The 454,917-nt window shown below is 73.0% G+C and carries 427 protein-coding genes, 3 tRNA genes, 3 rRNA genes and 11 pseudogenes (2 of these 444 running past the window's edge); 248 read left to right on the plus strand and 196 right to left on the minus strand.

Annotation, left to right across the window (positions count from 1 at the left end):
- The 7 genes in view from KPL59_RS06850 to KPL59_RS06880 are tightly spaced (each overlapping or abutting the next) and all read right to left on the minus strand, a layout consistent with a single transcriptional unit that may run on beyond the window.
- Window positions 1-337, minus strand: the 5' portion of a protein-coding gene (locus tag KPL59_RS06850) for a class I SAM-dependent methyltransferase (RefSeq protein ID WP_226360270.1). Its footprint begins 431 nt before the window's first position; 337 of the gene's 768 nt are visible here — the first part of the coding sequence; the start codon lies at window positions 335-337; its stop codon lies beyond the left edge, outside the window.
- A complete protein-coding gene (locus KPL59_RS06855; RefSeq protein ID WP_226360559.1) occupies window positions 334-657 on the minus strand; it encodes a hypothetical protein in 324 nt (107 codons plus the stop codon). The genes KPL59_RS06850 and KPL59_RS06855 overlap by 4 nt, the downstream gene beginning before the upstream one ends.
- Complete coding sequence (locus KPL59_RS06860; protein WP_226360271.1) at window positions 540-1,742, minus strand: YveK family protein; 1,203 nt, start codon at window positions 1,740-1,742, stop codon at window positions 540-542. The genes KPL59_RS06855 and KPL59_RS06860 overlap by 118 nt, the downstream gene beginning before the upstream one ends.
- Window positions 1,739-3,007 carry an O-antigen ligase gene (locus KPL59_RS06865; protein ID WP_226360272.1) on the minus strand — a complete coding sequence of 423 codons (1,269 nt, stop codon included), beginning with the start codon at window positions 3,005-3,007 and terminating at the stop codon, window positions 1,739-1,741. Before KPL59_RS06865 ends, KPL59_RS06860 begins: the two co-directional genes overlap by 4 nt.
- Window positions 3,004-3,969 carry an FkbM family methyltransferase gene (locus KPL59_RS06870; RefSeq protein WP_226353222.1) on the minus strand — a complete coding sequence of 322 codons (966 nt, stop codon included), beginning with the start codon at window positions 3,967-3,969 and terminating at the stop codon, window positions 3,004-3,006. Before KPL59_RS06870 ends, KPL59_RS06865 begins: the two co-directional genes overlap by 4 nt.
- A complete protein-coding gene (locus KPL59_RS06875) occupies window positions 3,966-5,240 on the minus strand; it encodes a hypothetical protein (RefSeq protein ID WP_226360273.1) in 1,275 nt (424 codons plus the stop codon). The genes KPL59_RS06870 and KPL59_RS06875 overlap by 4 nt, the downstream gene beginning before the upstream one ends.
- On the minus strand, window positions 5,237-6,502 hold the full coding sequence (locus tag KPL59_RS06880; RefSeq protein WP_226360274.1) for a glycosyltransferase family 4 protein: 1,266 nt from the start codon (window positions 6,500-6,502) through the stop codon (window positions 5,237-5,239). Before KPL59_RS06880 ends, KPL59_RS06875 begins: the two co-directional genes overlap by 4 nt.
- A gap of 279 nt (window positions 6,503-6,781) precedes the next feature.
- Between KPL59_RS06880 and KPL59_RS06885 the strand changes: the two genes are divergently transcribed.
- The 4 genes from KPL59_RS06885 to KPL59_RS06900 are packed head-to-tail and all read left to right on the plus strand — an operon-like array spanning window position 6,782 to window position 11,167.
- Window positions 6,782-7,468, plus strand: coding sequence for a hypothetical protein (locus KPL59_RS06885; RefSeq protein WP_226353225.1), 687 nt, complete (start codon window positions 6,782-6,784; stop codon window positions 7,466-7,468).
- Window positions 7,465-9,435 (plus strand): glycosyltransferase, encoded by a 1,971-nt coding sequence (locus KPL59_RS06890; protein WP_226360544.1) that lies wholly within the window; start codon window positions 7,465-7,467, stop codon window positions 9,433-9,435. Before KPL59_RS06885 ends, KPL59_RS06890 begins: the two co-directional genes overlap by 4 nt.
- Complete coding sequence (locus KPL59_RS06895) at window positions 9,432-10,214, plus strand: FkbM family methyltransferase (RefSeq protein ID WP_020627172.1); 783 nt, start codon at window positions 9,432-9,434, stop codon at window positions 10,212-10,214. Before KPL59_RS06890 ends, KPL59_RS06895 begins: the two co-directional genes overlap by 4 nt.
- Window positions 10,211-11,167, plus strand: coding sequence for a GNAT family N-acetyltransferase (locus KPL59_RS06900; protein ID WP_226353227.1), 957 nt, complete (start codon window positions 10,211-10,213; stop codon window positions 11,165-11,167). The genes KPL59_RS06895 and KPL59_RS06900 overlap by 4 nt, the downstream gene beginning before the upstream one ends.
- A 28-nt stretch (window positions 11,168-11,195) precedes the next feature.
- On the opposite strand, the gene KPL59_RS06905 is transcribed toward KPL59_RS06900, so the two are convergent.
- Window positions 11,196-11,963: a class I SAM-dependent methyltransferase gene (locus tag KPL59_RS06905; RefSeq protein ID WP_226360275.1), complete on the minus strand. Its 768-nt coding sequence runs from the start codon at window positions 11,961-11,963 to the stop codon at window positions 11,196-11,198.
- Window positions 11,957-13,501 (minus strand): sugar transferase, encoded by a 1,545-nt coding sequence (locus KPL59_RS06910; RefSeq protein ID WP_226360276.1) that lies wholly within the window; start codon window positions 13,499-13,501, stop codon window positions 11,957-11,959. Before KPL59_RS06910 ends, KPL59_RS06905 begins: the two co-directional genes overlap by 7 nt.
- A gap of 275 nt (window positions 13,502-13,776) precedes the next feature.
- On the opposite strand from KPL59_RS06910, the gene KPL59_RS06915 reads away from it, so the two are divergent.
- Window positions 13,777-14,172: a hypothetical protein gene (locus KPL59_RS06915; protein WP_139318957.1), complete on the plus strand. Its 396-nt coding sequence runs from the start codon at window positions 13,777-13,779 to the stop codon at window positions 14,170-14,172.
- A gap of 85 nt (window positions 14,173-14,257) precedes the next feature.
- A complete protein-coding gene (locus KPL59_RS06920; RefSeq protein ID WP_226360277.1) occupies window positions 14,258-15,934 on the plus strand; it encodes a cholesterol oxidase substrate-binding domain-containing protein in 1,677 nt (558 codons plus the stop codon).
- A gap of 105 nt (window positions 15,935-16,039) precedes the next feature.
- Here the strand turns inward: KPL59_RS06920 and KPL59_RS06925 are convergent, their stop codons facing one another.
- The gene (locus KPL59_RS06925; protein WP_226360278.1) at window positions 16,040-16,684 is read right to left on the minus strand and encodes a TetR/AcrR family transcriptional regulator; all 645 of its coding nucleotides are present in this window, start codon (window positions 16,682-16,684) and stop codon (window positions 16,040-16,042) included.
- Between the two features lie 95 nt (window positions 16,685-16,779).
- Window positions 16,780-17,346 carry a DsbA family protein gene (locus KPL59_RS06930; RefSeq protein WP_020627179.1) on the minus strand — a complete coding sequence of 189 codons (567 nt, stop codon included), beginning with the start codon at window positions 17,344-17,346 and terminating at the stop codon, window positions 16,780-16,782.
- Here KPL59_RS06930 and nhaA point away from each other — a divergent pair, their 5' ends adjacent.
- Window positions 17,347-18,687 carry a Na+/H+ antiporter NhaA gene (nhaA, locus tag KPL59_RS06935; RefSeq protein WP_226360279.1) on the plus strand — a complete coding sequence of 447 codons (1,341 nt, stop codon included), beginning with the start codon at window positions 17,347-17,349 and terminating at the stop codon, window positions 18,685-18,687.
- 32 nt (window positions 18,688-18,719) lie between these two features.
- Here the strand turns inward: nhaA and KPL59_RS06940 are convergent, their stop codons facing one another.
- The gene (locus KPL59_RS06940; RefSeq protein ID WP_226360280.1) at window positions 18,720-19,979 is read right to left on the minus strand and encodes an acyl-CoA dehydrogenase family protein; all 1,260 of its coding nucleotides are present in this window, start codon (window positions 19,977-19,979) and stop codon (window positions 18,720-18,722) included.
- A 238-nt stretch (window positions 19,980-20,217) separates the two neighbouring features.
- Here KPL59_RS06940 and KPL59_RS06945 point away from each other — a divergent pair, with 238 nt between their 5' ends.
- Window positions 20,218-20,586 (plus strand): DUF4870 domain-containing protein, encoded by a 369-nt coding sequence (locus KPL59_RS06945; RefSeq protein WP_060710811.1) that lies wholly within the window; start codon window positions 20,218-20,220, stop codon window positions 20,584-20,586.
- A 156-nt stretch (window positions 20,587-20,742) separates the two neighbouring features.
- Complete coding sequence (locus KPL59_RS06950; protein ID WP_226360281.1) at window positions 20,743-21,519, plus strand: hypothetical protein; 777 nt, start codon at window positions 20,743-20,745, stop codon at window positions 21,517-21,519.
- A 313-nt stretch (window positions 21,520-21,832) separates the two neighbouring features.
- Here KPL59_RS06950 and KPL59_RS06955 read toward each other — a convergent pair whose 3' ends face one another.
- Window positions 21,833-22,597 carry a transposase gene (locus KPL59_RS06955; protein WP_226360282.1) on the minus strand — a complete coding sequence of 255 codons (765 nt, stop codon included), beginning with the start codon at window positions 22,595-22,597 and terminating at the stop codon, window positions 21,833-21,835.
- A gap of 701 nt (window positions 22,598-23,298) precedes the next feature.
- Here KPL59_RS06955 and KPL59_RS37435 point away from each other — a divergent pair.
- The gene (locus KPL59_RS37435; RefSeq protein WP_374111600.1) at window positions 23,299-23,610 is read left to right on the plus strand and encodes a C40 family peptidase; all 312 of its coding nucleotides are present in this window, start codon (window positions 23,299-23,301) and stop codon (window positions 23,608-23,610) included.
- Window positions 23,611-23,728: 118 nt separating this feature from the next.
- A complete protein-coding gene (locus tag KPL59_RS06965) occupies window positions 23,729-24,493 on the plus strand; it encodes a transposase (protein WP_226360283.1) in 765 nt (254 codons plus the stop codon).
- Window positions 24,494-24,616: 123 nt separating this feature from the next.
- Here the strand turns inward: KPL59_RS06965 and KPL59_RS06970 are convergent, their stop codons facing one another.
- The 3 genes from KPL59_RS06970 to KPL59_RS06980 form a co-directional block, all read right to left on the minus strand.
- Entirely contained in the window at window positions 24,617-25,078 is a 462-nt protein-coding gene (locus KPL59_RS06970) for a hypothetical protein (RefSeq protein ID WP_226360284.1), read from the minus strand.
- A 288-nt stretch (window positions 25,079-25,366) separates the two neighbouring features.
- A complete protein-coding gene (locus tag KPL59_RS06975; RefSeq protein ID WP_374111601.1) occupies window positions 25,367-25,570 on the minus strand; it encodes a cold-shock protein in 204 nt (67 codons plus the stop codon).
- Between the two features lie 135 nt (window positions 25,571-25,705).
- Window positions 25,706-25,782 (minus strand) — tRNA-Pro (locus KPL59_RS06980).
- Window positions 25,783-25,926: 144 nt separating this feature from the next.
- On the opposite strand from KPL59_RS06980, the gene KPL59_RS06985 reads away from it, so the two are divergent.
- The 6 genes and pseudogenes from KPL59_RS06985 (at window position 25,927) to KPL59_RS07010 (ending at window position 36,416) form a co-directional block, all read left to right on the plus strand.
- On the plus strand, window positions 25,927-31,203 hold the full coding sequence (locus KPL59_RS06985) for a glutamate synthase-related protein (RefSeq protein WP_226360286.1): 5,277 nt from the start codon (window positions 25,927-25,929) through the stop codon (window positions 31,201-31,203).
- Complete coding sequence (locus KPL59_RS06990; RefSeq protein ID WP_226360287.1) at window positions 31,200-32,930, plus strand: sulfite reductase flavoprotein subunit alpha; 1,731 nt, start codon at window positions 31,200-31,202, stop codon at window positions 32,928-32,930. The genes KPL59_RS06985 and KPL59_RS06990 overlap by 4 nt, the downstream gene beginning before the upstream one ends.
- 15 nt (window positions 32,931-32,945) lie before the next feature.
- A complete protein-coding gene (locus KPL59_RS06995; protein ID WP_226360288.1) occupies window positions 32,946-33,821 on the plus strand; it encodes a hypothetical protein in 876 nt (291 codons plus the stop codon).
- Between the two features lie 196 nt (window positions 33,822-34,017).
- Window positions 34,018-34,389 (plus strand): annotated as a pseudogene (locus KPL59_RS37440) (CHRD domain-containing protein); the annotation flags it as partial.
- 193 nt (window positions 34,390-34,582) lie between these two features.
- Window positions 34,583-35,182: a sortase domain-bontaining protein gene (locus KPL59_RS07005; protein WP_226360290.1), complete on the plus strand. Its 600-nt coding sequence runs from the start codon at window positions 34,583-34,585 to the stop codon at window positions 35,180-35,182.
- A 67-nt stretch (window positions 35,183-35,249) separates the two neighbouring features.
- Window positions 35,250-36,416: a putative peptidoglycan glycosyltransferase FtsW gene (locus tag KPL59_RS07010; RefSeq protein ID WP_226360291.1), complete on the plus strand. Its 1,167-nt coding sequence runs from the start codon at window positions 35,250-35,252 to the stop codon at window positions 36,414-36,416.
- Here KPL59_RS07010 and KPL59_RS07015 read toward each other — a convergent pair.
- Together KPL59_RS07015 and KPL59_RS07020 are read right to left on the minus strand one after the other, a co-directional pair.
- Complete coding sequence (locus tag KPL59_RS07015) at window positions 36,409-37,077, minus strand: zf-HC2 domain-containing protein (protein WP_226360292.1); 669 nt, start codon at window positions 37,075-37,077, stop codon at window positions 36,409-36,411. The genes KPL59_RS07010 and KPL59_RS07015 overlap by 8 nt on opposite strands.
- Complete coding sequence (locus KPL59_RS07020; protein WP_020627195.1) at window positions 37,074-37,643, minus strand: sigma-70 family RNA polymerase sigma factor; 570 nt, start codon at window positions 37,641-37,643, stop codon at window positions 37,074-37,076. Before KPL59_RS07020 ends, KPL59_RS07015 begins: the two co-directional genes overlap by 4 nt.
- 120 nt (window positions 37,644-37,763) lie before the next feature.
- On the opposite strand from KPL59_RS07020, the gene KPL59_RS07025 reads away from it, so the two are divergent.
- Window positions 37,764-37,834 (plus strand) — tRNA-Gly (locus KPL59_RS07025).
- A gap of 139 nt (window positions 37,835-37,973) precedes the next feature.
- Window positions 37,974-38,384, plus strand: a complete 411-nt coding sequence (locus KPL59_RS07030) for a hypothetical protein (RefSeq protein WP_226360293.1) — start codon at window positions 37,974-37,976, stop codon at window positions 38,382-38,384.
- 66 nt (window positions 38,385-38,450) lie between these two features.
- On the opposite strand, the gene KPL59_RS07035 is transcribed toward KPL59_RS07030, so the two are convergent.
- From KPL59_RS07035 to KPL59_RS07060, 6 genes are all read right to left on the minus strand, one after another.
- The gene (locus tag KPL59_RS07035; protein WP_226360294.1) at window positions 38,451-39,611 is read right to left on the minus strand and encodes a site-specific integrase; all 1,161 of its coding nucleotides are present in this window, start codon (window positions 39,609-39,611) and stop codon (window positions 38,451-38,453) included.
- A complete protein-coding gene (locus tag KPL59_RS07040; RefSeq protein WP_226360295.1) occupies window positions 39,608-39,823 on the minus strand; it encodes a helix-turn-helix domain-containing protein in 216 nt (71 codons plus the stop codon). Before KPL59_RS07040 ends, KPL59_RS07035 begins: the two co-directional genes overlap by 4 nt.
- 14 nt (window positions 39,824-39,837) lie before the next feature.
- A complete protein-coding gene (locus tag KPL59_RS07045) occupies window positions 39,838-41,451 on the minus strand; it encodes a helitron helicase-like domain-containing protein (RefSeq protein WP_226360545.1) in 1,614 nt (537 codons plus the stop codon).
- A 101-nt stretch (window positions 41,452-41,552) separates the two neighbouring features.
- Window positions 41,553-43,142, minus strand: coding sequence for an FtsK/SpoIIIE domain-containing protein (locus tag KPL59_RS07050; RefSeq protein WP_226360296.1), 1,590 nt, complete (start codon window positions 43,140-43,142; stop codon window positions 41,553-41,555).
- Between the two features lie 190 nt (window positions 43,143-43,332).
- Window positions 43,333-43,686 carry a WhiB family transcriptional regulator gene (locus KPL59_RS07055; RefSeq protein ID WP_226360297.1) on the minus strand — a complete coding sequence of 118 codons (354 nt, stop codon included), beginning with the start codon at window positions 43,684-43,686 and terminating at the stop codon, window positions 43,333-43,335.
- A 140-nt stretch (window positions 43,687-43,826) separates the two neighbouring features.
- Entirely contained in the window at window positions 43,827-44,249 is a 423-nt protein-coding gene (locus KPL59_RS07060; protein WP_226360298.1) for a plasmid replication, integration and excision activator, read from the minus strand.
- Between the two features lie 169 nt (window positions 44,250-44,418).
- Here KPL59_RS07060 and KPL59_RS07065 point away from each other — a divergent pair, with 169 nt between their 5' ends.
- From KPL59_RS07065 to KPL59_RS07075, 3 genes are all read left to right on the plus strand, one after another.
- Window positions 44,419-45,024, plus strand: a complete 606-nt coding sequence (locus KPL59_RS07065) for a helix-turn-helix transcriptional regulator (RefSeq protein ID WP_226360299.1) — start codon at window positions 44,419-44,421, stop codon at window positions 45,022-45,024.
- Window positions 45,021-45,368 carry a divalent-cation tolerance protein CutA gene (gene cutA / locus KPL59_RS37445; RefSeq protein WP_226360300.1) on the plus strand — a complete coding sequence of 116 codons (348 nt, stop codon included), beginning with the start codon at window positions 45,021-45,023 and terminating at the stop codon, window positions 45,366-45,368. The genes KPL59_RS07065 and cutA (KPL59_RS37445) overlap by 4 nt, the downstream gene beginning before the upstream one ends.
- Before the next feature lie 802 nt (window positions 45,369-46,170).
- On the plus strand, window positions 46,171-46,581 hold the full coding sequence (locus tag KPL59_RS07075; RefSeq protein WP_226360293.1) for a hypothetical protein: 411 nt from the start codon (window positions 46,171-46,173) through the stop codon (window positions 46,579-46,581).
- A 66-nt stretch (window positions 46,582-46,647) separates the two neighbouring features.
- Here KPL59_RS07075 and KPL59_RS07080 read toward each other — a convergent pair whose 3' ends face one another.
- The 6 genes from KPL59_RS07080 to KPL59_RS07105 all read right to left on the minus strand — a co-directional run bounded on the left by KPL59_RS07080 (window position 46,648) and on the right by KPL59_RS07105 (window position 52,446).
- Complete coding sequence (locus tag KPL59_RS07080) at window positions 46,648-47,808, minus strand: site-specific integrase (protein ID WP_226360294.1); 1,161 nt, start codon at window positions 47,806-47,808, stop codon at window positions 46,648-46,650.
- Window positions 47,805-48,020 (minus strand): helix-turn-helix domain-containing protein, encoded by a 216-nt coding sequence (locus KPL59_RS07085; RefSeq protein WP_226360295.1) that lies wholly within the window; start codon window positions 48,018-48,020, stop codon window positions 47,805-47,807. The genes KPL59_RS07080 and KPL59_RS07085 overlap by 4 nt, the downstream gene beginning before the upstream one ends.
- Before the next feature lie 14 nt (window positions 48,021-48,034).
- Window positions 48,035-49,648: a helitron helicase-like domain-containing protein gene (locus KPL59_RS07090; protein ID WP_226360545.1), complete on the minus strand. Its 1,614-nt coding sequence runs from the start codon at window positions 49,646-49,648 to the stop codon at window positions 48,035-48,037.
- A 101-nt stretch (window positions 49,649-49,749) separates the two neighbouring features.
- A complete protein-coding gene (locus KPL59_RS07095) occupies window positions 49,750-51,339 on the minus strand; it encodes an FtsK/SpoIIIE domain-containing protein (protein WP_226360296.1) in 1,590 nt (529 codons plus the stop codon).
- A 190-nt stretch (window positions 51,340-51,529) separates the two neighbouring features.
- Window positions 51,530-51,883, minus strand: a complete 354-nt coding sequence (locus KPL59_RS07100; protein WP_226360297.1) for a WhiB family transcriptional regulator — start codon at window positions 51,881-51,883, stop codon at window positions 51,530-51,532.
- Window positions 51,884-52,023: 140 nt separating this feature from the next.
- A complete protein-coding gene (locus KPL59_RS07105; RefSeq protein WP_226360298.1) occupies window positions 52,024-52,446 on the minus strand; it encodes a plasmid replication, integration and excision activator in 423 nt (140 codons plus the stop codon).
- 169 nt (window positions 52,447-52,615) lie between these two features.
- On the opposite strand from KPL59_RS07105, the gene KPL59_RS07110 reads away from it, so the two are divergent.
- A complete protein-coding gene (locus KPL59_RS07110) occupies window positions 52,616-53,221 on the plus strand; it encodes a helix-turn-helix transcriptional regulator (RefSeq protein ID WP_226360299.1) in 606 nt (201 codons plus the stop codon).
- Window positions 53,218-53,565, plus strand: a complete 348-nt coding sequence (gene cutA, locus KPL59_RS37450) for a divalent-cation tolerance protein CutA (protein ID WP_226360300.1) — start codon at window positions 53,218-53,220, stop codon at window positions 53,563-53,565. The genes KPL59_RS07110 and cutA (KPL59_RS37450) overlap by 4 nt, the downstream gene beginning before the upstream one ends.
- A 761-nt stretch (window positions 53,566-54,326) precedes the next feature.
- Here cutA (KPL59_RS37450) and KPL59_RS07120 read toward each other — a convergent pair.
- The 6 genes from KPL59_RS07120 to KPL59_RS07145 form a co-directional block, all read right to left on the minus strand.
- The gene (locus tag KPL59_RS07120) at window positions 54,327-54,710 is read right to left on the minus strand and encodes a tyrosine-type recombinase/integrase (RefSeq protein ID WP_226360301.1); all 384 of its coding nucleotides are present in this window, start codon (window positions 54,708-54,710) and stop codon (window positions 54,327-54,329) included.
- A gap of 41 nt (window positions 54,711-54,751) precedes the next feature.
- Window positions 54,752-55,465, minus strand: coding sequence for a GntR family transcriptional regulator (locus KPL59_RS07125; protein ID WP_226358414.1), 714 nt, complete (start codon window positions 55,463-55,465; stop codon window positions 54,752-54,754).
- A gap of 58 nt (window positions 55,466-55,523) precedes the next feature.
- Entirely contained in the window at window positions 55,524-56,420 is an 897-nt protein-coding gene (locus KPL59_RS07130; RefSeq protein WP_226360302.1) for a VOC family protein, read from the minus strand.
- 4 nt (window positions 56,421-56,424) lie between these two features.
- Complete coding sequence (locus tag KPL59_RS07135) at window positions 56,425-56,871, minus strand: cupin domain-containing protein (RefSeq protein ID WP_020622364.1); 447 nt, start codon at window positions 56,869-56,871, stop codon at window positions 56,425-56,427.
- A complete protein-coding gene (locus tag KPL59_RS07140) occupies window positions 56,868-57,320 on the minus strand; it encodes a nuclear transport factor 2 family protein (protein ID WP_226360303.1) in 453 nt (150 codons plus the stop codon). Before KPL59_RS07140 ends, KPL59_RS07135 begins: the two co-directional genes overlap by 4 nt.
- A 79-nt stretch (window positions 57,321-57,399) precedes the next feature.
- Window positions 57,400-59,031: a bifunctional 3-(3-hydroxy-phenyl)propionate/3-hydroxycinnamic acid hydroxylase gene (locus KPL59_RS07145; RefSeq protein ID WP_226358441.1), complete on the minus strand. Its 1,632-nt coding sequence runs from the start codon at window positions 59,029-59,031 to the stop codon at window positions 57,400-57,402.
- A 197-nt stretch (window positions 59,032-59,228) separates the two neighbouring features.
- Here KPL59_RS07145 and KPL59_RS07150 point away from each other — a divergent pair, with 197 nt between their 5' ends.
- The 5 genes from KPL59_RS07150 to KPL59_RS07170 all read left to right on the plus strand — a co-directional run bounded on the left by KPL59_RS07150 (window position 59,229) and on the right by KPL59_RS07170 (window position 64,947).
- Window positions 59,229-60,095 (plus strand): fumarylacetoacetate hydrolase family protein, encoded by an 867-nt coding sequence (locus KPL59_RS07150; protein WP_075310862.1) that lies wholly within the window; start codon window positions 59,229-59,231, stop codon window positions 60,093-60,095.
- Window positions 60,096-60,499: 404 nt separating this feature from the next.
- Window positions 60,500-62,011 (plus strand): MmgE/PrpD family protein, encoded by a 1,512-nt coding sequence (locus KPL59_RS07155; protein ID WP_226358410.1) that lies wholly within the window; start codon window positions 60,500-60,502, stop codon window positions 62,009-62,011.
- Window positions 62,011-62,919, plus strand: coding sequence for a methylisocitrate lyase (gene prpB / locus KPL59_RS07160; protein ID WP_226360304.1), 909 nt, complete (start codon window positions 62,011-62,013; stop codon window positions 62,917-62,919). The genes KPL59_RS07155 and prpB overlap by 1 nt, the downstream gene beginning before the upstream one ends.
- Complete coding sequence (locus KPL59_RS07165; protein ID WP_226360305.1) at window positions 62,916-64,043, plus strand: bifunctional 2-methylcitrate synthase/citrate synthase; 1,128 nt, start codon at window positions 62,916-62,918, stop codon at window positions 64,041-64,043. The genes prpB and KPL59_RS07165 overlap by 4 nt, the downstream gene beginning before the upstream one ends.
- Before the next feature lie 97 nt (window positions 64,044-64,140).
- Window positions 64,141-64,947 (plus strand): enoyl-CoA hydratase/isomerase family protein, encoded by an 807-nt coding sequence (locus tag KPL59_RS07170; RefSeq protein WP_226358408.1) that lies wholly within the window; start codon window positions 64,141-64,143, stop codon window positions 64,945-64,947.
- 44 nt (window positions 64,948-64,991) lie between these two features.
- Here the strand turns inward: KPL59_RS07170 and KPL59_RS07175 are convergent, their stop codons facing one another.
- A complete protein-coding gene (locus tag KPL59_RS07175; RefSeq protein WP_226360306.1) occupies window positions 64,992-66,440 on the minus strand; it encodes a short-chain fatty acyl-CoA regulator family protein in 1,449 nt (482 codons plus the stop codon).
- Between the two features lie 208 nt (window positions 66,441-66,648).
- Here KPL59_RS07175 and aceA point away from each other — a divergent pair, with 208 nt between their 5' ends.
- From aceA to KPL59_RS07195, 4 genes are all read left to right on the plus strand, one after another.
- The gene (gene aceA, locus KPL59_RS07180) at window positions 66,649-67,953 is read left to right on the plus strand and encodes an isocitrate lyase (protein WP_226360307.1); all 1,305 of its coding nucleotides are present in this window, start codon (window positions 66,649-66,651) and stop codon (window positions 67,951-67,953) included.
- A gap of 79 nt (window positions 67,954-68,032) precedes the next feature.
- A complete protein-coding gene (locus tag KPL59_RS07185; RefSeq protein ID WP_226358405.1) occupies window positions 68,033-68,914 on the plus strand; it encodes a 3-hydroxybutyryl-CoA dehydrogenase in 882 nt (293 codons plus the stop codon).
- Window positions 68,914-69,699 (plus strand): isocitrate lyase/phosphoenolpyruvate mutase family protein, encoded by a 786-nt coding sequence (locus KPL59_RS07190; protein WP_226358404.1) that lies wholly within the window; start codon window positions 68,914-68,916, stop codon window positions 69,697-69,699. Before KPL59_RS07185 ends, KPL59_RS07190 begins: the two co-directional genes overlap by 1 nt.
- 33 nt (window positions 69,700-69,732) lie before the next feature.
- Window positions 69,733-70,866, plus strand: coding sequence for a bifunctional 2-methylcitrate synthase/citrate synthase (locus KPL59_RS07195; RefSeq protein WP_226360308.1), 1,134 nt, complete (start codon window positions 69,733-69,735; stop codon window positions 70,864-70,866).
- Window positions 70,867-70,956: 90 nt separating this feature from the next.
- On the opposite strand, the gene KPL59_RS37455 is transcribed toward KPL59_RS07195, so the two are convergent.
- The 8 genes and pseudogenes from KPL59_RS37455 to KPL59_RS07230 all read right to left on the minus strand — a co-directional run bounded on the left by KPL59_RS37455 (window position 70,957) and on the right by KPL59_RS07230 (window position 77,595).
- A complete protein-coding gene (locus tag KPL59_RS37455) occupies window positions 70,957-71,262 on the minus strand; it encodes a helix-turn-helix transcriptional regulator (RefSeq protein WP_020621521.1) in 306 nt (101 codons plus the stop codon).
- A gap of 11 nt (window positions 71,263-71,273) precedes the next feature.
- Entirely contained in the window at window positions 71,274-71,681 is a 408-nt protein-coding gene (locus KPL59_RS37460; RefSeq protein ID WP_374111606.1) for a GTP-binding protein, read from the minus strand.
- Window positions 71,680-72,657, minus strand: a pseudogene (locus KPL59_RS37465) (GTP-binding protein); the annotation flags it as partial. The pseudogene KPL59_RS37465 and the gene KPL59_RS37460, both read right to left, overlap by 2 nt.
- Window positions 72,602-73,237, minus strand: a complete 636-nt coding sequence (gene nthB, locus KPL59_RS07210; protein ID WP_020621519.1) for a nitrile hydratase subunit beta — start codon at window positions 73,235-73,237, stop codon at window positions 72,602-72,604. The pseudogene KPL59_RS37465 and the gene nthB, both read right to left, overlap by 56 nt.
- An 18-nt stretch (window positions 73,238-73,255) precedes the next feature.
- Window positions 73,256-73,894: a nitrile hydratase subunit alpha gene (nthA, locus tag KPL59_RS07215; protein ID WP_226360309.1), complete on the minus strand. Its 639-nt coding sequence runs from the start codon at window positions 73,892-73,894 to the stop codon at window positions 73,256-73,258.
- A gap of 85 nt (window positions 73,895-73,979) precedes the next feature.
- Window positions 73,980-75,551 carry an amidase gene (locus tag KPL59_RS07220; RefSeq protein ID WP_226360310.1) on the minus strand — a complete coding sequence of 524 codons (1,572 nt, stop codon included), beginning with the start codon at window positions 75,549-75,551 and terminating at the stop codon, window positions 73,980-73,982.
- Between the two features lie 108 nt (window positions 75,552-75,659).
- Window positions 75,660-76,133, minus strand: coding sequence for a MaoC family dehydratase (locus KPL59_RS07225; protein ID WP_226360311.1), 474 nt, complete (start codon window positions 76,131-76,133; stop codon window positions 75,660-75,662).
- Between the two features lie 40 nt (window positions 76,134-76,173).
- A complete protein-coding gene (locus KPL59_RS07230; RefSeq protein ID WP_226360312.1) occupies window positions 76,174-77,595 on the minus strand; it encodes a DHA2 family efflux MFS transporter permease subunit in 1,422 nt (473 codons plus the stop codon).
- A gap of 251 nt (window positions 77,596-77,846) precedes the next feature.
- Here KPL59_RS07230 and KPL59_RS07235 point away from each other — a divergent pair, with 251 nt between their 5' ends.
- Window positions 77,847-78,467, plus strand: coding sequence for a TetR/AcrR family transcriptional regulator (locus tag KPL59_RS07235; protein WP_226360313.1), 621 nt, complete (start codon window positions 77,847-77,849; stop codon window positions 78,465-78,467).
- 84 nt (window positions 78,468-78,551) lie between these two features.
- On the opposite strand, the gene KPL59_RS07240 is transcribed toward KPL59_RS07235, so the two are convergent.
- The gene (locus KPL59_RS07240) at window positions 78,552-79,595 is read right to left on the minus strand and encodes an ABC transporter ATP-binding protein (protein WP_226360314.1); all 1,044 of its coding nucleotides are present in this window, start codon (window positions 79,593-79,595) and stop codon (window positions 78,552-78,554) included.
- A gap of 312 nt (window positions 79,596-79,907) precedes the next feature.
- Between KPL59_RS07240 and KPL59_RS07245 the strand changes: the two are divergent.
- A pseudogene (locus KPL59_RS07245) lies at window positions 79,908-80,633 on the plus strand (MlaE family ABC transporter permease); the annotation flags it as partial.
- A gap of 9 nt (window positions 80,634-80,642) precedes the next feature.
- On the opposite strand, the gene KPL59_RS07250 reads toward KPL59_RS07245, so the two are convergent.
- Window positions 80,643-81,407, minus strand: coding sequence for a transposase (locus tag KPL59_RS07250; RefSeq protein ID WP_226360315.1), 765 nt, complete (start codon window positions 81,405-81,407; stop codon window positions 80,643-80,645).
- A 188-nt stretch (window positions 81,408-81,595) separates the two neighbouring features.
- Here KPL59_RS07250 and KPL59_RS07255 point away from each other — a divergent pair, with 188 nt between their 5' ends.
- The 10 genes from KPL59_RS07255 (at window position 81,596) to KPL59_RS07300 (ending at window position 91,396) form a co-directional block, all read left to right on the plus strand.
- Window positions 81,596-82,426 carry an ABC transporter permease gene (locus KPL59_RS07255; RefSeq protein ID WP_020621830.1) on the plus strand — a complete coding sequence of 277 codons (831 nt, stop codon included), beginning with the start codon at window positions 81,596-81,598 and terminating at the stop codon, window positions 82,424-82,426.
- 4 nt (window positions 82,427-82,430) lie between these two features.
- Complete coding sequence (locus KPL59_RS07260; protein ID WP_226360316.1) at window positions 82,431-83,801, plus strand: MCE family protein; 1,371 nt, start codon at window positions 82,431-82,433, stop codon at window positions 83,799-83,801.
- The gene (locus KPL59_RS07265) at window positions 83,798-84,976 is read left to right on the plus strand and encodes an MCE family protein (protein ID WP_226360317.1); all 1,179 of its coding nucleotides are present in this window, start codon (window positions 83,798-83,800) and stop codon (window positions 84,974-84,976) included. The genes KPL59_RS07260 and KPL59_RS07265 overlap by 4 nt, the downstream gene beginning before the upstream one ends.
- Complete coding sequence (locus KPL59_RS07270) at window positions 84,973-86,034, plus strand: MCE family protein (RefSeq protein WP_226360318.1); 1,062 nt, start codon at window positions 84,973-84,975, stop codon at window positions 86,032-86,034. Before KPL59_RS07265 ends, KPL59_RS07270 begins: the two co-directional genes overlap by 4 nt.
- Complete coding sequence (locus KPL59_RS07275; RefSeq protein ID WP_226360319.1) at window positions 86,034-87,284, plus strand: MCE family protein; 1,251 nt, start codon at window positions 86,034-86,036, stop codon at window positions 87,282-87,284. The genes KPL59_RS07270 and KPL59_RS07275 overlap by 1 nt, the downstream gene beginning before the upstream one ends.
- Window positions 87,284-88,591, plus strand: coding sequence for an MCE family protein (locus KPL59_RS07280; protein WP_226360320.1), 1,308 nt, complete (start codon window positions 87,284-87,286; stop codon window positions 88,589-88,591). The genes KPL59_RS07275 and KPL59_RS07280 overlap by 1 nt, the downstream gene beginning before the upstream one ends.
- A 1-nt stretch (window position 88,592) precedes the next feature.
- Window positions 88,593-89,057, plus strand: coding sequence for an MlaD family protein (locus KPL59_RS07285; protein WP_226360321.1), 465 nt, complete (start codon window positions 88,593-88,595; stop codon window positions 89,055-89,057).
- Window positions 89,058-89,069: 12 nt separating this feature from the next.
- Window positions 89,070-89,948 carry a hypothetical protein gene (locus KPL59_RS07290; RefSeq protein ID WP_226360322.1) on the plus strand — a complete coding sequence of 293 codons (879 nt, stop codon included), beginning with the start codon at window positions 89,070-89,072 and terminating at the stop codon, window positions 89,946-89,948.
- A 204-nt stretch (window positions 89,949-90,152) separates the two neighbouring features.
- Window positions 90,153-90,824: a hypothetical protein gene (locus KPL59_RS07295; RefSeq protein ID WP_226360323.1), complete on the plus strand. Its 672-nt coding sequence runs from the start codon at window positions 90,153-90,155 to the stop codon at window positions 90,822-90,824.
- Window positions 90,821-91,396: a hypothetical protein gene (locus KPL59_RS07300; RefSeq protein ID WP_226360324.1), complete on the plus strand. Its 576-nt coding sequence runs from the start codon at window positions 90,821-90,823 to the stop codon at window positions 91,394-91,396. Before KPL59_RS07295 ends, KPL59_RS07300 begins: the two co-directional genes overlap by 4 nt.
- A 188-nt stretch (window positions 91,397-91,584) precedes the next feature.
- On the opposite strand, the gene KPL59_RS07305 is transcribed toward KPL59_RS07300, so the two are convergent.
- Window positions 91,585-92,349: a transposase gene (locus KPL59_RS07305; RefSeq protein ID WP_226359656.1), complete on the minus strand. Its 765-nt coding sequence runs from the start codon at window positions 92,347-92,349 to the stop codon at window positions 91,585-91,587.
- Between the two features lie 124 nt (window positions 92,350-92,473).
- Between KPL59_RS07305 and KPL59_RS07310 the strand changes: the two genes are divergently transcribed.
- From KPL59_RS07310 to KPL59_RS07320, 3 genes are all read left to right on the plus strand, one after another.
- Window positions 92,474-93,895, plus strand: coding sequence for an aldehyde dehydrogenase (locus tag KPL59_RS07310; RefSeq protein WP_226360546.1), 1,422 nt, complete (start codon window positions 92,474-92,476; stop codon window positions 93,893-93,895).
- A gap of 13 nt (window positions 93,896-93,908) precedes the next feature.
- Window positions 93,909-94,724, plus strand: a complete 816-nt coding sequence (locus tag KPL59_RS07315) for a crotonase/enoyl-CoA hydratase family protein (protein ID WP_226360325.1) — start codon at window positions 93,909-93,911, stop codon at window positions 94,722-94,724.
- 94 nt (window positions 94,725-94,818) lie between these two features.
- Window positions 94,819-97,155, plus strand: coding sequence for a CoA transferase (locus KPL59_RS07320; protein ID WP_226360326.1), 2,337 nt, complete (start codon window positions 94,819-94,821; stop codon window positions 97,153-97,155).
- A gap of 85 nt (window positions 97,156-97,240) precedes the next feature.
- Here the strand turns inward: KPL59_RS07320 and KPL59_RS07325 are convergent, their stop codons facing one another.
- Window positions 97,241-98,041, minus strand: coding sequence for an SDR family NAD(P)-dependent oxidoreductase (locus KPL59_RS07325; RefSeq protein ID WP_075310892.1), 801 nt, complete (start codon window positions 98,039-98,041; stop codon window positions 97,241-97,243).
- A 57-nt stretch (window positions 98,042-98,098) separates the two neighbouring features.
- Window positions 98,099-98,719: a TetR/AcrR family transcriptional regulator gene (locus KPL59_RS07330; RefSeq protein ID WP_226360327.1), complete on the minus strand. Its 621-nt coding sequence runs from the start codon at window positions 98,717-98,719 to the stop codon at window positions 98,099-98,101.
- Between the two features lie 113 nt (window positions 98,720-98,832).
- Between KPL59_RS07330 and KPL59_RS07335 the strand changes: the two genes are divergently transcribed.
- The 5 genes from KPL59_RS07335 (at window position 98,833) to KPL59_RS07355 (ending at window position 103,907) form a co-directional block, all read left to right on the plus strand.
- Window positions 98,833-99,810 (plus strand): PDR/VanB family oxidoreductase, encoded by a 978-nt coding sequence (locus KPL59_RS07335; protein WP_226360328.1) that lies wholly within the window; start codon window positions 98,833-98,835, stop codon window positions 99,808-99,810.
- Between the two features lie 65 nt (window positions 99,811-99,875).
- The gene (locus tag KPL59_RS07340) at window positions 99,876-101,039 is read left to right on the plus strand and encodes an aromatic ring-hydroxylating dioxygenase subunit alpha (RefSeq protein ID WP_226360329.1); all 1,164 of its coding nucleotides are present in this window, start codon (window positions 99,876-99,878) and stop codon (window positions 101,037-101,039) included.
- Window positions 101,036-101,953 (plus strand): hypothetical protein, encoded by a 918-nt coding sequence (locus tag KPL59_RS07345; protein ID WP_226360330.1) that lies wholly within the window; start codon window positions 101,036-101,038, stop codon window positions 101,951-101,953. The genes KPL59_RS07340 and KPL59_RS07345 overlap by 4 nt, the downstream gene beginning before the upstream one ends.
- A complete protein-coding gene (locus KPL59_RS07350) occupies window positions 101,950-102,735 on the plus strand; it encodes a Zn-ribbon domain-containing OB-fold protein (protein ID WP_226360331.1) in 786 nt (261 codons plus the stop codon). The genes KPL59_RS07345 and KPL59_RS07350 overlap by 4 nt, the downstream gene beginning before the upstream one ends.
- Window positions 102,732-103,907, plus strand: a complete 1,176-nt coding sequence (locus KPL59_RS07355) for a transporter (RefSeq protein WP_043281721.1) — start codon at window positions 102,732-102,734, stop codon at window positions 103,905-103,907. The genes KPL59_RS07350 and KPL59_RS07355 overlap by 4 nt, the downstream gene beginning before the upstream one ends.
- A 10-nt stretch (window positions 103,908-103,917) precedes the next feature.
- Here the strand turns inward: KPL59_RS07355 and KPL59_RS07360 are convergent, their stop codons facing one another.
- Complete coding sequence (locus KPL59_RS07360) at window positions 103,918-104,517, minus strand: TetR/AcrR family transcriptional regulator (protein ID WP_075310900.1); 600 nt, start codon at window positions 104,515-104,517, stop codon at window positions 103,918-103,920.
- Between the two features lie 402 nt (window positions 104,518-104,919).
- On the opposite strand from KPL59_RS07360, the gene KPL59_RS07365 reads away from it, so the two are divergent.
- From KPL59_RS07365 to KPL59_RS07405, 9 genes are all read left to right on the plus strand, one after another.
- Entirely contained in the window at window positions 104,920-106,413 is a 1,494-nt protein-coding gene (locus KPL59_RS07365) for an aldehyde dehydrogenase (protein ID WP_226360332.1), read from the plus strand.
- Window positions 106,414-106,424: 11 nt separating this feature from the next.
- Window positions 106,425-106,637, plus strand: a complete 213-nt coding sequence (locus KPL59_RS07370) for a ferredoxin (RefSeq protein ID WP_063718807.1) — start codon at window positions 106,425-106,427, stop codon at window positions 106,635-106,637.
- A 30-nt stretch (window positions 106,638-106,667) separates the two neighbouring features.
- Window positions 106,668-107,891 carry a cytochrome P450 gene (locus KPL59_RS07375; RefSeq protein WP_226360333.1) on the plus strand — a complete coding sequence of 408 codons (1,224 nt, stop codon included), beginning with the start codon at window positions 106,668-106,670 and terminating at the stop codon, window positions 107,889-107,891.
- Between the two features lie 42 nt (window positions 107,892-107,933).
- A complete protein-coding gene (locus KPL59_RS07380; protein WP_226360334.1) occupies window positions 107,934-108,323 on the plus strand; it encodes an SCP2 sterol-binding domain-containing protein in 390 nt (129 codons plus the stop codon).
- Window positions 108,324-108,354: 31 nt separating this feature from the next.
- Window positions 108,355-109,467, plus strand: a complete 1,113-nt coding sequence (locus KPL59_RS07385) for an NDMA-dependent alcohol dehydrogenase (RefSeq protein WP_226360335.1) — start codon at window positions 108,355-108,357, stop codon at window positions 109,465-109,467.
- Between the two features lie 88 nt (window positions 109,468-109,555).
- Window positions 109,556-110,038 (plus strand): enoyl-CoA hydratase/isomerase family protein, encoded by a 483-nt coding sequence (locus KPL59_RS36515; RefSeq protein ID WP_308187839.1) that lies wholly within the window; start codon window positions 109,556-109,558, stop codon window positions 110,036-110,038.
- A gap of 351 nt (window positions 110,039-110,389) precedes the next feature.
- Window positions 110,390-111,154: a transposase gene (locus KPL59_RS07395; protein ID WP_226359944.1), complete on the plus strand. Its 765-nt coding sequence runs from the start codon at window positions 110,390-110,392 to the stop codon at window positions 111,152-111,154.
- Window positions 111,155-111,173: 19 nt separating this feature from the next.
- The gene (locus tag KPL59_RS07400) at window positions 111,174-112,604 is read left to right on the plus strand and encodes a class I adenylate-forming enzyme family protein (protein ID WP_226360336.1); all 1,431 of its coding nucleotides are present in this window, start codon (window positions 111,174-111,176) and stop codon (window positions 112,602-112,604) included.
- A gap of 64 nt (window positions 112,605-112,668) precedes the next feature.
- Window positions 112,669-114,336, plus strand: a complete 1,668-nt coding sequence (locus tag KPL59_RS07405; protein ID WP_226360337.1) for an FAD-dependent oxidoreductase — start codon at window positions 112,669-112,671, stop codon at window positions 114,334-114,336.
- Between the two features lie 26 nt (window positions 114,337-114,362).
- On the opposite strand, the gene KPL59_RS07410 is transcribed toward KPL59_RS07405, so the two are convergent.
- A complete protein-coding gene (locus KPL59_RS07410; RefSeq protein WP_226360338.1) occupies window positions 114,363-114,986 on the minus strand; it encodes a TetR family transcriptional regulator in 624 nt (207 codons plus the stop codon).
- A 123-nt stretch (window positions 114,987-115,109) separates the two neighbouring features.
- Between KPL59_RS07410 and KPL59_RS07415 the strand changes: the two genes are divergently transcribed.
- Window positions 115,110-116,261, plus strand: a complete 1,152-nt coding sequence (locus tag KPL59_RS07415) for an acyl-CoA dehydrogenase family protein (RefSeq protein ID WP_226360339.1) — start codon at window positions 115,110-115,112, stop codon at window positions 116,259-116,261.
- Window positions 116,262-116,342: 81 nt separating this feature from the next.
- On the opposite strand, the gene KPL59_RS07420 is transcribed toward KPL59_RS07415, so the two are convergent.
- Together KPL59_RS07420 and KPL59_RS07425 are read right to left on the minus strand one after the other, a co-directional pair.
- Entirely contained in the window at window positions 116,343-117,278 is a 936-nt protein-coding gene (locus KPL59_RS07420) for an oxaloacetate decarboxylase (protein WP_226360340.1), read from the minus strand.
- Between the two features lie 16 nt (window positions 117,279-117,294).
- Window positions 117,295-118,005, minus strand: coding sequence for a GntR family transcriptional regulator (locus tag KPL59_RS07425; protein ID WP_226360341.1), 711 nt, complete (start codon window positions 118,003-118,005; stop codon window positions 117,295-117,297).
- 132 nt (window positions 118,006-118,137) lie between these two features.
- On the opposite strand from KPL59_RS07425, the gene acnA reads away from it, so the two are divergent.
- The 6 genes from acnA to KPL59_RS07455 all read left to right on the plus strand — a co-directional run bounded on the left by acnA (window position 118,138) and on the right by KPL59_RS07455 (window position 126,181).
- Window positions 118,138-120,783 (plus strand): aconitate hydratase AcnA, encoded by a 2,646-nt coding sequence (gene acnA, locus KPL59_RS07430; protein WP_226360342.1) that lies wholly within the window; start codon window positions 118,138-118,140, stop codon window positions 120,781-120,783.
- Window positions 120,784-120,875: 92 nt separating this feature from the next.
- Window positions 120,876-122,003, plus strand: a complete 1,128-nt coding sequence (locus tag KPL59_RS07435) for an ABC transporter ATP-binding protein (protein ID WP_226360343.1) — start codon at window positions 120,876-120,878, stop codon at window positions 122,001-122,003.
- On the plus strand, window positions 122,000-123,796 hold the full coding sequence (locus KPL59_RS07440; protein WP_226360344.1) for an iron ABC transporter permease: 1,797 nt from the start codon (window positions 122,000-122,002) through the stop codon (window positions 123,794-123,796). Before KPL59_RS07435 ends, KPL59_RS07440 begins: the two co-directional genes overlap by 4 nt.
- A complete protein-coding gene (locus KPL59_RS07445) occupies window positions 123,789-124,934 on the plus strand; it encodes an ABC transporter substrate-binding protein (RefSeq protein WP_226360345.1) in 1,146 nt (381 codons plus the stop codon). The genes KPL59_RS07440 and KPL59_RS07445 overlap by 8 nt, the downstream gene beginning before the upstream one ends.
- Before the next feature lie 159 nt (window positions 124,935-125,093).
- Window positions 125,094-125,555 carry a MarR family winged helix-turn-helix transcriptional regulator gene (locus tag KPL59_RS07450; RefSeq protein WP_226360346.1) on the plus strand — a complete coding sequence of 154 codons (462 nt, stop codon included), beginning with the start codon at window positions 125,094-125,096 and terminating at the stop codon, window positions 125,553-125,555.
- Entirely contained in the window at window positions 125,552-126,181 is a 630-nt protein-coding gene (locus KPL59_RS07455) for an SDR family oxidoreductase (RefSeq protein WP_226360347.1), read from the plus strand. Before KPL59_RS07450 ends, KPL59_RS07455 begins: the two co-directional genes overlap by 4 nt.
- Before the next feature lie 18 nt (window positions 126,182-126,199).
- Here KPL59_RS07455 and KPL59_RS07460 read toward each other — a convergent pair whose 3' ends face one another.
- Together KPL59_RS07460 and KPL59_RS36785 are read right to left on the minus strand one after the other, a co-directional pair.
- A complete protein-coding gene (locus tag KPL59_RS07460; RefSeq protein ID WP_226360348.1) occupies window positions 126,200-128,563 on the minus strand; it encodes an FdhF/YdeP family oxidoreductase in 2,364 nt (787 codons plus the stop codon).
- A gap of 151 nt (window positions 128,564-128,714) precedes the next feature.
- The gene (locus KPL59_RS36785; protein WP_020622828.1) at window positions 128,715-128,873 is read right to left on the minus strand and encodes a hypothetical protein; all 159 of its coding nucleotides are present in this window, start codon (window positions 128,871-128,873) and stop codon (window positions 128,715-128,717) included.
- A 139-nt stretch (window positions 128,874-129,012) separates the two neighbouring features.
- On the opposite strand from KPL59_RS36785, the gene whiA reads away from it, so the two are divergent.
- Window positions 129,013-129,918: a DNA-binding protein WhiA gene (whiA, locus tag KPL59_RS07470; protein ID WP_226360349.1), complete on the plus strand. Its 906-nt coding sequence runs from the start codon at window positions 129,013-129,015 to the stop codon at window positions 129,916-129,918.
- A gap of 57 nt (window positions 129,919-129,975) precedes the next feature.
- On the opposite strand, the gene KPL59_RS07475 is transcribed toward whiA, so the two are convergent.
- Together KPL59_RS07475 and KPL59_RS07480 are read right to left on the minus strand one after the other, a co-directional pair.
- Window positions 129,976-130,989: a phosphotransferase family protein gene (locus KPL59_RS07475; RefSeq protein ID WP_226358398.1), complete on the minus strand. Its 1,014-nt coding sequence runs from the start codon at window positions 130,987-130,989 to the stop codon at window positions 129,976-129,978.
- Window positions 130,986-132,179 (minus strand): acyl-CoA dehydrogenase family protein, encoded by a 1,194-nt coding sequence (locus KPL59_RS07480; protein ID WP_226360350.1) that lies wholly within the window; start codon window positions 132,177-132,179, stop codon window positions 130,986-130,988. The genes KPL59_RS07475 and KPL59_RS07480 overlap by 4 nt, the downstream gene beginning before the upstream one ends.
- Window positions 132,180-132,285: 106 nt before the next feature.
- Between KPL59_RS07480 and KPL59_RS07485 the strand changes: the two genes are divergently transcribed.
- Window positions 132,286-132,870 carry a TetR/AcrR family transcriptional regulator gene (locus KPL59_RS07485; protein ID WP_226360351.1) on the plus strand — a complete coding sequence of 195 codons (585 nt, stop codon included), beginning with the start codon at window positions 132,286-132,288 and terminating at the stop codon, window positions 132,868-132,870.
- Here the strand turns inward: KPL59_RS07485 and KPL59_RS07490 are convergent.
- Together KPL59_RS07490 and KPL59_RS07495 are read right to left on the minus strand one after the other, a co-directional pair.
- Window positions 132,857-134,092: an enoyl-CoA hydratase-related protein gene (locus KPL59_RS07490; protein ID WP_226360352.1), complete on the minus strand. Its 1,236-nt coding sequence runs from the start codon at window positions 134,090-134,092 to the stop codon at window positions 132,857-132,859. The genes KPL59_RS07485 and KPL59_RS07490 overlap by 14 nt on opposite strands.
- A gap of 14 nt (window positions 134,093-134,106) precedes the next feature.
- A complete protein-coding gene (locus KPL59_RS07495) occupies window positions 134,107-134,895 on the minus strand; it encodes an enoyl-CoA hydratase/isomerase family protein (protein WP_226360353.1) in 789 nt (262 codons plus the stop codon).
- Between the two features lie 92 nt (window positions 134,896-134,987).
- On the opposite strand from KPL59_RS07495, the gene KPL59_RS07500 reads away from it, so the two are divergent.
- Genes KPL59_RS07500 through KPL59_RS07510 form a run of 3 tightly spaced genes read left to right on the plus strand, consistent with a single transcriptional unit; the run spans window position 134,988 to window position 138,571 of the window.
- Entirely contained in the window at window positions 134,988-136,229 is a 1,242-nt protein-coding gene (locus tag KPL59_RS07500) for an NAD(P)/FAD-dependent oxidoreductase (protein WP_226360354.1), read from the plus strand.
- 24 nt (window positions 136,230-136,253) lie between these two features.
- Entirely contained in the window at window positions 136,254-137,405 is a 1,152-nt protein-coding gene (locus KPL59_RS07505) for an acetyl-CoA C-acetyltransferase (protein ID WP_020623741.1), read from the plus strand.
- A complete protein-coding gene (locus tag KPL59_RS07510) occupies window positions 137,405-138,571 on the plus strand; it encodes a thiolase family protein (protein ID WP_226358392.1) in 1,167 nt (388 codons plus the stop codon). Before KPL59_RS07505 ends, KPL59_RS07510 begins: the two co-directional genes overlap by 1 nt.
- 25 nt (window positions 138,572-138,596) lie before the next feature.
- On the opposite strand, the gene KPL59_RS07515 is transcribed toward KPL59_RS07510, so the two are convergent.
- Window positions 138,597-139,394, minus strand: a complete 798-nt coding sequence (locus KPL59_RS07515; RefSeq protein WP_226360355.1) for an enoyl-CoA hydratase/isomerase family protein — start codon at window positions 139,392-139,394, stop codon at window positions 138,597-138,599.
- 48 nt (window positions 139,395-139,442) lie between these two features.
- Between KPL59_RS07515 and KPL59_RS07520 the strand changes: the two genes are divergently transcribed.
- Window positions 139,443-140,480 carry an MBL fold metallo-hydrolase gene (locus tag KPL59_RS07520; protein ID WP_226360356.1) on the plus strand — a complete coding sequence of 346 codons (1,038 nt, stop codon included), beginning with the start codon at window positions 139,443-139,445 and terminating at the stop codon, window positions 140,478-140,480.
- Between the two features lie 113 nt (window positions 140,481-140,593).
- Here the strand turns inward: KPL59_RS07520 and KPL59_RS07525 are convergent, their stop codons facing one another.
- Entirely contained in the window at window positions 140,594-141,913 is a 1,320-nt protein-coding gene (locus KPL59_RS07525; RefSeq protein ID WP_226360357.1) for an NAD(P)/FAD-dependent oxidoreductase, read from the minus strand.
- A gap of 56 nt (window positions 141,914-141,969) precedes the next feature.
- The gene (locus tag KPL59_RS07530) at window positions 141,970-142,617 is read right to left on the minus strand and encodes a TetR/AcrR family transcriptional regulator (protein WP_075310931.1); all 648 of its coding nucleotides are present in this window, start codon (window positions 142,615-142,617) and stop codon (window positions 141,970-141,972) included.
- 54 nt (window positions 142,618-142,671) lie between these two features.
- Between KPL59_RS07530 and KPL59_RS07535 the strand changes: the two genes are divergently transcribed.
- The gene (locus KPL59_RS07535) at window positions 142,672-143,829 is read left to right on the plus strand and encodes a CaiB/BaiF CoA-transferase family protein (protein WP_226360358.1); all 1,158 of its coding nucleotides are present in this window, start codon (window positions 142,672-142,674) and stop codon (window positions 143,827-143,829) included.
- A gap of 83 nt (window positions 143,830-143,912) precedes the next feature.
- Entirely contained in the window at window positions 143,913-145,604 is a 1,692-nt protein-coding gene (locus tag KPL59_RS07540; RefSeq protein ID WP_226360359.1) for a class I adenylate-forming enzyme family protein, read from the plus strand.
- Window positions 145,605-145,658: 54 nt separating this feature from the next.
- Here KPL59_RS07540 and KPL59_RS07545 read toward each other — a convergent pair whose 3' ends face one another.
- The 4 genes from KPL59_RS07545 to KPL59_RS07560 form a co-directional block, all read right to left on the minus strand.
- Window positions 145,659-147,281: an AMP-binding protein gene (locus KPL59_RS07545; protein WP_226360360.1), complete on the minus strand. Its 1,623-nt coding sequence runs from the start codon at window positions 147,279-147,281 to the stop codon at window positions 145,659-145,661.
- 59 nt (window positions 147,282-147,340) lie between these two features.
- Complete coding sequence (locus KPL59_RS07550) at window positions 147,341-147,997, minus strand: TetR/AcrR family transcriptional regulator (RefSeq protein WP_020622786.1); 657 nt, start codon at window positions 147,995-147,997, stop codon at window positions 147,341-147,343.
- Window positions 147,998-148,001: 4 nt separating this feature from the next.
- Window positions 148,002-149,168 (minus strand): acyl-CoA dehydrogenase family protein, encoded by a 1,167-nt coding sequence (locus KPL59_RS07555; RefSeq protein WP_226360361.1) that lies wholly within the window; start codon window positions 149,166-149,168, stop codon window positions 148,002-148,004.
- A 78-nt stretch (window positions 149,169-149,246) separates the two neighbouring features.
- Window positions 149,247-150,044 (minus strand): SDR family NAD(P)-dependent oxidoreductase, encoded by a 798-nt coding sequence (locus KPL59_RS07560; RefSeq protein WP_226360362.1) that lies wholly within the window; start codon window positions 150,042-150,044, stop codon window positions 149,247-149,249.
- A gap of 151 nt (window positions 150,045-150,195) precedes the next feature.
- On the opposite strand from KPL59_RS07560, the gene KPL59_RS07565 reads away from it, so the two are divergent.
- Genes KPL59_RS07565 through KPL59_RS07615 form a run of 11 tightly spaced genes read left to right on the plus strand, consistent with a single transcriptional unit; the run spans window position 150,196 to window position 158,897 of the window.
- Window positions 150,196-151,449 carry a cytochrome P450 gene (locus KPL59_RS07565; RefSeq protein WP_226358382.1) on the plus strand — a complete coding sequence of 418 codons (1,254 nt, stop codon included), beginning with the start codon at window positions 150,196-150,198 and terminating at the stop codon, window positions 151,447-151,449.
- A complete protein-coding gene (locus KPL59_RS07570; protein WP_308187841.1) occupies window positions 151,446-151,655 on the plus strand; it encodes a ferredoxin in 210 nt (69 codons plus the stop codon). Before KPL59_RS07565 ends, KPL59_RS07570 begins: the two co-directional genes overlap by 4 nt.
- A 3-nt stretch (window positions 151,656-151,658) precedes the next feature.
- Complete coding sequence (locus tag KPL59_RS07575; protein ID WP_226358381.1) at window positions 151,659-152,114, plus strand: MaoC family dehydratase; 456 nt, start codon at window positions 151,659-151,661, stop codon at window positions 152,112-152,114.
- A 28-nt stretch (window positions 152,115-152,142) separates the two neighbouring features.
- Window positions 152,143-153,429, plus strand: coding sequence for a Rieske 2Fe-2S domain-containing protein (locus KPL59_RS07580; protein WP_075310945.1), 1,287 nt, complete (start codon window positions 152,143-152,145; stop codon window positions 153,427-153,429).
- Window positions 153,426-153,926, plus strand: a complete 501-nt coding sequence (locus tag KPL59_RS07585; RefSeq protein ID WP_226358379.1) for an aromatic-ring-hydroxylating dioxygenase subunit beta — start codon at window positions 153,426-153,428, stop codon at window positions 153,924-153,926. The genes KPL59_RS07580 and KPL59_RS07585 overlap by 4 nt, the downstream gene beginning before the upstream one ends.
- Window positions 153,926-154,144: a hypothetical protein gene (locus tag KPL59_RS07590; RefSeq protein WP_226358378.1), complete on the plus strand. Its 219-nt coding sequence runs from the start codon at window positions 153,926-153,928 to the stop codon at window positions 154,142-154,144. The genes KPL59_RS07585 and KPL59_RS07590 overlap by 1 nt, the downstream gene beginning before the upstream one ends.
- The gene (locus tag KPL59_RS07595; RefSeq protein ID WP_226360363.1) at window positions 154,141-154,956 is read left to right on the plus strand and encodes an enoyl-CoA hydratase/isomerase family protein; all 816 of its coding nucleotides are present in this window, start codon (window positions 154,141-154,143) and stop codon (window positions 154,954-154,956) included. The genes KPL59_RS07590 and KPL59_RS07595 overlap by 4 nt, the downstream gene beginning before the upstream one ends.
- The gene (locus tag KPL59_RS07600; protein WP_060710854.1) at window positions 154,953-155,753 is read left to right on the plus strand and encodes an enoyl-CoA hydratase/isomerase family protein; all 801 of its coding nucleotides are present in this window, start codon (window positions 154,953-154,955) and stop codon (window positions 155,751-155,753) included. Before KPL59_RS07595 ends, KPL59_RS07600 begins: the two co-directional genes overlap by 4 nt.
- Before the next feature lie 39 nt (window positions 155,754-155,792).
- Window positions 155,793-156,656, plus strand: coding sequence for an SDR family NAD(P)-dependent oxidoreductase (locus KPL59_RS07605; protein ID WP_020622797.1), 864 nt, complete (start codon window positions 155,793-155,795; stop codon window positions 156,654-156,656).
- 7 nt (window positions 156,657-156,663) lie between these two features.
- Window positions 156,664-158,076: an aldehyde dehydrogenase family protein gene (locus KPL59_RS07610; RefSeq protein ID WP_226360364.1), complete on the plus strand. Its 1,413-nt coding sequence runs from the start codon at window positions 156,664-156,666 to the stop codon at window positions 158,074-158,076.
- A gap of 20 nt (window positions 158,077-158,096) precedes the next feature.
- Window positions 158,097-158,897: an alpha/beta fold hydrolase gene (locus KPL59_RS07615; protein WP_226358375.1), complete on the plus strand. Its 801-nt coding sequence runs from the start codon at window positions 158,097-158,099 to the stop codon at window positions 158,895-158,897.
- Between the two features lie 66 nt (window positions 158,898-158,963).
- Here KPL59_RS07615 and KPL59_RS07620 read toward each other — a convergent pair whose 3' ends face one another.
- Window positions 158,964-159,755, minus strand: coding sequence for a coniferyl-alcohol dehydrogenase (locus tag KPL59_RS07620; protein WP_075310953.1), 792 nt, complete (start codon window positions 159,753-159,755; stop codon window positions 158,964-158,966).
- 101 nt (window positions 159,756-159,856) lie between these two features.
- Between KPL59_RS07620 and KPL59_RS07625 the strand changes: the two genes are divergently transcribed.
- Entirely contained in the window at window positions 159,857-160,831 is a 975-nt protein-coding gene (locus KPL59_RS07625) for a nitronate monooxygenase family protein (RefSeq protein ID WP_226360365.1), read from the plus strand.
- Window positions 160,832-160,887: 56 nt separating this feature from the next.
- Here KPL59_RS07625 and KPL59_RS07630 read toward each other — a convergent pair whose 3' ends face one another.
- The 6 genes from KPL59_RS07630 to KPL59_RS07655 all read right to left on the minus strand — a co-directional run bounded on the left by KPL59_RS07630 (window position 160,888) and on the right by KPL59_RS07655 (window position 166,191).
- Window positions 160,888-161,370: a nuclear transport factor 2 family protein gene (locus KPL59_RS07630; protein WP_226360366.1), complete on the minus strand. Its 483-nt coding sequence runs from the start codon at window positions 161,368-161,370 to the stop codon at window positions 160,888-160,890.
- A 37-nt stretch (window positions 161,371-161,407) separates the two neighbouring features.
- Window positions 161,408-162,205 (minus strand): enoyl-CoA hydratase/isomerase family protein, encoded by a 798-nt coding sequence (locus KPL59_RS07635; protein ID WP_226360367.1) that lies wholly within the window; start codon window positions 162,203-162,205, stop codon window positions 161,408-161,410.
- Between the two features lie 30 nt (window positions 162,206-162,235).
- Window positions 162,236-163,153, minus strand: coding sequence for an SDR family NAD(P)-dependent oxidoreductase (locus KPL59_RS07640; RefSeq protein ID WP_226360368.1), 918 nt, complete (start codon window positions 163,151-163,153; stop codon window positions 162,236-162,238).
- Window positions 163,150-164,811 (minus strand): class I adenylate-forming enzyme family protein, encoded by a 1,662-nt coding sequence (locus tag KPL59_RS07645; RefSeq protein WP_226360369.1) that lies wholly within the window; start codon window positions 164,809-164,811, stop codon window positions 163,150-163,152. Before KPL59_RS07645 ends, KPL59_RS07640 begins: the two co-directional genes overlap by 4 nt.
- Window positions 164,812-164,894: 83 nt before the next feature.
- Window positions 164,895-165,656 carry an enoyl-CoA hydratase/isomerase family protein gene (locus tag KPL59_RS07650; protein ID WP_226358370.1) on the minus strand — a complete coding sequence of 254 codons (762 nt, stop codon included), beginning with the start codon at window positions 165,654-165,656 and terminating at the stop codon, window positions 164,895-164,897.
- 40 nt (window positions 165,657-165,696) lie between these two features.
- Window positions 165,697-166,191, minus strand: coding sequence for a nuclear transport factor 2 family protein (locus KPL59_RS07655; protein ID WP_020628020.1), 495 nt, complete (start codon window positions 166,189-166,191; stop codon window positions 165,697-165,699).
- A gap of 95 nt (window positions 166,192-166,286) precedes the next feature.
- Here KPL59_RS07655 and KPL59_RS07660 point away from each other — a divergent pair, with 95 nt between their 5' ends.
- A complete protein-coding gene (locus KPL59_RS07660) occupies window positions 166,287-167,150 on the plus strand; it encodes a PaaI family thioesterase (protein WP_226360370.1) in 864 nt (287 codons plus the stop codon).
- On the opposite strand, the gene KPL59_RS07665 is transcribed toward KPL59_RS07660, so the two are convergent.
- Window positions 167,110-167,748, minus strand: a complete 639-nt coding sequence (locus KPL59_RS07665) for a TetR/AcrR family transcriptional regulator (RefSeq protein WP_226360371.1) — start codon at window positions 167,746-167,748, stop codon at window positions 167,110-167,112. The genes KPL59_RS07660 and KPL59_RS07665 overlap by 41 nt on opposite strands.
- A gap of 96 nt (window positions 167,749-167,844) precedes the next feature.
- On the opposite strand from KPL59_RS07665, the gene KPL59_RS07670 reads away from it, so the two are divergent.
- Both KPL59_RS07670 and KPL59_RS07675 read left to right on the plus strand, forming a co-directional pair.
- The gene (locus KPL59_RS07670) at window positions 167,845-168,258 is read left to right on the plus strand and encodes an SCP2 sterol-binding domain-containing protein (RefSeq protein ID WP_226358367.1); all 414 of its coding nucleotides are present in this window, start codon (window positions 167,845-167,847) and stop codon (window positions 168,256-168,258) included.
- A gap of 5 nt (window positions 168,259-168,263) precedes the next feature.
- The gene (locus KPL59_RS07675; RefSeq protein WP_226360372.1) at window positions 168,264-169,538 is read left to right on the plus strand and encodes a cytochrome P450; all 1,275 of its coding nucleotides are present in this window, start codon (window positions 168,264-168,266) and stop codon (window positions 169,536-169,538) included.
- 17 nt (window positions 169,539-169,555) lie between these two features.
- Here the strand turns inward: KPL59_RS07675 and KPL59_RS07680 are convergent, their stop codons facing one another.
- A complete protein-coding gene (locus tag KPL59_RS07680) occupies window positions 169,556-170,740 on the minus strand; it encodes a TetR/AcrR family transcriptional regulator (RefSeq protein WP_226358365.1) in 1,185 nt (394 codons plus the stop codon).
- 136 nt (window positions 170,741-170,876) lie between these two features.
- Between KPL59_RS07680 and KPL59_RS07685 the strand changes: the two genes are divergently transcribed.
- A complete protein-coding gene (locus KPL59_RS07685) occupies window positions 170,877-172,409 on the plus strand; it encodes an acyl-CoA synthetase (RefSeq protein WP_226360373.1) in 1,533 nt (510 codons plus the stop codon).
- 52 nt (window positions 172,410-172,461) lie between these two features.
- On the opposite strand, the gene KPL59_RS07690 is transcribed toward KPL59_RS07685, so the two are convergent.
- The 3 genes from KPL59_RS07690 to KPL59_RS07700 all read right to left on the minus strand — a co-directional run bounded on the left by KPL59_RS07690 (window position 172,462) and on the right by KPL59_RS07700 (window position 175,122).
- The gene (locus KPL59_RS07690; RefSeq protein ID WP_226360374.1) at window positions 172,462-173,103 is read right to left on the minus strand and encodes a TetR/AcrR family transcriptional regulator; all 642 of its coding nucleotides are present in this window, start codon (window positions 173,101-173,103) and stop codon (window positions 172,462-172,464) included.
- A 92-nt stretch (window positions 173,104-173,195) separates the two neighbouring features.
- A complete protein-coding gene (locus KPL59_RS07695) occupies window positions 173,196-174,356 on the minus strand; it encodes an acyl-CoA dehydrogenase family protein (protein ID WP_075310969.1) in 1,161 nt (386 codons plus the stop codon).
- 28 nt (window positions 174,357-174,384) lie between these two features.
- Window positions 174,385-175,122, minus strand: coding sequence for a hypothetical protein (locus KPL59_RS07700; protein ID WP_226360375.1), 738 nt, complete (start codon window positions 175,120-175,122; stop codon window positions 174,385-174,387).
- Between the two features lie 144 nt (window positions 175,123-175,266).
- Here KPL59_RS07700 and KPL59_RS07705 point away from each other — a divergent pair, with 144 nt between their 5' ends.
- The 15 genes and pseudogenes from KPL59_RS07705 (at window position 175,267) to KPL59_RS07780 (ending at window position 188,655) form a co-directional block, all read left to right on the plus strand.
- Window positions 175,267-175,875 carry a cytochrome c oxidase subunit 3 gene (locus tag KPL59_RS07705; protein ID WP_226360376.1) on the plus strand — a complete coding sequence of 203 codons (609 nt, stop codon included), beginning with the start codon at window positions 175,267-175,269 and terminating at the stop codon, window positions 175,873-175,875.
- Window positions 175,876-175,878: 3 nt separating this feature from the next.
- Window positions 175,879-176,160, plus strand: a complete 282-nt coding sequence (locus tag KPL59_RS07710) for a cytochrome C oxidase subunit IV family protein (protein WP_020628031.1) — start codon at window positions 175,879-175,881, stop codon at window positions 176,158-176,160.
- A gap of 484 nt (window positions 176,161-176,644) precedes the next feature.
- Window positions 176,645-177,427: an ABC transporter permease gene (locus tag KPL59_RS07715; RefSeq protein ID WP_198932213.1), complete on the plus strand. Its 783-nt coding sequence runs from the start codon at window positions 176,645-176,647 to the stop codon at window positions 177,425-177,427.
- 10 nt (window positions 177,428-177,437) lie between these two features.
- Window positions 177,438-178,280, plus strand: coding sequence for an ABC transporter permease (locus tag KPL59_RS07720; protein ID WP_020628033.1), 843 nt, complete (start codon window positions 177,438-177,440; stop codon window positions 178,278-178,280).
- On the plus strand, window positions 178,277-179,533 hold the full coding sequence (locus tag KPL59_RS07725; protein ID WP_226360377.1) for an MCE family protein: 1,257 nt from the start codon (window positions 178,277-178,279) through the stop codon (window positions 179,531-179,533). The genes KPL59_RS07720 and KPL59_RS07725 overlap by 4 nt, the downstream gene beginning before the upstream one ends.
- Window positions 179,530-180,548, plus strand: a pseudogene (locus tag KPL59_RS07730) (MCE family protein). Before KPL59_RS07725 ends, KPL59_RS07730 begins: the two are co-directional and overlap by 4 nt.
- Entirely contained in the window at window positions 180,536-181,603 is a 1,068-nt protein-coding gene (locus tag KPL59_RS07740) for an MCE family protein (RefSeq protein ID WP_226360379.1), read from the plus strand. Before KPL59_RS07730 ends, KPL59_RS07740 begins: the two are co-directional and overlap by 13 nt.
- Entirely contained in the window at window positions 181,600-182,766 is a 1,167-nt protein-coding gene (locus KPL59_RS07745; RefSeq protein WP_226360380.1) for an MCE family protein, read from the plus strand. Before KPL59_RS07740 ends, KPL59_RS07745 begins: the two co-directional genes overlap by 4 nt.
- Window positions 182,763-184,010, plus strand: a complete 1,248-nt coding sequence (locus KPL59_RS07750) for an MCE family protein (RefSeq protein ID WP_226358355.1) — start codon at window positions 182,763-182,765, stop codon at window positions 184,008-184,010. Before KPL59_RS07745 ends, KPL59_RS07750 begins: the two co-directional genes overlap by 4 nt.
- Window positions 184,007-185,527, plus strand: coding sequence for an MCE family protein (locus tag KPL59_RS07755; protein WP_226360381.1), 1,521 nt, complete (start codon window positions 184,007-184,009; stop codon window positions 185,525-185,527). The genes KPL59_RS07750 and KPL59_RS07755 overlap by 4 nt, the downstream gene beginning before the upstream one ends.
- Window positions 185,524-186,078, plus strand: coding sequence for a hypothetical protein (locus tag KPL59_RS07760; RefSeq protein WP_226360382.1), 555 nt, complete (start codon window positions 185,524-185,526; stop codon window positions 186,076-186,078). Before KPL59_RS07755 ends, KPL59_RS07760 begins: the two co-directional genes overlap by 4 nt.
- Before the next feature lie 131 nt (window positions 186,079-186,209).
- Entirely contained in the window at window positions 186,210-186,974 is a 765-nt protein-coding gene (locus tag KPL59_RS07765) for a transposase (protein WP_226359944.1), read from the plus strand.
- A gap of 45 nt (window positions 186,975-187,019) precedes the next feature.
- A complete protein-coding gene (locus KPL59_RS07770) occupies window positions 187,020-187,607 on the plus strand; it encodes a hypothetical protein (RefSeq protein ID WP_226358352.1) in 588 nt (195 codons plus the stop codon).
- Complete coding sequence (locus KPL59_RS07775) at window positions 187,604-188,167, plus strand: hypothetical protein (RefSeq protein ID WP_226358351.1); 564 nt, start codon at window positions 187,604-187,606, stop codon at window positions 188,165-188,167. Before KPL59_RS07770 ends, KPL59_RS07775 begins: the two co-directional genes overlap by 4 nt.
- Window positions 188,164-188,655: a hypothetical protein gene (locus KPL59_RS07780; RefSeq protein WP_226358350.1), complete on the plus strand. Its 492-nt coding sequence runs from the start codon at window positions 188,164-188,166 to the stop codon at window positions 188,653-188,655. Before KPL59_RS07775 ends, KPL59_RS07780 begins: the two co-directional genes overlap by 4 nt.
- Here KPL59_RS07780 and KPL59_RS07785 read toward each other — a convergent pair.
- A pseudogene (locus KPL59_RS07785) lies at window positions 188,652-189,544 on the minus strand (IS5 family transposase). The gene KPL59_RS07780 and the pseudogene KPL59_RS07785 overlap by 4 nt on opposite strands.
- An 81-nt stretch (window positions 189,545-189,625) precedes the next feature.
- Here KPL59_RS07785 and KPL59_RS07790 point away from each other — a divergent pair.
- From KPL59_RS07790 to KPL59_RS07800, 3 genes and pseudogenes are all read left to right on the plus strand, one after another.
- Window positions 189,626-189,922: pseudogene (locus KPL59_RS07790) on the plus strand (ATP-binding cassette domain-containing protein); the annotation flags it as partial.
- Between the two features lie 119 nt (window positions 189,923-190,041).
- On the plus strand, window positions 190,042-190,806 hold the full coding sequence (locus tag KPL59_RS07795) for a transposase (RefSeq protein WP_226359735.1): 765 nt from the start codon (window positions 190,042-190,044) through the stop codon (window positions 190,804-190,806).
- 19 nt (window positions 190,807-190,825) lie between these two features.
- Window positions 190,826-191,611, plus strand: a pseudogene (locus KPL59_RS07800) (ABC transporter ATP-binding protein); the annotation flags it as partial.
- A gap of 72 nt (window positions 191,612-191,683) precedes the next feature.
- Here KPL59_RS07800 and KPL59_RS07805 read toward each other — a convergent pair.
- The 3 genes from KPL59_RS07805 to KPL59_RS07815 are packed head-to-tail and all read right to left on the minus strand — an operon-like array spanning window position 191,684 to window position 194,570.
- Entirely contained in the window at window positions 191,684-192,448 is a 765-nt protein-coding gene (locus KPL59_RS07805; protein WP_226360383.1) for an ABC transporter ATP-binding protein, read from the minus strand.
- Window positions 192,445-193,593, minus strand: coding sequence for an iron ABC transporter permease (locus tag KPL59_RS07810; RefSeq protein ID WP_226360384.1), 1,149 nt, complete (start codon window positions 193,591-193,593; stop codon window positions 192,445-192,447). Before KPL59_RS07810 ends, KPL59_RS07805 begins: the two co-directional genes overlap by 4 nt.
- Complete coding sequence (locus KPL59_RS07815; RefSeq protein WP_226360385.1) at window positions 193,590-194,570, minus strand: ABC transporter substrate-binding protein; 981 nt, start codon at window positions 194,568-194,570, stop codon at window positions 193,590-193,592. Before KPL59_RS07815 ends, KPL59_RS07810 begins: the two co-directional genes overlap by 4 nt.
- A 45-nt stretch (window positions 194,571-194,615) precedes the next feature.
- Here KPL59_RS07815 and KPL59_RS07820 point away from each other — a divergent pair, with 45 nt between their 5' ends.
- The gene (locus KPL59_RS07820; protein ID WP_226358346.1) at window positions 194,616-195,599 is read left to right on the plus strand and encodes an LLM class flavin-dependent oxidoreductase; all 984 of its coding nucleotides are present in this window, start codon (window positions 194,616-194,618) and stop codon (window positions 195,597-195,599) included.
- Here the strand turns inward: KPL59_RS07820 and eutC are convergent.
- From eutC to KPL59_RS07840, 4 genes are all read right to left on the minus strand, one after another.
- Window positions 195,568-196,287, minus strand: a complete 720-nt coding sequence (gene eutC, locus KPL59_RS07825) for an ethanolamine ammonia-lyase subunit EutC (RefSeq protein ID WP_075310997.1) — start codon at window positions 196,285-196,287, stop codon at window positions 195,568-195,570. The two genes, KPL59_RS07820 and eutC, sit on opposite strands and share 32 nt — an antisense overlap.
- Complete coding sequence (locus tag KPL59_RS07830) at window positions 196,284-197,660, minus strand: ethanolamine ammonia-lyase subunit EutB (RefSeq protein WP_226360386.1); 1,377 nt, start codon at window positions 197,658-197,660, stop codon at window positions 196,284-196,286. Before KPL59_RS07830 ends, eutC begins: the two co-directional genes overlap by 4 nt.
- A complete protein-coding gene (eat, locus tag KPL59_RS07835; RefSeq protein ID WP_226360387.1) occupies window positions 197,657-199,051 on the minus strand; it encodes an ethanolamine permease in 1,395 nt (464 codons plus the stop codon). The genes KPL59_RS07830 and eat overlap by 4 nt, the downstream gene beginning before the upstream one ends.
- A 186-nt stretch (window positions 199,052-199,237) precedes the next feature.
- Window positions 199,238-199,816: a TetR/AcrR family transcriptional regulator gene (locus tag KPL59_RS07840; RefSeq protein WP_226358342.1), complete on the minus strand. Its 579-nt coding sequence runs from the start codon at window positions 199,814-199,816 to the stop codon at window positions 199,238-199,240.
- Between the two features lie 78 nt (window positions 199,817-199,894).
- Between KPL59_RS07840 and KPL59_RS07845 the strand changes: the two genes are divergently transcribed.
- Window positions 199,895-201,454 carry an MFS transporter gene (locus KPL59_RS07845; protein WP_226360388.1) on the plus strand — a complete coding sequence of 520 codons (1,560 nt, stop codon included), beginning with the start codon at window positions 199,895-199,897 and terminating at the stop codon, window positions 201,452-201,454.
- A gap of 13 nt (window positions 201,455-201,467) precedes the next feature.
- On the opposite strand, the gene KPL59_RS07850 is transcribed toward KPL59_RS07845, so the two are convergent.
- From KPL59_RS07850 to KPL59_RS07860, 3 genes are read right to left on the minus strand one after another with little or no spacing between them, the layout of a single operon-like run.
- On the minus strand, window positions 201,468-203,147 hold the full coding sequence (locus KPL59_RS07850) for an HlyD family efflux transporter periplasmic adaptor subunit (RefSeq protein ID WP_226358340.1): 1,680 nt from the start codon (window positions 203,145-203,147) through the stop codon (window positions 201,468-201,470).
- A 20-nt stretch (window positions 203,148-203,167) separates the two neighbouring features.
- On the minus strand, window positions 203,168-204,388 hold the full coding sequence (locus KPL59_RS07855) for an ABC transporter permease (protein WP_226358339.1): 1,221 nt from the start codon (window positions 204,386-204,388) through the stop codon (window positions 203,168-203,170).
- Window positions 204,385-205,080: an ABC transporter ATP-binding protein gene (locus KPL59_RS07860; RefSeq protein WP_043276963.1), complete on the minus strand. Its 696-nt coding sequence runs from the start codon at window positions 205,078-205,080 to the stop codon at window positions 204,385-204,387. Before KPL59_RS07860 ends, KPL59_RS07855 begins: the two co-directional genes overlap by 4 nt.
- Window positions 205,081-205,334: 254 nt before the next feature.
- Here KPL59_RS07860 and KPL59_RS07865 point away from each other — a divergent pair, with 254 nt between their 5' ends.
- Window positions 205,335-205,790, plus strand: coding sequence for a MarR family winged helix-turn-helix transcriptional regulator (locus KPL59_RS07865; protein WP_075311011.1), 456 nt, complete (start codon window positions 205,335-205,337; stop codon window positions 205,788-205,790).
- On the opposite strand, the gene KPL59_RS07870 is transcribed toward KPL59_RS07865, so the two are convergent.
- Window positions 205,742-206,995, minus strand: coding sequence for an FAD-dependent monooxygenase (locus KPL59_RS07870; RefSeq protein ID WP_226360389.1), 1,254 nt, complete (start codon window positions 206,993-206,995; stop codon window positions 205,742-205,744). The genes KPL59_RS07865 and KPL59_RS07870 overlap by 49 nt on opposite strands.
- Window positions 206,996-207,120: 125 nt before the next feature.
- Here KPL59_RS07870 and KPL59_RS07875 point away from each other — a divergent pair, with 125 nt between their 5' ends.
- The 4 genes from KPL59_RS07875 to KPL59_RS07890 all read left to right on the plus strand — a co-directional run bounded on the left by KPL59_RS07875 (window position 207,121) and on the right by KPL59_RS07890 (window position 211,485).
- Entirely contained in the window at window positions 207,121-207,717 is a 597-nt protein-coding gene (locus KPL59_RS07875) for a TetR/AcrR family transcriptional regulator (protein ID WP_226360390.1), read from the plus strand.
- Window positions 207,718-207,797: 80 nt separating this feature from the next.
- Entirely contained in the window at window positions 207,798-208,367 is a 570-nt protein-coding gene (locus tag KPL59_RS07880; protein ID WP_226360391.1) for a 2Fe-2S iron-sulfur cluster-binding protein, read from the plus strand.
- Window positions 208,364-209,380 (plus strand): xanthine dehydrogenase family protein subunit M, encoded by a 1,017-nt coding sequence (locus tag KPL59_RS07885; RefSeq protein ID WP_226358335.1) that lies wholly within the window; start codon window positions 208,364-208,366, stop codon window positions 209,378-209,380. Before KPL59_RS07880 ends, KPL59_RS07885 begins: the two co-directional genes overlap by 4 nt.
- On the plus strand, window positions 209,377-211,485 hold the full coding sequence (locus KPL59_RS07890; protein ID WP_226360392.1) for a xanthine dehydrogenase family protein molybdopterin-binding subunit: 2,109 nt from the start codon (window positions 209,377-209,379) through the stop codon (window positions 211,483-211,485). Before KPL59_RS07885 ends, KPL59_RS07890 begins: the two co-directional genes overlap by 4 nt.
- Here KPL59_RS07890 and KPL59_RS07895 read toward each other — a convergent pair.
- A complete protein-coding gene (locus KPL59_RS07895; protein WP_226360393.1) occupies window positions 211,457-212,143 on the minus strand; it encodes a gamma-glutamyl-gamma-aminobutyrate hydrolase family protein in 687 nt (228 codons plus the stop codon). The two genes, KPL59_RS07890 and KPL59_RS07895, sit on opposite strands and share 29 nt — an antisense overlap.
- A gap of 252 nt (window positions 212,144-212,395) precedes the next feature.
- Between KPL59_RS07895 and KPL59_RS07900 the strand changes: the two genes are divergently transcribed.
- Window positions 212,396-213,475, plus strand: a complete 1,080-nt coding sequence (locus KPL59_RS07900; protein WP_226360394.1) for an aromatic acid exporter family protein — start codon at window positions 212,396-212,398, stop codon at window positions 213,473-213,475.
- A 133-nt stretch (window positions 213,476-213,608) separates the two neighbouring features.
- A complete protein-coding gene (locus tag KPL59_RS07905; RefSeq protein ID WP_226358330.1) occupies window positions 213,609-214,409 on the plus strand; it encodes a GAF and ANTAR domain-containing protein in 801 nt (266 codons plus the stop codon).
- Here KPL59_RS07905 and KPL59_RS07910 read toward each other — a convergent pair.
- From KPL59_RS07910 to KPL59_RS07920, 3 genes are all read right to left on the minus strand, one after another.
- Window positions 214,366-216,558 (minus strand): cation-translocating P-type ATPase, encoded by a 2,193-nt coding sequence (locus tag KPL59_RS07910; RefSeq protein ID WP_226360548.1) that lies wholly within the window; start codon window positions 216,556-216,558, stop codon window positions 214,366-214,368. The two genes, KPL59_RS07905 and KPL59_RS07910, sit on opposite strands and share 44 nt — an antisense overlap.
- Before the next feature lie 232 nt (window positions 216,559-216,790).
- Entirely contained in the window at window positions 216,791-216,994 is a 204-nt protein-coding gene (locus KPL59_RS07915; RefSeq protein ID WP_020623949.1) for a heavy-metal-associated domain-containing protein, read from the minus strand.
- 53 nt (window positions 216,995-217,047) lie between these two features.
- The gene (locus KPL59_RS07920) at window positions 217,048-217,329 is read right to left on the minus strand and encodes a metal-sensitive transcriptional regulator (protein ID WP_043278418.1); all 282 of its coding nucleotides are present in this window, start codon (window positions 217,327-217,329) and stop codon (window positions 217,048-217,050) included.
- A 75-nt stretch (window positions 217,330-217,404) separates the two neighbouring features.
- Between KPL59_RS07920 and KPL59_RS07925 the strand changes: the two genes are divergently transcribed.
- Together KPL59_RS07925 and KPL59_RS07930 are read left to right on the plus strand one after the other, a co-directional pair.
- Entirely contained in the window at window positions 217,405-217,902 is a 498-nt protein-coding gene (locus tag KPL59_RS07925) for a hypothetical protein (protein WP_226360395.1), read from the plus strand.
- Between the two features lie 63 nt (window positions 217,903-217,965).
- Window positions 217,966-218,523, plus strand: a complete 558-nt coding sequence (locus tag KPL59_RS07930; RefSeq protein WP_226358328.1) for a DUF305 domain-containing protein — start codon at window positions 217,966-217,968, stop codon at window positions 218,521-218,523.
- A 79-nt stretch (window positions 218,524-218,602) separates the two neighbouring features.
- Here the strand turns inward: KPL59_RS07930 and KPL59_RS07935 are convergent, their stop codons facing one another.
- The 14 genes from KPL59_RS07935 to paaA all read right to left on the minus strand — a co-directional run bounded on the left by KPL59_RS07935 (window position 218,603) and on the right by paaA (window position 231,373).
- Entirely contained in the window at window positions 218,603-219,487 is an 885-nt protein-coding gene (locus KPL59_RS07935) for a hypothetical protein (protein WP_226358327.1), read from the minus strand.
- Window positions 219,488-219,708: 221 nt separating this feature from the next.
- Complete coding sequence (locus KPL59_RS07940) at window positions 219,709-220,914, minus strand: alpha-amylase family glycosyl hydrolase (RefSeq protein ID WP_226358326.1); 1,206 nt, start codon at window positions 220,912-220,914, stop codon at window positions 219,709-219,711.
- Window positions 220,915-220,924: 10 nt separating this feature from the next.
- Entirely contained in the window at window positions 220,925-222,103 is a 1,179-nt protein-coding gene (locus KPL59_RS07945; protein WP_226360396.1) for a CaiB/BaiF CoA-transferase family protein, read from the minus strand.
- A gap of 96 nt (window positions 222,104-222,199) precedes the next feature.
- On the minus strand, window positions 222,200-222,802 hold the full coding sequence (locus tag KPL59_RS07950) for a phosphoribosylanthranilate isomerase (RefSeq protein ID WP_226360397.1): 603 nt from the start codon (window positions 222,800-222,802) through the stop codon (window positions 222,200-222,202).
- A gap of 64 nt (window positions 222,803-222,866) precedes the next feature.
- Window positions 222,867-223,799 (minus strand): PDR/VanB family oxidoreductase, encoded by a 933-nt coding sequence (locus tag KPL59_RS07955; RefSeq protein ID WP_226360398.1) that lies wholly within the window; start codon window positions 223,797-223,799, stop codon window positions 222,867-222,869.
- Complete coding sequence (locus KPL59_RS07960) at window positions 223,796-224,023, minus strand: hypothetical protein (RefSeq protein WP_020622247.1); 228 nt, start codon at window positions 224,021-224,023, stop codon at window positions 223,796-223,798. The genes KPL59_RS07955 and KPL59_RS07960 overlap by 4 nt, the downstream gene beginning before the upstream one ends.
- On the minus strand, window positions 224,020-225,072 hold the full coding sequence (locus KPL59_RS07965; RefSeq protein WP_226360399.1) for an aromatic ring-hydroxylating dioxygenase subunit alpha: 1,053 nt from the start codon (window positions 225,070-225,072) through the stop codon (window positions 224,020-224,022). The genes KPL59_RS07960 and KPL59_RS07965 overlap by 4 nt, the downstream gene beginning before the upstream one ends.
- Entirely contained in the window at window positions 225,069-226,412 is a 1,344-nt protein-coding gene (locus tag KPL59_RS07970; protein WP_226360400.1) for an MFS transporter, read from the minus strand. Before KPL59_RS07970 ends, KPL59_RS07965 begins: the two co-directional genes overlap by 4 nt.
- Before the next feature lie 94 nt (window positions 226,413-226,506).
- Complete coding sequence (locus KPL59_RS07975; RefSeq protein ID WP_226360401.1) at window positions 226,507-227,283, minus strand: IclR family transcriptional regulator; 777 nt, start codon at window positions 227,281-227,283, stop codon at window positions 226,507-226,509.
- 24 nt (window positions 227,284-227,307) lie between these two features.
- Window positions 227,308-228,477 carry a 1,2-phenylacetyl-CoA epoxidase subunit PaaE gene (paaE, locus tag KPL59_RS07980; RefSeq protein ID WP_255676518.1) on the minus strand — a complete coding sequence of 390 codons (1,170 nt, stop codon included), beginning with the start codon at window positions 228,475-228,477 and terminating at the stop codon, window positions 227,308-227,310.
- An 82-nt stretch (window positions 228,478-228,559) separates the two neighbouring features.
- A complete protein-coding gene (paaD, locus tag KPL59_RS07985) occupies window positions 228,560-229,093 on the minus strand; it encodes a 1,2-phenylacetyl-CoA epoxidase subunit PaaD (RefSeq protein ID WP_226360403.1) in 534 nt (177 codons plus the stop codon).
- Window positions 229,087-229,965: a 1,2-phenylacetyl-CoA epoxidase subunit PaaC gene (paaC, locus tag KPL59_RS07990; protein WP_226360404.1), complete on the minus strand. Its 879-nt coding sequence runs from the start codon at window positions 229,963-229,965 to the stop codon at window positions 229,087-229,089. Before paaC ends, paaD begins: the two co-directional genes overlap by 7 nt.
- A complete protein-coding gene (paaB, locus tag KPL59_RS07995) occupies window positions 229,962-230,315 on the minus strand; it encodes a 1,2-phenylacetyl-CoA epoxidase subunit PaaB (RefSeq protein WP_226360549.1) in 354 nt (117 codons plus the stop codon). The genes paaC and paaB overlap by 4 nt, the downstream gene beginning before the upstream one ends.
- A 110-nt stretch (window positions 230,316-230,425) precedes the next feature.
- Window positions 230,426-231,373 carry a 1,2-phenylacetyl-CoA epoxidase subunit PaaA gene (gene paaA / locus KPL59_RS08000; RefSeq protein WP_020622255.1) on the minus strand — a complete coding sequence of 316 codons (948 nt, stop codon included), beginning with the start codon at window positions 231,371-231,373 and terminating at the stop codon, window positions 230,426-230,428.
- Window positions 231,374-231,570: 197 nt separating this feature from the next.
- Between paaA and KPL59_RS08005 the strand changes: the two genes are divergently transcribed.
- Window positions 231,571-232,509, plus strand: a complete 939-nt coding sequence (locus tag KPL59_RS08005) for an endonuclease domain-containing protein (RefSeq protein ID WP_226360405.1) — start codon at window positions 231,571-231,573, stop codon at window positions 232,507-232,509.
- Between the two features lie 75 nt (window positions 232,510-232,584).
- Here the strand turns inward: KPL59_RS08005 and KPL59_RS08010 are convergent, their stop codons facing one another.
- Complete coding sequence (locus tag KPL59_RS08010; protein WP_226360406.1) at window positions 232,585-233,181, minus strand: TetR/AcrR family transcriptional regulator; 597 nt, start codon at window positions 233,179-233,181, stop codon at window positions 232,585-232,587.
- Window positions 233,178-233,996 carry an enoyl-CoA hydratase/isomerase family protein gene (locus KPL59_RS08015; RefSeq protein ID WP_226360407.1) on the minus strand — a complete coding sequence of 273 codons (819 nt, stop codon included), beginning with the start codon at window positions 233,994-233,996 and terminating at the stop codon, window positions 233,178-233,180. Before KPL59_RS08015 ends, KPL59_RS08010 begins: the two co-directional genes overlap by 4 nt.
- Before the next feature lie 214 nt (window positions 233,997-234,210).
- Between KPL59_RS08015 and paaZ the strand changes: the two genes are divergently transcribed.
- The 3 genes from paaZ to KPL59_RS08030 are packed head-to-tail and all read left to right on the plus strand — an operon-like array spanning window position 234,211 to window position 238,284.
- Entirely contained in the window at window positions 234,211-236,241 is a 2,031-nt protein-coding gene (gene paaZ, locus KPL59_RS08020; RefSeq protein WP_226360408.1) for a phenylacetic acid degradation bifunctional protein PaaZ, read from the plus strand.
- Window positions 236,241-237,572 carry a phenylacetate--CoA ligase PaaK gene (paaK, locus tag KPL59_RS08025; RefSeq protein ID WP_226360409.1) on the plus strand — a complete coding sequence of 444 codons (1,332 nt, stop codon included), beginning with the start codon at window positions 236,241-236,243 and terminating at the stop codon, window positions 237,570-237,572. The genes paaZ and paaK overlap by 1 nt, the downstream gene beginning before the upstream one ends.
- Before the next feature lie 49 nt (window positions 237,573-237,621).
- Window positions 237,622-238,284: a DsbA family oxidoreductase gene (locus KPL59_RS08030; protein WP_226360410.1), complete on the plus strand. Its 663-nt coding sequence runs from the start codon at window positions 237,622-237,624 to the stop codon at window positions 238,282-238,284.
- Here the strand turns inward: KPL59_RS08030 and KPL59_RS08035 are convergent.
- The gene (locus KPL59_RS08035) at window positions 238,281-238,709 is read right to left on the minus strand and encodes an Lrp/AsnC family transcriptional regulator (protein WP_043276485.1); all 429 of its coding nucleotides are present in this window, start codon (window positions 238,707-238,709) and stop codon (window positions 238,281-238,283) included. The genes KPL59_RS08030 and KPL59_RS08035 overlap by 4 nt on opposite strands.
- A gap of 171 nt (window positions 238,710-238,880) precedes the next feature.
- Here KPL59_RS08035 and pdhA point away from each other — a divergent pair, with 171 nt between their 5' ends.
- The 3 genes from pdhA to KPL59_RS08050 are packed head-to-tail and all read left to right on the plus strand — an operon-like array spanning window position 238,881 to window position 242,481.
- A complete protein-coding gene (gene pdhA, locus KPL59_RS08040) occupies window positions 238,881-239,939 on the plus strand; it encodes a pyruvate dehydrogenase (acetyl-transferring) E1 component subunit alpha (RefSeq protein WP_374111602.1) in 1,059 nt (352 codons plus the stop codon).
- 53 nt (window positions 239,940-239,992) lie between these two features.
- Window positions 239,993-240,961, plus strand: coding sequence for an alpha-ketoacid dehydrogenase subunit beta (locus tag KPL59_RS08045; protein ID WP_226353483.1), 969 nt, complete (start codon window positions 239,993-239,995; stop codon window positions 240,959-240,961).
- Window positions 240,958-242,481 (plus strand): dihydrolipoamide acetyltransferase family protein, encoded by a 1,524-nt coding sequence (locus tag KPL59_RS08050; protein ID WP_226360411.1) that lies wholly within the window; start codon window positions 240,958-240,960, stop codon window positions 242,479-242,481. The genes KPL59_RS08045 and KPL59_RS08050 overlap by 4 nt, the downstream gene beginning before the upstream one ends.
- A 27-nt stretch (window positions 242,482-242,508) precedes the next feature.
- On the opposite strand, the gene KPL59_RS08055 is transcribed toward KPL59_RS08050, so the two are convergent.
- Complete coding sequence (locus KPL59_RS08055) at window positions 242,509-243,150, minus strand: cupin domain-containing protein (protein WP_226353477.1); 642 nt, start codon at window positions 243,148-243,150, stop codon at window positions 242,509-242,511.
- Between the two features lie 115 nt (window positions 243,151-243,265).
- Complete coding sequence (locus KPL59_RS08060; protein ID WP_226360412.1) at window positions 243,266-244,018, minus strand: SGNH/GDSL hydrolase family protein; 753 nt, start codon at window positions 244,016-244,018, stop codon at window positions 243,266-243,268.
- Window positions 244,019-244,205: 187 nt separating this feature from the next.
- Between KPL59_RS08060 and KPL59_RS08065 the strand changes: the two genes are divergently transcribed.
- Window positions 244,206-244,481: an ACT domain-containing protein gene (locus KPL59_RS08065; RefSeq protein ID WP_226353475.1), complete on the plus strand. Its 276-nt coding sequence runs from the start codon at window positions 244,206-244,208 to the stop codon at window positions 244,479-244,481.
- A gap of 66 nt (window positions 244,482-244,547) precedes the next feature.
- Here the strand turns inward: KPL59_RS08065 and KPL59_RS08070 are convergent, their stop codons facing one another.
- The 4 genes from KPL59_RS08070 to KPL59_RS08085 all read right to left on the minus strand — a co-directional run bounded on the left by KPL59_RS08070 (window position 244,548) and on the right by KPL59_RS08085 (window position 248,524).
- Window positions 244,548-245,837 carry an HNH endonuclease signature motif containing protein gene (locus KPL59_RS08070; protein WP_226360413.1) on the minus strand — a complete coding sequence of 430 codons (1,290 nt, stop codon included), beginning with the start codon at window positions 245,835-245,837 and terminating at the stop codon, window positions 244,548-244,550.
- A gap of 98 nt (window positions 245,838-245,935) precedes the next feature.
- Window positions 245,936-246,904: a pirin family protein gene (locus tag KPL59_RS08075; RefSeq protein ID WP_226360414.1), complete on the minus strand. Its 969-nt coding sequence runs from the start codon at window positions 246,902-246,904 to the stop codon at window positions 245,936-245,938.
- On the minus strand, window positions 246,901-247,278 hold the full coding sequence (locus tag KPL59_RS08080) for a GNAT family N-acetyltransferase (RefSeq protein ID WP_226360415.1): 378 nt from the start codon (window positions 247,276-247,278) through the stop codon (window positions 246,901-246,903). Before KPL59_RS08080 ends, KPL59_RS08075 begins: the two co-directional genes overlap by 4 nt.
- A 91-nt stretch (window positions 247,279-247,369) precedes the next feature.
- Window positions 247,370-248,524: a low temperature requirement protein A gene (locus KPL59_RS08085; protein ID WP_226360416.1), complete on the minus strand. Its 1,155-nt coding sequence runs from the start codon at window positions 248,522-248,524 to the stop codon at window positions 247,370-247,372.
- A 54-nt stretch (window positions 248,525-248,578) separates the two neighbouring features.
- On the opposite strand from KPL59_RS08085, the gene KPL59_RS08090 reads away from it, so the two are divergent.
- Window positions 248,579-249,739: a low temperature requirement protein A gene (locus KPL59_RS08090; protein WP_226360417.1), complete on the plus strand. Its 1,161-nt coding sequence runs from the start codon at window positions 248,579-248,581 to the stop codon at window positions 249,737-249,739.
- Here the strand turns inward: KPL59_RS08090 and KPL59_RS08095 are convergent.
- Entirely contained in the window at window positions 249,736-251,103 is a 1,368-nt protein-coding gene (locus KPL59_RS08095; protein WP_226360418.1) for a mycothione reductase, read from the minus strand. The genes KPL59_RS08090 and KPL59_RS08095 overlap by 4 nt on opposite strands.
- Before the next feature lie 142 nt (window positions 251,104-251,245).
- Here KPL59_RS08095 and KPL59_RS08100 point away from each other — a divergent pair, with 142 nt between their 5' ends.
- Window positions 251,246-251,677: an STAS domain-containing protein gene (locus tag KPL59_RS08100; protein WP_226360419.1), complete on the plus strand. Its 432-nt coding sequence runs from the start codon at window positions 251,246-251,248 to the stop codon at window positions 251,675-251,677.
- A 9-nt stretch (window positions 251,678-251,686) separates the two neighbouring features.
- Here the strand turns inward: KPL59_RS08100 and KPL59_RS08105 are convergent, their stop codons facing one another.
- A complete protein-coding gene (locus KPL59_RS08105) occupies window positions 251,687-252,646 on the minus strand; it encodes a LysR family transcriptional regulator (RefSeq protein WP_043278006.1) in 960 nt (319 codons plus the stop codon).
- An 87-nt stretch (window positions 252,647-252,733) separates the two neighbouring features.
- Here KPL59_RS08105 and KPL59_RS08110 point away from each other — a divergent pair, with 87 nt between their 5' ends.
- From KPL59_RS08110 to KPL59_RS08135, 6 genes are all read left to right on the plus strand, one after another.
- Complete coding sequence (locus KPL59_RS08110; RefSeq protein ID WP_082375760.1) at window positions 252,734-253,453, plus strand: succinate dehydrogenase cytochrome b subunit; 720 nt, start codon at window positions 252,734-252,736, stop codon at window positions 253,451-253,453.
- Window positions 253,454-253,456: 3 nt separating this feature from the next.
- Window positions 253,457-255,424: a fumarate reductase/succinate dehydrogenase flavoprotein subunit gene (locus KPL59_RS08115; protein ID WP_226360421.1), complete on the plus strand. Its 1,968-nt coding sequence runs from the start codon at window positions 253,457-253,459 to the stop codon at window positions 255,422-255,424.
- 14 nt (window positions 255,425-255,438) lie between these two features.
- Window positions 255,439-256,188, plus strand: a complete 750-nt coding sequence (locus KPL59_RS08120; protein ID WP_020623678.1) for a succinate dehydrogenase/fumarate reductase iron-sulfur subunit — start codon at window positions 255,439-255,441, stop codon at window positions 256,186-256,188.
- 239 nt (window positions 256,189-256,427) lie between these two features.
- Entirely contained in the window at window positions 256,428-257,228 is an 801-nt protein-coding gene (locus tag KPL59_RS08125) for a hypothetical protein (protein ID WP_226360422.1), read from the plus strand.
- Window positions 257,229-257,236: 8 nt separating this feature from the next.
- Window positions 257,237-259,141 carry a fumarate reductase/succinate dehydrogenase flavoprotein subunit gene (locus KPL59_RS08130; protein WP_226360550.1) on the plus strand — a complete coding sequence of 635 codons (1,905 nt, stop codon included), beginning with the start codon at window positions 257,237-257,239 and terminating at the stop codon, window positions 259,139-259,141.
- On the plus strand, window positions 259,138-259,899 hold the full coding sequence (locus tag KPL59_RS08135) for a succinate dehydrogenase/fumarate reductase iron-sulfur subunit (RefSeq protein ID WP_020623681.1): 762 nt from the start codon (window positions 259,138-259,140) through the stop codon (window positions 259,897-259,899). The genes KPL59_RS08130 and KPL59_RS08135 overlap by 4 nt, the downstream gene beginning before the upstream one ends.
- Window positions 259,900-259,979: 80 nt before the next feature.
- Here the strand turns inward: KPL59_RS08135 and KPL59_RS08140 are convergent, their stop codons facing one another.
- Complete coding sequence (locus tag KPL59_RS08140) at window positions 259,980-260,258, minus strand: hypothetical protein (RefSeq protein ID WP_226353469.1); 279 nt, start codon at window positions 260,256-260,258, stop codon at window positions 259,980-259,982.
- 68 nt (window positions 260,259-260,326) lie between these two features.
- On the opposite strand from KPL59_RS08140, the gene KPL59_RS08145 reads away from it, so the two are divergent.
- The 4 genes from KPL59_RS08145 to KPL59_RS08160 all read left to right on the plus strand — a co-directional run bounded on the left by KPL59_RS08145 (window position 260,327) and on the right by KPL59_RS08160 (window position 263,035).
- Window positions 260,327-260,995 carry an alpha/beta fold hydrolase gene (locus KPL59_RS08145; RefSeq protein WP_226353468.1) on the plus strand — a complete coding sequence of 223 codons (669 nt, stop codon included), beginning with the start codon at window positions 260,327-260,329 and terminating at the stop codon, window positions 260,993-260,995.
- 59 nt (window positions 260,996-261,054) lie between these two features.
- Window positions 261,055-261,384, plus strand: a complete 330-nt coding sequence (locus tag KPL59_RS08150; protein WP_020623684.1) for a hypothetical protein — start codon at window positions 261,055-261,057, stop codon at window positions 261,382-261,384.
- Window positions 261,385-261,386: 2 nt separating this feature from the next.
- On the plus strand, window positions 261,387-262,247 hold the full coding sequence (locus tag KPL59_RS08155; RefSeq protein WP_226360423.1) for a CoA ester lyase: 861 nt from the start codon (window positions 261,387-261,389) through the stop codon (window positions 262,245-262,247).
- A 77-nt stretch (window positions 262,248-262,324) separates the two neighbouring features.
- Window positions 262,325-263,035: an SDR family oxidoreductase gene (locus KPL59_RS08160; RefSeq protein WP_075311097.1), complete on the plus strand. Its 711-nt coding sequence runs from the start codon at window positions 262,325-262,327 to the stop codon at window positions 263,033-263,035.
- Between the two features lie 10 nt (window positions 263,036-263,045).
- Here KPL59_RS08160 and KPL59_RS08165 read toward each other — a convergent pair whose 3' ends face one another.
- Window positions 263,046-263,954 (minus strand): LysR family transcriptional regulator, encoded by a 909-nt coding sequence (locus KPL59_RS08165; RefSeq protein ID WP_226360424.1) that lies wholly within the window; start codon window positions 263,952-263,954, stop codon window positions 263,046-263,048.
- Between the two features lie 49 nt (window positions 263,955-264,003).
- Between KPL59_RS08165 and KPL59_RS08170 the strand changes: the two genes are divergently transcribed.
- On the plus strand, window positions 264,004-266,007 hold the full coding sequence (locus KPL59_RS08170) for a prolyl oligopeptidase family serine peptidase (protein ID WP_226360425.1): 2,004 nt from the start codon (window positions 264,004-264,006) through the stop codon (window positions 266,005-266,007).
- Window positions 266,004-266,744, plus strand: a complete 741-nt coding sequence (locus tag KPL59_RS08175; protein ID WP_226360426.1) for an AAA family ATPase — start codon at window positions 266,004-266,006, stop codon at window positions 266,742-266,744. The genes KPL59_RS08170 and KPL59_RS08175 overlap by 4 nt, the downstream gene beginning before the upstream one ends.
- A gap of 54 nt (window positions 266,745-266,798) precedes the next feature.
- Here the strand turns inward: KPL59_RS08175 and KPL59_RS08180 are convergent, their stop codons facing one another.
- From KPL59_RS08180 to KPL59_RS08195, 4 genes are all read right to left on the minus strand, one after another.
- A complete protein-coding gene (locus tag KPL59_RS08180) occupies window positions 266,799-267,665 on the minus strand; it encodes an amino acid ABC transporter permease (RefSeq protein ID WP_075311105.1) in 867 nt (288 codons plus the stop codon).
- Window positions 267,662-268,309, minus strand: a complete 648-nt coding sequence (locus tag KPL59_RS08185; RefSeq protein WP_020622570.1) for an amino acid ABC transporter permease — start codon at window positions 268,307-268,309, stop codon at window positions 267,662-267,664. Before KPL59_RS08185 ends, KPL59_RS08180 begins: the two co-directional genes overlap by 4 nt.
- Before the next feature lie 97 nt (window positions 268,310-268,406).
- The gene (locus KPL59_RS08190; RefSeq protein WP_043276813.1) at window positions 268,407-269,291 is read right to left on the minus strand and encodes a glutamate ABC transporter substrate-binding protein; all 885 of its coding nucleotides are present in this window, start codon (window positions 269,289-269,291) and stop codon (window positions 268,407-268,409) included.
- 41 nt (window positions 269,292-269,332) lie between these two features.
- Entirely contained in the window at window positions 269,333-270,061 is a 729-nt protein-coding gene (locus KPL59_RS08195) for an amino acid ABC transporter ATP-binding protein (RefSeq protein ID WP_226360551.1), read from the minus strand.
- A gap of 134 nt (window positions 270,062-270,195) precedes the next feature.
- Between KPL59_RS08195 and KPL59_RS08200 the strand changes: the two genes are divergently transcribed.
- From KPL59_RS08200 to KPL59_RS36795, 6 genes and pseudogenes are all read left to right on the plus strand, one after another.
- Window positions 270,196-270,879: a response regulator transcription factor gene (locus KPL59_RS08200; protein WP_075311113.1), complete on the plus strand. Its 684-nt coding sequence runs from the start codon at window positions 270,196-270,198 to the stop codon at window positions 270,877-270,879.
- A gap of 15 nt (window positions 270,880-270,894) precedes the next feature.
- Window positions 270,895-272,349, plus strand: coding sequence for a HAMP domain-containing sensor histidine kinase (locus tag KPL59_RS08205; protein WP_226360427.1), 1,455 nt, complete (start codon window positions 270,895-270,897; stop codon window positions 272,347-272,349).
- A gap of 3 nt (window positions 272,350-272,352) precedes the next feature.
- Entirely contained in the window at window positions 272,353-272,439 is an 87-nt protein-coding gene (locus KPL59_RS37470; protein WP_226360552.1) for a MerR family DNA-binding transcriptional regulator, read from the plus strand.
- A 92-nt stretch (window positions 272,440-272,531) separates the two neighbouring features.
- Window positions 272,532-273,296: a transposase gene (locus tag KPL59_RS08215; protein WP_226360428.1), complete on the plus strand. Its 765-nt coding sequence runs from the start codon at window positions 272,532-272,534 to the stop codon at window positions 273,294-273,296.
- A gap of 10 nt (window positions 273,297-273,306) precedes the next feature.
- Window positions 273,307-273,444: pseudogene (locus KPL59_RS36790) on the plus strand (MerR family transcriptional regulator); the annotation flags it as partial.
- An 18-nt stretch (window positions 273,445-273,462) separates the two neighbouring features.
- On the plus strand, window positions 273,463-273,651 hold the full coding sequence (locus tag KPL59_RS36795; RefSeq protein WP_226360429.1) for a hypothetical protein: 189 nt from the start codon (window positions 273,463-273,465) through the stop codon (window positions 273,649-273,651).
- Between the two features lie 39 nt (window positions 273,652-273,690).
- On the opposite strand, the gene KPL59_RS08230 is transcribed toward KPL59_RS36795, so the two are convergent.
- Window positions 273,691-273,927, minus strand: a complete 237-nt coding sequence (locus KPL59_RS08230; protein ID WP_226360430.1) for a hypothetical protein — start codon at window positions 273,925-273,927, stop codon at window positions 273,691-273,693.
- Between KPL59_RS08230 and KPL59_RS08235 the strand changes: the two genes are divergently transcribed.
- A complete protein-coding gene (locus tag KPL59_RS08235) occupies window positions 273,920-274,651 on the plus strand; it encodes a zinc-binding dehydrogenase (protein WP_226360431.1) in 732 nt (243 codons plus the stop codon). The two genes, KPL59_RS08230 and KPL59_RS08235, sit on opposite strands and share 8 nt — an antisense overlap.
- On the opposite strand, the gene KPL59_RS08240 is transcribed toward KPL59_RS08235, so the two are convergent.
- On the minus strand, window positions 274,645-275,610 hold the full coding sequence (locus KPL59_RS08240; protein WP_226360432.1) for a TAXI family TRAP transporter solute-binding subunit: 966 nt from the start codon (window positions 275,608-275,610) through the stop codon (window positions 274,645-274,647). The genes KPL59_RS08235 and KPL59_RS08240 overlap by 7 nt on opposite strands.
- Before the next feature lie 63 nt (window positions 275,611-275,673).
- Here KPL59_RS08240 and miaB point away from each other — a divergent pair, with 63 nt between their 5' ends.
- On the plus strand, window positions 275,674-277,170 hold the full coding sequence (miaB, locus tag KPL59_RS08245) for a tRNA (N6-isopentenyl adenosine(37)-C2)-methylthiotransferase MiaB (RefSeq protein ID WP_226360433.1): 1,497 nt from the start codon (window positions 275,674-275,676) through the stop codon (window positions 277,168-277,170).
- The gene (locus tag KPL59_RS08250; RefSeq protein WP_060711211.1) at window positions 277,167-277,613 is read left to right on the plus strand and encodes a hypothetical protein; all 447 of its coding nucleotides are present in this window, start codon (window positions 277,167-277,169) and stop codon (window positions 277,611-277,613) included. Before miaB ends, KPL59_RS08250 begins: the two co-directional genes overlap by 4 nt.
- A 4-nt stretch (window positions 277,614-277,617) precedes the next feature.
- On the opposite strand, the gene KPL59_RS08255 is transcribed toward KPL59_RS08250, so the two are convergent.
- Window positions 277,618-278,898: a DUF349 domain-containing protein gene (locus KPL59_RS08255; RefSeq protein WP_226360553.1), complete on the minus strand. Its 1,281-nt coding sequence runs from the start codon at window positions 278,896-278,898 to the stop codon at window positions 277,618-277,620.
- Between the two features lie 312 nt (window positions 278,899-279,210).
- Between KPL59_RS08255 and KPL59_RS08260 the strand changes: the two genes are divergently transcribed.
- Genes KPL59_RS08260 through KPL59_RS08280 form a run of 5 tightly spaced genes read left to right on the plus strand, consistent with a single transcriptional unit; the run spans window position 279,211 to window position 284,421 of the window.
- Window positions 279,211-279,909, plus strand: coding sequence for a hypothetical protein (locus tag KPL59_RS08260; protein ID WP_075311127.1), 699 nt, complete (start codon window positions 279,211-279,213; stop codon window positions 279,907-279,909).
- Entirely contained in the window at window positions 279,906-280,880 is a 975-nt protein-coding gene (miaA, locus tag KPL59_RS08265; protein ID WP_226360434.1) for a tRNA (adenosine(37)-N6)-dimethylallyltransferase MiaA, read from the plus strand. The genes KPL59_RS08260 and miaA overlap by 4 nt, the downstream gene beginning before the upstream one ends.
- Complete coding sequence (gene dapF, locus KPL59_RS08270; RefSeq protein ID WP_205015909.1) at window positions 280,877-281,746, plus strand: diaminopimelate epimerase; 870 nt, start codon at window positions 280,877-280,879, stop codon at window positions 281,744-281,746. Before miaA ends, dapF begins: the two co-directional genes overlap by 4 nt.
- Window positions 281,747-281,800: 54 nt before the next feature.
- The gene (hflX, locus tag KPL59_RS08275) at window positions 281,801-283,291 is read left to right on the plus strand and encodes a GTPase HflX (RefSeq protein ID WP_051050199.1); all 1,491 of its coding nucleotides are present in this window, start codon (window positions 281,801-281,803) and stop codon (window positions 283,289-283,291) included.
- Between the two features lie 47 nt (window positions 283,292-283,338).
- Complete coding sequence (locus tag KPL59_RS08280) at window positions 283,339-284,421, plus strand: hypothetical protein (protein WP_226360435.1); 1,083 nt, start codon at window positions 283,339-283,341, stop codon at window positions 284,419-284,421.
- Window positions 284,422-284,449: 28 nt separating this feature from the next.
- On the opposite strand, the gene lexA is transcribed toward KPL59_RS08280, so the two are convergent.
- Window positions 284,450-285,208, minus strand: a complete 759-nt coding sequence (gene lexA / locus KPL59_RS08285) for a transcriptional repressor LexA (RefSeq protein ID WP_020624701.1) — start codon at window positions 285,206-285,208, stop codon at window positions 284,450-284,452.
- Window positions 285,209-285,450: 242 nt separating this feature from the next.
- Here lexA and KPL59_RS08290 point away from each other — a divergent pair, with 242 nt between their 5' ends.
- From KPL59_RS08290 to KPL59_RS08310, 5 genes are all read left to right on the plus strand, one after another.
- Complete coding sequence (locus tag KPL59_RS08290; RefSeq protein ID WP_226360436.1) at window positions 285,451-285,675, plus strand: hypothetical protein; 225 nt, start codon at window positions 285,451-285,453, stop codon at window positions 285,673-285,675.
- A gap of 163 nt (window positions 285,676-285,838) precedes the next feature.
- Window positions 285,839-286,615 (plus strand): hypothetical protein, encoded by a 777-nt coding sequence (locus tag KPL59_RS08295; RefSeq protein WP_226360437.1) that lies wholly within the window; start codon window positions 285,839-285,841, stop codon window positions 286,613-286,615.
- A gap of 627 nt (window positions 286,616-287,242) precedes the next feature.
- Window positions 287,243-287,734, plus strand: coding sequence for a transcriptional regulator NrdR (gene nrdR, locus KPL59_RS08300; RefSeq protein WP_020623044.1), 492 nt, complete (start codon window positions 287,243-287,245; stop codon window positions 287,732-287,734).
- Window positions 287,735-287,875: 141 nt separating this feature from the next.
- On the plus strand, window positions 287,876-290,746 hold the full coding sequence (locus KPL59_RS08305) for a vitamin B12-dependent ribonucleotide reductase (protein ID WP_226360438.1): 2,871 nt from the start codon (window positions 287,876-287,878) through the stop codon (window positions 290,744-290,746).
- A 93-nt stretch (window positions 290,747-290,839) separates the two neighbouring features.
- Window positions 290,840-291,481 (plus strand): hypothetical protein, encoded by a 642-nt coding sequence (locus tag KPL59_RS08310; protein WP_226353508.1) that lies wholly within the window; start codon window positions 290,840-290,842, stop codon window positions 291,479-291,481.
- Window positions 291,482-291,493: 12 nt separating this feature from the next.
- Here the strand turns inward: KPL59_RS08310 and KPL59_RS08315 are convergent, their stop codons facing one another.
- Window positions 291,494-292,495: an alpha/beta fold hydrolase gene (locus KPL59_RS08315; RefSeq protein WP_226360439.1), complete on the minus strand. Its 1,002-nt coding sequence runs from the start codon at window positions 292,493-292,495 to the stop codon at window positions 291,494-291,496.
- 76 nt (window positions 292,496-292,571) lie between these two features.
- Between KPL59_RS08315 and KPL59_RS08320 the strand changes: the two genes are divergently transcribed.
- Window positions 292,572-293,042 carry an NUDIX domain-containing protein gene (locus KPL59_RS08320; RefSeq protein WP_226353507.1) on the plus strand — a complete coding sequence of 157 codons (471 nt, stop codon included), beginning with the start codon at window positions 292,572-292,574 and terminating at the stop codon, window positions 293,040-293,042.
- A gap of 4 nt (window positions 293,043-293,046) precedes the next feature.
- Here the strand turns inward: KPL59_RS08320 and KPL59_RS08325 are convergent, their stop codons facing one another.
- From KPL59_RS08325 to KPL59_RS08335, 3 genes are all read right to left on the minus strand, one after another.
- A complete protein-coding gene (locus tag KPL59_RS08325; protein ID WP_145981270.1) occupies window positions 293,047-293,244 on the minus strand; it encodes a hypothetical protein in 198 nt (65 codons plus the stop codon).
- A gap of 95 nt (window positions 293,245-293,339) precedes the next feature.
- Window positions 293,340-294,092 (minus strand): methyltransferase domain-containing protein, encoded by a 753-nt coding sequence (locus KPL59_RS08330; RefSeq protein ID WP_226353506.1) that lies wholly within the window; start codon window positions 294,090-294,092, stop codon window positions 293,340-293,342.
- Between the two features lie 14 nt (window positions 294,093-294,106).
- The gene (locus KPL59_RS08335) at window positions 294,107-294,319 is read right to left on the minus strand and encodes a helix-turn-helix domain-containing protein (RefSeq protein ID WP_020623051.1); all 213 of its coding nucleotides are present in this window, start codon (window positions 294,317-294,319) and stop codon (window positions 294,107-294,109) included.
- A gap of 222 nt (window positions 294,320-294,541) precedes the next feature.
- On the opposite strand from KPL59_RS08335, the gene KPL59_RS08340 reads away from it, so the two are divergent.
- The 3 genes from KPL59_RS08340 to KPL59_RS08350 all read left to right on the plus strand — a co-directional run bounded on the left by KPL59_RS08340 (window position 294,542) and on the right by KPL59_RS08350 (window position 296,925).
- A complete protein-coding gene (locus tag KPL59_RS08340; RefSeq protein WP_226360440.1) occupies window positions 294,542-295,618 on the plus strand; it encodes an MBL fold metallo-hydrolase in 1,077 nt (358 codons plus the stop codon).
- A 225-nt stretch (window positions 295,619-295,843) separates the two neighbouring features.
- Window positions 295,844-296,335, plus strand: a complete 492-nt coding sequence (locus tag KPL59_RS08345) for a DUF3145 domain-containing protein (protein WP_043277342.1) — start codon at window positions 295,844-295,846, stop codon at window positions 296,333-296,335.
- A 44-nt stretch (window positions 296,336-296,379) separates the two neighbouring features.
- A complete protein-coding gene (locus tag KPL59_RS08350; protein WP_226360441.1) occupies window positions 296,380-296,925 on the plus strand; it encodes a hypothetical protein in 546 nt (181 codons plus the stop codon).
- 43 nt (window positions 296,926-296,968) lie between these two features.
- Here the strand turns inward: KPL59_RS08350 and KPL59_RS08355 are convergent, their stop codons facing one another.
- The 5 genes from KPL59_RS08355 to KPL59_RS08375 all read right to left on the minus strand — a co-directional run bounded on the left by KPL59_RS08355 (window position 296,969) and on the right by KPL59_RS08375 (window position 301,986).
- Window positions 296,969-298,216: a beta-ketoacyl synthase gene (locus KPL59_RS08355; protein ID WP_226360442.1), complete on the minus strand. Its 1,248-nt coding sequence runs from the start codon at window positions 298,214-298,216 to the stop codon at window positions 296,969-296,971.
- Between the two features lie 43 nt (window positions 298,217-298,259).
- Entirely contained in the window at window positions 298,260-298,502 is a 243-nt protein-coding gene (locus KPL59_RS08360) for an acyl carrier protein (protein WP_020623056.1), read from the minus strand.
- Window positions 298,503-298,555: 53 nt separating this feature from the next.
- Window positions 298,556-299,536: a beta-ketoacyl-ACP synthase III gene (locus KPL59_RS08365; protein WP_226360554.1), complete on the minus strand. Its 981-nt coding sequence runs from the start codon at window positions 299,534-299,536 to the stop codon at window positions 298,556-298,558.
- Between the two features lie 5 nt (window positions 299,537-299,541).
- Window positions 299,542-300,465: an ACP S-malonyltransferase gene (locus tag KPL59_RS08370; protein ID WP_226360443.1), complete on the minus strand. Its 924-nt coding sequence runs from the start codon at window positions 300,463-300,465 to the stop codon at window positions 299,542-299,544.
- A gap of 141 nt (window positions 300,466-300,606) precedes the next feature.
- Entirely contained in the window at window positions 300,607-301,986 is a 1,380-nt protein-coding gene (locus tag KPL59_RS08375; RefSeq protein ID WP_226360444.1) for a CdaR family transcriptional regulator, read from the minus strand.
- A gap of 9 nt (window positions 301,987-301,995) precedes the next feature.
- On the opposite strand from KPL59_RS08375, the gene KPL59_RS08380 reads away from it, so the two are divergent.
- The gene (locus KPL59_RS08380) at window positions 301,996-302,742 is read left to right on the plus strand and encodes a pirin family protein (RefSeq protein WP_226360445.1); all 747 of its coding nucleotides are present in this window, start codon (window positions 301,996-301,998) and stop codon (window positions 302,740-302,742) included.
- 89 nt (window positions 302,743-302,831) lie between these two features.
- Here KPL59_RS08380 and KPL59_RS08385 read toward each other — a convergent pair whose 3' ends face one another.
- Window positions 302,832-303,035, minus strand: coding sequence for a cold-shock protein (locus tag KPL59_RS08385; RefSeq protein WP_020624180.1), 204 nt, complete (start codon window positions 303,033-303,035; stop codon window positions 302,832-302,834).
- 224 nt (window positions 303,036-303,259) lie between these two features.
- The gene (aceE, locus tag KPL59_RS08390) at window positions 303,260-306,052 is read right to left on the minus strand and encodes a pyruvate dehydrogenase (acetyl-transferring), homodimeric type (RefSeq protein ID WP_226360446.1); all 2,793 of its coding nucleotides are present in this window, start codon (window positions 306,050-306,052) and stop codon (window positions 303,260-303,262) included.
- 374 nt (window positions 306,053-306,426) lie between these two features.
- On the opposite strand from aceE, the gene KPL59_RS08395 reads away from it, so the two are divergent.
- The 5 genes from KPL59_RS08395 to KPL59_RS08415 all read left to right on the plus strand — a co-directional run bounded on the left by KPL59_RS08395 (window position 306,427) and on the right by KPL59_RS08415 (window position 308,818).
- Complete coding sequence (locus KPL59_RS08395) at window positions 306,427-306,858, plus strand: DUF3052 domain-containing protein (RefSeq protein WP_020624178.1); 432 nt, start codon at window positions 306,427-306,429, stop codon at window positions 306,856-306,858.
- Window positions 306,855-307,319, plus strand: coding sequence for a peroxiredoxin (locus KPL59_RS08400; protein WP_075311159.1), 465 nt, complete (start codon window positions 306,855-306,857; stop codon window positions 307,317-307,319). The genes KPL59_RS08395 and KPL59_RS08400 overlap by 4 nt, the downstream gene beginning before the upstream one ends.
- Window positions 307,320-307,332: 13 nt before the next feature.
- Window positions 307,333-307,407 (plus strand) — tRNA-Val (locus KPL59_RS08405).
- 105 nt (window positions 307,408-307,512) lie between these two features.
- Window positions 307,513-308,265: a relaxase domain-containing protein gene (locus KPL59_RS08410; RefSeq protein WP_226360447.1), complete on the plus strand. Its 753-nt coding sequence runs from the start codon at window positions 307,513-307,515 to the stop codon at window positions 308,263-308,265.
- Entirely contained in the window at window positions 308,258-308,818 is a 561-nt protein-coding gene (locus KPL59_RS08415; protein ID WP_226360448.1) for a hypothetical protein, read from the plus strand. Before KPL59_RS08410 ends, KPL59_RS08415 begins: the two co-directional genes overlap by 8 nt.
- A gap of 213 nt (window positions 308,819-309,031) precedes the next feature.
- Here the strand turns inward: KPL59_RS08415 and KPL59_RS08420 are convergent, their stop codons facing one another.
- A complete protein-coding gene (locus tag KPL59_RS08420) occupies window positions 309,032-309,307 on the minus strand; it encodes a hypothetical protein (protein ID WP_226360449.1) in 276 nt (91 codons plus the stop codon).
- A gap of 382 nt (window positions 309,308-309,689) precedes the next feature.
- On the opposite strand from KPL59_RS08420, the gene KPL59_RS08425 reads away from it, so the two are divergent.
- Together KPL59_RS08425 and KPL59_RS37475 are read left to right on the plus strand one after the other, a co-directional pair.
- Window positions 309,690-310,325, plus strand: a complete 636-nt coding sequence (locus tag KPL59_RS08425) for a class I SAM-dependent methyltransferase (protein ID WP_226360450.1) — start codon at window positions 309,690-309,692, stop codon at window positions 310,323-310,325.
- A 278-nt stretch (window positions 310,326-310,603) separates the two neighbouring features.
- Window positions 310,604-311,110 (plus strand): annotated as a pseudogene (locus KPL59_RS37475) (SIR2 family protein); the annotation flags it as partial.
- 78 nt (window positions 311,111-311,188) lie between these two features.
- Here KPL59_RS37475 and KPL59_RS08435 read toward each other — a convergent pair.
- Together KPL59_RS08435 and KPL59_RS08440 are read right to left on the minus strand one after the other, a co-directional pair.
- Window positions 311,189-311,713 carry a transposase family protein gene (locus tag KPL59_RS08435; protein WP_226360451.1) on the minus strand — a complete coding sequence of 175 codons (525 nt, stop codon included), beginning with the start codon at window positions 311,711-311,713 and terminating at the stop codon, window positions 311,189-311,191.
- A 21-nt stretch (window positions 311,714-311,734) separates the two neighbouring features.
- Window positions 311,735-312,499, minus strand: coding sequence for a transposase (locus KPL59_RS08440; RefSeq protein WP_226360452.1), 765 nt, complete (start codon window positions 312,497-312,499; stop codon window positions 311,735-311,737).
- A 177-nt stretch (window positions 312,500-312,676) separates the two neighbouring features.
- Here KPL59_RS08440 and KPL59_RS08445 point away from each other — a divergent pair, with 177 nt between their 5' ends.
- The 14 genes from KPL59_RS08445 (at window position 312,677) to KPL59_RS08510 (ending at window position 327,746) form a co-directional block, all read left to right on the plus strand.
- Window positions 312,677-313,705 (plus strand): FAD-dependent oxidoreductase, encoded by a 1,029-nt coding sequence (locus KPL59_RS08445; protein ID WP_226360453.1) that lies wholly within the window; start codon window positions 312,677-312,679, stop codon window positions 313,703-313,705.
- A complete protein-coding gene (locus tag KPL59_RS08450) occupies window positions 313,702-315,762 on the plus strand; it encodes a beta-ketoacyl synthase (protein ID WP_226360454.1) in 2,061 nt (686 codons plus the stop codon). Before KPL59_RS08445 ends, KPL59_RS08450 begins: the two co-directional genes overlap by 4 nt.
- A complete protein-coding gene (locus KPL59_RS08455) occupies window positions 315,759-317,318 on the plus strand; it encodes a PfaD family polyunsaturated fatty acid/polyketide biosynthesis protein (RefSeq protein WP_226360455.1) in 1,560 nt (519 codons plus the stop codon). The genes KPL59_RS08450 and KPL59_RS08455 overlap by 4 nt, the downstream gene beginning before the upstream one ends.
- Window positions 317,315-319,000 (plus strand): acetyl-CoA carboxylase, carboxyltransferase subunit beta, encoded by a 1,686-nt coding sequence (accD, locus tag KPL59_RS08460; RefSeq protein WP_226360456.1) that lies wholly within the window; start codon window positions 317,315-317,317, stop codon window positions 318,998-319,000. The genes KPL59_RS08455 and accD overlap by 4 nt, the downstream gene beginning before the upstream one ends.
- The gene (locus KPL59_RS08465; RefSeq protein ID WP_226360457.1) at window positions 318,997-319,476 is read left to right on the plus strand and encodes a biotin/lipoyl-containing protein; all 480 of its coding nucleotides are present in this window, start codon (window positions 318,997-318,999) and stop codon (window positions 319,474-319,476) included. The genes accD and KPL59_RS08465 overlap by 4 nt, the downstream gene beginning before the upstream one ends.
- 3 nt (window positions 319,477-319,479) lie before the next feature.
- Window positions 319,480-320,847, plus strand: a complete 1,368-nt coding sequence (locus KPL59_RS08470) for an acetyl/propionyl/methylcrotonyl-CoA carboxylase subunit alpha (protein ID WP_226360458.1) — start codon at window positions 319,480-319,482, stop codon at window positions 320,845-320,847.
- A complete protein-coding gene (locus KPL59_RS08475; RefSeq protein WP_226360459.1) occupies window positions 320,844-321,776 on the plus strand; it encodes a fatty acid desaturase in 933 nt (310 codons plus the stop codon). The genes KPL59_RS08470 and KPL59_RS08475 overlap by 4 nt, the downstream gene beginning before the upstream one ends.
- Window positions 321,773-322,030 (plus strand): acyl carrier protein, encoded by a 258-nt coding sequence (locus KPL59_RS08480; protein WP_226360460.1) that lies wholly within the window; start codon window positions 321,773-321,775, stop codon window positions 322,028-322,030. The genes KPL59_RS08475 and KPL59_RS08480 overlap by 4 nt, the downstream gene beginning before the upstream one ends.
- Window positions 322,027-322,854, plus strand: a complete 828-nt coding sequence (locus tag KPL59_RS08485) for a cyclopropane-fatty-acyl-phospholipid synthase family protein (RefSeq protein WP_226360461.1) — start codon at window positions 322,027-322,029, stop codon at window positions 322,852-322,854. Before KPL59_RS08480 ends, KPL59_RS08485 begins: the two co-directional genes overlap by 4 nt.
- Window positions 322,851-323,996, plus strand: a complete 1,146-nt coding sequence (locus KPL59_RS08490) for a cytochrome P450 (RefSeq protein ID WP_226360462.1) — start codon at window positions 322,851-322,853, stop codon at window positions 323,994-323,996. Before KPL59_RS08485 ends, KPL59_RS08490 begins: the two co-directional genes overlap by 4 nt.
- Before the next feature lie 46 nt (window positions 323,997-324,042).
- Window positions 324,043-325,731: a fatty acyl-AMP ligase gene (locus tag KPL59_RS08495; RefSeq protein ID WP_226360463.1), complete on the plus strand. Its 1,689-nt coding sequence runs from the start codon at window positions 324,043-324,045 to the stop codon at window positions 325,729-325,731.
- 2 nt (window positions 325,732-325,733) lie between these two features.
- Complete coding sequence (locus KPL59_RS08500; RefSeq protein WP_226360464.1) at window positions 325,734-326,171, plus strand: PaaI family thioesterase; 438 nt, start codon at window positions 325,734-325,736, stop codon at window positions 326,169-326,171.
- On the plus strand, window positions 326,171-327,013 hold the full coding sequence (locus KPL59_RS08505) for an alpha/beta fold hydrolase (protein WP_226360465.1): 843 nt from the start codon (window positions 326,171-326,173) through the stop codon (window positions 327,011-327,013). Before KPL59_RS08500 ends, KPL59_RS08505 begins: the two co-directional genes overlap by 1 nt.
- 136 nt (window positions 327,014-327,149) lie before the next feature.
- Window positions 327,150-327,746 carry a hypothetical protein gene (locus KPL59_RS08510; RefSeq protein WP_020623326.1) on the plus strand — a complete coding sequence of 199 codons (597 nt, stop codon included), beginning with the start codon at window positions 327,150-327,152 and terminating at the stop codon, window positions 327,744-327,746.
- An 8-nt stretch (window positions 327,747-327,754) separates the two neighbouring features.
- Here KPL59_RS08510 and KPL59_RS08515 read toward each other — a convergent pair whose 3' ends face one another.
- Together KPL59_RS08515 and KPL59_RS08520 are read right to left on the minus strand one after the other, a co-directional pair.
- Window positions 327,755-329,122: an MFS transporter gene (locus KPL59_RS08515; protein WP_226360466.1), complete on the minus strand. Its 1,368-nt coding sequence runs from the start codon at window positions 329,120-329,122 to the stop codon at window positions 327,755-327,757.
- A gap of 86 nt (window positions 329,123-329,208) precedes the next feature.
- Window positions 329,209-329,958, minus strand: a complete 750-nt coding sequence (locus KPL59_RS08520) for a YoaK family protein (RefSeq protein WP_226360467.1) — start codon at window positions 329,956-329,958, stop codon at window positions 329,209-329,211.
- 205 nt (window positions 329,959-330,163) lie between these two features.
- On the opposite strand from KPL59_RS08520, the gene KPL59_RS08525 reads away from it, so the two are divergent.
- Complete coding sequence (locus tag KPL59_RS08525) at window positions 330,164-330,631, plus strand: hypothetical protein (protein WP_226360468.1); 468 nt, start codon at window positions 330,164-330,166, stop codon at window positions 330,629-330,631.
- Window positions 330,632-330,705: 74 nt separating this feature from the next.
- On the opposite strand, the gene KPL59_RS08530 is transcribed toward KPL59_RS08525, so the two are convergent.
- Together KPL59_RS08530 and KPL59_RS36800 are read right to left on the minus strand one after the other, a co-directional pair.
- Window positions 330,706-333,777 carry a DUF3427 domain-containing protein gene (locus KPL59_RS08530; protein WP_226360469.1) on the minus strand — a complete coding sequence of 1,024 codons (3,072 nt, stop codon included), beginning with the start codon at window positions 333,775-333,777 and terminating at the stop codon, window positions 330,706-330,708.
- Between the two features lie 224 nt (window positions 333,778-334,001).
- The gene (locus tag KPL59_RS36800; RefSeq protein WP_226360470.1) at window positions 334,002-334,760 is read right to left on the minus strand and encodes a DUF1990 family protein; all 759 of its coding nucleotides are present in this window, start codon (window positions 334,758-334,760) and stop codon (window positions 334,002-334,004) included.
- A gap of 124 nt (window positions 334,761-334,884) precedes the next feature.
- On the opposite strand from KPL59_RS36800, the gene KPL59_RS08540 reads away from it, so the two are divergent.
- Window positions 334,885-335,649 (plus strand): transposase, encoded by a 765-nt coding sequence (locus KPL59_RS08540; protein WP_226360471.1) that lies wholly within the window; start codon window positions 334,885-334,887, stop codon window positions 335,647-335,649.
- Here the strand turns inward: KPL59_RS08540 and KPL59_RS08545 are convergent.
- From KPL59_RS08545 to KPL59_RS08555, 3 genes are read right to left on the minus strand one after another with little or no spacing between them, the layout of a single operon-like run.
- Window positions 335,634-335,948, minus strand: coding sequence for a hypothetical protein (locus KPL59_RS08545; RefSeq protein WP_226360472.1), 315 nt, complete (start codon window positions 335,946-335,948; stop codon window positions 335,634-335,636). The genes KPL59_RS08540 and KPL59_RS08545 overlap by 16 nt on opposite strands.
- A gap of 51 nt (window positions 335,949-335,999) precedes the next feature.
- On the minus strand, window positions 336,000-336,182 hold the full coding sequence (locus tag KPL59_RS08550) for a DUF4177 domain-containing protein (RefSeq protein ID WP_020623321.1): 183 nt from the start codon (window positions 336,180-336,182) through the stop codon (window positions 336,000-336,002).
- Between the two features lie 26 nt (window positions 336,183-336,208).
- Entirely contained in the window at window positions 336,209-336,934 is a 726-nt protein-coding gene (locus tag KPL59_RS08555; RefSeq protein ID WP_075333647.1) for a MerR family transcriptional regulator, read from the minus strand.
- Between the two features lie 138 nt (window positions 336,935-337,072).
- Here KPL59_RS08555 and KPL59_RS08560 point away from each other — a divergent pair, with 138 nt between their 5' ends.
- The 4 genes from KPL59_RS08560 to KPL59_RS08575 are packed head-to-tail and all read left to right on the plus strand — an operon-like array spanning window position 337,073 to window position 341,485.
- A complete protein-coding gene (locus KPL59_RS08560) occupies window positions 337,073-337,708 on the plus strand; it encodes a DUF3159 domain-containing protein (protein WP_020623319.1) in 636 nt (211 codons plus the stop codon).
- Entirely contained in the window at window positions 337,705-339,000 is a 1,296-nt protein-coding gene (locus tag KPL59_RS08565; RefSeq protein ID WP_226360473.1) for an MFS transporter, read from the plus strand. The genes KPL59_RS08560 and KPL59_RS08565 overlap by 4 nt, the downstream gene beginning before the upstream one ends.
- Window positions 338,997-339,596 carry a hypothetical protein gene (locus KPL59_RS08570; RefSeq protein WP_226351718.1) on the plus strand — a complete coding sequence of 200 codons (600 nt, stop codon included), beginning with the start codon at window positions 338,997-338,999 and terminating at the stop codon, window positions 339,594-339,596. Before KPL59_RS08565 ends, KPL59_RS08570 begins: the two co-directional genes overlap by 4 nt.
- The gene (locus KPL59_RS08575; protein ID WP_226360474.1) at window positions 339,593-341,485 is read left to right on the plus strand and encodes a S9 family peptidase; all 1,893 of its coding nucleotides are present in this window, start codon (window positions 339,593-339,595) and stop codon (window positions 341,483-341,485) included. Before KPL59_RS08570 ends, KPL59_RS08575 begins: the two co-directional genes overlap by 4 nt.
- 88 nt (window positions 341,486-341,573) lie before the next feature.
- On the opposite strand, the gene KPL59_RS36805 is transcribed toward KPL59_RS08575, so the two are convergent.
- The 3 genes and pseudogenes from KPL59_RS36805 to KPL59_RS08590 form a co-directional block, all read right to left on the minus strand.
- The gene (locus tag KPL59_RS36805) at window positions 341,574-341,756 is read right to left on the minus strand and encodes a zinc-binding dehydrogenase (protein WP_308187846.1); all 183 of its coding nucleotides are present in this window, start codon (window positions 341,754-341,756) and stop codon (window positions 341,574-341,576) included.
- 100 nt (window positions 341,757-341,856) lie between these two features.
- Window positions 341,857-342,513 (minus strand): annotated as a pseudogene (locus KPL59_RS08585) (zinc-binding dehydrogenase); the annotation flags it as partial.
- Window positions 342,514-342,644: 131 nt separating this feature from the next.
- Window positions 342,645-343,544 carry an NADP-dependent oxidoreductase gene (locus KPL59_RS08590; protein WP_226360476.1) on the minus strand — a complete coding sequence of 300 codons (900 nt, stop codon included), beginning with the start codon at window positions 343,542-343,544 and terminating at the stop codon, window positions 342,645-342,647.
- 102 nt (window positions 343,545-343,646) lie between these two features.
- On the opposite strand from KPL59_RS08590, the gene KPL59_RS08595 reads away from it, so the two are divergent.
- Window positions 343,647-346,085 carry an FUSC family protein gene (locus tag KPL59_RS08595; protein WP_226360477.1) on the plus strand — a complete coding sequence of 813 codons (2,439 nt, stop codon included), beginning with the start codon at window positions 343,647-343,649 and terminating at the stop codon, window positions 346,083-346,085.
- A gap of 10 nt (window positions 346,086-346,095) precedes the next feature.
- Here the strand turns inward: KPL59_RS08595 and KPL59_RS08600 are convergent, their stop codons facing one another.
- Window positions 346,096-346,845: a MerR family transcriptional regulator gene (locus tag KPL59_RS08600; protein ID WP_226360478.1), complete on the minus strand. Its 750-nt coding sequence runs from the start codon at window positions 346,843-346,845 to the stop codon at window positions 346,096-346,098.
- A gap of 187 nt (window positions 346,846-347,032) precedes the next feature.
- Between KPL59_RS08600 and KPL59_RS08605 the strand changes: the two genes are divergently transcribed.
- On the plus strand, window positions 347,033-348,301 hold the full coding sequence (locus KPL59_RS08605; protein ID WP_374111603.1) for an aspartate aminotransferase family protein: 1,269 nt from the start codon (window positions 347,033-347,035) through the stop codon (window positions 348,299-348,301).
- A gap of 12 nt (window positions 348,302-348,313) precedes the next feature.
- On the opposite strand, the gene KPL59_RS08610 is transcribed toward KPL59_RS08605, so the two are convergent.
- The gene (locus KPL59_RS08610) at window positions 348,314-349,849 is read right to left on the minus strand and encodes an acetyl-CoA acetyltransferase (protein ID WP_226360479.1); all 1,536 of its coding nucleotides are present in this window, start codon (window positions 349,847-349,849) and stop codon (window positions 348,314-348,316) included.
- A complete protein-coding gene (locus KPL59_RS08615; RefSeq protein WP_226351711.1) occupies window positions 349,846-350,973 on the minus strand; it encodes a nitronate monooxygenase family protein in 1,128 nt (375 codons plus the stop codon). Before KPL59_RS08615 ends, KPL59_RS08610 begins: the two co-directional genes overlap by 4 nt.
- Before the next feature lie 77 nt (window positions 350,974-351,050).
- Between KPL59_RS08615 and KPL59_RS08620 the strand changes: the two genes are divergently transcribed.
- A complete protein-coding gene (locus KPL59_RS08620) occupies window positions 351,051-351,665 on the plus strand; it encodes a TetR/AcrR family transcriptional regulator (RefSeq protein ID WP_020622439.1) in 615 nt (204 codons plus the stop codon).
- 19 nt (window positions 351,666-351,684) lie between these two features.
- Here KPL59_RS08620 and KPL59_RS08625 read toward each other — a convergent pair whose 3' ends face one another.
- The 7 genes from KPL59_RS08625 to KPL59_RS08655 form a co-directional block, all read right to left on the minus strand.
- A complete protein-coding gene (locus KPL59_RS08625; RefSeq protein WP_226351710.1) occupies window positions 351,685-352,983 on the minus strand; it encodes a DUF222 domain-containing protein in 1,299 nt (432 codons plus the stop codon).
- Window positions 352,984-353,098: 115 nt separating this feature from the next.
- The gene (locus KPL59_RS08630; protein WP_226351709.1) at window positions 353,099-353,548 is read right to left on the minus strand and encodes a VOC family protein; all 450 of its coding nucleotides are present in this window, start codon (window positions 353,546-353,548) and stop codon (window positions 353,099-353,101) included.
- Between the two features lie 9 nt (window positions 353,549-353,557).
- Window positions 353,558-354,763, minus strand: coding sequence for a CoA transferase (locus tag KPL59_RS08635; protein ID WP_226360480.1), 1,206 nt, complete (start codon window positions 354,761-354,763; stop codon window positions 353,558-353,560).
- 37 nt (window positions 354,764-354,800) lie between these two features.
- Complete coding sequence (locus tag KPL59_RS08640; protein WP_020622443.1) at window positions 354,801-355,010, minus strand: hypothetical protein; 210 nt, start codon at window positions 355,008-355,010, stop codon at window positions 354,801-354,803.
- Window positions 355,011-355,237: 227 nt separating this feature from the next.
- On the minus strand, window positions 355,238-355,468 hold the full coding sequence (locus KPL59_RS08645; protein ID WP_226351708.1) for a hypothetical protein: 231 nt from the start codon (window positions 355,466-355,468) through the stop codon (window positions 355,238-355,240).
- The gene (locus KPL59_RS08650; protein ID WP_226360481.1) at window positions 355,465-356,724 is read right to left on the minus strand and encodes a S8 family serine peptidase; all 1,260 of its coding nucleotides are present in this window, start codon (window positions 356,722-356,724) and stop codon (window positions 355,465-355,467) included. Before KPL59_RS08650 ends, KPL59_RS08645 begins: the two co-directional genes overlap by 4 nt.
- A gap of 88 nt (window positions 356,725-356,812) precedes the next feature.
- A complete protein-coding gene (locus KPL59_RS08655) occupies window positions 356,813-357,496 on the minus strand; it encodes an ANTAR domain-containing protein (RefSeq protein ID WP_226351706.1) in 684 nt (227 codons plus the stop codon).
- A gap of 379 nt (window positions 357,497-357,875) precedes the next feature.
- On the opposite strand from KPL59_RS08655, the gene KPL59_RS08660 reads away from it, so the two are divergent.
- Both KPL59_RS08660 and KPL59_RS08665 read left to right on the plus strand, forming a co-directional pair.
- Entirely contained in the window at window positions 357,876-358,640 is a 765-nt protein-coding gene (locus KPL59_RS08660; RefSeq protein ID WP_226360482.1) for a transposase, read from the plus strand.
- Window positions 358,641-358,739: 99 nt separating this feature from the next.
- On the plus strand, window positions 358,740-360,365 hold the full coding sequence (locus tag KPL59_RS08665) for a long-chain fatty acid--CoA ligase (RefSeq protein ID WP_226360483.1): 1,626 nt from the start codon (window positions 358,740-358,742) through the stop codon (window positions 360,363-360,365).
- On the opposite strand, the gene KPL59_RS08670 is transcribed toward KPL59_RS08665, so the two are convergent.
- Window positions 360,350-362,512: a WD40 repeat domain-containing protein gene (locus KPL59_RS08670; protein WP_226360484.1), complete on the minus strand. Its 2,163-nt coding sequence runs from the start codon at window positions 362,510-362,512 to the stop codon at window positions 360,350-360,352. The genes KPL59_RS08665 and KPL59_RS08670 overlap by 16 nt on opposite strands.
- A 186-nt stretch (window positions 362,513-362,698) precedes the next feature.
- Here KPL59_RS08670 and KPL59_RS08675 point away from each other — a divergent pair, with 186 nt between their 5' ends.
- Window positions 362,699-362,974 (plus strand): hypothetical protein, encoded by a 276-nt coding sequence (locus KPL59_RS08675; protein WP_226351703.1) that lies wholly within the window; start codon window positions 362,699-362,701, stop codon window positions 362,972-362,974.
- 67 nt (window positions 362,975-363,041) lie between these two features.
- Entirely contained in the window at window positions 363,042-363,671 is a 630-nt protein-coding gene (locus KPL59_RS08680; protein ID WP_060711301.1) for a TetR/AcrR family transcriptional regulator, read from the plus strand.
- On the opposite strand, the gene KPL59_RS08685 is transcribed toward KPL59_RS08680, so the two are convergent.
- A complete protein-coding gene (locus KPL59_RS08685; RefSeq protein WP_226360485.1) occupies window positions 363,647-365,239 on the minus strand; it encodes a hypothetical protein in 1,593 nt (530 codons plus the stop codon). The two genes, KPL59_RS08680 and KPL59_RS08685, sit on opposite strands and share 25 nt — an antisense overlap.
- Window positions 365,236-367,053, minus strand: a complete 1,818-nt coding sequence (locus KPL59_RS08690) for an NAD(P)/FAD-dependent oxidoreductase (RefSeq protein WP_226360486.1) — start codon at window positions 367,051-367,053, stop codon at window positions 365,236-365,238. The genes KPL59_RS08685 and KPL59_RS08690 overlap by 4 nt, the downstream gene beginning before the upstream one ends.
- A 127-nt stretch (window positions 367,054-367,180) precedes the next feature.
- Here KPL59_RS08690 and KPL59_RS08695 point away from each other — a divergent pair, with 127 nt between their 5' ends.
- The gene (locus KPL59_RS08695) at window positions 367,181-367,825 is read left to right on the plus strand and encodes a TetR/AcrR family transcriptional regulator (protein WP_226360487.1); all 645 of its coding nucleotides are present in this window, start codon (window positions 367,181-367,183) and stop codon (window positions 367,823-367,825) included.
- Window positions 367,822-369,246: a DHA2 family efflux MFS transporter permease subunit gene (locus tag KPL59_RS08700; RefSeq protein ID WP_226360488.1), complete on the plus strand. Its 1,425-nt coding sequence runs from the start codon at window positions 367,822-367,824 to the stop codon at window positions 369,244-369,246. The genes KPL59_RS08695 and KPL59_RS08700 overlap by 4 nt, the downstream gene beginning before the upstream one ends.
- Here the strand turns inward: KPL59_RS08700 and KPL59_RS08705 are convergent.
- From KPL59_RS08705 to KPL59_RS08730, 6 genes are all read right to left on the minus strand, one after another.
- Window positions 369,202-369,651 carry an MOSC domain-containing protein gene (locus tag KPL59_RS08705; RefSeq protein ID WP_226360489.1) on the minus strand — a complete coding sequence of 150 codons (450 nt, stop codon included), beginning with the start codon at window positions 369,649-369,651 and terminating at the stop codon, window positions 369,202-369,204. The two genes, KPL59_RS08700 and KPL59_RS08705, sit on opposite strands and share 45 nt — an antisense overlap.
- Before the next feature lie 41 nt (window positions 369,652-369,692).
- Window positions 369,693-371,513, minus strand: coding sequence for a glutamine--fructose-6-phosphate transaminase (isomerizing) (gene glmS / locus KPL59_RS08710; protein WP_226360490.1), 1,821 nt, complete (start codon window positions 371,511-371,513; stop codon window positions 369,693-369,695).
- A gap of 51 nt (window positions 371,514-371,564) precedes the next feature.
- On the minus strand, window positions 371,565-371,798 hold the full coding sequence (locus KPL59_RS08715; protein ID WP_226351697.1) for a hypothetical protein: 234 nt from the start codon (window positions 371,796-371,798) through the stop codon (window positions 371,565-371,567).
- Between the two features lie 86 nt (window positions 371,799-371,884).
- Window positions 371,885-373,777 (minus strand): maleylacetate reductase and hydroxyquinol 1,2-dioxygenase domain-containing protein, encoded by a 1,893-nt coding sequence (locus KPL59_RS08720; RefSeq protein ID WP_226360491.1) that lies wholly within the window; start codon window positions 373,775-373,777, stop codon window positions 371,885-371,887.
- Complete coding sequence (locus KPL59_RS08725; protein ID WP_226360492.1) at window positions 373,774-375,540, minus strand: FAD-dependent monooxygenase; 1,767 nt, start codon at window positions 375,538-375,540, stop codon at window positions 373,774-373,776. The genes KPL59_RS08720 and KPL59_RS08725 overlap by 4 nt, the downstream gene beginning before the upstream one ends.
- A gap of 22 nt (window positions 375,541-375,562) precedes the next feature.
- The gene (locus KPL59_RS08730; protein WP_226351694.1) at window positions 375,563-376,348 is read right to left on the minus strand and encodes a MerR family transcriptional regulator; all 786 of its coding nucleotides are present in this window, start codon (window positions 376,346-376,348) and stop codon (window positions 375,563-375,565) included.
- Between the two features lie 173 nt (window positions 376,349-376,521).
- Here KPL59_RS08730 and KPL59_RS08735 point away from each other — a divergent pair, with 173 nt between their 5' ends.
- From KPL59_RS08735 to KPL59_RS08785, 11 genes are all read left to right on the plus strand, one after another.
- Window positions 376,522-377,646, plus strand: coding sequence for a ferredoxin reductase (locus KPL59_RS08735; protein WP_226360493.1), 1,125 nt, complete (start codon window positions 376,522-376,524; stop codon window positions 377,644-377,646).
- A gap of 67 nt (window positions 377,647-377,713) precedes the next feature.
- A complete protein-coding gene (locus KPL59_RS08740; RefSeq protein ID WP_226351492.1) occupies window positions 377,714-378,859 on the plus strand; it encodes an acyl-CoA desaturase in 1,146 nt (381 codons plus the stop codon).
- 477 nt (window positions 378,860-379,336) lie between these two features.
- Window positions 379,337-380,856, plus strand: a 16S ribosomal RNA gene (locus tag KPL59_RS08745).
- 316 nt (window positions 380,857-381,172) lie between these two features.
- A 23S ribosomal RNA gene (locus KPL59_RS08750) occupies window positions 381,173-384,276 on the plus strand.
- A gap of 105 nt (window positions 384,277-384,381) precedes the next feature.
- A 5S ribosomal RNA gene (gene rrf, locus KPL59_RS08755) occupies window positions 384,382-384,498 on the plus strand.
- The 16S, 23S and 5S rRNA genes sit together here, the layout of an rRNA operon.
- Before the next feature lie 1,341 nt (window positions 384,499-385,839).
- A complete protein-coding gene (locus KPL59_RS08760) occupies window positions 385,840-386,382 on the plus strand; it encodes a single-stranded DNA-binding protein (RefSeq protein WP_226360494.1) in 543 nt (180 codons plus the stop codon).
- A 24-nt stretch (window positions 386,383-386,406) separates the two neighbouring features.
- Complete coding sequence (gene ettA, locus KPL59_RS08765; protein ID WP_226360495.1) at window positions 386,407-388,083, plus strand: energy-dependent translational throttle protein EttA; 1,677 nt, start codon at window positions 386,407-386,409, stop codon at window positions 388,081-388,083.
- A gap of 104 nt (window positions 388,084-388,187) precedes the next feature.
- A complete protein-coding gene (locus tag KPL59_RS08770; protein WP_226360496.1) occupies window positions 388,188-392,450 on the plus strand; it encodes a hypothetical protein in 4,263 nt (1,420 codons plus the stop codon).
- 118 nt (window positions 392,451-392,568) lie between these two features.
- Entirely contained in the window at window positions 392,569-397,410 is a 4,842-nt protein-coding gene (locus KPL59_RS08775; RefSeq protein ID WP_374111607.1) for an NAD-glutamate dehydrogenase, read from the plus strand.
- 9 nt (window positions 397,411-397,419) lie between these two features.
- A complete protein-coding gene (locus KPL59_RS08780) occupies window positions 397,420-397,845 on the plus strand; it encodes a thioesterase family protein (RefSeq protein WP_226360498.1) in 426 nt (141 codons plus the stop codon).
- Complete coding sequence (locus KPL59_RS08785; protein ID WP_226351645.1) at window positions 397,842-398,486, plus strand: hypothetical protein; 645 nt, start codon at window positions 397,842-397,844, stop codon at window positions 398,484-398,486. Before KPL59_RS08780 ends, KPL59_RS08785 begins: the two co-directional genes overlap by 4 nt.
- A gap of 24 nt (window positions 398,487-398,510) precedes the next feature.
- Here KPL59_RS08785 and KPL59_RS08790 read toward each other — a convergent pair whose 3' ends face one another.
- The 5 genes and pseudogenes from KPL59_RS08790 to KPL59_RS08810 all read right to left on the minus strand — a co-directional run bounded on the left by KPL59_RS08790 (window position 398,511) and on the right by KPL59_RS08810 (window position 405,763).
- Window positions 398,511-402,029, minus strand: a complete 3,519-nt coding sequence (locus KPL59_RS08790; protein ID WP_226360499.1) for a hypothetical protein — start codon at window positions 402,027-402,029, stop codon at window positions 398,511-398,513.
- 36 nt (window positions 402,030-402,065) lie between these two features.
- Window positions 402,066-403,436, minus strand: coding sequence for a hypothetical protein (locus tag KPL59_RS08795; RefSeq protein ID WP_226360500.1), 1,371 nt, complete (start codon window positions 403,434-403,436; stop codon window positions 402,066-402,068).
- A gap of 186 nt (window positions 403,437-403,622) precedes the next feature.
- The gene (locus KPL59_RS08800; protein WP_020622424.1) at window positions 403,623-404,006 is read right to left on the minus strand and encodes a globin; all 384 of its coding nucleotides are present in this window, start codon (window positions 404,004-404,006) and stop codon (window positions 403,623-403,625) included.
- Window positions 404,007-404,029: 23 nt separating this feature from the next.
- Window positions 404,030-405,010: a mechanosensitive ion channel family protein gene (locus KPL59_RS08805; RefSeq protein ID WP_255676766.1), complete on the minus strand. Its 981-nt coding sequence runs from the start codon at window positions 405,008-405,010 to the stop codon at window positions 404,030-404,032.
- A gap of 98 nt (window positions 405,011-405,108) precedes the next feature.
- Window positions 405,109-405,763, minus strand: a pseudogene (locus KPL59_RS08810) (pyridoxamine 5'-phosphate oxidase family protein).
- A 68-nt stretch (window positions 405,764-405,831) separates the two neighbouring features.
- On the opposite strand from KPL59_RS08810, the gene KPL59_RS08815 reads away from it, so the two are divergent.
- The gene (locus tag KPL59_RS08815) at window positions 405,832-407,187 is read left to right on the plus strand and encodes a PLP-dependent aminotransferase family protein (protein ID WP_226360501.1); all 1,356 of its coding nucleotides are present in this window, start codon (window positions 405,832-405,834) and stop codon (window positions 407,185-407,187) included.
- Window positions 407,188-407,210: 23 nt separating this feature from the next.
- Entirely contained in the window at window positions 407,211-408,281 is a 1,071-nt protein-coding gene (locus tag KPL59_RS08820; protein ID WP_075307684.1) for a D-alanine--D-alanine ligase family protein, read from the plus strand.
- On the opposite strand, the gene KPL59_RS08825 is transcribed toward KPL59_RS08820, so the two are convergent.
- Together KPL59_RS08825 and KPL59_RS08830 are read right to left on the minus strand one after the other, a co-directional pair.
- Complete coding sequence (locus KPL59_RS08825; RefSeq protein WP_226351650.1) at window positions 408,282-408,803, minus strand: DUF3515 domain-containing protein; 522 nt, start codon at window positions 408,801-408,803, stop codon at window positions 408,282-408,284.
- A gap of 28 nt (window positions 408,804-408,831) precedes the next feature.
- On the minus strand, window positions 408,832-409,068 hold the full coding sequence (locus KPL59_RS08830) for an Lrp/AsnC family transcriptional regulator (RefSeq protein ID WP_020627802.1): 237 nt from the start codon (window positions 409,066-409,068) through the stop codon (window positions 408,832-408,834).
- Window positions 409,069-409,153: 85 nt separating this feature from the next.
- On the opposite strand from KPL59_RS08830, the gene KPL59_RS08835 reads away from it, so the two are divergent.
- Window positions 409,154-410,155, plus strand: coding sequence for a thiamine-phosphate kinase (locus KPL59_RS08835; RefSeq protein WP_226351651.1), 1,002 nt, complete (start codon window positions 409,154-409,156; stop codon window positions 410,153-410,155).
- Window positions 410,156-410,236: 81 nt separating this feature from the next.
- Here the strand turns inward: KPL59_RS08835 and KPL59_RS08840 are convergent, their stop codons facing one another.
- Entirely contained in the window at window positions 410,237-410,512 is a 276-nt protein-coding gene (locus KPL59_RS08840; protein ID WP_226360502.1) for a hypothetical protein, read from the minus strand.
- A 264-nt stretch (window positions 410,513-410,776) separates the two neighbouring features.
- On the opposite strand from KPL59_RS08840, the gene KPL59_RS08845 reads away from it, so the two are divergent.
- Window positions 410,777-411,133 (plus strand): hypothetical protein, encoded by a 357-nt coding sequence (locus KPL59_RS08845; protein WP_226351652.1) that lies wholly within the window; start codon window positions 410,777-410,779, stop codon window positions 411,131-411,133.
- Window positions 411,134-411,144: 11 nt separating this feature from the next.
- Here KPL59_RS08845 and KPL59_RS08850 read toward each other — a convergent pair whose 3' ends face one another.
- Window positions 411,145-412,035: a TIGR03564 family F420-dependent LLM class oxidoreductase gene (locus KPL59_RS08850; protein ID WP_226351653.1), complete on the minus strand. Its 891-nt coding sequence runs from the start codon at window positions 412,033-412,035 to the stop codon at window positions 411,145-411,147.
- A 244-nt stretch (window positions 412,036-412,279) separates the two neighbouring features.
- Between KPL59_RS08850 and KPL59_RS08855 the strand changes: the two genes are divergently transcribed.
- The 4 genes from KPL59_RS08855 (at window position 412,280) to KPL59_RS08870 (ending at window position 414,830) form a co-directional block, all read left to right on the plus strand.
- Window positions 412,280-412,720: a transposase family protein gene (locus KPL59_RS08855; RefSeq protein WP_226360503.1), complete on the plus strand. Its 441-nt coding sequence runs from the start codon at window positions 412,280-412,282 to the stop codon at window positions 412,718-412,720.
- Between the two features lie 92 nt (window positions 412,721-412,812).
- Window positions 412,813-413,577 carry a transposase gene (locus tag KPL59_RS08860; protein ID WP_226359754.1) on the plus strand — a complete coding sequence of 255 codons (765 nt, stop codon included), beginning with the start codon at window positions 412,813-412,815 and terminating at the stop codon, window positions 413,575-413,577.
- A gap of 31 nt (window positions 413,578-413,608) precedes the next feature.
- The gene (locus tag KPL59_RS08865) at window positions 413,609-413,950 is read left to right on the plus strand and encodes a transposase family protein (protein WP_226360555.1); all 342 of its coding nucleotides are present in this window, start codon (window positions 413,609-413,611) and stop codon (window positions 413,948-413,950) included.
- Window positions 413,951-413,972: 22 nt separating this feature from the next.
- Window positions 413,973-414,830, plus strand: coding sequence for a LysR family transcriptional regulator (locus KPL59_RS08870; protein ID WP_226360504.1), 858 nt, complete (start codon window positions 413,973-413,975; stop codon window positions 414,828-414,830).
- Window positions 414,831-414,854: 24 nt separating this feature from the next.
- Here the strand turns inward: KPL59_RS08870 and KPL59_RS08875 are convergent, their stop codons facing one another.
- From KPL59_RS08875 to KPL59_RS08885, 3 genes are all read right to left on the minus strand, one after another.
- Window positions 414,855-416,243: a (Fe-S)-binding protein gene (locus KPL59_RS08875; protein WP_226360505.1), complete on the minus strand. Its 1,389-nt coding sequence runs from the start codon at window positions 416,241-416,243 to the stop codon at window positions 414,855-414,857.
- A gap of 7 nt (window positions 416,244-416,250) precedes the next feature.
- Window positions 416,251-417,396 carry an FAD-binding oxidoreductase gene (locus tag KPL59_RS08880; protein WP_226351655.1) on the minus strand — a complete coding sequence of 382 codons (1,146 nt, stop codon included), beginning with the start codon at window positions 417,394-417,396 and terminating at the stop codon, window positions 416,251-416,253.
- Between the two features lie 82 nt (window positions 417,397-417,478).
- Window positions 417,479-418,933 (minus strand): FAD-binding oxidoreductase, encoded by a 1,455-nt coding sequence (locus KPL59_RS08885; protein ID WP_020622066.1) that lies wholly within the window; start codon window positions 418,931-418,933, stop codon window positions 417,479-417,481.
- 175 nt (window positions 418,934-419,108) lie between these two features.
- Between KPL59_RS08885 and KPL59_RS08890 the strand changes: the two genes are divergently transcribed.
- From KPL59_RS08890 to mnhG (KPL59_RS08940), 11 genes are all read left to right on the plus strand, one after another.
- On the plus strand, window positions 419,109-421,259 hold the full coding sequence (locus tag KPL59_RS08890; protein ID WP_020622065.1) for a malate synthase G: 2,151 nt from the start codon (window positions 419,109-419,111) through the stop codon (window positions 421,257-421,259).
- Window positions 421,260-421,348: 89 nt separating this feature from the next.
- Window positions 421,349-422,593 carry an MFS transporter gene (locus tag KPL59_RS08895; protein ID WP_226360506.1) on the plus strand — a complete coding sequence of 415 codons (1,245 nt, stop codon included), beginning with the start codon at window positions 421,349-421,351 and terminating at the stop codon, window positions 422,591-422,593.
- An 81-nt stretch (window positions 422,594-422,674) separates the two neighbouring features.
- Window positions 422,675-423,895, plus strand: a complete 1,221-nt coding sequence (locus tag KPL59_RS08900; protein ID WP_226360507.1) for a cytochrome P450 — start codon at window positions 422,675-422,677, stop codon at window positions 423,893-423,895.
- Between the two features lie 61 nt (window positions 423,896-423,956).
- Window positions 423,957-424,391 (plus strand): GNAT family N-acetyltransferase, encoded by a 435-nt coding sequence (locus KPL59_RS08905; protein ID WP_083696296.1) that lies wholly within the window; start codon window positions 423,957-423,959, stop codon window positions 424,389-424,391.
- Between the two features lie 173 nt (window positions 424,392-424,564).
- Entirely contained in the window at window positions 424,565-426,937 is a 2,373-nt protein-coding gene (gene mbhE, locus KPL59_RS08910; protein WP_226360508.1) for a hydrogen gas-evolving membrane-bound hydrogenase subunit E, read from the plus strand.
- Window positions 426,934-427,518 (plus strand): MnhB domain-containing protein, encoded by a 585-nt coding sequence (locus KPL59_RS08915; RefSeq protein WP_020622060.1) that lies wholly within the window; start codon window positions 426,934-426,936, stop codon window positions 427,516-427,518. The genes mbhE (KPL59_RS08910) and KPL59_RS08915 overlap by 4 nt, the downstream gene beginning before the upstream one ends.
- A gap of 20 nt (window positions 427,519-427,538) precedes the next feature.
- Window positions 427,539-427,973 carry a Na(+)/H(+) antiporter subunit C gene (locus tag KPL59_RS08920; RefSeq protein WP_043276360.1) on the plus strand — a complete coding sequence of 145 codons (435 nt, stop codon included), beginning with the start codon at window positions 427,539-427,541 and terminating at the stop codon, window positions 427,971-427,973.
- A gap of 5 nt (window positions 427,974-427,978) precedes the next feature.
- Window positions 427,979-429,610, plus strand: a complete 1,632-nt coding sequence (locus tag KPL59_RS08925) for a Na+/H+ antiporter subunit D (protein ID WP_226360556.1) — start codon at window positions 427,979-427,981, stop codon at window positions 429,608-429,610.
- Complete coding sequence (locus tag KPL59_RS08930) at window positions 429,607-430,416, plus strand: Na+/H+ antiporter subunit E (RefSeq protein WP_226358829.1); 810 nt, start codon at window positions 429,607-429,609, stop codon at window positions 430,414-430,416. The genes KPL59_RS08925 and KPL59_RS08930 overlap by 4 nt, the downstream gene beginning before the upstream one ends.
- On the plus strand, window positions 430,413-430,679 hold the full coding sequence (locus KPL59_RS08935) for a monovalent cation/H+ antiporter complex subunit F (protein WP_020622056.1): 267 nt from the start codon (window positions 430,413-430,415) through the stop codon (window positions 430,677-430,679). The genes KPL59_RS08930 and KPL59_RS08935 overlap by 4 nt, the downstream gene beginning before the upstream one ends.
- Window positions 430,661-431,119, plus strand: coding sequence for a monovalent cation/H(+) antiporter subunit G (mnhG, locus tag KPL59_RS08940; protein ID WP_308187850.1), 459 nt, complete (start codon window positions 430,661-430,663; stop codon window positions 431,117-431,119). The genes KPL59_RS08935 and mnhG (KPL59_RS08940) overlap by 19 nt, the downstream gene beginning before the upstream one ends.
- Here mnhG (KPL59_RS08940) and mnhG (KPL59_RS08945) read toward each other — a convergent pair.
- The 6 genes from mnhG (KPL59_RS08945) to mbhE (KPL59_RS08970) are packed head-to-tail and all read right to left on the minus strand — an operon-like array spanning window position 431,047 to window position 436,669.
- Window positions 431,047-431,427: a monovalent cation/H(+) antiporter subunit G gene (gene mnhG / locus KPL59_RS08945; protein WP_226358827.1), complete on the minus strand. Its 381-nt coding sequence runs from the start codon at window positions 431,425-431,427 to the stop codon at window positions 431,047-431,049. The two genes, mnhG (KPL59_RS08940) and mnhG (KPL59_RS08945), sit on opposite strands and share 73 nt — an antisense overlap.
- A complete protein-coding gene (locus KPL59_RS08950; protein WP_226358826.1) occupies window positions 431,424-431,696 on the minus strand; it encodes a monovalent cation/H+ antiporter complex subunit F in 273 nt (90 codons plus the stop codon). The genes mnhG (KPL59_RS08945) and KPL59_RS08950 overlap by 4 nt, the downstream gene beginning before the upstream one ends.
- Entirely contained in the window at window positions 431,693-432,097 is a 405-nt protein-coding gene (locus KPL59_RS08955) for a Na+/H+ antiporter subunit E (RefSeq protein WP_226360509.1), read from the minus strand. Before KPL59_RS08955 ends, KPL59_RS08950 begins: the two co-directional genes overlap by 4 nt.
- Window positions 432,094-433,623 carry a monovalent cation/H+ antiporter subunit D family protein gene (locus KPL59_RS08960; protein WP_226358824.1) on the minus strand — a complete coding sequence of 510 codons (1,530 nt, stop codon included), beginning with the start codon at window positions 433,621-433,623 and terminating at the stop codon, window positions 432,094-432,096. Before KPL59_RS08960 ends, KPL59_RS08955 begins: the two co-directional genes overlap by 4 nt.
- Complete coding sequence (locus KPL59_RS08965; RefSeq protein ID WP_226358823.1) at window positions 433,620-433,934, minus strand: sodium:proton antiporter; 315 nt, start codon at window positions 433,932-433,934, stop codon at window positions 433,620-433,622. Before KPL59_RS08965 ends, KPL59_RS08960 begins: the two co-directional genes overlap by 4 nt.
- Window positions 433,931-436,669, minus strand: coding sequence for a hydrogen gas-evolving membrane-bound hydrogenase subunit E (mbhE, locus tag KPL59_RS08970; protein WP_226360510.1), 2,739 nt, complete (start codon window positions 436,667-436,669; stop codon window positions 433,931-433,933). Before mbhE (KPL59_RS08970) ends, KPL59_RS08965 begins: the two co-directional genes overlap by 4 nt.
- Window positions 436,670-436,858: 189 nt before the next feature.
- On the opposite strand from mbhE (KPL59_RS08970), the gene KPL59_RS08975 reads away from it, so the two are divergent.
- Genes KPL59_RS08975 through KPL59_RS08985 form a run of 3 tightly spaced genes read left to right on the plus strand, consistent with a single transcriptional unit; the run spans window position 436,859 to window position 438,676 of the window.
- Entirely contained in the window at window positions 436,859-437,383 is a 525-nt protein-coding gene (locus KPL59_RS08975) for a gamma carbonic anhydrase family protein (protein ID WP_226360511.1), read from the plus strand.
- Entirely contained in the window at window positions 437,380-438,060 is a 681-nt protein-coding gene (locus KPL59_RS08980) for a uracil-DNA glycosylase (RefSeq protein WP_086002420.1), read from the plus strand. The genes KPL59_RS08975 and KPL59_RS08980 overlap by 4 nt, the downstream gene beginning before the upstream one ends.
- A gap of 10 nt (window positions 438,061-438,070) precedes the next feature.
- Window positions 438,071-438,676, plus strand: a complete 606-nt coding sequence (locus tag KPL59_RS08985) for a DUF1707 domain-containing protein (RefSeq protein WP_226360512.1) — start codon at window positions 438,071-438,073, stop codon at window positions 438,674-438,676.
- A 71-nt stretch (window positions 438,677-438,747) separates the two neighbouring features.
- Here the strand turns inward: KPL59_RS08985 and rpmB are convergent, their stop codons facing one another.
- Window positions 438,748-438,939 (minus strand): 50S ribosomal protein L28, encoded by a 192-nt coding sequence (rpmB, locus tag KPL59_RS08990; protein WP_020627372.1) that lies wholly within the window; start codon window positions 438,937-438,939, stop codon window positions 438,748-438,750.
- A gap of 157 nt (window positions 438,940-439,096) precedes the next feature.
- Here rpmB and KPL59_RS08995 point away from each other — a divergent pair, with 157 nt between their 5' ends.
- Both KPL59_RS08995 and recG read left to right on the plus strand, forming a co-directional pair.
- Window positions 439,097-440,839: a DAK2 domain-containing protein gene (locus KPL59_RS08995; RefSeq protein WP_226360513.1), complete on the plus strand. Its 1,743-nt coding sequence runs from the start codon at window positions 439,097-439,099 to the stop codon at window positions 440,837-440,839.
- Window positions 440,840-443,020, plus strand: a complete 2,181-nt coding sequence (gene recG / locus KPL59_RS09000) for an ATP-dependent DNA helicase RecG (RefSeq protein ID WP_226360514.1) — start codon at window positions 440,840-440,842, stop codon at window positions 443,018-443,020. It abuts the gene before it with no gap.
- Window positions 443,021-443,024: 4 nt separating this feature from the next.
- Here recG and KPL59_RS09005 read toward each other — a convergent pair whose 3' ends face one another.
- Entirely contained in the window at window positions 443,025-443,681 is a 657-nt protein-coding gene (locus KPL59_RS09005) for a hypothetical protein (RefSeq protein WP_226360515.1), read from the minus strand.
- Window positions 443,682-443,892: 211 nt separating this feature from the next.
- Here KPL59_RS09005 and KPL59_RS09010 point away from each other — a divergent pair, with 211 nt between their 5' ends.
- Window positions 443,893-447,273: a pyruvate carboxylase gene (locus KPL59_RS09010; protein WP_226360516.1), complete on the plus strand. Its 3,381-nt coding sequence runs from the start codon at window positions 443,893-443,895 to the stop codon at window positions 447,271-447,273.
- A gap of 21 nt (window positions 447,274-447,294) precedes the next feature.
- Window positions 447,295-447,849, plus strand: a complete 555-nt coding sequence (gene rsmD, locus KPL59_RS09015; protein ID WP_226352517.1) for a 16S rRNA (guanine(966)-N(2))-methyltransferase RsmD — start codon at window positions 447,295-447,297, stop codon at window positions 447,847-447,849.
- Window positions 447,850-447,856: 7 nt separating this feature from the next.
- Here rsmD and KPL59_RS09020 read toward each other — a convergent pair whose 3' ends face one another.
- From KPL59_RS09020 to KPL59_RS09030, 3 genes are read right to left on the minus strand one after another with little or no spacing between them, the layout of a single operon-like run.
- A complete protein-coding gene (locus KPL59_RS09020; RefSeq protein ID WP_226352516.1) occupies window positions 447,857-448,540 on the minus strand; it encodes an HAD family phosphatase in 684 nt (227 codons plus the stop codon).
- Window positions 448,537-448,986, minus strand: coding sequence for a PTS glucose transporter subunit IIA (locus KPL59_RS09025; protein ID WP_226360517.1), 450 nt, complete (start codon window positions 448,984-448,986; stop codon window positions 448,537-448,539). The genes KPL59_RS09020 and KPL59_RS09025 overlap by 4 nt, the downstream gene beginning before the upstream one ends.
- The gene (locus KPL59_RS09030) at window positions 448,983-449,213 is read right to left on the minus strand and encodes a glucose PTS transporter subunit EIIB (protein WP_020626212.1); all 231 of its coding nucleotides are present in this window, start codon (window positions 449,211-449,213) and stop codon (window positions 448,983-448,985) included. The genes KPL59_RS09025 and KPL59_RS09030 overlap by 4 nt, the downstream gene beginning before the upstream one ends.
- Window positions 449,214-449,382: 169 nt before the next feature.
- Here KPL59_RS09030 and KPL59_RS09035 point away from each other — a divergent pair, with 169 nt between their 5' ends.
- The 7 genes from KPL59_RS09035 to KPL59_RS09065 form a co-directional block, all read left to right on the plus strand.
- Window positions 449,383-450,687, plus strand: coding sequence for a PTS transporter subunit EIIC (locus tag KPL59_RS09035; protein ID WP_226360518.1), 1,305 nt, complete (start codon window positions 449,383-449,385; stop codon window positions 450,685-450,687).
- Window positions 450,688-450,713: 26 nt separating this feature from the next.
- Entirely contained in the window at window positions 450,714-450,980 is a 267-nt protein-coding gene (locus KPL59_RS09040) for an HPr family phosphocarrier protein (RefSeq protein WP_374111608.1), read from the plus strand.
- Entirely contained in the window at window positions 450,977-452,140 is a 1,164-nt protein-coding gene (locus KPL59_RS09045) for an N-acetylglucosamine-6-phosphate deacetylase (protein WP_226360520.1), read from the plus strand. The genes KPL59_RS09040 and KPL59_RS09045 overlap by 4 nt, the downstream gene beginning before the upstream one ends.
- Window positions 452,140-452,919, plus strand: a complete 780-nt coding sequence (locus KPL59_RS09050; protein ID WP_226352511.1) for a glucosamine-6-phosphate deaminase — start codon at window positions 452,140-452,142, stop codon at window positions 452,917-452,919. The genes KPL59_RS09045 and KPL59_RS09050 overlap by 1 nt, the downstream gene beginning before the upstream one ends.
- Window positions 452,920-452,939: 20 nt before the next feature.
- Window positions 452,940-453,674 carry a GntR family transcriptional regulator gene (locus KPL59_RS09055; protein WP_043280643.1) on the plus strand — a complete coding sequence of 245 codons (735 nt, stop codon included), beginning with the start codon at window positions 452,940-452,942 and terminating at the stop codon, window positions 453,672-453,674.
- 31 nt (window positions 453,675-453,705) lie between these two features.
- Complete coding sequence (coaD, locus tag KPL59_RS09060) at window positions 453,706-454,191, plus strand: pantetheine-phosphate adenylyltransferase (protein WP_226352510.1); 486 nt, start codon at window positions 453,706-453,708, stop codon at window positions 454,189-454,191.
- Between the two features lie 97 nt (window positions 454,192-454,288).
- On the plus strand, window positions 454,289-454,917 hold the 5' portion of the coding sequence (locus tag KPL59_RS09065; RefSeq protein WP_226352509.1) for a DivIVA domain-containing protein. 124 nt of this gene lie beyond the right edge of the window; the window shows 629 of its 753 coding nt (coding positions 1-629); its start codon is at window positions 454,289-454,291; its stop codon lies off the right edge, out of view.

Genomic DNA, 454,917 nt, shown 5'->3' on the forward strand with positions numbered 1-454,917 from the left:
CGTCCGGCAGCGGCAGGAACCCGTCGGGCCCGATCACGTGGGCGCGGTCCAGCGTCGGGTTGGTGGTGACGACCGGGTCGACGTCGGCGCCGACCAGCGCCCCGACCCTGCCGCGCAGTCGTCGCAGCTCCCGGCGGTGCTCGACGGGGTCCTCGACGAAGCAGCCACGGCCCGCGCCGAGGTCCAGGACCACGTCGTCCGGCCCGACGAGGGCCCGGACCCGCTGGTAGAACTCCACCGCCCCGTCGAGCCGGGAGAACCCGCCGGCACCGAGCTCGGGCAGCGTGCGGTGTCGGTGGCGTTCCAGCCGTCCGGTCGCCTCCTGCGGGGCACTCATCGGGACCTCCCGGGCAGGGCACGACGGGCGCGGTGCCGGTAGCGGCCGGTGGCCCCGGGACGGTCCGGGTCCGGCTCCAGTACGTCCGGGTCCCGTGTCGGGGCGGCGGTCGGTTCCGCGTCCCGGTCCGAGGCGTGCCCTCCGGTGTCGACCGACCCCATCGGCGTCACGTGCACGGCGCCCAGCTCGTCGACCGCCGCGGTCAGCTCGTCGGCGTCGGTGGAGTCGGTGCGGCACGCCAGCAGGACACAGTCGGCGAGGCGGGCCAGCTCGACCGCCTCGGAGGACTCCCGGACCGCGGGGCCGTCGACGAGCACCACGTCGTAGCGCTCACGCAGCAGCGCCAGCACCCCGGCCATGGCCGGGCCCTGAAGATCGGTCCCGAGCCCGGCACCGGGGCCGCCGGCCACCAGTACGTCGACCCCGGCCGCGTCCCACCGCAGCATCGCGTCCCCGAGCGTCGCCCGGCCCGCGAGGACCTCGGCCAGACCCCGGTCGGGGGCAGACCGAGGAGCCCGGCGATCCCGGGGTTCCGCAGGTCCGCCTCGACCACGGCCACCCGCTCGGTGCCGGCGAACGCCGCGGCCAGGGCCAGCGCGGTGGTCGTGCGGCCCTCTCCGCGCACGGCGCTCGCCATGGCCAGCACCGCCCGGTTGCCGCCACGGGCGGTCACCGCGGTGCGGAGGCGGCGGGCACCGTCGGTGACCTCGGGGGAGCCGAGCAGGCTCCCGTCGCGTGCCCGCCGGGGGTGCACCGGCAGCCTGCCGAGCAGCGGTGCCCCGCTGAGGGCGGGCAACCGGTGGCCGACCCTGCGGTCGGTCGTGTGCCGGACGAGGGCCACCCCCGCCGCGACGATCAGCCCCGCGACGGCGGCGACCGGCGCCGTCGTCGCGAGCCCCGGTGACGAGGGCCGGACGGCCGGGCGCGCCGGGTCGACGGTCTCCAGCTGCACGCCGGAGCGGGCGGACCGTTCCAGCTCCCCGACGACGGCGACCAACCGGCCGGCGACGGCGTTCGCCGTCTCCGCGTCCTGTACCGGGTCCGGGCCGGACACGGTCAGTGACAGCACGGTCGACTCCGGCGCCGCGGTGACGGAGATCCGGCCCGCCAGGTCCTCGGCCGGTTCGGCCCGGCCCTGCTGCTCGACCACCGGCACGAGCACCCGGTGGGAGGTCGCGAGCGCGCGGTAGGAGGCGATGCGGTCCTGGGAGAGCAGCGTGCCCTGGTAGGCCGACGTCGGATCGTCGCCGGAGGCGCGGGCGGTGACGTAGATGCTGGTCGTCGAGTCGTAGGTGGGCGGGACGAACAGGGCCACCAGCGCCGCCAGCAGGACGCCGAGGAGCGCTCCGGCGAGCAGCAGACGGCGGTGGGCGGACAGGACGTGCAGCAGGGTCGCGGAGGTCATACGAGGGCCTTCCCGGAGGGGACGGGCGTCGCGGAGGACGCGTGGAGCCCCGCCAGGAGGGCGGGGGCGGTGTAGAGGTAGAGGTCGGCGAGCTGGTTCTCGACCAGGCCTCCGACGAGCCAGGCCGCGACGCTCACCCCGAGGGCGAGGGACAGACCCTCGTACCGGCCGCGCAGGGCGTGGGCGTCGGCGAGCATCCCGGCGGCGGACAGGACGAAACCGACCAGCAGCAGCACCCCTCCGGCGGCGACGAGCTGCACCCAGATGGAGTGGCCCTGGGGCAGGACGGCCAGCCCGACCCCGGTGACCGGGCTGTGCCGGGCGTCGTCGACGGCCTGCTGCAGGATCGAGGCCCGGATCGTGTCGCTGGCCTCGGCCGAGGCCGACCCGGTGATCCGCAGCTGCGACGCCACCGTGGGCAGCCGGTCGCCCGCGACGAGCACGGTGACGAGTCCGGCAGCGGCGACCAGGAGCCCCGGTCCGAGCAGACGCACGCGTGCCCACCGGTCGGTGACCAGGACCCCCAGCGTCCCCAGGACCGCCAGCACGGTCCCGCCGCGGGACTGCGCGACGACCAGACCGCCGACGAGGGCGGCGATGCACAGCAGCGCGGCGCCGCGGTGCCGACCGTGCAGTGTCCGGTGCACCGCCAGGGGCAGGGCGAGGGCCGAGGCGATGGCCAGGTGGTTGGGCTGGACCGAGAGCCCGGTCTGCCTGCCCCCGACGTCGACGGCGTCGATCAGGTTCGCCGAGATCGAGGTCAGCCCGGTGGCGTCGCCGACCGCGACCAGCGCGTTCACCGCGGCCCCGAGCAGCCAGGCCGCGCACAGGCGCCCGATCAGCTGCGGCCGCCCCGGTGCCGCCACGCAGACGGCCAGGGGCAGGGCGAACGCGGCGACCAGCCACTGCAGGCCCGCGACCAGGCCCAGCACCGGCGCGGCACCGATCTCGTCGGCGGAGGGCACGTGGTCGGGGAGATAGCGTCCGGCCAGGTAGGCCCCGGTGGGGTGGAACAGGACCGAGGTGACCGTCGCGAGCGCGATCGCGGCGCTCAACGGCCACACCCAGGCCGGTACCACCAGTGGCCGGCATCGCAGGCACGCGTCGACGGCCAGCGCCAGGCAGGCCGCGGCCAGCAGGAGCGGGGCCGGCTTGAACGGGCTCCAGCCCAGGGCGTTCCACGGTGCGCTGAGCACCGCGGCGGCCAGCAGCAGCTCTCCGATGCGTGCGGCGGCGGTACCCGCCCGCGGGTCCGGGCCGGTCATCGGAGGTCCCCCAGGTGTACCGGGACCGCACCGCGCTCGGCGGGGACGAGCAGCACGTCGTAGTGCTCGTCGACCGGCGGGCGCGGGCCGGCGGGCTGCAGCTGCGTCCCGAGCCGCAGCACCAGGTACCCGCCGCCCACGAGCTGTTCGAGCACCCGGTCCAGCCGCGGTGTGTCGGGCATCCGCTCCACCAGCAGGATCGGCCGGTCGCGCAGGATGATGTCCAGGGCCGACTCCAGGATCCCGGCCTCCGCCCCCTCCACGTCGAGCTTGACCAGGTCACGGCCGGTGATGAGATGCCGGGCGGACAGGGTCGGGACGGTGAGTGAGCGCCGTGCGGCGCGGTCGGCGGTCCCTTCGGTGTGCCCGCGCAGGTACGACCCGGTCGGTGCCGCGGAGAACGACTCCTGGTCGGGCAGCGCCAGGTACAGCGACGAGGGAGCACCCTGTCCCACCGCGGCCGCGGTCAGCACCGCACCGTGGCCGAGCCCGTTGAGCTCGAGGTTGCGACGGGTGGCGCGGGCGGCCTCGGGGTTGGCCTCGACCGCGAGATAGCCCCCCACCGGGGCCGCCGCGGCGCCGACCGTGGTGTACCAGCCGATGTTGGAGCCGATCTCGAGGACCGCGGTCGCCCGGCTGCACAGCAGCCGCCACCAGGCGGCCTCCCCGGGCTCGTAGCCCTGCTCCCCGAACCAGTACAGCGTCCGTTCGAGCCGTGCGCCCACGACGTGCAGGCGGATGCCGCCGCTGCCGGGGACCGTGACGACGGTCTGGTGCAGCGGCCGGTGGAACAGCAGCCGGGCCACCGGCGCCCAACGGGGGTCGGTCCTGCCGTCGTCGGTGATCCAGTGTCGGTGCACCCAGTCGACGGTGCGGCCGGGCACCGCACGGAGCAGCCGGGCGAGCAGCCGGCGGGCACGGACCCTGGACCGGCCGACGAAGGAGAGCCTCGGGCCGGTCATCGGGCACCGCCCGGTGTCCTGCGCAGCTCCCGGCGGACGACCGCGGCGGTCCCGAGCAGGACGACCGCGGCGACGACGGCCAGCGCCCACGCGGCCCCCGCGGCGCCGCCGAGCACACCGCCGAGCGCGGTCCCGGCCACCACGACGGTGCTGCGGCACAGGTGCAGCGCGAGCGAGACCCGACCGCGCCGCGTGCCGTTCAGCAGGGCCATCGCGGGCATGCACCACGCGAGCAGCCCGGTCTGCAGAGCCACCGGCAGTGCGAGCGGCGCGTAGCCGGACCACCGCGGGAACAGCAGCTGCATCAACGGGCCGGCCAGCGCCGCGACCACGGCGACGCCGACGACGACCGGGGCCACCTGGCGGACCACCTGCCGGTGGACCGTGCGCAGGGACGTACCGCCGGGGCCCTGTGCGGCCGTGGCCACCGTGGGGGTCGCCAGGACCAGCATGGCCCCGAGCACGACGGTGGCGGGCTGGGAGACGAGCAGCTGCACGGCACGCAGCCCGCCCGCGTCGGCGGGCCCGAGGACCAGCCCCACCGTCGCGAGCACCAGGAACAGCTCGACCTGGGCGACGACCGCCACCGCGGTGAACCAGCCGGCGATGTCCCCACTGGCCCGCATCCAGGGGCCCGGGGGCGACGGCAGGCCGTCGACCCCGGCCAGGCAGAGCAGCGCCAGCACCCCGGCCAGCGCGCCCGCACCCCAGGAGAGCGCCAGCAGCGGGAGGCCGACCGGTCCGGCCGAGAACTGTCCGAACGCCCAGTGCCCCAGCACCAGGGTGGCGCCCTGGGCCACGGCCCACACCGAGTCGAGTGTGAGCGCGGCGCCGGGCCGCCCCCCGGCCAGGAAGGTGGAGCGACCGACGTCCTGGACGAGGCTGAACACCACACCGGGCAGCAGCCACACCAGCGTGCCGTCGATCACCGCGGCCAGCACGAGCAGGGCCGCCACCGCGGGAAGGGTGCCCCACCACGCCAGCCCCAGGGCGGAGCGGGCCAGTGGCGCCCTGCGGTGCGGTTCGACGGCGGGCAGGTGGACGAGCAGGGAGGAGCCGATGAGCCCGCGGGCACAGGCGAGCACGACGGTCACCCCGGCGAACCCGACGGCGAAGGTGCCGAAGGCGTCGGGGGCGAGGAACAGCGACGCCAGGTAGACGGTGGCGACGTTGGTCCCGGCGTTGACGAGCTGGGAGCTGATGCCCAGGACGGTGGGGAGATGGTGCCCGAGTCCGACGGGCCGGGCCGTGCGCAGGGTCTCGGGCATCATGCGACCCCGCTCCGGCACAGGCGGTCGAGCCAGCCGAGGTATCCCGCGTGGGCCTGCGCGGCCGAGCAGCGTTCGCGGGCGTGGTCCCGGCCGCGGTGGCCCAGTTCGGTGGTGTCCTGGCCGATCAGCCGTTCGATCGCGCTGAGCAGCGCGCCGGGGTCACCCGGCCCGACGACGACGCCGGCCCCCGCGGTACGCAGATCGGCCGCGGCGGGGCTGCGCGCGTCGGTGGCGGCCACGATCGGCCGGCCGGCGGCGAAGTAGGAGGTCAGCTTGCTGGGTGCGCAGGTCTCGCGCAGACCGGGGCGCTCGTGGAGCAGCAGCACGTCGGCGGCGGCGAGCACGTCGGGGAAGTCGTCCTCGGGGACCGGCGGCAGCAGCCGGATCCGTGAGCATCCCTCGGCGGCCCGGGCGATGCGGGCCCGCTGGTTGCCGTCGCCGACCAGGACGAACTCGACCGGCACGTCCCAGCCCTCGGCGAGCCGGGCCGCCTCGACGACCCCGTCGAGCCCTTGCTTGGCCCCCATGTTCCCGGCGTGCATCACGACGTGCCGGTCGGGCCGCAGCCCCAGCCGGGAGCGGACGGTGTCGCGGTCGCCGACCGGGGCCGCGACGTGGGTCCAGTTGTGCACCACGTCGACGTCCGCACCGGGGATCCCCTGGGCGACGAGCCGGTCGCGCAGCACCTCGTGCACCGTGAGGATCCCGTCGGCGCGACGCAGCAGCGCGGTCTCGGTGCGGGTGATCAGGTCGGCCAGCACGTGTCGGGCCCGCGGGCCGACGCCGCTCAGGGGGCCGCGCGCCCCGCCGAGCTCGTGGGCACCCGCGCCGTAGAGGTCCTGGACGACGACCCCGAGCGCCGTCGTCCGTCCGGCCCGGCGGCCGCGGCGGCGCTGCACCTGCGCGGCGGCCACGCCGAGCAGGGCGGGGCTCACCGCGACCACGACGTCGGGCGGATCGGGAACGACCCTCGCCGCGGCCGTGGCGAACACGGCTTCCATCGCGATGCGGCCCATCGGGCCGCCGTCGCGGGGGACGGGGTGGGGTACTCGGGTGATCCGCACCGGCCCGTCCCACTCCTGACGGCTGACCCGGCAGCCGTCCTCGCTTCGCCACCGGGGGTAGTGTGGAAACCCAGTAACGACAGTTATCTGGTGTCCGGCTTCTGCGAAGGCGTGCGCCATACCTGTCGTGTACGGAGCGATTCCGGTCGGTTCCGGAGAGTAGTTGAGGCCCACTATCAGGATGTCAAGGCGCTTCATATGGGCCTCCTGCTTACGGGTCGTTCGGGTGGGGTGGGGGCGTTTGCCCTGCGAGGAGGACTGATCCCTTGATGTCCTTGTCGACGGTAACTATCGCTACGTTAACAGTGAAGTGGCGGTCGACACAGTTGCTCCGCGATGTTTACGTTTCCTTTCCGGGTGTCTCCGGAAGGGGCCGGGTTGTCGCTCATGCTTGCTGATGTGGTCGAGAACGGGCATTATCTTTATAAGCAGTAACGACTGTTACTGATAGTCTCGTTGCTCGAACAGGGAGTCACGATGCCGTTCGGAGTCCGGTCCCGGCGCCTGCGTACCGCGTGCGCGCTGCTCGCGGCCGCCCTGCCGTGGGCGATGCGTCGTCCGATCCTGGTGCACGTACTGGGCCACAGCATCCATCCCACGGCCAGGGTCGGCTTCTCCCTGGTGGACGTCGGTCACCTGGAACTCGGGCCCGGGGCCGAGATCGGTCACCTGAACGTCGTCCGGGGGCTGGACCGGGTCGCCCTCGGAAGGTCGGCGGTCCTGGCCCACCTGAACTGGGTCAACGCCGTCCGGCGGGACCGCGGTTTCCTCCAGGGGGTCGACCGGTCACCGGAGCTGGTCCTCGGCCCGTGCGCCCGCATCATGGTGCTGCACCTGCTGGACTGCACGGCCCGGATCGAGCTCCGGGAGCGGGCGACGGTCGCCGGCTACCAGTCGCTGCTGATGACCCACTCGTTCGACCCGGCGACCCACAGCCAGACCGCGCAGCCGATCGTGGTGGGGGAGCGCACCGTCCTCGCGGCACGGGTCACGGTGTTGCCGGGGGCGGAGGTCGCGGGGCACAGCCTCGTCGCGGCCGGTGCGGTCGTGGTCCGCCCGCTGCACGGGAGCCACCACCTCTACGGCGGTGTCCCCGCGAGGGTGCTGGGCACCCTCGCCCCGGACACGGGGTTCCTCGTGGCCGACGAGGAGATCGCCCGATGAGCGGGGTGTCCGAGCCGGAGCTCTCCGAGATCTACGGTCGGCTGCAGGAGCACGTGGCGTCCGGGGGGTCGCCACTGGGGCATCTGCTGCACAACCCCGGGGACGTCCTGCGGGCCGTGCGCGCGATCGCGGCGTTGCCCGTGCTGGAGGCCCGCTTCTCCGCGGGCCCGGACGGCCGGGCACTGCGTGCGGTCTTCCGCGAGGGACGTGTCCGGTTCGGGCGTTGGGAGCATCGTTCGGTCGTCGTCCTGCCCGACCGGGTCGAGGACGTCGGGTCCGGCCGGCCCAACCGCACCCTGCGCCGCCAGGTCCGCCACGCGACCGCCGCCGGACTGCGGTGCGAGACCGTCGATGATCCCGACGAGCGACGCCGGCTGGTGGCCCTGGCCGACGAGGGGGAGCGCTCCCAGCCCGGGGCCTACCGCAATCCCGACGCGGACAACGGGGACCTCGTGCGCTTCGACCTGTGGCTGGCGGTCTACTCCGCGGAGGGCCTGCCGTTGCTGCTGTCCGTCGCTCCGGTGGACGGCGGGTGGGGGTGCGTGCGCTACTTCCGCACCCTGGCCCCGGGCCCGGACGGGTCGGGTGCCCGCTACCTCGCCGTCCACCGTCTGCAGTGCGAGCTGGTGGCACGTGGTGTCCGCTACCTGGTCGACAACCGGTCGCCGGTCGGGCTCCCGAACGGTCTGCGTCACTTCCAGCGGATGGTGGGGTTCCGCCTCCACCGGGTCCGGGTGCGTCCCGAGCCGGCAGCCGGGTCCGCAGGGACAGCTCCCGGTCCGAAGGGGCCGTTGCGGGTGCTGCACGTGCTGGGTCGCATCGGCGCCGAGCAGGGCGGGTCGGCCGCCGCGGCGGTGGCGGTGGCCCGCACCACCCGGGCCGTCGGCGACCGGGCGACCCTGCTGACCACGGTCGGCTCGCCCGACGAGCTGCCCGGCGCCGAGGAGCTGGGCGAGGTGGACCTGGTGGCGTGCCGGCGGTCGTGGCCCGGCTGCTGGGCGCTGTCCTGGTCGTTGGTGGGGTGGCTGCGCCGGCACTCGCACCGTTACGACCTGCTCGAGGTGCACGAGGTGTTCTCGATCCCCGCGCTCGCCTGCTGGTGGGCCGCTCGCCGGTCCGGTGTGCCCCTGGTGATCCGGCCGCACGGCTCGTTGGAGCCCTACGACATGGCCCACAACCACCCGTGGCTCAAGCGGATGCTGCGTCCCGCGCTGCGCCGGCTGCTGGAGGACTGCGCGGCGGTCTGGCTGACCGCGCAGCGCGAGTCGGCCAATCTGGCGGGGCTGGGCGCCGCGCCCTGCACCGTGGTGACCGCACTGCCGGTGGACGCCCCGTCGAGCCCCGGAGACGGAGCCGGGTTCCGGGCCTCGCTCGGGCTGACCGCACAGGCACGGATCGTGCTCTTCCTCGGCCGGCTCGACCGCAAGAAGGGACTGATCCGGCTGGTCGAGGCCGTGGACAGGGTCCGGGCCGAGGACCCGCACGCGGTGCTGGTCGCGGCCGGATCCGGGGACCCGGCGTTCGCCACGGAGCTGCGGTCGCGGGTCGCCGGCCTGGACCACCCGTCGGCGGTGCACCTGGTCGGGTACCTCGGGGGGCAGCGCAAACGTGACGCCCTGGCCGCGGCGGACCTGTTCGTCCTGCACTCCGACAACGAGAACTTCGGCATCGCCCCGGTGGAGGCGGTGCAGGCCGGGCTGCCCGTGCTCGTCTCCGACGAGGTCTACGTCGGCGACGACCTCGCCGCCGCCGGGGTCGCCGTGGTGGTGCCGGCCGGTGACAGCGCGGCGCTGTCCTGCGAGATCGCCGCGTTGCTGGCCGATTCCGCCCGGCGGGCCGCGCTGGCCGCGGCCGCCGGCCCCGCCGCTGCCCGCTACCTGCCCGACCGTGTCGCCCGGCGCGACGCCCGGGTCCGCCGTGCCGTCCTCGCCGGAACCGTCGACACCCTCGGGGAGCACCCGGAATGACCCTGCACGTGACCACACCCCCGCGCACGCCGGGAACCCGACGCACCCGCCTCCACACGACGCTGGACAGGACCCGCCTGCGGGTGCGCAAGCTCGTCCGGGTGGCCCGGCGTCCCCGGCTGCGCGCCGCGTTGCGCCAGGGTGTGCTGGCCGCCACCGACCACCAGGACTCCGGTCTCGGCGGCCCGTTCGCGACCGTCGTCGACGTCGGGGCCTCGCGGGGACAGTTCGCCTCCTGGATCCGCGACCGCCACCCCGACGCCCGGATCGTGTGCTTCGAGCCCCTCGCCGAGGCGGCGGGGCGGATCCGCGCAGTGGTGGACGGCCCCGTGGAGGTGCACGTCGCCGCCGTGGGAGCCCGGCCCGGCCGGTGCACGCTGCACGTCTCGGCCGCCGACGACTCCTCCTCGTTGCTGCCGATCGGCCGGCAGGCCCACGAGTTCCACGGCACCGCGGAGGCCGGGGTGCGCGAGGTACCGGTCACCACCCTCGACGAGCACCTCGACGCCGACATCGCGCAGCCCGCCCTGCTGAAGATCGACGTGCAGGGCTACGAGCTGGAGGTGCTGCGCGGCGCCACCCGGGTGCTCGACTCGGTGCAGGAGATCCTCTGCGAGTGCTCGTTCGTCGAGCTCTACGTGGGTCAGCCGCTCGCGGGCGACGTCGTCGCCCATCTGGCGGGCCGGGGGTTCCGGCTGGTCCATGTCGCGGGCATCAGCACCGGGGTGGACGGCGAGCAGCTCCAGGCCGACCTGACCTTCCGCCGGGTAGCGGGGTGACCACGCGTCTGCGGCCGTGCACCGATCCCGCCCGGTGGGATGCCGCACGGGCCGCCTCGGGGCGTGCCCCGATCCCCTTCCACGACCTGACCTGGCTCCGGTCGGCCGCGGCGATGACGGCGACCACGCTGCACCCGATGGTCGTCGAGCGGTCCGGCGAGCCCATCGGCATCCTGCCCCTGCTGTGCCGGCGGATCGGCCCGCTGGGCCTGGTCAGCTGGTCCCCGACGCCCTACGTCGGACCGGTGCTCGCGGCCGCGGACCTCGCGGAGGGTCTGGAGCTCGCCACCCGCTGGTCGTTCCGGCACGGGGTCGGGGTGCAGCGCTACGGGTTCTCCCCGGTGGAGAGCCCGTCGGAGGAGGTGCTCCGTGAGTACGGGTACACCGTGTCCCACGAGCGCACCTACCTGCTGGACCTCGGTGTCGGGGTCGACGCGCTCTGGGCGGGGACGAGTGCGCAGTGCCGCAAGAAGGTCCGCAGGGCGCGGGCACGGGGCATCGAGGTGCACCCGGTCCGCGACACCGGCTCGCTGGGACGTGCCGTGCGGGCGGCGTTCGCCTCCCGCGGTCGTCGCGACGGGCTACGTGGCGTCTTCCCACCCCGCTACGACGACCTGACGGCGGGTCCGGCGGCGGTGCACCTGGCCGAGGCCCGCGACGTCGACGGCCGGGTGCACGCCGTGCTGGCCACCGTCTGCCTCGACGGCTACGCGGTGACCTGGGCGGGCGGGGTCCTGCCCGAGCACCGCGACTCACCGGCCGGGGTGCTCCTGTACTGGGACGCGATCGCCTGGGCGTGCGGGCGGGGCGCGCACACGCTGGACCTGCTGGACCTGCTGGGCGTGCCGGACGAGGGCATCGACCGCTTCAAACGGCAGTTCGGCGGCACGTCGCACCCGGTCACCGTGGCCGAGCGGGCCCTGCCCGGGCTGCGGATGCTGCGTCCGGGATGACCCCGGATCTCAGGAAGGTCCCCGGAGATCAGGACGACCCGGTGTCGTCCGGGTGGGGCCCGGGCGGTCGGCGCAGCCGGTGCACCGACCACCAGCGCGCGGTGGCCGTGCGCTCCCAGCGCGGGTCGTCGTCGAGCACGGCGCGGTGCACCGGGTTGACGTAGCCGACGGTCACCGGGCCGCTCGCCTGCTCGGCCACACGGTCCAGCACGCGTCGCAGCACGGCGGGGCCGAAGGGGTTGAACAGGAACACCAGCAGCGGGCCCGCCGGGACGGCCGTCGTCGCGGCGTCGCCGGTGTGGACCACCACCGCGGTGGATCCGCCCGCGGCCAGGTTGGCACGCGCGGTGCGGGCCAGCTCCGCATCGAGCTCCACCCCGACGACCCGGGCGAAGCCGTGCGCCCGGGCGAGCGCCAGGGCCCGCCCCCGTCCGCATCCCAGGTCCAGGAAGGTGGTGGCCGACGGTGTCGTCGCACAGGCCGCCACCACGGCGCGGAAGCGCCGCAGCCCCACCGGCTGGTAGGCGTAGGCGGCGTGCGGGTCGGGGGTGTCGCCCGGGGAGTCCGGCCGGAGCATTCCGGCGGTCCGGATGCCGTAGCGACGGTCGACCGCGGTCTCCGCGGCGCGGCGCAGGCACCGGTGTCCGAGTGCCACGGTCTTGGCCACGACGAACCCGGCGACCGCACCCGGTGCGCCGCTCTCCCCGAGCCCGCTCCGCGACCGGTGCAGGTCGTCCGCCAGCCGTCGTCGCTCCGCGCGCAGCACGTCCGCGAGCCGGCGGGTGCGGCTCACCATGCCCCGTCCCCCCGCAGCACCGCGCGCACGGTGCGCACCAGGATGATCAGGTCCAGCCACAGCGACCAGGTCTCCACGTAGCGCAGATCGAGTGTCAGCGACTCCTCCCAGCTCAGGGTGCTGCGGCCGCTGACCTGCCAGAGCCCGGTCATCCCTGGCCGCACGAGCAGCCGGCGTCGGGCACGGTCGCAGTAGGTCGCCACCTCGCCCGGCAGCGGCGGACGCGGGCCGACCAGGCTCATCGATCCGCCGACGACGTTGAACAGCTGCGGCAGCTCGTCGAGCGAGTACCGACGCAGGACCGCCCCGACCCGGGTCACACGTGGGTCGCGCCGCATCTTGAACAGCGGGCCCGCCCCCTCGTCCACCGCGTGCAGCCCGGCGCGCAGCTGCGGGGCGTCGGGCACCATCGTCCGGAACTTCAGCATCGCGAAGGGCCTGCCCCGAACGCCGATCCGCTCCTGGCGGAAGAAGACCGGGCCACCGTCGCCGCAGCGCACGGCCAGCGCGACGACCAGCAGCAACGGTGCGGTGAGGAGCAGGATCGACAGCGCGGCCGCCCGGTCGAACGTGTGCTTGAGCGTCCGCGCGGCCCCGTCGAGTCGCAGCCGGGGCAGGCGCAGCAGCGGGAGGCCGTCGAGGTCGGTCAGGGACGCCCGCCGCGCGGTCACGTCGACGAGCCCGGCATCGACGACCAGCTCGACGGGGGTGTCCTCCAGCGACCAGGCCAGGCGGCGGAGCTCGGCAGGGCCGGCACCGGCCGAACGGCACACGACGACGACGTGGTGTCCGTGGCGCAGGGCGACACTCGCCGCGTCGTCCTGGTCGCCGAGCACGGGGACGTCCTCGACCGCGGCAGGTCCCGTACGGGTGGCGGCGGGCGTACAGACACCGGTCACCTCCCAGCCGGAACCGCGGTCGGTGCGGGCCCGTCGGACGAGGTCGGCGACGGCATCGGCCGGGCCGACCGCGAGAACCGGGGTGAGGCCGACTCCCCGGCGTCGGCGCCGTCGGAGGAACCGGTCGCGCACCAGCCGGACGGCCCCCAGCAGGACCCCCGTCACCGGGACGACGACCAGGGCCCAGGTGCGCGCGGGGTCCGCGGTCGGTGCGATCCCGCTCGCGGCGAGTCCGCCGGCCGCCAGCACGCCGCCGGCGACCAGCACCGCCTGGCCGAGCCGCCGGAACTCCTCGGCCCTCCTGCCGACGACCTCCGGCGACCAGGAGCGGACCAGCGCCAGCGCGCCGACGAGCGCCACCGCGGTGGTGACGGCGCCGGCGAGCCGGTCGGCCGGCTGGGCCCCGCCGATCCCCGACGCCACCGCCCCGGTCACCGTCAGCAGGATCGTCGCCAGGTCCGCGGCCGCGGTGCGCGACGCCCTGGAGGCCCGCCGGATCGGGCGGTGCGGACGGGAGACGGGCGTGACCGGGGGCGTGGGACCGGGGGGCCGACGGAGAAGGGTCTCTCGGGGCCGGGGGACCGGTGGAGCGGTCTGGTCGGGCGCCGCGGCCACGACGAGCGGGTGCTGGGAACTCACGTGGGCTCCTCGGATCGGGCGGGGGCGCGTGTCAGCGGAACGCCCACAGTAACAAGTGCTATCGCTATATGAAACCGGAGATGTGGCGAGGTGGGAATCACCTGTCGAATGGTGACCGGCTGCCTACTGAGCGTCGCCGAGCTCGACCGTCGTACTAAAAGGCCTGGATGAGGGGGGTTCGAGGTCGCCGGAGCATGTGAGGTCCGTGACAGTAGGAGATATCGGTAGCGTCGGTTACTGTGAAGTCTCCACGGAAGTCCACGAGAGGAAAAGCCATGAATGCGAACTGGTTCAAGAGGACTGCGGCACTGATGGGCGGCGTGGTGGTCGCCGGTCTGCTGTTCACCGGCACGGCGATGGCGGACGAGCCGGTGGGCGACGGCGTGTGGAGCCCCTCGCACGACGCCTCGCTGCAGCGTGCGCCCCTGTGCCAGGGGCCGTTCGCGACCCTGGACTGGCTGGACAAGAACTTCGCCGACCACGGTCGCGACGGCCAGGCCCAGCTCGCGGCGAACCTCGCCGCCCTGCAGAGCGGCGACCCCGGGAAGATCCTCGGCCAGGCGGAGACCTCGCTGCTCCAGTACCCGATCTACGCCGTCAACGACACCTTGTTCCACGTCCCGGCGACGGTGGGCGACGTGGCCGCGCTGTGCGCGTCGACCCGCCAGTGAGCTGACCCGATCGATCGTCATTCGGCCCCGCCCACCTCGGGCGGGGCCGGGTGATCGGCCGGCCGCGACATCGAGGAGAGCGAACATGCGAGAACTGACACGCCGGGCGGTCCTGCGTGGTGCGGCACTGGCCGGAACGGCGGTCCTCGTCGGTGTCCGGACGCCCGCCCAGATGGGTACGTCCCTGCCCGACTTCCCCGCCGGCGTCCCGGTGCACCGGGAGGTCTTCGAGAACTGGGACGGGGTGATCACGACCGATCCGTTGTGGACCTGCGTTCCGCGTACGCCGGCCGACGTGGTCGCGGTGCTCGACTGGGCGCACCGATCCGGGTACCGGGTGCGGCCGCGCGGCTACCGCCACAACTGGTCCCCGCTGGCCGTCTCACGGGGGCAGAACGAGGGGGCGAAGATCCTCGTCGCCGACCTCACCCAGGGGCTGACCGGTATGACGATGACCGCCCCGGACGAGGTGCGGGTCCAGGCCGGTGCCCGGATGGACCGGTTGCTCTCGTTCCTGCACCGCAACGGTGCGTCGATCACGAACGCCCCCGCTCCGGGCGACGTGACGGTCGCCGGCGTGCTGGCCGTCGGGGGACACGGGTCCTCGGTGCCCGCGGCCGGTGAGCGACGGGTGCGCGGCCAGAGCTTCGGTTCCGTGTCCAACCTCGTGACCGCGGTGACCGCTGTGGTCTGGGACGCGGCGCGGGGCGGCTTCGCCGAGCGGACCTTCGACCGGTCGGACCCCGGGTGTGCCGCGTTGCTCACCGGGCTGGGGCGCATCGTGCTCACCGAGGTCCGGCTGCGGGTACAGCCCGCCTACGACCTGCGCTGCCGGAACCACACCGACATCCCGGCCACCGAGTTCTTCGCGGCCCCTGGGCGCACCACCGCCCGGTCGATGTCGTCGATGCTCGACCGGGCCGGGCGGGTCGGCGCCATCTGGTACACCTTCTCCGACCACCCGTGGATCCAGGAGTGGACGGTCACCCCGCGCCGGCCGCTGCTGTCGCGGCCCACGCTCGGGCCGTACAACTACCCCTTCGCCGACAACCTCCCCGCAGTCGTCGAGGAACCGCTGTCGGCGCTCGTGTCCGGTCACCCGGAGGCGGCGCCGCTGTTCGGCAAGACCGTGTACGGCGCCACCGTCGCCGGGCTGACCGCGGTCGGCGCCCGCGACATGTGGGGCCCGGCGAAGGACTTCATCCACTTCGTGAAGCCGACGACCCTGCGGGTCAGTGCCGGCAGCCACGCCGTCGTCGTCGCGCGGGCCGACGCACAGCGGGTCGTGCACGAGTTCAGCTCGTTCATCACCGGGGCCCTGGCCCGGTACGCCGCGCAGGGGCGCTATCCGCTCAACTCCTGCGTGGAGATCCGGGTGACCGGCGTCGACGACCCGGCCGACTGCGAGGTCCCGGGGGCGGTGGTCCCGGCGTTGTCGGCATCGCAGCCGGTGCCCGGCCACCCCGACCGCGACACCGTCGTCTGGCTCGACGCCCTCGGCCTGCCCGGTACTCCGCACGAGTACGAGTTCTTCGCCGAGATGGAGGCGTTCGTGCGGTCGGCGTTCCGCGGGTACGCCACCGTGCGGCCGGAGTGGGCCAAGCGGTGGGCGACGACCGCGAGCGGCCCGTGGACCGACTCCCAGGTGATCGGTTCGATGCCGCAGGTCTTCCCGGGGTGGGCCGCCGCGCGCGACGCCTTCGCGGCGTTCGACCCGCACCGGGTCGTCACCGCGGACCTGCACGACACGCTCGGAATCTGAGCGGGACCGTTCCACCACCCGGCGGCGGGCAGCGGCGGGACGCCGTGCACATCCGCGTCCCGCGGGTCACACGGTGTCGGTGCGGCCGGGACGGGGGCCGGTGCGTCACATCCCGAGCAGTGCGGCGGTGGCGTAGCGCTGGTAGGCGTCGATGACCTCGTCGCGAGATGCCTCGTCACGGTGTCGGAGCCACCAACGGCCCAGCTGCTCGCCGCCGCCGGAGATCATCTGCGCGGCCACCATGGCGTCGGTCGTGCTGAACTCCGGGAGGCGTGTCCGGATGAGCACCACCAGGGTCTGCACGGTCTCCTCGCGCAGGGACTCCAGCTGGTCGGCCGACTCACGGGACAGACCCATGGCCGGGTAGAGCATCGCCCAGCGATGCGGGGCCTGCTCGATGAGGGTGAAGAACGCCTCGCCCGCGACCCGGAACACGGTCGCCAGGTCGGCCGACTCCGCCACGCGCATGAGTCCGAGCAGTCCCTCCTGGAACTCCTGCCGGATGCGGCGTACGCAGGCGATGTAGGCGCCGGTCCGCGAGCCGAAGTGGTCGTAGAAGACCGGTCGGCTCACCTCGGCCGCCCGGCAGATGTCCTCGACCGACACACCGTCCAGTCCGTGCTCGACGAACAACGCCTCCGCGCAGTCCAGGAGCTGTTGCGCGCGTACCGCCCGAGGGACCCGGCCGTGACGGAAGCCCTGGACGTCCTGGGGATGAGCCTCGCCCGGCCGATCGTCTCCAGCTGCCATTCGTCAAGGTTACATCGTGTAGGTCAAGCGTCTGTCGTGCGCAGGTGATCCGGTCCGGCGCGCCGGCTGGCCGGTGACGCCGACCGATCCGTCCGCTACGAGGTGAGCGCGGGGTCCAGTGCGGCGGAGAGCTCCGCGACGCCGACCTGGCCGCGGTAGCGCTCGCCGTTCACGAACAGTGTCGGCGTGCCGCGGACCCCGGAACGCACGGCCGCGTTGAACCCGGCCTCCACCCGGTCCTCCGCCAGCTGCGTCGCCGGCCAGACGACCCGGTCCGGACGCACCCCCGCGGCGACGGCGTGTTCCCGCAGGTCGTCCTGGCGCAGCCGGGGCGGGCCGGGGGCGAACAGCGTGTCGTGCATCTCCCAGAACCGGCCCTCGAAGCCGGCCATCTCCGCAGCGAGCGCCGCCGCGATGGCGTGCGGATGCACCTCGTGCAGCGGGAAGTGCCGGAACACGAACCGCAGCCGGTCCCCGAAGCGGGCGCGGACCTGCTCCAGGACCGGCGCCGCATCCCGGCAGTACGGGCACTCGAAGTCGCCGTACTCCACCAGCGTCAGCTCGGCCTCGGGTGGGCCCAGGACGTGGTCGTACGGTCCGACGGGTGGGTCCAGACTGATGGCGGCCTCCTCGTCGTGACCCGCGCAGGGCAGGATCAGCACATGGCGGTGGTGACCCTAGCCGAGCGCGGCGACCTCTCCGATGCCGCGAGGCGCTTCCTCGGGACCGAGTCCGGATCGGCGGTCCTGCTGGTCGGGGCGGCCGTCGTGGCCCTGGTGTGGGCCAACCTGGGGGCCGGGTACGAGTCGTTCTGGCACACCGGCCTGGCAGTCTCCTTCGGCGACGCCGCGCTCGACCTCGACCTGCGGCACTGGGTCAACGACGGCCTGATGGTCCTGTTCTTCCTCTCGGTCGGGCTGGAGATCGCCCGCGAGACGACGCTGGGGGAGCTGCGCGGGTTCCGCGCCCTGGCCGCACCGGCCGCGGCCGCGCTGGGTGGCCTCGTCGTCCCCGCGTTGTTCTTCCTCGCGCTCAACGCCGGTGGTGAGGCGGCGGGCGCCTGGGGCATCGCGATCTCCACCGACACCGCGGTGATGCTCGGGGTATTGGCGCTGCTCGGGCCGCGCTGCCCGGACCAGCTGCGGGTGTTCCTGCTGGCGCTGGCCATCGTCGACGACATCGGCGCGGTGCTGGCGATCGCGCTGTTCTACACCGACGAGGTCGACCTGCTCGCGCTGTTCGTCGCCGTCGTGCTGCTCGCCGGGCTGCTCGCGCTGCGCTGGGTACGGTTCTGGCGGACGCCGTTCTACGCCGTCGTCGGGATCCTGTGCTGGGTCGCGGTGCTGCGCTCGGGGGTGCACCCGAGCGTCGTCGGCGTCGCGCTCGGGCTGCTGGTCAACGCCTACGCACCCCGCCGCACGGAGATGGTCGAGGCGGTGCGGATCGGCAAGAACTTCCTGCTCGACCCGACCCCGGAGCGGGCTCGCACCGCCCGCGCGGTCGCGGTCGCCGCCGTCTCGCCCAACGAGCGGCTGCAGCAGGCGATCCAGCCGTGGAGCAGCTACGTCATCGTGCCGCTGTTCGTGCTCGCCAACGCCGGCGTGGTGCTCTCGTCGGAGACCCTGTCCGCCGCGGCGACCTCGCTGCTGACCTGGGGCATCGTGCTCGGGCTGGTGGTGGGCAAGCCGATCGGCGTCGCCGTCGGGACATGGGTCGCGCTGCGCACCGGGCTGGGACGGGTGCCGGACACGCTGCGCTGGGGGCAGCTGCTCGGCGGCTCGGCGCTGTCGGGCATCGGGTTCACCGTGGCGCTGTTCGTCACCGAGCTCGCGCTCACCGACGAGCTGCTCATCGCCGAGGCGAAGATCGGGATCCTCACCGGGTCGGTGCTGGCGGCGCTGTCGGGCTGGCTGGTGTTCCGGCTGGCCGGCGAGCGCGGTGGGCAGTGCGCGCCGAGCGGGCTGCCGATGCTGCCGCCGCGTCCGTGGCGGCCGGTGGACTGACCGGCCGCCACGGCCCGCGTGCGACGACGGGCTCAGCCGGTGACGTCGCGCCCGATCAGCTGCCGGGCCACGATCCACTGCTGCAGCTCGTTGGCGCCCTCGAAGATCTCCAGGATCTTCGCGTCCCGGTACATCTCCTCCAGGCGGACCGACTCGCCGGACTCCGACACCTGCCGGGCGAAGCCCAGCGCGCCGTGGATCTGGATCGCCTCGCGGACGAGGTCGTTGGCCAGCCGGGTGCCGTAGGCCTTGGCCATGGCGGCCTCGGGCTCGGCCGACCGGTCGCCGCGGTCGAGCAGGGTCGCGGCCTTCTGGTAGAGCGTGCGGGCGCACTCGATCTCGGTCGCGCGCTGGGCCATCGTGAACTGCCAGTGCTGCATCGCGCCGAGCGGTCCGCCGAAGACCTGCCGCGTGCGCAGCCGCTGCACGGCCAGGTCCAGTGCGGCCTGGGCGACGCCGACGCCCGCCGCGCCGATCCCGATCCGGCCCCGGACGAGCGCGGACAGGGCGACACCCAGCCCCGCGCCCCACTGGCCGAGCAGGTTCCCGGCGGGGACCCGGACCTCGTCGAACACGATGTCGGCGGTGATCTGGCCCCGGTGGCCCATCTTCAGGTCGGGGGCACCGATCCGGACCCCGGGGGTGGACAGGTCGACGAGGAACATGGCGGCCCGGTCGCTGCCCGCCCCGGCGCGCACGAGCACCGACACCCAGCCGGCGACGACGCTGTTGGTGATCCAGCGCTTGCGCCCGTTGAGCAGGTAGTCGCCGTCGGCGGTCGGCTCGGCGACGGTCTGCATCCGCTCCGCGGTGAGGTCCGAGCTGGTCTCCGGCTCGGTCGTGGCGAAGGAGAACGCGGTGCGACCGCTGGTCAGCTCGGGGATCAGCCGGGCGCGCAGCTCGTCGGAGGCGTAGGTGAGCGTCTGCGGGACGAGGATGCACTGGCCGTCGTAGACGCCCGCCATCGAGCTCGAGTGGTAGGCGATCTCCTCGGTGACCGTGCAGGTGGCGAGCATCGGGTGCGCCAGCCCCGCGCCGAAGTCGGCGCCGAACGGCACCTCGAACAGGCCCTCCTCGGCGAGGCCGCGGAACGCCTCCCACGGGAAGCTGTCGGCGGACTCCTCACGGGTGCCGATGTCGCGGGCGTGCGGGGCGAGCCGCTTCTCGACGGCGGCGCGGGCCGTCGCGGGGACCGCGACGATCTCGTCGGGCAGCCAGACGTCGTGGGTCATGCGGTCCTGCGTGCGCGGCACCTGGGTCTCGGTGCCCCGTCCCTGCTCGGCGATCGTCACGGAACGTCCCTCCTCGGTCGACTGGGCGCACACTAACAGTCATAGCTGACTGTTAGTGGTGTCTGCCTCGACGCGGCCCGGCCTGCGCCGCCCGCGCGGCGGGCTCGTGATCGGGGCCCCGGGCACCCGTCCGGGTGGTCGGGAACCGGTGTGCCGCTCGGTTCCGGCCGGCCGGCTCCAGGACTGGCAGGGTGGTCGGCCCACCGGTACCGAGCCGGCCGGCCCCGAAAGGACCTCGATGTCGCAGCCGTACCCCGCCGAATCCAGCCGGATCGCCGCGATCCTCGCCCACCTCTCGGCACCGATCGCCGCGATCCTGAGCGCCGGGCTGCTGAGCCTGGTCGGCCCGCTGCTGGTGTGGCTGGTCAAGAAGGACGACCCGTTCGCGCGGCGGGCCGCAGCCGGGGCGTTCAACTTCAACCTGTCGTTCTGGGTGCTGTTCATCGTCAGCTGGATCCTGATCTTCACCGTGGTGGGGATCCTCGTGGCGATCCCCCTCATGATCGCGCTGTTCGTCGTCTCCGCGTGGTGCCACATCAAGGGCGCGGTGCGGGCGTCGAACAACCGGCCCTACGACTACCCGTTCCAGCTGCGCGTGCTGTCCTGAGTCCGGTTGCGCGGGTCAGCGGCGTCGGGCGCTGTGACGCCGCGGCACCCCGAGAAAGAGGTTGATCCACCCGTAGGAACGATCACACGTCCCGACGTCGACCTCCGGAATACTCTTCTGTGACGTCCACCGTCGACCTCGCCCCGGGCGGCACACATGAAGGCACGGAACCCCCTCGACGCCGTACGTGACCGGCTGCGGCTCCCGCCGTCGCGGCCCGGCACCGCGGAGGCCCGGCTGGTTCCGTACGACGACGCCGTGCGCGCTCTCGGTCGCGACGGCGACATGATGGAGTATCCCGACGACGTCCGCGTCGAACGGATCGTCGGCACCGTCGGGCGGGCCGACGACTTCGACGCCGAGTTCCGGCTCCGCAACCCGCAGCTGCGCGCGCGATGGGATGCGGTCGCCGAGCTGATGACCCGGCCCGGCCAGATGGTCCCGCGGGTCGAGCTGATGCGGCTGGGGGAGATGTACTTCGTCGTCGACGGGCACCACCGTGTCTCGGTCGCCCGTGCGCGCGGTGTCGTCGCCCTCCCGGCCCGGGTGCGGTGGGTCTGCACCGTGGCCTATGCGATGGCCTGCCTGCGCGCGATGCACCTGCCCAGCAAGGCCGCCGAGCGTGAGTTCCTCACCCGCATCCCGCTGCCCGACCCGATCCGGACCGAGCTCTGGCTCGACCGCACCGCCGATTGGATGCGGTTGGCCGACGCGGCAGAGGCATGGGCCTTCCGCGAGACCCTGCGCGGGGCGCCCCTGCCGGACCGCCGGGCACTCGCCGAGCGCTGGTGGGCGGACGAGGTGACACCTCTGGTGCACCACCTCCGCCGGGCCGGTGTCGGCGTCGGCCTGCGTGACATTCAGCTCTACGCCGCCGCGACCGCCGCCCGGGACCGCCGCGGCGGGAGCGACTGGCCGACCGCGGTCACCTGACGGCCGGACCAGCTGGTCGCCGTCATGGGGCAGACCGAGCACTACCGAGCTGGCTACACACCTGCGACGGCGTCGACAACGCCGCTGGAAGTGCAGCGAGCAGGGCTTGTCGCCCGGCGTTTACCTCACGACCACCACGTTAAAAAGGGATCCCTATCCAGCAAATTTCGGAGCGGACTATGCGTGCGTCCGCAGTCCGTGGAACCTCTTGACGCATCTGCTCGGTATCGTAGGATGTCTTCATGCGGTGTGGAACCACATAATCCCGCGCGATACCCGTTTATAACACAGAAGGAGGCTTATTCAGGCTCCGTCAGGTAAGTGTGTAGAAGATGAGTCCGATGACTGCCGAGATTGTCGTTTTAAATGTGGCGTAGGGCCGCCGGTAGTCTGTGTGGAGAACTTTCCACGTTTTGATATGGGCGATGACTCGTTCGATGGTGGCGCGTGTGTGGTTGAGGCTCTTGTTGAATGTTTTTTGCCAGTCGAGAAGTTCCCGGCCGGGTGGTTTTTTGAACGGGGTGAGCATGCCGCGCCCGATGTATCCTTTATCGCCGATCGGGGGGTATGTGGCGAGGTGGTCGAGGGCGCCGGATTGGTCGAGGCAATATAGGTCGTGTCGGGAGCCTGGGGTCGGGTCGGAGATCCACGACAGCTGCCCTTCCAGGGTGGCTGCGACCTGGACGACGACGCCGGTGGTGCGATGCTTGCCCGACCACAGACCCGGCACCGCGGCCCATGACCAGCAGGGCAGCAAGGTTCCATCGATGATGTACTGCCGATCGGCACGAAGCTCCTCTGCCGTCGGAACGACACTCCGCAGCGCCTGTGCCAGCAACGGTGTCACCCCCGTGATCGCTCGACTAACCGTCGACTGCGACACCCCATAGGTTTCCGCCAACTCCCACTGCACACGATTCCCGCGCAGATACGCCAACGTGATCACCACCGACCAGAACAACCCCAGAACCGGCGGCCAAGGCCGTCGCAGGCCAGTCGCGTTCCGCTGATCCTGCTCATACACTATAGCGGCAAGATCCTGAATTTCATCACGCCGGAAACCAGTGGTATAGTACATACTGCGGCAGCCCGTTCATCTCGGATTGATTCGGCAAACCAATATTCGCGATGGACGGGCTGTCGCCCAACCCGACACGCCGGGCTAGATCGTTATTTCACGGGGCCTGAATAAGCCTCAAGGCATGGTGTATCACGCCACAGTCATGGGCCCGGACCGTGCGGGCGTCTATGTGATCATTCTGCTCACGCGGCTGCTCCGGCTGCGCTTCGCGCGCTCATGCGGGCAGAATCGCAACCCCTGACAGTTCTTCATTTTGGATCGGCACATCTATGCCTGAGGCACGACGCACGGAACATGATTGTGAGCTCTTCTGGCTCCACGGGCAGGGTGAGTTCTGCCCGCATTGCGATGTACCGACTCCGCAAGCAGAACCGATCCGACGTGCTGCCACTGGTGAGCGACGCGAGCTGATGCGACCTGTCCACCTGGCGGCCGGACCCGTGGCCGTCCCCGATGGCGGCGGGCGAACGGGGCAGGGGCCGGGGCCTCGGCGTCGCCCCGAGAGATCAGATGGCATCGGGATCTCCGCGACGGCCGTCTGTGTCGGGCTTGTGTTGTGGTCCGTCACCTCGCTGAGCGGCTCGGGGCTGGCTCCACTTCCTGCTGGGGCCGGGAACGGAGGCGGGCCGACAGCATCCGCACCAGCTTCCTCATCTGCCCTCCCCACGTCCGGGGTCGTCGCGGCTCCCCCGGCGGCAGTGCTGCAGTCCGGACCGGCTGCTGTCACGGTCGGCGTCGAGCCCGCGGCGGCCACTACCGCTCTGCCGGATCAGCGCGCGAGGATCGCGGTCGAGGTTGCGATGAAGCAGATCGGGCTGCCGTATGTGTGGGGCGGCAACGGCCCCGAGAACGGGCACCGCGGCTTCGACTGCTCGGGATTGACGACTTTCGCCTATGACAAGGCGGGCGTGGATCTGCCGCGCACCGCCCACGCCCAGTTCCGGCACGGCCCCCGCGTTCCGGAGAACACCCCGCTTCAGCCTGGCGACCTCGTCTTCTACGGCACCTAGAGGCTTATTCAGGCCCCGTGAAATAACGATCTAGCCCGGCGTGTCGGGTTGGGCGACAGCCCGTCCATCGCGAATATTGGTTTGCCGAATCAATCCAAGATGAACGGGTTGTCGCAGTATGTACTATGCCACTGGTTTCCGGCGTGATGAGATTCAGGATCTTGCCGCTATAGTGTATGAGCAGGATCAGCGGAACGCGACTGGCCTGCGACGGCCTTGGCCGCCGGTTCTGGGGTTGTTCTGGTCGGTGGTGATCACGTTGGCGTATCTGCGCGGGAATCGTGTGCAGTGGGAGTTGGCGGAAACCTATGGGGTGTCGCAGTCGACGGTTAGTCGAGCGATCACGGGGGTGACACCGTTGCTGGCACAGGCGCTGCGGAGTGTCGTTCCGACGGCAGAGGAGCTTCGTGCCGATCGGCAGTACATCATCGATGGAACCTTGCTGCCCTGCTGGTCATGGGCCGCGGTGCCGGGTCTGTGGTCGGGCAAGCATCGCACCACCGGCGTCGTCGTCCAGGTCGCAGCCACCCTGGAAGGGCAGCTGTCGTGGATCTCCGACCCGACCCCAGGCTCCCGACACGACCTATATTGCCTCGACCAATCCGGCGCCCTCGACCACCTCGCCACATACCCCCCGATCGGCGATAAAGGATACATCGGGCGCGGCATGCTCACCCCGTTCAAAAAACCACCCGGCCGGGAACTTCTCGACTGGCAAAAAACATTCAACAAGAGCCTCAACCACACACGCGCCACCATCGAACGAGTCATCGCCCATATCAAAACGTGGAAAGTTCTCCACACAGACTACCGGCGGCCCTACGCCACATTTAAAACGACAATCTCGGCAGTCATCGGACTCATCTTCTACACACTTACCTGACGGAGCCTGAATAAGCCTCTTGGCGTCTGTGCAGACGTGAGTGTGAACTCGTACCGCTACTCTCCGCCTGGCTCGCACGCAGTCGTCCTTGCCTGCTCGGCTCGTCGTCGACGGGCACGTCGGCTATCGGCCTGCGACGACGACCCGCTCCGGCTCGGGAGGTACCGGGAACGGTGTGAGCTGCAGACCGGCTCCGGAACGGTCCACATACCCGAATGCCACCTGGTCTCCGTCGCGCTGGGCCTGCGGATGAAGTCCGCCGCTCGTTCCGGATGCCTCCGGCCAGCTCTGGTGCAGGTGGTCCATGACCATTTCCTGGATGGCGTCCAGAGCACGGAGCACGGCTTCGGTCGGGAAGTCTGTTGCCGTCACTGCATCGCCGGGTACGCCGAGGTCCTTCATCTCGACGACCCGCGGCGACCCCGCTCCCCGATTCGACCAGATCGAGATCTGCGTACCGACCGCCTGCGCGTGGACCCCCTCAGGGACGAGTCCGGCAACCTCGCATGCGACATGGGCCAAGGCCTCGACGGAGACGTGCAGGCGCCACGCGGAGAGCCCGTCGTACTGAAGGTCGGTGCTCATCCAGGTTCTGTCCGAACGCACTCTCGAGACGTGTCAACGGCAGCGTACTGCGCCCCGTTCCTCCAGAACTGTCACATGTCGACCGCCGTCGATCCTGTTCAGCTCTTCGACCACGACGATCTACGCCCACGCCGACACCGACGATATCCGCCTCGCGCTCGATGCGATCGAGCGCGAGGCGGGAGGAATCAGGAGGCTTATTCAGGGTGATCATGAAGTGCGGTGTTTCTCCAGGTCGGGACCGCAGCGAGGTAGCCCGCCAGGCGGCCCTGAATAAGCCTCCAGGTGTCAGAGCCGTCGTGCGCGGGTCGCGCGGAAACGGAAACTGTCCTGCTGAGCCGCTTCGTAGTCGAACCCGACCTGGTCGCCCTGCTCGAATGCCTTGTAGCCCTCGGCCTCGATATCGCTGAAGTGGACGAAGGCGTCGAGGCCGTCGGGCAGCTCCGGGCTGCTGATCGCACCCCAGCCCTTCTCGGCCTTGTAGAACTTCACGACCCCGGTTGCCATGCGTCGATCAGAGCAGGTCGGGTCGCCACGGTCCACGCGGTTCCGGAACTAATGCTGGCTGAACTGCCACGTATCGACGGTCGCGTCGAGTGGCGCCGACCTGTTTCCGCAGGTCGGATGTGGTCGGGGTGGCGGGATTTGAACCCACGGCCCCTCGCTCCCAAAGCGAGTGCGCTACCAAGCTGCGCCACACCCCGTCGCCCGCAGTCTAGCCCTGCGCCCGTCCCGCTCGTCCGCCGCCGTCGACGCCGGGTGTGTCCTGCGCGACAGCGACCGGCCGTTGATCCTGCCGCTCTCCCGTTCTTAAGGTAAGCCTTCCCTTACTGAAGGAGGACCGCCACGTGGCACCGTCCGGACTGCACGACCCCACCGCGGAGCACGCGAGCTGCGGCGTCGGGCTGATCGTCCGCAAGGACGGGGTGCAGACCCACGACGTGCTCGCCCTCGCTCATCGTGCCCTCTGCGCCGTGCCGCACCGCGGCGGGATGTCCGCCGAGGGCGTCGGCGACGGCGGCGGGGTCTCGGTGGACCTCTCGGTGTCGTTCTTCTCCCGGCTCGCCGGCCGCGAGCTGACTCCGGGACGGTTCGCCGTCGCGAACGTCTTCCTCCCCGCCGACCCGGAACGCGCCGCGGCGGCCGCGGCGCTGGTCACGCTCACCCTCACCGCGCACGGCTGCACCGTCCTGGCCGTCCGCGACGTGCCGGTCGATCCGTCGGTGCTGCGTCCCGCAGCCGCCGCACAGCAGCTCCCGGTGCGGCAGTGGATCGTCGAGGTCCCCGACGTCGCCGACCCGGAGCGCCTGGCGCACGGCATCCTGCTCGACGTCGAGTCGGTCGCCTACACCGACGAGACCGTCGCCGGCCTCTACCCGCTCAGCCTCTCGACCCGCACCCAGGTCCTCAAGGGACGGCTGAACTCGTGGGAGGTCGTGCCGTACTTCGCCGATCTCACCGACCCCGACCACCGGGTGCGCAGCCTCTACTTCCACACCCGCTTCTCCACCAACACCGACCCGCACCCGTCGATGGCGCAGCCCTTCCGGCTGCTCGCGCACAACGGCGAGCTCAACACCGACCGCAAGAACCGGATCGCCGACGAGGCACTCGCCCGCGCCCGGGGCCGCCGGATCGTGCGGCCGCCCGGGCAGTCCGACAGCGCGCGGTTCGACCAGACCCTGCACGCACGTGTGGCGGGCGACGGGCTCGACCTCGTCGCGGCCGTCGTCGCCGCGATGCCCCCGGCCTGGGAGAACGACCGCACGCTGCCGGCGCCGGTGCGTGCGATGCTGGAGTACCGCTCGCTGGTCGAGGAGATCAACGACGGCCCGGCCGCGCTGGTCTTCTCCGACGGCGAGGTCATCGGTGCCCGTCTCGACCGGCTCGGCCTGCGTCCCCTGCGGACCTGCGAGACCGCCGACTACCTGACCGTCTCCTCGGAGGCGGGCCAGTTCCCCTTCCCCGACGACGAGGTGCTGCGCCGCGGCCGTATCGAGGCCGGCGGGATGCTGTGGTGGAGCACCCGTGAGCGTCGCACCTACGACACCGCGCAGACCCTGGAGCTGCTCGCCGCCCGCGCCGACCACGAGGCCCTCCTGGTCGAAGCGCGGACACCGGCGGCCGAGCTCCCGGACGCCCCCGGGGCCCCCGAGCAGGCCGGGGGCGACGACCTCACCGTCCACCAGCGCTACGTCGCCTACGGCCTCGACGCCGAGGCGTTCCGCGTCCTGCTCGACCCGATGCTCGACACCGGCACCGAACGCGTCTCCGCCATGGGCTACGGCAACGCCATCAACGCCCTCAGCGACCGCGAGGGCGGCGTCGCGCACTTCTTCTCCCAGCGCTTCGCCCAGGTCACCAACCCGCCGCTGGACCCGATCCGCGAGGCCGACGGCATGACCCTGCGCGTCGCGCTCGGTGCCCGTCCGGTGCACGACGGCCCGTTCCACCGCATCGTCCTCGACTCGCCCGTGCTCGACGCCGACGGCCTCGCCCGCATCGAGGCCCAGCAGGTCGTCCCGGTCGGCCGGTTCGCGCTGCTGCACGAGCCGGGGACACTGGAGGCCACGGTCGAGGGACTGTGCGCGGAGGTCGTCGCCTTCACCCGCGACCGCGGTGGCATCGCCGTCCTCGACGACCGCGCCGTCGCCCGCGACCGGGCCGCAGTCCCCGCGGCGCTCGCCGTCGCCGCGGTGAACCGTGCCCTGGTCGCGGCCGGTCTGCGCCCCGCGGTGTCGCTGGTCGTCGCGACCGGGCAGGTCTGCTCGGCGCACCACCTCGCCGTCGTCCTGGGGTTCGGGGCGTCGGCCGTGCACCCGCACACCGCGCACCTGCGCGCGGTCCAGCAGCACCCCGACGACCCCGGCGCGGCGTTCGCGCGCTTCCGCGCCGCGGCGGAGAAGTCCCTGCTCAAGACCATGGCCCGGGTCGGGTTGTGCACGATGGAGAGCTACGTCGGCGGCGAGTTCTTCGAGTCCGCCTACCTCGACACCCGCGACCCGGTGCTCGCCCGCTGGCTCCCCGAGGTCGACGCCCCGGTCGGCGGTGCCGGCTTCGCCGACATCGAGCGCTCGGTCCGCGACTGGCACGCCCGCGCGCTGACCGTCACCGGCCCCGAGGACCTCCCGCAGCTCGGCCTGTTCAAGGAACGCTCCGACGGTGCCGGGCACTCCTACGGCGCCGCCGCCGTCACCGCCTTCACCGGTCTGGTCGACGAACGGACCGGCCTCACCGCGGGCACGGTCGACCGCGAGCTCCGGCTGCTGCCGCTCGCCGCGCTCACCGACTCCCTCGGCCTGCACGACGACGCCTACGTCCACACCGGACTGGGTGCGCTCACCGACGCCGAGATCGACGCGTCCGCGCCCACGCCCGGCTACCGCGAGCTCGTCCGGTCCCTCGCCGCCGAGCGCGAACGGCGCCCGTCCGCGCTGCGCGACGTCCTGGTCCTGCCGCCGGACCTGCGCGACGGCGATCCTGCCGCCGCGCTCGACCGCGTCGACCCGCACGGCAACGCCTGCATCGCCGTGCGCGGGCTGCGCCGCGACGGCGACCTGCTGCACGTCGACGTCGACGCCGCCCCGCTGGCGTCCTGGCTGAACGAGCGGCTCGGGGTGTCCGTCGAACGCCTCGACCACCGCACCCTGCGGGTGGCCGCGACGGGGACGGCCGCGGACCGGCTGGACCTGCTCGTCACCGCCCCCGACCCGGTCCCGCTGTCGCAGGTACAGCCCGCCTCGGAGATCACCCGCACCCTCGCCTCGGGCGCGATGAGCCACGGCGCCCTCGTCGCCGGGGCGCACGAGGCCGTCGCCCACGGCACCAACATGGTCGGCGGGCTATCCAACTGCGGCGAGGGCGGCGAGTCCCGCACCCGGTTCGGCACCATCCGCGGCTCCCGGGTCAAGCAGTTCGCCTCCGGACGGTTCGGGGTGTGGGCGGGCTACCTCGCCGACCCGATGCTCGACCAGGTCGAGATCAAGATCGCGCAGGGGGCCAAGCCCGGCGAGGGCGGCCAGCTGCCCGGCGCCAAGGTGACCGTCGACATCGCCGCTGCCCGCGGCGCGACGCCCGGTGTCGAGCTCGTGTCCCCGCCGCCGCACCACGACACCTACTCCATCGAGGACCTCGCCCAGCTCATCCACGACGCCACCGCGGCGCGGGTGAAGGTCGTGGTCAAGCTGGTGTCCTCGGAGGGCATCGGGACGATCGCCGTCGGCGTCGCGAAGGCCGGGGCGCATGTCATCAACGTCGCCGGCAACACCGGTGGCACCGGCGCCGCCAACGTCACCAGCCTGAAGTTCGCCGGGCGCTCCGCGGAGCTGGGCGTCGCCGAAGTGCACCAGGCGCTGTCCGCGCACGGTCTGCGCGACGCCGTCGAGCTGCGCTGCTCCGGGGCGCACCAGACCGGCGGCGACGTCGTCGTCTCCGCGCTGCTCGGCGCCGACTCCTTCGAGTTCGGGACGACCGCGCTGATGATGCTGCGCTGCGTCATGGCGAAGAACTGCAACGTGAAGTGCCCGGCCGGGATCACCACCGACGCCGACGCCTTCGACGGCGACCCCCGCGCGCTGGCCCAGTACCTGCTCGGCGTCGCCCACGAGGTCCGCGAGATCCTCGCCGGTCTCGGGCTGCGCAGCCTGCGCGAGGCCCGCGGCCGGGCGGACCTGCTGCACCTCGCCCGGCACCCGTCGCTGGTCGGGCGGCTGGACCTGCGCCGCCTGCTGCACCGCGTCACGACCCCGCAGGTCGCCGACCCGGTGCGGGTCGGCGCCCACCACGACCACGACGAGCGGTGGTCGGCCACCGTCCGGGCGGCCCTGGCCCGTGGGGAGTCCGGGGTGGACATCGACGGCGGCGTGCTGGGCAACCGGCACCGCTCCGTGGGCGGGCGCCTCGCCGTCGACGTGGAGCGGATGCTGAACCACGAGCACGTCCCCGGACCGGCACTCGTCGACGACCGCGGCCGCCGGTTCCTGCCGCAGCGGTGGCTGCGGGTCCGCACCCACGGCGCCGCGGGACAGTCGTTCGGGCTGTTCTGCAACGACGGGATGTGGCTCGTCCACACCGGCACCGCCAACGACGGCGTCGGCAAGTCCGCCTGCGGTGGCACCATCGCGGTCCGGTCGCCCGGCACCGTGCACGACGACCGGCCCGGCACCAACGTGCTCGTCGGCAACTTCGCGCTGTTCGGGGCCACCGGCGGCCGGCTGTTCGTGCAGGGCGAGGCGGGGGACCGGTTCGCGGTGCGGAACTCCGGGGCGAGCGCCGTCGTCGAGGGGCTCGGCGACTTCGGCTGCGAGTACATGACCGCCGGGGCCGTGCTGAACCTCGGCGCCGCCGGGTCGGGTCTGGGCAACGGCATGTCCGGCGGGTTCCTCTACCAGTACGACCCGACCGGGACGGTCGGGTTCTCGACCGACTCGGTCGACGTCGCACCGGTCTCGGGGTTCCACACGACCGCCGTCCGGCTGCTGCTGGAGTGGCACGCCGAGGCGACCGGTTCGCCGCTCGCCACCCGGCTGCTCGAGGACTGGGAGCGCGAGCGCGCGCACCTGCTCGTCGCGACCCCGCGGTCGCTGCGGCTCTACCAGGACGCCGGGGAGATCCTCGCCGCCCGCACCCGGCGCGAGCTCGTCGACGAGCTCGCCGCCGCCCTCGCCGCGCACCAGCTGCGCCGGCACAAGCTGGCCCAGCGCGACGGCGTCCCCGTCGCGTCCGGGGTGGTACCCGACGGCGACGCCGGGGAGGAGATGTTCGTCCTGCTCAACGGACTGACCGTGCAGACCGTCGCCGAGGAGGTCGCCGCCCGCCGCGGCGTTCCCGTCCGCACGCTGCTGCTCACCGAGGACCATGCCGTCCGCACGCGGCTGGTGCGCTACGCCCGCGACGCGCTGGCCGGCTACACCGACGACGAGCTCGCCGTACTGGTCTCGGACAAGCGCGTCGGCGACCTCAAGCGCTCCCTCGCCCGGCGCGACGTGTACGGCACCGACAGCCCCGGCACCTACGGCTGGATCCTCGCCCAGGACGCCGCCAACACCGCGCGCCTCGGCCGGATCCCGAGCGTCGAGGAACTGTTCGCGGCCCGCGCCGCACCGGACCTGGTGGGTGCCCCGTGATCGCGCCGCCGCCCCCGGCCGAGCTGGGCGACCTCGCGATCTCGCCGGACGCCCCGTTCACCGCCGAGCAGCGCATCTGGCTGTCCGGCTACCTCGCGGGCGCCCGCAGCGCCGCCGCACCCGTCCGGAAGGAGTCCGGGATGACCCCGGTGCACGTGCTGTACGGCACCGAGACCGGCAACGCCGAGTACGTCGCTGACCTGCTCACCGAACGCCTCACCGAGGCCGGGGTGCCGTGGGAGCTGCACGAGCTCGACGCGGTCGACGCCGACGCGCTCGCCGCGATGAGCAGGGTGGTCGTCGTCTGCTCCACCTACGGCGACGGCGAGATGCCCGACAACGCCGACCTCTTCCGGAAGATGATCACCGCAGACGACGCGCCACGCCTGGACGCGATGTCGTTCGCAGTGTGCGCGCTGGGCGACGAGTCCTACGAGGACTTCTGCGCGGCCGGGCGGCTGCTCGACACCCGCCTCGCCGAGCTGGGGGCCACCCGCCTCCTGGAACGCCGCGACTGCGACGTGATGTGGGAGGACGCCTCCGCACAGTGGTTCCCCGAGATCGTCGCCGTGCTGAGCGCCGCGCCCGTCGCGGAGGAGCCCGCACCCGCACCCGCACCCGCGCCGGAGCCGGCGCGCCGCCGCGAACGCCCCGCCCCGGTGCCCGCCGTGCTCGCCCACCGGGTGCGGCTGTCCGGGCCCGCCTCGGACAAGGAGATCCACCACCACGAGTTCGACCTCACCGGCACCGGCCTGACCTACGCCGCGGGAGACTCGCTCAACGTCGTGCCCGCCAACGACCCCGCGCTCGTCGAGGCGTTCCTCGACCACCTCGGTCACGACGGCGACACCCCGGTCGGTGACCGTCCGCTGCGCGAGCTCCTGACCTGCGCGCACGAGATCGTCACGCCGTCGCGGGACCTGCTCGAGGTGCTCGCCGAGCGGGCCGCCGACGCCGGGCTGCGCGCCGCCCTGCGCGAGGACCGCGCGGCCGCCTTGTGGGACCGGGACCTGCTCGGACTGCTGCACGCCGCACGGGTGCGGCTCGACCCGGAGGAGTTCGTCGGGCTGCTGCGCCCGTTGCAGCACCGGGCGTACTCGATCTCGTCGAGCCCGCTGCTGTTCCCGGACCGGGTGCACCTGACCGTCGCCTCGGTCCGCTACCGGTGCGACGACCGCGCGGTCGGCGGGGTCTGCTCCACCCACCTCGCGGACCGGCTCGCCGTCGGGGACACCGCCGTCGTCTCGCTGCAGCCCAACACCGGGTTCCGGCCACCCGCCGACGACGTCGACATGATCATGATCGGGCCGGGGACGGGTGTCGCCCCGTTCCGCGCGTTCCTGCAGGAACGGGCCGCCCGCGGGGCGCGGGGCCGGAACTGGCTGCTGTTCGGCGACCGCCGCTCCGACCACGACTTCCTCTACCGGTCCGAGCTGCTCGGCTGGGCCTCCGACGGCCTGCTCACCCACCTCGACCTCGCCTTCTCCCGCGACCAGCCGGAGAAGGTGTACGTCCAGGACCGGATGCGCGAACACGGAGCCCGGCTGTACGCGTGGCTGGCCGAGGGCGCCCACCTCTACGTGTGCGGCGACGCGAGCCGGATGGCCCGCGACGTCGACGCCGCGCTGCACGAGATCCTCGCCGCCCACACCGGGGGCGAGGACGGTGCGGCCGAGTTCGTCGCCGACCTCAAGCGCGGGAAGCGGTACCTGCGTGACGTCTACTGAACCGGAGCGTGCCTCGTGACCCTGCCTCGCACCGACCTCGACGTCCTGCTCTCCCACCTCGTCGGCGAGCGGCTCGACCTCGACGCCGGCACGCTGGCGCGGCACCTCCCGCTGCTCGACGAGGTCGTCGCGACCACCGCGAACGGCAGCGCCCTGATCAGCGAGCTCGGCACCTACGCCGAGCCGACCTTCACCGGCGAGGCGTTCGGGGTCCGGGCCGACGCGGTGACCCTGCGCCTGTCCCGGCCCGCGGTCGCCGCGGTCGTCGCGACCCGGGCCGACGACGAGCGTCGCGAGCCCGCCGCGCTGTGGCTGTTCGACGGCGACGGCGCGGCGGTGCACCGCACGCACCTGCTGTCGCCCGACGCCCCGCTGGTCACCGAGGTGATGCGGCTGGCCCCGCGCGTCGACGACCCGCCCGTCGCGCCGACGGCGGTCCCCGACGAGCTCGACCACCTCGGGCTGCTCGACGCGCTCGCCGACGGCGGCGGCCGGGTCCCCGACGGGCTCGTCCTGGCGGCCCCGCCGTGCGACGTCGCCCGGGCCGTCGACCTGTTGTGCCTGCTCTGCGAGCACGGGGTCCCGGCCGGGCTGGCCGTGCCGAACGGCGGCTGCCTGCAGGTCGGCACGGGTTCGGTCGACCACGTCGAGACCGGTGACGTCGTCGGCGTGGTGTCGGGTGCGGTGCAGTTCGCGTTCGCCCCCGGCGAGATCGAGGCGGTGCGCCCGGTCCGCACGCACGGCCCGTACGGTCCGATGACGACGGTGCTCCTGACCGGGCCGGACGGCCGCTGCCCCGCCCTGATCGGCCAGTTCGGACTGCCGTCCACCGACGTCGTGACGGCCTGGGAGCGCATGGTCCGGGACGTGCTGCTGCACCCGATCGGCTGAGTGGTGAACGCGGCCGACGCGGTGGTCGTAGAGACGGGCAATCAAGGATGAACCCGTCAGAAAGGACACCGGGATGCGCCGCACCCTGCCCCGTCTCGCCGCCGTCACCGCCGCCACCGCACTCGGCTTCGCCGCGACCGCGGGGATCGCGTTCGCCCAGGAGACCGAGGTCGGGGAGCCGTCGACCCTCACGAGCATGTACACCGTGAGCGCCACCCCGGACACCATCGTCAACAACGACGGGCAGGCCGTCCCCGGTCAGCCCGGTGCGACCGGCGAGTTCAACTTCCGGATCAACTCCGACGACGAGATCATCTGCTACGACATCACCCTGCGCGGCGTCACCGGCGAGTACCAGAGCCCGGCCAAGACCGCGACGCACATCCACGAGGCGGCGCTCGGCAAGCCCGGCCCGCCGCGCCTGGCGTTCCCGAACCCCGAGGGCGACGGCGACGTCCGCACCTCGTCGGGCTGCCTGCAGGGCCCGTTCACCACCGGGCTCGAGGGCCCGAACGGCCAGGACACCGCCACCGGCTTCTCGCTGAAGCAGATCGAGGCGAACCCGGCCGGCTTCACCGGTGACGCCCACACCGCCGACTTCGCGGCCGGCACGGTGCGCGGCCAGCTCGCCGCCGTCCCGATGGGCGGCGTCGAGACCGGCGCCGGTGGGTCCTCCTCCGACTCGACCGCGCTCTACGCGGTCGGTGCCGCCGGCCTGGCCGCCGCGGCCGGTGCGGGCGTGCTGATGGCCCGCCGGGGCCGTGCGCAGGGCTGACCACACGCGTGACCGACGCCCGGGAGCCCTGCTGCTCCCGGTCGTCGTTGCGCTGGTGTTCCTGCTCGTGGGGTGTGCGGCACCGCCCGCCCCCACTCCCGCGCCTGCGGTGCCGTCCGCCGGCGCGCCGCCCGGCGCCGTCCCGGCGGCAGCCGGTGTGCCCGTCTCGCTGCACATCCCGGCGATCGGGGTGGACGAGTCGCAGCTGCTCCGGCTCGGCATCGCCGACGACGGCACCGCCGAGGTGCCGCAGGACTACGACCGCGTCGGCTGGTTCGACCGCGGCACCGCGCCCGCCCCGACCGTCCTGCTCGGGCACGTCGACTCACGTGACGGGCCCGCGGTGTTCATCGACCTGGCCGACCTCGCCCCGGGCGACGTGATCGAGGTCGGCCGCGACGACGGCTCCGTCGACCGGTACGCCGTCGAGCGGACCGAGCAGGTGCCCAAGGACGCGTTCCCGACCTTCGCCGTGTTCGGCGGTACGTCACCGGACCAGCTGCGCCTGGTCACCTGTGCGGGCGACTTCGACCGGGGGGCACTCAGCTACCTCGACAACATGGTCGTGCACGCCCGCGCACTGTGACCGTTGCCCGACGCGCCGAGACGTCCGGTTCCACTCCGGACACCCGGTCCGGGACCACACTGATCGGGTGACGGTGCCGCGACAGCGCGACCCGCGCCCGACGGGCGCCGCAGCCGGACGCCCCCGGGCGTCGCGGCTCGCCCGGCTGCGCCGCGTCCCGCCGCTGCACCTGCTGCTCGGGACGACGGGCGTGCTGCTCGCGGTCGGCGTCGTGATGGTGCTGTCGGCGTCGGCGGGCGGGCGGACCGTCGCGGACGGAATGGTGCTCACCGTCTTCGTCCGCCACCTGATCTTCCTGCTGCTCGGGGCCGGCGCGTTCGCGCTCGGGATGTGGGTGTCACCGGCCGGGCTGCGACGATGGACGCCGTGGCTGCTGTTCGCCTGTCTCGCCGCGCTGGTGCTCGTGTTGGTCCCGGGCATCGGCGAGGTCCGCGGCGGTGCCCGCCGGTGGATCTCGGTCGCCGGGTTCACCGTGCAGCCGGGCGAGGCGGCCAAGGTCGTGCTCCTGCTGTGGGGCGCTCACGTGCTGGCGCTGCGCGGCCGTGCCGCGCGCCGGGGCCGCTACGCCGTCCTCCCACTGGTCCCGGTCGCGTTGCTGGCCGCGGCGCTGCTCATGCTGCAACCCGCGCTCAGCACGACGGTGGCGCTCGGGGTCATCGTGCTGTCGCTGCTGTTCTTCGCCGGGGCGCCGCTGCTGCTGCTCGGCGGCATGTCCGTCGGGGCGCTGCTCGGCGTCGCCGTCCTGGGCCTCACCGCCGACTACCGCCGCGACCGGATCAGCACGTTCCTCGGCGCGGGCGACGAGCTCGGCGCCGGCTACCAGTCCCGTCAGGCGCTGCTGTCCCTCGCCGACGGCGGCCTGTTCGGCACCGGCCTCGGACAGGGCCGCGCGAAGTGGGACTACCTGCCCAACGCCGCGAACGACTTCATCTTCGCCGTCATCGGCGAGGAGCTCGGGCTCGTCGGCGGGCTCGCCGTGCTGGCGCTGTACCTGCTGCTCGCCTGGGTCGGGCTGCGCGTCGCGGTCCGCACCCGGGACCCGTTCCTGCGGCTGGTGACGGCGGCGACCGTGACCTGGGTGGTCGTGCAGGCCGTGATGAACGTCGGATACGTCGTCGGTCTGCTCCCGGTGACCGGCCAGCAGTTGCCGCTGGTGTCCGCGGGCGGGACGGCGCTGGTCAGCACCCTGTTCCTGCTCGGGCTGGTCGCCAACGCCGCCCGCCGGGTCAGGTAGCCAGGCTGCCGCGCAGCACCGTGGCCCCGGCGCCGTCGACGACCCGGAACTGCTCCGCGTCGGCCCGCAGCACCGAGGAGTTGAGGTTGCAGACCATCGGCGACGTACCGGTCCCGATGAACTCGCCCGCGCTCACCTCGCGCCCGTCCTCGGCCTCGACGACGACGCGGTAGGTCGCACCGGAGCGGAACCCGTCGCCGTCGAGCACGATCTCGACGCCCCAGGTGTGCGGGATCGCGACCGCCGTGGCCCGCACCGCGGGGTCCATCGCCTGCACCGCGACCGGCTCGCGCGGAATGCCGTCGTGGTCGCCGACCAGGTAGCCGGCGACGCCGCCGACGAGCAGGGCGGCCGCGGCCGCCGCGGCGACCGGTGCCCACCGGCTCCGTGGCCGGCCCGCGGTGGACGCCGGGCGCTCGGCCCGCGCCGCCGCGACGATCCGGTCGCCCAGGTCCGGTGGGGGAGCGGGGGTGTGGTCGAGCCGGTCCGGATCGACCCGGCCCAGCGCGGGCAGCACACTCGCGACCTCGGCCAGCTCCTCGCGGCACGTCGGGCAGCCCTGCAGGTGGGCCTCGAGGGTCGCCAGCTCGTCGCCCTCCAGCCGGCCCATCGCGTGGTCGCCCAGCGACTCCCGCATCGCCCGGTGCTCGTCCGGAGTCACGGTTCCACCCCCATCTCGTCCATCGCCAGTCGCAACGCCTTCAGCCCGTAGAAGACCCGGCTCCGGATCGTCCCCAGGGGCACCCCCGCCTCCGCCGCGATCTCGGCGTGCGGGCGGCCCCGCAGGTACGCCTCGACGATCGCCTGCCGGTGCTCCGGACGGAGCCGCCGCAACGCCTCCTCGACCAGCCAGCCGTCGACGAGCGCGTCGTCGGCAGGACCGACGGAGTCGTTCCCGGGGTCGGGCTCGTCGGTGAGCCTGCGGCGCCAGGGCCGCGCCGCGACCCTACGGATCTCGTCGATCACCACGTTGCGGGCGATGGCGAACAACCACACCCGCAGGCTGGCGATCGACGGGTCGTAGGAGTCGGCGCGGCGCCAGGCGCGCAGGAAGACCTCCTGCACGGACTCCTGGGCCGCGCCCTCGTCGCCGAGCTGACGCAGGGCGTAGCGGTAGAGCTCGGCTCCGTGCGCCGTGTACGCGGCCCGGAGCCCCTGCTCGGTGTCGAGCCCGGGTTCCGCGGTGCGCGCGTCGACGGAGCGCAGCCTGCGGTGGGGCGCCTTCATCGGTGTCTGCGAACCTCCTGAACGTCCCTGTGGCCGGTGTGTACGTACCCGGGGGCGGGGATGTTCACGGGGCCGGTGTGGGATACGCTGTGGAGGTCCTGATCGGTGAGATCGGGGCATGCGGGCGTAGCTCAATGGTAGAGCCCCAGTCTTCCAAACTGGCTACGCGGGTTCGATTCCCGTCGCCCGCTCACACCACGCGACCGGCCGAAACACCACCCCTTATCGATCTTGAACAGGGGGTGGTGCGGGACGTGCGACCGGTGTGCGAGAAGAGGGCGAGTGGCCGCCCCCGGACGCTTGAACATGAGACGGCAGGGAGGCGTGCGCATGCTCAACATCGTCTGGGCTGTGTGCACTGCGGCGGGCCTCGTGGTCATCCTCACCGTGTGGAACGGTGGATTCGACTGGCTCTTCGTGGTGACCGGGGTGCTGGTCGTCCTGTGTGCCCATGCTCTTGATCGGGCCGTGCGGCGGAGCCGGGGTGAACCGGGGTCGGGGCTGTACGGGCGGGGTCGTCGCGTGGTCACTCATGCCGCCGCGCCGTCGACGGTCTGGATCGTCCTCCAGGAGGAAGCTGACGACTGTCGAATCCTTGGAGTATTCCACGATAGTGCGACTGCCGATGAATTCATGATGCGAAAGGGGCGCGACTTTCCCGAGTCGACGTTCTCCTGCGGCGAGTATGAAATTGGGTGGACCGAAGACCGGGGGGCGCAGCGTTATCGCTCGCCCGATTGAGGTGGTCTCGGAGGGGTGGGGAATACGTGCCCGATGAGGGAAGCCGCCGGTGAACTCTCTGACGACTCAGCCGTCGTCGTCGGCCTCGATGTCCTGATCGGTGTGGGGTCGGCGTTCGCGGTCGACCAGTGCGGCGATCTGGGTGGCGATGCGGCGGTCGCGTTCGGTGGTGGCGTGTTGGTAGATCAGTGCGGCGCGCATGGTGCCGTGGCCCATGCGGTGCATGAGTTCGCGGGTGCTGGCCCCAGCAGTAGCAGCGAGATGGTTACCGGTGTGACGTAGGTCATGGAAATGGAAACCGGTGGGGAGCCCGGTCTTGACCACGGTGGTGGGCCAGTCGGTTGCGCGGCCGAAGTTCCCGCGTCGGAGCATGCCGCCGCGTTGTCCGCAGAAGATCAGTCCGTCCGGTGGCGGGCCGGAGTAGGCGGCGGTGTGGGTGGTGAGGACCTCGACGAGGAACGGGGGCAGGGAGAGGGTGCGGATACCGGCGGCGGATTTGGGTGGCCCGGGTCGGAGGCCGCCTCGGCTGAGTTGGGCCAGGCGTCGTCGGACGTGGAGGGTGGCGGTGTTCAGGTCGAGGTCGCAGTGGCGTAGCCCGGCGAGTTCTCCCCAGCGCAGTCCGGTGAACGCGGCGGACAGGATCAGGGCGTGGAAGCGGGGTGGCATCGCGGCGGCGAGGTCGAAGACCTGGCCGATGGTGGCGGTGGGGCGTTCGGGGGTGCGGTGTTCACCGGCGCCTTTGATGCGGCAGGGGTTGCGGGTGATCCGGCCGTCGTCGACGGCGGTGGTGCAGATGGCGCGGACGAGGCGGTAGGCCTTCGCGGTGCGGTCTTCGGAGCGTCCGGCAGCGAGCAGGGTGGTGCGCCAGGTGCGGATGACTGCGGTGGTCAGCTCGGCGAGGTCGATCGGGCCGAGGAACGGGTCGATGTGGTGGCGCCAGATGCTGCGGTACTCCTCGCGGGTGCGGGCGCTGACGCGGTGTTCGGTGATCCACTGCTCCCCGAAGTCATGGAAGGGTAGCTGGCCCAGGGCGGGGTCGAACCAGTCACCGCGCAGGATGTCGCTTTCGACGAGGGTGAGCCATTGGGCGGCGTCGCCTTTGCGGTCGAAGGTTCCCGGGGCGGTGCGGCGTTGCCCGCTGTTGGTGGGGTAGCTGGCCTGATACCGCCCGGAGGGCAGGCGGCGGATGGAGCCGAACCGGCGCCGACTCGTCTTGTTCGCCGTCATCGCGTTCCTCGCCGGGGGTGTGGGTGTGGTCGGTGGGGGAACGGTTCGACCCGGCCTTGGGCGAGCCAGGCGTCGAGGTCGGTCACGGCGAAGCGCACATGCCGTCCGATGCGGTAGAACGCGATCCGTCGGGCTGCGACCAGGCGCCGCACGAAACGCGGGGAGGTGTTCAGGTAGCGGGCGGTCTCGGCCACGGTCAGGTACTGCGTCATCGACGGCGTCCCTGCTACGCGGCCTGATCACGGGTAGCCGAACACCCGATTGCCGAACGGTCGTCCGGTGGTGGGCCGGTGGTGGTGAGGAGGGCGGCGTCGTAGTCGGCGCGCCATCGTTGGCGTTGATGGATCGCGTGCAGAAGCAGGACGGGGCGGGGTGGGACGTCGCTGTCGCCGGGTTGCACGGGTTCCCAGTTGAAGGGTCCGTCATCGATCGCGTAGGCGGGTGTCACTCCGGCGTGGTCGAGGAGTTGCCGAACGAACGCGCTCCGGTCCGCGCGGTGATCACCGAGGCTCTTGTTGGACCATTTGCGGGAGACCAGGACGCGGCGTCCGGCGATGCCGAGGTGTTCGGGCTTGTGCGCTGTGCCGGTGCAGTGCCCGGGGGTCATCTCCGGGCGGGCACCCTTGGGTGCGACGGCGTAGAGCAGCCAGATCGGGCAGCGCGGCGAACACGGGGTGATGGCGAGTTCGGCGGTGAGGCGTCGGGCGTGGTCGCGCTGGCGGGTGGTGGCGGTGTCGTCGAGTCCGGCGGCGTGGCCGACGGATTTGGTGAGGTATTTGGTGAGGTAGCCGATGTGGCGTCCGGCTTCTTCGGTGCCGCCGAGGATGCCTTTCACATGCACTTGGGGGCCGAAGACCACGGTGTGGGCCGGCGTGGTGAGGACCTCGGGGTCGGTGGCCTCGTCCCAGGTGGGGAGCGGTGTGTGGGTGTCGGGGTCGACGAAGGCTTTCTGCCGGTGGTCCCAGCGGGGGAGCTTGTCCCCGGTGTAGACGATGTCGTCGTGGGCGGGCCACCAGACCTGGTGGTAGGTGGCGGCGGTGATCGCGCGCAACTCTGCGCGGGGGATGGTGCCGCGGATGGCGGCGTGGAAGTGCGGGGCACCGCGTTTCTGCGGTTCGACGGTCCCGAAGTACTGCACGTCCCAGCCGACACAGCGCCGCGTGTTCTGCCAGAACCTGTCCAGCAGCTTCGGGAAGTGGATCGCATCGCGGGCGGCGCGGCGGTAGTCGTAGGTATCGGGGTCGATCGCGGCGCCGTTGCCGTCGACGCGGCCGTAGGTGTCCAGGGTCAGGGTGAGGAAGGTCGAGGGCCGATATTTCCCGCCGAACACCCGTCCGATCGTGCGGTCCTCCACAGGCCGCCGGGGCAGGTTCGGGGCGTCCTGACGACGCCGGGTAGTCCGGCGGATGGCCTTCGGGCGGGGGTCGAGCGGGGCGAGGGGTCCGCGGACTCCGAGGGCGCGGAGTTCGGTGTCGATGTCCTCGACGATCTCGCGTATCTCATCACACTCGGCGTTGTCTCCGGCGGCGAGACAGTCAGTGTAGGCGGCGTGGAAGTCCGCGCGGGCGGCCATCAACTCTTTCTGCGCGGTCGTCGGGTCGGCAGGTGTGACGGCGGGTTCGTTCTCCAGGTGCCAGCCTTCGCGGCACTGGGTCATCCGCAGCCGTCGGGCCTTGTCTGAGCAGGGGCGGCACTGGTCTTCCCGTGTCGAACCGCACGGCACCGGCACGACATCGATCCGTCCGGTGGATTGGTCGATGCGGCGCATCGCCAGGGGGCGGACACACACGCCGTGGTCCTCGGCGAGCTGGACCGCGACCTCGTGCGACAGGGCCAGCATCGCCTTCTGCGCCCGGGTGAGCGTGTCCTGATCGACCGGCTCCCGCCCCGGCGCGCTGTCGGTCACGGTGTCGGCGCTGTCGGTGTGGGTGTCGGCGTTGGTCATGCTGCGTCTCCGATCTCGCGGTGGTGGACGGTCGGGTCGGGGAGGGTCAGGACCGGCGCCACTCCGGCGGTCGGGGAAGTGCGGGTGACGAAGGCTTCTAGGTCTTTGACCGCACCGTCAGACACCCACCCGGCCCGGATACGCAGGGGTTCACGGATGCCGTCGCCGAACAGATAGCCCACGCCGGGTTCGTCTTCACCGATCCGGTTGGCCCACGCACCACGGTCGTAGGCGTGATCGCCGAGGACCATCGACACATGGGACTTCGAGGCGACGCGTAGGCAGATGCGGCGGGGGAACAGCTCCCGCACCGGGACGGTGTCCTTGGTCGGTTCCTGCACATAGCCGCGCACGGTGTAGCCCAACGCGCGGCCCTGGGTGGTGAGCAGGGCGACGCGGTCGGTGATCGCCTCGCGGGTCTTGCGGTCCCCGCCGTAACGCAGCAGCGCGCCGATCTCGTCGAACTCCACGATCTCCAACGGGGTGTCCCGGGTGACGGGGACCAGGCGGGTCGCCCCGGCGTACTCGCGTTTACGGGCCTCCATGCTCTCGACAAGATCATCGAGGAGGGCGAGGGCGTCTTTGCTGGTGACGGCGTAGCGGTGGAACACTCCCCGCCCGTAGGCCAGCTCCATACCTTTCGGGTCGATCCCGTTGACCCGGACCAGGCCGTCACCGATCGCGGGGGCGATCGCACACAACGGCGCCCACATCAACGACCCCTTCCCCGCCCCAGTCGCCCCCGCGACCAGGGTGTGACCACCGATCAACGACTGATGCCAGTCCGTGCCGTACTCGGTGTGCCCGGACCAGACCTTCTCCAGGTCGATCGCCGACCCGTCCAGGTCGGACAGGGTGTCCAGGCCCGGCGCCCGCACCACCCCGGACAGCAGGTTGCGGCGCTGGAAATCGATCGACACCACATTCGGGGACAACTCCCGCACCTGACAACGCCGCACCCTGCGCGCGACAGCGAGGGCGCGGGTGGCGGTGTCGAACTCTTCCGGGGTCTGCCCGGGAACGAGGCGGACCCGGACCTCGTCCCACGACGGCCCCGAGCGCACCCCCAGAATCCGAGGGAGCTGATCAGCCACCGGCCGCGACCTCGACAAGACCGGGGTGCGGCGCAATGGATTCACCACCGCGATCGGTGCTCCGCCCCGGTCCGGCACCGTCAGGTTGCAGGAGCGCAGCCAGCGCGGCATCCGAGGCGCATACAGCAGCCAGCGCAGCCACCACCCCCGCAGACGACGCCCGGCATAACGATCGAACGACACCACCGATGTCCACCGCCACACCCCCAGCGCGACAGCGACCGCAGCGATGGTGACCACCAGCGAGGGCCACCCGAGCAGCGAGCACCACACCACAGCGACCGCAGCGGTGATCGTGGTGCGCCAATGCCGAACCACCCACACCGTCACGATCACGACGACCTTGCAGGCCAACCAGACGGTGACGAACACGACCGCGACCGTCGCCACGCCCTCGGCGATCCGGCCGAGGAACTGCCCCACCCAATGCAGACCAGCGAGCACCACCACCGTCGCCAGACCGGCAACAACGAGAGAACCTGTCGTGCTCATCGACGCTCTCCGTCCTGTTCCGGGGAACGACGCGGAGCGCACACGGCAAGGAGGGGAACCAACGCGAGCTGGTCATGATGGTCGCTACACCGACGCCCGTCCCCCTGAGATACCGCGCTCAGCGGGGTCAGGCACACCTCGCACCGCACCGTGTCCTCCCCGGTAACGACATCGGTGGTCGTGTCGGTGTTCATGCCGCCGCGCTCCCCGGTGTGGGAACGGCAGCAGGGGCGGTGCTCCGGCGGGCGGCGACCCGAGCGGTGCGGTGCAGCCGCCGTCGATCCTGTGGGGTGGTGGCGCCGAGGACGCCGTAGCGGCGGGCCGGGTCTTCGACCAGCAGCGCCTCGACCAGACACATACTGCGGACCCGGCAACCACGACACACCTCCAACGCAGGCTCGGCGGCGTGCGGAGCGGTGTCGGTGGGGAAGAACGACTCGGTGTCCATCCCGCGACACGCCGCCCCGGCCCGCCAGCGATGACGTTCAGCACCGTGAAGCGCCCGGGGCAGGGCAGGAGGGGGTGAAGAAAGTCCGGTGTTCATCTAGGATCGGTGTCCTTCCACGCTGGTTCCGGGTTGATCAACTGCCTGCCACGGCAGCAACACACGGCAAGGAAGACTCGGTGGGGGAGCCCGCCACTAACGGGCTCTCCCACACATATCGCCTGGTCCGACAGTGCTTGTCAGGCGGCGTCCTGGTTCTTGGCCGTATGTCCACGCTGGGGGCCGGGGGCGCGCATCCCCGCCGCGCGAAAGCTGTAAGCCACACGCGGACGCCCGCCGGTCTCCTGCACGTACGGGGTCACCGTGAGCCCGTCGAACTCCACCGGACGAAACGGCAACCCCGCTGTGGCCTCCGGCGGCACCGGCTGATGCGCCGCAGCGATCTTCACCACCACCGTCTTCTCCGAACGACGCGCCTCCGGATCAGCATCCAGCACCGACACCGACCACACCGGCAACCCCGACTCCCGATCGACCTGCTGCACCGGCCGACCCGGCCCGGACTTCTCAAAATCCCGCACCGCCTCCACCTCCGACACCACGAACGCCCCCAGCGGGAACACATCACCCATCGCCACCACAAACCTGTTACTGCGTGCCATCTGGCGCCTCCTTTGGGGGTCGTCGGCGAGGCGGTTGCGCCTGCCGCAGTCAGTCCGGACCTGCCAGGGGACGACCGCGCCCTCCTGGAGGACTAACTAGACCTATGATGAGGCGAACTAGTCCGGCTGTCAAGGGCTAGGAGGTCCTGCGACGATAAGGAGCGTGGAGATGGGCGATGTGATCCGTCGGCGACGAGCAGACCTCGGCATGTCGCAGGCTGATTTAGCGCGGGTGGCTGGGGTCGACACCCGCCAAATCCGGCGCTACGAAGCAGGGGAGCAGCAGCCTCTCGTGTCGGTTGCTCTAACTATTGCTGATGCTCTCGGAGTTTCGGTCAGTGAACTGGCTGGTCGCGCACCCGGCCGCGTCTCGTTGACTGGGGACAGGTGGGCTTCCTGGCAAACCACCCGCGATGGAGTCGAGAAGATCGCCACCCAGCCCGTCCACATGCGCCAGGAAGGTCACCTGATCCACATCGCCGCGATCCAGCGGGGGCTCAGCCAGGCTGAGGGCGGATACCTGTGGTCCGGCGAGCTGCGTCTTTGGGACAACCAGATTATGACTGGCTGGTACGCCGCAGCAGATGGCGCTGTTCGCTCGAAGGGCACGATGTTCCTTGTCATGCACCCACACGGCATCGAATTCACTGGTCGGTGGGTGGGGCTTGGCTACGACGATCAGGTCATGACGGGGTGGGCCACGATGGGTTCCACTCGCGAGGACTCCGCGCGCACCATGAGTGAGCTCATCGCCGTACGTGGCGGCACAGCATGACGGCGACTGGTTCCGTAGAGCTCTGCGAAGTCGTGCTCACTGCACCTGATCCCGATTGGCTTCGCTGGTTCACCCGCACTCTTGTCATCGATCGGCTTGCATCAAATGTCCACAACTTCGAGCCCGTTCACTCGACGTACCGGTGGGGCGATGAGGTCCATGACTGCACCGAGGGGCGCGCTGCCTTGCATACTCGTCGCAGCCTCGTTCCGGCCATTGTCGAACGCGTCATGGGGGCGCACCCCTACGACCTCCCTAGCGTGAGCGCTCGGCCGATCCACGACGGCAGTCCGACCTACTTGGCTTGGATCCGCGAGCAGACCGAGCCGCCAGCGTCTGGCTAGGTCGTGTGTGTTGCCGAATTGTGCTTTAGGGGATCAAGGCGCCGCCTCCGGCGGCGCGGGGTCGGCCACGCCGCCCCCGCCGCTCGCTCACTACACCTCCGGCCCGTTCGCGGCGGCGGGCTCGGCTACCCGACCCCAAGCCACCAGGCAGCCGCCTGAACCCCAGAGACGCCGACGGCACGCCTGCACGATGGCCGCCGCTGCCCTTGCTCCGCGTCACGCCAGGCGTCGATGCGGACCGTCGTCAGTCCTGTAGGCCGGGCGTGCCGCCCGGGATGCCTCCGGCGGCCGGGCTCCGCCCGGACCCGACACCGCTCGGAGATCAGGGGGAGTGCGGCGGGGCTGGCGATCTCCTCACGGCGCGCCGAGACGGCAACCAGACCGAGGGGTGGGGTGCAAGGCTGAACCCCGTGCCTTGCACCCCACCCCTCGGTCTGGCAGGGGTGAACCCGCGCCGCGAGGAGATCACCAGCAGGCCGGGCGCGTGGGAAAAAAGACAACCCCACGGGGCCGGTCGTGCAACGAGCGTGCGAGTACTGGCGGGGAACCACGGTCACTCACGGCCACTCACGGTCAGTCGACCGGCTCAGATCGCGCAGGTGGGCAGGGCATTGACCGCAGTCTTCCAAACTGGCTACGCGGGTTCGATTCCCGTCGCCCGCTCACACCACGCGACCGGCCGAAACACCACCCCTTATCGATCTTGAACAGGGGGTGGTGCGGGACGTGCGACCGGTGTGCGAGAAGAGGGCGAGTGGCCGCCCCCGGACGCTTGAACATGAGACGGCAGGGAGGCGTGCGCATGCTCAACATCGTCTGGGCTGTGTGCACTGCGGCGGGCCTCGTGGTCATCCTCACCGTGTGGAACGGTGGATTCGACTGGCTCTTCGTGGTGACCGGGGTGCTGGTCGTCCTGTGTGCCCATGCTCTTGATCGGGCCGTGCGGCGGAGCCGGGGTGAACCGGGGTCGGGGCTGTACGGGCGGGGTCGTCGCGTGGTCACTCATGCCGCCGCGCCGTCGACGGTCTGGATCGTCCTCCAGGAGGAAGCTGACGACTGTCGAATCCTTGGAGTATTCCACGATAGTGCGACTGCCGATGAATTCATGATGCGAAAGGGGCGCGACTTTCCCGAGTCGACGTTCTCCTGCGGCGAGTATGAAATTGGGTGGACCGAAGACCGGGGGGCGCAGCGTTATCGCTCGCCCGATTGAGGTGGTCTCGGAGGGGTGGGGAATACGTGCCCGATGAGGGAAGCCGCCGGTGAACTCTCTGACGACTCAGCCGTCGTCGTCGGCCTCGATGTCCTGATCGGTGTGGGGTCGGCGTTCGCGGTCGACCAGTGCGGCGATCTGGGTGGCGATGCGGCGGTCGCGTTCGGTGGTGGCGTGTTGGTAGATCAGTGCGGCGCGCATGGTGCCGTGGCCCATGCGGTGCATGAGTTCGCGGGTGCTGGCCCCAGCAGTAGCAGCGAGATGGTTACCGGTGTGACGTAGGTCATGGAAATGGAAACCGGTGGGGAGCCCGGTCTTGACCACGGTGGTGGGCCAGTCGGTTGCGCGGCCGAAGTTCCCGCGTCGGAGCATGCCGCCGCGTTGTCCGCAGAAGATCAGTCCGTCCGGTGGCGGGCCGGAGTAGGCGGCGGTGTGGGTGGTGAGGACCTCGACGAGGAACGGGGGCAGGGAGAGGGTGCGGATACCGGCGGCGGATTTGGGTGGCCCGGGTCGGAGGCCGCCTCGGCTGAGTTGGGCCAGGCGTCGTCGGACGTGGAGGGTGGCGGTGTTCAGGTCGAGGTCGCAGTGGCGTAGCCCGGCGAGTTCTCCCCAGCGCAGTCCGGTGAACGCGGCGGACAGGATCAGGGCGTGGAAGCGGGGTGGCATCGCGGCGGCGAGGTCGAAGACCTGGCCGATGGTGGCGGTGGGGCGTTCGGGGGTGCGGTGTTCACCGGCGCCTTTGATGCGGCAGGGGTTGCGGGTGATCCGGCCGTCGTCGACGGCGGTGGTGCAGATGGCGCGGACGAGGCGGTAGGCCTTCGCGGTGCGGTCTTCGGAGCGTCCGGCAGCGAGCAGGGTGGTGCGCCAGGTGCGGATGACTGCGGTGGTCAGCTCGGCGAGGTCGATCGGGCCGAGGAACGGGTCGATGTGGTGGCGCCAGATGCTGCGGTACTCCTCGCGGGTGCGGGCGCTGACGCGGTGTTCGGTGATCCACTGCTCCCCGAAGTCATGGAAGGGTAGCTGGCCCAGGGCGGGGTCGAACCAGTCACCGCGCAGGATGTCGCTTTCGACGAGGGTGAGCCATTGGGCGGCGTCGCCTTTGCGGTCGAAGGTTCCCGGGGCGGTGCGGCGTTGCCCGCTGTTGGTGGGGTAGCTGGCCTGATACCGCCCGGAGGGCAGGCGGCGGATGGAGCCGAACCGGCGCCGACTCGTCTTGTTCGCCGTCATCGCGTTCCTCGCCGGGGGTGTGGGTGTGGTCGGTGGGGGAACGGTTCGACCCGGCCTTGGGCGAGCCAGGCGTCGAGGTCGGTCACGGCGAAGCGCACATGCCGTCCGATGCGGTAGAACGCGATCCGTCGGGCTGCGACCAGGCGCCGCACGAAACGCGGGGAGGTGTTCAGGTAGCGGGCGGTCTCGGCCACGGTCAGGTACTGCGTCATCGACGGCGTCCCTGCTACGCGGCCTGATCACGGGTAGCCGAACACCCGATTGCCGAACGGTCGTCCGGTGGTGGGCCGGTGGTGGTGAGGAGGGCGGCGTCGTAGTCGGCGCGCCATCGTTGGCGTTGATGGATCGCGTGCAGAAGCAGGACGGGGCGGGGTGGGACGTCGCTGTCGCCGGGTTGCACGGGTTCCCAGTTGAAGGGTCCGTCATCGATCGCGTAGGCGGGTGTCACTCCGGCGTGGTCGAGGAGTTGCCGAACGAACGCGCTCCGGTCCGCGCGGTGATCACCGAGGCTCTTGTTGGACCATTTGCGGGAGACCAGGACGCGGCGTCCGGCGATGCCGAGGTGTTCGGGCTTGTGCGCTGTGCCGGTGCAGTGCCCGGGGGTCATCTCCGGGCGGGCACCCTTGGGTGCGACGGCGTAGAGCAGCCAGATCGGGCAGCGCGGCGAACACGGGGTGATGGCGAGTTCGGCGGTGAGGCGTCGGGCGTGGTCGCGCTGGCGGGTGGTGGCGGTGTCGTCGAGTCCGGCGGCGTGGCCGACGGATTTGGTGAGGTATTTGGTGAGGTAGCCGATGTGGCGTCCGGCTTCTTCGGTGCCGCCGAGGATGCCTTTCACATGCACTTGGGGGCCGAAGACCACGGTGTGGGCCGGCGTGGTGAGGACCTCGGGGTCGGTGGCCTCGTCCCAGGTGGGGAGCGGTGTGTGGGTGTCGGGGTCGACGAAGGCTTTCTGCCGGTGGTCCCAGCGGGGGAGCTTGTCCCCGGTGTAGACGATGTCGTCGTGGGCGGGCCACCAGACCTGGTGGTAGGTGGCGGCGGTGATCGCGCGCAACTCTGCGCGGGGGATGGTGCCGCGGATGGCGGCGTGGAAGTGCGGGGCACCGCGTTTCTGCGGTTCGACGGTCCCGAAGTACTGCACGTCCCAGCCGACACAGCGCCGCGTGTTCTGCCAGAACCTGTCCAGCAGCTTCGGGAAGTGGATCGCATCGCGGGCGGCGCGGCGGTAGTCGTAGGTATCGGGGTCGATCGCGGCGCCGTTGCCGTCGACGCGGCCGTAGGTGTCCAGGGTCAGGGTGAGGAAGGTCGAGGGCCGATATTTCCCGCCGAACACCCGTCCGATCGTGCGGTCCTCCACAGGCCGCCGGGGCAGGTTCGGGGCGTCCTGACGACGCCGGGTAGTCCGGCGGATGGCCTTCGGGCGGGGGTCGAGCGGGGCGAGGGGTCCGCGGACTCCGAGGGCGCGGAGTTCGGTGTCGATGTCCTCGACGATCTCGCGTATCTCATCACACTCGGCGTTGTCTCCGGCGGCGAGACAGTCAGTGTAGGCGGCGTGGAAGTCCGCGCGGGCGGCCATCAACTCTTTCTGCGCGGTCGTCGGGTCGGCAGGTGTGACGGCGGGTTCGTTCTCCAGGTGCCAGCCTTCGCGGCACTGGGTCATCCGCAGCCGTCGGGCCTTGTCTGAGCAGGGGCGGCACTGGTCTTCCCGTGTCGAACCGCACGGCACCGGCACGACATCGATCCGTCCGGTGGATTGGTCGATGCGGCGCATCGCCAGGGGGCGGACACACACGCCGTGGTCCTCGGCGAGCTGGACCGCGACCTCGTGCGACAGGGCCAGCATCGCCTTCTGCGCCCGGGTGAGCGTGTCCTGATCGACCGGCTCCCGCCCCGGCGCGCTGTCGGTCACGGTGTCGGCGCTGTCGGTGTGGGTGTCGGCGTTGGTCATGCTGCGTCTCCGATCTCGCGGTGGTGGACGGTCGGGTCGGGGAGGGTCAGGACCGGCGCCACTCCGGCGGTCGGGGAAGTGCGGGTGACGAAGGCTTCTAGGTCTTTGACCGCACCGTCAGACACCCACCCGGCCCGGATACGCAGGGGTTCACGGATGCCGTCGCCGAACAGATAGCCCACGCCGGGTTCGTCTTCACCGATCCGGTTGGCCCACGCACCACGGTCGTAGGCGTGATCGCCGAGGACCATCGACACATGGGACTTCGAGGCGACGCGTAGGCAGATGCGGCGGGGGAACAGCTCCCGCACCGGGACGGTGTCCTTGGTCGGTTCCTGCACATAGCCGCGCACGGTGTAGCCCAACGCGCGGCCCTGGGTGGTGAGCAGGGCGACGCGGTCGGTGATCGCCTCGCGGGTCTTGCGGTCCCCGCCGTAACGCAGCAGCGCGCCGATCTCGTCGAACTCCACGATCTCCAACGGGGTGTCCCGGGTGACGGGGACCAGGCGGGTCGCCCCGGCGTACTCGCGTTTACGGGCCTCCATGCTCTCGACAAGATCATCGAGGAGGGCGAGGGCGTCTTTGCTGGTGACGGCGTAGCGGTGGAACACTCCCCGCCCGTAGGCCAGCTCCATACCTTTCGGGTCGATCCCGTTGACCCGGACCAGGCCGTCACCGATCGCGGGGGCGATCGCACACAACGGCGCCCACATCAACGACCCCTTCCCCGCCCCAGTCGCCCCCGCGACCAGGGTGTGACCACCGATCAACGACTGATGCCAGTCCGTGCCGTACTCGGTGTGCCCGGACCAGACCTTCTCCAGGTCGATCGCCGACCCGTCCAGGTCGGACAGGGTGTCCAGGCCCGGCGCCCGCACCACCCCGGACAGCAGGTTGCGGCGCTGGAAATCGATCGACACCACATTCGGGGACAACTCCCGCACCTGACAACGCCGCACCCTGCGCGCGACAGCGAGGGCGCGGGTGGCGGTGTCGAACTCTTCCGGGGTCTGCCCGGGAACGAGGCGGACCCGGACCTCGTCCCACGACGGCCCCGAGCGCACCCCCAGAATCCGAGGGAGCTGATCAGCCACCGGCCGCGACCTCGACAAGACCGGGGTGCGGCGCAATGGATTCACCACCGCGATCGGTGCTCCGCCCCGGTCCGGCACCGTCAGGTTGCAGGAGCGCAGCCAGCGCGGCATCCGAGGCGCATACAGCAGCCAGCGCAGCCACCACCCCCGCAGACGACGCCCGGCATAACGATCGAACGACACCACCGATGTCCACCGCCACACCCCCAGCGCGACAGCGACCGCAGCGATGGTGACCACCAGCGAGGGCCACCCGAGCAGCGAGCACCACACCACAGCGACCGCAGCGGTGATCGTGGTGCGCCAATGCCGAACCACCCACACCGTCACGATCACGACGACCTTGCAGGCCAACCAGACGGTGACGAACACGACCGCGACCGTCGCCACGCCCTCGGCGATCCGGCCGAGGAACTGCCCCACCCAATGCAGACCAGCGAGCACCACCACCGTCGCCAGACCGGCAACAACGAGAGAACCTGTCGTGCTCATCGACGCTCTCCGTCCTGTTCCGGGGAACGACGCGGAGCGCACACGGCAAGGAGGGGAACCAACGCGAGCTGGTCATGATGGTCGCTACACCGACGCCCGTCCCCCTGAGATACCGCGCTCAGCGGGGTCAGGCACACCTCGCACCGCACCGTGTCCTCCCCGGTAACGACATCGGTGGTCGTGTCGGTGTTCATGCCGCCGCGCTCCCCGGTGTGGGAACGGCAGCAGGGGCGGTGCTCCGGCGGGCGGCGACCCGAGCGGTGCGGTGCAGCCGCCGTCGATCCTGTGGGGTGGTGGCGCCGAGGACGCCGTAGCGGCGGGCCGGGTCTTCGACCAGCAGCGCCTCGACCAGACACATACTGCGGACCCGGCAACCACGACACACCTCCAACGCAGGCTCGGCGGCGTGCGGAGCGGTGTCGGTGGGGAAGAACGACTCGGTGTCCATCCCGCGACACGCCGCCCCGGCCCGCCAGCGATGACGTTCAGCACCGTGAAGCGCCCGGGGCAGGGCAGGAGGGGGTGAAGAAAGTCCGGTGTTCATCTAGGATCGGTGTCCTTCCACGCTGGTTCCGGGTTGATCAACTGCCTGCCACGGCAGCAACACACGGCAAGGAAGACTCGGTGGGGGAGCCCGCCACTAACGGGCTCTCCCACACATATCGCCTGGTCCGACAGTGCTTGTCAGGCGGCGTCCTGGTTCTTGGCCGTATGTCCACGCTGGGGGCCGGGGGCGCGCATCCCCGCCGCGCGAAAGCTGTAAGCCACACGCGGACGCCCGCCGGTCTCCTGCACGTACGGGGTCACCGTGAGCCCGTCGAACTCCACCGGACGAAACGGCAACCCCGCTGTGGCCTCCGGCGGCACCGGCTGATGCGCCGCAGCGATCTTCACCACCACCGTCTTCTCCGAACGACGCGCCTCCGGATCAGCATCCAGCACCGACACCGACCACACCGGCAACCCCGACTCCCGATCGACCTGCTGCACCGGCCGACCCGGCCCGGACTTCTCAAAATCCCGCACCGCCTCCACCTCCGACACCACGAACGCCCCCAGCGGGAACACATCACCCATCGCCACCACAAACCTGTTACTGCGTGCCATCTGGCGCCTCCTTTGGGGGTCGTCGGCGAGGCGGTTGCGCCTGCCGCAGTCAGTCCGGACCTGCCAGGGGACGACCGCGCCCTCCTGGAGGACTAACTAGACCTATGATGAGGCGAACTAGTCCGGCTGTCAAGGGCTAGGAGGTCCTGCGACGATAAGGAGCGTGGAGATGGGCGATGTGATCCGTCGGCGACGAGCAGACCTCGGCATGTCGCAGGCTGATTTAGCGCGGGTGGCTGGGGTCGACACCCGCCAAATCCGGCGCTACGAAGCAGGGGAGCAGCAGCCTCTCGTGTCGGTTGCTCTAACTATTGCTGATGCTCTCGGAGTTTCGGTCAGTGAACTGGCTGGTCGCGCACCCGGCCGCGTCTCGTTGACTGGGGACAGGTGGGCTTCCTGGCAAACCACCCGCGATGGAGTCGAGAAGATCGCCACCCAGCCCGTCCACATGCGCCAGGAAGGTCACCTGATCCACATCGCCGCGATCCAGCGGGGGCTCAGCCAGGCTGAGGGCGGATACCTGTGGTCCGGCGAGCTGCGTCTTTGGGACAACCAGATTATGACTGGCTGGTACGCCGCAGCAGATGGCGCTGTTCGCTCGAAGGGCACGATGTTCCTTGTCATGCACCCACACGGCATCGAATTCACTGGTCGGTGGGTGGGGCTTGGCTACGACGATCAGGTCATGACGGGGTGGGCCACGATGGGTTCCACTCGCGAGGACTCCGCGCGCACCATGAGTGAGCTCATCGCCGTACGTGGCGGCACAGCATGACGGCGACTGGTTCCGTAGAGCTCTGCGAAGTCGTGCTCACTGCACCTGATCCCGATTGGCTTCGCTGGTTCACCCGCACTCTTGTCATCGATCGGCTTGCATCAAATGTCCACAACTTCGAGCCCGTTCACTCGACGTACCGGTGGGGCGATGAGGTCCATGACTGCACCGAGGGGCGCGCTGCCTTGCATACTCGTCGCAGCCTCGTTCCGGCCATTGTCGAACGCGTCATGGGGGCGCACCCCTACGACCTCCCTAGCGTGAGCGCTCGGCCGATCCACGACGGCAGTCCGACCTACTTGGCTTGGATCCGCGAGCAGACCGAGCCGCCAGCGTCTGGCTAGGTCGTGTGTGTTGCCGAATTGTGCTTTAGGGGATCAAGGCGCCGCCTCCGGCGGCGCGGGGTCGGCCACGCCGCCCCCGCCGCTCGCTCACTACACCTCCGGCCCGTTCGCGGCGGCGGGCTCGGCTACCCGACCCCAAGCCACCAGGCAGCCGCCTGAACCCCAGAGACGCCGACGGCACGCCTGCACGATGGCCGCCGCTGCCCTTGCTCCGCGTCACGCCAGGCGTCGATGCGGACCGTCGTCAGTCCTGTAGGCCGGGCGTGCCGCCCGGGATGCCTCCGGCGGCCGGGCTCCGCCCGGACCCGACACCGCTCGGAGATCAGGGGGAGTGCGGCGGGGCTGGCGATCTCCTCACGGCGCGCCGAGACGGCAACCAGACCGAGGGGTGGGGTGCAAGGCTGAACCCCGTGCCTTGCACCCCACCCCTCGGTCTGGCAGGGGTGAACCCGCGCCGCGAGGAGATCACCAGCAGGCCGGGCGCGTGGGAAAAAAGACAACCCCACGGGGCCGGTCGTGCAACGAGCGTGCGAGTACTGGCGGGGAACCACGGTCACTCACGGCCACTCACGGTCAGTCGACCGGCTCAGATCGCGCAGGTGGGCAGGGCATTGACCGCAGTCTTCCAAACTGGCTACGCGGGTTCGATTCCCGTCGCCCGCTCAGGTGGTTCTACCAGCGGAACCGGCGCCCACTCCCGATCTTGGGAGGGGCGCCGTTCGGCGTTCGTGCCAGATTCGTGCCAGATCAGTGGCCGGAGGTCAGCTCGCGGCCTCCTCTCCGGCGGCTCGCGCCTCACGGATCATCAGGTCCAGCGCCTCGGCGATCCTGTGGTCGCGCTCGCTGGTCGCGTGCTGGTAGATGAGCGCCGCCCGTGCGCTGCCGTGCCCGATGCGGGACATCACCTCGCGCAACGTCGCGCCGGTCTGCGCGGCCAACGTCCCGCCGGTGTGCCGCAGATCGTGCAGGTGCAGCACCGGGTTGGCTCCCGCCGTCCGCACTGCCTTCTTCCAGATCTTGTTGAACGCGCTGCGACGGGGCGACGCGCCCTTGGGGCCGACGAATAGCCGGCCGTCGGAACCGGGCTCGGCGTACAACCGCAGGTGCTCGCGAATCTCCGGGAGAATCGCGGCTGGCAGGGCCACAGTGCGTCTGGCAGCGTCGACATGGATGTCCTCGTCGGTACTCAGAGTTCGTGGGCGTGGGTCTCCGCGGCGTGGCCCTGGTCGGGGGTCAACCCGCTGGCCAGGACGATGGCGGTCGTCGTCTCGTAGTGGGCGCGGAGCGCCTCCAGCGCTGCCGGCACGTCCCGGGCGAGAGCCGCGTCGACGATGCGCCGGTGTTCCTCGTCGACGTCCCGCTTCCCGCCCGACGCCGGCGCGCTCCAGCGGCGGTACAGCTCCATCGTGTCCGACAGCTGCTCGCAGAAGTCGGTGAGCAGGGGGAACCCGCTCCCGGCGATGAGTGTGTGGTGGAAGGCCCGGTGGGCCGCGGACCAGTCGTCGGTCATCAGATCGGGGTTGTCGGGCGCGCGGCGCGGGGTGCGGGTGAGGCGGTGGTGGGCGGCGAGCACCTCGGACTCCCACCGGAGGTCGCCGCGCTCGATCGCCAACCGCAGGGCGAGGCTCTCGTTGACCACGCGCAGCTCCGTGAGGTCGCCGAGCTCGCGGCGGGACAGGGACACGACCCGGAAACCCTGGTTGTGCGAGCTGGTCACCAGACGCTGCTCGGTCAGCCGGGTCAGCGCTTCCCGCACGACCCCCACACTGACGTCGAACTCCTGCCGCAGCTCCGCGGGCTTGAGCCGGTGCCCGGGCGGCAGCCTGCCGTCGAGCACGGCTCGGCGGAGGCGTTGGTAGACGTCCAGGCCGAGGGTCTCGGCCCCTCCTCGACGGGCCATCGTCAGGGAGCCCCTCGTCCGTCCGGCCGCCGCGGACCGCGGCGTCGCGCCGAGCGGATCATCGGACCGGCCGGGGCAACGGACGGTGACCCCAGGCGCTGATGTGGTCGTAGTGATCCTCCGCCCAGTCCTCGCCGACCTCGACGGCGCCCCACCCGAACTCGTAGTCGAATCCGCTCGGAGTCGTCGCGTAGAAGGAGAACATCCGATCGTTGGGATGGCGCCCGAGGCTCCGGTTGATCGTCAGGTCCGCGTCGATCGCGCGGTCGAACGCCATGCCCACGGCGTCGAGGGAGTTGGCCTGGACCATGAAGTGCAGCAGCTTCTTCGGATAGGTGGAGCGGGCAGGGCGCTGCACGAGCGCGATGCTGTGGTGTCGCCGGTTGCAGTGCAGGAACGCGGCGTGGGAGACGCCGTTGGGGGTCTCCTGCCCCGACGTGTCGGACACGCGGAACGGCAGCACCCCCGTCCAGAACCTCAGCGCCTCGTCCAGATCGTCGACCATGAAGACCGCGTGCCCCAGCCCCTGCGCCCCGGTGAGGAACCCACCGGGCACCAGCGGGGCCGCCAGGGGCTCCCGGGAGTGGTACGGCGCGCTCACGAGCTCGACGGTGATCCCGCCCGGCGCGGTGAAGGTGTACAGCCTCTTGACCCGCCGGTCTCGCGCCTCCTGTTCGTCGCACTCGCGCACGGGCACACCGGCGGCCGTCACCCGGTCGAGGATCTGCTGCAGCACCTGGCCGTTGAGGGCCGTCAGCCCGACGGCGACGTCGTCGTCGGCGGGTCCCCGCCGGACGAGGAAGCGCTGCTGGAGCTCGTCCATCCGCACCCGCAGGGCGTCCTCGGAGGGAGCGCCGTCGACGGACATGCCGAGGGTCCTCGTCGTGAACTCCGACCAGGCGTCGAGGTCGGACACCTCGAGCACGAGGTAGCCCAGCTGTAGGTCCTGGTGCACGGTGCTACTCCTTGTTCTGTCGGGGCTGCAGGGACGGTGACCGGTCGGCGTGCTCGGCGTCCTGGTAGGCGGTGAGGGCGCGGTAGTCGTCGCGGACGGGCGCGAAGATGTCGATGTTGAGGACCCGCTCGTCGCCGACGGGTTGGGCGCCGTGCGGGACGTCGCCGGGAATGTGCAGCACCGCGGGCGCCTCCAGGACGTAGACCTCGTCCCCGACGAAGAACTCCAGCGTGCCGCTGAGCACGAAGCTGAGTTGGTCGAACGGGTGCGAGTGCTGGCCGGAGCTGCGGAACCCGGGCTCGAACCAGTTGATCGTCACCAGCGATCCGTCGCTGCGGATCCCCGAGCGGGAGAGCCCCGGCGTGAGCAGCTCCACGGGCATCTGATCGAACCGATAGGCCTTCGGCCGCCCGGGCAGGGGACCGGCACCCGGCGTGTGCTCCGTGGTCATCGGGCCGCCTCGCGGTCCGGGTCGGTGAAGACCCGTTCGATCGAGCGGGACGCGAACAGCCACCGATCGCCCTCCCGGGCGTAGACGTCGGTGTAGTCGAGCACGAGCATCGGCCAGCTCGGGCCCGTGCCCTCGCCGTCGTGGCGGTAGAGCAGCGTCATCAGGGTGCCGCCGACGGTGCCGTCCTCGCCGGACCGCAGCCGGAGGTTGGTGTGCACGTGCCGGGAGGTCCGTTCGGTGAGGGTCGCGCGCCGGTCGGCCCAGCGCTGCAGGGCGGCCCGTCCGACCAGGGGGTCACCGAGGCCGCGCAGCTGGCCCTCGTCGGTGTAGAGCTCGGGGAGAAGCCGGGGATCGCCGTGGTCGAGGACCCAGGCGTGCTCGGCGACGAGCTCCTCGATCCCGGCCCTGACCTCCGCGGTCACCCGGTTCGGCTCGTTGGTCACGGTCATGTGCGTGCTCCTTCCGCCGCGAGGACGATCGTGCCGAGGTGTCTGCCGCTCTCCGTGCGCCGATGCGCCGACGCCGCCTTCACGCGACCACCGTCCGATCGTCGACCGCCTGTGTCGCGGGCGTGGGGTAGTAGCGGGCGAGGGCGTCGGCGACCGCCGGGGTGTCGGCTGCGGTGAAGTCGGCGGCGACGTAGCGGTCCGGGCGCACGAGCAGGTACCTGGTTGTTCCGCCCGGAGCGGGGTCGAGGTGCAGGGCAGGCTGTTGTTCCGCCACGACGGTGCCGTCGGGCCGCCGGCGCGGGATCCGCCCGCGTGGCAACACGACCACGACCGCGGCCTCGATGCGGGCGGCGAGCCGGTGCACGGGATCGGGGACCGCGGCCGACTGGGCGTCGGTCAGGACGACCAGCGCCCAGCCGGCGCCCAGCGCATCGTCGAGCAGACCGATGGCGCCCGCCTCGTCGATGACCGGGCCCTGCGGCAGGGGCGAACCGACGAGCGAGCCCTCGGCGGGCCCGACGGCGGGCACGGCCACACCCCGGGACATGTCCGGGCGAGGCACGAACCGCAGTTCGGTGACGTGGCGGTGCACTGGCGGGACCAGCCGCAGCGCGCGCAGGAGGAGGTCTCGCACCGTGGCGCGGCGGGGCCGCCCGGTCATCACGAGCGCGCCGAGGCGGTGCGAGAAGCGGACCATCGCGGTCGCGTGCGGCCGCCGTTCGGTCTCGTAGCTGTCCAGCACCCCGTCCGTGGCCCGGCCCGCCACCACGGCGGAGAGCTTCCAGCTCAGATTGCGGACGTCCCGGATGCCGGTGTTGAGGCCCTGACCGGCGAACGGCGGCATGAGGTGCGCCGCGTCGCCCGCGAGGAAGACGCGGCCGACCCGCCAGCGCTCGGCGACGAGCTGGCGGGCGACGTACACCGCCGCGCGCTGCACCTGGTCGGGCCGCACCGTGCGGAACGGCGCCACCAGCTCGGCGACGAACTCCGGCCGCAGGACCTCCTCGGCGCGCTCGCCCGGCAGGAGCATGAACTCGTACCGGCAGCGTCCGCCGCTGCCGGGGACGACGACGTGTGGACGACGCGGATCGCAGTGGAACTCGGTGTCGCCGTGGTCCCGGGGGTCGTCGACGAGGTCCAGGACGATCCAGGGGTGCTTCTGGCTCGACCCGGTCATCCGGACGCCGAGCGAGGCGCGCACCAGGCTCTTCCCGCCGTCGCACCCGACGACGTACCGGGCGCGCAGGGTCCGGAGCCCCGACGGGCCGTCGAGGGTCACGTCCACGCCGTCCGCGTCCTGGGTCAGCGCGGTCGCCGCACAGCCGTACTCGAGTGACGCCGTCGGGGCGTCCTCGACCGCCTTGCGGTAGACCCGGACGTATCCGGGCTGGTCGAACAGCGTCTTGACCGGGAAGCCCTGACGCATCACGGCGGGCTGGGTGCGGACCAGCAGCTGACCGCGCGCGCCGTAGTAGCGCGAACCGGACACCCACACGAGGTCCGGCCGGAGGTCGTCGACGAGTCCGAGGGCGTGCGCGGTGCGCAACGACTCGTCCGCCAACGCGATCGCCCGGGGCTCGTCGACGGGGTCGGTGGCAGCGTCGACGACGTGGACCCGGGTGCCGTCCGCGGCGAGCAGCGCGGCGAGGGTCAGGCCGGTCGGGCCGGCACCGACGACCAGGACGTCGACCTCTCGGTCCGGCGGCGTCATCGACACGCGATCCCTCCTCCGCCCGATCCGACGGTGGCCGGGCCGCCCCATGAAGCCACTCAGGAGTCGAATCGTCAAGTGTAGAAATGAGTCTTGCCAAGAGAATCGACTCTTGTACGGTGGGGCCGCCACAGCGGAGTGGCCGGCAGACCAGCATCCGGTTCCGGCCCGTGGCCGAGGACGCGGAAGGAGCTCACGTGCGGTTGGTGTCCTACATGTCGGAGGGCTCGGACGAGCCACGGTTCGGCCGGGTCGTGACCGACGGCGCGGTCGACGGCGTGGTCGACGGAGTCACCGCGACGGACGGGCGGTTCCGGTCCGTGCGCGAGGTCCTGGCGGCGGGAGCGCTCCCGGAGCTGGCTGCTGCCACCCAGGGGCGTGCCGCCGACCTGCCGATCGGGTCGGTCAGGTTGCTGCCGCCCGTCCCGGATCCTTCGAAGATCATCTGTGCCGGGGTCAACTACCGGTCGCACCTGGACGAGACCCGGCGTCCGGACAACGCCTACCCCACGTTGTTCTCCCGCTTCCCCGACACGCAGATCGGACACGACCAGCCCGCCGTACGACCGGCGGAGACGAGCCGGTTCGACTACGAGGGTGAGCTCGCCGTCGTGATCGGTGCGCGAGCGGACCACGTGCCCGAGGCCGACGCCGCGCAGGTGGTGGCCGGCTACTCCTGCTACGACGATCTCAGCGTCCGCGACTGGCAGCGCCACACCAGCCAGTTCCTTCCCGGCAAGAACTTCCGGGCCACCGGTGGCTTCGGCCCCTGGCTGGTCACGGCGGACGAGATCGACGACATCTCCGCCGCCACGTTGCGGACCCGGGTCAACGGCGAGCTGCGCCAGGAGGCCTCGATCAGCCAGCTGATCTTCGGCATTCCGGAGCTGATCGCCTATATCACCACGTTCACCGTGCTGGCTCCCGGGGACGTCATCGTCACCGGCACGCCGGGCGGCGTCGGCCTGTTCCGGGACCCGCCGGTCTTCCTGACCGACGGGGACCTCGTCGAGGTCGAGATCACCGGGATCGGCCGGCTCGTGAACCCGGTGGTGGCGGGCTGAGTCCCGGACGGCCACGGCAGGTGCGCTGGCCGGCATCGCGGTCGGGGTGGAACCCCGACCGCGAATCGGTGGTTCGCACCATTCACAAGAACGGGCCGGATCTGCGCACGAATTTGCATCCATCGCAGTCTGGAGTTGCTCTCGGTCCGTGCGCGAGTATCGGAACCGTCGCCAGGCGCGGCCGGTCGGGACTCCGGCCCGACCCGCTCGGGCCAGCGGATCAGGGCGGTCTCGCGTGCTCGTCACCGTTGTGACGGCATGTGCATCGAACACGGGGAACCGCAGTTCTCCCCACCGGTGCCAGTGCGACGAATAGTCGAGGCAGGGATGCGTGGCCGGAGAGTCGGCCGCGGATTCCGTCGCCATGCCTCGACGTCGTGCCTGTTCATGATGGAGGAGAACGTATGACCGTCGAGCACAAGGTGCGCGTGTACCGCAGCGAGGAGAACCTCGCCCGCGCCGACCAGCTGGCCTGGAAGATCGCCGAGGTGGCCGCCGACCAGGTACCACCGCCGGCCGAGGTGGCCGACATGGTCGTGAACCGGGTGGTCGACAACGCGGGTGTGGCGACGGCGTCGGTGAACCGTCGTCCGGTCGTGGCCGCACGGGCGCAGGCGCTGCGCCACGCGGCCCCGCAGGACCGGGCCGGGGCGGTCGTGTTCGGCACCCGTGAGCGGGTGTCGCCGGAGTGGGCGGCGTGGGCCAACGGTGTCGCGGTGCGGGAGCTGGACTTCCACGACACGTTCCTGGCGGCGGACTACTCCCATCCCGGCGACAACATCCCGCCGCTGCTCGCGGTCGCCCAGCACACGGGTGCGGACGGCGCCGCGCTGACCCGGGCGATCGCGGTCGCCTACGAGGTCCAGGTCGCGCTGGTCACCGGGATCTGCCTGCACCAGCACAAGATCGACCACGTCGCGCACCTCGGTCCGTCGGTCGCCGCCGGGATCGGTGCCCTGCTGGACCTGCCGGCCGAGGTCACCTACCAGGCCGTGCAGCAGGCCCTGCACACGACGACCGCGACCCGGCAGTCGCGCAAGGGCGAGATCTCGTCGTGGAAGGCGTTCGCCCCCGCGTTCGCGGGGAAGGTCGCGATCGAGGCCGCCGACCGCGCGATGCTCGGCGAGGGCGCGCCGTCGCCGATCTACGAGGGTGAGGACGGTGTCATCGCCTGGCTGCTCGACGGCCCGGACGCCGCGTACACCGTTCCGCTGCCGGAGCGCGGGGAGGCACCCCGCGCGATCCTGCAGACCTACACCAAGGAGCACTCCGCGGAGTACCAGAGCCAGGCGCTGATCGACCTCGCGCGCCGGCTCGGCCCCCGGATCCGGGAGGCGGGCGGCGCGGAGCGGGTGCGCAGCATCGTCATCCACACCAGCCACCACACCCACTACGTGATCGGGTCCGGGTCCGGGGACCCGCAGAAGTACGACCCGACGGCGTCGCGGGAGACCCTGGACCACTCGATCCCCTACATCGTCGCCGTCGCGCTGCTCGACGGCGGCTTCCACCACGAGCGCTCCTACCCGCCGCACCGCGCGGCCGACGCGGAGCTCGTCCAGCTGTGGCACGCGATCTCCACCGTCGAGGACCCGGAGTGGACGCGCCGCTACCACTCCCACGACCCCGCGGAGAAGGCGTTCGGTGGTCGGGTCGAGGTCACCTTCACCGACGGCACGGCCCTGGTCGACGAGATCGCCGTCGCCGACGCGCACCCGTTCGGCGCCCGCCCGTTCGGTCGTGACGAGTACGTCGGCAAGTTCCGCGACCTGGCGCGCGACGTCGTCGACCGCGTCGAACAGGACCGGTTCCTCGACCACGCCCTGCGTCTGCCCGAGCTGAGCGCCGCCGAGCTGGGCGAGCTGACGATCGTCCCGGCGTCGCTCGCGACCGCACCGGGTCGCGGGGTGTTCTGATGCTCGGCGCGACCAGCACCCCCCACGCGCGCAGGGTGGCGTTCCGCGAGGCGCTGGCGAGCGGCCGGCTGCTGCAGTTCCCCGGCGCGTTCGACGCGCTGTCGGCGATGCTGATCGCCGAGCAGGGATTCGACGGCGTGTACGTCTCCGGTGCCGTCCTCTCCGCGGAGCTGGGGCTGCCCGACGTCGGGCTCACGACCTCCACCGAGGTCGCGGCCCGCGCCGCGACGATCGCCCGGCAGACCGACCTGCCCGTCCTGGTCGATGCCGACACCGGGTGGGGCGGTCCGGCGAACGTGGCCCGCACGGTCCAGACCTTCGAGGACGCCGGGCTGGCCGGGTGCCACCTGGAGGACCAGGTCGACCCGAAGCGCTGCGGGCACCTGGCAGGCAAGGCGCTGGTGCCGACCGAGGACATGTGCACCCGCGTGCGGGCGGCGGTGCGCGGGCGCCGCGACGACGCGTTCGTGCTGTGCGCCCGGACCGACGCCCGCGCCGTCGACGGGCTGGACGCCGCGATCGACCGCGCCCGCGCCTACGTGGCCGCCGGTGCCGACATGATCTTCGCGGAGGCGCTGACCGGGGAGGACGAGTACGCCGCGTTCCGCGACGCCCTCGACGTCCCGCTGCTGGCGAACATGACCGAGTTCGGGAAGAGCCCCCTGCTGACCGCGGACACCCTCGAGAAGCTCGGCGTCAACGTCGTCATCTACCCGGTGACCCTGCTCCGGCTCGCCATGGGTGCCGCGGAGGCCGGGCTCGCCGAGATCCGCCGCACCGGCACCCAGGCCGGAGTGGTCGACCGGATGCAGAACCGCGCCCGGCTCTACGAACTCCTGCACTACGACGAGTACGGCGCCTTCGACGCCGGGCTCGCCGGCTATCTCGACGAGGAGGACCCCTCATGACCGTGGCCGACGCACCCCCGCAGATCCACAAGGGGCTGGCCGGAGTGGTCGCCGACACCACGGCCATCTCCAAGGTCGACGCCGACACCAACTCCCTGCTGTACCGCGGCTACCCGGTGCAGGACCTGTGCGCGCACTCCGGCTTCCTCCAGGTCGCGCACCTGCTCTGGCACGGCGAGCTGCCCGCCGCCGACGCCCTGGCCCGGCTGGAGGCACAGGAACGCGCGCTCCGCCCGATCGACCGCAGCCTGCAGGCTCTGCTGCTCGGCACGCCCACCACCTGCCACCCGATGGACACCCTGCGCACCGCCGTGAGCTGGCTCGGCTCCGAGGACGCCCAGGAGGACGACCCGGCCGCCGACACGCAGAAGTCGCTGCGGCTGCTCGCCGCGCTGCCGACCGTCGTGGCGATCGACCAGCGCCGCCGACGGGGGCTCGACCCGATCGCGCCCGACCCGGACCTGGGCTACGCGGCGAACTTCTTCCACATGACCTTCGGCGCGGTGCCCGAGCCCGAGGTGGTGCGTGCGTTCGAGGTCTCGATGATCCTCTACGCCGAGCACAGCTTCAACGCCTCGACCTTCACCGCCCGGGTCGTGACCTCGACCCTGTCGGACCTCTACAGCGCCGTCGTCGCGGGGATCGGCGCGTTGAAGGGGCCGCTGCACGGCGGGGCCAACGAGGCCGTCATGCACATGCTCGCCGAGATCGACGGGCCCGACGCCGCCGATGCGTGGCTCGCCGACGCGCTCGCGCACAAGAAGAAGATCATGGGATTCGGGCACCGCGTCTACAAGCGCGGCGACTCCCGGGTCCCGACCCTGCAGGCCGCGCTCGAACGGATCGTGGAGCTGCGCGGGGCCCACGAGCTGCTGGCCACCCACACCGCGCTGGCCGAGGCGATGCACCGGGCGAAGGGGCTGCACCCCAACCTCGACTACCCGGCGGGCCCGCTCTACCACCTCATGGGCTTCGACATCCCGATGTTCACCCCGCTGTTCGTGATGGCGCGGATCACCGGTTGGACGGCCCACATCGCCGAGCAGCTCGCGGTGAACTCCCTCATCCGGCCGCTCGCGGCCTACGAGGGCTCGGCCCGCCGTGAGGTCCCGGCCGGACGCTGACCGTTCCGGCCTCGCCCACCGGCCGACCGCCGGTTCTCCCGCGGGCGGCCCGCCCGTCGATCACGGGCGGGCCGCCCGCCCACATCCGGAGGTATCCATGACCGCGACCGTGGTGGCGAGCTCCGGCAGGCCGTCCGGCACCGCCGGCGTCCGGCTGAGCCGCGACGGGCAGCACGTCGCCGTCCTCACGCTGGACGCCCCGCCCGCCAACGCGCTGTCCCGCCCCGTGCGTGCGGCACTGCGCCACGCCCTCGACGAGGTGGACCGTGACACCCGGTTCCGCGCCGCCGTCCTCACCGGCGTCGGACACTTCAGCGCCGGTGGCCATCTCGTCGAGGAGCAGCACGCCCGCGACGACGGCGACGCCGCGGCCTTCCTGACCGAGATCGTCGAGCTCACCGACCGGGTCGAGGAGCTCCGCGTCCCGGTGGTCGCCGCGGTCGCCGGAGGCGCCGTCGGCGCCGGGCTCGAACTCGCCCTGGCCTGCGACCTGCGGGTCGCCGCCGAGGACGGCTTCTTCGTGGCTGCCGGGGTCAACGTCGGCCTGATCATGAGCGCCTGGCGGCTGCCGCGGCTGCTCGGGCTCGGCCCGGCCAAGGACATGCTGCTCACCGGTGACCGGTGTGACGCGGCTACGGCCCTGCGGACCGGCCTGGCGAGCGCCGTCGTGCCGACCGACGCGGTGGTCGATGCCGCCCTGGAACGGGCGCACCGGATCGTGGGGCGGTCGCCGCTGTCGGTCGAGGCGACGAAGGCCGCCGCCAACCGGGCACATCAGCTCGACGCGGCCGGCGGTCGGGCCGTGCAGGCGGAACGGTTCGCCGACCTGGTCCGCACCCGCGACCACGTCGAGGCAGTGCGCAGCATCCTCGATCGGACCCGGCCGGCCTACGGCCGGCACTGACAGCTCGTGCTCCGGCTCCCGGTCGATGGGGCCCGCCGGGCCCCTCAGCCGCCCGGAGCGACCGGGTAGGGGACGAAGGTGCTGCGGTCCTCCAGGATCAGTGTCGTGTGGGCAAGGCGTGGGAACGCCCGCTGCGGGCACTGCGCCCGGCTGCACACCCGGCAGCCGGCGCCGATCGGTGTCGCGGCCGAAGGGGTGTCGAGGTTGAGCCCGTCGGAGTAGACCAACCGGTGTGCATGGCGGATCTCGCAGCCGAGTGCGATCGCGAACGTCTTGCCCGGTCGTCCCCATCGGCGCTGGGAGCCGGTGACCGTGCGCGCGACCCACAGGTAGCGGGCGTCGTCGGGCATGGCCGCGATCTGTACGTCGATCTCGCCGGGGGAGGCGAAGGCGCGGTAGACGTTCCACAGTGGACAGGTCCCGCCGCCGCGGGAGAAGTGGAACCCGGTCGCGGACTGGCGCTTGGACATGTTCCCGGCCCGGTCGACGCGGACGAAGGAGAACGGCACCCCCGGCTCGGACGGGCGCTGCAGTGTCGAGAGCCGGTGCGCGATCGTCTCGAACCCGAGTCCGAAGTGGTCGGACAGGCGCTCGATGTCGTAGCGGAACCGCTCGGCGGTGGCCCGGAACTCGCCGTAGGGCAGCGTCAGCGCCGCCGCGAAGTACCGGGCCAGGCCGATCCGGGTCAGGGCGTGGGTGTCGTCGTCCGCCGGGTCCTCGGCCGCCAAGCGCTCGATCACCGCGTCGTGTTCCAGCAGCGCGAGCTGGGTCGCCATCCGGAACGCCTGCTGGCCGGCGCGCAGTGCGGGGGACAGCCGCAGCACCCGTTCGACCCGATCGTAGCGGTGCATCTCGCCGGAGCCGGTCGTGTCGTCCTCCAGCCCGGCGATGCTGACGCCGTGCACCGTCCGCAGGCGCTCGGCGAGGGCGCGGCGCACCTCGCCCCGGCGCAGCCCGATCTCCGACGCCAGCGCCTCGGCCGCGTCGTCGAGCTCGGCCACGTGGTTGCGACGGCGGTAGAAGTAGTCGCGGACCTGCTCGTGCGGCGACGCCGACCGGATCCGGTCGGTGCCGTCGTTGCCGACCGGACGGCCGTCCCGGGTGTGGTCCGACGCGGCGGCCAGGTGCTCGTCCGCCCGGCGCCACCGCCGGTACAGCTCCAGCACCGCGTCCGCGGCCGCGGGCAGCTCGCCGGCGAGCCGCTCGATCTGTCCCGGCGGGACCGGTCCGGCCGCCGACGTGGTCTCGGCGAACACCTCGTGCAGCTCGGCGACCAGCCGCTCGGGTCGTCGGGCCGCGAAGAACGCCGCGTCGACACCGAACACCTCGGTGATCCGCAGCAGCACCGGCACGGTCAGGGGGCGGGAGCCGTGCTCGATCTGGTTCAGGTAGCTGGGCGAGATCTCCAGGGCCCTGGCCAGCTCCGCCTGGGTCATCGAGCGGGTCTCGCGCAGCGCGCGTAGCCGGGTGCCCGGGATGCCGGAGGTCGCCATGGCGGGACTGTAGCCGAGACCACCATTCGCAAGATTCGCAGAATCCGGCCGGAAGATGCGCAGGAGTTGGCAGGCGGCCACCGTCGCCTCACCTCTGTTGCAGCTCCGATGCTGGTCGCACCCCGTTCGAGAGATCGCCACGGCCCCCGGCCACCGCCGGGAGACCGTGAGCGCGGACACGGACGCGAACTTCGCAAAGGAGCAGGACATGACCGGGACGAACCGGCAGCAGCGGGTCGACGAGCTGAAGCAGGAATGGGCGACCGACCCGCGCTGGGCAGGGATCCCCCGCGGTCACAGCGCGGAGGAGGTCGTGGCGCTGTCGGGCAGCGTGCGCGAGGAGCACACGCTGGCCCGCCTCGGCGCCGAGCGGCTGTGGTCGCTGCTGCACGAGCGCGACTACGTGCACGCCCTCGGGGCGCTGACCGGCAACCAGGCCGTGCAGAGCGTGCGCGCCGGGCTGGAGGCCATCTACCTGTCCGGCTGGCAGGTCGCCGCGGACGCCAACCTCGCGGGCCAGACCTACCCCGACCAGAGCCTCTATCCGGCCAACTCGGTGCCGGCGGTGGTCCGCCGCATCAACAACGCGCTGCTGCGTGCCGACGAGATCAGCACCCTGGAGGGCCGCTCGGCCGCCGAGGGCGGCGACGACCCGCACTGGCTGGTCCCGATCGTCGCCGACGCCGAGGTCGGCTTCGGCGGCCCGCTCAACGCGTTCGAGCTGATGAAGGCCATGATCGCCGCGGGCGCGGCCGGTGTGCACTGGGAGGACCAGCTCGCCTCGGAGAAGAAGTGCGGCCACCTCGGCGGCAAGGTGCTGGTCCCGACCTCCCAGCACGTCCGCACCCTCAACGCGGCGCGGCTCGCGGCCGACATCTCCGGCGTCCCGTCGGTGATCGTCGCCCGGACCGACGCCCAGGCCGCGAACCTGATCACCTCCGACGTCGACGAGCGGGACCGCCCGTATCTCACCGGTGAGCGCACCGCGGAGGGCTTCCACCGGGTCACCGGCGGCATCGAGCCCTGCATCACCCGCGGTCTCGCCTACGCGCCGTACTCCGACCTGCTGTGGATGGAGACCTCGGTGCCGGACCTGGAGCTGGCCCGCAAGTACGCCGAGGCGATCAAGGGCGAGTTCCCCGACCAGATGCTGGCCTACAACTGCTCGCCGTCGTTCAACTGGCGCAAGCACCTCGACGACGACACGATCGCCCGCTTCCAGCGCGAGCTCGGTGCGATGGGCTACGCCTTCCAGTTCATCACCCTCGCCGGCTTCCACGCGCTCAACCACTCCATGTTCGACCTGGCCAAGGGCTACGCGGCGAACGGCATGACCGCCTACGTCGCCCTGCAGGAGCGCGAGTTCGCCGCCGAGGCCGACGGCTACACCGCCATCAAGCACCAGCGCGAGGTCGGCACCGGCTGGTTCGACGCCGTCTCCACCGCGGTCAACCCGGAGTCGTCCACCACTGCGCTCGCCGGGTCGACCGAGGCCGAGCAGTTCCACGGCTGAGCGAGTTCCCGCGGTGGGTGGCCGGGTGCGTCCGCGCATCCGGCCACCCGTGCCGCACCCCGTCGTAGGAGGAGAACAGGTGAGCGGGATCGAGCGGGTCGGCGTCGTCGGCGCCGGACAGATGGGCGCGGGCATCGCCGAGGTGTGTGCGCGGGCGGGGAACGACGTCCACGTCGTCGAACAGCACCACGCAGCGCTGGACCGGGGCCGGGAACGCATCCTGGCCTCGATGGACCGGGCGGTGGACCGCGGGCGGCTCTCCGTGCCCGACCGGGACGCGGCAGCGAGCCGGCTGACGTTCTCGACCGACCTCGGCGACCTCGCCGACCGCCAGCTCGTCGTCGAGGCGGTCGTCGAGAACGAGATCGTCAAGTCCGACCTGGTCGCGGGCCTGGACAAGGTGCTCGCCGACCCGGGCGCGGTCATCGCCTCCAACACCAGCTCGATCCCGATCATGAAGCTGGCGCACGGCACCGGGCGGCCGGGACAGGTCGTGGGGCTGCACTTCTTCAACCCCGTGCCGGTGCTGCCCCTGGTCGAGGTCGTCGGTTCGCTCACGACCTCGGCGCAGACCCTCGCCCGGGTCGAGGAATGGGTGACCGGGGCGCTGGGCAAGCAGACGATCCGAGCCGCCGACCGGGCCGGGTTCGTCGTCAACGCGCTGCTGGTGCCCTACCTGCTCGGCGCCGTCCGCATGGTGGAGACCGGTCGGGCCACACCGGCCGACGTCGACGCCGGGATGAGGCTCGGGTGCGCCCACCCGATGGGGCCGCTGGAGCTCGCCGACCTGATCGGGCTCGACACCGTCGCCGCGATCGCCGAGACGATGTACGCCGAGGAGCACGAACCGCTCTACGCACCGCCGCCGCTGCTGCGGCGGATGGTCCAGGCGGGCCTGCTGGGACGCAAGACCGGCCGCGGTTTCCACTCCTACCCGGCCACGACGGCAGGGGCGCGCTGATGCTGCAGACCGACGTCCCACCCACCCGCCGACGCGTCGTGCTCCGGGCCGCGCTCGACCGGCCCCGTGCGGGCCGCCGCCCGCTGCGCTTCCACACCGTCACCACCGCCGCGTCCGCGCGCCAGATCGCGGCCATGGGGCTCGACGGCGTGCACGTGGCGGCGGCCGACACGGGCGGGCAGGACGCCGCGGAGCTGGTTGCACGGATCGTCCGGGCCACCCCGCTGCCGGTCCTGGTCGACCTCGGCCCGACCCGCGACGCCGACACGGTGGCGCACATCGCGGCGGCGGGCGCGTCCGGCGTGCTCCTCGACGACACCTCGCCCGACGACGGGGCGGCCGGGGACGTCGAGACCCGTGTCCGCACCGCTGTCCGCGCCCGTCACGACCCCGCCCTGCTGATCGGGGTCCGCACGACCACCGACCGGGCCCGCGGCCTGGTCGACACCATCGACCGGGCCCGCGCCCGTCTCGCCGCGGGCGCGGATCTCGTCGTCGTCGAGGCGCCTGCGTCGCGGGCCACCTACCCGGTCCTGCGCGAGGCCCTCACCGCGCCGCTGTTCGTGACCGCCACCCCGGTCACCGGCGGCGACCCGACCTCCGTCCTGCTGCCCACCGTCACGCAGCTCGCCGCCTTCGGCATGGACGCCGTGATCCACCCCGTCACCGGGCCGCGGTCCCCGGCAGCCACCGACCGTGGCAGCCGGATCCCGCGCGACACAGGAACACCACGAGGTCTCGCCGACGCGCTCCTGGCCGGAGCACGTCGCGACGCCGTCCGGTAGCGGGCCACCGGCCCGCCGCAGAAGGAGACACCCATGACCGACGACCAACGCGACACCCCCGTCCGACGTGGCCTGGTGGGAGTCGTCGCCGACACGACGTCGATCTCCGACGTCGACCCCTGTCACAACGTCCTGCTCTACCGGGGCTACCCGGCGCCGGCGCTCGCCGAGCGGCACGGCTTCCTCGACGTCGCGCACCTGCTCTGGACCGGGGAGCTCCCGGACCCGGCCGAGCTCGCGGCGCTGGAGCGGCGCGAGCGGTCCCTGCGCCGGCTGGACCCCGCGTGCGAGGCGATGCTGCTGTCCCTGCCGACCGACTGCCATCCGATGGACGTGCTCCGCACCGCGGTGAGCTGGATCGGCGCCCACGACCCGGCGACCACCGACCACTCGGCCGAGGCCAGCGCGGAGAAGGCGGTGCAGCTGCTCGCGGTGCTGCCCACGATCGTGGCGCTCGACCAGCGGCGCCGCCGCGGGCAGCGTCCGATCGCGCCGCGGGAGGACCTCGGGCACGCCGAGAACGTGTTCCACATGACCTTCGGTGAGATCCCCGAACCCGAGGTGGTGCGGGCCTTCGAGGTCGCGATGATCCTCTACGCCGAGCACAGCTTCAGTGCGTCCACGTTCGCCGCGCGCACCGTCACCTCGACCCGCTCGGACCTCTACAGCGCCGTCGTCGCCGCCCTCGGGGCGCTGAAGGGCGAGCTGCACGGCGGTGCGAACGAGGCCGTGATGAACCAGTTCGACGAGATCGGCGACCCCGACCTGGTCGACGAGTGGCTGGAGGCCCGGTTCGCCGCCGGCAAGAAGGTCATGGGGTTCGGTCACCGGGTCTACAAGCGTGGCGACTCCCGGGTCCCCGCCCTGCACTCCCGGATGCGACAGGTCGCCGACCTGCGAGGCGGCCGTGCACTGATGGCGCACTACGAGGTGCTCGCCGGCGCGATGCTGCGGGAGAAGGGGTTGCGGCCCAACCTCGACTACGCCGCGGGCCCGCTGTTCCACCTCATGGGTTTCGACACCCCGATGTTCACCGCGCTCTTCGCGATGTCGCGGATCAGCGGCTGGACCGCGCACGTGATCGAACAGGCTTCCCACGACGTCCTGATCCGCCCCGTCGCGCGTTACGACGGAAAGGCGCGCCGGGAGGTGAGTGCCGTTCGATGACATCCTGAATCCGCGTCGGAGAACCGGACGGGTCCGATGCCCCGTCTGGTTCTCGGCATGTCCGGAACCGGTGGACCTCCCTGCCCGCGGTCATCGACCATCGGGTGTCCGGAAGATCGTCTGCAACGTCGTCAGCACGTGTCTCGCCGGCCCGTTCTGGTCGACGGAGTAGAAGCGGTGCCGGCCGGACCGCCGCTCGTGGACGAGTCCTGCCGTGCGCAGGATGCGCAGGTGGGTGGAGACCGTGTTGCGCGCGACGGTGGTGGTGCGCAGCGCGATCTCGCCGGCGGTGCACTCCTCGCCGTCGGCGATCAGGATCAGGATGCTGCGCCGGGTGGGGTCGGCGAGTGCCTCGAATGCGGACCCCACGAGCCCGTCCTCCCTGACCACGGTCATCTCCGCCTCCGTCAGAGTCCGGCGGGGAGCCGGCCACCTGCCGCGGCGGAGGCGACGTCGATCTGTCCGGTGCCGAGCGGGTCGGGGAGCGCGTCCCAGCCGTCGGGCCCGAGCCCGATCTCGGCGTCGGTGAGCAGGCACGCGTCCAGGTCGGCGAACAGGCGGTCGCGGTCGATTCCCTGCCCGATGAACACCAGCTCCTGCCTGCAGTCGCCGACGGCGTCGTCCCAGTTGTCGGTGATCGCGTCGCGTCGGTAGTCCTGCGGCCAGATCTCCTGCGGGAGGAAGCGCCACCAGTGCCCGATGTAGCCGTGCCGGATGAGGTGTCCGGCCTGGGAGATGCTGCCCGATCTCGGTGATCCTGGCGGCGTTCCAGAAGTAGCCCTTCGCCCGCAGGAGCCGGCCGTTGGTCCAGTCACGGGTGAGGAAGTGGTGCAGGCGCTCCGGGTGGAACGGTGCCCGCGCCCGGTACAGGCACGAGGCGACGCCGTACTCCTCGGTCTCCGGGATGTGCTCGCCGTTGATCTCCTGGAGCCAGCCGGATGCCGTGGCGGCGCGTGCGAGGGAGAACAGGCCGGTGTCCAGGATGCGGTCGAGCGGTGCCCGTCCCTCGGACACGGGGAGGATCTCGGCGACGGCGTTGAGCCGGCGCAGGATCTCCGTGAGCTCGGCGACCTGGGTGTCGTGCATCAGGTCGGTCTTGCTGATGAGGATGACATCGGCGAACTCGACCTGGTCGACCAGCAGGTCGGAGAGGTCACGGCGGTCGTCGGGAGCATCGGCGTCCACCGGGCGCCCTGCCCGGAAGTCCCGGAGGAAGTTCACGCCGTCGACGACGGTGACCATGGTGTCGAGCCGCGCGATGTCGTCGAGCGCCCCACCTGCGGGGTCGACGAAGGTGAAGGTCTCGGCCACCGGGAGGGGCTCGGAGATGCCGGAGGACTCGATGAGCAGGTAGTCGAACCGGTCCTCGCGGGCGAGGCGGGTGATCTCGCCGAGCAGGTCGTCGCGCAGGGTGCAGCAGATGCAGCCGTTGGTCATCTCGACCAGGCGTTCCTCGGAGCGGCTGAGCTCGACCTCGCGGGCGATCTCCGAGCCGTCGATGTTGATCTCGCTCATGTCGTTGACGATGACCGCGACCCGGCGGCCGTCGCGGTTGTTCAGCACGTGGTTGAGCAGCGTGGTCTTGCCTGCTCCGAGGAAGCCCGACAGGACGGTGACGGGGAGGCGGGTGTCGGTCATCGTCGTTCCTCTCGTCGACGGCGGAGGCGACCGTGGTGGGAGGTCGGGCGGACCGGGCGGGCCCGTCGGAACGGGCCCGCCCGGACGGTGCGGTGGGTCAGGCGGCGCGCTCGAGGTAGCCCTCGAACAGGTCGACGACGACGGCACCGGCATCGGTGTCGTCGCCGAACAGCTCGGCGGCGTCGAACTCGACGTGGTAGCTCGGCTCCGAGCCGCCGTCGCTGCGGCCGTGGCCCGCGGCGTCGGGGAAGGGCCAGGTCATCCCGGTGCGATGCTGCACCGTGCCGACCTTGCCCCGGCAGAACGCGGGGTAGCGGACGTGCCCGGCGAAGTGGTCGTCGGTGACCCGGACCTTGTCGCCGACCTCGAACGTCTCGCGGTTCTCCCTCGCGGGACGCCCGGGGGAGGTGGCGGGGAGGGCCAGCGGGAAGGGCCCGCCGGCCGCGGCCTCCAGCTCGTCGTGGGTGAGCACGCCCTTCTCGACCATGAGCGTCGCGGCGCCGATGATGTAGCGCTCGTAGTACGGGGTGCTCAGGTAGTGCACCGGCTCGAGCCGTTCGACCGCGTGGCGCACCTCGTCGAGGGTGAAGTTGCCGTTGGTCACGCCGAGGAACAGCAGGCTGTAGCCCAGGTGCTCCCAGTCGTACTTGAAGGTGTCACCGATCGGGCCGTTGGCGGTGTGCGGGACCGGGCCGAAGCCCTGCCGGCCCGCGAGGTCGTGGACGCCGTCCATGGGGTGTGCTCCGTTCGCTCAGGTGTTGGGGTGCTCGACGACGACGTCGGCCGAGGGCAGGGCGACGCCGATGAGACAGTCCTTGGTGACGATGGACGCGAGTCGTTCGGCGTCCCAGCCCTCGGTCCCCGCCGGGCGCATGGGGAGAACCATGTAGCGGGTCTCGGCGGTGGTGTCGTAGACCTTGATCTCGATGTCCTCGGGGATCGTGGTCCCCAGCTCCGCCAGGACCTTGCGGGGCTCACGCACCACACGGGCGCGGTACTCGAAGCCCTTGTACCAGGTGGGCGGCAGACCCAGGATCGGCCAGGCGGTGCAGGAGCACAGCGAACAGACGATGACGTTCTTGACCGTCGGGGTGTCGGCGAGCGCTCGGATGTACTCGCCCTGGGCGCCGAGGTAGCCGTACTGGGCGACGGCCGCGGTCCCGTCGGAGAGCAGCAGCTCGCGGAACTCCGGGTCGGTCCAGGCCCGTGCGACGAGCTCGGCCCCGCGCCGCGGGCTGTACTCCTCCTCGAAGGTCGTCTTCCATCCTTCGTTGAAGCCGGTGGGGATGAGCCCCTTGGCGTCCAGGGCGTTCTTCAGTGCCCAGGCGCGGTCCTCGACGGGGGCCTGCTCGGGCAGGCCGGTGCGGTTCTGGTGGGCGGCGAGCGTCACGTGTGCTCCTTCGGGATGGTGGTGGTGCGTTCGGTTCGTGTGTGGCAGGTGCTGCGAGACCTGCGCGCGAGTGGCGGGGGCGGCGTCACCCCCGGACGCCGGAGACGAGCGGCGACGCTGCTCCGACCGAGCCGGCGAGGGCCGGTGGGGCGGGGAAGCCGCCGACGGCCTGCTCGAAGGTGTGCGCGACCCGAAGGACGGTCGCGTCGTCGAAACGCCGGCCGACGATCATCAGACCGACCGGGAGCCCGTCGACCAGCCCGGCCGGCACCGAGACGGCGGGGTGACCGGACACGTCGAACGGGGCACAGTTGCCGACCATCCCCAACGCGGTCGGCAGGTAGGTGTCCAACCCGGCATCGAGCCCGATCAGCTCCGGCGCGGTGTAGGGCAGGGTCGGCATGACCAGCACGTCACAACCACTCAACGCCTGGTCGTAGGCCGCACGCAGCTCGAACGCGAGGTTGCGGGCCATGCCGTAGTAGACGCCGCCGCCGTGGCCGAAGGTGTAGCCGCCCGAGAGCCCGACCAGCTTGACCGTCTTGGACAACTCCGCCCCCCGGGCGAGGCGCTGACGGTGGTAGTGCGCGATCAGCTCCGGATCGTAGAGACCCGGATAGTTCATGCCGTAGGCGTTACCGTCGACCATCTGGTAGGCCGCACCCTCGGTCGCGATGACGTTCCACACCGCCATCCCGTCCAGATGCCACGGGATCGACACCTCCTCCGCCACCAACCCGGCCCCGGCCAGAGCGCCGACCGCGGCACGCACGGCCTCGTCGACGGCCGGGTCGCTCTCCGGGCGACCGAAACCCTCGACCACGATCCCGACCCGCAGGCCGGCGGCCGACTGCTCCAGTGCGGCGAGGTAGTCGACCGGGTCCAGGACAGTGGGCTGACGGGCATCGAACCCGTCGACACCCGCCAGGACCGTCAGCATCAGCGCGGCGTCGGACACCGTGCGGGTGATCGGCCCGAGGTGATCGATCGTGGCCTCGATCGGGAACGCCCCGGTGTAGGGGACCAGCCCGTGAGTGGGCTTGTGCCCCACCGTCCCGCAGAACGCACTCGGGATCCGGATCGAACCACCCTGATCCCCACCCACGGCCAGATCCACCGCACCCGAGGCCACCAGTGCCGCGCTCCCACTCGACGAACCACCGGCATTACGGCCGGTGTCCCACGGATTGCGCACCGGCCACGGCCGCGAGGTGAAACTCGCACCCGAGAAACACAGGTCCTCACACACCGACTTCCCGGTGATCGTCGCCCCCGCCGCCAGCAGCCGGGTCGCCACCGTCGCATCCCGCGACGGGACGAAACCCTCGACCGTCGCCGACCCATTGGTCATCGGCACCCCGGCCAGGGAGATGTTGTCCTTCAGCGCCACGGTGCGCCCGGCCAGCGGTCCCTCGGCGGCACCCGGCACCGAAGTCGTCACGTACCAGCCGCCGAGAGGGTTGTCCGCAGGCTCGGACCAGGCCCGCTCCGGCGTCTGCGGTGCCGAGGCCCGGTAGAGCTCCTCGACCCGGTCGGAGGCGGCCAGCGTCGCCGTGACCGCCGGGCCGAACTCCGCCAGCTCGGCGTCCGACAGGCCGAACGCGTAATGCTCGTTCAACGCTGCCAACCGGGCGGCGTCGGGAGGTGGTAGCGCCACGGGCACTCCTTCGATCCAGGTATCAAGGAGGCTGGCCCGTACACACTCTCATGTCAACAGATTCTGACGCGTTGACATGATCGTAACGACGCCGAGTACGAGCCGGCGTCAGTCGTGGCGGGGCCGTTGCCAGGCCAGCAACCGTGCGGTGGTGGTCTGCCGCACCGCGTCGTGCTGGTTGAGCGTCCGCTGCTCGACGACGACCCACGCCTGGTCCGGCCGCGACCGGGACCGGCGGATCTCCCGGAGCACGATCTCCACCCGCAGGACGTCCCCGGCCCGGGCCGCGCTGGGCCAGGCCACGTCGGCGCCCCCGCCGACGATGCCCGTCGCGATGGGCGGACCGCTGGTGACCACGAGCCGCATGGTGACCGCCGCGGTGTGCCAGCCGCTGGCCACGAGACCGTCGAAGAACGTTCCCGCGGCCGCGTCGGCGTCGGTGTGGAAGGGCTGCGGGTCGAAGTCGCGGGCGAAGGCGACGATCTCCTCGGCGGTCAGCTCGTGGGTGCCGGTGGTGAAGGTGGCGCCCTCGACGAGGTCGTCGAGCCAGAGGCCGTCGCGGGTCGGGTTCGGTGTGGTCATGGTGAGCCTCCGCTCGGTCGTCGGACGGGGATGTTCGGGGTCAGGTCGCCGGTGTCGACGCCGGGCGGTCGGCCGCTGTGTCCCGCCGCCGCTCGACGACCGTGAGGGCCGTGGCGAAGACCGCCGCGACCAGGGCGGAGGCCACCAGCAGGACCCACCCGCCTCGGAGTGCACCCAGCTCCTCGGGCAGCCCGGTCGTGTGGGTCCCGACGACCGACACCAGCAGTGCGACCCCGAGCACGGAGCCGCCCTGGCGGGCGGTGTTGATGAGGGACGAGCCGGAGCCCCACTGGTGGGCGGGCAGCGCCGATCCCACGAGCGCGGACAAGGTGGGCAGGATGAGCCCGACGCCGAGCCCGGTGAACACCTGACCGGGCAGGACCCCGGCCCAGTAGCCCTGCTCGGTCCCCAGCCGGAGTAGCCACCAGGTCGGACCCGCGGCGAACGCGACGGTCCCCGCGAGCGTCACCGGGCCGGACCCGAACCGCACGGCGAGCCGGCCACTGAAGCGGGAGACCACGACGACCACGAGCGGGCCGGGTGCCAGTCCGAAGCCGGCGAGCGCCGCGGACCAGCCCCAGGTGCCGGTCAGGAAGAGGACGTTGACGACCAGCATCCCGGCGAACGCCGTGGTGAACGCGGTCATCGTCAGCGCGGCGGTCGCCACGACCGGGACCCGGAGCACGTCGAGTTCGAGGGCCGGGACCGGGTGCCGCCGCGAGCGCAGGACCACCCAGGTGAGGCCGGCGACGGCCAGGACGACCCCGGACAGGACCGGCACCGACACCCACCCGTCGTCCGGGGCGCGGACCAGCGCGTAGGCCAGCGCGCCGACGCCGACGACGAGTCCGGTCGCGCCGAGCAGGTCCGGGACCCCCACTCGTGCGGTACCGGGCTCGACCAGTACCCGCAGTCCCACGAGCAGCGCGACGACGCCGACGGGGACGTTGACCAGGAACACCCAGTGCCAGGAGAGCTCGACCAGCAGGCCGCCCACCGGCGGTCCCAGCGCGGCGGCCACGGCACCGATCGAGGCCCAGGCGCCGACCGCGTGCGACCGCCGTTCCGGCGGGTAGGCGGCGAGCAGCAGTGACAGCGAGGTCGGCATGACCATTGCCGCACCGACGGCCTGGACGGCCCGCGCGGCGACCAGCGCCCACACCGTCGGGGCGACCGCGCACAGCGCCGAGGCCACGGTGAACACCGCCAGTCCCACCAGGAACAGCCTGCGGTGGCCGAACCGGTCGGCCAGGCGCCCGGCGAGCGCCAGGAAGGCGGCGAAGACGACGGTGTAGCCGTTCAGCACCCACGACAGCTGCCCCAGGTCCGATCCGGGGAAGTCCGCCCGGATCGCCGGGAACGCGATGTTGACGATGAACAGGTCGAGGCTCGACAGGAACGCCGCCGCCGAGGTGACCAGCAGCACCGTGGTGGGAGCGGGGCTCGCCGAGGTTGCGGGCATGGGCCGTCCTTCCGGACCGGGGGGCAGGGGAACCGGATGCCGGCGAGCCGGCCTCCACGGGCGACGAGCCGTCCGGTCACGTCGTGCGCCCGGTGCGGTGTCATCCGGCCGGACCGATCGGTCCGAGACAACGCGATGCCGACGTCGTTCGTCAAGTGCTGGATCCGAACGAGCTGCTCACAACCTCTGGGCAGTAGTCAGGCATTCGGACTGACCGGTCTGTAGGATGGGGTGGATCGGAAGGAGTGCTCGTGGTCGGCACAGCGAAGCCGGACGTCAGGGAACGGATCCTGGACGCGGCGGGGCGCCTGTTCTACGCCCGTGGCGTGCGTGCCGTCGGCATGCAGGAGATCATCGACGAGGCGGGCACCGGCAAGAGCGGGCTCTACGGTCACTTCGCCACCAAGGACGACCTCGTCGAGGCCTACCTGGATCGTTGGTCGACGGCGTTGGCCGCGTCAGCCGACCGCGCCCTGCGGGAGGCCGGCGAGGACCCCGGGGATCGCATCGTCGCGGCGGTGACACACGTCGGCCAACGGGTCCTGCGGGAGGGTGGACGGGGGTGTCCCCTCCGCAACTATCTGGTGGAGTTCCCCGGCTCGGGCGACGAGATCGGAGCCGGCAGCGGGCCGAGCGCCCTCGCCCGGCGCCGGTTGCGCGAGTCCCGCGCGGAGGTGGACCGGGCGGCGCGGGAGCTCGCCGGTCCGGTGGGTGGCCCGGTCCTGGCCGAGCAGGTTCGGCTCGTCGTCGACGGTCTCTTCGCGCGCGCCGCGCGCCGGTCGCCCGGTGACGACGCGCCACCGGTGGACGCCGTGCTCGCCGCGGTGGAGATGGTCCGCACCATGGTCGCGCACCATCGGAACCGCAGCTGACGGTGTGACGCCCTTGCCGGTGGCGCGGCCCGCGGATCGTTCATCTCCCCGGCGACCGTCCGGCCCAGGAGTCCTCGTCGGTGCTCATCGCACCCGCGGCATCTCGGCGGTCTGCTCGGCGTCGCGCCAGCCGTGACGGCCTCCCGGTAGCTGCGCGGTGGCGGCCGGCGCCGCCGTCGCGGCGTGGATCGCCTCCTGGGCGGCCGGGCCGAGGGTGTGCATCATGTCCGCGACCCGTCGGCGGCGACGGGCGCCGGCCTTGCGCTCCGGTACGCCGGGTGAGGTGGTCAGCTGCGGCTTCAGCGGAGGGAGCCCCTGGAGCTCGCCGGCCTCCTCCAGCTCGCGGGCGGCCTGGGCCGCGTCCTTCTCCTCGGACATGCCGATCGGTCCCTGACGACGGCCGTTCAGGAACTGCGCGACCACCGGCTCCTCGGAGGTCAGCAGCTGCTCGCGCGGCCCGAACATCGCCAGGTGCTTGCGGTACAGCAGGCCGATGTTGTCCGGCACGGTCTGCGCGGTGTTGATGTCGTGCGTGACGATCAGGAAGGTCGAGTCGGTCTGCGCGTTGAGGTCGATGATCAGCTGGTTCAGGTAGGCGGTCCGGACCGGGTCGAGACCGGAGTCCGGCTCGTCGAACAGGATGATCTCCGGGTCGAGGACGAGCGCACGGGCGAGCCCGGCGCGCTTGCGCATGCCCCCGGAGATCTCGCCGGGCAGCTTGCCCTCGTCGCCGCGGAGACCGACCAGCTCCATCTTGTCGAGGACGATGTCGCGGATCTGCGCCTCGGACTTCCTGGTGTGCTCGCGCAGCGGGAAGGCGATGTTGTCGAACAGGTTCATCGACCCGAACAACGCGCCGTCCTGGAACAGGACGCCGAAGAGCTTGCGGATGTCGTAGAGCCGGTTCTCCGAGCAGCGGACGAGGTCCGTGTCGTGGATGACGATCGAACCGCGTTCCGGCTTGAGCAGGCCGATCAGCGACTTGAGGAACACCGACTTGCCGGTTCCGGACGGCCCCAGCAGTACCGAGACCTCACCCGCCGGCAGCGTGAGTGTCACGTCGGACCAGATGTTCGCCCGGCCGAACGACTTCGTCAGACCCTCGACCTTGACCTCGACGCCCTTCACGGCGCACCTCCTCGTGTCGCCCCCGCGGGTGCGGCGGTTCCGATACTGGGACAACGACACAGATTCTGTTGAGTGTCTCACCAGAAGTGTCTCGTTCGGGTGATGAAACCGCCCCAAGCTACTCCGTTCAGGTGATCTCTGAGACAGAGAACGAAACTTGTATCAGTGACGCTCGTTTCACTCGCTGACCCGGTTCCGTGCTCCCCGCACTGCTGTGGACCGGTCGCTTCCCACCACCGTCGTCTCAGAGCAGAGGCCCCCGATGCAGCCCGACGTCGTGACCTGCGCCGCCTCCCCGTCAGGGGAGGCGTGATGCCCACACCGCCACTCGTCGCCCGCAGCGTGGCGCCGCTCGGCACGTTCTTCGCCTTCACAGCCGACACGTTCGTCGCCATGTTCAAGCGGCCGTTCCAATGGCGGGAGTTCGTCCAGCAGACCTGGCTCGTCGCCAGCGTGTCCCTCGGCCCGGCGATCCTGCTGGGCATCCCGTTCGTCGCCCTGGTGACGTTCCAGTTCAACCTCGTGCTGGTCGAGATCGGCGCGATCGACCTGAGCGGCTCGGGCTCGGCCTTCGCCACGGTCACGCAGATCGGGCCGGTCGCGACGACCTTCATCATCGCCGGCGCCAGCTCGACCGCGATCTGCGCCGACATCGGTGCCCGCCGGATCCGCGAGGAGCTGGACGCGATGGAGGTGCTCGGCATCGACGTCGTCCAGCGACTGGTGGTGCCCCGGGTGCTGGCGACCGCGGTCAACGCCTTCCTGCTGAACGGGGTCATGATCCTCATCGGCCTGGCCGGCGGCTACTTCTTCGCGGTCTACCTGCAGGACGCGAGCCCCGGCCAGTACATCGACTCGCTGACCCTGCTGGTCGGATTCGACGACCTGGTGCACGGCGAGCTCCGCGCGGTCGTGTTCGGCGTCGTCGGCGCGCTCATCGGCTGCTACCGGGGGATGACCTGCAAGGCGGGTCCGCGCGGAGTGGGCAACGCCGTGAACGAGACCGTCGTATACACGTTCCTCGCCTTGAGGCTTATTCAGGCTCCGTCAGGTAAGTGTGTAGAAGATGAGTCCGATGACTGCCGAGATTGTCGTTTTAAATGTGGCGTAGGGCCGCCGGTAGTCTGTGTGGAGAACTTTCCACGTTTTGATATGGGCGATGACTCGTTCGATGGCGGCGCGTGTGTGGTTGAGGCTCTTGTTGAATGTTTTTTGCCAGTCGAGAAGTTCCCGGCCGGGTGGTTTTTTGAACGGGGTGAGCATGCCGCGCCCGATGTATCCTTTATCGCCGATCGGGGGGTATGTGGCGAGGTGGTCGAGGGCGCCGGATTGGTCGAGGCAATATAGGTCGTGTCGGGAGCCTGGGGTCGGGTCGGAGATCCACGACAGCTGCCCTTCCAGGGTGGCTGCGACCTGGACGACGACGCCGGTGGTGCGATGCTTGCCCGACCACAGACCCGGCACCGCGGCCCATGACCAGCAGGGCAGCAAGGTTCCATCGATGATGTACTGCCGATCGGCACGAAGCTCCTCTGCCGTCGGAACGACACTCCGCAGCGCCTGTGCCAGCAACGGTGTCACCCCCGTGATCGCTCGACTAACCGTCGACTGCGACACCCCATAGGTTTCCGCCAACTCCCACTGCACACGATTCCCGCGCAGATACGCCAACGTGATCACCACCGACCAGAACAACCCCAGAACCGGCGGCCAAGACAAACGTGCCTCCGTCGCGTCCCGCTGATCCTGCTCATACACTATAGCGACAAGATCCTGAATTTCATCACGCCGGAAACCAGTGGTATAGTACATACTGCGGCAGCCCGTTCATCTCGGATTGATTCGGCAAACCAATATTCGCGATGGACGGGCTGTCGCCCAACCCGACACGCCGGGCTAGATCGTTATTTCACGGGGCCTGAATAAGCCTCCTTGTTCCCGATCAACATCCTGCTGACGCAGATCCCCTACTCGCTCGGACTGGTGTGAGGACGTTGGCCATGCTCTCCTCCGTACGCAACGCCCTCGGGGCCCCGCTGCGGCTGCTCGACGACCTGGGACGGCAGGCCGAGTTCTACGGCAAGGGCGTCATCTGGATCCCCAAGGCGGTGAAGAGCTACAAGACCGAGCAGGTACGGCTCATCGCCGAGGTGGGGATGAGCACCGGTGCCCTCGCGGTCATCGGTGGCTCCTCGGTGATCACCTTCTTCATCACCCTGTTCGCCGGGGTCACCGGCGGCCTGCAGAGCTACGACGCGCTCGCGAACCTCCAGCTCGAGGCCCTCGGCGGCTTTGCATCGGCGATCATCAACCCCCGCCTCCTGGTGCCGATCATCGCGGGGGCCGCGCTGGCGGCCACGGTCGGCAGCGGCTTCACCGCCCAGCTCGGTGCCATGCGCGTCTCCGAGGAGATCGACGCGCTGGAGGTGATGGGCGTGCGGTCGCTGCCCTACCTGGTCACCACCCGGCTGGTCGCCGGCATGATCACGATCATCCCGATCTTCGCGATGGCGATGGTCGGCGCCTGGGTGGGCTGGAAGACGACACAGGTCGGCTTCTTCGGGCTCTCCGAGGGGACCTTCGACCACTACATGCAGACGTTCATGCAGTGGCAGGACGTCCTCTACTCCTTCGCCCAGGCGATCGGGATCGCCGTCGTCGTGATCTCGATCCACACCTACTACGGCTACACGGCCTCGGGCGGCCCGGCCGGTGTCGGCCTGGCCGTCGGCAAGGCGGTCCGGACGTCGTTGATCGCGGTCCTGGCGGCCGAGCTGGCGATCTCCATGGCGCTCTACGCCGACTCCGACGCCTTCCGCATCACGGGATGACCAGGTGAACGACTCCTTCTTCACGCGGTTCAAGTACCGCGTCTACGCGCTGATCCTCATCGGTGTGGTGCTCGGCTTCCTGAGCCTGTGCACCGCCATGTACCTCAACGCCTTCGCCGACACGGTGCCGGTCACCCTGAAGGCCGACCGCTCGGGCCTGCAGATGTACCCGGGCAACCGCGTCCAGCTCAAGGGCGTCGACGTCGGGAAGGTCGGCTCGGTCTCGGTCTCGCTGGCCGACGGCGACCGCGGCGCGGTCGACATCGTCCTGGCCATGGACGCCGACCGCATCGGCCAGGTGCCGGCCGACGCCCGGGTCTCCCTCGACCAGCTGACGGCCTTCGGTGCGAAGACCGTCCAGCTCACGATGCCCGCGACGCCGTCCGGCCGGATGCTGGCCGCCGGCGACCAGATCGCCACCGACTCGGTGACCGTCGAGGTCAACACCCTGTTCGACTCCCTCGACAGGATCCTCGACACCCTCGGGCCGCGCGAGGTCAGCGAGGTCATCGGGAACCTGGCGACCGCCCTCGACGGCCGCGGCGAGCAGGTCGGTGAGACCGCCTCGCAGCTGGCCGCGTACCTCAAGCGGTTCAACGCGAACCTCCCGCAGCTGCAGACCGACTTCCGCAAGGGCGCCGACCTGGCGAACCTCTACGGCGACGTCGCCGGTGATCTGGTGACGGTCCTCGACAACGGCGCGGTGACGAGCCGGACCATCGTCGAGCAGCAGGCCGACCTGGAGAGCTTCCTGTTCCAGATCTCCAGGGTGTCCCGGACCGGTGAGGCGTTCTTCCTCCAGAACCGGGACGGCATCCGGAACGTCACGCAGACCGCCCTGCCGACCACCGAGCTGCTGCGCGACTACTCCCCGATGTTCGCCTGCTGGCTCAAGGGCCTCGACAAGTCCCGCCGGCAGCTGGAGCAGCAGCAGGGCAACACGGTGCCCGGCTTCGTGGGTCTGGTGACCCTCGAACCCGGCGACACCCCCTACACGAGCCCACCCGTCGTCGGTGCCGACAACGGCCCGGACTGCCACGGCATGCCGGACCTCGACGGGAGCGTGTTCCCGGAGTCCCTCATGAAGAACGTCGACAAGGGCGGCGAGCCCAACCCCGACGGCGACAACACCCTGCGCATCGGTGACCCGCCCCTGGTCACCCAGCTGTTCGGCCCGTTCGCCGGCGCCGGCCAGGAGCTCGGGTTCCCGGGCGAGCAGGTCCGTCCCGTCCCGGGTGGGCAGCCCGCGCCCGCCCCGGCCGATCCCGCGGCGCCCGTGCCGGCCGCGCCCGGCACGGAGTCCGCACCGCCGGCGGCGCCCCGCGAGAGCGGCGGCTTCCTCGGTGGCCTGTTCGGCGGGGAGGGCGGCCGATGAGCGAGATCTCCAAGGCCCAGAACATCACCGGGCCGCTGATCAAGACGACGGCGTTCGTCGTCGTGACGATGTTCGTGCTCGTCATCGTCAGCATCCAGATGGGTGCCGGCGGTACGGGCTTCGGTGCCCAGCGCTCCTACTCCGGGATCTTCACCGACACCTCCGGGGTCAAGGCGGGGGACTCGGTGCGGATCGCCGGGGTCGAGGTCGGCGCGGTCTCCGACGTGTCCGTCGTCGACTCCACCCTCGGGAAGGTCACCTTCACGGTCGACGCGACCCGCGAGCTGCCGGCCGACACGCAGCTGGCGGTCCGGTACCTGAACCTGACCGGCGACCGCTACCTCGAGGTCGCGCGGGGCCCGGCCGGGAACGGCGTCCTCGCCGAGGACGCGGTCATCCCGGTCGCCCAGACCCGACCGGCGCTCAACCTGGACGTACTCCTCGCGGGTTTCTCCCCGCTGTTCGAGGGGCTCGCCCCGGACCAGATCAACCAGCTCAGCTCCGACCTCATCTCGGTGTTCCAGGGGCAGGGCGGCACGATCGAGTCCCTGCTGAGCAGGGTCGGGTCGCTGACCAACACCCTCGCCGACAAGGACGCGGTGATCGGGTCGGTCGTCGACAACCTCAACACCGTGCTCGGCACCCTCGACAAGCGCGCCCCCGAGCTCGAGTCGACGATCACCGAGCTCCAGCAGCTGACCTCCGGCCTGGCCGGCGACCGGCAGCGCATCGGTGACTCGCTCGACGGCGTGAACCGCCTGACCAGCAGCGTCGACCAGCTACTGGGCAAGGTCCGCGGGCCGCTCAGGGGGACGGTCGACCAGCTCGACCGCGTGGCGAAGCAGGCGAAGGCCGGCGAGGCCGCCATCGACGAGAACCTGTCCCTGCTGCCGGGTGCCTACCTGCGGGTCAGCCGCCTCGGCTCCCGTGGCGCGACCTACAACCTGTTCATCTGCTCGCTCCGGGTGAAGACGACCGGACCGACCGGTGACCCGGTCTACTCGCCCTGGCTCGGCCCCGCCGACAACGTCGACCGCTGCAAGTTCGGCAACTCCCCGCTGGAGACGCCGGAACAGCGCGAGGCGAACCCGATCCCGCAGCAGGACGCCGCGGACCAGGGCCAGGTCCCCGACCAGATCATCCGCACCGACGACACGTCCGGAGGCGGGCGATGAAGCTGAGATTCCGGGAGAAGAACCCGGTGACCATCGCGCTCGCGGGCCTCGCGATCCTGGGGGTCCTGATGGTCGCCTCGTTCCAGCTGGCCGAGCTGGAGGTGTTCGCGGGTAAGCGCTACGAGGCACGGTTCACCGAGGCGGGCGGGCTGCAGGCCGGCAACACCGTGCGGATCGCCGGCACCGAGGTCGGCCAGGTCCGGAGCGTGACGCTGGACGGCGCCGACGTCGTCGTCGACTTCACGGTCAAGGACGTCCGCCTGAACGACCTGACCTCGGCCTCCATCGGCACCCAGACCCTCCTGGGCGAGCGCAACCTCGAGATCCGTCCCGACGGCCGCGCACCGCTGCCCGACGACGTGATCCCGCTGGCCCGCACCACGGCTCCCTACAGCATCACCGAGGGGATCGAGGACCTCACCCGGCGCACGGGCGAGATCGACATGAAGCAGGTCAGCGCGGCGCTGGACACCTTCACCGACGCCTTCGCGAACACCCCGGACGACATCGGGCCCGCCTTCGAGGGCATCACCCGGCTGTCCCGCACGATCGCCAGCCGCGACGCGGCCATCGGCGACCTGCTCCAGCGCGCCGAGTCCGTGACCGGGGTGCTCAACCGGCAGACGGCCAAGCTCAGCACCCTGCTCATCGACGGCAACAAGCTGCTCGGCGAGCTGGAGGCGCGCCGGGAGGTCATCGGCGAGCTCCTGGTGACGACGCGACGCGCCACGGACCAGATCAACGGTCTCGTCGACGACCAGCGCAACCGGCTGGCCCCGGCCCTGAACGAGCTGAACGGTGTCCTGGCGATCCTGAAGCGCAACGAGGGCAACATCGTCTCGTCGATCCAGCGGGTCTCCAGCTTCATCACCGGACTCGGTGAGGGCCTCGCCGGCGGTCCGTACTTCGCCGGTCACGGCGACCTCGGCAACGCCGGGCCCACGCTGTTCCCGGCGGCGGACTTCGTCCCCAGCCTCGCCGTCCCCACGACGCCCCTCGAGGGCGCCGCCCCCACACTGCCGTCAGTCGGCGGTCTCATCGGCGCGGGAGGCAACTGATGTCGCGCATCCGAGCCGGATCGCTGGTCCAGCGGGTCCTCGTCGTCGGGCTGGTCGCGGCGGTCGCCGTCGCCGGCCTGGTCGTCCTGATCAACGGCCAGTCCCGCACCGGGGTCGCCTACTTCACCTCGGTCAAGAACGTGTACCCGAACGACCGCGTCCGGATCCAGGGCGTCGACGTCGGGAAGATCGTCTCGATCGAGCCGGCGGGCGACAAGGTCCGCATGGAGTTCACCTACGACTCGCAGTACGAGCTGCCCGCGGACGTCAAGGCCGCCGTCGTCTCCCCGACGCTGGTCTCGACCCGCTTCCTGCAGCTCGCCCCGGCCTACACCGGCGGGCCGACGCTGCCCGACGGCGGTGAGATCCCGGTGGAGCGGACCGCATCGCCGCTGGAGTTCGACGACCTGAAGAAGCAGCTCAACGAGCTCAGCACGGCGTTGGGGCCCGACAAGGCGAACCAGAACGGCTCGCTCTCCCGGTTCCTGGACATGGCGGCGGCCAACGCCGCCGGCCACCAGGGCGCCGCGTTCAACGAGATGGTCCGGCAGGCCTCGGCCGCGGTCGAGACCCTGTCCGAGGGACGTGGCGACCTGTTCGGCACGATCCGCAACCTCCAGGCGTTCGTGACCGCCCTCAAGCAGGTCGACGGCCAGATCGTCGAGTTCAACCAGCGCCTGGACACCGTGTCCGGGGTTCTGACCGACAACGAGGACGAGCTGTCCGCCGCCCTGGACGGGATCTCCCGCGCCGCGAAGTCGGTGGACGAGTTCGTCGCCACCAACGGCCCGGTCCTGAACGACTCGGTCGAGCAGATCGGGGACCTGACCCGGACCCTCGCCAACTCGCGCGACGACCTGGCGACGATCCTGCACGTCGGACCCAGCACCCTGATGAACCTGTTCAACATCGTGTCCCCCCGGACGCACGCGCTGTCCGGCAAGCTCGTCGTGGACAACCTGAACACCCCGGCCGACTTCGTCTGCTCGACGTTCACCGCGGCCACCCAGGACCCGGTCCAGGGCATCGACTACTGCAAGAGCAACCTCGGCCCGCTGCTGAACCTCCTGCGCATCCAGCAGCCGCCGATCGGCATCAGCCCGATCGGTGTGCCCGGCGGCGGCGGACCGACCGACAACCGCCCGGCCCGCGACGAGCCGTACCGGCAGCCGACCCCGGGACCCGAGGCCCCGCCGGACCTCGACGCGCCCGGCCTCGGTGGCCTGCTCGTCCCCCAGGGAGGCAACTGATGCGACGGACGAGACGCGCCGGCGCGATCGCCGCGCTGCTGTGCTGCACGCTGTCGCTGACCGCGTGTGACTACCGTGGACTCAACGACTTCACGCTCCCGGGCGTGCCGGGCGTGGGCGACGGGGCCTACACGGTCGAGATCGAGATGCGCAACGTCGCCGACCTGGTCCCCAACAACCCCGTGCGGGTCGGGGACCAGCCGGTCGGCAACATCTCCGACGTCAGGCTCGACGGGTGGAACGCCGTCGTCACCGTCACCCTGGACGGCGACGTCCAGCTCCCCGCGAACGTCACGGCGAAGGTCGGCCAGACCTCGCTGCTCGGTGCGAAGTACGTCGAGCTGGACGAGCCGACCGACGCACCCGTCGGACGGCTCACCGACGGCGCCCGGATCGGCCTGGAGCGCGCGGGCAAGTACCCCGAGACCGAGGAGGTCCTCGCCTCGGTCGCGACGCTGCTCAACGGCGGCAACCTGCAGAACATCAAGACGATCACCCGCGAGCTGAACAAGGCACTGGGTGGGCGGACGGACGACTTCCGCAGCCTGCTGACCGAGCTGGAGACCTTCAGCCGCGGTCTCGACGACCAGAAGCAGGACATCACCCGGGCCATCGACGGGCTCGACCGGCTCGCGGCACGGTTCGCCGAGGGCGACCAGAAGATCGACGGCGCCCTGCAGTCGATCCCGCCCGCCCTGGCCGTGCTCAACCGCGAGCGGGCCCACCTCACCGACAGCCTCGTGGCGCTCGGTGAATTCGGGAAGGCGACCGACGCGGTCGTCGCCGAGAGCTCGGACAACCTGGCCCGCAACCTCGACAACCTGACGCCGGCACTGCGGGGACTGGCCGACGCGGACCGGTCGCTGACCGACTCGCTCGGACTGCTCGGGACGATCATCTTCCCGCTGCGCAACTTCGGCGAGACCTTCCAGGGCGACTACATCAACTTCTGGCTGACCCTCGACCTGACGCTCGGGACGCTGGACCAGAACTTCCTCACCGGCACACCGGCCCAGGGCCAGCTGATCCGGCTGCAGGAGATCATGAAGGCGGGCGGCAACGCCCTGGAGGCGGCGAACCTGCTGACCGCACCCGTGCTGCCGCCGGAGCCGGGCGCACCGATCGCCGAGCCGGGCCTGGACCTGCTCGACGGGGCCGTGCCCGACCAGCCGCCCCCGGGCCCGCCGTCGGGAACCCTCGAACGACCGGCCCCGCCGGAGCAGACCGAACGCGAGCAGCAGCAGGAACAGCAGCAGCCCGAGGTCCCCTCCGGCGGCCTGCTCGGCGGCCTGACGGGAGGCAACTGACGTGATCACCCGCTACGTCAAGATCCAGATCGCGATCTTCACCGTGCTGACCCTGGTCGCCACCCTGCTGATCGTCTTCTACTACGTCCGGGTTCCCCAGGTCCTCGGCATCGGCCGGATCGCGGTGACCGCGACCCTGCCCGCGGCCGGTGGCCTCTACCCGAACGCGAACGTCACCTACCGGGGTGTCACGGTCGGGACGGTCACCGACGTCGACCTGGACCCCGAGGGCGTCCGCATCCGGATGACGATCGACGAGGACCGGGTCCCGCCGAGCGGGAGCCGCGCCGAGGTGCACAGCGTCTCCGCGATCGGTGAGCAGTTCGTCGACTTCGTCCCCCAGGACCCGGCGGCGGCCCCGATGGCCGACGGCGACCACGTCCCGCTGGCGCTGACCTCGGTCCCGGTGCCGACGGCCGGCGTGCTGCAGGGGACCGACAACCTGTTGACCTCGGTCGACCAGTAGAACTTCACGACCGTGCTGACCGAGTTCGCCGACGCCTTCCGCGGTATCGGGCCCGACCTGGGCCGGCTGATCGACAACACCGGCCTCTTGGTCGAGGAGGCCGGTACCGAGCAGAACTTCGCCGCCACCGAGAACCTCATCGACGACTTCGAGGGGTTCGCCGATCCGCAGCTCGCGACGAGCGACTCCATCCGGAACTGGGGACGCAACCTGGCGTCCTTCACCGGGCAGCTGCGCGAGAGCGACCCGGCGCTGCGGTCGGTCCTGACCGACGGCAACCGGGCCGCCCAGCAGGCCGACTCCCTGCTCACCGACCTCAGCCGCAGCACCCCGCGGCTGCTGAGCACCACCGAGGTGCTGACCCGCCTCGCCGAGGCCTACCACGCGCCGATCGAGCAGATCCTCGTCGTGTACCCGATGTTCACGGCGTCGTCGCTGGTCATCGCGCCGGAGAGCGAGCCCGGGATCTTCCGGTTCAACCTCGAGACCAACGTGAACCAGCCCAACTGCGTCGAGGGCTGGATACCCGCGGGTCAGCCGGGCGGCCCCCGCAACGCGATGGAGACCGGGGACGTCCCGCTGCCGGCGAACAGCTACTGCAAGCTGCCCCAGGACGACCCGACGCTGGCTCGCAGCGCGCGCAACCTGCCGTGCTTCGAGCCCGGCGCGCCCCCCGGGCGGCGCGCCGCGACCATCTTCGAGTGCCGTGGTTCCGGGTTCAGCCCCACCTCGGCCGGCCGTCTGACCCTGCGTCCGGAGACCGGACTGAACAACGAGCCCGCCTTCGAGCCGCTCGGAGCCATCGGAGCGGTGAGCTCACCGGCCACCCCGCAGGACCGGATGACCCTGGAAGGCCTGATGACGCCGGCACCGGCCCCGGTGCCGTCATGACCGGCGGCGACCCGGGGGAGGACCCCGGGAGTGAGACAGAATCCGTGAGATGTCACGATCGACACGGTTGTGACGGCCGTCTCCCGAGCAGTCCCGCTGTCGGCGTCTGCCCCCGGGTGGGCGCCCCCGACCGGCACCGGCCCGCCTCCGTCCCACCCACCCCCGGGGTGGGGCGGTCCGGTACCGCTGACCTGAGGAGCTGACGTGGTGAGAAGCACTTCCCTCGACCGGAGGGAGTCCGCGGCCCCGGCCGACGACGACCCGGTGGCCGAGGCTGCCGGGTCCCCGGTCCGGACCGTCGACGAGGCCCCGCTCCCCGAGGTCGCACCGGTCGCGGTGGGCGAGGACCGCGACGACGCCCCCGGGGTCGACCCGCAGGCGGGGTCCGCCGAGGACGGACCCCGGCCTCTCGTGCAACGGCTGGTCCTCGCCGGCTTCGTCGTGGCGCTGGTCCTGGCGGTGGTCGCGGGTGTGCTCTGGAACGGCACCCGGGCGGCGCAGGCCGACCGGGTCGCCGCGCTGGAGAAGGCCCAGGCGGCGGCCGTCGAGCTGACCTCGATCAACTACGAGACCGCCGAGCAGGACGTCCGGCGCGTGCTGGACGGTGCCACCGGCGATTTCGGCGGGCTGTTCGCCCAGAACCTGGACTCCTACATCACCCTGGTCAAGGAGCCGAAGGTCGCCACCACGGGCGAGGTGACGGGTGCGGGGCTGGAGAGCCTCGACGGTGACACCGCCCGCGCCATCGTCGCGGTCAAGGCGACGGTGCACAACCAGACCGTCCCGAACGGTGAGTCGCGGTTCTACCGGATGGTGACCGAGCTCCAGAAGAAGGACGGCGACTGGCTGGTCGCACGAGTGGAGTTCGTGCCGTGAGGCGCGTGCTGCGTCCGATCGGACGCGCGGCGACCGCCGCCGCCGCTCTGCCGCTCCGCGGCGCCCGTGCCCTCGCGACCTGGTGGCGGGACCGTCCCCGGACCGCGACCAGGGTCCTCGCCGGCGCGGCGGTCGCGCTCCTGGGCCTGGCCGTCGTGTTCGCCGTGCTGCAGGTCCGCGCCACGCAGGCCGCGGACGCCGGGGACACGGCGCTGGCGGTGGCGAAGGAGTCGGTCCCGAACCTGCTCTCCTACGACCACCGCAGTATCAAGACCGACCTGGACGCCCGCCTGAACGAGGTCGGCGGCCGCTTCAAGGACGACTACCGGAGCCTGGTCCGGGACATCGTCATCCCGGCGTCCGACCGCGACCAGCTGGTCACACAGACCTCGGTCGCCGCGGCGGGCGTCGCCGAGCCGGCCTCGCCGGACCGGGTCCGGCTGACGATGTTCCTGAACCAGACCTCCACCCGGGCGGGGCAGCAGCAGCCCACGCTGTCCGGGTCGCGGGTCCTGGTGACGATGGAGCGCGACGGTGACCGCTGGCTGGTGACCGAGCTCAACCCGGTCTGAACCGGTTCCCGACGACGGCGCCGGGCCGCGGCGCGACCGCGGCCCGGCGCCGTCGTGCTCGTCGCGGTGGCGGATGTCCGTCGCCGACAAACTAAAACAATTAGGCTACTGTCTTTAGGGAGTGCGTCCGGCAGTCGGTCGCCGTCCTCCACAGGGGTGTGCATGGAACGAGGCTTATTCAGGCTCCGTCAGGTAAGTGTGTAGAAGATGAGTCCGATGACTGCCGAGATTGTCGTTTTAAATGTGGCGTAGGGCCGCCGGTAGTCTGTGTGGAGAACTTTCCACGTTTTGATATGGGCGATGACTCGTTCGATGGTGGCGCGTGTGTGGTTGAGGCTCTTGTTGAATGTTTTTTGCCAGTTGAGAAGTTCCCGGCCGGGTGGTTTTTTGAACGGGGTGAGCATGCCGCGCCCGATGTATCCTTTATCGCCGATCGGGGGGTATGTGGCGAGGTGGTCGAGGGCGCCGGATTGGTCGAGGCAATATAGGTCGTGTCGGGAGCCTGGGGTCGGGTCGGAGATCCACGACAGCTGCCCTTCCAGGGTGGCTGCGACCTGGACGACGACGCCGGTGGTGCGATGCTTGCCCGACCACAGACCCGGCACCGCGGCCCATGACCAGCAGGGCAGCAAGGTTCCATCGATGATGTACTGCCGATCGGCACGAAGCTCCTCTGCCGTCGGAACGACACTCCGCAGCGCCTGTGCCAGCAACGGTGTCACCCCCGTGATCGCTCGACTAACCGTCGACTGCGACACCCCATAGGTTTCCGCCAACTCCCACTGCACACGATTCCCGCGCAGATACGCCAACGTGATCACCACCGACCAGAACAACCCCAGAACCGGCGGCCAAGACAAACGTGCCTCCGTCGCGTCCCGCTGATCCTGCTCATACACTATAGCGACAAGATCCTGAATTTCATCACGCCGGAAACCAGTGGTATAGTACATACTGCGGCAGCCCGTTCATCTCGGATTGATTCGGCAAACCAATATTCGCGATGGACGGGCTGTCGCCCAACCCGACACGCCGGGCTAGATCGTTATTTCACGGGGCCTGAATAAGCCTCAACGGATCGGATCCTTCGTCGACGGTGCCTGGACCGACCGGGGCGCCGACCCGCTGCCTGTTCTCGAGGCCGCGACCGGGGAGGCGATCGGCGAGGTCGTCCCGGCCGGCCCGGACGAGGTGAGCCGCGCGGTGGCGGCGGCCGGACGCGCCGGCGCCGGATGGGCGGCCACACCGCCCGCCGAGCGGGCCGACGTGCTGGACCGGTTCGCCGCGGCGCTGACCGCCCGGGCCCGGGTGACGGCGACCGAGGTGTCCCGGGAGAACGGGATGCCCATCCGGCAGTCCGTGGCGGCGAACGGGCACGGCGCCGCGGTGATCCTCGGCTACTACGCCGGACTGATCCGCGACGGCCTGCCGGACGACCACCGTTCAGGGCCGCTCGCCCGGTCGATCGTCCGGAGGCTGCCCATCGGCACGGTCGCGGCGATCACCCCGTGGAACTACCCGCAGGCGCTGGCCGCCATGAAGCTCGGCCCGGCGCTGGCCGCGGGATGCCCGGTCGTGCTCAAGCCCGCCCCGGAGACGACGCTGGACGCCGTCGCGTTCGCGGAGGCGTCGCTCGCGGCCGGTCTGCCGCCCGGGGTGCTCGGGATCGTGGCCGGCGGCCGGGAGACGGGCGCCGCGCTGATCGCCGAGCCGGACGTCGCGAAGGTCGCGTTCACCGGGTCCACCGGCGCCGGACGCGCCATCGGCGCCGAGTGCGGCAGCCGGCTGCGACCGGTGACGCTGGAGCTCGGGGGCAAGTCCGCCTCGATCGTGTGCGACGACGCCGACCTGGACCTGTTCGCCCGCTCGCTCCCGGCCGTCTCCCTCGCCAACAACGGTCAGACCTGCCACGCGTGCACCCGCATCCTCGTGCCCCGGTCCCGCTACGACGAGCTGCTGGAGCTGGTGACCGAGACCGTCCGCGCGCTGCCGGTCGGCGACCCGCTGGACCGGGGCACCGCGATCGGCCCCCTGGTCAGCGAGGCCCAGCAGCGCCGGGTGCTCGGCATGGTGGAGGCCGGCCGCACCGCGGGCGCCCGGATCACCACCGGCGGGGGAGTGCCGGCCGGTCTGGAGCGCGGGTGGTTCGTCGAGCCCACCGTCGTCGCCGGTGTCGACAACTCCGCCGCGATCGCCCGGGAGGAGATCTTCGGCCCGGTGCTGTGCGTGATCCCCTACGCCGACACCGACGATGCGGTCCGGATCGCGAACGACTCGCCCTACGGCCTCGGCGGCACGGTGTGGACCGCCGACACCGACCGGGGCGTCGCGCTGGCCGCCCGCGTGGAGAGCGGGACCGTCGGCGTCAACCACTACGCGCTCGACCCGAACGCCCCGTTCGGCGGCGTCAAGGACAGCGGCCTCGGCCGCGAGCTCGGCCCCGAGGGGCTGGCGCCCTACCTGTCGGTGCGCTCAGTCTACCTGCCGCCGGCAGCCTGAGAGGAACCCCGCCATGACCCAGTCCGCGCCGTCCACGAGCAGGACCGACGGTCCCGCGGTCCGGTACGAGACCCGCGGCGCCGTCGCCGTGGTCACACTGAACCGCCCGCACGCCATGAACGCCGTGAACGCGGCCCTGTCCGAGGCTGCCGGTGAGGCACTCGAGGCCGCGAACGCCGATCCGGCGATCCGCGCGATCGTCCTCACCGGCGAGGGCCGCGCGTTCTGCGCGGGCGCCGACCTGAAGGAGGTGGCGCGCGGCCACCGCATCGACGCGCAGGGGCACCCCGAGTGGGGCTTCGCCGGGATCGTCCAGCACTGGGTGGACACGCCGGTGATCGCCGCCGTCAACGGGTTCGCACTCGGTGGCGGGACGGAGATCGTGCTGGCCTGCGACCTCGCCGTCATCGACGAGACCGCGACGCTCGGCCTGCCCGAGGTGCGCCGCGGCCTGTTCGCCGCGGCCGGCGGGGTGATCCGCCTCCAGCGGCAGGTGCCGCTGAAGATCGCCCTGGAGATGACGCTGACCGGCGAGCCCGTCGATGCTGCCACCGCCCGGGAGTGGGGACTGGTCAACCGGGTCGCTCCGGCCGGGGCGGCCCTCGACGTCGCGCTGGAGCTCGCCGGGACGATCGCGGCGAACGCGCCGCTCGCCGTCCGGCAGAGCAAGCACGTGGTGCACGCGACCCACGCCGGGGGATCGGTCTGGGAGCCCGAGGTGTGGGCGGTCAACCGGGAGGCGGTACGGGTGGTCTTCGGCAGCCGGGACGCCCGCGAGGGCGCCACGGCGTTCGCCGAGAAGCGCGAGCCGCGTTGGGAGCGCCGATGACCGGCGCCGCGATCGCCGGTCCGCAGACCACCGGGCTCGGCGAGTGTCTGCCCGTCGTCGCCCCCGTTGGAACCACAGTCGAGGAGACCCGCCCATGACCCGCCCCCTCGCCGCGCTGCGCGTGATCGACCTGTGCGACGGCCCGGCCGGGCTCTGCGCCACCCTGCTGGCCGACCTCGGTGCGGCCGTGGTCCGGGTCGAGCCGCCCGCGGGGGCGCGGTCGCGGTCGGAGGAGCCCGTCCTGCACGGGGTCGGCCTGCCGTATGTCCTGCGTGGCCGCGGCGTGACCCCGTGGAGCCTGGACCTGGCCGAGGAGGGGGATCGGGAGCGTCTGTTCGCCGCGGCCGCGGAGGTCGACATCGTGGTGCTCGACGGGGAGGCCGCGGCGCTCCTGGACCCGGACGAGCTGCGCCGCCGGCTCCCCGGACTCGTCGTCGTCGCGCTGACGCCGTACGGCCTGACCGGTCCCCACCGGGGCCGGGTCGTCACCGACGCGGTCCTCACCGCCGTGGGCGGGGTGCTGTCGCGCTCCGGTCTCCCGGGTGAGCCGCCGCTGCTGCCCCCGCCCGGTCTGGCCGACGGGACCGCCGCGGTCCAGGCGGCGTGGGCCGCCCTCGTCGCCCACGTCCACCCGTCGCGGACCGGGCGGGGCGAGCTGGTCGACGTGTCGGCCCACGAGGCGGTCGTGCACGGGTTCGACCCGGGGTTCGGCACCCAGGGATCGGCGGCCGCCGGCCGGTCGGAGGACTTCCCCCGGGACCGGCCGGACGCCCGGGCCTTCTACCCGGTCTTCCGCTGCGCCGACGGCCACGTCCGCATCTGCCTGCTGGCCACGCGTCAGTGGCGTGCGATGTTCGCGTGGCTGGGGTCGCCGGAGGAGTTCGCCGACCCGCGGTACGACACCATCCCGGCCCGCTTCGCGGCGGCCGACCGGCTGCACCCGCTGATCGCCGAGCTGTTCGCGGGCCGCAAGCGCGCCGAGCTCGTCGACGAGGGCGCCGAGCGGGGGATCCCGGTCGGCGGTGTCCTCGCCCCGTCCGAGGCCATCGAGGAGGCCCACTTCCGGATCACCGGCGCGCTCCGGCCCGTCGCGGTCGCCCCGGACCTGGAGGCGGTCGTCCCCCAGGGCTTCGCCATTGTGGACGGGGTCCGGGCCGCGGCCGAGGTCCCGGTCGCCACGATCGTCGACGGCCACCCGTCGTTCCCGGAGCGGGCGCCCGTCACACGGGAGGCCTCGTCACCCGAGCGACCCCTCGCGGGCCTGCGGGTGCTGGACCTCGGGGTCATCGTGGCCGGCGCCGAGGCGGGACGGCTCTGGGCCGACCAGGGTGCCGAGGTGATCAAGGTCGAGAACGCGGGGTTCCCGGACGGTCTCCGGCAGTCCCGCCGCGGCGCGGGGATGAGCGCTTCGTTCGCCTGGGGGCAGCGGAACAAGCGCAGCATCGGGCTCGACCTGCGCACCGCTCGAGGGCGTGAGCTGCTCCGCGCGCTGGCCGCCGACGCCGACGTCCTGCTCGCCAACTTCAGGCCGGGCACGCTCGCGAAGCTCGGACTCGGCGCCGAGGACCTGCGCGCGGTCGCCCCGCGGCTGGTCGTCTGCGACAGCAGCGCCTTCGGCGCCTCCGGGCCGTGGAGCGGGCGGATGGGCTACGGGCCGCTGGTCCGGGCCGCCACCGGGCTCTCCTCGCTGTGGGCGGTCCCGGGGCGCGACGACGCGTTCTGCGCCGGCGCGACCGTGTTCCCCGACCACGTCGCCGGAGCGGTGTCCGCGCTCTGCTCGCTGGCCGCGGTGATCGGCCGCGACCGTACCGGGCGGGGCGCGGCGATCGAGATCTCGCAGGCCGACGTCGCGCTGACCCTGCTCGGCCCGGTGCTCGCCGCCGAGTCCGTCGAGCGCGGTGCCGGTGCCACGGCGGGCCGCGCCGATCTCACGGGCGTGTTCGCCTGCGCCGGCGACGACGAGTGGGTGGTCGTCCAGGCCCGCGACGGGCGGGACTGGGACCGCCTGCGCACCCTGGTCGGCTGGGACGCGCCGGGGGCGTCCACCCCGGCGCAGCGTCGCGACCCGGACGGTCCGGTGCACCGGGCCGTCGCGTCCTGGGCGGCGACCCGGTCACCGGCCGAGGCCGTGCGGGAGCTGCAGGCCGCGGGCGTCCCGGCGGGGGCGATGGTGCGCCTGCCCGAGGAGCCCGACGACGAGCACCTCGTCGCGCGGGGCGCCTTCTCGACGATGGAGCACCCGGACCTGCCGGTGGCGCTGCCGGCGAACACCGGCCCGGCGCGGTTCTCCTCGCTGCCGGTGCCGGCGCTCGCCCCCGCGCCCCGGCAGGGGGAGCACACCCGGGAGATCGCCCGGGAGCTGCTGGGGCTGTCCGACGCCGAGATCGAGGAGCTGCTCGGGGCGGGTGTGCTGCAGGATCCCGCTCAGTAGGTCCGCCGGCACCGGTGGTCGAGGAGGTCGAGGAGGTCGCGGCGGAACACGTCGTCGTCGCCCGCGACCATGTGGCCGGTACCCGTCAGTGCCCGCTCATCCCGCCGTCGACGGCGAGCGTGGCCCCGGTGACGTAGCCGGATGCCGGCGTCGCGAGGAACAGCATCGCCGCGTCCAGCTCGCGCTGGGTGCCGAGCCGGGCCAGCGGGAGCCCGGACAGGAACCCGTCGAGCACGTCGTCGGGCATCTCCCCGGTCATCTCGGTCCGGACGAAGCCCGGCGCCAGGGCGTTGACGCGGATGCCGCGGCGGCCGGCCCACTGCTGGGAAAGGTCGCGGGTCAGCCCGAGCAGGCCCGCCTTGCTCGCCGAGTACGCGGCCTGGGGGAGCCGGGAGGCGACCAGGCCGAGGGCGCTCGCGACGTTGACGATCGCCGAGCCGGGGGGCATGTGCCGGGCGCACGCCCTGGCCATCCAGTAGGCGCCGTTCAGGTTGGTCTCGAGGACTCGGCGGAACCCGGCCGGCTCCTCCCGCAGCGCGGGGACGACGGTCGAGACCCCCGCGTTGTTGACGAGGACGTCGACCCGGCCGAACTCCGCGACCGCGGCCTCGACCGCCCGTTCGCAGGCGTCCTCGTCCGACACGTCGGCAGGCACCGCGAGGTGTCTGCGGCCCCGCGCGGTGACCGAGGCGCCGACCTCACCGAGCCGGTCGGCGCGGCGGGCGACCAGGACCACGTCTGCGCCGGCCTCCGCCAGAGCACCGGCGAACCCGGCGCCGAGACCGGAGCTGGCGCCGGTGACGACCGCGACGCGACCGTCCAGCCGGAAGAGGTCGTACAGGCCGGTGGCTCCCGCGGCGTCCTCGCCGCGTCCCGAACGAGACATGCGACGTACTATGTCACATGTCTCATCGAGGTCCGGTGTCAGTGACGGTGCCGGGTGTCAGTGACGGTGTGCCACGCCGTCGAGGAACGCCCGGATCGTGGCGACGAAGAGCTCCGCGCGGTTCAGGGAGTGGGCGTCGACGGCCCGTGCGAGCTGTGGGGTCAGCGCCGGGTCCTCCACCGGGAACGGGTTGTCGCCGCTCTGGGACCGGTCGCCCACCGCCTCGGTCAGTGCGCTGCCCAGCGTCAGCTTCTCCAGCCCGTCGAGGAGCAGCACGTGGTCCTCCAGCGGGATGGGGCAGGACCGGAGCCGCTCGGCCGCCGCCTCGTGGCTGCGAACCAGTACCTCGCGCGGGAGGAACTGCAGGAGTAGGGGTGCCGCCGACGGGTGGGCCAGGATCGTCGCGCGGAAGTTGAGGGCGAGCAGGACGAAGAACTCCGTCCACGGGGCGTCGTCGGCCACGTCGGGGACCGGCGTGTCGCGCACGACGGTGCGGGCGATCTCCGCCATCAGCCCGGCGCGGTCGTCGAAGTGGTGGTAGAGCGACGGCGTGCGCACACCCAGGCGTTCGGCGAGGCGGGGCATGCTGAATGCCTCGTAGCCGTCCTCGTCCACGAGGGCGAGGGCGGCGCGCGCGATCGAGCGTCGGGTCAGCGGAGCTGCCTTGAATACGGGCACCCGTCAAGTATGCAGCACCTTTGCGTCATCGTTTGACCCCCGACACCTAAAGCCTTAAGGTTTTTCGTGTTGCCCGCCGAGTGACGGGTGGACGGAAAAGGCGGTGGTTGCTCATGAGCGAGCGCACCCCGGGGGAGGCACTCGACCTGGAAGTCCGGTCGAGGACCGAGGTCGCCGATGACGTGGTCGCCCTGGAGCTGGCGGACCCGGCGGGTGGCGAGCTGCCCGCGTGGGAGCCCGGGGCGCACGTCGACCTGGTCCTGTCGCCGGGGCTCGTGCGTCAGTACTCGCTCTGCGGCTCCCGCGAGGACCGCGGTACCTGGACGGTCGCGGTGCTCCGCGAGGAGGACGGGCGCGGCGGGTCCCGGGAGGTCCACGACCGGATCGCCGTCGGGGACAAGGTCGCGATCCGCGGTCCCCGCAACCACTTCCCGCTGGTCGACGCCGAGTCCTACGTGTTCGTCGCCGGCGGCATCGGGATCACCCCGATCCTGCCGATGGTCGCCGAGGTCGACCGCCGCGGTCTGCCGTGGCGACTCGTCTACGGCGGGCGGTCCCGGTCCCGGATGGCGTTCGCCTCCGAGCTCACCGACCGCTATGGCGAGCGGGTCACGCTGCACCCGCAGGACCGGTCCGGGCTGCTCGACCTCGACGGGATCCTCGCCTCGGCCCCTGCCGGAGCCGCGATCTACTGCTGCGGCCCCGGGGCGTTGCTCGACGCGATCGAGGAGCGGCACGCCGAGCGGCCCGGAGCAGGTCCGCTGCACGTGGAGCGCTTCGCCCCGCGGACCCGGCAGGAACCGGCGGGCGGCGTCGGGGGTGACGAGGGCTTCGAGGTCGAACTCGCGTCGTCGGGCCGGGTGGTGCCGGTCCCGGCCGGCGTGAGCGTCGTCGAGGCGCTCGAGGAGGCCGGCGTCCCCGTCGAGACCTCCTGCCGGGAGGGCACCTGCGGCACCTGCGAGACCGCGGTGCTCGGCGGTACCCCCGACCACCGGGACTCGATCCTCGACGACGACGAGCGCGCCGCGGGTGACGTCGTCTTCCCCTGCGTCTCCCGGGCCACGAGCGCCCGTCTGATCCTCGACCTCTGAACGTATCGGCCGGTCCGCGACATCCGGCGGACGAGCACGGCACGCATGCCACGAAGGGAACAACGATGACCCGCTCCATCGCGCCCCGCGAGGACCGCATCCGGCGGACGCTCCAGCACCTCCGTGACGACAGCACGGACCGGTTCGACGAGGTCGCCTCGTTCGAGCCGCACGAGTTCACCGACCCGGAGGTCGCCCGGACCGAGCGGGACCGGGTGTTCGGCGAGGTGCCGTCGATCATCGCCCACGGTTCCGAGCTCCCGCGGCCGAACGACTTCATCACCCGGCAGATGCCCCGCAACAAGGTCATCGTCGTGCGCCAGAAGGACGGCGGCGTCAAGGCCTTCGTCAACCTCTGCCGCCACCGGGGCGCGTTGCTGGAGGAGCAGGAGTCCGGCCGCTGCCGCCTGTTCTCCTGCGGCTACCACCGCTGGTCCTACGACACCGACGGCAGCCTCCGCGCCGTCACCCGCGACAACACCTTCGGCGACATCGACCGGTCGCAGTTCGGTCTCGTCGAGCTCCCCTGCGAGGAGCGGCACGGGTTCGTCTGGATCGTCGACCGGGCGGGCGCCGAGATCGACGTCGCCTCCTGGCTGGGCGAGGACATGGACGGGATCATGTCCGGCTACGGCATCGAGAAACTCGTCGCCGTCCGCTCCGAGGGCTTCGACGAGCCGGTCAACTGGAAGGTCATGCAGGACGCCTTCCTCGACGGATACCACATCCAGTACGCGCACCCCAACACCGCGGCGAAGCACATCCACACCAACGTCCTGACCATCGAGGACTTCGGCCGTCACTGCCGGTTCATCGCGCCGCGCAAGACGATCGACAAGTACCTCGACGAGGACCCGGGGGACACGAGCCTGGACAAGCACATCACCGAGACCCACTTCCTGCTCCCGAACAGCACCCTGCTGCGCCAGCCCGACCACTTCCAGCTGCTGACCTTCCGTCCGCACCCCACCGACCCGGGCCGGTGCCGGATGGAGATGCGCCTGATGGTCCCGTCGGTCGAGGAGACCGGGATGAACCGCGACAAGTGGGAGCGGTTGTGGGACAAGAACTGGAACATCCTCATCGCCGTCCTGCACGAGGAGGACTTCCCGCTGCTGCGCAGCTCCCAGGAGGGGATGGCCAGCGCGGACGGCGGCTCGATGCTGCTCGGCCGCAACGAGGTTGCCAACCAGGTGTTCCGGCGGGAGCTCCGGAAGCTGACGTCGTGATCCTCCACGAGTGGTACCGCTCGGTGCCCGAGGACCTGCGCGCCGGGCTCCGGGCGCTGCTGGACGACGCGGCCGGGCACGACGCCGAGGCGGGCTTCCCCAGGGTGCGGCCGGACGACGGCCCGGACGTGCACCATCTCGTCGTCCACCTGCTGCCCGACGAGCGGGAGGTCGTGGAGGACCGCGGGGTGCCGGTCCTCGCGGCCTACCTGCAGCTCCGGGTCGCGTCCGACGGCACCGCGGTCGCGCGGTACGTCGTGCGGCCGGATCTGCGGTCCCGCGGTGTCACCACCCTGCTGTTCGAGAAGATCGGGCTGGACGTGCACGCCCCGGACGGCTGGGCCGGGACCGGTGCCCGGGAGGTACGGATCTGGGCGCGCGGGGACCACCCGGCCGCCCGCCGGCTCACCCGGCGGTTCGGGTCCCACGACATCTCCCGCACCCGGCACCAGTGGAACCTGCTGGCCCCGGTGCGCGGGCTGCGCCGCGACGACCTGCTCGCCGAGGTGCCCGCGGCCGCGGAGGTCGAGGTGCGGGACGTGACCGGGCCCGACGAGCCCGCGGCGGTCCGCGGGATGCTCGGGACCCTCGCGGGCGACCCGCCCGCCGACGGTGCACTGGTCCGTGTGACCGGCCGGTCCGGTGTGGACGGCGCCGTGTGGGTCGACGTCACGGCGGACGAGGCGACCGAGTACGGCACCGCCGGCCGGATCCACGGCCCGGCGGTCTGGCCCGACGGGCGCGCCGACGCCACCCGCGCCGCGCTCCTGGTCGCGGCCATGGAGGAGATCGCCGGTGCCGGCCTGCCGGTCGCCGCGCTCGTCGTCGACGGCGACGACGACCGGCTCGTCCACCTGACCCGAGCGCTCGGCTTCGTGCACGAGCGGACCGACGCGGAGTACCTGCTGCGATGAGTGACACGACGACGGACCCGGCCACGGAGCGCACGGCGCCCGTTCTCGGCGACGGGGTCCCGGACGACCTGCCCGCGGTCGTCGCACGGCACGGCCAGGTGGTCGCCGCCGGAGACCTGGAGGCCACCCTGGCCGACTTCCGGCCCGACCGGGTCGGCCAGCTCGTCGCCTCGGCGCGGCTGCCCCGGACGATGGTCGGCAGTGAGGTGCTGAGCATCGAACGTCAGGCCGACGGGCTCATGGCGGCCCACATCCGCTACCGGCACGCCGACGGCGACACGACCGTGCTGCGGTCCCGCTGGGTGCGGCTGCCACAGGGCTGGCGGGTGTCGGAGGTGCGCAACGTGCCCGACACCCCGCCGGTCCTCGAGCCCCTGCCGGCCTACGACGACGACCTCCACGCCCCGCACCGGGCCGGGCTGGCCGCCGGTGAGCTGCGCATCCAGCGTTGCGCCCGGTGCGGCGAGTGGATATGGGCGCCCCGGGCGCTGTGCCCGGCCTGCCACGGGACCGACCTGGACTGGCCGGTCGTCGAGCCGTCGGGGTCGGTCTACTCGTGGACGCGGACCTGGCAGCCGTTCGCCCGGGAGGTGAGCGGGCACGTCCCTTACGTCGTCGTCCTGGTGGAGCTCGACGGCGCCGGTCGCCGGCGGGTGCTCGGCGTGCTGCGCGACGGGGACGCGACGACCCCGGCCGTCGGCGACCGGGTGCAGGGCGAGTTCGACCGGACCGGCGACGGCGCAGCCCTGCTGCGCTGGCGGATCGTGGAGGGGACCCGATGAGCGGGATGCGCGGGGCGGCGGCGGTCGTCGGGATCGGGCACACCCCGTTCCACAAGCGGGGCGAGGGCCCGGCGTCGGCGCTGCGCCTGACGCTGGAGGCCGTCCTGGCCGCCTGCGCCGACGCCGGGATCGACGCCCGGGAGCTCGACGGGTTCGTCTCCTACGCCAACGACCAGAACGAGGGTGTCGCCCTCGCCGCGGACCTCGGGGTCCGCGAGGTCCGCTGGTCGACGATGGTGTGGGGCGGTGGCGGCGGCGGGGTCGCGGCCGCCGTCAACGCCGCGGCGGCGGCCATCGCGGCGGGCCAGGCCGAGACGGTCGTCGTCTACCGGGGGATCACCGAGGCCGACGACGGCCGCGGCAGCTACGGCAAGGGCCACTTCCCGCCGCTGCTGCACGACCACGGCGTCCTCACCCCGGTCCAGATCTGCGCGCTGCGCACGCAGCGGATGATCGAGGTGGACGGGGTGCCCCCGTCGGCACTGGAGGCCCTCGTCGCGGCCGACTACCGGCACGCGTCGACGAACCCGGTCGCGGCCGGCCGCGACCGGGCGCTCGACCACGAGACCTACGCCGACGCGCGCTGGATCTCCGAGCCGCTGCGGCTCTTCGACTGCTCGCGGGAGAACGACGCGGCCGGTGCGGTCGTGCTGACCACAGCCGAACGGGCCCGCGGTCTCGCGACCACGCCCGCGTACGTCCTCAGCGGGGTCCAGGGGGCCGCGCGCGGCTGGTGCGAGTCCGCCGAGAACGACGAGCCCTACACCAGCGCCGGCTTCCACCCGGCGATGGTGGACCGGCTCTGGTCCGACGCGGGGGTGAAGCCGGGCGAGGTCGACGTCGTCCAGGTCTACGAGAACTTCAGCGGCCCCGCCGTCGCCGCGCTCATCGACCTCGGTCTCTGCCCGCCCGGCCCGGCCGCGGGGGAGTTCATGACGGTCGAGAACCTGTCCGCGCCGGACGGGCGGCTGCCGATCAACACCGCGGGCGGCAACATCGCGGAGGGGTTCGTGCACGGGATCGGCCTGGTGCTCGAGGCGGTGCGGCAGATCCGGGGCACCTCGGCCAACCAGGTCCCCGGGGCGCGGTCGTCGCTGCTGCTGGGGGGACCGATGGCGCCCCTGGTCAGCGCGACCCTGTTCGGTTCGGAGGAGATGCTCGGGAAGCGGTGAGGGCGCGGGCTCAGGGGAGGAACGCCGGCAGGACGAAGGTCCGGAGCTCCTCGCGCAGCGCGTCCTCGGTGACGACCGACCGGTCCCGTTCGAGCAGCAGCAGGTTGACCCCGGCGATCCAGCGGGCGGCCGCGCGCAGGTCGAGGTCCGAGCGCATCTCACCGCGGGTGATGGCGTCGAGGAAGATCGGCTCCCACATCAGCAGGGTGATGCCCTCGGCCAGGGTGTGCCCGCCGAGGGTGCGCCCGACCAGGCCGTGCTGTTCGGAGACGATCAGGAGCTGGACGACCGGGTCCCGGCTGCCCTTGTCGATGTTGTAGATCAGCCCCTCGACCAGCCGGTCGGCGAACGTCGGCCACCGCTGGATGTGGGCCTGCATCCGCGGCACGTTGATCAGGGCTCGTCGCTCCACGGCGGCGACGACGAGCGCTTCGCGGTCGGCGAAATGGCGGTAGAGGGTCGCGCGGGAGACCGACGCGGCCTTCGCGACGTCCTCCATGGTCGTCTTCGCGACCCCGAAGCGGCCGAAGCACTCCTCCGCCGCGCGGAGCAGCCGTTCCCGGACCCCGCCCCCCGCCCGTCTCAACGACTCCGACGGACCTGCTGTCATGGCCGGAGTGTAGCCGTGGTCCGGGCCGACCCGATCCGACACGGGACCGCGCGTCGCACCCTGTGCACCGCCATGACTCCGCTGCGTGACGCCCGGTCCGTCCGATCGTTCTCCTGTGTGGACCGGCGCGCCGGCGTGCCGGGGGGCCCGCCGTCGTCGGGAATAGTGTTCACCGAGGCTTATTCAGGGCCGCCTGGCGGGCTACCTCGCTGCGGTCCCGACCTGGAGAAACACCGCACTTCATGATCACCCTGAATAAGCCTCACCCTGTCCGCCGTTCGTCGAAAGGTTTTCGGGAAAGCGTCTTGACGGCTTTGCCTAGAGTCTTTAGGCTACGACTCGTTCCGACGGATCCTGGCAATGTGGGCCGGACCTCTTGACCGTCTGACCAGCGGAGATGCAATGAAGCAGTTCGAGAACTACGTCAACAGTCGCTGGGCTGCGGCGAGCGGTCCATTTATCGAGGTGGACGATCCGTCCACCGGTGAGATCATCGGATCGGTCCCCGACAGCGGCGCGGACGTGGTGGACCAGGCGGTCGGTGCCGCGCGGGCCGCCTTCGAGGGCCCCTGGGCCCGGATGCGCCCCCAGGACCGCGCCCAGGTCCTCCGGGACCTCGCCTCCGCGCTGGACTCCCGCTTCGACGAGCTGTCCGACGAGCTGGTGCGCGACACCGGCTGCACCGCGCGCCTGTGCGGGATGCTGCAGGTCGGCGGTCCGCTCGGGCACCTGCGCGACTTCGCCGAGATGTCGGCGTCGCTGGCACCGACGGCCTTCCCGATGCAGACGACCCCCGGCTTCGGGCAGTGGGAGCTGCACCGCGAGCCGGTCGGCGTCGTCGCCGGGTTCACCCCGTACAACTTCCCGCTGTTCATCGCCGTCTGGAAGGCGGCCCCCGCGCTGCTGGCCGGCAACACGGTGGTCCTGAAGTCCTCGCCGCTCACCCCGTTCGGCCTGGAGGCGCTGGCCAGGGCCGCGGACGAGGTCGGCCTCCCGCCGGGCGTGCTGAACCTGGTGCACGGCGACCGCACGGCCGGCGAGGCCCTGGTCGCGCACCCCGGAGTGGATCTCGTCAGCTTCACCGGCAGCACCGCCGTCGGTACGCGGATCATGGCCTCGGCCGCGGCCACGGCGAAGGAGGTCCTGCTGGAGCTGGGCGGGAAGTCCCCCGCCGTCGTGCTGTCGGACGCGCCTGCCGAGCTCGCGGTCCGCGGCACGCTGTTCAGCAGCATGATGCACAGCGGGCAGGCGTGCGTGGCCACGAGCCGCATGCTGGTGCCGGACTCGCGGTACGACGAGTTCCTGGACCTGCTGGCCACCCGTGCCGGCCAGCTGACCGTGGGGGCCGCGACCGAGCCGACCTCCGACGTCGGCCCGGTCATCTCCGCGGCCCAGCGGGACAAGATCGAGAAGTTCGTCGCGGGCTCCGTCGAGCAGGGCGGACGCGTCGTCGCGGGGGGCGAGCGACCCACCGGTGTGCCGGAGGGTGGGCACTACGTCGCCCCGACGGTGCTCGCGGTGGACACCGACAACGTCGCCGCCCGTGAGGAGATCTTCGGACCGGTCCTCGCGGTCGTGCGCTACTCCGGTGTCGACGACGCCGTCCGGATCGCCAACGACAGCGAGTACGGGCTCGCCGCCTCGGTCTGGGGCACCGACCTCCAGAGCGCGCGCGCCGTCGCCGCGCGGCTCGAGAGCGGTCTGACGTGGATCAACGACGTCGCCGCGGCGGACGTCGCGCGCACGCCGTTGTCCGGCCGCAAGCGCAGCGGGGTCGGCTCCGAGCTCGGCGTCGACGGCCTGCACGCCTACACCAAGGTGAAGAGCCTCTACACGGCTCTCGACACCGACATCGACGGCCGTTCCTACGGCGCCGTCGGTCTCGACTGGGACTGAGAGGACCGACCGTGTCAACCGAACTGACCGTGGACGTCGACCGGAACACCTGCGCCGGTCACGGCCGCTGCTACTCCCTCGCTCCCGAAGTGTTCGACGCCGACGACGAGGGCTTCCCGGTCCTGCTGGCCGCGAACGTCTCCGGTGCCGCCGCCGACGAGGCGCGTACGGCGGCACGCAACTGTCCCGAGCGGGCGGTCCTGCTCGATCACCCCACGAGCTGAGCACTCCCGACACCGCCGAGGAGCCACCACATGACCACCAGCACCCCCAGCACGGCCGAGACCGCCGACGTCCAGGTCGACTTCGACATCCACGACCCGAAGCAGGTCGAGACCGTCTACGAGCGCTACGCCGAGCTCCGCAACACGTGCCCGGTCGCCCATTCCGACAAGTACGGCGGCCACTGGATCCTGACCCGCTACGACGACATCCACGACGTCTGCCGCAACCCCGAGGTCTTCTCCAGCGAGAGCGTCAACATCCCCGGGACCATCGGCCAGGACGGTCCGATGATCCCGCTGGAGGTCGACCCGCCGGACCACGGCGCCTACCGCGCCATCCTGCAGAAGCTCTTCTCCCCGAAGCGGATGAGCGCGCTCGAGCCGGAGATCACCGCGATCGTCACCGAGCTGCTCGACGCGATGGAGGGCAAGGAGAAGGTCGACTTCGTCGAGGCGTTCGCCCAGCCGCTGCCCACCAGGGTGTTCCTGGCGATGATGGGCTGGCCGCACGAGGACGCCCCCCGGTTCCAGAAGTGGACCGACGACATCGTCCTCGGCAAGCCGGGTGCCTCCGAGGAGGAGGCCACCGAGTTCCGGATGGCCGCGGCGATGGAGGTCTACGCCTACTTCGCCGAGATGCTCGACGAGCGGATGGAGAACCCCGCCGTCGACGACGTCACCGGCGTGCTCGTCAACGGCAAGTTCCAGGACCGGGACCTGACCCAGTTCGAGATGCTGAACATGCTGTTCCTGCTGATGATCGCGGGACTGCACACGGTGCTCGGTCAGCTCGCCCACAGCGTGATCCTCTTCGCCGAGCAGCCTGAGGTCCGCCGGCAGCTGGTCGAGGACCCCTCGCTCGTTCCGACCGCGGTCGAGGAGATGGTGCGCTGGGAGTCCGCGGTCGCCGCGGCCCGCGTGATCAAGTCCGACGTCGTCGTGGGCGGCGTGCAGTTCTCCGCGGGGGACAAGGTGCTGATCCCCTACGGCGCCGCCAACCGCGACCCGGAGAAGTTCGACTCCCCGGACACCGTCGACCTCTCCCGCTCGCCCAACCCGCACCTCGGCTTCGGCGCCGGGCACCACCGCTGCCTCGGGTCGCACCTGGCCCGCAACGAGCTGCGGATCGCGTTCACCGAGCTCCACCGCCGGTTCCCGGACTACAAGCTCGACCCGGAGGACTCGCCGGTCCGCCATCTCAGCCAGGTCAAGGGCGTCGAGCGGCTCCCGCTCATCCTCGGCCGGTCCGCCTGATCCGACCTCTCCCACCCACCACTGTTCCCCGGAGGAGCACAGATGACCGTCAAGCTCGGAACCGTCGACTTCTACCAGGCCATGGCCGATGAGCTGAACAACGACCCCGTGTGGCACCAGAAGGGTGCCGGGATCTCGATGACCATGGTCTACAAGTACGAGGCCCCGATCGAGGGCCAGTTCTACTGCGTCTTCGACGACGGCAAGGTCACCGAGGTCCGTGACGCGACCGCGGAGGACCTGGAGAACGCGCAGTTCGTGATCAGCGGCTCGAGCGACGTCTGGCGCGGCCTGTTCGAGGACAAGATCAATCCGACGGTCGCGATGACCCGCGGCCAGCTCCGGGTGCGCGGCAAGATGTCGCAGCTGCTCAAGAACATGTCCGCCTTCCAGCACGTGATCGCCGCGATGAAGCGCGTCGACTTCGAGTGACCCGACCCCACACCGCGAGGAGCAGCAGACGATGAAGTCGAGAGCAGCGGTCCTGTTCGAGGCACCGGGCAAGTGGGAGATCGTCGAGGTCGACGTCGACGAGCCCAAGGAGTACGAGGTCCTGGTCAAGTACACGGCCGCCGGCCTGTGTCACTCCGACGACCACGTCGCCAAGGGCGACGTCCCGTCGGCGCACTACCCCTACTGCGGGGGTCACGAGGGCGCCGGAGTGGTCCAGGCCGTCGGGTCGAAGGTGCGCGACCTGGAGCCCGGTGACCACGTCGTCGCCAGCTTCATCCCCGGCTGCGGCCGCTGCCGCTGGTGCGGCGAGGGCAAGCAGAACCTCTGCGACAACGGCGCGTTCATGATGCTGGGCACGCAGCTGGACGGCACGTTCCGGCTGCACCACGGCGGTCAGGACGTCGCCCAGTGCTCGCTCGTCTCCACCTTCTCCGAGTACAGCATCATGCCGGAGTGGGGCGCCGTGAAAATCGACAAGAGCATCCCGCTCGAGTCGGCCGCGCTGGTGGGCTGCGGCGTCCCGACGGGCTGGGGCTCGGCCGTCAACGCCGGGCAGGTCCGGCCGGGTCAGGTCGTGATCGTCATGGGCGTCGGTGGGATCGGCATCAACGCGGTCCAGGGTGCCAAGCACGCGGGCGCGGTGCGCGTCATCGCCGTCGACCCGGCCCCGTTCAAGCGCGAGAGCGCGCTGAAGCTGGGCGCCACCGACGTGGCCTCGAACATGACCGAGGCGACCGACCTCGCCCAGTCGCTGACGAACGGGCAGGGCGCGGACTGCGTCATCGTCACCGTCGGCGTCGCGACCGGTGAGCACGTCGGCCAGGCCTTCGCCGCCACGCGCAAGGACGGCACCGTCGTCCTGACCGCGGTCGCGAACATCGACGAGAACGTCATCCCGGTGAACCTCTTCGAGTTCGCGATGTACCAGAAGCGGATCCAGGGCGCCCTGTTCGGGATGTCCTCGCCCAGCCGCGACATCCCCTACTTCCTGAACATGTACCAGCAGGGCCAGCTGAAGCTCGACGAGCTCGTGACCCGCAGGTACAAGCTCGAGGACATCAACCAGGGCTACGAGGACATGCACGCGGGGAGCAACCTCCGCGGCGTGATCGACTACTCCTGACCCGGTACCGGGGCCGTCCTCCCACGACGGCCCCGGTATCCCGACCGAAGGGCTCCACGTGGGTCTGCACGTCCGGCGGAGCGGCACCGTGGCCACCGTCGAGCTCTCCGACCCGGGTCGGCGCAACGCCCTGTCGGCGGACATGTTCGCCGACCTCGCCCGGACGCTCCCCGAGCTCGACGACGACCCCGGGGTGCGGGTCGTCGTGCTCACCGGTGCGGGCGAGGACTTCTGCTCCGGCGCCGACCTGTCCGCGGTCTCGGACGACGCGCACCCCCTGGGGCACATGAACCGGATCAACCGCGCGGCCGTCGCGTCCGACCGGGCCCGGCTCTCCGAGACCTTCGGGGCCGGAGCACCCGGTCGTCCAGGGCGGCATGCAGTGGGTCGGCCGGGCCGAGCTGGGCGCCGCCGTCGCCGAGGCGCCCCGGACGCCGGGACCTGGGCGGTCGGGCAGTGCCAGGGCCTCATCCACGACATCCCCGCGGTGGGCGAGCTGATCCCGCGCATCGTGGCCGAAGCCGAGGCCGTTCTCGGACGGCTGTCGGGCCTACTCCCGATTTCGGCCTGAAAGCCTCGTCGGGCCGTTGACAGAGCAGTAGCCCGCAGTAGTCTAAAACCTGTAGGGAAGAGGGTTCTCCTTCTTTCTCCATCTCTTGATCTGTACGGTCCGGGACCGTCTCGGGATGCGCATCGTGGCGCACGAAGGAGATCACCACATGTCGACATCCATTGCCTCCGCGCTCCATTGGTGGGCGCTGCGCAAGGGTGAGGAGAAGGCTCTCGTCGTCGAGGACGACGTGGAGGCTTATTCAGGCCCCGTGATATAACGATCTAGCCCGGCGTGTCGGGTTGGGCGACAGCCCGTCCATCGCGAATATTGGTTTGCCGAATCAATCCGAGATGAACGGGCTGCCGCAGTATGTACTATACCACTGGTTTCCGGCGTGATGAAATTCAGGATCTTGTCGCTATAGTGTATGAGCAGGATCAGCGGGACGCGACGGAGGCACGTTTGTCTTGGCCGCCGGTTCTGGGGTTGTTCTGGTCGGTGGTGATCACGTTGGCGTATCTGCGCGGGAATCGTGTGCAGTGGGAGTTGGCGGAAACCTATGGGGTGTCGCAGTCGACGGTTAGTCGAGCGATCACGGGGGTGACACCGTTGCTGGCACAGGCGCTGCGGAGTGTCGTTCCGACGGCAGAGGAGCTTCGTGCCGATCGGCAGTACATCATCGATGGAACCTTGCTGCCCTGCTGGTCATGGGCCGCGGTGCCGGGTCTGTGGTCGGGCAAGCATCGCACCACCGGCGTCGTCGTCCAGGTCGCAGCCACCCTGGAAGGGCAGCTGTCGTGGATCTCCGACCCGACCCCAGGCTCCCGACACGACCTATATTGCCTCGACCAATCCGGCGCCCTCGACCACCTCGCCACATACCCCCCGATCGGCGATAAAGGATACATCGGGCGCGGCATGCTCACCCCGTTCAAAAAACCACCCGGCCGGGAACTTCTCGACTGGCAAAAAACATTCAACAAGAGCCTCAACCACACACGCGCCACCATCGAACGAGTCATCGCCCATATCAAAACGTGGAAAGTTCTCCACACAGACTACCGGCGGCCCTACGCCACATTTAAAACGACAATCTCGGCAGTCATCGGACTCATCTTCTACACACTTACCTGACGGAGCCTGAATAAGCCTCGTGCTCACCTACCGCGAGCTGCAGGACTGGTCCGGCCGTGTCGCGCGGCGTCTGGTGGACTCGGGCGTCAGCCCGGGGGACCGGGTCGGGCTGCTGTCGGCCAACAGCCCCGAGTGGGTCGCCGCCGCCTGGGGAGTGATCAAGTCCGGTGCGGTGCTGCTGCCTCTGAACCCGCGCCTGGTCGCCGCCGAGCTCCACAAGCTCCTCGCCGACGCCGGGTGCGGGGTCGTCGTCACGGCGCCGGCGCTGCTGGCGGGGCTGGAGGGCGTCGTCGAGCGCGGCCACCAGCTGGACGTCATCGGGCTGGACGAGCTCGCCGCGCTGCGGGAGGGTGGCCGGGAGGACTTCCGGGTCGACATCGCGCCCGAGGCCCCCGCGGCGCTGCTCTACACCAGCGGGTCGACCGGCCTGTCCAAGGGCGTGATCTGCACCAACCGCACCCTGCTCGACATCGTCTTCGAGAACTCGCTGACCGAGCCGGGCATGCGTCCGGGGGCGCGGACCCTGCTGCTGCTCCCGCTCGCCTTCACCCCCGGCCTGGTCTACGGGCTGGTGATGACCGGGGTGCTCGGGGGCACGCTCGTCGTCGAGAAGGAGCTGAACCCGTCGCGGGCGGTCCGGCTGATCGAGGAGCACCGGATCACCGTCATGTTCGGTGTTCCGCTCATCTACCAGACGCTCACCTCGGCCCCCGAGTTCGCCGGGGCGGACCTGGCGAGCCTGGAGACGGCCGTCGTCGGTGGCGCCGCGGTGCCGCTGCCGCTGCTGCGCACCTACCGGGAGAAAGGGGTGATCCTGCGCCAGATCTACGGCATGACCGAGGTCGGCGGGATCGCCACCGCGACCTGGGCGGAGGAGGCCGAGGAGCACGCCGGCTCCTGCGGGCGGGGGAGCATCTTCACCGACGTCACCGTCATCGGGCAGGACGGCTCGGTCTGCGCGCCGGGTGAGCCCGGCGAGATCGTGATGCGCGGGCCGGGGGTCACCCCGGGCTACTGGAACGACGACGAGAACACGGCCAGGGCGCTGCGGGACGGGTGGCTGCACAGCGGTGACCTCGGCACCCGCGACGCCGAGGGGCGGCTGACCTTCGTGGACCGCCTCAAGGACCTGATCATCACCGGTGGCATCAACGTGTCGCCGTTCGAGCTCGAGGCCGTCATCTCCGCGGTCCCGGGCGTGCGCGAGGTGGCCGTCATCGCCGCCAAGGACGAGCGGTTCGGCGAGACCCCCGCGGCGATCGTCAGCGGCGACGTCGACGCCGCGGCGATCGTGGCCGCGTGCAACGAACAGGTCGCCGACTACAAGGTGCCCCGCTACGTGGTCGTCCGGGACGAGCCGCTTCCCCGGCTGCCCAGCGGCAAGATCGCGAAGCCCGCCATCCGCACCGAGTACGCGGACCTGGCCGTCACCCACGAGAAGGTGCGCTGAGCGCCGTCGCGCCGACCCCCGGTCGCGCACCGACCACCGGGTCACGACACCACGAGGACATGCGATGACCCACGTGATCACACAGCCGTGCTGCAACGACGCCTCCTGTGTGCCGGTCTGCCCGGTCGACTGCATCCATCCGACCCCGGACGAGCCGGGGTACGCGCGGGCCGAGATGCTCTACATCGATCCGGAGACCTGCATCGACTGCGGTGCCTGCCTGGACGTGTGTCCGGTCGAGGCGATCGTGTCCGACGACGACCTCGAGGGCGACGACGACCCGTACCTGCTGCTGAACGCGGCCTGGTACGAGGGGCGCCGGCCCGTGCCGGTCGCCGGCACCGAGCGCGCGACCGTCGCTCCGCCGGCCGGCGGGGGGCCGCTCCGCGTCGCCGTCGTGGGGTCGGGCCCCGCCGCCTGCTACGCGGTGGAGAGCCTGTTCGCCCGGCGGGAGCTCGACGTCCGGGTGTCGATGTTCGAGCGGCTCCCGGTGCCCGGCGGTCTGCTCCGCTACGGCGTCGCCCCCGACCATCCCGGTACCCGTGGCGTGGGCACCTCGCTGTCGCGCTCGTGGACCCGTCCCGGGTTCACGCTGCACCTGAACGTCGAGATCGGCTCGGACCTGAGTCACGCCGACCTGCTGGAGCACCACCACGCCGTCGTCTACGCGGTGGGCGCTCCCGGCGACCGCCGGCTCGACGTCCCCGGTGAGGACCTGCGGGGCAGCCTGTCCGCACGCGAGTTCGTCGCCTGGTACAACGGCCACCCCGAGGCCGCCGCGCTGGAGGTCGACCTGTCGGCCGAGCGCGCCGTGGTGATCGGCAACGGCAACGTGGCGCTCGACGTCGCCCGTGTCCTCGTGACGGACCCGGGCCGGCTGCACGGCACGGACATCGCGGAGCACGCGCTCACCGCCCTGGCCGACAGCGCCGTACGCGAGGTCGTGGTGGTCGGGCGACGGGGTGCCGAGCAGGCCGCGTTCACCACCCCGGAGCTGCTCGAACTCGCCGAGCTGCCCGGGGTCGACCTGGTGATCGACCCCGCCGAGGTCGCACCGGCCGGCCCGGTCGACGACCCGGTCGTACGGTGGAAGGCGAACCTCCTGCGCGAGCTCGCGGAGCGGCCCGCCACCGGCGCGGGTCGGCGGATCGTCCTGCGGTTCCGGGCGGCGCCGGAGGCGGTTCTCGGCGAGGCCGCCGTGACCGGTGTCCGGCTCGCCCACAACGACCTCGTCGACGACGGAGGCCGGACGGTCGCGCGCCCGAACGGGCGGACCGAGGACGTGCCGGCGGGCCTCGTGCTGCGTGCCGTCGGCTACCGGGGGACCGCCGTCCCGGGGCTGCCGTTCGACGAGGACCGGGGAGTGCTCCCGCACCGGGGCGGCCGCGTGGTCGACCCCACCACGGGAGCGGCGGTCGCCGGGACCTACGCCGCGGGATGGATCAAACGGGGACCGAGCGGGGTCATCGGGACGAACCGGTGGTGTGCGGAGGCGACCGTGGAGACGCTGCTGGCCGACTACGCGGCCGGTCGCCTCGCGGCGCCGGTCCGCGGGGACGGCGGACTCGCCGACCTGCTCGCCGACCGTTGTCCGAACGTCGTGGGCCTCGACGGGTGGAAGGCCATCGACGCCCACGAGCGCGAGTCCGGCCGGTCGGCCGGTCGGCCGCGCCGCAAGCTGGTGGACGTCCGGGACATGCTCGACGTCGCGGTCGGGGCGCGTACGACGTGACGCCGATGCCGACGCCGCGGGTCGGGTCAGCCCGGGGCGTCGGCGACCGCGCCGCGCAGGAAGCTGCGCACCGTCTCGGCGAAGAGCTGCTCGGACGTGCGGGCGTCACCGGCGACCGCGCGGGCGAGCAGCGGGGTGTCCTCGGCGACGACGTCCCGGAGTCGTCGCTCCCGTCGCTCGCGCGGACGGATGGCCTCCATCACCGACGAGCCGAGCACCAGCTGGTCCAGCCCGTCGAGAACGAGGAGGTGCGCGCTGCGGGGCACCCCCGCCTCCTCCAGCAGCTCGGCGCCGATCTCGTAGGTCGGGGTCAGGACCTCCCGCGGCGTGAACTCGAGGAGCAGCGGTGCCGCGTGGGCGTGCCGCAGGATGGTCCGCCGGACCCCCAGGCTCACCTCGACGAACCACTCCGTCCACACCGCGTTCGAGCGACGAGGCGGGAACGGGGCCTCCAGCAGGACGGCCCGTGCGACGGCTCCGAGGATCTCGGCCTTGTCGGCCACGTGGTGGTAGAGCGACGGGGCGCGTACCCCGAGTTCCCTGGCCAGGCGGGGCAGGCTGAACGCGGGCAGGCCCTCGGCGTCGATGACCGCCAGCGCGGTCACGACGATCCGCTCCCGGGTGAGCAGCGGGCTGGACGGTCGGGGCACCAACGGATTGTCCGCCACCGCCGGCGTGGCGCCTCCGGAGCCTCGCCCGGCGCGTCGCGGGGCGGGCGCCCGCCGTCCGGCGAACCGTTCCTTCACGACTGTCTAATGGATTAAGGTGAATTCATGGAGACCGATCTCTTCGACGCCGACCACGAGGCGTACCGCGAGACCGCCCGAGTGTTCGTGCAGCGCGAGGTGGTGCCGAATCTCGACCGGTGGGACGAGGTCCGCGAGGTCGATCGGGACACCTGGAAGAAGGCCGGCGCCGCGGGGCTGGTGGGTCTCGCCGTACCCGAGGAGCTGGGCGGTGCCGGGGTGTCGGACTATCGGTTCCGCTACGTGCTCTCGGAGGAGATCGCGAAGGTGGGCGCTTCGGCACTGCAGTCGGCGTTCGGGACGAACGACGACATCGTGCTGGGATACCTGCTCGAGTCGGCGAACGACGCACAACGTGCACGGTGGCTCCCCGGGTTCGCGACCGGGGCGACCGTCGCCGCGATCGCGATGTCGGAGCCCGGCGCCGGCAGCGACCTGCGGGGGATCACCACCTCGGCCCGGCGTGACGGCGACAGCTGGGTGCTCGACGGGTCGAAGACCTTCATCAGCAACGGCGTCACCGCCGATCTGGTGATCGTCGTGGCGAGGACGGATCCGGGCGCGGGGTCGTCCGGCTTCTCCCTGTTCGTCGTCGAGCGGGGGATGCCCGGCTTCCGACGCGGACGGAAGCTCGACAAGGTCGGTCTGACCGCACAGGACACCGCCGAGCTGTTCTTCGACGGCGTCCGGGTCCCGGCCGACAACCTGCTCGGCGAGGAGGGGGGCGGGCTGCGTGCGCTGATGCGCAATCTCCCGCGGGAGCGCCTCGGCATCGCCGTCGCCGCCCAGTGCTCCGCCGAGGCCGCGTTCGGTTGGACCGTGGACCACGTGAAGCAGCGTGTCGCGTTCGGGCGTCCGCTCGCCCAGCAGCAGAGCGTCGGCTTCACCCTCGCCGACCTGCGGACCCGGGTCGAGGTGACCCGGGCCTACGTCGACCGGTGTGTGCGGGAGCTGAACGCGGGGACGCTGACCGCCGTGGACGCGGCCAAGGCCAAGCTGTGGGCGACCGAGATGCAGTGGCAGGTCATCGACTCCGGAGTGCAGCTGCACGGCGGATACGGCTACATGAACGAGTACCCCATCGCCCGCGCGTTCCGGGACGCACGCGTCCAGCGCATCTACGGCGGCGCGAACGAGGTCATGAAGGAGATCATCGGTCGGGACCTGACCCGGCAGTGACGTCGCCCGGACCGTCCTGGCGGGTGTCGCTGCCGGAGCGGTTCCCGGCCCCGGGGACCCGATGTCGTGACGCTCCGGACGTCACGCCCCCCGCGCGGACGGGCCGGCAGCGGGACGCACGAGCGATGCCACCGGGACCGACGACGCGGCCAGGCGGGCCTCGGCCGCGTCGAAGACGGCCTTGCCCACCAGGCGCTGCCGCTCCGCGAACGGCGCCAGCAGGTCGCCCGCACCGGCGAGGGTCCCGTCGTCGCGGAGCCTGCGGAGCGCGTCCTGCATCCCCTGGATCGAGGCCTGCAGGGCGGCGTTCGCGTAGAGGACCACGGCGAACCCCATCCGGTGCAGGTCCGCGCGGGGGAGCATCGGGGTCTTCCCGCCCTCGACGATGTTGGCCAGCTTGGGCACGTCGGGCCGGGTCGCCCCGACCGCCGCCAGTTCCTGCCGGTCGCGGACGCCCTCGACGAACAGGACGTCGGCGCCGGCGTCGGCGTAGACCCCGGCGCGGTCGAGCGCCTCGCCCAGCCCGTGGGCGGCACGCGCATCGGTCCGGGCGACGATCAGCGTCGCGTCGTCGCGCCGGGCGTCGGCCGCGGCCGCGATCTTCTGTGCCATCTCGGCGGCCGGCACGACCTGCTGGCCGTCGAAATGGCCGCACCGCTTGGGGTTCACCTGGTCCTCGATCTGGATGGCCGCGGCGCCCGCGCGCTCCAGCGTGGTGATCGTCCGCCCGACCGTGACCGCGTTGCCGAAACCGGTGTCCGCGTCCACGACCAGCGGCAGGTCGGTCGCCTCCGCGATCGCCGTGACGTGGGCCGCCAGTTCGGGCAGCGAGAGGAAGCCGAGGTCGGGCAGTCCGAGGGAGGTGTTGGTGATCCCGGCGCCGGTGACGAAGGCGGCGTCGAAGCCGAGGTCCTCCACGATCCGCGCGGCGAGCGCGTTCGCGACGCCGGGGAGCAGGATGCCCCCGCCGTCCAGGAGCGACCGCAGACGTGCCCCTCCGGTCGGGTGCGTGCTCATAGGGGTCTCCTTCGGCTCAGCCGTGCGACGTCGTGAGGGCGTGCAGGTCGATCGACGCACCGACCCCCGTGTCCTCGGCCAGTACGGACAGGATGTTCTGCAGGCTGTTGGCGATGTGGGTCGCGGTGGCCGCGGCCGCGGCGGTCTCGTCGCCGTCGGCGATCGCGGTGCAGATCGCCACGTGCTCACCGACGGTCTGCAGCATCCGCTCGGGGCGCCGCCGGGCCAGCAGGCGCAGGCGTTGCAGATGGCCGCGGACACCGCGCAGCGCCTCGACGACGTAGGGGTTGCGCGCCGCGTCGGCGACGGCCTCGTCGAGGGCGAGGGTCAGCTCGGAGTGGTGCCGGTAGTCGTCGTCCGGGCCCGCGGCGCCGAGCTCGGCGCGCTGACCGGCGAACGCGGTCGCCAGCTCGGCGAAGACCTCGCGCCGCGGGCGGCGTGCGCACAACCGTGCGGCGTAGGGCTCGACCGCCTCGCGCATCTGGAACAGGTGCACCACGTCCTGCACGGCGATCTCGCTGACGACCGCGCCCCGGCCGGCGGTGATGCGCACCAGCCCTTCGCGGTCGAGGCGGTGCAGGGCCTCCCGCAGCGGTGTGCGGGACACCCCCAGCTCGCGGGACATCCGCACCTCGCTGAGGTGCTCGCCCGGCGGGAGCGCCCAGCTCACTATCAGGTCGCGCAGCCGTTCGTAGGTCCGCTGCCCCTGGCTCAGGTCCGCTGCCATCGTGCTTCCCTCCCCGGCGACCGTTGACATCTGCGGACCGACTGTACACGATCGCGGTACCTTCTACATCCAAGCTGTATACAGACTGGAGACAGGCAATGGAGCGTGTGTCCCGCCGAGGTCGGACCGTCGATGCGTGACTCCTTCGGCACGTGTTCGAGGCTCACGGTCGACGGCGGGACCTGGGAGATCCGCAGGCTCGACGGGCTCCCCACCGCCGCGCGGCTCCCCATGTCGCTGCGGCTGCTGCTGGAGAACCTCCTGCGCAACGAGAACGACGACGACGTCACCGCCGACCAGATCGAGTCGCTGCTCTCGTGGCGCCCCGGTGGGCCCGGCCCCGAGGTCGCCTTCACCCCGTCACGGGTGCTGCTGCAGGACCTGTCCGGCATCCCCGTCCTGCTCGACCTCGTCGCGATCCGCGAGCGCGTGGAGCTGCTGGGTGGCGACCCCGCCCGGATCGCCCCGGTGGTGCCGACCGACCTGGTGGTCGACCACTCGGTGACCGTCGACGTCGCGGGCCGGGCGGACGCGGCGGCGGTCAACACCGGACGGGAGTACGCGCGCAACACCGAGCGCTACGAGTTCCTCCGGGGCGCGCAGGAGGCATTCGACAACTTCCGGATCGTGCCGCCCGGGCACGGCATCTGCCATCAGGTCAACCTGGAGCACCTCGCGACCGTGGTGACCGGCCGCCAGGGCGGCGACGGGAGGCGCGAGGCCTTCCCGGACACCCTGGTCGGCACCGACTCGCACACCACGATGGTGAACGGCCTCGGGGTCCTGGGCTGGGGGGTCGGGGGCATCGAGGCGGAGTCCGCGATGCTCGGGCAGGCCCTGTCGATGCGGGTCCCGGAGGTGGTCGGCGTGCGTCTGACCGGGACGTCACCGCCGGGGGTGACCTCGACCGACCTCGTGCTGACCGTGACCGAGACCCTGCGCCGGGTCGGTGTCGTGGCGGCCTTCGTGGAGTTCTTCGGACCGGGTGTCGCCTCGTTGCCGGTCGAGGCACGCGCGACCGTGGCGAACATGAGCCCGGAGTACGGCTCGACCTGCACGGTGTTCCCGATCGACGACCGGACGCTGGAGTACCTGCGGCTCACCGCGCGTCCCGAGTCGCAGATCCGCCTCGTGGAGCGGTACGCCCGGGAGCAGGGACTGTGGGCCGACCCCGAGGTCGAGGCCGACTACGACCGGGTCGTCGAGATGGAGCTCGCCCGGGTCCGGCCCTCGGTCGCCGGCCCGTTCCGCCCGCACGACCGGCTGTCCCCGTCCGCGGTGCCCGCCGCGGTCTCCCGGGCCCGGCGGAGGGGGACCGGGGACGAGGCCCGCGTGGTGCCCGCAGCGGGAGCGACACCCCCGGAGACGGTCGGCGACGGCTCCGTCGTGATCGCCGCGATCACGAGCTGCACCAACACCTCGGCGCCGGCGGTGATGATCGGCGCGGGTCTGCTCGCCCGCAACGCGGTGCGTCGTGGGATGCGGACGAAGCCCTGGGTCAAGACCTCGCTCGCCCCCGGCTCGACCGTCGTGGCGGAGTACCTGGCGGCCGCCGGACTCCAGGCCGACCTCGATGCGCTCGGTTTCCAGCTCGTGGGCTTCGGGTGCACCACGTGCAGCGGCAACTCCGGGCCCCTCGACGAGCAGGTCCGGCGTGCGGTGCGCGAGAACGATCTCGACGTCGCGGCCGTGCTCAGCGGCAACCGCAACTTCGCCGGGCGGATACACCCGGAGGTGCGGATGAGCTTCCTGGCCTCGCCGCCACTCGTCGTCGCGTACGCGCTGGCCGGCACGACCGCCGTCGACGTCACCGACGCCCCGCTCGGGCTCGACCGCGACGGCCGGCCCGTCCACCTCTCCGAGCTGTGGCCGTCCGACGAGGAGATCCGTGAGCTGACCGACCGGGTCCTGGGCGCCGACCGCTACCGCGACGGCTACCGGGACGTCTTCTCCGGTGACGAACGGTGGAACGCCCTGGCACCGGCCGGGACCGGCTTCACGTGGCGGGAGTCCTCGACCTACATCCGGCGTCCGCCCTTCCTCGACGAGGTGGACCGCACCGTTCCGGCTCCCGCCGACCTGGTGGGGGCCCGCGCACTCCTGCACCTCGATGACTTCGTCACGACCGACCACATCTCCCCGGTCGGCCCCATCCGCCCGGACTCGGAGGCGGGGAGGTACCTGGCGGGATGCGGCGTCGGACCGGCCGAGCTGCACAGCTTCGGTGCCCGTCGCGGCAACCACGAGGTGATGGTGCGGGGCACGTTCACCAACCCGCATCTGCACAACAGGCTGGTCCCCGGGGCGACGGGCGGCACCACCGTCCACCTCCCGTCCGGCGAACGGACGTCGGTGTTCGGGGCGGCGCAGCGCTACCGCTCGGAGGGGACACCGCTGATCGTCCTGGCCGGGGCCGACTACGGCACCGGCTCGTCGCGCGACTGGGCGGCCAAGGGCACCCGGATGCTGGGGGTCCGGGCGGTCCTCGCCCGTTCCTTCGAGCGCATCCACCGGTCGAACCTGGTCGGGACGGGTGTGCTGCCGCTGCAGTTCGTCGACGGCGAGCACGCGGACACCCTCGGCCTCGACGGCCGCGAGACGTACTCGACCAGCGGCCTGGCCGTCGGTGCCCGGCCACGGCACGTGACGGTGACCGCCCGCGGCGCCGGCGGCACCCGGAGCTTCCGGGTGCTGGTCCGGCTGGACACCCCGGCGGAGTGGGAGCTGTTCCGCCACGGCGGTATCGGCGCCCACGTCGTGCGGAGGGTCCTCACCTGAGCCGTCCGGCGGGAGGCGCCGGTCCGAGCACCACCCCACCACCACAACGGGACGGCCACGGGCCGGTCCGGTCGCTTCGAGGAGGAAGCACGATGGAGGTAACCGTACGGGGCCTCGTCCTGGACTACGGCGGAGCCGTGGCCGTTCGAGACCTCGATCTCGACGTCGCCGCGGGGGAGTCGATCGTCCTGCTCGGACAGTCCGGCTGCGGCAAGACCAGCACCATGCGCTGCATCGCAGGTCTCGAGGAGCCGACCCACGGAACGATCACGATCGGCGACCGCACGGTGTTCGACGCCGCGGCCGGGAGCTCGGTCCCCGCGCACCGGCGCAACGTCGGGATGGTGTTCCAGTCCTACGCGGTCTGGCCGCACCGCACCGTGGAGGAGAACGTCCTCTTCCCGCTGCGGATGGCCGGTGTCGGCCGCGCGTCCGCGCGGGAGACCGCCCGGCAGGTGCTCGCGTCGGTGGGGCTCGATCATCTCGCGGACCGGGGTGCCAGCAACCTGTCCGGTGGGCAGATGCAGCGGGTCGCGCTCGCCCGGAGCATCGCCATGCGGCCCGCCGTGCTGCTGCTCGACGAGCCGCTGTCCAACCTGGATGCCCGGCTGCGCGACGACCTGCGGGTCGAGCTGCGTCGCATCCAGCAGGAGCAGAACCTGACCAGCATCTACGTGACCCACGACCAGACCGAGGCGTTGGCGCTGGCGGACCGGGTCGCGATCATGCAGGGCGGTCGCATCACCCAGCTGAGCAGCCCCGAGGAGCTCTACTCGCGCCCCGCGAGCGTGTCGATCGCGCAGTTCCTCGGGGTGTCGAACGTGTACCGGGTACGGGCGGGCGAGGAGGGGACCGTCCGGCTGGCCGACGGCGTCGCCCTGCGCACCACGCACCGTGGGCCGGTCGAGGGCCGGAGTGCGTGCGTCCGACCGGAGGCGGTCCTGGTCACCGCCGGTGGGCGGCCGGGGGCGCCGGGGGTGAACGACCTGGACGGGGTCCTGCGCGCCCGCAGCTACCAGGGGGCGCTGACCCGGATGTCGGTGGTGTTGTCCGGCGGGCTGTTCGTGGACTGCGTCCAGGCGTCGGCGTCGGTCGCCGGGATCGAGCCCGGGGCGCCGGTACGGGTCATGGTCGACCCGGCCGACGTGCAGGTCCTGCCGCCCGAGGTCGACGGCGTGCCCGATGCGCCGTCGACCTCCGTGGACAGGCGGGCGGCATGACCGTGGCCGATCCACGCCCCGACGTCCCCGGTGCCCCCGGCCGCCCCTCGGCCACCGTCGCCGGCCCGCCGCCACCGCCGTCGTCGCGGTCCGCTGCCCGTGGCAGGCGGCGGCCGCGGCGGTGGGCACTGAGCGGTCCGCTCCTGCTCCTGCTGGTCGTCATGATCGTGCTTCCCGCGGCGTACATCCTGCTGGCGGCGCTCAGCACGAACTCGCCACGGCCGGGCAGCTCGCCGGGGGCACCGACCCTCGGGAACTTCGCGATCCTGGCCGACGAGTCCTTCGTGGCCGGGCTGGTCAACTCCCTGGTCATCGCCGTCGGCGGGACGGCGCTGGCACTGCTGATCGGGGGCACGCTGGCCTTCCTCGCGGCCCGCTCCGACGTGCGGTGCCGCGGCCTGGTGTTCGCGATCGGGCTGATGCCGCTGTTCCTCCCGTCGTACGTGGGGGCGCTGGCCTGGTCGATGCTGGGGAGCCCCCGGTCGGGCCTGCTCAACATCGGGTTCCGGGATCTCGGCCTGCCACTGTCGGTGGACCTGTACGGCCTCGGCGGCACCCTGTTCGTGCTGGCGCTGTTCTACGCGCCCTACCCGTTCCTGCTGATCCACAGCGCGATGTCGATGATGAACCCGGATCTGGAGGACGCCGCCTCGATCCACGGCGGCTCGACCGTCCGGATGCTGCGCGAGGTCACGGTGCCACTGGCGATGCCCGCGGTCCTCGGCTCGGGGTTGCTGGTCTTCGTCCTGATCCTGGAGAACTTCCCGGTGGCGCAGGTGCTCGCGATGCCGGCGGGCGTCGACACGATGCCGACCTACCTCTACCAGCTGATGAACGACTCACCGGTCCGCGGGAACGAGGCGGCCGCGATCGCGGTCGTCCTCGTCGCGGTCGTGGCGGTGGTCACCTGGCTGCAGCGCCGGGCCCTGGCACGGCGCTCGTACACCACGGTCTCGGGCAAGGGGGTGCGCGCCCGCCGGGTCGCACTGGGCCGATGGGGCGTGCCGGCGCTGGCCGGGGCGCTCGTCTACTTCGTCCTGACGATCGTGCTCCCGGTCCTCGCCCTCCTGCTGGTCTCGGTCCGCCGCTCGGCCTACATGGAGTCCTTCGCCGAGCTGGCGGCGCCCGGTGCCCTGGACGTCACGGCCTACGCCCAGGTCGTCAACTCCAGCCTGTTCGCGACCGTCACGGCCAACAGCGTGATCGTGAGCGTGGTCGCGGCCGCGGTGGGGACGGTGCTGGCCTTCCTCGTCGCGTACTCGGTCTACCGGACCCGGTCCGCGGGCGGGAGCCTGCTCGAAGGGGTGTCGATGATTCCCCTGGCGATCCCGGCGATCGTCCTCGGCATGGGGCTGCTGTGGACCTGGCTGACGATGCCGATCCCGCTCTACGGGACCCTGGCCCTGCTCATGATCGCTTTCGTCGCGGTCCAGATGCCGCAGGGCCTGCGCAGCATGGCGGCGGCGATCCGGTCCACCGACCGCGACCTGGAGGACAGCGCGGTGATGCTGGGGGCGAATCGGCCGCGGGCCGTCCTGCACGTGACCGTGCCGCTGCTGCGGGTGGCGTTGTCCTCGACGTTCCTGTTGCTGCTGATGCTCAGCATGCGAGAACTCACGGTCCCGCTGCTGATCTACACGAGCCGGACCAACATCCTGTCCATCGCGATCTTCGACCAGTTCGAGAACGGCGGCGCGCTGCAGCAGGCGGCCGTGCTCAGCGTGATCTACGTGGTCATCATGATGGTGCTGTCCTACCTGCCGCGGCGCTTCGGGGGGCAGACCGATGTCTGACACACGGACGCTCTGCGGGCGCGGCGTCGTCCTGACGGTGTTGACCGCGACGCTCCTCGGCCTGGTCGGGTGCGGTGCCGCGGCGTCGAGCACCACCGACATCGCCCCTGCGTCGGCGGTGGACAGGTCGGACGGCCTGCGCATCGACGGTGAGCTGGTCGCCGACCGCGAGCTGTACGAGGCGGCCCGGGGCGGCACGGTCACGCTCTACACGTCGGGCAGCCAGCAGTCGGAGACCGCGATCAGCGAGCGGTTCACCGAGGAGACCGGGATCTCGCTGACCTTCACCCGGCTCGCCACGGCGAAGATGACCGAGCGGGTGCAGAGCCTGGCCGGCGCGGACCGGCTCGACGCCGACGTGATCAGGACCGCCGATCCGGCCTTCGCCGACCGGCTGGCACGGTCCGGGGTGCTCGTGCCCTACGACCCGCCGTCGGTCGACGCGCTGGTCGCCTCCGGCGCGATGCAGGCCGGTCGACCGGTGATCTCGTGCTACTCGATGGCCTATGCCTTCGCCTACAACAACCGGGTCGTGCCACCGGAACAGGCGCCCCGACGGTGGGCGGACCTGCTCGATCCCCGATGGGCCGACGGAAGGCTGGGGACCGCCAGGCCGACGGGGGCGGGGTCGGCGCCGACCGACTTCGTCAACCGCCACTTCGGGGCGGAGTACTGGCAGCGGATGGCCGCCAACGGCGTGCGGGTGTTCGACGCGGGTGTGGCGGTCCAGGCCGACGCGCTCGCCCGCGGTGAGATCGCGGTCGGGACCTTCCCGGCCGATGTCGCGTTCGCGGCCGGCCGGGCGGGCGCGCCGATCACCTTCGTCGTCCCCGACGATCCCGACGCGAAGCTGTCCCTGGCGGTGCTGAGCCTGGGGATGACGCAGGTGGGGCTGGAGAACCCGGCGGCCCGGGTCTTCGTCAACTGGTCGATGTCCAAGGCGGCGCAGCGGTTCGCCGCCGCGCAGGCCTACGTGCCCGCCCGCACCGATCTCGGCCCGCTGCCCGACGTGCCGTTCGGCCTGCCCCAGCTGGGGACGCCGGGCGTGGAACCGTTCACGCTCGCCGACCAGCTGGCCCGCAAGGACGAGGCGCTCGCGATCTGGAACGCGGCGTTCCGGTTCCGGCCGGGGAGCTGACCGGCCTGCGTACGACGGGCGGTGGCGGCCGGTTGCGCGACACGGTGTCGACCGCCGCCGGCACGGTCCCCGCCTCGGCCGCGCCGGGGCGAACACGGAGCACCGAGGATGTTTGTCACATGATACCTGTCTTCTGACAGGCATGTGTACGGTGTCGGTGTGGACGAGGACCAGGAGAACCGCCTGTTCGAGCTGGCCGACCGCATCCTCGCGGTCGGCCGGCTCATCCACGCGTCGAAGGAGCCCGCGTTCTCCGGGCAGAGCTGGACCCCGCTGGAGAGCGCGGTCATGCGGGTCGTCGACCGGGAGCCGGGGATCACCGCCGGTGCAGTCGCGCAGGCGACGCGGCTGATCTCCAGCAACACCAGCCGCGCACTGCGTGGCCTCGAGGCCAAGGGGCTCGTGCGCCGCGAGCCCGATCCGGCCGACGCCCGCCGCGTCCGGCTGTACCCGACCGACCTGGCCGCGGAGAACCTGCGTGTGCTGCGCCGGATCTGGAGCGGACTGCTCGACGGGGTCGGCGACGACCCCGCCGCGATCGACACCACCGTCGCGCTGCTGCGGCGGATCGAGACCGAGCTCGGTGGGAGCAGCCGGGCCACACCACCGGAGGCGACATGACCGACCGCACCGCACTCGTCGTGGGGGCCTCGCGCTCCCTCGGGCTCGCCCTGGCGGGGGAGTTCGCCGATCGGGGGTGGGACGTCGTCGCGACCGTGCGCGGCGACACCTCCGAAGGCCTCGCCGAGCTCGCCGCCCGGACCGGGCGGGTGACCGTCGAGCGACTGGACATCACCGACACCGCCGGGATCGCCGCGCTGCGCGAGCGCCTCGGCGACCGCCGGATCGACCTGCTGTTCGTCAACGCCGGCATCACCGACGCCGACGTGCCGGCCGCACAGGTGCCGACCGAGGTGTTCGCCGAGGTCATGGTGACCAACGCGCTGAGCCCGATGCGGGTCGTCGAGGGTCTGTCCCCGCTGGTCCCACCCACCGGCACGATCGGGGTCATGTCCTCGCGGCAGGGCAGCGTCGGGTTCAACACCCGGGGCGGGCACGAGGTGTACCGGGCGAGCAAGGCGGCGCTCAACCAGCTGATGCGCAGCTACGCCGCCCGGACGGCGCAGGACCCGCGCACCCTGCTGCTGTTGCACCCGGGCTGGGTGCAGGCCGACGTGCTGGAGGGCCACGCCCACGACGGTGGCCTGCAGTTCCTCGACCACACCGGCGCGGTCGTGCCGTGGTGACCCGCTCGGGTCCCGCGGTCAGGACAGGTGCGACACCTCCGGCCGGGACTTGTGGCCGTCGTCGTCGCCGACCTGGCCCTGCGCGCCCCGCGGGTTGCAGTCGGTGCCCCCGGCGACGCCGAGCCTGACCACGACCGACTTCGACGCCGGCTGGTTGCTCCCGGCCGCCGTGGCGTCGAGCGGGACGAGCGGGTTCGTCTCCGGGTAGTACGCCGCCGCGGTGCCCCGCGGGACGTCGTAGGCGACCAGCCGGAAGTCCGACGCGCAGCGCACGTGCTCGTCGCCGTCCCAGCGCGTGATCAGGTCGACGTGGTCGCCCTCGGCGTAGCCGAGCGCGGCGATGTCCTCGCGGTGGCAGAACACGACCCGGCGCCCGCCCTCGATGCCGCGGTAGCGGTCCGAGAGGCCGTAGATCGTGGTGTTGAACTGGTCGTGGCTGCGCAGGGTCTGGAGCAGCAGGTGCCCGTCGGGCACCTCGAGCACCTCGACCGGCGACACCACGAACTCGCCGCGGCCGGACGGGGTCTCGAAGGTCCGCGAGTCCCGGGGCGGGTGCGGCAGGACGAACCCGCCGGGCCGGCGGACGTTCACCTCGTAGCTCTCGCAGCCGGTCACGACGCGCGAGATGTGGTCGCGGATGCGGCGGTAGTCCCCGCGCATCGCGGCCCAGTCGATGCCGTGCCGGTCGCCGAGGGTGGCCTCGGCGATGCCGGTGAGGATCGCGACCTCGGAGCGCAGGTGCGGGCTCGCCGGCGGCAGCGGGCCGCGGGAGGAGTGCACCGAACAGGTGGAGTCCTCGACCGAGACGAACTGCGGGCCGGACTCCTGGACGTCGCGCTCGGTGCGCCCCAGGGTGGGCAGGATCAGCGCGGTGCGACCGCCGTGCAGGTGCGAGCGGTTGATCTTCGTCGAGATCTGCACGGTCAGCCGGGTACCGGTCAGCGCCTTGGTCGTGACGTCGGTGTCCGGTGCCGCCTGCAGGAAGTTGCCACCGAGGCCGACGAACACCTTCACCCGGCCGTCGCGCATCGCCCGGATGCTGTCGACGGTGTCGAAGCCGTGCTCGCGGGGCGGGTCGAACGCGAACTCGCGCTCCAGGGCGTCGAGGAAGGAGTCCGGGACGCGCTCCCAGATGCCCATGGTGCGGTCGCCCTGGACGTTGGAGTGGCCGCGGACCGGGAACAGCCCGGAACCGGGGCGGCCGATGTTGCCCTGGGCCAGCGCGACGTTGACGACCTCCTTGATCGTCGCGACGCCGTTGCGGTGCTGGGTCAGCCCCATCGCCCAGCAGAAGACCGTCTTGCGCGAGTCCCGCAGCAAGGCCGCGGCCCGGGTGATCTCGGCCCAGGACAGGCCGGTGGACCGGGTGACTGCGTCGCGGTCGATCCCGGAGACGTGCTCGCGCCAGGCATCGAACCCGGTGGTGTACCGGTCGAGGAACTCGTGGTCCAGGGCGTCCCACTCGACCAGCAGCGAACCGATGGCCTGGAACAGCGCCAGGTCGCCGTTGACCCGGACCGGCAGGTGCAGGTCGGAGATGTCGGTGCCGCGTCCGAGGACGCCCTTCGGGGTCTGCGGGTTCTTGAACCGCATCAGCCCGGCCTCGCGCAGCGGGTTGATCGTGAGGATGGTGGCGCCGTTGCGCTTGGCGTGCTCGAGCTGGGTCAGCATCCGCGGGTGGTTGGTGCCCGGGTTCTGCCCGGCGATGACGATCACGTCCGCCTCGAGCAGGTCGGGCAGCGTGACGCTGGCCTTGCCGATGCCGATCGACTCCTGCAGCGCGATGGAGGTCGACTCGTGGCACATGTTCGAGCAGTCGGGCAGGTTGTTCGTCCCGAACGCCCTGGCGAAGAGCTGGTAGACGAACGCGGCCTCGTTGGACGCCCGGCCGGAGGTGTAGAAGGTCGCCTCACCGGGGTCGTCCAGGGCGTTCAGCTCGTCGCCGATCAGCCGGAACGCCTCGTCCCAGCCGAGGGGCTCGTAGTGGGTGCCGTCCGGGCGCCGGACCATCGGGTGGGTGATGCGGCCCTGTCGGCCCAGCCAGAGCTCGGAGTGGGCGTCCAGGTCGGCGACGCTGTGCCGGGCGAAGAACTCCGGGGTCGCGCGGCGGGTGGTGGCCTCCTCGGCCACGGCCTTCGCGCCGTTCTCGCAGAACTCGGCGACCGAGCGGTGCCCGGGGTCGGGATCCGGCCAGGCGCAGCTCATGCAGTCGAAGCCCTCGGCCTGGTTCAGCTTCAGCAGCGTGCGGGCGGTCCGGGCCGGCCCCATGTGCTCCAGCGACCGCTTCATCGACACCGCGACGGCGGTCGCCCCGACGGCGTGGTCCTCGGGGGAGCCGACGTCGAGATCGGCCTCGGAGTACTCCTCGTCGTGCCTGCTCACCGGTCCACCTCCGTGCTCGACGGCTGCCGGGCGGCGCCGTGCCGGCGTCGTGCCCGCTCCGGAGCGCTACCCGGCGGGAGCGATCCCAATCCCCCGCGGACCCGATCGGACCCTGCCGGCATCCCGTGCCCTGGTCGTGCGGCGGAGTTCATCACACAGGGTGGTCGACCGACCACCGGTCGTCCCGGATGCCGCGCCGGGCGTACCGGGTCGCCCGGTCGCCGTGGCGGGCGGGCGCGTCCGCCTCGTCCCCGGCGACCGGTCGTTGTCCGGGTGTGGCGTCGTCGATCGGGAGCCCGGCGTGCGCCACCGGTCGGTCCGAGGCGTGTCGCCCCCGCCAGGGCGGTCCGTCCCGGGCCGGCCGACCCCCGGTCCGGACGCCGTCCGCCGGCTCCGGGGCCCGAGCCGGCACCGGCGGAGCACGCCGGTCGGATCCGAAGGAGCTGCAGGTGGACACCCCCGACGTCCGGTACGAGCTGTTCCGGCACCGCCCCGCGCGAGCCGACATCGGTCGTGCGGAGGTGGCGACGACACTCCGGTTCGCCTGCGCCGGGACGCTCGGCCAGACCGTCGGGGCGGCATCGGTCCCGGTGCTGGAGGTCCCCACCGGGTGCGCACGCTCCGCCGAGCGCCTGGCCCGGCAGATCACCGACCTGTTCGAGATCCCCGTCGTCCGGCCGTCGTCCGAGTCGCTCCGCATCGTCGCGCGCGTCCCGGAGCTGGCCCGCCGCACCCGGCTGTGCGACGGCACCGGCCGCTGGGTGCGCGGGCTGCCGCCGTCGGTCGTCGCGGGCGACGACGCGGCCCTGGCCGGGGCCTGGCGCGCCGCGTTCCTGGCCGCCGGGGCACTCGGCGGCCGGGGCCGGGCCGGGCTGGAGCTGACCTGCCCGTCCCCGGAGACGGCGATGGCGCTCACCGGCGCGGCCCGCCGCCTCGGCGTCGCCGCGCTGACCCGCCCCGGCACCCACGGCGACCGGGTGGTCGTCCGCGACCACGCCGACGTGCGGGCGGTGCTCGGCCTGATCGGCGCGCCGCGCGCGGCGCAGGCGTGGACCCCCGACCTCCGACGCGGGACCGGCGAGGCGCCGGTGAGCGGCGCGCTGCACGACGCCAACCGGGAGCGCGCCTCCCAGGCCGCGGCGACGACGACCCGGCGTGTCCAGGCACTGCTGGCGGACCCGCCTGCCGGGGTGCCCGACCGTCTGCTGGCCACCGGCCTGCTGCGGGCCCGGAACCCGGAGCTGTCGTTGCAGGAGCTGGGCCGTCTCGCCAACCCGCCGATGACCAAGGACGCGATCGCCGGACGGCTCCGCCGGCTGCTCGAGTACGCCGACCGCGCGCACCCCGGCGGCTGAGGGCGGACCCGCTGACGGCCGCGCGCCGGGTCGCGGTGCCCGGCACGCCCCGGCCGGTCAGGCGTGGACGGCGACCACCCCGGCCGCGGCCAGCGGTGCGGTCGCCTCGCCGACCGTCGCGAACCCCTCCCCGCGGGTGTCCCCGCGCAGGTGCCGGGCGTGGATGCCCTCGGCGATGACCGCGGCCTTGAGGTAGGCCAGCCCCCGGTGGAACGCCCAGTGGCGCACCGTCCGCCCGGACGCGACGGTGTAGCGCTCCACCAGCTCCGCGGTCGACGGCATGCGGGAGCTGGTCGAGGCCGCGGACCCGGCCAGCACCGGTGCGAACGTCGGGTCGCCGTAGACGGTGTGCAGCGCCAGGTCCGCCAGGGGGTCGCCGAGCGTGGCCATCTCCCAGTCGACGAGCGCGCGGATCGTGGCCGGGTGCCCGGCGTCGAGGATGGCGTTGTCGATGCGGAAGTCCCCGTGCACGACGGCGTGGTCGCTCTCGGCCGGGCAGGTGTCGTCGAGCAGGCGGTACAGGGTGTCGACGTCGGGGATCTCGCGGGTGGCGACGCGCTGCCACTGGCCGTACCAGCGCTCGACCTGGCGGCGCAGGTACCCGGCGGGGCGGCCCAGCTCGGCGAGCGGACCGGCGGTGACGTCCACGGCGTGCAGTGCGGCGAGGGTGTCGACCAGGGAGAACGCCACCGCGTGCACGGTGGGGTCGTCGAGGGCGGCGAGGTCGTCCTCGCTGCGCACGACGACCCCGTCGACGAACCCGGTGAGCGCGAACGGCACCCCGAGCACGCTGTCGTCGGCCAGCGCGACGGCCGGGGCGACCGGTACGCCGGTGCCCGCCAGGGCGGCGGTGACCCGGAACTCGCGGCCCATGTCGTGTGCCGACGGGGTCAGCGTGCCCAGCGGGGGTCGCCGCAGGATCCACACGTGGGTGCCGTCGGTGACCCGGTAGGTGAGGTTCGAGCGGCCGCCGGAGACCAGCTCGGCGGTGACCCCGCCGCGGTACCCGTCGACGTTCGCCGTCAGGAAGGTGTCGAGGGCGGCCAGGTCCAGGCCGTCGGGACCGCTCATCGGGCCTGTTCCCTGCGGTAACGGCCCACGGTGCGCTTGGCGATCGACCAGCGGTGGGTCTCCGACGGGCCGTCGTAGATCCGGAACGGGCGCACCTCGCGCAGGAAGCGGCCCAGCAGCACGTCGCCGGACACCCCGCGTCCGCCGTTGAGCTGCAGTGACCGGTCCACGACGCGCCAGACGGCCTCGGCGGTGAAGGTCTTGGCGATCGACACCTGGCTGCCCGCCGGGTTGCCGCGGTCGAGCTCCCAGCAGGCCTGCAGGATCAGCCCGCGCGAGGCGGCGATGTCGATCTCGTTGTCGGCGATCATGGCCTGGGCCATGCCGAGGTCGGCCAGCCGGGACCCGAACACCTCGCGCTCCGAGGCCCACGCCACCGCGATGTCCTGCGCGCGCCGGGCGATCCCCAGCCAGCGCATGCAGTGGGTGAGCCGCGCCGGGCCGAGCCGCACCTGGGCGTAGCGGTAGCCCTGGTCGACCTCGCCGAGCACCGCGTCGTCCGGGACGCGGCAGTCGGAGAACTCGACCTCCAGGTGTCCGCCGAACAGCGACTCGTCGAGCGTCGGGATGTGCCGGCCGACCTTCATCCCGGGGTTGTCGGCGTCGACCAGGAACATCGTCGCGCCGCCGCGGTCACCGGGCTCGCCGGTGGTGCGGGCCATGACGATGGCGAACGCGGCGCCGTCCGCGCCGGTGGTGAACCACTTGCGGCCGTCGATGCGCCAGCCGCCGTCGGCCCGGGTGGCCGTGGTGGACAGGGCGTCGGGGTCCGAGCCCGCGCCGGGGGCGGGCTCGGTCATCGCGAAGCAGGACCGGACGTCGCCGGCGGCCAGCGGGGCGAGGTAGCGCTCCTTCTGCTCCTCGCTCGCGATCCGCTCCAGCATGTGCACGTTGCCCTCGTCGGGGGCGGCGATGTTGAGCGCGATCGGTCCGAGCAGCGAGTACCCGGCCTCCTCGAACACCGCGGCGCGGGCGCGCATGTCCAGGCCGTGCCCGCCGAGCTCCGGCGACGCGTGCGGGGCGAACACCCCCGCGGCGCGGGCGGCGTCCTGCAGCTGTACCCGGGCCTCCTCGGAGGGCAGGACACCGCCGTGGGTCTCCTCGACCGGGATCACCACCTCCCGGATGAAGCGTGCGGTGCGCTCCGCGAGGTCGCGGACGTCCGCGTCCTGGGCGAGGTCGACGGCCATGTCTCCTCCATCGGCTAATGAGTGTTAGCCACCTTCTAGCAGGTTCGAGGCAGGTGAGTACAGCGCAGGGAGCCTCATGTCACAGGTCGGCTATAGACTGCTAGCCGTGCGGGGCGACGAGATCCGGTCGGCGGCGCTGGCGGAGTTCGCCCGTCGCGGCTACGAGGCGACGACGATGGCCGACATCGGCGCGGCGGTCGGCATCCGCGGCCCGAGTCTCTACAAGCACGTCCGCTCCAAGCAGGAGCTGCTCGCCTCGGTCATCGACGCGACCATGCGCGCCCTGCTGGCCGAGCACGACGCCGCGGTCGCCGGGGTCGCCGACCCGGCCGAGCGGCTGCGCCGCGCGGTCGAGGCCCACGTGCGGTTCCACGCCCGCAACCGCCTGGAGGCCTTCGTCGGCAACCGGGAGCTGCGCAGCCTGACCGAGCCGCACCGGTCCGAGGTGCTCGGGCTGCGTGCCGACTACGAGCAGCGCTTCCGCCGCCTGATCACCGACGGGGTCGAGGCCGGCGTGTTCTCGGTGGCCTCGCCGCAGCTGGCCTCGTACGCGATCCTGGACCAGGGGATGGGCGTCGCGGTGTGGTTCCGCGACGACGCGGGCCCGGCCGAGAACGAGGTCGCCTGGCAGCTCGCGGAGTTCGCGCTGCGCCTCGTCGGAGCCGGGCCCGGGCCGGTCAGGAGCCCGTGAAACGGGGGCGCCTGCGCTCGGCGAGGGCCCGCGTCCCCTCGACCAGGTCGTGGCTGCGCCCGGCCTCGACCACCGAGCGCTGCTCGTCGGCGAGATGGGTGTGCAGGTCGGACTCGCTGCTGCGGCGCAGCAGCCGGCGCACCGCGCCGAACGCCTGTGTCGGGCCGTCCGCGATCGTCGTCGCGTACTCCCGCGCCACCGCGTCGACCTCGGCGGCGGGCACCACCCGGGTCACCAGGCCCCACTCCAGGGCCTCGGTCGCGGTGAGCCGGCGCCCGGTCAGGAACAGCTCCGGGGCGCGGCGCAGCCCGACCAGCCGCGGCAGGGTCCAGGAGAGTCCGCCGTCGGCGGTGAGCCCGATGCCGCCGTAGGCGGTGGTGAACACGGCGTCCTCGGCGGCGACGACGACGTCCGCGGCGCACACCAGTGCCAGGCCCATCCCGGCGGCGGCGCCGTGTACCGCCGCGACCACCGGGGCGTCCATCGTGGACAGGCGTTCGACGGTGGGGTGGAACAGGTTGGTGACCTCGCGCAGGACCCGGGGGAGTTCCTCGGGGGCGCAGCCGGTGAACAGCTCGACGTCGCCGCCGACGCAGAACACCCGGTCCCCGCCGGTGAGCACCACGGCCCGCACCGCGGGGTCGGCGGCAACGGCGTCCACGGCCCGGGCGAACTCGGCTCCCAGTGTCCGGTCGACCGCGTTGTGCCGGTCCGGACGGTTCAGTCGCAGGGTGCCGACGCCGTCGGCGACCCGCACGTCGAGGGTGGTGTACGGCGGCGCGGCGGCGGCCCAGCGGGCGGTGTCGGTGAGCTGTTCGAGCCGGGTCAGTCGGCCGCCGGCGACGGTGACGACGTGGGTGAACGCCGCCTCCAGCTCGGCGCCGCCGCGCCGCCCGCGGCCCCGGTAGTGCCCGGAGACCAGCAGCCGGCCGTCGGCGAGCGCGTCGATCCGGTCGGGCTCGGCGCGGGCGGCGAAGTGTCGTCCGATGCCGCCCCAGCCGTCGCGCCGCATCGCCTCGGCGCCGCGGTGCTCGCCGCCCACGCCGCCCGGCATCCCCGCGGCGAGCACGCCGACGAAGTCGGGATCGAGGATCGCGTCCAGGGTGTCCCGGTCGCCGTCGGCGAGCGCGGTGTAGAGGCGCCGGACCACGGCCTCGGCGTCGGTCCCGGTCCCGGTGCCGCTGTCGGTGCCGGCCCCGATGGTGATGGTGGTGGTGTCCACGGTGTGCTCCTGGGTCATCGGCCGTCGAACTTCGGGGCGCGGCGCGCGGTGAACGCGATGACGCCCTCGCGGACGTCGGCCCGCCCCGCGCCGGCCGTCATCAGCCGGTACTCGGCGAGCAGGCCGTCGGCGTGGGTGCGGTCGTCGCCGTCGCGCAGCAGCTGCTTGATCCCGCCGTAGGCCCAGGTCGGGCCGTCGGCGAACTCCTCGGCGATGGTCCGGGCGACGGCCTCGACCTCGTCGCCGGGCACGACCTGCGACACCAGCCCCCACTCCAGCGCCTGCTCGGCGCCGACCGGCGTGGAGCGCAGCATGAGCTGCTGGGCGCGGCGCATCCCGACCAGTCGCGGCAGGTACCAGGTGCTGCCGCCGTCGCCGGTCATGCCGAGCTTGGTGAACCCCGTGGCGAGCTTCACGTCGTCGGCGGCGACGACCACGTCGGCACCCCACACCAGCCCCAGCCCGCCGCCGCCGACGCCGCCGCGCACGGCCGCGACGACCGGGACCGGCAGCGCGGAGAGCCTGCGCAGCGTCGAGCCGTGCCACGTGTCGATCATCGAGTCCAGCTGGGCGGGCAGGTCGTCCACCCGGCTGCGAAAGAACCCCAGGTCGCCGCCGACGCAGAAGGCCGGACCGGCGGCGGTGAGCAGCACGCTGCGCACGGCCTCGTCGGCCTCGACGGCGCGGACGGCGGCGTCGATCGCCTCCACCATCGCGGGGTCGATCGCGTTGCCCCGGTCCCGGGTCAGCCTGATCTCGGCGAGTCCTCCGGTGACCCGGTGGATGGCCCTGTCCTCGTGCATCGCGTCCTCCCGAACGGCGGCCCCGGCGTTGACGTCGAATCTGGCATAAGTTTATTCTCGATTCAAATCTGGTCGACGAAAGGGTGCCTGCGATGTCACCGAGTCCCGGTCCCCGCCTCGTGGTCGTCGGGGCGTCCCTGGCCGGTCTGCGGGCCGCCGAGGCCGCCCGCGACGCCGGGCACACCGGCCCGGTGACCCTCGTCGGTGCCGAGGCGCACCTGCCCTACGACCGGCCCCCGCTGTCGAAGGCGTTCCTGGACGACCCCGAGGCGCCGGACGTGCGGTTCCGGACCGAGGAGCACCTGCATGACGAGCTCGGCGTGGACCTCGTCCTCGGCGAGCCGTCGACCGGCCTGGACGCCGACGCCCGCGAGGTCGTCGTCGGCGACCGCCGGATCGGCTACGACGCACTCGTCGTCGCCACCGGGGCCCGCGCCCGCACGCTGCCCGGGGACCTGGCCGGGGTGCACACGCTGCGCACCCTCGACGACGCGCGGGCCGTGCGCGCCGCGCTGGACGCGGGCGCCCGCACCGTGGTCGTCGGGGCCGGGTTCATCGGGTCCGAGGTCGCGTCCGGTGCCCGCAAGCGCGGCCTGCCCGCCACCATCGTCGAGGCGCTGCCGGTCCCGCTGGTCCGCGCGGTCGGCGAGCAGATGGGCGCGGCGCTGTCACGGCTGCACGAGACCAACGGCACCGACCTGCGCTGCGGCGTCGGCGTCGACGGGCTGGAGGGCGGCGGCCGGGTCACCGGTGTCCGGCTCGCCGACGGCACCGTGCTGCCCGCCGACCTCGTGGTCGCCGGGATCGGCGCCACCCCCGACACCGGCTGGCTGGAGGGCTCCGGGGTCGGCCTGGACAACGGGATCCTCGCCGACGAGACCCTGCGGACCGACCTGCCGGGGGTGTACGCCGCCGGCGACGTCGTGAACTGGGTCAACCCGCTGTTCTCCGAGCTGCCGACCGGCGGCCGCATGCGGATCGAGCACTGGACCAGCGCCGCGGAGCAGGGCGCCCGCGCCGCCCGCAACGCCCTCGACCCGGACGCGGCCCGGCCCTACGAGACCGTGCCCTACTTCTGGTCGGACTGGTACGGCAGCCGCATCCAGTTCGTCGGCGTCCCGCGCGCGGACGAGATCCGGGTCGTCTCCGGCTCCCCGGAGGACGGCCGGTTCGTGGCGCTCTACCGGACCGGCGACCGGCTGACCGGCGCGCTGACGCTCGAGCGCCGCGCCGACGTCATGAAGTACCGCGTCCGCATCGGACGCCGCACGAGCTGGACGGACGCACTCGCGTTCGCCGAGGAACGCAACGCCGCGGCCGTCGCCGCGCGCTGAGACGCGACGCAGGAAGAGGAACTCATGGGCGAGGCCTACATCGTCGACGCCGTCCGGGCCCCGGTCGGCCGCCGCAAGGGCGGACTGGCCGCCGTGCACCCCGCTGACCTCGGGGCGCACCCGATCCGGGCCCTGGTGGAGCGCACCGGGGTCGACCCGGCGGCGATCGACGACGTCGTCTACGGCTGCATCGACGCCATCGGCGCCCAGGCCGGGGACATCGCGCGCACCGCGGCGCTGGTCGCCGGGCTGCCGGAGTCGGTGCCGGGCACGACCGTGGACCGCCAGTGCGGCTCCAGCCAGCAGGCAGTGTCCTTCGCCGCGCAGGCGGTCATGGCGGGCACCCAGGACCTGGTGATCGCCGGCGGCGTGCAGATCATGTCGCAGTACCCGATCCTGTGCTCGTTCTCCGTCGGCGAGCCGTTCGGCGCGACCGACCCGTGGACCGGCAGCGTCGGCTGGGAGAAGCGCTACGGCACCCAGGAGATCAGCCAGTTCCGCAGCGCGGAGATGATCGCCGAGAAGTGGAACCTGTCCCGCGAGGACATGGAGGTCTTCGCGCTGGAGAGCCACCACCGCGCGCTGCGCGCCATCTCCGAGGGCCGCTTCGAGCGGGAGATCGTGCCGTTCGGCGAGGTCGGCACGGACGAGGGCCCGCGCGCGGACACCTCGCTGGAGAAGCTCGCCGGCCTCAAGACCCTCACCGAGGGCGGTCGGCTGACCGCCGGCGTGTCCAGCCAGGTCTCCGACGGCACCGCGGCACTGCTCATCGCGTCGGAGTCGGCGGTGCGCGACCACGGGCTGACCCCGCGGGCGCGGATCCACCACGTGTCGGTGCGCGGTGCCGACCCGGTCTGGATGCTCACCGCGCCGATCCCGGCGACCGAGTACGCGCTGCAGAAGACCGGCCTGACCATCGGCGACATCGACACCGTCGAGATCAACGAGGCGTTCGCCTCGGTCGTGCAGGCCTGGCTGGCCGAGACCGGCGCCGACCCGGAGAAGGTCAACCCCAACGGCGGCGCCATCGCGCTCGGCCACCCGCTCGGCGCCACCGGCGCCCGGCTGATGACGACCATGCTGCACGAGCTGGAGCGCACCGGCGGCCGCTACGGCCTGCAGACCATGTGCGAGGGCGGCGGCCAGGCCAACGTCACGATCATCGAGCGGCTCTGATGCGCACCGCCGTCGTCGTCGAGGCGATCCGCACCCCGGTCGGGAGGGGCAAGCCCGGCGGTGGGCTGTCGGGTGTGCACCCGGCCGACCTGCTCGCCGGTCAGCTCGCCGCGCTCGTCGAGCGGGCCGGGATCGACCCGGCGCTGGTCGAGGACGTGATCGTCGGCTGCGCCCAGCAGGTGGGGGAGCAGGCTGGCAACATCGGGCGCAACGCGGTGCTCGGCGCCGGGTTCCCCGAGTCCGTGCCCAGCACGACGCTCAACCGGCAGTGCGGGTCGAGCCAGCAGGCCGCGGCGTTCGCCGCCCAGGCCGTGCTGGCCGGCGTGCACGACGTGGTGATCGCCGCGGGCGTCGAGTCGATGAGCGCGGTGCCGATCGGCAGCGCCCGCGCCGGGATGGGGGAGCGGGCGTCCGCCCGGTACCCCGACGGTCTGGTCAACCAGGGCATCTCCGCCGAGCTGGTGGCGCAGCGCTGGAAGCTCGAGCGCGACGAGCTCGACGCCTACTCCGCCGAGTCGCACCGCCGCGCCGCGCGGACCTGGGCCGACGGCGGGTTCGACGCCGAGGTCGTCGCGGTGCCGGAGGCGGCCGGGCTGACCACCGACGAGACCGTCCGCGGCACCACCACCGCCGAGGGGCTGGCCGGGCTGCGACCGTCGTTCCGCACCGACGAGATGTCGGCGCGGTTCCCCGAGATCGACTGGCGGATCACGCCGGGCAACTCCTCCCCGCTGACCGACGGCGCGTCCGCCGTGCTGGTCATGAGCGAGGAGCGGGCGACGGCGCTCGGGCTGCGTCCGCGGGCCCGGTTCCACGCGTTCTCCGTCGTCGGCGACGACCCGCTGATGATGCTGACCGGCCCCATCCCGGCCACCCACGCGGTGCTGGCCCGCGCCGGTCTGTCCCTCGACGAGATCGACGCCTACGAGGTCAACGAGGCGTTCGCCCCGGTCCCGCTGGCCTGGGCACGCGAGTTCGGCGCGGACCCGGCCCGGCTCAACCCGCGGGGCGGGGCGATCGCGCTCGGGCACGCGCTCGGCTCCTCGGGCACCCGGCTCCTGGTGACGATGCTGCACCACCTGGAGGCCACCGGCGGCCGCTACGGGCTGCAGACGATGTGCGAGGCCGGAGGGATGGCCAACGCCACCGTCATCGAACGGCTGTGAGCTGCGGCGGGCCGTGTCCGGGGGATCAGCACCCCCGGAACACGGCCTGCCGCTTCTGCGCGAACGCGGACTTCCCCTCGGCGTAGTCGTGGGTGGTGGCGTGCCGCTGCTGCAGGGTCGCCTCCAGCTCCAGCTGGTCGGCCAGGCGCCGCTGGGCGGCCGCCCCGAGGGCCTGTTTGGTGCTGGCCAGCGCGACGGTCGGCGCCTGGGCGAGGCGCCGGGCGAGTGCCTCGGCCTCGGCGTGCAGGCGCTCGCCGGGGTGCACCGCGTTCACCAGTCCCCAGCGGTGTGCGGTCTCGGCGGGCAGCCGGTCGCCGAGCATGCAGAGCTCCGCGGCGCGGGCGAGCCCGACCCGCTCGGCCAGGAACGCCGTGGTCCCGCCGTCGGGCATCACCCCGATCCGGACGAAGGCGAGCAGCAGGTAGGCGTCCTCGGCGGCCAGCAGCAGGTCGCAGGACAGGGCGAGGGACACCCCGAGTCCGGCGCAGGCGCCCTGCACCGCCCCGACGAACGGCTTCGGTGCCGCCCGCACCGCCAGCACGATGGGGTTGTAGATCTCGCGCAGCCGGGTCGACAGGTCCGGATCGCCCTCGGGGGTCGTCTCGCGCGGGTTCTTCACGTCGGCACCGGCGCAGAACGCCCGGCCGGCCCCGGTGACGAGCACCGCGCGGACCGCGTCGTCGGCCGACGCCCGACGCACGGCGTCGAGCAGCTCGGTGCCCCTGGCGGGGGTCCAGGCGTTCAGGGCGTCCGGGCGGTGCAGCTCGATCCGGGCCAGTCCGTCGCCGGTCTCGTACCGCAGGTCCTCGTAGCGCGGGGTCACGTCCGCGAAACTACATTGAATCAGGATTAGAAAGAAGGAGGGGTCGATGTGACCGTGGAGCTCGCCGAGCAGGTGCAGGACTGGACCGAACCGGGGGCGCACCCCGTGCTGCCGGGGGTGCACCGGATCCCGCTGCCGTTGCCGCTGGACGGGCTGCGGGCGGTCAACGTCTACGTGCTCGACGGGCCGGACGGGCCGACCCTGGTCGACTCCGGCTGGGTCGACGCCGACGGCGACGCGCTGGAGGTCGGCCTGCGCGCCCTGGGGTACGCCCCGGCCGACGTCGCCCAGGTCGTGGTCACCCACGCCCACCACGACCACTACACCCAGGCCCTCGCGCTGCGCTCCGCCCACGGCACCCGGGTCGTGCTCGGCCGCGGGGAGGAGCCCTCGGTGGCGGCGCAGAGCGACCGCGCGGCCCACCCCGCGCCGCAGTCGGCCATGGTGGCCGCGGCGGGTGCGGCCGACCTGGCCCGGGACCTGGCCCGGCACGTCGCCGAGGTCGAGCGCGTCGACCTGGCGCCGTGGAGCATGCCCGACGCCTGGCTCGACGACGGCGACCTGGTCGCCGCCGGCGAGGGCGAGCTGGAGGTGCGGGCGACCCCGGGGCACACCCGCGGGCACGTCGTGCTGCGCGACACCGCGCGCGGCGCGCTGTTCTCCGGGGACCACGTGCTGCCGCACATCACGCCGTCGATCGGCTACGAACGCGCCCCCGAGCCGATGCCGCTGCGCAGCTACCTGGACTCGCTGCGGCTGGTCCGCGACCTGCCCGACTCCCTTCTGCTGCCGGCCCACGGGCCGGTCACCCGCAGCGTGCACACCCGTGTCGACGAGCTGCTGGCCCACCACGAGCAGCGGCTGGCCGCCGCCGCGGCGCGAGTCGGGGCCGGGGACACGACGGCCTGGGCGGTCGCGTCCGCCCTGCCGTGGACCCGGCGGGAGCGGCACCTGTCGCAGCTGGAGACCGAGCACGCCGCGCTCGCGGTGCTGGAGATCGCCGCCCACCTCGACGTGCTGGTCGACGCGGGCGTGCTCGTCGCACACGATGGCGAGGACGGGCTGCGCCGCTACGCCCCGTCCTGAGCGCCCCGTCCCGGCTGCCCCGTCCCGAACGTGCTGTCCTGAACGCACTGCGCGCCGCCACCCGGGGAGCAGGTGGCGGCGCGCCGGTGGGGGAGTGGCCGGGAGCGGCGGGGTCAGACCGCCGCGGTCAGCGGGTACTCCGCGAGGATCTTCTCGGTGACGAGCTTGGCGGTCTCGGCGCAGGCGGTGGTGCCGCCGTTGGCGTACTCCTTGACCCCGTCGCCGACGTTCCACAGGTTCGCGATCGGGGTGTCGTGGCCCAGGTCGTAGCCCGCGACCGCGCGCTGCGGGGGCCACCCGTCGCGCATGACCGCGACCGACAGGGTGCGCGCCCGGTCGAAGCCGGGGATCTGCTCGCGCAGGTCCGTGCGCAGCAGCTCGACCTCGGCGTCGGCGTCGAAGTCGCCGACCGAGGGCTTGGGCACCGAGGCCGCGACGTAGAGGTTCCAGCCCTCCGGCGCCATCTCCGGGCAGGTGTCGGTGAAGTTGGCGACGTAGCAGAGCCGCTCGGACGTGGAGAACAGCAGCATGCCGGGCACGTCGACCAGGCGCTCGCGGCTGGGGAAGTTGAGCGCGATCATCGAGCACGGCCGGTCCTTGACCGCGACCTGCTCGCGGTAGTCCGCGGGGAGGTTCTCCGCGCCGACCAGGCCCACGGTCGCGGCGGGCCCGGTGTCGCTCACGGCCACCCGGCAGGTGACCTCGACGCGCTCGCCGTCGCGCACGATGGTGGCACCGGTGACCCGGCCGTCGGCGAGGTGCAGCCGCTCGACCTCCGACGACAGCCACACCTGGCCGCCGTTGCCGATCACCGAGTTCGCCAGCGACTGCCAGACCCCGATCGTGCCGGCCGGGCAGAACCCGAACTTCTTGAACGCCGACTTGCGGGTGAAGTAGGTCAGGAACACCCGCGCGGGCAGCTCCTCGGACCCGACGGCGAACACCGAGGCGCACATGTTGCGGAACACGCCCTGCACGGCCGCGTTCTTCGAGTACCTGCCGACCCACTCCGCGGTGGACAGCTCGCTGCCGGGCAGCGCGTCGTCGTTCGTGCGGGCGGCGCCGATGCCCGAGAGCAGCTTCGCGCCCTGCCGGGTGAGCTGGGACAGCAGCATGCCCCAGCCGCCGCGGGTGACGTCGAGGTTCTTGCCGCCCACCCGGTAGAGCACCGGGACCTCCGGGGTGCGGATGTCGAACTCGGCGCCGACCTCGGCGAAGGTCTCCTCGGTGATGCCACCGACCTCGATGGCGATCGCGCCGTCGTTGACGAGGAACCCGTCGATCTCGGTGGTGGACGCCCGCCCACCCACCTTGTCGAGCCGCTCCACGACGAGGGTGCGGTAGCCGGCATGGGCCAGCCGGGCGGCGGCGAACAGGCCACCGGCGCCGGCGCCCACCACGAGCGCGTCGAACGCGGTGTCGGACGTCTGCACGGGTCATCTCCTTCGATCGACTCTTTAATCGAGAGTAAATTAATCCGAAGCACGGGTCAACGGTCCGGCGAGAGCCCCTCGCGCACGATGGTCTGCGCGGTCGCCACGGTCCCGGCGAGGTCGCCGCGCTCGGGGCGCCACCACTCCGGGGCCCAGTTCAGCGCCCCCATCACCAGCATCCGGGCCGCCTGCGCGTCCAGGTCCGGATCCACCTCGCCGGCCTCGCGCGCGGAGTCCACCAGGCCCCGCCACAGCGCGCCGTAGCGGCGCTGGTCGCGGAGTTGGACGTCGCGGATGCCCGGCGGGAGCTGGGCGGCGTGCCGGATCGCGGCCGAGGCGTACTCCGAGTCCCGCAGCACGATCTCCAGGTGCGCGCGCACGGCGGTGGTGATGCGGTCCATCGGCGAGCTGTCCGGCGGCAGTGCGTCGAGCTCGCCGTGCACGTGCGCCATCACCCGGCGCAGTCCGACCTGCACCACCTCGGCGATGAGCTCGTCCCGCGAGGCGAAGTGGTAGTAGATCGCCGGGGCCTGCAGGCCGGCGATGGTGGCGATGTCGAGCAGCCGGGTCCCGGCGTAGCCGTTGCGGTTGAGCACCACCGCCGCCGCGTCCAAGATCCGCTCCCGGGTGGGCGCCGGGCGCGGGGCGGGGAGCTCCGCGGCGTCGCCCACCGTGGCTGGGTCCCGCTCCGGCGCGTCGGTCACGGTCGTCAGGCTACTGTTTAATCGTAGTAAGAAAAAGTATCGGGAGGGTGCGGCATGGGTGGGACGCAGCGGGGGCCGCTGGCCGGGCGGACGGTCGTGGAGCTGGCCGGGATCGGGCCGGGACCGTTCGCCGGCATGGAGCTGGCCGACCTCGGGGCCGACGTGATCCGGGTCGACCGGCCGTCGGCCGGGCCACTGCCGACCGCGCCGCCGGCCGCCGACGTGCTGGGGCGCGGCAAGCGTTCGGTGGTGCTCGACCTCAAGCGGCCCGAGGCGGTCGAGGCGGTGCTCGCCCTCGCCGCCGGTGCGGACGTGCTGATCGAGGGCAACCGGCCCGGGGTCGCCGAACGTCTGGGGGTCGGACCGGAGGCGGTGTGGGAGCGCAACCCGCGGCTGGTCTACGGGCGGATGACCGGCTGGGGGCAGGACGGGCCGCTGGCGCGCACCGCCGGGCACGACGTCGGCTACATCGCCCTGACCGGGGCGCTGGGTGCCATCGGCCCGGCCGACGGACCCCCGCAGATCCCGCTCAACCTGCTCGGCGACTTCGGCGGCGGGGCGACCTACCTCGTGATCGGTGTGCTCGCGGCGCTGCTGGAGGCCGAACGCACCGGGCGCGGGCAGGTCGTCGACGCGGCGATCGTCGACGGCACCTCGCACCTGCTCGCCGTGATCCACACCCTGCTCGGCTCCGGCCGCTGGGAGGACCGGCGCGGGGTCAACCTGCTCGACGGCGGCACGCCGTTCTACGCCGTCTACGCCACCTCCGACGGTGGTCACATGGCGGTCGGTGCGCTCGAACCGCAGTTCTACGCCGAGCTGCTGCGCCTGCTGGAGATCCCGTGCGAGGTCGCGGACCCGCGGGACCAGCACGACCGCAGCCGCTGGCCGGCCCTGCGCGCCACGCTCGCCGGACGGTTCGCCACCCGGACCCGCGCGGAGTGGACGGCGGTGTTCGACGGCACCGACGCCTGCGTCGCGCCGGTCCTGGGCCTGCGCGAGGCGGCGGCCCACCCGCACCTCGCGGCCCGGGGGAGCGTGGTCGAGGTCGACGGGGTGCTGCAGCCCGGACCCGCGCCGCGCCTGTCCGGGCATCCCGTCGCCGCGCCCGGCCCCGCGCCGGTGCGGGGCGGTCACACCCGCGAGGTGCTCGCCGACGCCGGGCTGGACGTCGACGCCCTGCTCGCCTCGGGGGCGGCCCGGCAGGCCTGACCCGGTGCGCCGGACGGTCCATTGTCCGCCGCGGCCGACTTCTCTAATCTACGACAGATTAAACACTGACGTGGAGGTCGACGATGCCCGCCCCGATCACGGACCGCCGAGCGGCCCTGGAGGCCCGCCACCCGGTCTGGCGCCCCCGGACCCTCGACGGTTTCCTGGACGACTGCGCCGCCGAGTTCGGCGACCGCCCGCTGGTCGTCACCGACGACCGCACACTGACCTACGCCGAGGCCGTCGCCTGGTCCGACCGGCTCGCGGGCGGCCTGGCCGCGCTCGGCGTGCGGCCCGGGGACCGGGTCGGCCTGCTCATGGCCAACCACCTGGAGTTCGTGCCGCTGAAGTTCGCGGTCGCGCGGGCCGGGGCGGTGGCGATCCCGTTCAACTTCCTCTACCGGCGCGACGAGCTGGCCTACGTGCTGCGTCAGTCGCGGTGCACGGTGCTCGTCACCATGACCGGCTACGGCGACCTGGACCACCTGGCCCTGCTCGACGACGTCGCGCCCGGCTGGGAGCAGGGCCCCACCGCGGAGCTGCCGGACCTGCGCGCGGTCGTCGCGCTGCCCACCGTGCACCCGGCGCGGCCCGGGGTCACGACCGTCGATGAGCTGGGCGCGCTCGGATCCCCGGTCGCGGCCGGCACGACAGGCACCACACCCGGCGATCTGGGCGACATCCTCTACACCTCGGGCACCACCGGCGCGCCCAAGGGCGTCATGGTCACCCACGACGGGGTGCTGCGGACGGGGTACGCCTCCGCGCTGACCCGCGCGTTCGAGGACGGGCGGCGGATCCTGTTCTCACTGCCCTGCTACCACATGTTCGGCTACGTGGAGGGCCTGGTCGCGGCCATGTTCGTCGGCGGGGCGATCGTGCCGCGCCTGGCGTTCTCCGCGGCCGACTACGTCGAGGGCATCGAGCGGCACCGGGCCACCGAGATCCTCTGCGTGCCCACGATGACCGTCGCCCTGCTCGAGTCCCCCGCCCGGGCCGGGCGCGACCTGTCCTCGGTGTTCGCGCTGCTCTCCGGCGCCGCGCCCGCGCCGGTGTGGCTGTGGGAGAAGGTGCGGGCCGAGCTGGGCATCGCCGAGGTCACCACCGGCTACGGGATGACCGAGTGCGGCGGCGCGATGACGATGACGCTGCCCGAGGACCCGCTGGAGCGGCACGCGACGACGGTCGGCCGGGTCAAGCGGGCCGGCGTCGCCGGGCTGCCCGATCGCGACGGCGACCTGTGCGCGTACACGACCTGCGACCCGCTCACCGGTGAGGAGCTGCCCGCCGGGGCGGAGGGCGAGCTCGTCTCGTCCGGACCCACCCACATGCTCGGGTTCTGGGACAAGCCCGAGGAGATCGCGGCCGCGCTGCGCGGCGGCCGGGTGTTCTCCGGTGACCTGGGCCGGGTCCGCGACGACGGCTACCTGGAGATCACCGGCCGCAGCAAGGAGCTCTACAAGAGCGGCGGCGAGCTGGTGATGCCGAAGGAGATCGAGGAGCTGCTGACTCGTGAGCCGGGGATCAGCCAGGCCTTCGCCGTCGGCGTCCCGGACGACCGCTGGGGCGAGGTCGGCTGCGTCTGGATCGTCCCGGAGCCGGGCGCGACCGTCGACCCGGACGCGGTGCTCGCCCTGTGCCGGGAGAAGCTCGCGCGGTTCAAGGTGCCCCGGCACGTCCTGGTGACCACCGCCGGGGAGCTCCCGACCACGCCCACCGGCAAGATCCAGAAGTTCCGGCTCGCCCGGCGCGCCGCCGAGGTGCTGGGCGGATGAGTGCCGGGTCCCGGGCGCACCGCCCGGGACCCGGCCGCTCGTCCGGTGCGGGGCTCAGCCGCCCAGCTCGTCGCGGAGCAGGAACTTCTGCACCTTGCCCGACGGGGTCATCGGCAGCTCGTCGACCAGGAACCAGCGCACCGGCACCTTGTACGGGGTGAGCCGGGCGAGGCAGTGTGCGGCCAGCTCGTCGGTGAACCCGGCCGCCTGCGGCTCGTGGGTCACCACGGCCGCGGCGACGATCTCGCCCCAGGTCGGGTCGGGCAGTCCGAGGACCGCCGACGCCGCGACCGCCGGGTGCTCGGCGAGCGCGACCTCGATCTCGGCCGGGGCGATGTTCTCCCCACCGCGGATGATGAGCTCCTTGAGCCGGCCGGTCAGCGTGATCATCCCGCGCTCGTCCATCGACCCGAGGTCGCCGGTGTGCACCCAGCCCTCGTCGTCGACGGTCGCGGCCGTGGCCTCCGGGTCGTCGTAGTAGCAGAGCATCTGGTTGTAGCCGCGGGCGCAGACCTCGCCGACGACGCCGAGGCCGACCACCTCGCCGGTCGCCGGGTCGACGATCCGGGCCCCGGTGTGCGGCAGCGGACGGCCGACGGAGCGGACGAGGTCGTCCTCGCCGTCCGACCGCCGGGTCAGGCTCAGCACGGGGGAGAGCTCGGTCTGGCCGTACAGGTTGTGCACGAACGCCCCGAACGTCTCCCGGACCCCGGTGATCAGCGTCCCGGGCGCGGTCGCGGCACCGACCAGGACGGTGTCCATCGGCGGCGCGGCCTCGTCGCGGCCGCGGGCCTCGTGCAGCACCGCCCCGAGCACCGTCGGCACGCTCATCAGGACCGAGGCGCCCTCCGCGCGGATCGCGACGAGCACCGCGGCGGGGGTGAACTTCTCGATCAGCACCATCGTGCCGCCGAGCACCGCCGGGCCGAGGGTGGAGATCACACAGCCCGCGGTGTGGAAGGTCGGCAGCGGGGCGACCGCGACGGCCCCCTCGCGGGCCTGCGCGGTGTGCATGGTCAGCCGCGCGTTGTTCAGCAGCGAGCGGTGCGCCAGCAGCACCCCCTTGGGGCGGCCGGTCGTGCCGGAGGTGAACTGCATCATGGCCGGGGCGTCCGGGCTGCTGCGGTCCGCGGCGTCGGGGGACCCGCCGTCGAGCGGGGCCCCGTGCAGCCGGTCGGTGTCGGACAGGCTGACGACGTGGGCGAGTCCCGGCACTCGGGGGGCGACCTCGGCGACGACGCCGGTCAGGTCGTGGTCGCGCACCCGGTCGGCGTGCAGCAGCACGGTGGAACGGGACAGGGTGAGGGCGTACTCGAGCTCCCCGGGGCGCAGGGCCGGGTTGAGCGCCACCAGCACGACGCCGGCCAGACCCGCCGCGTACTGCACGATCGTCCACTCGGCGATGTTCGGCGCCCAGATCGCGACGTGGCCGCCGGGTCCGGCGAGCTCGTGCAGGGTGCCGGCGACGCGGCTCGCCTCGTCGAGCAGCTCGGCGTAGGTCCACCGGCCCGGTGTCCCGTCGTGCCGGGTCGCGACCAGGGCGACGGTGTCCGGGCGGGCGGCGGCCTGCTCGCGCAGCAGTCCGCCGACGGTGCTCTCGAGCAACCCGGGGCCGGGGCCCTCCAGCCATTCGGCGCGCCGGAGCACGGTGGGCTGCGGGCTGACGGACGTGCTCATACGGCCTCCGACGATGCAGGTCACGAGATGAACCGAATCTAGATAAGAAACTGCGGACGTCAACCGCCGGTCGGAGCCGTCAGGCCCCGCCGGACGATGGTCTGCGCCGTTCGGACCAGCGACCGCAGGGAGCCACGCCCGGGGCTCCACCACTCGCACGCCCAGTTGAGCGCCCCCAGTACGAGCATCCGTGCCGCGCGGGGGTCGAGCTCGGGCCGCAGCTCACCCGAGACCCGGGCGGCCTCGACGAGCTCGCGCCAGAAGTCCACGTAGCGCTGCTGCTCCGCGAGCTGGCGGTCCCGCACCTGCGGGGGCAGCTGCGCGGTGGTGCGCACCGCCGCGACGGTGTAGTCGGAGATCCGCAGCACGGCCTGCAGGTGGGCCTCGACGGCGCAGCAGATCCGGTCCATCGCGCTCGCCGTGGCGGGCAGCTCCTGCACCCGGGCCCGCACGTGCTCCAGGTTGCGCACCATCCCCGCGACGACGACCTGCTCGACCAGGTCCTCGCGGGAGTCGACGTAGTAGTAGATCGCCGGAGGCCGGACCCCGGCCAGCCGCGCGACGTCGGACAGCCGGGTCCCCGCGTACCCGCGGGTCGCCAGCAGCGACGCCGTCGCGTCCAGGATGCGGCGCCGGGTCCGCGCCGCCTTCTCCCCCGAACCCCGCGCGCCCTCGGCGCGGGACCCGGGGGAGCGGGCGCTCTCGGCACGGGTCATCGGATCAGTAGGACGCCGGCAGGCCCAGGCTGCGCTGGGCGACGAAGTTGAGCACCATCTCCCGGCTGACCGGTGCGGTCTTGAGCATCCGGGCCACGAACCACAGGTCGGCCAGGCCGTACTCCAGGGACATGCCGTTCCCGCCGTGGGCCTGCATCGCCTGGTCCAGGGTGCGCAGCGAGGAGTCGGCGGCGGCGAACTTGGCGATGTTCGACGCCTCGGCCGCGTCGACGCCGGCGTCGTAGAGCTCGGCGGCGCGGTAGGCCATCAGCCGCGAGAGCTGGGTCCCGATGTAGGCCTCGGCCAGCGGGTGCGCGACGCCCTGGTGCGACCCGATCGGCACGCCCCACACCTGCCGGTCGCGGGCGTAGCCGCACGCCTTCTCCAGGGCGTAGCGGGCGATGCCGTTGGAGATGCAGGCCGCGGTGATCCGCTCCGGGTTGAGCCCGGCGAACACCTGGCGCAGGCCGTTGCCCTCCTCGCCGATCAGCGCTTCGTGGCCCACCCGGACGTCGTCGAAGAACACGGTGAACTGGTGCTCGGGCTGCTGCAGTGCGGCCGGGATCGTCTGCCAGGTCAGCCCCTCGGTGTCGGTCGGCACCACGAACAGCGACAGTGGGTGGCGGCCGTTCGGTCCCGCCTCGGGCGCGCGGGTCACCACGAGGACCGCGTCGGCCTCGTCGATGCCCGAGGTCCAGTACTTCTGGCCGCGGAGCCGCCAGCCGTCGCCGTCGGGGTGGGCGGTGGTGGTGATCTCGTGGCTGTTGGACCCGGCGTCGGGCTCGGTGATGGCGAAGGCCATCTTCAGCGAGCCGTCGGCGATGCCGGGCAGCCAGCGCGACTTGAGCTCGTGCGAGCCGTGCGTGTCGATGATGGTGCCGCAGATCGCGGGGGAGATGACCATCATCAGCAGCGGGACGCCCTGGGTCGAGGACTCCTCGACGACGACGGCCAGGTCGGCCATGGTGCCGCCGCCCCCGCCGTAGGCCTCGGACAGGTGCACGCCCAGGAAGCCGGCCGCGCCGAGCTCCTTCCAGAGCTCGGTCGGCTCCTCGTGGGCGGCGGCCTTGCGCATGAAGTAGTCGTGGCCGTAGCGGCCGACCAGGGTCGCGACCGCGTCGCGCAGCGCCGCACGCTCCTCGGTGTCGGCGACGATCAGCGAGCTGGGCATCGTGTCTCCTCGTGACCCGGAGTATTTTCTAATCGAGAATAGGTAAAGTGGGTCGGTGTCGTCAACGTGGGTCCCACGTCACGGCATGGACGACCCGCCGCCGACGGCGACCACCTGCCCGGTGACCTGGAACGCGGCCGTCTCCGAGGCCAGCCAGGCGACCGCGTTCCCGACGTCGGTCGGCGTCGTGCGCCGGCGCAGCGCCTGGGTCGCCACGATGGCGTCGACGGCCTCGGGGGCGAACAGCGAGTCCGCGCCGCCCGCCCACACCGAGCTCGGGCCGACCTGCTCGTCCTCCGGTGGCAGGACCAGGCCCGGCGCGACGACGTTGCTGCGGATCCCGAACCGGCCGTTCTCCCGGGCCACGGTGCGGGCGAGCGAGATCAGCGCCGCCTTGGTGCCGCCGTAGATGCCCTGGCGGACCGCCCCGTAGGCGGCGTCGCTGGACAGGAACACGACCGCGCCCCGCCCGGCCTCGCGCATCGGTCCCAGGACGGCCTGGGTGCAGTCGATCGCGGCGAACAGGTTCACCTCGACGGTGCGCCGCCACAGGTCGCGGTCGGTCTGCTCGGCGAACCAGCCGGGCCTGCTCCAGCCCGCGTTGTTGACCAGCACGTCCACCCCGCCCCAGGCGTCCAGGGCGGCGGCGGTCACCGCGGCGCCCGCGCCCTCGGCGGTCAGGTCGGTGGCCAGGGCGAGCGCCTCCGGCGCGCCGAGCCCGGGCAGCTCCCCGGCGACGCGCCCGGCCTGCTCGCCGTCGATGTCGACGACCAGTACCCTGGCGCCCTCGCGGGCCAGGACCCGGGCGATGCCGCGCCCGATGTTGGCCCCGGCCCCGGTGACGACCACCCGTGCGTCGCGCAGTCCCAGATCCATCGCCGCTCCTCCTCGTCCCACCCGGTCTTTCGACGCGGGATTAAACACCCGACCGCCTCCGACGTCGCCGTCTTGACACCGGGTCGGCGCTCGTGGTGTCCTTCCCGCTAGATTAATCGAGGTTAGAATCGATACCGTCCCTGGGGGAGCAATGGTGCAGACCCGGCCCGACTACGACCCGGTGTCGGTGGGATCGCTGGAGTTCTGGTCGCTCACGCCGGAGGGCCGCGAGGAACGCCTGCGTGTGCTGCGCGACGAGCGGCCGGTCAGCTGGCAGCGCCCGGCCGAGGGCTCGATGCTGCCCCAGGAGGACGACGCCGGGTTCTGGGCGATCACCCGGCACGCCGACATCGCGGCCGTCAGCAAGGACCCGGAGACCTTCTGCTCCGGTCAGGGCGTGATGATCGAGGACGTGCCGTCCGACATCCTGGAGGCGGCCAGCTCGTTCCTCGCGACCGACGCCCCCCGGCACACCCAGCTGCGCCGTCTGGTCAGCGCGGCGTTCACCCCGCGCCGGGTGAAGCAGATCGAGGCACAGATCGCCGACCAGGCCCGCCGCATCGTCGACGATCTGATCGCCACCGGGGACTGCGACTTCGTGGACCAGGTCTCGCGGCGGCTGCCGATGTGGACGATCTACGAGATGTGCGGCCTGCCCGTCGAGCGCCGCGAGGACGCCGCGCACGCCGCCGACGGCATGGTGTCGTGGGCCGACGCCGACGTGCGCGCCGGGCTGGAGCCCGCGGACCTGCTCAACCAGTCGCTGGTCACCCTCATCACGATCGGCCTGGAGCTGGCCGACGACCGCCGGGAGAACCCCCGCGACGACCTCATGACCTCGCTGGTGCAGGCCGAGGTCGACGGCGAGCGGCTGTCGGAGGAGGAGATCGCGGCGTTCTTCGTCCTGCTGTCGGTCGCCGGCAACGACACCACCCGCAACACCATCAGCCGCACGATGGAGGCGCTCACCCGCTTCCCGGACCAGCGCAAGATCCTGCAGGCCGACCCCGACGGCACGCTGAACACCGCCGTCGACGAGTTCGTCCGGTGGGCCAGCCCGGTGATGACCTTCCGCCGGGTCGCCACCCGGGACGTCGAGCTGCACGGCCAACGGATCCGGGCCGGCGACTGGGTCGTGATGTTCTACGCCTCGGGCAACCGCGACGAGCGGGTCTTCACCGAGCCCTACACCTTCGACGTCACCCGTTCCCCGAACCCGCACGTCGGCTTCGGCGGCGGGGGACCGCACTTCTGCATGGGCAACATGCTCGCCCGCACCCAGCTGCGCTCGCTGTTCGGGGAGCTGCTGCGCCGGGTGCCCGACCTGCGTACCGGTGAGCCCGTCCAGCTCGTCGGCAACTTCGTGGACGGCGTCAAGTCGATGCCGTGCACGCTCAACCCGTGAAGGAGGTACCACTCGTGCGCGTGGTGGTCGACTACGACAAGTGCACCGGGCTGGGGCTCTGCGAGTCCCTGGCCCCCGACTTCTTCGAGGTCGCCGACGACGGTTCGCTGAACCTGCTCCAGGAGCAGGCCGAGGACTCGCAGCGGGGTGAGCTGGAGGAGGCCTGCCGGGCCTGCCCCACCGAGGCCCTGCGGATCGAGGGCTGAGCGGTGACGAAGGTCTTCGCGGGCGTCGACGCCCTGGCCGCCGCCGAGGGCGAGTCGTTCGGCCCGACCGACTGGGTCGAGATCGACCAGCGTCAGGTCGACCTGTTCGCCGAGGCGACCGGCGACCACCAGTGGATCCACACCGACCCCGAGCGTGCGGCGTCCGGCCCGTTCGGCCGGACCATCGCACACGGGTTCCTGACCCTGTCGCTGCTGCCCCGGCTGCTGAACGAGCTCTACCGCGTCGACGACGTGCGGATGGGGATCAACTACGGCCTGAACAAGGTCCGTTTCCCCTCGCCGGTCCCGGTGGGCTCGAAGGTCCGGCTCGCCGCCGAGATCGCCTCGGTGCGCCGCGGCGAGGGCTTCGTGGAGGTCACCACCCGCTCGACGATCGAGGTCGAGGGCTCGCCGAAGCCCGCCTGCGTGATCGAGAGCGTCGGCCGGCTCTACCCCTGATCCGCCAGACACGAGAGGAACGACCGTGATGCCGAGCGCCCCCACCGGTGCCGCGCGCGCCCCGCGCCCACCGGCGGCGCCGTACGACGAGCTGATCCGGCCCCGGCAGGTGCACGGGTCGCTCTACACCTCGCCGGAGATCTTCGCCGACGAGCTGGAGCGCATCTGGTACCGCACCTGGGTCTACGTCGGCCACGTCAGCGAGATCGCCGAGCCGAACGACTACGTCCGCAAGTCCATCGGACCGCAGGACGTCATCATGACCCGCACCGCCGACGGCGAGGTGCACCTGCTGCTCAACCGGTGCGCGCACCGCGGCAACCTGGTCTGTGAGGCGCGGTCGGGCAACTCCAGCTCGTTCCGCTGCCCGTACCACGGCTGGACCTACCGCAACGACGGCCGGATGCTCGGCTACCCGTTCCCGCAGGGGTACGGCGGCCGCGGGAAGCTGGACCTCGGCCTCGGTCGGGTCCCGCGGGTCGGGGTCTACCGGGGGTTCGTCTTCGGCAGCTTCGCCCCCGACGGCCCCACCCTCGACGAGCACCTCGGCGAGGCCAGGGGCGAGATCGACCGGCTCGTCCGGCTGTCCCCGGACGGGGAGGTCGAGCTGTCCGCCGGCTTCCTGCAGCACCGCGCGAAGGCGAACTGGAAGCTCCTCGCGGAGAACGAGACCGACGGCTACCACCCGCAGTTCGTGCACGCCTCGATCTTCAGCGTCGCGGAGAGCGGGATCGGGGCGCTCTACGGCGAGAAGTCGACCGCGGTGACCCGCGACCTCGGTGGCGGGCACAGCGAGAACGACCTGCGCCCGGAGTTCCGCCGGCTCGGCGTCCCGCTGGGCTGGTTCGGCACGACCGAGGAGAAGGTGCCGCGCTACGCGGCCCGGATGCGGGAGACCTACGGGTCCGACGCCCACGACATCCTGGTCGAGGGCGGACCCCACGTCATGATCTTCCCGAACCTGTTCATCGCCGAGATCCAGCTGTTCACCATCCAGCCGCTGGCCGCGGACCTCACCGTCCAGCACGTCACCGCGGTGCAGCTCAAGGGCGCGCCGGAGATGAACAAGCGGATGCTGCAGCAGTGCATCGGGTCGGTCGGGCCGGCCGGGATGCTGCTCGCCGACGACACCGAGATGTACGAGCGCAACCAGGCAGGCGTCGCCGAGCTGCGCCCGGAGTGGCTCGACATCCGGCGCGGCGCGGAGCGCGAGTACACCGACGAGCGTGGCCTCACCGTCGGCGGGGCCACCGACGAGACCGGTATGCGCGGGTTCTGGACGCACTACCGGCGGTTGATGACGGAGGGCCGATGACCACCACCGAGCCGGCCACCGGGCTCGACCTGCGCACCGTCGAGCAGTTCCTCTACCGCGAGGCGCGCTACGCCGACGAGCACCGCTATGAGGACTGGGAGGCGCTCTGGACCCCGGACGCCCTCTACTGGGTGCCCGCGAACGACGACGACGCCGACCGCACGACCCAGATGTCGATCATCCACGACAACCGCAACCGGATCGCCACCCGGATCCGCCAGTACCGCACCGGGCGCCGGCACTCCCAGGTGCCTGCGTCGCGGCTGCGTCGGGTCGTGTCCAACGTGGAGATCCTCGGTACCGTGCCCGAGACCGGGGACACCGAGGTCGGCGCCAACTTCGTGCTCGTCGAGTCCCGCGAGCGCGGCACCCAGCTGTGGGCCGGGCGCTACACCTACCGGCTGCGCGTGGTCGACGGGGAGCTCGCGATGTCCTACAAGAAGGTCGCGCTGGTGGACAACGCCCGCGCGATCGCGACGCTGGCGTTCCTGGTCTGATGAAGATCCGTCCCGATATCGTCGGCAACGAGTTCGCCGAGGTCGCCGTCCGCATCGACGACGAGGCGAACAGCCGGCGGCTGCGCATCGAGGACCTGCGCACCGGCCGGGTCCGCTACCTCGACGCGCTGGAGCTGGAGACGCTGGTGTGGCTGCCCGAGGGACACCTGCACAAGCTCCTCGACCCGTCGGCCGACCGGTGGCGGGAGGACGCGTGAGCCCCGACCTCGGCACCGACCCCGGCACCGGCCCGGACACCGCACCGGTCCTGTCCCGGATCGAGGAGCGCGCCGACGGGCGCGTCGCCCACCTGACGCTGAACCGGCCGCGGGCCCGCAACGCGATCACCGTCGCGCTGGCCGGCGCCCTGCACGCGGCGCTGGTGGCGGCCGCGGCCGAGGCCGACGTCGTCGTGGTGCGGGGGGCGGGCGGGCACTTCTGCGCGGGCGGGGACTTCCACGAGGTCTCCCGGCTGCGCGAGGACGGCCCGGAGGCGCTGCGACCGCTGTTCGAGACCTTCGTCGGTGCGTGCCAGCTGATCGCGGACCTGCCGGTCCCGGTCGTCGCCGCGGTGGAGGGCTACGCGATGGCCGGCGGCTTCGAGCTGGTCCAGTCCGTCGACATCGCGCTCGTCCGCGAGGACGCAGTGCTCGCCGACAACCACGCCAACTTCGGCATGATCCCCGGCGGTGGCGGGTCGCAGCGGCTGCCCCGCATCGTGGGGACCCCACGCGCGCTCGGGCACATCCTGCTCGGCGACCGGCTCTCGGGCCGTGACGCCGTCGACTGGGGGATCGCCTACGCCTGCGCCCCGGCCGACGGGTTCGAGGCCCTCGTCGAGAACACCGTCGCCAACCTGCTCGGCAAGGACCCCGGCGCGCTGGCCCGGATCAAGCAGCTCGTACGCGGCGGGCTGGACGGCCCGCTGAGCGACGGCCTGTCCGCCGAGACCGCCGCCACCCTCGCCCACCTGGACGGGGAACGGGCCGGTGCGGGCATCGGCCGCTTCACCGGAAGGACACGCACGTGACCGTCACCGACCAGCTGGTCCTGTTCGACCTCGACGAGGACGGCGTCGGCCGGCTGCGACTCAACCGCCCCGAGGCCGCCAACGGCATGAACGTGCCGTTCCTGCGCGCGCTCTACGACGCCGTCATGACCGCCACCGGGCAGGCCGGCCTGCGGGTGCTCCTGCTGACCGGCGAGGGCCCGCACTTCTGCGCCGGCGGTGACGTGAAGACCTTCGCCGCCAAGGGCGAGGCGCTCCCGGACTACCTGCGCGAGGCCACCGCCTGGCTGCAGAACGTCGCGCAGGCCCTGCTGGCGCTGCCCGTCCCGGTCGTCACGGCGGTGCACGGGTTCGCCGCGGGCGGCGGGGGACTGGGCCTGGTGTGCGCCTCCGACATCGTGCTCGCCGGGGAGTCGGCGAAGTTCATGTCGGGCGCCGCGCGGGTCGCCATGGCACCCGACGCGGGCTCGTCGGTGACGCTGCCCCAGCTCGTCGGGCTGCGCAAGGCGATGGAGATCCTGCTGCTCAACCCCACGCTGACCGCCGCCGAGGCCGTCGAGATCGGGCTGATCACCCGGGTGGTCGCCGACGACGCGCTGCACGACGAGGCGCTCGCCGTCGCCCGCACCCTGGCCGCCGGCGCGCCGCGTGCGCTCGGTGCCGTCAAGCGGCTGGTCTGGTCCGGGCTCGGCGCCCGGGTCGAGGCCCAGCTGCCGGAGGAGGCCCGCACGGTCTCCGAGCTGTCCGGCACCGCGGACGCCCGCGAGGGGCTCGCCGCCGTGCTCGAACGGCGCCGGCCCCGGTTCACCGGCCGCTGACGCGGCCGTCCACCCCCACTACGAAGGAGTTCGGCAGGCATGGCAGGAGTCGAGGGACGCGTCGTCGCGATCACCGGGGCGGGCAACGGCCTGGGCCGCGAGTACGCGCTGGTGCTGGCGCGGGCGGGCGCGAAGGTCGTCGTCAACGACCTCGGTGGGTCGCGGGACGGCAGCGGCAGCGGATCGAGCGCCGCGGACGCCGTCGTCGCCGAGATCCGGGCCGAGGGTGGCGAGGCCACGGCGAACCACGACAGCGTGGCCACGTCCGAGGGCGGCGCCGCGGTCGTCACGACCGCGCTGGAGGCATACGGCCGCATCGACGGCGTCGTGGCGAACGCCGGCATCCTGCGGGACAGGTCGTTCCACTCGATGACCGACGACGACTGGGACGCCGTGCAGCGCGTGCACCTCTACGGCGCCTACCACGTGATCCACGCGGCCTGGCCGCACCTGCGCGAGCAGGGCCACGGCCGGGTCGTCGTCGCCACCTCGACGTCGGGGATCTACGGCAACTTCGGGCAGGCCAACTACGGCGCCGCCAAGGGCGGGCTGATCGGGCTCATCAACACCCTGGCCATCGAGGGCCGCAAGCGCGGCATCACCGCGAACGCGATCGCGCCGATGGCGGCGACCCGGATGACCTCCGACATCGCGCCGCCGGAGGTGCTCGCGAAGCTCGACCCGGCGCACGTCGCCCCGGTCGTCGGCTACCTGCTGACCGACGAGTGCACCGAGACCGGCAGCGTCCTGGTCGTCGGTGGCGGCGAGGTGCACCGCGTCGCGCAGTTCCGCAGCAAGGGCGTGACCTTCGCGGAGGTCCCGACCATCGACCAGGTCGGTGACCGGTTCGCCGAGATCGTCGACCTCGACGGTGCCGTCGTCGGCACGAACCCGGTCGGGTGAGGCGGCCGTGACCGTCACCGACAGCACGTCCCCCGAGGCCACGGACGCCACGGAGGCCTCGGACGCCGCGGCCACCGTCGCCCGCCTGCGCCGGACCTTCGACTCCGGCCGGACCCGGCCGCTCGCCTGGCGGCGCCGCCAGCTGCACGGCATCGAGCGCCTGGTCGCCGAGCGCGAGTCGGACATCGCCGCCGCGCTCGCGCAGGACCTGGGCCGCCCCGCGCCCTACGCCTGGCTCGGCGACATCGCCTCCACCGCGGACGAGGCCGCCTACGCCCGCAAGCACCTCAAGCGCTGGATGCGCCGGCGACGCACGTCGCTGCCGCTGTCCATGCTGCCCGGCCGCGGCTTCTACCAGTACGAGCCGCTGGGCACGGTGCTGGTCATCGGGCCGTGGAACTACCCGGTCTACCTGACGCTCGGCCCGCTGGTGGCCGCGGTCGCGGCCGGCAACACCGCGGTGGTCAAGCCGTCCGAGCACGCCCCGGCCACCTCCGCGCTGATGGCCCGGCTGATCCCGGAGTACCTGGACCCGGACGCGGTCGCCGTGCTGGAGGGTGACGCCGCGGTCACCCAGGCCCTGCTCGCCCAAGGCCTGGACCTGGCGTTCTTCACCGGCGGTCCGGGGATCGGCAAGAAGGTGATGGCCGCCGCGGCCGAGCATCTGACGCCGGTGGTGCTGGAGCTGGGCGGCAAGAGCCCGGTGATCGTGACCGCCGATGCCGACATCGACGTCGCGGCCCGCCGGATCGCCTGGGTGAAGCTGCTGAACTCCGGCCAGACCTGCATCGCACCGGACTACGTGCTGGTCGAGGAGTCGGTGCGGGACCGCCTGGTGGCGGGGATCGTCGCGACCGTGCGGGAGTTCCGCGCCGGGGAGCCCGCCACCCAGCCGATCGTCGACGACCGGCAGTTCGCCCGGATCGCGGGCCTGCTCGACGACCACGGCGGGACCGTCGCGCTCGGCGGTGGCACCGACGCGGCCTCGCACGCGATCGAGCCGACCGTGCTGGTCGACCCGTCGCCGGACTCGGCGGTGATGGCCGACGAGATCTTCGGCCCGATCCTGCCGGTGCTCACCGTGCGCTCCGTCGACGAGGCGCTGCGCTTCGTCAACGACCGCCCGAAGCCGCTGGGCCTGTACCTGTTCACCGGGTCCAAGGCGGTCAAGGAGCGGGTGCTCACCGGGACGAGCTCGGGCGGCGTGGTGGTCAACCACCTGGCCATGCACTGCCTCGTCCCGCAGCTGCCCTTCGGCGGTGTGGGCAACAGCGGGATGGGCGCCTACCACGGGGAGTGGGGCTTCCACGCGTTCAGCCACCGCAAGGCGGTGCTGGACAAGCCGGCCAAGCCGGACCCGTCGCTGATGTACCCGCCCTACACCGACCGGAAGATGGCCCTGCTGCGGAGGTTCTTCTGACCCGGATCCCCGTCGAGCCCGTGCACGTCGGCGGGGCCGGCACGCCGATGGTCCTGCTGCACGGCGCGACGTCGTCGTGGCGGGCCTGGCGGCCGGTCCTGCCGGCGCTGGAGCGCCGCCACCACGTCGTCGCGCCCACGCTGGCGGGGCACCACGGCGGACCGGTGCTGTCGGTGGCCCCCGAGAAGGTGGTGCCCGCGATCGTCGACGCCGTCGAGGTCGCGCTGGACGAGGCCGGCATCGACCGGGCCCACCTGGTGGGCAACTCGCTCGGCGGGTGGGTCGCGCTGGAGCTGGCCCGCCGCGGCCGGTCGCGGTCGGTCGTCGCGCTGTCCCCGGCCGGGGCGTGGGCGACACCGGCGGACCTCGACCGGCTGCTGCGGCTGTTCCGCGTCGGCGGGCGGATCGGGCGGCTGCCGGGCACGGGTGCGGTGCTGCGGCCGCGTGCGGTGCGCCGCCTGCTGCTGCGGGCGGTCTCCGAGCACCCGGAGGTGCTGTCGCAGGCCGACGTCGGGGAGCTGGTCGAGGACCTGGCGGGCTGCGCGGTGCTGGCCGACCTGCTCGCCGGGGCCCCGGACTCGGGTGGGCTCGCCCCGTTCACGCCGGAGGGCCCGGTGATGATCGCCTGGGGGGAACGGGACCGGATCCTGCCCTTCCCGCGCTACGGCCGTCCGATGGTCGAGGCCGTCCGCGGCGCGCAGCTGGTCCGGGTGCCGGGGGTGGGACACGTGCCGATGGCCGACGCCCCGGCCCTGGTCTCGTCGCTGATCACCCGGTTCACGGCGCGGGTCGACCGCGACGCGGTCCCCGCCGGGCCCTGACGACACCGGACGACCGCCACCGGCCGGTGGGCACCGCCTCCGAGGCGCCCACCGGCCGGCCCGGGCTCAGATCTCGGGGGCCGGGACCAGCCCGGCGGCGACGGCGCCGGTGATGCCGCCGTCGGCGGTGATCGTCGAGCCGTTGAGCCAGCGCGAGCCGCGCGAGGCCAGGAACACCACGGCGGGTGCGATGTCGTCGACGGTCGCGTGCCGCCCGAGGAACGCCTTGACCCCGTCGAGGGTGTCCTTGCCCATGCTCTCCTCGAAGTCGGCGAGGATCGGGGTCTCCACCGGGCCCGGGAGCACGGCGTTGATCCGCAGCTCGTTCATCTCCCGTACCGCGCCGCCCATGGCCAAGCAGTAGACGGTCGCGGCCTCCTTGGAGAAGTTGTAGGCGTTGCCCTGCTGCGGGTGCTCGGCGAACCAGGCCGCGCCCTCGTCCATCGACTCGGTGGCGAGCACCTCGCGCAGGGTCTCCAGGCGGGCCGGCCAGCCGAACCCGGCCGTCGAGGAGACCACGACGATCGAGCCGCCCGGGTTCATCCGCTCGAACACGGCCTCGGTCAGGTGCCGCATGCCGAGGAAGTTGACCCGGAAGACCAGGTCGGCGGGCGCGGTGCCGGGGATGCCCGCGACGTTGGCGAGGACGTCGAAGGTGCCCTCGATCTGCGCCAGCGCCGAGTCGATGCTCGCGGCGTCGGCGAGGTCGACCTCGACGTGCTGCTCCACCTCCGCGGAGGGCTTGTTGCGGTCGAGGCTGACGACGGAGGCGCCGCCCTCGACCAGCTGGCGCGTGACAGCGTCACCGATGCCCGACGCGGTGCCCGTGACCAGGCAGCGCAGTCCCTGAACGTCCATGTGATCCCTCCGGTGTCGCCTGTGACGCCTTATGTTTCTAACCTAGATTAACTACCTACGGGGGGCAACGGGCCCCGGGTGGCGAGTCGAAGGAGACGTCGATGCGGACACGGTTCACCGAACTCGTCGGGGTGCGTCACCCCGTCGTGCAGGGAGGCATGCAGTGGGTGGGCCGGGCGCCGCTCGTCGCCGCCGTCGCCGAGGCGGGTGGGCTCGGGTTCCTGACCGCGCTGACCCAGCCGACCCCGGAGGACCTGCGTGCGGAGATCCGGCGCTGCCGGGAGCTGACCGACGCCCCGTTCGGCGTCAACCTGACGATCCTGCCGACGATCGACGCCCCGCCCTACGCCGCGTACCGGCAAGTGATCATCGAGGAGGGCGTCCCGGTCGTGGAGACCGCCGGGGCGAACCCGGTGGACCACCTCGGGCCGCTGCACGACGCGGGGATCGTCGTCGTCCACAAGTGCACCTCGGTCCGGCACGCGGTGAAGGCGCAGGACCTGGGGGTGGACGCGCTGTCCATCGACGGCTTCGAGTGTGCCGGCCACCCCGGCGAGGACGACGTCCCCGGGCTGGTCCTGCTGCCCGCCGCGGCCGACGTCCTGGAGATCCCGTTCATCGCCTCGGGCGGCATCTCCGACGCCCGCGGTCTGGTCGCGGCGCTGGCGCTCGGCGCGGACGGGGTCAACATGGGCACCCGCTTCCTGTGTACGCAGGAGTCGGGGGTGCACGACGCGGTGAAGGCCCGCATCGTCGAGGCCGGCGAGCGCGACACCACCCTCATCTTCCGCGAGCTGCGCAACACCGCTCGGGTCGCGGCCAACGCGGTCTCCCGGGAGGTGGTGGAGAAGCTCGCCGCCGGTGCCCGGTTCGAGGACATCCGCCACCTCGTCGCGGGCAGCCGCGGGGCGACGGTCTACGAGACCGGAGACCTCGACGCCGGCATCTGGTCGGTCGGGATGGTGCAGGGGATCATCCGCGACGTCCCGACCTGCGCGGAGCTGATCGAGCGCATCGTCACCGAGGCCGAGCAGATCATCGCGGGCCGGCTGGCGGGGCTCGTCACGGCCGGCTGAGGTCCGGCCGGGACCCTCGTCGCCGGCCGGCCCCGTCGTCCGCCTGACCGTGTGCCTCAGCCGGTCGGCGAGGTGATGCGGGCGCCGACCTGGTACAGCACCGTCGCGAGGTCCCAGTAGTCGTCGTGACCGGTGAGCAGGCCGTCGTCGTCGTAGGTGCAGACGGCGACGCCCGGCACCGAGAACCGGGCACCGGCCACGTCGACGAGCTCGCCGGTGCGCAGCTTCAGCGGGCCGCGGACGGTGCCCGACCACCCCCAGCGCGAGGTGAGCCCGCCGCCGGCCGCCCACGTCTCGCCGAACTCGATGTGCGAGTCGGGGGCGAAGGAGAGCATGAACCGGTGGAAGCGGCCGACCTCCCCGCGGCCGCGGTAGGTGCCGTCGAGCGCGATGTCGCGGTACACGCCGTCCGGGGCGAAGAACTCCAGCAGCGCGTCGGGGTCGTTGCTCCAGGCGATCCCGTAGGCCAGGGCGAACCCGGGGTCGCTGGGGTGCGGTGTCGTGCGGGACGGGGTGGGGGAGGTCGGCGAGGACGTCATCTCGGCTCCGGGGCTCGGTCTCGGCTGGTGCTCGGTCTCAGCTGCGGCGGGACAGTCGCTCGGTGGCCCTGCTGGCCCCGGACCGCAGCCGGTCCAGGCCCTCGGCGATGCGGCGGGTGAACAGCCCGCGCTGCAGCAGGTCGTGGGTGACGCGCAGCTCGTAGGCGGTCGCCGCGACGTGGTCCATGTGCCCGGCGCGCAGCGCGACCTCCTTGAGGACCGTGGTCAGCTCGGCACCGTTCTCGGCGATCTGCTTCGCCAGCGTCAGCGCCGAGGAGCGCAGCGTCCCGACCGGGACGACCTCGTCGACGAGCCCGCAGCGCAGGGCCTCGTGGTCGTCGATCGGGTCGCCGGTGAAGAACATCCGGCGGGCCCGCTGGGTGTTCGTCTTGCGCAGGATCGCGTGGTAGAAGCCGTTCATCGCGTACTTGACCTGGGTCGAGCCGAACGCGGCGTTCTCCGAGGCGATCGTGATGTCGCACATGTTGGCCAGGTCCATGCCGTAGCCGGGGGCGACGCCGGCGACGGCGGCCACGGTCGGCTTGCGGTAGTCGTAGATCGCGACCATGAGCCTGTAGGCGAGGTCGGTGAACCGGGTGCGGGCGTCCCCGCTGGTGTCCTGCAGCACGTCCAGCGCCCAGCCGGCGCAGAAGATGTCCTCGTCGCCGATCATCAGGACGCAGGCGACCTCGTCGTCCTCGGCCCACTCGGCGAGCGCCGCCACGATCTCCTCGTGCAGCTCCCAGCCCAGCGCGTTGCGCTTCTCGGGGTGGTTCAGCTGCAGGATGCCGACGCCGTCCTCGACGGAGGTCAGCAGGTAGCGGTACTCGGTCACGGGGGTTCCTCTCGGGGTGGGGGTGTGGGATCAGTGGCAGGACTCGGAGCCGGCGCGCAGCGCGGTCGTCCCGCGGAACGGGTCGCACGCGGCGGCGAGCGAGTCCGCGGTCGTGGTCGGACGGTCGGACGGGCGGCCCACCAGGTCGGTGATCCCGCCCCAGTGCGCGGCGACGTCGGCGACGGCCGGTGGCGGCCCGTCGGGGCGGGTGAAGCGCACCCCCTCGGAGCGCTCCCAGCGCAGCACCGAGGCCCAGCCGCCGCCGGTCTCGACGACCTCGCCGGTCAGCGGGCAGGAGGGCAGGGCGAGCGCGACGACGACCGGGGCCACGTCGGCCGCCCGCAGTGCCTGCGCCGGTCGGTCGCGGAACACCTCGGCGGTCATGGAGGTCAGCGCCATCGGCGCGACGGCGTTGACCCGGATCCCGTGCCGCGAGCCCTCCGCGGCCAGGGTGCGGGCGAGCCCGACCACGCCGGCCTTCGCCGCCGCGTAGGCGGCCTGGCCGGGGTTGCCGTGCAGCCCCGCGCCGGAAGTGGTGAGCACGATGGCGCCGCCGCGCTCGCGCAGGTGCGGCCAGGCCGCCGAGCAGGCGGTCCAGCTGCCGCGCAGGTGCACGTCGACGACCTCGTCGAAGTCGTCGTCGGTCAGCCGGGACACCCCGCGGTCGCGCAGCCCGCCCGCGTTGACCACGAGCACGTCGAGCCGGCCGAGCGCCGCGACGCAGTCCCCGACCAGGGCACGGCCGTCGCGCGCGTCCCCGACGACCGGGTGCGCGCGCCCGCCCGCGTCCCGGATCCGGTCGGCGACGGCACCCGCGGCCCGCGCTGTGCGCGCGTGCACGGCGACCGTCGCCCCGGCCACGGCCAGTGCGGTCGCGTACTCCGCGCCCAGCCCGCGTCCGGCGCCGGTGACCAGTGCGACGGTCCCGGCCTCGAACACCGCGGTCACGCCCGGGCCGGCCGGTGGGCGTGCCACAGCTCGAGGTCGGTGAGCCCGGCGAGCGCGTGCTTCTGGATCTTCCCGCTGGCGGTGGCCGGGATCTCGGCGACGACGTGCCACTCGACGGGCGTCTTCGCGCGGGCGAGCTTCTGGGCGGCCAGGTGCTCCAGCAACGGGCCGACGCCGGCGGCGCGGGCGTCGTCGTCGAGGACCACCCAGGCACCGACGGCCTCCCCGAGGCGCTCGTCGGGCACCGCGGTGACCGCGACCCGCCGCACACCCGGGGCGGAGGCGACCGCGAGCTCGATGTCCATCGTGGAGAACTTCTCGCCGCCGCGGTTGACGATGTCCTTGGTGCGGCCGGCGATCTGGACCCAGCCCTCGTCGTCGACGCGGCCGACGTCGCCGGGGAGGAACCAGCCGTCGGCGTCGATCTGCTCGGCTGTGACGACCGGGTCGGTGTAGCGGTCGAGCAGCTGCGGCCCGCGGATCCGCAGCCGGCCCACGGTGCCGGGCGGGACGAGCGCGCCGTCGTCGTCGGCGACGGTCATCTCCATGCCGCGCAGCAGCCTGCCGTCCCAGGCGCGACGGCGCTCCAGGGAGTCCGAGGCCGCCGCGATCGCGAGCACCCCGGCGGTCTCGGTCATGCCGTAGGCGCGCACCACCCGCACACCCACCTCCGCGGCACGATCGACGACCTCGGGCGCGATGGCCGCCCCGGCACAGGCGTAGGTGTCGAGGCGGTGGCCCTCCGGACGGTCCCGGTAGCGCTCGACGAGGTCGGTCACGAACACCGTGGCCCCCATCATGAGGGTGACCCGCTCGGTCTCGATCAGCTCGACGGCGTCGTCGGGCCGCCAGCCCGCCATCACCACCGAGCGCCCGCCCAGGAACGCGGGGAACACGACGGCGGCGACGAACCCGCCCAGGTGCGACAGCGGTGTCGCGGCCAGGGTGACGGTGTCCTCCCCGGCGCCGAGCGCGTCGCGGAAGTTGACCAGGTGCGCGACGACCGCCCGGTGCGACAGCAGCGCGCCCTTCGGCGCGGCGGTCGTCCCGGAGGTGTAGAGCAGCAGCGCGGGCTCGGCGGGGTCGGCGGACGCCGGCAGCGCGCTGTCGTCCGCGGCCTCCGGCCCCGGGACGGCGGTCCAGCCGGGGCGCTCGCCCCCGACGAGGTAGCGCACCGCCGGGGTGACACCGGCCTCGTCGACCAGCGCGTCGAGCTCGGCGGACGGGTCGCGGTCGCCGAGGGCGTCGACCGTGCAGACCGCCGCGGGCCGGCAGTCCGCGACGATCTGACGCATCTCGTGCTCCCGGTAGATCGGGATCACCGGGACGTCCACCGCGCCCGCCCGGAACGCCGCGACCTGCACGGCCAGCGCCTCCAGCCGGTTCGGCAGCTGGACCAGGACCCGGTCGCCGGGGCGGACCCCGCGGCGCACCAGGTCCTGGGCCACCGCCCGGGTCCAGCGCTCGAAGGCGCCGTAGGTGACCCGGGTGCCCTCGAAGGAGAACAGCTCGCACTCGGGGTGGCGGGCCGCGGCCTCCGGCACGAGATCGGCCAGTGACGTCGGCGTCCACAGGCCCGACGCGCGGTAGCCGGCGTACCGGTACGCGCGCGCCGGGTCGGTCCCCCCGGCGGTCACGGACGGGGCGGCAGTCGTCATCGACGTGCTCCTCGGACTCGATCGGGCCACGGCGGCCCACCCTATCTAGTGAACCGTCACTATCCACTGCGCCGAACGGACGCTCAGCGCGTGCGGATCCGGCTGAACGCCTCGTTGATCCGCTCCAGCACGTCGGGGTGGCGGATGACCTCGCGGTAGGCGGAGGTCTCGAAGGACAGCGCGCTGATCGGGTCCATCGCCGGGGAGCGCAGCGCCAGCTCCTTGTTGATCTTCGCCGACTTCGTGGTGGTCTCCGCGATCGACCGACCCAGCGCGGTCGCGGCCTCGACGACACCGCCGGTCGGCACGAGCCGGTCGAGCAGGCCGATGCGCAGCGCCTCCGCGGCGTCGATCCGGTCGCCGGAGAAGGTCAGGAGCTTGGCCTGGCTGAGTCCCACGATCTTCCACAGCGGCGAGAAGTACGGGGTGAGCCCGAACTTGATCTGCGGGAACCCGAACACGGCGTTCTCCGCGCCGATCCGGATGTCGCAGAACACCGCGATGTCGCAGCCGCCGCCCAGGGTCGGTCCGGCGCACGCGGCGATGGTGGGCTTGCCGTAGTCGAGCAGGGCGCCGTAGACCCGCAGGCACATGTCCGAGTACACCTCGCGGGAGTCCTCGGTGAACGCCGACTGCAGGTCGAGGTCGAGGCCCGCGGAGAACGCCTCCTCGCCACCGGTGAGCACGACCGCGGCGACCTCGTCGTCGCTCCGCCAGGCGTCGAGCTGGTCGCCGAGCGCTTCGAACAGCTCCAGGCTGAGCGCGTTGCGGCGGTGCATCCGGTTGAAGGTGATCGTGCCGACGCCGTCTGCGACGGTGGTGCGGACGGCCTCGTCATCGGCCATGGTGACTCCTCGGTCTGGGGTGGTGCGGGGGACGGGCGGGTCAGCCGGCGTTCGCCGGGCTGCGGTGCAGCAGCGACAGCAGGTAGGCGCCGCCGATCCGGCCCTCGCGGGCGGGCAGCACGCCGAGCTGGCGCATCATCTCGGTGATCTCGTACTGCGCCAGGTAGGACGACAGCAGTCCGTCGGCGAACTCCAGGAAGATGTCGCAGCCGTAGGTGCTGAAGGTGGCGTCGGGGGCGAGCTTCGCCGGGCCGTGGCCGTACTGGCGGAACAGGCACAGCGCGCGGCCGTCGCCGGGGGAGGTGAAGGTCTGCACGTCGTCGAACGCGACGTCGGGCATGACCTCCCAGATCCGCTCCACGTAGGTGCGCACGCCCTCGCGGCCCTCGATCACCCCGGTCCAGAAGACCGTGTCCTCCCATCGGACGTCGGGGTGCAGCAGCGCGAGCACCTGCTCGGTGTCGTGGGAGTTCCAGGCCGCCAGCCACCGCGTGCTGAAGTCGCGCAGGAACGTCTCGGTCAGGGGCGCGGGCACGGCGGCTCCTCCTCGATGACGGCCCGCTCCGGCGCGGACCTCGCCGCCGTAGCCTAGCCATGATTAACTTAGAGAGCAACGAGGGAGAGGTCACGATGACCGGCGAGCAGTCCTGCAGTCTCGACACGGCGGGCACGCCCGAGCAGCGCCTCGGCGTGCTCGGGTGCACCGTCGTGCCTGGTGAGAGGCGGTGCTCCGCGCTCACCGGGGGCTGGTCGGACGGCGCGGGGCGGACGTGGACGGGGCCGCTGGCGGTGCTGGCGGACCATGTCCTGGGCGAGGTCGCCAACCGGCCGCAGGCGCCGGGGTTCCAGCCGGTGACCACGGCACTGTCGCTCGACGTGCTCGTCCCGCCGCCGTGGCCGGGGGACCGGCTGCACGCCCGGGCCGCGCGCACCGCGGGCGAGGTGCTCCGCGACCACGTCACCGCCTCCGTGCGCGACCCGGACGGCCGGCTCGTCGCGGTGGCGTCGGCCTGGACCGCGGACGTCCCCGCACCCGGCACGACCCCGCTCGCCGCGGGGCCCGCGGTCGGCGCCCGGCCGGAGCAGGGCGGGATCGGCGAGCTGCTCACCGACCTCACCGAGGTGGGGTCCGGCCCGGACGAGGCGGTGCTGGAGCTCGACGCGACGGGGTGGACCAACCAGAACGGCACCGTTCACGGCGGGGTCTGGGCCTGCGCGGCGGAGCTGGCCGCGACCCGCCTGACCGGATCGGCCCCGCACGCGGTGAACCGCCTGCAGCTCGCGTTCCTGCGGCCCGGCCGGGGCCGGGTGCGCCTGACGGCCACGGCCCTGCACCGGGGCCGGACCTCCGGGCTGGTGGAGGTCAGGGGACGCGACGCGACCGGCCGGGTCTGCGTGCACGCGATGGTCGGCTCGCGTGCCGACCACGCCGCTCCCGGGGCGGTCGCGACGCTCAGTCCGGCCGGCCGGAATGCGCCTCCACCAGCGCGATGAAGCGGGCGAGCACCCGGTCCAGACCCTCGACGTCCACGGGGCGGTGCCGTAGCTGGGCGCCGACCACCGCGGACAGGCACAGCTCGGCGAGCTCGTCGGCGGCGTCGGGTGCACCCGCGGCGGCGACCGCCCGCCGGATCACCTCGAGCCGTCGTGCGTCGACCGCGCGCTGTGCCTCCGCGACGGCCGGGTCGGTCGTGGCCCACACCCGGATCGCCGCCTCCGCGTCGTGCGGGACGGTGCGCGAGAGCCGGCGCAGCAGCTCCAGCCGCTCGTGCGGGTCGTGGGGCCCGGCCGCCTCACGGGCGATCGCCTCGGTCGACCCGCGCCAGTGCTCCAGGAACCGCTCGACGAAGTCGGGCCAGTTGCGGAACCAGTTGTAGAACGACCCGCTGGAGACGCCGAGCCCGCGGTGCAGGGCGGTCATCGTCAGCTCGTGGGCCCCCGATCCGGACAGGATCGCGATCGCGGCCGCGTAGTAGTCCTCGCGTCCGACGTACTGCGGCACGGTCGGTCCCTCCGGGTCGGGTCGGGGCTGGTCGGGGCCGGTCGGATCGGTGCCGGGACGGCACCACCGCATCATCGCAGCCGTCGACATCTTCCTGCATAGAGGCCTCTATGTTAACTTGCGCTAGGCCGTGGTCGGGTCGGGAACCCGGCCGTCGATCGGCACCGACATGTCAAAGGAGACGTCATGGGTGGTTTCCGTTCCGCGGACGAGGTCCACGAGTTCCTCGGCGGGATCTTCGCCGAGGCGATGGAGGACGAGACGATCGGGCCGAAGCTCGCCGCGACCGGCATGAGCCTGCGCATGGACTACACCGACCCCGACACCACGGTGCGGGTCGACTTCGCGACCAAGCAGATCACCACCGGGGCCGAGGCCGCCGCGGCGGACTCCGACGCGACCCTGTCGATGGCCGCCGACACCGCCAACCAGTACTGGCAGGGCAAGGTCAGCCTGCCGCTGGCGATGGCCCGCGGGAAGATCACGGTCGGTGGTTCGGCGGCGCAGCTGCTCAAGCTCTCGCCGATCGCGAAGGCCCTCTACCCGCGCTACACCGCGATGCTGGCCGACCGCGGTCGTTCCGACCTCGTCGTGAGCTGATCGCGATGACCGGATCCCTCACCGCATCGCGCCCGTTCTCCGCGCTCGACGTCTCCTCCCGGGAGTTCTGGCGCCTGGACCCCGTCGAGCGGGAGAAGACCTTCGGCCGGCTGCGCGCCGAGGAGCCGGTGTCCTGGCAGCGCCCCCTGTACAGCCCGCTGATGGACGGTGACGACGGCTCGCCCGGCTACTGGGCCGTCGTGCGTGCCGAGGACATCGCCACCGTCAGCCGTCGCGCCGAGATCTTCTCCTCCTCCGCGGGCGGGGTCCTCGCCGAGGACTTCCCGGAGGAGGTGCTGGAGATGGCCTCCTCCATCCTGACCATGGACGACCCGCGGCACCGCGACGTCCGCAAGCTGGTCAGCTCGGTGTTCACGCCGAAGCGGGTGAAGCTGATCGAGCAGCAGATCGCCCGGCAGGCCCGGGAGATCGTCGGCGCGATCCGCGACCGCGGTGAGGCCGAGTTCGTCTCCTCGGTGTCCGCCCGGCTCCCGATGTGGACGATCTCGGAGATGATCGGGATCCCGCCCGAGCGTCGCGAGGAGGTCGCCGACGCGGCCGAGTCGATGGTCGCCTGGGGCGACGACGGGGACGGCGTCGGCGGCGACGCGGCGACCAAGATGCTCAACGCCATCGTCGTCCTGCACGGCGCCTGCCAGGACGTGATCGACGCGCGTCGCGAGCAGCCGGAGAACGACCTGATCTCCGCGCTGGCCGCCGCCGAGGTCGACGGGGAGCGGCTCACCGACGACGAGATCCGGTCGTTCTTCGTGCTGCTCTGCGTGGCCGGGAACGACACGACCAAGCAGACCACCACCCACACGCTGCGCGCGCTGACCGACCATCCGGAGCAGCGCGAGTGGCTGTTCGCCGACTACGAGGCCCGCATCGGCACCGCCGTGGAGGAGTTCGTCCGGTGGGCGAGCCCGGTCATGAGCTTCCGGCGGACCGCGCTGGAGCGGTTCGAGCTGAACGGCGTCGTGATCGAGCCCGGCGACAAGGTCACGATGTTCTACAGCTCCGGCAACCGCGACGAGGCGGTCCTCGATCGGCCCGACGAGTTCGACCTGTCCCGCACGCCGAACCCGCACGTCGCCTTCGGGGGCGGGGGGCCGCACTTCTGCCTCGGTTCGCACCTGGCGAAGATGCAGCTGCGGTGGATCTTCCACGAGCTGTACACCCAGCTGCCCGACATCCGGGCGGTCGGTGAGCCGGAGCGCCTGGTCAGCACGTTCATCAACGGCGTGCGTCGGCAGCGGTGCGCGTTCACCCCCGCCTGACCGGCACGCGGGGCCGGTCAGGCGCCGGAGCGGAGCACGGCCAGCGCGGCCGCCGTGACCTCCGCCCGCTCCGCCGGCCGGTCCCGCGTGGAGGTGAGCCGGGTCAGGTCGCTGATCAGCGACAGCGCGGCCCGCACGCGCAGCCGCGCGGTCGGCTCGTCGAGGTCGAGGAAGTACGCGAGCAGCGACCGCGTCCAGTCGCGCAGCTCGGTCCGGATGGCGTCCGCGGTCCGGCGCCGCGCGTCGTCGGTGAGGTGGTTGAACTCGCTGACGTAGACCCCGAGCAACGCCCGGTTGGCCAGGCAGAAGCCGACGTAGCGGTCGATCAGCCCTGGCAGGTCGACCGACCCCGGCCGGGCCCGACGCGCGGCCTGCTCGGCCCGCAGCCGTTCCGAGCCGAGGTCGAACGCCGCGGTGAGGATGTCGGCCTTGCTGGCGAAGTGGTGCAGCAGGCTGGGCCCTGCCATGCCGACGGCCGCGCCGATCTCGTCCAGGCTCACCCCGACGTAGCCGCGCTCGTGGAACAGCGCGACCGCGCGGTCCACGATCTCCCGCGGCCGCGACGACGGCCCGTCCTCCGACGCGACCGGGCCGTCCGGTCCGGCCGCGGGTCCGGCCGGTGGGTCGGACCGCAGGCAGGCCAGCGCCGCCGCGGCCAGGACGGTGCGGACCCGCTCGTCGTCCAGGCCGATGTGGGTGACCGACGGGGTGGCCAGCACGCCGAGCGCGCCGGTCACGAGCACCCCCGCCGCGCGCTCGGTGAGCTCGGGACGCTCGCGCCGCAGCCGGCGCGACAGCAGCTCGAGCCGCCCGCGCAGCCGTTCGCGGATCTCCTCGCGGGCCTGCGGGGAGAGGAAGCGGACCTCCCGTTGCAGCAGCGTCCACAGGTCGGGACGGTCCAGTGCGACGCGGGTCAGCGCGGTGACCAGCTCCTCCAGCGGGCTGTCGAGGTGCCGGTCCAGGGCCGCGGCGACCTCGTCGAGCCCGGCCGCGATCCCGGCGGCGAGCAGGGCCTGCTTGTTGGGGAAGTGCCGGTAGACCGCAGGCCCGGTCAACCCCACGTCGGCGGCGACGTCGCCGAGGGAGACCTGGTGGTAGCCGACCAGGTGGAACCGTGCCGCGGCGGTGCGTGCCAGCTGGTCGCGCCGCTCGGCGGCCCTCATCCGTCGCCGCGGTCCCGGCTGCGACTGCGGTGCGGCCACGTCCCACTCCTTCTCCGGTCGGGTCGACTGTAGAAGACCCGCGGCCGCCCGACCGTTGCCGGTGGGGAGCTTTCCGCCCTATTTTATCGACATTAAATTCCGTCGTCGCCGACGACCACACCGACGTGGAGGACCCGTGACCCACCCCGGCGCCCATGCCGCCCAGCACCCGGACAAGATCGCCGCGCTCCTCGCGGAGACGGGGGAGCAGGTGACCTACGCCGAGCTGGAGGAGCGCTCGGTCCGGCTCGCGAACGTGCTGCGCGAGGCCGGCCTGCGTCGCGGTGACGTCGTCGCGCTCCTGAGCGAGAACAACCTGCGTGTCTTCGAGGTCTACTGGGCCGCGATGCGCTCCGGGCTCTACATCACCGCGATCAACCACAACCTCGTCGCCGAGGAGGTCGGCTACATCGTCGAGGACTCCGGGGCGTCGGCGCTCATCGTCTCCGCGGGCAAGGCCGACGTCGCGAAGGCGGTGCTCGCCACCGGTGTCTCGCCCGGCCTGGGGCTGTCCTACGACGGCGTCGTGGACGGCTTCTCCTCCTACGAGGACGCCCTGGCCGCCGCCTCCGACGTCGCGCCCGACGACCAGCCGCACGGCGCCCCGATGCTCTACTCCTCGGGCACGACCGGCCGGCCGAAGGGGGTGCGGCCGCCGCTGCCGCCCGTCCAGTTCACCGAGCTGGGCGATCCGCTGGTCGGACTGATCAGCAAGGCCTTCGGCGTCGGCCCGGAGACGGTCTACCTCACCCCGGCCCCGATCTACCACGCCGCGCCGCTGCGCTGGTGCGGCGCCGTGCAGGCGCACGGCGGCACCGTGGTCATGATGCGCCGCTTCGACGCCGTCGGGGCACTGGAGGCGATCGGCACCCACCGGGTGACCCACGCCCAGTTCGTGCCGACGATGTTCGTCCGGATGCTGCAGCTCCCGCAGGAGCAGCGCGACGCGGCCGACATCTCGTCGCTGCGGGTCGCGGTGCACGCCGCCGCCCCGTGCCCGGTCGAGGTCAAGCAGGCGATGATCGACTGGTGGGGCCCGATCCTGGTCGAGTACTACGGCGCGACCGAGGGCAACGGTCTCACCATGACCGACAGCGCCACCTGGCAGACCAAGCCCGGCACCGTCGGCCGCCCGATCCTGGGCGTGCTGCACATCTGCGACGACGATGGCACCGAGCTGCCGGTCGGGGAGACCGGCGCGGTCTACATCGAGCGCGACATCGTGCCGTTCGAGTACCACAACGACCCGGAGAAGACCCGGGCCGCGCAGCACCCCGAGCACGAGACGTGGACGACGCTGGGCGACATCGGCCACCTCGACGAGGACGGCTTCCTGTACCTCACCGACCGCAAGTCCTTCATGATCATCTCCGGCGGGGTCAACATCTACCCGCAGGAGACCGAGAACGTCCTGGCGCTGCACCCCGCCGTGCACGACGTCGCCGTCATCGGCCTGCCGGACCCGGAGATGGGGGAGCGGGTCACCGCGTTCGTCCAGCCGCGGGCCGGCGTCGCGACCGGGCCCGAGCTGGGGCAGGAGATCATCGACTTCGTGAAGTCGCGCATCGCGGGCTACAAGGCTCCGCGCGAGGTCCGCTTCGTCGACGATCTGCCCCGCACCGAGACCGGCAAGCTGGTCAAGGGCGAGCTGAAGAAGCGCTACGCCTGACCGCGCGCCCCCCGGTGCCGTGGCGTCCCGCGTCGTGGCACCGGGAGGGAGGTCACGGCCGCAGCGCGTGCAGCACCATCGACTGGGCGACCGTGATCGTCCGGTCGATGTCGCCCCGCTGCGGGTCCCACCACTCGACCGTCCAGTTCAGCGAGCCTATGACGAGCATGCGGCCGATGGACGGTTCCACGTCGTGCCGCAGCTGCCCGGCGGAGCGCAGGTCCTCGACCAGTCCGCGCCAGATGTCGTGGAACTCCCCGATGTGCACGCGGGCACGGGCCGACAGGTGCTCGGGCAGCTGGTTGGCGTTGCGGACGACCGCCCTGGCGTAGTCGGACAGCTGCAGCTCGTGCCGGAGCTGCGCCTCGACCGCCGCGGCGATCCGCTCGGCGGGTGGGGTGTCCGGCGGCAGTGCCTCGAGGACCTGGGACAGGTGGTCGCGCAGCGAGATCGCGCCCGTCGCGACGACGTCCTCGATCAGGTCCTCACGGGACGGGTAGTAGTAGTAGATCGCCGGCGCCTGGATCTGCGCGGCCTTCGCGATGTCGGACAGCCGGGTCCCCGCGAAGCCCTTCTCGCTCAGGACCCGCGCCGCGGCGTCCAGCAGGCGGGCACGGGTGCGGGCCGACTTGGTGTCGGTCGCGTCGGTGTCGTCGGTGGCGGCTGGGGCCACCGCGTTCGTCCTGCGGGCCACCGGACCAGGATAGGCGGACCGGGGGTCACCAGCCGGACACCTGCCCGGCCGTGTCGCCGGCACGCGGGCGTCCGCGTGCCGGCGACCCCTGCTCAGGAGCGGTACCGGGAGGCGATGTCCCGCCCGATGATCTCCTTCATGATCTCGGTCGTGCCGCCGTAGATCGTCTGGATGCGACCGTCGGCGTAGGCCCGCGCGACCGGGTACTCGAGCATGAATCCGTAGCCGCCGTGCAGCTGGACGCAGCGGTCGGTGATGCGCTTCTGCAGCTCGGTCAGGTACCACTTGCCCTTCGCCGCCTCGACCGGGGTCAGCTCGCCCCGGTTGAACGCGAGCACGGCGCGGTCCACCCACGCCTCGGCGACCTCGAGCTCGGTCTCCATCTCGGCGAGGACGAACCGCGAGTTCTGGAAGTCGCCGATGGCCGTGCCGAAGGCGTGGCGCTCGAAGCAGTAGCGCGCGGTGTGCTCGTAGACCGCGCGCGCGGCGGTGACGGCCGAGGCGATCAGGCCCAGCCGCTCGTGCGGCAGGTGGCTCATCAGGTGCATGAGGCCGTGGCCCTCGGTGCCGATGAGGTTGTCCGCGGGCAGGCGCACGGCGTCGAAGAACAGCTCGCCGGTGTCCTGGCCGTGCAGGCCGACCTTCTCCAGCCGGCGCCCGCGCCGGAAACCGAGCATGTCCCGCTCGACGACGAACAGGCTGAACCCGCGCGAGCCCGCCTCGGGGTCGGTGCGGGCGGCGACGATCACGAGGTCCGCTGACAGCGCGCTGGAGATGAAGGTCTTCGAGCCGTCGAGCACCCAGTCGTCGCCGTCGCGGCGGGCCGAGGTGCGGATGCCCTGCAGGTCGCTCCCGGTCCCCGGCTCGGTCATCGCGAGCGCGCCGAGCAGCTCGCCGCGGCTGAACGGCTCCAGCCAGCGCTTCTTCTGCTCGTCGGTGGTGAGGTCGAGCAGGTAGGACAGCACCAGGTCGTCCTGCAGGCCCAGCGTCATGCCGAACGAGGTCGCGCCGACCCGGGCGACCTCCTCGTTCACCACCATCCGGTAGCGGTAGTCGGTCTCACCGGCGCCGCCGAACTCCTCGGGCACGGCGAGCGCGTAGACGCCGGCCTCGGCCGCGGTGCGGAACACCGCCGGGTCGATCCCGCCCGCGCGCTCCCAGTCCAGGTAGTGCGGCTCGACCTCGCGGGCGAGGAACTCGCGCACGGTGGCACGGTACTGCTCGTGGTCGTCGGTGTAGAGCTCGCGTCGCATCGTCTCTCCTCGATCCGGTCGGGGCGCCTCAGGACGGGGCGGTGGTGCTCGGTGTGGTGGCGCTCGGTGGGGTGGCGCTCGGTGCGGGCGTGGTCGACCTGCGCCCGGCCACCAGCGGCGGGAACATCACCACGAACCAGCCCACGAACACCGCGACCGGGACCCAGAAGCTGAACATGCCGTTCCAGGCGAGCGGGCCGGAGTGGAACAGCGGGATGAAGGTGGCCGGGACCAGCAGCAGTGCCACCCAGATGTTCACGTAGGCCACCCAGCGCGGGTAGGGCAGCCGCCCCGAACGGTCCCGCAGGATGATCGCGGCGATCAGCAGGTACTGGACCGTGAACGGCGCGACCGGCATGAACGTCATCGTGAACCCGACGTCGTGCAGCAGCTGGGAGTAGCCGCTGTCGCCGTTCTCGAGCCGGTAGGGCACCAGCGAGAGCAGCACGAAGTTCAGCGAGAAGAACACCGTGCCGAGCACACCGATGCAGGCCTGCCCGAGGTTCAGCGCGAGGTCGCCGCTGCGCCGCAGCGCCACGAAGACCGCGAGCGACGCGGGGGCGTAGAGCACCCCGCCCCAGACGCAGATCACCATCGACAGCTGCTTGAGCGTGGTGTCGGTGCCCCAGAACCGCAGCAGCTCCTCGCCGGCCAGCGACGGCGGTGGCGGCGGGAAGAACCCGGCGCTCAGCCAGCCGACGAGCACCAGCAGGATCGAGAGTGGTCCGGCCCAGCCGAGGATCCGTAGACCGCGGTCGTCGTCCATGACGATCCGGCCCCCTTCCGTGGGATGGCCCGGACCGCCGTCCGGGCATAATCTAATGTAGGTTAACCGGAAGAGACCACGCGCGCCCCCTGCTGTCAACGGCCGTGGTCCGACCCGGTCCGGACCGGCCACGAAGGAGTGGGCATGACCGAGACCAGCGCGTCGCCGTCCCCGGCGACGGCGCCGATCGCGGACCGAGGGCGGCACGTGCCCGGCGAGCCGGGACTGTGGGTCCTGGTACTGGGCGACATGACCGTGTTCGCCGTCTTCTTCGCCACCTACCTCGTGGTCCGCGGGGGCGACCCGGCCGGGTTCGACGCGGCCCAGGCCCGGCTGGACCAGGTGCCGGGCGTGGTGAACACACTGGTGCTGCTGCTCAGCTCGCTGCTCGTGGTGCGGGCGGTGCAGGCGGTGCGGACGGGTGTCGCCCACCGGGCCACGGTGCTGCTGGGCGGGGCGATCGCCTGCGGGGTCACCTTCTCGGTGATCAAGGCGTTCGAGTGGGGCGCGAAGTTCGGCGCGGGGATCACCCCGAACACCCACGAGTTCTTCATGTACTTCTTCGTGCTGACCGGGCTGCACTGGCTGCACGTGCTGGCCGGGCTGGTGGCGCTGGTGCTGATGACCGCGGCCTGCCGGCGCCCGGACCGGCTCCCCGGCCGGCTGCCGCTGATCGAGGGCGCCGCGTGCTTCTGGCACATGGTCGACCTGCTCTGGATCGTGCTGTTCCCGCTGCTCTACCTGGTGAGGTGACCCGTGTCGTCGATCGTGTCGAGCACGCCGGCCTGGCGGGACCGGGTCGCCGTGGTGTGGCTGGTGCTGGTGGCCGTCACGACGGTGTCCTGGATCCTCGGGACCGGCCCGGCCTCGGGCACCGTGGCCTCGGTCGTGGTGCTGGTCCTGGCGTTGTTCAAGGTGCGCCTGGTCGGTCTGTACTTCATGGAGCTGCGTGACGCCCCGGTCGTGCTGCGGCTGCTGTTCGAGCTCTACTGCGTCGCCGCGTGCGCGGTGCTCGCGGGCATCGTCGCCCTGACCTGAGGGCGAGTTCGTCGCCTCCTGCGCCGGGTTCCGGATCCACCTCAAGTAAATCGTTGCTAGGCAGAAGGGCTCGTCGACGCGGCGGATGCTCCCGTCGTCGGTGACCGCGCCGCGCGGGAGCGGCTCCGTCCCGGTCCGGCGCCGCTGCCACGTCTTGGCGCCGGCCGGGCCCGGCCCGCAGCCGGGTGCCGGCCGGCAAGTCGGCCCGTTCCCGCACGTCAGACGCGGAATCGGGCCGGATGCGACCGCTCGTCGTCGGAGTGACGCCGCTCACCGTCGAGCGTGCCGCGTTCTCCCGCGTCACTCGGTCGGGTGGGGCGACGGACGGAGCGGAAAAAGACCTCCGCCCCCGTAACCTCCGTTTCTGATCCTCGTTTAGAAAATGGATGCTAGGCAGGACCGATGACGGAGGCCACTCGATGAAGAGTCCACTCACCGCGGTCCCGGTCGTCACGGCCGGGAGCACCGAGGCCGGTGTCGACCGGTGAGCGGCTCCCGGGTGCCGACCCTCGACGGGGCGGTGCGCACCGTCGGCAGCTTCACCGCCTTCGTCCTGGACGTGGCGCGGACCGTCGTGAAGCGTCCGTTCCCGTTCGGCGAGTTCCTCGCCCAGACCCGCTTCATCACCTCGGTCTCGCTCGCGCCCGCGATCATGGTGACGATCCCGTTCGTCGGCGTCGTGATCCTGCTGATCAACCAGCTGCTCGCCGAGATCGGCGCGCTGGACGTCGCGGGCGCCGTGACCGGCCTCGCCGTGCTGCGCCAGATCGGCCCCATCGCCGCGGTGCTGGTCACCGCGGGCGCGGGTGCGACGGCCATCGCCGCCGACCTCGGCGCCCGCAAGATCCGCGACGAGATCGACGCGATGAAGGTCATGGGCATCGACCCGCTGCACCGCCTGGTGCTGCCCCGGGTGCTCGCCTCCGCGCTGGTCGCGGTCTGCCTCAGCGCGATCATCACCGTCGTCGGTGAGGTCGTCGCCTACCTCGTGTCGGTCGGCCTGCAGGGCGCCTCGGCCGGCCAGTTCCTCGCGACGCTGACCCTGCTCACCGACGAGGGCGACTTCGCCGTGAGCTCGTTCAAGGCGGTCCTGTTCGGGACCCTCGCCGGGCTCGTCGCCGCCTACCGCGGCCTCAACGCCGAGGGCGGGTCGAAGGGCGTCGGACAGGCGGTCACCGAGACCGTCGTCATCTCCTTCGTCCTGCTCTTCATCATCAACGCCCTGCTCACCGCCATCGACATCCAGCTCAAGCTGGCACGGATCTGAGGACGACGTCGTGGACACATCCGAGCACTCCGCCCTCGGGCGGATGGTCGAGCGACCCCGGTCGGGGCTGCGGGCCGTCGGGGTACAGGTCGACTTCTACGTCAAGGCCTACGCCGGCATCCCGATCGTGCTGCGCCGCTACCTCGGTGAGGTGCTGCGTCAGCTCACCAGCATCAGCTTCGGCACCGGCGCGCTGGTCCTGATCGGCGGCAGCGTCGTGGTCGTCGCGATCCTGACCGCCAGCGCGGGCGCCGTCGTCGGCCTCCAGGGCTACGAGGCCCTCAACGCGGTCGGCACCGACGCCCTCACCGGCTTCCTGGCGAGCTACATCAACATCCGGCTCGCCGCCCCGCTGATCGGCGGGGTCGCGCTGGTGTCGACGATCGGGGCGGCGTTCACCGCCGAGATCGGCGCCCAGCGCATCAGCGAGGAGATCGACGCCATCGAGGTCATGGCGGTGCCCTCGGTGCCGTTCCTGGTCACCACCCGGATCCTGGCCGGGACGATCGCCATCATCCCGCTGTACGCACTGGCCCTGATCGCCTGCTTCGCGACGACGCAGCTCATCGTCGTGCTCGGCTACGGGCAGTCGGTCGGCACCTACAACCACTACTTCGCGACCTTCCTGATCCCGACCGACGTGCTCACCTCGATGCTGCAGGTCACCCTGATCGCCTTCGTCGTGATGTCCATCCACGCCTTCTACGGCTTCACCGCGAGCGGCGGTCCGGCCGGCGTCGGCGCCGCGGTCGGTCGCGCCGTGCGCCTGTCGCTGATCGCCGTGATGGTCACCGCCCTGGTCACCGCCGTCCTGCTCTACGCGGACCCCGAGACCCTCCACCTGTCGCGATGAGCGGGGGACCCGTGCGACACGAGATGACCGGGCTCGCCGCCGTCGGCGTGCTGCTGCTCGGTGCGGTGCTCGTCGTGGCGAGCTACCTGCACGTGTTCGACCCCGGCGTGTCCGCCACCGTGCAGACCGACCGGGCCGGGCTGCTCATGCTCCCCGACGCCGACGTGTCGATGCGCGACGTGCGCGTCGGCCGGGTGTCGGACGTACGGCCGGACGGCAACGGCGGTGCGCTGGTGCAGGTGGCCCTGGACCCCGCGACGATCGACATGATCCCGGCGAACGTCACCGCCCGGATCATCTCGCCGACGGTGTTCGGGCCGAAGTTCGTCGACCTCGTCCCGCCACCCGCCCCGGAGCCCCGCACGATCGAGGCCGGCGCCGTCGTCCCGGCGTCGTCGGTGCAGACCGAAGCGAACATCGTCTTCGACAACCTGAACCGGCTGCTCACCACCGTGGACCCGGCGAAGGTCAACACGGCGCTGGGCGCGCTGTCGACCTCCCTCAACGGCCGGGGTGACGAGCTCGGCGCCAGCCTGGTGCGGTTCAACGACTACCTGGAGCGCATCAACCCGAGCCTGCCGGCGCTGCAGCGCGACCTGCGGGCCGCGGCGCCGGTGCTCGACACCTACGCCGACGCCAGCCCCGACCTGCTCGCGCTGCTGCGCAACGCGACCACGACCGCGGGCACCGTCGTCGACGAGCAGGCCGGCATCGACGCGACGCTGGCGTCGCTGTCGATGTTCTCCACCGACGTGTCCGGGGTGCTGGAGGCCAACACCGACAGCCTCGACCGCACGCTGAAGACCCTGCGCCCGACCACCGCGGTGCTCGAGCGCTACGCCCCGGTGCTGCCCTGCACCGCGGCCAGCCTGAACCACCTGCGGGCCCTGCTGGAGCCCAGCTTCGGCGGCGCCCAGCCGGGCCTGCGCTCGCTCACCACGTTCCAGCCCGGTGAGGACGGCTACACCTCGCAGAACGCGCCGAAGCTCGGCGTCGACCAGCCGAACTGCGGGCCGGGCATCCCGCGCCCCGGCGAGATCCCCCGGCACACCTACTTCGACGACGGCTCGCCGCGCCTGGACACCCGCGACGCCGGCATCGAGGTCCGCGACCCGCTGGCCACGCTGGTCGGCGGCGTCGATCTCGGACCGACGATCGCCGAGCGTCTCGGTCAGGCGCCGTCCGCGCCGCAGCAGTCCGGTCAGGCCGTCGGGGCGCCCGCCCCCGCGCCGGGAGAGGAGGGCGGCCGATGAGGCACCGCGCCGAGTTCCTGCGGGTCCTGGTGTTCGTCGTCGTGGCCGCGGTCTGCGCGGCGACGGTCGTCGTCGCCTACGGCTCGGTCCGCTTCGGCGAGTCGGCCCGCTACGCCGCGGAGTTCGCCGACGCGTCGGGGCTCAAGGAGAAGGATGACGTGCGCGTCGCCGGCATCACCGTCGGCCGCGTCGAGTCCGTCGAGGTCGGGGCCGACAACCTGGCCCGGATCTCGTTCAGCATGCGCTCCGACGTGCCGGTGCAGACCGGCTCCGAGGGCATCGTCCGGTACAAGAACCTGCTCGGCCAGCGCTACCTGGAGATCGTGCGCGGCCCGCAGCCGACCGGCGTCCTCGCCGACGGCGGGACGCTCCCGGTCACCCAGACCCATCCCGCGCTCGACCTCGACGAGCTCTACAACGGCTTCACCCCGCTGTTCCAGGGCCTGGAGCCGGCCCAGGTCAACCAGCTCGCCGAGTCGCTCATCACCGTCCTGCAGGGCCAGGGGGCTCGATCGACGCCTTGCTGGGCCAGATCGGCAGCCTCACCGGTGCGCTGGCCGACCGCGACCAGGTCATCGGTCAGGTCGTCACCAACCTCAACGGGGTCCTCGGCACCGTCGACCAGCGCCGTGACCGCCTCTCCGACACCGTGGTCCAGCTCCAGCAGCTGATCAGCGGACTGTCGCAGGACCGGACCTCGATCGGGCAGTCGCTGGAGCGGGCGAGCAACCTCGCCGGGGACGTCGAGGGCCTGCTCCGCGAGGCCCGTCCGGACGTCGCCGGGGTGGTGCACGAGGTCGACCGGCTCTCCCGGGTGGTCAACTCCGACGGCGAGCGCCTCAACTACCTGTTCTCCCAGATCCCCGGCTACTACCAGATCCTCGGTCGCGCCGGCATCTACCAGCAGGGCTTCCAGTTCTACCTCTGCGGCGTGCAGGTCCGGCTCGACCCCGGAGTCGGCCCGCCGATCATGACCGACACCATCGCGAGCCAGGAGGCTCGATGCCAGTTCTGAACCGCCGCTTCCAGGAGCTGAACCTCCTGAAGGTCGGAGCAGTCGCCGTGGTGGTCGCGCTGCTCGCGACCGTGACGGCACTGAACTCCGGCCACCTGTCCCGCCAGCTGACGTCCGGGTCCTACTCGGCGCTGTTCAGCGAGGCCGCCGGTCTGAAGTCCGGCGACGAGGTCCGACTCGCGGGCGTCGTCGTCGGCAAGGTCGACGACGTCGAGCTGGTCGGCCGTGCCGTCCGGGCCGACTTCACCGTGTTCGACGGCAGCACCCTCGGTGACGCCACCGGTGCGTCGATCAAGACCGCGACCGTGCTCGGCGCCAAGTTCCTGGAGGTCCGCCCGGCCGGCACCGGCCGGCTGGCCGAGGGCTCGGTGATCCCGCTGGACCGGACGTCGTCGCCGTACGACGTCCAGGAGCTGCTGGACACCGTCACCCGCAAGACGGCCGACCTCGACGTGAACCGGGTCGCGGAGTCGCTCACCACGGTGGCCGACACCTTCGCCGACACACCCCCCGAGCTCCGCTCGGCGATGGAGGGGCTCGGTCGACTGTCGCAGACGATCTCCTCCCGCGACGCCGAGCTGCGCCGGCTGCTCGACCACACCGCGTCGGTGTCGGCGGTCCTCGCCGAGCGCAGCGGCAACATCACCACGCTCGTGACCGACGGGAACATGCTGCTGGAGGAGCTGCGCGCCCGGCGCGAGGTGATCCGGTCGCTGCTGCTGAACATCACCGGCGTGCTGCACCAGCTCGACGGGCTGGTGCACGACAACGAGCGCCAGCTCGGACCTGCGCTGGCCGAGCTGGAGAAGGTGCTCGACCTGCTGCGTCGCAACGACCGCAACCTCGCGGCCGCGATCACCGGTCTCGACACCTACGCGGGCAGCCTCGGTGAAGCCATCTCCAGCGGTCCCTGGTTCTTCGCGCTGGTGCCCAACCTGCCCCCCACCAACCTGGCGCGCCAGACCCTTCCGTCGGTGCTCGACCAGGCCTCCCCGGTGTCCCCGGCCCTGCCCGGTGGCACCCCGGCCGCCCCGGAAGGCGGTGGCGACCGATGACGGTCCTCTCCCGCTCCCGTGTGCTGGTCGTCGTGCTGGTGCTCGTCGTCGCGGCCGCCGCGACGTGGGCGCTGGTCGGCTCCGGCACCCGCACCGTCACGGCGTACTTCGACCAGACCGTGAACCTCTACCCGCGCGACGAGGTCCGCGTGCTGGGGGTCAAGGTCGGTTCGATCGAGTCGGTCGAGCCCGGCCCGGACTCGGTGAAGGTCGTCATGAGCTACGACGACGACGTGACACTCCCCGCCGACGCGACCGCCGCGATCATCTCGCCCACCCTGGTCGGTGTCCGCTACGTGCAGGTCGGCCCGCCCTACGAGAGCGGTCCCGAGCTCGCCGACGGGGCCGAGATCCCGCGTGAGCGCACCGTCTCCCCGGTCGAGTTCGACCGGGTCAAGACCGAGGTCGCCGGCCTCGCGCAGGCGCTCGCCCCGAAGTCCGCCGAGACCGAGGGCGCCCTCAACCGGCTCCTCGACACGACCTCGGCGAACCTGCAGGGGCAGGGCCCGCTGATCCGCGACACGATCCGCAAGTTGTCCGAGGCGTCGAGCACGCTGTCCGACAGCCGCGGCGACCTGTTCGCGACGGTGCGCAACCTGCAGACCTTCGTCACCGCGCTGAAGGACGCCGACGCCCAGGTCGCGCGGTTCCAGAGCCAGCTCGCCGACACCTCGGGGATCCTCGCCGACAACCGGGAGGCGCTGGCCCAGGTGCTGCAGGGGCTCGAACGCACGGCGCCGCTGGTGCAGCGGTTCGTCTCCGACCACCGGGACGCCTTCACCACCGACCTGCGCAAACTCGACGACGTCGTCGCGAACATCTCGCAGAACCGGCAGGCGCTCGGCGACCTGCTGCAGAAGGCGCCGTTCGCGGTGTCGAACTTCGCGAACTTCATCGACGAGAAGACCGGAGCGGTGACCGCGAACGTCGCGGTGACCAACCTGCGCAGCCCGGCCGCCGTGGTGTGTGACAGCGCCGCCGCCGTCGCCCCGGCCGGTGCCGACGACCCGGCCGCCGCCTACGCCTGCCGCGCGGGCCTCGGCCCCCTGCTGGACCTGGCGCGGATCGACGCGCCGCCGGTCGCGGTCAACCCGATCCAGTACGGCGATCCCTCGGCGCCCGTGCTGCCCACGCCCCCGCTCCCGATCGGAGGGAACCGATGACCGGCCGGACGCCGCGTACCGCCCGGCTGAGCGTGGTCCTGCTCGTCGCCGCCCTGGGGGCGGCGGGCTGCGGGATCTCCAGCATCGGCGAACTCCCGGTGCCGCTGCGCCCCGGGACCGGCGACGGTTCCTACCAGGTCCAGGTGGAGCTGGCCCAGGTCGCGAACCTGGTGCCCAACGCCGAGGTGATGGTCGCCGACGTGCCGGTCGGCTCCGTCGTCCGGACCGAGGTCGACGACTGGAAGGCCCGGTTGACCGTGAGCCTGGACCGCGACGTGCGGCTCCCGGCGAACGCGACGGCCCGGGTCGCCCAGAAGTCCCTGCTCGGCGCGGAGTACCTGGAGCTCGCCCCGCCCGCGAACGCGGCTCCGGAGGGGAGCCTCGCCGACGGGGCGGTCATCCCGCTGGCGAACACCGGCCGCTACCCGGAGACCGAGGAGCTGCTCGGCGCGCTGTCGGTGGTGCTGAACGGCAGCGGGCTGCAGCAGGTCCGGACGATCACCACGGAGCTGAACAAGGTCTTCGACGGCCGCCAGCAGGACCTGCGCGGCCTGGTCGGGAACCTGGAGCGGTTCGTCGGTGGGCTCGACGCGCAGCGCGATGACATCGTCCGCGCGCTGGAGTCGCTCGACCGGCTCAGCGCCACGCTGAACGCGGACAACCAGACCATCGCCTCGGCGCTGGACACCCTGCCGGGCGCGCTGAAGGTGCTCAACGACGACCGTGCCCAGCTGGTGCGCACGCTCGAGGACGTCCAGCGGCTCGACCGTGCCACCGGGTCCCTGGTCGACCGCTCCCAGGAGGACCTCCTGGCGAACCTGCGCCAGGTGCGCCCCGCCGTGCAGCGCCTCGCCGACGCGGGCAGCGACCTGACCCGCGGCGTGGAGCTGCTGGCGACCTACCCGTTCCCGGCCTCGACGGCGTTCCCCGGGATCTTCCGGGGTGACTACGGCAACCTGTTCCTGGTACTGGACCTCACACCGGAGACCCTGCGCCACAACCTCGTCGACGGGTTCCAGCTCCCCGCGCCGGGCAGCCCCGGCGTGCTGGCGGTGCCGCCGCTGGGTGCTCCGCCCGCGCTGACCGCACCGCTGGAGCCGTTCGGGGAGGCCCTGCAGCAGCCGCTGGGGGCACTGCCCCTGCCGGGCGCGGCACCGGCACCGGCACCGGCCGGCGACGGGACCGAGGACGGCCAGGGCGGCCAGGGCGGGCTCCTCGGCGGACTGTTCGGAGGTGGCCGATGAGGCTCTCGTCGCTACGCATCAACGCCACCACGGGCCGCAAGCTCGTCGCGTTCGCGGTGATCGCCGCGATCGCCGTCGGGTGGGGGGCGGTGACCTACCTGAACGTGCCCCGCATGCTCGGGATCGGGCGCAACGCCGTCACCCTGGAGCTCCCGGCCGGCGCCGGTCTCTACACCAACGGCGTGGTGACCCTGCGCGGCGTCACCATCGGCCAGGTCGACGAGGTCCGGCTCACCCCGACCGGGGTCGAGGCCGACATCCAGGTGCTCGACGACCACCCGATCCCGGTCGACTCCGCGGTGGAGGTCAGCAGCGTCTCCGCGGTCGGTGAGCAGTACGTCAACTTCGAGCCGCGCACGACCGCCGGCCCCTTCATCGAGGACGGCGCGGTCGTCCCCGCCGACCGGGTGGTGCTGCCGACGACGACCGGTGAACTGCTGGAGAAGGCCAACGCACTCGCCGCGTCGGTGCCGGGGCAGAAGTTCAACGCCACCGTCGACGACCTCGGGAAGGCGTTCGCCGGCAGTGGCGACGACCTGCAGCGGCTGATCGACTCGCTCGACCTGCTCACCACCGAGGCCCAGGCCAACCTGGACCCGACGGTCCGGCTGATCGAGGACGCCGCGCCGGTGCTGGACACCCAGAACGCCACCTCCGGTGACATCCGGACCTACCTGGCGAACCTGGCGTCGTTCACCGGCCGGCTCGCGGAGGCCGACGGCTCGCTCCGGTCGACCCTCGGCGTGTTCCCGCCGGCCCTCGACGAGGTCGCGAGCTTCGTGAAGCAGGTCGGGGACCCGCTCCCGCAGCTGCTCGGGAACCTGACCTCGGTCGGTGAGGTGACCCGGGTCTACGTCCCGCACCTGCAGCAGACGCTGACGATCCTGCCGTCGATGCTGCAGGCGTCGATCGGGACGCTGAGCAGCTCGCCGGTCCCGGGCACGATCAAGATCAACCTGCAGACGCAGGTCAACGATCCCGCGCCGTGCACCGAGGGCTTCGTCGTCGACCGGCGTCCGCCGAACGACAGCTCGCCGGCCCGGCCGCCGAGCGACGTGCGCTGCAAGGACGCCGACCCGCTCAAGGCGGCCCGCGGCGGCAAGGCCTACGCCTGCCCGCCCGGAGCCCCGGTCCCCGGCGGTCGGGGCCCGGACGCCCGGTCCTGCGGCCTGAACTTCCAGAGCCCCGAGGAGGCCGAGGCCGCGCGCCGGGCAGCGATCGACACCCAGATGGAGGTCGCCGGTACACAGACCACGAGCACCGCGGACAACCTGCTGCGCTCGGACAGGCTGCCCAGCGGCGGGCCGAACACCGACCCGGAGGAGAACCAGCCCTACGCCCCGGGGGAGCAGGGCTACCTGCCCTCCGACGCCGTCGCGCTGGACGGGATCTTCCTGCCGCCGGGCAGCACCACCCCGATCGTCGACGGGAACCAGGTCCCGTCGTCGAACACCGGGTGGCAGGGCATCGTGCTGGACCCGCTCGGCGCCACCGCTCCGGCCGGAGCGGGCGGATGAGCGCCCCGGCCGAGGACGCCGCGGTCGACACGGTCGGCGTGGTCGAGGAGGACTCGACTGCGTCCCGGCGGCGACGCCTGCCCGCGGGAGCGCTGCTGCCGGCCGGACTGGGCGTGGTCGTGGCGCTGCTGGCGGTGCTGGTCACCGTGCTGGCCGTCCGGCTGGCACCGGCGGCGGGGGACGACGAGCCGGCCCTGGTGGCCGCCCGCCAGACGGTGACCGATCTGCTCACCATCGACCCGGCGACCGCGCAGGACACCCTCGCGCGACTCACCGCCGGATCGACGGGGGAGTTCGCGAGCCAGCTCGCGGGCCGGTCCGCCGGCTTCGTCGGCGCGATCCGGGACGCCGAGGTCACCTCGACCGGATCGGTCGTCGCGGCCGGTGTCGCCGAGCACGGGCCGGGGCGGGCGGTGGTGCTCGTGTCCGCGAACTCGACGGTGCGCAACACCCAGGTCCCCCAGGGTGAACCCCGCCAGTACCGGATGCGACTGACCGTGCAGGAGGAGGACGGACGATGGCTGGAGGCTTATTCAGGCCCCGTGATATAACGATCTAGCCCGGAGGCTTATTCAGGCCCCGTGAAATAACGATCTAGCCCGGCGTGTCGGGTTGGGCGACAGCCCGTCCATCGCGAATATTGGTTTGCCGAATCAATCCGAGATGAACGGGCTGCCGCAGTATGTACTATACCACTGGTTTCCGGCGTGATGAAATTCAGGATCTTGTCGCTATAGTGTATGAGCAGGATCAGCGGGACGCGACGGAGGCACGTTTGTCTTGGCCGCCGGTTCTGGGGTTGTTCTGGTCGGTGGTGATCACGTTGGCGTATCTGCGCGGGAATCGTGTGCAGTGGGAGTTGGCGGAAACCTATGGGGTGTCGCAGTCGACGGTTAGTCGAGCGATCACGGGGGTGACACCGTTGCTGGCACAGGCGCTGCGGAGTGTCGTTCCGACGGCAGAGGAGCTTCGTGCCGATCGGCAGTACATCATCGATGGAACCTTGCTGCCCTGCTGGTCATGGGCCGCGGTGCCGGGTCTGTGGTCGGGCAAGCATCGCACCACCGGCGTCGTCGTCCAGGTCGCAGCCACCCTGGAAGGGCAGCTGTCGTGGATCTCCGACCCGACCCCAGGCTCCCGACACGACCTATATTGCCTCGACCAATCCGGCGCCCTCGACCACCTCGCCACATACCCCCCGATCGGCGATAAAGGATACATCGGGCGCGGCATGCTCACCCCGTTCAAAAAACCACCCGGCCGGGAACTTCTCGACTGGCAAAAAACATTCAACAAGAGCCTCAACCACACACGCGCCACCATCGAACGAGTCATCGCCCATATCAAAACGTGGAAAGTTCTCCACACAGACTACCGGCGGCCCTACGCCACATTTAAAACGACAATCTCGGCAGTCATCGGACTCATCTTCTACACACTTACCTGACGGAGCCTGAATAAGCCTCCTGGTCTCCCGACTGGAGTTCGTGCCGTGAGGCCGGTCGGCGACGACGGCGGGTCCCACCGGATCGACGACCGGACCGGCGTGGGCACCGGGGACACCGAGGACCGGGGCACGACCGGCGGCGCCGCCCGCCCGGCTCGGTCCCGGCGGCGCATGCTGGTCATCGGGTTGACCGCCGTGGCGGCGGTGCTGGCCGTCGTCGCGGGGGTGCTCGGGGCGATGCTCGCCTCGGGCGGCGCCGAGGAGCGGACCCGGGCCGACGTGCTGGCCGCGACCACGACGCAGCTGCAGACCCTGCTGTCCTACGACGGCACCAAGCTCGACGCGGCCGCCAGGGTCGTCGACGAGGCGACGACCGGTAGCTTCCACGACGACTACGAGCGGCTCTTCGACGAGTCGGTCCGCCCGAACGCGGAGCGGCTGAAGGCACGCACGCTGGCCCGCGTGGTCGGGGCCGCGTGGATCGGTTCCGAGGGCGGCGACGCGAAGGTGCTCGCCTTCGTCAACCAGAGCACGACGACCGACCAGGGGGAGCGGGTGGACACCGTGGCGGCGACCGTGACGATGCGCGAGGTCGACGGCCGATGGCTGATCGCCGGTCTGGACCAGGCGTGACGGCGGGCGAGCGGACGGACCGCGCCGAGGCGGCCACCGGGTCCGCTGCGGGACCCGACACCACGGCGTCCGACACGGGGCGGCGGGGCCTCCTGCTCCCGGCGGCAGCGGTCCTGCTGCTCCTGCTGGCCCTCACCGGTGCGGTCCTCGTCGGACTGGGCTGGGTGTCCACCAGCCGCGCCGAGGCCGACCGGCGGGAGATCACCGACGTGTCGACCCGCGTCGTGAACGACTTCATCAGCATCGGCGGCGACAACGCCCGCCAGCGCAGCGAGGACCTGCTCGCCGTCGCCGCGGAGCCGTTCCGCACCGAGCTCGGCCGCTTCTCCGAGGTGTTCGGGAAGATCCTGGTGGAGGGGAAGGTGTCGACCGAGGGACGCATCGACGCCGTCGGGATCGAGCGGGCCGACGACGACACCGCCGTCGTGTTGGTCAGCGCGAGCACCACCGTCCGCAACTCCGAGATCCCCGACGGCGCGAAGCGGGACTTCCGGATGCTGCTGACGCTCGCCCACCAGGAGGGCTCGTGGAAGGTCTCGACCGTGGAGGTCGCACCGTGAGGGTCCCGCTCCCCGGCCGGCGCGCCGTGACGACGACGGCAGGCGTGCTCGCCGTGGTCGTCGCCGTGGCGGCCGTCGTGGTCCACCTGGTCGTCGTCCGCCCGGCCCAGCAGATCGAGCAGGCCAGGACCGACGGGCTCGCCGCCGCCCGGACCCTCACCGAGCAGGTCCTCAGCTACCGGCCCGCGTCCCGGGACGCCGACCTCGCACGGGCCCGCGGGCTCGTCACCGGAGACTTCGGCCGCCAGTTCGGCACCGTCCTCGACTCGGTCGTGGGCCCGGCGCTGGACCGCGGGGTCGGTACCCGCACGACGGTGACCCGGGCCGGTGTCGTCGACGCCCGGCCCGACCGGGTCACCACCCTGCTCTACCTGACCCAGGACGCCAGCCGCGGCGCCGACGACAAGCGGACCACCGTCGGCCGTGCCGAGGTGATCGTCGAGTTCGTCGACGGGCGCTGGCTGGTGTCGGACCTGCGAAACTTCTAGGGTGTGTCCTGTAAGTCGGTGCGCAGCCACAACACGATGGTCGCGATGATGATCTCGGATCGGTAGTAGGCGGCTCGTTTGGCGTAGCGGGTGGCCAGGCCGCGGAACTGCTTGAGCCGGTTGAAGCAGCGCTCGACGACATTGCGGTTGGTGTAGAGCCACGGGTCGAACGTCGGTGGTCGCCCACCACGGCTGCCCTTGGCCGCGCGGCGGGCGATCTGGTCGGACTTCTCCGGGCTGGTGAACGCGATCCCTCGACGCCGCAACGCGGCTCGGGTCGAGGGATGGGAGTAGGCCTTGTCGGCCAGCACTCGGTCCGGGCGCTTGCGGGGCCGGCCCGGGCCGTCGCGACCGACCGAGATCTGGTCGAGCAGGGGCAACAGGCGCGGGTTGTCCCCGGCCTGACCGGGAGTCAGGATGATCGACATCGGCAGGCCGCGTCCGTCGACGGCGAGGTGAATCTTGCTGGTCAGCCCGCCGCGAGACCGTCCACGGGCTTCTCCGTCGACGGCGATGGCTTCAACCCACGCGGTGGTGCAGCCCCCTTTTTCCGGGCACCGGCGGAGTGCTGGTGGGCCCGAACACTGCTGGAGTCGATGCTGACGGTCCACTCCACCACGCCCACGGAGTCGTCCTTGACGATCACGTGGTCGAGGATGCGTTCCCAGGTTCGGTCCTTGGTCCAGATCCGCAGTCGTTCGTGCGCGGTCTTCCATGGCCCGTAGCGCTCGGGTAGGTCCCGCCAGGGCGCGCCGGTGCGGAGCTTCCACAGGATCGCGTTGATCACCTGGCGGTGATCGCGCCACCGACGGCCCCCACTCGCGACCGGTGGCAACAGCGGCTCGATCCGTGCCCAGGCCTCGTCGGTCAACTCACCACGTCCTACCACCCGGCCATGATCGCCGACCGCAGATCAGAACCCTTACAGGACACACCCTAGTACGCGAACTGCGAGTCGAGAGGCCACGAGATGACGGGCGTCGAGGTGAAGGTCGAGGGACTGACGAAGTCCTTCGGTCCGGCCAACATCTGGTCGGACGTGACACTGACCCTGCCCGCGGGCGAGGTGTCGGTGCTGCTGGGCCCGTCGGGTACCGGCAAGTCGGTGTTCCTGAAGTCGCTGATCGGGCTGCTCAAGCCCGAGCGGGGATCGATCGTCATCGAGGGTGTGGATCTGTGCAAGTGCTCGGAGTCCGAGCTGTACGAGATCCGGAAGCTGTTCGGGGTGCTGTTCCAGGACGGTGCGTTGTTCGGGTCGATGAACTTGGAGGCTTATTCAGGCCCCGTGAAATAACGATCTAGCCCGGCGTGTCGGGTTGGGCGACAGCCCGTCCATCGCGAATATTGGTTTGCCGAATCAATCCAAGATGAACGGGTTGTCGCAGTATGTACTATACCACTGGTTTCCGGCGTGATGAGATTCAGGATCTTGTCGCTATAGTGTATGAGCAGGATCAGCGGGACGCGACGGAGGCACGTTTGTCTTGGCCGCCGGTTCTGGGGTTGTTCTGGTCGGTGGTGATCACGTTGGCGTATCTGCGCGGGAATCGTGTGCAGTGGGAGTTGGCGGAAACCTATGGGGTGTCGCAGTCGACGGTTAGTCGAGCGATCACGGGGGTGACACCGTTGCTGGCACAGGCGCTGCGGAGTGTCGTTCCGACGGCGGAGGAGCTTTGTGCCGATCGGCAGTACATCATCGATGGAACCTTGCTGCCCTGCTGGTCATGGGCCGCGGTGCCGGGTCTGTGGTCGGGCAAGCATCGCACCACCGGCGTCGTCGTCCAGGTCGCAGCCACCCTGGAAGGGCAGCTGTCGTGGATCTCCGACCCGACCCCAGGCTCCCGACACGACCTATATTGCCTCGACCAATCCGGCGCCCTCGACCACCTCGCCACATACCCCCCGATCGGCGATAAAGGATACATCGGGCGCGGCATGCTCACCCCGTTCAAAAAACCACCCGGCCGGGAACTTCTCGACTGGCAAAAAACATTCAACAAGAGCCTCAACCACACACGCGCCACCATCGAACGAGTCATCGCCCATATCAAAACGTGGAAAGTTCTCCACACAGACTACCGGCGGCCCTACGCCACATTTAAAACGACAATCTCGGCAGTCATCGGACTCATCTTCTACACACTTACCTGACGGAGCCTGAATAAGCCTCTTGTTCGACAACATCGCGTTCCCGTTGCGGGAGCACACGCGCAAGTCGGAGTCGGCGATCCGGGACATCGTCATGGAGAAGATCGACATGGTCGGTCTGGTGGGTGCGGAGGGGAAGCTGCCGGGGGAGATCTCGGGTGGTATGCGCAAGCGTGCGGGGTTGGCGCGGGCGTTGGTGCTGGATCCGAAGATCATTTTGTTCGATGAGCCGGACTCGGGTCTGGATCCGGTGCGGACGGCGTACCTGAACCAGTTGATCATCGATTTGAACGCGATGACGGATTCGACGTTCCTGATCGTGACCCATGACATCAACTCGGCGCAGACGGTGCCGGACAACATCGGTCTGCTGTATCGCAAGCATCTGGCGATGTTCGGTCCGCGGGAGGTGTTGTTGACCTCGGACGAGCCGGTGGTGGCGCAGTTCCTGAACGGGCGTCGTGAGGGTCCGATCGGGATGTCGGAGGAGAAGGACGCTGCGCAGGCTGCCCGGGAGATGGAGGAGGCGGGTGAGCTGGAGGGTCGTCCGCCGATGAAGCCGCAGTTGGTGGCCTCGACGGGGATGTCGGACCGGAAGGCGGTGCACCGTCGCCGGGAGCGCGTCGAGGCGATGCTGCACGAGCTGCCGCAGTCGGCGCAGGAGGCGATCCGGGAGCAGTACGCCGATGCCGACGCCACCGCGCAGCTCGCCGGGCCGTCGCGGGACGGCAGCACCCGGCAGGAGGCGCGGGCGGGAGCGGGCGGCGACGACTGGCCCACCGACGTGCAGCCGCGGGTACGGGGCTGAGGCGGGTCGTTCCCGGCCCGACGTCGTGGCGCCCGCGCCGGGTGGGACCCACCCGACGCGGGCGGACCGCGCTCAGGGGGACAGCACGATCAGCGGACAGTCGGCCGACGGGTGCGCCAGCACCGTCGCGGTGACGCCGTAGACCGCGGCGATCCGCTCCGGGGTCAGCACCTGCGCGGGCGTCCCCGTGGCCACGGCCCGGCCGGCGTCGAGCAGGCACAGCCGGTCGCAGTAGCGCGCGGCCCGGTTCAGGTCGTGCAGGGCCACCAGCGCGGGCAGGCCCAGCTCGCGCACCAGTGTCAGCAGTTCCAGCTGGTGGCGGACGTCGAGGTGGTTGGTCGGCTCGTCCATCACCAGCAGCGCCGGGCGCCCGACCAGTGCCCGCGCGACCAGTGCGCGCTGCCGCTCGCCGCCGGACAACGTGGCGAAGCGTCGTCCGGCGAGGCGGGTGAGCTCCAGCAGCTCCAGGGCGGCGGCGACCAGGGCGTCGTCGACCGGGTCGTCGGCGGCGAGCGGGCGCTTGTGCGGCGAGCGCCCCATCGTGACGACCTCGCGCACGGTCAGCGGGAAGTCCGAGGGCATGTCCTGCAGGACCACGCCGACCCGCTGGGCCACCCACCGCGCCGGGACCCGCCGCACGTCGGTCCCCTCGACCAGGACCGTCCCCGACGACGGCACCCCGACCCGGTAGACGGTGCGCAGCAGCGAGGACTTGCCGCTGCCGTTCGGGCCGAGCAGCCCGACCACCTCGCCCGGGCCGACGGTCAGCGAGACCCCGGCGACCAGCGTGGCCGTCCCGGCGACGACGTGCACGTCGTCGATCTCCAGGGGGGTCACCGCGCACCCTCCCGGCGCCCGTCGCGGCGCAGCAGCCACACGAAGAACGGGCCGCCGACCAGCGCCGTGACGATGCCGACCGGCAGCTCCTCGGGGATGACGACGGTCCGCGCGACCAGGTCGGCCAGCACCGTGAACAGTGCGCCGACCAGAACCGCGACCGGCAGTCCCCGCCGGTGGCCGGACCCGACGAGGAACCGGACGACGTGCGGCAGCATCAGCCCCACGAAGCCGATCACCCCGCTCACCGCGACCGTCACCCCGACCAGCACGGCGACGACGACGAACATCGCCTGCCGGAACCGGTGCACGTCCAGCCCGAGGGCGCCCGCGCTCTCGTCGCCGGCCAGCAGCAGGTCCAGGTCACGCGCCCGCGACACGAGCACCACGACCCCGGCGCCGAGGACGACCGCCGGCACCACCAGCACGTCCCAGCGGGCGGCGCCGAACCCGCCGAGGGTCCAGAACAGCACCTGCGACGCCAGCGTGGGACTGGGCGCGGTCAGCACCAGCAGGCTGGTCAGCGCCGAGAGCACCGACCCGACCGCGACACCGCCGAGGATCAGCCGCAGGACGGTGATCCGCCCGCCGGAGCGGGCGATGACCAGCACCACGGCGAGGGTCAGCAGCGCACCGGCGAACGCGGCCACGTTCAGCGTGAGCGCGCCCGCGCCGAGCAGCCCGAACCGCATCACGACCACCGCGCCCGTCGCCGCCCCCGCGGAGACGCCGATGACGCCCGGCCCGGCCAGCGGGTTGCGCACCACGGCCTGCAGCACCATCCCGGCCACCGTCAGCGCCGCGCCGACCAGCCCGGCGAGCAGCACCCGGGGCAACCGGGTGTCGGCGATGATCAGGTCGTCGGCCCGCGACCAGTCCGGGTCGGGCACCCAGGCGGTGCCGCCGACCCGGTGGGCGAGGATCCGCCAGGTCACCGACCAGGGCACGTGCACCGAGCCCGTGGTGAGCGCGAGGCCGGCGGCGAGCACCAGCAGCACCGCCAGGACGGCGACCGCCGTCGCCGTCGGCACCCGGCCGCGCCCGCCGTCGCGGCCCGCGCCACGACCGGCGCCGCGGGCCGGCGCGGGATCGGGGAGCGGCCCGTCCGGGCGCAGCACCGCGAGGAGCCGCGCGCGCCCGGTCACCGGAACCGGTCGGGGTGCAGCTCGCGGGCCAGCCGCTCGACGGCGTCGACCGAGCGCGGCCCGGGCTGGGCCTCCGACAGCGGGACCGTCGGGAACGGACCGGCCAGCGCGGGCAGTCCGGCGAGTGCCGGCGTCGCGCGCAGCGTCGCGATCTTCGACTCGACGCTCGGGTCGAGGTAGTCGTAGATGAGGACGACGGCGGGGGCGCGGCGGACGACCTGCTCCCAGGACACCTCGCCCCAGCGCTGGTCGAGGTCGGCGAACACGTTGCGCCCCCCGGCACGCTCGATCATGTCGGTGAGCAGCGCCCGGCCGCCCGCGGTGCGGGGCGCGTCGGTGCCGCTGTTGCAGACGAACACCGGCACCGGATCGACGGTCCCGAGCTGCGCCGCGACGGCGTCGAGCCGGGCCCGCATGCCCTCGACGCTGCGCTCGGCCCGCTCCGGCACCCCGAAGATCGCGCCGATCCGGGTCGTCTCGCCGAACAGGTCCTCGAAGCCCGAACGCCCCTCCCGGCACGACTCGGGGTTGAGGTGGCTGTCGATGCCCAGCTCGGCGAGCCGCGCACGGGTGTGTCCGCTGGACTCGGAGAATCCGTCGGGGTAGCCGGAGTAGACGAAGTCGGGCTCGGCGGCGAGCAGCTGCTCCAGCGACGGCTGGCCCGGCGCGAGCACCGGCACCGTCGCGTACGCCGCGGCGTAGCGCTCGCCAATCGGCCGGTTCCTCAGGTACGCCGTCCCGACCATCGACCGCTCCACCCCGAGCTCCAGCAGCAGCTCGGTGGCGTTCGAGGTCAGGGTGACCGCCCGGGTGGGCGGCGCGGTGTAGGTCGTGGTCACGCCGCAGTTGTCGTCGACGACCGGGAACCCCGCGGCCGGCGCCCCACCGGCCGGGGCGTCGGTGACGGCGGCGCCGCACCCGGCGAGCAGCAGCAGGGACAGGGCGGCGCCGACGACGCGCAGACGGGGTGGGAGCACCGACCCAATGTATGAAAACCTCGTCAGATGTCCATAGTGTCCGGTGTGAGATGGGGCGTGCTCACCCACGCGGCCGGCCCGCGCGACGCGGCGTCCGAGCTGGCCGACACCGTCGGCCTCGCGGTGCTCGCCGAGGAGCTGGGGTTCGCGTCGTTCTGGCTGGCCCAGCACCATCTCGGCGCCCAGCAGGGGCACGCGTCCTCACCGCTGGTGGTCCTGGCCGCGGTCGCCGCAGCCACCTCGCGGATCCGGCTGGGCACCGCCGTCGTCGTGGCGTCGCTGGAGCACCCGCTGCGCCTCGCCGAGGACGCGGCCACCGTCGACGTGCTCAGCGGTGGCCGGCTCGAGCTGGGACTGGGCGCCGGGTCCGACCCGGGCGTCGCCGAGGCGTTCGGCGTCGACCCTGCGCAGCGGCACGCCCGCCTGGGCGCCGCCCTGGACGCGCTCACCGGCACCGGCCCGGCCGTCACCCCGCGAGCACCGGGTCTGCGGGAGCGGCTGTGGCTGGCGACGTCGTCCCCCGAGGGCGTCGACACCGCCGCGCGCCACGGCCTGGGGCTGCTGTCGGGGCGTCGCTCCGGCCCGGCCGGCCCCGACGACCGACGCTCCGCCGGGCTGCTGGCCCGATTCCGGGCCGCCGGGGGTGCCCGGGTCGGGCTGTCCCGGCCGGTGCTTCCCGGCTCCTCGCGCGCGGCCGTGCACGCGCTGCTCGCGCCGCACGTCGCCCGGCGCGGACACGATCCGGCGGCCTGGTTCGCCGCCGGGAACGTCCACGCCGGCACCGGCCCCGAGGTGCGCGCCGCACTGGCGGCGGATCCCTGCCTGCCGTACGCCACCGACCTGCTCTGCCACGTCCAGCCCGCCCGGCTGACCCTGGCCGAGCTACGTCCGGTCCTGCGCGGGCTGGCGGAGCTGGCCGGCGCACCGCCGGTCGCGGCCGGACCGGGGACGACCGGGGCCACCCCGGCCGGCCGCGGGGGCGCCCGCTGCGGGCCGCTCAGCCCGGCGGCAGCGCCGGATCGGCCTTGAGCGCGACCCCGGACAGCTTCAGCCGCCGCGCCTCGCTCATCAGCAGCGCCAGGGTGGTCGCCGCGGCGGCGTAGCCGGTGCCGTGCGGCGGGCGGACGTTGGAGATGCAGTTGCGCTCGGAGTCGCGGCGCCCGCGGTGGGCGTCGTAGGTGAAGTACAGCCCCAGCGAGTCCACCGAGCTCATCCCCGGCCGCTCCCCGACGAGCACGACGACGTGCCGGGCGCCGAGGGCGGAAGCGATCTCGTCGCCGAGCGCGACCCGGGCCTGGGTGGCGATCACGACCGGGGCCACCCGCCAGCCGTCGAGCCGTTCCAGGATCTCGGCGAGCATCCCCGGGGCGTGCTCGGCGACCGCGCGGGGCGAGAGCCCGTCGGCGACGACGAGCGCCACGTCGTGGTCGCCGCGGGGCAGCTCGGTGCCCGCGGCGAGGCGGCGGCCCAGGTCGGGCCGGGTCAGGTACTCGGTGCGGTCGGCGGGCGCGCCCGCGGCGTGCAGCGTGGACACCCCCAGCCCGGTGATCCGCTCGGCGAGCGCGTCGACGTCGAGCGGGGTGTGCACGGCGTCGCGGGCGGCGGCGTGCGCGGCGCGCAGCTCCAGCAGCCGCGCGGTCGGCAGGGCGTCCCCGGCGCGGCCGAGCGCCACCCGGGCCCGGGTGGAGGCGCGCAGCACGTCGAGCGGGTCGCTCACCGGACACCCGCGGTCAGGGTCCGGACGGCGCCCGCGGGCAGGTCCCGCAGCCGCCCGTCGCCGTCGAGCATGTCCATCGTGGTCAGCCACGCCTCGAACTCCGGCGCGGGACGCAGCCCGAGCACCTGGCGGGCGTAGAGCGCGTCGTGGAAGGACAGCGACTGGTAGTGCAGCATCACGTCGTCGCCGCCGGGCACGCAGATGACGAACGAGCAGCCCGCCGCGCCGAGCAGGGTGAGCAGCGCGTCGGTGTCGTCGGCGTCGGCCTCGGCGTGGTTGGTGTAGCAGACGTCGACACCCATCGGGACGCCGAGCAGCTTCCCGCACATGTGGTCCTCCAGCCCGGCGCGGGTGATCTGCTTGCCGTCGAGCAGGTACTCCGGCCCGATGAACCCGACGACGGTGTTGACCAGCAGCGGGTCGAACGCCCGCGCCACGGCGTAGGCGCGGACCTCCAGCGTCTGCTGGTCGACGCCGTGGTGGGCGTCGGCGGACAGCGCGGACCCCTGGCCGGTCTCGAAGTACATGCACTGCGTGCCGACGGTGCCGCGGTCCAGCGACAGCGCGGCGGAGTGCGCCTCCCGCAGCATCGCCAGGGTCACCCCGAACCCGGTGTTCGCGGCCTCGGTCCCGGCGATCGACTGGAACACCAGGTCGACCGGGGCGCCGCGTTCCATGATCTCGATCGAGGTCGTGACGTGGGCGAGCACGCAGGACTGGGTGGGGATGTCGTAGCGGGTGCGGACCTCATCGATCAGGTGCAGCAGGTCGGTGGTGCGCGGCGGCGAGTCCGTCGCCGGGTTGATGCCGATGACGGCGTCGCCGCAGCCGAGCAGCAGCCCGTCGACGATCGAGGCGGTCACCCCGGCGGGGTCGTCGGTGGGGTGGTTGGGCTGCAGCCGGGTCGCCATCGTGCCGGGCAGCCCGACCGTCGAGCGGAACGCGGTGACGACCGGGGTGCGCCGCCCGACGGCGATCAGGTCCTGCAGCCGCATGAGCTTGGAGGTCGCCGCGACCATCTCCGGGGTCAGCCCGGGGGCGAGCGCGGTGGTGTCGGTGGCCGGGTCGAGCAGGTGCTCGCGGAACTCGCCGACGGTCATCGACGCGACCGGGGCGAACGCCTCGGCGTCGTGCGAGTCGACGATCAGGCGGGTCACCTCGTCGTCCTCGTAGGGGACGACCTGCTCGTCGAGGAAGGTGGCGAGCGGCAGGTCGGCCAGCACCGTCTGGGCGGCGACCCGTTCCTGTTCCGAGCGGGCCGCGACCCCGGCGAGCACGTCCCCGGACCGTTGTGGCGTGGCCGCGGCCAGCAGTGCGCGCAGGTCGGCGAACTCGTGGGTGTGGCCCCCGAGCGTGGTCCGGCGGACCGTCACGTGAGCTCCTCCTCCGCGCGGGCCAGCGCGGCGAACTCCTCGTCGGGTGCCGCGGCGACCAGGTGGTGTCGTGAGTAGAGCGCGAAGTACAGCATGAACAGGGCGAAGGCGCCGAGGGTCGCGCCGGCGGCGATCGGGTCGACCAGGAAGGTCGCGACGACCGCCAGCACCGCGACGACCAGGGCGAACCCGGTCGTCGCGACCCCGCCCGGGGTGCGGTAGGGGCGGGGCATCTCCGGTGCGGTCCGGCGCAGCACGATGTGGCTGACCATCATCAGCACGTACGACAGTGCCGCCCCGAACACCGCCATGTTGAGCAGCACCGCGCCCTGCCCGGTCAGCGACAGTAGGAACCCGATCACGCCGGGCACGACGAGCGCGAGCGTGGGGGCCTTGCGACCGTTGGTCACCGACAGGGCCCGGGGCAGGTACCCGGCCCGCGACAGCGCGAAGGTCTGCCGGGAGTAGGCGTAGATGATCGAGAAGAAGCTGGCGACGAGCCCGGCGAGACCGACGTAGTTGACGACGACGCCCGCCGTGGACCCGCCGAGCGCCTCCACCAGCGGGTTGCCCGACTCCGAGAGCGCCTGCGCGCCGAGCGCCCCGGTCGCCAGCACCAGCACCAGCGCGCCGGTGACGAGCAGGACGAGCATCGCCGCGACGATCCCGCGGGGGACGTTGCGCTCCGGGTCGCGGGCCTCCTCCGCCGCGAGCGGGACGCCCTCCAGGGCGAGGAAGAACCAGATCGCGAACGGCACCGCCGACCAGATCCCCAGCCAGCCGAACGGCAGGAACGCCGAGGCGCCGGCGGCGTCGGTCGGCGGGATGTCGACGAGGTTGCCCGCGTCGAACAGCGGCACCGCGGCGGCGGCGAAGATCAGCAGTCCGACCACGGCGATCGCGGTGATCACGAACATGACCTTGAGCGCCTCGCCCACGCCGGCGATGTGGATGCCGATGAACAGCACGTACGCGGCCAGGTAGACCCACCAGCCGTCGGTGATGCCGAACAGGCCGAGCGACTCGACGTAGGCGCCGATGAAGGTGGCGATGGCGGCCGGGGCGATCGCGTACTCGATGAGGATCGCGGTGCCGGTCGCGAACCCGCCCCACGGGCCGAGCGCGCGCCGGGCGAAGGTGTAGCCGCCGCCCGCCGCCGGCAGCGCCGAGGACAGCTCGGCCATCCCCAGCACCATCGCGAAGTACATGGCGGCGATGACGACGCCGGCGATCAGCAGCCCGCCGAACCCGCCCTCGGCGAGACCGAAGTTCCATCCCGAGTAGTCGCCGGAGATGACGTAGCTGACGCCGAGACCGGCGAGCAGGACCCAGCCCGCCGCCCCGGTGCGCAGCCGTCGTCGCTCCAGGTAGTCCGACGGATCGTTCGCCATGGCGTCCTCCCGGGGCGCGTCGTCACCGACGGGGCCCGTCGGGTGTGGACAAGCTAGGGAGTCCGGCCCGGTCGCGGACAGGGCCGCGCGGGGTAAACGGTGTGAGGAATGTGTGTCGCCACAGGGGCGGTAGGACACACGATCGTCACAGTCGACGGGTACGGGACGGCCGACCGCGCCGCGGGGTCAGCGCTCGGCCGGCGGCGTGCGCAGCGCCGCGTCCACCATGTCCAGCAGGTCGGCCTCCAGCCGCTCCCGCACCGCCGGTTCCAGGTCCGCCGCCCACAGCGGTCGTCCGCCGATCCCGTCGGCGGCGGCGAGGACCAGCGTGCGCGTCGCCTCCGGCACCCCGTCCCCGGCGAGCGCGGCCTGCCAGCGCTCGTCGTCCACCCGGGCCAGGTCGAGGACCTCGGGCACCGCGAGGAGCTGGGCGATCAGGGTGAACCGTTCCAGGGCCTCGCCCTCGTCGACCGGTGCCAGGCTGGCCCGCACGTAGGCGCGCACCAGCCGTCCGGGGGTGCCCTCGGGTTGGTCGAGGTGGGCGTGCACGGCGTCCCAGAACGTGTCGAGCTCCACCTGCGCCAGGGCGACGAGCAGCGCGGTCTTGCTGGGGAAGTGGTAGACGAGTCCGCCCTTGGAGATCCCGGCCTCCCGCGCGACGAGGTCGAGCGTCGCCCCGATGCCGTGCGTGCGGATGGCGGACGCGGCGGCGTCGAGCACCAGCTTGCGTGTGTCCTCCGGGGACCGTCCGGTCGTGCGACCCATGCGTCCATCCTCCCGTCCGGTGCCGGCGAGACGGACACCACGTCGAAACTAAACCGACCAGTCGGTACAGTTTTGCTCATGTACGCCGACACCACCACCCAGGGGCTCACGCCCCGCCGCCGCTGGGCGGCCCTCGCGGTGCTGTCGATCGCCGTCCTGGTCCTCGCGGTCGACAACACCGTCCTCTACCTCGCCGTGCCCTCGCTGACCGCGGACCTGTCGCCGACGGCGACCGAGATCCTGTGGATCGGCGACGTCTACTCCCTGGCCCTGGCCGGGCTGCTCGTCGTCATGGGGTCGCTGGCCGACCGGGTCGGCCGCAAGCGGCTGCTGCTGGTCGGCGCCGCCGCGTTCGGGGCGGCGTCGCTGTTCGCGGCGCTGTCCACCACCCCCGCGATGCTCATCGTGGCCCGGCTGCTGCTCGGCGTCGCCGGCGCGACGCTGATGCCCTCGACGCTGTCGCTGATCCGGACCGTGTTCACCGACCCGGCCGAGCGGGCCCGGGCCGTCGCGGCCTGGGCGGCCGCGGCCAGCGGCGGTGCCGCGGTCGGCCCGCTGGTCGGCGGCGCGCTGCTGGAGCACTTCTCCTGGGGCTCGGTGTTCCTGATCAACGTCCCGATCATGGTCGTGCTGATCGTGGCCGGGGTGTGGCTGCTGCCCGAGTCGCGCGACCCCGCACCGGGGCCGTTCGACCTGGTCTCGGCGCTGCTGTCGATGGCCGCGATCGTGCCGGTCGTGTGGGCGGTCAAGCACACCGTCACGGCCGGGATCGACGTCGCCGGCGTCGCCGCGCTGGCGACCGGGCTCGCGTTGGGCGCGCTGTTCGTCCGTCGCCAGCGGCGTCTGACCGTCCCGCTGATCGACGTGTCGCTGTTCGCCCGCCCGGCCTTCGCCGGCTCGGTGTTCGCCGGGTTCATGGCCGTGTTCGCCCTCATCGGGACGCTGTTCTTCTTCTCCCAGTACCTGCAGCTCGTGCGCGGGTTCTCACCGCTGCAGGCCGGTCTCGGGGAGCTGCCGACCACGCTGTCGGCGGTCGCCGTCGTCGCCGTCGTGGGGCGGTTCTCCCGCGCGCTGGGGCTCGGCCGGGCGATCGCGGTGAGCCTCGGGCTGGTCACCGGGGGGCTGGTGGCCGTCGCGGTCGCCGAGGGCTTCACCAGCTACCTGTGGCTGGCGCTGGCCCTGGTCCCGCTGGGGCTCGGCGTCGGCCTGACCCAGACGCTGACCACCGACGCGGTCGTGTCGTCGGTGCCGCCGCGCAAGGCGGGAGCGGCGTCGGCCATCTCCGAGACGGCGCTGGAGCTGGGGGTCGCGATGGGCGTCGCCGTCCTCGGGTCGGTGGTGTCGCTGATCTACCGCGACCGCCTCACGCTGCCCGCCGGGCTGGACCCGGCCGCACGGGCCGCGGTGACCGACTCGCTCGCCGCGGGAACGAACGCCCTCGACCCGGCCTCGCCGGTGCTCGACGGTGCCCGCGCCTCGTTCACCGTCGCCATGCAGACGACCTCGCTGATCGCCGCGGCGGTCACCCTGGCCGCGGCGATCGTCGCCTGGCGGACCATCCCGGCGACGGCCGGGACGGTCACGGAGGACGCGCCGTCGCGTCCGGTCGCCCACCGGGGCGGAGCGCGCCGGGGGTGACGGGCGGAGCGGGTCAGTTCCCGCCCGCGCCGCCCCCGCCGGGGCCGCCTCCGCCGGGGCCGCCCGGGGTCGCCGCGACGGTGGCCTGCGGCAGCAGGACCTGCTGGCCGTCGTCCAGGCCGGAGCGGACCTCGGTGAACTGGTCACCGACCAGGCCGGGGACGAACTGCCGGGTCACCGGGGCGCCGTCGTCGCCGGGCACGTCGACGACCGAGCGCCCGCCCTCCTGCCGGACGGCGGTGTTGGGCACCCGCAGCACCCCGTTGCGGGCCTCGGTGCGCACGTCGGCCTGCGCGGTCTGGCCGTCGCGCAGCTGGGGGTCGGTGCGGTTCAGCACGACGGTCGCGTAGTAGCTCACGACGCCGGAGAGCTGCGTCGCGGTCGGGGCGACGGCCACCACGGTCGCGGGCAGGCTCACCCCGGGCAGTGCGTCGACGGTGACGTCGACCGTCTGGTTCGGCGCGACCCGGGCCGCGTCGCTCTCCTCGAACGGGACGACCAGCTGGTAGGTCTGCAGGTCGTTGAGGGTGATGAACGGGGCCCCGCCGGCCGCGGACGCGCCGCCCCCGGTGGCCCCCGCGGCGCCCGATGCCGCCGACGCCGACCCGACGGCCTGCGGGATCCGGGCGTCGGAGCCGGGGGCGAGCGCGGTCGTGGAGCTCGCGGCGGGCACGACGTCGCCGACCGCGCCGTTGATCGCGGACACGGTGCCGGCGACCGGGGCGCGCAGCAGCGTGTCGTCCAGGCCGCGCTGGGCGTCGGCGAGGGTGTTGCGGGCGTCGGCGACCACGGCGTCCTGCACCGCGACGTCGGCCGGCGCGTCGTTGTTCGCCCCGGTGAGCTGGGATCGGGCGTCGGCGACCGCGCTCTCGGCGTTCGCGATCGAGACCCGGCCGGAGGCGGCCCCGGTGTCGCGGGTGCCCTCGGCCTGCGCCAGCGCCGTCTGGGAGGCGATGACCTGGCCCTTCGCCGTCGTCACGGCCTGCTCGTCGGCGGCGACGGCGGTGCAGGCCGGGTCGGTCGTGGCCGCGCCGAGTCCGGACCCGCCCGACGTGCCGGACCCGCCGGACAGGCCGCCGAGCAGGCCGCCGCCGGAGGACGCGGAGTCGGGCTCCGGGGTGGCCGGGGCCGGGGTGGCGGTCGCGGTGCTGCCACCGGAGCGCTTGCAGGCCCGCCGGTCGGTCTCCAGCTTCTCCTGCGCCGCGGCGAGCTGCTTGCGGTCGAAGGCCAGCTGGACCTTCGCCCGCTCGACGGCGGTGTCGTTCGCGGCGTTCTGCGCACCGACCTGGTCGCGGGTCGCGGCGAGCACCGACTCGGCCGAGCCCAGCGAGGTCTGTGCGGCCTCGACGGTGTTCGCGCCGGTCAGCTTGCCCAGCGACGCCTGCTGCTGGTCCAGGGCGGCCTGCGCGGCGACGACCTTCGACCGGGCCTCGGCGTCGTCCAGCCTGGCCAGCGGCTGCCCCGCCGCGACGGTCTCGCCGACCTCGACCAGCAGCTCGGTGATCCGGCCGCCCTCGGTGAACCCGAGGTTCTGCTGGGTGATCGACACCAGCGAGCCCGACGCCGACACCCCGGTGGAGACCACACCCCGGTCGACGACGGCCGTCGGCGGCGGTTGCTCCCCGCCGCTGCAGGCCGTGAGGCCGACGAGTCCGGCGAGCAGCAGGCTGCCCGCGAGCCGCAGTCGGGTCATGAAGTGCTCCTCAGCTGCTGTCACTGGTGCCGCAGTGCGTCGATGGGCCGCATCCGTGCGGCCCGGTTGGCGGGGAAACCGCCGGCGAGCAGCCCGATCAGCAGGCTGACCCCGAAGGCGAGCACCACCGATCCGGCCGACACCGTCGGGGCGGGGAAGTCGGGCACGAGGCGGGGCAGGACGATCCCGGCCAGCGCGGACACGCCGACGCCGAGCAGGATCCCGATGACCCCGCCGATGCCGGTCAGGACCATCGCCTCGATGAGGAACTGCTGCAGGATCGCGCGGCGGCGTGCGCCGATGGCCTTGCGGATGCCGATCTCGCGGGTCCGCTCGGTCACCGTGACCAGCATGATGTTGGCGACGCCGATGCTCCCGACCAGCAGCGAGATGCCCGCGACCGCCGCGACGAAGATCGTCACGAAGCTCAGGACCTGTGAGGACTGGTCGAGCAGGCTCTGCAGCGCGGTGACGGTGTAGTCGCGGTCCTGCGGGTCGTCGATGCGGTGCCGTTCGTCGAGGATCGTGGTGACCTGCTCGACCGCCTGCGGCACCGCGTCGGTGGACACCGCCCGCACGGTGATCTGGTCGACGTCGTCGCCGCCGCCGGTCAGGTAGGCCCGCGCGGCACCCAGCGGCATGACCGCGACGTCGTCCTGCTGCCCGTTGGCCGCGAGCACGCCGATCACCCGGAACGAGGTGCGACCGATCCGCACCTCCGAGCCGAGCGCCTCGCCGGCGCGGCCGCCGAACAACGTGGCCACCGGGTTGGGGCCGAGCACCACGACCTTCGCCCGGGTCGTGGCCTGCCGGTCGTCGAAGAACGACCCGACGACGAGCTCCCGGTTGGCGATGTCGAGATAGTCGGCGTCGGCGCCGGTCACGCCGCTGCGGACGCTCCCGCCGCCGGCCAGCTGCAGCTGCGCCGAGCCGGTCACCGACGGGCTGACCGAGGCGACCGCCGGGGCGGAGGCCCGGTCGCGCAGGGCGCGGACGTCGGCGTCGGTGAGGTCGCGCGGGGTGCCGGTGCCGCTGATGCCGCCGCGGTCCGGGGTGATCTGGATCTGGTTGGCGAGCGGCCCGAACGCGTCGGCGACGAAGCGCTGCAGCCCGTTGCCGAACGCGACCAGCACGATCACCGCGGCGACCCCGATGATGATCCCGAGCATCGTCAGCAGCGACCGCAGCGGCCCGGCCCGCAGGCCCCGTACCGCGATCCGCGCGGACTCCCAGATCGTCATCGGCGCTCGTCACTCACGATCCGGCCGTCGCGCAGGGTCACGACCCTCTTGGCGAACTCGGCGACCTCGGGTTCGTGGGTGATCAGCACGACCGTGCGGCCGGACTCGTTGAGCTCCACGAACAGGTTCATCACGTCGGTGGTCGAGGTGGTGTCGAGGTTCCCGGTCGGCTCGTCGGCCAGGATCATCGACGGGTCGGTGACCAGTGCGCGGGCCACCGCGACGCGCTGCTGCTGGCCGCCGGAGAGCTCGTTGGGCCGGTGGTCGCCGCGGTCGGCGAGCCCGACCCGCTCCAGCGCGCGCCGCGCCCGGCCCCGGCGGTCGCGCCCGCCGGCGTAGACCAGCGGCAGCTCCACGTTGGCCAGCGCGGTGGTGCGCGGCAGCAGGTTGAACGACTGGAAGACGAAGCCGATCTTCTGCAGCCGGATGTCGGCGAGCCGGTTGTCCGACATCCGGCCGACGTCGATGCCGTCGAGCCGGTAGCTGCCGGAGCTCGGCACGTCGAGGCAGCCGAGGATGTTCATCATCGTGGACTTGCCCGAGCCGGAGGGGCCCATGATCGCGACGAGGTCGCCGTCGTCGACGCGCAGGTCCACGGAGTCGAGTGCGCGCAGCTCGAGGGCTCCGGTCCGGTAGACCTTGGAGACCCCCTCGAGTTCGATCACGATTCCGGAGATTACGCACGCCGGCATTCCGGGAATTCGTCGGGTCGACTCCGGGAATGGTGGGCAAAAATGCGTCGCCACTCGATCGAGTGAATCACATCACAGGGCCGTCACCTGCGGTTGGTTGATCAGTTTACGCGGAATCGTCGCCATTCCAGGGAGGCGACAGGGTGATCGCCCCCGACGGGGGCGCGATGAATTCGTGACCATCTCGTGACCGATCCCGCCGCGAATGCGGCCCTGTCCGGCTACGGTGCCGTGGACCGAAGCCGGGAGGCCGCATGAGCGAGAGCCGACACCTGCTGGAGGGGCTCGCCGGCCCGACCGTCGCGCTGGAGGCGGTGACCCGGGCGACCCACGAGTTCACCGGGAGACAGGCCCGGCGGGCGGGGCTGCACCCGACCGACCTGTGGGCGCTGCGGCTGCTCGACGTGCACGGCTCGCTCGGGCCGACCGAGCTGGCCCGGCGGCTCGACCTGCGGCCGGCCTCGACCACCGCGCTGATCGACCGGCTCGAGGCGGCAGGTCACCTGGAGCGGGTGCCCGACCCGCACGACCGCCGCCGCGTCACCGTGCGCTCGCGGGAGGAGTCCTTCCGTGCGCGGCTCGCGCAGTGGGAGCCGGCCGTCCGGGCCCTCGACGACGTCGCTCGCCGCCTCTCCGACGACGAGGGCGCGGTCGTCGAGCGCTACCTGCGCGAGGTCGTCGCGACGCTCGACGAGCTCGGCGCCGGGTAGTCCGGGAGGCCGAACGTGTCGACCGCGCCGGTCGGCGTGGCCCCGAGCATTCCGGTGACCCGTTTCCCGGCCGGGCTCGCGACGGCCCGGAACGCGGTGCGCAGCGTCCGGATCCCGGCCCGGGTCCGCGGGTTGGCCAGCCTCAGCGGCGGGAGCTTCTGCGCCCGATCGGTCGCGGGCCGCAGCAGCTCCTCGTAGCGGCGCAGTGCGCCTGCGGTGTCGCCGGGGCGGGAGGCCAGCTCCCCGGCCAGCACGTAGGCGCCGATCAGTGCCAGGCTCGTGCCCCCGCCGCCCAGTGGCGACGGGCAGTGCGCGGCGTCGCCGAGCAGCACCACCCGTCCCGAGCTCCAGCGCGGGGCCATGACCTGACCGACGGCGTCGAAGTACATCGGGGCCCCGTCCGGCCCGTCGCCGAGCTCGCGCAGGATCCGCGGGGCGACCCAGCCCGCGTCGGCGAAGGTCCGGCGGAGGACGGTGCGGACGTCGGCGTCGCCGAGGGTCTCCAGGCCGCGCACCCCGGACAGGAAGGTCAGCATGGCGCGGGTGGTGCCCAGGTTGTCCGGGCGCAGGTGCACCCCGCGCGAGCCGGTCCCGTGGAACCAGTTCCACCAGGCGTCGTCGTCGGTGGTGCGGGGGATCGTCAGGTAGGCGCCGTACATACCGGTCTCGCGGACCGTGACGTCGTCGAAGACCAGGTCGCGGGTGCGCGACCGCAGCCCCTCGGCGACCACGACGAGGTCGGCGGTGACGGTGGTGCCGTCGTCGAGGGCGACCCGGGCCGGGCCGTCGGCGGTGCCCCGGTCCTCGACGCCGGTGATCCGGGTGCCGAACCGGAACGTCGTGGACGCCGGCGCGGCCTCGATCAGCACCCGGGCCAGCTCCCCGCGCAGGATCTCCAGCTCGGCGGTCGGCCCGTCGGTCGGCCCGGTCGGGTCCATCGGGATCTCCGCGACGGCCCGCCCGTCGTCGCCGATCACGCGGAAGCCGACCTCCCGGGTGCCCGCGGCTCGCACCGCGTCCTCCAGTCCCATCCGGCGCAGGATCTCGCGTGCGGCGCCGCGGACGTCGACGTTGTGCCCCTCGTCGCGCCGTCGCGGCGTGCGCTCCAGGACGGTGGTGCGCCAGCCGTACGCGGTCAGGCGCAGGGCGAGCGCGGAGCCGGCGATGCCGGCGCCGGAGATGAGTGCGTGCCGGGAGGAGGTCATGGTAGTTAGATGACCGAACTACCCGGTCGGCTAAACCTGCGCGACGACCTCGTCTCCCGAGATGGAGCAGAACGCTGTGCCGGATACGATGCGGAACAGCGTTCCGGGCGGCAGGGGAGTCTGTGGTGGGTGTGCAGCGGGAACCGGTGCGGTCCGACGCCCGGCGCAGTCGCGCCGCCCTGCTCGAGGCCGCCGCGGCCGAGTTCGTGACCTCGGGCGTCGATGCGCCGGTCCGGGCGATCGCCGCCCGCGCGGGGGTCGGTGTGGGGACGGTCTACCGGCACTTCCCGACCCGGCCCGACCTGGTGGTCGCCGTCTATCGGCACCAGGTCGAGAGCTGTGCCGCGGCCGCCCGGACCTGCCTGGACGCCGGTCCGACGCCGTTCGACGCGCTCGTGGCGTGGGTCGGGGAGTTCGTCGACCTGGTCGTCACCAAGCACGGGCTGGTCGCGATGCTCGTCCACGACGACGGCCGTTCCGCCGCCCTGCACGAGCTGTTCGTGGAGCGGCTGCTGCCGGCGGCGGAGGAGATCGTCCGGGCGGCTCGGGATGCCGGGCAGCTGCCGTCCGACGTCACCACCTACGAGGTGCTGCGCGGGATCGGCAACCTGTGCTTCGGTGCCGACGCCGACCCTGCCGACGCCGACCCTGCCGACGCCGGCCCTGCCTACGACCCCCGGCGCGCCGTCGGCTTCTTCCTCGCCGGTCTTCGGGTTGCCTAACCGGAACATCGTTCCTCTATAGTAGCGGAGGAGGCTCCGTTTCGGCGTCTCCACTCCGTCTCCCGAAGGAGCGCACCATCGTGGACTCCACGATCTCCCTCACCGTCGACGGCCGTCGCCACGAGCTGACGGTCGACACCCGCACCACGGTCCTCGACGCGCTGCGTGACCGGCTCGGCGTGACCAGCGCCAAGAAGGGCTGCGACCACGGCCAGTGCGGTGCGTGCACCGTCCTGATGGCCGGGCCCGGCGAGCAGGGGCCGGGCCGCCGCGTGCTGTCCTGCCTCTCGCTCGCCGTCGCCCACGACGACGCCGCGGTCACCACCGCCGACGGCCTCGGCGACGGCCTCGGTGACGGCACGGACCTGCACCCGCTCGCCGAGGCCTTCGTGACCCACGACGCCTACCAGTGCGGCTACTGCACCCCCGGCCAGATCTGCTCGGCCGTCGGGATGCTGGACGAGGCCCGCGCCGGGCACCCCAGCGCGGTCACCTCCGACCTGTCCGCCGACGGGCCAGCCGTGCTGGACCGTGCCGAGATCGCCGAGCGCCTGTCCGGGAACCTGTGCCGCTGCGCGGCCTACTCCGGCATCGTCAGCGCCGTCAGCGCCGTCAGCGCCGTGGGCACCGGAGCGGGGGCGTCGCGGTGAAGCCGTTCGCCTACACCCGCCCCGGCGACGCCGCGGCCGCCGTCGCGACCGTCGCCGCCGACCCGTCCGCCGTCTACCTGGCCGGGGGCACCAACCTCGTCGACCACCTCAAGCTGGGCGTGGCCGGCCCGGGCACGCTCGTCGACGTCACCGGGCTGCTGTCCACCGCGATCACCCCGACCGCCGACGGCGGCCTCTCCATCGGCGCGGGCGCCCGCAACACCGACGTCGCCGTGGACCCGCGGGTCCGGCGCGACTACCCGGCGCTGTCCGCGGCGCTGCTCGCCGGGGCCTCGGGGCAGCTGCGCAACATGGCGACGACCGGCGGGAACCTGCTGCAGCGCACCCGCTGCTCCTACTTCGCCGACCTCACCGCGCCCTGCACGAAGCGCGACCCGGGGCAGGGCTGCTCCGCGCAGCAGGGCTGGGCCCGCCACCACGCGATCCTCGGCGCGCCCGAGGGCGGCTGCATCGCGACCCACCCGTCGGACATGGCGGTCGCCCTGGCCGCGTTCGACGCCAGGGTGCACGTCCTCGGCCCGGACGGGGAGCGCACCGTCGCCGCGACCGAGCTGCACCGGCTGCCCGGCGACGACCCGTCCCGCGACACCGTGCTGGAGCACGGGGAGCTGATCACCTCGGTCGAGCTGCCCGCACTGCCGGTCGCCGCGCGCTCGGCCTACCGCAAGGTCCGCGACCGCGCCTCCTACGCGTTCGCGCTGGTGTCGGTGGCCGCGGCCCTCGACGTCGCCGACGACGGCACCGTCCGCGACGTGCGGATCGCCCTCGGCGGGGTCGCGCACCGGCCGTGGCGGGCGCACCGCGCCGAGCAGGCGCTGCTCGGCGGGCCCGCCACCGACGAGGCGTTCCGGGCCGCCGCGGCGGCCGAGACCGCCGACGCCCGTGCCGTGGACACCGCCGTCGGCGGCAACGCCTTCAAGATCCCGCTGGTGGCCGGCACGGTCACCGCCACCCTGCGCGGCCTCGCCGCGCACCGGACGGAGGCCGCATGACCAGCACCGTCACCCCCGGCACCGCGGGCACCGCGCACACCCGGATCGAGGGCCCCGCCAAGGTCACCGGCAACGCCGTCTACGCCTACGAGCAGGACACCGTCGCGCCGCTGCACCTGTGCGGTGTCGGCGCGACGATCGCCCGTGGCCGGGTCCGCGCGGTCGACACCGCCGCCGCGGCCGCGGTCCCCGGGGTGGTCGCCGTGCTCACCGCGGACACCGCGCCGCGGCTCGACGACGGCGCGAGCACCGAGCAGGCCGTCCTGCAGACCCGCGCCGTGCACCACCGCGGCCAGTACGTCGCCGCGGTGCTCGCCGAGACCGCCGAGGCGGCCCGGGAGGCCGCCGGCGCCGTCGTCGTCACCTACGACGCCGAGGACGCCGTCACCGCGTTCGACCCCGACTCGTCGCAGGCCTACACCCCCGAGGTGGTGGTCGCGTTCCCGCCGGACACCCGCACCGGCGACCCGGAGACGGCGTTCGCGCAGGCCCCGGTACGGATCGACGCCACCTACCGCACACCGATCGAGTACCACCACCCGATGGAGCCGCACTCGACCGTGGCCCGCTGGGACGGCAGGCACCTCACCCTGTTCGAGGCCTCGCAGTCGGTCTGGGACGCCCGGCGCCAGGTCGCGGCGTTGTTCGGGATCGGCGACGACGACGTCACCGTCGTCTCGCCGCACGTCGGCGGCGGGTTCGGGACCAAGGGCGCGCTGCACGCGGGCTCGGTGCTGGCCGTGCTCGCGGCGCGGGCCGTCCCCGGCCGGTCGGTGAAGCTGTCGCTCACCCGGCGCGAGATGACCGACACCACCGGCTACCGGCCGGCGACCGTGCAGCGGGTCCGGCTCGGCGCGGGGACCGACGGTCGGTTGCACGCGCTGGCCCACGACGTCGTCGAGGGCGGGGCACGGATGGCCGAGTACGGCGAGCCGACCGCGGTGATGAGCCGGCACCTGTACGCGGCGCCGCACCGGGCGACCTCGCACCGGGTGGTGCCGTTGGACCTGTCGACGCCGACGTACATGCGCGCTCCCGGCGAGGCACCCGGCAGCTTCGGTGCGGAGTCCGCGGTCGACGAGCTCGCCGTCGCGCTCGGGATCGACCCGGTCGAGCTGCGGATCCGCAACGAGCCCGACGTCGACCCCGACACCGGCAGGCCCTTCTCCAGCCGGAACCTCGTGGCCTGCCTGCGGCGGGGCGCCGACCGGTTCGGCTGGGCGGACCGCGACCCGCGGCCGCGCACCCGGCTCGTCGACGGCTGGTGGCACGGCACCGGTGTCGCCGCGGCGTTCTTCCCGACGTTCGCGATGCCCGGCTCCGCCGCTGCGATCCGGTACTCAGCCGACGGGGACCCCGGTACCGGAGCGCCGGGCCGCTACCGGGTGGACATCGCCGCGTCCGACATCGGCCAGGGCGCCCGCACGGTGCTCACTCAGATCGCGGCCGAGGCGCTCGGGGTGCCGCCCGCGCAGGTGGACCTGAACCTGGGCGACACCGGCCTGCCGCCCGCGACCATGGCCGGGGGCTCCGCAGGCACCGCGTCCTGGGCGACGGCGATCGTCGAGGCCGCCGACCGGTTCCGCGACAAGTGGGGCACCGACCCCGAGGACGGGGCGGAGGCCGACGGCGTCGCCGGGCACAACCCGGCGATGGCCGAGTACGCGATGGGCGCGCACGGAGCGCACTTCGTCGAGGTCGCGGTGCACGCCGACACCGGCGAGATCCGGGTGCCGCGGATGCTGGGGGTGTTCGCCGCGGGACGCATCCTCAACCCGCTGACCGCCCGCTCGCAGTTCCTCGGCGGGATGGTGTGGGGGCTGTCGATGGCGCTGCACGAGGAGGGCGTCGTCGACCCGGCCCGCGGGCACGTCGTCAACCACGACCTCGCCGGCTACCACGTGGCGGCGAACGCCGATGTCGGCGACATCGACGCCGAGTGGGTCGACGAGCACGACCCGCTCGTCAACCCGGTGGGTGCCAAGGGCATCGGCGAGATCGGGATCGTCGGGGTGGCCGCGGCCGTCGCGAACGCCGCCCACCACGCCACCGGCGTGCGGGTCCGGTCGCTGCCGATCACGCTGGAGCACTTCCTGGCGGTCTGAGCGCGAGGGCCAGGACCCGCTGCGCCCGTTCGGCGAGTCGCTGCGGGTCCTGCGCCGCCGTCGCCGCCCGGAGCGCGTCGGCGTCGAGACCGTCGGGCACACCGAGGGTGAACCAGCGCTCCAGCAGGTCCACGGTCATCTCGGGGTGGAACTGCACGCCCACGCTGCGGCCGGCCAGGAACGCCTCGTGTCCGGCCCCGCTGGTCGCGAGCAGCTCCGCCCCGGGCGGCGCGACGAGCTGCTCGGCGTTCCAGCAGAACCACGGTCCGGCCGGGAGGCGGCCGTCGACCGGGTCGACCGGGTGCCATCCGATCCTGGCGGCCGGCAGCGTCGTCCGGCCGCCGCCGAGGGCCTCGGCGAGGAGCTGGGCACCGAAGCAGACCGCGAGGACGGGCACGCCGGCGTCGTGCGCGGCACGCAGGAAGTCGACCTCGCGGGCCGCCCACCCGGCGATCCGCTCCCGCGGCCACGGCGCGCCGAGGGTGACCACCAGGTCGGCCCCGGTGGGGTCGGGGAACCGGGTGTCGACGTCCGGGGTGTCGTACCGGGCCGCTCGCACGACCGTCGTCCACTCCGGACGGACGCCGTGTCGTTCCAGGGCCGGGTCGAGCAGACCGAGCCCGGCGACGTGGTCGTGGCCGATCACGATGGCGCGCACCGGCCCACCCTGCCACCGGCCGGGTTTGTGCCGCACGGCCGCGGGTAGTCCTCGTCCGGCCCGCGCCCGTGTGCGCACGGCGCCACCCCGGACTCCACCGCGTTCCCTGCGGCCGACGGGTGGTCAGGGCCCCTCGCGGTCGAACAGCCGGCCCCGCTTCCCACACCACCTGCACGACCGACGGAGCCGTCGTTGATCCCGCACCACCCGAACTCCCCGGCCTCTCTGTTCACCGAGGGATTGCGCCACCGCATGCGACTGGCCTGGCGGGCCGGCGCCGCGGCCGGCGCGGCCTGGTACCTCGCCACCCTCGTCCCCGGTGTGCTCGGCCAGTACCCCTACTACGCGCCGCTCGGAGCCCTGCTCGTCTGCTACCCGACCGTCTTCGACTCGCTGCGCCAGAGCCTGTACGCGGTGCTCGCCTCCGGCATCGGTGTCGGTCTCGGCGCCACCGCACTGCACCTGGGCGGGGCCCGGTGGTGGGCGGTGGCCGTCGCCGTCCTGGCCGGGATCGCGGCGGGCGCGGTGCCCGTGCTGGCCGCGGCGCGGGACCTGATCCCCACGGCGGCGCTGTTCACCATCCTCATCGGGGCCGCCGACCCGTCCGGGTTCATGGCCGGCTACCTCGGCCAGACCCTGCTCGGTGTGCTGGTCGGGATCGCGGTCACCCTGGCCCTGCCACCCCCGCCGCAGAACGCCCGCGCGCACCGTGTCGTGACGCGGCTGCGCGACGGCATCGCCGACCACCTGCAGGAGATGGCGGAGGTCCTGGCCGAACGGTGGCCGCCCGAGCGCGAGGAGTGGACACGCCACCGCCACGACTTCGAGCCGCTGATCGACGCGACGCGGGAGGCGGTCCGCTCCGCCGACGCGGGCCGGCGCGCCAACCTGCGGGCACGCGCCTACCGGGCCCGCGGACAGCAGCTCTACGAGGCCGCGCAGACCCTGGAACAGCTCGCGGTGCTCGTCCGCGACATCAGCACGGTCCTGGCCCAGACGGCGTGGGCCGAGCGCACCGTCCTCGTCCTCGACCCGGAGCTGCGCACCCCGGTCGCGGAGGCGATGGCGGACCTGGCCACCGCGATCCGGTCGGCGGAGCTGGCACACCTGACCCGCGGACCCGCCCGCTCCGGGCTCGACGGGCACCGCCGCCACCTGGCCGCCGCCCGCGAGGCGCTGGACCGCGTCACCGACCGGCTCGACTCCCAGCGCGCGGGCTGGGAGGACAGCCTCGCCGCGTCGGGGATCGTGCTGCACCTGCGGCGGTGCCTGGACCACCTGCACGCCGGCCCGGCCGACCGCAGCCCGGATCTGCATCCGGCCGGCCGATGACGTGTGGGCGGCCGCCGACCGGGTACGCCAGGACCATGCCGGCACTCGTACCCGGGGCGTACGCCGGCCCAGGTCCTGTCGGTTGAGATCCTGCAGCCGGCGGGGCCGCCCCCCGGACACCGAGGAGCGGCAGATGACGGCACGGCGGTCGCCCTGGACCGACGAGCTGTCACAGCGGCCCTCCGGGGAGTTCCGTGCCGACGCCGACGCCGCCCGCGCCCCCGAGGAGCTGGCCGGCGTCATGGCCGGGCTGTCCCGGCACTTCTACCGTGCCCAGGACGCCACCGACGCCTGCGAGCGTGTGATCGAGGCCTGCACCGGCCTCGTGGAGGGCTGCACCCACGCGACGCTCACCCTCACCACGGGTGGCCGGATCGTCACCCCGGCGAGCACCGGCCCGTCCGCGCAGATCCTCGACGACCTGCAGCGTGAGCTGGGGGAGGGTCCGTGCCTGCAGGCGATCCGCGCCGACCGCAACGTCGTGTCGGCGGATCTGGAGCACGACCCGCGCTGGCCCCGCTTCGGCCCGGCCGCCGCGCGCCGGGGTACCGGCTCGGTGGTGGCGTCGCGGCTGTTCACCGACGACCGCACCACCGGCGCCCTGAACGTCTTCGGCGCCGCCGGCGCGTTCGACACCGCCGCGCAGGACCGGATCGCGGTGCTGGCCGCGCACGCCGCCGTCGCCATCGACGCCGCACGCACGCGGGAGAACCTGCACGAGGCCGTCCGGAGCAGGCAGGTGATCGGCGAGGCGATCGGCATCCTGCGGGAGCGCTACGGGATCACCTCGGAGCAGGCCTTCGACCGGCTCACCCGTGCCTCGCAGCACCTCAACATCAAGCTCCGCTCGATCGCCGAGCACCTGGCCCGCGACCCCGCGGCCGGCGGGGTCACACCGCCAGCGGACGGAACCGGCGCAGCCGCAGACTGTTGAGCACCACGCACACCGAGCTGAACGCCATCGCCGCACCCGCGATCATCGGGTTGAGCAGCCCGAACGCGGCCAGCGGGATCGCGGCCGTGTTGTAGGCGAACGCCCAGAACAGGTTGCCCCGGATCGTGCCCAGCGTGCGCCGGGACAGCCGGACGGCGTCGGCCGCGGCCCGCAGGTCGCCCCGGACCAGGGTGATGTCCGACGCCTCGATCGCCACGTCGGTGCCGGTGCCCATGGCCAGGCCCAGGTCGGCCCGGGCCAGCGCGGCCGCGTCGTTCACCCCGTCGCCGACCATCGCGACGACCCGGCCCTGCTCCTGCAGCCGCGTCACCACGGCGAGCTTGTCCGCTGGCAGCACGTCGGCGACGACGGTCTCCGGGCCGGGCTCGATGCCGACCTCACGGGCGACGGTCTCGGCGACGGCCCGGTTGTCCCCGGTGAGCAGCACCGGGCGCAGCCCGAGCCTGCGGAACTCCGCGATCGCCTCCGCCGACGTCGGCTTCACGGTGTCGGCGACGACGAGCACGGCGCGGGCGGCCCCGTCCCAGGCGACGGCGACCGTCGTGCGGCCCCGCGCGGCCTCGTCCGCGGCGACCGCGGCGAGGTCGTCGGACAGCGGGACCGACCACTGCTCGAGCAGCCGCGGGCGGCCGACGAGCACGGCGTGACCGTCGACGACGCCCTGCACGCCGAGACCCTCGTGGTTGGTGAAGTCGGTGACGGCGGGCAGGTCACCGACCCGCTCGGTGGCGGCCCCGGCGATCGCGGCGGCCACCGGGTGCTCCGAGGCGCGCTCCAGCGCACCGGCGAGGCGCAGCACGGTCGCCTCGTCGGTGTCGTCGGCGGTGTGCACACCGGTCAGCGCCATGGTGCCGGTGGTGACGGTGCCGGTCTTGTCGAGCACGACGGTGTCGACCCGGCGCGTCGACTCCAGGATCTCCGGGCCCTTGATCAGGATGCCGGTCTGGGCGCCGCGGCCGGTGCCGACGAGCAGCGCGGTCGGTGTGGCCAGCCCGAGCGCGCACGGGCAGGCGATGATCAGCACGGCGACGGCCGCGGTGAACGCGGTCGAGGCCGGGGCGCCGGTGAGGATCCAGGCCAGCAGCGTCGCGGCGGCGATCACGGCGACGACCGGCACGAACACCGCGGAGATCCGGTCGGCGAGGCGCTGCACCTCGGCCTTGCCGTTCTGCGCCTCCTCGACCAGCCGCGCCATCTGCGCGAGCGCGGTGTCCGAACCGACCCGGGTGGCCCGCCCGACGAGCCGCCCGCCGGAGTTCACGCACCCGCCGACGACGGTGTCACCGGCCCGGACCTCGACCGGCACCGACTCGCCGGTGAGCATCGAGACGTCGACCGCCGACCGGCCGTCGACGACCTCGCCGTCGGTGGCGACCTTCTCCCCGGGGCGTACGACGAACTCCTCGCCCACCGTGAGCTCGTCGACGGAGACGCGCACCTCGGCGCCGTCGCGGAGCACCGTCACGTCCTTCGCGCCCATCTGCAGCAGCGCGCGCAGCGCGGCGCCGGCCCGGCGGCGGGAGCGGAGCTCGACGTAGCGACCGGCCAGCACGAAGGTGACGACCGCGGCGACGACCTCCAGGTAGATGTTCCCGCTGCCGTCGGTGCGCGAGATCGTCAGCTCGAAGGGGTGCACCATGCCGGGCATCCCGGCGGTGCCGAGGAACAGCGCGTAGAGCGACCAGGCGAGCGCGGCCGTCGTCCCCATCGAGACGAGGGTGTCCATCGTGGCGGCGCCGTGACGCAGGTTCGTCCAGGCGGCCCGGTGGAACGGCGCCCCGGCCCAGCCCCACGCCGGCAGGGTGAGCAGCAGCGAGACCCACTGCCAGCCGACGAACTGCCACGCGGGCGTCATCGCGAGGACGACGACCGGCACCGACAGCACGACGGCGCCGATCAGCCGGTTCCGCAGGTCACGCAGGTCGCGCTCGGGGTCCGGGTCGGGCTCGGCGCTCGGCGGGGTGGCGGTGTAGCCGGCCGCCTCGACGGTCCCGAGCAGGGTGTCGAGCCCGACGCCGCCGGGGGCACTGATCCGCGCCTTCTCGGTGGCGTAGTTGACGGTGGCGGTGACGCCGTCGAGCTTGTTGAGCTTGCGCTCGATGAGGTTCGCGCAGGACGCGCAGGTCATGCCGCCGACGGCGAGCTCGATCTCGGTGACGGTGCCGGCTGTGCTGCCCGGGCCGGCTGTGCTGTCTGCGCTGGCTGGGCCGCTCTCGGCGACGGTCCCGGTCGCGGCTGCGCGGGGCAGGGCGGTGACGGGTCCGTGGGCCGGGGACGTGTCGCTCATGGTCGGTCCTCCGGGGCGACCCGGCGCGGGTGGCGGTCGCGACCCGCGCCGGGTGGGTGGTCGGGTGGGGTGCTCAGACGAGCTGGTAGCCCGCCTCGCGCACGGCGTCGCGGACGGCCTCGGTGGAGACCTCGTCGTCGCTGGTGACGGTGACGGCGCCGGTCGGCAGGTCGACGGCCACGTCGGTGACGCCGGCGATCTCGCTGATCTCCTCGGTGACCGAGGCGACGCAGTGCTGGCAGGTCATGCCGGTGACGGTGTAGCTGGCGGTGCTCATCGTGCGCTCTCCTGTGCGGGGTTCGGCGCCATCGGGGTCCGGCGCCATCGGGGTCAGGATCGGACCAGCCGGGCGATCGCCGCGCTGGCCTCCTGGATCTTCTCCTCGGCGACGGGGCCGCCCTCGGCGGCGGCGTCGGCGACGCAGTGCTTCAGGTGCTCGTCGAGCAGGCCCAGCGCGACGGCCTCCAGGGCCTTGTTGACCGCGGCGACCTGGGTCAGCACGTCGATGCAGTACTTGTCCGACTCGATCATCTTCGTGATGCCGCGGACCTGGCCCTCGATCCGGCGCATCCGCTTGACGTGCGCGTCCTTGGTGTCGGCGTAGCCGGGCATCGCGTCCTCCTCGGGGTCCACCACGACCATACCCCTAGGGGGTAGTGGTATCCACCCCGCCGGTACGGTCGGGGTGTGACGGACCGGACCCGGCTGCTCGTGCTCGTGCTGCCGGTGCTGCTCGGGCTGCTGGGGATGCACGCGCTCGCGGCGCCGTCCGCGCACTCCGGTGTCCACGACCGTCCCGCGGTCGCCGCGCACCTCGCCCCGCACCCTGCCTCGCACTCCGCACTGCACTCCGCACTGCACTCGGCACTGCACTCGGCACTGCACGATGGACCGGCCCGTGCCGCCGCGGTACCGGCGCACCCCGTCCCGGACGGCGCGTCGGCGGGGGGCATGCGTCCCGGTCCCCACGGGTCGTCGCACAACGGGGCCGCGCACCTGCTGCACCTGTGCCTGACCGTGCTCGTGGCCGGGGTCGTCCTGGCCGCGGCCGTGCTGCTGTCCGGGTGGACGCCGCTGCCGTCGTCGCGGGGGCCGGTCGGCCCGGGGCGCCCGCGGACCGGACCGACCGGCCGCCCGCCCCCGGTCCCACGGCGGCTCGCGCTGCTCTGCGTGTCGCGGACGTGACCGGCCTCCGGCGCGGGAGAGCGCCGGAGCCGCCGAGCACCCACGACACGGGAGTACCGACACATGACACGCACGAACGTGGCGCTCGCCGCCACGGCACTGACCGCTGCCCTCGTCCTGACCGGCTGTGCCGGCGGAGCCGCGTCCGCACCGCCGGCCGCGTCGTCGAGCAGCGCCGACGTCACCTTCGCCCAGGGCATGATCCCGCACCACGAGCAGGCGATCGCGATGGCACGGCTCGCCGACGGCCGCGCCGGGGCCCGCGTGGGCGCCCTCGCCGACCGGATCGAGGCCGCCCAGGGCCCGGAGATCGGGCAGCTCCAGGGGTTCCTGGCCGACTGGGGCGCCGCGCCCGCCGCGGACCCCCACGCCGGTCACGGTGACATGGCCGGGATGACCGGGATGATGTCCGACGAGCAGATGGCCGGGCTGGAACGCGCGTCCGGCGCCGCGTTCGACCGGTCGTTCCTCGAGATGATGATCGCCCACCACGAGGGTGCGGTGACCATGGCCCGCGCCGAGCTCGACGCCGGGGTGGACCCGCGGGCACGGCAGCTGGCGCAGCGGATCGTCGACACGCAGCAGGCGGAGATCGCCGAGATGCGGGCGCTGCTGGGCTGAGCGGAGATCGTCACGACTGAGGGATCCGGTGCCGGGAACGGCACCGGACCGCTCGGTCGTGACGATCATCGTCGCGGCGTCAGCTGAACGAGATGTGCACGTGGTCCATGTGGTTCGCCGTCGCCCCACCCCGGTCCTCCTGGGCCGTCCAGCCGCTGCCGGTGTCGATGCGCTGCCGCCAGATGATGTAGGAGATCCCGAGCTCGTCCCGGTTCTGCTGGGCGTAGGCGGCGAGCCGGTCGCCCGTCGCCCGGTCGACCATGAAGTCCAGGGCCTTGCCGCTCGGGTGGTCGGAGGCGTTCCCGCGGCTGCCGATGCCCAGCACGGAGTCGACGCCGAACAGGCAGCGCAGCTTCTCCCCGGCCCTCGCCACGTTCGTGGCGACGCCCTCCATGCCCGCGGTGCCCAGGGCACACGTGGTGGAGCCGGTCGGGCCGCCGGCCGAGGGTGCGCCGGTCCCGGCGGAGGAGCGCGCGGAGTCGGCGGCGCGGGCGGCCGCCTCCCGTGCCTCGCGGGCGGCGGCCCGGGCGCGCTCGCGCGCCTCGTCGCGGGCGGTCACCGCGGAGCCGACCGCACCGTTCGCGGCGCCGACGATCGCGTCGACGTCGACCGGGGGCGGCGGCTCGGCCAGCGACCGCGCCGTCCCGGAGTGTGCCGACGGCGCCGCGGTGGCCGCGTCGGTCGGCGACGCGTCCGCGGCCGGGGAGCTGAACGCCTGCAGCGCGAGGTCGTCGACCCGGGGGAGCCCGCCGCCGGTCGCGGCGTGCGCGGCGACGAGTCCGCCGCCCGCGAGCGCGGAGGTGAGGACCTGCAGGGTGCGGGCCCGGCCCGCGCGGCGGTGCCTCCCGCCCCGCTCCGGGCCGACGTCACGGGTGACGACGGTCGTCGACGGCAACGGTCGGCTCGGGTCGGTCCGGCTCGGGGAGCGCCGGGCCGCCACGGAGCCGGGGATGTTCCTCGGCACGCAGGGCGTCCTTCCTCGTCGGAGACGGCTGCGCCCGGATGCCTGGGGAGCGGGGCGCGCGGGTCCTGCTGGGGATCAAGACCGTGACCGTTCCGTGATCGACCGTACGGATCGGGTTGCCGCCGCGGGGTCGGTCCGCGACCACCGGCCGTCGCGGTGCTGCGAGTGGCGGGCGGCTCCGCCGGAAGGATCAACGGTGATCCACCGGTTGCCGAGGCGGGTCAGGCGTCCTGGACGTCCCAGGTGCCCGCGGCGTAGTCGAGGGTGACCCGCAGCGCTCCGCCGTCCCCGTGGCTGCCGTCGCCGTGACTGACGTAGACGAGCCGGTCGTCGGTGGCCTCGGCCACCTCGGTCCGCGCGTCGTACAGCCAGGGATGGCGCCGGCGCAGCCCGATCAGCTCCTGGTGCACCGCGAGGACGTGCGGGTCGGCGCCGTCGGGGAAGGACCCGTCGGCGGGGAACTCGGGGCGGACCGCGTCGTCGCCGCCTGCCCGCTCCTCCTTGACCCCGGTGAGGCCGAGCTCGTCGCCGGCGTAGACCGAGGGGGTGCCGCCGACGGTGCACAGCACGGCCACGGCCAGCTCGATGTGGCGGCGGTCGTGCAGCTGCGACGCGAGCCGGGTGACGTCGTGGTTGCCGAGGAAGGTGTTCGGCACCGCGGCGGCGACGAACCGGTCGTGGCGCTGCAGCGCCCACGCCAGCTCGTGCGGGTTGCCGTCGTTGAGGCTCGACCAGACCGCCTTCCACAGCTCGTACTGGGTGAGCGCGTCGATCGTGGTGGCGGCGGTGACCGCGTCGTGCTCGCCGTGGATGACCTCGCCGAGGAACCAGGCGCCCGGGTGGCGTGCGCGGACGCGGGGGAGGACGTCGGCCCAGAAGTCGTCGGGGACGGTGTACGCGGCGTCGAGCCGCCACCCGTCGGCGCCGCGGTCGAGCCAGTGGCAGAGCACGTCCACGACGTGGTCGCGCACCGCGGGGTTGTCGTGGTCGAGGGTGTGCAGGCCGGGGTGGCCCTCGAAGACGGCGATCTCCCCGTCGTCGGTGTGCCGGAACCAGGCGTCGTCCGGCCCGCCGGGGTCGGCGCGGGCGGCGAGCAGCCTGGGGTGTTCGGGCCCGACGTGGTTGAAGACGCCGTCGAGCAGGATCCGCAGGCCGCGCCCCTTCGCCTCGGCGACAAGCGCGTCGAAGTCGGCGCCCGAGCCCAGGCGCGGGTCGATCCGCAGGTGATCGGTGGTGTCGTAGCCGTGGGTGGCCGAGGCGAACACCGGGCCGAGCAGCAGTCCGTTCGCCCCCAGCGCGACCGCGTGGTCGAGCCAGCCGATGATCCGCCGCAGCGAGTGGTCCGCCCCGTCGCCGCGGTCGGGGTGGGCCCCGGTGAACCCCAGCGGGTACACGTGCCACCAGATCGCGTGCCGTACCCAGTCCATCCGCGCGACCCTAGTCGTCGAACGGGTCCTCGGCCCGGTGCCCGTCGAGCCAGGCGAGGACGGCCTCGGTGTGCTCGCCGACGGCCGGGACCGGGTCCATCCGTGCCCGCCGCCCGGCGACGGTGATCGGCGGCTGCAGCGCCCGCAGCGGCCCGACCGGGCTGTCGACCTCGGTCCACCGGTCCCGCGCGGCGAGCTGCGGGTGCTCCAGCACCTCGCCGACCTCCCGCTGCCGGGCGTGCGCGATCCGCGCCGCGACCAGCCGCGCGACGAGCTCGTCGCCGGTCAGGCCGGTCAGCACGGTGTCGATCTCGGCGTGCAGGGCGGGGCGGTTCTCCACCCGGGCCCGGCCACTGGAGAACCGCGGGTCGGTCGCGACCTCCGGGCGGCGCAGCACGACCTCGCAGAACGTCACCCACTCGCGTTCGTTCTGGATCGACAGGACGACGTCGGTGCCGTCCCCGGCGGAGAACGTGCCGTACGGGGCGATCGCGGCGTGGCTGGTGCCGGTCCTCCGTGGGGCGGTGCCGCCGTAGCCGGCGTAGTAGAGCGGGTAGCCCATCCACTCCACCAGCGAGTCGAACAGGCTGACCTCCAGGTCGGTGCCCAGCCCGGTGCGTTCCCGCTCGTAGAGCGCGGACAGGATGCCGGAGAACGCGTACATGCCGGCGCCGATGTCGGCGGCCGGGATGCCGCTCTTGGCGGGGGCGTCCTCGGTGCCGGTGATCGAGACGAGCCCGGCCTCGGACTGGATGAGCAGGTCGTAGGCCTTCGCGTCGCGGTACGGGCCGGAGCTGCCGTAGCCGGAGATCGAGCAGGTCACCAGCCGGGGGTACCGCTCGCGCAGGGCGGCGGCGCCGAGCCCGAGCCGCTCGGCGGCACCCGGGGCGAAGTTCTGCACGAACACGTCGGCCCGCTCCAGCAGCCGCAGCATCGTGGCGCGTCCGTCGTCGGACTTCAGGTCGAGGGTGACCGACTCCTTGGACCGGTTGAGCCACACGAAGTGGCTGGACATGCCGTGGACGGTCTCGTCGTAGTCGCGGGCGAAGTCGCCGGAGCCCTCGCGTTCGATCTTGATGACGCGGGCGCCGAGGTCGGCGAGGTGCCGGGTCGCCAGCGGCGCGGCGACGGCCTGCTCGCAGGAGACGACGAGCAGGCCCTCCAGGGGGAGCTGTGCGTCCGTGGCCATGACGGCTCCTCGGCGTCGAGACTATGCCTGGTCCCCCGGATCATGCACGACCCCGACCGACGACGCCCCGCCCGGCCGTCGTGGGCCCGGCCGGGGTCAGCCGGCGTCGCGGACGGCGGCGACGAAGTCGCGGATGCGCCCGTGGTCCTTCACCCCGCGGGCGGACTCGACGCCGCTGGAGACGTCGACGCCCCAGGGCCGCACCCGGCGCACCGCCTCGCCGACCGTGCCGGGGTCCAGACCGCCCGCGAGCAGCCAGCGCCCGTCCGGCTTCGGGTCGAGTGCCTCGGCGTCCCAGCGCTCGCCGGACCCGGCGACGGGGGAGTCGAGCAGCAGGACCTCCTCGCCGTGCAGACCGACGGTGAGGTCCGGGTCGTCCGCCAGCGAGGTGGCCCGCCACAGGGTGACCGGGTGCCGCCCGGCGACGGCGAAGTCCCCGGCGGTGTAGCGGCCGTGCAGCTGCAGCACGTCGGCGCCGGCGTCGGCGGTCACCGCGGCGGCCTCGCCCGCGGGCAGGTCGGCGACCACGACCACCGACCGCACCCCGTCCGGCACCCGCGCGACGAGTGCGGCCAGCCCGGCCGGGTCGACGTGGCGGGGGCTCGGCGGGTACACGACGAACCCGACCGCGTCGGCGCCGGCGGCCACGGCCGCGTCGACGTCGGCCGGGGTGGACAACCCGCACACCTTCACGAACACGGGGTCGACCCTACGTGGCGCGGCCGCGCCGCCCGGCGCGCCGGGAAGGAGGCCGGCAGATCGGCTACAGGTCCAGCACGAGCCGCGGGGACCGCGAGCGGGACACGCAGACCATCATCACCTCGCCCGCGGCGCGCTCGTCGTCGGAGAGCAGCGAGTCGCGATGGTCGGGCTCGCCGCCCAGCACCCCGGTCTCGCAGGTGCCGCAGGTCCCCTCCCGGCACGAGGACAGCATCGTGATCCCGGCGCCCTCGAGCGCGTCGAGGATCGAGCAGCCGGCCGGGACCTCGACCACCCGGCCGGACCCGGCGAGCTCCACCTCGAACCCGTCCTGCGGCCCGTCGAGCGCTCCGTCGGCGGGGGCGAACCGTTCGAGGTGGACGTCGAGGCCGAGCCGGTCGCCGAGCTCGGAGACGGCGTCGAGCAGGCCGCCGGGACCGCAGCAGTAGACCGGCCGGTCCCCGGCCGCGCCGAGCACGGCGGCGAGGTCGGGCGGCCCGTCCTCGTCCTGCGGTACCAGGACCACGCGGTCGGGGTACCGCTCCGCGAGCTCGGTGAAGGCCATCGACGCCCGGCTGCGGCCGCCGTAGACGAGCCGCCAGTCCGCGCCCGCGGCCTGTGCCGCCGCGACCATCGGGACGATCGGGGTGATCCCGATGCCCCCGGCGACGAACAGGTAGCCGGGCGCGTCGACGAGCCCGAAGTGGTTGCGGGGGCCGTCCACGTCGACGGTGTCGCCCTCGGCGAGGACGTCGTGGACGTACGCGGACCCGCCGCGGCCGTCGGCCTCCCGCAGCACCGCGACGCGGTAGACCGACCGTTCCCCGGGGTCGCCGCAGAGCGAGTACTGCCGGACCAGGTCCGGCCCGGTCCGCAGGTCGATGTGCGCGCCCGGCTCCCAGGCCGGCAGGTCCGCGCCGGACGGGTCGCGCAGGGTCAGCAGCACCACGCCGTCGGCGGCGGCCTCCTTCTTCTCCACCAGGAGGGGGATGCTCATCGCGTCGCTCCTTCCAGCTCCCGTCGGGCGGACGGCGGGCCCGGCAGCGGGTCGTGGCCGTCGGGGTGGGCGAGCAGCCACTCCCACAGCGGGACGGGGTCGTCGAAGACGCGTTCGGCGCCGCAGTGGCACACCGCGCGTTGCAGATCGGTGCCCAGCACCCAGTGGATGCGCTGCACCCGGCGCCCGTGCAGCACCGGGGGTGCCTCGGGGATGTCGCTCACCGGACGGTCGCCGCCTGCGGTGCCGAGGCCATCCTGGCCAGCATCCGGCGGGCGGCGAGCCCGCCGGTGTCGATGTTGACCGACAGTTCCTGGTAGCCGGGCGACTCGGTCGCGACGACCTTCTCCAGCACGTCGAGGGCCTCGACGTCCTGCAGCACCACGGTGCGGTTCTGCTCGGCCAGGAACGCCGAGACCTCGACGTCGTCCTGGGCGAAGTCGCGCGCCACCATCCAGAAGTCGTGCGTGGAGTGCTCGGTCTCCGGCGTGATCGCGTAGACGACCTCGACGTGGAAGGCGTCCGGGTCGGAGCCGTCCGGGTTCGGGACGGAGCCGACCGGCGCGATCCGGGAGTGCAGCTTGTACAGGCACGGCGGGGTGTACTCGATGTCCTGCCAGCGCGAGATCCGCCCGGACAGGCCGGTGGAGCGCTCGTAGAACGGCGGGCACTCGGCGTCGGCCATGTGCCGGGAGACGTGGACGATGCCCGCGTCCTCGTCCACCTCGGTCGAGATCGGGGTGGCCGCGACCTCGGGGGTGCCGATGTAGCCGCCGTGCAGGTAGGTCTCGTGCGACAGGTCGAGCAGGTTGTCCACCAGCAGCGAGAACCGCGCCGCGAGGGGCTCCATGCCGCGCACCGTCGTCCACGCGTCGTCGTCGAGGTAGGTCGCGCGCGGGATGCGGGTCGCGTCGGCGCGCTCCGGGGCCCCGATCCAGACCCAGATCAGCGAGTCCTGTTCGACGACCGGGTAGGCCGCCAGGCGGGCCGTGCGCGGCACCCGCTTCTGGCCCGGCACCGCGACGCACGCGCCGTCGGCGCCGTAGGTGAAGCCGTGGTAGCCGCAGACGACGGTGTCGCCGACGAGCCGGCTCGGGGACTGGGACAGCGGGAACCGGCGGTGCACGCAGCGGTCGGCGTGCGCGGTGACCTGGCCGGCCTCGGTGCGCCAGAACAGGATCGGCTCGTCGCAGATCGTGCGGCCGAACAGCTCGCGCCCGATCTCGGCGGAGTAGGCGGCGACGTACCACTGGTCGCGGGGGATCGAGCTCATGCGGGGACTCCCTGGGTGGTGGGGGCGCCGGATCGGCGGAGCAGCAGGACGAGGACGGCCGCGCCGACGAACACCGCGGCGAAGAGCAGGTAGAGCGACTGCGGGGTGGCGCCGCCGTCGAGCAGCGCCCCGGCCAGGGTCGGCGCGAGGATCGCCCCGGACCGGCCGACCGCGAGCGCGGTCCCGACGCCGGTGGTGCGCACGTCGGCGCCGTAGGAGGTCGGTGCCATCGCGTACAGCCCGGCGACGCAGCCGTTGACGAACAGCCCGACCAGCGCGGCGACGACGAACGCCACCGCGAGCGAGGAGGTGCTGGCGATGAACACGGCGAGCAGCACCGCGGTGGCCAGCAGGTACCCGGCGAGCACGTGCCGCAGCGCGAACCGGGCGGCGAGCAGGCCGAGCCCGGCGGCGCCGAAGATGCCGCCGACGTTGAGCAGGGTGCCGCCCGCGATGCCCGCGTCCGGGGAGAGCCCGGCCTCGACGAGCAGCGTCGGCGTCCAGCTGGTGACGAAGTAGAACCCGGCCATCACGCAGAAGAAGCTGATCCAGAGCAGCACCGTGGTGCGGCGCAGCGCCGGGCGCAGCAGCGCGCCGTACCCGGCCGCGACACCGGTGCGCACCGGAGCGTCCCCGGGGAGCGCGGGCAGCGCCGCGTGCCCCATCCGGGCCAGCAGCACGTTGACCCGCTCCAGCGCCCCGGCCGGGCGACGCACGAGCAGGAAGTCCAGCGACTCCGGCAGCCGCCACCAGACCAGCGGGACCGCCGCCAGGGTGGCCAGGCCACCGACGAGGAACACCGACCGCCAGCCGAGCTGCCCGATCAGCGTGGCGGCGAGCACGCCGCCGAGGACGGCCCCGATCGCGTAGCCGGTGGAGTTCAGGCTGACCGCGAGACCCCGCCAGCGGGCCGAGGCGTACTCGGCGGCGACGACGTTGCTGGTGGCGAGGATGCCGCCGACACCGAGCCCGGTGACCAGCCGCAGCGCGCCGAGCTGACCGGGGGACTGCGCCGCGGACGAGGCCAGCATCGCCAGCCCCGCGACGACCAGGCAGCCCAGCACGATCGGCCGTCGCCCGATGCGGTCGGCCCACGGTCCGATGAGGACCGAACCGGCGGCCATGCCGACCAGGCCAGCGGACAGGAGCAGGCCGAGCTGGCTGCCGGACAGGCCCCACTCGGTGGCGACCGAACGGCCGGTGAAGGCCATGACCAGGACGTCGAAGCCGTCCAGGACGTTGAGCAGGACGCACGCCGCGACCGCGCCCCACTGGTAGCGGGACATGGGGGCGTCGTCGAGCAGGCGGCGGACGGTGTCCGCCGCGGGTGGTGGGCGCATGGTGGACTCCGTCGTCTCCGCGCGGTGGTGGTGCAGCGAGGATGCGGGGCGACGGGGCGAGCGCCGTACGTGCCTTCCGGAGAATGGAAGGGTTTCAGGGCGTGGTGGTGCTGAGCGCGCGGCTGATCCCGGCGGCGGTCGTGCGCACCAGCGGGGCCAGCGCACGAGCGGGCACGCTGCCGTGCCGCACCACGAGCGAGACGGCCGCGACGACCTGGCCGCGGGCGTCGGAGACGGGGGCGCCGACCGACAGCGCGTCGTCGGTGACCTGCCGGTCGCTGACCGAGTGGCCGTCGCGGCGGACGTCGGCGAGCATGCGGCGCAGCCGCTGCGGGTCGGTCACGGTGAACGGGGTGTAGCGCTCGATCCGCCCGCCCAGCACCTCGTCCTGCAGCTCCGGCGGCGAGTGCGCGAGCAGCACCAGGCCGACCCCGGTCGCGGTGAGCGCGAAACGCCCCCCGACCCGGGTCTGCACCGGGACCGCGCCGGACCCGGCGAGCCGTTCGACGAACACCACCTCGGCGCCCTCGCGCACCGCGAGCTGCACGTTCTCCCGGGTGACCCGGGACAGGTCCTCCAGGAACGGCAGTGCCGTCTCGCGCAGCGCCTGCCCGCGCGGGGCGAGCGCGCCCAGCTCCCACACGCGCAGCCCGATCCGGTAGCGGCCCTGCTCGTCACGCTCCAGCGCACCCCACGCCGCCAGGTCGGCGACGAGCCGGTGGGCCGTCGACAGCGGGACGTCGGCGTGCCGGGCGAGGTCGCTGAGCGACAGCGCGGACCGGTCGGGGCCGAACGCGTCGAGCAGGCCGAGCGCGCGCACCACGACCGACCCGGTCGGCCCCACCGGGTGGCCGCGACGCGACGTGGTCATGCCCGCCAGTATCAGGCGTCGTGGTCAGGCGTCGTAGTCGACCGTGGCGGTCCCCGTCACCGGGCGGGACTGGCAGGTGAGGACGAACCCGGCGGCGACCTCCTCGGGCTCCAGCGCGTAGTTGCGCCGCATGGTCACCTCGCCGTCGGTCACCTTCGCCCGGCAGGTCCCGCACACCCCGCCCTTGCAGGCGAACGGCAGGTCTCCGCGGACCTTCTGCGCGGCGTCGAGGACGTACGCCCCGGCCGGGACGGCCAGCGTCGTCGACCGTCCGTTCAGGACGACCGTGACCTGTGCGCCGTCGCCGTCCGGCTCGGGCTCGTGGCGGTCGAGCTCCGGCGGCGGCTCGTCGACGTAGAACAGCTCGCGGTGCACCCGGCGCCGCTCGACACCCAGCTCGCCGAGCACCGCGACCGCGGCCTCGGTCATCCCGAGCGGGCCGCACAACCACCAGTCGTCGACGTCGCCGGTGTCGACCAGCGCGGTGAACAGCAGCCGCAGCCGGTCGGCGTCGAGCCTGCCGTTGACGATCTCGGCCTCGGTGGGCTCGCGGGACAGCACGTGGAGCAGGTGCAGCCGCGGGCCGTAGCGGTTCTTCAGGTCGGCGATCTCCTCGGTGAACATCACCGTGTCGGTCCGCCGGTTGCCGTAGACGAGGGTGACGCGGGTGTCGTCGTGCGCGGCCAGCAGCGACGCCGCGATCGACAGCACCGGGGTGATCCCGGACCCCGCGGCGACGAGGCCGTGGTGCGTGCCGGCCGTCAGCTCCGGGGTGAACGACCCGGCGGGCGGGCCGACCTCGACGACGTCGCCCGGGGCCACCTCGTCGACCAGCCACGCGGAGAACAGGCCGCCGTCGACCCGGCGCACCCCCACCCGCGGCGCGGTCCCGGCGGCCGAGCAGATCGAGTACGACCGGCGCTCCTCGCCGTCGGCGGTGACCTTCCGCAGGGTCAGGTACTGGCCGGGCCGGAAGTCGTAGTGCGCGCGCAGGTCGTCGGGCACGTCGAAGGTGACGGCGACGGCGTCGTCGCACAGCCGGTCGACCCCGGTGACGACCAGCCGGTGGAAGCCGGCGGGGAGCTCGGTCCCCTCCGCCAGCAGGGCCTCGATCTCGTCGTCCAGGGCGAGCGTCGTCCGGCCGTACGCCTGGTTGGCCCGGGCCTGCCACGCCGCCGCGCGCCGTTCGCCCATCACAGCTCCTCGCCGGTTCGGTCGATCACCGGGCACGCTCCGCTCCTCGCGCGCCAGGGCTCGCTGCGATGCTCACGCACCCTCAGATCTCCTTCATGTGCTCGAACGGCTCACGGCAGGTCGTGCACCGGCGCAGCGCGGTGCACGCGGTCGGGCCGAAGCGCGACAGCTCCTCGGTCGCCCGCGACCCGCACTGTGGGCAGGGCACGACCGTCGACGGCACGTCCAGCGTCAGCGGGATCGGCCCGGTGGTGCGCGGGGCGCTCCCGGGCGGTGCGACGCCGGCCTCGGCGAGCTTGCGTCGCCCGGCCCCGCTGATCCAGTCGGTGCTCCAGGCGGGGGAGAACACCGTCCGCACCTCGACGCGCGTGTACCCGGCCGCGGTGAGCGCGCCGCGGATGTCGGCCCGCATCTCCTCGATCGCCGGGCAGCCGGAGTAGGTCGGGGTGATCGTGACGGTCACCGTGCCGTCCTGTTCGGAGACCGACCGGACCACCCCGAGGTCGTCGAGGGTGAGCATCGGCATCTCGGGGTCGACGACCCGGGCGACGACGTCGCGGGCACCGAGGTCACGGTCACTCAGGTCACGGTCGCTCAGGTCCACTGTGGTCACCATGTCGCCCCCGGGTGTCTGCGCGCCAGGCTCTGCATCACCACGAGTGCGTGCTCCAGCTTCTCGGTGTGCAGCCCCTGCCGGCCGCCGCGGCCGCCGACCGTGCCGGTCGGCGGTACGTCCGGGCGGGACAGCGTGGCCCGCTCCAGCACCTGCGCGAGCACGGTCTCGACCTCCTCGCGGGTGTCGGCGGGGTCGACCGCGACCCCGGCCGCGACCAGGCGCCGTTCCTGCTCGGTGGTGCGGAACAGCTCCTCGATGTGCGGCCACACCCACCCCAGCGCGTCCTGCATGCGGCGGTGGGACTCGCCGGTGCCGTCGCCGAGGCGCAGCGTCCAGCGGGCGGCGTGGTCGCGGTGGTAGGTGACCTCCTTGACCCCCTTCGCGGCGACGGCGGCGACCACCGGGTCGGCCGAGCCCTGCAGCCGGTGCAGGAGCGCGAGGCGCCAGGTGGAGAACACCAGCAGCCGGGCGATGCACCGGGCGAAGTCCAGGTCGTCGGACGGTTCGACGAGCCCGACACAGCGGAACTCCTCGACCTCGCGCCAGTAGGCCAGCGCGTCCTCGTCGCGGCCGGTCAGGTGCCCGGCGCGCGAGAGCAGCACCCGGGCCTGACCGAGCAGGTCGAGCGCGGTGTTGGCGAGCGCGACCTCCTCCTCCAGCTCCGGGGCGTTCGAGACCCACTCGGTGAGCCGGTGCGACAGCACCAGCGCGTCGTCGCCGAGCATCAGGCAGTACGCGGCCAGGTCGGCGGGGTCGACGCCGTCCGGGACGGGCGCGACGATGTCGGCCTCGGAGTCCTCGAAGCCCGACCCGAACGCCCAGCGGGGGTCGTCGCCCTCCTCGGTCAGCGCGTCGTAGACGGAGCCGCTCACAGGTGCGGCACCTCCTCCGGGATCGCGTAGAACGTCGGGTGCCGGTAGACCTTGTCCCCGCTCGGGGCGAAGAACGGGTCCTTCTCGTCCGGGCTGGACGCGGTGATCGCGTCCGCGCGGACCACCCAGATGCTCACGCCCTCGTTGCGGCGGGTGTAGACGTCGCGGGCGTTGTGCAGGGCCATCTCGTCGTCGGGGGCGTGCAGCGACCCGACGTGCACGTGGTTGAGCCCGCGCTTGCCGCGGACGAACACCTCGTAGAGCGGCCAGGCGCGACGGCCCGGCCGCTCGCCCTGCCCGGTCTCGACGCCCGTCGTCGGGACGGCGCCGTGGCCGCCCTCGGCGCTCATGCTCGTTCCGCGTGCGCTGCCCTCGGTGTGGATGCTCGTTCCGCTGGCGCTGCTCTCGGTGTTGATCCCCGTTCCGCGTGCGCTGCTCTCGGTGCCCACGTCCTGCTCGCTCATGCCCGTGCCCCCTGCTTCTCGGCGTAGGCCCGGGCCGCCTCGCGCACCCACGCCCCGTTCTCGTGCGCCCGGCGGCGGTGGTCCAGCCGCTGCCGGTTCGCCGGTCCCGCCCCGGAGACGACGGCGGTGAACTCCGACCAGTCCGGCTCCCCGAAGTCGTGCGCCTGCCGCTGCTCGTTCCAGCGCAGATCCGGGTCGGGCAGCGTCACGCCCAGCGCCGCCGCCTGCGGCACGGTCATGTCGACGAAGCGCTGGCGCAGCTCGTCGTTCGTGTGCCGCTTGATGCCCCACGCCATCGACTGGTGGGTGTTGGGGGAGTCGCCGTCGGCCGGGCCGAACATCATCAGCGACGGCCACCACCAGCGGTCCACGGCCTCCTGCACCATCCGCTTCTGCGCGTCGGTCCCCGCGGTCAGGGCGAGCAGCGACTCGTAGCCCTGGCGCTGGTGGAACGACTCCTCCTTGCAGATGCGGATCATCGCCCGGGCGTAGGGCCCGTAGGAGCAGCGACACAGCGGCACCTGGTTCGCGATCGCCGCGCCGTCGACCAGCCACCCGATCACCCCGATGTCGGCCCAGGACAGCGTCGGGTAGTTGAAGATCGAGCTGTACTTCTGCTTGGCGTCGATCAGCTTCTCGGTGAGCTCCTCGCGGTCGACGCCGAGGGTCTCGGCCGCCGCGTAGAGGTACATGCCGTGGCCGGCCTCGTCCTGCACCTTGGCGAGCAGGATCGCCCGGCGCCGCAGCGAGGGTGCACGCAGCAGCCAGTTGCCCTCCGGCTGCATCCCGATGATCTCCGAGTGCGCGTGCTGGGCGATCTGCCGGATCAACGTCCTGCGGTAGGCCTCGGGCATCCAGTCCCGCGGCTCGATCCGCTGGTCCGCCGCGATCGTCGCGTCGAACCGCTCCGCCAGCTCCGCCGGCGATGGCGCGGTGCTCGTCACTGGACACCTCCGTACCGAATGTTCGTTCGGCTACGAGTGTGGCCGATGCCGGACGGTCCCGCAACCCGGCCCGCGGCGACGTCGATCAGCACGTTGTCGCCCTCTCCGGGGCGGGAACGTGCTGATCGACGCGCGGTGGCCGGTGCCGGACCGGAAGCCCGGAGGAACCGGGAGGGGGGTGCGATGGTCCAAGGGGCATGGATCTCACACGACCGTTCCTCGGCGCCACGGCGGTCGGGGCCGGTGTGGTCACTCCGAAGCAGCTGCGGGGGCCCCGGTTCCGTCCGGTCGTGCGCGGGGTGTTCGTCGCCGTGCACGTCCCTGACACGTTCCTGCTGCGGTGCGAGGCCGCGGCGGTTGCCGTCGGGGCGATCGGGTCCGGGACCGGCCGGGCGGCGCTGTGCGGGTGGGCTGCGGCCGAGATGCTCGGCGCGGACTGCGCACCGCGTGGGGCGCCGGTCGAGGTGGTGGTGGCCCTCGGACACCGGCGCACCCGACCCGGGCTGGTGCTGCGGCACCGCGACATTCCGGCGGCGGACGTCGTGACCGGTGTCCGGATCCCCGCTCCCGGTGGACGCCGGCCCCGGTACGTGCGGGGCCGCACGGTGGTCACGACGTCGCCGCTGCGGACCGCGTTCGACCTCGCCTGCCGGGTCGGGCGGACCGACGCGGTGATCGCGCTCGACGCGCTGGCCAGGGTCGGGGGGCACGGACCGGGCGAGGTACTGGCGTTCGCCGCGGCCCGTCCGGTCGCCCGTGGGAGTCGGCGGGTCGCGGGCCTGGTCGCCCTGGCCGATCCGCTCGCCGAGTCGCCGATGGAGACCCGGGTCCGGCTGGCCCTGCACGACCACGGGGTCCGACGGCCGGTGCTGCAGCATCCGGTGGGGCCGTACCGGATCGATCTGGCCTACCCCGACCTGCGCTTCGGTATCGAGTACGACGGGGAGCGCCACCTGGACCGCGACCGCGTCCGGGCCGACCTGCGCCGGCAGGCGTTCCTGACCGCGCAGGGCTGGGACATCCTCCGCCCGGAGGCCCACGTGGTCCTGGGACGGCCCGAGCTCCTGGCCGTCGAGGTCCGGGCACGACAGCGCTGCCCGCGCCACCGCCTGACCTCCCGGGGTGCCCACCCGTGATCGATCAGCACGCTGTCGCCCCGTCCGGGGCCGGAACGTGCTGATCGACTTCTCTGCGGGAAGCGGGTGACGGGGTCAGGGGGCCGGGACGATGCCGCTGAAGGCGGCGCGGACGACGTCCTGCGGCAGGGTGGCGGTCCCGGGGCGGCCGGGGCGGTACCACTCGACGATCGAGTTGATCGTGCCGGACAGCAGTCGGGCGGCCAGGGCGGGATCGACGTCGGAGCGGACCTCGCCGGCGTCGACGGCCTCGCTGACCAGGGCGCGCACGGCCCCGTCGAACGCGCGGCGGCGTTCCAGCGCCCAGCGCTCGGTCTCGGTGTTGCCGCGCACCCGGAGCAGCAGGGTGACGTAGGGCAGCTCGGCCATGAGCACCCCGACCTGCGCGGCAACGATCGCCCGCAGCCGCTCGGCGGGGGAGCCGGCGCGGGCCTCGGGCAGGTCGAGCACCCCGAACAGCCCGTCGACGGCGCGTTCCAGCGCCGCGCGCAGCAGCGCCTCCTTGCCCGCGAAGTGGTGGTAGAACGACGACTTCGTGATCCCGGCGGCCCGTGAGAGGTCCTCCATCGACGTCGCGTCGTAGCCGCGGTCGATGAACTCGCCGACCGCGGTCTCGAGCAGTGCGTCGCGGCCCCCGCTCGGGCGCCGGGCCCGCTTGACCGGCGAGCTCATCGGCCCTCGAAGACGGGCTTCTTCTTCGCCAGGAAGTCGCTCACGGCCTGCTGGTGGTCGCGCGTGGTCGACAGCCGGATCTGGGCGTCGGCCTCGTACTCCAGGACGGCGGGGAGCTCGTTGACCGCGCCGAAGCGCAGCGCGCCCTTCACCTCGGCGTAGGCGCGGGTGGGGCCCGCCGCGAGGTGCCGCGCCAGGTCCAGTGCGGCGTCGAGGACCTTCTCGGCGGGGACGACGTCGCGCACCAGCCCCCAGTTGCGGGCGTCGGAGGCGGTGAACTGCTCGTTCAGCATCACCAGCTCAGTGGCCCGGGAGACCCCGACGGCGTGTGCGAGCGACGCCGCGAGCCCGCTGTCGGTGGACAGCCCGATGCCGGTGAACGCGGTCGCGAACTTCAGTCCGTCCGCGGCGATCCGCAGGTCGGCGGCCAGGGCGATGCCGAGCCCGGCGCCCACGCAGGGCCCGTTGATCGCGGCGACCACCGGCTTCGGTGCCTCGTTGAGCGCGCGGATCAGCGGGTTGTAGTGCCGGCGCACCGTGCCCAGGGCCCCGACCGGGTCGGCGTCGAGCGCCGCGGCGTGCTCGCCCAGGTCCTGCCCGACGCAGAACGCCTTCCCCGCGCCGGTCAGCACGATCGCGCGCACGGACTCGTCCCCGGCGACCTCGACGACCGCGGCGAGCAGCGCCTCCTTGAGCTCGACGGTGAGCGCGTTGTACTTCGCCGGCCGGTTCAGCGTGACCACCGCGACCGACGGGTCGGTCTCGTCGCGGGTCACGAGGACGGCGGGATCGGTGCCGGTGACGGGGGAGGTCATCCGCTGAGCCTAACGGCCGACCGAACGATCGGTCTCCCCGTCCGGCGGGCGACGTCGGGAGGTGTCCCGCGCGTGCCGTCAGGCCCGTTGTCCGGGTGCCGCCGGACGGCCGGACGGACCCTGGTGCGGCTCCGTGGACCGGTGCTAGGTTCCCCGAACGAACGGTCGGTCCAATGGCCGACCCGCGACGACGAAGCGCGACGGAGGCCCGCCGATGACCCTGCTCCGCAGTCACCTCTCCGGTACCTGGCAGACGGGGAGCGGCGAGGGCCGCCCGCTGTACGACGCGGTGACCGGCGACGAGGTCGCCCGCATCTCCGCCGACGGCCTCGACCTCGCCGGGGCGCTGGAGTTCGGACGGCGGACCGGCGGGCCCGCGCTGCGCGCGCTCACGTTCCACCAGCGCGCCGCCCTGCTGAAGGCGCTCGGCCAGCACCTGCGCGAGCACCGCGAGCAGCTCTACGCCGTCTCCGCGCGGACCGGCGCGACGCTCGGCGACTCCAAGTTCGACGTCGACGGCGGCATCGGCGTCCTGCTCGCCTACGCGTCCAAGGCCAAGCGCGAGCTGCCCAACGACACGATCCACGTCGAGGGTGACGTCGAGCCGCTCGGCCGCGGCGGGACCTTCCTCGGCCAGCACGTGCTGACCCCGCTGCGCGGGGTCGCGGTCCAGGTCAACGCCTTCAACTTCCCGGTCTGGGGCCCGCTGGAGAAGCTCGCCCCGGCCTTCCTCGCGGGCGTCCCGACGCTGATCAAGCCGGCGTCGCCGACGGCGTTCCTCACCGCGGAGCTCGTCGAGCTGATCATCGGCTCCGGTCTGCTGCCCGAGGGGTCCGTGCAGTTCGTCGCCGGGTCGCTCGGCGACGCCTTCGACCACCTCACCGGGCAGGACCTGGTGAGCTTCACCGGCTCGGCGTCGACCGCGCAGACCCTGCGCAGCCACCCCGGGATCGTCCGCAACTCCGTGCGGTTCTCCGCCGAGGCCGACTCGCTGAACCTGGCCGCGCTCGGCCCGGACGCGACGCCCGGCACCGCGGAGTTCGACCTGTTCGTGAAGGCCCTCACCACCGAGATGACGGTCAAGGCCGGACAGAAGTGCACCGCGATCCGGCGCGCCTTCGTGCCGCGCGCGCACGTCGACGCCGTCGTCGAGGCGGTCACCTCGCGGCTCGCGACGGTCGTGGTCGGTGCGCCCGGTGCCGAGGGTGTCCGGATGGGGGCGCTCGCGAGCCTCGACCAGCGCGAGGAGGTCCGCCGCAGCGTGAAGTCCCTGCGCGACGCCGGCCGGATCGTGTTCGGCGACCCCGACCGCGTCGAGGTGACCGGCGCCGACGCCGACCGCGGCGCGTTCGTCTCCCCGCTGCTGCTGGTCGGCGACCCGGACCGCGCCGAGCCGCACGAGGTCGAGGCGTTCGGCCCGGTGTCGACCGTGCTGCCCTACGACACCACCGACGAGCTGATCGACTACGCCGCCCGCGGCCAGGGCTCGCTCGCCGGCTCCGTCGTCTCCGCCGACCCCGCGTTCGTCCGCGAGGTCGTGCTCGGCGTCGCCCCGTTCCACGGCCGCGTGCACGTGCTCAACGCCCGCGACGCCGGGGAGTCCACCGGGCACGGGTCGCCGCTGCCGCAGCTCGTCCACGGCGGACCGGGCCGGGCCGGCGGTGGCGAGGAGATGGGCGGCGTGCGCGGGGTGTTCCACCACATGCAGCGCACCGCGGTCCAGGCCGACCCCGACTCGCTCGCCGCGATCACCGGCCGCTGGGTCACCGGAGCGCAGCGCCACACCACCGACGTGCACCCCTTCCGCAAGCACCTGGAGGAGCTGCGCCCGGGCGACTGCCTGGTCGCCGGCCCGCGCCGGGTGACCCGGGAGGACGTGGAGCACTTCGCCGAGTTCACCGGCGACACGTTCTACGCGCACATGGACGAGGCAGCCGCCGCGGCGAATCCGCTGTTCGGGCAGCGCGTCGCGCACGGCTACCTGGTCGTGTCCCTCGCCGCCGGGCTGTTCGTCGACCCCGACCCGGGCCCGGTGCTCGCGAACTTCGGCGTCGACGGGCTGCGGTTCCTCACTCCGGTCCGCTTCGATGACGAGCTCACCGTCACGCTGACCTGCAAGCAGCTCACCCCGCGCGAGTCCGCCGGGTACGGCGAGGTCCGCTGGGACGCCGACGTCACGCGGCAGGACGGCGAGTCCGTCGCCCGCTACGACGTGCTCACCCTCGTCGCGAAGAAGGACGCGTGATGACCGCGGCCACCAGGCGCCTCGGCGACGCGCCCCCGGCGGAGCTGCTGGACCCGGCCGAGCGGATGTCGGTCGACGAGCTGCGCACCCTGCAGCTGGGGCGTCTGCAGTGGACGTTGCGGCACGCCTGGGACAACGTCCCGCACTACCGGCGGAGGTTCGAGGAGCACGGCGTGCACCCCGACGACTGCCGCGAGCTCGCCGACATCGCGAAGTTCCCCACGACGACCAAGGCCGACCTGCGGGAGACCTACCCGTTCGGCATGTTCGCGGTGCCCCGGGAGCGGATCGCACGGATCCACGCGTCGTCGGGCACCACGGGCCGCCCGACCGTCGTCGGCTACACCGCGGGCGACCTCGACCGGTGGGCCGGGCTCGTCGCGCGGTCCATCCGGGCCGCGGGCGGGCGCCCCGGCCACCGCGTGCACGTCGCCTACGGGTACGGGCTGTTCACCGGCGGGCTCGGCGCGCACTACGGCGCGGAGAAGCTGGGTGCGACCGTCATCCCGGTCTCGGGCGGCATGACCCCGCGCCAGGTGCAACTCATCGGCGACTTCGCCCCCGAGGTCATCATGCTGACCCCGAGCTACATGCTGACCCTGCTCGACGAGTTCGAGCGCCAGGGCGTCGACCCGCGGGCCACGAGCCTGCAGGTCGGGATCCTCGGCGCCGAACCGTGGACCGAACGGATGCGCGCCGAGATCGAGGAGCGGGCCGGCATCCACGCCGTCGACATCTACGGGCTCTCCGAGGTCATGGGACCCGGTGTCTCGCAGGAGTGCGTGGAGACCAAGGACGGCCTGCACATCTGGGAGGACCACTTCCTGCCCGAGGTCGTCGACCCGCTCGACGGCACTCCGCTGCCCGACGGCGCCGAGGGCGAGCTGCTGTTCACCAGCCTCACCAAGGAGGGGCTGCCGATCATCCGCTACCGCACCCGCGACCTCACGACGCTGCTCCCGGGCACCGCGCGGCCGCAGATGCGGCGGATGGCCAAGATCACCGGCCGGTCCGACGACATGATCATCCTGCGCGGGGTGAACGTGTTCCCGACCCAGATCGAGGAGATCGTGCTCCGCACGCCCGGGCTCGCGCCGCACTTCCAGCTGGAGCTGACGACCCGGGGCAGGCTCGACGCGATGACCGTGCGCGTCGAGGCCCGCGGCGACACCCCCGCCGACCGCCGCGACCCGGCCGCCGCCGAGCTCGTGCGCGCGGTGAAGGAGACCGTCGGGATCTCGGTGACCTGTGAGGTCGTCGACCCGGACACCCTGGAGCGCTCGGTCGGGAAGCTGCAGCGCCTCAAGGACCGGCGGGAGCCGAGGGCCTGACCTGCCCGGCGCGGGAATGCCGCGGGTCCCGCGCGGGTTGCGACCGGTCGTGAAGCTCGAGATCTGGTCCGACGTCGTCTGTCCGTGGTGCGCGATCGGGCGGGCGCGCCTGGAGACGGCGTTGTCCGGCTTCGCGCACCGCGACGAGGTGACACTGCGTTGGCGCAGCTTCGAGCTCGACCCGGCCGCGCCGCGCGAGCAGCCCGGTGACCGCGCCGAGCACCTGGCGGCCAAGTACGGCGTGAGCGTCGCGGCGGCCAGCCGGATGGAGGAGCAGGTCACCGCCACCGCGGCCGCGGACGGGCTGGAGTTCCGCTTCGACCGGGCCCGCCACGGCAACACCGTCGACGCCCACCGGCTGCTCCACCACGCCTGGGCGACCGGCGGGTCCGCGCTGCAGGACACGCTGAAGGGGCGGCTGCTGCGCGCCTCGTTCACCGACGGCGAGCCGATCGGCGATCCCGAGGCGCTCGCCCGGATCGCGGTGGCCGCCGGTCTCGACGACGGCGGGGCGCGCGCCGTGCTCGGCTCCGACCGGTACCTCGACGACGTCCGCGCCGACGAGGACATGGCCCGCCGCCTCGGCATCACCTCGGTGCCGTTCCTCGTCGTCGACGACCGCTACGGCGTCGCGGGCGCCCAGCCGGTGGACGCGCTGCGCCGGCTCCTCGACACCGCCTGGTCCGAGCAGGAGACACCCGCCCGGAGCTAGCGGGACTCGTCCTCGAAGATCAGGATCGTCCGCGTCGACACGACCGTCGGGAGCGCCTGCAGGCGTTCGAGCACGACGCTGCGCAACGCGTCGTTGCCGGTGGTGCGCACCAGCAGCAGCACGTCGAAGTCCCCGCCGACCAACGCCATGTGCCGGACCTCGGGGATCGCGCGCAGCTGTTCGCGCAGCTCGCGCCAGCTGTTCTGGCGCACCGTCAGCGTCACGTACGCCGAGGTGTGCAGCCCCACCCGGTGCGGGTCGACGACGGCGGTGAACCCGGTGATCACGCCGTCGTCGACGAGCCGGGCGAGGCGGGCGTAGGCGTTCGCCCGCGAGATCGTCAGGCGCTCGGCCAGCGCGCGCCCGGTCAGCCTGCCGTCGTGCTGCAGCTCCGCGACCATCCGCCGGTCGATGTCGTCGAGCACCGCCGCCTCCGTTCGTCTCGCCGGGACCCGCCGGGCGACGGTGCCCGGGACCACTCGTCCGGGGCGGTGTCGCACTCAGGGCCGATCGTCTCGTCCTCTCCCCGATCCAGGCTGATCGTACGGATCATGCGCCATTCTCGGAGCACTGTGTCCGCACGGAAGGGAGTCGTCGTGGACGACCGGCACGAGACCGTCCGCCTCGTGGAGCCCGACGGCACCACGGTTCCCGGGGCCCAGCTCCCGTCGCCCGACCGGCTGCTCGCCGGCTACCGCGGGCTGGTGCGCGCCCGTCGGCTCAACGAGCAGGCCGGCGCGCTGGTCCGGCAGGGACGCCTGGCCGTGTACCCGTCCTCGCGCGGGCAGGAGGCCTGCCAGGTGGCCGCGGCGATGGTGCTGTCCGACGGCGACTGGCTCTTCCCGACCTACCGCGACACCGCCGCGATCGTCGCCCGCGGTGTCGACCCGGTCGAGGTCCTCACGATGCTGCGCGGGGACCGGCACTGCGGCTACGACGTCGCCGCCCACCGCGTCGCCCCGCAGGCGACCCCGCTCGCGACGCAGCTGCTGCACGCGGTCGGCGTCGCCCACGCCGCGCGGCTCAAGGGCGAGCCAGACGCCGTCCTGGCGCTCTGCGGCGACGGCGCCACCAGCGAGGGCGACTTCCACGAGGCGCTGAACTTCGCCGCGGTCTTCCGGGCGCCGGTGGTGTTCCTGGTGCAGAACAACAAGTACGCGATCTCGGTGCCGCTGCACCGCCAGAGCGCCGCCGCCAGCCTCGCGGACAAGGCGGTCGGCTACGGCATGCCCGGTGTCCGGGTCGACGGCAACGACCTCGCCGCCCTGCTCACCGTGCTCGACGACGCCGTGGAGCGGGCCCGCGCCGGCGACGGCCCCACGCTGGTCGAGGCCGACACCTACCGGATGGACGCCCACACCAACGCCGACGACGCCGGCCGCTACCGCAGCGACGGCGAGGTCGCCTCCTGGGCCGCCCGCGACCCGCTCGCGCGCCTGCGCGCCCGGCTGCGTGCCGAGGGCCTGCTCGACGACGACGCCGAGCGCGCTCTCGTCGAGGAGACCGAGCAGATGGCCGCCGACCTGCGCGCCGGCATTGCGGCCGAGTCCCCGGTCGACCCCGAGGAGCTGTTCGCGCACGTCTACGCCCACCCCACCCCGCAGCTGCGCGAGCAGCGCGACCAGCTGCGTGCCGAGCTGGAGGTCACGCCGTGAACACCGGCACCGCGAACACCGACACCGTGCACACCGGTCCCGTGAAGCTCACGATGGCGCAGTCGATCAACACCGCGCTGCGCGAGGCGATGGCCGCCGACCCGACCGTCGTCGTGTTCGGGGAGGACGTCGGCCCGCTCGGCGGGGTCTTCCGGGTCACCGACGGGCTCACCGCCGAGTTCGGCGAGCACCGCTGCTTCGACACCCCGCTCGCCGAGTCCGGCATCGTCGGCACGGCGGTGGGAATGGCGATGAACGGGCTGCGGCCCGTCGTCGAGATGCAGTTCGACGCGTTCGCCTACCCGGCGTTCGAGCAGATCGTCAGCCACGTCGCGAAGTTCGGCAACCGCACCTCGGGCCGGATGCGGCTGCCGATGGTCATCCGGGTGCCCTACGCCGGCGGGATCGGCGGCGTCGAGCACCACTGCGACTCCTCCGAGGCGTACTACGCCCACACCGCAGGGCTGACCGTGGTCGCCCCGGCCACGAACGCCGACGCCCACGGCCTGCTCCGCGCGGCGATCGAGTACCCGGACCCGGTGATCTTCCTGGAGCCGAAGAAGCACTACTTCACCTCCGAGGAGGTCGACACGGCGGTGCCGGTGCCACCGATCGGACGTGCCGTGGTCCGCCGCCCCGGGGCCGACGCGACGCTCATCGCCTACGGGCCGACGGTCCCGGTCGCGCTCGCCGCCGCCGAGGAGGCCGCCCTGGAGGGCCGTGACCTGGGCGTGGTCGACCTGCGGTCGATCGTCCCGTTCGACGACGAGACCGTCTGCGCGCAGGTGCGCCGGACCGGGCGGGCGGTCGTCGTCGCGGAGGCACCGGGGTTCGCCTCGGTCGCCTCGGAGATCGCCGCCCGGGTCTCGGAGCGCTGCTTCCACCACCTCGAGGCACCGGTGCGCCGGGTGACCGGGTTCGACGTGCCCTACCCGCCGCCGAAGCTGGAGCAGCACCACCTGCCCGGGGTGGACCGGGTGCTCGACGCGGTCGACTCGCTCGGCTGGGAGGACGCGGCGTGAGCGCGCAGGTGTTCACCCTGCCCGACCTGGGGGAGGGGCTGACCGAGGCCGAGCTGGTCCGCTGGCTCGTGGCCGACGGGGACACCGTCGGTGTGGACCAGCCCGTCGCCGAGGTGGAGACGGCGAAGGCCGTGGTCGAGGTGCCCTCGCCGTACGCGGGCACGGTGCTGTCCCGGCACGGCGCGGAGGGCGAGACGCTGCGGGTCGGGGAGCCGCTGGTGTCGGTCGGGGATGCCACCGGGGCCACCGAGGCCGCCGGGGGCGCCGGGGACGCCGGGTCGGGCAACGTCCTGATCGGCTACGGGACGACCGGCGGGCACGAGGGGGCCCGCCGGCGTCGCCGGGCGGTGAAGCGCGCCTCCGCGGCCGCCACTCCCGCGGCCGCCGCACCCACGGCTGCCGTACCCGCGGACGCCCCCGCGTCGCCCCCGTCCGCGGTCCCGGCAGCGACATCCGCGGTCCCGGCGGCGACATCGGCCGCCGACGGCGCACCGGGCGAGCGTCGGCCGGTGCAGTCGCCGGTGGTGCGGCGGCTGGCCCGTGACCACGGCATCGACCTCGCGACGGTCGAGGGGACCGGACCCGACGGGATGGTGCTGCGCCACGACGTGGCCGTCGCCGCGGCCCGCGCTGCCGCACCGACCGCTGCCGCACCGACCGCTGCCGCACCGACCGCTGCCGCCCCGCCGCCCGCCGCCGCGGAACGAGCCACCGTCCCGACCACGACGGCCGCGACCGGCACGGCCGCGATGGCGACGGCCGCGACCGGACCGACCGCTACCGGTCCGACCCCGGCCGCACCGGACCGCGACCCCCGCACCGGGCTCGCGGTCCGCGAGGTCGTGCCGCTCCGCGGCGTCCGCCGCGCCGTCGCCGATACCCTGACCCGCAGCCGCGCCGAGATCCCCGAGGCCACGACCTGGGTCGACGTCGACGCCACCGACCTGCTCGCCCTGCGCCAGCAGCTCACCGGCACCGACGGCCGTCCGGTCGGGCTGCTCGCGATCCTGGCGCGGTTCGTCGTCGCCGGTCTGGCCCGGTTCCCCGAGCTCAACGCCCGCGTCGACACCGGGTCCGCGCAGATCGTGCACCTCGACGGGGTGCACCTCGGCATCGCCGCGCAGACCGACCGCGGCCTGGTCGTCCCCTCGGTGGCCGACGCCCACCGTCTCGGGATGCGCGGCCTCGACACCGAGATCCGCCGCCTCACCGCGGCGGCCCGGGACGGCTCGGTCACCGCCACCGAGCTGACCCGCGGGTCGTTCACCCTGAACAACTACGGGGTGCTCGGCGTCGACGGCAGTGCCGCGATCATCAACCATCCCGAGGTCGCGATGCTGGGCGTCGGACGGGTGCTGCCGCGGCCGTGGGTCGTCGACGGCGCGGTCGTCCCGCGGTCGATCACCCAGCTGTCGCTGGTGTTCGACCACCGGGTCTGCGACGGCGGCACCGCGGGCGGATTCCTCCGCTTCGTCGCCGCCGCCGTCGAGTCGCCGCTGTCCGCGCTCGCCGACCTCTGAGCGCGCCCGGTTGAGCGCGCCCGGTGCTCAGCGGCGGCGGGTGATCACCACCGGCTCGATCCGCTGGGGAACCTGCGCGAACGCCGACTCGGGCACCCCGAACGACGCGGCCAGCACGTCCCGCGGGATCGCGTTGAGGCTGCCGACGATGCCGATGTCGTCGTCCGGCTCGGCGGTCGAGGTGTTGAACACGATGAGCACGTCGAGCGGCTCGGTCGTCGACGCGTTCTCGAAGTAGTGGAACAGGCCCGTCGGCGCGAACACGAGGTCACCGCGCTCCGCGGTGAAGACGTCGTTGTGGTACTCGCCGTCGGGGTGGGTGCCGAGGATGGTCCACTTCGCGGTACCGGAGACGATGTAGTTCAGCTCCCACGCGGTCGGGTGCCAGTGCGGCTCCCGGATCCCGCCGGGGTCGAGGTGGGCCAGGTACACCGACCCCTGCTGGCCGGCGAGCACCGGGAAGTTCTGCTCGTTCGCCCCGCGCAGCCACCCGCCGTCGAAGGTGTTGGGCTCGGTCGCCGCGAGGTGGAACAGGTGGCCGGGCTGCCCGGTCCGCGGCGGCGTCGGAGCGCCCGCCCCGGCGGTCCCGCCCGTGGCGGCCAGTCCCGCCATCCCCGCCACCCCTGCGACACCCGCGCCCAGGGCCCGTCGCCTGCTGATCCCCGTCATGGTCTGCTCCTTCCACCGAAATCGTTGCCAGTCGCAACGGTATGGCGGACGGTGATCCATCGGGGTGATCACTTTCAGCGGCTTCCGTGATTGCGCAGTCACGGATCGGCGCAGCTCAGCGCGCCGGGACGGCCGTCCAGTACGGGGCCTTCGCCGGACGGCCGTCCCCGGACGACCGGCCCCGCAGACGTCGCCCGACCCAGGGCAGGACGTGGGTGCGGTAGTAGGCGAGCGCTGCGGCCGGTCCGGTCGGCGGGTCCGCGGCGACGGTCGTCGCGGGCGTCGCCCCACGCACACCGAGCGCCTCCAGCACGATTCCCGCGGCGCGCAGATGCCCGGGCGTGCCCAGGTGCAGGCGGTCGTCCGACCAATAGCCGGGCCGGCGGATCTCGGTGTCGCCGAACACGTCGACGAAGGTGAGTCCGCGTGTGGCGGCGAGCGTGCGCACCGCCGCCGACAGCTCCGCGCCGCGGCGGTGGACGACCCGTCCCAGTGGAAGCCGGTCCGACGGGTCGGCACCGCTGAGCAGCACCAGCCGGACCCCGGCCGCCGCGCAGCGGTCGACGGCGCGGGTGGTGAGCGCGGCGAGCCCGGCGACGTCGGTGCGGGGGCGGAGCATGTCGTTCCCCCCGCCGTTGAGGGTGATCAGGGTCGGCGCGGGGTCCAGCGCCAGTGCGGCATCGAGCTGCGGCCCGACGACGTCGGCCAGCAGCCGGCCCCGTACGGCCAGGTTCGCGTAGTGCACCGGCTCACCGGAGGCGCCGGCCAGCCCGGCGGCGACCCGGTCGGCCCAGCCGCGGGGGACACCCGCCGCGTCCTCGTCGCCCACGCCCTCGGTGAAACTGTCCCCGATCGCCACGTACCGCACGGCGCCAGCATCCGCGTTGCGGTCACCACGGCTCCGCCCGGGGGTGGTGACGGCTGTTACCCTCGACCCGTGCGCGGTCGGATCATTACCCGGCGCGCCGGCTGAACCCAGGGAGCCGGCGCGTGGCACGTGGTGCCCGCCGGACCTGGCCGGATCCTGACGTTCGCCCTCGAACACCGGAGATCCGATGAACGCCCCCACCGCCGAGCGCGCCCGCACCGGGACCGATCCCGCCGAGCACGGCCACGTCGTCTCGCTGCTCCTGACCGACGCCGATGACGGCCTCTACAAGGTCCTCACCATGCTGCGGTCGCGCCGCTGGAAGGTCCGCTCGCTGCAGGTCGACATGTCAGCCGAGATCAGCCGGGTCGACCTCGTCGTCGCCCACGACGGCCGGGACGCCGACCTGCTGCTCGAGCAGCTGCGCCGGGTCGTGCCGGTGGTACGCGCCGACCTGGGCTGAGCCGGGCGCGGTGCCGTCGTCCACCGCCGGGATCTCGTGCCCGCCGGGCGGAGACGCATCCTCCGGTCAGTCCGGTCCGCGGTAGGTGTGTCCGGTGGGTGTGGTCGTGAGGACGGTCCCGTCGGGTGTTCGGGCGATGTGCCATCCGGGTTGTTCGCGGATGTGGTTGTGGAACTCGCAGACCCCGCGGCCGTTCTCCAGTTCGGTGTGTCCGCCGTCGGTGTGGCGGTGGATGTGGTCGATGTGGCGGGCGGGTGCGTCGCAGTAGGGCTCGGTGCACCGGTTCCCGGCGCGGGCTTTCACGAGGGTGGCGAGCAGTCCGGTGAAGGTGCGTTGGCGTGAGTCGCCGCCGATGACAAGACCCTGGTCGGTGAGCAGCCGGCGCAGGGACGCGGTGCCGTCGCTGGTGGCGAGCAGGTCGGCCGGGACGGGTCCGAGTCCGGGGATCTCCGCGGGGAGTGGGGAGGTGGGGTCGAGCAGGGCCTGGACGGGGACGGTGACCTGGACTTGCAGGTTGACCGCGGTGGCGGTGGTCTGTCCGGTGAGGCGTTCGACCAATGTGTCGGCGAGTACCTGTCCGCGGCTGCGGGTCAACGGTGCCGGGTCGACCTGGACCTGCACGAAGGCTTTCTGTAGTGCGGCGAGGCAGGCGGCGCCCTGTGCGACGGGGATGTAGGCGGTGAGGTAGCTCATCGCGTCCGGTGCCGGGCGTAGGGTGACCCGGCGTTCGGCCGCGGCGGCGTGGACGCGGGCTCGGAAGCGTTCGGGCGCGATTTCGGCGACCAGGCGGCGGGTCATGGCGCGGAGCCGGCCGATGCCGAGCCGGGTGAGGTCGTGTGTGGCGAGGCGGGTGTCGAGGTGCCTGCGCTGGTGTGGGTCGAGGTCGCGGCGTTCGACGGCGATGGCGGTGACCTTGGCGGCGCTGAGCTCGCCGGCGGTGTGGAGGCCGCGGATGTGGTCGAGTCCGGTGTGCAGGTCGCGGGCGTTGGCGAGGCGGGTGCGGGCTTCGGCGGTCGAGACCCGGCAGGCGAGCTGGATCTGGGCGACGACGCTGCGGTGGAGCCGCTCGACGTCGGTCCGGGCGCGGTCGCTCCCGTCGGTCCCGTCATCGGTGAGCCGGTTCTGGATGTGCGTCTGGGCGAACGCCCGGATCCGACTCGCCTGCAACGCGGCGAGGGAGGCCTGGAGCATCTCGATCTGCTGGATCTGGTCGATCAGTTCCGCCTCGGACACTGCAGAGGTGTCGGCGGCGTGAGTGTGATCGACGAGGAAGCGGAGCAGATCGAGGTCACCGGCCGGGGACCCACCGGAGCCCACGCCGGTGGCGTGGTCGGGTGGCTCCTGGGTCGCGGTCACATCGCCGATCCCAGTCGAACATGTGTTCGATCGCTAGTTTCCGTTCGCAATCGCGAATCTCTGACCTGCGAGGACAGGGCAGCAGAGTCGTGCCCCGCCTACCCGCGAGGAGTCAACCGCGCGTTCGGCAGCTCCGGCGCCGGCAACGTCGAGTCCCAGGCGTCCGGGAACATCCCGAAGCGGCCACCGTCCCGCCCCCCGGCGGCACGCTCGTCCTGCCACTGCTCCCGGAAGGCCACGACCTCGTCGTGGGTGGAACCGACGAAGTTCCACCACATCACGATCTGCTCGCCCAGCGGCTCCCCGCCGAGCAGCACCAGGCGGGCGCCGTCGTCGCCGGCGTGCAGATCCAGGGCCGTCCGGCCCGGCGGGAGGTACACGAGCTCGGCGGCCGCGGCCGCGGTGCCGCTCACCCGCGCCGAGCCGGTGTCGACCAGCACACCGTGCTCGAACCCGGCGTCGACGTCCAGCGTCACCGACGCGCCGGCGGGCAGCACCACCTCGGCGCCGAGCAGCGGGGTGAACGTCGGGACCGGCGACGACGACCCGGCCAGCGATCCGAGGAACACCCGCAGCGCGGCGTCCCCGGCATGCACCCGGGGCGGTGCGTAGTGCTCGAAGCGGGGGGTGGTCTCCCGGTGGGCGGCGGGCAGCGCCAGCCACAGCTGCACCCCGTGCAGCACCTCGGTGTCGGGGGTGGAGAACTCCGAGTGCGCGATGCCGGATCCCGCGGTCATCAGGTTCAGCTCACCCGGGCGCACGATCGCGTGCGCTCCGGTGGTGTCGCGGTGTTCGACCCGGCCGGTGAACAGCCACGACACCGTCGCGAGCCCGGTGTGCGGATGCCCCGGCACGGCCATCCCACCGGTGTCGGCGACCCGGTCCGGGCCGTAGTGGTCCAGGAAGCACCAGGCCCCGATCAGCGACCGGGTGCGCCGCGGCAGCGTCCGGCGCACCGTCATCGCGCGCGGCCCGCCCAGCGGCACGTCGCGCGGGGTCACCAGCTCCCCGTCGGCGGCGTCGCCCCCGCAGACGACCTCCTCCGGCGCGGTCTCGACGTTGCTCACCGCGCGCTCCTCCGGACGGCGGCGACGGCGTCGGGCGTCACCGGGTCGAGGATGTCGGCATAGCCCTGATGGGTCGACACCCAGCGCCGCACGTACGGGCAGACCGGCACGATGCGCTTCCCGGCGGTGCGGGTGTCGTCCAGCGCGAAGCGGACCAGGGTGCTCGCGAGCCCGCGCCCGGATAGCTCCGGATCGACCTCGGTGTGGTGGAAGATCCGCTGCCCGTGGTCGTCGACGTACTCGGCCCTGCCGACCACGGTGCCGTCGATCAGGATCTCGTAGCGGTGGTGGCCCGTGTCGTGGGTGACCACGGTGTCGTGGTCGGTGTCGTGGTCGGTGTCGTGGTCGGTGTCGTGGTCGGTGTCGCCGGACATGTACTCAGCCTCTCAGGACGCGCGGCGCCGCACCACGCGGCGCAGGTTCACCGGCTCCCGCAGGTGCCGGCCCCTGTCGTCTCCGAACCCGTCATGCGGCGACGGTGTTCCGGGCGGGGGCAGTCTCGACGGTCACGACCACCGCCACCATCACCACCGCGGCCACGACCGGGGTGAACGGCGCGAACGCCGACAGCCCCAGCAGCACCGCCAGCACGACGACGGCGGCGCTGCGGCCGGCGGCGAGCACGGGGCGCAGCGCCAGCGCCCACACCCCGAGGACGAACAGCGCGACCGGCACGGTCAGCGTCGCCCCGGCCGCGGCGGCGGACAGCCCGGTCCCGGTGGTGTCGACGTCGACGGCCACCTCGATGCCCGCCGAGAAGGCGCCGGCCGCGGCGAAGACGAGGTAGTGGCCGTAGCCGTGCACCAGCGCCCGCGGCATGGCCCGCAGGTGCTCGTGCTGGCTGTGGGCGAAGTAGACCCACCACATGCCCGCCGCCAGCACGAGTCCGCACGCCGAGAGCACCAGCAGCGGGCCGAGGTGCTCGGCGGAGGACAGCGCGTCGACCACGGCCGTCGTCGACGCCAGGATCGACTCACCCAGCAGGATCAGGGTGAACAGGCTGTAGCGCTCGGCGATGTGGTGCGGGTGCCACGGCGTCGACCGCGCACGCTCGGCGACCACCGGGACCGCCAGCTCGGCCAGTGCCAGCACGACGAACCACACCGGGTGCGGGGCGACGAGCACCCAGGCGATCCACAGCAGCTGGACGACGGCGATGCCGCCCGCGTAGCGGAGCGCGGTGGTCCGCAGCGCGGGGTGCGATCGCGCCGCCCGCAGCCACTGCGTGACCATCGCCAGCCGCATCACCACGTACCCGGCGACGAGTACGCCGTAGCCCTCACCGGCCATCGCCGAGGGCGTCCCCGCGGCCATGACCAGCGCGCCCGCCATCTGGACCAGGGTGGTGGCGCGGTAGAGCCAGTCGTCGACGTCGAAGGCCGAGGCGAACCAGGTGAAGTTCATCCAGGCCCACCAGATGCCGAAGAACACCATCAGGTAGGACCCGACCCCGGCGCCGACGTGCCCGCCGGACTCCTCGTGGTGCAACGCCGCCGACGACAGCGACACCGCCACCACGAACACCAGGTCGAAGAACAGCTCCAGCGGGCTGGCCACCCGGTGGGGCTCGTCCGGATCGCGGGGGCGCATCTCGCGCAGACCGAGGTTCACACCGCCCATCGTTGCGCGCCGCACTACCCTTCGGCAGCGCCGACACGGGAAAGGAGCCCACCGATGACCACACCGGACATCCGGCCGCGGGTGCTGCGACGGGAGGGCGACTCCGAGGTCGCTCCGATCGAGCTGTTCTTCGACCTCGTCTACGTGTTCGCGATCGTCCAGGTCTCGCACACCCTGCTCTACCACCTGACCCCGATCGGGGCGCTGGAGACGGCGGTGCTGTTCGCCGCGGTCTGGTGGCTGTGGAACTACTCGGCCTGGGCGATGAACTACCTGGACCCGGGACGCCCGTCGGTCCGGATGCTCAACGCCGGGCTGATGCTGGCGGCGCTGGGGATGGCGCTGGCCCTGCCGGGCGCGTTCGGTGAGTCCGGGCTGCTGTTCGCACTGTGCTTCGCCGCCGCCCAGATCGGGCGCCCGCTGTTCCTCGTCGTGACCATGCGCGGGCACGTCATGGCCCGTAACTACCGCAACCTGCTGGTGTGGAGCACGGCCGCGTCCGTGCTCGTCGTCGTCGGCGCGTTCCTCCCGCCGGTGGCGCGGCTGGTCGTCTGGGTGCTGGCCGTCGCCGTCGACATGGCCGGGCCGCGGTTCGAGTTCCGGGTGCCGGGGCTCGGGCGCACCCCGATGGACGAGTGGCCGACCGACGTGGAGCACCTCGCCGAGCGCAACCGGCTGGTGTTCATCATCGCGCTCGGCGAGTCGATCCTGATCATGGGTTTCACGCTGTCGGAGATGGAGGACGTGACCCCCTACGCGGTGGTGATCACCCTGCTCGGCTTCGCCGGTCTGGTCGCGCTGTGGTGGTCCTACTTCGCGCTCGCCGGGCACGGCACCCGGGCGAGCTCCGGCGACGGGTCGACCCGTGCGGCGCGGGCCGCGTTCGCCTACGCGCACGGCCTGATGGTGGCCGGGGCGGTGCTGTTCGCGGTGGCGATCGACCTGCACCTCACGCACCCGGAGAACACTCCGGCGCTGGTGCTGACCTCGGTCGGCGGTCCGCTGCTCTACCTCGCGGGCAACAAGCTCTACCTGCAGGGCCGCGCCGGGACGGTCGGGCGGTCGCGCTACGTGGCCGCCGCGATCCTGGTGGTGGCCGCGGTGGTCGCGCTGGTCGCCGGACACGCCCTGCCCGCGATCGCGATCGGGCTGGTCGTGCTCGCCGTGGTGATCGGCCTGGCGGTGGCCACCGAGCTGACCGAGCGGCGCGCCTAGTCCGGGTCGGCGGCGTCGCGCAGCGCGTTCTCCAGCACCTCGCTCAGCGCGGGGTGGATCCAGTACTGTACGTCGGCGAGGCGCTGCGCGGTCACGCCCAGCGCCATCGCCTGCACCAGCTGCTGGACCAGCGTCGACGCCTGCGGGCCGAGCAGGTGCGCCCCGAGCAGCGTGCCGTCCGGGGCGACGAGGACCTTGCAGAACCCGCGCTGCTCCTCCATCGCCCAGCCGAAGGCGACGTCGGCGTACTCGTGGAACCCGACGCGGAACTCCAGGCCCTCCTCGCGGCACTGCTGCTCGGTGCGGCCGACGGCGCCGATCTGCGGAGTGGTGAACACCGCGGCCGGGACGAACCCGTGGTCGGCCTCGCGCAGGTCGTCGGGGTGGGCGAGGTTGTGCCCGACGACCTCGGCCTCGTGGTTCGCGACGTGCTTGAGCGGGTGCGGGGACGAGATGTCGCCCAGCGCCCACACCCCGTCGGCGGTGGTGCGGCCGTGGGCGTCGACGACGACGCGGCCGGCGTCGTCGGTGTCGATCCCGGCCCGGTCCAGGTCGAGCCGGTCGGAGTTGGGGCGGCGCCCGGCCGCGACGAGCAGCCGGTCGGCCCGCACCTCGGTGCCGTCGTCGAGGTGCAGCCGTACGTCGCCCGCACCGCCGGTGACCCTCTCCACCGTCCGTCCGGTGTGGACGGTGAAGCGCTCGCGGGCGGCGTCGGTGAACCGCGCCACGACGGTCTCGTCCATCCCGCCGAGCAGGGTGTCGGCGCTCTCGACGAGCGTGACCTCGCAGCCGAGCCCGCCGAACACGTGCGCGAACTCCGCTGCGATGTAGCCACCGCCGATGATCGCCAGGTGCCCGGGCAGCTCGTCGATCCGCATGATCGTGTCGGAGGTGTCGAACGGGACGCCCGAGTCGGCGACCGGCGGCGGGACCACCGGTCGCCCGCCGACGGCGAGCACGATCCGGTCCGCGGTGAACTCGGCGGTGCCGCCGTCGGCCAGGTCCACCGTCATCGCGCGTGGCCCGGTGAAGCGGGCCGTGCCGTCGTAGACGGTGCCGTGGTCGCGGCGGTGGTCGCGGCCCTCGTCGCCGATCGGGTCGAGTCGGGAGAACACCCGGTCCCGGATGTCGCTCCAGCGGATCCGGTCGATCCGGGCGTCCACCCCGTAGGTCGACGCCGCGCGGACCGTCTCGGCGACCTCGGCGGTGTAGGCGAGCATCTTGGTCGGGATGCAGCCCACGTTGAGGCAGGTCCCGCCGAACCGGGTCGCCTCGACGTGGGCGACGTCGAGACCGTCGAACCGGTCGTCGACGATCGTGTTCCCGGATCCGGTGCCGACGACTGCGAGATCGTGATGGGCCACCCGCCGAGCCTAGGAAGACCGGCGCCCTCCCGCGCGTCGACGCCGGGCGGGGCCGTCACCGGGCGATCGGCGTGCGGTACCGGCACCGCACTGGCACCCTGACTGCGGCGGTGGCGCGGCGCCCCGCGGGAGGCGGCCGGTGATGACCGATCCGACGGAGGGCCCGGGGGGAGTGCCCGGCCTGTCCGCCGCGACCGCGGAGGGTGGTCTGACCCTGGAGGCGGTGCCGCACCCGTCGGGTCCGGTGGTGCTGCACGCCGTCGGCGACGTCGACCTCGCGACCGCGCCGTTCCTGGCCGAGCAGGTGGGCGACTGGCTCGCCGCGGCCCCACGGATCGTGCTGGACCTGTCCGGGGTGGGCGTGTTCGCCTCGGCCGGGATCTCGGTGCTGCTCGACTGCCAGCACGCCGCCGTCGCGGCCGGGGTGGTCCTGGAGCTGTACTGCGGCGCGGCCCGCCAGGTCCGCCGGGTCCTGCAGGTCACCGGCACCTGCGAGCACCTGCGGGTGCTCGACCCGCACCCGCCGCCGGCGACCCCCGACGGCCGCGCCCCGCTGTTCCCGGTTCCCGACTGACCCCGGTCCTCAGCCGAGCAGCTCCCGGCCGGTCCGGTGCCGGTGCAGCACCTGGACGTCGGTCGTGCCCTCCCGCAGCGACGCCGAGGTGTCGGACATGTGCTCCAGCAGCGTGTCCGCGAAGGCGATGACGGCCGGTGTGGGGGCGATGTCGGCGCGCCGCGCCAGCGCCACCGTGCGGTGGATGGCCGGGTTGAGCACCGTGCGCCGCAGCCGCGGCCGCCCGATGAACGTCAGGTCCGGCACCACCGCCACCCCGGTGCCGGCCTCGACCATGCGCAGCACGGCGTCCATCTGGCCGCCCTCGACGGCGATCCGCGGCGTGACCCCGGCGACCGCGTAGGCCCGCAGGGTCACCTCCCGCAGGTCGTAGCCCTGGCGCACCATCACCAGGTCGTGGCGGGCGAGCTCGGAGACGGTCATCGACCCGCGCGGGGTCAGCGGCCTGCGTGCCCGTGGGGAGGCGACCGAGAGCCGTTCGCGGAGCAGGGGAGCGGTGTGCAGCGTCGGGTCCACCCCGTCGGGGGGCACGATGACCAGGGCGACGTCCAGCGCGCCCTGGACCAGTGCCGCCTCCAACGGCTGCGAGCCGTCCTCGGCCAGCTCGACGGCGATCTCGGGGTGCCGGGCGTGGAAGACCCGCAGCACGTCGGACAGCACGCCGATGCACAGCGACGGCGTCGCGCCGACCCGGACCCGGCCGCTGCGCAGGCCGACCATCTCGGCCACCGTCGTGCGGACCATGTCGGAGTCGGCGAGCATCCTCCGTGCCAGTGGCAGCACCGCCTCACCGGCCGGGGTCAGTGTGACGACCGACCCGCGGTTGATCAGCGGGGAGCCCAGCTCGTCCTCCAGCGCCCGCAGCGCGCGGCTCAGGGTCGGCTGGGCGACCCCGACCTGGTCGGCCGCCCGAGTGAAGCTGCGCACGTTTGCCACGGCGACGAAGTACATGAGCTGCTGAAGTGTCACACGCATAGCCTACGGCTATGACCGGAGACCGTTTCATGCATTGGACTGCCTTACCCGTTGGTATGTCCACTGGACGACGTGGTCACGATGTCCGAGAAGTCCCGGGCCGGCGGCGGAGCCAAGCCCGCCGCACCCCGGCGTCCGCGCACGCCCAGTGCGCTGCTGAAGTTCGTGATGGCGGTGAGCGGCGTCGTGCTGCTCGGCTACGTCACGTTGCACATGATCGGGAACCTGAAGATCTTCTTCGGCCCCGAGGCGATCGATCACTACGCGGCCTGGCTGCGCACCATCCTGGAGCCGGCGCTGCCCTACTCGGGCATGCTCTGGATCGTCCGTGTGGTGCTCGTCGTCGCTGTGGTCGCCCACATCTGGTCGGCGACGGTGCTCGCCCTGCGCGCGCGCAAGGCCCGCCCGATCAAGTACGCGGGTGGCTCCTACCAGGTCAAGGGCAGCTACGCGGCCCGCACCATGCGCTGGGGCGGCGTGATCATCGTGCTGTTCGTCGTCTACCACCTGCTCGACCTCACCGCGGGCACGCTGAACCCGAACGGCGTGCACCTCGCGGTGGCGGACAACCTCGCGGCCGACTTCACCCCCGCCCGCTGGTACGTCACCCTGTTCTACGTCCTCGCCGTCGTCGCGCTGGGCTTCCACGTCCAGCACGGCATCTTCTCGGGCATCCAGACGCTCGGGTGGTCGTCGAACAGGCGTGAGCGCACCATCAAGGTGGTGTCGACGGTCTTCGCCGCCGTGCTGACCCTCGGCTTCATCTCGGTGCCCCTCGCCGTCACGTTCGGAGTGGTCTGACCCATGACTGACGCCTCGTCCCACCACATCTCCTACGCCGACTACACGACCGGTGAGCCGGTCGTCGACAAGGCGGTCCCCTCGGGTGCCATCGAGACCCGCTGGGAGCGCCGCCGGTTCGGCGTCAAGCTGGTCAACCCGGCGAACAAGCGCTCGAAGAAGATCATCGTCGTGGGCTCCGGCCTGGCCGGCGGCTCCGCGAGCGCGACGCTCGGCGAGGCCGGCTACCACGTCAAGACGTTCTGCTACCAGGACAGCCCGCGGCGTGCGCACTCGATCGCCGCGCAGGGCGGCATCAACGCGGCGAAGAACTACCGCAACGACGGCGACAGCGTCTACCGGCTGTTCTACGACACGGTGAAGGGCGGCGACTTCCGCGCGCGGGAGTCCAACGTCCACCGGCTCGCCGAGATCTCGCGGCAGATCATCGACCAGTGCGTCGCGCAGGGCGTCCCGTTCGCCCGCGACTACGCGGGTCTGCTCGACAACCGCTCGTTCGGCGGTGTGCAGGTCTCCCGCACCTTCTACGCCCGCGGTCAGACCGGCCAGCAGCTGCTCATCGGCGCCTACCAGGCGCTGGAGCGCCAGGTGAAGGCCGGCACCGTCGAGATGTACGCCCGGCACGAGATGCTGGAGCTGATCGTCGTCGAGGGACGCGCCCGCGGCATCGTCGCGCGCGACATGGTCTCCGGCGAGATCGAGGTGCACACCGCCGACGCGGTCGTGCTCGCCTCCGGCGGCTACGGCAACGTCTTCTACCTGTCGACCAACGCCAAGGGCTGCAACGTCACGGCCTCCTGGCGGGCGCACCGCAAGGGCGCGCTGTTCGCGAACCCCTGCTTCACCCAGATCCACCCGACCTGCATCCCGGTCTCCGGCGACCACCAGTCGAAGCTGACCCTGATGTCGGAGTCGCTGCGCAACGACGGCCGCGTCTGGGTCCCGAAGAGGCTCGGCGACGACCGCGGGCCGAACGAGATCCCACACGAGGAGCGTGACTACTTCCTCGAGCGCAAGTACCCGGCGTTCGGCAACCTGGTGCCCCGTGACATCGCGTCCCGGGCCGCCAAGGAGGTCTGCGACGAGAAGCGCGGTGTCGGTCCGTCGGGTCTGGGTGTCTACCTGGACTTCGACGACGCGATCCAGCGGCTGGGCCGCAAGGCCGTCGAGAACAAGTACGGCAACCTGTTCGAGATGTACGAGCGGATCACGGGGGAGAACCCCTACGAGGTCCCGATGCGGATCTTCCCCGCCGTGCACTACACGATGGGTGGCCTCTGGGTCGACTACGACCTGCAGTCGACCATCCCGGGCCTCTACGTGGCCGGCGAGGCGAACTTCTCCGACCACGGCGCGAACCGCCTCGGTGCGTCCGCGCTGATGCAGGGTCTGGCCGACGGCTACTTCGTCCTCCCGGTCACGATCGGCGACTACCTGGCCAAGAACGAGCTCGACGCCGTCCCCGACGACGCGCCCGAGGTCGTCGAGGCCGTGCAGTCGGTCACCGACCGGATCGACCAGTTCCTGTCGATCAACGGCACCCGCACGGTGGACTCGTTCCACCGCGAGCTGGGCCAGATCATGTGGGACTACTGCGGCATGGAGCGCACCGAGGACGGTCTGCGCAAGGCGCTGGACCGCATCCCCGAGCTCCGTCGCGAGTTCTGGAGCAACGTCAAGGTGCCGGGTACCGGCGCGGAGCTGAACCAGAGCCTGGAGAAGGCCGGCCGGGTGGCCGACTTCCTCGAGCTCGGTGAGCTCATGTGTCTCGACGCGCTCGTGCGTCGCGAGTCGTGCGGCGGTCACTTCCGCGCGGAGAGCCAGACCGAGGACGGCGAGGCGCAGCGCGACGACGAGAACTTCTCCTTCACCTCGGCCTGGGAGTACACCGGCCGCGGGCAGGCTCCGGTCCTGCACAAGGAGGAGCTCACGTTCGAGTACGTGCACCCGACCCAGCGCAGCTACAAGTAAGAGGACCGACGGACATGAAGCTCAACCTGAAGGTCTGGCGCCAGCGCGACGCGGTCGACAAGGGGCGCCTGGTCACCTACACAGTCGACGCCGACGAGGACATGTCGTTCCTCGAGATGCTCGACGTGCTCAACGAGAAGCTGATCCTGTCCGGCGACGAGCCGGTCGCGTTCGACCACGACTGCCGCGAGGGCATCTGCGGCTCGTGCAGCATGGTCATCGACGGCCGTCCCCACGGCCCGCAGCGGGCGACCACCACCTGCCAGCTGCACATGCGGCACTACTCCGACGGCGACACGATCGTCATCGAGCCGTTCCGCTCGGGCTCGTTCCCGGTCATCAAGGACCTCGTCGTCGACCGCGCCGCGTTCGACAAGATGATCCAGGCCGGCGGCTACGTCTCGGTGAACACCGGGTCGGCGCCGGAGGCCAACTCCAACGCCGTGCCGAAGTCCGCCGCGGACCGCTCGTTCGCCGCGGCGAACTGCATCGGCTGCGGTGCCTGCGTCGCGGCCTGCCCGAACGGGTCCGCGTCGCTGTTCCTGGGCGCGAAGCTGACCCACCTGGGTGAGCTGCCGCAGGGTCAGCCGGAGCGCTACGAGCGCGTCGTCAGCATGGTGGAGGAGCACGAGGCCGCCGGGTTCGGTGGCTGCACCAACACCGGCGCCTGCGCCACCGCCTGCCCGAAGGAGATCCCGCTCGACGTGATCTCCCAGCTGAACCGCGACTACCTCGCGGCCACGGTGGGCGGCCGCAAGAAGTAGGACGCACCGTCGCGACGGCCCGGGCCACTCCCTCCGCGGGGTGCCCGGGCCGTCGTGCGTCGTGTGACGTGTGAGCCACGTCTCGATGGAGCGGCCAATCGCGATCCCGACGTAGATCACATGTGATCTGCGTCGTACTCTCTGGCGACCACCGCACCGTGTGTGCGGCGGGTGTTCACGAGGGCGCGACGTCGTGTCAGGTCTCTTCGGCGTCGTCGAGACGACAGGAGCTCCCGTACGTGTCATCCACCACTGACGCGTCCACCGGCCGGGCCACCATCGCCGCGCGCACGCTGCGCACGGACCGATGGTGGCTTCCCCCGCTGGCCACCTTCGTGGCGTTCGTCGCCTGGGTCGCGTACGCGACGGTGCGGGCGTTCATGCAGGACCACTACTTCGTCCCCGAGTACGGCTATCTGACGCCGTTCTACTCGCCGTGCGTCTCGACCGGCTGCGTCGAGGAGGCAGCGCACTTCGGCCGCTTCCTGCCCGACGTCTGGTGGCTGCCCTACGCGGCGGTCTCCCTGCCGTTCCTGCTGCTGTTCCGGCTGACCTGCTACTACTACCGCAAGGCCTACTACCGGGCGTTCTGGCTCTCCCCGCCGGCCTGCGCGGTCGCCGAGCCGCACCGGCGCTACACCGGTGAGACGCGTTTCCCGCTGATCCTGCAGAACGCGCACCGCTACTTCTTCTACATCGCCGGGATCATCACGCTGATCAACACCTACGACGCGGTGCTGGCCTTCGCCAAGCCCGGCGGCGGGTTCGGCCTGGGGCTGGGCAACATCATCCTGGTCGTGAACGTGGTGCTGCTGTTCGGCTACACGCTGTCGTGCCACTCGTGCCGCAGCGCCGTCGGCGGGCGGCTCAACCACTTCTCGAAGCACCCGGTCCGCTACGCGCTCTGGACCCAGGTCTCGAAGCTGAAGACCCGGCACAACCAGTTCGCCTGGGCGACGCTGGTGAGCCTCGCCGTCACCGACTTCTACGTCATGGCCGTCTCCGCCGGCTGGATCAGCGACCTGCGGATCGTGGGGTGAGCACCGAGATGGACGAGCAGATCGAGCGGCACGACTACGACGTCGTCGTCATCGGGGCCGGCGGTGCCGGCCTGCGGGCGGCGATCGAGGCGCGGCTGCAGGGCAAGCGGACGGCGATCATCTCCAAGTCGCTGTTCGGCAAGGCACACACCGTGATGGCCGAGGGCGGCTGCGCGGCGTCGATGGGCAACGCCAACCCGAACGACAACTGGAAGGTCCACTACCGCGACACCATGCGCGGCGGGAAGTTCCTCAACAACTGGCGGATGGCCGAGCTGCACGCCAAGGAGGCCCCGGACCGGGTCTGGGAGCTGGAGACCTACGGCGCGCTGTTCGACCGCACGAAGGACGGGAAGATCAGCCAGCGCAACTTCGGCGGGCACACCTACCCGCGGCTGGCGCACGTCGGCGACCGGACCGGCCTGGAGCTGATCCGCACCCTGCAGCAGAAGGTCGTCTCGCTGCAGCAGGAGGACCTCGCCGAGACCGGCGACCCAGAGTCCCGGATCCGGGTCTTCCACGAGTGCACGATCACCGAGCTGTTCACCACCGACGGCGCGATCTCGGGCTGCTTCGGCTACTTCCGCGGCGACGGTCGGTTCGTGCGCTTCGACGCCCCGGCGATCGTGCTCGCCACCGGCGGCGTCGGGAAGAGCTACTCGGTCACGTCGAACTCCTGGGAGTACACCGGCGACGGCCACGCGCTGGCCCTGCGCGCCGGCGCGACGCTGATCAACATGGAGTTCCTGCAGTTCCACCCGACCGGCATGGTGTGGCCGCCGTCGGTGCGGGGCCTGCTGGTCACCGAGTCCGTCCGCGGCGACGGCGGCGTGCTGCGCAACACCGACGGCAAGCGGTTCATGTTCGACTACGTGCCGGACGTGTTCAAGGAGCAGTACGCCACCACCGAGGAGGAGGGCGACCGCTGGTACACCGATCCGGACAACAACCGGCGCCCGCCCGAGCTGCTGCCCCGCGACGAGGTCGCCCGGGCCATCAACTCCGAGGTCAAGGCGGGCCGGGGCACCGAGCACGGCGGGGTGTTCCTCGACGTGTCCACCCGGCTGAAGCCCGAGGAGATCCTCAAGCGGCTGCCGTCGATGCACCACCAGTTCAAGGAGCTGGCCGACGTCGACATCACGAAGGAGCCGATGGAGGTCGGCCCGACCTGCCACTACGTGATGGGCGGGGTCGAGGTCGAGCCGGACACCGCGATGTCGAAGGTCCCCGGCCTGTTCGCCGCCGGCGAGGTCGCGGGCGGCATGCACGGCTCCAACCGGCTCGGCGGCAACTCGCTGTCGGACCTTCTGGTGTTCGGCCGCCGCGCCGGGCTGCACGCCGCGCAGCACGCGGACCGGGGACGGCCGGCCGTCGCGGAGGCCGACGTCACCGCGGCGCTGGAGCGGGCGATGCTGCCGTTCTCCAGTGCGACCGCGGGCGGGGAGAACCCGTTCGTCGTCCAGCAGGAGCTGCAGAAGACGATGCACGAGCTCGTCGGGATCATCCGCAAGGGCGACGAGATGGAGCTCGCGCTCAAGAAGCTCGAGGACATCGCGACCCGCACCCGGACGGTCTCGGTGGAGGGGCACCGCCGCTTCAACCCGGGCTGGCACCTGGCCCTGGACCTGCGCAACATGCTGCTCGTCGCGCTGTGCACCGGCAAGGCGGCCCTGGAGCGCCAGGAGTCGCGGGGTGGGCACACCCGCGACGACTTCCCGGTCATGGACTCCGACTGGCGCCACGTGCTGCTGGTCTGCCGCGCCGTCGGAGAGGACGGCATCGAGCTGACCCGTCAGGAGCAGATCCCGATGCGGCCCGACCTGTTCGACCTGTTCGAGATGGACGAGCTGAAGAAGTACTACACCGGTGACGAGCTGGGCGGTCACCGGGCCGATGCGGAGGGACCGCGATGAGCAGCCATCTCCACCACTTCCGCGTCTGGCGCGGCGACGACACCAAGGGCGAGCTGGTCGACTACCCGGTGGAGGTGAACGAGGGCGAGGTCGTCCTCGACGTCATCCACCGGCTGCAGGCCACCGAGGCCGGCGACCTGGCCGTGCGCTGGAACTGCAAGGCGGGCAAGTGCGGCTCGTGCTCCGCGGAGATCAACGGCCGGCCGCGGCTGATGTGCATGACCCGGATGAACACCTTCGACGACAGCGAGGTCGTCACCGTCACGCCGCTGCGCAGCTTCCCGGTGATCCGCGACCTCGTGACCGACGTGTCGTTCAACTACACCAAGGCCCGCGAGATCCCCAGCTTCACCCCGCCCGAGGGGGTCGCGCCGGGCGAGTACCGGATGGCGCAGGTCGACGTCGAGCGGAGCCAGGAGTTCCGCAAGTGCATCGAGTGCTACCTGTGCCAGAACACCTGCCACGTGGTCCGCGACCACGAGGAGAACAAGGAGGCGTTCGCCGGGCCGCGCTACCTGATGCGGATGGCCGAGCTGGACATGCACCCGCTCGACGCGCACGGCAACCGTGCCGTCGAGGCCCAGGAGGAGCACGGGCTGGGGTTCTGCAACATCACCAAGTGCTGCACCGAGGTGTGCCCGGAGCACATCAAGATCACCGACAACGCGCTCATCCCGCTCAAGGAGCGCGCGGTGGACCGCAAGTACGACCCGCTGGTGTGGCTGGGGGACAAGATCTTCCGTCGCACCGGGAGCTGAACGTGTCCCCGCACCCCGGCGACGGCCATCGCACCCGCCGCACGGGGTGCGGGGACCGCGCCGGGGGTGCGACGGGCCGCTCAGCCCTCCATCGACCGGCGGATCTCGGCGAGCCGCTCGGCCGCCCTGCGCTCGCGTTCGGCGAACGCGTCCTGGGCCTCCGCGGCGCGCACGTCGCCGCCTGCGAGCTCCTCGGCGGCCGCCGCGGTCGCGGCGCGTCCCTCGATGCGATCGCGCACGTAGGAGAACGTGGGGACGCCGTCGTCGGTGTAGTCGGTGACCGGCTCGACCGGGTCGGGCACGGCGGGGTCGGCAGGCTCCGGGTCGGGGACGGCGGGCAGGCGGGTCGGATCGGTCATCGGGCCTCCTCGGTTCCGCCGTCGACGGTAGGCGATGAGAACGCCGCGCGCGGACGGTCCACACCGGTATGACGACCTTTGCGCTCGTCCCCGGGGCGGGGACCGACACCTGGTACTGGGGCCCGCTGGTACGGGAGTTGACCCGGCGCGGCCACCGCGCCGTGCCGGTCGAGCTGCCCTGCGACGACGACGCCGCCGGACTGGAGGACTACGCCGACGCCGTGGTGGCCGCGGTCGAGGGTGCCGAGGACCTGGTGGTCGTCGCGCACTCCTTCGGCGGGTTCAGCGCGCCGCTGGTGTGCGACCGGATCGCGGTGCGCGAGCTCGTCCTGGTGACGGCGATGGTGCCGCAGCCGGGCGAGTCCGCGGCGCAGTGGGGCGCCGCGACCGGCTCCGGGGCGGCGCTCGCCGAGCAGGCCGCGCGCGACGGGCGCGACCCCGACGACGTCGTCGGGCTCTTCTACCACGACGTCGACGAGGCGGTCGCGAACGAGGCGCTGCGCCACGAGCGCGACCAGTCCGCGACGCCGTGGAACCAGCCGTGGCCGCGGGAGTCCTGGCCGGACGTGCCGACCCGGTACCTGCTGTGCCGCGAGGACAAGCTGTTCCCGGCCGCGTTCGTCCGGACGATGCTCGCCCGCCGGCTGCGCGGCGTCGTGCCCGAGATGGTGTCGGGCGGGCACCACCCGATGCTCTCGCACCCCGGGGAGCTGGCCGCGGCGCTGCTCGGCCGCTGAGGACGGCCCCCGAGGACGGCCCCCGAGGGCGGGGGCCGGTGGCAGGCGATGATGACGCGGTGGCGCGCACACGGATCCGGGAGCTCGTGGTGGTGCACGACGCGGCCTGTGCGCCGTGCTCGCGGATCGCACAGGAGCTGCCGGGCTGCGTGCGGGTCCGGGTCCGGGCGCGCTCCTGCCGCGAGCCGCGGCTGGCCGAGATCTACCCGAACCTCCCGGCCGCCGTCGCCGGATGCCGGACGCCGGCGGTCGGCGTGCTCCGCACCGACGGGCAGGTCCGCTGGTGGACCGGGATGAGCGGGGTCGTCGGCCTGGCTCCGGTCCTGCGACCCGGGGCGCTGCCGGCCGCGGTGCGCCTGCTGCGCGCGGCGGCGACGGCAGGTCGATGATCGTGGTCCGTCCCCGGAACGAGGAGGCCCCGCTCGTGGCCACCGCCGCCCGCCCGCTCGACCACGGCCCCGGCCTGCTGTTCTGCCCCGGGAACCGGCCCGACCGGTTCGCCAGGGCACTCGCCGCGGCCGACGCCGTCGTCCTCGACCTGGAGGACGCGGTCGGCCCGGACGACAAGGACGGCGCCCGTGCCGCCGTCGTCGACGCCCTGGCGGGGCTGGACCGCACCCGGGTGGTCGTGCGGGTCAACGCGCCCGGCACCCCCGCCCACGACGGCGACGTCGCCGCGCTGGCCGCCCACCCGGACCTCACGCTGATGCTGCCGATGGCGACGAGCGCCGCCGCGGTGGAGGCACTGGCCCCGCACCCGGTGATCGCGCTGTGCGAGACCGCGCACGGGGTGCTGGAGGCGCCGTCGATCGCGCGGGCGACGAACTGCGCGGGCCTGATGTGGGGCAGCGAGGACCTGCTCGCCGACCTGGGCGGCCGCACCGGGCGCGCGACCGGCGGCGGCTACGGCCCGGCGCTGACCGAGGCCCGCACCCGGATCCTCTACGCCGCGCGTGCCGCGGGCCTCGACCCGGTCGACACCGTGCTGACCGACATCGCGGACACCGACACCCTGCTCGCCGACACCCTCGACGCGGCGGCCGCGGGATTCGCGGCGAAGGCCTGCATCCACCCGTCGCAGGTCGAGGTCGTGCGCCGCGGGTTCCGGCCCACCGACGCCGAGGCCGAGCACGCCCGCGCCCTGCTCGCCGAGGCGCAGCGCCACCCCGGGGTGTTCCGGTTCGGCGGGGAGATGGTCGACGCGCCGGTGCTCGCCCGGGCCAGGGCGGTCCTGCGCCGCGCCGAGGCATAGACGACGTCTATGGCAGAGCTCGGAAGCATCGATCGCGCGACGGGACTGCACGTCGGTCCGGCGACGCTGTACCGGACATGGACATCACCACACTGGCCGGACAGGACCTGCTGATCGTCGGCGGCGGCTCGGGCATCGCCCGCGCGCTCGCCGCCGACGCCGTCGCCGAGGGGGCGACGGTCACCCTCGCCGGGCGCGACCCGCAGCGGCTCGCCCCGGTCGCGGACGCGGTGGGCGCCGCCACCGCCCGGATCGACCTGACCGACGAGGCGAGCATCGCCGCCTTCGCGGCGACCTCGGGGCCGCTGGACCACGTCGTGTCGCTCGCCGCCGCGCCCGCGAACGGGCCGGTCGGCGAGCTGGACCGCGACGCCGTCCACACCGCGTTCGACGCGAAGGTCGTCGGCCCGCTGCTGCTCGCCAAGCACCTCGCCCCACTCGTGCGCGGGTCGTTCCTGCTGTTCTCCGGCGTCGCGGCCTGGCGCCCGGCGCCCGGCCGCTCGGTGATGGCGACGACCAACGGCGCCGTCGCGTTCCTCGCCGAGGCGCTCGCCGTCGAGCTCGCCCCGGTCCGGGTCAACGCGCTCTCGCCCGGCATCGTCGACTCCGGCCAGTGGGACCGGCTCGGCGACGGCAAGGACGCCTTCCTCGCCGCCACGGCCGCGGCCAACCCGGCGCGGCGCACCGGCACCCCGGCCCAGCTGTCCGCCGCGGCCCGGTCGCTGCTCACCAACCCCTTCGTGACCGGCACGACCCTGCACGTCGACGGCGGTGGCCGGCTGGCCTGACCGGCGCCGCTCAGGGGGCGAGCTGCGCGGCGACGGCGGCGGGCACGGGCACCCCGCGCCGTCGCAGCGCGGCGACGAACGCCGCCACCACCGGGTCCCGGCCCGGCCGGGTCAGCGCGACGACCTCCCGGTCCTGCGCCGGGGCCAGCGCCCGCACCACACCCGGGGCACCCGCGGGCAGCGCCGTCACCGGCACCACCGCAACGCCCAGCCCGGCGTCGGCGAGCCGGGCCGCGGTCGTCGCGCTCCGGGTGCGGGTCACCGCGTCGAGGCGGACGCCGTGCGTGGCGGCGAGGGTGTCGAGCCAGCCGGCCAGGCCGTTGGCGGGGTCGTAGTGCACCACCGGGCCCTCGCCGAGCGCGACGACCGGGATCGGCCCCGGCGCGCCGGCGAGCGGATGGCGGCGGGGGAGCGCCGCGACGAGCGGCTCGCGGCCGAGCACCTCGGCGTCGACGCCGTCACGGCCGGGCGGCGGGCACACCCCCACGTCGGCCGCGCCGTCCGCCACCCGGGCGGCGATCTCGTCGGCGCTGGTCAGCTCGGTGAGCTCCACCCGGGTCCGGGCGGTGGCACCGGCGGCAGCCCGCAGCACCGGGGCGAGCAGACCCGCGGTCATCGTCTCCGCGCACGCCACCCGCAGCACCCCGGCGCCGCCGGCCGCGACCGTGCGCCCGGTGGTCAGCACCCGGTCCGCGGCCTCCAGCGCGGCGACCGCGTCGGCGTGCACCGCCCGCCCCGCGACGGTCGGGCGCACCCCGCGCGGCAGCCGCTCCAGCAGCGGGGTCCCGACCTCGCGTTCGAGCTGGGCGAGCTGGTGGGACAGGGCGGGCTGGGACAGGTGCAGGGCCGCGGCCGCCCCGGTCACCGACCCGTGGTCGAACACGGCCACCAGGCATTCCAGCGCACGCAGTGTCGGCACGGCGACAACCTACGGGCACGGCGGCACGGTGATGACTAGCGTGGTCGCCGTGACGATCTCCGGGTACGGGTCGTGGCCGACACCGGTCACGTCCGAAGTGGTGGTGACGGCCGCGGTGCGGCTCGGGGAGGTCCGCCCCGACGGTGCGCCCGGCACCGAGGACACCGGGGTGGTGTGGGCCGAGGGCCGCGCCACCGAGGGCGGGCGGACCCAGCTGGTGCGCCGCACCGACGACGGCACCCGCACCGACCTGCTGCCGGCCGGGGCGAACGCGCGCTCGGCCGTCCACGAGTACGGCGGCGGCGCGTGGTGGCTGCACCCCGGCAGCCCCGGCACCGTCTTCTACGTCGAGTGGGCCGACCAGCGCCTGTACCGGCTCGACCGCGGCGGCGAGCCGGTCGCGCTCACCCCGGAGCCCGCGGTGCCCCGCGGTGACCGTTACGCCGACGGCGACGTCGCCCCCGACGGCACCTGGATGGTCGCGGTCCGCGAGCACCACCACGCCGAGCACACCCCGGCGGCCGAGGTCGTCAACGAGATCGTGCGGCTCGACGCCCGCGTCCCGTCGGAGCCGGAGGTGCTGGTCAGCGGCCCGGACTTCGTCGCAGCACCGCGGATCTCGCCGGACGGCGGCACCCTGGCCTGGCTGTCCTGGAACCACCCGTCGATGCCGTGGGACGACGTCGAGCTCACCGTGCGCGACCTGGCGTCCGGGGTGGACACCGTCGTCGCGGGTGGGCCGGGGGAGTCGGTCACCGAGCCGCAGTGGCAGCCCGACGGGTCGCTGACCTTCCTCAGCGACCGCACCGGCTGGTGGAACCTCTACCGGTGGCCGCCCGGCCAGGACATCGAGGCGCTCGTGCGCATCGATGCCGAGATCGGTGTGCCCGGCTGGGCGCTGGGCGGGTCGCGCTACGCCGTCCTGGAGGACGGACGCGTCGTGTTCGCCCGCTCCTCGCGGGGCTTCGACGCCCTGGTCGTGCGGGAGGTCGACGGCCGGATCATCGAGCTCGACACCCCGTTCACCGCGATCGGCTCGGTGCGCGCCGACGGGCCCTACGCCGTCGTCTGCGTCGCCGGGTCGCCCACCGCCGAGCCGGGCGTGCACCGCGTGGTGCCCGCCCCGGAGGGAGCCGGGGAGCCCGGCGCGGCCGGGGTGCAGACCCTGCGCGCCCCGCGCGACCTGGGCCTGCACCCGGAGACGGTGTCGGTGCCCGAGCCGATCACGTTCCTGTCCACCGACGCCGCGGGCGGCCCGCGCACCGGCTACGCGCTGTTCTACCCGCCGCTGGGCGCCCACGAGGCCCCCGAGGGCGAGCTGCCGCCGCTGCTGGTGGTCATCCACGGCGGCCCGACCGGCTCGGCGACGCCGGTCCTCTCGGTCGCCGTGCAGTACTGGACCAGCCGCGGGTTCGGGGTCGTCGACGTCGACTACGGCGGCTCCACCGGCTACGGGCGCGCCTACCGCGAGCAGCTGAAGGGCGCGTGGGGGATCGTCGACGTCGCCGACTGCCTGGCCGCGGCCCGCACGCTGGCCGACGCCGGACGCGTCGACCCGGCCCGGATGGCGATCCGCGGCGGCTCGGCGGGCGGGTTCACCACCCTGGCCGCGCTCGCCCGGGACGACACCCCGTTCTCCGCGGGGGCCGACCACTTCGGCGTCGCCGACCTGGCCGCGCTCGCCCGGGACACCCACAAGTTCGAGTCCCGCTACCTCGACGGGCTGGTCGGGCCGTGGCCCGAGGCGGAGGCGGTCTACATCGAGCGGTCCCCGCTCACCCACGTCGAGCGGTTCTCGACCCCGCTGATCGTGCTGCAGGGCGACGAGGACGCGATCGTCCCGCCGAACCAGTCGGAGATGATCGTCGACGCGCTGCGCGAGCGTGGGGTGCCGGTCGCCTATCTGTTGTTCGCCGGTGAGCAGCACGGCTTCCGGCAGGCGGCGAACATCCGCCGGGCGCTCGACGCCGAGCTGGCGTTCTACTCCCGGGTGTTCGGGTTCGCGCTGCCGCCGGAGGAGGGCATCGAGCCGGTCACCGTCGAGAACCTGTGAGTCCCGGGCACTTCGTCGCCCGCGTCACCCTGGACCCGGACGCGCCCACCGACGGCTACCCGTTCGACCTGGGGGTCGTGCGGTGGCTGCGGGCGCACGGCGGGCTCGCCCTCTACCCGGGCGTCACGTTCCTGGTGGGGGAGAACGGTTCCGGCAAGTCCACGTTCGTCGAGGCACTGGCGGTCGCGCTGGGGCTGAACGCCGAGGGCGGCTCGCGGTCGTTCCGGTTCGCGACGCGGGCGAGCGAGTCCGACCTGGGGTCGCACCTGCGGCTGGCGCGCCGGCCCGGCCGGGAACGGAGCAGCTTCTTCCTGCGTGCCGAGTCGTACTACAACGTGGCGACCGAGCTCGAGCACCTCGACCGGGAGGGTCTCGGCCCGCGGCTGGCCCCGGCGTTCGGGGGCTCGCCGCACGAGCGCAGCCACGGTGAGTCGTTCGTCGCGCTGATGACCCACCGGTTCACCCCGCGCGGGCTCTACCTGCTCGACGAGCCGGAGGCCGCGCTGTCGGTCACCGGGGCCCTGGCGGTGCTGGCCCGGATGGTGGACCTGACCGCGCGGGGCAGCCAGTTCGTCGTCGCCACCCACTCGCCGGTCCTGCTCGCGCTGCCGGGCGCGACGATCCTGCAACTCGACGACGACGGCGCGGTCCGCCGCGTCGGCTACGACGAGGCGCTCCCGGTCGCCCTGACCCGCAGCTTCCTCGCCGACCCGGACGCGTTCCTGCGGCACCTGTAGACGGCGACGGGCCCGGGAGGACGAGGTGTCCTCCCGGGCCCGGGTTGCCGGGGCTCAGACCGGGGCGCCGCCGGCGGGTGCCGGCGTCGGAGCGGCCTGCGGGGTGGCCTTGCGCGGCCCCTGCGACAGCCGCTTCTCCACCAGCCGCGACAGGCCGGTCAGGATCAGGCACAGCCCGATGTAGAGGACCGCGACGACCAGCGCGACCTGCAGGATCGGCGATCCGAGCTGCACCTGGCTGCCGAGCTGGCGGGCCACGAGCAGCAGCTCCTCGTAGAGGATCAGGAAGCCGAGCGCGGTGTCCTTGAGGACCACCACCAGCTGCGACAGGATCGTCGGCAGCATCGACCGGACCGCCTGCGGGAGCAGCACCGAGGACATCACCTGGGTCTTGCGCAGCCCCAGGGCGTAGGCGGCCTCGCTCTGCCCGCGCGGGACCGCGTTGATCCCGGCACGGAACACCTCGGCGAGCACCGAGCCGTTGTAGAGCATCAGGCCGAGCACGACGGCCCAGAACGCGGAGATCTCGATGCCCGCGCCCTGCGACATCCCGTAGTACATGATGAAGATCAGGACCAGCAGCGGGACGGCGCGGAAGAACTCCACGACCACCGTGCACGGGACCCGGACCCAGGCGTGGTCCGACAGCCGGCCGGCGGCGAACACCGCCCCGAACACCAGCGACAGGACCGCAGCGACGAGGAAGGCGCGGACGGTGTTCCACAGCCCGTCGAGGATGCGGACCTGGATCGCCTCGTAGGTGATCCAGTCCCACATCCGGCCGCTGAACTGGCCGGTGGCCCAGAAGCGGTAGAGGACGAACCCGAGGGCCGCCAGGATCACCGCGACCCCGACGACGCCGATCGTGCGGTTGCGGGCGCGGGCCGCCGGGCCCGGGATGTCGTAGAGGACCGAGCTCATCGGGCCACCCCCCAGCGGGCGTCGAGGCGGCGCTGGACCCAGGTCAGCGGGGCCACCAGGATCACGAAGATCAGCGCCACCCACAGCAGCCCGACGAGCACGTTGTAGCCGCGCTCGGAGAGGTTCTGGTAGATGCCGCCGGCCTGGAACACCGAGAAGCCGGACGCGATCGTGGTGTTCTTCAGCAGCGCGATCTGGATGTTCGTCATCGGCGGGACGGTGGCGCGCACCGCCTGCGGGAGCACCACCTGGCCGAGGGTCTGGGTGAAGGTGAAGCCCAGCGCCCGCGACGCCTCCGCCTGCCCGACCGGGACCGTGTTGATGCCCGACCGCACGACCTCGCACACGAACGCGGCGGTGTAGAGGCTCAGGCCGACGCTCGCGAGCGCGAAGAAGCTGAGCTGGACGAGCTCGAGCCGTGGGTAGGCGAACGCGAAGAAGAACAGCACCAGCGTCAGCGGGGTGTTCCGCAGGATCTGCACGTAGCCGGTGCCGAAGGCACGCAGCGCGGGGACGGGGCTGACCCGCATGCCCGCGATCAGCGTGCCCAGCAGCAGCGATCCGATCGCGGCGACGACGAAGAGGCCGATCGTGCCGGCGAACCCGCCGACGTAGAGGTCGAGGTTGTCCAGCAGGACATCCACCGGGCGGCTCTCCTTTCTCTGGTCCCGACGTGTCTGGACCCGACGCGGCCCGGCGGAGTGGTGACGAGGTCACCGCCCCACCGGGCCGCGGTCGGGATCAGTAGCGCTCGATGGCCGGCGGCTGGGCCTGGGTACCGGACTTGCCCAGGGTGCCGTCGTAGATGGTCTTCCAGGTGCCGTCGTCGATCGCGGCCTGCAGCAGGTCGTTGATCTTGTTGCGGAGCGCGGTGTCGGCCTTCGGGACGCCGATGCCGTAGGGCTCGGAGGAGAACTTCTCCCCGACGACCTTCAGCTGCTCCGGGTTCTGCGCGGCGTAGCCGAGCAGGATCGCGTCGTCGGTGGTGACGGCGTCGACCTGGTTGTTGATCAGCTGGTCGACGCACTGGGTGTAGGTCTGGAACTCCACGACCTGGTCGGTGAGCTTCTGGTCCTTCACCCGCTGGATCGGGGTGGAACCGGTGACCGAGCAGACCCGCTTGCCCTGCAGCGTCTGCGGGCCGGTGATCGTGTTGTCGTCGGCACGCACGAGCAGGCTCTGGCCCGCGACGTAGTACGGCCCGGCGAACCCGACGCGCTGCTTGCGCTTGTCGTTGATCGTGTAGGTGCCGACGTAGTAGTCGACGTCGCCGCGCTCGATGTTGTCCTCGCGGGCCGCCGACGGGATGACCTTGTACTCGATCTGCTCGGGGGAGAAGCCGAGACCGCCCGCGACCATCCGGGCGATGTCGATGTCGAACCCGGAGAACTCGTTGGTGGTGGCGTCGCGGAAGCCCAGGTTCGGCTGGTCGTCCTTGACACCGATCACGACGCGGCCGCGCTGCTTCATGGCGTCGAACGTGGGGGAGCCCTCGACGGTCACGTTCTGCGCGACGGTCGGCTGGTAGCCCGAGCTCTCGGCGCCGGGTGTGCCCTCGCGGCCGCAGCCGGCCAGGGCGAGGGTGGCGGCCAGGGCGGCCGCCACCAGGATGCGGGTTCTCTTCACGGTTCGCTCCGCTCGTCGGGTGGTGGTGGTGGAAGGCGTCCTCAGTGCGAGAGGATCTTGCCGAGGAAGTCCTTGGCGCGGTCGCTGCGCGGGGCGGTGAAGAACTCGTCCGGGGTCGCGTCCTCGACGATCTCGCCGTCGCTCATGAACACGACGCGGTGCGCGGCCCGGCGGGCGAAGCCCATCTCGTGGGTCACGACGACCATCGTCATGCCCTCCTTGGCCAGCGAGGTCATGGTGTCGAGCACCTCGTTGACCATCTCCGGGTCGAGCGCCGAGGTCGGCTCGTCGAAGAGCATCACCTTCGGCTTCATGGCCAGCGCGCGGGCGATCGCCGCGCGCTGCTGCTGGCCGCCGGACAGCTGCGCCGGGTACTTGTCGCGCTGGTTGGCGATGCCGACACGCTCCAGCAGCGCCAGACCGGTCTTCTCGGCCTCGGCCTTGGCCACCCCGCGCACCTTCAGCGGTGCGAGGGTGACGTTCTCCAGGATCGTCTTGTGCGCGAACAGGTTGAACGACTGGAAGACCATGCCGACGTCGGCGCGCAGGGCGGCGAGCGCCTTGCCCTCCGCCGCGAGCGCGGTGCCGTCGATCTCGATCGTGCCGGTGTCGATCGGCTCGAGCCGGTTGATCGTGCGGCAGAGTGTGGACTTGCCGGAACCGGAGGGGCCGAGGACGACGACGACCTCCCCACGGGCGACGTCCAGATCGATGTCGCGCAGCACGTGGAGGTCGCCGAAGTGCTTCTGCACCCCGGCCATCCGCACCATGGGTGTGCTGGACGCGGGCGGGCTGGTCATGCTGCCTCCGGACATGGCGAGAGCCTGGACGGAACGGACATGCGAGTCCACCACCTTGAGGAACCTTTAGGGTCTCGGCCACGTAACGGAAAGGGCGGCCACCGGTGCACATCCTGCTGATCGAGGACGACGACCGGGTCGCCGCCGCGCTGCGCCCGGCACTGCACCGGCACGGGATGACCACGACCCGCCTGGACCACGGCCGCGGCGCCGTGGACCACCTCGACGGCGTCGACGTCGTGCTGCTCGACCTGGGGCTGCCCGACGCCGACGGGCTCGACGTCTGCCGGGCGATCCGCGCCGTCTCCGAGGTCCCGGTGCTGATGGTGACCGCCCGCGGCGAGGTCACCGACCGCATCGCCGGGCTGCACACCGGCGCCGACGACTACCTGGTCAAGCCCTACGACATCGGGGAGCTCGTGGCCCGGGTGCACGCGGTGCAGCGCCGCCGCAAGATCGGCGACGACGGCACCGTCGTCCCGGCCGGGTCGGCCCCGGTGACCGTCGGCGACGTCCGCGTCGACCCCGAGCGGTACGAGGTCACCGTCGCCGGGGAGCAGGTGGTGCTCACCCGCAAGGAGTTCCAGGTGCTGTCCCTGCTCGCCCGCGCCGACGGCGCCGTCTGCACCCGCGCCCAGATCGTCGCCGAGGTGTGGGGGCGCGGCTGGGCGGGCGCGAACCGGACCCTCGACGTGCACGTGGCGACCCTGCGGACCAAGCTCGGCCGCCCCGAGCTGGTGCGGACCGTCCGCGGCGTCGGGTACCGCTTCGCCGCCACCGAGGACTGAGAGGGGAACGGCGACGTGCGCAGCCGGCTGCTGCTGGTCGTGCTCGTGCTCGTCGGGCTGCTCGCCGCCGGGCTGGGCGTCCCGCTGGCCTGGACCGCCGCCCAGCGGGCCCAGGAGGAGGTCTTCACCGACCGCCTCACCGACACCATCTCCTTCGCCTCCACCGCCCAGCGCCCGCTCATCGAGACCCCCGCGGGCAGCTCCGCGCTCGCCACGTTCACCGACGAGATCACCCGCTACGACGACGTCTACGGCGTCGCGGTGCTCGTCCTCGACCGGGCGGGGCGCACGGTGACCGCCTCCCGCCCGGCCGACCGGCTGCCCGAGCTGGGCGACTACGCCGTCGACCGGACCGAGGTCGCGCTCGCCGGGCGCCGCTCCTCCACCTACCCGCTGCTCATGCCGTGGGACGACCGGCCGCTGGTGCTGGCCGAGCCGGTACTCGTCGACGGCGAGGTCGTCGGCGCGGTGGTGACGGTGTCCCCGACCGACGCCCTGCGGGCCGAGGCGGTGCGCACCTGGTCGCTGATCGCCGGGGCCGCGGTGTTCGCGCTGCTCGCCGGGATCCTGGTCGCGCTGCCGCTGACCGCCTGGGTGCTGCGCCCGGTCCGCCGGCTCGACGAGGCGATGGACCGGGTCGGGACCGCCGTCCTCGCCGGGGGGCCGCCCGGTCCGCCGTCGCGGCGCAGCGGCCCGCCGGAGCTGCGCTCGCTGGCCGAGTCGTTCGACCGGATGACCGAGACGGTGCGCGAGGCGCTCGGCGCCCAGCGCGCGTTCGTCGCCGACGCCTCCCACCAGCTGCGCAACCCGCTCACCGCGCTGCGGCTGCGGCTGTCCAACCTCGACGGGCACGTCGACCCGGCCGCCGCCGACGACCACCTCGCGGCGATGGAGGAGGCCGAGCGACTGTCCCGGGTGCTCGACGGACTGCTCGCGCTGGCCCGCGCCGAGCGCGCGGTGGAGGACCCGGGCGTCGCCGAGGACACCGACCTCGACGTCGTCGTCGCCGAACGGGTGGACAACTGGCGGCCGCTCGCCGAGCACTCCGGGATCGAGCTGCGCCGCAGCGGCCCCCGCGGCCTGCACGCCCTGATCGGCGAGCCCGCGCTGGAGTCGGTGCTCGACGCGCTGCTGGACAACGCGCTCAAGTACACCCCGCCCGGGCGACGGGTGCGGGTCGCGACGCTGCGCACCGCCGACCGGATCGGGGTCAGCGTCGTCGACGGCGGCCCCGGCCTCGCGCGCGAGGACCGGGCGCGCGCCACCGACCGGTTCTGGCGGGCGCCCGGGCAGGCCAACGTCGAGGGCAGCGGGCTCGGCCTGGCCATCGCGGTGCGGACCGCGGCCGCGGCCGGCGGGAGCCTGCAGCTGAGCGACGCACCCGGCGGCGGGCTCCGGGTCACACTGTGGCTGCGGCCCGCGCCCTCCGCGGTGCGTGACCGACCCCCGGCCCCCGGAGAGGACGTGTGAGGAATGCGGATCGGCGAGCTCGCGGAACGCACCGGCGTGAGCGCACGCATGCTGCGCTACTACGAGGCTTATTCAGGCCCCGTGAAATAACGATCTAGCCCGGCGTGTCGGGTTGGGCGACAGCCCGTCCATCGCGAATATTGGTTTGCCGAATCAATCCGAGATGAACGGGTTGTCGCAGTATGTACTATGCCACTGGTTTCCGGCGTGATGAGATTCAGGATCTTGTCGCTATAGTGTATGAGCAGGATCAGCGGAACGCGACTGGCCTGCGACGGCCTTGGCCGCCGGTTCTGGGGTTGTTCTGGTCGGTGGTGATCACGTTGGCGTATCTGCGCGGGAATCGTGTGCAGTGGGAGTTGGCGGAAACCTATGGGGTGTCGCAGTCGACGGTTAGTCGAGCGATCACGGGGGTGACACCGTTGCTGGCACAGGCGCTGCGGAGTGTCGTTCCGACGGCAGAGGAGCTTCGTGCCGATCGGCAGTACATCATCGATGGAACCTTGCTTCCCTGCTGGTCATGGGCCGCGGTGCCGGGTCTGTGGTCGGGCAAGCATCGCACCACCGGCGTCGTCGTCCAGGTCGCAGCCACCCTGGAAGGGCAGCTGTCGTGGATCTCCGACCCGACCCCAGGCTCCCGACACGACCTATATTGCCTCGACCAATCCGGCGCCCTCGACCACCTCGCCACATACCCCCCGATCGGCGATAAAGGATACATCGGGCGCGGCATGCTCACCCCGTTCAAAAAACCACCCGGCCGGGAACTTCTCGACTGGCAAAAAACATTCAACAAGAGCCTCAACCACACACGCGCCACCATCGAACGAGTCATCGCCCATATCAAAACGTGGAAAGTTCTCCACACAGACTACCGGCGGCCCTACGCCACATTTAAAACGACAATCTCGGCAGTCATCGGACTCATCTTCTACACACTTACCTGACGGAGCCTGAATAAGCCTCTACGAGCAGCAGGGTCTCCTCGGCCCGACCCGCGGCAGCGGCGGCCAGCGGGAGTACGGGACACCGGAGGTCGAGCGCGTCGCCCTGCTGCGGACGCTGTTCGACGCCGGCCTGTCGAGCCGCACGATCGCCCGGCTGCTGCCGTGCGTGGACACCCCGAGCCTGCGGACCGCCGAGGACGCCTTCGCGACGATGGCACGTGAGCGGGACCGGCTGCGCGAGGCGATGGGGACCCTCGGGACCGCCGTCGACGCCCTGGAACGCCTCATGGCCGGCAACAGCGAGCACCGGGCCGCCCTCGCCGCCGCGCGCCCGGCCGGGTCCGCCGACCGGTGACCTGGGACACGATCACTGGAACCTGACACCGGTGGCAGGTCATAGCGTGCCGGCGTGGTCAACGCATACGGATACCGCGCCTTCGGCGGCCCCGACGTCCAGGAGTTCCTCGACCGCCCCGCCCCGGTGCCGGGTGCGCACGAGGTCGCGCTCGCCGTCGCCGTCGCCGGGGTCAACCCCCTCGACCACGTCCTGCGCGCCGGCGGGGTGCCGATGATCAACGGGCACCTCCCGTTCCCGCAGGTCCTCGGGATGGAGGCCGCGGGGGGTGGTCACGGCGGTCGGGACCGCCGTGACGGGCCTGGCGGTCGGGGACAGGGCGTTCGGGTTCGCCCTCACCGGTGCCGGGACCTACGCCACCGACACGCTGCTGCTCGGCTCGGCCACGGCCCGGACGCCGGACGCGCTGTCCGACGAGTGGGCGGCCACCGTGCCGGTCGCCGGGACCACCGCGCTCGACGTCGTCGACCAGCTGGCACTGCCCCGTGGTGGCCGATTGCTGGTCAACGGGATCGGCGGGGGCGTGGGGCTGGCCGTCGCCCAGCTGGCCCGCGCCGGTGGGCTCGAGGTGATCGGTACCGCGGGCGTGACCAAGCGCGACGTCGTCACCGGGACCGGGGCGGCGTTCGTGGACCACCGCGCGCCCGGTGCGATCGACCGGCTGCGCGCGTTCGCCCCCGACGGCTTCGACGGCGTCGTGGACCTCGTGGGCGGCGCGTCGCTGCGTGCCGTCGCACCGCTCGCCGCCACGCCACGGGCCGTGGTCTCGGTCGGTGACCCCACGGTCGGGGAGGTCGGCGGCGTCGTCGTGGAGCGCCACACCGACCGCCGGACCCTGGAGCGGGTCGCGGCGCTGATGGTGCAGGGCGTCCTCGACCCGCACGTCACGGCGGTGTACCCCTTCGACCGGGCGGCACAGGCCCTGGCGCGGGTGGAGGACGGGCACGCGACGGGGAAGACGGTGCTCGACCTGTCCACGCGGGGTCAGCGAGGTCAGTAGCCCTTGGTGGCCCGGTAGAACTCGACGGCGCCCTCGTGCAGCGGGATCGGCTGGGTGCCGATGGCCGAGCGCGAGTCGACGGTCACCGCGGCCGGGCTGGCCTGCGCCAGCCGGGGCTGCTCGTCGAAGGCCGCCCGGATCAGCGCGCGGGCCAGGTCGGCGTCCATCCCCTCGGTGACCAGCAGCGCGTTGCGCACCGACAGGCACGACACCGGGCCGGGCAGGCCGTAGGTGTTCGCCGGCACCGTCGCCACGGAGTAGACGGGGTACCGCTCGCGCATCCGGTCGAGCACCCCGCCGAGCTCCAGGAGCCGGATCGGGACCCGGGCGGCGAGCTCCCGCACGCCGTCGGTGGGCACCCCGCCGGACCAGAAGAACGCGTCGAGACGGCCCTCGACCAGCGCCGTCGCCGCGTCCGGCAGCCCCAGCTCCGCGCGGGTGCCCCGGCCCGCGACACCGATCCCGGCGACGTCGAGCAGCCGGATCGCGATCGGCTGGTAGCCGCTGCCGCCCGGGCCGATCGACACCCGTCGTCCGCGCAGGTCGGCGATGCTGCGCAGGCCGGAGTCGGCACGTACGACGAGGTGGGTGACGTCGTCGTAGAGCCGGGCCAGTGCGCGGGGCTCGGTCGGGCCGGTGACGCGCGCGGCGACGTCGGCGGCCACGTCGACCTGGCTGATCGCGACCGCCGCCCGCCCGTCGGTCAGCAGCTCCATGTTCTGCGCGCTGCCCGCTGTCTCCAGCACCCGGGGGGCCGCCGGGAGCCCGAGGCGTTCGTGCCAGATCTCCGACAGCGTGCGCGCGAGGTTGATGTACACCCCCGGCTGCACCCCGCCGGCGATCACCAGCGGCTCGGCGGGCCGCGGGCCGGTGCAGCCCGGGAGCACCGCCCCCGCACCCAGCACGACGCCCGCACCCAGCAGGGCGCGCCGCGTCAGCGGGGGACCGGACCTGTGCATCGGGCCATCATCCCCGACGGCCCCGTCCCGGCGCCGTTCGCCGGGGCGCCTACCCTCGGGTGTGTGAGCCGCAGCTACACCGTGCGCACCTACGGGTGCCAGATGAACGTGCACGACTCGGAGCGGATGGCCGGTCTGCTGGAGGACGCCGGGTACGCCCGGGCCGAGGACCCCGACACCGCCGACGTCGTCGTGTTCAACACCTGCGCGGTGCGGGAGAACGCGGACAACAAGCTCTACGGCAACCTCGGGCACCTGCGCCCCCGCAAGATCGCCAACCCGGACATGCAGATCGCCGTCGGCGGCTGTCTGGCCCAGAAGGACCGCGACACGATCACCCGGCGGGCGCCGTGGGTCGACGTCGTGTTCGGCACGCACAACGTGCACGCACTGCCGACCCTCCTGGAACGCGCCCGGCACAACGACGAGGCCCAGGTCGAGATCGCCGAGGCGCTCGAGGTGTTCCCCTCCACGCTGCCCGCGCGCCGCGACTCCGCCTACGCCGGCTGGGTGTCGATCTCGGTGGGCTGCAACAACACCTGCACGTTCTGCATCGTGCCGTCGCTGCGCGGCAAGGAGCGCGACCGCCGCCCCGGCGACGTGCTCGCCGAGGTGCAGACCCTCGCCGCCGACGGCGTGCTGGAGGTGACCCTGCTCGGGCAGAACGTGAACGCCTACGGCTCGGACATGGGTGACAGGCAGGCGTTCTCGAAGCTCCTGCGGGCCTGCGGCGAGGTCGAGGGGCTGGAGCGGGTGCGGTTCACCAGCCCGCACCCGCGCGACTTCACCTCCGACGTCATCGCCGCGATGGCCGAGACTCCGAACGTCTGCCCGCAGCTGCACATGCCCCTGCAGTCCGGCTCCGACGACGTCCTGCGCCGGATGCGTCGCAGCTACCGGTCGGAGCGGTTCCTCTCGATCCTGGCCGAGGTGCGGGAGTCGATCCCGCCCGCGGCGATCACCACCGACGTCATCGTCGGGTTCCCGGGCGAGACCGAGCAGGACTTCGCCGACACCCTCGACGTCGTCGAGCGGGCCCGGTTCGCCGCGGCGTTCACCTTCCAGTACTCGAAGCGGCCCGGCACCCCGGCCGCGGACCTGCCCGACCAGCTGCCCAAGGCCGTCGTGCAGGAGCGCTACGAGCGCCTCGTCGCACTGCAGGAGCGGATCTCCTGGGAGGAGAACCGCAGACAGGAGGGCACGGTGGTGGAGCTGCTGGTGTCCACCGGCGAGGGCCGCAAGGACGCGGCGACCGCCCGTCTCACCGGTCGTGCCCGGGACGGGCGGCTGGTGCACTTCGCGCCCGGTACCGCGACCGGCATCCGGCCAGGGGACGTCGTCACCGTCCGGATCGACCGGGGCGCCCCACACCACCTCGTCGCCGACGGCGGCGTGCTCACCCACCGCCGCACCCGCGCCGGCGACGCCGCCGAGGCCGGCGAGCGCCCGTCCGGGGCACCCACCACGCTGGGGCTGCCGGCGTTCGGTGCTCCGGCGTCCGAGCCGGCTCCCGCCGCGCCGTCCTGCGGCGTCCCCGCCACCACCGGAGGTCCCCGATGAGCGACGTGTCCCCGCAGACCCGCGCCGAGATCGACCGGGCCGGGCGCGGCGTCGCCCGCCGGATCGACCCCGGCGCGCGCGCCATGCTGATCGCGGTGGCGATCGTCGCCGCGGTCGCCGCGCTGCTGCTGCCGTGGGTGGCGGGCACCCCGGGCTGGCAGGTGCTGTCCTCGGGCACCTCCGGGCCGCTCCCGACGCTGTTCTCGTTCACGATGACCGGGTTCGCCGTCGTGGTGTCGGCCGCGGCGCTGCTGACCCGGCTGTGGGCACTCGCGTGGTTCGCGGCCTTCGGCTGCGGGATCTCCTCGGTGAACGGGCTGTGGGCGATCTGGTCGCAGCAGACCGGCGCCGAGGCCGGGCCCGGGTTCGGGATGGTCCTCGGCGTGGTCGCCGTGGTGCTGCTGACCTTCGTGTGGGCGGGCGCCGCGCTGCAGCGCGACTGACCCCCTACCGCTCGTCGACCGCCTGCTCGGCGGCGGTGAGCCACTCCCGCCACTGTGCCGCCTGCGCGCGGGCCTGCTCGGCGCGCCTGCGGTCACCGGCCGCCTCGGCCTTCTCCGCCTGCGCCTCGAACTGCTCGACCCGCGCCCGGAACTGCTCGACGCGTGCCTGGGTCTCGGGGTCGGTGCGGCGCCACTGCGCGTCCGCGGCGTCGGCGACCTTGTCCTCGATCCCGCGCAGCCGCCCCTCCAGGGTGCGGATCTCCTCGCGCGGGACCTTGCCGATGGCCTCCCAGCGCTCCTGGATCTCGCGCAGCCGGGCCCGTGCGCCGTCCGGGTCGGACAGGTCGATCGTCTCGGCCTCGGCGAGCAGTGCCCGCTTCGCCTCGGCGTTCTCGGCGAACTCGGTGTCGCGGGCGGAGAAGTGCTCGCCGCGGCGGGCGAAGAAGCGGTCCTGCGCGCCGCGGAAGCGGGCCCACAGCGCGTCGTCGGCCTCGCGGTGGGCGCGGCCCGCCGCCTTCCACTCGGTCATCAGGTCGCGGTAGGCGGCCGCGGTCGCGTTCCACTCGTCGGAGTCGGCGAGGGCCTCGGCCTGCGCGACGAGCTCCTCCTTGCGGGCCTTCGCGGTGACCCGCTGGCGGTCGAGGTCGGCGAAGTGCGAGCCGCGCCGCCGGTTGAACGCCTCGCGGGCCTTCGAGAAGCGCTTCCACAGCTGCTCGTCGGTCTTCTTGTCGACGCCGCGGATGGTGCGCCACTCGTCGAGGATCGCCTTGTACCGGTCCCCGGCCTGCTTCCACTGGGTGGAGTCCACGGCCATCTTCTCGGCCTCGACGGCGAGCGCCTCCTTGCGGGCGACGGCGTCGTGCCGGGCGCGCTCGCGCTCCTCCTTCGCCGCGCTGACGCCCTGCTCGGCGAGGCCGACCAGCTCGTCGAGCCGCGTGCGCAGGGCGGGCACGTCCCCGACCACGTGCGCGGAGTCGAGGCCGTCGCGCAGCGCGGTCAGCGCGGTCAGTGACGCCTTTGCGTCCCCGCCGCCGGCGATCCGCGCGGCGAGCACCTCGGTCTCGGTGACCAGCGCGTCGAACCGCTTCGCGTAGTGCTCCAGGCCCTCGGCGGGCGGCCCGGCCTGGTAGGAGCCGACGACCCGCTCGCCGTCGGCGGTGACCAGGGTGATGGTGCCGTCGTCGTCGGCGCGGCCCCAGCGGCCCGGGTCGTCGGCCGCGGAGGGCACCGGGGACGGCAGGGCGGCGGGCGGTGCGGGTGGTGCGACCGCGGCCGGGGTGGGCACGGGTCGGGCGGCGGGCGGCGGTCCGGGCCGGGGCGGCCCCGGCTTCGGCGGGGTGGGCCGGGTGGGCTCGGCACCCTGTCCTGCAGCGTCGGTCGCGTGGGTCTCGGACACCGGTAGGTCCTCCTCGTTCGGCCCGCCGCGGGGCGGGCGCCCCGTGCGGACGTCCGTCCGGGGCCGTGCGCGCACCGGATCCTCGCGCGGTGCGGAGGCCGGAACGGCGATTCAAGCAGGTCCACCGCCCTCGGGGGAACCGCGTGCCCTCCGGCCGGGTACGGGAGTCGTGGCCGCGGGCGCTGATTACCCTCGGAGCCCGTGCCCGCCGCGATCGCCGTCCTGCCCCAGCCCCCGCTCCTCGTCCCCGCCCTGAGCGGCGACGCGGCGGTCGAGACCGAGGGGCTGCGCGAGGCCGTCGTCGCCGCGGTGACGGGTCTCGCCGCGGCGGCCCAGCGCTGGGTCGTCGTCGGCGCCGACCCCGGCGGGCGGCGCACCGTGGACCCGGGCACCCGCGGCACCTTCGCCGGCTACGGCCGCGACGTCCCCGTCGCGCTGCCCGGCCCGGCCGGTCCGGACGAGGGCGCCGAGCTGCCGCTGCCGCTGCTGGTCGCGGCCTGGGCGGCCCCGGCCGGGGTCGGCTCGGCGCGCGGCGAGCTCGTCGCACCGGACACCCCGGTCGCGGACTGCCTGGCGCTCGGCGCGGAGCTGGCCGGCGAGGGGGTGGGGCTGCTCGTCGTCGGTGACGGCGCGGCCAAGCACACCGCGAAGGCCCCCGGCGGGTTCGACGGCCGGGCCGAGGCGTTCGACGCCGTCGTCGCCGCCGCGTTCGACGCCGGTGATCCCGAGCCGCTCGCCCGGCTCGACCCGGACGGCGCCGCCGCGCTCTGGGCCTCGGGCCGCGCGCCGTGGCAGGTTCTGGCCGGTGCCGCGCGCGGGCGCTCCTGGACGGCGGCGCACCGGCACACCTCGATGCCCTACGGCGTCGCCTACCACGTGGCGCTGTGGGAACCGGCGTGAGCACGCCACCACCGGCTGCACCACCGCCGGCCGCGCCGTCACCGGCCGCACCGCCGCTGGTCGCCGTCGTCGGACCGACCGCGACCGGGAAGTCGGACCTGGGGCTGGAGCTGGCACTGGCGCTGGACGGCGACGTCGTCAACGCCGACGCCATGCAGCTCTACCGCGGTCTGGACATCGGCACCGCGAAGCTCGCCCCGCACGAGCGGCGCGGCGTCGTCCACCACCAGCTGGACGTCCTCGACGTCACCGAGACCGCCTCGGTCGCGGCCTACCAGCGGGCGGCCCGCGCGGTCATCGAGGAGCTGCGCGCCGCCGTGCGCACCCCGGTGCTGGTCGGCGGCTCGGGGCTCTACGTGCAGGCCGTGCTCGACGAGCTGGAGTTCCCCGGCACCGACCCGGAGCTGCGCGCCGCGCTGGAGGCCGAGCTGGAACGTGACGGGTCCGGCGCGCTGCACGCCCGCCTCGCCGCGGCCGACCCGGTCGCCGCCGAGCAGGTGCTGCCCTCGAACGGCCGGCGGATCGTCCGCGCGCTGGAGGTGATCGCACTGACCGGCAGGCCGTTCCGCGCGACCCTGCCCGGCGCCGGCACCCCCCGCTACGACGCCGTGCTGCTCGGCGTGGACCGCGACGTCGCCGAGCTCGACGAGCGGGTCGCGCTGCGGGTGGACCGGATGCTCGACGACGGCCTGGTCGACGAGACCCGCGCGCTGCTCCCGCGCGGGCTCGCCCACGGCCGCACCGCGTCCCGCGCGCTGGGCTACCGGCAGGTGATCGAGGCCCTCGACCGCGACCCCGACCACCCCGACCTCGCCGTCGTCCGGGAGGAGACGGTCCGCGCGACCCGGCGGTTCGTGCGCCGCCAGCGCTCCTGGTTCCGCCGGGACCGGCGCATCCACTGGCTCGACGGCGCCGACCCGGACCTGGTGGCCTCGGCGCGTGCGGTGCTCGCTCGTAGGCTGGTGGCATGACCGGCGGCATCGCGTTCAGCAAGGGGCACGGCACGCAGAACGACTTCGTGGTGCTGCCCGACCCGGACGCCGCGCTCGACCTCACCCCGGCCCGGGTCGCCGCGGTGTGCGACCGCCGCCGCGGCCTCGGCGCGGACGGGGTGCTGCGGGTCGTGCGCTGGGCGAAGCTCGCCGGTGAGCCCGGCGTCGGGGAGCCCGTCGACGGCGTCGAGTGGTTCATGGACTACCGCAACGCCGACGGCTCGCTCGCCGAGATGTGCGGCAACGGCTTGCGTGTGTTCGCCCGCTACCTGCACGAGCGCGGCTGGGCCACGGGTGGCCCGGTCGGCACCCGCAACGGGGTGCTCGACACCGCCGTCGGGCCGGACGGGGTCTCGGTCGGGCTCGGGACGGTCGGCGTCGGCCCGGCGTCGGTCGCCACCAGCGGCGACGCGCGCTTCGACGGCATCGCCCTCGACGTCGGGAACCCGCACCTGGCCTGCGTCACCGCGGCCGACCCGGACACCCTCGACCTGACCCGCGCGCCCTCCTACGACCCGGCGCTGTTCCCGAACGGGGTGAACGTCGAGTTCCTGACCCCACTGGACGGCCCCGCCGACGGCGGCCGCATCCGGATGCGGGTGCACGAACGCGGTGTGGGGGAGACCCGCTCCTGCGGCACCGGGACCGTCGCGGCCGCCGTCGCCGCGCTGCGGCACGCCGGGCACACCGCAGGGGACGTGCAGGTCACCGTTCCGGGCGGGTTGCTGCGGGTGACGGTGGAGGCCGGCACCGACGAGCGGACCGGGCCCACGACGCTGCACGGCCCCGCGGTGCTGCTCGCGTCCGGCGAGCTGGACCGTGCGTGGTGGGACGCTCCCGCCTGAGGCCCGCGAATCGGGGCGGACACGAGCCCCGCGACGTGGGAGGATGGGGGCAAGATGACTGATGCCCACACGCACCCCTCCGTGACCCCCTCCACGTCGAACCCGGTTCCGACGGGTGGCGAGCTCGACCTGGAGGAGCGCACGTCGCTGCGCCGGATCCACGGGCTGTCCACCGAGCTCACCGACATCACCGAGGTCGAGTACCGCAAGCTCCAGCTGGAGCGGGTCGTGCTCGTCGGCGTCTGGACCGAGGGCACGGCCGAGCAGGCCGACAACTCGATGACCGAGCTGGCCCGCCTCGCCGAGACCGCCGGTTCCGAGGTGATGGACGGCCTCGTGCAGCGCCGCTCCAGCCCGGACCCGGCCACGTTCATCGGCTCCGGCAAGGTCGAGGAGCTGCTCGGGGTCGTCCGCGCCACCGGCGCCGACACCGTGATCTGCGACGGCGAGCTGTCACCCGGCCAGCTCCGTCAGCTGGAGGAGCGGCTCAAGGTCAAGGTCATCGACCGGACCGCGCTGATCCTCGACATCTTCGCCCAGCACGCCCGCTCCCGGGACGGCAAGGCCCAGGTCGAGCTCGCGCAGCTGTCCTACCTGCTGCCGCGGCTGCGCGGCTGGGGTGAGGCGCTGTCCCGGCAGGTCGGCGGCCGGGCCGCGGGCGGTGTCGGTATCGGTGGCCGTGGCCCCGGTGAGACGAAGATCGAGCTGGACCGGCGCCGCATCCGCGCGCGGATGTCGAAGCTGCGCCGCGAGATCGGTGCGATGCGCCAGGTCCGCGAGACCCAGCGCGGCAGCCGTCGCCGCAACGAGATCCCCTCGGTCGCGATCGTCGGCTACACCAACGCGGGCAAGTCGAGCCTGCTCAACCAGCTCACCGACGCCGGGGTGCTGGTGCAGGACGCGCTGTTCGCGACGCTGGACCCGACCACCCGCAAGGCGCAGACGCCCGACGGGCACGACTACACCCTCACCGACACCGTCGGGTTCGTGCGGCACCTGCCGCACCAGCTCGTCGAGGCGTTCCGCTCCACGCTGGAGGAGGCCGCCCGGGCCGACCTGCTGGTGCACGTCGTCGACGGGTCCGACCCGCTGCCCGACGACCAGATCGCCGCGGTCCGTCAGGTGCTCGTCGAGGTGGGGGAGGCCGCGGGCGACACGATGCCCCCCGAGCTGCTCGTGATCAACAAGATCGACGCGGCCGGTGACCTCGCGCTGGCCCGGCTGCGGCACGCCCAGCCGGACGCCGTGTTCGTCTCGGCACACAGCGGCACCGGGATCGACCGGCTCCGCGAGCACATCGCCGAGCGCCTGCCGCGCCCGGACTACGAGGTCGACCTCCTGCTGCCCTACACCGAGGGTGCGCTGGTCGCGCGGCTGCACGACGACGGCGAGATCCTCGCCGAGTCCCACACCGCCGACGGCACCCGGATCCGGGCGCGGGTGAAGCCGGAGCTGGGCACCGCGGTGCTGCCGTTCGCGGTGGCGGGCTCTGCCGTCCCGACCGGGACCGGCGCCGACCTGCCGGCGACGGCAGCGGGCCACTGAGTGGGCGACCGGGTGGGCGGCCGGGTGGGCCACCGCGTCCGGGGGTCGTGGCCCGCCGCCTGACCATTGTCGTCTGCCTGAGCACTGTCCTCTGCCTGACCGGTGCGCTCACGGGTGCGGCCGCGCCGCCGCCCGGGGCGCACCCGGTCTGCACTGTCGACGACCCGCGGCTGGCGGAGCTGTCCGGGCTGGTCGCCGAGGGCCCGCCGGGCGGAGCCCCGCAGCGGTACCACGCGATCGTCGACGGCGGGGGGACCGCGCGGACGTTCACCCTGGACCCGTCCGGCTGCGCGGTCACCGGAACCCGGCAGGCCGACGTCCCGGTCACCGACGTCGAGGACCTCGGGCTCGGGCCGGGCGGGGATCTCTGGCTCGCCGACACCGGTGACAACGGGGCACAGCGTGGCTCGGTCCGGCTCGTCGTGCTGCCCCCGGCCGGGCCGCCACGCGTGTACGACCTGGACTATCCGGACGGTCCGCGCGACGTCGAGGCGCTGCTGGTCGGCGACGACGGCGTGCCCCTGCTGGTCGACAAGACCACCGGGGCCGCCGGGGTGTACCGACCCGACGCACCGCTGCGCGACGGCGGGGGCCCGGTCCCGCTGCGCCGGGTGGCACAGGTCGTGCTGCCCTGGTCGGGCACCGGCGGCGGGCCGCTCGGGGCCGCCGGGTCCCGCACGATCACCGGCGGCGGGGTCTCACCGACCGGGGCCGACGGCGGACGCGCCGCCGTGCTGCGGACCTACACCGACGCCTGGGTGTTCCCGCTGCCCGTCGGCGGACCGGCGACGGCCGACGTGCTGGTCGCGGCGCTGGGCGGGGCACCACTGCCGGTGCCGTTGCCGGACGAGGCCCAGGGCGAGGCGATCGCCCCGGACGGCCGGGGTGCACTGCACTCCGGCAGCGAGGCCCGGGGCCCGACCGCGGCGGCGATCACCGTCGTCCCGGGCGCGGTGCCCGCGGCGACCGGCCCGCAGGCACCGGTCGTGGCCCAGCCCGCCGAGGTGCCGGAGTACCGCACGTACCCGTCGTGGCTGCCCGCCGCGGGCGGGGCCGCGGTGCTCGCGGTGCTGCTGGTGACCGGTGCCGTCGCGATGTCCCTGCACGGACGGCGCCGCCGGTCCAGCTGACCGCGGGAACCGGGCGCCGCCGAGGAGGTCAGAGGCGGCGCAGGACCGCCACGACGCGGCCGAGGATCGACGCGTCGTCACCCGGGATCGGGTCGTAGGCGTCGTTCGCCGGCATCAGCCAGATGTGCCCGTCCTTGCGGCGGAACGTCTTCACCGTCGCCTCGCCGTCGATCATCGCGGCCACGATCTCGCCCTGCTCGGCCACCGGCTGCTGACGCACGACGACCCAGTCGCCGTCGGTGATCGCGGCGTCGACCATCGAGTCACCCTTGACGTTGAGCAGGAACAGCGTGCCCTCGCCGACGATCTCACGCGGCAGCGGGAACACGTCCTGCACGGCCTGCTCGGCCAGGATCGGGCCACCGGCGGCGATGTCGCCGATGAGCGGCACGAACGCCGGCGCCGGCCGCGCGGAACGCAGCTCGGCGGTGTCGGCGTCGGAGTCCGACCCGTCGGTGCCGGCGATCTGCTCCGGGCTGCGGACATCGACCGCGCGGGTGCGGTTCGGGTCGCGCCGGAGGAAGCCCTTGCGCTCCAGGGTCCGGAGCTGGTGGTGCACCGACGAGGTGGACGTGAGGCCCACCGCGTCACCGATCTCGCGGACGCTGGGCGGGTAGCCGTACCGGTCCACCCAGTCCCGGATGACGGCCAGGACCTTCTTCTGCCGCGGGGTCAGGCCGCGGGTGTCGGTCGCGGGGTCGGGGAACTCCCGGACCGTCGCGGATCCCCGGTCCGCGGCGGTGCCGGTCACGCCGGGACCACCGTGTCCGGTGTCGTCCGCTGCCATCGCATTCGCCTCCTCGGGGTACTTACGGCGACGACCCTAGCCGTCGCGGGCCCGTTCGCCAAACATGCGTTCGAAGTCGCCCGGGGCGTGTCGTGGATTCCGCCGGGCCGTGGTGGTAGAACATCGCACAGGCGTTCGATCGAACACCGGTTCGATCGTTCTGGTCCGATCGGATGCCGTCCGCGTCGCCGTCCGGCCGCGCGGGGCGACCGGCAGCGGGAACGGCAGTGGGGGTGGCGATCGTGGACGCAGCGGTCATCGGGGGCATGACGGTCATCGGACGGGCTCCGGTCGGCACCGCGGCCGGCGTGGTGCGGCCCGTACCGACGTCGGGTCCCGTGCGCCGCGTGGTGGCGGCGGTGGGTGTCCTGCTGGCCTCGGCGGCCGCGGTCGTCGCGCTCGGGGTGGTCGCCGACGTCGCCGCCCACGGCCCGGCCGTGCCGCCCGCGGTCGGCGCGCCACGCTGAGAGCGTCCCCGGCACGGGCGGTGACCTGCGGAGACGTGGTTGTTGTCGGTGTCGGGTGCTACACCGCTCGTACGCCCGTTCGACCGGGCTCGGGGAAGGGCCGGTCGGGAGCGGGGGAGACGAGACCGCCCGGGGGACGGGCGGTCCGACGGCAGGAGGAACCATGCGAGAGCTCGACGAGCGGATCCGCGACCACGGCGCGGTCGGCTGCCTGACCGGTGCCCCCGCGCCCGGCACCCCCACCTCGCGCGCCCGGCGCGCCGCCCGGGAGCGGGTGCGGGCCGCGGAGGGTGTGGCCGGTCCGGCCGGTGCCGGCTCGTCGGCCGTCGCGCGCGCCGCGCACCGGTGGGCCGCCCACGGTGCACGGGAGCGCGCACTGACCGAGTCGGTCGCACGGCACCCCGCCGCCCGTTCCCGGCGTGCCACGGCGCCCGGGGTCTCGGCATCCGGTGTCCCGGCATCCGGTGTTCCGGCGCCTGGTGTCACGGCGCCCGGTGTTCCGACGTCCGGTCCGACGGCGCCCGGTCCGGCAGCTCACGGGCGTGCGGCCCGGACCACGGCACCGGCCGGTCCGGCGGTCCCGCGTGGCGTCACCGGTGGTCCGAACGTCGCGGTCCGGACGCCCCGCTGCACCACCTCGGCGCCGGGCTCCACGGCGACCCTGGAGCGGCCCGCACGGGTCGCGGCGCCGTCCGGTCCGCGGTCGGTGGCCGTGCCGGCGCCGCGCACGGTCCGTCCGCTGGACCGGCGTTGCCTGGTCCCGGCCCGCCCCCGCCCGGCCCGCAGTCGGGTCCGCGGGCGCCTGGAGCGGTTCCTGACCGGGGTCGCGGTGCTGCTGTGCGCCACGACCGCGGTGGTGGCGCTCGGCCTGCTGGGCGACGCGGCGGCGGGCTGGAACGCCCCCGCGGCCGCCGTGCCGTCGGTCGGTGCCGTGCGCTGAGGAGTATCAGGGCCGCGGTGCGGTCCCGGTGGGCCGGGCCCGTGGCGCGGAGTGGTGCCGGCGTGTCCGGCCCGGGGTGTGCAGTGGTGCGGTGCCGACGTGTCGGGCTCCCGGGGCGGAGCCGGTCGGGCGTGCCGTGGTGCGGTGCCGGCGCGGCGACCGTGGTCACGGCGGCGGCGGTGCGGTGACGGTGTGGAGCGATCCGGCGCCGTGTCGGCGTCGCATCGGGTGACGACATGCGCCGGGCCGGCACGCGGATGTCGGGCGGCGGTCGCCGGGATGTCGCCGGATCGTCGGCGGCGTGCCGCCGGGCGCGTCGCCAGGGCGTGTCCCCGCATCGGGTGGCCGCCGGTCGCGGTCCCCGCGGCGCGACGGACGGCGCCGGGCGTGACGTTCCTCGGCGCCACCAGCGCCGATATCCCCCTCCATGATCGTCGGCGACGAGCCGGTCGCGGAACGTGGTGTGCAAGGCTCGGATCCCGATCGGGCGAAGCTCGGCGCGGCGTGGGCCCCGGGATGGCGGATCCCTAGATGTAGGGGTTACATTGACGTTGTTCCGCCACTGGTTGGGGGGATGGATTGCTGCGGAGAGTTTCCGGAACGTTACGGGAGAGGGTGTGAGCGTCCATGCGCTGCCCGTTCTGCCGGCACCCGGACTCCCGCGTGATCGACTCACGGACCGCCGACGACGGGACCTGCACCCGTCGGCGCCGGTCCTGCACCTCGTGCGGACGACGGTTCACCACGGTCGAGGAGGCCGTGCTCGCCGTCGTCAAGCGCAGCGGGGTGACCGAGCCCTTCAGTCGACAGAAGGTCGTCAGCGGGGTTCGGCGGGCGTGTCAGGGCCGGCCGGTCGACGAGGACGACCTGCAGCAGCTCGCCCACCGGGTCGAGGAGACCGTGCGGGCACGCGGGGCGGCGGAGCTTCCCAGCCACGAGGTCGGACTGGCGATCCTCGGGCCGCTGCGTGAGCTCGACGAGGTCGCGTACCTGAGATTTGCGAGCGTCTATCGCTCCTTCTCCTCCATCGAGGACTTCGAGAAGGAGATCGCCGACCTGCGTTCGGCGGCTGCCGGGGAAGCAGCCGACGACGAGGCCGGCCACAACCGGGACGGGTGAGCCGCTCGGCGGCACGGGTCCGGCGCGCACCCCGCGAGGGGGCGACCGGTACCGGCCGTCGTCGCAGGTCGTACCGGAGGGGAAGACCGTCCGCGCACCCCAGCGCGCGGGTGGTACACGGTGACAAGTGCGGAGGCATGCATGACCGAGACCGTCGGGGGCCCGACGACAGACACCGGTGAGAGCGCGGCTACCAAGCCGGCGCGCAGCCGCGGGAAGACCGGCGCCAAGCGCGCGCCCGGCCTGACCGTCCAGCGTGTCTTCACCACCGAAGGGGTCCACCCCTACGAGGAGGTGGAGTGGGAGCGCCGCGACGTCGTCATGACCAACTGGCGCGACGGCACGGTCAACTTCGAGCAGCGCGGCGTCGAGTTCCCGCGCAGCTGGTCGGTCAACGCGACCAACATCGTCACCAGCAAGTACTTCCGCGGCGCGGTGGGCTCGGACACCCGTGAGTCGAGCCTGAAGCAGCTCGTCGAGCGGGTCGTCGGCACCTACAAGCGGGCCGGTCTCGAGCACGGCTACTTCGCCACCGAGGGCGACGCCGAGATCTTCGACCACGAGCTGACCTGGATGCTGATCCACCAGGTGTTCAGCTTCAACTCGCCGGTGTGGTTCAACGTCGGCACCGCCAGCCCGCAGCAGGTCAGCGCCTGCTTCATCCTCTCGGTCGACGACACCATGGAGTCGATCCTGAACTGGTACCGCGAGGAGGGCCTGATCTTCAAGGGCGGCTCCGGCGCCGGCCTGAACCTCTCGCGCATCCGGTCGTCGAAGGAGCTGCTGTCCTCGGGCGGCACCGCCTCGGGCCCGGTCTCGTTCATGCGCGGTGCCGACGCCTCCGCGGGCACCATCAAGTCCGGCGGCGCCACGCGGCGCGCGGCGAAGATGGTCGTCCTCGACGTCGACCACCCCGACATCGAGGAGTTCGTCGAGACCAAGGCCAAGGAGGAGGCCAAGGTCCGCGTCCTGCGCGACGCCGGCTTCGACATGGACCTGGGCGGCTCCGACATCACCTCGGTGCAGTACCAGAACGCCAACAACTCCGTCCGCGTCACCGACGAGTTCATGCGCGCGGTCGAGGAGGGCACCGACTTCGGTCTGCGTGCCCGGATGACCGGTGAGGTCATCGAGCGCGTCGACGCCCGCAAGCTCTTCCGCGGCATCGCCGAGGCGGCCTGGAACTGCGCCGACCCGGGCATCCAGTACGACGGCACGATCAACGACTGGCACACCACCCCGGAGTCCGGCCGCATCAGCGCGTCGAACCCGTGCTCGGAGTACATGCACCTGGACAACTCCAGCTGCAACCTGGCGTCGCTGAACCTGCTGAAGTTCCTCGACTCCGACGACCGGTTCGACGCCGAGACCTTCGCCAAGGCCGTCGAGCTGATCATCACCGCGATGGACATCTCGATCTGCTTCGCGGACTTCCCGACCGAGCCGATCGCCGACACCACCCGCAAGTTCCGGCAGCTGGGCATCGGCTACGCCAACCTCGGCGCGCTGCTCATGGCGACCGGCCACGCGTACGACTCCGAGGGCGGCCGCGCGCTCGCCGGGTCCATCACCTCGCTGATGACCGGTGCCGCGTACAAGCGCTCCGCCGAGCTCGCCGGTGTCGTCGGCCCGTACGAGGGCTACGCCCGCAACGCCGAGGCCCACCAGCGGGTCATCCGCAAGCACGCCGCGGAGAACGACCGCATCCGCACCTTCGCCTCCAGCACCCCGGTGCAGAAGCTCGCCACCCAGGTCTGGAAGCAGTGCCAGGACATCGGTGAGGTCAACGGCTGGCGCAACGCGCAGGCGTCGGTGCTGGCCCCGACCGGCACGATCGGCCTGATGATGGACTGCGACACGACCGGCATCGAGCCGGACCTGGCGCTGGTCAAGTTCAAGAAGCTGGTCGGCGGCGGCTCCATGCAGATCGTCAACCAGTCGGTGCGCCGGGCCCTGGACAACCTCGGCTACCAGGCCGAGCAGGCCGAGGCGATCGTCGAGTACGTCGCCGAGCACGGCCACGTCGTCGACGCCCCGGGCATGAAGCCCGAGCACTACGAGGTGTTCGACTGTGCCATGGGCGACCGGACGATCGCCCCGATGGGCCACGTCCGCATGATGGCCGCCGCGCAGCCGTTCCTGTCCGGCGCCATCTCCAAGACGGTCAACATGCCCGAGCGGGCGACCGTCGAGGACGTCGAGCGGATCTACCTCGAGGGGTGGCGCCTCGGCCTCAAGGCCCTGGCGATCTACCGCGACAACTGCAAGGTCGGCCAGCCGCTGTCCGCGGGCAAGGGCGGCGACAAGAAGGCCGGCGGTGACACCGCGGAGGCCGAGAAGGTCACGGTCGTCGAGCAGCGGCCGGTCCGCAAGCGGCTGCCCAAGAAGCGGCCCAGCGAGACCGTGTCGTTCACCGTCGGCGGCGCCGAGGGCTACCTCACCGCCGGCAGCTACCCCGACGACGGCCTCGGCGAGATCTTCGTCAAGCTCGGCAAGCAGGGCTCGACCCTGGCCGGTGTGATGGACGCCTTCTCGATGTCGATCTCGGTGGGTCTGCAGTACGGCATGCCGCTGGAGTTCTACGTCTCGAAGTTCTCCAACCTGCGCTTCGAGCCGGCCGGGATGACCGATGACCCGGACGTGCGGATCGCGACCTCGGTGCTGGACTACCTGTTCCGCCGCCTGGCGCTGGACCACCTGCCGTACGAGAAGCGCGCCCAGCTGGGCATCTTCTCCTCCGACGAGCGGTCCGCCCAGGTCGAGAACGACTACGGCACCGGCGAGAAGCTCGACATCGAGGAGTTCCGTTCCTCGGTGCCGACGATCGAGGAGCGCAAGGAGGCCGGTGCCGAGCCCGCGCCGGTCGAGGTCGGCAGCTCCACCGAGCTGCTCGAGCTGCGGCTGGGCAAGGCCGCCGACGCCCCGCTGTGCATGACCTGCGGGACGAAGATGCGCCCCGCCGGGTCCTGCTACCTCTGCGAGGGTTGCGGCTCCACCAGCGGCTGCAGCTGAGCGACACCGCACCACACCGGGGCGGCTCCGACATCGGGGCCGCCCCGGCGCGCGTGGCGGTGCAGGATCGTCGGTGCAGGGATCGGAGACCGGGTGACCGAGGACCGCACCGCGGAGGTGGCCGGGCGCCTGCGCGTCGACGCGCGGGTGCTCGCCGTGCTCGTCGCCGCCCCGTGGCGCGTCGCGGACGGCCACGACACCGCGCCCGTCGCCGAGCGGCCGGGGGAGCGCGGCACCGTCTACGTGGGCGTCCCGTCCCCGGCGGAGCTGCGTGAGCTCGACCTGCCGACCGACGGGCTGCGGCACTTCGGGCTCACCCCGGCCGACCTGCGACGCGGCGGCTGGACCGATGCGGACCTGCGTTCGGCGGGGCTCCTCCCACCCGGCGCGGAGCCGGACCCGGTGGCCTGGTTCGTCGCGGGGGAGCCGCCGCAGCTGATGCTCGGGTTCGACCCGTCGGGGCCGGTGCTGCTCGCCCGACCGGAGCCCCGCTGGGACGGCCACCTCCCGGTGCTCGACCCGGCCGACGCCGTCGAGGTGCCGGTCCTGCCCGGCTGCGACGACCCGGACGGCGACGCCGGGCTCGCCGTCCGCCAGGTGCGTGACGGGCTGCTGCGCCGGGCCCGGCGCCGGCTCACCCACTGCGTGATCTGCCTGCGCCCGGTGCACCGGGCCGCGACGGTGCACGGCGCCTGCCACGGCTGCGCCGGCAGCTGGCTCGGCGTCGTCCTCTGACGCCGGCCCGGGTCAGGTCGCCGACACCGGACCCGGCCGCGCCCCGGCACCGGCGGGCGGGGGAGGGCAGCGCAGCAGCTGACGCCACTGCTCGGGGCTCCACCGTGCCGGGTCGGTGGAGTCGAGGAACTCCTCCAGCACCCCCACGAACCGTGCCGGGTCGCTGTGGTGCGGGAAGTGCCCGGCGTCGTCGAACACCTCCAGCCGGCTGCCCGGCATCGCCGCGTGCGCGGTGTGGGCGTGCGCGAGCGGCACCACCGCGTCCCGGGCGCCCCACACCAGCATCGTCGGCATCCCGCGGGTCAGGTAGCAGCGGTCCAGCATGGTCACGACCTGCCCGCGCCAGTCGACGACGGCCCGCAGCGTCCGGATGAACGCCGCCCGCGACGTCGCGTCGGGCAGCGCGTCGACCAGCCGGAGCAGGTCGGCGGCGTCACGACCGAGGTCGGCGCCGACCAGCCGCAGCGCGTCGAGGGCCCACCCGATCTGCCACCGCAACGGCGGCAGCTGCGAGGCAGCCAGCACCGCCTGCGCACCGGGCAGGCTGACCGCGCGCAGCAGCGGCGTCACGTCCGGGCCCGCCCCGCCGGTGCCGACCAGCACGAGGCGCTCGGTCCGGTCGGGGTACTGGTAGGCGAACTGCATCGCGACGCCACCGCCCAGCGAGTGCCCCACCAGCGTCGCGCGCGGGCCACCGAGGACGCCGAGGAGGTCCCGCACGCCGTTGGCGTAGGCGGCGACCGAGTAGTCCGCGCGCGGCTTGTCCGAGTGCCCGTGCCCCAGCAGGTCGGGGGCGATCACCAGGTGCCGCCGGGCCAGCGCGGGGAACACCGCCTCCCACGTCGCCGAGCTGTCCCCGATGCCGTGCACGAGCACCACCGCCGGCCCGGACCCGGCCACCCGGAACGCCCGCCGGTAGCCGTGCACGGTGCGGAACCGCAGCTCCGAGTCCCGCGGCGGCACGACGCCGAGCCGGTCGCCGACCGGTGCCGGGCGCGAGGTGGGGGCCGCCATCGGACGACGGTAGGACCGCCGCGTTACCCCGGTGTTGCCGTCGGCGAACGGCGCCACGGCACCTAGGGTCGGCGGCGTGAGCAAGCGCTACCGGGTCGTCCCGGCGTCCTACGTCCTGCTGCTGCGCGGCACCGGTGAGCGCACCGAGGTGCTGCTCCAGCTGCGTGCCGGCACCGGGTTCATGGACGGTCACTGGGCCGCCGCCGCGGCCGGGCACGTCGAGGCCGGCGAGGACGCGGTCGCAGCCGCGGTGCGCGAGGCCCGGGAGGAGCTCGGCGTCACCGTCGACCCCGCCGACCTGGTCCCGCTCACGGCCGTGCACCGCACCGGGCGCACCGGGGACCCGGTCGACGAACGCGTCGACTTCTTCTTCACCTGCCGTCGCTGGACCGGCGAGCCACGCCGCGCCGAGGACGGGAAGACCGCGGGCCTGGACTGGTTCGCGCTCGCCGACCTGCCCGCCGAGACGGTCCCGCACGAACGCGCGGTGCTCGACGCCCTGCGCGACGGCGACGTGGCCGCGGTCCGCAGCCACGGCTTCCGGTAGCGCCCTACTCCGGGTCGACGAGCTGGATCTCGACGGTGACGTCCGGGCTGTCGCTGTCGTCGGGGTCGATCGCCCAGTGCAGCACCCAGTCGACCTCGTAGTCGTCGCGCCGCCGGCCGGGTGGGGCGAAGTTGACCCACTCCCCGGCCCGGGGGAGCGTCTGGAACAGCCGGACGAAGTCGGGCTGCTGCCCGATCCTCACCCGCGCGGTGATCGGTGTCTGCGACGACGGGGAGCCCACGGCCCGAGATGCTGCCCGACCGGCGCCCCGCGCGCCACGCCCCGTCCGCACGCGGTTCAGGGCCGGACGGCGCCCAGGAACCAGCGGTCCACCGAGAACGGCTCGTCGCCGCAGGACGCGACGCCCGACGCCCACGCGTCGACCTCGGCCCGGGTGAGCCCGCACCGGCCCGGCGCGGCCTCGGCGACCATCTCCCGCAGCGCGGCGCCGTAGCCGGTGGAGGCCGGCCCGCGCATCGGCATCCGTCGCGTCCACTCCCCGTCGAACCCGGCGCGCTGCAGCAGCGGGCCCAGCTCGTAGGGCAGCCGCGACCGCGGCACCGTGCTGCACCACGCGTCGCGGATGCGGCGGTGCCGGTCCTGTCCCGGCCCGGGCCAGTGCAGCGAGGTCCAGTCCGTGTCCAGCACGAGCAGCCGCCCACCCGGGCGCAGGACCCGGTACAGCTCGGTGACGGCGGCCGGAAGGTCGTCGACGAACTCCAGGACCTGCAGGCAGGCCACGGCGTCGTCCGGACCGCCGGGCAGCGAGCCCGGACCGGCCAGCGCGCGCTGGGTGACGACGGCACGGGTGCCGCACCGACGTCGTGCCAGCGTCACCATCACCGGGTCCGGGTCGACCCCCGTGGCACCCGGGCCGACGGCCCTGGCGACGTCGTCGAGCAGCTGCCCCGGTCCGGTCCCGACGACCAGGATCTGCTCGCCGGCCCGCGGGCCCAGCAGCTCCAGGGTCCGTTCCCGTTCGGTCCGGGCCTCGGGGGTGTCGTAGGTGTCCGCGACCCTCGGTGCGCTCGCGGCGTCGACCGGCAGCATTCCGGCTCCCTGTCTCAACCGCCGGTGTAGCGCGCCGACTCGATCAGCGCCTCCACCGACTCCGGTGGCACTCGGAACGAGCGCCCGAACCGCACCGCGGGGAGCTCCCCGGAGTGCACCAGCCGGTACACCGTCATCCGGGAGACCCGCATCCGGTCCGCCACCTCTGCCACGGTGAGGAACGGCGCGTCCTGCCCGGACCGTTGCTCCGGGATCCCTGCCGCCATGCTGCGTCCCTCCTTCGCCGACCCGCCCCCAGGCCGACCTCTGATCACCGAACGCAGGGACGGTAGCGCGGATCGGGCCACCCTCCCGGTGCGATCGTGTACCACCCTCGGGTGGACTGTCCGGAAAACGTCGACTGTCGGTGTCCAGCCCGACACGTGGGGTGATGATGTGCCCCGCAGGAGGGTGCGGCGCCCCCGGATCCGGTCATCTATCGTCGGGCGGTGACCGCCGCTTCCACCGTGACCGATGACGACCCGGACGGCGACTGGACCGCGCCGGGCGTGTTCCGCAGCGCCCCGGGGGTGTACCGGATCCCGCTGCCGCTGCCCCAGGACGGGCTGCGGGCGGTGAACGTCTACGCACTCGCCGACGACACCGGCTGGACCCTGATCGACTCCGGATGGGCGATCGACGAGGCCCGCGACCTGCTGGGCAAGGCGCTGGCGGCGATGGGCTCCGGTTTCGGCGACGTCCGCCGCTTCCTGGTCACCCACGCCCACCGCGACCACTACACGCTGGCCTCGGTGCTGCGCCGCGAGTACGGCACCCGGGTGCTGCTCGGGGCGGGGGAGCGCCCGAACCTGGAGGTCATCACCGACCCGGCCCGGCCGCCGGGCGAACCCGACCGGTCCCGGCTGCTGCGTGCCGGTGCCGCCGGCATCGTCGACGAGCTCGGCCGGGCCGGGCCGTGGCCGCGTCCGCTCCCCGAGGAGTGGGAGGCCCCCGACGAGTGGATCGCCGACCGCGCCGCCATCGCCGTCGCCGACCCGGCCGGCACGCGCACCCTGACCGCGGTGGAGACCCCGGGGCACACCCGTGGGCACCTCGTGTTCGCCGACGAGGCCCACGAGCTGCTGTTCGCCGGGGACCACGTGCTGCCCCGGATCACCCCGTCGATCGGCCTGCAGCCGTCGCCGGTGGCGAGCCCGCTCGGGCAGTTCCTCGACTCGCTGCGCCTGGTCCGGTCCCGGCCGGACGCGACCCTGCTGCCCGCGCACGGCCCGGTCGGTGGCGGCGCGCACGCCCGCGTCGACGAGCTGCTGGCCCACCACGAGGCCCGGCTCGCCCAGTGCCGCGACGCCGTCGCCGCGGGCCATCCGACCGCCGACGCGGTCGCCCGGGTCCTGCGCTGGACCCGGCGGGAACGCCGGCTGGAGGACATGGACCTGTTCAACCGGACCCTCGCGGTCCTGGAGACCGGGGCGCACCTCGACGTGCTCGCCGACCTCGGTGAGCTGCGCCGGACCGAGGTCCCCGACGCCGCCACCGGGGTCGCCGTCGCCACCTACACGGCCTGACCCGCGCGCCGGGCCGCGACACGCCGCGCACCGTTCACCCGGTAGTCGTGTCGGGGTGGCTCCCCGGAGCGGAATCGGGCAGAGTGAGGTCACCGGAGTCCACTCACGCCACGGAGGTCACCACACCCACACCCAGCACATCTGTACCGCGGGTCCCAGCACCGACCGCGCTGCGCCGAGGACGTAGGGGAAGACGATCCTCGTCGACGACAGCGGAGGTTGGCAGTGAGCACACGCGGAGTGGTGTTCGTCCACTCGTCGCCGACTGCGGTCTGTCCGCACGTCGAGTGGGCGCTCTCGGGCGTTCTCGGAACGCGGGTCTCCCTCGAGTGGTCCGCGCAGCCGGTGGCGTCCGGTCAGATGCGGGCCGAGTGCACCTGGAGCGGTCCCGCCGGTAGCGGCGGGGCGCTCGCGGGGGCGCTGAGGGCCTGGTCGATGCTGCGATTCGAGGTGACCGAGGAACCGAGTCCCGGCGTGGACGGGGAGCGGTTCATGCACGTCCCCGGCCTCGGCATGTGGCACGGTCGCACCAGCGCCAACGGCGACGTCGTGCTGCCCGAGGACCAGCTGCGCACGGTCATGGCCGAGCACGGCGGCGCCGGGCTGTCCCGGCGTCTGGACCAGCTGCTGGGCACCGCCTGGGACGACGAACTGGAGTCCTTCCGCTTCGCCGGTGACGGCGCGGCGGTGACGCTGCTGACCCACCGGGTCGGCTGAGCCGGCCCGGGCCGGGCAGACTGTCGTCCCATGGGGGGCGAGGAGTGAACGGCCGGGCCGCGATCACGGTCGGCGTCCTGCTGGTGGCGCTGGTGGCCGTCGGCGGTGTCGCGTGGACGGTGTCCGGGACGACCCGCTCCGGCGTCGCCCCCGCGTCCGCGCCGCAGACGGTGCCCGACGACGGCGCGGGCAGCAGCGAGGTGACCATCAGCGCGGGCGCCGCCGAGCACCCGGCCGCCCAGCTGGTGATGCAGCAGGTGCAGCTCTACTTCAACGCGGTCAACGGCCGCGACCACGCGACCTGGACCCGCGTGGTGAACCCCGAGACCGCCGACCGGCAGCCCCGCGAGGCGTGGCTGGAGGGGATCGGGTCCACCGTCGACGGCACCATCCGCATCGACCGGATCGACTCCACGACCGGCGGCGGTGTGCTCGCCCTGGTCCGCTTCATCAGCGTCCAGGACCCGAACGACGGACCGCCCGGCCTGCACGTCGGCCGGATCTGCTGGCAGGTCGCGTTCCCGATGGCGGGCTCGCCGCCGCGGATGGACGTCGGCGACCCCGACGGGATCCTGCGCGCCCCCTGCTGAGAGGGCCGTGCGGGTCCCCGGCCGGGGACCCGCACGCCAGGCGTCAGGCCTTGGTGAACACCAGCGAGGCGTTGTGCCCGCCGAAGCCGAACGAGTTGTTGACCGCGGCGTCCACGGTCATCTTCCGCGGCTCACCGGCGACGACGTCCAGCTCGACCTTCGGGTCCTTGTCGGTGAGGTTGAGCGTCGCGGGGATGATGTCGTCGCGCACGCTGAGCAGCGCGATGATCCCCTCGACGGCCCCGGCCCCGCCCACGAGGTGCCCGAGCGCCGACTTCGGCGCGGTCAGCACCGGGTGGTCGCCGAACGCCCGCCGCACGGCCGTCGCCTCGCCCACGTCGCCGACCACCGTGGAGGTGGCGTGGCAGTTGACGTGGACGATGTCCGAGGCGGTCAGGCCGGCCCCGGCCACCGCCTTCTGCATCGCCCGGATCTGGCCCTCGCCCTCGGGGTCGGGCCCGGTGATGTGGTAGGCGTCGGACGTCATGCCGACACCGGCGAGGCGGCCGTGCACGGTGGCACCGCGGGCCTTCGCGAACTCCTCGCGTTCGAGCACGAGCACGCCCGAGCCCTCACCGAGGACGAAGCCGTCCCGCCCGGTGTCGAACGGCCGGGAGGCGCCCTCCGGGTCGTCGTTGCGGGTGGACAGGGTCCGTGACTGCACGAACCCGGCCACGGTGATCGGGACGATGCAGGACTCGGCGCCGCCCGCGAGGACGACGTCGACCTCCCCGTCGCGCAGCAGCTTGTAGGCCCAGGCCAGGGCCTCGGCGCCGGTGGCGCACGCCGAGGCGGGGGAGTGCACCCCGCCCTTGGCCTTGTACTCCAGGCTCACGAGCGCGGCCGGCCCGTTGGGCATGAGCATCGGCACGGTCAGCGGCGAGACCTTGCGCAGCCCGTGCTCCTCGAGCAGGCCGTCCTGCGCGAGCAGCGTCGGTGCGCCGCCGATGCCCGCGCCGATGACGACGGCGAGCCGTTCGGCCTCGACCGCGGCTCCGTCCTCACCGGGGACCGGGCCGAGTCCGGCGTGCGCCCAGGCCTCCTTGGCCGCGACCACCGCGACCTGCTCGCACCGGTCCATCCGGCGGGCCTGCACACGGGGCAGGATCTCGGTGGGCTCCACGGCGAGCTGGGCCGAGATGGACACCGGCAGGTCGAACCGCTCGACCCAGTCGGCCCGGGTGGCTCCGACCCCGGACTTCCCGGCGAGCAGCGCCTCCCAGGTGGAGGCGGCGTCCCCGCCGAGCGGGGTGGTGGCCCCGAAACCGGTGACGACCACTCCGTCGGTCATGACGTCTCCTTCTCCCCGGCGGGCAGCTGCACGCCGGTACCGATCACTGGTGCTTGGCGATGAAGTCGACGGCGTCGCCGACGGTCTTCAGCTCGGCGAGCTGGTCGTCCGGGATCTTGGCGCCGAACTTGTCCTCGGCCTGCACGGCGATCTCCACCATCGACAGCGAGTCGATGTCCAGGTCGTCCACGAAGGACTTCTCGGGGGTCACCTCGGCGGTGTCGATGCCGGCGACCTCCTCGACGATCTCGGCCAGCCCGGTGAGGATCTCGGCGTTGTCAGCCACGATGGTTCTCCTTGCGCGATGGTTGGGTGCGGGTGCCAGGTCGGGGTGCCCGGTCAGGGGCAGACGACGACCTGTCCGGCGTAGGACAGTCCTGCGCCGAAGCCTACGAGGAGCAGCACGTCGCCGGACCGTACCCGGCCGGCCGTGCGCATGTGGTCCAGCGCCATCGGGATGGACGCGGACGAGGTGTTGCCGGAGTGCACGATGTCGTCGGCGACGACCATGTCCTCCCGGGCGCCCTTCTGGCGCAGCTTCTTGGCGACGGCCTCGACGATGCGGAGGTTCGCCTGGTGCGGGATCAGCACGTCGATGTCGGCGGGGGTGAGCCCGGCGCGCTCGATCGCCCCCAGCGCGACCGGCGCGATGGCCGTCGTCGCCCAGCGGAAGACCGCCTGGCCCTCCTGGTGCAGCTTGTTCGTGCTCTCGCCGAGGATCCGGATCGTGGACGCGATGTCACCCGCGCTGCCCCAGACGACCGGACCGACACCCACGTCGTCGGGGCTCTCCGCCGGGCCCAGCAGGGCGGCGCCCGCGCCGTCGGCGAAGATGATGCAGGTCGACCGGTCGTCCCAGTCGACCCAGTCCGACAGCTTCTCCGCGCCGATGACCAGCACGTGCCGGGCGGAGCCGGCGCGGATCATGTCCGAGGCGACACCGATGCCGTAGCTGAAGCCCGCGCACGCGGCGTTGAGGTCGAACGCGGCGACGCCGTTCGCGCCGACCCCGGTGGCGACCTGGGCCGCGGCGTTCGGGATCGGGTTCGGCATGGTGCAGGTCGCGACGACGACGGCGTCGAGCCCGGCCGGGTCGAACCCCGCGTCCTTCAGCGCCGCCGTCCCGGCCTCGACCGCCATGTCCGGCAGCAGGGTCTCGGCGTCGGCGATGCGCCGCTCGGCGATGCCGACGCGGCTGCGGATCCACGCGTCGTCGGTCTCCACCCGCTTCGCCAGGTCGGCGTTGGTGACCACGTGCTCCGGCTGGAAGCTGCCGACGCCCAGGATGCGGGCTCCGGCGACGGTGTCGGCCAGTCGCATGCGGCTCACTTCCCGTGCTCGGCGATCAGGTCGACGGCGGCGTCGAGCTGCTCGGGGGTCTTGAGGGCCAGCGTCGGGGTCCCCTTGACCGCGCGCTTGACGAGCCCGGTCAGCGTCGCGCCCGGGGGCAGCTCGAGGGTCGCACCGGTCCCGTGGTCGGCGAGGGTCTGCATGCAGGCGTCCCAGCGCACCGGCCGGGTGACCTGTGCGACGAGCCGGCGCAGCGCCTCGGCGCCGGTGTCGACGGTCCCGCCGTCGGCGTTGGAGAGCAGGGTGAGCGTCGGAACCGACACCGGCACCGACGACGCGTGGCTCTCCAACGCGGCGCGCGCGGGCTCCATGTGCGCGGTGTGGAACGCCCCGGCGACCGGGAGCGCCTTCACCCGCGCCTTCTCCGGCGGCGACGCGACGAGCTCGGCGATCGCCTCCTTCGTCCCGGCGGCGACGATCTGGCCCGCCCCGTTGCGGTTGGCCGGGTCGAGACCCAGCTCGGCGAGGCGCGCCAGCACGACCTCCTCCTCGCCGCCGAGCACGGCGGCCATCGAGGTCGGCGCGACGGCGCAGGCGGCGGCCATCTCACGGCCGCGGACCCCGGCGAGGGCGACGGCGGCGTCCTCGGTCAGCACGCCCGCGATCGCGCAGGCGGTGATCTCGCCGATCGAGTGCCCGGCGACGACGGTCCCGGACGGCAGCTCGACCCGCTCGCGCAGGCGGCGCGCGGCCAGCAGACCCAGCGTGACGATCAACGGCTGCGTGACCGCGGTGTCGGTGATCTCCTCCGCGTCGGCGGTGGTGCCGAGGCGCGTCAGGTCGAGCCCCACGGCGTCGGACCAGCCGGCGACGGCCTCCGCCGCGGCCGGGTCCTCCAGCCACGGAGCGAGCATGCCGGGGGTCTGGGCCCCCTGGCCGGGTGCGAGCAGGGCGATCACGAGGACATCACACACCTCTCGGGGTCGGGGCCGGGATACCGGTTACGACGAAGTCGGACCACCGAAGTTGTAGGAAACCTACGACACGCAGGTGTGACCGGGGCCTCGTTACCGATCCGTAGGGGCCGGTGTTTGTAGGGTTCACGACAACGCCCCGCCCGCCGGGACACGGACGCCGTCGACGTCCGGATCATGCTCCCCGGTCGGGTCCAGGGGAGTCAGCGGGGTGTGCGCGGCGACGGCCGGCCCGTCGGACGCGCGGGCGGTGCGGTCCGCGACGAGCGCGGCACGCAGCACGAACGCCTCCCGCGGGTCGGTGGGGGAGCGTCCGACGAGCTCGCCGATGCGCCGCAGCCGGTAGCGCACCGTGTTGGGGTGCACGTACAGCGCGCGGGCGCAGCCCTCCAGGCTCGCCCCACCCTCCAGGTAAGCGGCCAGGGTGCGCAGCAGCTCGCCGCCGGTGTCGTACAGCGGGGCCAGGACGTCCTCGGCGAGCCGGCGCCGCGCCGCCGGGTCGCCGTGCAGGGCCCGCTCCGGCAGTAGGTCGGCGGCGTCGACCGGGCGGGGTGCGTCGGGGTGCCCCGGGGCCGCGGCCAGTCCGGCCAGCGCCTCGGCGACGGCGCCGCCCGCGGTGGCCAGGTCGGTACTGGGCGGGCCGGAGACGACCGGTCCGGGCCCGAAGTGCCCGGCGACCTCGGCGAGCACCCGCGCGGTGACCGCGCTCGTCCCCGGTGCCGGCCCGCGACCGGCCGGCGGCCGGCGCGCGGAGGTGGTCTCGGCGAGCCGGTCGGCCACCCGGCGCGCGGGCCGCCCGGTCAGGTGCAGCAGGACCACCAGCCGGCGTCCCTGGACGCCGACGAGCACGTCGTGGCCGAGCCGCGCGGCGACCCGACGCAGCTCCACGATCAGCTGCGGGGACTCCGGGCCGGACCCGGGTGCGGAGCCGACCAGGCAGTGCACCGGGGCGGCCGGGTCCCAGCCGAGCGCGGCGGCCCGGGAGACGAGCGCGCCGTCGGTGTCGCCGCGCAGCACGGCGTCGACGACGAGTGCCTCCAGCCGGGCGTCCCAGGCGCCGCGGGACTCTGCGGCGCCGGCGTACACGGTGGCGGCGGCGAAGGCGATCTCCCGGCCGAAGCGCAGCACGGCCTCGGTCAGCTCGTGGCGCTCGGCGTCGTCGGCGAGCGGGGGCAGGTGCTCCTCGAACACGTCCGCGGCGATGCGCACGAGCTCGACGGTCTGGCGCAGGCTGATCCGCCGGGCCAGGTCGCGCGGCGCGATCCGGAACGCCTCGGCGGTCAGCGGGGTGGTGCGGTCCGGCTCGCGCAGCCAGGACACGAAGTTCGCGACGCCGGTCTGGGTCACCAGGGCCACGCCGGCGCGTTGGTCGGCGGGCAGCCCGGCGAACCACGAGCAGCGCCGCTCCATCTCCGCCAGACAGGCCGCGGCCAGCCTGGAGGAGGCGAGCTCGAGGCGGCGCAACGTCGCGTCCGCGACCGGGTGGCGGTGCACGTCGGGCAGCATGACACGACGATGGACGCACCCACAGGACACGTCACGCTCCGGCGCGCGGATTCGCGTGCGCGCACGCGGACCGGCTGGCTCGACTCGTGGCACAGCTTCTCCGCCGGCGCGCACTACGACCCGGCCAACACCCACTTCGGGCTGCTCCTGCTGCACAACGAGGACCGGCTCGTCCCGGGGCGCGGCTACGACGAGCACCCGCACCGCGACACCGAGATCCTCACCTGGGTCGTCGACGGCGAGCTGGAGCACCGCGACAGCGCCACCGGGTGGACCGCACGGGTCGGGCCCGGCGGGGTGCAGTACCTGGGTGCCGGGTCGGGTGTGCGTCACTCCGAGCACGCGACGCCGGACGGGGGCGTGCGGTTCGTGCAGATGTGGGTGGTGCCCGAGGAGCCCGGCGGCGACCCGCGCCACCTCGTGCGGGAGGCGGACGAGTGGGCGCACGGCGACACGGTCGTCCTGGCCTCGGGGCTGGAACGGCACCGCGACGCGACCCTGCTGCCGCTGCGTCAGCGCGCGGCGGCGCTGTCGGTGGCACGGCTCGCGCCGGGGTCGGCCACGGTGCTGCCGACCGCCCCGTTCGTGCACGCGTTCGTGGCACGCGGGGACGCGACGCTGGAGGACGTGCCCGGAGACGCGCTCGCCACGGGCGACGCGGCCAGGGTCGTCGACGACGGCGGCCGGCGGGTCACCGCCGGACCGGCCGGGGCCGAGCTCCTGGTGTGGGAGATGCACGCGGCGCTGGGGTGGTGACACCCGGGCACCGCGGAACGCGGCCGGGGCGCGGGCCTCGGCCGGTACGGCCTGCTGCGGTCACCGCGCCGGGCGGGTGACCGGGCGGCTCAGAGTGGCGTGACCGCGCTGGCCTGCGGCCCCTTCTGCCCCTGCTCGATGTCGAACGAGACGCGCTGGCCCTCGTCGAGGCTCTTGTAGCCGTTCGTCTGGATTGCCGAGTAGTGCACGAACACGTCCGCACCACCACCGTCGGGGGCGAGGAAGCCGTAGCCCTTCTCGCTGTTGAACCACTTGACGGTGCCTTCTGCCATTACCGCTCCCTGGAGATCATCGGCCCGGAACACTCCGCCCCGGACCGCGGGCCAGCGGCGCACACGGTCGACGCCCTGGTCAGGACGGCGAGTCGCGAGGACGAGTGATCACCGCCACCGCCGTCGCGCGGAGCCTATCGTGATCTGCGCCGCCCTGGGAGGGGCGAAAACGGACGACGGCCCGCCTCCGGTGGGGGAGGCGGGCCGTCGCGGGCCGGGTGGGGTCAGGCGGCCCCGCCGTCGCCGATCTGCGGGCCGGCGGCCTGCGGGTCGTCGATCTTGTAGCCGGCCGCGGCCTCGGCCGCGGTCTCGGTCTTCACCAGGCCCTGCTTCGCCAGCAGCGACAGCGCGCCGACGACGATGGACTCGACGTCGACCGCGAAGTGGCGGCGCACGGCCGGACGGGTGTCGGACAGCCCGAACCCGTCGGTGCCCAGCGACAGGAACGGCGCCGGGGACCACTGGCGGATCTGGTCGGGGACCGCGCGCATCCAGTCCGAGACCGCCACGACCGGCGCCTCGCCGTTGTCGCCCTCGGCCAGCTTCTGGGTCACGTAGGGCACGACCGGCTCGTCGCCGGGCTTGAGCAGGTTGGCGTGCTCGGCGTCGACGCCGTCGCGGCGCAGCTCGCCCCACGACGTCACCGACCAGACCTCGGCACGGACGTCCCACTCGTCGGAGAGCATCTTCTGTGCGGTCAGCGCCCACGGCAGCGAGACGCCGGAGGCGAGCAGTCGCACCACCGGGCCGGTGCCCTCGGGCGCCGGGGCGAAGCGGTACATGCCGCGCAGGATGCCCTCGCGGTCCACGTTCTCCGGCTCGGCCGGCTGGCGGTAGGGCTCGTTGTAGACCGTCAGGTAGTAGATGACGTTCTCGGGCTTCTCGCCGACCATCCGGCGCAGCCCGTCCTGGACGATGTGCGCGACCTCGAAGGAGAACGCCGGGTCGTAGGCGACGACGGCCGGGTTGGTCGCCGCGAGCAGCAGCGAGTGGCCGTCGTTGTGCTGCAGGCCCTCACCGGTCAGCGTGGTGCGACCGGCCGTGGCGCCGACGAGGAAGCCGCGGGCCATCTGGTCCGAGGCGGCCCAGATCGAGTCGCCGGTCCGCTGGAACCCGAACATCGAGTAGAAGACGTAGACCGGGATCATCGGCTCGTCGTGCGTGGCGTAGGACGTGCCCGCCGCGGTGAACGACCCGACCGACCCGGCCTCGTTGATGCCCTCGTGCAGGATCTGGCCCTGCTCGGACTCCTTGTAGGCGAGCATCAGGTCGGCGTCGACCGAGGTGTAGTTCTGGCCGTTCGGGTTGTAGATCTTCTGGCTCGGGAACATCGAGTCCATACCGAAGGTACGGGCCTCGTCCGGGATGATCGGCACGAAGCGCGCGCCGATCTCCTTGTCCTTGATGAGCTCGCGCAGCAGCCGGACGAACGCCATCGTCGTGGCGACCTCCTGCTTGCCGGACCCCTTCTTGACGAAGTCGTAGACCTTGTCGCCGGGGAGCACCAGCGGCTTGCTGGCGGTCCGGCGCGACGGCAGCGGCCCGCCCAGCTGGCGACGGCGCTCGCGCAGGTACTGGATCGCCTCGTCGGACTCGCCGGGGTGGTAGTACGGCGGCAGGTACGGGTCGGCCTCGAGCTGCTTGTCCGAGATCGGGATGCGCTGCTCGTCGCGGAACTGCTTGAGGTCGTCGAGCGTGAGCTTCTTCATCTGGTGGGTGGCGTTGCGGCCCGCGAAGTGCGTGCCCAGGCCGTAGCCCTTGATGGTCTTGGCCAGGATGACGGTCGGCTGGCCGTGGTGCGCGGTCGCCGCGGCGTAGGCAGCGTGCACCTTGCGGTAGTCGTGGCCGCCGCGCTTGAGCTTCCAGATCTCGGCGTCGCTCATCGGCTCGACGAGGGACTTGGTGCGCGGGTCGCGGCCGAAGAAGTGGTCGCGGACGTAGGCGCCGTCGTTGGCCTTGTAGGTCTGGAAGTCGCCGTCCGGCGTGGTGTTCATCAGGTTGATCAGGGCGCCGTCGCGGTCGCCGTGCAGCAGGGCGTCCCACTCGCGGCCCCAGATGACCTTGATGACGTTCCAGCCGGCTCCCCGGAAGAACGCCTCCAGCTCCTGGATGATCTTGCCGTTGCCGCGGACCGGGCCGTCGAGGCGCTGCAGGTTGCAGTTGACGACGAAGTTCAGGTTGTCCAGGCCCTCGTTGGCCGCGACGTGGATCAGGCCGCGCGACTCGGGCTCGTCCATCTCGCCGTCGCCGAGGAAGGCCCACACCTGCTGCTGCGAGGTGTCCTTGATGCCGCGGCCGCTCAGGTAGCGGTTGAACCGCGCCTGCATGATCGCGTTCATCGGGCCGATGCCCATCGAGACCGTGGGGAACTCCCAGAAGTCCGGCATCAGGCGCGGGTGCGGGTACGACGGCAGGCCGCCGCCCGGGCCGGCGTGGCTGAGCTCCTGGCGGAAGCCGTCGAGGCGGTCCTCGGACAGGCGTCCCTCGAGGAACGCGCGGGCGTAGATGCCGGGGGAGGCGTGCCCCTGGATGTAGATCTGGTCGCCGCCGCCCGGGTGCTCCTTGCCGCGGAAGAAGTGGTTGAAGCCGACCTCGTACAGGGTCGCCGACGAGGCGTAGGACGAGATGTGCCCACCGACGCCGATGCCCGGCCGCTGCGCGCGGTGCACGGTCATCGCGGCGTTCCAGCGCACCCAGCGCCGGTAGGTGCGCTCGACGTCCTCGTCGCCGGGGAACCACGGCTCACGGTCGGTCGGGATGGTGTTGACGTAGTCCGTCGCGGTCAGCGACGGGACGCCCACGTGCTTCTCGCGGGCGCGCTGCAGCATCGTCAGCATGAGGTAGCGGGCGCGCTGGCGGCCGGCGTTGTCGAGGACCGCGTCGAAGGACTCCAGCCACTCGGCCGTCTCCTCCGGGTCGATGTCCGGGAGGTGGGCTGCCAACCCGTCCCGGATGACGTTGACGCGGCGCGGCTCCCCGTTGTCGGTGTTGCCGGCCCTGCTGCTCTGCGCGGTCAAGGGTTCTCCCTGCCTGATTCCGTCGGTGGCCGGGATCGCCCGGCCCTGTCGTACCCGCCGCCGGCATGTGTGGGGCGACGTCGCCGGCCGGACTCGGCAGTCGTGGCCGTGGCTCGGTCCATCGTGCCTGTTCCGGCGCGGTCCCGAAACTCGTCGTTCACGAAGTCGGGCTCTTGCCGCGAGGATAGGTACTACTCGTACGTAACTGAACGGAGGGCGGGGTGACCTGCGCGTCACCGGGGCGCGAACCCCGGGCCGGTTGCATCCGGTCGGGCCCCCGTGATCGGATGCCCCATCCGATTTCGCGCGAAGGGTGGCGCCCGCACGCGGAACCGAAGACGATGGACTGCGTGAGCAGCGTGAAAGGGGAACGAGTGGTGACCGCGGCAGATGCCGGTGCGTCCGACATCGCGGCAAAGCTCGGCATCGAGCCGGGCATGATCGTCCAGGAACTCGGGTACGACACCGACATCGACGACCAGGTCAGAGAGGCCGTCGAGGACACGACCGGTGAGGAGCTCCTCGACGAGGACGCCCAGGAGGTCATCGACGTCGTGCTCCTGTGGTTCCGCGACGGGGACGGCGACCTGATCGACACCCTGGTCGACGCCCGAACACCCCTCTCGGACGAGGGATTCGTGTGGGTCCTGACACCCAAGACCGGCCGTGACGGCCACATCCAGCCCTCCGAGATCGCCGAGGCGGCTCCGACCGCCGGGCTGTCGCAGACGTCCAACGCGACGCTCGGGGACGACTGGGTGGGGTCGAAGCTCGTGCCGCCGAAGCAGGGGAAGGGCAAGCGCTGAGCCCAGTCGTCGAGGGCGCGGTCGCCCCGGACTTCGAGCTCCCCGACCAGAACCGGCAGCCGGTCTCGCTGGCGTCGGTGCTCGGGTCGGGGCGCTCTGCCCTGCTCGTCTTCTACCCGTTCGCGTTCTCCGGGATCTGTGGCGGGGAGCTCGAGGCCGTGCAGTCGACGCTCGGGGACTTCCAGAACTCCTCGGTCCAGGTGCTGGCAATCTCCTGCGACCCGACGTTCTCGCTGGCGGCCTGGGCCACGTCCGCGGGATTCGGGTTCCCGCTGCTGTCGGACTTCTGGCCGCACGGGGCCGTGGCGTCGTCCTACGGGGTGTTCGACACCGCGAAGGGGATGGCGTTGCGGGGGACGTTCCTGGTCAGACCGGACGGCACCGTCTCGTTCACCGAGGTGAACCGGCCGGGGGAGCCGCGGGACCAGGACGGGTGGCGGCGGGCGCTGTCGGCCGTGTGAAGATGTCCATCCCGGGCGCATAGCTCAGCGGGAGAGCACTCGGTTTACACCCGAGCGGTCGTAGGTTCGATCCCTACTGCGCCCACCATCCCGGACGATTGCCTTCGTGAGTCTGTGTTGACTCTGCGAGCGGGGCTCGACCTCGCGGTACACCGCGCTCCACGACTCGTCCAGGTGGGACAGCGTCTCGACGTTGGAACGCACTGGCTGCAGGTACCTGTCCGAGGACGAGATCTACGCCGCTGCGTTGGAACGCGAGCCGGACGCCTCGGCGGAACGCCGTGCCCAGCTCCGGACGGAGGCGGGGAAGAAGGCTCGGCACAACGTCGCGTTCTACGATGCCAAGTTATCGGTGCAGAAGTCGGTCACGCTACTGCACACAGCGTTCGAGGCCCGCGAGGTCGCCGTCCGCCAGGCCGGGGACGAGCCCACGGCAGCGGCGTGGGGCGAGTTCCGCGCGGCGGTCGAGGACGCGATCTGGGCCGGGAACAACGCCGCGCTGGAGCTGCTGCGGGACAAGGCCGGCTACACCCGGGTCGGGCACCACGGAGGTGCCGCCGGCCGCTATGCCGACGCCCACGAACTCGCGGTTGCGTCGTTCTTCCAGCACGACTCCCGGGACCCGGATCCGCAGCTGCACGTCTACAACACGATCCTCAACCGCGTCGAGGGCCCCGACGGTGTGTGGCGCACCGTCGACGGCCGGAGCCTGCACCCGTTGGCGCCCGGCCGCCGCGGCGGTCGCGGAGCGCACGACCGAGGAGTGCCTACGAGCGTCAGCAGGCGTGGGCGCCCCTCTTTCCCGCCAACGAGCTGGCCGGGACCCGCCAGGCAGCCGAGCACCACCGCGCCGCCGCCACCCTGCACCGTGCCGAAGCCGATGCCGCGACAGCCCCGGCCCCGTGCTGTGCCAGGCCGCCGACGGCGCCGCCGCCCTCGTGACTGAGCTGGATCGGCGCGCCGGCGAGATGGAGGAGGTCGAGGCGGCTCGCGGACGCTGGTTGCTGTGCACCGCAGTCGACCGGGACAAGCACGACCCTGCGGTGATCGCGCTCGCGCACCGCAACAGTGACCGCGCCGACCCGGACGAGCGAGTCACCGCCAAAGAATGGCTCACCGCCCACGACGAAGCCATGCACGCAGAAGACGATCACCGCCCGATCACCGAGCACGACCTCCACGACACCCTCGCCGTCGAGCACCAGGCCCTCGACGACAGTCCGGTCCTGGAGACCGCGGTCTCCGACGTGCGCGGCTCGGCCGCGGCTGAGCCGCGGGAGCAGCAGAGGACGACCTGCGGGTTACGACGACTGCCAAGTCCGAAGACGTGGTCACCCGGGCCCGTCGGCCCTGGACGAGATTCAGGCCCAGGAGGTTACGAGGGCAGCCTTGACACCCCGAGGCTCGCGACGTTGAGCACACCCGCGAGGATCCGTTCACCGAAACTCCGTACGACGCAGACGGCGATGGCTACGCCGACGTCTTATCCTGAGCGGTGAGGACGCCTTCGACGACGCGCCGCCACCGCGGCCACGTCTCCAACGGCGCGTCGTTGGGCGGTTGGGTCCACCGCATGCGGCAACGCTCGCCCTCCAGATCGAGATAGGTGTTCATCAGGTCGGTGTCCGACGAGGTACACGGGTCCGCCACAGCTCCAGCAGTTCGGCGACCGGAGCCGGAAGCAAACACTCGACGATCCGGTGCGCCAGGAATCACTCCGTGGTCACAACCGGAAACCCGTCGGGTCGGGTACTGGTCTGGGCCAGCTCAGCCGGATACCAGCCGACGACGTGCTCAACCGCCTTCGACGCGTCGAGCACCACCAGCCCCGTCGGTAGCGGCGGGCCCAGGATCCCAAGCGCCTCTTGTAGGCCGGCCCGCTCCCACACGATGACCAGGCGCGGGGCGTCCGCCATTGACGCGGCGCAGGCGAGATCGACGATTGCCTGCTGGGCGTCTGTGCCCCAACGGAGCGGTCTTACCTGCACGAACCCCGCGTAGGCTTGGCCGCAGCTCGGCGCAGAGTAGATTCGCCATCGGTGGCGGGACGCACCCGCCCTCACTCAGCTGCGTCTCCATCGTTGCGATCGCGGACTGCTCCAGCTTGGTGGCCCAGCCGGCTTCCGTCAGCTCCTTCATACCTGAGCAGTGTCCGGTATACCCCAGTCAGTTCCGTCTGCGAACGGGGCCGGACCAGCACCAGCTCGAAGATCGACAACTAGAGGTACTGCTGCTACCAGACCAGCCCCAGAACAGGCCGTTGCGTGGTTTGGCCCAGTGATATCACCCGACCCAGAGCTTCGCCGTGCGGCAACGTTGCGATGAGGGATCGCTGAACCAGTGCGGCCATGGATCGTGGTAGGAAGTGCCATGGCGTTCCTACCAGGCGACCCGCCCGCCCACGACGGGGGCTATGAGGCAGGGTATCGATCTTGTCCGTGCTTCTGGGGTACTGAGCCCGCCAGCCTGGTGAGGCTTCTTGTAAGCCAGGTGGCTGTCCGCGATTGGCGAGTACTCGATCTGGGTTGTGGCGAAGGAAAGAACGCCGCCTTCCTCGCTGAGCGCGGAGCAAACGTGATCGCTGTTGATGTTTCAGACGCCGCGATTGCGAACGGGAATTCCATCTGGCCCGATACTCCAGGGATCGAGTGGCGAGTTGCTGATGTGATGCCGCAGGAGTTCTCGGACGGAGAGTTTGATCTTGTCGTCGCCTATGGGCTCTTTCATTGTCTGGAATCTGAGTCGATTGAACCGCTGATCAAACGCGTGAAGGGATGGACTCGCGCGGGCGGGAGGAATGTGGTCGTAGCGTTCAACGATCGCGCCCAAGATCTAGCCGGTCATCCTGGCTTCTGTCCTACTCTGCTCACTCACCAGTTTTATCTTGGCCAGTATTCAGACTGGCGCCTTGATGTAGCTACAGATCAGGACCTGGTTGAGCGCCATCCGAACAACGAGATCGAGCATTCGCACAGCCTGACTCGTCTGATTGCTACTCGACGATGACACACAGGCTGCCTCCTGACTTGGTTTCAAGATACAAGGAGGGGCGTCTGATCCTCTTCGTCGGCGCTGGCGCTTCAATGTCAGTTCAGTGGGAGCGAGACGGTCAGATTCGACGAGGACTGTCCTGGTCCGAGCTGGTAGACCAAGCAGCGAAGATGCTCGGCTTCGATGATCCGAATCTGCTCAGGGTGCGAGGAGATGATCTGCAGATTCTTGAGTACTATCGCATCAAACATAGCGGGGAAATCGCGGCACTGAGAAACTGGTTTCAGCAGGAGATGGCGGCGCCAGATGCGGCGCTCCTAGCGTCACCAATTCATAAGGCATTGGCAGCACTGGAGCTATGCCCGCTCCTATGCACGACGAACTACGATGATTTTCTTGAGCGCGGACTCGCGCTGCATGGGCGCCCGTGCAGTGTCGTAGCGGTCGAGGCCCACATTGCAAACGTTCTAAAGAGTCGGGCTCGAAACCGGCCTGGTTCAGGATGTGAAGTTGTGAAGTTTCATGGCGACCTCTCAAATCCCGACCGAATGGTTCTCTCTGAATCTGACTATGAGAGTCGACTAAACTTTGTTGCAACCGAAGATCAGCGCTTGAAGTCAGATATGCTTGGTCGTGCGGTACTCTTCCTAGGATATAGTTTCCGCGACTGGAATGTCTCTTATCTTTTCAGAATGGTGAATGAGCAATTTGGCTTGTTGCCAAGTGCTCCGACAGGACGGCGGGCGTATATCGCCGTCGCTGATCCAAGCGACTTTGAGTATGAGTTGTTTCGAGCGAGAAATATCGAGGTTCTACCGATTAGTGGGATGAATCTTACCGGAGACATTGCCCAGATACTGAGGCTTATTCAGGCTCCGTCAGGTAAGTGTGTAGAAGATGAGTCCGATGACTGCCGAGATTGTCGTTTTAAATGTGGCGTAGGGCCGCCGGTAGTCTGTGTGGAGAACTTTCCACGTTTTGATATGGGCGATGACTCGTTCGATGGTGGCGCGTGTGTGGTTGAGGCTCTTGTTGAATGTTTTTTGCCAGTCGAGAAGTTCCCGGCCGGGTGGTTTTTTGAACGGGGTGTTCATGCCGCGCCCGATGTATCCTTTATCGCCGATCGGGGGGTATGTGGCGAGGTGGTCGAGGGCGCCGGATTGGTCGAGGCAATATAGGTCGTGTCGGGAGCCTGGGGTCGGGTCGGAGATCCACGACAGCTGCCCTTCCAGGGTGGCTGCGACCTGGACGACGACGCCGGTGGTGCGATGCTTGCCCGACCACAGACCCGGCACCGCGGCCCATGACCAGCAGGGCAGCAAGGTTCCATCGATGATGTACTGCCGATCGGCACGAAGCTCCTCTGCCGTCGGAACGACACTCCGCAGCGCCTGTGCCAGCAACGGAGGCTTATTCAGGCTCCGTCAGGTAAGTGTGTAGAAGATGAGTCCGATGACTGCCGAGATTGTCGTTTTAAATGTGGCGTAGGGCCGCCGGTAGTCTGCGTGGAGAACTTTCCACGTTTTGATATGGGCGATGACTCGTTCGATGGTGGCGCGTGTGTGGTTGAGGCTCTTGTTGAATGTTTTTTGCCAGTCGAGAAGTTCCCGGCCGGGTGGTTTTTTGAACGGGGTGAGCATGCCGCGCCCGATGTATCCTTTATCGCCGATCGGGGGGTATGTGGCGAGGTGGTCGAGGGCGCCGGATTGGTCGAGGCAATATAGGTCGTGTCGGGAGCCTGGGGTCGGGTCGGAGATCCACGACAGCTGCCCTTCCAGGGTGGCTGCGACCTGGACGACGACGCCGGTGGTGCGATGCTTGCCCGACCACAGACCCGGCACCGCGGCCCATGACCAGCAGGGCAGCAAGGTTCCATCGATGATGTACTGCCGATCGGCACGAAGCTCCTCTGCCGTCGGAACGACACTCCGCAGCGCCTGTGCCAGCAACGGTGTCACCCCCGTGATCGCTCGACTAACCGTCGACTGCGACACCCCATAGGTTTCCGCCAACTCCCACTGCACACGATTCCCGCGCAGATACGCCAACGTGATCACCACCGACCAGAACAACCCCAGAACCGGCGGCCAAGACAAACGTGCCTCCGTCGCGTCCCGCTGATCCTGCTCATACACTATAGCGACAAGATCCTGAATTTCATCACGCCGGAAACCAGTGGTATAGTACATACTGCGGCAGCCCGTTCATCTCGGATTGATTCGGCAAACCAATATTCGCGATGGACGGGCTGTCGCCCAACCCGACACGCCGGGCTAGATCGTTATTTCACGGGGCCTGAATAAGCCTCCCGGCTCCATGAACGCACTGATAGGCGCTGGCGCGGAGGTATAGGTGGGAGCGGCTTCGTGAACGAGAGAACCGCGATCATCGTTGGAGCGGGGATCGGTGGACTGGCAGCCGCGGTGGGGCTACGCGCAGCTGGCTGGGATGTCACGGTATTCGAACAGGCTCCGGAGATCCGTGCCACCGGCGCCGGTATATCGCTGTGGTCGAATGGCCTCAGGGCTCTGGATCTGCTCGGCGCTGGAGAGTCCATCCGCGCGCACGGCACTGTGCAGGGCAACGGCGGAATTCGAACCAGCGCTGGTCACTGGCTTTCGCGATCGTCGGGACGGCGATTGCGGGTGGAGAACGATCTCAGCGTGCTCGTCCTCCACCGCGCCGAGTTGCACGAGTGCCTACTTGCGGCCGTGCGACCTGACCTTGTTCGGACGGGTGCCACGGTCGTCGATGTCGCACAGGGCAAGTCGTCTGCAACCGTCTCGTACCGCACCGATCACGAGAACGAGGGGGTTCTCACGGCGGCGCTGGTCGTGGGCGCCGACGGCATTCGGAGTCGTGTTCGTGGCTCCGTCCTTCCAGAGGCCGGGGCCCCGCGGTACGCGGGCTGGACCCCCACCGACGGCGACGACGGTCTGCGGATCTACCGCGACGCCGACCTGTTCCACGGGCCGCTGCTGCAGGGGCTGCGCGGGGTGGTCGTACGGGAGCCGGCGCGGCTGGTGGCGCAGTGCCGCCTGACCGACACACCGCTCGGCGGGGGCGGCTGGGCGGCCGGCCTGCACAGCCCGGTGCTCGGCGACGTCGTGCTCCAGGTCGCCTCGGTGCTGGGGGTCTGGCACCTGGGTGCCGGGTGCCTGCCGCTGTCGGTCGGGTCGGTCGAGCTGTTCGCCCCGATACCGGACGGCTCCCCGTTCCGGGTGACCGCCGAGGACCTGCGTCCGACCGCGGGCGGGGTCACGGTGAGCGCCACCGTCACCGACCCGCGGGGCCGTGTCCTGCAGCGGTGGCGGGACGTGGGCGCGGTCAGCACCCCGGACATGTCCGAGCGGTTCGCCGAGGCGGTCCGTCGGTGGAACGGAGCGACCCGATGAGCACCGAACTCGACGCGATCGCCTTCGACGGCGAGCCCTTCGACGGCGGTCTCCCCGAGCGCCCCGCGCGGTCCGGCCCGGAGGGCCCGGCCACCGGGGGACTCCTCACCGCAGCCGCCCCGGCGGCGGGGCAGGGGACCGGGACCGACGTCCTGACCGCGCAGGTCGTCGGCGAGCTGCGGGCCGGTGTGCTCGCCGCCCACCGCGCCGCCGTGGAGCTCCAGACCGCGTGGCAGGAGTCCGCGCTGGCTGCGGTGCGCGGCGGCCGTCCGCAGCCGGGACCCGCTGCCGCCGGGCCCGTCGCCGGCGGAGGACCGGTCGAGCCACCGCGGCTCGCCCTCGCCCCGGCCGGGTACCGGCCGGAGGGCGCCCTGGAGCCCCTGGCCCCCGCCGTGGTCACCGGTCTCGACACGACCGCACTCGAGCGGCTGCGCCGTGGTGACCTGGCCGGGGTCTTCGGGCCCCGGCACGATCGCGGTGGCGAGCCCGGACCGCTCCTGCACGACGGCCCGCTCCGGTCGGTGCTCGAGCTGCGCCCGGGCGGCCCGGTCGGCGTCGGTGTGCTGCGCGGCCGGGCCACCGGCCCGGCCGGTGCCGACCAGCTGCGCGCCCTCGCCGTCCAGGTCGGGGAGGTCCTCGCGGGCTGGCTCGGCCTGCCCACGGTCGTCCCGGCGGCCCGGTTCGTCAGCGACGGTGGTGTGCTCGCCGACGCGCCCGGCGCGGCCGGCGAGGTCGAGGTGCTCGCCGAGGTCACCGGTGCCGACCTGGTGCCGCGGCCGTGGCTGCGGGTCGACGTCGAGCTGCGTGCCGACGCTCGCCCGGCAGGCCGGGTCGACGGCCTGACCGTGCAGGTCCGCGAGGCGCCCGGCACCCCGCTGGGCACCCGGCGAGGGGGCAACCCGCCCGCGCTGCCGGTCCGCCGCGGCGTCACCGGCGAGCTGGCCGTGGTCGACGAACTGGCTCTCGCCACGGCGTCGGTCGGCGAGCTGCAGATGGCACTCGGTCCGGAGTTCGCCCGCTACGCCGACGTCCGCGCCACCCGCCCGCCCGCAGGCGGACTGCGGCTGGTCGGACGGGTCATGGCGGTGCACGGCACCCGGGGCGACCTCGCGGGCGGGGCGATCGGCGAGACGGAGTGGGACTCCGCGGCCGACGCCTGGTACTACGGCGCCGCGCCCAGCCCGTCGGTCCCGAACGTGGTGCTGATGGAGACGTCGCTGCAGTCGGCGCTGCTGCTCGGCTACCACCTCGGCGCCACCCTCACCGACCCGCAGGAGAACTACAGCCTGCGCAACCTCGACGGCAGCGCCACCCTGCACCGCGAGGTCGACCTGCGCGGGCGGACCGTGGTGCAGCGCTCGGAGCTGCTCACCACCACGGTCCTGTCCGGCGCGGTGCTCCAGAGCTTCTCCTACGCGCTCTGGCTCGACGGCGAGGACCGCGACCGGGTCCCGCCGTTCTACTCCGGGCACTCCCTGTTCGGCTTCTTCAACGCCGTCGCCCTGGCCAACCAGACCGGCCTGGACAACGGCGCACACGTCCCCACCTGGCTGGAACGGAACCCGCGGCCGGCCCGGACCGTGCGCACCGGGCGGTGCGGTGCCTCCGGTGAGCTGGACCTGGTGCCCGAGCTGGAGATCGTCGACGACGGCGGTGTCCACGGCCGCGGCTACCTCCGGGCCCGTCGCACCGTCGGGGCGGGCGACTGGTTCTTCGCCCGGCACTTCCACCTCGACCCGGTGATGCCCGGCTCGCTCGGGGTGGAGGCGGTGATCCAGGTGCTGCAGGAGTGGCTCGTGGACTCCGGTGCCCTCGACGGGCTGACCGCACCGGAGTTCGTCGTGCCGGCCGGCCCCGAGCTGTCCTGGCGCTACCGCGGCCAGATCCTGGCCGGCGACGGCGAGATGACCGTCGAGGCGCACATCCGGTCCGTCGAACGGCGCCCCGGCCGGGTCCGGGTCCTCGCCGACGCCTCGGTCTGGAAGCCGGGCCTGCGCATCTACGAGCTGACCGACGTCGCCGCCGAGGCGCGTGAGAAGGGAGCGCCGTCGTGGTGACCGCGCTGTCCGACACCGCTCCGGAGGTCGCGGGCGGGGCTCCCGCCCGCGACCCGGAGGCGGTCCACCGCGTACTCGCCGACCTGGACCGGCCGGTGTACGTGCTCCGCGACGCCGCGGGCGTCGCGATGGCCCACGCACGGCTGCCCGACGCCCAGGTGCTCGCCGTGGCGGGCCCGTTGCCCCCGTCGCGGCTCGGCGCCCCGGCGTTCCGGGCCACGCACGGCGTCCGGCTCGCCTACCAGGCCGGTGCGATGGCGCACGGCCTCGCGTCGGCGCGGATGGTGACCGCGCTGGCCCGCGACGGGATCCTGGCGTCCTTCGGTGCCGCCGGGCTCGTCGCGGAGAAGGTCGACGCCGGACTCGCCGCGATCACCCGCGACGCGCCCGGCCGACCGTTCGCCTGCAACCTCATCCACAGCCCCAGCGAGTCGGCGATGGAACGCTCCACCGTCGACCTCTGCCTGCGGCACGGGGTGCGGACGCTGGAGGCGTCGGCGTTCCTGGAGCTGACCCCGGAGATCGTCCGCTACCGGGCGCTCGGGCTGTCCCGCGCCGCCGACGGCACCGTCGCCGTCGGGCACCGCGTCATCGCGAAGGTGTCGCGCACCGAGATCGCCGAGCTGTTCCTCGCCCCCGCACCGGAGCCGATCCTGCGCCGGCTGCGGGAGGAGGGCCGGATCACCGCCGAGCAGGCCGCGCTCGCCGCGACCGTGCCGATGGCCGACGACCTCACCGCCGAGGCCGACTCGGGCGGGCACACCGACCGGCGGCCGCTGCCCGTCCTGCTGGGCGAGCTGATCCGGCTGCGTGACCGCCGCGCCCCCCGGGTGCGGGTCGGGGCGGCCGGCGGCATCGGCACCCCCGACGCGGTCGCCGCCGCGTTCGCCCAGGGCGCCGACTACGTCGTGACCGGCTCGGTCAACCAGGCCTGCGTCGAGTCCGGACAGTCCCCGCAGGCCAAGGAGCTGCTCGGGCAGGCCGGGGTCACCGACACCGAGATGGCGCCCTCCAGCGACATGTTCGAGCTCGGCGTCGACGTCCAGGTGCTGCGCCGCGGCACGATGTTCGCCGCCTGTGCCCGTCGTCTGTACGACCTCTACCGCCGCCACGACGGCCTCGACGACCTGCCCGTCGACGAGCGCCGGTCGCTGGAACGCACCGTGTTCCGCCGCCCGCTCGAGGACGTGTGGTCCGACACCGTCGACTACTTCAGCCGCCGCGACCCGGACCAGATCGCCCGGGCCGCGGAGAACCCGCAACGCCGGATGGCCCTGGTGTTCCGCTGGTACCTGGGGCTGTCGTCGCACTGGGCGGCCGGCGGCGTCGAGGACCGCACCGCCGACTACCAGATCTGGTGCGGTCCGGCCATGGGCGCCTGCAACTCCTGGCTCGCCGGCACCGCACTCGAGCCGGTCGGTGCCCGCACCGTCCGCGGGATTGCCGAGAACCTCATGCGTGGCGCGGCGTTCCGCAGCCGGGTCACCGCCCTGCGTCAGGCCGGGGTCTCCCTGCCGGCGTCCGCCGCCACCCACCGACCGGAGATCCTCCCGTGACCGAGACACTGCCGGCCCCGCCGCTGCCCACCCCCGCCGCCGGCCCGACCGACTGGGTGCTCTGCACCGCCTGCGACGCGATGGTCTACGCCAAGCGACTGCGCCGCGGCGCGGGTGTCTGTCCGGAGTGCGGCCACCACGGCCCGCTCACCGCGCCCGAGCGGCTCGCCGGGCTCCTCGACGAGGGCTCCGTCCGGCTGCTGCCGATCGAGCACGTCGACGGTGACCCGCTCGGGTTCGTCGACTCCCGGCCGTACCCGGACCGGCTGCGCGACGCGCGCCGCCGCACCGGCCTGCAGGAGGCCGTGCTCTGCGCCCGGGGCCGCATCGACGGCCACCCGGTCGTCGTCGCGGCCATGGACTTCGGCTTCCTCGGCGGCTCGCTGGGCGCCGCCGTCGGTGAGGCCATCACCCGGGCCTGCGAGGTCGCCGAGGCCGAGCACACCCCGCTGCTGCTGGTCAGCGCCTCCGGCGGGGCCCGCATGCAGGAAGGCGTCGTGGCCCTGATGCAGATGGCCAAGACCAGCCAGGCGCTGCGCCGCCTCGACGAGGCCGGGGTGCTGACGATCTCACTGGTCACCGACCCGACCTACGGCGGTGTCGCGGCCAGCTTCGCGACGTTGTGCGACGTCATCGTGGCCGAGCCCGGGGCGCGGCTCGGGTTCGCCGGGCCGCGGGTCATCGCCCAGACCATCGGCGAGACCCTGCCGGAGGGCTTCCAGACCGCGGAGTACCTGCTCGAGCACGGCATCGTCGACCTGATCGTGCCGCGGGCCGAGCTGAGGGGCGCGCTGAGCCGGCTGCTCGCGGTCGCCGGCGGCCAGGCATGCCTCACCGACGAGTCCCCCGAGGTCGTCGTCCGCGACCCCGCCGCGCTGCCCGAACGCCATCCGTGGGACGCGGTCCGGGCCGCCCGCCGGTTCGGCCGCCCGACCACCCTCGACTACGCCCACCTCCTGCTGGAGGACTTCACCGAGCTGCACGGTGACCGGATGGCCGCGGACTGCGCGGCGATGGTCTGCGGACTCGGCCGCCTCGCCGGCACACCGGTGGTCCTGGTCGGGACCCAGAAGGGCCGCACCCCCGGCGAGCTGGCGCGACGCAACTACGGCATGCCCACCCCCGCCGGCTACCGCAAGGCCGCCCGCGTGCTGCGCCTGGCCGGGAAGCTCGGCCTGCCGGTGGTCAGCCTGGTCGACACCTCCGGGGCCTTCCCCGGGGTCGCCGCCGAGGAACAGGGGCAGGCGGTGGCCATCGCCGAGAACCTGCGGCTGCTGTCCGGGCTGCCGGTGCCGGTGGTCGCGGTCGTCACCGGCGAGGGCGGCAGCGGCGGTGCGCTCGCGCTCGCCGTCGCCGACGTGGTGCTGATGTGCGCCGACGCCGTCTACTCGGTCATCACGCCGGAGGGCTGCGCCTCGATCCTGTGGAAGGACGCCGGGTGCGCGCCACGCGCGGCCGAGGCGCTGCGGGTCGACGCCCGCTCGCTGCTCGGGCTCGGCGTGGTCGACGGCGTGGTCCCCGAGACCGAGCACGGCGACCACCTCGCCGCTGCCGAGGCACTCGGTGCGGCACTGCTCACCAGCCTGCTGCCCCTGTCCCGGATGGACAGCGCCAGCCGGATCGAACGGCGCCACGCGCGGTTCCGCGCGTTCGGCGCCCCCACCCCCGGAGCGAACCCGTGAGCACGTCCGACCTGGGTGCGGTGCTCGACACCCTGCACCGCGCCGCCGTCACCATGGCCGCCGCCCCCCGTCCGCCGGAGCGGATCCGACTCGCGGCCGGGGAGGTGACGCTGGAGTGGGACCTGGCGCCCGCCGGCACCGCCTCCGCGGTCCCGGCCCCCGCCGCGGCCGCCCCCGCGCCGGGGCCGGCCGCCGGGACCGCCGCGGCGGAACCGGCTGCCGGCGACACCGGCGCCGGCCACACGCTCACCGCGCCGACGGTCGGTGTGTTCTACCGGTCCCCGGAACCCGGCGCGCCGCCGTTCGTCGGCCCCGGTGACCTGGTCAGCCCCGGGCAGCAGGTGGGGATCGTCGAGGCGATGAAGCTGATGATCCCGGTGGAGGCGGACCGGGGAGGGCGGGTCGTCGAGGTGCTGTGCCCCGACGCCGCCGCCGTCGAGTTCGGCGCGCCGCTGTTCGCGCTCGCCGAGGGCTGAACCGTGCACACCGTGCTCATCGCCAACCGCGGCGAGATCGCCCTGCGGATCCTGCGGACCTGCCGCGAGCTCGGCCTGCGGACGGTGGCGGTGTACTCCTCCGCCGACGAGGGCGCCCCGGTCGTCACCGAGGCCGACGAGGCCGTGCGCATCGGACCCGGCCCCGCGCGCCGCAGCTACAACCACATCCCGGCGGTGATCGAGGCGGCCCGGATGACCGGCGCCGACGCGATCCACCCCGGCTACGGGTTCCTGTCGGAGAACCCGGACTTCGCCGAGGTGTGCGCCGCCGAGGGCATCACCTTCGTCGGACCCCCGCCCTCGGTGATGGAGCTGCTGGGGGACAAGGCGTCCGCCCGCGCCGCGATGGTCGGTGCGGGCCTGCCGCTGCTCCCGGGCAGCACCGGCGCCGTCGACGACCCGGACACCGCCAGGGCACTGGCGCAGGACATCGGCTACCCGGTGATCATCAAGGCCGTCGCCGGCGGTGGGGGGCGCGGGATGGCCGTCGTCCGCGACCCCGGCGCCTTCGACGACGCCTACCGGCGCACCCGGGCCGGCGCCGCATCGGTCTTCGGCGACGGCCGGGTCTACGTCGAGCGCTACCTCGACTCGGCCCGGCACGTGGAGATCCAGGTGCTCTGCGACGCCCACGGCCACGGCGTCCACCTCGGGGCCCGGGACTGCTCGGTGCAGCGACGCCACCAGAAGCTGGTCGAGGAGACGCCCGCCCCCGGGCTCTCCGCCGAGGACCAGCGCGCCGTCGGTGAGGCGGCCGTGCGCGCGGTGCTCTCCGTCGGCTACGTCGGCGCCGGGACCGTCGAGTTCCTCGTCGACCCCGCCGGTGCGCACTACTTCATGGAGGTCAACTGCCGACTGCAGGTGGAGCACCCGGTGACCGAGGTGGTCACCGGCGTCGACCTCGTGGCCGAGCAGCTCCGCATCGCGATGGGGGAACCGCTGCGCCTGACCCAGGACGCGGTCCGGCTCGACGGCGTCGCCGTGGAGTGCCGGATCAACGCCGAGGACCCCGCACGCGACTTCGCACCGACCCCCGGTCTGCTGGACACCGTCCTGCTGCCCGGTGGGCCGTTCGTCCGGGTGGACACCCACGTCGCCGACGGGCGGCGGATCCCGGCGGACTACGACTCGCTGCTGGCGAAGGTCATCACCTGGGGCCCGGACAGGGACACCGCGCTGCGCCGGATGGACCGCGCGCTCGCCGAGACCCACGTCCGCGGGGAGCGGGTCGCGACGACCGCGTCGTTCCTGCGGGACGTCCTGGCCGAACCCGACTTCCGGGCCGGCCGGCACGACACCGGGCTGCTCGACCGTATGAAGGAACGAGCCCTGGGAGGGGTGCGGGCATGAGCGTCGCCGAACCACGTCGCAAGACCCTGAGCAGTCCCTACATCCACAAGCTGCAGCGCAGGCACTTCCTGCTGTTCGACGTGGCCCCGATCGTGGGCACCGTCGCGGCGGTCGCGTTCCTGTGGGTGCACCCGTTCGGCTGGACCGAGTTCGCGCTCCTGGCCGGGATGTGGCTGCTCACCGGCCTCGGCATCACGGTCGGCTACCACCGGCTGTTCACCCATCGCACGTTCAGCACCACGCCCGGGGTGCAGGCCGTGCTCGGGTCGATGGCCGGGCAGGGGCCGGTGATCTCCTGGGTCGCGCTGCACCGCCGCCACCACGAGTTCTCCGACCGCGAGGGCGACCCGCACTCGCCCAACCTGTCCGGCGGCGGGATGCGTGGGCTGCTGCGCGGCCTGGTGCACTCGCACTTCCTGTGGATGCGCCGCCACGAGTACCCCAACGTCGTGCACTACGCGCCGGACCTGCTGCGCAACCGCGTCCTGGTGCGGGTCACCCGGCACTACCACTGGTGGGTGGCGCTCGGGCTGGCCGTGCCCGCGCTGGTCGGCGGCCTGGTGGAGCTGTCCTGGCAGGGTGCCGTGGCCGGTCTGCTGTGGGGCGGGTTCGTCCGCATCTTCGTGCTCGAGCACATCGTGTGGGCGATCAACTCCTTCCTGCACCGGTTCGGTACGCGCCCCTACGAGTCCCGCGAGAACAGCCGCAACGGCGGCGTGTTCGCGCTGCTGACCCTCGGCGAGGCGTGGCACAACAACCACCACGCGTTCCCCGAGTCCCCCTCGTTCGGGCTGGACTGGTACCGGCTCGACCCGGGGTTCTGGCTGATCAAGGCCCTCTCCGCGGCCGGCATGGCCTGGAACCTGAAGACCCCGTCCGCCGAGCGCCGGGCCTCCCGGCGCGTCCGTCCCGCCGGAGCCCGATCATGAGCGTCCCCGTCGCCACCGACATCCCGGGCATCGTCGCCTGGAGCCGCGGCTTCCTCGCCGGCCTGCTGGACCTGCCCGAGTCCGACATCGAGCCCGACGCCGACTTCGACCGGCTCGGTATCGACTCCGCCCTCGCGGTGTCGCTGCTGGTCGAGATCGAGGAGCGCTACGGCGTCGACATCGCCCCCGAGGAGCTGTTCGAGAACCCCACCGTCCTCGCGGTGGCCACCCACGTCCACCAGCGACTGCCGTGACGACCGCAGGCACCCCGGTCGCGGCGATCCGGCGGCACTACGACGTCGGCAACGACTTCTACGCGCTCTGGCTCGACCCGACGCTGAGCTACTCCTGCGCCTGGGGGCGCGGCACCCTGGAGGAGGCACAGGAACGCAAGCTGGCCAGGCACCTGGCGGCCGCCGGCGCCCGCACCCGGCTGCTCGACGTCGGGTGCGGCTGGGGCGGCATCCTCGCCAGGGCCGGGGTGCCCGCGGTGGGCCTCACCCTCTCCGACGCCCAGGCCGCGCACGTGCGGGCCCTGTGCCTCGACGACGTGGAGGTCCGCGTCGAGGACTGGCGCGACCACCGGCCCACCCGGCCCTACGACGGGATCGTGTCCATCGGCGCGTTCGAGCACTTCGCCGCCCCCGGCACCGACAAGGTCGCGATCTACCGTGACTTCTTCACCCGGTGCCGGGACTGGCTCGACGGCAGCCGTGGCGCGCTGTCGCTGCAGACCATCGGCTACGCCGACATGGACCCCGCCGAGGCCAGCCGGTTCATGCAGCAGGAGATCTTCCCGGACGCCGAGCTCCCCACCCTCCCGGAGATCACCACCGCCGCCGACGGGGTCCTGGAGATCACCGCGCTGTCCAACGGTCGGCTCGACTACGCCTGGACCTGCGCGCAGTGGGCGCGCCGGCTCAAGGCCCGGCGGGAGCCGGCCCGGGAGCTCGTCGGGCCGGAGGTCGTCGCGCGCTACGAGCGGTACCTGACCCTGTCCTCGTTCGGCTTCCGGATGGGCAAGCTCGCGCTCTACCGGATCACGTTGCGGCCCTACGGCTCCCGGTGGGGACGATGAGGTTCAACCCGCTCGCGCCGTCGTTCCGCGCCGATCCCTACCCGCAGTACGCGGCGCTGCGCGAGGCACCGCCGGTCCGGACGCTGGGCATGTGGGTCCTGACCCGGCACGCCGACGTCGTCGCCGTGCTCCGCGACCGCAGCGTGAGCGCCGAGCTGATCCCGCAGGTCGTCGCCCGGCGCGGGCCCGGCGCGGAGGCGATCCTGCGGCTCGGCCGGGCCTCGCTGGTGTTCACCGACGACCCTGCGCACGCCCGGCTGCGCGGACTGGTCAACCGGGTCTTCACCACCGCTGCGGTCGAGGAGCTGACGCCGCTGGTCGAGGCCGCCGTCGACGCGCGGACCGCGGGGCTGGCCGGGACCGTCGAGCTGATGGCAACGGTGGCCGACCCGCTGCCGGTCGAGGTGCTCTGCACCTGGCTGGGTCTGCCCACCGCGCTGCACGGCCGGGTCGCCCGGTGGACCCACGAGGTCCGGCTCCTCCTCGAACCCGGGCTGATGACCGAGGACGACCTGGCCCGGGTCGCGGCCGTCGTCGAGACCTTCGCCGGGACCCTCGCCGACGTGCGCACCGCCGGCCTGCTGCACGAGCTGAGGCGGGCCCGCACCGCGGGCGGCGACCGGCTGTCCGAGGAGGAGGTCGCGTTCCTCGGGATCATGTGCTTCGTCGCCGGGACGGAGACCTCCGCCGCCCTGATCGGCAACGCCGTGCTCGCCCTGCTCGCCCACCCCGACCAGGTCGGCGCCGCCCGCGCGCGCCCGGCCGCCGCGGTCCGCGAGGTGCTGCGCCACGACAGCCCGCTGCAGATGACCACCCGCAGGGCCGGGGGTGACCTCGTCGTCGGCGACGCCCGGATCGCCGCGGGGGAGCAGCTCCTGCTCTGCCTCGGCGCCGCCAACCGGGACCCGCGGGTGTTCGAGGACCCGGACCGGTTCGACGTCGACCGGCCGCCCGGCCCGCACCTGGGCTTCGGCTTCGGCATGCACGGCTGCCTCGGCGGCGCGCTCGCCGAGTTGGTCGCCGGACGCACGCTCGGCGCGCTGCTCGAACGCGGTCTGCGCCCGGCCGGGCCGGTCCGCCGGCGCACCGACAGCGGCATCGTCCGCGGCCCGGCGGAGCTACCGGTGCAGGTGGGCCCATGACCGGCCGACCGGGCGCCGCCCGCACACCGACGACGGGAGTCCTGCCGTGACCAGCACCGCGAGCGCCCCGCCGCACACATCGACGACGGTGCCCGACCGGGTCGCGGCCCGTGCCGCGGAGCACCCGGACCGGGTCGCCTACAGGTTCCTCGACGAGCAGGGCGTGGAGACGCGGACGCTCACCTACGCCGAGCTGCACCGCCGCGCGCTCGGCGTCGCCGGGGTCCTGCGCGACCGCCACACGCGCGGCGACCGGGCGCTGCTGTCGTTCCCCCAGTGCCCCGAGTTCCTGATCGCGTTCCTCGGCTGCCTGTACGCGGGGATCGTCGCGGTACCGGTGAAGCCGCCGCGGCGCCGCGACGCGGGGGAGACCACCGCCTCGGTGATCGCCGACAGCGACGCGGGCGTCGTCCTGGGGCTGCGGGCCGGTCTCGACGCCGTCGACGGGCTCCCCGGGCTGGCGGTCGACGAGATCGGGGAGGGCACCGGCCGCCCGGAGCCGGGCGAGCTGGCGTTCCTGCAGTACACCTCCGGCTCCACCGCCGCCCCCAAGGGCGTCATGGTCACCCACGCCAACCTGGCCGCGAACGAGGACATGATCGCTGCCGCGTTCGGGCACGACGAGCGCTCGACCGTCGTCGGGTGGGCGCCGTTCTTCCACGACCAGGGTCTGATCGGCAACGCGCTGCAGCCCCTGTGGGTGGGGGCCACCGCGGTCCTGATGTCCCCCATGACGTTCGTCCGCCGCCCGCTGCTGTGGCTCGAGGCGATCTCCCGGTACCGGGCCCACACCAGCGGCGGGCCGAACTTCGCCTTCGACGCCTGTGTCGCCGCCGCGGCGCGTGGTCCGGTGCCGGAGCTGGACCTGTCCAGCTGGCGGGTCGCGTTCGACGGTGCCGAACCCGTCCGGCCGGAGACCCTGCGATCGTTCGCCGCGACCTTCGGCCCACACGGCTTCGCCGCAGAGGCACTGCACCCCTGCTACGGCCTGGCCGAGGCCACGCTGATCGTGACCGGCACCGGGGCGATGCGCGGGTCCCGCTTGCTCACCGTCGACGCGGATGCGCTGCAGGACGGCCGGCTGCGGACCGGTGGCGGGCGGGTGCGCGAGCTGGCCGGCTCCGGGGTGGAGCTGCCGGGGGAGTCGGTGCGCATCGTCGACCCCGACACCGCCGTCGCCGTCCCGGACGGGTCGGTGGGCGAGATCTGGGTGCGTGGACCGGCCGTCGCCGCCGGGTACTGGCGGAACCCCTCCGCCACCGCCGAGACCTTCCGGGCCCGGATCCGCGGGGAACCGGATGCCTACCTGCGCACCGGCGACCTCGGGGCCCTGCACGACGGCGAGCTCGTCGTCGTCGGCCGCCGCAAGGACGTCGTGATCGTCCGCGGCCGCAACCATCACCCGCACGACATCGAGGCGACCGTGGCCGCGGCGCACCCCGCGCTACAGCCCGGCGCGGGTGCCGCGTTCGCCGTCGCCGGTCCGGCCGGTGAACGGCCGGTCGTCGTGCAGGAGGTGCGCCGCGAGCACCGCCGCGTCGGTGATCCGCGCGACGTGCGCGCGGCGGTGCGTGCCGCGGTCGCCCGCGAGCACGGTCTGACCCTCGCCGAGCTCGTCCTGACCCTGCCCGGACGGGTCCCGCGCACCAGCAGCGGCAAGGTTCGCCGCGCCGCCGTGCGTGCCCTGCACACCGACCCGGGCTTCGAGCCCTGGAACCCCCGGACCGAGGAGTGACCGTGCCGAACCCCGCCCCGAACCCCGAGCAGGCCGACCTCGTGCGTGCGGCCGTGCAGACGATGCCCGCCGCGCGTTGGCTCGGCATCACCGTCGGCCCGCTCGGTGAGGGCGTCGCCGAGATCGTCCTGCCCGTGCGCCCCGACCTGACCCAGCACGACGGCCACGTCGCCGGGTACGTCCTCGGCGCGCTCGCCGACCTCGCCGGCGGCTCGGCCGCCGCGACGCTCCTGCCGCCGGGCTGGGTGTCGCTGACCGGTGGCTACACCCTCTCGATCGTCGCGCCGGCGCGCGGCGACCGGCTCGTCGCGCGGGGTCGCACGGTGCCCCCGGGCCGGAGCAGCTCGGTGGCGGCCGCCGACGTCCTGGCCGTCGACGGGGACGACGAGACCCTCTGCGCGACCGCGCTGGTCACCATGCGGAACGTGAAGGTCGGCTGATGCTGCTCGACGTCCCGGGTGCGCGGATCGCCTGGACCGATACCGGGCCGCCGCCCGGCCGGCCCGACGCGCCGACGATGGTCCTGGGGCACGGACTGCTCTTCGGCGGCTGGATGTTCCGTCACCAGATCGCCGCGCTGCGCGACCACCTGCGCTGCGTGACGCTCGACTGGCGGGGACAGGGCGACAGTCCCCCCGCGGCCGGCCCCTGCGACATGGACACGCTCACCGCGGACGCCGTCGCCCTGATCCGGCACCTCGACGTGGGTCCGGTGCACTGGGTGGGTCTGTCGATGGGCGGGTTCGTCGGTCTCCGGCTCGCCGCCCGGCATCCCGAGCTGGTCCGCACGCTCGCCCTGCTCGACACCAGCGCCGACGGCACCGACCCCGGCGCGGCACGACGGCAGCGGCGGCTCGCGCTCGTCCAGCTCGCCGTCGGGCTCCGGCCGCTGGCCGGGCACATCGGACCGTCGCTGTTCGGACCGGGCTTCCTCGCCGACCCCGGGTCGGCGCCGGTGCTGCGGGAGTGGCTGCGTCGCGCCGGGCGCACGGACCGGTGGGCGCTGCGCCGCGCGGTGCTCGCGGTCGCCGGCCGCGACCCGGTGTCCGCCGAGCTGGGCGCGATCACCGCCCCCACGGTCGTCGTCGTGGGCAGCGAGGACGCCGCCACCCCACCCGACCACGCGGCCCGGCTCGCCGCGGGCATCCGCGGCGCCCGGCTCGTGGAGCTGGCGGGCTGCGGGCACAGCAGCCCGTTGGAACGACCGGCCGAGGTGACCGCGGTGCTCGCCGAGCTGGCGGCGGTCCGGCCCCGGCCGCCGCTGCCGTCGCGGCCCGGCTGACCGGCGCGCTCGCCGCCGGCCGGACCCCGCCTCCTCCCTACGGTGGAGGCGGGAATCGTCCTGTGGACCGATTCGCCGGAGCGCGCCGACGGGCAGGCTCGGAGACGTCCCCGAGCCACCTGCGAAAGGCCCCACGATGACGACCGAGTGCCCGGCCATGGTCCGCCTGAGCGACGCCATCGGCCGCACGGTCGCGGCCGGTACTGCCCGCGCCACCCTGCTGATGGACCTGTCGGGGACCCGCGCCATGGGGGAGGCGCTCCCGCGACGACGGCGCCCGCTGCCGGCCCTGGCCCGGGCCGTCCTGCGCCGGGTGCCCCGGCAGGTCGTGACCCGAGGCGTGCTCGACCTCGCCCGGCGCCGCGCCATGGCGGGCCACGACCACATCGCGTTCCTGCAGATCGAGGACCAGGTCTGGAGCGGGCGGCCGGGGCGCAGGCTCGACACGCTGGGCCTCACCGACCCCGGCCGGATCGTCACCCCGCTCGCGGCGTTCGACCGGCTCGCCGAGGTCACCGAGGCCGTCGACCACGGCGTCGTCCCCGATCGCGGCGAGCGGTGGCGACGGCTGACCGTCACCACCGCCGACGGCGAGCCGGGCGAGGTGTGGCTCGACGGCGCCCACGTGCGCCGGATCCGGCTCCCCGAGCAGCGGCAGGACTCGACCACGGTGACCCTCGACGCGTTCGGCACCGACGTCGACGACCGCGACTGGACCCGGCTGCCCGGCTGAGCTCCCGGTCAGCCGGCGGCCGCGGTCATCCGCTCGTTGTCCCGGCGCACCGAGCGCGCCGCGAGGAACAGCCCCACCGACGCGATCGCCATCGACAGCGGCACGATCACCGCGAGGGCCTGTCGCAGCCCGTTCGCCGCGGCCTCGGCCGGGCTCGCGCCCGTGGCCAGCGCGTCCGCGGCGAACGCGTCCGACAGCGCGCCGGCGATCACCGGCCCGACGGCGCCGCCGAGCAGGTAGAAAGCGGCGAAGAACACCGCCGTCGCCGTGGACCGCAGCCGTGGCCCGACGACGTCGGCGACGGCCGGGTAGGCCGAGGTGTAGTAGAGGTACTGCAACAGCCACCCGGCGCCGAACAGCACGACGAACGTGCCCGTCGCCTCCGGCCCCACGGACAGCGCGAACCAGGTCAGCGGGACCGACACCAGCGTCGCCACCGCACCGACCAGCACCCGCGCACCCGTCGAACGGCGGGCGGCCCGGTCGGAGACCCAGCCGCCGACGAGCAGCCCGACCAGCCCCGTCACGCCGACGACGACACCGGTCAGCACCGCCGCCCCGGTCAGGGACGCACCGAAGTAGCGCTGGAACAGCGGCACGGTGAAGGTGTTGACCGAGTACGAGGCGAGGTTCGCGCCGATCCCGGCGATGATCAGGAACCACATGGTCGGGACGGCCAGGACCCGGCGGAACGGCCGGTCGACCGGCGTCGGCGGCGTGGAGGTCGACGCCGCCGCGGCCGCGGTCCTCGACGCCGGTTCGGACGCGCCGCGGCGGGGCTCGCGCACCAGGAAGAACCCGGCCGCGATCAGCAGCCCCGGGATCGCGGCCAGCACGAACGGCGCCCGCCACGTCCCGAACGCCTCGGCGATCGCGCCGACCGAGAAGTAGGCGAGGACGAGCCCGACCGGCAGCCCCAGCTGGAACAGCCCGAACGCCCGCGCCCGCTTCCCCGCCGGGTAGAGGTCGGCGATCGTCGAGTTCGCGGCGGGCGCGTAGCTGGCCTCACCGACACCGACGCCGACCCGCATCAGCAGCAGGGAGACGTAGTTCCAGGCCGCGCCGCTCGCAGCGGTCAGCAGGCTCCACGCCACGATGCCCCAGCCCATGATCCGGGCCCGCGAGCGGTGGTCGGCGAGCCGCCCGAGGGGGAGCCCGCAGACCGCGTAGACGACGGTGAACGCCGCCGCCAGGACTCCGATCTGCAGGTCGGAGAGCCCGAACTCCAGCTTGATCGGCTCGGCGACGATCGCCGGGACGGCCCGGTCGTAGAAGTTGAACGTGTTGGCGGCGAACAGCAGCGCCAGCACCCGGCCGGCGTTGGGGGCCTGTGTGCCCTGCTCGGTGGGCAGGAATCGTGCGCGTTCGGTCGTCATGTGGCCCCCGGTCCTCGGCGCGGCCGCGCCGTTGCGGCCACCCGGGACAGACTGCCCGACGGGGACGATTCCGTCACCGTCCACGTTCACGCCCTGCCCGTGGCCACCATCGACCGGGCACGGTCCGCGGGGCGGTCGTCCGGGCGCAGCCCGACCGGTCGCCGGGAGCGCGCCGCGGCCGCGGCGAGTGCCGTCGCGGCCGCGACCAGGGTCATCGGCACCGCGACGACCCCGACCGGGAGGACCCGGTGCAGCGAGCCCGTCGCCGCGACGGCGACGACGAAGACCGCGATGCGGGCGCCGGCTCCGGGGTTCCAGCTGCGCCCGGCCGGGTCGACCATGCCCGACACCCAGTTCGTGACGACCCCGGTGAAGTAGTTGGTGGGGGTGCCGGCCGGGCCGACCCGGCGCAGCGCCGCCCCTTGCAGACCCATGGCCAGGGTCGCCGTCCCGATCATCGGCTCGACGGGGAAGGTGTGTCCGGGACCGCCGAGCAGCCACGCGAGGCCGAACGCGGACAGGACCGCGAGCTCCAGGCCGAGCGTGACCCCGACGGCGCCCCGGGCCGGCAGCCTCCGCTCGGCCAGACCGGCCGTCACGGTGCCGGCGACCAGGCCCAGCACGTAGCCGCCCAGGGCCCAGGCCGCGGGGGCGAGCGCCGGGGCCGACCCCAGCCCCCGGCCGAGCGCCACGAAGCTGCCGGTCATGGCGCTGACGACCACGTCGTGGAACGCCGTGAACGAGGCCCCGTCCAGGGCGCCCGCCGCCGCGGCCAGCAGCAGCGGTACCGCCGCGAAGATCCGGGCCGACTGCTTGTCATGATCTGTTGCGAGCACGACCGGAGCATTCGACCGTTCGGCCTAAGGCGAGGCTAAGCGGTGGGCAATGGTCAGCTCACCTCCGACCCGGTGAGCCTCGTGGGTGCAGACCTGACAGAACGCTGACGGGACCGCATGGGATGCGTGCCGCCGACAGCCTGGCCGAGTCCCCGCCCACCCGGCCTGCGCGGTGTGCCGAGGACCCGGATGGTTCGATTGCCCCATGCTGCGTGCGGAGCGGACGAGCGTATGGCGCCGCGACTACGAGTTCACACAGGACGGCGCGCCGGTCAGCACCTTCAGCTCGCACTGGTGGCGCTCCGGCGGGCAGATCCAGGTCGAGGGCCGCGAGTACCGGATCGTATCGACCGTCTGGGGCAGGACCTACACGATGACCGACTCCGCGGGGACCGTCGTCGCCACGGCGGAGCGGGCTGGTCGCAAGCACTGGACCGTCACCGCCGACGGCCGGTCCTACCGCTTCCGCCGGGCCTCGGTGTGGAGCTCCGAGCAGCACCTCGTCGAGGGCGACAGGACCGTCGGGACGATCCGGAAGTCGAGCTGGTGGCGAGGCGGGGCCGAGGCGACCTTGCCGGGCCTGAGCCTGCCGGCGCAGCTGTTCGTCGTCGCGGTCGTGCTCTCGGTGTGGGAGCAGCAGAACGCGGCCGCCGCGTCGAGTGGGGGAGGCTGAACCGGTGGGCGAGTGTCCGGACGGATCTGTTCTCCGGCCGGCGGCGACGCGGCCGGCACGATGTCCGCTCCGGGTCAGGACGCCACGACGCTCGCCGCCCGGAACGTCTCACCCGGCATGGAGCGGCGCAGCTTCCAGGTGATTGCGATCGGCTTGCGGCCCTCGTGGGACACGTAGGTGCAGGCGCCCAGGCACAGGAACGGTGCGCCGGGTCCGATGTCGTCGTCGGGGGAGTCCCGGACGAACAGCACCACGTGGCTGCCCTGGTCGGCGTGGCCGAGGTAGCGGCGCCCCATCCCCGTCTCCGGGGAGGCCGCGTTCTGCGACTCCCAGTGGAAGAGGTCCGGCTGCAGCGCGAAGTCGCGGTACATCGTGGTGGGGGAGAAGTGGCGTTCGGTCTTGTGAAGGTTGACCAGCAGCGCGTCGACCCGGGTCTGCTCGGCCCATACCACCCCGGTGGCGTGCCCTGATGCCTTGCGGGTCATCGAGGCCCAGTCCAGCGCGGCGAGGATCTCCTCCCGCCGGTAGTGGGCGTGGCTCTGCAGCGGCACGTGCTGCAGTCCCTCGCCGAGCGAGCGCGGGAGGTGCCGGGCCTGGTCGAGGGTGAACGCGGTCAGCTCGCCGATCTCGGCGCACACCGCGGGGTGGCGGCGGAGGTGGTCGATCCCGGCCTGGTAGCTGTCGAAGCCCCCGCGATCGGGCCAGAGCTGGAAGAACAGCATCCGCGCCAGCCACCGTTCACGGTCGGTCAGCTCGGCGTAGGCAGGGCCCGCCGGGTCCGCAACCCGCGCGTAGACCGCGGCCCGCTCCGGGTCGTCGACATGGGTGAGCACGGCGAGCCGGCGCAGCAGCACGGTCTCGTCCGGGCCGGGAGTGGCGACGGTGAGTCCGGCATCGCGACGCAGCATCGTCCAGGAGCCCCTGCCGCGGTAGACGTCGGCGAGCTCACCGCCGGACTCGCGCAGGTAGCGGGCCAGGGCCGACGCGCCGTGTGAGCGGACGTCGGCGACGAGGTCCTTGCGGGACAGGCGGAGCCGGCTGCGCACGTTGTCCAGCACGATGTCGCGGGCGACCGGGTCCAGCACCATCGCCGACCCGGACGGCAGGAACGGAAAGCCCTCCTCGACGTCGCGCACGACCCTGGCCCGGCTGCTGCCGGTGAGCGCCCGGTAACGCAGGTCGAAGCGGAACTCGCGGCGGTGCTGGCCGATGAAGTCCAGGACGGTGAGTACCGCCTTGTCCGGGGCGCGGCGCAGTCCGCGGCCGAGCTGTTGGAGGAACACCGTGGCGCTCTGGGTGGGGCGCAATAGCAGGACGGTGTCGACCTGCGGCACGTCGAGGCCCTCGTTGAACACGTCGACGGCGAACAGGCAGTTCACCCGGCCGTCCCGCAGCCGCCGCAGGGCGCCATCACGGTCGTCGCGGGCGGTCTGCCCGGTGACCGCCTCACTCGGGATGCCGGCCGCGGTGAACACCTGCGCCATGTACTCGGCGTGCGCGACCGAGACGCAGAACCCCAGTGCTCGCATCGCCGTCACGTCGGTGACCTTGGCGCGGGCCTCGCGGATGACCTTGGCGGCGCGGGCATCGTTGCCGGTGTAGAGGCCGTCGAGGGAGGTGACGTCGTAGCTTCCGCGCGTCCACTCGATCCCGGTGAGGTCGACGTCGTCGGCGACCCCGAAGTAGTGGAAGGGCACCAGCAGGTCCGCAGACAGCGCGTCCCACAGACGCAGCTCGGCGGCAGTCCGTCCCTCGAAGAGCAGGTCCCGGACGTCGATGCCGTCGGAGCGTTCAGGAGTCGCAGACAGACCGAGCAGCTCGGCGGGCCGCAGATGGTCGAGCACTGCGCGGTAGGTGGGGGAAGCCGCGTGGTGGAACTCGTCGATCACGACGACGTCGAAGTGGTCGGGCGGGATGTTCTCCACCCCGTAGGACGCCAGCGACTGCACCGAGGCGAACACGTGGTTCCAACGCTGCGGCCGGTCGCCGCCGACGTAGGTCTCGCCGAAGGCGCCGTCTGCGAGCACGGTGCGATAGGTGCGCCGAGACTGGTCGAGGATCTCGGCGCGATGCGCGACGAACAGCAGCCGGGGGTGGGCGTGGCGCAGCCGTGCGTAGTCCAGCGCCGCGACGACGGTCTTGCCGGTCCCGGTCGCGGCGACGACCAGGTTGCGGTGCCGGTCGTGCACCTCACGCTCGGTTGCGAGGGCTTCCAGGATCTGCTCCTGGTGCGGGAACGGGCGGACGTGGAGCCCCGGCAGCGGGGCGGTGTCGTCCGCACGACGGTCCAGGGCGTCGGCGAGACGCTGAGAGTCGGCGGGGAGGTCCGGGTCGTAGGAGGCGAAGTCGGGCGCGGCCCAGTAGGAGTCGAACGTCGAGGTGAACTTGCGGATCAGCTCTGGTGTGGCCACCGAGGACAGCCGGACGTTCCACTCCAGGCCGTCGACCAGCGCGGACCGCGACAGGTTCGAGCTGCCGACGAACGCGGTGTCGAACCCGGAGTCCCGGCGGAACAGCCAGGCCTTGGCGTGCAGTCGGGTGGTCGCGCTCGCGTAGCTGATCTTCATCTCGGCGCCGTGCCGGCGGACGAGCTCGTCGACCGCCCTTTGCTCGGTGGCGCCCATGTAGGTGGTGGTGATGACCCGGAACGGGACGCCCCGCTCGTGCAGCACGTCGAGCTCGGTCTCCAGCAGCCGGATGCCGTGCCAGCGGATGAAGGCGCACAGGAGGTCGACCCGGTCGGCGCTGGTCAGCTCGGACTGCAGCGCGGTATGCAGAGTCGGTTCTCCGGCGGCGTTGGTGAACAGCGCGGCGTCCGACAGCGGAGTCAGCGGGCGCCGGACCTCGTGCACACCGGGCGCGATCTCCCGGGTCAGAGCGATGAGCTGCTGCAGGTCGGCGGAGAGCTGCTCCTCGCGCTCCACCTGGGCGAGGAGCCGGTTGACCAGTGCGACCCGCTGCTCCGGGTCCCGGTCGGCGAGCGCCTGCTCGACGACCCCGGCCACGTGCCGGGACAGCACCCGCGGCTGGGTCGCCTCCTCCACCTCGTCGAAGCGGGGGGTCAGGTCGCCAACCGCGGCGAGCGCGGCGTCGAGCCGGGCGGTGCGCAGGCGTTCATGCGCCCCGGCGCGCAGGGGTTCGCTCACGGCACCAGCTTGCCGGGTACCACCGACAGCGGCGTGGTCCTCGCACATCGCTGCCGGCCGGCCGGCGTGTCACCCGGCCGTGTCCCGCCGGGCCCCGCGGCTCACGACCGCGGGCCACCCCGCGGCGGCCAGGACGCACGCCGGGTCCGCACCCGCACCCCGTCGGGGACGCGGCCGCCCGACAGGTCCCCGGCGCGTAGGCAGAAGTGCGTCCACATGTGCAGCTAGATCTCCTTGCCGATCCGCAGCACGTCGAACGCCAGCGCCGCCGCCCGGTCCCCGGGCCGCGACCAGGTCTCGATGCGGAACCCGATGCCCCGGTCGTCGTCGCTCGCGGAGAACTCGATCTGCCCGGCCTCCAGATGACCGGCCAGTGTCGCGAACCGGAACGACGTCGCGTCGCGGTGCACCACCCGGACCGGCCCGTTCCACGGTGCCGGCATGAGCACCACGTACTCGTCACCCACGACGAGCTCACCGAGCCGCCCGCGCGTCTTGCGGAAGGTGACGACCTCGGACGGGGCGAGGCGGTCGAGGTCGGCGCACACCCGCTCCATCAGGGCGGCCGCGTCGAGACCGCTGTCGCGCACGTCGACGGTGAAGACGCGGTGCAGCAGCGGTCCGGACCCCTCCTCGACCGTCTTCACGTGCGCGTCGACCAGCTCCTCCGGCAGCGCCGGCGGCAGGTCGGAGGCATCGCCGACCGCCTCGGCGCGGTCGATGTGCGGCAGGCGGCGCAGGTAGCGCGTGGCGGTGAGGGCGAGTCCCGCGGGATAGCGCAACACCGCTCCGGCGCGGCGCACCGGGCCCGGCTGGGGCGTCGGTTCCGTGCGCCGTGCCGTGGTCAGCCGGGTCCGTTCCGCGTAGCGCTCCACCGCCGCCACCAGCCGTTCCGGGTCGGCGACGGTCACGGTGATCCCGGGGTGTCGCAGCGCGCCGAACGGGTCGAGTGCCGGGACGGGGCGGTGGAACCGGATGCACACACCCCGAGGCTTATTCAGGCCCCGTGAAATAACGATCTAGCCCGGCGTGTCGGGTTGGGCGACAGCCCGTCCATCGCGAATATTGGTTTGCCGAATCAATCCGAGATGAACGGGCTGCCGCAGTATGTACTATACCACTGGTTTCCGGCGTGATGAAATTCAGGATCTTGTCGCTATAGTGTATGAGCAGGATCAGCGGGACGCGACGGAGGCACGTTTGTCTTGGCCGCCGGTTCTGGGGTTGTTCTGGTCGGTGGTGATCACGTTGGCGTATCTGCGCGGGAATCGTGTGCAGTGGGAGTTGGCGGAAACCTATGGGGTGTCGCAGTCGACGGTTAGTCGAGCGATCACGGGGGTGACACCGTTGCTGGCACAGGCGCTGCGGAGTGTCGTTCCGACGGCAGAGGAGCTTCGTGCCGATCGGCAGTACATCATCGATGGAACCTTGCTGCCCTGCTGGTCATGGGCCGCGGTGCCGGGTCTGTGGTCGGGCAAGCATCGCACCACCGGCGTCGTCGTCCAGGTCGCAGCCACCCTGGAAGGGCAGCTGTCGTGGATCTCCGACCCGACCCCAGGCTCCCGACACGACCTATATTGCCTCGACCAATCCGGCGCCCTCGACCACCTCGCCGCATACCCCCCGATCGGCGATAAAGGATACATCGGGCGCGGCATGCTCACCCCGTTCAAAAAACCACCCGGCCGGGAACTTCTCGACTGGCAAAAAACATTCAACAAGAGCCTCAACCACACACGCGCCACCATCGAACGAGTCATCGCCCATATCAAAACGTGGAAAGTTCTCCACGCAGACTACCGGCGGCCCTACGCCACATTTAAAACGACAATCTCGGCAGTCATCGGACTCATCTTCTACACACTTACCTGACGGAGCCTGAATAAGCCTCCCCGCTCGGTGGCGCTGCCGAACGTCACGCCCCGGTCGGCGAGCGACAGTCGCGCGCCGAGTGCCTTCACCGCGCGGAACGGGCCGGTGAGCTGGGCACCCGCCAGGTTCCGGACCGGTGTGGCGAGCGAGAAGAACCCGAAGCGGACCCGCAGGCCGTCGTCGTCGAGGTCGACGTGGGCGTCGGACGGATCGCCCACCCCGAACGGCAGCAGCGCCGCGCCGAAGCGCGGATCGAGGTCGAACGGGTGGCGTCGCGGCGACGCGTCGGAGTCGGGCACGCCTGCGGGGTACCCGTTGCGCGCCGATCGACGCGGCGCGGCCCGTCCGGGTCACCCCCGTGCCCGCTTGAGGATCACCCCGATCTCGATGGTCTGCCCCGCTCCGACCGCGGGCACGATCGTCCCGACCGTCTCCCATCCCTGGGAGCCGAGTTCGTTGAGCTCCTGTTCCATCCCGGGATAGTCGAAGCCCTTCCAGCCGAGCTTGTACTTCAGCACCTTGTGTTCGAACATCGGTCGTCCTCTCCGTGAACGGGTGGTCAGTCGGTGGCCCGCAGCAGTGCCGAGAGGCGGACGAGGACGTCCACCTGGGCCGGGTTGTAGAGCTCCCGCATCGCCGCGCTCGTCGTCTCCGCGAGGACCCGCGCGCCGCGCGGGGCGTCGTCGTCCGGGCCGGCCAGGTCCGGATGGGCCTCCTGGATCCGCCGCACGTACGGCGCCATCCGTTCGGCGAGGTCGGCGCGGGCTTCGGTGTCGGCGTCGGCGGGCAGGTGGTCGAACTCGCCGTCGGTCGGGTCGGCCGGCAGGTCACGCAGCAGCTCGCCGTAGGCGGTCAGCTTGCGCGGCCCCATGAACCGGCTCATGAGCAGCACCACCGACCGGTCGGACTCGGTCAGCGCGGCCGCCTGCGCCGGCGCCATGGCCACCGGCAGGTCCGCCGGGGCCCGGCGGTCGATGATGGTGGCGAGCTCGAGGCGGGCCCGCTGCAGCCGTTCGATCGTGGCCGCGAGCTCGGCGTCGAGCGTGCGCAGTGCCTGCTCGGGGTGGTCGCCCTCGTCGAGGGTGTCCGCGATCTGCGGCAGCGAGAACCCGAGATCGGCCAGCCGCTTGATGCGCAGCAGCCGCACGAGGTGCTCGACCCCGTACTGCTTGTACCCGTTGGATCGTCGCTCGGGCTCGGCCAGCAGCCCCACCTGGTGGTAGTGCCGCACCGCCCGCAGGCTCGTGCCGGCCAGCTCGGCGACCTCCCGGGTGCTCCACGTCATGGGAGGAGCCCACACCGTGCCGTCGCGGCATGGTCAAGCCGGTAGTGACCTGGACCACACACCAGGGCCTTCGGCTTGAGTGTGCCGCAGCGGCACGGACTTCCCTCGTCGCAGCACACCACGACGAGGGAGGACGGCATGACCATGACCGAGCCGCAGCAGGACGAGACCCGCGACCGCGCCACCCCGAGCCTGCTCGACCAGATGGGCGGGACCGCGGGGTTCGTCTACTCGACGATCCCGGTGATCGTGTTCGTGACGGCGAACGCCTTCCTGTCCCTGCCGCTGACCATCGGCATCGCCGTCGCGACCGGTCTGGCCCTGTTCGGGTACCGGCTGCTGCAGGGAGAGAGGTTCAGCTCGGCGGTCGGCAGCCTGCTGGGCGTCGCGCTGGCGGCCGGGGTCGTCGCCTGGACCGGGTCGGCGCGCGATTTCTTCGCGATCGGCATCTGGGCCGCGCTGGCCGGGTTCGTCGTCACCGCCGGCTCGCTGCTGGTCCGCAGGCCGCTCACCGGCGTGATCTGGAACGCGATGCACGGCGGTAGGCACCCCTGGCGCTCGACGCCCGCGGTCCTGCGCGCCCACGACCTCGCCACGGCAGCCGCCGCGCTGGTGTTCGGCGCGCGGTTCGGGATCCAGCAGTGGCTCTACGTCGCCGAGTCCACCGGCGGGCTGGGCGTCGCCCGGGTCGCCATGGGCACCCCGCTGACCGTGCTGGCCGCGCTGGTGGTCGTCTGGGCGTTCCGCCGCAGCACGAAGGCCCTCGTCCGGTGAGGGCGCTGCGACGCAGCCCGGCACTGTGGCTCACCGCCTACGGGCTGACCCTGCTCGGTGGCGGGATCATGGCGGCGGTCCTGCCGCTGTTGGTCCTGCAGCGCACCGGGGACGTGCTGGCCGCGGGCGTGCTGGCGACGGTGACGACGACGGCGTCCGCGCTGACCGGGCTGGTCTCGGGTCTGGTGGTCGACCGGGTCGACCGCAGGCTGGTCACCGTCGTCGCCGGGGTGCTCGGGGCCGCGGTGGTCGCGGCGCTGCCGGTCGTCGACGCGTTGTGGGGGCTGGGCATGACCGCCTTCCTGGTGCTCGGTGTGCTGGGCGCGGTCGTGCGGGTGCCCGCGATGACCGCGCAGGAGGTCCTGCTCCCGGCACTGGTCCGGCTCGACCCGCGCCCGGGCCGTCTCGACCGGCTCGTCGCGCTGCGGGAGAACCTGGCCAACGTCCTGCTGCTGGCCGGTCCGGCCGTCGGCGGCCTGCTGGTCGCGTTCGCCGGCCCGGCGTCGACGGTGCTCGTGGTGACCGCGGCGACGAGCCTGCTCACGGCGCTGACCGCGGCACTGCTCGACCCGCGGGCCGGTCGGGTCGAGGGGGTGCTGCGCACCGCTCCGGGGGGTGCGGTGCGCAGGGCCGTGCGGGATCTCGCGGAGTCGTGGGTGTTCCTGGCCGGGCAACGGCTGGTGCTCGGGGCGACGCTGGTGTCGGCGGTGCTGGTCGCGGTCATCGCGGCCCTGCAGACGACGCTGATGCCGGCCTACTTCACGGCTCTGGAGCTGCCCGCGCTCGCCGGGCTGACGCTCAGCGCACTCGCCGCGGGCGGCCTGGCCGGCTCAGTGCTGTACGCGGCGCTGGTGAACCGGGTGCGGCGCCGGACCTGGTTCGTGTTCGGGATGCTCGGCTTCGGAGCCGGGTTCGCGCTGGTCGGGAGCCTCGCCTCGCCGTGGCTCGTGCTCGGTGCCGCCGCGCTCGTCGGGTTCACCAACGCCCCGGTCGGCGCGGTGCTCGGGGTGCTCACGATCGAGGCCACCCCGGACGCCCTGCGTGGCCGGGTCCTGGGCGCGCAGAACACCCTGCTGCTCGCCGCACCGGCACTGACCGCGGCGCCGGTCGCGGCGCTGGCCTCGACCTCCGGCCTCGGCGCGGCCGGGATCGCACTCGCCGCGGTCGCGGTCGGCACCGCGCTCGTCGCGCTGGTGACGCCCGCGTTCCGTGACCTCGGTGAGCCCGGAGAACCCGGCGAGCCGGGTGCGGCCGACGCCCTCGCCCCGCCGGTGACGGCAGGTGTCCGGTGAGCCGGCGGCTGCGGCCGCTGCGTCGCCACGAGATCCTGCACCGCTCGCTGTACGCGACCCACCTCCCCGAGACCGGCGGCCCCGGTGCGCAGTGGACCGTCGAGGTCGACATGTCCCGCGACTGGGATGCCCGCCTCTACCGCGACGGGGAGGAGGTCGCGCGGGCCGGGATGCCGGCGTCGCTGCCGGTGCCGGGCGGCCGGATCGAGGTCGACGCCGGCCTCTACGGCATCACCCGGATGCACCTGGTCACCGACGACGGCGGGGAGCGGCGGCTGCCCCCGGTGCCCGGGACGCTCGAGCACCGCCGCGCGCAGCTCGCCCGTCGCTCGCCCGCCGTGAGCCGCACGATCGCGGCGGTCGCCGTCGCCGTACTGCTGGTCAACCTCGTCCTGGCCGTCCCGGTGGCGCTGGAGCTGCTCACCGGCATCGACGCCGTCGCCGCCAGGTTCGGGACCTTCACCTCGCCGATCACCCTTCCCGGCTGGCTGAACACGGGCCTCTTGGTCGCCGGTGTCGTCGCCGCGGCCGAGCGCGCGCTGACCTGGCGCCGCCACCGCGTCGTCGACGCCGAGACGATCTGGACTGCGTTGTGACCGCCGACCCGACCCTGGAGACCACCATGGCCCTGCCCGACCGGATCCCCGCCCGTGACCTGCTGCGGATGCCCGACCGCACCGCCGCGACCCTCTCCCCGGACGGCACCCGCATCGCCTTCCTGGCCCCGTGGAAGGGGCGCCTGAACGTGTGGGTGTCCGACGTGGACGGTGGCGGCGAGCGCTGCGTCACCGCCGACGAGACCCGCACCGTGCTGCGCTACTTCTGGACCGACGACCCCCGTTACCTGCTCTACCTGCAGGACACCGGTGGTGACGAGAACTGGCACGTGTTCCGCGTCGACCTGACCGCGCCGGACGCGCCCGCGGTCGACCTCACGCCGTTCGAGGGCGCGACGGCGTTCGGTGTCGAGCAGCGCCCGGAACGCCCCGGGAGGCTGCTGTTGCAGAGCAACGCCCGCAACCCCGTCGAGTTCGACCTGTGCGAGCTCGACGTCGCGACCGGGGAGATGACGGTGCTCGCGCAGAGTCCGGGCGGCGGGGACGGCTGGACCCTCGTCGGCGACGAGCTGCTGCGCGAGACCCTCACCGCGGACGGCGTCGGACGGGTGTGGCGCGGCGACGACCTGGTCGCGACCTTCGACGGCGACGCCCACCCGCTCGGCGTGTACCCCTACGAACCGACCCCGGACGGCACCGGCATCTGGGTCGGCACGTACGGCGACGGCGACCGCCTGCACCTCGGCCGGCTCGACACCACCACCGGTGAGGTCACCGTGGTCGACCGGCACCCCGAGCACGACATCGACATCCGTGCCCAGATCTTCCCCAGCCTGCCGTCGGCGCTGATCCGCCACCGCGGCACCGGTGAGCTGCTCGGCGTCCGCTACCTCGGTGCGCGGCAGGAGATCCGGGCCGTCGACCCTGACTTCGCCGAGGTGCTCGCCGCGTTGCGCGACCTGTGCGACGGCGACCTGAGCGCGGTCTCCGGCGACGTCGAGGGCCGTCGGTGGGTGGCGACGTTCGTCCACGACCGCGACCCGCAGACCTGGTTCCACGACCGCGCCACGGGCGAGTCGCGGCTGCTGTTCCGCCAGCGCCCCGACCTCGACCCAGGGCAGCTCGCGCCGGTGGAGCCGGTCACGATCACCGCCCGCGACGGCCGGGAGATGCTCGCCTACCTGACGCTGCCGGTCGGTGTGGCGCCCGAGCGGCTGCCACTGGTGCTGATGCCGCACGGCGGACCGTGGGCGCGGGACTGGTGGGGCTTCGACCCGAGTGTGCAGCTGTGGGCCAACCGCGGCTACGCGGTGCTGCAGCCGCAGTTCCGGGGGTCCTACGGGTTCGGCCGCGCCCACATGGAGGCCGCGGTCGGGGAGTTCGCCGGCGCCATGCACGACGACCTGATCGACGCCGTCGACTGGGCCGTCGCCCGCGGGTACGCCGACCCGGACCGGGTCGCGATGTTCGGCGGCTCCTACGGCGGCTACGCCACCCTGGTCGGGATCGCGTTCACCCCGGACCGCTTCGCCGCGGCGGTGGAGTACGTCGGCATCTCCGACCTGGCGAACTTCCTGCGCACCGTCCCGGAGTTCACCCGCCCCGGCCTGGTCAACAACTGGTTCCGCTACGTCGGCGACCCCGCCGACCCCGCCCAGGAGGCGGACATGCTGGCCCGCTCACCGATCACCCGGGTCGACGACATCCGCACCCCGCTGATGGTGGTGCAGGGCGCCAACGACGTCCGCGTGGTGCGCGCCGAGTCCGACAACCTCGTGGCGGCGCTGCGCGGACGCGGGGTGGACGTGGAGTACCTGGTGTTCGGCGACGAGGGCCACGCCATCGTCAACCCGGAGAACCTGGTGACGATGTTCGAGACGGCCGACCGGTTCCTCGCCACCCACCTGGGGGCCGACCGGGAGCGGTGAGCCGGTCTCCCGGACGTCCGCATCGCCCGAGCCGGACCTGACCCGTCCGCTCGGGGTGGTCGACCCGCGGGCTCGGTGTGGTGGGCCCTCAGGGACGGAGCAGGGCTTTGCCTGCGATCTCGCGGTTCTCCAGGGCGGTGTGGGCGTCGGCGGCCTTGTCGAGGGCGAACTCCCTGCCCACCACCGGGTGCAGGTGCCCGGCGGCGGCCTCGGCGAGGACGCGTTCCTGGCGGGCGCGGCGGCCGTCGGCGAAGTCGGCGAGCTGTGCCACGCCGCGGACCTCCACGCCGGGGGCGGAGCGGGTGACGGGGCGTCCCGCCCGCGTTGCCGTAGCCGGAGTAGCGACCGCCCTCGGCGACCAGCCCGAACGCCTCGGCGCCCAGGGTTCCGCCGACACCGTCGACCACCACGTCGATCTGGCCGACCCGGCGCCGGAGCGCGTCAGCCCAGCCGGGCTCGCCGTAGTCGACCGCCAGGTCTGCCCCGAGGGAGCGGACCAGGCCGAGCTTGGGTCCGCGCGCGGCCCCGATCACCCGCGCCCCCGCCCGGTGCGCGAGCTGCACGAGAACCGAACCGGCCCCGCCCGCGGCGGGCAGGACCAGCACGGTTTCGCCCGGGCTCACCCCCACCGCCTCGACGAGTGCGAGTGCCGTGCCGCCGTCGTGCAGGAGGGCCATCGCGTCGGCGAGGTCGAGCCCGTCGGGCACCGGGACCAGCGACGGGACCGGCGCCGCGACTTCCGCGGCGTAGGTGTCGGGCCCGTCGACGAGCACCCGTCGCCCGACCCACGAGGGCGGTACCCCGGGCCCGACCGCCAGGACCCGGCCCGCGGCGCCGCGGCCGGGGACGTAGGGCGGGGTGGTGCCGAATGCCGGCGCGGCGCCTCGCCGGATCAGGGTGTCCAGGAACAACACCCCGGCCACCTCGATGCCCACCAGCACCTCGCCCGGCCCCGGCTCCGGCGTCGGCAGCTCCACGGGGCGCAGCACCGACGGTCCACCGAATTCGTCCACCCTGATCGCACGCATGCGATCAGGGTCCGACCTCAACTCGACGTCACGTCAAGGTCCTCCCCGTGCGGTGCCACCGTGACGGTCGTCCCGGCCGGGGTGTCGGGATGGATCACGGCGTGGTCGCCGTTCCCGAGCACCTCCACTCCCTAGGGGACGAGGACGACCTTGCCGGTGACGTGGCCGTCCTCGACGAGCGCCAGCGCGGCCCCGGCCTCGTCCAGCGGGCGGACCTCGCGCACCATCGTGTCGAGCTCGTTCTCGGCGACGAGCCGGGCCAGCGCGTCGAGCACGGCGGTGCTGCGGTCGCGGGTGACGTCGCGCCCGCCCAGCTGCGCGACCAGCGGCTTGTCCGCGATCGAGTACAGCGTCGCGGGTGGGACGAGCCCGGCCACCGCACGCAGCGCGTCGCCGCCGACGAGGTCCAGGGCCCCGTCGATCCCGCCCGGTGCTGCCGCGCGGATCCGGTCGGCGACGCCGTCGCCGTAGGCCACCGGCACAGCGCCGAACCCGGCGAGCAGGGCGTGCTTGCCGGGGCTCGCCGTGCCGACGACGGTCAGCCCGCGGCGGCGGGCCAGCTGCACCAGCGGCAGACCGACCCCGCCGCCCGCCCCGTTGACCAGCAGCGTCGCCCCGGCGGGGAGGTCGAGGTTGGTGAGGGTGTCCCAGGCGGTGCCCGCGGCGACCGGCAGCACCGCCGCCTGTTCGGGGGTGACCCCGGGTGGGCGGTGCGCGGCGAAGCCGGCGATGACCCGCGCCCGCGGCGCCCACCCGCCCTGCATGTCCGGGCAGCCGCCGAACACCTCGTCGCCGGGGGCGAACCCGGTGACGCCGTCGCCGACCTCCAGCACGGTCCCGGCGACCTCGCGGCCGAGCACGGCGGGCCCGGCGACGCCGTAGTCACCGTCGCGCATCCGCCAGTCGCCCGGGTTGACCCCGGCCGCCCGGACCCGCACGAGCAGCTCACCCGGCCCGGGTCGCGGCTCCTCGACCTCGACGAACGCCTGCTGCTCCGGGCCACCCGCCGCCACGAACCCGTACCCGCGCACCCGCCACCTCCGTGATCGTTCCTAGGGTCCCACGCTACGTCCGGCGGGCCCGGGCTGTGCGAAGATCACGATCCGGTATATCGTTAGCATATGCAACGGACTGTGCCGACCGCGTCCGAACGCCTCCTCCGGATCCGTGACCGGTTCGTCGCCTCCGACCCCGGCCTCGTCCGCCTCGTCTCGGCGGTCCGGGCCGTGCTGGCCATCGCCACCGCGCTGGGCGTGGAGTACCTCGTCGCGACGGCGACGGGCACCCCGCCGCTGGTGCCGATGATGCTCGGGGCGGTGGTGGCGATGCTGTCCTCGTTCGGGGTCGTCGACGCCACCCGCGCCGGGCAGGCGGTGACGCTGTGCTTCCTGGGACTGTCGATGCTCGCCGGGATGGGCGTGGCGCTGCTCGTCGACCGGAACCGGCTCGCGTCGCTGACCGCGTTCGTCGTGGTCGTGTTCGTCGCGGTCTGGGTGCGGCGCTTCGGGCTGCGGTTCTTCGTCTGCGGCATGGGCGGGTTCATGGGCTACTTCTTCGCCCTGTTCCTGAGCCTGCGCCCGGAGATGCTGCCCGGGGTGGCGTTCGTCGTCGCGGTCGCGATCGCCTGGGTGATGCTGCTGACGCTGGTGCTGCTCCCGGTCCGCAACGACCGTGTGCTCCGCCGGATGCTGCGCTCGTTCGAGGCGCGGCTCGCCGGTCTCGCCGGGACCGTGCTGGCCCTCGCCGAGCACGCCCCGGGTACCGCCGGGCGGGCCCGCGTCGAGGCCCGGCTGGCGAGTCTGCTGGTCCGCGTGAACGAGGCCGCGCTGGTCATCGACGGGCAGCTGGGGACCCCGGCCGCCGTCGCCGACGACGACGCCGCCCGGATCGTCCGCCGGGCGGTGTTCGACGCCGAGCTGGCCGTGACCGCACTGACCCGGGTCGGGCCCGACGCCCTCGACTGCGACGACGCCCGTGCGGTCCTCACCGCCCTGCACGGCGGCCGCTGGGACGCGGTGCGCGAACGGGCCGGACGGGTCGCCGACCGGGTGGCGGCCCCGGCGCCGCGCCGGCTCGCCGTCGACGCGACGGTGCTCGCCGACGCCCGCGCCGAGTGGACCGCCGCCCTCGACGCGGTGCGGGAGGAGGGCGCCCGCGACACCGCGTTCGCCCCCGCCGTTCAGCTGTTCGGGGGCAACCTGCCCGGCTCGGCGGGCACGGTGACCCGGTTGCACCGCCCGCCGGACCCCGGCCGCCCCGCCTCACGGCTGTCGCTGACCACCCGCCAGGCGGTGCAGGTCGCGGTCGCCACCGCCCTCGCGATCGCGGTGGGCGACGCGCTGTCCGAGCAGCGCTACTACTGGGCGGTGCTGGCGGCGTTCATCGCGTTCACCGGCACCGCGACCGTCGCCGAGACGGTGCGCAAGGCGGCACACCGCATCGTCGGCACCATGATCGGCCTGGTCGGCGCGATCGCGCTCGTGCCGGTGCTGGGACCCGACGTCGCCGTGGTGCTTCCGGTGATCCTGCTCAGCATGTTCGGCGCGCTCTACCTGTTCCGGCTCTCCTACGCGCTGATGATCTTCTTCATCACGCTGATGCTCGGCGAGCTCTACGCGCTGCTCGGGACCTTCACGGTGGACCTGATGGTGCTGCGGCTGGAGGAGACCGTGACCGGCGGCCTCGTCGGCTGCGCGGTGTCGGTGCTCGTGCTGCCCACCCGGACCCGGTCCGCCGCGGAGGAGGCCCGGCGCGGACTGCTCGACGCGCTGGCCGAGCTGCTGGGCACGGTCGACCGTGCGCTGCGCCGACCCGGCCCGTGCGAGGACCTACGCGCCGTGGCGCGCACACTCGACGCCGCGCTGCACCAGACGCTGCTGCTGGGGCGCCCGCTGGCCCGGACCTGGCTGGGCTCCACCCACCGCGACGTCGTGCACGAGCTGACCGCCTGCACCGCCGTCGCCGAGCACGCGCGGCGCCTGGCCCGCTCCGCCGAAGGGGTGTCCGGGACCCCGGCACTGACCGCGGCCTGCGCCCGGCTCGCGCAGCTCACCGCGGACGCCGTCGCCGGGCGACCGGTCCCCGCGGGCAGCTGCGCGGGCGTGCTCGACCTGCTGATCGGCCCGGCCGGCGGGACCGGGCGCGGTGCCGCGCTCGCCCGTGAGGCGGGGCTGCTGGCCGCCGAGCTCCCGGCGCTGCTGGAGACCGGCGACGACGGGTCCGTCCCGGCCACGGTCGGGCGGGTCCGCGGCCCCGACGGCGCCCCCGCCGCGGCGACGGTCACCGTCGTCGACGGGGCGGGCCGCCAGCTGGACCGTGTCACCACCGGCGACGACGGCGGGTTCGCCGTCCGCGTGCCGGCCGGGACGCACCTGCTCGTCGCGGCCCCGGCCGTCGCCGGGCCCGTGCCGCACGGTGAGCACGTGCACCTCGCGCCGGGGACGGTGCTGCCGGACGTGGTGCTGGCCGCGCCCCTCACCCGTCCGGCGCCGGCGCCCGTGCCCGCGGGGGGCAGGCTCCCGCTGCGCGGACCGGCACGGGCGGTCGGGCGGGCGTGCGTCGGTCACGCCTGAGGACGGGCGCTCAGGTCGGTGGGGCCGGCTCACCGTCGCGCTCCGCGGCGAGCGCCTTCCCTGCGCGGACGAGCACGTCGAGCTGGGCGGTGTTGTACAGCTCGCGCATCGCACGGCCGAGGGTCTGCTCGGCCCGCTGCTCGCCGATCGGCGCGTCGGTGTTCGGCGCGACCAGACCGGGATGGGTCTCGTAGAGCGCGCGCATGTACGGCACCATCCGGTCGGCGAGCTCCTGGCGGGTGGCCTCGTCGGCGTCGGCGGGGAGCGTGTCGAACCGCTCCTGCGCCGGGTCGGGTCGGGCCTCGGCCAGCATGTCCGCGACGGCCTGCAGCCGCTCCGAGCCCAGCACCCGCGGCAGGACGAGGGTGAGCGACCGGTCGGCGTCGGACATCGGCTGGTCCGCGGCCCCGGCGAACTCGGCGGGCAGGTCGGTCGGTGCGGCGCGGTCCAGGATCAGCGCGAGCTCGGCGCGGGCCTGCTGCAGCCGCTCGATGGTGGCGGCCAGCTCGGCGTCCAGCGCGCGGGCGGCCTCCTCCGGATGCGTCCCGACATCGTTCATCTCCGAGATCTGGGCCAGCGAGAACCCGAGGTCGACGAGCCGCTTGATCCGCAGCAGCCGCACCAGGTGCGCCACCCCGTACTGCTTGTAGCCGTTCGCGCGCCGATCGGGCTCGGCCAGCAGGCCGATCTCGTGGTAGTGCCGCACCGCCCGCAGGCTGGTCCCCGCCAGCTCGGCGACCTCACGGGTGCTCCAGGTCACGACGTCCCCCTCGTCCGGTTCCTGCTCCGCCCTCCACCTTGCCGCATCCGTCGTCCCGTCGGCGGGCAGACCCGGGTCCGGCCGGGATGCCAGACTGCGCCGGGGGAGGTCGGCGTGCCGGGCCCGCTCCGACCCCGGTCGACGACACCGTCGCCCGGACCGTCCGTACCCGCGAGAGGACCTGGCTGTGACCGAGCACCTCATCCGCTACTCCGGCCGCGGCGGGTTCACCCCCGGCGTCGTCGCCCGGGCCCACGGCAGCACCGTCACCTTCGAGGACGGCCGCGAGCTGCTCGACTTCACCTCCGGTCAGATGAGCGCGATCCTCGGGCACGCGCACCCGGAGATCGTCGCGACCGTCCGCGAGCAGGTCGGCCGGCTCGACCACCTCTACAGCGGCATGCTGTCGCGGCCGGTGATCGAGCTGTGCGAACGGCTGTGCGCCTCGGTCGGCGGCGGCCTGGACCGGGCGATGCTGCTCACGACCGGCGCGGAGTCCAACGAGGCCGCGATCCGGATGGCCAAGCTCGTCACCGGCCGCCACGAGATCGTGTCCTTCGCCCGGTCCTGGCACGGGATGACCCAGGCCGCGGCGAACGCGACCTACGTCGCCGGCCGCGCCGGCTACGGGCCCGCCGCCCCCGGCAACTTCGCGCTGCCGGTACCCGACCGCTACCGCCCCGACCTCGTCGACGACGCCGGGGAGCTCGACTGGCGCCGCCAGCTCGACCTCGGGTTCGCCCTGATCGACGCCCAGTCCGTCGGCAGCCTCGCGGCCTGCATCGTCGAGCCGGTGCTGTCCTCGGGCGGGGTCGTCGACCTGCCGCCGGGCTACCTGGCGGCGCTGCGCGACAAGTGCCACGAGCGCGGGATGCTGCTGATCCTCGACGAGGCCCAGACCGGTCTGTGCCGCACCGGCGACTGGTACGCCCACCAGCGCGACGGCGTGGTCCCCGACATCCTCACCCTGTCCAAGACGCTCGGGGCGGGCCTGCCGCTGGCCGCCGTCCTCACCACGGCCGCGATCGAACAGGTCGCGCACGAGCGCGGCTTCCTGTTCTTCACCACCCACGTCAACGACCCGCTCCCGGCCGCGGTCGGGCTCACCGTGCTCGACGTGCTCACCCGCGACCGGCTCGACCTGCGCGCCCACGAGCTGGGCTCGCTGCTCCAGGACGGTCTGCGGGACCTGGCCCGCACGTCCGGGACGATCGGCGACGTCCGCGGCCGCGGCCTGCTGGTCGGGCTGGAGCTGGCGGGCTCCGACACCGATGCGCTCGGTGCGGCCGTCACCATGCGGTGCGCCGAGCTGGGGCTGCACATGAACATCGTGCAGCTGCCCGGCATGGGCGGGACGTTCCGGATCGCGCCGCCGCTGACCGCGACCGAGGACGAGATCCGCCGCGGTGTGGAGATCCTGGGCACGGCCCTGGGCGAGGCGGGTCGACGCGGGTGACCCGGGGGCCCGTCAGCCGGCCGTGACGAGCGTGCGGTCACCGTCGGGCCGGGCCCGGACCGCCGCCCCGGCCGGGTCGCCGTCGAGCAGCTCCAGCAGCTCGTCGTCGTCGCCGCGCCCGACGAACCGCGCGCCACCATCGTCGAGCCGGCCGACGACGACCGCGTCCCGGCTGCCGTCGCGGCGGTGGCGCACCGTCCAGGTCTCGACGGTCGCCGCCCCGTCGGCCGCGGTCGTCGTCGGGACGGTGGCGACGGCGTCGAGCCGGGCCTGGATCGCGGCGCTGTCGTCGTCGCGCCAGGGGGTGGGGCGCGTGGAGTAGACCCCGGCGGAGTACTTCGACAGGAACCCGCCGTTCGCCCCGACCAGGCCGTAGGTGCCCGGGTCGGCCCGCAGGCGTCGCACGACCTCGGCGATCGCGTGCATCGCGTAGTCGTTCCCCGGCCCGCCGAAGAACGGCAGCCCACCGGTGACGGTGAGCCCGCGCGGGTCGTCGGCGGCCAGACCGAGCGGGTCGGCGACGCTGGACACCGCGATCGGGAAGCAGGAGTACAGGTCGATCGCGGACAGGTCGTCCACACCGGTCCCGGCCAGCTCCAGGGCGTGCCGTACGGCGGCCTCGGCTGCCGGGTAGGCGCCCAGGTCGGGGCGGTCGAGCACGGCCTTCTCGGTGAGGTCGGCGTGGCCGTGCAGGAACACCCACCGTTCCGGGGCGATTCCCAGGTCCTGGGCGGTGCCGACCGAGGTGAGGACGACCGCGGCACCCTGGTTGACCTGGTCGCGCGAGACCAGGAACCGCGGATACGGGTCGGTGATCATCCGGTTCCGGTCGTCGACGGTGACGAGTTCCTCGGCGGTGCGGACGCGCGGTGCGGCGGCGTGCGGGTGCCCGGCGGCGACCCGGGTGAACGGCGCGAACAGCGCGCCCATCCCGCGGGCGTAGGCGTCCCGGTCGAGCCCGAGCCGGGCCCGGCGGGCGTTCTCGCACAGCGCGTAGTAGCCGGCCGGGGTGCGCACGCCGTGCTCCCCGGCGACCGGGCTGCGCAGCTCGGAGCCGTACCCGCGGTCCTCCAGCGTGCCGCCGACGTGCTCGCCGTGGTCGGGCCGCTCGTCGGTGGGGCGCGACATCATGTGCCGCATCGTCGACATCGCCTCGGCCCCGACCAGAAGCACCGCGCCGGCCTCGCCGCGGGCGATCGCGCCGGCGAACTCGGTGACCAGCCGTTGCGGGGACTGCCCGCCGACGACGTCGAGCACCGCCCGCTCCGGGTCGGCGCCGCCCCGGCGGGCGACCGCGCGCGGGTAGTTGTCCGCCCGGCCCAGCGGCGCGACGGCGCCCGGGAGCGACATCTCGAACTGCCGCACCCCGGCGACGACGGTCAGCGCCGCCGCGACCGCCGACGGGTCCGCGCCGGTGTCGGCGAGCGCCGCGGCGGCCGCGGCGGCCCCGAGCCCGACCGGCGACAGGGCGGCGTAGCCGGGCTCGCCGATCCGCTCGGAGGCCTCCCCGACCCCGACGACGACGGGTGTGCGCGGGTCGAGGCTCATCGGACCAGTCCCGCGAGCGCGGCGATGCGCTGCTCGCACCCGCGCGCCATCTCCCGGGTGATCTCGCCCGCGCCGCGCAGCTCGGTGAACGCGCCGACGACCTGCCCGACGAAGAACGACTGCAGCTCCTGCGCGCCCGCGTTCCCGGCGTCGGCGGCGGCGTCGATGCTCGACCAGGCCTGCAGGGTCAGCAGCGGCTGCAGCGGCATCGGCAGCGGCGCCGGCGCGCCGGGTGCCTCCCAGGCGTCGTGGTAGGCGCTGCGCAGCTGCCGGGCGGGCTTGCCGGTACGGGCGGGGGAGCGGACGGTGTCGCCGCTGCCCGCGGCGAGGAACTTGCGCTTCACCGACTCCGGCGCCACGTCCTCCACACTGGACAGCCACACCGAGCCGCACCACACCCCGGCCGCGCCGAGCGCGAGCGCGGCGGCCATCTGGTCACCCGAGGCGATGCCGCCGGCGGCCAGCACCGGACGGTCCCCGGCGATGCCGACGATCTCCGGGGTGAGCACGGTCGTCGCGATCGTGCCGGTGTGCCCACCGGCCTCGGTGCCCTGCGCGACGAGCACGTCGACCCCGGCCGCCAGCTGCCGTTCGGCGTGCCGCCGGGTCCCGACCAGGGCGGCGACGGCCATCCCGGCGTCGTGCGCGCGCTCCACGAGGTGCGGTGGCGCGGTGCCGAGCGCGTTCGCGACGAGCGCGGGCCGGTGCGCGAACACGGCGTCGAGCTGGGCCTCGGCGCCGCGCCGGCTCATCCCTGCCGCGATCGCGTCCCGCCCGGGGTCGGCCGGCAGCCGTGGGATGCCGTAGCGGTCCAGCAGGTCGTCGACGAACGCGAGGTGTTCGGCCGGGAGCTGTGCGCGCAGTGCGGCGACCAGGTCCTCCCGGTCGGCGCCGGGGTCGGCGGTCTTCTCCGGGACGAGCAGGTCGACGCCGTAGGGCCGCCCGTCGAGCTGCTCCTCGATCCAGTGCAGCTGCGCGTCGAGCTCGTCGGCGGTGTACGACACGGCCGCGAGCACCCCGAACCCACCGGCCCGGCTCACCTCGGTCACCACCGCGGGGGACCGGTTGAACCCGACGATCGGGTGCTCGACGCCCAGCAGATCGGTCAGCGCTGTCCTGATCACACCGCCGAGCCTATTACGGACGGCCAGCGTCCAGAAGTGGGTCGGTGGTCACAACGACGTCTGGCAGGATCGCCGCCGTGCCCCCGTCGCCGCGCCGCAGCGGACGTCCGCGCGACCCGGACGTCGACCGTCGCGCGCTCGCCGCCGCCCGCGAGGTCTACGGCGAACGCGGCTGGTCAGGGCTGTCGCTGGAGGAGGTGGCCCGCCGGTCGTCGATCGGGAAGGGGTCGCTGTACCTGCGCTGGCCGACCCGGGCCGCGCTGCTGGTGGCCGCGGTGCGCGACCGGGCCCGGTTCGTCGCCGACATCGACACCGGCTCCCTGCGCGAGGACCTGGTGACCTTCGCCGAGCAGTGGACGGCGTTCGCCACCAGCGACGACGGTCGCCTGGTCGAGCGGCTGCTCGTCGACTCCCACCGGGTCCCGGAGATCGCGGCCGCGCTCGCCGACGACGCCTACCCCGAGCACGTCCGCGGCGCCCGGACGATGGTGCGCCGCGGCATCGACCGCGGCGAGCTCCCGGCCGGGACCTCGGTGGCGCTGGTGGCGGACCTGGTTGCGGGGGCGGTGCGCAACCACGTCGCGACCACCCCCGCGCACCTCGCCGCCCGCGACGGCGGCCGCGGCTACGCGGCTGCCGTCGTCGACACCGTCCTGGCCGGGGTACGGGCGCGGGCTCAGCCCTCGCCGTAGGCGGCGTCGGTCGGCTCGGTCAGGCCGGTGCCGGCGGGCCCGGTCCGTAGTAGGTGTGCCCGGTGGGTGTCGTGGTGGCCACGGTCCCGTCCGGGGCGCGGGCGACGTGCCAGCCGGGTTGTTCGCGTACGTGGTTGTGGAACTCGCACACCCCGCGCCCGTTCTCCAACGTGGTGGGCCCACCGTCGGCGGCGCGTTCGATGTGGTCGAGGTGGCGGACGGGGGCGTCGCAGTACGGTTCGGTGCAGCGGTGGCCGGCCCGGGCCCTGACCAGGGTGGCGAGCAGCCCGGTGAAGGTGCGCTTGCGGGAGTCGCCGCCGATCACGATGCCCTGGTCGGTGAGCAACCGGCGAACCGACGTGGCACCGTCGGAGGTGGCGAGCAGCTCGACCGGGACGGGCCCCAGCCCGGGGATCTCCGCCGGGAGCGGCGACCCGGGATCGAGGAGCGCCTGCACCGGCACGGTCACCTGGACCTCCAGGTCGACCGCAGTCGCGGACCTCTGCCCGGTGACGCGTTCGACGAGTGTGTCGGCGGCGACCTGTCCGCGGGTGCGGGTCAGCGGCTCGGGGCTCACCGAGAGTTCGGTGAAGGCCCTCTGCAGGGCGGCGAGGCAGGCCGCGCCCTGCTCGACGGGGACGTAGGCGGTCAGGTAGCTCATGGCGTCCGGCGCCGGCCGGAGGGTGACCCGTCGTTCGGCTCTGGCGGCGTGGACGCGGGCGCGGAACCGGTCGGGGACGAGCTCGGCGACCAGCCGCCGGGTCATCGCGCGCAGCCGGCCGATCCCGAGCCGTGCGAGGTCCCGGTGCGCGGCGAGTCGGGCGTCCACCGCGGCCCGCTGGGCACCGGTCAGGCCGCGGCACTCGACGGCGACCGCGGCCACCTTCGCGGCGCTGAGCTCGCCGACCACGTGCAGCTCCCGGACGTGGTCCAGCCCGTCGTGCAGGTCACGGGCGTTCGCGACCCGGGCCCGTGCCTCGCCGGTCGGGATCCGGCAGGCCAGCTGGACCTGGGCGACCACACTGCGGTGGAGCTTCCCGGGGTCGGCCCCGTGCCCGGCGGTACCGGCGTCGGCGAGGCGGTTCTCGACGTGGGCGCGGGCGAAGGCCCGGACCCGGGTGGCCTGCAGCGCGGCGAGCGAGGCCTGGAGGGACTCGATCTGGCGGACCTGGTCGACCAGCTGGGTCTCGGTGCACCCGGACAGGTCCTCGTGCGCGGCGTCCTCGACGGCGATCTGGGCCAGCAGCAGGTCGACCCGCAGGAACCCGCCCGCGCCCGTACCGGGGCAGTGGGTGGGTGGTTCCTGGACGGCGGTCACGACGTCGACGATACTCGAACATGCGTTCGATCCGCTAGTCCGTGGTCGCGAGCCGCGACTGTGCTGTCTCAGGACAGTCGCGAGCCGCGACCGGGGCGGGCACGGGGGAGCGGCCTCAGCCCCACTTCTCCCGCACCGAGGTGAACACCTTCTGCCCGTGGGAGAACTCCACGACGTTCCCGTCCGGATCGGTCAGCGCGCAGATGTACCCCACGGGCCCCGGCATCTGCCGGGGTTCCCAGTGCAGGCACCCCGCGTCCCGGGCGCGGTCGGCGGCGGCGTCGACGTCGGCGCGGGTCGGCACCTCGATCCCCAGGTGGGCGAAGGGACGCAGCAGGCCCAGCTCGCCGCCCTTGTCGGCGTCGAACGACACCAGGACCAGCACCATCGGCGTCTCGACCTGACCGGCGTTGGACAGCCAGGCGCTCCGCCCGGCGTCGTCGGAGAAGCGCTCGACGACCGTGAGGGGTGTCATCGTCGTGTAGAAGTCGATGGCGGCGTCGAGGTCGCCGGTCGGCAGCGCGACGTGGGTCCACCGCGCCTCGGTCAGCTGTGCGTCGGTCACGGGGATTCTCTACCCGACGACGCCGCGGTCGTGCAGCCCGCCGATGGTGCGCTCGTCGAGGCCGAGGACGTCGGCGAGCACCTCGTCGGTCTCCCGGCCCAGCTCGGGGGCGGCGCCGGCGTCGCCGTGGTCGGCGTCCCACCGGATCGGCGAGCGTGCGGTGATCCCGGTGGCGCCGCCGGGCAGCGCCAGGTCCGCGAGCAGCGGGTGCCCACCTGCGCGGTGCTCGGCGACCACGTGCGTCATGCCCTGGTAGCGGCCCCACAGCACCCGCGCGGTGTTGAGCTCGGACTCGACGGTCGCCGAGTCGCGCGCGGCGAACCACGGCCGCAGCACCGCCGCGATCGTCTCGCGCAGCCGGTAGCGCTCGGTCTCCGAGGACAGGTCGGCGTCGAGCGCGGGCTCCAGGGCGGCGAACACGTCGCCGGTCCCGGTGACCGACACCAGCGCGTTCCACTGCGCCGGGGTCAGCGCGACGACCATCACCCGGTTCCCGTCGGAACAGGCGAAGTCGACGCCGAAGCTGCCGTAGACGTGGTTGCCGTGCCGCGGCCGCTCGTGCCCGCGCTCGGCGGCCTCGGAGAGCCAGCCCAGGTTCGCGACCCCGGCCAGCGCCACGTCGGACAGCGCGATCTCGGAGTACACCCCGGCGCCGGTGCGGGAACGCTGGTACACCCCGGCGAGCACGGCCGTCGCGACCGACATGCCGGTGACCAGGTCCCACGCCGGCAGCACGTGGTTGACCGGGGCCGCGCCCTCCTCGCTGCCGGTGATCTGCGGGATCCCGGCCTCGGCGTTGACGGTGTAGTCGACGGCGGGACGGCCGTCGGGGTAGCCCTGCACGCGCACGTGCACCAGGTCCGGGCGACGTGCGACGAGCGCGTCGTTGGCCATCCAGCGGCGGCCCACGACGTTGTCGACGAGGACGCCGCGGTCCGGGCCCGGCGCCGTCGCCAGAGCCAGGACGAGCTCGCGGCCCTCGTCGGAGCGCATGTCGATGCTGATCGAGCGCTTGCCCTTGTTCAGCGAGGCCCAGTAGTAGGAGTCGCCGGTGCCGTTCCCGGCGGCGGGCCAGCGACCGTGGTCGGGGCCGCCGCCGAGCGGGTCGACGCGGACGACCGAGGCACCGAGCTGCGCGAGCGTCATGCCACCGGTGGGACCGGCGACGAAACTCGCGCACTCGACGACGTGCAGACCGGAGAGCGGGCGCGACATGTCGACCATCCTGCCCGGGCGTGCGCGGCCGGACGGCTCAGAGGTGGTCGATCAGCCGCTGACGGGCCAGGCGCTCGACCATCTCGGGGAGCGCGGCGGCGGAGACGACGTCGAGGTCGCGGTGCGAGCCGCGTACGACGTGGTCGACGAGGTCCTGGGGGAATCGGCCGGCGAACTCGGCGGTGAGCCGGTCGACGGCGCCCCGGACGGTGGGGTCGGTGACGGGTGGGTGGACGGAGGCCTGCACAGGAATGGTCGATTCGGTTGAGGTGGTGTCCGGTACGCGGCGGAGTGCCGCGCCGCGCGGGATCGCGCGGTGCCGGTACGGGGTCGTGGCACCGGCCGTGGCCGGGGCGCCGGGTCGGCGCCTCCCGGGGACGGTCCGGGCGGTTCGTCGGCCGCCGCGGCCGGAGTGTTACCGGGCACGGTCGACGTGCACCACCATATCGGACATCCTCCTCGCGCGTCGACCGATTACGCCGGCCCCTGCTGATCGCGGTCCAGGTGGACCTCGCGGTCCGGCTCCACCGCGGCGACCCCGGTGACCGCGCGCAGGGCGTCCGGGTCGGCGGAGGTGCCGACGACCACGCCGACCCCCGAGAGCACCTTCTCCACCTGCAATCCGACGGCCGCACAGGCCCGCGCGACGTCGTCGGCGACGTGCCCGTCGGCCACCGACACCAGCAGCCTCCCGGTCGTGGTCATCGGCCCGGGGCCCGGACGAGGCCCGCGCCGACGTCGCCCGAGGGCAGCGGCAGCCGCTGGGCGGCCTGGGTGAGCTGGGTCCACAGGTCCCGCCCGCGGGCGCCGGTGCGCTGCGACCACAGCGCCGCGATCCCGGAGACGTGCGGGGTGGCCATCGAGGTGCCCGAGATCGTGTTGGTGCGCTGGGGCATCGGCCACGACGAGTAGACGTCCACGCCGGGCCCGGCGATGTCGACCTGCCCGCCCTCGATCGCGGAGCTGGCCGCGGAGAAGTCGGCGATGGCCAGCGCGGCGTCCACCGCGCCGACCGCCATGATCGACGGGCTGTTCGCCGGGACGCCGACGAAACCGACGTTGCCGGTCGAGCGCTCGGCGTTGTTGCCGGCCGCGGCGACGATCAGGGTGCCCGCGTCGAGGGCGCGACGTCCGGCGTTCTCGTAGGCGGGGGAGACCTCGTTCAGGTCCGCGCCCAGCGACATCGACACGATGTGCGCGCCGGAGGAGATCGCCCACTCGATGCCCTCGAGGATGCCGGCGTCGGTGCCGGAGCCGTCGTCGCCGAGCACCTTCCCGACCAGGATCCTCGCCTCGTGGGCGATGCCGTAGCGGCGTCCCGAGCCCGGCGCGAGCGGCCCGCAGGAGGTGCCGGTGCAGTGCGTGCCGTGTCCCTGTACGTCGGCGACCTCCTGGCCGTCGACGAACGAGCGCGACTCGATCTGCCGGCCGGCGAAGTCGGGGTGGCCGAGGTCGAGGCCGGTGTCGAGGACGGCGACGGTGATCCCGGCGCCGGTCTCGACGGCGACGTCCGCGCCGGTGGCCTGCAGACCCCACGTGACCTGGTCGTTGTCGGCGAACCGGGTCGCGCCGGGCGCGTCGGCGGCCTCCGTCGCGGCGGCGCGCTCGGCCAGGAAGCCCGCCGCGTCGGCGAACCCGCGCAGGTAGTCGGCGCTGGGCCCGGACAGGGCGCGCAGCACGCGTTCGGGCTCCACGGACAGCACCCGGCTGTCGGCCCGCACCGTGCGCAGCCGCGCCGGGTCCAGCTCGGCGACGGCGACGCCGAGCCGGGCGAACAGGGTCGGGTGGGCCACCGGGGTGTCGTCGCGGCTGCTGGTCACCTCGGACAGCCCGGTCAGCTCCGCCACCGCCGAGCGGGTGGTGTCGTGGTCGGTCAGCAGGTCGTCGCTGAGCACCAGCAGGTACCGGCCGGTCAGCGTGCCTGCGGCCCGGCCCGGAACGGCCGCGTGCGGATCCACCATGTCGCCTCCGTCGATCGACGTCTCGGTCACCCATCGTGCCGCAGCGACCGCGCTCCGGCACGGTCTGCGGCCGCCCCGGCGCGTCCGGTCAGGATCTCGGCTCGACGGTGTCCGCCAGCAGCGCCTCGGCGACCACGTGCAGCTTCCGGTTCGTCTCGTGCGAGAGCCGGCGCAGCAGCGTGAACGCCTCGTCGGCGGAGCAGCCGCGCCGGGCCATGAGTGCCCCCTTGGCCTGCTCGATGCTGACGTGCCGGGCGAAACGGGCCCGCAGATGCGTGTTCTCGGTGTCCAGCGCGCGGGCCAGCGCCGCAGCGGCGAGGTCGCGGCCGTCGGGGCCGGGGCCGAGCAGGCCGGTCACGTCCTCGACGTGGTGCAGCACCCCGACCACTCGTCCGTCCGGGGCCGCCAGCGGGGAGTTCACCGTGACCCACAGCCGTTCGACGAAACCGGGCGTGCCGGTCGCCGCGGGCACGTCGTGGCGCCGGACCGGCAGGTGGTCGCGCTGCCCGAGGCGCAGCACCCGCGACAACGACGCCGTCAGCATCGCGACGCCGTCGGCGCCGGGCCGTCGCGGGTCGTCCGGCAGCGCCTCCGCGAGCGGCCGGCTGGCCAGCTCGTCGGGCGCGCGCAGGGTCGCGGCGCAGAAGGCGCCGTTCGCCCCCACGATCGTGAGCTCGCGGTCGAGGATCGCGTAGGGGGAGCGCGTGGCACGGAACGCGGGATCGTCGCAGCAGGCGCGCAGGATCAGCGCGTCCGAGGACCCGGAAAACATCTCGACCTCCGCCGCGCCGGAACGCGACGGTTCGGCGGATGCCGCAGCGAGCGGCACCGGAGGCCAGGCCCGGCGCGACCGGCAGATGGTGTCTGCGCGGGAACGGTTCCCGGGGGAGACCCGGGATGCCGGGCCGGTTGCTTGACCCTGCGTGCGTGCGCCCGGAACCTGACGGTTCGTGGACGTCGGCGAGAACGTTAAGACAGTGCGTCACGTGTGCTGACAGCGGGTGTCCGATTACGCCGGACGCCGCGTTCACTGAGGCTTATTCAGGCCCCGTGAAATAACGATCTAGCCCGGCGTGTCGGGTTGGGCGACAGCCCGTCCATCGCGAATATTGGTTTGCCGAATCAATCCGAGATGAACGGGCTGCCGCAGTATGTACTATACCACTGGTTTCCGGCGTGATGAAATTCAGGATCTTGTCGCTATAGTGTATGAGCAGGATCAGCGGGACGCGACGGAGGCACGTTTGTCTTGGCCGCCGGTTCTGGGGTTGTTCTGGTCGGCGGTGATCACGTTGGCGTATCTGCGCGGGAATCGTGTGCAGTGGGAGTTGGCGGAAACCTATGGGGTGTCGCAGTCGACGGTTAGTCGAGCGATCACGGGGGTGACACCGTTGCTGGCACAGGCGCTGCGGAGTGTCGTTCCGACGGCAGAGGAGCTTCGTGCCGATCGGCAGTACATCATCGATGGAACCTTGCTGCCCTGCTGGTCATGGGCCGCGGTGCCGGGTCTGTGGTCGGGCAAGCATCGCACCACCGGCGTCGTCGTCCAGGTCGCAGCCACCCTGGAAGGGCAGCTGTCGTGGATCTCCGACCCGACCCCAGGCTCCCGACACGACCTATATTGCCTCGACCAATCCGGCGCCCTCGACCACCTCGCCACATACCCCCCGATCGGCGATAAAGGATACATCGGGCGCGGCATGCTCACCCCGTTCAAAAAACCACCCGGCCGGGAACTTCTCGACTGGCAAAAAACATTCAACAAGAGCCTCAACCACACACGCGCCACCATCGAACGAGTCATCGCCCATATCAAAACGTGGAAAGTTCTCCACGCAGACTACCGGCGGCCCTACGCCACATTTAAAACGACAATCTCGGCAGTCATCGGACTCATCTTCTACACACTTACCTGACGGAGCCTGAATAAGCCTCCGTGACCGGATAGTCCATTCCATATACGAGATTACGGTAGGCTCGCGCCGACCCCACCCGACCGCTTTCCAGGAGCAACGATGCTCGGTCTGATGCAGGACCGTCCGCTGACGCTGCCGCACGTGTTCCACCGTGCCGAGCAGTACTTCGGGCACAAGGAGATCGTCACCGCCACCCCGGCGGGGACGGTCCGCACCACCACGGTCGCCGAGTGGGCCGTACGGACCCGGCGGCTGGCCACCGTGCTCGACACCCTCGGCGTCTCCGCCGACGGCCGGGTCGGGACGTTCTGCTGGAACACCGACCGGCACCTGGAGCTGTACCTGGCGGTGCCGTGCACCGGCCGGGTCCTGCACACGCTCAACCTGCGGTTGTTCCCCGACCAGCTCGTCTACGTGGCCGACCACGCCGAGGACGAGGTCGTGTTCGTCGAGCGCTCCCTGCTCGGCCTGTTCTGGCCGCACGTGGACCGGATGACCACGGTGCGCCACGTCGTCGTCATCGACGACGGCGCGCCGACCGAGATCCCCGACGACCCGCGGATCCGGCTCTACGAGGAGCTCCTGGCCGCGGCCGAGCCCTTCGCGGGCCGGTTCGTCGTCGACGACGAGAACACCGCCGCCGCGATGTGCTACACCTCGGGCACCACCGGCAACCCCAAGGGCGTCGTCTACTCGCACCGCTCGACGCTGCTGCACTCGCTCGCGACGTTGTTCGCCGACGGTGTCGGGCTCCGCGAGCGCGACGTGGTCCTGCCGGTCGTCCCGATGTTCCACGCCAACGCCTGGGGCCTGCCCTACGGCTGCCTGCTGGCCGGTACCTCGCTCGTGCTGCCCGGCCCCGGGATGACCCCGGACGCGCTGCTGTCACTGATCCAGGACCACCGGGTCACCGTCGCGGCGGGCGTCCCGACGATCTGGATGGGCCTGCTGCCCAAGCTCGGCGACTACGACTGCTCGTCGCTGCGGGTCCTGCTCTGCGGCGGCTCGGCGGTGCCGAAGTCCCTGTCCGAGGGCTTCCGTGCCGCAATCGGATTGCCGGTCCTGCAGGGCTGGGGGATGACCGAGACCTCGCCGGTGGCGACCCTGGGTGTGCTGCGCTCCCAGCACGACGACCTCTCCGACGACGAGAAGGCCACCGTGCGCGCCCTGCAGGGGCCCCCGGTCCCGCTCGTCGACCTGCGGATCGCCGACCCCGAGACCGGCGCCGAGCAGCCCTGGGACGGCACCAGCACCGGTGAGGTGCAGGTGGCGGGCCCGTGGATCGCCTCGGAGTACTACCGCGGCGAGGGTTGCGGCACTCAGTTCACCGCCGACGGCTGGCTGCGCACCGGTGACGTCGCCGTCGTCGACGGCCTGGGCTACGTCAAGCTCGTCGACCGCACCAAGGACCTGGTCAAGTCCGGTGGCGAGTGGATCAGCTCGGTGGAGCTGGAGAACGAGATCATGGCGCACCCGAAGGTCGCCGAGGCCGCGGTCATCGCGATCCCGCACGAGCGCTGGGTGGAGCGCCCGATGGCGTGCGTCGTGGTGAAGGCCGGCGAGACCCTCACCGCCGACGAGCTCATCGCGTTCCTCACCGACCGGGTGGCCAAGTGGTGGCTCCCCGACGCCGTCGAGTTCATCGACGAGGTGCCCAAGACGAGCGTCGGGAAGTTCTCGAAGAAGACACTGCGCGAGAAGTTCGAGGGCTACTCGCTGACCTGACCGGCCGTCTCGCGGTCCGTGGTCCCGGTGCGCGGCGCCGGGACCACGGCCGAGCCGCCCTGCTCGGGGATGACTCCGTCCGGGACGGCCGCGGTGGCCCCGGCGAGCAGGTCGAGGCAGTGCACCTCGCCGCACCCGTCGCCGACGACCACCGTCCCGCCCCCGACCGCGACCGCGGTCAGCGGCGCGTCGAGCGGAACCCGGCCGAGCGCGGTCGCCGAGGTCAGGTCCCACAGCACCGCGGAGCCGTCCGAGCCTGCGGTCACCGCGCGGCACCGGCCCGCACCGGCGGCCGCGGTCAGGTGCGCCGCGTCGGCACGCACCGTGGTCACCGTGGCCGACCCGGCCCGCCAGACGTGCACCCGGCCGTCGGCGTCGCAGACGACGCCGTGGCAGCCGTCGTCGTCGACGGCCACGGCCGTGACCAGCCCGGCCGGCAGCGCCACGATGGACACCTTCGCGGAGGCGGGCCGCCAGCAGACCAGCAGACCGTCCGCGGCGAGCAGCACGGTCGCCCCGCCGGGGGTCGGCGCGGCCACCCGCGGTGCCGACGGCAGTTGGGTGGTGCGGAAGGCACGCCCGGTGCGCGCGTCGCGCACGGCGACCGTGCCGTCCGGCTCACCGGTCACCACCAGCGCGCCCCGCCCGGCCAGCACACGGCCGGGCAGCGACACCGCCCCGGCCCGCACCCCGGTCGTCGCGTAGCGCTCCTCGACGGTCGAGGCCCCGGTGACGGCGAACAGCCGGGTGCCGGAGGGGTCGAACCACAGCGGGCCCGCGCCGGCCGGGACGCTCCAGCGGCGCGTGCCGGTGGCCGGGTCGTGGGCGAGCACCCCGTCGGAGCGGCGGCCGGCCGAGACGACCAGGCTCCCGGTCGCGGCGACCGCGCCGACCGCGGGGGAGACCCCGGCGGGCCCGCCGGTGCCCGGCCGGGCCCGTGCGGGGTCCCAGATCAGGACGCGGCCGTGGTCGTCCCCGGACGCGACGACGGTGCCCGCCGGGTCGGCGACGACCGCGCGGACCGCGGCACCGTGCCCGGCGAGCTCGGTGACCGGGCCGGAGCCGGTGGTCGGGACGAGCTGCACGGTCCCGTCCACCCGTCCGACGACGACCCGGCCCTCGCCGGCGCGCGCGGCCGCGGTGACCGCGACCTCGTCGCCGGGGACGTCGAGCCGCACCGCGTCCCGCGGCACCCCGTCGACCAGCGCGAACACGTGCAGGGCGCCGTCGGCGGTGGCCGCGAGCAGCTGTCCCGCCGTCGGCACGACCACGGCGACCACGGCGGGCCCGCCCTCCAGCAGCCCCAGCGGGGCCCCGCTGGCCGGGTCCCAGGACCGGAGCGTGCCGTCCACCCCGCCGGACACGACGGTGCCCTGGCCGGTCGCGGTCAGCGCGGTGACCGGGCCGACGTGGCCGTGGGCGACCGAGACGGCCGCGCCGCTGGTCACGTCCCACACCCGCACCGCGCCGTCGGCGCCGCCCGCGAGCACCCGGGTCGGGGAGGCCCCGGTCACCGCGAGCGCGGTCACCGGGCCGGACGGCCCGGCCAGGGCCGTGACCTCGGCGCCGCGGGCCGGGCCGTCGGTGGCCAGCACCCGCACGCCGGGGGTGTCCCCGGCGAGGGCGAGCAGACCGCCGTCGGGGGACAGGGCGACCGTCCGGGCGCGGGCCGCGGAGGTCGGCGGCCGCGGACCGTCGGGCCCGGCGAGCGGGTCCGGGGCCGCGTGTCCGGTCGCGGTGTCCCAGGCGCCGCTCTCGCCGGAGGCGTCGAGCGACAGCAGCAGGCCGTCCGGCCCGGCGAGCAGCGCGACGACCGCGTCGCCGTGGCCCTCCAGGACCCGGCTCAGCGCCGCCGACGGCGGCCGGGTGCGCCAGCGGGTGGTCAGCGCGGGGACACCCTGGGCGGCGAGCCGGGCCCGGGCCGCCCCGGCCAGTGCGGCCTCCCCGGCCAGGACGGCCCCGGCGAGCAGGTGTTGGGCGACCGGTGCGGTGCCGGAGCGGCGCAGGTGGTGCGCCTCGAGGTCCAGGACGCGGCGCAGCGCCTCGGGTGTCACCCCGTCCGGCGCGACGCCCGGGTGCTCCCCGTACGGCGGTTCGCCGGCGGCGATGCGCCGTTCCAGCCCGTCCCAGAACGTCTCGACGGCCATGCGTGTGAGCCCTCCCCGGGGTCGCGTTCGGTTACCTGTCGTGGCCCCGCACTCCATCGTTAACGCGGGAGGGGGTGTCGCCACCGAACCGGCGGTGACCGGCGGCGAGCCCTCGGTGACCGGCGCGCGGACTCTCGGTGTCGGAGGCGGGGGCCGGTGTCGGAGGTGGGGGCTACCGTCCGTCTCGTGCCCGCCACCACTCGTGCCCTCCGTTCGCTCACCGAGATCGCGGTGTTCGCGCCGCTGGTCGTCGCACGCCGCACCGCCCGGATGCTCACCTCGGGCTTCCCGCGCCCGGCACGCGAGGTCCGGGAGTTCCACCGGATGTGGGCGGAGAAGGTCGACGGGTTCTCCCGGGCCGCCGTCGTCCTGGCCACCTCGCCGCCGGGACCGGCGACCCTCGGGCGTGCGCTGGAGCCGATCCGCACCCGGGTGCGTGCCAACGCGCGCCGACTAGGCTGACCGCCCGGCGAGCACTCGGGGGTGCGGTGTGACGGAGGGGACGGCGGTCCGGCGCGGGCGGCGGCCGATGAGCGACCGCCGCCGCACCCTGCAGCGCCTGGAGATCTCCCGGGCCGCGATCCGGCTGTTCGGCGAGCACGGCGTCGCCGCGACCGGCGGGGAGCAGATCGCCGAGGCGGTGGGGCTCTCGGCACGCACGTTCTGGCGCTGGTTCCGCACCAAGGAGAGCTGCGTCGAGCCGGTGCTGAGCCTGGCCACCGACGCGTTCACCGCGAGCCTGGCCCGCTGGCCCGACGACACCCCGCTCGCCGAGCACCTCGCACGGGACTACGCCGAGCACCCCGATGCGGGCCCCGACGACGGTGACCTCGTCTTCGAGGTGATCCGGATGAGCCGTTCCGAGCCCGCGCTGCGCGCGATCTGGCTGGTCGTGCAGGAGCGGGCGGAGCCGGTCCTGGCCGGGATCCTCGCCGGCCGGTTCGGCCGCGACGCGGGCGACGTCGCCGTGCGGGTGCACGCCGCGGCGCTCAACGGGGCGCTGCGGGTCGCGACCGAGGACATCGCCGCCGCCACCGCCGACGGGCGCCGCCCGCCGGCCGCCCAGCTGCGCGCGCGGCTGTCGGCGGCCGTCGACGCCGCGATCCACGGCGTCGACGGCGAGCGGGCGGCCGGTCAGGGGCCGACCCGCAGCACGTGACCCTCGCCGTTCACCGCGACGAGCACCGACCCGTCCCCGGCCGCGGCGACCCCGGCGAACGGGGCGGGCCGGGTGGCCGCGCCGCTGCGGCAGTCGGCGGGGACGTGCGGCGGCCGGACGTCGAAGGCCAGCCCCGACGCCGCGACGGTGACCGTGCGGTCCACCGGGTCGATCCGCAGCAGGCGTCCCGCGGCGGCCTCGGCGCACCACAGCGCGCCCCCGGCGACGGCGAGTCCCTCCGGTCGGTGCAGCCCCGCGGCGAGGACGGTGCCGCGGTCACCGCCCCGGTCGCCGGCGGGGTCGCGGTCGAGCCGTGCGACCTGCCCGCCGCCGGTCAGGGTGGCGTACACGGCGCCGGTCGGGTCGACGGCCACGTCCACCGGCCCGTCGAGTCCCGTGGCGAGCACGGTCACGCTGCCGTCGTCGCCGAGGTGCAGGACCCGCCCGGCGCCGGTCTCGGCGACCAGCAGCCCGTCGGGGCAGGAGGCGACGCCGGTCGCCCCGGCCAGCCCGTCGGCCGCCCGGGTCCAGGCACCGGGACGGCCGCGCCACACCCCGGTCCCGGTGGTCACCACCGTGTCGCCGTGGTGCCGGGTGAGTCCGCGGATCCCGCCGCGGACCTCGGTGACGACGTCGCCGAGTGCGGTGACGGCGCCGCCACCCACCCGGGCCAGGGAGAAGTGGTCGGCGACGAGCGCGTCCGTCCCGTCGGCGGCCACGCCCCAGGGGCCGCAGAGTCCGGGCGGCAGCACCGTGGTCGCCGTGCCGTCGACGCCGACCCGGACCAGCCCGCCGTGGAAGGCACCGGTCACCCAGGCCGACCCGTCGGCGGTGAACACGACGTTGTCCGCGCCGCCGACGCCGGTGTCCAGGGTGGCGGTCACCCGACCGTCCTCCGCGGTCCACAGGGCGCCGCCGCCGTTGGACAGGACGCGAAGCCCGCCCCCCGGGTCGAAGCGCACGGCCACCGGCCGGTCCAGCCCGGCGAGCAGCCGCTCGGGGGCGCCGCCGTCCGGGTCGACCCGCCAGACCTCGCCGGAGAGCAGGTGCGGGTAGTACAGGAGCCCGTCCGGGCCGACCTCCATCGCGTTGCCGAGCGCGAGCCCGGTCGCGAGCACCCGCGGCGGCCCGCCGGTCGGGTCGATCTCCAGCAGCCGGCCGTCCGGGCACAGCTCGTTGACGAACAGCCGTCCGCGGTGCCAGGCGATCCCGTCCGGGGCGGTGATCCCGTCGGCGACGACGGTCATGGCCCCGCCGGGTGCCCGGCGCCACACCAGCCCCGCGGGCAGGTCGACGACGAACAGCTCGCCGTCGGCGCCGAACACGAGGTCGTCGGGCGCGGTGAGCGGCCCGTCCGGCCCGAGCACCGTCTCGAGCCCGCCGGTCGCCGGGTCGAACGCGGACACGGTGCCGCCGAGGAACTGCGCGATCCAGAGCCGTCCGTCCGGACCGGCCACGATCCCGTTGGACGCCCACAGCGGGTTCGGCGGGCACAGCGGCTCGGCACGCAGCCCTGGCGCGGTCCGCACGGGCCCCCGGTCCGGCCCGGCGACCGGGCGCACGCTCACGGGGCGCCGCCGGAGAGCACGTCGTCCATCCCGCCGGCGCGCCAGTCGCGCAGGATCTGGTGGAACTCGACCGGACCGCCGCCGAACTGCTCGGAGCGCCGTCGCGGGCGGCCCTCGGAGTTGTAGTAGCCGGGCGTGCACTCGGCGAGGAAACCCTGCTGGTCGCGGGCCCGCTCGCGGATCGTCGCGACCCACGCGGCCTCCGCCTCCGCGGTCGGTTCGACGATCCGCACCCCGCGCCGGGCGGCCTCGGCACAGACCGCCGCGATGTGCCCGGCCTGCTCCTCCAGCACGTGCGCGAAGTTCGGCGACGCCGAGTTCTGCCCGGCCCCGACGTGGAACAGGTTGGGGAAGCCGCGGCTGACCCAGCCGTGCAGCGTGGACAGCCCGTCCGCCCAGTGCTCGGCGAGGGTGACGCCGCCTCGGCCGCGGATGTCGGCCCCGGCCCGGGTGGCGGGGTCGGCGCCGAGCTCGAACCCGGTGGCGAACACGATCGCGTCCACCGGGTACTCGACGCCGTCGACCACCAGGCCGTCGCGGGTGATCCGCTCGACGCCCTGCCCGCCGGTGTCGAGCAGCGTCACGTCGTCCCGGTTGAAGGTCTGCAGGTAGGTGTCGCTGAAGGTGGGGCGCTTGCACATCTGGCGGTACCAGGGCTTGAGCGCCGCGGCCGTCGCCGGGTCGGCGACGATCGCGTCGACCCGGGCCCGGATCTCGTCCATCTTCTCGGCGTCGGCGATCTCCAGCGCCTCGGCCGGCTCCTCGACGCCCCGGGTCCGGGCGAGCCGCCGCGCGCCCCGGACCGGGGCGGTGTCGGTCCACTTGTCCGCGACGCCGTCGGGGCCGAACGAGCCGTGCGGCGCCGGACGCATGTCCATCAGGGCCAGGAAGTCCTCGCGGCGGCGTCGCTGCCAGCCCGGGGCCAGCGACCGCCACCAGGCCTCGTCGTAGGGGGCGTCGTCGCGGGTGTCGACCGACGACGGCGTCCGCTGCACGACGTAGAGGTGCCGCGCGGCCCCGGCCAGGTGCGGGACGCACTGGATCGCCGTCGCCCCGGTGCCGACCACGGCGACCGTGCGGTCGCCGATCCGGTCGAGCGGGCCGCCCCGCTCGTCGCCGCCGGTCCAGTCGTAGTCCCACCGGCTGGTGTGGAAGGTGTGCCCGGCGAAGTCGGCGATCCCGGGGATCCCCGGCAGCTTGGGCCGGTTGAACGGCCCGGAGGAGATCACCACGAACCGGGCGGTGACCGTGTCGCCGCGGTCGGTGCCGACCTGCCAGGCCGACGCGTCGTCGTCCCAGACCAGGGTGGTGACCTCGGTGCCGAACAGGGCGTCGCGGTAGAGGTCGAAGTGCTCGCCGATCGCGCGGGCGTGCGCCCGGATCTCCCCGCCCGGCGGGTAGCGACGGCTGGGCATCCCGCCCAGCTCCTCCAGCAGCGGCAGGTAGATCGAGCTCTCGATGTCGCAGGCGATCCCGGGGTAGCGGTTCCAGTACCAGGTCCCGCCGAGATCCCCGGCGACGTCGACGATCCGGATCCGCTCGTGGCCGGCCTGCCGCAGCCGGGCCGCGGCGACCAACCCGCCGAAGCCGCCGCCCACGACCAACACGTCCACCTCGTCACGGACCGGGTCGCGGTCGGTGGGCTCGCACCACGGGTCCTCGGCGTAGAAGCCGAACTCCCCGGTCGAGGACCGGTACTGGGCGACGCCGTCGGGTCGCAGCCTGCGGTCGCGCTCGGCGCGGTAGCGCTCCCGCAGCCGGTCCAGGTCGGCCGCGGTGGGGTCGGTGGTCCCGGTGGTCCCGGTCGTCGTCACGCTGGTGGCTCCCTCGGCATCGCATGATCAGCTGCCGCACCAGGGTGGCACGAACTGCCAAAAAGGCACTGTGAGACGAGCGTCTCGTGGTCGGCCCCGACCCGTCTCATTACTGTCGGGCAGTGACATGAAGACACTCGACGACACCCGACGCGGGCGGGCGCCGATGAGCGACCGCCGGCGCGAGCTGCAGCGCCTCGAGATCTCCCGCGCGGCCGTGGCGCTGTTCCGCGAGCACGGCGTGCACGCCACCAGCGGCGAGCGGATCGCCGAGGAGGTCGGACTGTCCGGCCGCACCCTGTGGCGCTGGTTCCGGACCAAGGAGAGCTGCGTCGAGCCCGTTCTCGCCCGCAGCATCGACGCCGTCGTCGCGACGCTGCGACGCTGGCCGGCGGGGGTGAGCCTCGACGAGCACCTGATCGCCGAGTACCGCCCGCCGGAGGACCCGCGCGACGCCGCCGACGCCGACGCCGCGATGGCCGTCATCGCGCTCTCGCGTACCGAGCCCGGTCTGCGGGCGGTGTGGCTGGCGGTGCACGAGCGGGCCGAGCCGGTGCTCGCCGAGGTGATCGCGGCCCGCGCCGGCCGCGAACCCGGTGACCTCGACGTCCGGGTGCACGCCGCCGCCGTCGCCGCCGCCCTGCGGATCAGCGGCGAGGACCTCGCCGCCGAGCTCGCCGCGGGCGTGCGGTGCGCCGACCCCGTCGACCGACTCGGCCGCGCCCTGCGCGCGGCCACCACGACCCTTCCCCGGGCAGGAGACCCCGCGTGACCACCACCCCGTCCCGTACCGAGCAGGTACCGGCGAGCCGGACCGGAGCGCTGATCGCCGTCCTCGTCGGCGCCGCGTTCGTGATGATCCTCAACGAGACCGTGCTGAGCGTCGCGCTGCGCGACCTGAGCGTCGACCTCGGTGTCCCCGCCACCACCACCCAGTGGCTGACCAGCGGGTTCCTGCTGACGATGGCCGTGGTCATCCCCACCACCGGCTACCTGCTCGACCGTTTCACCCCGCGGCAGGTCTTCCTCGCCTCGCTCGGGCTGTTCACCGTGGGCACCGCCGTCGCCGGGTTCGCGCCCGGCTTCGCGATGCTGCTCGTCGGCCGCATCGTGCAGGCGGGCGGTACGGCGATGATGATCCCGCTGCTGATGACCACGATCCTGCGTCTGGTGCCTGCCGAGCGGCGCGGCGCGACGATGGGCACGATCACGATCGTCATCGCCGTCGCGCCCGCGATCGGTCCGACGATCGGCGGCGCGATCCTGTCCGGTCTCGGCTGGCGCTGGATGTTCTGGCTGGTCCTGCCGCTGGCCGTGCTCGCGATGGCGGCCGGCGCCCGGTGGCTGCGCATCGACGGCGGCGGCCGCCCGGTCCCGCTCGACGTGGTCTCGGTGCTGCTGTCCGCCGTCGGGTTCGGTGGGCTGGTCTACGGGCTGTCCTCGCTGGGCGGCCACGGCGGCGGGGGGCTCCCGCCGTGGGTGCCGGTCGTCGGTGGGCTGGTCGCGTTGGCCGTGTTCGTGCTGCGCCAGCTGCGGCTGATGCGCGACGGCCGTGCCCTGCTGGACCTGCGCCCGTTCCGGCGACGCCAGTTCGTCGTGGCGCTGGTGCTCACCGCGCTGGTGCTGCTGTCGCTGATCGGCGTCGCGGCGGTGCTGCTGCCGCTCTACCTGCAGACCGTGCTCGGCACGAGCACGCTGGTCTCCGGGCTCGTGGTGCTGCCCGGCGGGCTGCTGCTCGGGCTGCTCGGCCGTCCGGTCGGCGCGCTGTTCGACCGCGTCGGGGCCCGGCCGTTGGTGATCCCGGGCGCGGTGCTGATGGCGGCCGGCCTGCTGCTGTTCTCCACCCTCGGCCCGGGCACCCCGCTCGGCGTGGTCGTGGCCTTCCACCTGGTCCTGATGGGTGGGCTCGCGCTGATGATGACGCCGCTGATGACCGAGGCGCTGGGCTCGCTGCCCGACGAGCTGTACTCCCACGGCAGCGCGATCCTCTCCACGCTGCAGCAGGTCGCGGGCGCGCTGGGGACGGCGTTGTTCGTCACCGTCGCCGCGCTGGGCTCGGCCGCCGCCGGGGCCTCCCCGGACGCGAGCGGGCTGCACGCCGCGTTCGCCGTCGCCGGTGGGGTCGGGGTGCTGGCCGTCCTGCTGTCGCTACTGGTCCGGCGCCGCGCCGCGGCGGAGACCCCGGTCGGCTGAGGGCGGGGCCGGCACCGCGGCGTCGACCACGGCCGCCGCGTCCCCGACGGCGATCGTGCCGGAGCTCAGCACCCGGCACACCGCGCCGCCACGGTCGTGCAGGGCGCGGCGCGCTCCCGGTCCGACGGCGGTCTCCATCACCCGGCAGGGCGCGGCCCGGCGCACCACCTCCAGCTCGACCCCGCCGAGCCGTAGCCGGGTCCCGGGTGTCGTCGGGACGGTGCCGTGGTCGAGGGTGACGGTGCGCCGGGTGCGGCCCGAGGGGACCGGCGCACCGAGCTCGGCGGCCGCGGCGTCGAGCTCGTCGCGGCTCTGCACCGACACGTGCCGGTGCCGGGTGCCGAAGTACCGGTCGCCGACGACGCCGCTGCCCGCGAGCACCTCGACCCGCTCGACGTCGTGCATCGGCCCACCCCGCTCCGCGGCGACGTGCAACCCGAGGACCTTCACTCCACCGTCACCGACTTCGCGAGGTTCCGCGGCCGGTCCACGTCGCGTCCGAGCGCGACGGCGGTGTGCCGGGCCAGCAGCTGCAGCGGGATCCCGAGCAGGATCGGGGCCAGCTCCGGCTCGGTGCGCGGGACCCGCAGCACGGCGTCGGCGAGCCCGGCGGGCAGCTCGGCGTCGGTCACCGCGATCACCGGCCCGCCCCGGGCCCGGATCTGCTCGATCGTGCCGACGTTCTTCGCGAGCAGCTCGTCGTCGGGCACCACGACGACGCTGGGCATGTCCGGTGTGACCAGTGCCAGCGGGCCGTGCTTGAGCTCGGAGGCGGGGTAGGCCTCGGCGTGGCAGTAGGAGATCTCCTTGAGCTTCTGCGCACCCTCCCGCGCGACCGGGCTGGCCCGGGTGCGTCCGACGAAGAACATCGACGACGCGTGCGCCCACCGCTGTGCGACCGCGGCGACCGTGCCGTGGGCGGCGTCCTCGGCGAGGACGGCCTCGACGTGGCGGGGCAGCGCGGCCAGCCCGTCGAGCAGCCGCCGCCCGTCGGCCACCGAGAGGTCCCGCACCCGGCCCAGCAGCACCGCGAGCATCGCGAACGTCACGCTCATGGTCGTGACGGCCTTGGTCGAGGCGACCGACACCTCCGGCCCGGAGTGCAGGAACACCCCGGCCCCGCACTCGCGGGAGATCGCCGAGCCGATCACGTTCACCGCGCCGATCACCCGGCCGCCCTTGCGGCGCAGCTCCTGCACCGCGGCGAGGGTGTCGGCGGTCTCGCCGGACTGGCTGACCGCGACGTAGAGGCAGTCCGGGTCGACGACCGGGTTGCGGTGACGGAACTCCCCGGCCGGTTCGGCCGCCGCCGGGATGCGGGCCAGCTGCTCGACCAGCCCGGCGCCGATCTCCCCGGCGTAGTAGGCCGACCCGCAGCCCAGGAACAGCACCCGCCGCACCCCGCGCAGCTCGCGGGGGTCCATCCCGAGCCCGCCGAGCCGGGCGGTGGCGAACCGGGTGTCGAGCCGCCCGGCCAGCGCCCGGCGGACGGCGTCGGGCTGCTCGGCGATCTCCTTCGCCAGGAAGTCGGGGTGCCCGCCGAGCGCGTAGTCCTCGGACCCGGTGTCGACGGTGGTCGGGCTGATCCGGGTGGAGCCCTCGATGCCGTCGGCGCGCACGGTGACGATCTCGCCGTCGTCGAGGAACACCACCTTCTGGGTGTGCCGTACGACCGCGGCGAGGTCGGACGCGACGACCATCTCCCCGTCGCCGATGCCGAGCACGATCGGGCTGCCGTTGCGCGCCACGACGATCTCGTCGGGGGTGCGGGCGTCGAGCACCGCGAGCCCGTAGGTGCCCTCGACGCCGGCGAGCGCCGTGCGCACCGCGTCGGCGAGGGTGGCGGCACCACCCTGGAGCGCCTCGCCGACCAGGTGCGCGAGCGCCTCGGAGTCGGTGTCGCTGCGCAGCACGACCCCGCGGGCGGTGAGCCCCGCACGCAGCGCTTCGGCGTTCTCGACGATGCCGTTGTGCACGATCGCGACCCGCCCGGACGCGTCGGTGTGCGGGTGCGCGTTGGCCTCGCTCGGCTCGCCGTGGGTCGCCCACCGGGTGTGCGCGACGCCCGACCGGCCCGGGGGAGGGGCCTCACCCAGCAGTGCGCGCAGGTCCTCCACCCGTCCCGCGGTGCGCCGCACCGTCACCTTCCGGCGGTGCGCCACCGCCAGGCCCGCCGAGTCGTAGCCCCGGTACTCCAGCCGGGACAACCCGTCGAGCAGCACGCCCGCGGCCTCCCGCGGCCCCACGTAACCCACGATCCCGCACATGCACGTCCCTCTGTCGTCGTGTCCGTCGTGTCCGTCGTGTCCGTCGTCGTGTCAGCCGTAGACGATCCGACGCAGCCGCCGCTGGGAGACGTCCCCGGGGGCGACCACCCGCGCGGCGAGCTCGGCCGCGATCCGCGGCCAGATCTCGTCGTTGCGCCGGTCGCGGGCCTGGAGCTCGCGGTGCCGGCGACGGACGAACTCCTCGGTGGTCTCGCCGAAGTAGGCGACGACGTCGGCGACCACGCGGGCCGCCACCGGCTCGGTGAGCCCGGTGGTGGCGGCCACGTGTCGCACGAGATCCGGATCCACGCCGTCGATCCTGACCGGGTGCGGGACGAAGGGCCAGAACTCTGCCCGGAATCGGGCAGGGATCAGCGATCGCGGGCGATCCGGAAGGTGAACTCCAGCAGTCGCCACTCCCCGTCGGGCTCGACGCCGTCGGGCATCGGGCCGGTGCGTGGGGCGAACTCCACCACCAGGTCGTCCTTCACCCCGAACACCGTGTCCGAGTCGAGGTGCTCCCCACCGGCGACGAACAGCTGCGTGATCAGCCTGCGGTGGCCCGGTGCCTCGATGAGGAAGTGCAGGTGGGGGGCCCGGAAGGGGTGCCGTCCGGTGGCGTCCAGCATCTCCCCGACCGGGCCGTCGGCGGGGATCGGATAGGCGGCGGGCAGGATCGAGCGGAACCGCAGCCGGCCCGCGTCGTCGGTGCGGAACCGGCCGCGCAGGACGGGGCCCTCGGTCTCGGGCAGCTGCAGGTCGTAGAAGCCGTCCTCGTCGGACTGCCAGATGTCGACGACCGCCCCCGGCACCGGCTCGTCATCGGTGTCGGTGTCGGTGACGACGACGTCCACCCACAGCGGGGTGCCCTTCTTCCCCGCGGAGACGTCGGTTCCCTGGTCGAGCTCGGGCGGTCCGTCGGTGTAGAACGGCCCGAGCACCGCCGAGGACGTCGTGTCCGGGGTGCGGGAGTTGGTCAGCACGTCCACCACGCTGGACAGCCCCAGGGTGTCCGACAGCAGCACGAACTCCTGGCGCCGCTCGTCGGTGACGTGTCCGGCGCGGGTCAGGAAGTCGATCGCGGTCTGCCACTCGTCCTGGGTGAGGTCGTACTCGCGCGCGTAGCCGTGCAGGGTGGCGGCGAGCCCGGCCAGCAGGGTCCGCAGCCGTTCGTCGGGCCCACCGAACGATGCGGTGACCTGCGCGGTCAGTGCGTCCAGGGTGGCGCGCACCGGGTCGCCGGGCCGCTCACCGGCCCAGGCCCGCCCGAGCAGGGCGCGCACGCCGTCACGGGTGACCGGCACCGGGTTCGGGTACGGCCGCGCGACGGCCTGCTCGGCGAGCCGGTCCAGGTCGGCCTCGTCGACACCCAGCGCGGCCAGCGACGTCGGCCCGCCGGCGGCGACGAGCAGGTCGTACACCGCGCCGGCCGGGTCCGGCCCGAGCGCCTCGGCGATCCGCGGAGCGGCGGCCGCGTTGTGGGCGATCACGTGGGGCAGCAACACCGCGTGGGTCGGCGCGTGCGGCAGGTCCAGCGTGCCGCCGACGGTGTGGGCGAGCTTGTGCTGCAACGCCATCCCGGCCCGGTCCAGGCAGGTCCCGGCCAGCCAGGCCCCGCGCAGCAGCGCGTCGGTGTCGCCGTCGCGCAGCCCCGCGGTGAGCAGCCGCACCGACTCCAGCGCGGCGGCGTCGGTCAGCGGGTCGCGGTCGACGCTCCACAGCGCCTCGACGGCGTGCGCGAGCGCGTTCACCGCGCTCGGCACCCCCACCTGCGACGGCAGGTCGGCGACGAGCGTCGGGTCGTAGACGACGGTCTCCGGCCGGATCGCCGGGTCGGTCCGGGTGGTCTTCACCCCCGGTGTGTCCACCCCCAGCTCGCCGAGCACCGCGGTGCACTCCGAACCGGAGTACGTCGTGGGGACGACGACCTGGTCGGCGCCGGTCCGCACGGCGAGCGCCTTCGACAGCCCGATCTGCGAGCCGCCCCCGATCGCGACGACGCAGTCCGCCCCGGCCGCGGTGAACGCCGCCAGCGCCTCGTCGGTCACGGTCACCGGGGTGTGCACGGCGGCCCGGTCGAACCGCCCGGCGAGCAGCGACCCGAGCGCGGCCTGCGCCCGGTCCGCCGCGCCGGCGGGGTGGCGGCCGGCGACGAGGAACACCCGCGACCGTCCGAGCCGCGTCACCTCCGTCGCGAGGTCGTCGAGCGTGCCGGGACCGAACACCACCCGCGCGGGGGAGGGCTCGTGGACGAAGCCGGTCATGCGGTCACCTCCGGGGTCCGGTCCAGGATGCGCCCCAGCACCCGGCGCCGCGCGTCGGCCGGGTCGTCGGGGAGCGCCTCGGCGCGCCAGGCGACGTGGGCGTCCGGGCGGACGAGCACACAGCCGTCCTCGCCGACCCCACGCAGCCGGGCCCAGTCGTCGTAGACGTCGGTGACCTCGCGGCCGGGGCCGATCACGTGTGCGGCCAGCTCGATCCCCAGCTCGGCCGCGACGGTCCGCGCGGCCGCGGCCCACGCTCCGCCCGCGATGCCGGTGAGCAGCGCGAACCGGCCCTTGCCGGAGAGGTCGTGGGTGGAGACGCGGTGCCCGTCGCGGCCCAGCCAGCAGTGCGGCAGCCGCGCCCCCGGCCAGGTCGTCGGGTGGTAGTACAGCTCGGGATCGCGGTCGTATGCGGGCTCCGGGGTGCCGTCGGGCACCACCGCGCCGGACGCGTAGCGCTGCCCCATCTCGACGCCGTGCGCGTTGAACTCGTAGTCCTTGTGCTCCAGCGCCGCCCGCAGCGCCGCGCGGGTCGCGGCCCCGGCGGGGGTGTCGTCGGCGCGGGCGGCCATCGAGGCACGCATCGCCGCCGGGTCCGCGCCGGGCTCCAGCCCGAGCGCGGCGAAGATCGGCCCGAACTCCTCCACCGAGCGGTTGGCGCGGCGCACGATCTGCTCGCCGACGGGGGCGCGCTCGGCGGCGTAGGAGTCCAGCAGCCCGGGCCCGGCGGTGCCGCGCAGCACCATCGCGAGCTTCCAGCACAGGTTGTAGGAGTCCTGGATCGAGGTGTTGGAGCCCAGCCCGTTCGACGGCGGGTGGCGGTGCACGGCGTCACCGGCGCAGAACACCCGTCCCGACCGGTAGCGGGTGGCCCACTGTTCGTTGACCGTCCACACCGAGGTCGAGCGGATCGTCACCGGCACGGAGTCGTCACCGATCAGGTCGTGCACGATCGCGGTGGCCGCGGCGTCGTCGAGCTCCGGCGGTGGACCCGCGAGGTCGTAGCCCCAGATCGCCATCCAGCGGGTCCACGGCCGCACCATGCGCAGCACGCCCATCCCGATGCCGCCGACGTCGGCGCCCGGCTGCAGCACCCAGTACAGGACGCTCGGCCGGTGCTCGACCAGCGCGGTGAGGTCGGCGTCGAAGACGATGTTCATGCTGCCCGCGAGCTCGCCGCGGCCGTCGAAGGGCAGGCCCGCGTCCCGGGCGACGGCGCTGCGCCCACCGTCGGCGCCGATCACGTAGCGGGCCCGGATGGTGAGCTCGGCGCCGGTGATGCGGTCCCGCGCGGTGACGGTGACGCCGTCGTCGTCCTGGACGTGGTGGAGGTACTCGGTGTCGAAGCGGATCCGGCTGCCGCGCTCGGCGGCCCGGCCGACCAGGATCGGCTCGAGGATGTTCTGCGGCAGGTCGCAGTGCGACGACGGGCTGGCCAGGGTGTAGTCGGCGCGCCGCGCCGGGTGGGTGCCCCAGGTCCGCACCCGGCCGAGCTCGTCGCCGGCCAGCGCGGTGCAGAACACCGTGTCGCCCATGAGGTGCGAGGGCGTCCCCTCCGCGACGACGTCGGCCTCCACCCCCTGGTCGCGCAGGATCTCCACGGTGCGCTGGTTGGTGATGTGCGCGCGCGGGGTGTCGGCCGTCCACCGGTACTTGGTGATCACGAGGTGGTCCACGCCGAGACCGGCGAGGAACAGGGCCGCCGACGAGCCCGCGGGCCCGCTGCCGATCACGAGGACGTCGGTCGTCACGGTGTCGCTCACGGACCGGATTATGGTTGAGCAGTCAACGATCGTCCAGGTCGGTCGTCCGGATCCCCATGGCGCGCCCGGCGTCGGCGGAGATGTCGTCGGAGATCCGGGTGATGAAGGCGTCCATCGCGTCCTGCATGCGCGAGCGGAACGACGACAGCAGCGCCAGCGTGGCGACCGGCTGCAGCTGTTCGACGGTCTGCTGGATCCGGGGTGCGTCACCGGCGGGCAGCCCGGCCTCGACGTAGCCGTCCCACACCTGCCGGGCGAACAGCTCGACGAACATCTCGGCGACGGCGCCGGTGTGGTCGTCGAGCCTGCGGCGCAGCCCCACCAGCGCGGCGGGCGGGATGCCCAGCCGCACGGCCTCGGCCGCGGCCCGGGCGAGGTCCGGTCGCAGGATGCGCAGCCGTGCGTCCTCGGTGGTCTCGACGACGCCGGTCTCGCACAGGTGCCGGACCAGCTCGTCGGCGGACACCATGTCCGGGGTGAGCCCGAGATGCCCGGGCAGCTCCGCCCCGTCCACCTCGACGGGTTCCTCCGGCTGCCACGGGGCGAGCATCCCGCGGTAGAGCCGCAGCGCCTCCTCGGCGGTCCGTCCGGGGTCCTGGGTGACGAGCACCTCGATCGCCCCGAGGGAGAAACCACGCCGCCGCAGCCCGTTGACCAGGTCGAGCCGGTCGAGGTGGGCCTCGGTGTAGCGGGCGGCCCGCCCGGCCCGTCCGCTCGGCGGCAACAGCCCGCGCGTGATGTAGGAGCGCACCGTCCGCACGGTCATCCCCGCCCGGCGGGCCAGCTCCTCGATCGGGAAGTCCGCCACCTCGACGATCCTAGACAGCCGATCTCGACATCGTTGTCGACGAAACCGATGTAACGTTCCCGCAGGTCGGGGGCCGACCTCGTCCTCACTGGTGGCGAGGGTGTCGCCATCCCAACTTGCCGTCGCCATCGAGATCGGGTCCGATGGTCCCGACCGCGACGACGAGGTGGGTCATGACCGACGCCGTACTGCCGAGGGGACTGCGCCGCGCACGGAAGGCGGCCGCCCGTTTCACCACGCCCCTGCTGCCCGACGACTACCTGCTGCTGCTCAATCCGCTGTGGTCGGTGCGGGAGCTGCGCGGGCGGGTGGTGAAGGTCGTGCCCGAGACGGCCGACGCCGTCACCCTGGTCATCCGGCCCGGCCTGGGCTGGTCGTTCGACCACCGCGCCGGCCAGTACGTCGGCATCGGCGTCGAGGTCGACGGCCGCTTCCACTGGCGCTCCTACTCGCTGACCTCCGAGCCGCGCCGCGACCGCAGGCACATCTCGATCACCGTGAAGGCGATGCCGGAGGGCTTCCTGTCCCGCCACCTCGTCGACGGCGTCGGGCCCGGCACGGTGGTGCGGCTCGCGTTGCCGCAGGGCGAGTTCGTGCTTCCCGACCCGCCACCGGAGCAGCTGCTGTTCCTCACCGCGGGCAGCGGCATCACCCCGATCATGGCGATGCTGCGCACCCTGGACCGTCGCGACACCGTGACCGACGTGGTGCTCGTGCACTCGGCTCCGCGCGACGGCGACGTCATCTTCGCCGCCGAGCTCGACGCGCTGTCCGCGCGACACCCGTCGCTGCGGGTGCAGCTGCACCTCACCGGGGAGCGCGGCAGGCTCACCCCCGCCGGGCTGGCCGAGTACTGCCCGGACTGGCGCGAGCGCAGTACCTGGGCGTGCGGGCCGGAGGCGATGCTCGACGAGGCCGAGGAGCTGTGGGAGTCCGCGGGCCGGGGCGAAGCACTGCACGTCGAGCGCTTCTCCGCGTCGTTGCGCGGGGGCGAGGCGGAGGGCGGCACGGTCACCTTCGTCCGCCGCGGCTCCGCCGCCCGCTCCTCCGACGACGGCGACACCACCGTCGAGATCGACGGCGCCACCACCCTGCTCGACGCCGGTGAGCAGGCCGGTCTCGACCTGCCCTACGGCTGCCGGATGGGCATCTGCCACACCTGCACCGTCGGCCTGCGGTCCGGATCGGTCCGCGACCTGCGCGACGGCACCGAACGCCGCGGCGACCCCGACACCCCCGCCGAGCGGATCCAGACCTGCATCACCGCCGCCGCCGGCGACTGCGTCCTGGAGATCTGACCCGTGATCTGACCCCCTGAGATCCGACCCCGAGAGTCCGGCACCGCCCACACCCTGGAGGAACGTCGTGGCCATCGCCGACGTCAAGGAGTTCGCCCACCTCACCGACGCCGACGTGGAGGCGATCGGGCGTGAGCTCGACGCGATCCGCGCCGACGTCGAGGAGCGTCGCGGCCAGTACGACGCCGACTACATCCGCACGATGATCACCTGGCAGCGGCGGCTGAACGTCGCCGCGCGGGTGACGCTGTTCGGCAGCCGGATCCCGCCGCTCTGGCTCGCCGGCACCGCCATGCTCTCGGTCGCGAAGATCCTCGAGAACATGGAGATCGGGCACAACGTCATGCACGGCCAGTGGGACTGGATGAACGACCCGGAGATCCACTCGTCGACGTGGGAGTGGGACAACGTGTGTCCCGCCGAGCAGTGGCGGCACTCGCACAACTACCTGCACCACACGTACACGAACGTGATCGGCAAGGACAAGGACGTCGGCTACGAGATCCTCCGGGTCCGCGCCGACCAGCCCTGGCACCCCGCCTACCTGGGCCAGCCGTTCTGGAACGTGCTGCTCATGCTGCTGTTCGAGCACGGGGTGTCGCTGCACGACCTCGACGTCGAGGGACTGATCAGGTGGCAGATCGAGGACCCCGAGGAGTTCCGGCGCAAGCTGCTCGACGTCGGGCGCAAGCATGCCCGTCAGATGCGCAAGGACTACCTGCTGTTCCCGCTGCTCACCGGTCCTGCCGCGGTCTCGACGCTGACCGCGAACGCCACCGCCAACATCGTCCGCAACATCTGGTCCTACGCGATCATCTTCTGCGGGCACTTCCCGGACGGCGCCGAGGTCTTCACCGAGGAGGAGCTGGACGGGGAGACCCGCGGCGAGTGGTACCTGCGCCAGCTGCTCGGCTCCGCCAACTTCACCGGCAACCGCCTGATGCACGTGATGTCCGGCAGCCTCGGCTACCAGATCGAGCACCACCTGTTCCCGGACCTGCCGTCGAACCGGTACCCGGAGATCGCGGTGAAGGTCCGCGCCCTCTGCGAGAAGTACGACCTGCCGTACACGACGGGCCCCTTCCCCCGGCAGTTCTGGCAGGCCACCCGCTCGATCTGGCGGCTGTCGCTGCCGGCCCGCGGGATCCGGGAGGCCGAGCACCGCCGCGAGCGCCGCGGTCTGCTCCGCCGGCCTGCCGCACAGGCGGCCTGACCCCCTGCGGACGACCGGGAGCACCACCGACGACGGGCAGCCGCCGGACCCAACCGCCCGGTCCGCGTCCGGGTCCCGGTCTGAGGGCCTCTGACCTGCGGAGATGTCGAAAACCGACCCCCCTGTGAACGGCGTCCGACGGGGGGTGTAACTTTCTTTCCGTCAGCGAGTGAGCCGGACAGAACGGGCCCTGAGTGGTTCGGTCAACAGGCCCCGCGGACAGCTGACCCCCGGTGGTTCGCCGAGTTTCTCGGTGTGATTGTCTTGGTGTGATTGTCTTGGTGGGTCGAGGCGATCCGTCTTCAGGATCCCGCTCTCTGTTGGAGGGTGTGGGTGATTGCGGTGCGGGTGTCTTTTGAGAACTCAACAGTGTGTCGAGCTATTTGAATCGGTTTGGCGTTTTGTGCCAAATTGTTTGTTTGGTTGCAGCATTCGGCCTCCGTCGGGTGTTGTGGCTAGTGTTTGTTTGTCAGGGTTTTGTTGGAGAGTTTGATCCTGGCTCAGGACGAACGCTGGCGGCGTGCTTAACACATGCAAGTCGAGCGGTAAGGCCCTTTCGGGGGTACACGAGCGGCGAACGGGTGAGTAACACGTGGGTGACCTGCCCTCCACTCTGGGATAAGCCTGGGAAACTGGGTCTAATACCGGATAGGACCACTGGCTGCATGGTTGGTGGTGGAAAGTTTTTTCGGTGGGGGATGGGCCCGCGGCCTATCAGCTTGTTGGTGGGGTGATGGCCTACCAAGGCGGTGACGGGTAGCCGGCCTGAGAGGGCGACCGGCCACACTGGGACTGAGACACGGCCCAGACTCCTACGGGAGGCAGCAGTGGGGAATATTGCGCAATGGGCGGAAGCCTGACGCAGCGACGCCGCGTGGGGGATGACGGCCTTCGGGTTGTAAACCTCTTTCGTCAGGGACGAAGAGTGATTGACGGTACCTGGAGAAGAAGCACCGGCCAACTACGTGCCAGCAGCCGCGGTAAAACGTAGGGTGCGAGCGTTGTCCGGAATTATTGGGCGTAAAGAGCTCGTAGGCGGTGTGTCGCGTCGGCCGTGAAAACTTGGGGCTTAACTCTGAGCGTGCGGTCGATACGGGCATCACTTGAGTTCGGCAGGGGAGACTGGAATTCCTGGTGTAGCGGTGAAATGCGCAGATATCAGGAGGAACACCGGTGGCGAAGGCGGGTCTCTGGGCCGATACTGACGCTGAGGAGCGAAAGCGTGGGGAGCGAACAGGATTAGATACCCTGGTAGTCCACGCCGTAAACGTTGGGCGCTAGGTGTGGGGACCATTCCACGGTTTCTGTGCCGCAGCTAACGCATTAAGCGCCCCGCCTGGGGAGTACGGCCGCAAGGCTAAAACTCAAAGGAATTGACGGGGGCCCGCACAAGCGGCGGAGCATGTGGATTAATTCGATGCAACGCGAAGAACCTTACCTGGGTTTGACATGCACCAGACATCCCTAGAGATAGGGCTTCCCTTGTGGTTGGTGTGCAGGTGGTGCATGGCTGTCGTCAGCTCGTGTCGTGAGATGTTGGGTTAAGTCCCGCAACGAGCGCAACCCTTGTTCCATGTTGCCAGCACGTTATGGTGGGGACTCATGGGAGACTGCCGGGGTCAACTCGGAGGAGGGTGGGGATGACGTCAAGTCATCATGCCCCTTATGTCCAGGGCTTCACACATGCTACAATGGCTCATACAGAGGGCTGCGAGACCGTGAGGTGGAGCGAATCCCTTAAAGTGAGTCTCAGTTCGGATCGGGGTCTGCAACTCGACCCCGTGAAGTTGGAGTCGCTAGTAATCGCAGATCAGCAACGCTGCGGTGAATACGTTCCCGGGCCTTGTACACACCGCCCGTCACGTCACGAAAGTTGGTAACACCCGAAGCCGGCGGCCCAACCCTTGTGGAGGGAGCTGTCGAAGGTGGGACTGGCGATTGGGACGAAGTCGTAACAAGGTAGCCGTACCGGAAGGTGCGGCTGGATCACCTCCTTTCTAAGGAGTCCCATCATGTGATGGGGCACCACATGGCTTCACAGGGTTTTGCTCTGTGGGTTTCTGTGGTTCCTTCATTGAATCGCGCCATCAACTCCGTCTGTGGGTTGGGTGCGTTGGGTGGAACGCAGTTCGTTGGACCGGTTTGGCTTGGCACACTGTTGGGTCCTGAGGAGACACCTGGTGAACGGGTTGTTTTCTTTGGCCGCTCTGGTCGGGGGCTTCCTAACGCCTGCTTGTGGTGGGTGGTGGTTGTTTCTTGGTTGGGTGTGGTTGTGGGTTGAGTGTTGCATAGTGGATGCGAGCATCTTGTTGTGGTCAAGTTGTTAAGAGCACATGGTGGATGCCTGGGCATCAGGAGCCGATGAAGGACGTGGGAGGCCGCGATAGGCCTCGGGGAGCTGTCAACCGAGCTGTGATCCGAGGGTGTCCGAATGGGGAAACCCAGCGCCCGTCATGGGGCGTTACCCGTACCTGAATTCATAGGGTGCGTGGAGGGAACGTGGGGAAGTGAAACATCTCAGTACCCACAGGAAGAGAAAACAATAGTGATTCCGTGAGTAGTGGCGAGCGAAAGCGGATGAGGCTAAACCGTGTCCGTGTCAAGCCGGCAGGCGTTGCGGGTGCGGGGTTGTGAGGCGTGTCGTTCATCTTCTGCCGAGGATGGGACAACGAGAACCGGTGTTAGCGGAACGATTCTGGGATGGTCGGCCGTAGTGGGTGATAGCCCCGTACGCGAAAATGTTTGGTTCTGTTGTGGGCATTGTTCTCGAGTAGCAGCGAGCCCGTGAAATTCGCTGTGAATCTGGCGGGACCACCCGTCAAGCCTAAATACTACCTGGTGACCGATAGCGGACAAGTACCGTGAGGGAAAGGTGAAAAGTACCCCGGGAGGGGAGTGAAATAGTACCTGAAACCGTGTGCTTACAAGCCGTCAGAGCCTTGAGTCCTTCGGGGCGGGGTGATGGCGTGCCTTTTGAAGAATGAGCCTGCGAGTTATGCTTCGTGGCGAGGTTAACCTGTGTGGGGTAGCCGTAGCGAAAGCGAGTCCGAATAGGGCGGTTGAGTCGCGGGGTGTAGACCCGAAGCGGAGTGATCTACCCATGGCCAGGGTGAAGCGTCGGTAAGACGTCGTGGAGGCCCGAACCCACCAGGGTTGAAAACCTGGGGGATGAGCTGTGGGTAGGGGTGAAAGGCCAATCAAACTTCGTGATAGCTGGTTCTCCCCGAAATGCATTTAGGTGCAGCGTCGTGTGTTTCTCACCGGAGGTAGAGCACTGGATGGCCTAGGGGGCCGACAAGCTTACCGAAGTCAGCCAAACTCCGAATGCCGGTGAGTGAGAGCGCGGCAGTGAGACTGCGGGGGATAAGCTTCGTGGTCGAGAGGGAAACAGCCCAGATCACCGGCTAAGGCCCCTAAGCGTGCGCTAAGTGGGAAAGGATGTGGGATCGCCCGGACAACCAGGAGGTTGGCTTAGAAGCAGCCACCCTTGAAAGAGTGCGTAATAGCTCACTGGTCAAGTGGTCCTGCGCCGACAATGTAGCGGGGCTCAAGCGCACCGCCGAAGCCGTGGCAATGACATCTTTGTGGTGTTGTTGGGTAGGGGAGCGTCCTGCGTCTGGTGAAGCCCGGGAGTGATTTACGGGTGGAGGGTGTGGGAGTGAGAATGCAGGCATGAGTAGCGAATGCAGAGTGAGAATCTCTGCCGCCGGATGACCAAGGGTTCCTGGGCCAGGTTGTTCCGCCCAGGGTGAGCCGGGACCTAAGGCGAGGCCGTCAGGCGTAGTCGATGGACAACGGGTTGATATTCCCGTGCTCGTGATAGTGCGTCCATGCCGAGGCTGGTGATGCTAACCATCCGAACCCACCTTCGCTCCTTCGGGAGTGTTGTTTGTGGGGGAGCGTGGGATCCGATCTGGTAGTAGGCAAGTGATGGGGTGACGCAGGAGGGTAGCTCCGCCACGCGGTGGTTGTCGTGGTGTAAGCCTGTAGCCTGATCTCCTAGGTAAATCCGGGGGGTCGTGAGGGGTGAGAGGTGATGCGTAGCCGATTGAGGCGAAGAGGGTGATCCCATGCTGTCGAGAAAAGCCTCTAGCGAGTGTTGTTGCGGCCCGTACCCCAAACCGACACAGGTGGTCAGGTAGAGAATACCGAGGCGATCGAGCGAACTGTGGTTAAGGAATTCGGCAAAATACCTCCGTAACTTCGGGAGAAGGAGGGCCGGTTGTCTTGATGCCCCGTGCGGGCTAGGGATGGCCGGTCGCAGAGACCAGGCCCAAGCGACTGTTTACTAAAAACACAGGTCCGTGCGAAGTCGCAAGACGATGTATACGGACTGACGCCTGCCCGGTGCTGGAACGTTAAGAGGACCTGTTAGTCCCTTTCGGGGGGCGAAGCGGAGAATTTAAGCGCCAGTAAACGGCGGTGGTAACTATAACCATCCTAAGGTAGCGAAATTCCTTGTCGGGTAAGTTCCGACCTGCACGAATGGCGTAACGACTTGGGCGCTGTCTCGACCACAGACTCGGCGAAATTGCACTACGAGTAAAGATGCTCGTTACGCGCGGCAGGACGGAAAGACCCCGGGACCTTTACTATAGCTTGGTATTGGTGCTCGGTTCGGCTTGTGTAGGATAGGTGGGAGACTGTGAAGCTATCACGCCAGTGGTGGTGGAGTCGTTGTTGAAATACCACTCTGGTCGAATTGGGTGTCTTAACCTCGGGCCATGATCTGGTTCAGGGACAGTGCCTGGTGGGTAGTTTAACTGGGGCGGTTGCCTCCCAAAGAGTAACGGAGGCGCCCAAAGGTTCCCTCAGCCTGGTTGGCAATCAGGTGTTGAGTGTAAGTGCACAAGGGAGCTTGACTGTGAGACTGACGGGTCGAGCAGGGACGAAAGTCGGGACTAGTGATCCGGCACCACCTTGTGGAAGGGGTGTCGCTCAACGGATAAAAGGTACCCCGGGGATAACAGGCTGATCTTGCCCAAGAGTCCATATCGACGGCATGGTTTGGCACCTCGATGTCGGCTCGTCGCATCCTGGGGCTGGAGTAGGTCCCAAGGGTTGGGCTGTTCGCCCATTAAAGCGGTACGCGAGCTGGGTTTAGAACGTCGTGAGACAGTTCGGTCCCTATCCGCCGCGCGCGTTGGAGACTTGAGGAAGGCTGTCCCTAGTACGAGAGGACCGGGACGGACGAACCTCTGGTGTGCCAGTTGTCCCGCCAGGGGCACGGCTGGTTGGCTATGTTCGGGAGGGATAACCGCTGAAGGCATCTAAGCGGGAAGCCTGTTCCAAGATGAGGTCTCCCACCACCTTTGAGTGGGTAAGGCTCCCAGGAGATGACTGGGTTGATAGGCCGGAGATGGAAGCCCTGTGAGGGGTGGAGTTGACCGGTACTAATAGGCCGAGGGCTTGCCACAACGAGTTGTTCGCATCCACTGTGTGACCCTGAGCCCACAACCCCTGTGCGGGTTGTGTGTTCGTAGGTCCCCCCATGTTTGTGTGGGGGTTTGTTGAATAGTGTTGTCGGTGGTCATTGCGGTAGGGAAACGCCCGGTCCCATTCCGAACCCGGTAGCTAAGCCTTCCAGCGCCGATGGTACTGCACTCGCCAGGGTGTGGGAGAGTAGGTCGCCGCCGACATTCAACATGAACTGGAAACGCCCCGGACTTCATTGTCCGGGGCGTTTCCTGTTTTCTGGGCTCTGTTCCGGTCGGCTCTTCGTAGGCTGCCAGGGCACGACAGCGCTGCCCACAGTGCGGCCGGCGGGGTGCGGGGCGTTGTGTGCCTGTGCTCTGGGCGCCTTCTGTCGTGGAGTCGCACCCGTCCCGTCCCGTTCTGTTCTGTTCTGCGCTGGCTGTGAGCCGGGCGGGGCACGTTGCACAGGTTTCTGCGACCTCGCATCTGCTGCAGGGGCTGCGACGTCGTAGGACGGTGTGCGAGGTCGAACGCACCCGCGGCGATAGACGAGGCGCGGTAAGGCAGGGCGATGCGGGGTGAGAGTGGGCGTGGACTCGGCCTGGGGCCGGGGCCCCGGCGACCCCCGGTCCGCCGATGACGCTGCTCCGCCGATGACGCTGCTCCGCCGATGACGCTGCTCCGTCGCGACTCGCACCGTCGATAAGACGTGACCCTGCACCACCGGCTAGCCCGCGACTCTCCACCACCGGCGAGAGAGCACGCCAGGGCCAATAAGGCACACACAGGCGGAGTCTCGCTTGTGAGGACACCCAGTCGGCCGAGAACAACCGCCGCCTGCAACGTCAGCTACCCCCGCCAGCAACACCAGCCACCTCCGGCGGCAACACCAGCCACCAAAGCTGTCAGAGATCGGCACCGACGGCGTCGTCGACACACGAGGAGCCGTCGGCCAGGTCCGCACGCTTTCCAGGCCATGTGTGGCACGGTGGTCCGGAGATCAGCGTGGGCGCAGTAGGTCCTGCTGTGCTGCTGACCTTGCCCGTGCGCCGGTGAGCGATCCCTTGTGGTCGGCCGGCTCCATCGCCAGGGCCACCACCGGGCCCGGTCGTAGCGCAGCTCCGTGACGTGCCCCGTCAGTGCAATACCGGGGGATCGCACCGGGTGCTCCGCTGATCCTTGGCATCTCAGTTCTGTGCGGACAGTGGCTCTCGTCCGGCGCGACCGGATCATGAGGGTGGTGGACGTGCGACGGTGCCTGCTCCGATGGAGCGCCGCGGTCCCCGAGTTCTTCCGGTTCACAGGCGACCTGCGACGTGAGGATTCCGTGCGGCTGTCGTCGTCGCTGCTCACGGGAGTGTCGGCCACCACGCTGGACACGTCGGGGTAGGCGAGAGGCCAGGGCAGGCACAGCGGCCCGACAATCTCCGTGGCTCCGTCCAGATGGGATGGCCACTCATCCCCAATGGGCGCAGTTGTCCACAGACAGCGAAGCGACCCCGTTGACGGGGCGTGGGCGGGTGAAGCTCATGGGGACAACGCACCCGAGAGCTCCGGAGGATCCGATGAGCGACAACACCGCCACCATCGTCGGCAACCTGACCCGCACCCCCGTCCTGCGCTACACCGCGAACAACATCCCGGTCACGGACCTGATGGTCGCGGTGAACCACCGACGCAAGGACCCGATGACCGAGCAGTGGCGCGACGTCACCTGCACCTACTACACGGTGACGTGCTGGCGGACCCTGGCAGAGCACGCGGTACGGACCTTCGAGAAGGGGCACCGCGTCATCGTCATCGGCCGGATGTACGTCGAGGAGTGGACGGGCCGGGAGGGCGACGTCCGTCAGAGCATCCGGATCGAGCCGTCGAGCGTCGGGCTCGACATCCGCTTCTCCCCGGCGGCCGTCGCGCCGCGTCCGTTGGTGCAGGCAGGTCCGTCGGTTCCGGCGGTCCGCGACACCGACGATGCCGTCTCCCGGTGGGGAGTCCCGCCGACCGAGGCGCCGGACCACGACGGGTACGACGACGAGCCGGACGAGGCGGAGAGTGCGGAGATCGAGGAGCTCGCGCGGCTGACGACCGCACCGGCCTCGAGCGGCTGAGCCGGCCCGATCTACCATCGCATCGTGGCGGATCTGATTTACACGATGCGGAACGTGCGTAAGGCGCACGGCGACAAGGTCATCCTGGAGAACGCGTCGATCAGCTTCCTGCCGGGGGCGAAGATCGGTGTCGTGGGCCCCAACGGGGCCGGGAAGTCGACCGTCCTCAAGATCATGGCAGGGCTGGAGAACCCGAACAACGGCGACGCGTTCCTCAAGCCCGGCGCGACGGTCGGCATCCTCCAGCAGGAGCCCCCGCTCAACGAGGAGAAGACCGTCCTCGGGAACGTCGAGGAGGGCCTCGGCGACGTGAAGGTCAAGCTCGACCGGTACAACGCGATCGCCGAGGAGATGGCGACCAACTACACCGACGAGCTGATGGAGGAGATGGGCCAGCTCCAGGAGGAGCTCGACCACGCCGACGCGTGGGAGATCGACTCCCAGCTCGAGCAGGCGATGGCCGCGCTGCGTTGCCCGCCCGGGGACGCCCAGGTCACCCACCTCTCCGGTGGTGAGCGCCGGCGCGTCGCGCTGTGCAAGCTGCTGCTGTCCCAGCCCGACCTTCTCCTGCTCGACGAGCCCACCAACCACCTCGACGCCGAGAGCGTCCTGTGGCTCGAGCAGTTCCTCGCGAGCTACCCGGGCGCCGTCCTCGCGGTCACCCACGACCGGTACTTCCTGGACAACGTCGCGGGCTGGATCCTCGAGCTCGACCGGGGACGCACCTTCCCCTACGAGGGCAACTACTCCACCTACCTGGAGAAGAAGGCCGAGCGTCTCGCCGTCCAGGGCAAGAAGGACGCCAAGCTCCAGAAGCGGCTGAAGGAGGAGCTGGCCTGGGTCCGCTCCAACCCGAAGGCGCGTCAGGCGAAGAGCCGCTCGCGGCTCGACCGCTACGAGGAGATGGCGACCGAGGCCGAGCGGCACAAGAAGCTCGACTTCGAGGAGATCCAGATCCCGCCGGGCCCGCGTCTGGGCAGCCAGGTCGTCGAGGCCTCCCACCTCGACAAGGGCTTCGACGGCCGCCAGCTGATCAAGGACCTCTCCTTCACGCTGCCGCGCAACGGCATCGTCGGTGTGATCGGTCCGAACGGTGTCGGCAAGACGACGCTGTTCAAGACGATCGTCGGGCTGGAGCACCCGGACTCCGGCGAGGTCAAGATCGGCGACACGGTCAAGCTGTCCTACGTCGACCAGAACCGCGGCGGCATCGACCCGAAGAAGACCGTCTTCGAGGTCGTCTCCGACGGACTCGACTACATCCAGGTCGGCAACACCGAGATGCCGTCGCGCGCCTACGTCGCTGCGTTCGGGTTCAAGGGCCCGGACCAGCAGAAGCCGGCCGGGGTCCTGTCCGGCGGTGAGCGCAACCGGCTCAACCTGGCGCTGACGCTCAAGCAGGGCGGCAACCTGATCCTGCTCGACGAGCCGACGAATGACCTGGACGTCGAGACCCTCGGTTCGCTGGAGAACGCGCTCGAGCAGTTCCCCGGCTGCGCCGTGGTCATCTCCCACGACCGCTGGTTCCTCGACCGGACCTGCACGCACATCCTGGCGTGGGAGGGCACCGACGAGAACCCGGCCGCGTGGTTCTGGTTCGAGGGCAACTTCGAGGCCTACGAGAAGAACAAGGTGGAGCGGCTCGGCGCGGAGGCGGCGCGACCGCACCGGGTCACCCACCGTAAGCTCACCCGCGACTGATCACCGCCCGGTCCGGACCTCGCCATCCGGTCGGTCCGGTCCCCGGAGACGGGTGACCGGCTCACCGGGAGGTCCGGACGGTGGTGTCACTCACGGGAGGCGATGTGACGTTCGACCTGGGAGGTCGGGCCGCCGGCGCGACGACGGCCGAGCTGCGCACAGCGGCGGCCCTGCGCTGGCAGCGGCCGCTGCTCACCGCGGAGCTGGCCGAGCAGGCGTGCGGGCGAGCCGTCGCAGACGGTGACGATCTGCGCTGGCTGCAGGCTGCGGGCTGGCTGCTCGACGGCCACGCCGCCGGTGGGGACGCCCGTGACGTCGCCACCGCCGTCGTCGCCGGGGTGACCGGTCACGTCACCGCGGGTGACACCACGGTCCCGGTCCCCCTCCGCGCGCCCGGTACCGAAGTGCTCACCCGCCCCGAGGGCGCTCGTCTGCGGGTGGAGCTGGCGGGGGTCGCCCAGGCCGACGGTGAGCTCGAGGCGGCCCGGGCACTCGTCGTCGGACTGCCGGACGACGCACCGGGCGAGGACCCGGGGCTGCTGCGCCTCGACCGGCTCGCGGTCGAGGTGCGCTGCGCACTGGCCGGAGCCTCCGCCGCCGAACTCGAGCGGCTGCGCAGCGACGTCGACTCCTGCGGGTCCGGCTTCGGTGGTGAGCCCGCGGCGTACGCGGACCTCGTCGTCGGATCGGTCCACCGGGCGCGGCGCGAACACGACGCCGCCGTCGACCGCGCGCTGCGCGGCCTGGCCCAGCTCGGCTGGACGCCGGAACGGCCCGGGGCCCGCCCCCTGTCGACCCACCTCGCTGCGGCGCTGCTCAGCCAATGGATCACTGCGCTGCTCGACTCCGGGCACGTCCCGGCCGATGCGGTCGCCGCGGCCGCCGCACAGCGCGATGCCGCGGACGCCGGCCGTCAGGGCGTTCTGCTGCGGCTCACGCTCGCCCGGGTGCAGGCGGGCCGTGCGGACCACGCCGCCCGCGCCCTGGTGGAGGCCGCTGACGGCGCCGAACAGGCGGGCGTCCCCGCGCTGGTCGCGGCCTGCCGTACCGCCCAGTCCGAGCTGCACGAGGGCTCGGGCCGGTACCGCGATGCCCTCGAGGCGATGCGGGCCGCGATGGAGGCCGACCAGATCGATCGCGACCGCGGCACGCGCTTCCGCGCCGCGATGGCGGCGTTGCTGCCGCTCGCGGACGTCCTCACCACCGCCGAGCGGCCCACCCCGTTCCCGCGCACGGGCGGAGTGCCAGCCGCGTCCGCGGAGCGTTCGGCTGCCACCGGAGGCACCGTCGCCGGGGCCCCGAGCGGTGGGCCCGGTGCCGGGGCCCGGGAGGACGCAGGTCGCGGTGCGTCGGAGCGCGGTCTCGCCGGGACCGGCTCCGGCAGGGCCGTGTCGCCGTCCGGAAGGGACGAGCGGGCTGGGGACGACCGGTCCACCGGGACGCCGGTCGGGGACCAACCGGTCGGCGCGAGGGTCGGGACCGACCGGCCCGCCGGAACCGGACCCACCGAGTCCGACCACGGCGGTCCTGCCGGCGACCGGCCCGGGGAGGACCGCTCCACCGGCACGCCGAGCAGGGACGACCGTTCGGGCGGCGCCAGGGACGACGGGCCGGCCCGGCCCGGGGACGACGACGCCGCGGGACCCGGGGATGCGAACGGCCGTCCGGCGAACGACCTGCCCGGACGCTTCCCGCTGCGCTGGGCGCCCTCGGCGAGCCTGCTCCTGGGCCCCGGCACGGCGAACGGTCCCGGACCGGCTGATCCGTCGCGCGACGACCGCGCCGTGGACCGGTCCGCCGGCGCGAACCGGAACGGTCGCGGTACCGGCGACGCCGGCGTCGCACCAGGTACGTCGTCGGCGACCGGTGCGCCGGACACGACGATCCCGGACACGACGATCCCCGCGGACACGACGATCCCCGCGGACACGACGATCCCCGGGGACACGACGGGTCTCGCGGACACGACGGGCCCCGCGGAGACGGCTGCCGCGCCGGACACCACGGACCCCGCGGAGACGGTCGGCCCGCCGAACACCACCGGGCACCCGGGGACAGCCCGTCCGGACACGACGAGCAGCACGGAGCCGACCGGACCCGACCCTGCGGGCCCTGCGGAGGCAGCCGGGGCAGCCGACCGTGGGGTCGACGGCACCACGAGCAGCGGCCGCGAACGACCCACGGGCATCGACCCCGCCGACCCGCTGGGTATCTCCGGTCTCCTCACGGACGAGCCGGCGTCGACGGCACCTCGGGATCCCTCGTGGACCGGTCCGTCGTGGACCCCCGACGCGGCAGGTGGCTCACCGCTCGCCGACGCCCTCCTGGCCGAGTGGCGCACCCCCGAGCCGCCTCCCGCCGCGCCCCGCAACGGGTCCCACGTCCCGGCCGAGTCCGGACGACGGAACGGAACACGACGCAACGGGGCCCACCGGTCCGGCGAGGACCACGGCGCGGATGGCGCGGACGACCCAGGCCGCGCCGGCGACCACCGGAACGGCTCTCCCGTTCCGGAGCCGACCGTCGTCGCCGATCGGGCGGCGCCCGAGCCGCCCCCCGCCGACGCCGGCACGCGCACCGATCAGGGGAGCGGGCGCGCTGGGGGCCGTGCTCCGGAGACGGGCCGGGCTGCGACCCCGGCCGCCCCTGCGACCCCGACCGGGCCACCGGGGCCGGCGGAGCGGTCGATCGTCCTCGACCTCGTCGACGGCGATCTCGAGACGATCACCGGTACGGCGGCGGTGGGGGCCCTGCACGACGTGGTCGTCCGGACCCGCCGGCTGGTTCCGCCGTCGGGGACCACACGTCGCGACGACGACACGGTGCGGGTCACCCTGCCCGACGTCGACCACGTCACCGTCCTGCTCTGGGCACGGTCGCTCGCGACGCACCTCAGCGCCCGCGTACGCCGCGGCGGGCTGCCGGCGGGGACGTCCCTGCGGGTGCAGGCCGTCGGCCCGCACGGTGTCGAGGGCGGGGAGATCGTCACCGAGCTGACCGGGCCGGACACACCGGCGCCCCTCCCCGAAGCCTCCTCGTTCCGGGACCGGGCCGACGGACACTCCGGCACGACACAGAACGCCGAGGCGGACCGGTCGGACGGCGGCGGGTCGTCGGCCCCGGAGCCGGTCGCCGGGCCGGCACTGGCCACGCCGCTGGACCTGACCGGCGGAGGCGCGGACCGGGGTGGGCGTCGACGGGCCGGTGGTGACGCGGCGACGTCGTTGAGCGCCGTCGGTCTCACCGTCCGGCCCGGGAGCGGCGGGCGGCGGCGCTCCGACGGACCCGTCGGGAGCCCGACGCCCCCCGACCGGACCGCCCGGGACCTGGCCGGCCCTGACCCCGGTGGTCCGGATCGTCCCTCCGGGAGCGCCGCGGAGCCGCGCCCCTCCGCCGGGGACGACAACGTCCGGGCCCCGTCCGGCCGCGGTGCGGCGGGCACGGACTCCACCGACCCGGAGAGGACCACGACGTCACAGGTGTGGGGCGGTTCCGCCCCGGTGGACCGCACGTCGGCACCGGACCCGCTGGACACCCGGTTCGCGCTGCCCCCGGAACCGGACCGACGCCTCGCCGAGGCCGTTCGGGCCCACCTCGACCTCCCCGGGACGGACGGCGCCGCCTCCCGGCACGACGGCCCGGCCCGGGAGCGTTCCGGCCTGCCGGTGCGGTGGTCCGGGGTCGACGACGGGGCGGGGGAGTCCGCGCTGCCCCGTCGTCGTGGGCGGGACGCCACTCCGCCGGCCGACGACGGACACGACGGGACCGCAGGACTGTTCGACGGGAACGGGACCGCCTCCGTCCGGGGCGGTGGCCACCAGCACGACAGTGCTGCGCACGGTGCGTCCGGGAAGCCCGACGGGAGCGGCGCGGGGACCTGGACACTGCGTTCCGCGGCCGGACCGACCGTCGTGCGGGGCGCGCCGGACATCGTCGCTCCGGGGACCGACGACGGCGCCGCCACGAGCGGACCGTCCACCACGAGCGGACCGACCCCCGTGAACGGCCCGGGCACCGCCAGCGGATCCACCACCGCGAACGGTCCGGCGACCGATCCGCAGCACGGCGAAGCGGGAACCCCCGCGACCTGGGACGACGCGCGATCCGCGACAGCCGAACACACGGGTGCGACGGAGCCGGGGACGACCGAGTATCCGGGGACGACGGAGCACTCGGGGACGACCGAGCGGCCGGAAACGACAGGACGCCCGGGAACGACAGAACGCCCGGGAACGACGTCGTCATCGACGGACGAGACGCCGGGCTCCCCGGCGACACCTGCCCCGTCCGAGCCCGGCGCGATCCCCGAGGACATGGGCCTCGCCGATCTCCTCGCCGGGGCCCTCGCGGCCTACCGCGAGATCTGACCGGACGCGGGGAACCGCTCGTCCGGTCGTCGCGGGCGCGACCGTCGGCGGTCCGCCGGTGGCGTCGGTACCGCGGGATAGGGTGACTGCCGTCAGCACACGCACGGGGCCGGAGTGGATCGTGAGCAGCGGTACGACGGGGCAGACCGGGAACACCACGAGCACCGACGGGCCGGGCGGTGATCCCCGCCCCGGGAGCGGTGCCGCCGCGGACCTCGTCCGTCTCTACGCCCGGCACACGCCCGAGACCGACACGGCCGGCGGCACGGAGCTGCCCGGCCCGGCGACCGTCGTCGACACCCACCTCGGGCTCGGTGCGCACCGCGAACCCGGCCGCGCCGCCGTCCGGGTGACCGCCGCCGGGGGCGACGCCGTGACGGTCGACATCGTCACCGACGACATGCCCTACATCGTCGAGTCGGTGCTCGCCGGGATCGGCCGGGCCGGCGGCACCGCGCGGCGCGTCGTGCACCCGATCCTGGTCGTGCACCGCGCCGCCGACGGCACGCTGACCGGCGTCGACACCGACGCCGACCCGACCGACCCCACCGAGGGGGCCTCGGTCGAGTCGTGGATGCACGTCGACGTCGTGTCCTCCGGGGATCTCGACCCGGACGCACTGCACGCCGAGCTGGAGCGCACCCTCGCCGCGGTCCGGCAGGTGGTCGACGACACCGCCGCGATGACCCTGCGCGCCCGTGCACTCGCCGACGACCTCTCGGGTGCCGGTGCCGCCACGGCCGTCGAGGCCGACGAGGACGACGTGCACCCGGCCGAGGTCGCCGACCTGCTGCGTTGGCTCGTCGACGACCACTTCGTGTTCGTCGGCTACCGCCACTACTCGCGGCGCACCGACGGCGAGGGCGGCCCGGAAGGGCAGCTGCGGCCCGACACCGACACCGGCCTGGGTGTGCTGCGCCCCGGTGACGCCGGCGCGAACGTCTTCCTCCCCGAGGAGACCGGCGCCGCCGACCCCGCGGGCCTGCTGCTGTTCACCCGCGCGAGCGAGCGCAGCCGGGTCCTGCGCGCGGTGCACCCGTACTACGTGGGCGTCCGCACCCGGGACGCCGACGGGACCGTCACCGGCGAGCACCGCTTCCTCGGGATGCTGACCGTGCCGGCCCGGCACGAGTCCGTGCTGGACATCCCCGTCGTCGCCCGGCGCATCCGCGGCGCGATCCGGCGCGCGGGCTTCCCGGCCGACTCCTACTCCGGGCAGCAGATGCTCGAGGTGTTCTCCCAGCTGCCCCGCGCTGAGCTGTTCACCTCGTCGCAGGAACGTCTGCACGACACCGCGGTCGGTGTGCTGGAGGCGGGCGCCCGCCGCGCGGTGCGCCTGTTCGTGCACCCCGACCCGTACCGGCGCTTCCTGTCCTGCCTGGTCTACCTGCCGCGCGACCGCTACACGACCGCGACCCGGCTCAAGATCACCGACATCCTGCGCACCCGGCTCGGCGGCACCGACGTCAGCTACACCGCCCAGGTCGGCGACGCCGAGCTGGCGCTGCTGCACCTGACGATCACCACCGACCCCGGCGCCGAAGCGCCCACGGTGGACCTGGCCGAGCTGCAGGACCACGTCGCCGAGGCGACCCGGACCTGGGACGACCTGCTCGTCGCCGCGCTCGGCGACGCCGGGCCCGCCGCCCGCCCGATGCTCGCCGGGGTCCCCGAGTCCTACAAGGCCACGGCGACCCCGCTGCGGGCCGTCGAGGACCTGCGCCGGCTGATGACGCTGGGGGAGAAGGGCGAGGACGCGTTCGACCTGCGTCTCTACCGCAGCGTCGAGGGCGACATCCGGTTCGCGCTCTACGTCGGCGACGACCCGGTCACCCTCACCGGCGTACTGCCGCTGCTGCAGCAGCTCGACGTCGAGGTCGTCGACGAACGGCCCTACGAGTTCCGCCGCCCCGACGGCCGTCGCTGCTGGCTCTACGACTTCGGGCTCCGGCCCCCGCAGCCCGCCGGTGCGCCCGCGGTACCGACGGTCACCGTCGAGGACGCCGGTCGGCGCTTCGAGGAGGCGTTCGCCGCCGCCTGGCGGGGTGACGCCGAGTCCGACCGGTTCTCCGCGCTCGTCCTGCGGGCCGGTCTGCACTGGCGCGAGGCCGCCGTCCTGCGGGCCTACAGCCGCTACACCCGCCAGCTCGGCGGGCTGTTCACCCTCCAGTACACGGCCGGGGTCCTGGTCGCGCACCCGCAGGTCGCCCAGGGGCTGATCACCCTGTTCCGGGCGCGGTTCGACCCGGCCACCGCCGACCCCGACGAGCGCCAGGCCGCCCACCAGCGGGCCCTGGAGAACGTCACCACCCTGATCGACGAGGTGTCCGGTCTCGACGCCGACCGCATCCTGCGGGGCCTGCTCGCCGTCATCGAGGCGACGCTGCGGACCAACTGGTTCCGGGGTCGCCCGTTCTTCTCCTTCAAGCTGGACCCGGCCGCCGTGCCGGACATGCCGCTGCCGCGTCCGCGGTTCGAGATCTTCGTGTACTCGCCCGCGGTGGAGGGCGTGCACCTGCGGTTCGGCCCGGTCGCCCGTGGCGGCCTGCGCTTCTCCGACCGCCAGCAGGACTACCGCACCGAGGTGCTGGGCCTGGTCAAGGCCCAGGCGGTGAAGAACGCCGTCATCGTCCCGGTCGGGGCGAAGGGCGGGTTCGTCGTGCGCCGGCCCGCACCGGCACCCGAGCACGTCCGGGACTGCTACCGGACCTTCATCTCCGGGCTGCTCGACGTCACCGACAACCTGCTCACCCGCGCCGACGGCTCCACCGAGACACTGCCGCCCACCGACGTCGTCCGCCACGACGGCGACGACTCCTACCTCGTCGTCGCCGCGGACAAGGGCACCGCCACGTTCTCCGACCTGGCTAACTCCGTCGCCGAGTCCTACGGCTTCTGGCTGGGCGACGCGTTCGCCTCCGGCGGCTCGGTCGGCTACGACCACAAGGCGATGGGCATCACCGCCCGCGGCGCGTGGGAGTCGGTCAAGCGGCACTTCCGTGAGCTGGGCGTCGACACCCAGCGGGAGGAGTTCACCGTCGTCGGCATCGGTGACATGTCCGGCGACGTGTTCGGCAACGGGATGCTGCTGTCCCCCCACATCCGGCTCGTCGCCGCGTTCGACCACCGGCACGTGTTCGTCGACCCGACGCCGGACGCCGCGACCTCCTACGCCGAGCGCCGCAGGCTCTTCGAGCTGCCCCGCAGCTCCTGGGCCGACTACGACACCTCCCTGATCAGCGCCGGCGGCGGGGTGTGGCCGCGGACCGCGAAGTCGGTGCCGGTCGGGCCGGCGATGCGCGCCGCGCTCGGGCTGGCCGACACGGTCACCGCGATGTCCTCGCCCGAGCTGATCCACGCGATCCTGCTCGCCCCCGCCGACCTGCTGTGGAACGGCGGGATCGGCACCTACGTCAAGGCGTCCGGCGAGACCGACGCCGAGGTGGGGGACAAGGCCAACGACGCCATCCGGGTGGACGGCCGCGCCCTGCGGGTGCGGGTCGTCGGCGAGGGCGGCAACCTCGGGCTCACCCAGCGCGGGCGGATCGAGTTCGCCCGCCACGGCGGTCCGGACGGTCTCGGCGGGCGGATCAACACCGACGCCATCGACAACTCCGCGGGCGTCGACTGCTCCGACCACGAGGTCAACATCAAGATCCTTCTGGACCGCCCGGTCGCCGACGGCACCCTGGACCGCGACGCCCGCAACGAGCTGCTCGCGTCGATGACCGACGAGGTGGCCGAGCTCGTGCTCGCCGACAACGTCGCGCAGAACGAGGTCCTCGGGGTCGCCAGGGCACACGCTCCCGGCATGGTCGCCGTGCACGCCCGGATGGTCACCGACCTCGCCGAGCGCACCGGGCTCGACCGCACCCTCGAGGTGCTGCCCGACGAGGCGGGGTTCGCCCGGCTCGCCGCCGCCGGCCTCGGCCTCACCGGTCCCGAGCTGTCGACGCTGCTGGCCCACACCAAGCTGGACCTGACCCACCGGCTGCTGCAGACCGACCTGCCCGACCTGCCCGCGTTCGCGCCCACGCTGCCCGCCTACTTCCCGCACCCGCTGCGGGAACGCTTCGGCCACGCCGTGCGCAACCACCCGCTGCGCCGGGAGATCATCGGCACCTCGCTGGTCAACGAGATGGTCGACGGGGCAGGGATCAGCTACGCGTTCCGCCTCGGCGAGGAGATCTCCGCCGGGCCGGACGACGTCGTGCGCGCCTGGACCGTCGCCACCCGGGTGTTCGAGCTGCCCGCGCTGTGGGACGCGGTCCGCCGGGCCGACGTCCCGGTCGCGGTCGCCGACGGTGTCGTCCTGCAGTCCCGACGGCTGCTGGACCGGGTGTCGCGCTGGTTCCTGACCAACCGACCGCAGCCGCTGGCCGTCGGCGCCGAGATCAACCGGTTCGCCGGGCCGATCGCCGAGCTGCGGGCCCAGCTGCCCGAGCTGCTGCAGGGCCGCGAGCTCGACGCCGTGCAGGCCCGCGCCGCGGAGCTGCGTGACTGCGGTGTCCCCGCGGAGATGGTGGACCCGGCGGCGCTGTCGCTCTACGCCTACGGGCTGCTCGACGTCGTCGAGCTCGTCGAGCTGTCCGACCGGGAGGCCGAGCCGCGGCCCGGCGCCGAGGTCGCCCGGCTCTACTACGCGCTGTCCGAGCACCTCGGGGTCGACCAGGCGCTGACCGCGGTGTCCCGGCTCGACCGCGGCGACCGCTGGCACGCGCTGGCCCGGCTCGCGCTGCGCGACGACCTCTACGGCTCCCTGCGCTCGATCACCCTCGACGCGCTGCGCGAGACCCCGCCCGGCACCGACGTCGACGAGGCCATCGCCGCGTGGGAGCAGGCCAACGCCTCGAAGCTGTCGCGGGCGCGCAGCGCTCTGGAGGAGATCGGGGCGTCGGCGTCGCTGGACCTCGCGACGCTGTCGGTGATCTCGCGTCAGCTGCGCGGGCTGGCCCGGTAGGGGGCGCTCGTGACCGCATTCGTCGCCGAGGTCCCGCTGCGCTGGACCGACCAGGACGCCTACCGGCACGTCAACCACGCCCGGATCGTCACGCTCATCGAGGAGGCCCGCGTCGCGCTGGCGTTCACCGCCGCCGGGCGGGAGGGGCTCGCCGGGTTCTCCTCCGGGCTGCTCGTCGCCGGGCTGCACGTGGACTACAAGCGGCAGCTGCCGTGGCGGCCCGAGCCGCTGCGCTGCGCGATCACCGTGCGGGAGCTGCGGGCGGCGTCGTTCGTCCTCGACTACGCCCTGCACGACGGGCCCGGCGCGGACGACCCGGTCGCGGTCACCGCGTGGACCCGGATGGCCCTCTACGACCTCGGGGCGAACCGGGTCCGCCGGCTCACCGCCGAGGAGCGGGACTTCCTGAAGCGTCACCTGGGAGACGTGTCGTGACCCTGCGGCTGGCGGACGCGACCGAGCGCGACGATCTCGGCGCGTTCACCGCCCGCGTCGTCCGGCTCGACCAGACCGCCGCCGTCCGGCTCACCGCCGGTGTCGGCCGGGTCACCGCGTGGGCCCGCACGCCGTTCGACGTCCTCGTGACCCGCTCCGTGGCCGGCGAGCTCGACCCGGCGGTGCCGGTCACCGCACAGGCGTCGACGCTGCTGACGGCGCTGGCCGTCGACCGCTCCACCGCGGTCGACCCCGGCCCGCCCGCGCCGTGGCTCGACGAGCTCCCGCCCGACGACGGCTGGTCCCGGGTCGACGACGTCCCCGCCGCGGAACTCGACGAGCTCGCCGACCGGGGGCTGGCACTGGCCCGGGAGCACGCGGGCCCGATGGGCCCGCCGGCGTCGCTGCTGGACCAGACGGTGCTGACGGTGTCCCCACCGGACCAGGGCCGCCCGGTCACGGTGCCGATGCGGGTGCTGTTCGCGATGTCCGGGATGGGGTTCCTCGGCTCGGCACCGCAGGAGACCGACGGCCCCCAGGTACGGGTCTCCGCCTCCGGGTCGTGGATTCGGCTCGACGCCCGGTACGGGGCGGTGGTGAAGCGACGGGTGGTGTCGCTGCCGCTGTCGGTGGCGCCCTGAGCCGTTCCCGCCGCGGGGACCGGCTCAGGTCAGGTTCAGGACGCTGACCGCGCCGTCACCGGTGACCCAGCCGGTCCGGCCGTCGGGGGCGACGGTGACCCCGGTCGGGTTCGGGGCGACGTCGGTGGTACCGGTGACCTGCCAGGTCCCGGTGTCGACGGTGACGAGACCCTGCCGGGTCGCGACGTAGAGGTGCCGGCCGTCGGGGGCGAAGGCCATGCCGGTCGCGCCGCCGTCGACCTGCACGGTCGCGATCTCGCGCCCGTCGGCGGGGTCCAGGACCATCACGGTCCCGGACTCCGGCCCGCCGACCGCGACCATGGTCCGCGGGACCGATGCGGGGCTGACGGCCAGGGACTCCGCACCACCGCGCACCGGGAAGCTGCCGAGGACGGTGAGACTGTCCGGGTCGAGCACGGTGAGCTGGTCGGCGCCGCGGGTGGCGAGGTAGACGCGGTCGCCCGCGGCGTTCGTGGCACCGGCGTACGGGTCGCGTGACACCGGCACCGTCCGGGTCACGGTGCCCGCGTTCGGGTCGAGCTCCTGCACGGTGCCGTCTGTGCGCGACGGCACGTAGAGGAACCGGCCGTCGGGGGAGACCGAGGCCGCACCGGGGTCCCCGCCGACGGCCGCCGTGCCGACGACGGTCCGCCCCGGCACGTCGACGACGGCGATCTGCCCGCCGCCCGGCCCACCGGTGCTGACGTAGGCACGGGTGCCGTCCGGGGACGTCACCAGCCCCTGGGGCGCTGCCGGGAGCCCGACCTCGCCGGTGACGGCGTCGGTCGCGGTGTCGACGACCGCGAGCCGGTTCGCGTCGCGGACCGCGACGAGCGCCGTCGCGCCGTCGGGGGCGGCCGCGACGGCGACCGGGGCGCCGGGGACCTGCACGGTCGCCCGCACCGTCGGCTGCGCCAGGCTGGTCCCGGCCGCGGCCACCTCCGGCCGCGGTCCTGTCCCCGGGCCGGCCGAGACGGCCGGCCGGGTCGCGTTCGCACCCGGGGTGGACGTGCTGGGCGAGAGCATCGCCCACAGGGTCAGCGCGCCGAGGAGCACGATCGCCAGCGCGATCGCGAGGCCGGCCGCGGACGGGCTGCGACGGCCGTTGCGCGGCTTCGCCGACATGATCGCCTCGTGGCGCGGGGTGACCGGCTTGTCCCCGGTCGCCGCGGCGTGGGCGGCGGCCTCCGCGGCTGCGGGCTGGACCGCGGTGCTCTCACCGGTGTCCTCGACCGTGCCGTCCCGGCCGGACGCGGCGCGGGCGGCGGCCACCGAGACGGCCCCGACCGAGGCCGCGGCGTCGGCGTTGCGACTGGTCGTCGCGGCGTCCGGCTGGTCCGGGGCCGACGGGCCGGCCGTGCCGTCCGCCGGTGCCGGAGCGTCCGGCTGCCCGGTGGCCGGGGTGAGGCCCCGCAGCGTCGGCGGCTCGTCGTCGGTGCCGACGGCCCGCAGGACCACGGTGGTCTCGGTGTCGGACGCAGTGTCGGGCGCGGAGCCGGACGCAGTGTCGGACGCGGGGTCCGGTCGCGCTGCGGTCCGACCGTCCGGTCCTGCTGGGCCGGGGCGGTCCGGGGTGGGCGCCCAGGAACGGGCACCGGGGTCGCGCGGGGCGGGGCGTGGGCCACCGCCCGCGGGGAACGTGCCGGTGCCGGGGGCGCCGGGCCCGTGCGGCGGGGGGACGGCGGTACCCGGGCCGCCAGGGTGACCGCCGGTACCCGGGCCGCCGGGCCGGTCGGTCGGATACGGCCCCGGGCCCTGTCCACCCGGTCGGCCGACGGGGTACGTGCCCGTGCCCTGCCCCCCGGCGCGGTCGGTCGGGGACATGCCGGCGCCCTGTCGCTCCGGCATGCGGGCCGGGTACGCGCCGGTGCCCGGCCCGCCGGGCCGACCGTCGGTGTACCCGTGCGGTCCCTGCCCGCCGGGCCGACCGTCCGGGTAACCGTTCGTGCCGTGCCCGCCGGGCCGACCGTCCGGGTACCCGTTGGTGCCCTCTCCGCCGGGCCGCTCGTCCGGACCCGCGCCGAGGCCGGGGAACGCCCCGGTCCGGGTCGGTCCGGAGAACGCGGCGGCTGCCGGGCCCGGGACGTCGCCCCGGGCAACGGAGTCGTCCCGGACGGAGTCGTCTCGGAGGGAATCGTCGCGGGGGGAGCCGTCGCCGACGGAGTCGGCCCGGAGGGAGGCGGCGCGGTCGAGGTCGTCGGGGGCGCCGTCGGGGGAGGGGCGCTCCGCGTCGGGGGTGGCGGCCGCGCCGTCGGTGCGGGAGTCCCGCGGGTCGTCGGCGCGGCTCGGGAGCCGGCCGAAACCGCTGCCCGGGTCGCCGCCGACGGTGGCGAACAGGTCGTTGCCCGACAGACCGGCCATCGCCGGACCGGACGGGACACCACCCATCGCCGGACGGGGCGCCTGACGCCGCTCCGGGCCCGCGGGGGCGGGGGGCCGGTGGCCGGGCATGGTCGGACGGCTCCCGGACGGTGGGGTCGAGGGCCGCGCGGGCGGCTGCTCGGCCCGGCCGTCGGTGGAGCCCGTGTTCGGGTAGTGCCCGATCAGCGCGCCGGGGGGCAGGATGTCGGTCTCCGGGCCGTCGGCGCTGCTGCGCGCCGGGCGTGGCGGCCACCGCTTCGCGGTGTGCTGTTCCCCGGTGTCCCGGCCCTCGTCGTCGGACCCGGTGGCGCCGGAGCCCGTGCTGTCCCCGGCCGAGGGCGACGGCGTCGGGTCCTGGTTCGGGGTGGGGCCCGCGGCGGGGCGGGTGTCGTCGCCGAGCGGCCGCGGGGTGGGCGCGATCGGGGGGACGACGGTCGGTGCGGGCTCGGTGACCGGCACACCGTCCGGCCCGGGGCCGGCGTCGGTGCGACGGCCGCCCTCCGCCGGGGTGGCGACGGGGTCCGGCCGGTCCCCACCCGTCCCGGTGACGGGGCTCCCCGCCTCCGGTGCGGGACCCGGCGGGGCGTCCTCCGCCCGGGAGGAGTCCGACGGAGCGGGCCGGGGATCCGGCTGAGCAGCGTCCACCGGACCGGGCCGGGGCGGCGTCGGAGCGCCGTCCGGCGCGGGCGTCGTCAGCCCGTCCGGTGAGTCCGGCGCGAACGACGGCGGCGGCGCGAAGCGGTCCGCCGGGGTGTGCAGGGGGTCGAGACCGTCATCGCCGGGTTCGTCGGGCAGCGGCCCGACGCCCAACGGGTCGTCGCCGAGGTCGCCGAGATCGGCGTAGTCACCCGGATCCGACGGCGGTTCGGGGGCGGCGGGCCGCGGTCCCGGGGTCGGACGTGCCGAGGGCGCGGGACCGCCGTCGCGGGACACCAGTTCGGTGAAGCCCGTCGGGGTCGGCTCGCGCCGGGCGCCGTCGTCCTCGGACGTGGCCTCCCGCTCCGGTTCCTCCCCGGAGCCCGACCGCATGACCAGATCGACCAGGGAGCCGGGGACCACCGGCACGCGGCCGGTCCGGATCGCCTCGCCGAGCCCGTCGGGGTTCGGATCGGGGCCCGGCGGGCCGTCGGCACGCCGGGGGGAGCGGTCGTCGGGGCCCGGGTGACCGGGCGCCGACGTCATGCGTTCTGCGGCGGTCGGGTGCACATAACGATTCGATTATCGCGAGCGTCGTCCCGGGCCCGGACCCCGGGTCGCCCCCCGCCCCGTCCGGGTCGTCCCGCCTGCGGCGTCTGTCCTGGTCCGGGGCTGGTCACGGCCCGTTCCGAGATCACCGAACGGGAGGACCCCGATCGAGGTGAGCGAGATCGGCGGGATGCGACCGACGGTGGTGCTGTCCGCGTCCTCCTCGGCCGGGCGGCGACCGGGGCCGAGGAGCAGGGAGCCGGTGACGGGCGCGTCCTCGTCGTCGGTGTCGTCGTCGGTGCCGTGGTCCGTGCTCGACCCGGAGAGGGAGTCGGCAGGGTCGATCGGCGACCGGGAGCCCAGCTCCGACACCGACGCGATCGGGTCCCCGTCCGAGGACGACGCCGCGGACGAAGCCGGGGAGGACGACGAGACCGACGACGGCCCCGGGAACGACGACGAGACCGACGACGTGAGCAGGGCCGGCGGGGAGAGCGGTGCCGGGCCGAACAGGGCGTCGTCGAGGGCGGCCGAGACCGGCTCACGGTCCAGCTCCTCGGCGAGGGTGCGCTGCACGCGGGTCAGCTCGTCACGGACGTCGTCGCGCAGCGCGGCGAGCCGCTCTACCTCGCGCACGACCGCCGACCGCCGCTCCCCGGCGCCCTGCTCGGCGTCCCGCAGCAGCGCGGCGGCCTCGGCGCGCGCGGCGGAGAGCGTCTGCTCGGCGTCGGAACGGGCGTCGGCGAGGATGCGCTCGGCCTCGGTGCGGACGTCGGACAACCGGTCGGACACGGTGCGCTCCCGCTCGGCGAGATCGCGCTCGCGGCGGTCGGCGTCGCGCTCGCGGTCGTCGAGGGTGCTGCTGCGGGAGGTGAACTCGCGGTCCAGGGTGGCGGCGCGGCCGAGCAGTGCCTCCTCGGTGCGGGAACGACGGTCCTCGGCCTCGCGGCGGGCGCGTTCCACGATCTCCGCGGCCTCGTCGGCCGCGCGCCCGCGCAGCTCGGCTGCCTCCTGCTCGGCGGCCTGCAGGACGCGTTCGACGCGCCGGCCGAACCCGGCCTCCTCGGCGCGGCGGTCCTCGCCGGCCCGGGCGGCGGAGTCGTTCTCCAGCTGCTCCTGCAGTCGCCGGATCTGCGCACGGGCCGCGGACAGCGACTGCTCGGCGGCGTCCGCGCGGCGGATCTCGTCGTGGATGCGGTGGTCGAGCTCGGCCAGCCGGCTGTCGACCTCGCCACGGTCGTAGCCGCGCAGCACGACGGTGAACCACGAGCCGTCCTCGCCGTCGTGGCGGTCGGGGTGGGCCCCGGCGTCACCGCCGGGGTGCGCGTGCCGCGACGACCCGTTGGACGACCCGTTGACCGGCTCGTGCCGATGCGGACCGGACGGTGCGGGAGAGACGCTCACGATGAACCCCCAAGACGGGTGACTACGAGCCGCCCGACGTGCCGCGGCGGCGATCCGTCCAACGAGCCCGGACGCGTTCGGTCACGTTCGGCGGTGGATCAGCCCGGAAAGCGTCCGAACATCACTCGAACGGCCGCCGGACTGGCGAGTGGATGATCACGCTGTGTGGTAATGCCCCTACCGAGGTCAGAACTCGGAGTTCTGCATGCTCGCCGCGGCGTACTGCAGGTAGTTCCACAGCTGGTCACGGTGCTCCGGGGAGAGGTTCTCCTCGTCGACGGCGATCCGCATGCAGCGCAGCCAGGCGTCGCGCTCGATCGGGCCGATCCTGAACGGCACGTGCCGCATCCGGAGCCGGGGGTGGCCGCGCTGGTCGGAGTAGGTGCGCGGGCCGCCCCAGTACTGCTCCAGGAACAGCCGCAGGCGCTCCTCGGCCGGGCCGAGGTCCTCCTCCGGGTACAGCGGCCGCAACACCTCGTCCCGGGCGACCTCCTCGTAGAACCGGTGGACGATCCGGTGGAAGACCGGCGCGCCGCCCACCTCGGCGTAGAAGTTCTGCGGTGCACTCACGCCGACCAGTCTCCCAGGATCCGTCAGTTCTGCTTCTGGGCCGGGCCGTCGAGGGCCGCGCCGGGGAACACCATCGGCCGGGGGATGCCGTGGTCGTCGAAGGCGTCGGTGATCGCGCCGTTGAGCGCGCGCTGCACCGCCCACTGCCGGCCCGGGCTGACCCGCACGGTGATCCGCAGCGTGACGCCCTCCGGGCCGATCTTGTCGACGCCGAGCACCTCGGGGGCCTCCAGCACGTCCCCGGCGATGTCGTCCTGGGCGGCGCGCTCGGTGGCGGTCCTCCCTGCCAGCTCGGTGGCCTCCTCGACGTCGGCGTGGTGCGCGATCGGCAGGTCGACCACCGCGACCGCGTAGCCCTGGCTCATGTTGCCCACGCGCAGGATCTCGCCGTTGCGGACGTACCAGACGGTGCCCTTGATGTCGCGGATCGTGGTGATCCGCAGGCCGACCGCCTCGACGGTGCCGACGGCCTCCCCGACGTCCACGACGTCGCCGACGCCGTACTGGTCCTCCAGCAGCATGAACATGCCGGACAGGAAGTCGCGCACCAGGTTCTGCGCACCGAAACCGATGGCGAGCCCGATCACCCCGGCGCCGGCCAGCAGCGGGCCCAGCGGGTAGCCGAGCTCGTTCATGACCATCATCACCGCGACGAGCAGCACCACCGCCGAGACGATCGACCGCAGCACCGAGCCGATCGTGCGTGCCCGCTGCGCCCGTCGCTGGGTGCCGGGGTCCGCCGGGGCGGCGGCCCCACGGCCGCCCGGCCGCAACCGGCGGGCCCGGCCGACCAGCGCGGTGAACCGGCCGTTGGTGGCGCCGTCGACCATCCGCCCGATCGCCCGGTGCGCCAGCCAGCGGAACAGCACCGCGACCACGACGATCACGGTGATCGCGACGGTCTTGCTGACCAGGGTGTCCGCGTGCTGGGCCAGGAAGTCGTTGCTGGTCCAGCGGTAGAGCGTGGCGCACCACGAGCCGGCGTCCTGGACGCAGTCGGGCATCAGCGACACGTCCTGCAGAGGAATGTCGGGCAGCACGACGGGGGTCACGAGTCCTCCTCGGGGGCGGTGAGGGCTGCGTCGGAGCCCCCGAGGCTACGTCACCCTCCGGTGTGACGGCGGTCGCGCACGTGGTCCGGAACCGGTCGGTGTCCTTGCAGGTCAGGGGCAGTTTCCGGAGGCCCTGCGACGGTTCGCAGCGGCACTACGCCGGCCCAGGCGAGACCGGCGGCGACGTCGGCGTCGTCGTCCGACGGCGGCCCGGAGCGGCTCTTCACGCTCGCCTCGGCCAGGTCGAGGGCGAACACCGCGGTGGCGGCCAGCTCCCGGCGGTCCGGGCGGCGGGCGTGGTCCCAGGCGCCCGGGGCGAGGTGCTCGACGATCACCCGCAGTGCGTGCAGACGCTCGTCGTCACCGGTGACGCGGCGGGCGTCGCCGTGGACGACGGCGCTGCGGTAGTTCATCGAGAAGTGCATCAGCGCGCGGGCGTGCACGATGCCGTCGAGGGTGGGTCACGGTCACGCAGCAGGGCAGCGTGTCCCCGGTCAGGTAGCGGGCCCCGGACGAGCCGTGCAGGAACAGCGTGTCGCCGTCGCGGCCGTAGGCGGTCGGGAGGACGACGGGTGCGCCGTCGCGGACGAAGCCGAGGTGGGCGACGAGGCCGTCGTCGAGGACCGCGTGCAGGTCGGCCCGGTCGACGGCGGCCCGGTCGCGCTTGCGGCCCAGCGTGCTGCGGGTGGTGGGGGATAGCGTCACACCCCGAGCATGACCGGCGACAGTGGCATCCTGGAACGGCCACTTCCGTCCCCTTACGAAAGGCCACTGTGCCGGATCTCCCGATCGTCCTCGACCGCGCCGGGGCGACCCCGCTGGCGGTCCAGCTCGCCGCCGCCCTGCGCGCCGCGGCCGCCGGCGGTGCACTGCGGCCCGGGGACCGGCTCCCGTCGACCCGCGGGCTCGCGACGACGCTGCGGGTGTCCCGGACGGTTACCGCAGCGGCCTACGACCAGCTGCTCGCCGAGGGCTGGGTCACCGGTCGGGTGGGCGCGGGGACGTTCGTGACCGCGGTCCCCGGGCCCGCCCCCACGGGCCCGGGAGCGACCACCGGGCCCCGGCCGCGGGCCGAGCCGTCGGTGCTGGACCCGGGGCGGCCGTGCGTCGCGGCGCTGGACCCCGCGATGTGGCGCCGTGCCTGGCGGGCCGCCGCCGACCCGCCCCCGGACGACCGCCCCCGCGCCGACGGGCTGGCCCCGTTCCACGAGGCCGTCGCCGGGCACCTGCTGCGCCACCGTGGGCTCACCCCGCCCGCGGACACCGTGCTGGCCACCGCCGGGACCTCAGCCGCCGTCGCGGAGCTGGCCCGGCTGCTGCCCCCGGGGGCGACCGTCGCCGTGGAGGAACCGGGGTACCCGCGGGCGGTCAGCGCGCTGCGCGCCGCCGGGCTGCGGGTCGTCGGCGTGCCGGTGGACGACGACGGCCTGGTCGTCGACGCGGTCCCGGCCGGATGCGCGGCGGTCTACACCACCCCCGCACACCAGTTCCCGACCGCGGTGCGGCTCTCCGCCGCCCGCCGGGTCGCCCTGGTCGAGCGGGCCCGCACCGAGGACCTCCTGGTCATCGAGGACGACTACGACGGCGAGCTGCGCTACGACGTCGCCCCGCTGCCCCTGCTGGCCGCGCTCGCACCCGGCCACGTCGTGCACCTGGGCACGGCGAGCAAGATCCTCAGCCCGACGCTCGGGGTCGGCTGGGTGGTCGCGCCACCCGCCGTCGTCGACGCCTGGCGGGACCTGCGCGCCCGGACCGGCACCCGGCCGTCGCCGGCGGGGCAGCTCGTCCTCACCGCGCTCGCCGCGCGCGGCGACCTGTCCCGGCACCTGCGACGGCTGCGCCGCGAGCTCCGCGAGCGCCGCACCCAGGTGCTGGCCACGGCCCGCGCGGCGGGCTGGGCGGTCCACGGGGACCCGGCCGGAGCGCACCTGGTGCTGCGTCCGCCCGAGGGCGAGCGGGCCGCGATCGCGGCGGCCGCCGGGCGCGGCGTCGCCGTGCGCGGGCTGGCCGACTACCACCAGGGCACGCCCCGCACGTCCGGGCTGGTCGTCGGGTACGCGGCCGGGACACGGGCCGAGCTGACCGCCGCGCTGGCGGCGCTGGTGGGGTGCGCCGCCGCCCGGCTGTGAGCCCCCGCCTACCCTCGGGCCCCATGAGTGCCGACCGGGTGAAGGTCGCCGTCGTCTTCGGCGGCCGCAGTTCCGAGCACGCGATCTCGTGCGTGTCCGCGGGCAGCGTGCTGACCCACCTCGACCCGGAGCGGTTCGAGGCCGTCCCGGTCGGGATCACCCCGGACGGCGCATGGGTGGCCGGCCCGTCCGACCCCGCCCGGCTGGCGATCTCCGGCCGGGAGCTCCCCGAGGTCGACGGCGCGGCCGAGTCCCTGGTGCTGCCCGGCGAGCCGGGCCGCGGCCTGGTCCGCCTCGACGCGCGCGAGGCGCTGACCTCGGTCGACGTCGTCTTCCCGATCCTGCACGGCGCGTTCGGCGAGGACGGCACCATCCAGGGGCTGCTGGAGATGGCCGGCCTGCCCTACGTCGGCGCCGGCGTGCTGGCCTCCGCGGTCGGCATGGACAAGGAGTTCGCGAAGAAGCTGCTGCGCGCCGAGGGCCTTCACGTCGCCGACGGTGTCGTGCTCCGCCCCGGCACCGACATCGGGTTCGCCGACCGCGACCGCCTCGGGCTGCCGCTGTTCGTGAAGCCGGCCCGCGCCGGGTCCTCGATGGGCGTCACCCGGGTCACCGACCCGGCCGCGCTCGACGCCGCCGTCGCCGAGGCCCGCCGGCACGACCCGAAGGTGCTCGTCGAGGCGGCCGTGCCCGGCCGCGAGATCGAGTGCGCGGTGCTGGAGTTCCCCGACGGCAGCGTCCGCGCCAGCCTGCCCGCCGAGCTGCGCTACACCGGCGAGTTCTACGACTTCGAGTCCAAGTACCTCGACACCTCCGACCTGCAGATCCCCGCCAAGCTCGACGACGAGATCACCGAGTCGCTGCGGTGGAAGGCGATCACCGCGTTCCGCGCGCTCGACGTGCAGGGGCTGGCCCGGGTCGACTTCTTCGTCACCGACGACGGCGACATCACCGTCAACGAGGTCAACACGATGCCCGGTTTCACTCCGAGCTCGGCGTTCCCGAAGATGTGGGCGGTCACCGGCCTCGACTACTCCGAGCTGCTCAGCACCATGATCGACACCGCGCTGGCCCGCGGGACGGGGCTGCGGTAGCTAGCGGACCCGCACCGGCTGCGGCGGGAGGGTGTCGACGACCGCGTCGGACACCGCCTGCAGCGGCCCCGGGCCGGTCTCGGTGGGTGCGGACAGCTCCAGGTACACCCCGCGGTCGACGACGGCGTAGGTCGTGGCGAGCGCACCCGGCGGCGTGCCCAGCGGCAGCCAGCTCACCCCGTTGACCACGATCAGCGGCGAGGTCGGCCCCAGCTCGGCGGGCCGCTCGGTGCCGCAGCGCAGCACGACCGGCTCGGGCTCGGCGACCCAGGCCCGTGCGCCGGGGACCTGCGGGTCGATCTCGCGCGGCGCGAGGTCGCCGGTGTCACCGGGGAGCGCGGTGGGCAGCGCCCGCAGCACCGCCTCGCACGACGGCGACGACGCCTGCGGTGCGGCCCGTGCCGGCAGTTCCAGGGGGCCGGTGTCCGGCCCCGTCGTCAGGCGGGCCCAGACCGCGAGCCCCGCCACGACGACGGCGAGCAGCAGGGGCAGCGCGAGTGCCACCACGACCGGTGGTGACACGCGTGCCCCTGCCACGTCTGTCCCCGTCTCAGCTCAGCTTGACCACGGGGCAGGTGAGCGTCCGGGTGATCCCGTTGACGTTCTGCACCCGGGCCACGACCAGCCGGCCGAGCTCGTCGACGTCGTCCGCCTCGGCGCGCACGATCACGTCGTACGGGCCGGTGACGTCCTCGGCCGAGACGACGCCCGGCAGACCCCCGATCTCGGAGGCGACCGAGGCGGCCTTGCCGACCTCGGTCTGGACGAGGATGTATGCCTGCACCACGGCGTGCCCCTTTCCGGTAACTGCCGACCTGCCGGATGGTTGACGGCAGGAATGTCGGACGCAGAACCTACCGGAGGCCGCCCCCGTGTCCCCATCCGCGATCACGCCCGAGGGCGGTTCCGAGACCGGTGTCTCACTCCGGGAGGTCGGTGAGTTCGCCCTGATCGACCGGGTCACCACGGACCGTGTCCAACCGGCTACGACGGAGCTCGGACCCGGTGACGACTCGGCCGTCGTCACCGCGGCCGACGGGCGGGTCGTCGCCTGCACCGACGTGCTCGTCGAGGGCGTGCACTTCCGGCTCGACTGGTCGAGCCCCGAGCAGGTCGGACGCAAGGCCGCGGCCGCGAACCTCGCCGACATCGCCGCGATGGGGGCGGTGCCCACGTCGCTGCTGGTGGGGCTGGCGTGCCCCTCGTCGACGCCCGCGGCGCAGCTCGAGCAGCTGGCCGACGGGCTGTGGGCCGAGGCCCGCTCGACCGGGGCCGGGCTCGTCGGGGGCGACCTGACCTCGGCGCCGGTGATCGTGGTCTCGGTGACGGCACTGGGGGACCTGCAGGGTCGCTCGCCGGTGCTGCGCTCCGGCGCGCGGCCGGGCGACCGGGTGGCGGTGTGCGGGCGGCTGGGCTGGTCCGCGGCCGGGCTGGCGGTACTCGAGCGTGGGTTCCGGTCCCCGGCGGTGCTGGTCGACGCGCACCGGGTCCCGGAACCGCCCTACTCCGCGGGTCCGCAGGCCGCCGACGCCGGCGCCACCTCCATGATCGACGTCTCGGACGGCCTGCTGGCCGACCTGGCGCACGTCGCGCGGGCCTCGGGGGTGACGCTGCGGCTGCGGTCGCGGGCGTTCACGGTGCCTGCGCGGCTGGCCGAGATCGCGTCGGCGTTGGGCCTTGACCCGCTGCGCTGGGTCCTGACCGGCGGTGAGGACCACGCGCTCGCGGCGACCTTCCCCGGCGACGCGCCGTTGCCCGAGGGCTGGACCGAGGTCGGGGCCGTCGAGGCAGCGGATGCCGAGGGCCCCGCGGTCACTGTCGACGGCCGCCCCTACGACGGCGACGCCGGCTGGGCCCACTTCACCCGCTACTGACCGCGGCCACCGACCGCGGCACGCGCACACGACGGCGGCCCGGCCCCTCGGTGAGGGACCGGGCCGCCGGAAGATCGGGGCTCAGGCGCCGCGGCGCCAGAACAGCAGCGCCCGGCGCAGCCGGTTGCGCAGGCTGGGGTGACCGGGGACCGACCGCTGCGGGGCCGGGAACTGCCGGAACTCCGCGGGCGGCGGGGTCAGGTGGGCCGCCGGGAGGGTCGGCGGGTCCATCGCGACCAGGGTCTGCGGGAAGTGGCGCGCATCGGGCGACGGGGTCTTCTCGGGGTGCACGGTCGTCTCCTCCACGGCCGTTCCATCGCTCGCGGTGGCTCGATCGTTACCGACCAACTGCTGCATCTCCGGCCTCCTCACGGTCTCGGGCGGGGTACATCGCCGGGTCCCGTGCCCGCCGGGGCCGGGGTCCCTCCGCGCGTGCCGCATTCGTGACGGGCCACCGCGGGGCCCGGGAAGGGGAGCGCGGGGCGGCGGTGCCTGCCCGCCCAGGGTACCGACGTGACGTGTGCCGGAGACGTGTGCGGTGGCTCACCGGGCGGGCCGTCGGGCACCCGGGTGCTCGCTACGGTGAATGCCGAGCAGGCGGGACGAGTGGACGGAGCGGGTGTGTCGGGGCTGGTGGCGGTGGTGGCGTGGGCCGCCCTGGCGGGATGGATCGCCGCCGGCGTGCTGCTCGTGGTGGCCCACCGGCGGCTGGAACGGCTGGAGCGGGAACACACCGCCCGCAAGTGGGACATCGTCGCGCTGCGTGCGGAGCTGCGGGCGCTGCACCGGCGACCGGACGACGGCTCCCGCCCTGCCAGCGGCTCCCGCACTGCCGGTGGCTCCCGCCCGGCCGGCGGCGACACCGGGTCCCCGGTCCCCGCCGGCGGGGCGCCCGGACGTACCCGGACGGCCGGCGCCACGGCATGGCGCCGGTCGCACCGGCGCCCGGAGGGTCGTACCCGGCGGGGCCCCTCCTGAACGGGGCGGCGTCAGGCGGTGACGTGCGAGGACGACAGGGTGGTCGCCACGTCGAGCGCCGACCGGCCCTCGGGGTTCAGGTCGAGCACCACGAGGTCGGTCGCCCCCGCCTCGGCGAACCGGGCGAACTCCCGCGCCAGGTGCTCCTCCGATCCGGCCACCACCGTGTCCTCCGGCCCGCGGAGCCCGCTGCGGTCCAGCAGCGCCCGGTAGCTGGGCAGCGTCCCGACGGCGGAGAAGTCCTGCGCGACCGACTCCAGCATCCGGTCGGGGTCGGTGGTCACGCCCACCACCACGGAGACCACGATCCGAGCGGTGTCCGGGAGCGCGGGCCGCAGGTGGTCGTGCACGAACTCCGGACGGACCCAGGTCACGACGGTGCCGTCGGTCAGCTCCCCGGCGATCTCCAGCATCCGGGGGCCGAGGGCCGACAGCAGCACCCGCGGCGCCGGCACCGGCCGCGGCAACGTGAGCTGTGTGTCGACGTCGAGGAACCGGCCTCGGTGGGTCACCCGCTCCCCGTGCAGCAGCGGGATCAGCACCTCCAGGTACTCCCGCGTCCGGGCGGCGGGCGCGTCGAACGGCAGCCCGAGCTCACCGGTGAGGTAGGGGGCGTGGCCCGGGCCCACCCCGAGCGTCAGCCGGCCGTCGAGGGCCGCCTGCGTGGTCAGTGCCTGGGCGGCGAGCGCGATGGGGTGCCGGGGACCGGTCAGGGTGACCGCGGTGCCGAGCTCGGCGGGCCCGGTACCCGGCTCCGCCGCGGCGAGCAGGGTCAACGGGTCCCAGCTGCCGGGCATCTGGTTGGCCCAGACCGCGTCGAGGCCCCGGCGGCCCGCGTCGAGCACGGTCTCCCGGACGGCGGCAGGGCCGTCGGGGGTGAGGTTCAGGGTTCCGATCCGCATGGTCACCAGTGCAGCCGCGCCGAGCCCGGGGAACCAGACCGGAACAACCCGCGCAGCGATCGGCGTTCGTGATCGACAGAGGTCGGGGAGGGTGCGGGATGGAACTGCGCGGATTGCGCTACTTCGAGGCTTATTCAGGCCCCGTGAAATAACGATCTAGCCCGGCGTGTCGGGTTGGGCGACAGCCCGTCCATCGCGAAGATTGGTTTGCCGAATCAATCCGAGATGAACGGGCTGCCGCAGTATGTACTATACCACTGGTTTCCGGCGTGATGAAATTCAGGATCTTGTCGCTATAGTGTATGAGCAGGATCAGCGGGACGCGACGGAGGCATGTTTGTCTTGGCCGCCGGTTCTGGGGTTGTTCTGGTCGGTGGTGATCACGTTGGCGTATCTGCGCGGGAATCGTGTGCAGTGGGAGTTGGCGGAAACCTATGGGGTGTCGCAGTCGACGGTTAGTCGAGCGATCACGGGGGTGACACCGTTGCTGGCACAGGCGCTGCGGAGTGTCGTTCCGACGGCAGAGGAGCTTCGTGCCGATCGGCAGTACATCATCGATGGAACCTTGCTGCCCTGCTGGTCATGGGCCGCGGTGCCGGGTCTGTGGTCGGGCAAGCATCGCACCACCGGCGTCGTCGTCCAGGTCGCAGCCACCCTGGAGGCTTATTCAGGCCCCGTGAAATAACGATCTAGCCCGGCGTGTCGGGTTGGGCGACAGCCCGTCCATCGCGAATATTGGTTTGCCGAATCAATCCGAGATGAACGGGCTGCCGCAGTATGTACTATACCACTGGTTTCCGGCGTGATGAAATTCAGGATCTTGTCGCTATAGTGTATGAGCAGGATCAGCGGGACGCGACGGAGGCATGTTTGTCTTGGCCGCCGGTTCTGGGGTTGTTCTGGTCGGTGGTGATCACGTTGGCGTATCTGCGCGGGAATCGTGTGCAGTGGGAGTTGGCGGAAACCTATGGGGTGTCGCAGTCGACGGTTAGTCGAGCGATCACGGGGGTGACACCGTTGCTGGCACAGGCGCTGCGGAGTGTCGTTCCGACGGCAGAGGAGCTTCGTGCCGATCGGCAGTACATCATCGATGGAACCTTGCTGCCCTGCTGGTCATGGGCCGCGGTGCCGGGTCTGTGGTCGGGCAAGCATCGCACCACCGGCGTCGTCGTCCAGGTCGCAGCCACCCTGGAAGGGCAGCTGTCGTGGATCTCCGACCCGACCCCAGGCTCCCGACACGACCTATATTGTCTCGACCAATCCGGCGCCCTCGACCACCTCGCCACATACCCCCCGATCGGCGATAAAGGATACATCGGGCGCGGCATGCTCACCCCGTTCAAAAAACCACCCGGCCGGGAACTTCTCGACTGGCAAAAAACATTCAACAAGAGCCTCAACCACACACGCGCCACCATCGAACGAGTCATCGCCCATATCAAAACGTGGAAAGTTCTCCACACAGACTACCGGCGGCCCTACGCCACATTTAAAACGACAATCTCGGCAGTCATCGGACTCATCTTCTACACACTTACCTGACGGAGCCTGAATAAGCCTCCTGGAAGGGCAGCTGTCGTGGATCTCCGACCCGACCCCAGGCTCCCGACACGACCTATATTGCCTCGACCAATCCGGCGCCCTCGACCACCTCGCCACATACCCCCCGATCGGCGATAAAGGATACATCGGGCGCGGCATGCTCACCCCGTTCAAAAAACCACCCGGCCGGGAACTTCTCGACTGGCAAAAAACATTCAACAAGAGCCTCAACCACACACGCGCCACCATCGAACGAGTCATCGCCCATATCAAAACGTGGAAAGTTCTCCACACAGACTACCGGCGGCCCTACGCCACATTTAAAACGACAATCTCGGCAGTCATCGGACTCATCTTCTACACACTTACCTGACGGAGCCTGAATAAGCCTCTTCGTGACGGTGGCCGAGGAGCTGCACTTCGGCCGGGCCGCCGAGCGGCTGCACATCGTGCAGCCCGCGGTGAGCCAACAGGTGGCCCGGCTCGAACGCGAGCTCGGGACCCGGCTGCTGGACCGGTCCTCGCGCCACGTCCGGCTCACCCCCGCCGGGCACCGGGTGCTGGCCGCGGCGCGGGAGGCACTGGCGGCGGCGGAGCGGGTGCGTGCGGTCGTGGACGCGCCGGCGACCCGGATCCGCGTCGGCACCGCGCCCGGGCTCACCGGTCGTCTGGAGCTGGCGCTGCGCCGGCTGCAGGAGTGCTCCCCGGATCTCGAGGTCCAGCTGTTCGACCTGCCGGTGCCCGAGCGGCTGTCGGCGGTGACCGACGGCCTCCTGGACCTCGCGGTGGCCCGGGGGGAGCCCTCGGGACCCGGCCTGGTGGTGCGCCCGGCGTGGAGCGAGCAGCTGCACGCGGTCGTGTCCGACCGGCACCCGCTGGGGCGCCGGTCCTCGGTGCGGCTGTCGGCGCTGGCCGCGGCCGGGCCGTTCCGGCCGCCGTGCCGGGACACCGACCCGCCCTGGCACGACGCCCTCGCCCGGACGGTCGCCCCGTCCGGGGCCCGGATGGGCCGGCCGGTCGGGGTGGGCGAGGCCGTCGTCGCGGAGATGGGGGCCGATCCCACCGGGTGGACGCTGCTGCCCGCCGGGCGGGCCGCGGCGTCCGGGGCGTCGCGGGTGCGTGAGATCCCGCTCGACCCACCGGTGACGGTCACCGGGTCGGTGGTCGCGCCGTCGTCGACGACCCCGGGCTGCCTCGCCGCGGTCGTCGACGCGTTCCGTGACGCCGACCTCACCGATCTGGCGTCGGCATGACGGGGCACCGGGTCCGGCGGCCCGTCAGCGCCGGGGGACGGCCGCCCCGCGGATGCTCGCGTCGAGCAGCTGCACCGGGTGCAGCAGCGGGACGTCGGCGACGTCCTCGCTCGGCAGGTACTTCCCGATCTGCAGCAGGCAGCCCGGGTTGGCGGTCACCACGACGTCGGGCCTCGCCTCCCGGATCTTCTCCGCCTTCCGCACGCCCAGGTCGGCGGCCGCGTCCGGCTTGACCATGTTGTAGATGCCCGCCGAGCCGCAGCACAGCGACGCCTCGGCGATGTCGACCAGCTCCAGCTCCGGGATGGTCCGCAGCACCTCGCGGGGCTGGCTGCGCACACCCTGGGCGTGCCCGAGGTGGCAGGCGTCGTGGTAGGCGACCCGGCCGGGGACCGGCGTGCGCGGGGCACGGGGGCCGCCGTCGTCGTCGCGGGAGTACAGGTCGGCGAGCACCTCGTGCACGTCGCGGCAGCGCGCCGAGAAGGCGGCGGCGCGGTCCTTCCACTCCGGGTCGTCGGCGAGCAGATGGCCGTAGTCCTTCATCGACGAGCCGCAGCCCGCGACGTTGGTGACGACCGCGTCGACGTCGAGGGTCTCGAACCGGGCGATGGTGCGCCGGGCCCGGTCCAGGGCGGACTCCTCGCGCCCGGCGTGCACCTCCAGCGCGCCGCAGCACTGCTGGTCGCGGGGGACGAGCACGTCGCAGCCCTCGGCGGAGAGCACCCGCACGGTGGCCTCGTTGACCCGGTGGAAGAACACGTCCTGCACACACCCGGTGAGCAGCGCCACCCGGGCCCGGCGGGTGCCGACGGCCGGGGTGTGCACCGGGAGCCGCGCGAACGCCTCGCGCACCGAGACCGGCGGCAGCAACGACTCCATCGCCGCGAGCTGGCCGGGCAGCTTCTCGGCGAGCCTGCGGATCGCGGGGACCTTGCGCAGCTGCTGGTAGAGCGCGCCGGGCAGGGCGGCGGCGCGCAGCCGTCGCTTGTAGGGGAACAGGGAGAAGATCGCGTCCCGGAACAGCCTGTCCGACGCGCTGCGGGGCACGTTGCGCTCGATCTGCGGGCGCACCGACTCCAGGAGCTTGTCGTACTGCACCCCGGACGGGCAGGCGGTCACGCACGCCATGCAGCCCAGACAGTTGTCGATGTGCTCGGTGAACGGGCCGTCGAGGGTGATGTCGCCCTTCTCGGCCAGGTCCATCAGCAGGATCCGGCCGCGCGGGGAGTCCATCTCCTCGCCCCACAGCACGTAGGTGGGGCAGGTCGGCAGGCAGAAACCGCAGTGCACGCAGTCGTCGAGCAGCTCGCGCTGGGGCGGGTGGCCCGGGTCGAACGCGCTCGGTCCCTGCTGCGGGATCTTGGTCTCGGCCGCTCCGGCGGGGGTGCCTGCGGGCTCGTGGGTGCTCGTCATGCGTGCCTCACATCCAGGGGGCGAAGCGACCGGCGGCGAACCGGGCCTCGGGGTCGAGCTGGTTCTTGATCGCCTTCAGCAGCGCGAGCGCGGACGGCGCGGGGCCCCACGCCGGGGCGTCCAGCGCCTCGGGGCGGTCGCGCAGCATGCTCGTGCCGCCGACCGCGGCGACGGCGTCGTGCACCTCGGTCACGGCGGCCCCCGGCACGGTGACGGTCGCGACGCCGGTCGCGAGCCCGGCCGTGACGGCGATGGCGGGAAGCTGCTCCACCAGCGGCGCCAGCCGGGTCGGGGCGCACCCGATCCGGACGACGGCGCCGTCGCGGGCGGGCCCGTCGGCGCCGCCGCCGGCGTGCGGGCCGTCGGTCAGCGACGCGTGGGCGTCCCACGCGTCCGGACCCACCTCCCTTGCGTCGGCCCCGAGGAGCTCGCGCAGCCTCTTCACCCGCGCCGGCAGGGTCCCGGCCCCGCCCTCCAGCCGGACCAGCAGACGTCCCGGGTCGCCGGAGACCCACTCGACGGCGATCGGCTCCAGCGGGCTGGCCATCAGCTCCAGCACCCGCGACGCGGCCTCGGCCACCGGGCCGTCGACGGCCACGCAGGCGACCGCCTTCGGGACCGGGTGCAGCCGCAGGACGACCTCGACCACTGGGCCGAAGGTGCCGTGGGAGCCGTGCAGGAGCTTGGCCATGTCGTAGCCGGCGACGTTCTTGATGACGTGCCCGCCGGAGCGGACCATCGTGCCGTCCGCGAGTACCGAGGTGGTGCCGATGACCAGGTCCCGCAGACCGCCCCAGACCAGGGCGGACGGGCCGGCGTCGGCGGTGGCGAGCAGCCCGCCGACGGTGGCGCCGCGGGCGACCCGGGCGGCGTCGAACGCGAGGCGCTGGCCGTGCTCGGCCAGGTGCTCCTGCAGCGCGAGCACCGGGGTCCCGGCGTGCACCGAGACGGTCATGTCGCCGGGGTTGTGGTGGATCACCCCGGACAGCCCGGAGAGGTCGAGCGTCGCGGCGACGTCGTCGTCCGCGCGTCCTGCCCAGCCGGCGGCGGTGCCGGCGCCGGTGATCGCGAGGCGGCCGGGGGTGTCCAGGACGGCGTCCCGGACCTCCTTGGCCGAGATGGGGCGCAGCGTGGTGGGAGCGGCGCGTGTCATGTCGTCGGGCCCTTCCGGGTCGCGTGCGGGTCGGTCGGACAGGTCGGCCGGACGGGTCGGCCGGACGGGTCGGCCGGACGGGTCACAGCCGTTCGATCAGGCCCGCCTCCTCCAGCGGGTGCGGGCGGTAGCGCCCCGGCTTCTCGCCGCAGAGCCGCGGGGTCGGCAGGAGCTTGCCGGGGTTGCAGATGTGGTCAGGGTCGAAGCCGTCGCGGATGCGGCGCATGACGGCCAGGTCGTCCTCGCCGAACATCCGCGGCATCGAACAGGCCTTGTCGGTGCCGATGCCGTGCTCGCCCGACAGCGACCCGCCCATCTCGACGCACAGCTCCGCGATCCGCGCCGACAGGTGCTCGGCCTCGTCGGTCTGGCCCTCCGCGGCGGAGAACAGGACCAGCGGGTGCAGGTTGCCGTCGCCGGCGTGGAAGACGTTCGCGACGCGCAGCCCGGCCTCGGAGCCCATCTCGTCGATCCGTTCGAGGATCTCGGCGAGCCGGGTCCGGGGGACCACGCCGTCCTGGACGATGTAGTCCGGCGAGATCCGGCCGACCGCGGCGAACGCCGCCTTGCGGCCGCGCCAGATGTTCGCCCGCTCCTCCGGCGATCCCGCGATGTGCAGCCGGGTGCAGCCGTGCCGGTCGCAGATCTCCTTGACCAGCGCGAACTGCTCCTCGCACTCCTCGACGGTGCCGTCGAGCTCGACGACGAGCGCGGCCGGGGTGTCGAGAGAGTAGCCGGCGCCGGTGGCGCCCTCGGCGGCCTCGATCGCCAGCGCGTCCATCATCTCGACCGCGGCGGGGACGATCCCGGCCGCCACGATGTCGGAGACCACCTGGCCCCCCGCCGACACGGACGGGAAGTCCGCCAGCAGCGTGCGCATGACCTCGGGGGTGCGCAGCAGCCGCACGGTCACCTTCGTGACGATCCCGAGGGTGCCCTCCGACCCCAGGAACACCCCGCGCAGGTCGGGCCCGGACTGCTCCATCGAGTCCGACCCGAGGGTCACGACCTCGCCGTCGGGGAGCACGACCTCCATCGACAGCACGTGGTTGGTGGTGAAGCCGTACTTCAGGCAGTGCGCGCCGCCGGAGTTCTCCGCGACGTTGCCGCCGATCGTGCACACCTGCTGGCTCGACGGGTCCGGGGCGTAGTACAGCCCGTGGGGCGACGCCGCCGCGGTGATCTCCAGGTTGGTGACGCCGGGCTCCAGCACCGCGCGCCGGTTCTCCGGGTCGACCTCGAGCACCCGGTTGAGCCGGTTCAGCCCGATGACGACGCCCTCGGCCACCGGCAGCGCGCCGCCGGACAGGCCGGTACCGGCGCCGCGGGCGACGAACGGGATCCGGTGCCGGGCGCAGATCCGTACACACCCGGCGACGTCGTCGGCGGTGCGGGGCAGCAGGACCAGCTCGGGGACGACCCGGCTGCCGGTCAGGCCGTCGCACTCGTAGGTCCGGGTCCGGACCGGGTCGTCGAGCACGTCCGCGGCACCCAGGAGGGCGACGAACTCGTCGTGGATCGAGCGGGCCAGAGGCATCGCTGGACTCCCTTGCTGCGCGTGGCGGGGCTCACGGGAGGGTACGTCGACACGGTGACGCCACGCCTGTTCGACGTCACGGACAGGGTCCGCGTCACTTCCGTGATGCGGAAAAGATAATCCACTGGTAGAAATGCGACCAGTTCCGACATCCACACGGAGAGGGTGGTCACAGATGGCCGACACCGCCGGCCTGCAGGTCGACGAGCACCTGAGGTCCTTCGTCGAGGGCGAGCTCCTGTCCGACGTCGACCTCACGGCGGACGACTTCTGGGCGACCCTCGCGCGGCTCCAGGAGCGCTTCGCTCCCAAGATCGCCGACGCACTGGCCCGTCGCGACGAGATCCAGGCACGCATCGACGAGTGGCACCGCGAGCACGGCACCGGCTCGGTCGAGGACTACGAGAAGTTCCTCACCGACCTCGGCTACCTGCTCCCGGAACGGTCCCCGACGATCGACGTCGACCGGGTCGACCCGGAGATCGCCGAGATCCCCGGCCCGCAGCTGGTCGTGCCCTCCACCGTGCCCCGCTACGCGCTCAACGCCGCCAACGCGCGCTGGGGCTCGCTGTTCGACGCCTTCTACGGCACCGACGCACTGCCGCAGGACCACGAGCTCGCCCCCGGCTACGACGAGCGCCGCGGCGCGCAGGTCATCACCGCCGCCGACGAGCTGCTCGACGAGCTGTTCCCGCTCGCGAAGGGCAGCCACGCCGACGCCACCGCCTACCGGCCGTCGACCGACGGGCTCGTCGTCGACACCGCCGCGAACGGCACGGTCGGGCTCGCCGACCCCGCGCAGTTCGCCGGCTTCCGCCCGGTCGACGGTGACGGCCGCGGCGCCGTCCTGCTGACCCGCAACGGGCTGCACCTGGAGATCACGATCGACCCGACCACCCAGGTCGGCACCCAGCACCACGCCGACGTCGCCGACGTCGTGCTCGAGTCCGCGGTCACCACGATCGTCGACCTCGAGGACTCGGTCGCGACCGTCGACGGCGAGGACAAGGCCCTGGCCTATCGCACCTGGCTCGGCCTGCTCCGCGGTGACCTGACCGCCGAGTTCCGCAAGGGCGGGAAGACCGTCACCCGCCGGGTCAACCCGGACCGCGAGTACACCGCGGCCGACGGCTCCGCCCTCACCCTGCCCGGACGGTCGCTCATGCTGGTCCGCAACTGCGGCCACCACATGACCACGAACGCCGTGCGCACCGCCGACGGCGGCGAGATCGCCGAGGGCGTCCTCGACGCACTGGTCTCGGCCGTCGCCGGGCTCTACGACCTGCAGGGCAAGGGCCCGCACACCAACTCCCGCGCGGGCAGCGTCTACATCGTCAAGCCCAAGCAGCACGGGCCCGAGGAGGTCGCGCTCACCGTCGAGCTGTTCGGCGCCGTCGAGGAGGCCCTCGGACTGCAGCCGAACACCCTCAAGATCGGCATCATGGACGAGGAGAAGCGGACCTCGGTCAACCTCTCCGCCTGCATCGCCGAGGCCGCGAACCGGGTCATCTTCGTCAACACCGGCTTCCTCGACCGGACCGGCGACGAGATCCACACCTGCTTCGCCGCGGGCCCGGTGCTGCGCAAGGGCGACATGAAGTCGACCACCTGGCTGACGACCTACGAGGACCGCAACGTCGACGTCGCGCTCGCCGCCGGGTTCGCGCACACCGCGCAGGTCGGCAAGGGCATGTGGGCCAAGCCCGCCGCGATGGCCGAGATGATCGAGCAGAAGATCGGCCACCCGAAGGCCGGCGCGAACTGCGCCTGGGTGCCCTCGCCCACCGCCGCGACCCTGCACGCGCTGCACTACCTGCGCGTCGACGTGCACCGGGTCCAGGACGAGATCGCCTCCCGCCCCACCGCCGACCGTCGCGCGCTGCTCGAGGTCCCGGTCACCGACGCGTCGTCGCTGTCGGCCGAGGACGTGACCCACGAGCTGGAGACCAACGCCCAGTCGATCCTCGGCTACGTGGTGCGCTGGGTCGGCATGGGCATCGGCTGCTCCACCGTGCCGGACCTGGAGGGCGTGGGGCTGATGGAGGACCGCGCCACCCTGCGGATCTCCGCGCAGCTGGTCGCGAACTGGCTCCGGCACGGCGTCGTCGACGAGGCGGTCGTGCGCGACACCTTCGCCCGGATGGCCGCCGTCGTCGACGAGCAGAACGCCGGCGAGGACGGCTACCCCGCGATGGCCAAGGACCTGGAGTCCAGCGAATCGTTCCAGGCCGCGCTGGAGCTGGTGTTCAGCGGGGCGACCGAGCCGAACGGCTACACCGAGCGGACGCTCACCCGCTGGCGTCAGCGGGCCAAGGCCGCGGCCTGAGGTCGCATCACCGTCACCACCACCGTCGACGACGACGCCCCCGGGACGGGTTCCCGGGGGCGTCGTCGTGATCAGGGAGGACGAGGATCGTGAAGTCGTGGATGCGGCCCGCGCTGGTGCTGTTCGGCGTCGGCTACGGCGCCAACCAGTTCAGCCCGCTGATGGTCATGTACCGCGAGCAGGGCCACTACTCGGCGACCGTGGTCGCCGCGTTCTTCGGCGTCTACGTGCTCGGTCTCGCCCCGGGCCTGCTCGTCGGCGGGCCGGCGTCGGACCGCTGGGGGCGGCGCCGGGTGCTGCTGCCCGCCACGGCCGCCTCGATCCCGGCCAGTGCCGTCATCGCGCTGGGGGCGTTCTCCGAGCCCCTCCTCTACATCGGACGACTGCTGTTCGGCCTGTGCATCGGCGTCGCGATGGCGGTGGCGACGACCTGGGTCAAGGAGCTGTCCGGCGAGGGTGAGGGTGCGCGGCGGGCCGCACTCGCGCTCACCGCGGGATTCGGACTCGGCCCGCTGGTCGGCGGGCTGCTCGCGCAGTTCGCGCCGCTGCCGATGGAGCTGCCCTACCTGGTGCACATCGTGCTCATGGTCCCCGTCACCTGGTGGCTCGTGGCCGCCCCGGAGACGGTCGAGCCGGGCCGCTCCCGGTCCTGGCTGCGCGACCTGCGGGTGCCCGCCGCCGCCCACCCGCGCTTCCGGTGGCTGGTGCTGCCCGCCGCGCCCTGGGTGTTCGGCGCCGCCGCGCTGTCGTTCGCGGTGCAGCCGACCGCGCTCGGCGACGTCCTCGGCGGCTACGGGCTGCTCGACGCGACCCTGCTCACCGCCGTCACCCTGGGCTGCGGGTTCCTCGCCCAGTCCGCCGCCCGCGCCGTCGACGCCCGCTCGCCGCTGGCCGCCACCCGGATCGGGCTCGCGCTCGTCGTCGCCGGGACGGTGGTGGCCGCGTTGGGCGCGGCCGGGCGCAGCATCCCGGTGGCGTTCGTCGCGGCCGCGCTGCTCGGTGCCGGCTACGGATTCGTGCTGCTGTCCGGGCTGCAGGAGGTCCAGCGGATCGCCGCGCCGGAGCACCTGGTCGGGCTCACCGCGGTGTTCTACTCGCTGACCTACCTCGGGTTCCTGCTGCCGATGCTGCTCTCGGCCCTGACCGGGGTCGCGGGGTACCCGGTGCTGCTGCTCGTCGTCGCCGGGGTGCAGGCGCTCTGCCTGGTCCTGGTGTGGGCCGGAGCGCACCGGGCGGCGGAACCGGCCCCCGCGGCCGATCCGCTCCGCGCGCTGATCCGGTCGGCGCGCGCGTCCGGACGCGCGCGGGCAACGGATCACCGCGCGCGGAGCTGATCATGCGGCCGGCCGCGGATCCACCTGATGTCCACCTCCGGGCGGAGGCGGGTGCCGGCCCGCGCTCGTAGCGTCGGGCGGGTGACCACCACCACGGATTCCGACGCCACGGACCTGCCGCGCCTGCCGTTCCCGCGCCACGACGTCCTCGACCTCCCGCCGCAGTTCGACCACCTGCGGGACCGGTCCCCGATCACCCCGGTCCGGACCCCGGCCGGCGATGTCGCGTGGCTGGTCACCGGCTACGACGAGGCCCGTGCCCTGTTCGCCGACGACCGGCTCGGCCGCAGCCATCCCGCGCCGGAGCGGGCCGCGCGCATCTCCGACTCGATGATCTTCGGTGGGCCCAGCGGCGACTCACCGGAGACCGAGCGGAGCAACCACATTGCCATGCGCAAGTTGCTCGCGCCCGCGTTCTCGGCGCGGCGGATGCGCAGGCTGTCCGACCACGTCGCCGAGCTGGTGCACAGCCGGCTCGACGTCGTCGAGGCCGCCGGGCCCGGCTGCGACCTGCACGAGCTGTTCTCCTTCCCGCTGCCGGTGCTGGTCATCTGCGAGCTGCTCGGCGTCCCCTTCGACGACCGCGAGGAGTTCCGTCGCTGGTCCGGCGAGCTCGGGCTGCTCCACGACCGGCCCCGCGCCGAGGCCGCGGCGCAGGCGTTGTTCGCCTACGTCCGCGGCCTGATCGACCGCAAGGACGACGAGCCGGGGGAGGACGTGCTCTCCGACTTCGCCGCGCTCGGCTCGGCGCCGGAGCAGCGCGACCGGCTCGCCGCGCTCGGCGCCGGACTGCTGTTCGCCGGGCACGAGACGACGGTCGGGCGGATCGACACCGGCACCGTCCTGCTGCTGGACCGGCCGGGGGAGTGGGCGGCGCTCGCCGCGGACCCGGAGCGGGCCGTGGGCGCGGTCGAGGAGGTCCTGCGGCTGGCGGTGCCCGGCGGGGGCAACGGCGGCATCCCGCGCTACGCCCACGCCGACATCGACATCGCCGGGGTGCAGATCCGTACGGGCGACGCGATCCTGCTCGCGCTCGGTGCCGCGAACCGGGATCCGCGCCACTTCGACGAGGCCGAGGACATCGACGTCACCCGGAAGCCGACGCACCTCGCGTTCGGGCACGGGCCGTACTTCTGCGTGGGCGCGAGCCTGGCCCGGGTCGAGCTGACCGAGGTGTTCCGGGCGCTGCCCGCCCGGTTCCCGTCGCTGCGCCTGGCCGTGCCGCGCTCCGAGCTGGAGCTGCGCACGGACGTGCTCACCGGGGGGCTGCGCGCGTTGCCGGTCACCTGGGACCGATCATGAGGGTGTGGGGGAGCTCGAACTGAGGGTGTCGGGGATCGACCATCCGGACGTCACGCCGCTGATGCGGCGGCTGCAGGCGTTCTACGGCGAGGTCTACGGCGACGGTGACGTCACGCCCGTCGTCCCGGCCGACTTCCGCGCCCCGTCCGGGTTGTTCCTCGTCGGCTACGAGGACGGCGTCCCCGTCGCCACCGGGGCGTGGCGCGCCGTGGACGCCGACCCGGCCGACCCCGCGCGCCGCGACGGCGACGCCGAGCTGAAGCGGATGTACGTCGAGCCCGCCGCCCGCGGTCGGGGACACGCCCGGACGGTGCTCGTCGCGCTGGAGCGCGCGGCGGCCGCCGCCGGGCGTCGTCGGATGATCCTCGAGACGGGTGACCCCCAGTCCGCTGCGATCGCGCTGTACGAGAGCAGCGGATACCGTCGGACCAGCAGGTTCGGTGTGTACCGGAACGACCCCCGCTCCCGGTGCTTCGCCAAACCGCTGCCGGGGTGAGCCTCGGTACGGTCACGGGCGAAACGTCCGGTTGCGCCGATAGGATGACCTCGGCGTCGTCGCCGCGTCCCCTCCGGTGAGCGTGCGGCGGCCTCTTCCGGCGCTCCCCGTGTCCGGCCGTGACGTGAGCGGAACCGCTGGTCCGAACGACCCCGTGACCCCAGGAGGTGTCGGTGCTCGCCGTCGTGGCCGCCCATCTCGTCCTGGCGCTGTGCCTGCCCGCACTCGCCCGGTACCGCCGGCGGCTGGCGTTCGGCGCAGGCGCCGCCCTGCTCGCCGCCACTCTCGTGTGGACGATGGCGCAGGCCCCGACCGCGCTCGCCGGCGGGGTGACCGACCGCATCGAGTGGGCCCCCGAGCTGGGGCTGACGCTGAGCCTGCGGATGGACGCGCTCGCGATCGCGATGATCGTGCTCGTCTCCGGCGTCGGAGCGCTGATCATGATCTACGCGGCCTGGTACTTCGGGCCGCGCTCCACCGACGCGGCCCGTTCCGCGGCGCTGCTGGTCGCCTTCGCCGGGATGATGCTCGGCCTCGTCCTGGCCGACGACCTGCTGACCCTCTACGTGTTCTGGGAGCTGACGTCGCTGACGTCGTTCCTGCTCGTCGGGCAGGGCGGCCAGCACCGGGAGAACCGGCGTGCCGCGGTGCAGGCGCTCGTCGTCACCGTCTTCGGCGGGCTGGCGATGCTGCTCGGGATCGTGCTGCTGGGCCAGCTGGCCGGCACCTACTCGATCCCGGAGATCACCGCGGCCGCGACGTCCGGCACGCTCGCCCCCGACAGCCCGGTCGCGCTCTCGGTCTCGCTGGTGCTGATCCTGCTCGGCGCGCTGACCAAGTCCGCGCAGCTGCCGTTCCACCCGTGGCTGCCGTACGCGATGGCCGCCCCGACGCCGATCTCGGCGTACCTGCACGCGGCGTCGATGGTGAAGGCCGGGGTCGTGCTCGTCGCGCGGCTCGGGCCCGCGTTCTCGGTGCACCCCGTGTGGTGGGCACCGGTCATGGTGCTCGGCCTCGCGACGATGGTGCTGGGCGGCTGGCGCGCGATGCGCCAGACCGACCTCAAGCGGCTGCTGGCCTTCGGCACCGTCTCCCAGCTCGGGTTCCTCATGGTGCTGTTCGGGTCCGGCTCGCGGGTCGCCGGTCTCGCCGGCATCGCGATGCTGCTGGCGCACGGCCTGTTCAAGGCGCCACTGTTCATGGTGGTCGGGGCGATCGACAAGGCCTGCGGCACCCGTGACCTGCGGGAGCTGTGCGGGCTCGGACGCCGCCGGCGCGGCCTGGCCGTCGTCGCCACGCTCGCCGGGCTGTCGATGGCGGGGCTCCCGCCGATGCTCGGCTTCGTCGGCAAGGAGGCCGCGTTCGAGGCGTTCGTGCTCGAGGGCGGCGTCCGTGGCTGGGTCACCGCGATCGGCCTGGTCGCGGGCTCGCTGCTGACCGTCGCCTACACCGCACGGTTCCTGTGGGGGGCGTTCTCCACCAAGGGGCTGCACCCCACCGGCGGCGACCCGGTCCCGCTCGGCCTGTCCGGCCCGGCCTGGCTGTGCGCGCTGACCGGGATCGCGGCCGGGTTCGCCGCGCCGCTGGTCCAGCAGCTCGCCGCCTCCTACGCCGCGTCGCTGCCCCCGGTCGGCGACGCCTACGCCGCCCGCTACGAGCTGGCCCTGTGGCACACCCCGGGGCTGCCGCTGCTGTTCACCGGGGTCGCGCTGGTCGGCGGGCTCCTCCTGCACCGCTACGGGCAGCCCCTGACCGGGCACCTCTCGGTGCCGCACGTGTCGGCCCAGCGGGGGTACGAGGCCGTCGTGACGGGGCTGGAGCGCTCGGCGATCGCGGTCACCGGCCGGCTCCAGATCGGGTCGCTGCCGGTCTACCTCGGCTGCATCCTCGCGACCCTGATCGCGCTGCCCGGCCCGGTCATCGCCGTCACCGGGACGTGGCCGACCGACCAGGCCCCGTACCACTCGATCATGCAGGTCCCGGTCGGACTGATGGTGATCGTCGCGGCGATCGCGCTCTGCCTGGCGCACCGCCGGTTCACCGCGGTGCTGCTGGTCGGTGCCGTCGGCTACGGCATCGGCGGTCTGTTCGTCATCGACGGCGCCCCCGACCTGGCACTCGCCCAGTTCCTGGTCGAGACGCTCACCCTGGTCGCGTTCGTCTTCGTGCTGCGACGCCTGCCCGCCCACTTCGACGAGCCGGACACCGAGCGCCGCGTCCGGGGCCCCAAGGCCGCGGTCGCCGCGGTCGGCGGCCTGCTCGTCGCCGGGATGGCCGTGATGCTCTCCGGGGCCCGCACCCTGCCGCCCGCCACCACGGAGCCGTTCATCGCGGGCGCACCGGAGGCCGGCGCGACCAACCTGATCAGCGCGATCCTGGTCGACTTCCGCGCACTCGACACGGTCGGTGAGATCACCGTGCTGCTGATCTGCGCGTCCGGCACCGCGAGCCTGGTGCTCGCGACCCGGTACGACAAGAGGCAGAACGGCAAGGTCGTGCGCAGCGGCTCGGGATCGCCCAAGCACGAGAAGGAGGTGCTCGGATGACGACCTCGCAGGAGAAGCCCGCGTCCCCGGCCGGGGACGCCGAGAGCTGGGCCCGGATGGACCAGCCCAGCGGCCGATGGATGCTCACCGGCACCTGCCCGGACGTCCGCGAACGGACCCTGGTGCTGGAGTCCGCGGCCCGGCTGCTGTTCCCGGTGGTGCTGGTGTTCTCGGTGTTCCTGCTGCTGGAGGGCCACTACGGTCCCGGCGGCGGGTTCTCCGGCGGCCTGGTCGCCGGGCTCGCGTTCGTGCTGCGCCACATCGCGGGCGGCGACGACAATCTGGGCTCCCGGTTCCGGATCCGTCCGCCCGTGCTGGTCGGCACCGGGCTGATCATCGCGGTGCTCACCGCGCTGGCCCCGGTGGCCTGGGGCGACCCGGTGCTCGCCTCGGTCAAGTGGACGATCACCTTCGGCCCGTTCGGCTACCTCGACATCGTGAGCAGCCTGCTGCTCGACGTCGGCGTCTACCTGCTGATCATCGGTGTGGTGCTCGACCTGCTGCGCTCGCTCGGGTCCGGCATCGCCCGCGACGCCCGCGAGGCGGGCGAGGACCTCCCCCGCGGAGGTGGCCCGAGGTGAACACCACCATCAACCTGAGCATGGCGATCGTGCTCGCGGTGCTGTACTCGGTCGGCTTCTACCTGCTGATGCAGCGCTCGCTGATGCGCATCCTGATCGGCATCGTGGTGCTCGGGCACGGCGCGAACCTGCTGCTGCAGGTCTCCGGCGGACCGCCCGGGCGCGCCCCGATCCTCGACGCGGTGCTCCCCGAGCAGATCGCCGACCCGCTCCCGCAGGCGCTGGCGCTGACCGCCATCGTCATCACCTTCGCCCTGACCACGCTGCTGCTGGCGCTGGGCTACCGCTCCTGGGTGCTCGTCGGGCACGACGAGGTGCAGGACGACGTGGAGGACCGCCGCATCGCCGACCGGCAGAAGCCCAAGGGCGCGATGGAGGAGGGCACCGCGGACGAGACCGACGCCGAGCCCGAGGACACCGCCGACTCCCACGAGCTCGAGGAGGGCCGCAAGTGACCCCGTTGCAGGCCCTGGTCACGCTGCCGGTGCTGCTGCCCATGCTGGGCGCCGCGACCAGCGTCGTCGTCAGCCGCCGTGCCTCGGCCCAGCGCGTCATCGGCGTGGTGACCCTGGCGCTGGTGTGCGTCGTCGGCGCGGTGCTGCTGGTGGCCGCGGACACCTACGGGCCGGTCGTCGCCGAGCTCGGTGGCTGGCCCGCCCCGATGGGCATCGTGCTCGTCGCCGACCGGATGTCGGCGCTGCTGCTGCTCATCTCCTCGGTGGTGACGCTCGCGGTGCTGGTCTACGCGATCGACCAGCGGATCTCCGACTACGGCCGGGAGACCGCCAGCACCACCTTCCACCCGATCTTCCTGCTGCTGTCGACGGGTGTGTCGCTGGCCTACCTGACCGGTGACCTGTTCACGCTGTTCGTGGCGTTCGAGATCATGCTGGCGTCGAGCTACGTGCTCATCACCCGGCGGACGTCGGCGTCGCGGATCCGGTCCGGCATGACCTACGTGATCGTGTCGCTGACTTCGTCGCTGCTGTTCCTGACCGCGGTCGGGCTCGTCTACGCCGCCACCGGCACGGTCAACCTGGCCGACCTCGCCGGGCGGATGGGCGCGCTGCCGGAGGGCCTGCGCGCGGTGCTCGCCCTGGTCCTCATCGTGGTGTTCGGCATCAAGGCGGCGATCGTGCCGCTGCACTTCTGGCTGCCCGACAGCTACCCGAACGCTCCCGCCCCGGTCACCGCGCTGTTCGCGGGCCTGCTCACCAAGGTCGGCATCTACGCGCTGCTGCGCACCCAGACCCTGGTGTTCCCGCAGGACAGCCCCTCGACGCTGCTGCTGGTGATCGCCGCGGTGACGATGGTGGTCGGCGCGCTCGGCGCCGTCGCGCAGGACGACCTCAACCGGCTGCTGTCGTTCCTACTGGTCAGCCACATCGGGTTCATGGTGTTCGGGCTGGCTCTGCACACCCCCGACGGCATCGCCGGGACCGGGCTCTACGTCGTCCACCACATCACCGTGCAGGCGACGCTGTTCCTGGTCAGCGGGCTCATCACCCGGCGGACCGGGACCGTGTCGATCTCCCAGATGGGTGGGCTCGCCCAGCAGGCACCCCACCTGGCCGTGCTGTTCGCGATCCCGGCGATCACCCTGGCCGGGCTGCCCCCGACCTCGGGTTTCGTCGCGAAGCTCGCGTTGCTGCAGGCCGGTGCGGGCGCGGGCTTCGCCGGGGAGCTGGTCGCGGCCGTCGTCGTGCTGGCGAGCCTGCTGACCCTCTACGCCGTCGCCCGGGTCTGGGTGCGGGTGTTCTGGGGCGCCCCGAAGGAGCCCCTGGCCGACGACGACCCGAACGACGAGCTCGTCGTCGGGACCGCGCGCAGCGCCCGCGGCATGTACGTCGGCGCGTCCACGCTGGTCGTGGTCAGCGTCGCGATCGCGGTGTTCGCCGGCCCGCTGTCCGGGGTGACGGCCAGGGCCGGGGTGGACCTGCACGACCGGACCGGCTACACCGCCGCCGTCCTCGGGCCGGGCGCCGACCCCGGGGGTGACGGGACCATCAGCGCGAGCGGACGGTCCGGTGACCTCGCCGGGGACACGACCGTGCGGACCGCGGCCGGCGACACCCCGGAGGTGACCCCGTGAGCGAGCAGACCCCGAGCCGGGGTGGCGCGGGCACGGCCGACGGCCCGGACCCGCAGGGCCGCCCCGACGGCGACGACCGCGAGGACGCCGTGCTCTCCTCGCCGGAGGCGCGCCGCGAGGCCGAGATGGGCGCGGCCGAGGTCGGCGAGCCGCCGGAGCCCGACCACGCCCGCACCCCCGCCCGGGTGCCGCCACCGGTCCCCGACACCGTCGCCGAGCCGATGGGCGGGTCCGCCCGCGGCGGGAGCGTGCGCCGGCGGATCCCGCAGGTGCTCGCGCTGGCGCTGGTGTGGGTGCTGCTGTGGGGGAGCGTGTCCGCGGCCGCGATCGTCGGCGGTCTGCTCGTCGGCCTCGCGGTGACGGCGATCTTCCCGCTGCCGCTGCTGCCCGAACGGCTCCCGTTCCGGCCGTGGAAGCTGCTGCGGCTGCTGGCGTTCCTGGCCTCGGACCTGGTCGTCTCCGGGATCCGGGTCAGCATGGTGACGCTGCGGCACGGGCCGCGCGCCCGGTCCGGGATCGTCGGGCTGCCGCTGTGCACCGGCTCGGACCGCACCGCGACGACGATCGTCGCGGCCTGCGCGCTGTCCCCGGGCAGCTTCACACTGCAGATCGACCGGGCCCGGCGTCGCTGGTACGTCTACGCACTCGGCCTGCACCGGCCCGGCGCCGTCGAACGGCTCCGCCGGGACATGATGCGGCTGCAGCTGCGGGTGATCGACGCCGTCGGCAGCCAGGAGGACCGGGACCGGTGCGCCGCCGCCGTCGCCGCGGTCGCCGCCGGGGACACGGGGAGGAACGACCGGTGACCGTCGTCCACACGCTGGTACTGATCATGCTGACCGCCGCGGGGGTGCTGACGATGTGGCGGCTCCTGAAGGGCCCCACGACGCTGGACCGCATCGCGGCGCTGGACGTGTTCGTCGTGCTGATCGTGGCCGCGGCCGCGGTGTACGCGGCGATCTACTCCGACGGGTCGAACATCCCGCTGCTGGCCGCGGTCGCGCTGATCGCGCTGGTCGGCTCGGCGACGGCGGCCCGCCTGGTCGAACGATGGGAGCGGCACCGCTGATGGGCCTGCACGACGTGCTCGACGTGGTCTCCGCCGCACTGATGCTCGCCGGCGGGCTGTCCTGCCTGCTCGGTGCGCTCGGGCTGGTCCGGCTGCCGGACCTGCCCGCCCGGCTGCAGGCCACCACCAAGCCGCAGACCCTCGGCCTGCTGCTGATCCTGCTGGGCGTCGCAGTCAACCTGGAGTTCGAGAACTCCTCGACGCTGATCCTGGTCGTGCTGTTCCAGGTGATGACGGCGCCGGTCATCTCGCAGGTGGTCGGGCGCTCGGCCTACCGCAGCGGTGCGATCGACCGGGACGCACTCGTCGTCGACGACCTGGGGGAGGACATCGACAGCGACGCGCGCGCCCGGGAGGTGCGGACGGTTCAGCCGTCGTCGCCGGAGCCGGGGTCGTCCTCGCGCAGCGTGGACGGGGTCGACGGGGCCCCGGACCGGTAGGCGGCGTGCCCGATCGCGAAGCTGGCGACCGGGATCGTGAAGAGCTGCAGTGCCACGGCCACGCCGAGGGTGAGCAGCACCCCCGGCTCGGGCACCAGGATCGCGACCCCGACGAGGATCGCGACGATCCCGAGCCCGGCGGCCTTGGTGACGGCGTTCGTGCGGTTGTAGACGTCGGGCAGGCGCACCATGCCGACCGCGCCCGCCGCGACGAGCAGGACCCCGGCACCCAGTACGAGGCCGCCGATCGCGTTCTGCACGGGCCCGCCGGTGAGCACGGTCCCCAGGCCGGCGTCGACGCCGCTCATCTGCGAGCCCCCTTCTCCGCCCAGATCAGCCGGGCCACGGCGACCGTGGTCAGGAACCCGACCAGCGTCGCGACGACGACGAGGTCCAGCATCGCGACCGAGCCCAACCGCAGCGCCAGCAGCGCGATCAGCCCGACGACGACCACGAAGCCGTAGTCGACGGCCAGCCCGCGATCGGCGTCGGTGGGCCCGGCCAGGACCCGCCAGACCGCGACGAGCAGGCCCAGGGCCAGCAGGACGATCCCGGCGTCCAGCAACAGGGTGCTCACGGCGTCTCCTCCGGATCGCGGTCGACCACACCCGGGGTGGGGCGGCGCAGGAACGCCAGCAACCGGTCCTCCATCTCGTGCACGCTCGCCCGCAGCTGCTCCGGGTCGGACGCGTGCATGCCGTGCACGAGCAGCTCCGGGCTGCGCGCGCCGGTGGTCAGGTTCAGGGCGAGGGTGCCGGGTGTCAGGCTGAGCAGGCTCATGATCGACGCGATCTCGACCATGCTCCGCGCCCGCAGCCGGACCCGGACCACCGCCGGGTCGATGCCGTGCCCGGGGGTGAGGACCTCGCGGAGGACGACGGCGTTGGCGCGGAGGAACTCGCCGGTGAACCACAGCAGGAACCCCACCGCGGCGCGCAGGCGCCCGCCGCGCCCGGGTGAACGTCGGCGGGTGGTCACGGCGCCCCCACCGCCCCGACGTAGGCGGTGGTGTCGGCGAGCCCCTGCCCGGCGACCGTCGAGAGCGCCAGCAGCGGCTCCGCCCACAGCCCGAGCAGCAGCGACAGCGCCCCCAGCGCCAGCGCCGGGACCACCGCGCGGACCGGGACCGCCACGGCGACCACGGTGCCCGCACCGCCCCCGGGGTCCGGTGCGGGGGTCTCACCGCCCCAGAACGCGCCGTTCCAGATCTTGAGCATCGACAGCAGGGTGACCACGCTGACCGCGACGGCGACGACCGCCGCGGCGACCATGCCGGCCTCGACCGCGCCGAGCACCAGGGCGAACTTCGCGACGAACCCGGACAGCGGCGGGATCCCGGCCAGGCTCAGCGCCGACACCGCGAACGCGACCGCGGTCGCCGGGTTGCGGGCGGCGAGCCCACCGAGCCGGGACAGCGTGTCGGTGCCGGCGTACTGCTCGACGGCGCCGGCGACCATCAGCAGCGCCGCCTTGACCAGCACGTACTGCACCAGGAAGTAGATCGCGGCGGCCAGCCCGGCCGGGGTGGAGATCGCCAGGCCGAGCACGATGTAGCCGATCTGGCTGACCATGTGGAAGGTCAGGATCCGGCGCATCCCGCCGGCGCCGACCGCGCCGAGCACCCCGACGACCATCGTCAGCAGCGCCGCCACCAGGACGACCGGCAGGAAGCGCGGGTCGCCGTCGTAGACGACCGCGTAGATCCGGAACAGCGCGTACACACCGACCTTGGTCAGCAGCCCGGAGAACAGCACGGTGACCGCGGCCGGCGCGGCGGTGTAGGCCCGCGGCAGCCAGTTGTGCAGCGGCACCAGCGCGGCCTTCACCGAGAGCGCCAGCAGGATCACCGCGGTCGCCGCGGCCAGTGCCGGGTCGGTCACCGCGCGCCCGGCGAGGTCACCGAGCTGCACGGTCCCGGCGACGCCGTAGACCAGGCCGAGCCCGGCGAGGAACAGCGTCGAGGCCAGGAGGTTCACCGTCAGGTACAGCCGCGACGCCGCGATCCGCTCCGGGCCACGGCCGGTCGCGATGAGCACGTAGCTGGGGACGAGCATGACCTCGACGAACACGAACAGGCTGAACAGGTCCGCAGTGAGGTAGGCGCCGTGCACCCCGGCGAGCAGGAGCAGCGACTGCGGCAGGAACGCCCGGTCGGTGTCGGAGCCGGTGACCGCGGCGAAGGCCAGGCAGGCGATCCCCAGCACCCCGGTGACGGTCAGCATGATCGTGCCGAACGCGTCGGCGGCCAGCGGGATCGCGATGCCCGCGGGCCAGTTCCCGAGCCGTTGCACGATCACCGCGCCGTCCGCGGTGGCCGCCAGGAGGATCGCCGACACCGCCGTCGACACCACGAGCGCGGTGAACGCGACCACCCGGCGCGCCGTCATCGGCAGCAGGAACGGTCCGCCCCCGCCCGGCGGGCGCGCGGTGAGCAGGATCAGCAGGCCCGCCGCGGCGAGCGGGACCAGGATCGGTACGACGACGAGCGCCTCGAGGCCGGTCACCGGGGCTCATCCTCCTCGGTGTCGGTGGTGCCACCGGCCTTCAGCAGGGCCAGCAGGTACACCGTGATCGCGAAGGCGATCACGATCGCGGTGAGCACGAACGCCTGCGGCAGCGGGTCGGCCATCTGTGCCCGGTCCTGCTGGCCCAGCAGCGCGGGCTCGCGGGTCGCCATCCCGCCCGCGGAGATGATCAGGACGTTCACCCCGTGGCCGAGCAGCACGAACCCGAGCACCGTGCGCAGCAGCTCGCGCTGCAGCACCAGGTACACCCCGCCCGCGACCAGCACGGCGACGACGACCGCGGCGGTCACTCGGAGCTCCCCAGCACGGAGCCGGTGCGGGCGCGCCCGCCGATCCGGTCGGTCGCGGCCACGATCAGCCCCACCACCATCAGGTAGATCCCCAGGTCGAACACGAACGACGACAACAGCACCCCACCGGGCAGGTACACCGGCGTGAGGAACGGCAGCCCCAGCGGGTACACCGCGATCCCGGTGAGCAGGCTCAGCAGCAGCCCGGACCCGACCAGCGGCTCGGGCCGCAGCCGCAGCGCCCACGCGTCGCCGCGGTGGGCGAGCCGCAGGAACACGATCGCGACGCCGCCGACCAGCGAGGAGATGAACCCGCCGCCGGGCTCGTCGTGGCCGCGCCAGAGCAGGAACAGCGACATCAGGAGCATCAGCGGGGCCAGCACCCGGCTCGCGACCCGCATGACGATCGTGTCGGCCGGGCCGTCGGTGGCGACGCGCTGCCGCGGGCTCGCATCGGCCCCGGCCTCGCCGCGGCGGATCAGCACGAGCAGGCCGAGCGCCGCGGCCCCGACGACGACGGCCTCACCGAAGGTGTCCATGCCGCGGAAGTCGACGAGGATCGTGTTGACCACGTTGGTCCCGCCGGTCGCGGCCTCCGCGGTGTCGAGGAGGTACCCGCCGACCGGCGACGGCGCGCGACGCCCGGTCAGGACGTAGGTCGCCGCCCCCAGCGACAGGCCCGCGGCCACTGCGGCAACCGCGGCCGGGACCCGCCGCCACCGCGCCGGGCGGCGCAGCCGGACCCCGCGCCCGCGCAGCACCAGCACCGCGACGACCGTGGTCAGCACCTCGACCAGCAGCAGCGTCATCGCGACGTCCGGGGCGCCCGCGAGCAGCAGCCACAGCGCCGTCGCCAGCCCGCCGAAGCCGGTCAGCGCCAGTGCCGCGGTGACCGAACGGGTCGTCACGGCCCCGGCGACGGTGGCCGCCACGAGCACGACGACCACCCAGTCCAGAGGACGGGTGACCGGCCCGGGGAACGGTGCCGGTGCGGGCAGCGCCACCCAGGCGACGACGGCGAGCACCGGCAGCGCCAGCACCGGGCGGACCAGGACGGCGGCGGGGGAGGGGTCGGTGTCGGGCCGCCCCACCCGGGCGCCGAGGTCGAGCACCCCGGCCCGGATCCGGTCGAAGACCGCGGCGCCGTCGGGCACCGGGAGCCGCTCCAGCTCCCGGTCGGCGCGGCCGCGCCAGTGGAACAGCGCGAGACCGGCGGCGACGGTGAGCACCGACAGCACCAGGGCGGTGCCGAACCCGGGCCAGAGCACGAACGTGACCGGCTCCGAGCCCGGGTCGAGGTCGCGCGCGGCCCGGTCGGTCAGCGGGTTGAGCACCCGCACCGCGGGCCCGAGGACCAGCCCGAGCAGCGCGGCGACGGCGGCCGGTGCGAGGAAGGCCCACGACGGCTCGTAGAGGCCGGGCTGGGTGAGCCTGCCGCCGAACGCGCCGTGCACGATCCGGGCGGAGTAGGCGAAGGTCAGCGCCGAGGCCACGACCGCGACGGCCGCGGCGACCGGCCCGGCACCGGGCGCGAAGTCGGCCTCCAGGAAGCCCTCGTAGAGGTTCTCCTTGGACACGAACCCGAGCAGCGGCGGCGCCCCGGCCATCGACAGCGCGGCGACCCCGGTCAGTGCCGCGGTGACCGGCATGACCTTCCACAGGCCGCCGAGCTCGCGGACGTCCCGGCTGCCCGCCTCCTTGTCGATGATCCCGACCAGCATGAACAGGGTCGCCTTGAACAGGGCGTGGGCGAAGGTGTGCAGGACCGCCGCGGATAGCGCGTAGGACGTGCCGACGCCGATCGCGGCGGTGAGCAGGCCGAGCTGGCTGACCGTGGAGTGGGCGAGCATCGCCTTCAGGTCGTGCTCGCGCAGCGCCAGCACCGCGCCGACGACGGCCGTCGCCAGCCCGAGCGGGACGAGCACCGCCGACCAGGCCACCGACGGCACGTAGATCGGGGTGAACCGCATCAGCAGGTAGATGCCCGCCTTCACCATCGTCGCGGCGTGCAGGTAGGCACTGATCGGGGTCATCGCGACCATCGCGCCGGGCAGCCAGAAGGTGAACGGCAGCTGCGCGGACTTCGTCGCCGCGGCCAGGATCAGCAGCGCCCCGGCGGGCAGGGCCAGGGGGCTGGTTAGCACCGCGCCGGGGTCGGCGAGGACCACGTCGAGGCTGGTGCTCCCGGCCGCGACGCCGATCATCACCACCGCGCCGAGCAGGGCGAACCCGCCCATCGCCGTCACGACGAGCGCGCGGCCCGCCGGCAGCGCCGCCGCCGGACCGGCGGTGTTGATCAGCAGGAACGACAGGACGGTCGTGAGCTCCCAGAACACGTAGAGCAGCACGAGGTCGTTCGCGGTGACCGGGCCGATCATGGCGGCGGCGAACCCGGTGAGCAGGCCGTAGACCGTGCCGATCGGGTAGTACGCCTCCAGGTAGCGCGGGCAGTAGGCCATCACCAGCGCGCCCACGCCCAGCACGATCGTCACGAACAGCAGCGACAGGCCGTCCATCCGCAGGCCGAAGGAGACGCCCAGCGACGGCATCCAGGACACGCCCGCGGTGAGGACCTCCCCGCGGACGACCTCTCCGGCGGCGGTGTTCGCGTACACGGCCAGCGCGGCGAGACCCGCGGCCAGCGGGTAGCCGGCGTTGCCGCCGAGCAGCCGGGCGAGCACCGGGGCGAGCAGCGCCAGCGCGACCGCCCCACCCAGGGTGACCAGGGGGATCACCGGGCAGCGCCTCCGTCCAGGGGGCCGGGGGTGCCAGGCACCCTGATCATGACTCGGGAGCTTCTACCCGTTCGACGGGGTTTCCACACCGAGGTTCCCGGTCACTCCGCTCGGTTGCGCCGCGCACGGTTTCCCGGAGTGGGTGGGCCCCCGGCGTGGCGGTCCGCGGGGGCTTCGTACCCTCCCGGTGTGCCTCTGTACGCGCTCGGTGACGCCGAACCGGACATCCACCCGACCGCCTACGTCCATCCGGACGCCGTCGTGATCGGCAACGTGACGCTGGGCCCGGAGTCCACCGTCTGGCCGACCGCGGTGCTGCGCGGCGACGACGGCCGGATCGAGGTCGGCGCCCGCAGCAGCATCCAGGACGGGTCGATCATCCACACCACCCTGCACCAGCCGACGATCATCGGGGACGAGGTGACCGTCGGGCACAACGTGCACATCGAGGCGGCCACCATCGGCAACCGCGCGCTCGTCTCGTCGGGCTCGGTGGTGCTGAACGGGGCGACGGTCGGCGAGGGCGCGGTCGTCGCCGCGGGCGCGGTCGTCTCCCCGAAGGCCGACGTGCCCGCGTACCGCATGGCGCTGGGCGTGCCCGCCCGCGTCCGCGACGGCTACGAGGTGCCCGCCGACCGCTGGCGGTACGCCGTGGAGTCCTACGTCGACCGGGGCCGCCGGTTCGCCTCCCAGCTGCGCCGGTTGGAGGGCTGATGGCCAAGCCGCTGCACGAGGTCGTCGAGGCCGGGTGGGCCAGGGCCCTGGAGCCGGTCGCCGAGACGATCACCGCGATGGGCGAGTTCCTGCGTGCCGAGATCGCCGCGGGCCGTCGCTACCTGCCTGCCGGGGCGAACGTGCTGCGCGCGTTCCAGCAGCCCTTCGACGACGTCCGGGTGCTGCTCGTCGGCCAGGACCCCTACCCGACCCCGGGTCACGCGGTCGGGCTGTCGTTCTCCGTCGCCCCCGGGACCCGGCCGCTGCCGCGCTCGCTGCAGAACATCTTCCGCGAGTACACCGAGGACCTCGGGCACCCGGCGCCGAGCTCGGGCGACCTGACCCCGTGGACCGAGCAGGGCGTGCTGCTGCTCAACCGGTGCCTGACCGTCGCACCGGGAGAGCCGGCCTCGCACCGCAACAAGGGCTGGGAGGAGGTCACCGAGCAGGCGATCCGCGCCCTGGTGGCCCGCGACGCCGCGCCGATGGTGGCGATCCTCTGGGGCCGCGACGCCCGCAACCTCGCGCCGCTGCTGGAGGACGTGCCGACGATCGAGTCGGCGCACCCGTCGCCCATGTCGGCCGACCGCGGCTTCTTCGGGTCGCGGCCGTTCAGCCGGGCCAACGACCTGCTCGAGGAGATCGGCGGGGAACCCGTCGACTGGAAGCTGCCCTAGGCTGGACCGGGTGGACGACCCGGGGGACATGCGCATATCGGACGCCGACCGTGAGGCAGCGGCCGGCCGGCTGCACGACGCCCTCGGTGAGGGCCGCATCACGCTGGCCGAGCTGGAGGAACGGCTCGACGCGGTCTACGCCGCCCGCGTCGCCCGGGACCTGCGGCCGCCGCTGGCGGACCTGCCGGGTGGGCTGCCGCCGTCGGTCACCGCGCTGGCGCCGGTCCCGGCCAGTCCCCCCGCGCCGTCGGAGCGGGTGCGGCTGACGACCGCCGCCGGGACGATCAAGCGCACCGGGGACTGGCAGGTCCCGGCGGCGCTGTACCTGCAGTCGTCGATGGAGACCATCCACCTCGACCTGTCCGAGGTGCGGTCGCTGCCGCCTCGGATCGACGTCGAGGTCGCGCTCGGGATGGGCGAGGTCGTGCTGGTCCTGCCCGAGGGCGGCACCGCCGACGTCGACGGCACGAAGGCGTCCTGGGGCGAGGTGAAGACCAAGGTGCCCTCGACGCCCGGGGCCGCCGGGCCGCACGTCGTGGTCCACGGCAAGGTCGGCATGGGGTCGGTCACGGTGCGCGGTCCCCGCCGCAGCTGGTGGCGGTCCATGGTCGAGTGAGCCGCCCCGGGAACGACGAAGGCCCGGTCCCCAGGGGACCGGGCCTCGATCGTGGTTCGGGTCTCGCGCACTCAGACGCGGGTCACCTTGCCCGCCTTCAGGCAGGAGGTGCAGGCGTTGATCCGACGGCGGTTGCCACCGTTGATCGCGGCGCGCACCGTCTGGATGTTGGGGTTCCAGCGGCGGTGGGTGCGGCGGTGCGAGTGCGAGACGGACATGCCGAAGCCCGGACCCTTGCCACAGACGTCGCAGACGGCAGCCACGTCGGACACTCCTCGGGTTGACGAACAGATTCACGAACAGATTCTCGGCACGGACGTGCCGAGGCTCGGCCTTCAAGTCTAGCCACCCCCGTGTCGCGACCGGCGCGCGGGGCCGTCCCGCGGCACCGGGGGCCGCGGCGCACCTAGTGTGGTGCCCGTGGCCTCGCCGTTCGACCCCGCGCTGCTGCGCCGTTGGATCGACGCCGCCGCCGAGCGGCTCACCGCCGGGCGGGCCGAGATCGACCGCATCAACGTCTTCCCGGTCGCCGACCACGACACCGGGTCGAACCTGCTGCTGACCGCCCGCGCGGCAGCCTCGGCCCCGCTCGACGGGGACGCGGCCGAGGACGTCCGACCGGTGCGGGCCGCGTCGGCCCTGGCCGCGGCCGCCGTGCGCGGAGCCCGCGGGAACTCCGGCCTGATCCTGTCCCAGCTGTTCCGGGGCCTGGCCGAGGAGCTGGAGGCCGCGGCGGCACGACGCCCGAACACCCCCGCCGGTGAGCTGCTCGCCGGGGCGCTGCGGCGGGCGGCGGCGCTGGCGGCCGTCGCGGTGTCCGCGCCGCGTCCGGGGACCGCACTCACCGTGCTCGACGCCGCCGCCGCGGCCGTCGCGGCGCGGGTCGCCGCCGGTACGGCGTCCGGGCCTGCGTCCGAGCCCCTGGTCCCCGGCGCGACGCCCACCCGGGTCGCCGACCCCGCCGACCCCGCGGACCCCGCCGACGCGGGACACGGGACGGACGCGGGACACGGGACGACCGTCGCCCTCGCCGAGGCCGCGCGCGTCGCGGCGGACGCGGCGCGGGCCGCGCTGGCCCGGTCCACCGGGCGCCCGCCGGAGCTCGTGCGGGCCGGGGTCGTCGACGCGGGCGGGCTCGGCCTGGTCGTCGTCCTCGACGCGCTGGTCGCCGCGGCCGGCGGTGATCCGCCGCCGCCGCCGTCGTCGCAGGTGGAGGGGCCTGGTCCGGCCTCGACGGTCACCGCCGACGGCGAGCTCGTGCCGTGGGTGCCCCAGCCGGTCTACGAGGTCACCTACTGGCTGCCCGCCCCCGACCCCGCCGCGGTGGAGACGCTGCGCGCCCGGCTCGCCGGGCTCGGGGACTCGGTCGGCCTCGCCGGGGACGGCGGCGGCGGGGTGATGGTGCACGTGCACACCACCGAGGCCGGGCCCGCGGTCGAGGCGGGGCTCGCGGCGGGGCGCCCGTCCGGGATCCGGATCGAGGCGCTGCCGCCGGTGTCGCCGAGCCGGGACCGCGCCGTCCTGCTGATGATCGAGAGCAGCGGGGCCGGGGCGCTGGCCCGGGCCGCGGGTGGGAACGTGCTGGTCGCCGACCCGGACCCGACCGTCGACGAGGTCCTGGCCGCGATCCGGGCGACCGGTGCGGAGCACGTCGTGGTGCTGCCCTGCGCGACGCACCGGCGCACGGTCGCCGAGACCGCGGCCGAGCGGGTGCGGTTCGAGGGCATCGACGTCGTGGTGGTCCCGGCGAGCTCGGTGCTGCAGGGCCTGGCCGCGCTCGCGGTGCACGACCCGGCCCGTCGCGCCCCGGACGACGTCGTCGCGATGGCCGAGGCCGCGGCCGCCACCCGGACCGGTGGGCTGGCCGTCGCCGAGGCCGAGGCGCTCACCTGGGCCGGTCCCTGCCGTCCGGGGGAGATCCTCGGGATCTCCGACGGCGAGGTCGTGCTGATCGCCCCGGATCTCGCTGTCGGTGCCCTGTGGTTGGCTCACCGCATGCTCACTCCGGGTGGGGAGCTGGTGACCGTGCTGCTCGGCTCGGCCGCTCCCGACGAGCTCGGGGAGCGGCTCGCCGAGGACCTGCGCCGCACCCACCCGGAGGTCGACGTGGTGGTGCACCGGGGGGAGCAGGGCGACTACCCGCTGGTGCTGGGAGTGGAGTAGATGAACGACGGGTTCGACCTCGACAGCCGGCTCGACGGGCCGCTCGGGCGCAAGGCCGCCGACGCGCTGGCCCCGCTCGGGCTGGAGACCGTCGGTGACCTGCTGCGGCACTACCCGCGCCGCTACGTCGACCGCGGCAGGCTCACCGAGATCGCCGGTCTCGTCGCGGGGGAGCACGTCACGGTCGTCGCGCAGGTGGCGCGGGCCGAGCTGCGCGACATGCGCAACCGGCGCGGGAAGATGCTCAAGGCAGTCATCCGGGACGAGAAGGGCGGCGAGCTCGACGCCACCTTCTTCAACGGCTGGAAGCTGCAGGGCTTCATCAAGCAGGGCGTCGTCGGGGTGTTCTCCGGCAAGGTCTGGGTGTTCAACAACCGGCTGCAGCTGACCCACCCGCAGTTCGAGGAGATCGAGGAGAGCGACTCGCTGCGCCCGTTCCTGTCGGTCTACCCGGCGAACGCCAAGGTGACCTCGCAGGCGATCGCGCGGTCGGTCCGCCAGGTGCTGGACCAGATCGACGACCCGACCGACCCGCTGCCCGAGTCGCTGCGCGAGCGGGAGAAGCTCCCCGAGCTGGGGCGGGCGCTGCGGCGCATCCACGTCCCCGAGACCGAGGCCGACCTGTTCGCCGCCCGGCACCGCCTGGTGTGGGACGAGGCACTCGGTGTGCAGCTGGCGCTCGCGCTGCGCCGGGAGGCCGCCGTCGCGCGACCGGCCCCGGTGTGCGCGCGCCGTGACGACGGCCTGCTCGCCGCGTTCGACGCGAACCTGCCGTTCCCGCTCACCGAGGGCCAGCAGGAGGTGGGTGAGCAGGTCGCCGCGGACCTCGCCCGGGAGCACCCGATGAACCGCCTCGTGCAGGGCGACGTCGGCGCGGGCAAGACGATCGTCGCGCTGCGGGCGATGCTGCAGGCGGTCGACGCGGGCACCCAGGCCGCGATGTTGGCCCCCACCGAGGTGCTCGCCGCCCAGCACGCCCGCTCGCTGCGGGCGATGCTCGGCCCGCTCGGGCGCAGCGGCGAGCTCGGCGCGGCGGAGAACGCGACCGCGGTGACGCTGCTGACCGGGTCGATGGGGGCGAAGGCCAAGCGGCAGGCGCTGCTCGACGCGCAGTCCGGGGCGGCGGGGATCGTCGTCGGGACCCACGCGCTGATCCAGGACACCGTCGGGTTCGCCGAGCTGGGGCTGGTCGTGGTCGACGAGCAGCACCGCTTCGGTGTCGAGCAGCGTGACGCGCTGCGCGCCCGCGGCGAGAAGGCCCCGCACATGCTGGTCATGACGGCCACGCCGATCCCGCGCACCGTGGCCATGACCGTCTACGGCGACCTGGCCGTGTCCGAGCTGAAGGGGCTGCCGAAGGGCCGCTCCCCGATCGCGACGACCGTCGTCCCGCTCGCGGAGCACCCGTCGTGGATCGAGCGCGTGTGGCAGCGGATCCGCGAGGAGGTCGAGGCCGGCCACCAGTGCTACGTCGTGTGCCCCCGGGTCGGCGGTGCCGAGAAGGAGGGCGGCGAGAAGGAGGACGCCGAGGAGCCCCCGCCGGACGACGACGGCGGCGAGGAGCGGCGCGCCCCGCTCGCGGTGCTCGACATCGCCCCGCTGATCTCCGAGAAGCTGGCCGGGCTGCGGGTCGGGATCCTGCACGGCAAGCTCCCGCCGGAGGAGAAGGACACCGTGATGCGGGCCTTCGAACGCGCCGAGCTGGACGTGCTGGTCGCGACCACGGTGATCGAGGTCGGCGTCGACGTGCCGAACGCGACCGGGATCGTGCTGCTCGACGCGGACCGGTTCGGGCTGTCCCAGCTGCACCAGCTGCGCGGCCGGGTCGGCCGGGGCAGCGCTCCCGGGCTGTGCCTGCTGGTCACCGACATGCCCGCCGCCACCGCCGCCCGCGAGCGGCTCGACGCGATCGCCGGGACCACCGACGGCTTCGAGCTGGCCCGGCTCGACCTGGAGCTGCGCCGCGAGGGCGACGTGCTCGGATCGAGCCAGTCCGGGTCCCGCTCGGGGCTCAAGCTGCTGTCGCTGCTGCGCCACGGCGAGGTCATCGAGAAGGCCCAGGTCTACGCCCGGCACCTGGTCGCCGAGGACCCGGGCCTGGCCGGCCACCCGCGGCTGCGGGCCCTGGTGGCCGAGACCCTCGGCGACGAGGAGCGGGCCGCCTACCTGGACAAGTCCTGACCGGTCACGGCCCGGGGAGCTCACCGCGGGCCGCGGCGTCGAGCCGGGCGCGGGCCGGGCGGGGCAGGTGCAGCCGCCCGGACCGCTCGAGGCGGTCCAGCTCGGCGCGGGCGCGGCCGTGGGCGGCGAGCCGTTCGGGTTCGGAGTCGGAGTCCCGCGCGGTGGTCAGCAGCTTCACCACGCGCTCGACGGTGCGCCGCTCCTCGGGGTCCAGCCCGGCGAGCCGGATCCGGTCGGCGGCGTCCACCGCGGCGGTCCAGGCGCGGCGGGCGGCGTCGACGGCGCGCACGTGGGTCGCGGCGTGCGGCTCGGCCGGGTAGCCGTCGGTGTCCAGCGCCTGGGCCTCGGCGAACGCGTCGACGAACCGTGCGGTGGCCGCCACCGTGGTGTCCGACAGCGCCGGGCGGCGCAGCACGGCCAGCGGGTCGGCCTCGTGCGCGGCGAACTCGCCGCGCAGCCGCTGGAACTCGGCCCGTGCACATCGCCACGCCTGCTCGGCGGCGACGGCGTCGGGCGACAGCGCGGGCCGCGGGACCGGTTCCGCCGCCGGACCGTCCGCCGGGCCGCGGTCGGCGCGCAGCCGCCGGTAGGCGCCGACCACCGCCATCACCAGCAACGCCAGCGACAGGAGCTGGACCACCACGGTCAGCACCGGCACCACCGCCCCTCCGCCCCCGGACCGCCGTCCACGGTGCCCCAGGTGGGCGGATCGCGCCACGTGCCGCCCGCCCGGAGCCGGGCGTCGTCCCGCTGGGTGGGCACCCCGTCCCGAGCGGTGGTCGGGACCGCTCCGATCGTGTCAGGATCACGCGTCCGTCGCGGGGGAACCCCTGTCGCGACGGGGTTCGTCGCCGACCGTGATGAGGAGACCGATGTTCCGCAAGGTGCTGGTGGCCAACCGGGGCGAGATCGCCATCCGGGCGTTCCGGGCCGCGTTCGAGCTGGGTGTCTCGACGGTGGCGGTGTTCCCGTACGAGGACCGCAACTCGCTGCACCGCGCGAAGGCCGACGAGTCCTACCAGATCGGTGAGCCGGGTCACCCGGTCCGCGCGTACCTGTCGGTGGAGGAGGTCATCCGCGCCGCGAAGAAGGCCGGCGCGGACGCGGTCTACCCCGGCTACGGCTTCATGTCGGAGAACCCCGACCTCGCCCGTGCCTGCGCCGAGGAGGGCATCACCTTCGTCGGCCCGCCCACCGAGGTCCTGCACCTGACGGGCAACAAGTTCCGCGCCGTGGCGGCCGCCCGTGAGGCCGGCGTGCCGGTGCTGGAGTCCTCCGACCCCTCCGACGACGTCGAGGAGCTGCTCGCCGCCGCCGAGAACATCGACTTCCCGATCTTCGTCAAGGCCGTCGCCGGCGGCGGCGGGCGCGGGATGCGCCGGGTCACCGAGCCCGGCGACCTGCGCGACGCGATCGAGGCCGCGAGCCGGGAGGCGGAGTCGGCCTTCGGCGACGGCACCGTGTTCCTGGAGCAGGCGGTGGTCAACCCCCGCCACATCGAGGTCCAGATCCTCGCCGACGCCGAGGGCAACGTCGTGCACCTCTACGAGCGCGACTGCTCGGTGCAGCGCCGCCACCAGAAGGTCGTCGAGATCGCCCCGGCCCCGAACCTGGACCCGGAGCTGCGGGACCGGATCTGCGCCGACGCGGTGAACTTCGCGAAGACGATCGGCTACGTGAACGCCGGCACCGTGGAGTTCCTGCTCGACGAGCGCGGCAAGCACCACTTCATCGAGATGAACCCGCGGATCCAGGTCGAGCACACGGTCACCGAGCAGGTCACCGACCGCGACCTGGTCATCGCCCAGCTGCGGATCGCCTCCGGGCTCACGCTGCCGGAGCTGCGGCTGACCCAGGACGACATCACCCTCACCGGTGCGGCGATGCAGACCCGCATCACCACCGAGGACCCGGCCAACGAGTTCCGCCCCGACGTCGGCACGCTGTCGGTCTACCGCTCCCCGGGCGGCCCGGGCGTGCGCCTGGACGGCGGCACCGTGCACGTCGGCGCCGAGGTCTCGGCGCACTTCGACTCGATGCTGGTCAAGCTGACCTGCCACGGCCACGACTTCGCCAACGCCGCCCGGCGCGCCCGGCGCGCGCTGGCCGAGTTCCGGATCCGCGGTGTGGCGACGAACCTGCCGTTCCTGGCCGCCGTGCTGGAGGACGAGGACTTCAAGCAGGGCCGGGTGACCACCAGCTTCATCGAGGAGCGCCCGCACCTGCTCAAGGCCCGCCCGTCGGCCGACCGCGGCTCGCGGATCCTGCAGTACCTGGGCGAGGTCACGGTCAACAAGCCCAATGGTGACCGGCCGCTGGTCGTGGAGCCGGTGGACAAGCTGCCCGCCGGTGTCGACCTGGAGACGCCGGCGCCGGACGGCTCCGCGCAGCTGCTGCGCGAGCTCGGTCCCGAGGGCTTCGCGCGCCGGCTGCGTGAGCAGACCGCCGTCGCCGTCACCGACACGACGTTCCGCGACGCCCACCAGTCGCTGCTAGCGACCCGGATCCGGACCCGGGACCTGCTCGCGGTCGCGCCCTACGTGGCGCGCACCATGCCCGAGCTGCTGTCGCTGGAGTGCTGGGGCGGTGCGACCTACGACGTCGCCCTGCGCTTCCTCGCCGAGGACCCGTGGGACCGGCTCGCCGCGATCAAGGCGGCGGCGCCGAACATCTGCACCCAGATGCTGCTGCGCGGGCGCAACACCGTCGGCTACACGCCGTACCCGACGGAGGTGACCGACGCCTTCGTGCAGGAGGCGGCGGACACCGGCATGGACATCTTCCGGATCTTCGACGCCCTCAACGACGTGTCCCAGATGCGTCCGGCCATCGACGCCGTCCGCAGCACCGGCACGGCGCTGGCCGAGGTCGCGCTCTGCTACACCGCGGACCTGTCGGACCCGGGGGAGAAGCTCTACACCCTCGACTACTACCTGCGCCTGGCCGAGGAGATCGTCGAGGCCGGTGCGCACGTGCTGGCGATCAAGGACATGGCCGGGCTGCTGCGCCCGCCGGCGGCGCGGACGCTGGTCACGGCGTTGCGGGAACGCTTCGACCTCCCGGTGCACCTGCACACCCACGACACCGCGGGCGGTCAGCTCGCGACGCTGGTCGCGGCGATCGACGCCGGGGTCGACGCCGTCGACGGCGCGGTCGCCTCGATGGCCGGCACCACGAGCCAGCCGTCGCTGTCGGCGCTGGTCGCGGCCACCGACCACACCGACCGTGCGACCGGGCTGAGCCTGGCCGCGGTCGGGGACATGGAGCCGTACTGGGAGGCGGTGCGCAAGGTCTACGCGCCGTTCGAGTCCGGGCTCGCGGCGCCGACCGGGCGGGTCTACCACCACGAGATCCCCGGCGGGCAGCTGTCGAACCTGCGCCAGCAGGCGATCGCGCTCGGGCTGGGCGCCCGGTTCGAGCTGATCGAGGACTGCTACGCCGCCGCGGACCGGATGCTGGGCAGGCTGGTGAAGGTGACGCCGTCGTCGAAGGTTGTCGGTGATCTGGCCCTGCACCTGGTCGGGGCCGGGGTGGAGCCCGCGGACTTCGAGAAGGACCCGGCGAGCTTCGACATCCCGGACTCGGTGATCGGGTTCCTGCGCGGTGAGCTGGGTTCGCCGCCCGCGGGCTGGCCGGAGCCGTTCCGGACCCGCGCGCTGGAGGGCCGCAGCCCCGAGGCGGAGAAGGCGGAACTGTCCGGCGACGACCGCGAGGGTCTCGCCCACGACCGGCGCCGCACGCTGAACCGGCTGCTGTTCCCCGGCCCGACCAAGGACTTCGACACCCACCGCGAGCAGTACGGCAACACCGCGGTGCTGTCGTCGAAGGACTTCTTCTACGGCCTGGAGGAGGACCTCGAGCACACCGTCGACCTCGAGCCCGGCGTCACGCTGATCATCGAGCTGGAGGCCGTCTCCGAGCCCGACGAGCGCGGCTACCGCACCCTGCTGACCACCCTGAACGGCCAGCTGCGCCCGGTGTCGGTGCGCGACGAGTCGGTTGCCACCGAGGTGAAGGCCGCGGAGAAGGCGGAGAAGGGCAACGACGCGCACGTCGCCGCCCCGTTCGCCGGTGTCGTGACGCTGCAGGTCGAGGAGGGCGACACCGTCGACGACGGCCAGACCGTCGCCACCATCGAGGCCATGAAGATGGAGGCGTCGATCACCGCGCACCGGGCCGGCACCGTCACGCGGCTCGCGATCGGGAAGGTCACCCAGGTCGAGGGCGGGGACCTGCTGGTCGAGCTGGACTGAGCCGCACGGCACGATGGAGCGATGACCAGGCTGATCGCGGGCACGGCGGGCGGACGACGGCTCGCCGTGCCGCCGTCGGGGACCCGGCCGACGTCGGACCGGGTCCGGGAGGCGCTGTTCTCCGCGCTCGACCACGACCCGGGCCTGCACGGCGCCGCCGTGCTGGACGTGTGCGCGGGCTCCGGCGCGCTGGGGCTGGAGGCACTGTCCCGGGGCGCCGCCGAGGCGCTGTTCGTCGAGTCGGACAAGCGGGCCGCCGGGGTGCTGCGGCGCAACCTGGCCGCGGTCGGGCTCGGCGGGACGGTCGTCGCGGGGCGGGCCGGGACCGTGCTGGCCGGGCCCGCGCCGCGGGCGTTCGACGTCGTGCTGGTCGACCCGCCCTACGCGGTGCCCGACGACGAGGTCGCGGGCTGGCTGAGCGCCGCCGCCGTCCACGGCTGGCTCGCACCCGGGGCGGCCGTCGTCGTCGAGCGGGCGAAGGCGTCGGGCGAGTTCGCCTGGCCGGAGGGGTTCACCGCGGGCCGGTCACGCCGCTACGGCGACACCGTCCTGCACCACGGCTCGCTCGTGGGCTGAGCCCGGATCAGGCCGCCGGGCCCAGCAGCCGGTCGGGCGTCAGGTCGGGCACCGTGCGGTGCGCCCCGGCTGCGGTCAGCTCCGCGTCCCCGGCCGTCGTCCGTACCCCGACGATGGTGCCCATCCCGGCCGCGACCAGCGAGGACACCCCGGCGACGGAGTCCTCGAACGCGACGCAGCCGCCCGGGTCGGCGGCGAGACGGCGGCATGCGGCGAGGTAGCCCTCCGGGTCCGGCTTGCCGCGCACCACGTCCTCGGCGGTGACGACCAGCTCGACCAGCGGGGCCGCGCCGAGCACGTCGCCCAGCACCCGGTCCGCCCAGCCGCGGCGGGCGCTCGTCACCACCGCGAGCCGGTGCCCGCGCTCGGCCAGCGAGCGGAGCAGTGCGGGTGCGCCGGGGACGACGTCGACGTCCTCGGCGAGGGCGGAGCCGTGCCCGGCCAGCTGTGCGGCGAGCTCGTCGGGGTCCTCGCCGCGCCACGGCCCGTCGACCTCGCGCAGCACGTCGACCGCGCGGCGGCCCATGAACCGGTGCCGGTAGGTGTCGTCGTCGACCTCGGCGCCCCACTCGGCGAAGAACCGGGCCCAGATCCGACGGTGCACGTGCTCGCTGCGCACGAGGGTGCCGTCGAGGTCGAAGACGACCGGGGCCCCGTCGGGGACGGTGGCCACTGCGTCGGCGCCGCTCACAGGCGGAACAGCTCGTCGCCGGCGTGCACGGTGTGCCCGGTGGGGGCGCTGACCGACCCGGCGGGTGAGTCCAGCACGACGACCGGGCAGGTCGCGGCCAGTCCGGCCGCCCGCACGGCGGCGAGGTCGACGGTCAGCACCGGGGTGCCCGGCTCGACCGGGTCGCCCTTCGCGACGTGCACGGTGAACCCGGCCCCGCCGAGCGAGACCGTGTCGATCCCGACGTGCACCAGCACCCCGGGCCCGTCGGCGGGGGCGACGACGAAGGCGTGCGGGTGCAGCGCCGCGACCGTCCCGCCGACCGGGGCCAGCACGACCGCCTCGGTGGCGTCCGCGGACGGCTCGACGGCCGTCCCACCGCCGAGCAGCTCGTCACGGAACACCGGGTCCGGCACTCCCGCCGGCCCGACCACGGTCCCGTCGACGGGCGCGAGCACGGATCTCACAGGAGGTCCCGGACGTCGTCGCAGAGGTTCTCCGCCTCCGGCCCGATCACGACCTGCACGACGGTCCCGGACCGGACCACACCGTGCGCCCCGGCGGCCTTCAGCGCGGCGTCGTCGACCAGGCCGGGGTCGCCGACCTCGGTCCGCAGCCGGGTGATGCACGCCTCGATGTCGGTGATGTTCCCGGGCCCGCCCAGCCCCGCCACGATGTCGTCGGCCCTGCTCATGGGGTTCCTCCGCTCTCCGGTCACTACTGGTCATGACCAGTGTCTTGACAGTGCCGCGATCGCCCCGCACCCTCACTGGTTATAACCAGACCGTACCGGCTGACGCGGCGGCTCCACAACGCCCGCGCACCGGCCCCGGTCGCCGACACCTCACGAGGAGTGCGAGCCCATGAGCACCTCCACAGCGGAACCGGTACGACGACGGGCCGGGCTGGCCGGCCTGCAGCGTCTCGGCCGGAGCCTGATGCTCCCGATCGCCGTCCTGCCCGCGGCCGGTCTGCTGCTGCGTCTCGGGCAGGACGACCTGCTCGGCGGGGTCGAGGCGCTGAAGCAGCCCGCGGCGGTGCTCGCCGCGGCCGGCGGCGCGCTGTTCGACCACCTCCCGATGATCTTCGCGGTCGGCATCGCGATCGGCTGGGCGCGCCGCTCCGACGGCTCCACCGCGCTGGCGGCCCTCGTCGGCTACCTCGTCATGGACGGCGTGTTCACCGCGCTGTCCCCGGTGCTGCTGCCCGGGGTGCTCGACTCGAAGGGCGAGCAGGCCACGATCGACTTCGGGGTGCTGGGCGGCATCGTCGCGGGGCTCGTCGCGGCGCTGCTGTGGCAGCGCTTCCACCGCACGACGCTGCCGACCTTCCTCGGCTTCTTCAACGGCCGTCGGCTGGTCCCGATCCTCACCGCCGTCTCGATGATGGTGATCGCGTCGGTGATGAGCCTGGTCTACCCGGTCTTCAACGCCGGGCTGACCGGGCTGGGCACTGTGGTCGGGGAGAACGCGGTCGTCGGCGGCGGGATCTTCGGCCTGGTGAACCGGCTGCTGCTGCCGATCGGGCTGCACCACATCGTCAACAACGTCGTCTGGTTCCTCATCGGGGACTACCAGGGGGTGCACGGCGACCTGCAGCGGTTCTTCCAGGGTGACCCGACCGCGGGCACCTTCATGACCGGCTTCTTCCCGATCATGATGTTCGCGCTGCCCGCCGCGGCACTCGCGATCTGGCACGAGGCCCGCCCGGAGCGGCGCAAGCTGGTCGGCGGGATCATGGTGTCGGTCGCGCTGACCTCCTTCGTCACCGGCATCACCGAGCCGCTCGAGTACGCCTTCGTCTACGTCGCGTGGCCGCTGTACCTGATCCACGCGGTGCTCACCGGCACCTCGCTCGCGCTGGTCAACGCGCTCGACATCCACAGCGGGTTCGCCTTCTCCGCCGGCGCGATCGACTACGTCCTCAACTTCGGCCAGTCCACCCGTCCGCTGTGGCTGATCCCGATCGGGTTGGCCTACGCCGTCGTCTACTACGTGCTGTTCCGCTTCGTGATCCGCCGCTGGAACCTGCGCACCCCTGGCCGGGAGGACGACGAGACCACCGGCACCGAGACCACACCGGCCACCGTCACGGCCGCGACCACCGAGAGCGCCGGGACCACCGGGGCCACCGGGGACACCGACACCGCCGGACGGACCGACCGGTGACCACCCACGAGGAGCAGGAGAGCACCGTGCACACCCGCACCGCCATCGTCGCGTCCCGGGTGGGGCTGCACGCCCGCCCGGCCGCGCTGTTCGCCCGCGCGGCAGGCGCCACCGGACTGGACGTCACCGTCGCGACGCAGGGGAAGGACCCGGTCGACGCCCGCAGCGTCCTCGGGCTCATGACCCTCGGCGTCGTCTTCGGTGACGAGGTCGTGCTGCGGGCCGCCGGCGACGACGCACCCGCCGCGCTGGACGGCCTCGTGGCGCTGCTCGAGACGGACCACGACGCGTGACGGCGGACCGCGTGCTGCGCGGCACCGTCGTCACCGACGGCCGGCTGCTCCCGGACTCGGTCGTCGCGGTCGCGGGGGACCGGATCGTCGCGGTCGTCCCGGCCGCGGCGTACGACGGTCCGCTCCCGCCCGCGTCGTCGTCGCTGTTGCTGCCCGGGCTGGTCGACGTGCACGACCACGGCGGTGCCGGACACGGCTTCCCGGACGCGACGGCGGCCGGGGCCGCGGCGGCCGTCGCCCACCACCGGGCGCACGGCACGACGACGACGGTTGCCTCGCTCGTCTCGGCCCCGCCGACCGTGCTGGCCGAACGGATCGCGACGCTGCGCCCGCTCGTCGTCGCCGGGGACCTCGCCGGGATCCACCTGGAAGGCCCGTTCCTGGCGACCGCGCGGTGCGGAGCGCACGACCCGCGCGCGATCCGCCCGGGCGACCCCGTGCTGCTCGACGAGCTGCTGACCAAGGCCGACGGCGCCGTGGCGTCGGTGACCTACGCACCGGAGACCGCGCACGCGGCGGACCTGCTCGCGGTGCTCGCCACGCACGGCGTGCTGCCGAGCATCGGCCACACCGACGCCGACGCCCGCACCACCGCGACCGGGATCGAACGGGCCGGCGGGGCACCGATGAGCGCCACCCACCTGTTCAACGCGATGCCCCCGATGCACCACCGGGCGCCCGGGCCGGCCGCGGCGTGCCTGGCGGCGGCTGCGCGGGGCGAGCTCGTCGTGGAGCTCGTCGCGGACGGGGTGCACCTGGCCGCCGAGACCGTCGCCGCGGTGTTCGACCTCGTCGGGCCGGACCGGGTCGCGCTGGTCACCGACGCGATGGCCGCGGCCGGGATGCCCGACGGCCAGTACCGCCTGGGCACGATGCAGGTCCGGGTCGAGGACGGCGTCGCCCGGATCCCGGACGGGCCCATCGCGGGCGGCACCGCGTGCCTGGTCGACGTCGTCCGGGCCACGGTGCGCGACGCGGGGGTCCGGCTGCCGGACGCGGTGCTCGCCGCGACCCGCACGCCGGCCCGGCTCCTCGGGCTCGACGGCGAGGTCGGGTCGCTGGTCCCGGGCCACCGCGCCGACGTGCTCGTCACCGACGCGGACCTGCGGCCGCGCCACGTGCTGCGTGCCGGGGAGCCCGTCATCGGTGGGGGTGCGTGATGGAGGTCGTGGTCCTCGACGACCCACGGGCCTGCGGGCGGGCGGTCGCCGACGCCGTCGCCGAGGTCCTGGCCCGTGACACCGGCCGGCCGGCGACCCTCGGGCTCGCCACCGGCAGCTCCCCGCTGCCCGCCTACGCCGAGCTGATCCGGCGGCACCGCGAGGAGGGGCTGTCCTTCGCCGGGGCGCGGGCGTTCCTGCTCGACGAGTACCTGGGCCTGCCCGCGGGGCATCCGCAGTCCTACCGCGAGGTCATCCGCCGGGAGCTGACCGACCACCTCGACATCGACCCGGCCGCGGTGCACGCTCCCGACGGCACCCGCGCCGACCCGGAGGCGGCCGCCGCCGATTACGAGCGGCTGCTCGCCGCGCACGGCCCGGTGGACCTGCAGATCCTGGGCATCGGCGGGAACGGCCACATCGGGTTCAACGAGCCCGGCTCGCCGTTCGACTCGCGCACCCGGGTCACGACGCTGACCGAGCGGACCCGCGCCGACAACGCACGCTTCTTCGACCGTCCGGCCGACGTGCCGCACCGGGTGCTCACCCAGGGGCTGGCCACCATCACCGGTGCGCGGCGGATCGTGCTCGTCGCGACCGGGGAGGGCAAGCGCGCAGCCGTGGCGGCGACCGTGTCCGGACCGGTCACGACCGACGTGCCCGCGACCGTGCTGCGCACCCACCCGCACTGCACGCTCGTGCTCGACCGGGCGGCCGCCGGGGAGCGGGCCGGGCCCGTCGCGGCCGGGCAGGTCGGCGCACCGGGACGGGGGCGGTAGTGGCTACGGTGGACGGCACCATGAACGGCGAGGTCCGGATCGGCGACGGGGTCGTGCCCAAGCACGAGCAGCTCCGCACCCTGCTCGCGGAGACGATCGCGCGGGACTTCTCACCGGGCGACCCCTTCCCCAGCGAGCGCAGGCTGTGTCTTGACCACGGCGTGAGCCGGGTGACGGTGCGGGCCGCCGTCGGCGAGCTGGAGCGCGACGGGCTGCTGACCCGGGTCCGCGGCAAGGGCACCTACGTCGCCGCCCGCACCGCGCGCTCCCGGCTGCACCTCGCGTCCTTCCACGACGACATGCGCCGGCTCGGACTCACCCCGACCACGGTCGTCCTCGAGGTCGCCTGCACCACCGGGCCGCCGGAGGCCGTCCGTGCGCTCGGCCAGGGTCCCGACGGCCGGTGCTGGCACCTGCGGAGGCTGCGCGTCGCCGACGGGGTGCCGATGTCGATCGACGACGCCTGGTACGACGCCGAGCGGGTCCCCGACCTCGACGCCCACGACCTCAGCGGCTCGGTCTACAAGATCCTGCAGGACCACTACCGGCTCCCCATCGACCGCGCCGAGCAGACCGTCGCCGCCCGGCAGGCCGACGAGGCCTCGGCGGTCCTGCTCGGGATCCCCGCCGGGCACCCGGTCCTGGTGTTCGACCGGACCGCCAGCTCCGGCGACCGGCCGGTCGAGTACACCGTGTCCCACTACCGCGGTGACCGCTACGAGCTGCACATGTCGCTCGACCGGAGCTGGGCCTGACCGGTGATCACCGGCTGATAGGTTCCGCCCCATGCCCGAGGTCCGCCGCGCCGTCTGCCCCGGTTCCTACGACCCGCCGACGGTGGGGCATCTCGACGTCATCGCCCGCACCGCGGGGCTGTTCGACGAGGTGTACGTCGCGATCCTCGTGAACCCCCGCAAGGAGGGGCTGTTCTCCGTCGACGAGCGTGTCGCGATGCTCACCGAGATCACCGCGGACCTGCCGGGCGTGCGGGTCGAGTCGTTCCAGGGCCTCGTCGTCGACTACTGCCGTGAGCGCGGCGCCCGGGCGATGGTCAAGGGCCTGCGCGGCGCGACGGACTACGACTACGAGCTCCCCATGGCGCACATGAACCGGCACCTGACCGGGATCGAGACGCTGTTCCTGCCCGGCGCGCCCGGTCAGGTCTACGTGTCGAGCTCGCTGGTCAAGGAGGTCGCCCGCGGCGGCGGCGACGTCACCGCGTTCCTCCCGCCGAGCGTGCACACCCGGCTGCTGGAGCGCCTGTCCGGCTGAGCCTGGACCCCTGCGAGGCTCACCCGGTCGGAACTTGACACGCGGGAGCGGCGCCGAATAACGGGTCCGCGCCCGCGACGGTGAGAGGATCGCTCGCGTGTACCGGGTCTTCGAGTCGCTGGACGCGCTGGTGACGATCGTCGAGGAGGCGCGCAGCGTCCCGATGACGTCGAACTGCGTGGTCCCGCGCGGCGACGTGCTGGAGCTGCTCGACGACGTCCGCGAGGCGATCCCGGGCGAGATGGACGACGCCCAGGACGTGCTCGACCGGCGCGACGACATCGTGTCCGAGGCCGAGCGCGAGGCGGAGGAGACTCGGACCGCGGCGAACTCCGAGGCCGAGGAGACGCTGCAGAACGCGCGCACCGAGGCCGAGCGGCTCGTCGCCGAGGCGCAGGAGGAAGCCGCGCGCACCCTGGCCGAGGCCCGCCACGAGGCGGAGCGCGCCGTCGCCGAGGGTCGCCGTCAGTACGCCGAGCTCACCGACCGGGCCCGTGACGAGGCCGAGCGGATGAGCCACGCCGGGCGGGCCGCGCACGACCGGCTCATCGCCGACGGGCAGAACGAGCAGACCCGGCTGGTGTCCCAGACCGAGGTCGTCCGCTCCGCGCACGCCGAGGCCGGCCGGATCGTCGACGGCGCGCACGCCGAGGCCGACCGGCTGCGCCGCGAGTGCGACGACTACGTCGACACCACCCTCGGCGAGCTGGAGACCACCCTGAACAA

This window comes from Pseudonocardia sp. ICBG1142 (assembly GCF_020496255.1).
GTDB lineage: Bacteria > Actinomycetota > Actinomycetes > Mycobacteriales > Pseudonocardiaceae > Pseudonocardia.

Coding starts and splice junctions, on each gene's coding strand:
- KPL59_RS06860 (WP_226360271.1), bottom strand. CDS start 1,742: ATGACCTCCGCGACCCTGCTGCACGTCCTGTCCGCCCACCGCCGTCTG.
- KPL59_RS06865 (WP_226360272.1), bottom strand. CDS start 3,007: ATGACCGGCCCGGACCCGCGGGCGGGTACCGCCGCCGCACGCATCGGA.
- KPL59_RS06870 (WP_226353222.1), bottom strand. CDS start 3,969: ATGACCGGCCCGAGGCTCTCCTTCGTCGGCCGGTCCAGGGTCCGTGCC.
- KPL59_RS06875 (WP_226360273.1), bottom strand. CDS start 5,240: ATGATGCCCGAGACCCTGCGCACGGCCCGGCCCGTCGGACTCGGGCAC.
- KPL59_RS06880 (WP_226360274.1), bottom strand. CDS start 6,502: ATGAAGCGCCTTGACATCCTGATAGTGGGCCTCAACTACTCTCCGGAA.
- KPL59_RS06885 (WP_226353225.1), top strand. CDS start 6,782: ATGCCGTTCGGAGTCCGGTCCCGGCGCCTGCGTACCGCGTGCGCGCTG.
- KPL59_RS06890 (WP_226360544.1), top strand. CDS start 7,465: ATGAGCGGGGTGTCCGAGCCGGAGCTCTCCGAGATCTACGGTCGGCTG.
- KPL59_RS06895 (WP_020627172.1), top strand. CDS start 9,432: ATGACCCTGCACGTGACCACACCCCCGCGCACGCCGGGAACCCGACGC.
- KPL59_RS06905 (WP_226360275.1), bottom strand. CDS start 11,963: ATGGTGAGCCGCACCCGCCGGCTCGCGGACGTGCTGCGCGCGGAGCGA.
- KPL59_RS06915 (WP_139318957.1), top strand. CDS start 13,777: ATGAATGCGAACTGGTTCAAGAGGACTGCGGCACTGATGGGCGGCGTG.
- KPL59_RS06920 (WP_226360277.1), top strand. CDS start 14,258: ATGCGAGAACTGACACGCCGGGCGGTCCTGCGTGGTGCGGCACTGGCC.
- KPL59_RS06925 (WP_226360278.1), bottom strand. CDS start 16,684: ATGGCAGCTGGAGACGATCGGCCGGGCGAGGCTCATCCCCAGGACGTC.
- nhaA (WP_226360279.1), top strand. CDS start 17,347: ATGGCGGTGGTGACCCTAGCCGAGCGCGGCGACCTCTCCGATGCCGCG.
- KPL59_RS06945 (WP_060710811.1), top strand. CDS start 20,218: ATGTCGCAGCCGTACCCCGCCGAATCCAGCCGGATCGCCGCGATCCTC.
- KPL59_RS06950 (WP_226360281.1), top strand. CDS start 20,743: ATGAAGGCACGGAACCCCCTCGACGCCGTACGTGACCGGCTGCGGCTC.
- KPL59_RS06955 (WP_226360282.1), bottom strand. CDS start 22,597: ATGTACTATACCACTGGTTTCCGGCGTGATGAAATTCAGGATCTTGCC.
- KPL59_RS06965 (WP_226360283.1), top strand. CDS start 23,729: ATGTACTATGCCACTGGTTTCCGGCGTGATGAGATTCAGGATCTTGCC.
- KPL59_RS06970 (WP_226360284.1), bottom strand. CDS start 25,078: ATGAGCACCGACCTTCAGTACGACGGGCTCTCCGCGTGGCGCCTGCAC.
- KPL59_RS07020 (WP_020627195.1), bottom strand. CDS start 37,643: ATGAAGGCGCCCCACCGCAGGCTGCGCTCCGTCGACGCGCGCACCGCG.
- KPL59_RS07030 (WP_226360293.1), top strand. CDS start 37,974: ATGCTCAACATCGTCTGGGCTGTGTGCACTGCGGCGGGCCTCGTGGTC.
- KPL59_RS07035 (WP_226360294.1), bottom strand. CDS start 39,611: ATGACGGCGAACAAGACGAGTCGGCGCCGGTTCGGCTCCATCCGCCGC.
- KPL59_RS07040 (WP_226360295.1), bottom strand. CDS start 39,823: ATGACGCAGTACCTGACCGTGGCCGAGACCGCCCGCTACCTGAACACC.
- KPL59_RS07045 (WP_226360545.1), bottom strand. CDS start 41,451: ATGCTGGCCCTGTCGCACGAGGTCGCGGTCCAGCTCGCCGAGGACCAC.
- KPL59_RS07050 (WP_226360296.1), bottom strand. CDS start 43,142: ATGAGCACGACAGGTTCTCTCGTTGTTGCCGGTCTGGCGACGGTGGTG.
- KPL59_RS07055 (WP_226360297.1), bottom strand. CDS start 43,686: ATGAACACCGGACTTTCTTCACCCCCTCCTGCCCTGCCCCGGGCGCTT.
- KPL59_RS07060 (WP_226360298.1), bottom strand. CDS start 44,249: ATGGCACGCAGTAACAGGTTTGTGGTGGCGATGGGTGATGTGTTCCCG.
- KPL59_RS07065 (WP_226360299.1), top strand. CDS start 44,419: ATGGGCGATGTGATCCGTCGGCGACGAGCAGACCTCGGCATGTCGCAG.
- cutA (WP_226360300.1), top strand. CDS start 45,021: ATGACGGCGACTGGTTCCGTAGAGCTCTGCGAAGTCGTGCTCACTGCA.
- KPL59_RS07075 (WP_226360293.1), top strand. CDS start 46,171: ATGCTCAACATCGTCTGGGCTGTGTGCACTGCGGCGGGCCTCGTGGTC.
- KPL59_RS07080 (WP_226360294.1), bottom strand. CDS start 47,808: ATGACGGCGAACAAGACGAGTCGGCGCCGGTTCGGCTCCATCCGCCGC.
- KPL59_RS07085 (WP_226360295.1), bottom strand. CDS start 48,020: ATGACGCAGTACCTGACCGTGGCCGAGACCGCCCGCTACCTGAACACC.
- KPL59_RS07090 (WP_226360545.1), bottom strand. CDS start 49,648: ATGCTGGCCCTGTCGCACGAGGTCGCGGTCCAGCTCGCCGAGGACCAC.
- KPL59_RS07095 (WP_226360296.1), bottom strand. CDS start 51,339: ATGAGCACGACAGGTTCTCTCGTTGTTGCCGGTCTGGCGACGGTGGTG.
- KPL59_RS07100 (WP_226360297.1), bottom strand. CDS start 51,883: ATGAACACCGGACTTTCTTCACCCCCTCCTGCCCTGCCCCGGGCGCTT.
- KPL59_RS07105 (WP_226360298.1), bottom strand. CDS start 52,446: ATGGCACGCAGTAACAGGTTTGTGGTGGCGATGGGTGATGTGTTCCCG.
- KPL59_RS07110 (WP_226360299.1), top strand. CDS start 52,616: ATGGGCGATGTGATCCGTCGGCGACGAGCAGACCTCGGCATGTCGCAG.
- cutA (WP_226360300.1), top strand. CDS start 53,218: ATGACGGCGACTGGTTCCGTAGAGCTCTGCGAAGTCGTGCTCACTGCA.
- KPL59_RS07125 (WP_226358414.1), bottom strand. CDS start 55,465: ATGGCCCGTCGAGGAGGGGCCGAGACCCTCGGCCTGGACGTCTACCAA.
- KPL59_RS07135 (WP_020622364.1), bottom strand. CDS start 56,871: ATGACCACGGAGCACACGCCGGGTGCCGGTCCCCTGCCCGGGCGGCCG.
- KPL59_RS07140 (WP_226360303.1), bottom strand. CDS start 57,320: ATGACCGTGACCAACGAGCCGAACCGGGTGACCGCGGAGGTCAGGGCC.
- KPL59_RS07145 (WP_226358441.1), bottom strand. CDS start 59,031: ATGACGCCGCCGGACCGAGAGGTCGACGTCCTGGTCGTCGGTGCCGGC.
- KPL59_RS07155 (WP_226358410.1), top strand. CDS start 60,500: ATGACCGTCGAGCACAAGGTGCGCGTGTACCGCAGCGAGGAGAACCTC.
- prpB (WP_226360304.1), top strand. CDS start 62,011: ATGCTCGGCGCGACCAGCACCCCCCACGCGCGCAGGGTGGCGTTCCGC.
- KPL59_RS07165 (WP_226360305.1), top strand. CDS start 62,916: ATGACCGTGGCCGACGCACCCCCGCAGATCCACAAGGGGCTGGCCGGA.
- KPL59_RS07170 (WP_226358408.1), top strand. CDS start 64,141: ATGACCGCGACCGTGGTGGCGAGCTCCGGCAGGCCGTCCGGCACCGCC.
- KPL59_RS07175 (WP_226360306.1), bottom strand. CDS start 66,440: ATGGCGACCTCCGGCATCCCGGGCACCCGGCTACGCGCGCTGCGCGAG.
- aceA (WP_226360307.1), top strand. CDS start 66,649: ATGACCGGGACGAACCGGCAGCAGCGGGTCGACGAGCTGAAGCAGGAA.
- KPL59_RS07190 (WP_226358404.1), top strand. CDS start 68,914: ATGCTGCAGACCGACGTCCCACCCACCCGCCGACGCGTCGTGCTCCGG.
- KPL59_RS07195 (WP_226360308.1), top strand. CDS start 69,733: ATGACCGACGACCAACGCGACACCCCCGTCCGACGTGGCCTGGTGGGA.
- KPL59_RS37455 (WP_020621521.1), bottom strand. CDS start 71,262: ATGACCGTGGTCAGGGAGGACGGGCTCGTGGGGTCCGCATTCGAGGCA.
- nthB (WP_020621519.1), bottom strand. CDS start 73,237: ATGGACGGCGTCCACGACCTCGCGGGCCGGCAGGGCTTCGGCCCGGTC.
- KPL59_RS07225 (WP_226360311.1), bottom strand. CDS start 76,133: ATGACCACACCGAACCCGACCCGCGACGGCCTCTGGCTCGACGACCTC.
- KPL59_RS07230 (WP_226360312.1), bottom strand. CDS start 77,595: ATGCCCGCAACCTCGGCGAGCCCCGCTCCCACCACGGTGCTGCTGGTC.
- KPL59_RS07250 (WP_226360315.1), bottom strand. CDS start 81,407: ATGTACTATACCACTGGTTTCCGGCGTGATGAAATTCAGGATCTTGTC.
- KPL59_RS07255 (WP_020621830.1), top strand. CDS start 81,596: ATGCTCTCCTCCGTACGCAACGCCCTCGGGGCCCCGCTGCGGCTGCTC.
- KPL59_RS07265 (WP_226360317.1), top strand. CDS start 83,798: ATGAGCGAGATCTCCAAGGCCCAGAACATCACCGGGCCGCTGATCAAG.
- KPL59_RS07270 (WP_226360318.1), top strand. CDS start 84,973: ATGAAGCTGAGATTCCGGGAGAAGAACCCGGTGACCATCGCGCTCGCG.
- KPL59_RS07275 (WP_226360319.1), top strand. CDS start 86,034: ATGTCGCGCATCCGAGCCGGATCGCTGGTCCAGCGGGTCCTCGTCGTC.
- KPL59_RS07280 (WP_226360320.1), top strand. CDS start 87,284: ATGCGACGGACGAGACGCGCCGGCGCGATCGCCGCGCTGCTGTGCTGC.
- KPL59_RS07305 (WP_226359656.1), bottom strand. CDS start 92,349: ATGTACTATACCACTGGTTTCCGGCGTGATGAAATTCAGGATCTTGTC.
- KPL59_RS07315 (WP_226360325.1), top strand. CDS start 93,909: ATGACCCAGTCCGCGCCGTCCACGAGCAGGACCGACGGTCCCGCGGTC.
- KPL59_RS07320 (WP_226360326.1), top strand. CDS start 94,819: ATGACCCGCCCCCTCGCCGCGCTGCGCGTGATCGACCTGTGCGACGGC.
- KPL59_RS07325 (WP_075310892.1), bottom strand. CDS start 98,041: ATGTCTCGTTCGGGACGCGGCGAGGACGCCGCGGGAGCCACCGGCCTG.
- KPL59_RS07335 (WP_226360328.1), top strand. CDS start 98,833: ATGAGCGAGCGCACCCCGGGGGAGGCACTCGACCTGGAAGTCCGGTCG.
- KPL59_RS07340 (WP_226360329.1), top strand. CDS start 99,876: ATGACCCGCTCCATCGCGCCCCGCGAGGACCGCATCCGGCGGACGCTC.
- KPL59_RS07350 (WP_226360331.1), top strand. CDS start 101,950: ATGAGTGACACGACGACGGACCCGGCCACGGAGCGCACGGCGCCCGTT.
- KPL59_RS07355 (WP_043281721.1), top strand. CDS start 102,732: ATGAGCGGGATGCGCGGGGCGGCGGCGGTCGTCGGGATCGGGCACACC.
- KPL59_RS07360 (WP_075310900.1), bottom strand. CDS start 104,517: ATGACAGCAGGTCCGTCGGAGTCGTTGAGACGGGCGGGGGGCGGGGTC.
- KPL59_RS07365 (WP_226360332.1), top strand. CDS start 104,920: ATGAAGCAGTTCGAGAACTACGTCAACAGTCGCTGGGCTGCGGCGAGC.
- KPL59_RS07375 (WP_226360333.1), top strand. CDS start 106,668: ATGACCACCAGCACCCCCAGCACGGCCGAGACCGCCGACGTCCAGGTC.
- KPL59_RS07380 (WP_226360334.1), top strand. CDS start 107,934: ATGACCGTCAAGCTCGGAACCGTCGACTTCTACCAGGCCATGGCCGAT.
- KPL59_RS07385 (WP_226360335.1), top strand. CDS start 108,355: ATGAAGTCGAGAGCAGCGGTCCTGTTCGAGGCACCGGGCAAGTGGGAG.
- KPL59_RS07395 (WP_226359944.1), top strand. CDS start 110,390: ATGTACTATACCACTGGTTTCCGGCGTGATGAAATTCAGGATCTTGTC.
- KPL59_RS07405 (WP_226360337.1), top strand. CDS start 112,669: ATGACCCACGTGATCACACAGCCGTGCTGCAACGACGCCTCCTGTGTG.
- KPL59_RS07415 (WP_226360339.1), top strand. CDS start 115,110: ATGGAGACCGATCTCTTCGACGCCGACCACGAGGCGTACCGCGAGACC.
- KPL59_RS07420 (WP_226360340.1), bottom strand. CDS start 117,278: ATGAGCACGCACCCGACCGGAGGGGCACGTCTGCGGTCGCTCCTGGAC.
- KPL59_RS07425 (WP_226360341.1), bottom strand. CDS start 118,005: ATGGCAGCGGACCTGAGCCAGGGGCAGCGGACCTACGAACGGCTGCGC.
- acnA (WP_226360342.1), top strand. CDS start 118,138: ATGCGTGACTCCTTCGGCACGTGTTCGAGGCTCACGGTCGACGGCGGG.
- KPL59_RS07435 (WP_226360343.1), top strand. CDS start 120,876: ATGGAGGTAACCGTACGGGGCCTCGTCCTGGACTACGGCGGAGCCGTG.
- KPL59_RS07440 (WP_226360344.1), top strand. CDS start 122,000: ATGACCGTGGCCGATCCACGCCCCGACGTCCCCGGTGCCCCCGGCCGC.
- KPL59_RS07445 (WP_226360345.1), top strand. CDS start 123,789: ATGTCTGACACACGGACGCTCTGCGGGCGCGGCGTCGTCCTGACGGTG.
- KPL59_RS07455 (WP_226360347.1), top strand. CDS start 125,552: ATGACCGACCGCACCGCACTCGTCGTGGGGGCCTCGCGCTCCCTCGGG.
- KPL59_RS07475 (WP_226358398.1), bottom strand. CDS start 130,989: ATGAGCGGTCCCGACGGCCTGGACCTGGCCGCCCTCGACACCTTCCTG.
- KPL59_RS07480 (WP_226360350.1), bottom strand. CDS start 132,179: ATGGCCGTCGACCTCGCCCAGGACGCGGACGTCCGCGACCTCGCGGAG.
- KPL59_RS07495 (WP_226360353.1), bottom strand. CDS start 134,895: ATGCACGAGGACAGGGCCATCCACCGGGTCACCGGAGGACTCGCCGAG.
- KPL59_RS07500 (WP_226360354.1), top strand. CDS start 134,988: ATGTCACCGAGTCCCGGTCCCCGCCTCGTGGTCGTCGGGGCGTCCCTG.
- KPL59_RS07505 (WP_020623741.1), top strand. CDS start 136,254: ATGGGCGAGGCCTACATCGTCGACGCCGTCCGGGCCCCGGTCGGCCGC.
- KPL59_RS07510 (WP_226358392.1), top strand. CDS start 137,405: ATGCGCACCGCCGTCGTCGTCGAGGCGATCCGCACCCCGGTCGGGAGG.
- KPL59_RS07535 (WP_226360358.1), top strand. CDS start 142,672: ATGGGTGGGACGCAGCGGGGGCCGCTGGCCGGGCGGACGGTCGTGGAG.
- KPL59_RS07540 (WP_226360359.1), top strand. CDS start 143,913: ATGCCCGCCCCGATCACGGACCGCCGAGCGGCCCTGGAGGCCCGCCAC.
- KPL59_RS07545 (WP_226360360.1), bottom strand. CDS start 147,281: ATGAGCACGTCCGTCAGCCCGCAGCCCACCGTGCTCCGGCGCGCCGAA.
- KPL59_RS07550 (WP_020622786.1), bottom strand. CDS start 147,997: ATGACCCGTGCCGAGAGCGCCCGCTCCCCCGGGTCCCGCGCCGAGGGC.
- KPL59_RS07555 (WP_226360361.1), bottom strand. CDS start 149,168: ATGCCCAGCTCGCTGATCGTCGCCGACACCGAGGAGCGTGCGGCGCTG.
- KPL59_RS07560 (WP_226360362.1), bottom strand. CDS start 150,044: ATGGATCTGGGACTGCGCGACGCACGGGTGGTCGTCACCGGGGCCGGG.
- KPL59_RS07565 (WP_226358382.1), top strand. CDS start 150,196: ATGGTGCAGACCCGGCCCGACTACGACCCGGTGTCGGTGGGATCGCTG.
- KPL59_RS07580 (WP_075310945.1), top strand. CDS start 152,143: ATGCCGAGCGCCCCCACCGGTGCCGCGCGCGCCCCGCGCCCACCGGCG.
- KPL59_RS07585 (WP_226358379.1), top strand. CDS start 153,426: ATGACCACCACCGAGCCGGCCACCGGGCTCGACCTGCGCACCGTCGAG.
- KPL59_RS07590 (WP_226358378.1), top strand. CDS start 153,926: ATGAAGATCCGTCCCGATATCGTCGGCAACGAGTTCGCCGAGGTCGCC.
- KPL59_RS07605 (WP_020622797.1), top strand. CDS start 155,793: ATGGCAGGAGTCGAGGGACGCGTCGTCGCGATCACCGGGGCGGGCAAC.
- KPL59_RS07620 (WP_075310953.1), bottom strand. CDS start 159,755: ATGGACGTTCAGGGACTGCGCTGCCTGGTCACGGGCACCGCGTCGGGC.
- KPL59_RS07625 (WP_226360365.1), top strand. CDS start 159,857: ATGCGGACACGGTTCACCGAACTCGTCGGGGTGCGTCACCCCGTCGTG.
- KPL59_RS07630 (WP_226360366.1), bottom strand. CDS start 161,370: ATGACGTCCTCGCCGACCTCCCCCACCCCGTCCCGCACGACACCGCAC.
- KPL59_RS07645 (WP_226360369.1), bottom strand. CDS start 164,811: ATGACGACTGCCGCCCCGTCCGTGACCGCCGGGGGGACCGACCCGGCG.
- KPL59_RS07650 (WP_226358370.1), bottom strand. CDS start 165,656: ATGGCCGATGACGAGGCCGTCCGCACCACCGTCGCAGACGGCGTCGGC.
- KPL59_RS07660 (WP_226360370.1), top strand. CDS start 166,287: ATGACCGGCGAGCAGTCCTGCAGTCTCGACACGGCGGGCACGCCCGAG.
- KPL59_RS07665 (WP_226360371.1), bottom strand. CDS start 167,748: ATGTCGACGGCTGCGATGATGCGGTGGTGCCGTCCCGGCACCGATCCG.
- KPL59_RS07670 (WP_226358367.1), top strand. CDS start 167,845: ATGGGTGGTTTCCGTTCCGCGGACGAGGTCCACGAGTTCCTCGGCGGG.
- KPL59_RS07675 (WP_226360372.1), top strand. CDS start 168,264: ATGACCGGATCCCTCACCGCATCGCGCCCGTTCTCCGCGCTCGACGTC.
- KPL59_RS07695 (WP_075310969.1), bottom strand. CDS start 174,356: ATGCGACGCGAGCTCTACACCGACGACCACGAGCAGTACCGTGCCACC.
- KPL59_RS07700 (WP_226360375.1), bottom strand. CDS start 175,122: ATGGACGACGACCGCGGTCTACGGATCCTCGGCTGGGCCGGACCACTC.
- KPL59_RS07705 (WP_226360376.1), top strand. CDS start 175,267: ATGACCGAGACCAGCGCGTCGCCGTCCCCGGCGACGGCGCCGATCGCG.
- KPL59_RS07725 (WP_226360377.1), top strand. CDS start 178,277: ATGAGCGGGGGACCCGTGCGACACGAGATGACCGGGCTCGCCGCCGTC.
- KPL59_RS07740 (WP_226360379.1), top strand. CDS start 180,536: ATGCCAGTTCTGAACCGCCGCTTCCAGGAGCTGAACCTCCTGAAGGTC.
- KPL59_RS07745 (WP_226360380.1), top strand. CDS start 181,600: ATGACGGTCCTCTCCCGCTCCCGTGTGCTGGTCGTCGTGCTGGTGCTC.
- KPL59_RS07750 (WP_226358355.1), top strand. CDS start 182,763: ATGACCGGCCGGACGCCGCGTACCGCCCGGCTGAGCGTGGTCCTGCTC.
- KPL59_RS07755 (WP_226360381.1), top strand. CDS start 184,007: ATGAGGCTCTCGTCGCTACGCATCAACGCCACCACGGGCCGCAAGCTC.
- KPL59_RS07760 (WP_226360382.1), top strand. CDS start 185,524: ATGAGCGCCCCGGCCGAGGACGCCGCGGTCGACACGGTCGGCGTGGTC.
- KPL59_RS07765 (WP_226359944.1), top strand. CDS start 186,210: ATGTACTATACCACTGGTTTCCGGCGTGATGAAATTCAGGATCTTGTC.
- KPL59_RS07795 (WP_226359735.1), top strand. CDS start 190,042: ATGTACTATACCACTGGTTTCCGGCGTGATGAGATTCAGGATCTTGTC.
- eat (WP_226360387.1), bottom strand. CDS start 199,051: ATGGCGAACGATCCGTCGGACTACCTGGAGCGACGACGGCTGCGCACC.
- KPL59_RS07840 (WP_226358342.1), bottom strand. CDS start 199,816: ATGGGTCGCACGACCGGACGGTCCCCGGAGGACACACGCAAGCTGGTG.
- KPL59_RS07845 (WP_226360388.1), top strand. CDS start 199,895: ATGTACGCCGACACCACCACCCAGGGGCTCACGCCCCGCCGCCGCTGG.
- KPL59_RS07850 (WP_226358340.1), bottom strand. CDS start 203,147: ATGACCCGACTGCGGCTCGCGGGCAGCCTGCTGCTCGCCGGACTCGTC.
- KPL59_RS07855 (WP_226358339.1), bottom strand. CDS start 204,388: ATGACGATCTGGGAGTCCGCGCGGATCGCGGTACGGGGCCTGCGGGCC.
- KPL59_RS07860 (WP_043276963.1), bottom strand. CDS start 205,080: ATGCCGGCGTGCGTAATCTCCGGAATCGTGATCGAACTCGAGGGGGTC.
- KPL59_RS07865 (WP_075311011.1), top strand. CDS start 205,335: ATGAGCGAGAGCCGACACCTGCTGGAGGGGCTCGCCGGCCCGACCGTC.
- KPL59_RS07870 (WP_226360389.1), bottom strand. CDS start 206,995: ATGACCTCCTCCCGGCACGCACTCATCTCCGGCGCCGGCATCGCCGGC.
- KPL59_RS07890 (WP_226360392.1), top strand. CDS start 209,377: ATGACCAGCACCGTCACCCCCGGCACCGCGGGCACCGCGCACACCCGG.
- KPL59_RS07900 (WP_226360394.1), top strand. CDS start 212,396: ATGCGACTGGCCTGGCGGGCCGGCGCCGCGGCCGGCGCGGCCTGGTAC.
- KPL59_RS07905 (WP_226358330.1), top strand. CDS start 213,609: ATGACGGCACGGCGGTCGCCCTGGACCGACGAGCTGTCACAGCGGCCC.
- KPL59_RS07910 (WP_226360548.1), bottom strand. CDS start 216,558: ATGACCTGCGCGTCCTGCGCGAACCTCATCGAGCGCAAGCTCAACAAG.
- KPL59_RS07915 (WP_020623949.1), bottom strand. CDS start 216,994: ATGAGCACCGCCAGCTACACCGTCACCGGCATGACCTGCCAGCACTGC.
- KPL59_RS07920 (WP_043278418.1), bottom strand. CDS start 217,329: ATGCCCGGCTACGCCGACACCAAGGACGCGCACGTCAAGCGGATGCGC.
- KPL59_RS07930 (WP_226358328.1), top strand. CDS start 217,966: ATGACACGCACGAACGTGGCGCTCGCCGCCACGGCACTGACCGCTGCC.
- KPL59_RS07940 (WP_226358326.1), bottom strand. CDS start 220,914: ATGGACTGGGTACGGCACGCGATCTGGTGGCACGTGTACCCGCTGGGG.
- KPL59_RS07945 (WP_226360396.1), bottom strand. CDS start 222,103: ATGGCCACGGACGCACAGCTCCCCCTGGAGGGCCTGCTCGTCGTCTCC.
- KPL59_RS07955 (WP_226360398.1), bottom strand. CDS start 223,799: ATGAGCATCCCCCTCCTGGTGGAGAAGAAGGAGGCCGCCGCCGACGGC.
- KPL59_RS07965 (WP_226360399.1), bottom strand. CDS start 225,072: ATGAGCTCGATCCCCCGCGACCAGTGGTACGTCGCCGCCTACTCCGCC.
- KPL59_RS07970 (WP_226360400.1), bottom strand. CDS start 226,412: ATGCGCCCACCACCCGCGGCGGACACCGTCCGCCGCCTGCTCGACGAC.
- KPL59_RS07975 (WP_226360401.1), bottom strand. CDS start 227,283: ATGACCACGTCGCGTCGCGGCCACCCGGTGGGGCCGACCGGGTCGGTC.
- paaE (WP_255676518.1), bottom strand. CDS start 228,477: ATGGGCGAACGGCGCGCGGCGGCGTGGCAGGCCCGGGCCAACCAGGCG.
- paaD (WP_226360403.1), bottom strand. CDS start 229,093: ATGGTGACCACAGTGGACCTGAGCGACCGTGACCTGAGTGACCGTGAC.
- paaB (WP_226360549.1), bottom strand. CDS start 230,315: ATGAGCGCCGAGGGCGGCCACGGCGCCGTCCCGACGACGGGCGTCGAG.
- KPL59_RS08005 (WP_226360405.1), top strand. CDS start 231,571: ATGGATCTCACACGACCGTTCCTCGGCGCCACGGCGGTCGGGGCCGGT.
- KPL59_RS08010 (WP_226360406.1), bottom strand. CDS start 233,181: ATGAGCTCGCCGGTCAAGCGGGCCCGGCGCCCGAGCGGGGGCCGCGAC.
- KPL59_RS08015 (WP_226360407.1), bottom strand. CDS start 233,996: ATGACCTCCCCCGTCACCGGCACCGATCCCGCCGTCCTCGTGACCCGC.
- paaZ (WP_226360408.1), top strand. CDS start 234,211: ATGACCCTGCTCCGCAGTCACCTCTCCGGTACCTGGCAGACGGGGAGC.
- paaK (WP_226360409.1), top strand. CDS start 236,241: ATGACCGCGGCCACCAGGCGCCTCGGCGACGCGCCCCCGGCGGAGCTG.
- KPL59_RS08045 (WP_226353483.1), top strand. CDS start 239,993: ATGGCGCAGTCGATCAACACCGCGCTGCGCGAGGCGATGGCCGCCGAC.
- KPL59_RS08055 (WP_226353477.1), bottom strand. CDS start 243,150: ATGACGGGGATCAGCAGGCGACGGGCCCTGGGCGCGGGTGTCGCAGGG.
- KPL59_RS08065 (WP_226353475.1), top strand. CDS start 244,206: ATGAACGCCCCCACCGCCGAGCGCGCCCGCACCGGGACCGATCCCGCC.
- KPL59_RS08080 (WP_226360415.1), bottom strand. CDS start 247,278: ATGTCCGGCGACACCGACCACGACACCGACCACGACACCGACCACGAC.
- KPL59_RS08085 (WP_226360416.1), bottom strand. CDS start 248,524: ATGGGCGGTGTGAACCTCGGTCTGCGCGAGATGCGCCCCCGCGATCCG.
- KPL59_RS08090 (WP_226360417.1), top strand. CDS start 248,579: ATGACCACACCGGACATCCGGCCGCGGGTGCTGCGACGGGAGGGCGAC.
- KPL59_RS08100 (WP_226360419.1), top strand. CDS start 251,246: ATGACCGATCCGACGGAGGGCCCGGGGGGAGTGCCCGGCCTGTCCGCC.
- KPL59_RS08110 (WP_082375760.1), top strand. CDS start 252,734: ATGTCCGAGAAGTCCCGGGCCGGCGGCGGAGCCAAGCCCGCCGCACCC.
- KPL59_RS08115 (WP_226360421.1), top strand. CDS start 253,457: ATGACTGACGCCTCGTCCCACCACATCTCCTACGCCGACTACACGACC.
- KPL59_RS08120 (WP_020623678.1), top strand. CDS start 255,439: ATGAAGCTCAACCTGAAGGTCTGGCGCCAGCGCGACGCGGTCGACAAG.
- KPL59_RS08130 (WP_226360550.1), top strand. CDS start 257,237: ATGGACGAGCAGATCGAGCGGCACGACTACGACGTCGTCGTCATCGGG.
- KPL59_RS08135 (WP_020623681.1), top strand. CDS start 259,138: ATGAGCAGCCATCTCCACCACTTCCGCGTCTGGCGCGGCGACGACACC.
- KPL59_RS08140 (WP_226353469.1), bottom strand. CDS start 260,258: ATGACCGATCCGACCCGCCTGCCCGCCGTCCCCGACCCGGAGCCTGCC.
- KPL59_RS08145 (WP_226353468.1), top strand. CDS start 260,327: ATGACGACCTTTGCGCTCGTCCCCGGGGCGGGGACCGACACCTGGTAC.
- KPL59_RS08160 (WP_075311097.1), top strand. CDS start 262,325: ATGGACATCACCACACTGGCCGGACAGGACCTGCTGATCGTCGGCGGC.
- KPL59_RS08180 (WP_075311105.1), bottom strand. CDS start 267,665: ATGAGCTCGGTCCTCTACGACATCCCGGGCCCGGCGGCCCGCGCCCGC.
- KPL59_RS08195 (WP_226360551.1), bottom strand. CDS start 270,061: ATGGTGCGGATGGCCGGGGTGCAGAAGCACTTCGGCGACCTCCACGTG.
- KPL59_RS37470 (WP_226360552.1), top strand. CDS start 272,353: ATGCGGATCGGCGAGCTCGCGGAACGCACCGGCGTGAGCGCACGCATG.
- KPL59_RS08215 (WP_226360428.1), top strand. CDS start 272,532: ATGTACTATGCCACTGGTTTCCGGCGTGATGAGATTCAGGATCTTGTC.
- KPL59_RS08240 (WP_226360432.1), bottom strand. CDS start 275,610: ATGCACAGGTCCGGTCCCCCGCTGACGCGGCGCGCCCTGCTGGGTGCG.
- KPL59_RS08250 (WP_060711211.1), top strand. CDS start 277,167: ATGAGCGACGTGTCCCCGCAGACCCGCGCCGAGATCGACCGGGCCGGG.
- dapF (WP_205015909.1), top strand. CDS start 280,877: ATGACCGGCGGCATCGCGTTCAGCAAGGGGCACGGCACGCAGAACGAC.
- hflX (WP_051050199.1), top strand. CDS start 281,801: ATGACTGATGCCCACACGCACCCCTCCGTGACCCCCTCCACGTCGAAC.
- lexA (WP_020624701.1), bottom strand. CDS start 285,208: ATGGCAGCGGACGACACCGGACACGGTGGTCCCGGCGTGACCGGCACC.
- KPL59_RS08295 (WP_226360437.1), top strand. CDS start 285,839: ATGCGAGAGCTCGACGAGCGGATCCGCGACCACGGCGCGGTCGGCTGC.
- nrdR (WP_020623044.1), top strand. CDS start 287,243: ATGCGCTGCCCGTTCTGCCGGCACCCGGACTCCCGCGTGATCGACTCA.
- KPL59_RS08305 (WP_226360438.1), top strand. CDS start 287,876: ATGACCGAGACCGTCGGGGGCCCGACGACAGACACCGGTGAGAGCGCG.
- KPL59_RS08315 (WP_226360439.1), bottom strand. CDS start 292,495: ATGGCGGCCCCCACCTCGCGCCCGGCACCGGTCGGCGACCGGCTCGGC.
- KPL59_RS08330 (WP_226353506.1), bottom strand. CDS start 294,092: ATGCTGCCGGTCGACGCCGCGAGCGCACCGAGGGTCGCGGACACCTAC.
- KPL59_RS08335 (WP_020623051.1), bottom strand. CDS start 294,319: ATGGCGGCAGGGATCCCGGAGCAACGGTCCGGGCAGGACGCGCCGTTC.
- KPL59_RS08355 (WP_226360442.1), bottom strand. CDS start 298,216: ATGACCGACGGAGTGGTCGTCACCGGTTTCGGGGCCACCACCCCGCTC.
- KPL59_RS08365 (WP_226360554.1), bottom strand. CDS start 299,536: ATGCGACTGGCCGACACCGTCGCCGGAGCCCGCATCCTGGGCGTCGGC.
- KPL59_RS08375 (WP_226360444.1), bottom strand. CDS start 301,986: ATGCTGCCCGACGTGCACCGCCACCCGGTCGCGGACGCGACGTTGCGC.
- KPL59_RS08380 (WP_226360445.1), top strand. CDS start 301,996: ATGGACGCACCCACAGGACACGTCACGCTCCGGCGCGCGGATTCGCGT.
- KPL59_RS08385 (WP_020624180.1), bottom strand. CDS start 303,035: ATGGCAGAAGGCACCGTCAAGTGGTTCAACAGCGAGAAGGGCTACGGC.
- KPL59_RS08425 (WP_226360450.1), top strand. CDS start 309,690: ATGGCGTTCCTACCAGGCGACCCGCCCGCCCACGACGGGGGCTATGAG.
- KPL59_RS08440 (WP_226360452.1), bottom strand. CDS start 312,499: ATGTACTATACCACTGGTTTCCGGCGTGATGAAATTCAGGATCTTGTC.
- KPL59_RS08450 (WP_226360454.1), top strand. CDS start 313,702: ATGAGCACCGAACTCGACGCGATCGCCTTCGACGGCGAGCCCTTCGAC.
- KPL59_RS08475 (WP_226360459.1), top strand. CDS start 320,844: ATGAGCGTCGCCGAACCACGTCGCAAGACCCTGAGCAGTCCCTACATC.
- KPL59_RS08480 (WP_226360460.1), top strand. CDS start 321,773: ATGAGCGTCCCCGTCGCCACCGACATCCCGGGCATCGTCGCCTGGAGC.
- KPL59_RS08490 (WP_226360462.1), top strand. CDS start 322,851: ATGAGGTTCAACCCGCTCGCGCCGTCGTTCCGCGCCGATCCCTACCCG.
- KPL59_RS08505 (WP_226360465.1), top strand. CDS start 326,171: ATGCTGCTCGACGTCCCGGGTGCGCGGATCGCCTGGACCGATACCGGG.
- KPL59_RS08510 (WP_020623326.1), top strand. CDS start 327,150: ATGACGACCGAGTGCCCGGCCATGGTCCGCCTGAGCGACGCCATCGGC.
- KPL59_RS08515 (WP_226360466.1), bottom strand. CDS start 329,122: ATGACGACCGAACGCGCACGATTCCTGCCCACCGAGCAGGGCACACAG.
- KPL59_RS08525 (WP_226360468.1), top strand. CDS start 330,164: ATGCTGCGTGCGGAGCGGACGAGCGTATGGCGCCGCGACTACGAGTTC.
- KPL59_RS08540 (WP_226360471.1), top strand. CDS start 334,885: ATGTACTATACCACTGGTTTCCGGCGTGATGAAATTCAGGATCTTGTC.
- KPL59_RS08550 (WP_020623321.1), bottom strand. CDS start 336,182: ATGTTCGAACACAAGGTGCTGAAGTACAAGCTCGGCTGGAAGGGCTTC.
- KPL59_RS08555 (WP_075333647.1), bottom strand. CDS start 336,934: ATGACGTGGAGCACCCGGGAGGTCGCCGAGCTGGCCGGCACGAGCCTG.
- KPL59_RS08560 (WP_020623319.1), top strand. CDS start 337,073: ATGACCATGACCGAGCCGCAGCAGGACGAGACCCGCGACCGCGCCACC.
- KPL59_RS08610 (WP_226360479.1), bottom strand. CDS start 349,849: ATGAGCCTCGACCCGCGCACACCCGTCGTCGTCGGGGTCGGGGAGGCC.
- KPL59_RS08635 (WP_226360480.1), bottom strand. CDS start 354,763: ATGTCGCGCCCGCTCTCCGGTCTGCACGTCGTCGAGTGCGCGAGTTTC.
- KPL59_RS08645 (WP_226351708.1), bottom strand. CDS start 355,468: ATGACCACGACCGGGAGGCTGCTGGTGTCGGTGGCCGACGGGCACGTC.
- KPL59_RS08650 (WP_226360481.1), bottom strand. CDS start 356,724: ATGGTGGATCCGCACGCGGCCGTTCCGGGCCGGGCCGCAGGCACGCTG.
- KPL59_RS08655 (WP_226351706.1), bottom strand. CDS start 357,496: ATGTTTTCCGGGTCCTCGGACGCGCTGATCCTGCGCGCCTGCTGCGAC.
- KPL59_RS08660 (WP_226360482.1), top strand. CDS start 357,876: ATGTACTATACCACTGGTTTCCGGCGTGATGAAATTCAGGATCTTGTC.
- KPL59_RS08665 (WP_226360483.1), top strand. CDS start 358,740: ATGCTCGGTCTGATGCAGGACCGTCCGCTGACGCTGCCGCACGTGTTC.
- KPL59_RS08670 (WP_226360484.1), bottom strand. CDS start 362,512: ATGGCCGTCGAGACGTTCTGGGACGGGCTGGAACGGCGCATCGCCGCC.
- KPL59_RS08680 (WP_060711301.1), top strand. CDS start 363,042: ATGAGCGACCGCCGCCGCACCCTGCAGCGCCTGGAGATCTCCCGGGCC.
- KPL59_RS08695 (WP_226360487.1), top strand. CDS start 367,181: ATGAAGACACTCGACGACACCCGACGCGGGCGGGCGCCGATGAGCGAC.
- KPL59_RS08705 (WP_226360489.1), bottom strand. CDS start 369,651: ATGCACGACGTCGAGCGGGTCGAGGTGCTCGCGGGCAGCGGCGTCGTC.
- glmS (WP_226360490.1), bottom strand. CDS start 371,513: ATGTGCGGGATCGTGGGTTACGTGGGGCCGCGGGAGGCCGCGGGCGTG.
- KPL59_RS08720 (WP_226360491.1), bottom strand. CDS start 373,777: ATGACCGGCTTCGTCCACGAGCCCTCCCCCGCGCGGGTGGTGTTCGGT.
- KPL59_RS08735 (WP_226360493.1), top strand. CDS start 376,522: ATGACCGACGCCGTACTGCCGAGGGGACTGCGCCGCGCACGGAAGGCG.
- KPL59_RS08760 (WP_226360494.1), top strand. CDS start 385,840: ATGAGCGACAACACCGCCACCATCGTCGGCAACCTGACCCGCACCCCC.
- KPL59_RS08790 (WP_226360499.1), bottom strand. CDS start 402,029: ATGACGTCGGCGCCCGGTCACCCGGGCCCCGACGACCGCTCCCCCCGG.
- KPL59_RS08805 (WP_255676766.1), bottom strand. CDS start 405,010: ATGCCCGACTGCGTCCAGGACGCCGGCTCGTGGTGCGCCACGCTCTAC.
- KPL59_RS08820 (WP_075307684.1), top strand. CDS start 407,211: ATGAGTGCCGACCGGGTGAAGGTCGCCGTCGTCTTCGGCGGCCGCAGT.
- KPL59_RS08840 (WP_226360502.1), bottom strand. CDS start 410,512: ATGCAGCAGTTGGTCGGTAACGATCGAGCCACCGCGAGCGATGGAACG.
- KPL59_RS08850 (WP_226351653.1), bottom strand. CDS start 412,035: ATGCGGATCGGAACCCTGAACCTCACCCCCGACGGCCCTGCCGCCGTC.
- KPL59_RS08855 (WP_226360503.1), top strand. CDS start 412,280: ATGTACTATACCACTGGTTTCCGGCGTGATGAAATTCAGGATCTTGTC.
- KPL59_RS08860 (WP_226359754.1), top strand. CDS start 412,813: ATGTACTATACCACTGGTTTCCGGCGTGATGAAATTCAGGATCTTGTC.
- KPL59_RS08875 (WP_226360505.1), bottom strand. CDS start 416,243: ATGACGAGCACCCACGAGCCCGCAGGCACCCCCGCCGGAGCGGCCGAG.
- KPL59_RS08880 (WP_226351655.1), bottom strand. CDS start 417,396: ATGACACGCGCCGCTCCCACCACGCTGCGCCCCATCTCGGCCAAGGAG.
- KPL59_RS08885 (WP_020622066.1), bottom strand. CDS start 418,933: ATGCCTCTGGCCCGCTCGATCCACGACGAGTTCGTCGCCCTCCTGGGT.
- KPL59_RS08890 (WP_020622065.1), top strand. CDS start 419,109: ATGGCCGACACCGCCGGCCTGCAGGTCGACGAGCACCTGAGGTCCTTC.
- KPL59_RS08905 (WP_083696296.1), top strand. CDS start 423,957: ATGCGGCGGCTGCAGGCGTTCTACGGCGAGGTCTACGGCGACGGTGAC.
- KPL59_RS08915 (WP_020622060.1), top strand. CDS start 426,934: ATGACGACCTCGCAGGAGAAGCCCGCGTCCCCGGCCGGGGACGCCGAG.
- KPL59_RS08920 (WP_043276360.1), top strand. CDS start 427,539: ATGGCGATCGTGCTCGCGGTGCTGTACTCGGTCGGCTTCTACCTGCTG.
- mnhG (WP_308187850.1), top strand. CDS start 430,661: ATGGGAGCGGCACCGCTGATGGGCCTGCACGACGTGCTCGACGTGGTC.
- mnhG (WP_226358827.1), bottom strand. CDS start 431,427: ATGAGCGGCGTCGACGCCGGCCTGGGGACCGTGCTCACCGGCGGGCCC.
- recG (WP_226360514.1), top strand. CDS start 440,840: ATGAACGACGGGTTCGACCTCGACAGCCGGCTCGACGGGCCGCTCGGG.
- KPL59_RS09010 (WP_226360516.1), top strand. CDS start 443,893: ATGTTCCGCAAGGTGCTGGTGGCCAACCGGGGCGAGATCGCCATCCGG.
- rsmD (WP_226352517.1), top strand. CDS start 447,295: ATGACCAGGCTGATCGCGGGCACGGCGGGCGGACGACGGCTCGCCGTG.
- KPL59_RS09030 (WP_020626212.1), bottom strand. CDS start 449,213: ATGAGCAGGGCCGACGACATCGTGGCGGGGCTGGGCGGGCCCGGGAAC.
- KPL59_RS09035 (WP_226360518.1), top strand. CDS start 449,383: ATGAGCACCTCCACAGCGGAACCGGTACGACGACGGGCCGGGCTGGCC.
- KPL59_RS09050 (WP_226352511.1), top strand. CDS start 452,140: ATGGAGGTCGTGGTCCTCGACGACCCACGGGCCTGCGGGCGGGCGGTC.
- KPL59_RS09055 (WP_043280643.1), top strand. CDS start 452,940: ATGAACGGCGAGGTCCGGATCGGCGACGGGGTCGTGCCCAAGCACGAG.
- coaD (WP_226352510.1), top strand. CDS start 453,706: ATGCCCGAGGTCCGCCGCGCCGTCTGCCCCGGTTCCTACGACCCGCCG.